Annotated in this window: 431 protein-coding genes, 11 tRNA genes, 3 rRNA genes and 1 riboswitch (1 of these 446 only partly in view); of the genes, 195 read left to right on the top strand and 250 right to left on the bottom strand. The window is 33.4% G+C overall.

Going from position 1 to position 461,373, the window contains the following annotated elements; all coding sequences use genetic code 11:
- Window positions 1–47: 47 nt before the first annotated feature.
- Together PQ463_RS14210 and recF are read right to left on the bottom strand one after the other, a co-directional pair.
- Window positions 48–725, bottom strand: coding sequence for a DUF2461 domain-containing protein (locus PQ463_RS14210; protein ID WP_274254256.1), 678 nt, complete (start codon window positions 723–725; stop codon window positions 48–50).
- A 199-nt stretch (window positions 726–924) separates the two neighbouring features.
- Window positions 925–2,004 (bottom strand): DNA replication/repair protein RecF, encoded by a 1,080-nt coding sequence (recF, locus tag PQ463_RS14205; RefSeq protein WP_274254254.1) that lies wholly within the window; start codon window positions 2,002–2,004, stop codon window positions 925–927.
- Between the two features lie 367 nt (window positions 2,005–2,371).
- Here recF and PQ463_RS14200 point away from each other — a divergent pair, with 367 nt between their 5' ends.
- From PQ463_RS14200 to PQ463_RS14175, 6 genes are all read left to right on the top strand, one after another.
- Window positions 2,372–3,154 carry a tetratricopeptide repeat protein gene (locus PQ463_RS14200; protein ID WP_274254253.1) on the top strand — a complete coding sequence of 261 codons (783 nt, stop codon included), beginning with the start codon at window positions 2,372–2,374 and terminating at the stop codon, window positions 3,152–3,154.
- Window positions 3,155–3,232: 78 nt separating this feature from the next.
- Window positions 3,233–3,805: a 6,7-dimethyl-8-ribityllumazine synthase gene (gene ribH / locus PQ463_RS14195; RefSeq protein ID WP_111363185.1), complete on the top strand. Its 573-nt coding sequence runs from the start codon at window positions 3,233–3,235 to the stop codon at window positions 3,803–3,805.
- Window positions 3,806–3,971: 166 nt separating this feature from the next.
- Window positions 3,972–5,912: a DNA mismatch repair endonuclease MutL gene (mutL, locus tag PQ463_RS14190; RefSeq protein WP_111380019.1), complete on the top strand. Its 1,941-nt coding sequence runs from the start codon at window positions 3,972–3,974 to the stop codon at window positions 5,910–5,912.
- Window positions 5,909–6,658, top strand: coding sequence for a rhomboid family intramembrane serine protease (locus tag PQ463_RS14185; protein ID WP_111380021.1), 750 nt, complete (start codon window positions 5,909–5,911; stop codon window positions 6,656–6,658). Before mutL ends, PQ463_RS14185 begins: the two co-directional genes overlap by 4 nt.
- Window positions 6,659–6,700: 42 nt before the next feature.
- Window positions 6,701–7,564, top strand: a complete 864-nt coding sequence (locus PQ463_RS14180) for a rhomboid family protein (RefSeq protein ID WP_274254252.1) — start codon at window positions 6,701–6,703, stop codon at window positions 7,562–7,564.
- Between the two features lie 19 nt (window positions 7,565–7,583).
- A complete protein-coding gene (locus PQ463_RS14175; protein WP_274254251.1) occupies window positions 7,584–8,630 on the top strand; it encodes an endonuclease/exonuclease/phosphatase family protein in 1,047 nt (348 codons plus the stop codon).
- Between the two features lie 60 nt (window positions 8,631–8,690).
- Here PQ463_RS14175 and PQ463_RS14170 read toward each other — a convergent pair whose 3' ends face one another.
- From PQ463_RS14170 to PQ463_RS14140, 7 genes are all read right to left on the bottom strand, one after another.
- Entirely contained in the window at window positions 8,691–9,305 is a 615-nt protein-coding gene (locus PQ463_RS14170) for a WbqC family protein (RefSeq protein ID WP_274254250.1), read from the bottom strand.
- A gap of 96 nt (window positions 9,306–9,401) precedes the next feature.
- Window positions 9,402–10,955, bottom strand: coding sequence for a signal peptidase I (gene lepB, locus PQ463_RS14165; RefSeq protein WP_274254249.1), 1,554 nt, complete (start codon window positions 10,953–10,955; stop codon window positions 9,402–9,404).
- 57 nt (window positions 10,956–11,012) lie between these two features.
- Window positions 11,013–11,714, bottom strand: coding sequence for a 4-hydroxy-tetrahydrodipicolinate reductase (gene dapB / locus PQ463_RS14160; protein ID WP_111380029.1), 702 nt, complete (start codon window positions 11,712–11,714; stop codon window positions 11,013–11,015).
- 42 nt (window positions 11,715–11,756) lie between these two features.
- Window positions 11,757–12,317: a DUF5683 domain-containing protein gene (locus PQ463_RS14155; protein ID WP_111424512.1), complete on the bottom strand. Its 561-nt coding sequence runs from the start codon at window positions 12,315–12,317 to the stop codon at window positions 11,757–11,759.
- Window positions 12,317–13,219 carry a ParB/RepB/Spo0J family partition protein gene (locus PQ463_RS14150; RefSeq protein WP_111380049.1) on the bottom strand — a complete coding sequence of 301 codons (903 nt, stop codon included), beginning with the start codon at window positions 13,217–13,219 and terminating at the stop codon, window positions 12,317–12,319. The genes PQ463_RS14155 and PQ463_RS14150 overlap by 1 nt, the downstream gene beginning before the upstream one ends.
- A gap of 5 nt (window positions 13,220–13,224) precedes the next feature.
- Window positions 13,225–13,992: a ParA family protein gene (locus tag PQ463_RS14145; protein WP_008464569.1), complete on the bottom strand. Its 768-nt coding sequence runs from the start codon at window positions 13,990–13,992 to the stop codon at window positions 13,225–13,227.
- 220 nt (window positions 13,993–14,212) lie between these two features.
- The gene (locus PQ463_RS14140; protein ID WP_274254248.1) at window positions 14,213–14,617 is read right to left on the bottom strand and encodes a septal ring lytic transglycosylase RlpA family protein; all 405 of its coding nucleotides are present in this window, start codon (window positions 14,615–14,617) and stop codon (window positions 14,213–14,215) included.
- Window positions 14,618–14,844: 227 nt separating this feature from the next.
- Here PQ463_RS14140 and PQ463_RS14135 point away from each other — a divergent pair, with 227 nt between their 5' ends.
- Window positions 14,845–17,016, top strand: a complete 2,172-nt coding sequence (locus PQ463_RS14135) for a pectate lyase-like domain-containing protein (protein ID WP_274254247.1) — start codon at window positions 14,845–14,847, stop codon at window positions 17,014–17,016.
- Between the two features lie 318 nt (window positions 17,017–17,334).
- On the opposite strand, the gene PQ463_RS14130 is transcribed toward PQ463_RS14135, so the two are convergent.
- The 3 genes from PQ463_RS14130 to PQ463_RS14120 form a co-directional block, all read right to left on the bottom strand.
- On the bottom strand, window positions 17,335–17,586 hold the full coding sequence (locus PQ463_RS14130; protein ID WP_111424514.1) for a GIY-YIG nuclease family protein: 252 nt from the start codon (window positions 17,584–17,586) through the stop codon (window positions 17,335–17,337).
- A gap of 114 nt (window positions 17,587–17,700) precedes the next feature.
- The gene (locus tag PQ463_RS14125; RefSeq protein WP_111424514.1) at window positions 17,701–17,952 is read right to left on the bottom strand and encodes a GIY-YIG nuclease family protein; all 252 of its coding nucleotides are present in this window, start codon (window positions 17,950–17,952) and stop codon (window positions 17,701–17,703) included.
- 47 nt (window positions 17,953–17,999) lie between these two features.
- A tRNA-Pro gene (locus PQ463_RS14120) sits at window positions 18,000–18,074 on the bottom strand.
- Between the two features lie 177 nt (window positions 18,075–18,251).
- Between PQ463_RS14120 and trxB the strand changes: the two genes are divergently transcribed.
- Window positions 18,252–19,199 carry a thioredoxin-disulfide reductase gene (trxB, locus tag PQ463_RS14115; RefSeq protein WP_111380055.1) on the top strand — a complete coding sequence of 316 codons (948 nt, stop codon included), beginning with the start codon at window positions 18,252–18,254 and terminating at the stop codon, window positions 19,197–19,199.
- 109 nt (window positions 19,200–19,308) lie between these two features.
- Here trxB and PQ463_RS14110 read toward each other — a convergent pair whose 3' ends face one another.
- The 5 genes from PQ463_RS14110 to PQ463_RS14090 all read right to left on the bottom strand — a co-directional run bounded on the left by PQ463_RS14110 (window position 19,309) and on the right by PQ463_RS14090 (window position 23,704).
- Entirely contained in the window at window positions 19,309–20,169 is an 861-nt protein-coding gene (locus PQ463_RS14110) for a GIN domain-containing protein (protein ID WP_274254246.1), read from the bottom strand.
- An 83-nt stretch (window positions 20,170–20,252) separates the two neighbouring features.
- Window positions 20,253–20,987 carry a head GIN domain-containing protein gene (locus PQ463_RS14105; RefSeq protein WP_274254244.1) on the bottom strand — a complete coding sequence of 245 codons (735 nt, stop codon included), beginning with the start codon at window positions 20,985–20,987 and terminating at the stop codon, window positions 20,253–20,255.
- A gap of 3 nt (window positions 20,988–20,990) precedes the next feature.
- The gene (locus tag PQ463_RS14100) at window positions 20,991–22,733 is read right to left on the bottom strand and encodes a PspC domain-containing protein (RefSeq protein WP_274254243.1); all 1,743 of its coding nucleotides are present in this window, start codon (window positions 22,731–22,733) and stop codon (window positions 20,991–20,993) included.
- 3 nt (window positions 22,734–22,736) lie between these two features.
- Window positions 22,737–23,069, bottom strand: coding sequence for a PadR family transcriptional regulator (locus PQ463_RS14095; protein ID WP_008464689.1), 333 nt, complete (start codon window positions 23,067–23,069; stop codon window positions 22,737–22,739).
- Between the two features lie 155 nt (window positions 23,070–23,224).
- Window positions 23,225–23,704 carry a DUF4870 domain-containing protein gene (locus PQ463_RS14090; protein WP_274254242.1) on the bottom strand — a complete coding sequence of 160 codons (480 nt, stop codon included), beginning with the start codon at window positions 23,702–23,704 and terminating at the stop codon, window positions 23,225–23,227.
- Between the two features lie 230 nt (window positions 23,705–23,934).
- Between PQ463_RS14090 and PQ463_RS14085 the strand changes: the two genes are divergently transcribed.
- Window positions 23,935–24,387 carry a DUF4442 domain-containing protein gene (locus tag PQ463_RS14085; RefSeq protein WP_111285737.1) on the top strand — a complete coding sequence of 151 codons (453 nt, stop codon included), beginning with the start codon at window positions 23,935–23,937 and terminating at the stop codon, window positions 24,385–24,387.
- A gap of 181 nt (window positions 24,388–24,568) precedes the next feature.
- On the opposite strand, the gene PQ463_RS14080 is transcribed toward PQ463_RS14085, so the two are convergent.
- From PQ463_RS14080 to PQ463_RS14050, 7 genes are all read right to left on the bottom strand, one after another.
- A complete protein-coding gene (locus PQ463_RS14080) occupies window positions 24,569–24,727 on the bottom strand; it encodes a hypothetical protein (RefSeq protein WP_162615514.1) in 159 nt (52 codons plus the stop codon).
- 136 nt (window positions 24,728–24,863) lie between these two features.
- On the bottom strand, window positions 24,864–27,107 hold the full coding sequence (locus tag PQ463_RS14075) for a multicopper oxidase family protein (RefSeq protein ID WP_274254241.1): 2,244 nt from the start codon (window positions 27,105–27,107) through the stop codon (window positions 24,864–24,866).
- Window positions 27,108–27,306: 199 nt separating this feature from the next.
- Window positions 27,307–29,853 carry a heavy metal translocating P-type ATPase gene (locus PQ463_RS14070; protein ID WP_274254240.1) on the bottom strand — a complete coding sequence of 849 codons (2,547 nt, stop codon included), beginning with the start codon at window positions 29,851–29,853 and terminating at the stop codon, window positions 27,307–27,309.
- A 331-nt stretch (window positions 29,854–30,184) separates the two neighbouring features.
- On the bottom strand, window positions 30,185–30,745 hold the full coding sequence (locus PQ463_RS14065) for an AraC family transcriptional regulator (RefSeq protein ID WP_274254239.1): 561 nt from the start codon (window positions 30,743–30,745) through the stop codon (window positions 30,185–30,187).
- A 2-nt stretch (window positions 30,746–30,747) separates the two neighbouring features.
- Window positions 30,748–31,275: a DUF3347 domain-containing protein gene (locus tag PQ463_RS14060; RefSeq protein WP_274254238.1), complete on the bottom strand. Its 528-nt coding sequence runs from the start codon at window positions 31,273–31,275 to the stop codon at window positions 30,748–30,750.
- 99 nt (window positions 31,276–31,374) lie between these two features.
- Window positions 31,375–31,710: a hypothetical protein gene (locus PQ463_RS14055; RefSeq protein WP_274254237.1), complete on the bottom strand. Its 336-nt coding sequence runs from the start codon at window positions 31,708–31,710 to the stop codon at window positions 31,375–31,377.
- 90 nt (window positions 31,711–31,800) lie between these two features.
- On the bottom strand, window positions 31,801–32,634 hold the full coding sequence (locus PQ463_RS14050) for an AraC family transcriptional regulator (protein ID WP_202005969.1): 834 nt from the start codon (window positions 32,632–32,634) through the stop codon (window positions 31,801–31,803).
- A 102-nt stretch (window positions 32,635–32,736) separates the two neighbouring features.
- Between PQ463_RS14050 and PQ463_RS14045 the strand changes: the two genes are divergently transcribed.
- The 4 genes from PQ463_RS14045 (at window position 32,737) to PQ463_RS14030 (ending at window position 41,204) form a co-directional block, all read left to right on the top strand.
- Window positions 32,737–33,903: an MFS transporter gene (locus PQ463_RS14045; protein WP_274254236.1), complete on the top strand. Its 1,167-nt coding sequence runs from the start codon at window positions 32,737–32,739 to the stop codon at window positions 33,901–33,903.
- A 627-nt stretch (window positions 33,904–34,530) separates the two neighbouring features.
- Window positions 34,531–37,776 (top strand): SusC/RagA family TonB-linked outer membrane protein, encoded by a 3,246-nt coding sequence (locus PQ463_RS14040; RefSeq protein ID WP_274254235.1) that lies wholly within the window; start codon window positions 34,531–34,533, stop codon window positions 37,774–37,776.
- A gap of 16 nt (window positions 37,777–37,792) precedes the next feature.
- Entirely contained in the window at window positions 37,793–39,595 is a 1,803-nt protein-coding gene (locus PQ463_RS14035) for a RagB/SusD family nutrient uptake outer membrane protein (RefSeq protein ID WP_274254234.1), read from the top strand.
- Window positions 39,596–39,632: 37 nt separating this feature from the next.
- Window positions 39,633–41,204 (top strand): DUF4957 domain-containing protein, encoded by a 1,572-nt coding sequence (locus PQ463_RS14030; RefSeq protein ID WP_274254233.1) that lies wholly within the window; start codon window positions 39,633–39,635, stop codon window positions 41,202–41,204.
- 143 nt (window positions 41,205–41,347) lie between these two features.
- Here the strand turns inward: PQ463_RS14030 and PQ463_RS14025 are convergent, their stop codons facing one another.
- From PQ463_RS14025 to PQ463_RS14010, 4 genes are all read right to left on the bottom strand, one after another.
- A complete protein-coding gene (locus PQ463_RS14025; protein ID WP_274254232.1) occupies window positions 41,348–41,920 on the bottom strand; it encodes a pentapeptide repeat-containing protein in 573 nt (190 codons plus the stop codon).
- Between the two features lie 28 nt (window positions 41,921–41,948).
- Window positions 41,949–42,149, bottom strand: a complete 201-nt coding sequence (locus PQ463_RS14020) for a hypothetical protein (protein ID WP_274254231.1) — start codon at window positions 42,147–42,149, stop codon at window positions 41,949–41,951.
- A 69-nt stretch (window positions 42,150–42,218) separates the two neighbouring features.
- Complete coding sequence (locus PQ463_RS14015; RefSeq protein WP_274254230.1) at window positions 42,219–43,139, bottom strand: helix-turn-helix domain-containing protein; 921 nt, start codon at window positions 43,137–43,139, stop codon at window positions 42,219–42,221.
- Window positions 43,140–43,141: 2 nt separating this feature from the next.
- Window positions 43,142–43,705 (bottom strand): DUF6642 family protein, encoded by a 564-nt coding sequence (locus PQ463_RS14010; protein ID WP_274254229.1) that lies wholly within the window; start codon window positions 43,703–43,705, stop codon window positions 43,142–43,144.
- Window positions 43,706–43,877: 172 nt separating this feature from the next.
- On the opposite strand from PQ463_RS14010, the gene PQ463_RS14005 reads away from it, so the two are divergent.
- Complete coding sequence (locus PQ463_RS14005) at window positions 43,878–44,483, top strand: 5'-methylthioadenosine/S-adenosylhomocysteine nucleosidase family protein (RefSeq protein ID WP_274254228.1); 606 nt, start codon at window positions 43,878–43,880, stop codon at window positions 44,481–44,483.
- 15 nt (window positions 44,484–44,498) lie between these two features.
- Here PQ463_RS14005 and PQ463_RS14000 read toward each other — a convergent pair whose 3' ends face one another.
- The gene (locus PQ463_RS14000) at window positions 44,499–44,975 is read right to left on the bottom strand and encodes a hypothetical protein (RefSeq protein ID WP_274254227.1); all 477 of its coding nucleotides are present in this window, start codon (window positions 44,973–44,975) and stop codon (window positions 44,499–44,501) included.
- A 111-nt stretch (window positions 44,976–45,086) separates the two neighbouring features.
- A complete protein-coding gene (locus PQ463_RS13995; RefSeq protein WP_274254226.1) occupies window positions 45,087–45,920 on the bottom strand; it encodes an SIR2 family NAD-dependent protein deacylase in 834 nt (277 codons plus the stop codon).
- A 351-nt stretch (window positions 45,921–46,271) separates the two neighbouring features.
- On the opposite strand from PQ463_RS13995, the gene PQ463_RS13990 reads away from it, so the two are divergent.
- The 3 genes from PQ463_RS13990 to PQ463_RS13980 all read left to right on the top strand — a co-directional run bounded on the left by PQ463_RS13990 (window position 46,272) and on the right by PQ463_RS13980 (window position 49,354).
- Window positions 46,272–48,074, top strand: a complete 1,803-nt coding sequence (locus tag PQ463_RS13990) for a glycoside hydrolase family 2 protein (protein WP_274254225.1) — start codon at window positions 46,272–46,274, stop codon at window positions 48,072–48,074.
- A gap of 90 nt (window positions 48,075–48,164) precedes the next feature.
- Window positions 48,165–48,794, top strand: a complete 630-nt coding sequence (locus PQ463_RS13985; protein WP_274254224.1) for an MgtC/SapB family protein — start codon at window positions 48,165–48,167, stop codon at window positions 48,792–48,794.
- Between the two features lie 11 nt (window positions 48,795–48,805).
- Window positions 48,806–49,354: a GNAT family N-acetyltransferase gene (locus PQ463_RS13980; RefSeq protein ID WP_274254223.1), complete on the top strand. Its 549-nt coding sequence runs from the start codon at window positions 48,806–48,808 to the stop codon at window positions 49,352–49,354.
- Window positions 49,355–49,404: 50 nt separating this feature from the next.
- On the opposite strand, the gene PQ463_RS13975 is transcribed toward PQ463_RS13980, so the two are convergent.
- The 11 genes from PQ463_RS13975 to PQ463_RS13925 form a co-directional block, all read right to left on the bottom strand.
- Window positions 49,405–50,247 (bottom strand): DUF4249 domain-containing protein, encoded by an 843-nt coding sequence (locus PQ463_RS13975; protein ID WP_274254222.1) that lies wholly within the window; start codon window positions 50,245–50,247, stop codon window positions 49,405–49,407.
- 4 nt (window positions 50,248–50,251) lie between these two features.
- A complete protein-coding gene (locus tag PQ463_RS13970) occupies window positions 50,252–52,870 on the bottom strand; it encodes a TonB-dependent receptor (RefSeq protein ID WP_274254221.1) in 2,619 nt (872 codons plus the stop codon).
- Between the two features lie 99 nt (window positions 52,871–52,969).
- Window positions 52,970–53,812, bottom strand: coding sequence for a FecR family protein (locus tag PQ463_RS13965; protein ID WP_274254220.1), 843 nt, complete (start codon window positions 53,810–53,812; stop codon window positions 52,970–52,972).
- 10 nt (window positions 53,813–53,822) lie between these two features.
- The gene (locus PQ463_RS13960; RefSeq protein WP_274254219.1) at window positions 53,823–54,032 is read right to left on the bottom strand and encodes a hypothetical protein; all 210 of its coding nucleotides are present in this window, start codon (window positions 54,030–54,032) and stop codon (window positions 53,823–53,825) included.
- A 46-nt stretch (window positions 54,033–54,078) separates the two neighbouring features.
- Window positions 54,079–54,600, bottom strand: coding sequence for an RNA polymerase sigma factor (locus PQ463_RS13955; protein ID WP_274254218.1), 522 nt, complete (start codon window positions 54,598–54,600; stop codon window positions 54,079–54,081).
- A 225-nt stretch (window positions 54,601–54,825) separates the two neighbouring features.
- Window positions 54,826–55,308, bottom strand: a complete 483-nt coding sequence (locus PQ463_RS13950) for a GNAT family N-acetyltransferase (protein ID WP_274254217.1) — start codon at window positions 55,306–55,308, stop codon at window positions 54,826–54,828.
- A 6-nt stretch (window positions 55,309–55,314) separates the two neighbouring features.
- Window positions 55,315–56,733, bottom strand: coding sequence for an aminotransferase-like domain-containing protein (locus PQ463_RS13945; protein WP_274254216.1), 1,419 nt, complete (start codon window positions 56,731–56,733; stop codon window positions 55,315–55,317).
- Between the two features lie 20 nt (window positions 56,734–56,753).
- Entirely contained in the window at window positions 56,754–57,122 is a 369-nt protein-coding gene (locus tag PQ463_RS13940) for a hypothetical protein (RefSeq protein WP_274254215.1), read from the bottom strand.
- 190 nt (window positions 57,123–57,312) lie between these two features.
- Window positions 57,313–57,570 (bottom strand): hypothetical protein, encoded by a 258-nt coding sequence (locus tag PQ463_RS13935; RefSeq protein ID WP_111380101.1) that lies wholly within the window; start codon window positions 57,568–57,570, stop codon window positions 57,313–57,315.
- A gap of 74 nt (window positions 57,571–57,644) precedes the next feature.
- Window positions 57,645–58,052, bottom strand: a complete 408-nt coding sequence (locus PQ463_RS13930; protein ID WP_274254214.1) for an ACT domain-containing protein — start codon at window positions 58,050–58,052, stop codon at window positions 57,645–57,647.
- 75 nt (window positions 58,053–58,127) lie between these two features.
- A tRNA-Met gene (locus PQ463_RS13925) sits at window positions 58,128–58,201 on the bottom strand.
- A 150-nt stretch (window positions 58,202–58,351) separates the two neighbouring features.
- On the opposite strand from PQ463_RS13925, the gene PQ463_RS13920 reads away from it, so the two are divergent.
- Both PQ463_RS13920 and PQ463_RS13915 read left to right on the top strand, forming a co-directional pair.
- Entirely contained in the window at window positions 58,352–58,744 is a 393-nt protein-coding gene (locus tag PQ463_RS13920) for an START-like domain-containing protein (RefSeq protein ID WP_111285785.1), read from the top strand.
- Window positions 58,745–58,798: 54 nt separating this feature from the next.
- Window positions 58,799–59,635 (top strand): aminotransferase class IV, encoded by an 837-nt coding sequence (locus PQ463_RS13915; RefSeq protein ID WP_274254212.1) that lies wholly within the window; start codon window positions 58,799–58,801, stop codon window positions 59,633–59,635.
- On the opposite strand, the gene PQ463_RS13910 is transcribed toward PQ463_RS13915, so the two are convergent.
- From PQ463_RS13910 to PQ463_RS13880, 7 genes are all read right to left on the bottom strand, one after another.
- Window positions 59,632–60,192 (bottom strand): YqgE/AlgH family protein, encoded by a 561-nt coding sequence (locus PQ463_RS13910; protein WP_008464759.1) that lies wholly within the window; start codon window positions 60,190–60,192, stop codon window positions 59,632–59,634. The genes PQ463_RS13915 and PQ463_RS13910 overlap by 4 nt on opposite strands.
- A gap of 128 nt (window positions 60,193–60,320) precedes the next feature.
- Window positions 60,321–60,593 carry an HU family DNA-binding protein gene (locus PQ463_RS13905; protein ID WP_008464760.1) on the bottom strand — a complete coding sequence of 91 codons (273 nt, stop codon included), beginning with the start codon at window positions 60,591–60,593 and terminating at the stop codon, window positions 60,321–60,323.
- A 180-nt stretch (window positions 60,594–60,773) separates the two neighbouring features.
- Window positions 60,774–61,721, bottom strand: a complete 948-nt coding sequence (gene fmt, locus PQ463_RS13900) for a methionyl-tRNA formyltransferase (RefSeq protein WP_274254211.1) — start codon at window positions 61,719–61,721, stop codon at window positions 60,774–60,776.
- Window positions 61,721–63,616 (bottom strand): RecQ family ATP-dependent DNA helicase, encoded by a 1,896-nt coding sequence (locus tag PQ463_RS13895; RefSeq protein WP_274254210.1) that lies wholly within the window; start codon window positions 63,614–63,616, stop codon window positions 61,721–61,723. The genes fmt and PQ463_RS13895 overlap by 1 nt, the downstream gene beginning before the upstream one ends.
- Before the next feature lie 65 nt (window positions 63,617–63,681).
- The gene (locus PQ463_RS13890; protein WP_111380110.1) at window positions 63,682–64,215 is read right to left on the bottom strand and encodes an AAA family ATPase; all 534 of its coding nucleotides are present in this window, start codon (window positions 64,213–64,215) and stop codon (window positions 63,682–63,684) included.
- Window positions 64,216–64,629: 414 nt separating this feature from the next.
- The gene (locus tag PQ463_RS13885; RefSeq protein ID WP_274254209.1) at window positions 64,630–65,412 is read right to left on the bottom strand and encodes a hypothetical protein; all 783 of its coding nucleotides are present in this window, start codon (window positions 65,410–65,412) and stop codon (window positions 64,630–64,632) included.
- Window positions 65,413–65,429: 17 nt separating this feature from the next.
- Entirely contained in the window at window positions 65,430–66,341 is a 912-nt protein-coding gene (locus PQ463_RS13880) for an alpha/beta hydrolase family protein (protein ID WP_274254208.1), read from the bottom strand.
- A gap of 252 nt (window positions 66,342–66,593) precedes the next feature.
- Between PQ463_RS13880 and PQ463_RS13875 the strand changes: the two genes are divergently transcribed.
- The 4 genes from PQ463_RS13875 (at window position 66,594) to PQ463_RS13860 (ending at window position 70,166) form a co-directional block, all read left to right on the top strand.
- Window positions 66,594–66,890, top strand: coding sequence for a DUF493 family protein (locus PQ463_RS13875; RefSeq protein WP_111285800.1), 297 nt, complete (start codon window positions 66,594–66,596; stop codon window positions 66,888–66,890).
- Between the two features lie 4 nt (window positions 66,891–66,894).
- Complete coding sequence (locus PQ463_RS13870) at window positions 66,895–67,620, top strand: DUF4290 domain-containing protein (protein WP_111424556.1); 726 nt, start codon at window positions 66,895–66,897, stop codon at window positions 67,618–67,620.
- Between the two features lie 202 nt (window positions 67,621–67,822).
- Window positions 67,823–69,136, top strand: coding sequence for a UDP-N-acetylglucosamine 1-carboxyvinyltransferase (murA, locus tag PQ463_RS13865; protein WP_144338813.1), 1,314 nt, complete (start codon window positions 67,823–67,825; stop codon window positions 69,134–69,136).
- A gap of 154 nt (window positions 69,137–69,290) precedes the next feature.
- On the top strand, window positions 69,291–70,166 hold the full coding sequence (locus PQ463_RS13860; protein ID WP_274254207.1) for a cation diffusion facilitator family transporter: 876 nt from the start codon (window positions 69,291–69,293) through the stop codon (window positions 70,164–70,166).
- 220 nt (window positions 70,167–70,386) lie between these two features.
- Here PQ463_RS13860 and PQ463_RS13855 read toward each other — a convergent pair whose 3' ends face one another.
- From PQ463_RS13855 to PQ463_RS13845, 3 genes are all read right to left on the bottom strand, one after another.
- Entirely contained in the window at window positions 70,387–72,876 is a 2,490-nt protein-coding gene (locus PQ463_RS13855) for a DUF5686 and carboxypeptidase regulatory-like domain-containing protein (protein ID WP_274254206.1), read from the bottom strand.
- Window positions 72,877–73,045: 169 nt separating this feature from the next.
- On the bottom strand, window positions 73,046–73,459 hold the full coding sequence (aroQ, locus tag PQ463_RS13850; protein WP_066035150.1) for a type II 3-dehydroquinate dehydratase: 414 nt from the start codon (window positions 73,457–73,459) through the stop codon (window positions 73,046–73,048).
- A 135-nt stretch (window positions 73,460–73,594) separates the two neighbouring features.
- Complete coding sequence (locus PQ463_RS13845; RefSeq protein ID WP_111424559.1) at window positions 73,595–74,152, bottom strand: porin family protein; 558 nt, start codon at window positions 74,150–74,152, stop codon at window positions 73,595–73,597.
- A 292-nt stretch (window positions 74,153–74,444) separates the two neighbouring features.
- On the opposite strand from PQ463_RS13845, the gene PQ463_RS13840 reads away from it, so the two are divergent.
- The 5 genes from PQ463_RS13840 to PQ463_RS13820 all read left to right on the top strand — a co-directional run bounded on the left by PQ463_RS13840 (window position 74,445) and on the right by PQ463_RS13820 (window position 79,037).
- Window positions 74,445–74,954, top strand: a complete 510-nt coding sequence (locus PQ463_RS13840) for a putative outer membrane beta-barrel protein (protein ID WP_274254205.1) — start codon at window positions 74,445–74,447, stop codon at window positions 74,952–74,954.
- Window positions 74,955–75,143: 189 nt separating this feature from the next.
- Entirely contained in the window at window positions 75,144–75,725 is a 582-nt protein-coding gene (locus PQ463_RS13835) for a porin family protein (RefSeq protein WP_274254204.1), read from the top strand.
- A gap of 156 nt (window positions 75,726–75,881) precedes the next feature.
- Window positions 75,882–76,388 carry a hypothetical protein gene (locus PQ463_RS13830; RefSeq protein WP_274254203.1) on the top strand — a complete coding sequence of 169 codons (507 nt, stop codon included), beginning with the start codon at window positions 75,882–75,884 and terminating at the stop codon, window positions 76,386–76,388.
- Between the two features lie 81 nt (window positions 76,389–76,469).
- On the top strand, window positions 76,470–77,366 hold the full coding sequence (gene xerD / locus PQ463_RS13825) for a site-specific tyrosine recombinase XerD (RefSeq protein WP_274254202.1): 897 nt from the start codon (window positions 76,470–76,472) through the stop codon (window positions 77,364–77,366).
- A 150-nt stretch (window positions 77,367–77,516) separates the two neighbouring features.
- Entirely contained in the window at window positions 77,517–79,037 is a 1,521-nt protein-coding gene (locus tag PQ463_RS13820; protein ID WP_274254201.1) for a sensor histidine kinase, read from the top strand.
- A 68-nt stretch (window positions 79,038–79,105) separates the two neighbouring features.
- Here PQ463_RS13820 and rny read toward each other — a convergent pair whose 3' ends face one another.
- The 3 genes from rny to PQ463_RS13805 all read right to left on the bottom strand — a co-directional run bounded on the left by rny (window position 79,106) and on the right by PQ463_RS13805 (window position 81,463).
- Window positions 79,106–80,665, bottom strand: coding sequence for a ribonuclease Y (gene rny / locus PQ463_RS13815; RefSeq protein ID WP_111380131.1), 1,560 nt, complete (start codon window positions 80,663–80,665; stop codon window positions 79,106–79,108).
- Window positions 80,666–80,874: 209 nt separating this feature from the next.
- Window positions 80,875–81,168, bottom strand: a complete 294-nt coding sequence (locus PQ463_RS13810; protein ID WP_008464801.1) for a cell division protein ZapA — start codon at window positions 81,166–81,168, stop codon at window positions 80,875–80,877.
- A gap of 4 nt (window positions 81,169–81,172) precedes the next feature.
- A complete protein-coding gene (locus tag PQ463_RS13805) occupies window positions 81,173–81,463 on the bottom strand; it encodes a hypothetical protein (RefSeq protein WP_008464802.1) in 291 nt (96 codons plus the stop codon).
- Window positions 81,464–81,644: 181 nt separating this feature from the next.
- On the opposite strand from PQ463_RS13805, the gene PQ463_RS13800 reads away from it, so the two are divergent.
- The 3 genes from PQ463_RS13800 (at window position 81,645) to PQ463_RS13790 (ending at window position 86,615) form a co-directional block, all read left to right on the top strand.
- On the top strand, window positions 81,645–83,327 hold the full coding sequence (locus PQ463_RS13800) for a M23 family metallopeptidase (RefSeq protein ID WP_274254200.1): 1,683 nt from the start codon (window positions 81,645–81,647) through the stop codon (window positions 83,325–83,327).
- 13 nt (window positions 83,328–83,340) lie between these two features.
- Window positions 83,341–85,806 carry a TonB-dependent receptor plug domain-containing protein gene (locus tag PQ463_RS13795; RefSeq protein WP_274254199.1) on the top strand — a complete coding sequence of 822 codons (2,466 nt, stop codon included), beginning with the start codon at window positions 83,341–83,343 and terminating at the stop codon, window positions 85,804–85,806.
- A gap of 89 nt (window positions 85,807–85,895) precedes the next feature.
- Entirely contained in the window at window positions 85,896–86,615 is a 720-nt protein-coding gene (locus PQ463_RS13790) for a CREC-EF hand family protein (protein WP_274254198.1), read from the top strand.
- A gap of 446 nt (window positions 86,616–87,061) precedes the next feature.
- Here PQ463_RS13790 and PQ463_RS13785 read toward each other — a convergent pair whose 3' ends face one another.
- From PQ463_RS13785 to PQ463_RS13765, 5 genes are all read right to left on the bottom strand, one after another.
- Complete coding sequence (locus tag PQ463_RS13785) at window positions 87,062–87,763, bottom strand: hypothetical protein (protein ID WP_274254197.1); 702 nt, start codon at window positions 87,761–87,763, stop codon at window positions 87,062–87,064.
- 128 nt (window positions 87,764–87,891) lie between these two features.
- Window positions 87,892–89,721, bottom strand: coding sequence for an ABC transporter ATP-binding protein (locus PQ463_RS13780; protein WP_274254196.1), 1,830 nt, complete (start codon window positions 89,719–89,721; stop codon window positions 87,892–87,894).
- A 264-nt stretch (window positions 89,722–89,985) separates the two neighbouring features.
- On the bottom strand, window positions 89,986–91,713 hold the full coding sequence (locus tag PQ463_RS13775; protein ID WP_274254195.1) for a phospho-sugar mutase: 1,728 nt from the start codon (window positions 91,711–91,713) through the stop codon (window positions 89,986–89,988).
- 106 nt (window positions 91,714–91,819) lie between these two features.
- Window positions 91,820–92,776, bottom strand: coding sequence for a glycosyltransferase family 2 protein (locus PQ463_RS13770; RefSeq protein WP_111380155.1), 957 nt, complete (start codon window positions 92,774–92,776; stop codon window positions 91,820–91,822).
- 8 nt (window positions 92,777–92,784) lie between these two features.
- Window positions 92,785–93,315, bottom strand: coding sequence for a DUF4199 domain-containing protein (locus tag PQ463_RS13765; RefSeq protein ID WP_111380156.1), 531 nt, complete (start codon window positions 93,313–93,315; stop codon window positions 92,785–92,787).
- A gap of 248 nt (window positions 93,316–93,563) precedes the next feature.
- Between PQ463_RS13765 and PQ463_RS13760 the strand changes: the two genes are divergently transcribed.
- Together PQ463_RS13760 and PQ463_RS13755 are read left to right on the top strand one after the other, a co-directional pair.
- Complete coding sequence (locus PQ463_RS13760) at window positions 93,564–93,818, top strand: type B 50S ribosomal protein L31 (protein ID WP_111363726.1); 255 nt, start codon at window positions 93,564–93,566, stop codon at window positions 93,816–93,818.
- Between the two features lie 503 nt (window positions 93,819–94,321).
- On the top strand, window positions 94,322–95,497 hold the full coding sequence (locus PQ463_RS13755) for a GlmU family protein (RefSeq protein ID WP_274254194.1): 1,176 nt from the start codon (window positions 94,322–94,324) through the stop codon (window positions 95,495–95,497).
- A 129-nt stretch (window positions 95,498–95,626) separates the two neighbouring features.
- Here PQ463_RS13755 and PQ463_RS13750 read toward each other — a convergent pair whose 3' ends face one another.
- Window positions 95,627–96,070, bottom strand: a complete 444-nt coding sequence (locus PQ463_RS13750) for a PepSY-like domain-containing protein (protein WP_274254193.1) — start codon at window positions 96,068–96,070, stop codon at window positions 95,627–95,629.
- Between the two features lie 328 nt (window positions 96,071–96,398).
- On the opposite strand from PQ463_RS13750, the gene PQ463_RS13745 reads away from it, so the two are divergent.
- The 3 genes from PQ463_RS13745 (at window position 96,399) to PQ463_RS13735 (ending at window position 100,884) form a co-directional block, all read left to right on the top strand.
- Window positions 96,399–98,033, top strand: coding sequence for an ABC-F family ATP-binding cassette domain-containing protein (locus PQ463_RS13745; protein WP_111380161.1), 1,635 nt, complete (start codon window positions 96,399–96,401; stop codon window positions 98,031–98,033).
- Between the two features lie 282 nt (window positions 98,034–98,315).
- The gene (locus tag PQ463_RS13740) at window positions 98,316–99,434 is read left to right on the top strand and encodes a porin (protein WP_274254192.1); all 1,119 of its coding nucleotides are present in this window, start codon (window positions 98,316–98,318) and stop codon (window positions 99,432–99,434) included.
- A gap of 19 nt (window positions 99,435–99,453) precedes the next feature.
- On the top strand, window positions 99,454–100,884 hold the full coding sequence (locus tag PQ463_RS13735) for an anion permease (RefSeq protein ID WP_274254191.1): 1,431 nt from the start codon (window positions 99,454–99,456) through the stop codon (window positions 100,882–100,884).
- On the opposite strand, the gene PQ463_RS13730 is transcribed toward PQ463_RS13735, so the two are convergent.
- Window positions 100,881–101,183: a GNAT family N-acetyltransferase gene (locus tag PQ463_RS13730; protein WP_239457909.1), complete on the bottom strand. Its 303-nt coding sequence runs from the start codon at window positions 101,181–101,183 to the stop codon at window positions 100,881–100,883. The two genes, PQ463_RS13735 and PQ463_RS13730, sit on opposite strands and share 4 nt — an antisense overlap.
- A 294-nt stretch (window positions 101,184–101,477) precedes the next feature.
- Between PQ463_RS13730 and PQ463_RS13725 the strand changes: the two genes are divergently transcribed.
- Together PQ463_RS13725 and PQ463_RS13720 are read left to right on the top strand one after the other, a co-directional pair.
- Complete coding sequence (locus tag PQ463_RS13725) at window positions 101,478–102,134, top strand: alpha/beta hydrolase family protein (RefSeq protein ID WP_274254190.1); 657 nt, start codon at window positions 101,478–101,480, stop codon at window positions 102,132–102,134.
- Between the two features lie 152 nt (window positions 102,135–102,286).
- Window positions 102,287–102,790: a hypothetical protein gene (locus tag PQ463_RS13720; protein WP_274254189.1), complete on the top strand. Its 504-nt coding sequence runs from the start codon at window positions 102,287–102,289 to the stop codon at window positions 102,788–102,790.
- A 219-nt stretch (window positions 102,791–103,009) separates the two neighbouring features.
- Here PQ463_RS13720 and PQ463_RS13715 read toward each other — a convergent pair whose 3' ends face one another.
- A complete protein-coding gene (locus PQ463_RS13715) occupies window positions 103,010–103,525 on the bottom strand; it encodes a hypothetical protein (protein WP_008464839.1) in 516 nt (171 codons plus the stop codon).
- 169 nt (window positions 103,526–103,694) lie between these two features.
- On the opposite strand from PQ463_RS13715, the gene rpmH reads away from it, so the two are divergent.
- Window positions 103,695–103,856, top strand: coding sequence for a 50S ribosomal protein L34 (gene rpmH / locus PQ463_RS13710; protein WP_008464848.1), 162 nt, complete (start codon window positions 103,695–103,697; stop codon window positions 103,854–103,856).
- Window positions 103,857–103,999: 143 nt separating this feature from the next.
- A complete protein-coding gene (gene carB, locus PQ463_RS13705; RefSeq protein WP_274254188.1) occupies window positions 104,000–106,855 on the top strand; it encodes a carbamoyl-phosphate synthase large subunit in 2,856 nt (951 codons plus the stop codon).
- Window positions 106,856–106,921: 66 nt separating this feature from the next.
- Here carB and PQ463_RS13700 read toward each other — a convergent pair whose 3' ends face one another.
- The 6 genes from PQ463_RS13700 to PQ463_RS13675 all read right to left on the bottom strand — a co-directional run bounded on the left by PQ463_RS13700 (window position 106,922) and on the right by PQ463_RS13675 (window position 110,748).
- The gene (locus tag PQ463_RS13700) at window positions 106,922–107,965 is read right to left on the bottom strand and encodes a T9SS type A sorting domain-containing protein (protein ID WP_274254187.1); all 1,044 of its coding nucleotides are present in this window, start codon (window positions 107,963–107,965) and stop codon (window positions 106,922–106,924) included.
- A 191-nt stretch (window positions 107,966–108,156) separates the two neighbouring features.
- Window positions 108,157–108,555, bottom strand: a complete 399-nt coding sequence (yiaA, locus tag PQ463_RS13695) for an inner membrane protein YiaA (RefSeq protein WP_248728044.1) — start codon at window positions 108,553–108,555, stop codon at window positions 108,157–108,159.
- 150 nt (window positions 108,556–108,705) lie between these two features.
- On the bottom strand, window positions 108,706–109,245 hold the full coding sequence (locus PQ463_RS13690; protein WP_274254185.1) for a GFO_1091 family lipoprotein: 540 nt from the start codon (window positions 109,243–109,245) through the stop codon (window positions 108,706–108,708).
- Between the two features lie 2 nt (window positions 109,246–109,247).
- Entirely contained in the window at window positions 109,248–109,775 is a 528-nt protein-coding gene (locus PQ463_RS13685) for a GFO_1090 family protein (RefSeq protein WP_274254184.1), read from the bottom strand.
- A gap of 15 nt (window positions 109,776–109,790) precedes the next feature.
- Complete coding sequence (locus PQ463_RS13680; protein ID WP_202006097.1) at window positions 109,791–110,252, bottom strand: PG0215 family putative anti-sigma factor; 462 nt, start codon at window positions 110,250–110,252, stop codon at window positions 109,791–109,793.
- Window positions 110,239–110,748 carry a GFO_1088 family ECF-type sigma factor gene (locus PQ463_RS13675; RefSeq protein WP_008464858.1) on the bottom strand — a complete coding sequence of 170 codons (510 nt, stop codon included), beginning with the start codon at window positions 110,746–110,748 and terminating at the stop codon, window positions 110,239–110,241. The genes PQ463_RS13680 and PQ463_RS13675 overlap by 14 nt, the downstream gene beginning before the upstream one ends.
- 166 nt (window positions 110,749–110,914) lie before the next feature.
- Here PQ463_RS13675 and PQ463_RS13670 point away from each other — a divergent pair, with 166 nt between their 5' ends.
- Window positions 110,915–112,375, top strand: coding sequence for a GFO_1087 family putative carboxy terminal peptidase (locus tag PQ463_RS13670; protein WP_274254183.1), 1,461 nt, complete (start codon window positions 110,915–110,917; stop codon window positions 112,373–112,375).
- 88 nt (window positions 112,376–112,463) lie between these two features.
- Here PQ463_RS13670 and PQ463_RS13665 read toward each other — a convergent pair whose 3' ends face one another.
- The 8 genes from PQ463_RS13665 to PQ463_RS13630 form a co-directional block, all read right to left on the bottom strand.
- On the bottom strand, window positions 112,464–113,522 hold the full coding sequence (locus PQ463_RS13665) for a YncE family protein (protein ID WP_274254182.1): 1,059 nt from the start codon (window positions 113,520–113,522) through the stop codon (window positions 112,464–112,466).
- 4 nt (window positions 113,523–113,526) lie between these two features.
- The gene (locus PQ463_RS13660) at window positions 113,527–115,380 is read right to left on the bottom strand and encodes a TonB-dependent receptor plug domain-containing protein (RefSeq protein ID WP_274254181.1); all 1,854 of its coding nucleotides are present in this window, start codon (window positions 115,378–115,380) and stop codon (window positions 113,527–113,529) included.
- A gap of 28 nt (window positions 115,381–115,408) precedes the next feature.
- Window positions 115,409–115,613: riboswitch (cobalamin riboswitch) on the bottom strand.
- 65 nt (window positions 115,614–115,678) lie between these two features.
- Window positions 115,679–116,212, bottom strand: a complete 534-nt coding sequence (gene cobC / locus PQ463_RS13655; RefSeq protein WP_274254180.1) for an alpha-ribazole phosphatase — start codon at window positions 116,210–116,212, stop codon at window positions 115,679–115,681.
- The gene (locus PQ463_RS13650) at window positions 116,197–116,982 is read right to left on the bottom strand and encodes an adenosylcobinamide-GDP ribazoletransferase (RefSeq protein WP_274254179.1); all 786 of its coding nucleotides are present in this window, start codon (window positions 116,980–116,982) and stop codon (window positions 116,197–116,199) included. The genes cobC and PQ463_RS13650 overlap by 16 nt, the downstream gene beginning before the upstream one ends.
- 418 nt (window positions 116,983–117,400) lie before the next feature.
- Window positions 117,401–117,832, bottom strand: a complete 432-nt coding sequence (gene tnpA / locus PQ463_RS13645; protein WP_274254178.1) for an IS200/IS605 family transposase — start codon at window positions 117,830–117,832, stop codon at window positions 117,401–117,403.
- Window positions 117,833–117,890: 58 nt separating this feature from the next.
- Window positions 117,891–119,570 (bottom strand): nicotinate-nucleotide--dimethylbenzimidazole phosphoribosyltransferase, encoded by a 1,680-nt coding sequence (gene cobT, locus PQ463_RS13640; RefSeq protein WP_274254177.1) that lies wholly within the window; start codon window positions 119,568–119,570, stop codon window positions 117,891–117,893.
- A gap of 149 nt (window positions 119,571–119,719) precedes the next feature.
- The gene (cobU, locus tag PQ463_RS13635) at window positions 119,720–120,229 is read right to left on the bottom strand and encodes a bifunctional adenosylcobinamide kinase/adenosylcobinamide-phosphate guanylyltransferase (protein WP_274254176.1); all 510 of its coding nucleotides are present in this window, start codon (window positions 120,227–120,229) and stop codon (window positions 119,720–119,722) included.
- A 109-nt stretch (window positions 120,230–120,338) separates the two neighbouring features.
- The gene (locus PQ463_RS13630; RefSeq protein ID WP_274254175.1) at window positions 120,339–120,701 is read right to left on the bottom strand and encodes a C1orf53 family protein; all 363 of its coding nucleotides are present in this window, start codon (window positions 120,699–120,701) and stop codon (window positions 120,339–120,341) included.
- Between the two features lie 94 nt (window positions 120,702–120,795).
- On the opposite strand from PQ463_RS13630, the gene PQ463_RS13625 reads away from it, so the two are divergent.
- The 4 genes from PQ463_RS13625 (at window position 120,796) to PQ463_RS13610 (ending at window position 124,405) form a co-directional block, all read left to right on the top strand.
- Window positions 120,796–121,938 (top strand): ABC transporter substrate-binding protein, encoded by a 1,143-nt coding sequence (locus PQ463_RS13625; protein ID WP_274254174.1) that lies wholly within the window; start codon window positions 120,796–120,798, stop codon window positions 121,936–121,938.
- A 1-nt stretch (window position 121,939) separates the two neighbouring features.
- Window positions 121,940–122,965 carry a FecCD family ABC transporter permease gene (locus PQ463_RS13620; RefSeq protein ID WP_443135184.1) on the top strand — a complete coding sequence of 342 codons (1,026 nt, stop codon included), beginning with the start codon at window positions 121,940–121,942 and terminating at the stop codon, window positions 122,963–122,965.
- Window positions 122,966–123,109: 144 nt separating this feature from the next.
- Entirely contained in the window at window positions 123,110–123,523 is a 414-nt protein-coding gene (locus PQ463_RS13615) for a GxxExxY protein (protein ID WP_274254173.1), read from the top strand.
- 105 nt (window positions 123,524–123,628) lie between these two features.
- Window positions 123,629–124,405: an ABC transporter ATP-binding protein gene (locus PQ463_RS13610; protein ID WP_443135199.1), complete on the top strand. Its 777-nt coding sequence runs from the start codon at window positions 123,629–123,631 to the stop codon at window positions 124,403–124,405.
- Here PQ463_RS13610 and PQ463_RS13605 read toward each other — a convergent pair.
- From PQ463_RS13605 to PQ463_RS13590, 4 genes are all read right to left on the bottom strand, one after another.
- Window positions 124,392–125,210 carry a hypothetical protein gene (locus PQ463_RS13605; RefSeq protein WP_274254171.1) on the bottom strand — a complete coding sequence of 273 codons (819 nt, stop codon included), beginning with the start codon at window positions 125,208–125,210 and terminating at the stop codon, window positions 124,392–124,394. The two genes, PQ463_RS13610 and PQ463_RS13605, sit on opposite strands and share 14 nt — an antisense overlap.
- 52 nt (window positions 125,211–125,262) lie before the next feature.
- Window positions 125,263–125,721 carry a tRNA (cytidine(34)-2'-O)-methyltransferase gene (locus PQ463_RS13600; protein ID WP_274254170.1) on the bottom strand — a complete coding sequence of 153 codons (459 nt, stop codon included), beginning with the start codon at window positions 125,719–125,721 and terminating at the stop codon, window positions 125,263–125,265.
- Between the two features lie 68 nt (window positions 125,722–125,789).
- On the bottom strand, window positions 125,790–126,362 hold the full coding sequence (locus PQ463_RS13595) for a pseudouridine synthase (RefSeq protein ID WP_274254169.1): 573 nt from the start codon (window positions 126,360–126,362) through the stop codon (window positions 125,790–125,792).
- 49 nt (window positions 126,363–126,411) lie between these two features.
- Window positions 126,412–126,615: a hypothetical protein gene (locus PQ463_RS13590; protein ID WP_274254168.1), complete on the bottom strand. Its 204-nt coding sequence runs from the start codon at window positions 126,613–126,615 to the stop codon at window positions 126,412–126,414.
- 143 nt (window positions 126,616–126,758) lie between these two features.
- Here PQ463_RS13590 and PQ463_RS13585 point away from each other — a divergent pair, with 143 nt between their 5' ends.
- The 3 genes from PQ463_RS13585 to PQ463_RS13575 all read left to right on the top strand — a co-directional run bounded on the left by PQ463_RS13585 (window position 126,759) and on the right by PQ463_RS13575 (window position 131,793).
- Window positions 126,759–127,133: a hypothetical protein gene (locus PQ463_RS13585; protein ID WP_274254167.1), complete on the top strand. Its 375-nt coding sequence runs from the start codon at window positions 126,759–126,761 to the stop codon at window positions 127,131–127,133.
- Window positions 127,134–127,287: 154 nt separating this feature from the next.
- Window positions 127,288–128,040, top strand: coding sequence for an SDR family NAD(P)-dependent oxidoreductase (locus PQ463_RS13580; protein ID WP_111424600.1), 753 nt, complete (start codon window positions 127,288–127,290; stop codon window positions 128,038–128,040).
- 309 nt (window positions 128,041–128,349) lie between these two features.
- Window positions 128,350–131,793, top strand: a complete 3,444-nt coding sequence (locus tag PQ463_RS13575; RefSeq protein ID WP_274254166.1) for a T9SS-dependent choice-of-anchor J family protein — start codon at window positions 128,350–128,352, stop codon at window positions 131,791–131,793.
- A 51-nt stretch (window positions 131,794–131,844) separates the two neighbouring features.
- Here the strand turns inward: PQ463_RS13575 and PQ463_RS13570 are convergent, their stop codons facing one another.
- From PQ463_RS13570 to PQ463_RS13550, 5 genes are read right to left on the bottom strand one after another with little or no spacing between them, the layout of a single operon-like run.
- The gene (locus PQ463_RS13570) at window positions 131,845–132,354 is read right to left on the bottom strand and encodes a MepB family protein (RefSeq protein WP_274254165.1); all 510 of its coding nucleotides are present in this window, start codon (window positions 132,352–132,354) and stop codon (window positions 131,845–131,847) included.
- 45 nt (window positions 132,355–132,399) lie between these two features.
- The gene (locus PQ463_RS13565) at window positions 132,400–134,169 is read right to left on the bottom strand and encodes a hypothetical protein (protein WP_274254164.1); all 1,770 of its coding nucleotides are present in this window, start codon (window positions 134,167–134,169) and stop codon (window positions 132,400–132,402) included.
- Window positions 134,166–134,717 carry an RNA polymerase sigma factor gene (locus tag PQ463_RS13560; RefSeq protein ID WP_111363793.1) on the bottom strand — a complete coding sequence of 184 codons (552 nt, stop codon included), beginning with the start codon at window positions 134,715–134,717 and terminating at the stop codon, window positions 134,166–134,168. The genes PQ463_RS13565 and PQ463_RS13560 overlap by 4 nt, the downstream gene beginning before the upstream one ends.
- Window positions 134,718–134,768: 51 nt before the next feature.
- Window positions 134,769–135,167: a hypothetical protein gene (locus tag PQ463_RS13555; protein WP_274254163.1), complete on the bottom strand. Its 399-nt coding sequence runs from the start codon at window positions 135,165–135,167 to the stop codon at window positions 134,769–134,771.
- A gap of 10 nt (window positions 135,168–135,177) precedes the next feature.
- Window positions 135,178–136,053 carry a protease complex subunit PrcB family protein gene (locus PQ463_RS13550; RefSeq protein ID WP_274254162.1) on the bottom strand — a complete coding sequence of 292 codons (876 nt, stop codon included), beginning with the start codon at window positions 136,051–136,053 and terminating at the stop codon, window positions 135,178–135,180.
- Between the two features lie 188 nt (window positions 136,054–136,241).
- Here PQ463_RS13550 and PQ463_RS13545 point away from each other — a divergent pair, with 188 nt between their 5' ends.
- The 4 genes from PQ463_RS13545 (at window position 136,242) to PQ463_RS13530 (ending at window position 140,026) form a co-directional block, all read left to right on the top strand.
- Window positions 136,242–137,615 (top strand): DNA recombination protein RmuC, encoded by a 1,374-nt coding sequence (locus PQ463_RS13545; protein WP_274254161.1) that lies wholly within the window; start codon window positions 136,242–136,244, stop codon window positions 137,613–137,615.
- A 126-nt stretch (window positions 137,616–137,741) separates the two neighbouring features.
- Complete coding sequence (locus PQ463_RS13540) at window positions 137,742–138,290, top strand: acyl-CoA thioesterase (RefSeq protein WP_111380323.1); 549 nt, start codon at window positions 137,742–137,744, stop codon at window positions 138,288–138,290.
- A 42-nt stretch (window positions 138,291–138,332) separates the two neighbouring features.
- Entirely contained in the window at window positions 138,333–138,728 is a 396-nt protein-coding gene (locus tag PQ463_RS13535) for a VOC family protein (RefSeq protein WP_274254160.1), read from the top strand.
- A gap of 731 nt (window positions 138,729–139,459) precedes the next feature.
- Window positions 139,460–140,026, top strand: coding sequence for a YceI family protein (locus tag PQ463_RS13530; RefSeq protein ID WP_274254159.1), 567 nt, complete (start codon window positions 139,460–139,462; stop codon window positions 140,024–140,026).
- Between the two features lie 3 nt (window positions 140,027–140,029).
- Here the strand turns inward: PQ463_RS13530 and PQ463_RS13525 are convergent, their stop codons facing one another.
- On the bottom strand, window positions 140,030–140,941 hold the full coding sequence (locus PQ463_RS13525; RefSeq protein WP_274254158.1) for a TIGR01777 family oxidoreductase: 912 nt from the start codon (window positions 140,939–140,941) through the stop codon (window positions 140,030–140,032).
- Window positions 140,942–141,039: 98 nt separating this feature from the next.
- On the opposite strand from PQ463_RS13525, the gene PQ463_RS13520 reads away from it, so the two are divergent.
- Both PQ463_RS13520 and PQ463_RS13515 read left to right on the top strand, forming a co-directional pair.
- On the top strand, window positions 141,040–141,702 hold the full coding sequence (locus tag PQ463_RS13520; protein WP_274254157.1) for a TetR family transcriptional regulator C-terminal domain-containing protein: 663 nt from the start codon (window positions 141,040–141,042) through the stop codon (window positions 141,700–141,702).
- Complete coding sequence (locus PQ463_RS13515) at window positions 141,699–143,003, top strand: ABC1 kinase family protein (protein ID WP_274254156.1); 1,305 nt, start codon at window positions 141,699–141,701, stop codon at window positions 143,001–143,003. The genes PQ463_RS13520 and PQ463_RS13515 overlap by 4 nt, the downstream gene beginning before the upstream one ends.
- Window positions 143,004–143,084: 81 nt before the next feature.
- Here the strand turns inward: PQ463_RS13515 and PQ463_RS13510 are convergent, their stop codons facing one another.
- From PQ463_RS13510 to PQ463_RS13480, 7 genes are all read right to left on the bottom strand, one after another.
- Window positions 143,085–144,380 (bottom strand): cryptochrome/photolyase family protein, encoded by a 1,296-nt coding sequence (locus tag PQ463_RS13510; RefSeq protein ID WP_274254155.1) that lies wholly within the window; start codon window positions 144,378–144,380, stop codon window positions 143,085–143,087.
- Window positions 144,381–144,587: 207 nt separating this feature from the next.
- Entirely contained in the window at window positions 144,588–145,058 is a 471-nt protein-coding gene (locus PQ463_RS13505) for an SRPBCC family protein (RefSeq protein ID WP_274254154.1), read from the bottom strand.
- Between the two features lie 34 nt (window positions 145,059–145,092).
- Window positions 145,093–145,533: a sterol desaturase family protein gene (locus PQ463_RS13500; protein ID WP_274254153.1), complete on the bottom strand. Its 441-nt coding sequence runs from the start codon at window positions 145,531–145,533 to the stop codon at window positions 145,093–145,095.
- 231 nt (window positions 145,534–145,764) lie between these two features.
- Window positions 145,765–146,604: a phytoene/squalene synthase family protein gene (locus tag PQ463_RS13495; protein ID WP_177212300.1), complete on the bottom strand. Its 840-nt coding sequence runs from the start codon at window positions 146,602–146,604 to the stop codon at window positions 145,765–145,767.
- A 3-nt stretch (window positions 146,605–146,607) separates the two neighbouring features.
- A complete protein-coding gene (crtID, locus tag PQ463_RS13490; RefSeq protein WP_274254152.1) occupies window positions 146,608–148,074 on the bottom strand; it encodes a bifunctional phytoene desaturase/3,4-desaturase in 1,467 nt (488 codons plus the stop codon).
- 39 nt (window positions 148,075–148,113) lie between these two features.
- Window positions 148,114–149,013, bottom strand: coding sequence for a MerR family transcriptional regulator (locus PQ463_RS13485; protein ID WP_111380227.1), 900 nt, complete (start codon window positions 149,011–149,013; stop codon window positions 148,114–148,116).
- Between the two features lie 210 nt (window positions 149,014–149,223).
- Entirely contained in the window at window positions 149,224–149,724 is a 501-nt protein-coding gene (locus tag PQ463_RS13480; protein WP_274254151.1) for a tetratricopeptide repeat protein, read from the bottom strand.
- 172 nt (window positions 149,725–149,896) lie between these two features.
- Here PQ463_RS13480 and PQ463_RS13475 point away from each other — a divergent pair, with 172 nt between their 5' ends.
- Complete coding sequence (locus PQ463_RS13475) at window positions 149,897–150,667, top strand: hypothetical protein (RefSeq protein ID WP_274254150.1); 771 nt, start codon at window positions 149,897–149,899, stop codon at window positions 150,665–150,667.
- Between the two features lie 51 nt (window positions 150,668–150,718).
- Here the strand turns inward: PQ463_RS13475 and PQ463_RS13470 are convergent.
- A tRNA-Lys gene (locus PQ463_RS13470) sits at window positions 150,719–150,791 on the bottom strand.
- Window positions 150,792–151,141: 350 nt separating this feature from the next.
- Here PQ463_RS13470 and PQ463_RS13465 point away from each other — a divergent pair.
- Window positions 151,142–151,900 (top strand): hypothetical protein, encoded by a 759-nt coding sequence (locus PQ463_RS13465; protein WP_274254149.1) that lies wholly within the window; start codon window positions 151,142–151,144, stop codon window positions 151,898–151,900.
- Window positions 151,901–152,008: 108 nt separating this feature from the next.
- Here the strand turns inward: PQ463_RS13465 and PQ463_RS13460 are convergent.
- The 3 genes from PQ463_RS13460 to PQ463_RS13450 all read right to left on the bottom strand — a co-directional run bounded on the left by PQ463_RS13460 (window position 152,009) and on the right by PQ463_RS13450 (window position 152,320).
- Window positions 152,009–152,091 (bottom strand) — tRNA-Leu (locus PQ463_RS13460).
- 43 nt (window positions 152,092–152,134) lie between these two features.
- Window positions 152,135–152,207 (bottom strand) — tRNA-Lys (locus PQ463_RS13455).
- A gap of 40 nt (window positions 152,208–152,247) precedes the next feature.
- Window positions 152,248–152,320, bottom strand: a tRNA-Lys gene (locus PQ463_RS13450).
- A 126-nt stretch (window positions 152,321–152,446) separates the two neighbouring features.
- Here PQ463_RS13450 and PQ463_RS13445 point away from each other — a divergent pair.
- Window positions 152,447–152,965: a shikimate kinase gene (locus PQ463_RS13445; protein WP_274254148.1), complete on the top strand. Its 519-nt coding sequence runs from the start codon at window positions 152,447–152,449 to the stop codon at window positions 152,963–152,965.
- Here PQ463_RS13445 and PQ463_RS13440 read toward each other — a convergent pair.
- Together PQ463_RS13440 and PQ463_RS13435 are read right to left on the bottom strand one after the other, a co-directional pair.
- On the bottom strand, window positions 152,957–153,457 hold the full coding sequence (locus PQ463_RS13440) for a phosphoribosyltransferase domain-containing protein (RefSeq protein ID WP_274254147.1): 501 nt from the start codon (window positions 153,455–153,457) through the stop codon (window positions 152,957–152,959). The two genes, PQ463_RS13445 and PQ463_RS13440, sit on opposite strands and share 9 nt — an antisense overlap.
- Window positions 153,458–153,596: 139 nt before the next feature.
- A complete protein-coding gene (locus PQ463_RS13435) occupies window positions 153,597–153,998 on the bottom strand; it encodes an RNA-binding S4 domain-containing protein (RefSeq protein ID WP_111424620.1) in 402 nt (133 codons plus the stop codon).
- A 79-nt stretch (window positions 153,999–154,077) separates the two neighbouring features.
- Here PQ463_RS13435 and bamM point away from each other — a divergent pair, with 79 nt between their 5' ends.
- Window positions 154,078–155,247, top strand: coding sequence for a BamM family beta-barrel-assembly machinery protein (gene bamM, locus PQ463_RS13430; protein WP_274254146.1), 1,170 nt, complete (start codon window positions 154,078–154,080; stop codon window positions 155,245–155,247).
- 166 nt (window positions 155,248–155,413) lie between these two features.
- Here the strand turns inward: bamM and PQ463_RS13425 are convergent, their stop codons facing one another.
- From PQ463_RS13425 to PQ463_RS13410, 4 genes are all read right to left on the bottom strand, one after another.
- Window positions 155,414–156,367 (bottom strand): transketolase family protein, encoded by a 954-nt coding sequence (locus tag PQ463_RS13425; RefSeq protein WP_177212309.1) that lies wholly within the window; start codon window positions 156,365–156,367, stop codon window positions 155,414–155,416.
- Window positions 156,368–156,446: 79 nt separating this feature from the next.
- Window positions 156,447–157,295, bottom strand: coding sequence for a transketolase (locus PQ463_RS13420; protein ID WP_111424623.1), 849 nt, complete (start codon window positions 157,293–157,295; stop codon window positions 156,447–156,449).
- Window positions 157,296–157,541: 246 nt separating this feature from the next.
- Window positions 157,542–157,841: a hypothetical protein gene (locus tag PQ463_RS13415; protein ID WP_274254145.1), complete on the bottom strand. Its 300-nt coding sequence runs from the start codon at window positions 157,839–157,841 to the stop codon at window positions 157,542–157,544.
- A 120-nt stretch (window positions 157,842–157,961) separates the two neighbouring features.
- The gene (locus PQ463_RS13410) at window positions 157,962–158,840 is read right to left on the bottom strand and encodes a polysaccharide deacetylase family protein (RefSeq protein WP_274254144.1); all 879 of its coding nucleotides are present in this window, start codon (window positions 158,838–158,840) and stop codon (window positions 157,962–157,964) included.
- A gap of 222 nt (window positions 158,841–159,062) precedes the next feature.
- On the opposite strand from PQ463_RS13410, the gene tgt reads away from it, so the two are divergent.
- The 9 genes from tgt (at window position 159,063) to PQ463_RS13365 (ending at window position 169,342) form a co-directional block, all read left to right on the top strand.
- Entirely contained in the window at window positions 159,063–160,193 is a 1,131-nt protein-coding gene (tgt, locus tag PQ463_RS13405) for a tRNA guanosine(34) transglycosylase Tgt (protein WP_109190358.1), read from the top strand.
- Window positions 160,194–160,291: 98 nt separating this feature from the next.
- Window positions 160,292–161,380 (top strand): LptF/LptG family permease, encoded by a 1,089-nt coding sequence (locus PQ463_RS13400; protein ID WP_111424626.1) that lies wholly within the window; start codon window positions 160,292–160,294, stop codon window positions 161,378–161,380.
- Window positions 161,367–162,257 (top strand): DMT family transporter, encoded by an 891-nt coding sequence (locus PQ463_RS13395; protein ID WP_111424627.1) that lies wholly within the window; start codon window positions 161,367–161,369, stop codon window positions 162,255–162,257. The genes PQ463_RS13400 and PQ463_RS13395 overlap by 14 nt, the downstream gene beginning before the upstream one ends.
- Window positions 162,258–162,369: 112 nt before the next feature.
- Window positions 162,370–163,323 carry an acetyl-CoA carboxylase carboxyltransferase subunit alpha gene (locus tag PQ463_RS13390; RefSeq protein WP_111424628.1) on the top strand — a complete coding sequence of 318 codons (954 nt, stop codon included), beginning with the start codon at window positions 162,370–162,372 and terminating at the stop codon, window positions 163,321–163,323.
- Between the two features lie 140 nt (window positions 163,324–163,463).
- Window positions 163,464–165,008 carry a replicative DNA helicase gene (gene dnaB, locus PQ463_RS13385; protein ID WP_111424629.1) on the top strand — a complete coding sequence of 515 codons (1,545 nt, stop codon included), beginning with the start codon at window positions 163,464–163,466 and terminating at the stop codon, window positions 165,006–165,008.
- A gap of 137 nt (window positions 165,009–165,145) precedes the next feature.
- Window positions 165,146–165,514 carry a hypothetical protein gene (locus PQ463_RS13380; RefSeq protein ID WP_111424630.1) on the top strand — a complete coding sequence of 123 codons (369 nt, stop codon included), beginning with the start codon at window positions 165,146–165,148 and terminating at the stop codon, window positions 165,512–165,514.
- 647 nt (window positions 165,515–166,161) lie between these two features.
- Window positions 166,162–166,953: a sensor histidine kinase gene (locus PQ463_RS13375; RefSeq protein WP_274254143.1), complete on the top strand. Its 792-nt coding sequence runs from the start codon at window positions 166,162–166,164 to the stop codon at window positions 166,951–166,953.
- A 115-nt stretch (window positions 166,954–167,068) separates the two neighbouring features.
- Window positions 167,069–167,734 (top strand): response regulator transcription factor, encoded by a 666-nt coding sequence (locus PQ463_RS13370; protein WP_111363839.1) that lies wholly within the window; start codon window positions 167,069–167,071, stop codon window positions 167,732–167,734.
- A 348-nt stretch (window positions 167,735–168,082) separates the two neighbouring features.
- Window positions 168,083–169,342 carry an asparagine synthetase B gene (locus PQ463_RS13365; protein WP_274254142.1) on the top strand — a complete coding sequence of 420 codons (1,260 nt, stop codon included), beginning with the start codon at window positions 168,083–168,085 and terminating at the stop codon, window positions 169,340–169,342.
- Between the two features lies 1 nt (window position 169,343).
- Here PQ463_RS13365 and PQ463_RS13360 read toward each other — a convergent pair whose 3' ends face one another.
- From PQ463_RS13360 to thrS, 12 genes are all read right to left on the bottom strand, one after another.
- Complete coding sequence (locus PQ463_RS13360) at window positions 169,344–170,147, bottom strand: endonuclease/exonuclease/phosphatase family protein (protein WP_274254141.1); 804 nt, start codon at window positions 170,145–170,147, stop codon at window positions 169,344–169,346.
- Window positions 170,148–170,215: 68 nt separating this feature from the next.
- The gene (locus PQ463_RS13355; protein ID WP_157957700.1) at window positions 170,216–170,383 is read right to left on the bottom strand and encodes a hypothetical protein; all 168 of its coding nucleotides are present in this window, start codon (window positions 170,381–170,383) and stop codon (window positions 170,216–170,218) included.
- 144 nt (window positions 170,384–170,527) lie between these two features.
- Window positions 170,528–171,196, bottom strand: coding sequence for a response regulator (locus PQ463_RS13350; RefSeq protein ID WP_274254140.1), 669 nt, complete (start codon window positions 171,194–171,196; stop codon window positions 170,528–170,530).
- A gap of 8 nt (window positions 171,197–171,204) precedes the next feature.
- Complete coding sequence (locus tag PQ463_RS13345; RefSeq protein WP_274254139.1) at window positions 171,205–172,992, bottom strand: ATP-binding protein; 1,788 nt, start codon at window positions 172,990–172,992, stop codon at window positions 171,205–171,207.
- Window positions 172,992–174,470: a tetratricopeptide repeat-containing sensor histidine kinase gene (locus PQ463_RS13340; RefSeq protein WP_274254138.1), complete on the bottom strand. Its 1,479-nt coding sequence runs from the start codon at window positions 174,468–174,470 to the stop codon at window positions 172,992–172,994. Before PQ463_RS13340 ends, PQ463_RS13345 begins: the two co-directional genes overlap by 1 nt.
- A 412-nt stretch (window positions 174,471–174,882) precedes the next feature.
- On the bottom strand, window positions 174,883–175,317 hold the full coding sequence (locus PQ463_RS13335; protein WP_274254137.1) for a carboxymuconolactone decarboxylase family protein: 435 nt from the start codon (window positions 175,315–175,317) through the stop codon (window positions 174,883–174,885).
- Between the two features lie 79 nt (window positions 175,318–175,396).
- Window positions 175,397–175,969 (bottom strand): Crp/Fnr family transcriptional regulator, encoded by a 573-nt coding sequence (locus PQ463_RS13330; protein ID WP_274254136.1) that lies wholly within the window; start codon window positions 175,967–175,969, stop codon window positions 175,397–175,399.
- A 20-nt stretch (window positions 175,970–175,989) separates the two neighbouring features.
- Window positions 175,990–176,805, bottom strand: coding sequence for a hypothetical protein (locus PQ463_RS13325; protein ID WP_274254134.1), 816 nt, complete (start codon window positions 176,803–176,805; stop codon window positions 175,990–175,992).
- Between the two features lie 109 nt (window positions 176,806–176,914).
- A complete protein-coding gene (gene rplT / locus PQ463_RS13320) occupies window positions 176,915–177,259 on the bottom strand; it encodes a 50S ribosomal protein L20 (RefSeq protein WP_008464948.1) in 345 nt (114 codons plus the stop codon).
- Window positions 177,260–177,443: 184 nt separating this feature from the next.
- Window positions 177,444–177,641, bottom strand: a complete 198-nt coding sequence (rpmI, locus tag PQ463_RS13315; protein WP_008464950.1) for a 50S ribosomal protein L35 — start codon at window positions 177,639–177,641, stop codon at window positions 177,444–177,446.
- Window positions 177,642–177,756: 115 nt separating this feature from the next.
- Complete coding sequence (gene infC, locus PQ463_RS13310; protein ID WP_216359054.1) at window positions 177,757–178,251, bottom strand: translation initiation factor IF-3; 495 nt, start codon at window positions 178,249–178,251, stop codon at window positions 177,757–177,759.
- Window positions 178,252–178,327: 76 nt separating this feature from the next.
- Window positions 178,328–180,274, bottom strand: coding sequence for a threonine--tRNA ligase (gene thrS, locus PQ463_RS13305; RefSeq protein ID WP_274254133.1), 1,947 nt, complete (start codon window positions 180,272–180,274; stop codon window positions 178,328–178,330).
- 625 nt (window positions 180,275–180,899) lie between these two features.
- On the opposite strand from thrS, the gene PQ463_RS13300 reads away from it, so the two are divergent.
- The 7 genes from PQ463_RS13300 to pafA all read left to right on the top strand — a co-directional run bounded on the left by PQ463_RS13300 (window position 180,900) and on the right by pafA (window position 188,490).
- Window positions 180,900–181,163 carry a hypothetical protein gene (locus PQ463_RS13300; protein ID WP_274254131.1) on the top strand — a complete coding sequence of 88 codons (264 nt, stop codon included), beginning with the start codon at window positions 180,900–180,902 and terminating at the stop codon, window positions 181,161–181,163.
- 234 nt (window positions 181,164–181,397) lie between these two features.
- Window positions 181,398–182,911, top strand: a 16S ribosomal RNA gene (locus PQ463_RS13295).
- A 130-nt stretch (window positions 182,912–183,041) separates the two neighbouring features.
- A tRNA-Ile gene (locus PQ463_RS13290) sits at window positions 183,042–183,115 on the top strand.
- Window positions 183,116–183,206: 91 nt separating this feature from the next.
- A tRNA-Ala gene (locus PQ463_RS13285) sits at window positions 183,207–183,280 on the top strand.
- Window positions 183,281–183,406: 126 nt separating this feature from the next.
- Window positions 183,407–186,289 (top strand): 23S ribosomal RNA (locus PQ463_RS13280).
- Window positions 186,290–186,442: 153 nt separating this feature from the next.
- Window positions 186,443–186,552: ribosomal RNA gene (rrf, locus tag PQ463_RS13275) — 5S ribosomal RNA — on the top strand.
- The 16S, 23S and 5S rRNA genes sit together here with 2 tRNA genes alongside, the layout of an rRNA operon.
- Before the next feature lie 318 nt (window positions 186,553–186,870).
- Window positions 186,871–188,490 carry an alkaline phosphatase PafA gene (gene pafA, locus PQ463_RS13270; RefSeq protein ID WP_274254130.1) on the top strand — a complete coding sequence of 540 codons (1,620 nt, stop codon included), beginning with the start codon at window positions 186,871–186,873 and terminating at the stop codon, window positions 188,488–188,490.
- A 122-nt stretch (window positions 188,491–188,612) separates the two neighbouring features.
- Here pafA and ald read toward each other — a convergent pair whose 3' ends face one another.
- A complete protein-coding gene (gene ald / locus PQ463_RS13265) occupies window positions 188,613–189,731 on the bottom strand; it encodes an alanine dehydrogenase (RefSeq protein WP_274254129.1) in 1,119 nt (372 codons plus the stop codon).
- A gap of 201 nt (window positions 189,732–189,932) precedes the next feature.
- On the opposite strand from ald, the gene PQ463_RS13260 reads away from it, so the two are divergent.
- Window positions 189,933–190,391, top strand: coding sequence for an Lrp/AsnC family transcriptional regulator (locus tag PQ463_RS13260; RefSeq protein WP_008467950.1), 459 nt, complete (start codon window positions 189,933–189,935; stop codon window positions 190,389–190,391).
- Between the two features lie 64 nt (window positions 190,392–190,455).
- Here the strand turns inward: PQ463_RS13260 and PQ463_RS13255 are convergent, their stop codons facing one another.
- Together PQ463_RS13255 and PQ463_RS13250 are read right to left on the bottom strand one after the other, a co-directional pair.
- Window positions 190,456–191,904 (bottom strand): glyceraldehyde-3-phosphate dehydrogenase, encoded by a 1,449-nt coding sequence (locus PQ463_RS13255; protein ID WP_274254128.1) that lies wholly within the window; start codon window positions 191,902–191,904, stop codon window positions 190,456–190,458.
- A 200-nt stretch (window positions 191,905–192,104) separates the two neighbouring features.
- A complete protein-coding gene (locus PQ463_RS13250; RefSeq protein WP_274254127.1) occupies window positions 192,105–193,505 on the bottom strand; it encodes a trypsin-like peptidase domain-containing protein in 1,401 nt (466 codons plus the stop codon).
- A 160-nt stretch (window positions 193,506–193,665) separates the two neighbouring features.
- Here PQ463_RS13250 and dapF point away from each other — a divergent pair, with 160 nt between their 5' ends.
- From dapF to PQ463_RS13230, 4 genes are all read left to right on the top strand, one after another.
- A complete protein-coding gene (dapF, locus tag PQ463_RS13245) occupies window positions 193,666–194,448 on the top strand; it encodes a diaminopimelate epimerase (RefSeq protein WP_274254126.1) in 783 nt (260 codons plus the stop codon).
- Window positions 194,449–194,484: 36 nt separating this feature from the next.
- Window positions 194,485–195,018 carry a GNAT family N-acetyltransferase gene (locus PQ463_RS13240; RefSeq protein WP_111426733.1) on the top strand — a complete coding sequence of 178 codons (534 nt, stop codon included), beginning with the start codon at window positions 194,485–194,487 and terminating at the stop codon, window positions 195,016–195,018.
- Window positions 195,019–195,028: 10 nt separating this feature from the next.
- Window positions 195,029–196,069, top strand: a complete 1,041-nt coding sequence (gene mltG, locus PQ463_RS13235; protein ID WP_274254125.1) for an endolytic transglycosylase MltG — start codon at window positions 195,029–195,031, stop codon at window positions 196,067–196,069.
- 487 nt (window positions 196,070–196,556) lie between these two features.
- Window positions 196,557–197,198 carry a peptidoglycan-binding protein LysM gene (locus tag PQ463_RS13230; protein WP_274254124.1) on the top strand — a complete coding sequence of 214 codons (642 nt, stop codon included), beginning with the start codon at window positions 196,557–196,559 and terminating at the stop codon, window positions 197,196–197,198.
- Window positions 197,199–197,294: 96 nt separating this feature from the next.
- Here PQ463_RS13230 and scpA read toward each other — a convergent pair whose 3' ends face one another.
- The 11 genes from scpA to dnaA all read right to left on the bottom strand — a co-directional run bounded on the left by scpA (window position 197,295) and on the right by dnaA (window position 208,214).
- Window positions 197,295–199,415: a methylmalonyl-CoA mutase gene (gene scpA, locus PQ463_RS13225; protein ID WP_274254123.1), complete on the bottom strand. Its 2,121-nt coding sequence runs from the start codon at window positions 199,413–199,415 to the stop codon at window positions 197,295–197,297.
- A 2-nt stretch (window positions 199,416–199,417) separates the two neighbouring features.
- Complete coding sequence (locus PQ463_RS13220) at window positions 199,418–200,197, bottom strand: energy transducer TonB (RefSeq protein ID WP_274254122.1); 780 nt, start codon at window positions 200,195–200,197, stop codon at window positions 199,418–199,420.
- Window position 200,198: 1 nt separating this feature from the next.
- The gene (locus PQ463_RS13215) at window positions 200,199–201,566 is read right to left on the bottom strand and encodes a methylmalonyl-CoA mutase subunit beta (protein ID WP_274254121.1); all 1,368 of its coding nucleotides are present in this window, start codon (window positions 201,564–201,566) and stop codon (window positions 200,199–200,201) included.
- 14 nt (window positions 201,567–201,580) lie between these two features.
- Entirely contained in the window at window positions 201,581–201,913 is a 333-nt protein-coding gene (locus tag PQ463_RS13210) for an FtsB family cell division protein (protein ID WP_274254120.1), read from the bottom strand.
- A 151-nt stretch (window positions 201,914–202,064) separates the two neighbouring features.
- The gene (udk, locus tag PQ463_RS13205; RefSeq protein WP_111363887.1) at window positions 202,065–202,673 is read right to left on the bottom strand and encodes a uridine kinase; all 609 of its coding nucleotides are present in this window, start codon (window positions 202,671–202,673) and stop codon (window positions 202,065–202,067) included.
- 251 nt (window positions 202,674–202,924) lie between these two features.
- Window positions 202,925–203,806 (bottom strand): SDR family oxidoreductase, encoded by an 882-nt coding sequence (locus PQ463_RS13200; protein WP_008467969.1) that lies wholly within the window; start codon window positions 203,804–203,806, stop codon window positions 202,925–202,927.
- Between the two features lie 77 nt (window positions 203,807–203,883).
- Complete coding sequence (locus PQ463_RS13195; RefSeq protein ID WP_274254119.1) at window positions 203,884–205,011, bottom strand: methionine aminotransferase; 1,128 nt, start codon at window positions 205,009–205,011, stop codon at window positions 203,884–203,886.
- A 34-nt stretch (window positions 205,012–205,045) separates the two neighbouring features.
- On the bottom strand, window positions 205,046–205,513 hold the full coding sequence (locus PQ463_RS13190; RefSeq protein ID WP_274254118.1) for an energy transducer TonB: 468 nt from the start codon (window positions 205,511–205,513) through the stop codon (window positions 205,046–205,048).
- Between the two features lie 21 nt (window positions 205,514–205,534).
- Entirely contained in the window at window positions 205,535–206,248 is a 714-nt protein-coding gene (locus PQ463_RS13185) for an SAM-dependent methyltransferase (protein ID WP_111363892.1), read from the bottom strand.
- A gap of 62 nt (window positions 206,249–206,310) precedes the next feature.
- Window positions 206,311–206,778 (bottom strand): low molecular weight protein-tyrosine-phosphatase, encoded by a 468-nt coding sequence (locus PQ463_RS13180; protein ID WP_274254116.1) that lies wholly within the window; start codon window positions 206,776–206,778, stop codon window positions 206,311–206,313.
- An 8-nt stretch (window positions 206,779–206,786) separates the two neighbouring features.
- A complete protein-coding gene (dnaA, locus tag PQ463_RS13175) occupies window positions 206,787–208,214 on the bottom strand; it encodes a chromosomal replication initiator protein DnaA (RefSeq protein ID WP_095931847.1) in 1,428 nt (475 codons plus the stop codon).
- A gap of 187 nt (window positions 208,215–208,401) precedes the next feature.
- Between dnaA and PQ463_RS13170 the strand changes: the two genes are divergently transcribed.
- Entirely contained in the window at window positions 208,402–208,815 is a 414-nt protein-coding gene (locus PQ463_RS13170; protein WP_274254115.1) for an acyl-CoA thioesterase, read from the top strand.
- 24 nt (window positions 208,816–208,839) lie between these two features.
- Here PQ463_RS13170 and PQ463_RS13165 read toward each other — a convergent pair whose 3' ends face one another.
- From PQ463_RS13165 to ribD, 3 genes are all read right to left on the bottom strand, one after another.
- Entirely contained in the window at window positions 208,840–209,472 is a 633-nt protein-coding gene (locus PQ463_RS13165) for an IMPACT family protein (protein WP_274254114.1), read from the bottom strand.
- 170 nt (window positions 209,473–209,642) lie between these two features.
- Window positions 209,643–210,245 carry an HAD family hydrolase gene (locus PQ463_RS13160; RefSeq protein WP_274254113.1) on the bottom strand — a complete coding sequence of 201 codons (603 nt, stop codon included), beginning with the start codon at window positions 210,243–210,245 and terminating at the stop codon, window positions 209,643–209,645.
- A complete protein-coding gene (gene ribD, locus PQ463_RS13155) occupies window positions 210,238–211,287 on the bottom strand; it encodes a bifunctional diaminohydroxyphosphoribosylaminopyrimidine deaminase/5-amino-6-(5-phosphoribosylamino)uracil reductase RibD (protein WP_274254112.1) in 1,050 nt (349 codons plus the stop codon). Before ribD ends, PQ463_RS13160 begins: the two co-directional genes overlap by 8 nt.
- Window positions 211,288–211,383: 96 nt before the next feature.
- On the opposite strand from ribD, the gene PQ463_RS13150 reads away from it, so the two are divergent.
- Together PQ463_RS13150 and prmC are read left to right on the top strand one after the other, a co-directional pair.
- On the top strand, window positions 211,384–211,869 hold the full coding sequence (locus PQ463_RS13150; RefSeq protein ID WP_274254111.1) for a GNAT family N-acetyltransferase: 486 nt from the start codon (window positions 211,384–211,386) through the stop codon (window positions 211,867–211,869).
- Window positions 211,870–211,955: 86 nt separating this feature from the next.
- On the top strand, window positions 211,956–212,810 hold the full coding sequence (gene prmC, locus PQ463_RS13145; protein ID WP_274254110.1) for a peptide chain release factor N(5)-glutamine methyltransferase: 855 nt from the start codon (window positions 211,956–211,958) through the stop codon (window positions 212,808–212,810).
- 104 nt (window positions 212,811–212,914) lie between these two features.
- Here prmC and PQ463_RS13140 read toward each other — a convergent pair whose 3' ends face one another.
- Window positions 212,915–214,159, bottom strand: coding sequence for an ABC transporter permease (locus PQ463_RS13140; RefSeq protein WP_274254108.1), 1,245 nt, complete (start codon window positions 214,157–214,159; stop codon window positions 212,915–212,917).
- A gap of 237 nt (window positions 214,160–214,396) precedes the next feature.
- On the opposite strand from PQ463_RS13140, the gene hisS reads away from it, so the two are divergent.
- From hisS to PQ463_RS13085, 11 genes are all read left to right on the top strand, one after another.
- On the top strand, window positions 214,397–215,824 hold the full coding sequence (gene hisS / locus PQ463_RS13135) for a histidine--tRNA ligase (protein ID WP_274254106.1): 1,428 nt from the start codon (window positions 214,397–214,399) through the stop codon (window positions 215,822–215,824).
- 264 nt (window positions 215,825–216,088) lie between these two features.
- A tRNA-Trp gene (locus tag PQ463_RS13130) sits at window positions 216,089–216,159 on the top strand.
- A 329-nt stretch (window positions 216,160–216,488) separates the two neighbouring features.
- Window positions 216,489–217,067 carry a nucleotide exchange factor GrpE gene (locus tag PQ463_RS13125; protein WP_129745002.1) on the top strand — a complete coding sequence of 193 codons (579 nt, stop codon included), beginning with the start codon at window positions 216,489–216,491 and terminating at the stop codon, window positions 217,065–217,067.
- Window positions 217,068–217,142: 75 nt separating this feature from the next.
- Window positions 217,143–218,252: a molecular chaperone DnaJ gene (dnaJ, locus tag PQ463_RS13120; protein ID WP_111378423.1), complete on the top strand. Its 1,110-nt coding sequence runs from the start codon at window positions 217,143–217,145 to the stop codon at window positions 218,250–218,252.
- A 161-nt stretch (window positions 218,253–218,413) separates the two neighbouring features.
- Window positions 218,414–219,343: an ABC transporter ATP-binding protein gene (locus tag PQ463_RS13115; protein WP_274254105.1), complete on the top strand. Its 930-nt coding sequence runs from the start codon at window positions 218,414–218,416 to the stop codon at window positions 219,341–219,343.
- Between the two features lie 77 nt (window positions 219,344–219,420).
- Window positions 219,421–220,737, top strand: coding sequence for an ABC transporter permease (locus tag PQ463_RS13110; protein ID WP_274254104.1), 1,317 nt, complete (start codon window positions 219,421–219,423; stop codon window positions 220,735–220,737).
- Window positions 220,738–220,834: 97 nt separating this feature from the next.
- Window positions 220,835–221,998 (top strand): sigma-54-dependent transcriptional regulator, encoded by a 1,164-nt coding sequence (locus PQ463_RS13105; RefSeq protein ID WP_111363913.1) that lies wholly within the window; start codon window positions 220,835–220,837, stop codon window positions 221,996–221,998.
- An 86-nt stretch (window positions 221,999–222,084) separates the two neighbouring features.
- Window positions 222,085–222,744 carry a DEAD/DEAH box helicase gene (locus PQ463_RS13100; protein ID WP_274254103.1) on the top strand — a complete coding sequence of 220 codons (660 nt, stop codon included), beginning with the start codon at window positions 222,085–222,087 and terminating at the stop codon, window positions 222,742–222,744.
- Between the two features lie 101 nt (window positions 222,745–222,845).
- Window positions 222,846–223,064, top strand: coding sequence for a putative signal transducing protein (locus tag PQ463_RS13095; protein WP_111363916.1), 219 nt, complete (start codon window positions 222,846–222,848; stop codon window positions 223,062–223,064).
- A 75-nt stretch (window positions 223,065–223,139) separates the two neighbouring features.
- On the top strand, window positions 223,140–223,943 hold the full coding sequence (locus PQ463_RS13090) for a Cof-type HAD-IIB family hydrolase (protein ID WP_274254102.1): 804 nt from the start codon (window positions 223,140–223,142) through the stop codon (window positions 223,941–223,943).
- A gap of 6 nt (window positions 223,944–223,949) precedes the next feature.
- A complete protein-coding gene (locus PQ463_RS13085; protein WP_274254101.1) occupies window positions 223,950–224,480 on the top strand; it encodes a GNAT family N-acetyltransferase in 531 nt (176 codons plus the stop codon).
- 67 nt (window positions 224,481–224,547) lie between these two features.
- Here the strand turns inward: PQ463_RS13085 and PQ463_RS13080 are convergent, their stop codons facing one another.
- Window positions 224,548–225,072: a hypothetical protein gene (locus PQ463_RS13080; protein WP_008468013.1), complete on the bottom strand. Its 525-nt coding sequence runs from the start codon at window positions 225,070–225,072 to the stop codon at window positions 224,548–224,550.
- A gap of 488 nt (window positions 225,073–225,560) precedes the next feature.
- Between PQ463_RS13080 and mtaB the strand changes: the two genes are divergently transcribed.
- The gene (gene mtaB / locus PQ463_RS13075) at window positions 225,561–226,895 is read left to right on the top strand and encodes a tRNA (N(6)-L-threonylcarbamoyladenosine(37)-C(2))-methylthiotransferase MtaB (protein ID WP_274254100.1); all 1,335 of its coding nucleotides are present in this window, start codon (window positions 225,561–225,563) and stop codon (window positions 226,893–226,895) included.
- 199 nt (window positions 226,896–227,094) lie between these two features.
- On the opposite strand, the gene PQ463_RS13070 is transcribed toward mtaB, so the two are convergent.
- From PQ463_RS13070 to PQ463_RS13025, 10 genes are all read right to left on the bottom strand, one after another.
- A complete protein-coding gene (locus PQ463_RS13070) occupies window positions 227,095–227,601 on the bottom strand; it encodes a hypothetical protein (protein WP_274257957.1) in 507 nt (168 codons plus the stop codon).
- Window positions 227,602–227,712: 111 nt separating this feature from the next.
- Window positions 227,713–228,429: a 3-ketoacyl-ACP reductase gene (locus PQ463_RS13065; RefSeq protein ID WP_274254099.1), complete on the bottom strand. Its 717-nt coding sequence runs from the start codon at window positions 228,427–228,429 to the stop codon at window positions 227,713–227,715.
- 113 nt (window positions 228,430–228,542) lie between these two features.
- Window positions 228,543–229,130, bottom strand: a complete 588-nt coding sequence (locus PQ463_RS13060) for an LURP-one-related family protein (protein WP_274254098.1) — start codon at window positions 229,128–229,130, stop codon at window positions 228,543–228,545.
- A 53-nt stretch (window positions 229,131–229,183) separates the two neighbouring features.
- Window positions 229,184–231,310, bottom strand: coding sequence for a vWA domain-containing protein (locus tag PQ463_RS13055; protein ID WP_274254097.1), 2,127 nt, complete (start codon window positions 231,308–231,310; stop codon window positions 229,184–229,186).
- Window positions 231,311–231,380: 70 nt separating this feature from the next.
- Window positions 231,381–232,346: a hypothetical protein gene (locus PQ463_RS13050; RefSeq protein WP_274254096.1), complete on the bottom strand. Its 966-nt coding sequence runs from the start codon at window positions 232,344–232,346 to the stop codon at window positions 231,381–231,383.
- 2 nt (window positions 232,347–232,348) lie between these two features.
- The gene (locus PQ463_RS13045; protein ID WP_008468024.1) at window positions 232,349–232,849 is read right to left on the bottom strand and encodes an RNA polymerase sigma factor; all 501 of its coding nucleotides are present in this window, start codon (window positions 232,847–232,849) and stop codon (window positions 232,349–232,351) included.
- A gap of 191 nt (window positions 232,850–233,040) precedes the next feature.
- On the bottom strand, window positions 233,041–233,718 hold the full coding sequence (locus PQ463_RS13040; RefSeq protein ID WP_274254095.1) for a hypothetical protein: 678 nt from the start codon (window positions 233,716–233,718) through the stop codon (window positions 233,041–233,043).
- Window positions 233,719–233,813: 95 nt separating this feature from the next.
- Window positions 233,814–235,970 carry a prolyl oligopeptidase family serine peptidase gene (locus PQ463_RS13035; RefSeq protein ID WP_274254094.1) on the bottom strand — a complete coding sequence of 719 codons (2,157 nt, stop codon included), beginning with the start codon at window positions 235,968–235,970 and terminating at the stop codon, window positions 233,814–233,816.
- A 68-nt stretch (window positions 235,971–236,038) separates the two neighbouring features.
- Complete coding sequence (locus tag PQ463_RS13030; RefSeq protein ID WP_274254093.1) at window positions 236,039–236,875, bottom strand: DUF6929 family protein; 837 nt, start codon at window positions 236,873–236,875, stop codon at window positions 236,039–236,041.
- 25 nt (window positions 236,876–236,900) lie between these two features.
- Window positions 236,901–237,650: a hypothetical protein gene (locus PQ463_RS13025; RefSeq protein ID WP_274254092.1), complete on the bottom strand. Its 750-nt coding sequence runs from the start codon at window positions 237,648–237,650 to the stop codon at window positions 236,901–236,903.
- Between the two features lie 126 nt (window positions 237,651–237,776).
- Between PQ463_RS13025 and PQ463_RS13020 the strand changes: the two genes are divergently transcribed.
- From PQ463_RS13020 to PQ463_RS13010, 3 genes are all read left to right on the top strand, one after another.
- Window positions 237,777–238,655, top strand: a complete 879-nt coding sequence (locus PQ463_RS13020) for a PPK2 family polyphosphate kinase (protein WP_274254091.1) — start codon at window positions 237,777–237,779, stop codon at window positions 238,653–238,655.
- A 247-nt stretch (window positions 238,656–238,902) separates the two neighbouring features.
- Window positions 238,903–239,952, top strand: a complete 1,050-nt coding sequence (locus PQ463_RS13015; protein ID WP_274254090.1) for a sensor histidine kinase — start codon at window positions 238,903–238,905, stop codon at window positions 239,950–239,952.
- Window positions 239,953–240,397: 445 nt separating this feature from the next.
- Window positions 240,398–241,111: a LytR/AlgR family response regulator transcription factor gene (locus PQ463_RS13010; RefSeq protein ID WP_274254089.1), complete on the top strand. Its 714-nt coding sequence runs from the start codon at window positions 240,398–240,400 to the stop codon at window positions 241,109–241,111.
- Between the two features lie 2 nt (window positions 241,112–241,113).
- Here PQ463_RS13010 and PQ463_RS13005 read toward each other — a convergent pair whose 3' ends face one another.
- Together PQ463_RS13005 and PQ463_RS13000 are read right to left on the bottom strand one after the other, a co-directional pair.
- A complete protein-coding gene (locus PQ463_RS13005) occupies window positions 241,114–242,049 on the bottom strand; it encodes a DUF6268 family outer membrane beta-barrel protein (protein ID WP_274254088.1) in 936 nt (311 codons plus the stop codon).
- Between the two features lie 166 nt (window positions 242,050–242,215).
- On the bottom strand, window positions 242,216–242,734 hold the full coding sequence (locus PQ463_RS13000; RefSeq protein ID WP_274254087.1) for a hypothetical protein: 519 nt from the start codon (window positions 242,732–242,734) through the stop codon (window positions 242,216–242,218).
- Window positions 242,735–242,923: 189 nt separating this feature from the next.
- Between PQ463_RS13000 and PQ463_RS12995 the strand changes: the two genes are divergently transcribed.
- The 3 genes from PQ463_RS12995 to PQ463_RS12985 all read left to right on the top strand — a co-directional run bounded on the left by PQ463_RS12995 (window position 242,924) and on the right by PQ463_RS12985 (window position 246,619).
- Window positions 242,924–244,309, top strand: coding sequence for an MATE family efflux transporter (locus PQ463_RS12995; RefSeq protein ID WP_274254086.1), 1,386 nt, complete (start codon window positions 242,924–242,926; stop codon window positions 244,307–244,309).
- A gap of 107 nt (window positions 244,310–244,416) precedes the next feature.
- The gene (locus PQ463_RS12990; protein ID WP_274254085.1) at window positions 244,417–244,644 is read left to right on the top strand and encodes a DUF8828 family protein; all 228 of its coding nucleotides are present in this window, start codon (window positions 244,417–244,419) and stop codon (window positions 244,642–244,644) included.
- A gap of 37 nt (window positions 244,645–244,681) precedes the next feature.
- Complete coding sequence (locus tag PQ463_RS12985; protein ID WP_274254084.1) at window positions 244,682–246,619, top strand: LTA synthase family protein; 1,938 nt, start codon at window positions 244,682–244,684, stop codon at window positions 246,617–246,619.
- A 158-nt stretch (window positions 246,620–246,777) separates the two neighbouring features.
- On the opposite strand, the gene meaB is transcribed toward PQ463_RS12985, so the two are convergent.
- The 3 genes from meaB to PQ463_RS12970 all read right to left on the bottom strand — a co-directional run bounded on the left by meaB (window position 246,778) and on the right by PQ463_RS12970 (window position 251,992).
- Window positions 246,778–247,899 (bottom strand): methylmalonyl Co-A mutase-associated GTPase MeaB, encoded by a 1,122-nt coding sequence (gene meaB / locus PQ463_RS12980; RefSeq protein WP_274254083.1) that lies wholly within the window; start codon window positions 247,897–247,899, stop codon window positions 246,778–246,780.
- 493 nt (window positions 247,900–248,392) lie between these two features.
- Complete coding sequence (locus PQ463_RS12975; RefSeq protein WP_274254082.1) at window positions 248,393–251,482, bottom strand: phage tail-like protein; 3,090 nt, start codon at window positions 251,480–251,482, stop codon at window positions 248,393–248,395.
- Window positions 251,483–251,779: 297 nt separating this feature from the next.
- Window positions 251,780–251,992: a hypothetical protein gene (locus tag PQ463_RS12970; RefSeq protein ID WP_274254081.1), complete on the bottom strand. Its 213-nt coding sequence runs from the start codon at window positions 251,990–251,992 to the stop codon at window positions 251,780–251,782.
- Window positions 251,993–252,076: 84 nt separating this feature from the next.
- Here PQ463_RS12970 and PQ463_RS12965 point away from each other — a divergent pair, with 84 nt between their 5' ends.
- Complete coding sequence (locus PQ463_RS12965) at window positions 252,077–252,466, top strand: hypothetical protein (RefSeq protein ID WP_274254080.1); 390 nt, start codon at window positions 252,077–252,079, stop codon at window positions 252,464–252,466.
- Window positions 252,467–252,767: 301 nt separating this feature from the next.
- On the opposite strand, the gene PQ463_RS12960 is transcribed toward PQ463_RS12965, so the two are convergent.
- The 4 genes from PQ463_RS12960 to PQ463_RS12945 all read right to left on the bottom strand — a co-directional run bounded on the left by PQ463_RS12960 (window position 252,768) and on the right by PQ463_RS12945 (window position 255,114).
- Window positions 252,768–253,409, bottom strand: coding sequence for an NAD(P)-dependent oxidoreductase (locus tag PQ463_RS12960; RefSeq protein WP_274254079.1), 642 nt, complete (start codon window positions 253,407–253,409; stop codon window positions 252,768–252,770).
- Window positions 253,410–253,466: 57 nt separating this feature from the next.
- A complete protein-coding gene (locus PQ463_RS12955) occupies window positions 253,467–253,874 on the bottom strand; it encodes an RrF2 family transcriptional regulator (protein ID WP_274254078.1) in 408 nt (135 codons plus the stop codon).
- 150 nt (window positions 253,875–254,024) lie between these two features.
- Window positions 254,025–254,489, bottom strand: a complete 465-nt coding sequence (locus PQ463_RS12950) for a DoxX family protein (protein WP_274254077.1) — start codon at window positions 254,487–254,489, stop codon at window positions 254,025–254,027.
- A 58-nt stretch (window positions 254,490–254,547) separates the two neighbouring features.
- Window positions 254,548–255,114 carry a Crp/Fnr family transcriptional regulator gene (locus tag PQ463_RS12945; RefSeq protein ID WP_274254076.1) on the bottom strand — a complete coding sequence of 189 codons (567 nt, stop codon included), beginning with the start codon at window positions 255,112–255,114 and terminating at the stop codon, window positions 254,548–254,550.
- A gap of 106 nt (window positions 255,115–255,220) precedes the next feature.
- Here PQ463_RS12945 and PQ463_RS12940 point away from each other — a divergent pair, with 106 nt between their 5' ends.
- Together PQ463_RS12940 and PQ463_RS12935 are read left to right on the top strand one after the other, a co-directional pair.
- Window positions 255,221–256,132, top strand: a complete 912-nt coding sequence (locus PQ463_RS12940) for an AEC family transporter (protein ID WP_274254075.1) — start codon at window positions 255,221–255,223, stop codon at window positions 256,130–256,132.
- 293 nt (window positions 256,133–256,425) lie between these two features.
- Entirely contained in the window at window positions 256,426–257,064 is a 639-nt protein-coding gene (locus PQ463_RS12935) for a peroxiredoxin (protein WP_111378396.1), read from the top strand.
- A gap of 170 nt (window positions 257,065–257,234) precedes the next feature.
- Here PQ463_RS12935 and PQ463_RS12930 read toward each other — a convergent pair whose 3' ends face one another.
- From PQ463_RS12930 to PQ463_RS12915, 4 genes are all read right to left on the bottom strand, one after another.
- Window positions 257,235–259,472, bottom strand: coding sequence for a cation:proton antiporter domain-containing protein (locus PQ463_RS12930; RefSeq protein WP_274254074.1), 2,238 nt, complete (start codon window positions 259,470–259,472; stop codon window positions 257,235–257,237).
- 174 nt (window positions 259,473–259,646) lie between these two features.
- The gene (purB, locus tag PQ463_RS12925) at window positions 259,647–260,993 is read right to left on the bottom strand and encodes an adenylosuccinate lyase (RefSeq protein WP_274254073.1); all 1,347 of its coding nucleotides are present in this window, start codon (window positions 260,991–260,993) and stop codon (window positions 259,647–259,649) included.
- Window positions 260,994–261,062: 69 nt separating this feature from the next.
- The gene (locus PQ463_RS12920; RefSeq protein ID WP_274254072.1) at window positions 261,063–261,755 is read right to left on the bottom strand and encodes a sterol desaturase family protein; all 693 of its coding nucleotides are present in this window, start codon (window positions 261,753–261,755) and stop codon (window positions 261,063–261,065) included.
- Window positions 261,752–262,453 carry an SIR2 family NAD-dependent protein deacylase gene (locus tag PQ463_RS12915; RefSeq protein WP_274254071.1) on the bottom strand — a complete coding sequence of 234 codons (702 nt, stop codon included), beginning with the start codon at window positions 262,451–262,453 and terminating at the stop codon, window positions 261,752–261,754. Before PQ463_RS12915 ends, PQ463_RS12920 begins: the two co-directional genes overlap by 4 nt.
- Window positions 262,454–262,618: 165 nt before the next feature.
- Here PQ463_RS12915 and cysC point away from each other — a divergent pair, with 165 nt between their 5' ends.
- From cysC to PQ463_RS12895, 4 genes are read left to right on the top strand one after another with little or no spacing between them, the layout of a single operon-like run.
- Complete coding sequence (gene cysC / locus PQ463_RS12910) at window positions 262,619–263,146, top strand: adenylyl-sulfate kinase (protein ID WP_274254070.1); 528 nt, start codon at window positions 262,619–262,621, stop codon at window positions 263,144–263,146.
- A gap of 5 nt (window positions 263,147–263,151) precedes the next feature.
- Window positions 263,152–263,841, top strand: coding sequence for an aspartyl/asparaginyl beta-hydroxylase domain-containing protein (locus tag PQ463_RS12905; protein WP_274254069.1), 690 nt, complete (start codon window positions 263,152–263,154; stop codon window positions 263,839–263,841).
- 2 nt (window positions 263,842–263,843) lie between these two features.
- Entirely contained in the window at window positions 263,844–264,812 is a 969-nt protein-coding gene (locus PQ463_RS12900; protein ID WP_274254068.1) for a sulfotransferase family protein, read from the top strand.
- Between the two features lie 60 nt (window positions 264,813–264,872).
- Complete coding sequence (locus tag PQ463_RS12895; protein WP_274254067.1) at window positions 264,873–265,535, top strand: TrmH family RNA methyltransferase; 663 nt, start codon at window positions 264,873–264,875, stop codon at window positions 265,533–265,535.
- 88 nt (window positions 265,536–265,623) lie between these two features.
- Here the strand turns inward: PQ463_RS12895 and PQ463_RS12890 are convergent, their stop codons facing one another.
- The 7 genes from PQ463_RS12890 to PQ463_RS12860 form a co-directional block, all read right to left on the bottom strand.
- Window positions 265,624–267,219 (bottom strand): PepSY domain-containing protein, encoded by a 1,596-nt coding sequence (locus PQ463_RS12890; RefSeq protein WP_274254066.1) that lies wholly within the window; start codon window positions 267,217–267,219, stop codon window positions 265,624–265,626.
- Between the two features lie 83 nt (window positions 267,220–267,302).
- Window positions 267,303–269,459, bottom strand: coding sequence for a TonB-dependent receptor (locus PQ463_RS12885; protein WP_274254065.1), 2,157 nt, complete (start codon window positions 269,457–269,459; stop codon window positions 267,303–267,305).
- A gap of 87 nt (window positions 269,460–269,546) precedes the next feature.
- A complete protein-coding gene (locus PQ463_RS12880; protein ID WP_274254064.1) occupies window positions 269,547–269,924 on the bottom strand; it encodes a hypothetical protein in 378 nt (125 codons plus the stop codon).
- A 171-nt stretch (window positions 269,925–270,095) separates the two neighbouring features.
- Entirely contained in the window at window positions 270,096–273,440 is a 3,345-nt protein-coding gene (secA, locus tag PQ463_RS12875) for a preprotein translocase subunit SecA (RefSeq protein WP_274254063.1), read from the bottom strand.
- An 88-nt stretch (window positions 273,441–273,528) separates the two neighbouring features.
- Entirely contained in the window at window positions 273,529–273,750 is a 222-nt protein-coding gene (locus PQ463_RS12870; RefSeq protein WP_007138072.1) for a DUF2795 domain-containing protein, read from the bottom strand.
- Window positions 273,751–274,013: 263 nt separating this feature from the next.
- Window positions 274,014–274,583 carry a cob(I)yrinic acid a,c-diamide adenosyltransferase gene (locus tag PQ463_RS12865; RefSeq protein ID WP_111378383.1) on the bottom strand — a complete coding sequence of 190 codons (570 nt, stop codon included), beginning with the start codon at window positions 274,581–274,583 and terminating at the stop codon, window positions 274,014–274,016.
- Between the two features lie 147 nt (window positions 274,584–274,730).
- Window positions 274,731–275,423, bottom strand: a complete 693-nt coding sequence (locus PQ463_RS12860; RefSeq protein ID WP_111426669.1) for an ABC transporter ATP-binding protein — start codon at window positions 275,421–275,423, stop codon at window positions 274,731–274,733.
- Window positions 275,424–275,716: 293 nt separating this feature from the next.
- Between PQ463_RS12860 and PQ463_RS12855 the strand changes: the two genes are divergently transcribed.
- A complete protein-coding gene (locus tag PQ463_RS12855) occupies window positions 275,717–276,376 on the top strand; it encodes a DUF6565 domain-containing protein (protein ID WP_274254062.1) in 660 nt (219 codons plus the stop codon).
- Window positions 276,377–276,431: 55 nt separating this feature from the next.
- Here the strand turns inward: PQ463_RS12855 and PQ463_RS12850 are convergent, their stop codons facing one another.
- From PQ463_RS12850 to PQ463_RS12830, 5 genes are all read right to left on the bottom strand, one after another.
- Window positions 276,432–277,211 carry an O-methyltransferase gene (locus tag PQ463_RS12850; RefSeq protein WP_274254061.1) on the bottom strand — a complete coding sequence of 260 codons (780 nt, stop codon included), beginning with the start codon at window positions 277,209–277,211 and terminating at the stop codon, window positions 276,432–276,434.
- A gap of 23 nt (window positions 277,212–277,234) precedes the next feature.
- Window positions 277,235–277,714, bottom strand: coding sequence for an FKBP-type peptidyl-prolyl cis-trans isomerase (locus PQ463_RS12845; protein WP_274254060.1), 480 nt, complete (start codon window positions 277,712–277,714; stop codon window positions 277,235–277,237).
- A gap of 88 nt (window positions 277,715–277,802) precedes the next feature.
- Window positions 277,803–278,168 carry a four helix bundle protein gene (locus PQ463_RS12840; RefSeq protein WP_274254059.1) on the bottom strand — a complete coding sequence of 122 codons (366 nt, stop codon included), beginning with the start codon at window positions 278,166–278,168 and terminating at the stop codon, window positions 277,803–277,805.
- 78 nt (window positions 278,169–278,246) lie between these two features.
- A complete protein-coding gene (locus tag PQ463_RS12835; RefSeq protein WP_274254058.1) occupies window positions 278,247–280,109 on the bottom strand; it encodes an ABC-F family ATP-binding cassette domain-containing protein in 1,863 nt (620 codons plus the stop codon).
- Between the two features lie 89 nt (window positions 280,110–280,198).
- Window positions 280,199–281,161, bottom strand: coding sequence for a T9SS C-terminal target domain-containing protein (locus tag PQ463_RS12830; RefSeq protein WP_274254057.1), 963 nt, complete (start codon window positions 281,159–281,161; stop codon window positions 280,199–280,201).
- Window positions 281,162–281,498: 337 nt separating this feature from the next.
- Between PQ463_RS12830 and PQ463_RS12825 the strand changes: the two genes are divergently transcribed.
- The 14 genes from PQ463_RS12825 (at window position 281,499) to PQ463_RS12760 (ending at window position 297,002) form a co-directional block, all read left to right on the top strand.
- Window positions 281,499–281,924, top strand: coding sequence for an adenylyltransferase/cytidyltransferase family protein (locus PQ463_RS12825; protein WP_274254056.1), 426 nt, complete (start codon window positions 281,499–281,501; stop codon window positions 281,922–281,924).
- Window positions 281,925–281,938: 14 nt separating this feature from the next.
- Window positions 281,939–282,889, top strand: coding sequence for a GDP-L-fucose synthase family protein (locus PQ463_RS12820; protein WP_274254055.1), 951 nt, complete (start codon window positions 281,939–281,941; stop codon window positions 282,887–282,889).
- Between the two features lie 33 nt (window positions 282,890–282,922).
- The gene (gene gmd, locus PQ463_RS12815) at window positions 282,923–284,050 is read left to right on the top strand and encodes a GDP-mannose 4,6-dehydratase (RefSeq protein ID WP_274254054.1); all 1,128 of its coding nucleotides are present in this window, start codon (window positions 282,923–282,925) and stop codon (window positions 284,048–284,050) included.
- A 58-nt stretch (window positions 284,051–284,108) separates the two neighbouring features.
- Window positions 284,109–285,473, top strand: a complete 1,365-nt coding sequence (locus PQ463_RS12810) for a lipopolysaccharide biosynthesis protein (RefSeq protein WP_274254053.1) — start codon at window positions 284,109–284,111, stop codon at window positions 285,471–285,473.
- Entirely contained in the window at window positions 285,470–286,108 is a 639-nt protein-coding gene (locus PQ463_RS12805; RefSeq protein WP_274254052.1) for an acyltransferase, read from the top strand. The genes PQ463_RS12810 and PQ463_RS12805 overlap by 4 nt, the downstream gene beginning before the upstream one ends.
- Complete coding sequence (locus PQ463_RS12800; RefSeq protein ID WP_274254051.1) at window positions 286,095–287,459, top strand: hypothetical protein; 1,365 nt, start codon at window positions 286,095–286,097, stop codon at window positions 287,457–287,459. The genes PQ463_RS12805 and PQ463_RS12800 overlap by 14 nt, the downstream gene beginning before the upstream one ends.
- Window positions 287,456–288,310 (top strand): glycosyltransferase family 2 protein, encoded by an 855-nt coding sequence (locus tag PQ463_RS12795; RefSeq protein ID WP_274254050.1) that lies wholly within the window; start codon window positions 287,456–287,458, stop codon window positions 288,308–288,310. The genes PQ463_RS12800 and PQ463_RS12795 overlap by 4 nt, the downstream gene beginning before the upstream one ends.
- The gene (locus tag PQ463_RS12790) at window positions 288,311–289,210 is read left to right on the top strand and encodes a sugar transferase (RefSeq protein WP_274254049.1); all 900 of its coding nucleotides are present in this window, start codon (window positions 288,311–288,313) and stop codon (window positions 289,208–289,210) included. It begins immediately after the preceding gene.
- Window positions 289,207–289,746, top strand: a complete 540-nt coding sequence (locus tag PQ463_RS12785) for an acyltransferase (RefSeq protein ID WP_274254048.1) — start codon at window positions 289,207–289,209, stop codon at window positions 289,744–289,746. Before PQ463_RS12790 ends, PQ463_RS12785 begins: the two co-directional genes overlap by 4 nt.
- Window positions 289,747–289,909: 163 nt before the next feature.
- Window positions 289,910–290,683: a WecB/TagA/CpsF family glycosyltransferase gene (locus PQ463_RS12780; protein WP_274254047.1), complete on the top strand. Its 774-nt coding sequence runs from the start codon at window positions 289,910–289,912 to the stop codon at window positions 290,681–290,683.
- Window positions 290,684–290,697: 14 nt separating this feature from the next.
- Window positions 290,698–292,116, top strand: a complete 1,419-nt coding sequence (locus tag PQ463_RS12775) for an undecaprenyl-phosphate glucose phosphotransferase (protein ID WP_274254046.1) — start codon at window positions 290,698–290,700, stop codon at window positions 292,114–292,116.
- A gap of 103 nt (window positions 292,117–292,219) precedes the next feature.
- The gene (locus PQ463_RS12770; RefSeq protein WP_274254045.1) at window positions 292,220–293,011 is read left to right on the top strand and encodes a polysaccharide biosynthesis/export family protein; all 792 of its coding nucleotides are present in this window, start codon (window positions 292,220–292,222) and stop codon (window positions 293,009–293,011) included.
- Between the two features lie 20 nt (window positions 293,012–293,031).
- The gene (locus PQ463_RS12765; RefSeq protein ID WP_274254044.1) at window positions 293,032–295,401 is read left to right on the top strand and encodes a GumC family protein; all 2,370 of its coding nucleotides are present in this window, start codon (window positions 293,032–293,034) and stop codon (window positions 295,399–295,401) included.
- Window positions 295,402–295,586: 185 nt separating this feature from the next.
- Window positions 295,587–297,002, top strand: coding sequence for an undecaprenyl-phosphate glucose phosphotransferase (locus PQ463_RS12760; RefSeq protein ID WP_274254043.1), 1,416 nt, complete (start codon window positions 295,587–295,589; stop codon window positions 297,000–297,002).
- Here the strand turns inward: PQ463_RS12760 and PQ463_RS12755 are convergent.
- Complete coding sequence (locus PQ463_RS12755; RefSeq protein ID WP_274254042.1) at window positions 296,999–297,748, bottom strand: tyrosine-protein phosphatase; 750 nt, start codon at window positions 297,746–297,748, stop codon at window positions 296,999–297,001. The two genes, PQ463_RS12760 and PQ463_RS12755, sit on opposite strands and share 4 nt — an antisense overlap.
- Before the next feature lie 111 nt (window positions 297,749–297,859).
- On the opposite strand from PQ463_RS12755, the gene PQ463_RS12750 reads away from it, so the two are divergent.
- The 16 genes from PQ463_RS12750 to PQ463_RS12675 all read left to right on the top strand — a co-directional run bounded on the left by PQ463_RS12750 (window position 297,860) and on the right by PQ463_RS12675 (window position 310,422).
- Window positions 297,860–299,050: a DUF5009 domain-containing protein gene (locus PQ463_RS12750; RefSeq protein WP_274254041.1), complete on the top strand. Its 1,191-nt coding sequence runs from the start codon at window positions 297,860–297,862 to the stop codon at window positions 299,048–299,050.
- Between the two features lie 142 nt (window positions 299,051–299,192).
- Entirely contained in the window at window positions 299,193–300,374 is a 1,182-nt protein-coding gene (locus tag PQ463_RS12745; RefSeq protein ID WP_274254040.1) for a BamA/TamA family outer membrane protein, read from the top strand.
- Window positions 300,375–300,405: 31 nt separating this feature from the next.
- Complete coding sequence (locus PQ463_RS12740; protein ID WP_274254039.1) at window positions 300,406–301,569, top strand: glycosyltransferase family 2 protein; 1,164 nt, start codon at window positions 300,406–300,408, stop codon at window positions 301,567–301,569.
- An 84-nt stretch (window positions 301,570–301,653) separates the two neighbouring features.
- Window positions 301,654–303,012 (top strand): dihydrolipoamide acetyltransferase family protein, encoded by a 1,359-nt coding sequence (locus tag PQ463_RS12735; protein ID WP_274254038.1) that lies wholly within the window; start codon window positions 301,654–301,656, stop codon window positions 303,010–303,012.
- 221 nt (window positions 303,013–303,233) lie between these two features.
- Entirely contained in the window at window positions 303,234–304,004 is a 771-nt protein-coding gene (locus PQ463_RS12730; RefSeq protein ID WP_095931062.1) for a 3'-5' exonuclease, read from the top strand.
- Between the two features lie 82 nt (window positions 304,005–304,086).
- The gene (locus PQ463_RS12725; RefSeq protein WP_274254037.1) at window positions 304,087–304,698 is read left to right on the top strand and encodes a fumarylacetoacetate hydrolase family protein; all 612 of its coding nucleotides are present in this window, start codon (window positions 304,087–304,089) and stop codon (window positions 304,696–304,698) included.
- Window positions 304,698–305,042 (top strand): Hpt domain-containing protein, encoded by a 345-nt coding sequence (locus PQ463_RS12720; protein ID WP_008468078.1) that lies wholly within the window; start codon window positions 304,698–304,700, stop codon window positions 305,040–305,042. The genes PQ463_RS12725 and PQ463_RS12720 overlap by 1 nt, the downstream gene beginning before the upstream one ends.
- A gap of 183 nt (window positions 305,043–305,225) precedes the next feature.
- Window positions 305,226–306,479, top strand: a complete 1,254-nt coding sequence (locus PQ463_RS12715) for a CinA family nicotinamide mononucleotide deamidase-related protein (RefSeq protein WP_274254036.1) — start codon at window positions 305,226–305,228, stop codon at window positions 306,477–306,479.
- 71 nt (window positions 306,480–306,550) lie between these two features.
- Window positions 306,551–306,787 carry a 50S ribosomal protein L28 gene (gene rpmB / locus PQ463_RS12710; protein ID WP_008468080.1) on the top strand — a complete coding sequence of 79 codons (237 nt, stop codon included), beginning with the start codon at window positions 306,551–306,553 and terminating at the stop codon, window positions 306,785–306,787.
- 27 nt (window positions 306,788–306,814) lie between these two features.
- On the top strand, window positions 306,815–306,997 hold the full coding sequence (rpmG, locus tag PQ463_RS12705) for a 50S ribosomal protein L33 (protein WP_008253902.1): 183 nt from the start codon (window positions 306,815–306,817) through the stop codon (window positions 306,995–306,997).
- A gap of 73 nt (window positions 306,998–307,070) precedes the next feature.
- Window positions 307,071–307,223, top strand: a complete 153-nt coding sequence (locus PQ463_RS12700; RefSeq protein ID WP_008468081.1) for a DUF4295 domain-containing protein — start codon at window positions 307,071–307,073, stop codon at window positions 307,221–307,223.
- A 186-nt stretch (window positions 307,224–307,409) separates the two neighbouring features.
- Entirely contained in the window at window positions 307,410–308,363 is a 954-nt protein-coding gene (gene ftsY, locus PQ463_RS12695) for a signal recognition particle-docking protein FtsY (protein WP_274254034.1), read from the top strand.
- 6 nt (window positions 308,364–308,369) lie between these two features.
- Complete coding sequence (locus PQ463_RS12690) at window positions 308,370–308,537, top strand: hypothetical protein (protein ID WP_274254033.1); 168 nt, start codon at window positions 308,370–308,372, stop codon at window positions 308,535–308,537.
- A 316-nt stretch (window positions 308,538–308,853) separates the two neighbouring features.
- A complete protein-coding gene (locus tag PQ463_RS12685; RefSeq protein WP_274254032.1) occupies window positions 308,854–309,294 on the top strand; it encodes a lipocalin family protein in 441 nt (146 codons plus the stop codon).
- Window positions 309,275–309,571: a DciA family protein gene (locus tag PQ463_RS12680; protein ID WP_274254030.1), complete on the top strand. Its 297-nt coding sequence runs from the start codon at window positions 309,275–309,277 to the stop codon at window positions 309,569–309,571. Before PQ463_RS12685 ends, PQ463_RS12680 begins: the two co-directional genes overlap by 20 nt.
- Window positions 309,572–309,702: 131 nt before the next feature.
- Window positions 309,703–310,422: a hypothetical protein gene (locus PQ463_RS12675; protein ID WP_274254029.1), complete on the top strand. Its 720-nt coding sequence runs from the start codon at window positions 309,703–309,705 to the stop codon at window positions 310,420–310,422.
- Window positions 310,423–310,488: 66 nt separating this feature from the next.
- Here the strand turns inward: PQ463_RS12675 and PQ463_RS12670 are convergent, their stop codons facing one another.
- The 3 genes from PQ463_RS12670 to bshC all read right to left on the bottom strand — a co-directional run bounded on the left by PQ463_RS12670 (window position 310,489) and on the right by bshC (window position 314,067).
- Window positions 310,489–310,908, bottom strand: a complete 420-nt coding sequence (locus PQ463_RS12670; RefSeq protein WP_012026941.1) for a nucleoside-diphosphate kinase — start codon at window positions 310,906–310,908, stop codon at window positions 310,489–310,491.
- 173 nt (window positions 310,909–311,081) lie between these two features.
- Complete coding sequence (locus PQ463_RS12665; protein ID WP_274254028.1) at window positions 311,082–312,353, bottom strand: acyltransferase family protein; 1,272 nt, start codon at window positions 312,351–312,353, stop codon at window positions 311,082–311,084.
- A gap of 124 nt (window positions 312,354–312,477) precedes the next feature.
- Window positions 312,478–314,067: a bacillithiol biosynthesis cysteine-adding enzyme BshC gene (gene bshC / locus PQ463_RS12660; protein WP_274254027.1), complete on the bottom strand. Its 1,590-nt coding sequence runs from the start codon at window positions 314,065–314,067 to the stop codon at window positions 312,478–312,480.
- A gap of 267 nt (window positions 314,068–314,334) precedes the next feature.
- Between bshC and PQ463_RS12655 the strand changes: the two genes are divergently transcribed.
- The 3 genes from PQ463_RS12655 to PQ463_RS12645 all read left to right on the top strand — a co-directional run bounded on the left by PQ463_RS12655 (window position 314,335) and on the right by PQ463_RS12645 (window position 316,635).
- Window positions 314,335–315,612 carry an MFS transporter gene (locus PQ463_RS12655; protein WP_274254025.1) on the top strand — a complete coding sequence of 426 codons (1,278 nt, stop codon included), beginning with the start codon at window positions 314,335–314,337 and terminating at the stop codon, window positions 315,610–315,612.
- Between the two features lie 104 nt (window positions 315,613–315,716).
- Window positions 315,717–315,971: an autorepressor SdpR family transcription factor gene (locus tag PQ463_RS12650; RefSeq protein ID WP_111378348.1), complete on the top strand. Its 255-nt coding sequence runs from the start codon at window positions 315,717–315,719 to the stop codon at window positions 315,969–315,971.
- Window positions 315,972–315,975: 4 nt separating this feature from the next.
- Window positions 315,976–316,635, top strand: coding sequence for an SdpI family protein (locus PQ463_RS12645; protein ID WP_274254023.1), 660 nt, complete (start codon window positions 315,976–315,978; stop codon window positions 316,633–316,635).
- Window positions 316,636–316,753: 118 nt separating this feature from the next.
- Here the strand turns inward: PQ463_RS12645 and PQ463_RS12640 are convergent, their stop codons facing one another.
- Window positions 316,754–319,381, bottom strand: a complete 2,628-nt coding sequence (locus tag PQ463_RS12640; protein WP_274254021.1) for a T9SS type B sorting domain-containing protein — start codon at window positions 319,379–319,381, stop codon at window positions 316,754–316,756.
- Between the two features lie 142 nt (window positions 319,382–319,523).
- Here PQ463_RS12640 and PQ463_RS12635 point away from each other — a divergent pair, with 142 nt between their 5' ends.
- On the top strand, window positions 319,524–321,722 hold the full coding sequence (locus PQ463_RS12635) for a B12-binding domain-containing radical SAM protein (protein WP_274254020.1): 2,199 nt from the start codon (window positions 319,524–319,526) through the stop codon (window positions 321,720–321,722).
- A gap of 13 nt (window positions 321,723–321,735) precedes the next feature.
- Here PQ463_RS12635 and PQ463_RS12630 read toward each other — a convergent pair whose 3' ends face one another.
- From PQ463_RS12630 to PQ463_RS12615, 4 genes are all read right to left on the bottom strand, one after another.
- Window positions 321,736–322,266 carry a hypothetical protein gene (locus tag PQ463_RS12630; RefSeq protein WP_111378344.1) on the bottom strand — a complete coding sequence of 177 codons (531 nt, stop codon included), beginning with the start codon at window positions 322,264–322,266 and terminating at the stop codon, window positions 321,736–321,738.
- Window positions 322,267–322,353: 87 nt separating this feature from the next.
- A complete protein-coding gene (locus tag PQ463_RS12625; RefSeq protein WP_274254019.1) occupies window positions 322,354–323,118 on the bottom strand; it encodes an MBL fold metallo-hydrolase in 765 nt (254 codons plus the stop codon).
- An 84-nt stretch (window positions 323,119–323,202) separates the two neighbouring features.
- Window positions 323,203–323,889, bottom strand: a complete 687-nt coding sequence (locus PQ463_RS12620) for a response regulator transcription factor (protein ID WP_274254018.1) — start codon at window positions 323,887–323,889, stop codon at window positions 323,203–323,205.
- Window positions 323,886–325,151, bottom strand: a complete 1,266-nt coding sequence (locus PQ463_RS12615; RefSeq protein ID WP_274254017.1) for a sensor histidine kinase — start codon at window positions 325,149–325,151, stop codon at window positions 323,886–323,888. Before PQ463_RS12615 ends, PQ463_RS12620 begins: the two co-directional genes overlap by 4 nt.
- 165 nt (window positions 325,152–325,316) lie before the next feature.
- On the opposite strand from PQ463_RS12615, the gene PQ463_RS12610 reads away from it, so the two are divergent.
- Together PQ463_RS12610 and PQ463_RS12605 are read left to right on the top strand one after the other, a co-directional pair.
- Window positions 325,317–325,733, top strand: coding sequence for a DUF1573 domain-containing protein (locus PQ463_RS12610; RefSeq protein WP_111378340.1), 417 nt, complete (start codon window positions 325,317–325,319; stop codon window positions 325,731–325,733).
- Window positions 325,734–325,901: 168 nt separating this feature from the next.
- Entirely contained in the window at window positions 325,902–327,479 is a 1,578-nt protein-coding gene (locus PQ463_RS12605; protein ID WP_274254016.1) for a L,D-transpeptidase family protein, read from the top strand.
- Window positions 327,480–327,705: 226 nt separating this feature from the next.
- Here the strand turns inward: PQ463_RS12605 and PQ463_RS12600 are convergent, their stop codons facing one another.
- Window positions 327,706–328,209, bottom strand: coding sequence for a C40 family peptidase (locus tag PQ463_RS12600; protein ID WP_274254015.1), 504 nt, complete (start codon window positions 328,207–328,209; stop codon window positions 327,706–327,708).
- Window positions 328,210–328,415: 206 nt separating this feature from the next.
- Between PQ463_RS12600 and PQ463_RS12595 the strand changes: the two genes are divergently transcribed.
- The 5 genes from PQ463_RS12595 (at window position 328,416) to PQ463_RS12575 (ending at window position 336,038) form a co-directional block, all read left to right on the top strand.
- Window positions 328,416–329,510 (top strand): SGNH/GDSL hydrolase family protein, encoded by a 1,095-nt coding sequence (locus PQ463_RS12595; RefSeq protein ID WP_274254014.1) that lies wholly within the window; start codon window positions 328,416–328,418, stop codon window positions 329,508–329,510.
- Complete coding sequence (locus PQ463_RS12590) at window positions 329,500–330,879, top strand: sialate O-acetylesterase (protein ID WP_274254013.1); 1,380 nt, start codon at window positions 329,500–329,502, stop codon at window positions 330,877–330,879. The genes PQ463_RS12595 and PQ463_RS12590 overlap by 11 nt, the downstream gene beginning before the upstream one ends.
- A 353-nt stretch (window positions 330,880–331,232) precedes the next feature.
- Window positions 331,233–333,527, top strand: a complete 2,295-nt coding sequence (gene bglX, locus PQ463_RS12585; RefSeq protein WP_274254012.1) for a beta-glucosidase BglX — start codon at window positions 331,233–331,235, stop codon at window positions 333,525–333,527.
- Window positions 333,528–334,380: 853 nt separating this feature from the next.
- A complete protein-coding gene (locus PQ463_RS12580; protein WP_091133568.1) occupies window positions 334,381–334,947 on the top strand; it encodes an HdeD family acid-resistance protein in 567 nt (188 codons plus the stop codon).
- 134 nt (window positions 334,948–335,081) lie between these two features.
- On the top strand, window positions 335,082–336,038 hold the full coding sequence (locus tag PQ463_RS12575) for an aldo/keto reductase (RefSeq protein ID WP_274254011.1): 957 nt from the start codon (window positions 335,082–335,084) through the stop codon (window positions 336,036–336,038).
- 139 nt (window positions 336,039–336,177) lie between these two features.
- Here PQ463_RS12575 and PQ463_RS12570 read toward each other — a convergent pair whose 3' ends face one another.
- The 6 genes from PQ463_RS12570 to PQ463_RS12545 form a co-directional block, all read right to left on the bottom strand.
- Window positions 336,178–338,157, bottom strand: coding sequence for a retaining alpha-galactosidase (locus tag PQ463_RS12570; RefSeq protein ID WP_274254010.1), 1,980 nt, complete (start codon window positions 338,155–338,157; stop codon window positions 336,178–336,180).
- 144 nt (window positions 338,158–338,301) lie between these two features.
- Entirely contained in the window at window positions 338,302–339,588 is a 1,287-nt protein-coding gene (locus tag PQ463_RS12565) for a glycoside hydrolase 5 family protein (protein WP_274254009.1), read from the bottom strand.
- Window positions 339,589–339,723: 135 nt separating this feature from the next.
- Entirely contained in the window at window positions 339,724–340,914 is a 1,191-nt protein-coding gene (locus tag PQ463_RS12560) for an AGE family epimerase/isomerase (protein ID WP_274254008.1), read from the bottom strand.
- A 7-nt stretch (window positions 340,915–340,921) separates the two neighbouring features.
- Window positions 340,922–342,112, bottom strand: a complete 1,191-nt coding sequence (locus PQ463_RS12555; protein ID WP_274254006.1) for a glycoside hydrolase family 130 protein — start codon at window positions 342,110–342,112, stop codon at window positions 340,922–340,924.
- Window positions 342,113–342,140: 28 nt separating this feature from the next.
- Window positions 342,141–343,532 (bottom strand): MFS transporter, encoded by a 1,392-nt coding sequence (locus PQ463_RS12550; protein WP_274254005.1) that lies wholly within the window; start codon window positions 343,530–343,532, stop codon window positions 342,141–342,143.
- Between the two features lie 36 nt (window positions 343,533–343,568).
- Window positions 343,569–344,705, bottom strand: coding sequence for a glycoside hydrolase family 26 protein (locus tag PQ463_RS12545; RefSeq protein WP_274254004.1), 1,137 nt, complete (start codon window positions 344,703–344,705; stop codon window positions 343,569–343,571).
- Between the two features lie 306 nt (window positions 344,706–345,011).
- Here PQ463_RS12545 and PQ463_RS12540 point away from each other — a divergent pair, with 306 nt between their 5' ends.
- The 7 genes from PQ463_RS12540 to PQ463_RS12510 all read left to right on the top strand — a co-directional run bounded on the left by PQ463_RS12540 (window position 345,012) and on the right by PQ463_RS12510 (window position 356,058).
- On the top strand, window positions 345,012–345,890 hold the full coding sequence (locus tag PQ463_RS12540) for an AraC family transcriptional regulator (RefSeq protein WP_274254003.1): 879 nt from the start codon (window positions 345,012–345,014) through the stop codon (window positions 345,888–345,890).
- 314 nt (window positions 345,891–346,204) lie between these two features.
- Window positions 346,205–349,396, top strand: a complete 3,192-nt coding sequence (locus PQ463_RS12535; protein ID WP_274254002.1) for a SusC/RagA family TonB-linked outer membrane protein — start codon at window positions 346,205–346,207, stop codon at window positions 349,394–349,396.
- 13 nt (window positions 349,397–349,409) lie between these two features.
- Window positions 349,410–351,008 (top strand): RagB/SusD family nutrient uptake outer membrane protein, encoded by a 1,599-nt coding sequence (locus tag PQ463_RS12530; RefSeq protein WP_274254001.1) that lies wholly within the window; start codon window positions 349,410–349,412, stop codon window positions 351,006–351,008.
- Between the two features lie 19 nt (window positions 351,009–351,027).
- The gene (locus tag PQ463_RS12525) at window positions 351,028–352,065 is read left to right on the top strand and encodes an IPT/TIG domain-containing protein (protein WP_274254000.1); all 1,038 of its coding nucleotides are present in this window, start codon (window positions 351,028–351,030) and stop codon (window positions 352,063–352,065) included.
- A 96-nt stretch (window positions 352,066–352,161) separates the two neighbouring features.
- Complete coding sequence (locus tag PQ463_RS12520) at window positions 352,162–353,394, top strand: glycoside hydrolase family 27 protein (protein WP_274253999.1); 1,233 nt, start codon at window positions 352,162–352,164, stop codon at window positions 353,392–353,394.
- A gap of 11 nt (window positions 353,395–353,405) precedes the next feature.
- Window positions 353,406–354,371: a glycoside hydrolase family 5 protein gene (locus PQ463_RS12515; RefSeq protein WP_274253998.1), complete on the top strand. Its 966-nt coding sequence runs from the start codon at window positions 353,406–353,408 to the stop codon at window positions 354,369–354,371.
- A 595-nt stretch (window positions 354,372–354,966) separates the two neighbouring features.
- Window positions 354,967–356,058, top strand: a complete 1,092-nt coding sequence (locus tag PQ463_RS12510) for an outer membrane beta-barrel protein (protein ID WP_274253997.1) — start codon at window positions 354,967–354,969, stop codon at window positions 356,056–356,058.
- 320 nt (window positions 356,059–356,378) lie between these two features.
- On the opposite strand, the gene PQ463_RS12505 is transcribed toward PQ463_RS12510, so the two are convergent.
- The 5 genes from PQ463_RS12505 to PQ463_RS12485 all read right to left on the bottom strand — a co-directional run bounded on the left by PQ463_RS12505 (window position 356,379) and on the right by PQ463_RS12485 (window position 362,064).
- The gene (locus PQ463_RS12505; RefSeq protein WP_274253996.1) at window positions 356,379–357,284 is read right to left on the bottom strand and encodes an N-acetylmuramoyl-L-alanine amidase; all 906 of its coding nucleotides are present in this window, start codon (window positions 357,282–357,284) and stop codon (window positions 356,379–356,381) included.
- Window positions 357,285–357,312: 28 nt separating this feature from the next.
- A complete protein-coding gene (locus PQ463_RS12500) occupies window positions 357,313–357,870 on the bottom strand; it encodes a hypothetical protein (protein WP_274253995.1) in 558 nt (185 codons plus the stop codon).
- A 42-nt stretch (window positions 357,871–357,912) separates the two neighbouring features.
- Window positions 357,913–359,226 (bottom strand): 30S ribosomal protein S12 methylthiotransferase RimO, encoded by a 1,314-nt coding sequence (rimO, locus tag PQ463_RS12495; RefSeq protein ID WP_111426610.1) that lies wholly within the window; start codon window positions 359,224–359,226, stop codon window positions 357,913–357,915.
- 210 nt (window positions 359,227–359,436) lie between these two features.
- Window positions 359,437–361,014, bottom strand: coding sequence for an OmpP1/FadL family transporter (locus PQ463_RS12490; protein WP_274253994.1), 1,578 nt, complete (start codon window positions 361,012–361,014; stop codon window positions 359,437–359,439).
- Window positions 361,015–361,056: 42 nt separating this feature from the next.
- Window positions 361,057–362,064, bottom strand: a complete 1,008-nt coding sequence (locus PQ463_RS12485) for a hypothetical protein (protein WP_274253993.1) — start codon at window positions 362,062–362,064, stop codon at window positions 361,057–361,059.
- Between the two features lie 102 nt (window positions 362,065–362,166).
- On the opposite strand from PQ463_RS12485, the gene proS reads away from it, so the two are divergent.
- From proS to rpsT, 4 genes are all read left to right on the top strand, one after another.
- Entirely contained in the window at window positions 362,167–363,645 is a 1,479-nt protein-coding gene (gene proS / locus PQ463_RS12480) for a proline--tRNA ligase (RefSeq protein ID WP_274253992.1), read from the top strand.
- 78 nt (window positions 363,646–363,723) lie between these two features.
- Window positions 363,724–363,795: transfer RNA gene (locus PQ463_RS12475), tRNA-Glu, on the top strand.
- A gap of 45 nt (window positions 363,796–363,840) precedes the next feature.
- Window positions 363,841–363,912, top strand: a tRNA-Glu gene (locus tag PQ463_RS12470).
- Window positions 363,913–364,066: 154 nt separating this feature from the next.
- Window positions 364,067–364,318: a 30S ribosomal protein S20 gene (gene rpsT / locus PQ463_RS12465; protein ID WP_073417115.1), complete on the top strand. Its 252-nt coding sequence runs from the start codon at window positions 364,067–364,069 to the stop codon at window positions 364,316–364,318.
- A 222-nt stretch (window positions 364,319–364,540) separates the two neighbouring features.
- Here the strand turns inward: rpsT and PQ463_RS12460 are convergent, their stop codons facing one another.
- Together PQ463_RS12460 and PQ463_RS12455 are read right to left on the bottom strand one after the other, a co-directional pair.
- A complete protein-coding gene (locus PQ463_RS12460; RefSeq protein ID WP_274253991.1) occupies window positions 364,541–364,948 on the bottom strand; it encodes a response regulator in 408 nt (135 codons plus the stop codon).
- Window positions 364,949–364,953: 5 nt separating this feature from the next.
- Window positions 364,954–366,663, bottom strand: a complete 1,710-nt coding sequence (locus PQ463_RS12455; protein ID WP_274253990.1) for a PAS domain-containing sensor histidine kinase — start codon at window positions 366,661–366,663, stop codon at window positions 364,954–364,956.
- A 168-nt stretch (window positions 366,664–366,831) separates the two neighbouring features.
- Between PQ463_RS12455 and typA the strand changes: the two genes are divergently transcribed.
- Window positions 366,832–368,628 (top strand): translational GTPase TypA, encoded by a 1,797-nt coding sequence (typA, locus tag PQ463_RS12450; RefSeq protein WP_111378311.1) that lies wholly within the window; start codon window positions 366,832–366,834, stop codon window positions 368,626–368,628.
- A gap of 160 nt (window positions 368,629–368,788) precedes the next feature.
- On the opposite strand, the gene PQ463_RS12445 is transcribed toward typA, so the two are convergent.
- Genes PQ463_RS12445 through PQ463_RS12435 form a run of 3 tightly spaced genes read right to left on the bottom strand, consistent with a single transcriptional unit; the run spans window position 368,789 to window position 372,908 of the window.
- Window positions 368,789–371,143 carry a T9SS type B sorting domain-containing protein gene (locus PQ463_RS12445; RefSeq protein WP_274253989.1) on the bottom strand — a complete coding sequence of 785 codons (2,355 nt, stop codon included), beginning with the start codon at window positions 371,141–371,143 and terminating at the stop codon, window positions 368,789–368,791.
- A gap of 13 nt (window positions 371,144–371,156) precedes the next feature.
- Window positions 371,157–371,993, bottom strand: a complete 837-nt coding sequence (locus PQ463_RS12440) for an ABC transporter permease (protein ID WP_111426605.1) — start codon at window positions 371,991–371,993, stop codon at window positions 371,157–371,159.
- 3 nt (window positions 371,994–371,996) lie between these two features.
- Window positions 371,997–372,908: an ABC transporter ATP-binding protein gene (locus tag PQ463_RS12435; protein ID WP_274253987.1), complete on the bottom strand. Its 912-nt coding sequence runs from the start codon at window positions 372,906–372,908 to the stop codon at window positions 371,997–371,999.
- A 106-nt stretch (window positions 372,909–373,014) separates the two neighbouring features.
- On the opposite strand from PQ463_RS12435, the gene PQ463_RS12430 reads away from it, so the two are divergent.
- Window positions 373,015–374,067 (top strand): hypothetical protein, encoded by a 1,053-nt coding sequence (locus PQ463_RS12430; protein ID WP_111378308.1) that lies wholly within the window; start codon window positions 373,015–373,017, stop codon window positions 374,065–374,067.
- Between the two features lie 80 nt (window positions 374,068–374,147).
- Window positions 374,148–375,005, top strand: coding sequence for an SdiA-regulated domain-containing protein (locus tag PQ463_RS12425; RefSeq protein ID WP_274253986.1), 858 nt, complete (start codon window positions 374,148–374,150; stop codon window positions 375,003–375,005).
- Window positions 375,006–375,141: 136 nt separating this feature from the next.
- Here the strand turns inward: PQ463_RS12425 and PQ463_RS12420 are convergent, their stop codons facing one another.
- The gene (locus PQ463_RS12420; RefSeq protein WP_274253985.1) at window positions 375,142–378,873 is read right to left on the bottom strand and encodes a metallophosphoesterase; all 3,732 of its coding nucleotides are present in this window, start codon (window positions 378,871–378,873) and stop codon (window positions 375,142–375,144) included.
- 26 nt (window positions 378,874–378,899) lie between these two features.
- Between PQ463_RS12420 and PQ463_RS12415 the strand changes: the two genes are divergently transcribed.
- Window positions 378,900–380,087 (top strand): Pycsar system effector family protein, encoded by a 1,188-nt coding sequence (locus PQ463_RS12415; protein ID WP_274253984.1) that lies wholly within the window; start codon window positions 378,900–378,902, stop codon window positions 380,085–380,087.
- Window positions 380,088–380,418: 331 nt separating this feature from the next.
- Here the strand turns inward: PQ463_RS12415 and PQ463_RS12410 are convergent, their stop codons facing one another.
- Window positions 380,419–382,788, bottom strand: coding sequence for a GAF domain-containing protein (locus tag PQ463_RS12410; RefSeq protein ID WP_274253983.1), 2,370 nt, complete (start codon window positions 382,786–382,788; stop codon window positions 380,419–380,421).
- 226 nt (window positions 382,789–383,014) lie between these two features.
- Between PQ463_RS12410 and PQ463_RS12405 the strand changes: the two genes are divergently transcribed.
- Window positions 383,015–383,767 carry a glucose 1-dehydrogenase gene (locus tag PQ463_RS12405; protein WP_274253982.1) on the top strand — a complete coding sequence of 251 codons (753 nt, stop codon included), beginning with the start codon at window positions 383,015–383,017 and terminating at the stop codon, window positions 383,765–383,767.
- Between the two features lie 71 nt (window positions 383,768–383,838).
- Window positions 383,839–384,420, top strand: a complete 582-nt coding sequence (locus tag PQ463_RS12400; RefSeq protein ID WP_274253981.1) for a TetR/AcrR family transcriptional regulator — start codon at window positions 383,839–383,841, stop codon at window positions 384,418–384,420.
- Window positions 384,421–384,503: 83 nt separating this feature from the next.
- Here PQ463_RS12400 and PQ463_RS12395 read toward each other — a convergent pair whose 3' ends face one another.
- From PQ463_RS12395 to PQ463_RS12355, 9 genes are all read right to left on the bottom strand, one after another.
- Window positions 384,504–385,562: a nucleoid-associated protein gene (locus PQ463_RS12395; RefSeq protein ID WP_177212457.1), complete on the bottom strand. Its 1,059-nt coding sequence runs from the start codon at window positions 385,560–385,562 to the stop codon at window positions 384,504–384,506.
- A 45-nt stretch (window positions 385,563–385,607) separates the two neighbouring features.
- A complete protein-coding gene (locus tag PQ463_RS12390) occupies window positions 385,608–385,967 on the bottom strand; it encodes a four helix bundle protein (protein WP_132989753.1) in 360 nt (119 codons plus the stop codon).
- Between the two features lie 95 nt (window positions 385,968–386,062).
- The gene (locus tag PQ463_RS12385) at window positions 386,063–386,605 is read right to left on the bottom strand and encodes an IS1096 element passenger TnpR family protein (RefSeq protein ID WP_260671019.1); all 543 of its coding nucleotides are present in this window, start codon (window positions 386,603–386,605) and stop codon (window positions 386,063–386,065) included.
- A 192-nt stretch (window positions 386,606–386,797) separates the two neighbouring features.
- Window positions 386,798–387,397 carry an HPP family protein gene (locus tag PQ463_RS12380; RefSeq protein WP_111378298.1) on the bottom strand — a complete coding sequence of 200 codons (600 nt, stop codon included), beginning with the start codon at window positions 387,395–387,397 and terminating at the stop codon, window positions 386,798–386,800.
- Between the two features lie 99 nt (window positions 387,398–387,496).
- Complete coding sequence (locus PQ463_RS12375) at window positions 387,497–388,780, bottom strand: chloride channel protein (protein WP_239457861.1); 1,284 nt, start codon at window positions 388,778–388,780, stop codon at window positions 387,497–387,499.
- A 238-nt stretch (window positions 388,781–389,018) separates the two neighbouring features.
- Window positions 389,019–389,408: an SMU1112c/YaeR family gloxylase I-like metalloprotein gene (gloA2, locus tag PQ463_RS12370; protein WP_274253977.1), complete on the bottom strand. Its 390-nt coding sequence runs from the start codon at window positions 389,406–389,408 to the stop codon at window positions 389,019–389,021.
- Entirely contained in the window at window positions 389,408–389,983 is a 576-nt protein-coding gene (locus tag PQ463_RS12365; protein WP_274253976.1) for a sugar O-acetyltransferase, read from the bottom strand. Before PQ463_RS12365 ends, gloA2 begins: the two co-directional genes overlap by 1 nt.
- Window positions 389,984–389,986: 3 nt before the next feature.
- The gene (locus PQ463_RS12360; protein ID WP_111378293.1) at window positions 389,987–390,445 is read right to left on the bottom strand and encodes a YciI family protein; all 459 of its coding nucleotides are present in this window, start codon (window positions 390,443–390,445) and stop codon (window positions 389,987–389,989) included.
- Window positions 390,446–390,457: 12 nt separating this feature from the next.
- Entirely contained in the window at window positions 390,458–390,916 is a 459-nt protein-coding gene (locus tag PQ463_RS12355; RefSeq protein ID WP_198856660.1) for a DinB family protein, read from the bottom strand.
- Window positions 390,917–391,059: 143 nt separating this feature from the next.
- Between PQ463_RS12355 and PQ463_RS12350 the strand changes: the two genes are divergently transcribed.
- From PQ463_RS12350 to PQ463_RS12310, 9 genes are all read left to right on the top strand, one after another.
- Window positions 391,060–393,225 carry a TonB-dependent receptor gene (locus PQ463_RS12350; RefSeq protein ID WP_274253975.1) on the top strand — a complete coding sequence of 722 codons (2,166 nt, stop codon included), beginning with the start codon at window positions 391,060–391,062 and terminating at the stop codon, window positions 393,223–393,225.
- 451 nt (window positions 393,226–393,676) lie between these two features.
- Window positions 393,677–394,084 carry a DUF2141 domain-containing protein gene (locus tag PQ463_RS12345; protein WP_274253974.1) on the top strand — a complete coding sequence of 136 codons (408 nt, stop codon included), beginning with the start codon at window positions 393,677–393,679 and terminating at the stop codon, window positions 394,082–394,084.
- A gap of 49 nt (window positions 394,085–394,133) precedes the next feature.
- Window positions 394,134–394,754 (top strand): hypothetical protein, encoded by a 621-nt coding sequence (locus PQ463_RS12340; protein WP_274253973.1) that lies wholly within the window; start codon window positions 394,134–394,136, stop codon window positions 394,752–394,754.
- 19 nt (window positions 394,755–394,773) lie between these two features.
- Window positions 394,774–396,111, top strand: coding sequence for a 2TM domain-containing protein (locus tag PQ463_RS12335; protein ID WP_111426588.1), 1,338 nt, complete (start codon window positions 394,774–394,776; stop codon window positions 396,109–396,111).
- Window positions 396,111–396,434, top strand: a complete 324-nt coding sequence (locus tag PQ463_RS12330; protein ID WP_274253972.1) for a 2TM domain-containing protein — start codon at window positions 396,111–396,113, stop codon at window positions 396,432–396,434. The genes PQ463_RS12335 and PQ463_RS12330 overlap by 1 nt, the downstream gene beginning before the upstream one ends.
- A complete protein-coding gene (locus PQ463_RS12325; protein WP_274253971.1) occupies window positions 396,415–396,744 on the top strand; it encodes a 2TM domain-containing protein in 330 nt (109 codons plus the stop codon). The genes PQ463_RS12330 and PQ463_RS12325 overlap by 20 nt, the downstream gene beginning before the upstream one ends.
- Window positions 396,735–397,052 carry a 2TM domain-containing protein gene (locus PQ463_RS12320; protein WP_443135183.1) on the top strand — a complete coding sequence of 106 codons (318 nt, stop codon included), beginning with the start codon at window positions 396,735–396,737 and terminating at the stop codon, window positions 397,050–397,052. Before PQ463_RS12325 ends, PQ463_RS12320 begins: the two co-directional genes overlap by 10 nt.
- Window positions 397,053–397,065: 13 nt before the next feature.
- Complete coding sequence (locus PQ463_RS12315; RefSeq protein ID WP_274253969.1) at window positions 397,066–397,452, top strand: 2TM domain-containing protein; 387 nt, start codon at window positions 397,066–397,068, stop codon at window positions 397,450–397,452.
- Window positions 397,453–397,492: 40 nt separating this feature from the next.
- A complete protein-coding gene (locus PQ463_RS12310; RefSeq protein ID WP_274253968.1) occupies window positions 397,493–398,260 on the top strand; it encodes a LytR/AlgR family response regulator transcription factor in 768 nt (255 codons plus the stop codon).
- 119 nt (window positions 398,261–398,379) lie between these two features.
- Here PQ463_RS12310 and PQ463_RS12305 read toward each other — a convergent pair whose 3' ends face one another.
- Window positions 398,380–399,405 carry a COX15/CtaA family protein gene (locus tag PQ463_RS12305; RefSeq protein ID WP_274253967.1) on the bottom strand — a complete coding sequence of 342 codons (1,026 nt, stop codon included), beginning with the start codon at window positions 399,403–399,405 and terminating at the stop codon, window positions 398,380–398,382.
- Between the two features lie 15 nt (window positions 399,406–399,420).
- Window positions 399,421–400,854 carry a CCA tRNA nucleotidyltransferase gene (locus tag PQ463_RS12300; RefSeq protein WP_274253966.1) on the bottom strand — a complete coding sequence of 478 codons (1,434 nt, stop codon included), beginning with the start codon at window positions 400,852–400,854 and terminating at the stop codon, window positions 399,421–399,423.
- 468 nt (window positions 400,855–401,322) lie between these two features.
- Between PQ463_RS12300 and yaaA the strand changes: the two genes are divergently transcribed.
- Window positions 401,323–402,081: a peroxide stress protein YaaA gene (gene yaaA, locus PQ463_RS12295; RefSeq protein ID WP_274253965.1), complete on the top strand. Its 759-nt coding sequence runs from the start codon at window positions 401,323–401,325 to the stop codon at window positions 402,079–402,081.
- Window positions 402,082–402,262: 181 nt separating this feature from the next.
- Here yaaA and PQ463_RS12290 read toward each other — a convergent pair whose 3' ends face one another.
- The 26 genes from PQ463_RS12290 to PQ463_RS12165 all read right to left on the bottom strand — a co-directional run bounded on the left by PQ463_RS12290 (window position 402,263) and on the right by PQ463_RS12165 (window position 425,456).
- Window positions 402,263–403,849: an MDR family MFS transporter gene (locus PQ463_RS12290; RefSeq protein WP_111426580.1), complete on the bottom strand. Its 1,587-nt coding sequence runs from the start codon at window positions 403,847–403,849 to the stop codon at window positions 402,263–402,265.
- A 5-nt stretch (window positions 403,850–403,854) separates the two neighbouring features.
- A complete protein-coding gene (locus tag PQ463_RS12285; RefSeq protein WP_111378278.1) occupies window positions 403,855–404,934 on the bottom strand; it encodes an HlyD family secretion protein in 1,080 nt (359 codons plus the stop codon).
- A 12-nt stretch (window positions 404,935–404,946) separates the two neighbouring features.
- Window positions 404,947–406,266: a TolC family protein gene (locus PQ463_RS12280; RefSeq protein WP_274253964.1), complete on the bottom strand. Its 1,320-nt coding sequence runs from the start codon at window positions 406,264–406,266 to the stop codon at window positions 404,947–404,949.
- Complete coding sequence (locus tag PQ463_RS12275) at window positions 406,256–406,885, bottom strand: TetR/AcrR family transcriptional regulator (protein WP_066033843.1); 630 nt, start codon at window positions 406,883–406,885, stop codon at window positions 406,256–406,258. Before PQ463_RS12275 ends, PQ463_RS12280 begins: the two co-directional genes overlap by 11 nt.
- A gap of 174 nt (window positions 406,886–407,059) precedes the next feature.
- A complete protein-coding gene (locus PQ463_RS12270; protein WP_274253963.1) occupies window positions 407,060–407,377 on the bottom strand; it encodes a type II toxin-antitoxin system RelE/ParE family toxin in 318 nt (105 codons plus the stop codon).
- On the bottom strand, window positions 407,368–407,610 hold the full coding sequence (locus PQ463_RS12265; RefSeq protein ID WP_274253962.1) for a hypothetical protein: 243 nt from the start codon (window positions 407,608–407,610) through the stop codon (window positions 407,368–407,370). Before PQ463_RS12265 ends, PQ463_RS12270 begins: the two co-directional genes overlap by 10 nt.
- A 124-nt stretch (window positions 407,611–407,734) precedes the next feature.
- A complete protein-coding gene (gene trpA / locus PQ463_RS12260) occupies window positions 407,735–408,496 on the bottom strand; it encodes a tryptophan synthase subunit alpha (protein ID WP_274253961.1) in 762 nt (253 codons plus the stop codon).
- A 101-nt stretch (window positions 408,497–408,597) separates the two neighbouring features.
- The gene (locus PQ463_RS12255) at window positions 408,598–409,335 is read right to left on the bottom strand and encodes a carbon-nitrogen hydrolase family protein (RefSeq protein WP_274253959.1); all 738 of its coding nucleotides are present in this window, start codon (window positions 409,333–409,335) and stop codon (window positions 408,598–408,600) included.
- A 4-nt stretch (window positions 409,336–409,339) separates the two neighbouring features.
- Window positions 409,340–409,660, bottom strand: coding sequence for a gamma-glutamylcyclotransferase family protein (locus PQ463_RS12250; RefSeq protein WP_274253958.1), 321 nt, complete (start codon window positions 409,658–409,660; stop codon window positions 409,340–409,342).
- 56 nt (window positions 409,661–409,716) lie between these two features.
- Complete coding sequence (trpB, locus tag PQ463_RS12245) at window positions 409,717–410,898, bottom strand: tryptophan synthase subunit beta (RefSeq protein ID WP_091133505.1); 1,182 nt, start codon at window positions 410,896–410,898, stop codon at window positions 409,717–409,719.
- Between the two features lie 11 nt (window positions 410,899–410,909).
- Window positions 410,910–411,542 carry a phosphoribosylanthranilate isomerase gene (locus PQ463_RS12240; protein WP_274253957.1) on the bottom strand — a complete coding sequence of 211 codons (633 nt, stop codon included), beginning with the start codon at window positions 411,540–411,542 and terminating at the stop codon, window positions 410,910–410,912.
- A gap of 162 nt (window positions 411,543–411,704) precedes the next feature.
- Window positions 411,705–412,484, bottom strand: a complete 780-nt coding sequence (gene trpC / locus PQ463_RS12235) for an indole-3-glycerol phosphate synthase TrpC (protein WP_274253956.1) — start codon at window positions 412,482–412,484, stop codon at window positions 411,705–411,707.
- A gap of 86 nt (window positions 412,485–412,570) precedes the next feature.
- On the bottom strand, window positions 412,571–413,563 hold the full coding sequence (trpD, locus tag PQ463_RS12230) for an anthranilate phosphoribosyltransferase (protein ID WP_274253955.1): 993 nt from the start codon (window positions 413,561–413,563) through the stop codon (window positions 412,571–412,573).
- A gap of 75 nt (window positions 413,564–413,638) precedes the next feature.
- Window positions 413,639–414,046, bottom strand: a complete 408-nt coding sequence (locus PQ463_RS12225; RefSeq protein ID WP_274253954.1) for a GNAT family N-acetyltransferase — start codon at window positions 414,044–414,046, stop codon at window positions 413,639–413,641.
- Between the two features lie 107 nt (window positions 414,047–414,153).
- Window positions 414,154–414,720: an anthranilate synthase component II gene (locus tag PQ463_RS12220; RefSeq protein WP_274253953.1), complete on the bottom strand. Its 567-nt coding sequence runs from the start codon at window positions 414,718–414,720 to the stop codon at window positions 414,154–414,156.
- Window positions 414,721–414,805: 85 nt separating this feature from the next.
- Window positions 414,806–415,249 carry a hypothetical protein gene (locus PQ463_RS12215; RefSeq protein WP_274253952.1) on the bottom strand — a complete coding sequence of 148 codons (444 nt, stop codon included), beginning with the start codon at window positions 415,247–415,249 and terminating at the stop codon, window positions 414,806–414,808.
- Window positions 415,250–415,356: 107 nt separating this feature from the next.
- Complete coding sequence (locus PQ463_RS12210; protein ID WP_274253951.1) at window positions 415,357–416,757, bottom strand: anthranilate synthase component I family protein; 1,401 nt, start codon at window positions 416,755–416,757, stop codon at window positions 415,357–415,359.
- Window positions 416,758–417,056: 299 nt separating this feature from the next.
- Window positions 417,057–418,337 (bottom strand): beta-helix domain-containing protein, encoded by a 1,281-nt coding sequence (locus PQ463_RS12205; protein WP_274253950.1) that lies wholly within the window; start codon window positions 418,335–418,337, stop codon window positions 417,057–417,059.
- 205 nt (window positions 418,338–418,542) lie between these two features.
- Window positions 418,543–419,109: a YceI family protein gene (locus tag PQ463_RS12200; protein ID WP_274253949.1), complete on the bottom strand. Its 567-nt coding sequence runs from the start codon at window positions 419,107–419,109 to the stop codon at window positions 418,543–418,545.
- Between the two features lie 37 nt (window positions 419,110–419,146).
- Entirely contained in the window at window positions 419,147–419,779 is a 633-nt protein-coding gene (locus PQ463_RS12195) for an NAD(P)H-dependent oxidoreductase (protein ID WP_111378264.1), read from the bottom strand.
- A 13-nt stretch (window positions 419,780–419,792) separates the two neighbouring features.
- Window positions 419,793–420,251, bottom strand: coding sequence for a MarR family winged helix-turn-helix transcriptional regulator (locus PQ463_RS12190; protein WP_111378263.1), 459 nt, complete (start codon window positions 420,249–420,251; stop codon window positions 419,793–419,795).
- Window positions 420,252–420,540: 289 nt separating this feature from the next.
- A complete protein-coding gene (locus PQ463_RS12185) occupies window positions 420,541–422,118 on the bottom strand; it encodes a glycerol-3-phosphate dehydrogenase/oxidase (RefSeq protein ID WP_274253947.1) in 1,578 nt (525 codons plus the stop codon).
- 167 nt (window positions 422,119–422,285) lie between these two features.
- Window positions 422,286–422,804: a GNAT family N-acetyltransferase gene (locus tag PQ463_RS12180; RefSeq protein WP_274253946.1), complete on the bottom strand. Its 519-nt coding sequence runs from the start codon at window positions 422,802–422,804 to the stop codon at window positions 422,286–422,288.
- Between the two features lie 26 nt (window positions 422,805–422,830).
- Window positions 422,831–423,307 (bottom strand): DUF6691 family protein, encoded by a 477-nt coding sequence (locus tag PQ463_RS12175; protein ID WP_274253945.1) that lies wholly within the window; start codon window positions 423,305–423,307, stop codon window positions 422,831–422,833.
- Window positions 423,308–423,317: 10 nt separating this feature from the next.
- Complete coding sequence (locus PQ463_RS12170; RefSeq protein ID WP_250837179.1) at window positions 423,318–423,881, bottom strand: YeeE/YedE family protein; 564 nt, start codon at window positions 423,879–423,881, stop codon at window positions 423,318–423,320.
- Between the two features lie 156 nt (window positions 423,882–424,037).
- Window positions 424,038–425,456 (bottom strand): MBL fold metallo-hydrolase, encoded by a 1,419-nt coding sequence (locus PQ463_RS12165; RefSeq protein ID WP_274253944.1) that lies wholly within the window; start codon window positions 425,454–425,456, stop codon window positions 424,038–424,040.
- Window positions 425,457–425,659: 203 nt separating this feature from the next.
- On the opposite strand from PQ463_RS12165, the gene PQ463_RS12160 reads away from it, so the two are divergent.
- The 7 genes from PQ463_RS12160 to PQ463_RS12130 all read left to right on the top strand — a co-directional run bounded on the left by PQ463_RS12160 (window position 425,660) and on the right by PQ463_RS12130 (window position 431,854).
- On the top strand, window positions 425,660–426,250 hold the full coding sequence (locus PQ463_RS12160; RefSeq protein ID WP_274253943.1) for an HD domain-containing protein: 591 nt from the start codon (window positions 425,660–425,662) through the stop codon (window positions 426,248–426,250).
- 279 nt (window positions 426,251–426,529) lie between these two features.
- On the top strand, window positions 426,530–427,876 hold the full coding sequence (locus tag PQ463_RS12155) for a cytochrome ubiquinol oxidase subunit I (protein ID WP_202006383.1): 1,347 nt from the start codon (window positions 426,530–426,532) through the stop codon (window positions 427,874–427,876).
- Window positions 427,877–427,878: 2 nt separating this feature from the next.
- A complete protein-coding gene (gene cydB, locus PQ463_RS12150; protein ID WP_274253942.1) occupies window positions 427,879–428,955 on the top strand; it encodes a cytochrome d ubiquinol oxidase subunit II in 1,077 nt (358 codons plus the stop codon).
- A 29-nt stretch (window positions 428,956–428,984) separates the two neighbouring features.
- Window positions 428,985–430,010 carry a DUF4365 domain-containing protein gene (locus PQ463_RS12145; RefSeq protein WP_274253941.1) on the top strand — a complete coding sequence of 342 codons (1,026 nt, stop codon included), beginning with the start codon at window positions 428,985–428,987 and terminating at the stop codon, window positions 430,008–430,010.
- Between the two features lie 163 nt (window positions 430,011–430,173).
- Complete coding sequence (locus PQ463_RS12140; RefSeq protein ID WP_274253940.1) at window positions 430,174–430,569, top strand: helix-turn-helix domain-containing protein; 396 nt, start codon at window positions 430,174–430,176, stop codon at window positions 430,567–430,569.
- Between the two features lie 164 nt (window positions 430,570–430,733).
- Window positions 430,734–431,234: a hypothetical protein gene (locus PQ463_RS12135; protein WP_274253939.1), complete on the top strand. Its 501-nt coding sequence runs from the start codon at window positions 430,734–430,736 to the stop codon at window positions 431,232–431,234.
- A 233-nt stretch (window positions 431,235–431,467) separates the two neighbouring features.
- Window positions 431,468–431,854, top strand: coding sequence for a helix-turn-helix transcriptional regulator (locus PQ463_RS12130; protein WP_274253938.1), 387 nt, complete (start codon window positions 431,468–431,470; stop codon window positions 431,852–431,854).
- An 85-nt stretch (window positions 431,855–431,939) separates the two neighbouring features.
- Here the strand turns inward: PQ463_RS12130 and PQ463_RS12125 are convergent, their stop codons facing one another.
- Together PQ463_RS12125 and PQ463_RS12120 are read right to left on the bottom strand one after the other, a co-directional pair.
- Entirely contained in the window at window positions 431,940–432,725 is a 786-nt protein-coding gene (locus PQ463_RS12125) for a sulfite exporter TauE/SafE family protein (protein ID WP_274253937.1), read from the bottom strand.
- Window positions 432,726–432,998: 273 nt separating this feature from the next.
- Window positions 432,999–433,640 carry a Crp/Fnr family transcriptional regulator gene (locus tag PQ463_RS12120; protein WP_274253936.1) on the bottom strand — a complete coding sequence of 214 codons (642 nt, stop codon included), beginning with the start codon at window positions 433,638–433,640 and terminating at the stop codon, window positions 432,999–433,001.
- A 361-nt stretch (window positions 433,641–434,001) separates the two neighbouring features.
- On the opposite strand from PQ463_RS12120, the gene PQ463_RS12115 reads away from it, so the two are divergent.
- From PQ463_RS12115 to PQ463_RS12100, 4 genes are all read left to right on the top strand, one after another.
- On the top strand, window positions 434,002–434,313 hold the full coding sequence (locus tag PQ463_RS12115) for a rhodanese-like domain-containing protein (protein ID WP_095929060.1): 312 nt from the start codon (window positions 434,002–434,004) through the stop codon (window positions 434,311–434,313).
- 74 nt (window positions 434,314–434,387) lie between these two features.
- Entirely contained in the window at window positions 434,388–435,968 is a 1,581-nt protein-coding gene (locus PQ463_RS12110; protein WP_274253934.1) for an NADP-dependent glyceraldehyde-3-phosphate dehydrogenase, read from the top strand.
- Window positions 435,969–436,211: 243 nt separating this feature from the next.
- Window positions 436,212–438,089 (top strand): M1 family metallopeptidase, encoded by a 1,878-nt coding sequence (locus PQ463_RS12105; RefSeq protein ID WP_274253933.1) that lies wholly within the window; start codon window positions 436,212–436,214, stop codon window positions 438,087–438,089.
- A gap of 163 nt (window positions 438,090–438,252) precedes the next feature.
- Window positions 438,253–438,864 carry a tetratricopeptide repeat protein gene (locus PQ463_RS12100; RefSeq protein ID WP_274253932.1) on the top strand — a complete coding sequence of 204 codons (612 nt, stop codon included), beginning with the start codon at window positions 438,253–438,255 and terminating at the stop codon, window positions 438,862–438,864.
- A 45-nt stretch (window positions 438,865–438,909) separates the two neighbouring features.
- On the opposite strand, the gene PQ463_RS12095 is transcribed toward PQ463_RS12100, so the two are convergent.
- Window positions 438,910–439,473, bottom strand: a complete 564-nt coding sequence (locus PQ463_RS12095) for an outer membrane beta-barrel protein (protein WP_274253931.1) — start codon at window positions 439,471–439,473, stop codon at window positions 438,910–438,912.
- A gap of 173 nt (window positions 439,474–439,646) precedes the next feature.
- Between PQ463_RS12095 and PQ463_RS12090 the strand changes: the two genes are divergently transcribed.
- From PQ463_RS12090 to PQ463_RS12070, 5 genes are all read left to right on the top strand, one after another.
- Window positions 439,647–440,054, top strand: coding sequence for a GNAT family N-acetyltransferase (locus PQ463_RS12090; protein WP_274253930.1), 408 nt, complete (start codon window positions 439,647–439,649; stop codon window positions 440,052–440,054).
- 190 nt (window positions 440,055–440,244) lie between these two features.
- Complete coding sequence (locus PQ463_RS12085; RefSeq protein WP_274253929.1) at window positions 440,245–440,625, top strand: hypothetical protein; 381 nt, start codon at window positions 440,245–440,247, stop codon at window positions 440,623–440,625.
- A gap of 177 nt (window positions 440,626–440,802) precedes the next feature.
- On the top strand, window positions 440,803–441,885 hold the full coding sequence (locus tag PQ463_RS12080; RefSeq protein ID WP_274253928.1) for an efflux RND transporter periplasmic adaptor subunit: 1,083 nt from the start codon (window positions 440,803–440,805) through the stop codon (window positions 441,883–441,885).
- Window positions 441,886–442,005: 120 nt separating this feature from the next.
- Window positions 442,006–445,173 (top strand): efflux RND transporter permease subunit, encoded by a 3,168-nt coding sequence (locus tag PQ463_RS12075; protein WP_274253927.1) that lies wholly within the window; start codon window positions 442,006–442,008, stop codon window positions 445,171–445,173.
- Window positions 445,166–446,617 (top strand): TolC family protein, encoded by a 1,452-nt coding sequence (locus PQ463_RS12070; RefSeq protein ID WP_274253926.1) that lies wholly within the window; start codon window positions 445,166–445,168, stop codon window positions 446,615–446,617. Before PQ463_RS12075 ends, PQ463_RS12070 begins: the two co-directional genes overlap by 8 nt.
- Before the next feature lie 81 nt (window positions 446,618–446,698).
- Here the strand turns inward: PQ463_RS12070 and PQ463_RS12065 are convergent, their stop codons facing one another.
- The 3 genes from PQ463_RS12065 to PQ463_RS12055 all read right to left on the bottom strand — a co-directional run bounded on the left by PQ463_RS12065 (window position 446,699) and on the right by PQ463_RS12055 (window position 448,937).
- The gene (locus PQ463_RS12065) at window positions 446,699–447,181 is read right to left on the bottom strand and encodes a YybH family protein (RefSeq protein ID WP_274253925.1); all 483 of its coding nucleotides are present in this window, start codon (window positions 447,179–447,181) and stop codon (window positions 446,699–446,701) included.
- Window positions 447,182–447,331: 150 nt separating this feature from the next.
- Window positions 447,332–448,141: a helix-turn-helix transcriptional regulator gene (locus PQ463_RS12060; protein ID WP_274253924.1), complete on the bottom strand. Its 810-nt coding sequence runs from the start codon at window positions 448,139–448,141 to the stop codon at window positions 447,332–447,334.
- Window positions 448,142–448,187: 46 nt separating this feature from the next.
- Window positions 448,188–448,937: a DeoR/GlpR family DNA-binding transcription regulator gene (locus PQ463_RS12055; protein WP_274253923.1), complete on the bottom strand. Its 750-nt coding sequence runs from the start codon at window positions 448,935–448,937 to the stop codon at window positions 448,188–448,190.
- Between the two features lie 88 nt (window positions 448,938–449,025).
- On the opposite strand from PQ463_RS12055, the gene PQ463_RS12050 reads away from it, so the two are divergent.
- Window positions 449,026–449,559, top strand: coding sequence for a 5' nucleotidase, NT5C type (locus tag PQ463_RS12050; RefSeq protein ID WP_274253922.1), 534 nt, complete (start codon window positions 449,026–449,028; stop codon window positions 449,557–449,559).
- Window positions 449,560–449,629: 70 nt separating this feature from the next.
- On the opposite strand, the gene PQ463_RS12045 is transcribed toward PQ463_RS12050, so the two are convergent.
- The 3 genes from PQ463_RS12045 to PQ463_RS12035 all read right to left on the bottom strand — a co-directional run bounded on the left by PQ463_RS12045 (window position 449,630) and on the right by PQ463_RS12035 (window position 453,477).
- On the bottom strand, window positions 449,630–451,375 hold the full coding sequence (locus PQ463_RS12045) for a tetratricopeptide repeat-containing sensor histidine kinase (protein ID WP_274253921.1): 1,746 nt from the start codon (window positions 451,373–451,375) through the stop codon (window positions 449,630–449,632).
- A 98-nt stretch (window positions 451,376–451,473) separates the two neighbouring features.
- Window positions 451,474–453,237, bottom strand: a complete 1,764-nt coding sequence (locus PQ463_RS12040; protein ID WP_274253920.1) for a tetratricopeptide repeat-containing sensor histidine kinase — start codon at window positions 453,235–453,237, stop codon at window positions 451,474–451,476.
- Between the two features lie 57 nt (window positions 453,238–453,294).
- Window positions 453,295–453,477 carry a hypothetical protein gene (locus PQ463_RS12035; protein WP_274253919.1) on the bottom strand — a complete coding sequence of 61 codons (183 nt, stop codon included), beginning with the start codon at window positions 453,475–453,477 and terminating at the stop codon, window positions 453,295–453,297.
- 553 nt (window positions 453,478–454,030) lie between these two features.
- Between PQ463_RS12035 and PQ463_RS12030 the strand changes: the two genes are divergently transcribed.
- Both PQ463_RS12030 and PQ463_RS12025 read left to right on the top strand, forming a co-directional pair.
- A complete protein-coding gene (locus PQ463_RS12030; protein WP_274253918.1) occupies window positions 454,031–454,660 on the top strand; it encodes a hypothetical protein in 630 nt (209 codons plus the stop codon).
- Between the two features lie 374 nt (window positions 454,661–455,034).
- Window positions 455,035–455,397, top strand: a complete 363-nt coding sequence (locus PQ463_RS12025; RefSeq protein WP_274253917.1) for a hypothetical protein — start codon at window positions 455,035–455,037, stop codon at window positions 455,395–455,397.
- A gap of 180 nt (window positions 455,398–455,577) precedes the next feature.
- Here PQ463_RS12025 and PQ463_RS12020 read toward each other — a convergent pair whose 3' ends face one another.
- The 7 genes from PQ463_RS12020 to PQ463_RS11990 all read right to left on the bottom strand — a co-directional run.
- Window positions 455,578–456,930, bottom strand: a complete 1,353-nt coding sequence (locus PQ463_RS12020; protein ID WP_274253916.1) for a GH1 family beta-glucosidase — start codon at window positions 456,928–456,930, stop codon at window positions 455,578–455,580.
- Window positions 456,931–457,140: 210 nt separating this feature from the next.
- A complete protein-coding gene (locus PQ463_RS12015) occupies window positions 457,141–457,350 on the bottom strand; it encodes a hypothetical protein (RefSeq protein ID WP_274253915.1) in 210 nt (69 codons plus the stop codon).
- 11 nt (window positions 457,351–457,361) lie between these two features.
- Window positions 457,362–457,775, bottom strand: coding sequence for a hypothetical protein (locus PQ463_RS12010; protein ID WP_274253914.1), 414 nt, complete (start codon window positions 457,773–457,775; stop codon window positions 457,362–457,364).
- Between the two features lie 39 nt (window positions 457,776–457,814).
- Window positions 457,815–458,180: a DUF4359 domain-containing protein gene (locus tag PQ463_RS12005; protein WP_274253913.1), complete on the bottom strand. Its 366-nt coding sequence runs from the start codon at window positions 458,178–458,180 to the stop codon at window positions 457,815–457,817.
- 75 nt (window positions 458,181–458,255) lie between these two features.
- Complete coding sequence (locus tag PQ463_RS12000; protein ID WP_111378230.1) at window positions 458,256–459,323, bottom strand: type I restriction endonuclease; 1,068 nt, start codon at window positions 459,321–459,323, stop codon at window positions 458,256–458,258.
- A gap of 141 nt (window positions 459,324–459,464) precedes the next feature.
- Window positions 459,465–460,133 carry a response regulator transcription factor gene (locus PQ463_RS11995; protein WP_274253912.1) on the bottom strand — a complete coding sequence of 223 codons (669 nt, stop codon included), beginning with the start codon at window positions 460,131–460,133 and terminating at the stop codon, window positions 459,465–459,467.
- Window positions 460,134–460,139: 6 nt separating this feature from the next.
- On the bottom strand, window positions 460,140–461,373 hold the 3' portion of the coding sequence (locus tag PQ463_RS11990; protein WP_274253911.1) for an ATP-binding protein. The gene runs 461 nt beyond the window's last position; only the last 1,234 of its 1,695 coding nucleotides appear in the window; its start codon lies beyond the right edge, outside the window — the gene reads right to left on this strand; its stop codon occupies window positions 460,140–460,142.

The raw sequence follows: 461,373 nt of genomic DNA, 5'->3' as shown, positions 1-461,373 counted from the left end.
GCGAAAAATTAATCTGTGAGAATCTGTTAAATCTGTGGCAAATAAAACTAAAATTCTTCAGTATCTAAAGCGCGATTTATAAATTCGTTTAGCGGTTTTAGAGCAATCAGTTTTTGGCTTATCTTTTTTACGAAATCTTTCTGAGTAACTTCGGAGATATCGTATTTTTGAGTTGCTGTGAAACTTTTCAGTTTTAAGAACTCAATTGCAGGGTGGTCTTTTTCGTAACCGCGAGGCATGCTTTTAAGCGAATTATTTTCGTTAAAATCTAAACTTCCAAATTCCTTTTTAAAGTTTTTATCATTTAAGATTTCCTGCAAATCATCATAGAAAAAAGCAATTTCTTTGCGAACCTTTTTCAAATCTTCCGATTCAGGAGAATAAAATCCGCCTGCTATAAAACTAGCGCCCTTTTCTATATGGACATAATATCCGGCACGGTTTAAGCCTTTAGTTCCGCCAGACATCCAGATTCCTAAATGCGCTTTGTAAGGGGATTTGTCTTTTGAAAAACGAATATCACGATTGATTCTAAAAGTGCAATTTTTAACTTCCAATAATTCTAAAGAAGGATCAAGCGGTTTCATTGCGTCCAGAAAATCACTTACCAATTGATGATAATCTTTTTTAAAGATTTCATATCGTTTTTTATTCTCCTGAAACCACTCTCTGTTATTGTTCTTTTTTAAATCGTCTAAAAATTGCAATGATTCTTTCGCTAACATATTCTGTGTTTTTTGAATGCAGTTACTTTTTTTCTAATTCGTTTTTTTTAGTTTGCCACTAATTGCACGAATTTACACTAATTTATTTTCTTATTTAGCCACAGATTAAAAGATTTACACAGATTGAATCATTTTAATCCTTGCAATCTGTAGCAAAAATAATTCGCGTAAATTCGTGAAATTAGTGGCAAAAAAAACTTTACAAATTAAATATCTTATAAGTCTGATGCGTTGATTTTACAATTGCTTCAGTTCTTTCTGGATGCGTGTCCGAAATAAAAAGCTGCCCAAACGTTTCACTATTTACCATTTCTACAATTTTGGCAACGCGGGTTTCGTCTAGTTTATCAAAAATATCATCAAACAAAAGAATAGGTTTTACACCGCTTTGCTTTTTCAGGAATTCAAATTGAGCCAATTTCAAAGCAATCAGAAAAGATTTCTGCTGTCCTTGCGATCCGAATTTTTTTATCGGATGCGAATCAATTTCAAAAGATAAATCATCTTTATGAATTCCTACAGTTGTATAATGCAGTGCTCGATCTTTGTTAATGTTTTCCTGTAAAAGCGTCAGTAAATCTTTTTCGAATAAATGACTTTCGTAAACCAGTTGTACAGATTCTTCAGATCCTGTTATCGCTTGATGGTGTATATTAAATATAGGTATAAACTGTTCTAAGAAATCTTTTCGCTTTTCAAAGATCGATTTTCCGTATTCATTTAATTGCTCATTATATATAGGTAAGGTATCATTGTCAAAAGTATGATTGAGTGCAAAATACTTCAAAAGAGCATTTCGCTGCACAATCACTTTTTGATATTGAATAAGCTGATGCAGATAAGTAGAGTCTAATTGCGAAATCACGCTATCCATAAATTTACGGCGTGTTTCACTTCCTTCAATAATCAAATCTCTATCGGCTGGTGAAATGATAACTAAAGGAATAAAACCAATATGATCGGAGAATTTGTCATAAGGTTTTCCATTTCGTTTTAAAACCTTTTTCTGTCCTTTTTTTAAGCTGCAGACAATCTGTTCTGTTCTTTCGTTCTTTTCCAGTTCTGCATCAATAACAAAAAACTCTTCGCCGTGTTTGATATTTTGGACAGCAAGCGGATTAAAATAGCTTTTTCCGTAAGCCAAATGATAAATAGCATCGAGCACATTGGTTTTTCCAATGCCATTTTTACCCACAAAACAGTTGATTTTAATGTCAAAATCAAAACTTGCTTCGGAAAAGTTTTTATAATTGAATAATGAGATTTTGTTTAAATGCATTTTTTTCGTGACTCTGTAACAGATAAAGTTTGAAATTCGTGTCAACTTATCTTTTTTTCTTCTGCCACAGATTAAAATGATTAAAAAGATTTTTGTTTAAAGCTTTTAATCTGTGTGAATCCGTGAAATCCGTGGCTAAAATCATTTTTTTAGCTTTGAAAAGGTGATTTGAATTAGAGGCTGCAAATTACCGAAAATTATCGATATAATTGGCTTTAGGGCTTTCTTGAGCTTATTTATTTTACCGCTTCCGCGAAAGGATAAGCGAATAAGGAAAATATTTCTTTTAAAATAGTGATAAAATTGAAATTTTTTACCTCAGTTTCAAGAAAAATTTTATTTTTGCCGTTCACTAAATAAATTTTAAATGGCAACTTACAATAAAAGAGGATATAAGACACCAAAAGAAAAGGAAGTAAAAGAGGTGGTTACTGAAGAGCAACAAGTAATTATTGACGAAAAAGACAGTACTACAGCTGGAGTTTTCTCAAAATTAGATGAAACTGCTTCAAGAACTGAGGATTGGGTGGCTAAAAATCAAAAAATCATTATTGGTTTAGTTGCTGGTATTGCAGTTGCAACTATCGGATATTTGGCTTACCAAAAATTTATTGCAACTCCTAAACAAGAAGAGGCTGCAAGTGAAATGTTTGTTGCTCAACAAAACTTTGAAAAAGCTGTAAATGGTGTTTCTAGCGATTCATTATTCAAATTATCATTAAATGGTTCTGAAGGTAAATTCGGATTCATTAAAATTGCTGACGAATATTCTGGAACAGATGCAGGAAACTTAGCAAACTACTATGCTGGTATCGCTTACTTAAATACTGGTAAATTTGATGAGGCAATTAAATATTTAGGTGAATTCAAATCAGAAGATGTAATCTTAAGCGCTTTAGCAAAAGGAGCTACAGGAGATGCTTATTCTCAAAAAAATCAGCAAAAAGAAGCTTTAGATTTTTATGTAAAAGCTGCTGAGTCTAACAAAAATGATTTTACAACGCCTCGTTTCTTATTAAAAGCTGGAAAAACAGCTTTAGCTTTAGGACAAAAAGAAGATGCATTGAAATATTTCAATGACATTAAAGATAATTACGACAGTGCTCCAGAAGCAGCATCTGTTGATGCTTTGATCGGATTAGCGCAATAAAAATTTTAGACTTTAGATTTTAGATTGTAGATTTGTAAAGAATCTAAATTCTAAAATCACAAATCTAAAATATTACAGATGGCTACTGAAAATAAAAATCTATCAGAATACGATAAAAACACAATCCCAAACGCGAAAGACTTTCGGTTTGGGATTGTTGTTTCTGAATGGAATGATACTATAACAGAAGGACTTTATAATGGTGCTTTTGACGCTCTAGTTGATTGCGATGTTCCTGCTCAGCAAATTATCCGTTGGAATGTTCCAGGAAGTTTTGAGTTGATTTATGGAGCAAAAAAAATGCTTCAGACTCAAAATGTTGATGCGGTTATCGTAATTGGTTGTGTAATTCAAGGGGAAACAAAACATTTTGATTTTGTTTGTGAAGGTGTTACGCAAGGAATTAAAGACTTGAATGTTCAAACGGATATTCCAGTTATTTTCTGTGTTTTAACAGATAATAATATGCAGCAGTCAATTGACAGAAGCGGCGGTGCTCACGGCAACAAAGGAACTGAAGCGGCAATTGCAGCTATCAAAATGGCTTACATTCGTCAGCAGGCTTCAATGTCTCATGCTTTCAATCAGCCATTATTGACTTCGGGAGCGCTTCAAATTGAAGATTCTCCTAAAAAAATAGAAAACGAATAAAGCACGTTTGTTTTAAAAATATTAAAACCTATACTGTGTAATAACGGTATAGGTTTTTTTGTTTTTTTTATGATTATTCTTATTCTAAAAGCCGACCAAAATTCATTAAATTTGTACTTCTTGGTTTGCAAAAACCAAATCTAACTTTTAAACCTATTTTTGCTTAATGTCGAGTATTATTCAATTGCTTCCTGATCACGTTGCTAACCAAATTGCTGCTGGAGAAGTGGTTCAAAGACCAGCTTCAGTCGTAAAAGAATTGTTAGAAAATGCGGTCGATGCCAAAGCAACTGATATCAAATTAATTATAAAAGATGCTGGTAAATCGCTAGTGCAAGTTATCGATAATGGAGTCGGAATGACTGTTACTGATGCTCGCTTGTGTTTTGCCCGCCATGCAACTTCAAAAATCCGTCAGGCTGAAGATTTGTTTTCGCTTGGAACGAAAGGTTTCCGTGGAGAGGCTTTGGCTTCTATTGCGGCTATTGCGCACATGGAAATGAAAACGAAACAGGATCAGGACGAACTTGGAACGCATATTGTAATCGAAGGAAGTAAATTTGTTTCGCAAGAAGTGGCCGTTTTGCCAAAAGGAACTTCGTTTGCGGTTAAAAACTTATTTTTTAATATCCCTGCTCGCCGTAATTTCTTAAAGTCAGATACAGTTGAATTTCGTCACGTAATGGATGAATTTCAGCGTGTAGCATTGGCGCATCCAAATATTCATTTTAGTTTTTATCATAACGGAAGCGAAATGTATAATCTTCCAGCAGCAGGATACCGCCAGAGAATTGTAGGTATCATGTCTGGAAAAACCAATGAAAAATTAGTTCCGGTAAACGAAGATACTGAGATTATCAATGTTCAAGGATTTGTATGCAAACCAGAGTTTGCAAAGAAAAATAGGGGAGAACAGTTCTTTTTTGTAAACGATCGATTTATAAAAAGCAGTTTCCTTCACCATGCCGTTATGTCTGCATACGACGGATTGTTGAAAGACGGTTCTCAACCAAGTTATTTCTTATACCTGCAAGTTCCGCCAAATACAATTGATATCAATATTCATCCAACTAAGACAGAAATTAAGTTTGATGATGAGCAAGCTCTTTATGCTATTTTACGAGCGTCTATCAAACATAGTTTAGGACAGTTTAATGTCGCTCCAGTTTTAGATTTTGATAGAGATGCCAATTTAGATACGCCATATCATTATAAAGATGTAGAAGTTGGAATTCCGACTATTCAAGTTGATGGAACTTTTAATCCTTTTACTGATGATAAAACCAATCAGCATTATAGCAAAGCTGCTTCTGGATCGTCAGGATATAGTTCGGGATCTTCTTTTTCGTCTTCATCAGGATCATCATCTTCTGGATCGTCGTATTCAGGATATTCTAAAAGAGTAGAGCCAACGGCAAGCTGGGAAAGTTTATATGTTGGTTTAGATGTTGAAAATCCTGAAAGCATAGAAAGTTCGCCTTTTACATTCGAAAACGAGGAAGTAACTTCTTCTTTGTTTGATGATGAAGAAGTAGAACAAGCAACGCAAAAAACGTATCAAATACATAAAAAATACATTGTATCGCCAATAAAATCAGGAATGATTATTGTGGATCAGCAGCGTGCACATCAGCGAATTTTGTATGAACAATTTTTACTGAATATGACCGTTAATCAAGCTTCGAGCCAGCAGTTGCTTTTTCCTTTAGACTTGTTTTATTCGGCATCTGAAATGGAATTAATCGAAGAGTTAAAACCTTCGCTAGCAACAACTGGATTTGTTTTTGACGAAAGTAAAACAGATCACGTTGTAATTTCGGGAATTCCTGTAAATATTACAGAAAGCGAAGTTTCGCAAGTAATTGAGCAATTATTGAGCGATTTGCAGGACGGAATTCCAGCAAACAGCTACAGTCAGAATGATACAATTGCCAAGTCTATGGCTAAAAGTTTAGCGGTTAAAACAGGATCTTATTTAACCGAAAAAGAACAAGATAATTTGGTAAACGGTTTGTTTGCCTGTAAAGATCCAAATATTTCACCTTTTCAAAAACCTACTTTCATCACGATGCGTGTTGAAGATATAGATAAAAAGTTTGCCGTATGATGAATATGACTCCAGTAGTTAAACAACTGCTAATTATTAATATTATTTTTTTTATTGGTTCTCAGTTGGTGCCAATATCTTACGAGTATTTTGCGATGTTCTTTCCAGAAAATCCAAGTTTCCGAGTATGGCAGCCTATTACGCATATGTTTATGCATGGCGGGATTATGCATATTGCGTTTAACATGTTTGCATTGGTTTCTTTTGGATCTGCTTTAGAGCATTTTTGGGGAGGTAAAAAGTTTTTGTTTTTTTACATCTCTTGTGGTTTGGGTTCGGCATTGCTTCATACAGCGGTAAATTATTACTTTTTTGAGGATACAATTAATATCTTGACAGCAAACGGATTTCATAAAGCTGACATCTTAAATATTTTAAGTCAAGGAAAAATCGATACGAGATGGCAGACTTTAGTAAATCCAGCTCAATTTGATGGATTTACAAGTGCTTATATTGGAACTGTCGTTGGGGCTTCTGGTGCTATTTACGGTTTGCTTACGGCTTTTGCTTTTATGTTTCCAAATGCAGAATTGGCACTTTTGTTTATTCCAGTTCCAATCAAGGCAAAATATTTTGTTCCTGGACTTTTATTAATGGATTTGTTTTTAGGTGTTAAAGGTACTTCTTTGTTTGGAGGTGGCGGTACAGGTATAGCGCATTTTGCCCACGTTGGAGGTGCAATTACTGGTTTTTTAATGATGTGGTACTGGAAAAAAAATCAGTTTAATAACAACCGTTGGAATTAATTTTTAACTTTAAAGTACGAATTCTAAAATAGAAGAATTTTTATGAATATTCTAGACGATTTAAAATTACAGTATAGATTGGGTGGTATCGCTATGCGAGTTATGTATTGGAACATAGCATGTTTTATTGTATCACTTATCTTTTTCTATCAATTTTCAGTAGGTCAGTTTGCATTTCCAAATTGGCTGGCTTTGTCGTCAGATCCTCAGGTTTTTATGTTTAAACCTTGGACTTTTTTAACGTATGCTTTTTTTCATGACGGATTTTTTCATCTGTTATTCAATATGATGGTGCTTAATTTTGCGAGCACTTTGTTCTTGACTTATTTTACTCAAAAGCAATATTTAGGATTATATCTTTTAAGCGCTCTTTTTGCAGGAGTTGCTTTTGCGCTGAGTTTTTATTTTTCTAATATCAGCGGTTCCATTGTTGGAGCTTCTGCTGCTATTATGGCTATTTTGGTGGCCGCGACGACTTATTCTCCTTTAATGAATGTGCGTTTGTTTCTCTTCGGAAATGTGAAACTCTGGCATATAACAGCTGTTATTCTAATTTTAGATTTAATGCAGTTTCGTTTAGGGAATATGGGCGGACACATTTCACATCTTGCGGGTGCTTTCTTCGGATTTGCTTATATTAAATTGCTTCAAAACGGTACCGATTTAAGTATCATTGTTTCTAAAACGTTAGATTTCTTTGTAAATCTTTTTAGAAAATCTCCTACGACCCCATTTACAAAAGTTCATAAAAATTACAAAAAACCTACAGAAAAAACGACATCGAGAATTGTTACGAAAGATAAAACGCAACAGCAGATTGATGAGATTTTAGACAAAATAAGCCAGTCGGGATATGATTGTCTGACAAAGGAAGAAAAAGAGTTTTTATTTAAAGCTGGAAAATAAACTTGTAGGAGACTTAAATATGAAGAACCTTTCTTGGTTTAATAAAATAATGTTCTTTTTGAACATAGTGTTAACTGTGCTTACATTTAGCGTCTATGTTTTGCCTTTTTTAGCACCTAAAAGTTTTCCGCTTTTATCGGTGCTTACTTTGTTTATGCCTGCTTTTTTTGTGGCCAATATATTGTTCTTTATCTATTGGGGAATTCAGTTTAAAAAACGTCTTATTTTGTCTGGTTTGGTTCTGCTGACCGGAATTACATTCATCAGTAAATTTTATAAGTTTTCTGGAAAAGAATATGTGAAAGATGAAAAGGATTTCTCTGTAATGAGTTACAATGTACGTCTTTTTAATGTTTTTAAATGGCTGGATCGTGATGATATTCCGTCAAATATAAAGGCTTTTATAGACGAAAAAGATCCTGATATTTTGTGTATTCAAGAATATTCCAATTCGGCACATTTGGATTTAAAAGTATACCCGCACCGTTATATTTTTATTGATGGGAAGAAAATTAAAACTGGTCAGGCTATTTTTTCTAAGTTTCCTATTATTGATCAGGGAAATATCATTTTTCCTAAGTCAGACAATAATGTAGTTTATGCTGATATTAAGCGTGGAAAAGATATTATTCGTGTGTATAATATGCACTTGCAATCCATTAAGATATCGCCAGATGTAAGTGAGATTTCTGATGATATTGATAATGTGAATCAGAAAAAATCGCAGCGTATTTATGCGAGAATCAGTAAGGGATTCACGCAACAGCAAGAACAGGCTGAAATTTTTAAAGAGCATATCAAGAAATGTAATTACCCAATTATTATTTGTGGAGACATGAATAACAGTCCGTTCTCGTATGTTTATAGAAGTATCAAAGGCAAGCTGAAAGATGCTTTTGAAGAAGCAGGAAAAGGTTTTGGTGCAACTTATAAGTTTAGATATTATCCTGCTAGAATTGACTACATTTTTACAGACAGTAAAATGAAAGTAAAGCAATTTGAAAGTTTTCCTGATTTTGAAAATTCAGATCATTATCCAATTATGACAAGACTTTCGGTGGAATGATTTTTTTTAGTCAAAAGTCAAAAGTCCGAAAGTCAAAAAGTGTAATTCACAATTCACAACTTATATGATTTTTTGCGTTTTTAAATAATCCATTGCAAATTTACCTTCATTAAAAAGTAGATCCAAAACACTTAAATTGTTGATAAAACCATGTTTGTCATCAAATACCTGAGTGTATTTTTCAAAAGAATTAGCGTCTTTTTTACCGTTTGCTAAATATCTGAAATCGGTAAGATCAGCAACTTCATGAAAATATTCTGTAGTTTTTCCGAATTCCAGCTTCATTCGAAGGCATTTCGTCACAACGTCTAAGACTTCGAAGTTTAAATCCATCAAAAATTGGTGCTTTTTCTCGAAAATAGGAGTAATATCATCTTCGAAATATTCAAAGAAAGGTGAGCTTCTGTATGCCGCTTCAAGCGATTTAAAATGCTGTTTCTGCCAATCAAATTCGTTTTCGATCAAAATGTCTTTCGTTTTTTGATGTGCTGCTTTAGAATGCTTAACAGGAATATTTAATAATTGAATTCCATTTGGACTATAGATATAAGTTCTATTTCTATTGGTCTGTTTTTGAAAATTATCTTCCATTTCAAAAGTAATACTGTCAGATTGTGCTATAACAGCAAAATGACTAATAGATGGGAAATAAGTTGGAAGTATTAAGGAATTCATAGTTTTAATTCTTGTTTAAACGTTTCAGGTTTCAAGTTTCAAGTTTTTGTGTGAACTTGAAACTTGAAACCTGAAACAAAAATAACTTATTTTTTATTATGCTTTATTCTCTCTTCTTTTTTTCCAGATAAAATCTCCAACGAAATAAATAGCAAGAAGTATTAGGAAGTATTTAAAGTAAGAGTGAGGCTGACCTTCACCATCTACAGTTGTAAATACTCTGCTCCAGCGAACTTTGTTGATGCCTTTACCGTTGGTATCCCAGCTCATCCAAATGAATACTGGTTTTCCTACGATATGATCTTCTGGAACATACCCCCAGTAACGGCTATCTTCTGAGTTATGACGGTTGTCTCCCATCATCCAGTAATAGTTCTGTTTGAAAGTGTACGTTGTTGCTGGTTTTCCGTTAATTAAAAATTTTGAACCTTGCAATTCTAAGGTGTTGCCTTCGTAATTAGTAATAATCTCTTTATAGAAAGGAAGGGATTCATTTGTTAGTGCAACTGTTTTTCCAGCCTCAGGAATATAAATTGGTCCCATATTGTCTTGGTTCCATTTGTTGATATGTGGAAAAATAGCATTGTCATCTCCATGATCAACTTTTCTGATAACTGCAGTAACGCCAGGAGTGTTTTTAAATCTTTCTGCTCCAGCTTCTGTTAAGGCTCCTAAATAAAGGGTGTCTCTTTTTTCTGTTCTAAAGCCTGCAGGATCTGTAATGTCTAATTCTTTGAAAATAGTTTCAAAATCAATTGGTGTTTTTCCGTCTAATGCTACAGCGTATGAATATTGTGGTTTAGCTCTTTCAGGTAAAACTAATTTTTTTCCGTTAATAAAAACATAACCGTCTTTTATTGCTAAACTGTCTCCAGGAATACCAACACATCTTTTTACGTAATTTGATTTTTTGTCAATTGGTTTGATAACACCAGGTCTTCCTTTTGGCTCAAAGAAATAGTGAACCGTATCGACAGGCCAGTTAAAGACGACAATATCACATCGGTTTATTTTCTGAAAAGCAGGTAGTCTTAAGTATGGCAATTGTGGCCAGCTTAAATACGATTTGCTCTTTGTCATAGGAATAGAGTCGTGAACCATTGGCAATGCAACCGTTGTCATTGGGACTCTAGGCCCATAGTTTAATTTGCTTACAAATAAGAAATCACCAATCAATAAAGATTTTTCTAAAGACGATGTCGGAATAGTGTAAGGCTGTACAACATAAGTGTGTACCAATGTTGCTACTATAATGGCAAATAATAGAGAGCTAACAGTATCTGCTGCTTTGTTTTCTGGAGTTAATTTACGGTCTTTGTTGTATTCTAATTTGTGAGTATAATTGACCACATAGATATAGAAACCTAAAGTAAAAAGACCTAGAATAGTATCTAAAGTTGATTTTTTACCAAATGTTCTTAGCGTTTCTACCCATACAACAGGAAACATAATTAGGTTGATGATTGGAATAAAAAGCAATATTGTCCACCATGTTGGGCGTCCAATAATCTTCATTAAAACAATGGAATTGTATACGGGAATTGCAGCTTCCCAGCTTTTTCTTCCTGCTGCCTGATATAATTTCCATGTTCCAAGAAAGTGAATAATTTGAACACCTAGGAAAAATACGAACCAAGAGTAAAATGTCATAATATTGTATTTTAAGTTTTAAACTCAAGCTTTTGAAGATCTTGAGTTTTGGTCAATTTATTGTAAGTTTAATACATCTTTCATAGAGAAAATTCCCTGTTTTCCTGCCAGCCATTCTGCAGCAATAACAGCGCCAAGAGCAAAACCTTCGCGGTTGTGAGCAGTATGTTTGATTTCGATGCTATCAATAGCGGAGTCGTAATTTACAGTGTGAGTGCCGGGTACTTCTCCGATTCTTTTTGCTTCAATATGAATTTCGTTTGCTTTTGCTTCTTCTAAAGTCCAGTTAGCGTAATTGCTGTTTTCAATAACGCCTTGAGCTAAAGAAATAGCGGTTCCGCTTGGAGCATCAAGTTTGTGGATGTGGTGGATTTCTTCCATCGAAACTTTATAAGAATCGAATTGTTTCATGATTTTAGCTAAATACTCATTCAGTCCGAAGAAGATATTTACTCCTAAACTGAAATTTGAGCTAGAAATGAATCCTCCTTTTTTCTCATTGCAAAGCGCAATCATTTCATCATAATGCTCTAGCCATCCTGTTGTTCCTGATACTACAGGTACATTAGCATTAAAAGATGCTGAGATGTTGCTAACTGCTGCTGATGGTACACTGAAATCAATGGCAACATCGGCTGTTGAAAGTCCGTCATAGGTGTTAAATTCGTCTTTTTTTAAAACTATTTCATGACCTCTTTCTAAAGCAATTCTTTCAATTACTTTACCCATTTTTCCGTATCCTAAAAGCGCAATTTTCATTATGATTTGTTTTTTTTGATTTTTTAAATAGAATATGATCTATTAAAACTTATAATTAAAGGTTAGTCCGACATTTGGTCTAAATGTTACATCGTCGGGATAAATTTCTGGACGCATTGAAAGTCTTTCGTTTACATTAAACTGTATCAGAGCGGCATCAACGTTGGCGTCGATGATATTTAAGACATAGAATCCAACAACAAATAAAGCAGATAAATCTCTATTTCGCTGATAAAATTTTTGTCCATCAATAAGACGACTGTCATCCAAGAATTGATATTTGTCATCGTTGTAGCCTTCTAATCTTCGTTTGTAAGCGTCACGATAATCATGGTATTTCTTGTTATTGTCTATATAGAAATATAAACTTGTTCCAATTGCTCCGTAAACCAATGGAATTTTCCAGTATTTTTTGTTGTATGCTTGACCTAAACCTGGTAGTACAGCAGAATAGAAAGCTGCTTTTGCTGGTGTAAGCGGGTCTATTTCTTCTAATGCAGTAGTGTCTTTTACGACCAAAACCGTGTCTTTTTTTGCTTGGGCAAAAAGAGAGACGGTTCCTGTTAGAAAGAACAATAAACCAATGGGGACAATCTTATTCACTATCCGTTTATTAATTTTATAATTCTGTTAAAGTCAGCTTCAGAATTAAATGGAATTGTAATTTTTCCTTTTCCGTTACCAGCGACTTTTATATCAACTTTTGAGCCAAAATAATCGTTGAAAGTGTTCTTTTGTGTTTCTCTTACCACAAATGCAGATTCAGCTTTTGGTTTTCCATCAGCTTTTGGCTGCTGGCCTTCGTGATAATTTTTAACTAAAGCTTCTGTTTCACGAACAGATAAATTTTGGCTAACGATTTTTTGGTAAATATCAGTCTGAACGTCTAAATCTTCAATGTTGATAATTGCTCTACCATGTCCCATGCTGATAAAACCATCACGAATACCTGTCTGGATAATCGGATCTAATTTTAAAAGACGTAAATAATTGGCAATTGTAGAACGTTTTTTACCCACTCTTTCGCTCATTTGTTCTTGAGTTAATTGAATTTCGTCAATCAAACGCTGGTATGATAAAGCAATCTCAATTGGATCTAAGTCATGACGTTGGATGTTTTCAACCAATGCCATAACCAATGATTCGTTGTCATTTGCAATACGGATATAGGCAGGAACATGAGTAAGTCCTACCAATTTGGATGCACGAAGACGACGCTCTCCAGAGATTAACTGGTATTTATTAAAATCTAATTTACGAACAGTAATAGGTTGAATTACGCCAAGTTCTTTAATAGAAGTAGCTAATTCACGTAATGATTCTTCATTAAAATTGCTTCTAGGCTGAAACGGATTTATTTCAATTGCACTTATTTCAAGTTCAATGATATTTCCAACAACTTTATCAGCATTTTTGTCTTCTACTGATTTAATGTCGTTTTCCGGATCTTTTAATAAGGCAGATAATCCTCTTCCTAAGGCTTGTTTTTTAATTACTTTTGTCATAAAAACTATTTACTGTTTTTCTTTATAATTTCTTGTGCTAAATGAATATAGTTAACGGCACCTTTACTTGTAGCATCATAGTTGATGATGCTTTCTCCAAAACTTGGAGCCTCACTTAGTTTTACATTTCGCTGAATTACAGTGTCAAAAACCATGTCGTTAAAGTGTTTTTGAACCTCTTCTACAACCTGATTAGATAAACGTAATCTTGAATCGTACATTGTTAATAACAAGCCTTCAATGTCAAGATCTGGGTTGTGTATTTTTTGAATACTCTTAATAGTGTTCAATAATTTTCCTAATCCTTCAAGTGCGAAATATTCACATTGAATAGGAATAACTACAGAATCGGCAGCTGTTAAAGCATTCAAGGTTAACAAACCTAAAGAAGGAGCACAGTCGATAATGATATAATCATATTCTTCTTTTGCTTCTTCCAATGCTTTTTTTAGCATGTATTCGCGGTTTTCTTTGTCAACCAATTCAATTTCGATAGCAACAAGGTCAATGTGAGCAGGGATCACGTCGACGTTTGGAGCTGTACATTTTAAAACGGCTTCTTTTGGTGTTACAGTATGCTCAAGTATTTGGTATGTTCCAGTTTCAACTGTCTCTACGTCAATTCCAAGACCAGATGTAGCATTGGCCTGTGGATCAGCGTCGATCAACAATACTTTTTTTTCTAAAACACCTAATGAGGCAGCAAGATTTACTGATGTAGTAGTCTTTCCAACGCCTCCTTTTTGATTAGCAATAGCAATGATTTTGCCCATTTATTTTCTGAATTTTGAACCGTAAAAATACAATTATTTATGGTTTCTGAAAATCTATTTTGTTAACATTTGTGAAAGTTCGCTTAATCGGGGTTTCATGGGAGTTTGGCAGAAAATAATTTTAGTTATGAATAAAATTATCTTTAAGATTTTGATCAATTTATTCGATCATTCTGCTGTGAAATGACAAGAATTTTAAAATTACCCTTAAAAATAAGTCTTATTTTAAAATTTCAATACTAACATAAACCAAACCGCTTTTTTTATTAGAAGCAATGTCCATAAAGGCTCTTTTACTGAGATCAATTTCTCGTCCTTTAATAAAAGGTCCTCGGTCTGTAATTTCTACAATTACAAATTTTTTATTTACTTCATTAGTTACTTTTAGTATGGTGCCAAAAGGGAATTTTTTGTGCGCAGCGGTATAATCATTGTTGTTAAATCTTTTTCCACTTGCTGTTTTCCTTCCATTGAATTTATTGTGATAGTAAGAAGCATGCGCATTTTGTTTGTACAATATGCTTTTTCTAATTGAAGCGCATGAATCAATAGGAGTAATGTTTTTTTGTTGTGCGATTCCAATGGCAGAAAAAAATAAGGCAATAGACAGTATGATCTTTTTCATTTTATTTTCTCTTTCTATTTACGGACAAAAAAAGACTATTAAAGAAAAATAGATATGTTCGATAAGCTTTATTTGTGTCAGAAAAAGACAAAATTTTGAGGTTTTGTAGTGTTTTTGATGAGAAAATTGAGCCTGAAAACGGACGTTAAGGTTGGATATTATTGCTATTTTGGGCTTTTTAAAAACACAATTATTACAATCTATCAAACCACAAAATGAACATTATTATGAGTAAAAAAGTAATTTCATTATTTACGTCATTTACATTTCTGCTGTTTTTATGCAGTTTTGCTTCGTCATCTTCGAATAATGAAAAAATAGAAGGAAATAAAAAAATTGAACGCAAAATTGTTTACAACAAAAAGAAACATAGTTTCACATTATCATGGTCTGCTTTTGGCTCTTCGGGGAATTATATTATTACTAGAGGCGGCAGTCGTTTAGCATCTGATTTTGTATCGGTAGGATCAACTTCTAAATTGACATTTGATGACAATAAGCCTTATATGAATAAATACGAGAACTATTATAAAATAACCCGAAATGATGTTACCGTTATAATCTCGCTCGAAAATGAGATTTTTGGAGATAATATGTATTTCTATGATAGAAAATATGAAAAAGCTGAAACGGCTAGAAATGATATCAATTCGCAATTTGGTAGTATTGGTTTAGGAGGGGCAAATGGCGAGTGGACAACAAAACGCCAAGCTTATTATTTTAAACCAAATGTAAATGGACAAACTTACGATGTTCGTGGATCAGGCTCTGCTTCATCTGAAAAGGCAAATGCAATAGAATTAGGTTTTTATTCTCATATTGGAGGATTGGGTAAAGTGCCGTCAGATGTTAAACTTGGGGCAATATTTACAAGACCTCATCTTTCAGGCGGAGCAAATGCAACTTGTACATTCTGGCGTTCTGTAGAAAATGTAGAAGTAATGCGTGATTTCTCTTGGACTGTTTCTCAATCAACCAGTGCGCGAAGATTACTGATTGAAAGTACTTCAAAATATATTTCGGATATTGGAGATACAAACTTTTGGGGCAGTGGCGGTTTTATTGCAGATGCTCATTATACAACTTCGAGACCAAATTGGGGTGGACAGCAGCAATGGTACACAAGAAATACTGTTTTTCCTTCGGGTTCTGGAGCTATGGGAGGTTCTTATAATATGGTTTGGCAGGGATGTGTAAATCCTCCGCAAGCAAATGATTCTAATTCGCCAGTTCCGACGACGCCAATTATTAGAGAAAAACCTTTTCTTTTTATTGATAATGATGGAGAATATAAAGTTTTTGTTCCTGCATGGCAAAAGGATAGAGTAGGAGTTTCTTGGTCCGCAACTGATATGGGGAAAGGTGGAACTCAGGATTTGGATACAAAATGGTATGTTGCTAAAGAAGGAGATACCGATGTTGAGATTAATGCTGCATTGAAAGCTGGTAAGAATATATTTTTTACTCCTGGACATTATGCATTGAATGCTCCAATTCAGGTAAATAGAAAAGATGCCATACTTTTGGGAGCTGGTATTGCTTCTGTAACGCTTGAGCCAACAGAAAAAAATACTTGGGGATGTATTTATGCTGATGATAAAGATGGAATTATCATTGCTGGACTTTTGATGGATTCATTAAATAGTACGACATATCAGGTTAGAATTGGTAATGAAGGGGCAAATGCAGATCATAGTGCAGATCCTATTCTGCTTAGCGATATTACTTGTCGAGTAGGCGGAGTCCAGTCAAAAAACATTCAGATTCAGGCTTCTATGCAAATAAATAGTAATAATGTGGTAGGCGATCATTTCTGGTTGTGGCGTGCCGATCATGGTTCGCAGAAAGGCGGTGACGCACGCTGGAAAAGAGATAGATGTAAAAACGGACTTATAGTTACTGGTAATGATGTTACACTTTACGCATTATTTGTTGAGCATTTTCAGGAATATGAAGTATTGTGGCTAGGAGAACGTGGTAGAACATTTTTCTTTCAGAACGAACCTCCATACGATGCGCCAAATCAAGCAAGCTGGAGCAGTCAAGGTGGAAAAGTTGATGGCTATGCAGCATTTAAAGTAGCAAATACTGTAAAAGAACATCATACAATAGGAATGGGATCTTATGCCGTTTTTACTGGCACTGATGGAAATGCGAATAAGAAGAATGGTTTTGAAGTGCCTAATAGCCCAAATGTGAAATTGGAAAAAATGTGTATTACTCGTTTTGCAGGCCCAGGAAATATTCAAAATGTTATAAATGGTACAGGTGGAAGTACAGCGACTGGTGCAAAACGTGTACCATCTTATAATAACGGAGAAGGCACACAGCCTTTTGATGAAGATTTTATTTTGCCTAATAAGGAGTCCTATCCTTCTTATATAAGTATGGAAAAATAATAAGAACGATTTTTTTCGCCACGAATTCACGAATTATTTTTTCAAATCTTCGCGATTATTTATTCGAATTAATTCGAATAATATTAGATAAAGTATTTAAAAAGAAAATTCGTGAATTCGTGGCGAATACTATTTGTTTCGTTTCTAGTATGTATAAGGAATAGCTAACAAAGGCGCAAAGTTTTTTATTTGAGTCTAAAGCAAAAAAAAGTCTTTTTAAATAAATGAAAAGACTTTTGTCGGGGTGGCAGTCCCGAAAGCTTTCGGGAGAACCTGCGGCCTTCCCGCTTTAAGGCGGGACGCGATAACCGTTCTACGCTACAGTTGATATTCAAAATTTATGTCTTGAAGATATCTTTTTGCACCACGTTTTTTTATTTTGTTTTCCAAAGTCACTGCTTCAGACCTTGAGTCTAATTGAATTGTATAAATGATTTTCCATGGAGCACCATTTTTTGTAGATAATGATTGTCCGTTATTGTGCCTTCTAAGTCTGTCTTCGATATCATTTGTTTGACCGATGTAGAATTTTTCCTTGGTAGTGCTGTAAAGAATATAAACGAAAAACATAAAAATAGATTTTAAACAAAAAAGCCGAACATTTCTGTTCGGCTTTTGTCGGGGTGGCAGGATTCGAACCTGCGGCCATCCCGCTTTAAGGCGGGACGCGATAACCGTTCTACGCTACAGTTGATATTCAAAATTTATGTCTTGAAGATATCTTTTTGCGCCACGTTTTTTTATTTTGTTTTCCAAAGTCACTGCTTCAGACCTTGAGTCTAATTGAATTGTATAAATGATTTTCCATGGAGCACCATTTTTTGTAGATAATGATTGTCCGTTATTGTGTCTTCTAAGTCTGTCTTCGATATCATTTGTTTGACCGATGTAGAACTTTTCCTTGGTAGTGCTGTAAAGAATATAAACGAAAAACATAAAATAGATTTTAAACAAAAAAGCCGAACATTTCTGTTCGGCTTTTGTCGGGGTGGCAGGATTCGAACCTGCGGCCTCCTGCTCCCAAAGCAGGCGCGATAACCGGGCTACGCTACACCCCGAAGATGTAATTTTTATTGTAGTGCCCGAAAGCGGATGCAAAGATATAAATAAATTTGATTTGTAAAAGGAAAAAATGAAAATAAATAAAACTTATTTTGATATAGCTATTTCAGATTTATTTTCGGCGATATTTTTTATAATAAAGTTTACATTTGCAACTCAAAAAAACTATTACTATGTCAAATACAATCGAAAAAATTAAATGCCTTATTATAGGTTCTGGCCCCGCAGGTTATACTGCAGCTATTTATGCGGCTAGAGCTAACATGAATCCAGTTCTATATCAAGGAATGCAGCCTGGTGGTCAATTGACTACGACTAATGAGGTTGAAAACTTTCCTGGTTATGTAGATGGAGTTACAGGACCAGAAATGATGATTCAGTTACAGGAACAAGCAAAACGTTTTGGTGCAGATATTCGTGATGGATGGGCTACAAAAGTTGATTTTTCTGGAGATATTCATAAAGTTTGGATTAACGATACTATCGAATTGCACTGTGAAACTGTAATTATTTCTACAGGTGCTTCGGCTAAATATTTAGGATTACCATCAGAACAACACTATTTAAATATGGGTGGTGGAGTTTCTGCATGTGCTGTTTGTGACGGATTCTTCTACAGAAACCAAGATGTTGTTATTGTTGGAGCAGGAGATTCTGCGTGTGAAGAAGCGCATTACTTATCTAAACTTTGTAAAAAAGTAACCATGTTAGTTAGAAGCGATAAATTTAGAGCTTCTAAAATTATGGAAGAGCGTGTTCGTAAAACTGAAAACATCGAGATTTTAATGCATCACGATACTGTCGAAGTTTTAGGAGACAACAATGTAGTTCATGCCGTTAAAGCTTTGAACAAAACAACTGGCGAAACAATCGAAATTCCTGCAACTGGTTTCTTCGTGGCAATTGGACACAAACCAAACACAGATATTTTTAAAGATTATATTACTCTTGACGAGACAGGATATATTATAAATACTCCTGGTACATCTAAAACAAATGTTGACGGTGTATTCGTAGCAGGTGATGCTGCAGATCATGTATACCGTCAGGCAATTACTGCTGCTGGAACTGGATGTATGGCTGCATTGGATGCTGAAAGATATTTAGCTTCTAAAGAGTAATTTTTAGTTTACAGTCTCAGTCACAGTTTACAGACTATAAAATAAAAGTCCCAATCTTTATGATTGGGACTTTTTCATTATATCTTAAACCCTAAAAAGTTTTCAAAGTCTACAATGTCGTTGTTTTTGCTTTTGTTGCGCCTGGCTTTTTTATCAGTTTTGCCTCTTCGCTAAAGCGTGTAAGTTCTATTTTTGGATCACCATATAATGAAATTTCAGACTTGTCTCCAGCTGCAATTGCGATAGTCGTATCTGCTAATATTGTAGCAACGGCAGAACCTTCAGCTGTTACATTTGCATCTTTCAAAGTAAATTTTGTTCCAGTAAAAACAGAATTATTGTCTAAACGAATAGTGGCTTTTTCGGCAATTCCTTCAATTGCTGCGGTTGCTTTTTGATACAAATCGCATTTGAATTTTATAGCAGAAACCAATGTTTTAACGCCAGCATATTTACTCAATTGCAAACTTCCGTCCTCTGCTTTTAAGTTTAATTCTGTTCTTGATTTATCATCGGCAATTAAAGTGAATTTTTTTGAATTTACATTCAAATACAATTTAGAATAATCAAGACAATTCATTGTAATGTCATCCAATTGTAGCTCTTGAATAGCATACACTATCGCTTCATTTTTGGTGATTACTTTATTCAATGATTTAGTATAAGTAACCTTAACAGAAAGTTTCTTGAAAATAGTAGATTCTTTATTAGTATATAATCGAAGTGTTTTTTCTCTTAAATCCATTCCTACAATATCGTGCAGGTTATCATCGGCTTCAATTTTAATTTCGTTTTTCTCTCCTTGTTCTAGATAAACTTCAAGATTATCATCGACTTCAAGGGCATCAAAACTTCCAACTTCTTTTATTGAGGTCGTTACAATTTTAGAACCTTTAATTTTTTCTCTTTTTTGAGCGAAAGTCAGAGTCGTAACAAATAATAATAAGAGTAGGGCGGTACTTTTTTTCATTAATTCTAGATTTGATTTTGACAAATATAAAAAAATCATCCACTTTTGATGAATGATTTCGTTTATATTTAACAGTTGCTTTTTTAGCTTTTGCTTACGCTTCCTCCAGAACTTGAAGATTTTTCAACCGTTTTTGGATTCCCGCTGTAATTAATATTTCCTCCGCTAGAAGCATCTGCTTTTAAGCTTAAGACCGGTTGTACAGAAACTGTTCCTCCGCTAGAGGCATCAGCATGAATGTCGTTTGCTATTAATTTTTCAGCATCAATACTTCCTCCGCTTGAAACCGAAGTCGTTAGGCTTAAAGCTTTACCTTCAATATCTATAGAACTTCCGCTTCCAGCATCTATTGCAATTCTGTCAGATTCGATTTTAACATCCATCGATGCTGCGCTCGAAGCTTCCAAAGTAACATCTTCACCTTGAACAAGTCCATCAGTTTCAACAGTTGAAGCACTAGAAGCTTCAATTTTATGTACAACAGGCATTTTTACTGTTACCTTTTTTGATGTAATGTTGCGGAAAGAGCTGTATTTACATTCAATAATAAGAGTTCCGTTTTCTACTTTAGTAACAATTTCTTTTTGAAGATTGTCATCAGCCTCGACTGTAATTTCTGTAGCATCAGACTGTACAACAACTACATCTATGGCGTTGCTTACAGAGATGTTTTTAAACTCTCCTTGAACAGTTCTTTTTTCTGTTGTAACATTTCCGCTTCCTTCAATTGCATTCATGTTAAAATTACATGAAGCAAATAATAAGGCTGTAACAGTCGCAATTATAAATTTCGTAATATGAATGATTATTTTTATCATGGTTTAGTTAGTTTTGATTACAACTCCGTTTTTATCAATAGTTAATTTTCCTTTTTTTCCGTTTAAAACTTCTTTACCGTTAATTTTAACCGAAACTTCTTTTATAGTGTCAGTATCATCAATGGCATTATTAATTTCTTCGTTTATATTCTCGTGGTCAATTTCATCGTTGTCATTGTCTTCATCAGCTGGACAGTTTAAACATTTTACTTTAGATCCTACAACTTTGTAATTGTAATCTCCGTTGTAATTCAATTCGAAGAAATTGTCATCAGAGTTATAGTAATCTCTTACAGAAGAATCTGGTTTAACTAATTGCCCTTCTGGTAAGTAAAGATAAATGTCAACTTCTTGTCCTCTGAATTTGTTTTTTACATCTGTCAGAAAATAGTTATCCAAAAGTAATTGATTTCCGCTAATTTGAAACTTATAATTAATTTTTTCTGCTCTTTTTTTAGCGTTTGTAAAAGAGTTTCCTCTTGCACTTTTTTCGATCTGAATGAACGGAGCCGATTCGTCTGTGTGTAATACGTGTAAGCGCACGTCATTAGAATAAATCAATTCGTTGTTTGCAGAATCTTGTACAAATTCGAATTCTCTATAGTGGTTCAAGCTTTTTGTATAATAGTCATTGTACTTGAACTTGATGTATAAAGTATCGACAGGTTTGATTGCCAGAACTTTTTTCTCTACTACTTTATTATCGTATGAAATTTCAGTTGCCTGTTTGATTCCAATACTAGTAAGAATTGCAATAGAAATAATCCAAAGAGCTAAAAGCGTATATTTTGTAATGTTTCCGATTGATTTTAAGTTTGGAGATAACAGTTTAAATCCTAAAAGAGTTAAGAAGAAAAACGGAATTCCAACAGCAAAGAACATTAATAATCCGAATGACCAAAGCGGATATTCTGTAAAGTTTCCAGCTTCAATAAAATTCTGCCAAGGGAAATCGATAAAAATATTAGTCCCTAGAGTAAATACGCCAATCAATAACATGATTAAGGTTGAAATCCCTGATATGATTAGGATTACGCCTAAAAATTTAGCAAAGATTTTAAAAACCGTCATGACAAAGTCTCCAAATGAACTACTTATTCTCCCAGCTCCCGACTTTACCTGGTTTCCCATTTTGTCATAATCTGCATTTTTGAATTTCTCAGAAAGTGAATCAATTTCTTCGCGAACTTTTTTTTCGATGTTTGAAATTGTTACTGGCTCTCCTGTCATTTCCAATTTTTCCGAAGTTGTAACCGCTTCAGGAGTTACAATCCAAAGAACGAAGTAAGCTAAAATTCCAGTTCCAAAACCTGCAAAAACAAAGATTAAGAATGTGATTTTAATCCAAACGGCATCAATTCCAAAATAATGGCCTAAACCTGTAGCCACACCTCCAATCATACCATTTTCTTTGTCACGGTATAATTTTTTGTGTTTTCTTGCAGTATAGTTATTGAAAGATTGATTTGCGTTTTCTTCGTCCTCAATTCTATAATCTTCTGGTTGACCCATTACCGCAATCACCTCGTCAACATCTTTCAGTCCAACAACATGTTTTTCGCTTTTTTGTTTTTCTGTCAACAATTCAGAAACACGCATTTCGATATCTTTAATGATTTCATCCTGACCAGATGAGTTGTTAAGTGATCGTTTTATAGCGTCAAAGTAGCGTGTCAATTTTAAGTATGCATCTTCATCGATGTGAAAAAACATCCCGCCTAAGTTAATATTTACTGTTTTGTTCATGACTTATTGATTTTGATTGGTGATTAGATTTACGGCGTCGGATAACTCTGTCCAAGTACCGCTAAGTTCGTTTAAAAATGTTTGTCCTATTTCGGTTAATCCATAATATTTTCGTGGTGGCCCAGAGGTCGATTCTTCCCAGCGATAATTAAGTAAACCATCGTTTTTTAATCTAGTTAACAACGGGTAAACGGTTCCTTCTACAACTAGTAATTTTGCGTTTTTTAAAGTGTCTAATATTTCAGATGTATATGCGTCTTTTTCTTTTAATACAGATAGGATGCAAAACTCAAGAACACCTTTGCGCATCTGTGCTTTTGTGTTTTCAATGTTCATAATTTCATTTTGTTTTTTTTTGATTGAACAATTCGTTTTTTGATTGATGATGATTTGATTGCTTCGCCTGTTCGAGCAGAGCTCTCGAGTGATGATTGATTTCGAAACTTATATGATTTGATTGATGTTTCGACTATAACTTTTAATGTTTTAAATTACTTTATAAAAGGAATCGTAATTGGATATTTGTATAATTCTCCGTTTGAAGCTTTTATAGAAGCATAGATTACTAAAAAGAATTCAACAAATTTTAATAATCCGAAAAGTATAACAGCTGTTATGCCTACACTTAAAATTCCGATGTTTGCCTGAATGTTAAAGTTTCTGATTACAAAATCGTCGTCATTAAAAACAGCTTCTAATGGAAGATTCTGCAAGAAAACAGTAACGAAAATCGGGATCGCAATAAGAGCTAAAATCAACGAATAAAGCAGAATGCTTAATTGAAAGTTTAAAGCCTGTTTTCCGTGATGATTTGCAAATTCAGACTTGTCTTTATAGTTAGTCCAAATGATTAGCGGAAAAATATAGTTCCCAAACGGAATTATATATTGGCTTAAAGTACTCAAATGAGTAAATGTTGCTGTATTCTTTTCTGATGTTTTTTCCATGATGAGTGGTGTTGTTGTTTCCATGATTAAAAGTATATAGTAATTTCTTATGCAAATATATGTCTAAAAGACAGTATCTTGTTTTGCATAGTACTAATTATTAACATAAATTTAACAAATATCCAAGTAAGAAATTCTGTTTAAATTGCTGAAAATCATTCGGAAGTTCCGTGTTTGTTGGGGTTGCTTTGATAGTTTAATAATTTATTGTGCGTGCATAGTTTTTTTGTATTTTTACATAAAAAATATATTCTATGGCACTTTCGGTATCAAAACTTAATAAATTCGTCTTATTCAAATTGCCTTCGGCATACTTTTGCGGAGTACGTGTAAAAGATATAAACGATAGCAGTTGTACAGTCACAGTAAAACATAGATGGATCAATCAGAATCCGTTTAACTCGATGTATTTTGCAGTTCAGGCAATGGCTGCTGAGTTGACAACTGGAGCTTTGGTGATTTCTCAAATTCAGCAAAGCGGTAAAAAGATTTCTATGCTAGTAGCGAACAACAAAGGCAACTTTACTAAAAAAGCTACGGGACGTATTACATTTGTCTGCAAAGACGGACATTTAATTGCTGATGCCATCAAAAAAACAATAGAAACTGGAGAAGGACAGACGTTTTGGATGAAATCTATTGGAACAAACGAAGAAGGGGTTCAAGTTTCAGAAATGGATTTTGAGTGGAGTATTCGAGTGAAATAGTTTTGAATCTTTTTGCCACGAATTTCCCAAATTTTCACTAATTTTTAAGTTGGAAAACTAAATGAGTTATTTAATTTACACAAATTAATTCGCGTTAATTCGCGGAATTAGTGGCAAAGAAATAAATATAAAAAAGGCCTCAAATATTTTTGAGGCCTTTATCTTGAAATTAGCATTTCAATTATTTTTTAACACAGCAAGATTTTGTGTCTTTTTTGTCTGTTGTTTTTTTACAGCACGATTCTTTTTTGGTTTTGTCTTTTGTTGTTGGTTTTGTGTCCTGAGCCATTACGCCAATAGAAAAGAAAGCAACTGTTACTACGGTGATTACTTTTGTCATTTTGTTTAAATGTTTTTTGTGTTAGAGATTATAATTGGTGAATCAAATATAATTCGAATTCTTATAGCTTATTCTTACAAATTGTTAATGTTTTTGTAAAATCTGTTAATGAGTTGTAAAGTCTCCACTATTGTATTTAATAGTTAAGATTAACCCCAAACCCAATTCCCATATCGCTATCATAATGTGTTGTGATTCCGAAGTTACGGCCAACGATATATTTCAATCCGGCCATGTATTCTTTATCAGTATTCCACATTAAATTCATTCGGAGTCTTTGAGATAGCGGAATATCTTTTCGTTCAAATTGTACCCTTACATTTCCGTCAGTATAAACCTCAACTTGTGCTTTTATGAGCATTGGTAAAGTATATTCGACACCGGCACTAAAAACCGAACGATTGTCTTTTGTGTTTTTTTGACCAAAAAGATTCTGTTCCTGTTCGTCCATTCCCATTTTTCGGTATCGCCAGTCAAAACCAATAAAAGGCATTAGCAACTGATTTTTTCCAAAATAACGGCCAATATGAGTTTCGGTTTCATAACCATGTTTATCGTTATAACCCAATCTCCATTCGGTTCCAATGCTCCAACGCGTATTGCTAAACATAGCTTCACCATCATTTCCATTTGTGGCAAAATCATTTTCTGCCATAAAATGAAACATTCTGTCGTCCATTTTCAACATTTTGAAAGCCATTTCCGGATGATGAATCAACGGATTTGGAGCAGAGTTTTCATAAGTAAAAATCCTTCCCATCCCGGCCATCATGTGGTATAAAATATGACAGTGAAAAAACCAGTCGCCATCTGCGTTGGCTTGGAATTCGATCGTATCGGTTTCCATTGGCATAATATCAATCACATTTTTTAGTGGAGAATAATCTCCATGTTCGTTCAGAATTCTAAAATCATGTCCGTGCAAATGCATTGGGTGACGCATCATCGAACCATTATATAAAACGATACGAACGTTTTCTCCTTTTTTAATTAAGATTTTATCGGTTTCAGAAACCACTTTATTATCCAAACTCCAGACATAACGATTCATGTTTCCAGATAAAGTGAAACGCAATTCTTTTACAGGTGCATCTTTTGGAAGATTAGTTTTAAAAGGAGATTTCAGCATTCCGTAATTCAAAGTCACAATTTCTGAAGTTTCAGTGCTGTCACTTTCCATTTTCATGTTTTCCATATTATGATTCGAATGATCCATTTTAGGTTTTGCATTCTCATCTTCACCCGAAATTTCTGGATACATTACGGCATTCATGTCCATTTTATTCAAAGACATATTCATGCCCATGTCGTTCATGTCGCCGTTCATTTTCATCATATCGTTCATCATTTTCATCCCTTCAAAATATTTTAATTTCGAAAGATGATGAACAGGCTGTTTCTCTCCACTTCCTAAAAACAAAGACGCAGATCCCGTTCTGTCTTCGGCTGTAGCCAAAAAAGCAAAAGATTTATTATTTTCTGGAACGGTAACGACAACGTCATAAGTTTCAGAAACGGCAATAATCAAACGATCAACTTCTACAGGATCAACATCATTTCCGTCGCTGGCCACCACCGTAATTTTTCCTCCGCCATAAGTCAGCCAGAAATAACTCGAAGCGCCTCCGTTTGCAATTCGTAAGCGGACTTTTGAGCCTGGTTTAAGGTCTGAAAACTGCTGTTCGTTTTTTCCATTGATGAGAAATTTTTCATAATAAACATCGCTGACATCCATCGCGTTCATTCGTTTCCATTCGTTGGTCACTTTGGTTGAAAAATGTCCTTGTTTTACAGCTTCGGCATAACTTTGAGTTGTTCCTTTTTTGATAGCAAACCAGTCATTGGCATTGTGCAGCATTCGCTGAATATTCTCTGGTTTTAAATCTGACCATTCACTCAGAATAACTGGAATCGTCGGCAAATCGTCAATTCCTTTTCTGATAGTAGAATCGTCTTTTTTCTTATTGATGATAAAAAGTCCGTATAAACCAATTTGTTCTTGCAAGCCAGAATGACTATGATACCAATACGTTCCATTCTGAATAATTGGAAATGTATATTTGTGAGTTGTTCCAGGTTCAATTGGCATTTGCGTAAGATATGGAACTCCGTCTTCTTTATTAGGAAGAAATAATCCGTGCCAGTGCATTGAAGTGCTTTCCTTTTTTAATTCGTTATGCACATAAATTTCTGCAATATCGCCTTCGGTAAAAGTCAGCGTCGGCATCGGAATTTGTCCATTAACTGAAATTGCACGTTTTTCTTTACCCGAAAAATTGACAATAGTATCACGAACACGCAAATCGTAACGCACTACTTTTTGAGCCTTTAGTTGAAAAGCAATTAAAGAAAGGATAAGGATATATTTAATCTTAATCATAAATTATAATTTTAAATCGTTGGTCTATATTGAACACAATTTATTTTTAACATATAGAGGCATAGATTTTTTTGTCTAAAAAAAAGAGAATAAAAGAAACTAGTTTCCACACATAGCTATGTGTATTGATGCAAGTGAAATGCCTTTACGCGCAATGCAAAACTATGTTTCTATGTGTTTAAAATAATTTCATTCCAACTTATAGTTTTAAATTTCTCAATCGCAACGCATTTACGATTACGGATACAGAACTTAAACTCATGGCAACCGCAGCCAACATTGGCGAAAGCAAAATTCCTAAAAATGGATATAAAATTCCAGCTGCAATTGGTACACCTAAAGTATTGTAGATAAAAGCAAAGAATAAATTCTGTTTGATATTCGACATAACAGCATGGCTGAGGTTTTTGGCTTTTACGATTCCATTTAAATCGCCTTTTACCAAAGTGATTTTAGCACTTTCAATCGCGACGTCAGTTCCTGTTCCCATTGCAATTCCAATGTTCGATTGTGCAAGAGCAGGCGCATCATTGATTCCGTCTCCAGCCATAGCAACGATTTTTCCTTGTGCTTGCAGACGTTGAATTTCTTTTAATTTATCTTCTGGAAGACAATCTGCTTTGAAAGAACTCAAATGTAAATGTTCTGCAACGGCTTTTGCGGTATTATGGTTATCACCAGTCATCATGATAACCTCAACCCCTTGAGCGATTAATTCTTTAATGGCTTTCGCGCTGTTTTCTTTGATGGCATCGGTAATGGCTACGAAGCCTAAAACGCTTTTTTCAATGGCGATGTACGAAATAGTTTTTCCTAAATTCTGTTCAGAAATTACTTTTTGTTCTAAATCATTAGAAACAGAAGCACCAATTTCATCCATTAATTTTTTATTTCCTAAAGCAACACGTATATTTTCGATACTTCCTAAAACTCCTTTACCTGCAATAGTTTCGAAACCTTGAACTTCTCTTAATGAACTATTTTTTGCTTTCGCGAAATTGACTACGGCTTGCGCCAAAGGATGTTCACTGTGCTGATTTAGAGAAGCAATGTTTTGAAGCAGAAAATCTTCGTCATTATTTATGGCATAGATTTTTTCTACAGATGGTTTTCCTTCGGTAATTGTTCCTGTTTTATCGGTAATCAAAACATCAATTTTATTCATGTTTTCCAGAGCTTCGGCATTTTTAATTAAAATCCCGTTTTGAGCTCCTTTTCCAACACCAACCATAACCGACATCGGAGTTGCGAGCCCAAGTGCGCAAGGGCAGGCAATAATAAGAACAGCAATCGCATTGATTAATCCGTAAACATAAGCAGGTTCTGGACCAAATTTTGCCCAGACAAAAAAGGTTACTATCGAAATGATAACTACAGTCGGTACAAAATACTTAGAAACACGATCGGCTAATTTCTGAATTGGAGCGCGAGATCTGCTCGCATCATTTACCATTTGGATAATCTGCGAAAGCATCGTTTCTGAACCCACTTTTTCGGCAATCATTACAAACGATTTTGTTCCGTTTATAGTTCCAGAAATTACGGCATCACCTGTTTTTTTGTCAACCGGAATTGGTTCTCCCGTTATCATCGATTCATCAATGCTACTTTCGCCAGAAGTTATTTTACCGTCTACTGGAATTTTTTCTCCTGGTTTTACACGAAGTAAATCTCCTTTTTTAATGTTGTGAATGGAGATTACTTTATCTACTCCGTTTTCAACCAAAGTCGCTTCAGTTGGCGCTAATTTTAATAATTCTTTTATTGCTCCGTTGGTTTGTCCGTGTGCTTTAGCTTCTAATAATTGTCCCAATAAAACTAAAGTGATGATTACCGTTGCAGCTTCAAAATACAAATGAATTGTTCCATGATGCGATTTGAATTCGGATGGAAAAATATCAGGAAAAAACATTCCGACAATACTAAATAGGAAAGCGACACTTGTTCCAATTCCGATTAAAGTAAACATGTTTAAATTCCAAGTCACAATCGATTTGTAAGCGCGAACGAAAAACATCCATCCTGCATAAAACAAAACGGGAATCGAAAATAAAAGCTGAACCCAATTCCACTTTTCAATAGACATTATATTATAAAGCGGATTATTTGGAATCATTTCTGACATGGAAATAATGAAAATAGGAAGCGTAAATAAAATCGCAATTTTCATCTTCTTCAATAAATCAGTATAGGTTTTGTTTTCTTCGCTTTCGGAGGCTTGCATCGGAACTAAATCCATTCCGCAAATCGGACAATCGCCTGGCTCGTTTGAAACGATTTCTGGATGCATTGGACAGGTAAATTGTGTTGCTGTGATGGCAACTTGCGGAACTAAATCCATTCCGCAGACTGGGCAATCTCCAGGTTTGTTGTATGTTTTGTCACCTTCGCAATGCATTGGACAATAATAAACGCCATTGGCACTGTGCTGATGTACTTTTTTTGTTTCTGTTTTGTGATGATCGTGATTGTGACCGTGATGCTCTTTTTTATGGCTAGAACAGCAAGATTTAACGCCAGTTTCTCCATGATTTTTAGGAGAATCCATTTCAATAGTATATTTTCCAGCTGCAGATAAAACTTCCTGAAACTTTTCAGTAGGAACGTGTTTCTCCATTGTTATGGTAGCCGTTGGAGGATTTAAAGTTACTTCTGCCTGAACGCCTTCAACTTCATTTAAAGTTTTTTCTACTTTTTTGCGGCAGCCGTCACACGACATTCCTGAAATTATATATTGATGAGTCATTGTATTGGTTTTTAAGTATTACAATGCAAATTTCCGAACTATCTGCGAGTTCGGTTTGTAGAATTTTGGGAATGATTTGTAAGATTTACAAAGATTTTTGTTTCACGCAGATTTTGCGGATTAGGTCAGATTTTTTTAAGATGATATTAATCTCGCAAAGGCGCAGAGGCGCGAAGTTTTATATTTAATAAGATAATTAAAAATACTCTCCCGCAGATTCAGCAGATTTGGCAGATAAATTAATTCTAAGTATTAAAATTTAAATCTGTTAAATCTGCTGAATCTGCGGGAGAGTAAAAAAAACTTTGCGCCTCTGCGACTTTGCGAGAGATTAAATGTTCTCAATCTGAATACGCATTTTATCTTTTGATTGTTTGAAAGAAGTAGGGGTAAAGCCTGTGATTTTTTTAAATTGATTGCTTAAATGCGCTACATTGCTGTAGTTGAGAATATCGGCAATTTCACTTAATGAAAGTTCATTGTAAATCAATAACTCTTTTACTTTTTCAATTTTCTGACTGATGAAATACTTTTCGATTGTAGTGTTTTCGATTTCAGAAAATAAATTGCTCAGCGAATTGTAGTCTTGATTTAAGTTTTCTGCCAGATATTCTGATAGGTTGATTTTTAAATCATTGTTTTTGTGATGAACCAAATCTACAATCAGGTTTTTTATTCTTTCAACCGTTTTTGTTTTTTTATCATCAATTAAATCAAAACCCAATGCTTGCAGGTTTTTAAGCAAGATTTCTTTTTGATCGTCATTGATTTCTTCGGTCAATTCGACTTCTCCTAATTCTACAGAAGTAGTTTGAAGTCCGAGTTTTTCAAACTCAGACTTCACTACCATTTTGCATCGGCTGCACACCATATTTTTGATGTAGAGCTTCATATTTATTTGATCGTTTCTACCACGTTACCGCAAGTCAGCATAGAAGAACCGTAGTACGGATTCTTAACTGCTTTTTCTTTGCTTAACCAATCAGCATCTGCCATTGGGCAATATTGTTTGTAGATTGGTTCACTTGGGCTTGAAACTTTTATTAAATCGTAAGTGCTTTTAGATAAAGACTTAAAAGTCTCACGCTGTTTTTTAAGATCTGTTGTTGCTGAAATACTTTTGGCATCGGCAGTTAATTTCTTAACTACTTTCATCCAAACTGTATGTTCGTTGCTTTTTAGTTTGTCCATTTTTACGGCAGTAATAGCAGTCAATAAAGTTGCAGCTTTCGCCGAAGTTAGTTTGCTATCACTTTTAATAAGTGCATCTTTTACAGAAAAATAAGCATCATACACAGATTGTAATTGAGAATCTGCCATTTCAATTTCTGTTAAACCAGAGCTATTCGTTTTTGCCTGAATCGTATTTGCAGTAAATAATACTGTTACTGCCATTGCTAAAGCTATAATTGATTTTTTCATTGTATATAATATTTGGTAAAGGATTTTTAATTCCTTTAAAATTAATTAAAAAAATTGATTTTAAAAAGACCCAATATGGGCTATCACAAATACAAACAATTATATTTTCGGCTTCAGCCAGATAGAAGTAAATCCTGAAGAAATAGTAGAATTACTATAAGAGGAAATTGTGTTTTTTAGAGAAAAATTGAAAACATCGTTTTGTAAATCAAAATCATTTGAAATCAAAAGAAGGTTTAATGTTGAGGTATTACAGCCTGAGTGACGGCACTTTCCTTCGCAATTATGTTTTTCTTCTTTTGAAGTTTTCTTTTCACAGCATTTTTGAGAACAGCTATTTTCTTCTTTAACAACAATTTCTTTTGAGTTTCCATTATGGCATGCGTAAGTATAACTCGGATTCAAAAAGAAACTAAGTGTTATAAAAATCATCATTATGTGGATTTTCTTGCTCAAAGAAATTGTTTTAGAAATGCAAATTTAGTTAAAAATGCTTGAGAAAATTATTTTTTAAGATTTCGATAACTAGAGTTTTTTGAAATCGGTGGGTTTCATGTTTTTACGTTTCTTGAAATAATTGGTCAAATGGCTTTCGTCTGTAAAACCAAATTCGTACGCGATTTGTTTAATTGGCAATTGATTGTTATGAAATCTTTTTTCGATTAAAGTCAATCTTAAATTATGAATGTATTCGCGATAACTAATGCTGAAAGTTCTTTTAAAATAGGCACTAAAATAAGTTTGAGCAATATTAAAATGTTCTGCAATTACTTTTACTTGGACCAATTTTGGCTGATAAATATTTTGATGAATGTAATTAGCAATTTGTTCACTATCCAAATGAGTCGATTTCATCTGTAAATTCATCCCTCGGATTGTTTCTTTAATTAAACCAAAAAGGGAAAGAATCTGATAGAAAACAATAGGAGATGAGGTAACATCTATATAATGTCCATACGTTACAATGTTTTCAACTGTGTTTTTTAGAATCGTTTTGCAAGGTTCATCAAATTTCAAAACAGTTTCTTTTAGAATTTTATCTCTCATGAAACTTTCTGGAGTATTTACTAAAAATTCATCGCAAGTAAGATTCTGTTTTGAGTTGAAATAATTATCAGTGAATTTGATAAAAATGAATCGGGTACTTTTCTTTATATCAAAATAATGTTCATCATCTGGAGAAATAACAAATAAATCTCCTGCTTTATACGGCAGCAGATTATTATTTAAGTGATGTATGCCACTTCCTTTCTTTATATAAATGATTTCGTAATACGTATGAGTATGTGGAGGAAGATGAAATTTCTCTTCTTCAAATTCATCCAAAACAAGCGTTTTAAATTGATTTAATTTCGGCATAACATAAATGTACAATTTTATATCACAAATTTACAACTTTTTTTAAGGTTAACGGTGTTAATTTTGCGTTGTAGAAATCTATTCCTTTCTACAATAATCAAAATGAAAAAAAGTCTTATTGCACTCTCTTTAGGAGGGTTGACCATTGGTATTACAGAATTTGTAATGATGGGATTACTCCCAGATATTGCTTCAGATATGAAAGTTTCAATTCCAGTTGCTGGTTATTTAATTTCGGCTTATGCGCTTGGAGTTGTTATTGGAGCGCCTTTATTAGTAATCGCAGGAAGAAATTATGCGCCTAAAAAAATGCTTCTAATTTTAGCTTTAATGTTGGCAGTTTTTAATTCATTGTCCATTATTGCTCCCGATTATACTATCCTATTTGCTTCTCGATTTTTATCTGGATTGCCGCATGGAGCATTCTTTGGAGTGGGAGCGGTAGTCGCAAGCCGTTTGGCAGATAAAGGAAAAGAGGCACAGGCAATCTCTATAATGTTTGCCGGCTTAACTATCGCTAACTTAATAGGTGTGCCGATTGGAACTTATATAGGACATCATTTTATTTGGCGTTATACTTTTGTATTAATTGCTTTTGTGGGATTGTTGACCTTTTTGGCTATTTATTTATGGATGCCAAATCTTGAAAAAGGAGAAAGTGTAAACATGAAAACACAACTTCAGTTTTTTAAGAAAACAGAAGCTTGGTTAATTATCGGAATTACAGCAATTGGTTTTGGAGGTCTTTTCGCTTGGATCAGTTACATTGCGCCTCTTTTAATTAATGTATCGAAGTTTTCGCCAGAAGATGTTTCATCTATCCTGATTTTAGCAGGATTAGGAATGGTAGTGGGTAACTTCGTGGGAGGTAAATTGGCAGATCGTTTCTCACCAGCTCCGACAACTCTAGCTTTATTGCTTGTTATGTCTACCGATTTGGTTTTGGTTTATTTCTTCTCATTCAATCAATATATTTCGTTGTTTTTGACTTTCTTGACCGGTGCTATTTCATTCTCAGTAATTGCGCCAATTCAGATGCTGATGATTCGTACCGCAAAAGGAGCAGAGATGATCGCTTCAGCTTCTCTTCAAGGAAGTTTCAATATTGGTAATGCTTTAGGCGCTTTTCTTGGCGGATTGCCTTTGGCGGCGGGATTCAGTTATTCTTCTCCTAATCTTATCGGAGTAATAATGTCGGTTATCGGAATGGTTATCACATTTGTATTGATGAGATTACATCAAAAGCAATTGCAGTTGCAGCGCATTTAATACTAAGAATTTAATTTTTTTAAGCCCTTAACTTTTGTTTAAGGGCTTTTTTTATGCTTATAAGGATATGAACTTATGGTCAAAATTACTTTTTCTGTTGTCTCGGTGGTTTTATTTATAGGTAAAATCGTTGTAAATTTTAAAATTTAAAGGAAATCTCTTCATTTTTTTTAGCATGACTTTAACTTTTTAAGTGTAAAAATAACACCTAATAATTTCGTAATAGTTATTGATGTAATCGATTGTTTTTTTTATAAAAATCGAATCAAAAGCACGATTAATAAAAATATATTTAATATTTTAAATCGGGATAAATTATATATGTAATAGAAAAAACCGATATAATTTTTAATATGTAATTTTTTTTATGAAATTTTTATGAAATTTTATTTTTCGTTTTAAAAAAATATCTATGTTTGTGTAATCGATTACAACTTTGTTTTTGACCTTCGAAATCGATTAAGTTATAAGATGGAAAACAGAGCAGAAATAAAGCTTTGAGGAGGAGGTAAATAAATTACTGTTAAATAAAAACCACAAATATTAACTATAAAATGAATTGAAAGTAACCACAAAAAACCACTTAAACCAAAAAGAAAAAACTTTTAATAACTTAAACAATCAACCATGAACTTTAAAGAACTATTAAACAAAGGAGCAAATTTTTGCTTTAAACTTGTTTTCTTACTGTGCTTATTGATCGGCAGTCAGGTATACGCACAGGGCACAACGATAGAGGGAACCGTGAAGGATGCCGCGGGACTTTCTCTTCCTGGCGTAAACGTCTTAGAAAAAGGAACTAAGAACGGAACTTCTACCGATTTTGACGGGCATTACAAAATAAAACTGACCAATCCGAAAGCGGTATTAAGTTTTTCATTTATAGGTTTTCAGAGCATTAATGTTTCAACAGACGGAAAAACTAAAGTAAATGCAACAATGATTGAAGATGCTAATAACTTAAATGAAGTTGTTGTAATCGGATATGGAACAGCTAAAAAATCTGATTTAACAGGTGCTGTGTCAACTATTTCAGGATCTGATTTGAAAAAGGTGCCCGTTGCAAATGTTGCTGAAGCTTTAACCGGTCGTATAGCGGGTGTACAGGTAACTGCAGCTGAAGGCTCTCCAGATGCAGATATAAAAATTAGAGTTCGTGGAGGTGGTTCACTTACTCAAGATTCTTCGCCGTTGATTATCGTGGATGGTTTTCCTATCAATAATATGAATGATATTTCTTCATCTGATATCGAAACAATGACTGTTTTAAAAGATGCCGCTTCAACTGCTATCTACGGATCACGTGGTGCAAATGGGGTAATTCTTATTACAACAAAAAGCGGAAAAGATGGAAAAATGGCAGTAAACTTCAATATGTTTTACGGTATGAAAACGATGGCGAAGAAAATTGATGTTTTATCGCCAGAAGATTATACTAAATGGCAATATGAATATGCCTTACTATCTCAAGGGACTCCAAAAGTAGCTTCTGATCCAGATTCATATACTAAGTATTTTGGAAATTGGCAAGATCATGATATGTATACAGGTGTGAAAGGGGACGATTGGCAAGAGCAAATCTTCGGGCGTACAGGTGAGGTGCAAAGCCGTGATTTAGGAATTAGAGGAGGAACTGATAAGCTTAATTATAATTTTAATTATGCTCATTTTGATGAAAAAGCGATTATGGTAGGTTCAAACTATAAGAGAAACAACTTAGCATTAGCTTTAAAAAGTAAATTAAATGACAAGATTGACGTTGGTTTTACTATGCGTTATTCAGATACAGAGATTGATGGTGGTGGTGTAAACGAGCAAAATGAGAAATCTTCATCAGATTCACGTATGCGTACTATTGTGGGTTATGCGCCAATTCCAGTTGCAGGCTTAACAACAGAAGATGTTAATGGGGATGGAACAGATATGTTAATAAATCCTTTTACGTCTATTTCTGATAACGATCGTCAGCAGTTTCGTAAAAACTTTAATATGTTAGGAAGTTTTGGATGGGAAATTGTTGATAATTTAAAATTGAAAGTTGATTTAGGTTTAGACAATTTCAACAACCAAGATTATCGTTTTTATGGACTAACTACTTATTATGTGGCAAACTCACCACTGGCTACATTACAGAACATGCCAGCAATGATTATGTCAGATGCTAAGGAGAAACGTTTTAGAAATGCTAATACGCTTACTTATGATTTTAAAAAATTAATGGGAGATGATCATCATTTGAATGTTCTTGTTGGAGAAGAAAATATTACATATAGCTCAAATACTGTAACAAGCACTATACATGGATATCCAACGTTTTTTAATTTTGATCAAGCAAAAAAATTAACTACGCAAGGAACTCCTCAATCTGTTGATAATTATTACAGCCCAGATGATAAATTATTATCATTTTTTGGACGTGCAAATTATGATTACAAAAACCGTTACTTACTTTCAGCGACATTTCGCGCCGACGGATCTAGTAAATTTTTGGCAGAGAATCGTTGGGGTTACTTTCCAGCTTTTGCAGCAGGATGGAAAATGTCAGAAGAAAATTGGCTAAAAAATAAAACTTGGTTAAGCCTTTTAAAATTAAGAGCAAGTTATGGTGAAGCAGGAAATAATAATATACCTGTTGGTCAGCAAATTCAAATTTTTCAATCTACAGCAACATCGTGGATTAATGGCGTTACTAGCGTTTGGGCACCTTCTAAAACAATGCCTAATCCTGATTTGAAATGGGAAACAACAGTAACTCAAAACTTAGGTTTGGATTTCGCATTTTTCAAAAATCGTTTGAGCGGTAATTTTGATATCTATAAAAATATTACTAGTGACTTATTAATTAATTTCCCAGTAGCCGGATCTGGATATGACTACCAATACCGTAACATGGGTGAAACACAAAATAAAGGTTTTGAGGCTACAATTAATGTTGTTGCTATTGAAAAAGCTAAATACGGATTGAATTTTTCATTCAATATGTCGGTAAACAAAAACCGTATCAATTCATTAGGTATGATGAGTGACTTCGGACAAGGTACAGGATGGGCTTCTTCACAAATTGGAGATGATTACCTTATTGCTGTTGGTGGTTCTTTAGGTAGTATGTATGGTTATAAAAATGATGGAAGATATGAAGTTTCAGACTTTGATTATGTTGGAGGGAAATATGTTTTAAAAAGCGGTATAGTTAATACTTCTACTTCTTTAGTTGGTGATGGAAATGGCCTTAGACCTGGAGATATGAAATTAAAAGATATCAACGGAGATGGTAAAGTAGATATTAACGATAAGACAGTTATTGGTAATGTTAATCCTAAAAGCTCTGGTGGTTTTGTTATCAACGGTAATGCTTATGGATTTGATTTAATGGCAGCTTTTAACTGGAGCATTGGTAATGATGTATACAACGCTGATAAAATTGAATTTTCGACAGCTACTGCTTCGGGAGAATATAAGAATTTAAATTCTACGATGGCAGATGGAAAAAGATGGACTAATTTAGACCCAGCAACTGGTCAATTAGTAACGGATAATCCTGAAGCTTTAGCAGCTCTTAATACTAATACAACTATGTGGTCTCCATACATGAGACAAGCTATTTTTACTGATTGGGCAGTTGAAGACGCATCGTTTTTAAGATTAAATACTTTAACATTAGGGTATTCAATGCCTGAGATGTTTACATCTAAACTTGGAGTTTCTAAATTGAGATTTTACTTGACAGGAAGCAATATTTTTGTTTGGACTAATTATTCTGGTTCTGATCCAGAAGTTTCAACAAAAAGAAAAACTCCACTTACTCCTGGGGTTGATTCGAGTCCTTATCCAAGAAGCAGACAAATGATTTTTGGAATGAATCTTAATTTCTAATTTAAACGACTACAAAATGAAACATAAAATAATTATAGCAGGATTGATTATTTCGGGTCTATTTAGTTCTTGTCAGCAATTTGAAGATGACTATTTAGAAGCGCCTGCACAATCAACATTAGATGCTTCTGTAATTTTCTCTACTGCGGGACTTGCAAAAGGAGCTATTGACGGGATTAAAGTGCCATTTGCAGAAACAAACTCTTATAGAGGACGATTTTTACCTTATTACGGATTAAATACAGATGTAGAATGGTATAATACTTCACAAACAGCGGGAGATAAATCAGATTTGTGTGTGTATGATGCAAAGCCAAGCAATACAGAAATGAATACTACCAATAATGCTTATGCCATGATGTACTCAGGGATTGAGCGTGCAAATGTTTGTATTCAAGGCTTACGTCAATATGGAAATCCTACTCCAGGAACAGAATTAGGACAATTATTAGGAGAGGCTTTAACACTGAGAGCGATTTACTATGCTGATTTGCTTAAATCTTGGGGTGATGTTCCTGCTCGTTTTGAACCAATTACTAGTGCTACTTTATATTTGCCTAAATCAAACAGAGATATTATTTACAAACAATTAATAGCTGACTTAGGAGAAGCTTCAACATTGGTTGCTTGGCCTAATGAAACTTCTTATACAAGCACAGTTGAACACGTAAATAAAGCTTTTGTAAAAGCCTTTAGAGCGCGTTTGGCTTTGGCAGCAAGTGGTTATCAACAATATCCTGACGGCGTGAGAAGAAGTAATGATCCAGAACTTTCAGTGGCTTCTATGTATGCATTGGCATTAAGAGAATCTCGTGAAGTAATTCAAAGTGGTTCTGCTCGTTTAGAATCTACTTTTGAGGGATTATGGAGAAAATACAACGAAGAAAATACTGCTGCAGGAGGAGAATCTCTTTGGGAACTTCCTTTTTCTGATGGACGTGGTAGAATGTTATTCACTTTTGCTGTAAAACACACGGCTGCTGCTGATCAATTTCAAGCTAATGGAGCTAACCGTGGAGGTGTTGCAGGCCCATTACCATTTGTTTTCTATGATTATGATCAAGCCGATGCTCGTAGAAATGTTACTTGTGTGCCTTATAAATATGGTGCAGCAGTTAATGGTATTGCAAAACAAGAGTTAGGTTCTTTAGATACGTGGTATTTTGGTAAATACCGTTACGAATGGATGAAACGTTATGTAACTTCTACAAATGATGATGGAGTTAATAAAATGTACATGCGTTATGCAGAGGTGCTTTTAATTGCTGCTGAAACAGCAAACGAATTGGAAGGACCAAGTGCAGCAATGCCTTATTTGAAAGAAGTACGAAGAAGATCATTTTCTTCAGCAGATCAAGCTACCAAAGTTGAAACTTATGTGAATTCTTTAACTAGTAAAGAAGCAATGTTTAATGCGCTTGTTGATGAAAATAAATATGAGTTTACAGGAGAAATGGAACGTAAACAAGCACTTATCCGCTGGAATTTGCTTAAAGCAAACTTAGATAAAGCAAAACAAAAAATGGCAGAATTATCTACTCGTACAGGACAATATGCTGATGTGCCAGCTACTTTGTATTATAAATACCAATCGGATAATGTAAGTTTGGATGTATATGGACTTAATCGCGGAGAAACTACAAATCCAGGAATATTGTATTCTTCTACTCCTTGGACATGGACAGGTACAGCTGCCGATGCTAAAATAGCTTCTTTATATAAAGTAGGAGTTAATCCTGATAATAGACAATTCTGGCCAATATGGCAAGTATTTCTTGATGGAAGTAATGGTCAGTTAAAAAATGATTACGGTTATTAAAATTTTTCAAAAAACTAATAATAAATTATAAGTTATTATGATGAAAACAATAAATATATTTAAAGGATTAATAACCGTATTACTTCTTTCAGTGGCAGTTTCTAGCTGCGAAAGTTATAATGAAGCGTTATTAGACGATATAGGAAATACAAGGGAATTTTCTCCAATTGGGCTTAAAGCTACAATTAGAAATAAAACTGTAGTTGAATTAAATTGGACGGTTAAATCAGATGAAAATACAGATCATTATGTAGTAGAATTTAGTGCCGATGATCCTAGCTTCTCTACAATTTATAAAACCATAAATGTTGCGCCTTCTGAACTTCCTATACAAGTACCTCTAGAGGGAGAAACAATTTATTCTATTAGAGTAAAATCGGTTACTTCAGGACTAGAAGATTCAAAATGGTCAGTTATAACTGCTACGACATTATCAGAACAAATAATGTTCCCGGTTCAAGATGCAGATATTGAAGCAACTAAAGTTACATTAAGATGGGTTCCAAATAGCTCTGTGACACAAATTACCGCAATGCCTGGAAATGTCGTACATACTATTACAGCTGCTGAAAAAACAGCTGGAGTAGCTACTTTAACAGGCTTAACACCTGAAACTGCTTATACAGCAATTTTATACAACGGTACGAAGAAAAGAGGTGATGCAACATTTACAACAGGAATAGATATTGGAACAGGAATACTAGTTAAATTAGGAGATGATGTACTTCAAAAAATTGCTAGTGCACCTTCTGGATCTGTTTTAGTTTTCATGCCAGGTGATTACACAGCTCAAACAGGAACAATAGCAGTAAATAAAACATTAACATTAAGAGGTTTGAGACCAGGTGATAAACCAAAACTTAAGTTTAATTTCACTCTTGCTAACAACCCTAATAATGCAAGTGAAGTAGTTAATTTCTCTTTAGTTGATATCGATTTAAGTGGAGCAGGAACAACTGGTGGTGCAATTGCAATTAGCTCAGCAGCTACAACACAATTAGGTGATGTTTTAATTAGTGGTAGTTACGTTCATGATTTCCCATCTCAATTGATGTACGGAAATGCATCTGCAAAATTAAAATCGTTCACTGTAGATAATAGTATTATTAAAAATGTAAACACCGCTTCTGGTGCTGATTTTATCGATTTCAGAACTACTTATGTAGCAAATGTATCTTTAACAAAAAGTACATTTGACACTTGTTCGTCTCGTGATTTCGTACGTTTAGATGCAGCAGCAGGATTAACAGGAACAGGGTTAACAAGCAATGTGTTAATTGATGGATGTACAATTTATGCGCCTACACTTCCAGCTGCAAGTAGAATCTTGTATGTGCGTTTTGTTACAAATGCTTTAATTGTGCGTAATACAATCTTAAATGTTGGATCAGCAGTTTATACCAATACTACTGCAACAACTGTTCCGACGTTCTCAAATAATAATAATTTCAATTCGCCTAATTTACAGATTACAACGGGAAACAATAGACCAGATGCTTCTGCAACTGTATTAGATCCTCAATTTACAAGTGCGACAACAGGAGACTTTACTATTAAGAATCAAACATTAATTGATCGAAAAGTAGGAGATCCACGTTGGATAAAATAAAAAAATCGTGGTTGATTAAATAGAAAAAGCGGGATACAATTTATTTTGTAATCCCGCTTTTTTAGTTTTCAGTCTCAGTCTTTAGTAACAATCTTCAGTGATGGGGGTAGCTGACAACTGAGACTGAGACTGAAAACTAACAACTACTCAATAGATAAATCAAATTTTTCTAATAAACCTGCAAGCGCCGTATGTGAAACCTTTGTTCCTTTAATTTTATTTTCTGATGGATCAAATGCATAGTTTCTAGAAGTTCTAAAATCGGTTTTCTCCAGAATACTTTCCACGAAAGTGGCACCAGAAAGATCACAGTTTTTAAAAACTGCCAGAGACAAATCGGTATTAGAAAAATCAGTTTCTTTTAAAAAACAATCTGCAAAAGTAGTTTTCTTTAGCTTTTTGTAAATGAAAGTAGAATAGTCTAAAATGCAATCTTCAAAATTCATTGAAAACAGAAAACTATTGCAAGCACTAAAATCCAATCCCATTAATTTACAGCCAATAAACTTGATGTTTTTCAATCCGGTATTTCTTAAAGTTGCCAAAGAAAGGTTGCAATTTTTAAAAGTACAATCTAAAAAGTCGTTATGGCTCAAATCACTTTTAGAAAAATTGCAGTTAATGAATTCGCAGTTTACAAATTCGGTATTGGCCAAACTTTGATCCGAGTAATCAATCGCTTCAAAAGTTCTGTTTTGGTATAATTTTGATTCCATATAAATTTTTAAAAAGGCGTACAAGGTTTTATTCTAATTCGATACAATCGAAAACAGGATTGTTTTGAAGTAAAGCTGTAACATTCAATTCGCTGTCCACTCGTAAGATATTATCGCAATCTTCAAGGTCGAAATTCCATTGAGATTCTGGTAATAATTGATTTAGTAATGCAGAAGCCGATTCGAATTTGGTCTGATTATCAACGGAAGTTTTAAAAACATAAATCATAATTTGCATTTTGAGGAAGCAAATTTCTGAAAAACATCTACATATTTGTTAGGACTCTCTAATCAATAATTAGGATTTATCAATCATTTTTCGGTATCGAATGGGAGAAATTCCTTCTGTCTTTTTAAAGAAACGGCTAAAGTAAGATTGATCTTCAAAGCCTACTTGCGCTGCGATTTCACCTACAGAAAGAGTAGTTTGAAAGAGTAAATATTTAGCTTCGAGTAATATGTTTTCGTCAATCCATTTAACAGCAGATTTCCCTGTGATGGTCTTGACACATTTATTCAAATGGTTTGGAGTAACATTTAATAGAGAAGAGTAATAATTTACCTGATGCTGGGTTTTTATATGATCATGAATCAGCTCTTTAAATTTTGCTGTGATTGCTTCAGCTGCCGAAATGTTTTTAATAGGTTTTACTGCATTTTTATTCATCTCATAAAATAGCGTAATCAGATAAGATTGCACAATATTCAAATCTGCAATTGTAGTTTCTGAATATTCCTTTTTCAATCTTTCAAAGATATTTGTAATTGGTTCAATATCTTCGGGAGCCAGTTTGATTTTCGGATTTCCAGAAATTTTCAGAAAATCAAAATCATTCAGCAACTCACGGCTGCCATATTTCCGAATCAAAATATCAGGATGAAATTGGCAGATATAACCTTTATGAATATTATTAATATTATCAAGCGAAAAAATCTGACCTGCCGGAACCATAATCATTTCCTTATCAGTTGTGACATATTCCTGATATCCTAATTTCATAACATGCTGACCAGAAGAAATAAAAATTAAAGTATGGCAAGAATGTTTAGAAGGAGGAACAGGATGCTGTATCTGCATCATTTCTTCGATTTCAAGACAGAAAAAATGATCCGAATTCGATTTGAAAAGCAAATGAATAGGATTGTCTTCTCCTAAAAATTTCTCTCGAAATCCTTTTGGCCCATACGTTTTTATTTTCTCTGCCTGCTTCTTTTTCATTTTTAATAATATAATCTAAAATCAAGCAACTTGCAGAGATTGTAATGTTTGGTATAAAGATCTTCGACCACTTCAATCAAATTGTCGTTTTCCTGATACAGACTAAAAAAGGCTTTATCAATTGTACTGCAGCTCGCAATTTTATTATAAGTAGAACCGTAGCCCGAAATTGCTCTAGCACCAGTAATATCTAAGAAATATTGTGCTTCTTCTTCGTTTAAGTCTAAAACTTTAAGATTGGCAAAATGAATAATTTTGCCTTTCATTTTTCCTTCAAACAATTCGGCAATTTCTTCAATGCTGTAATAATAATCGTGAAGACAGATGTTGTTTTCCTGACCAGGCATTGCTAGATAAATAATTTCATAATCTTTGAAATTATGATCTTCATAAAGCAAAATATTCAGACTTTCTTCTAAACCTTCGATTGTGTCGCAGGTTTTATGAATGCTCGAAATGCCTTGGTCAATAGCCAATTCTTCGAGACATTTTACCACATGTGTTGGCGTATGATCGTCTATATCTTTAACGCCTTCAAGGCAGAAAATAAATTTTTCATTATCCATGCAGTTATTCTTTCTGGTTTTAAATTTTTTTACTGGTTTTAGCAAATGTATTTTTTATATCATTAAATCCAATAGAGAAAACAGACTTTAACGTCTTTTTTAGTTTTTAAATTTAGGTTAGAGTAACGTAAATTTTTAAACGTATTTTTGTAAACCGAAAATATAGTTACACATGATACAAATTAACCAAACGGCATCTTTTGCTGTTGAAGATATATTATTCTGTTTTGCTCTCGAATCTGAAGCGGCGGAAGTTTTTAAAGGCCACAATGTTTTATTTACTGGAATAGGAAAAGTAAATGCAGCTTACGAATTGACAAAAGCAATTCAAAAGAAAAAACCGTCTGTAATTATTAATCTGGGTTCGGCGGGAAGCAGTTATTTTCAGAAAGGCGATGTGATTTGCTGCACTAAATTTGTTCAAAGAGATATGGACGTTCGCGGTTTAGGTTTTGCATTGTACGAAACACCACTTTCTGGTTTACCGCCAGTTTTAGAATATGGTTTGTTAATGGATAATCTAAAAGAAGGAATCTGCGGAACAGGCGATAACTTCGAAATGGGACATAAATCGGATGTTTATAATGTGGTCGATATGGAAGCTTACGCTTTGGCTATGATTGCCATGAAAGAAAATATTCCGTTTTTAAGTTTAAAATATATTTCTGACGGAGCCGATGATAACGCTGCCGAAGATTGGACGGTTCAAGTTCATAAAGCCGCAATTGCTTATGGTAAAATTTTGGGATTGATAAAAGAATCTGAAGCCATTTCTTAATTGAAATGGCTTTTTTTAATACCTTTCGATATATCCATTTTCAGAAGGATAAATTGTAGAATGCGGTAACATATCAATTGTAAAACAATTGTTATCTCTATAATATTTAGGGTTTGGAATGCTATCTTCGTCTTTATACCATTTTGTTCTAATTTTATATTTTGTGGTATCTAAATGTACTTCGACAATTTTAGATCCATCACTTACAAGTTGCCATCCCTTTTTTTCCCCAAACCAGCAAACCCCAATTTCATCACCTAATTCTGTTACTTCAGATATTTCTAACTTCACATAATCGATGCTTGGTTTTGCATTTAATTTGCCTAGAGCTATTATTCTTTCGTTATCGTAATAATTACTAAATATGGTTATTGCCTGAGATTTATCTTTTGAATACAAATTAATACGACTGCTACGTTGATTTGAGTTACAATTCAGAAATAATAAAAATGGAACTAGAATGAAGATGGATTTTTTTAATAATGGTTTCATATTTTAGAATCATAATGTTTTTTATTTTAAATAATTCAAATTTATTACTCTCATGGCTATGTCATAATAGTAGTAATGTTTTATTTTTCTAATAGAATTTTTCAGCTTTTTTCAAGATGAGGAAATATGTATATTTTTAATCATTTCTTTAATCATTTTTAAAGCTTCACTAGATGTTTTTCGAATAATGATTTTATTTTTTTTATCTTTTATTAAAGCTGTAAACTGATTGTCTTCTATATTGATGTCAACAATAGTTCCGCCATATTTTAAAGTGGTTTCTGCAATTGCAATTGGTAAATTTGTTGCACCAGAAGTTCCTAGAATAAAAAGTATTCCAGAGTTTTTGGCAATTTTCAAAGAACTGAATTTTTTATTTGTTTGTTCATCATAATATTCGTCAAACCATAAAATATTTGGTCTCATCCAACTTCCGCAACTTTTACATTTTAAAAGCTCAATTTCTTTTTCAGTTAAATCTTCATCAATGTCTTTTCCTTTTATTTCTTCGGGTAGATTTATGATTTCTCTGCAACCGTTTGAACACTTTATCTGTCTGTTATTTCCATGAATTTCGAAAATTCTTTCTGTTCCGCTTAATCGGTGTAGGTTGTCTATGTTTTGAGTAATTAGATGAAATCTGTCTTTTAAAATGTTTTCAATTTCAACCAATTCGTAATGGCTTGCATTTGGTTTTGCATTTTCAAACATTTTTTTTCTAAACAATGAATATTGCCAAACTTCCTCGGGATTTTCTTTGAAGTATTTAAAAGTTCCAAACTCTTCAGGCTTATGAAATTTTGTTCCCTTAATCCAAATACCATCTAGGCCTCTATAGGTCGGAATTCCACTTTCAGAAGAAATTCCAGCGCCCGTTAAAAAGGTAAAAAGGTTTCTTTTATTTTTAGTTGAAACGTGTTTTATTATGTTTTCTAATTGTTCCATGTTTAATGAAAAAAGATAATTTTTTTAAAGATTAAATATACACTAAAATTAATATCTAAAAGTTCTGAGTTTTTATGAAGTGCTCCAGCAGAGCAAAATATTTATAGCATAATTTAAATTCTCAGATTCAAAAAGCTCCAGCGGAGCGACATATAAATTCTTATTGATAATACATCGTTTTGAGACAAACAAAGTAAATACGCCTCATGTCGTAAAATTGATAAGTATTTGATGGGTTATTTTTCTGTAATCTGGAATGTTTGTTTACTAGGGAATTTGAGAAACTTTTTAACTTTATAATCTTCATATTTTACTAACTAAAGACCTTTCGAAACCAAAATGATTTTAACTATGAAAAAAATAATAATGTTGTGCTGTGCGTTTCTGTTAATGGGAAAAACAATAGCGCAGGAAATTCCATTGGTATCTAATATTTCAGCTCGAAACCATATTACTTTAAACGGAAAATGGAGTTATATCGTAGATCCGCTGGAAAACGGATATTTTAATTACCGTTTAGAACCTTTTAAAGACAACGGATTTTTCGAAAATAAAAAATGGAATACCACAGAACTGAGCGAATACAATTTTGCAACCTCAGCAGTAATGGATATTCCGTCTGATTGGAATTCGAAAGATCAAAGATTGTTTTTTTATGAAGGAACGGTTTGGTTTCAGAAAGACTTTAACTATAAGAAAGATGCCAAAAGCAAAGGCATTCTTCATTTTGGCGCGGTCAATTATGATGCAAAAGTGTATGTAAACGGAAAACTGGCAGGAACTCACGTTGGCGGTTATACACCTTTTAATTTTGATGTAACCCATTTATTAGTTGATGGAAATAATTTCGTAGTAGTAAAAGTCGACAACAAACGCCACAAAGATAATGTACCAACTGTAAATATGGATTGGTGGAATTATGGCGGCATTACAAGAGATGTAACTCTTGCTCAAGTTCCGAATACTTATATTGAAGATTATTTAGTTCAATTGGATAAAAACGAAAAAGGAAAAATTTCTGGTTGGATAAAATTAAATAGCGAATCGGCAAATCAGTCTGTTTCGGTTTCAATTCCAGAATTGAAAATTAAAAAAAGCGTTACGACCGATGCTAAGGGAATTGCCTATTTTGAAATAAAAGCCAAGCCCGTTTTATGGACGCCTGAAAAACCAAAATTGTATGATGTAACCATTTCTAAAGCAGATGAAAATATCGCAGATCAAATTGGTTTTAGAACTATCGAAACAAAAGGAAAAGAAATTCTGCTAAACGGAAAAAAAGTCTTTTTAAGAGGAATCAGTATTCACGAAGAAGCACCTTTCAGATCTGGAAGAGCTTGGTCTCAAGAAGATGCCATTACATTATTGACTTGGGCAAAAGAATTGGGTTGTAATTATGTTCGTTTAGCTCATTACCCGCATAACGAAAATATGGTAAAAGAAGCCGAAAAAATGGGATTGATGATTTGGTCTGAAGTTCCGGTTTATTGGACGATTTCATGGACAAATCCAAATACGTATGCCAATGCCGAACATCAGTTGCACGATATGATTTACAGAGATAAAAATCGTTGCGGAATCGTGATTTGGTCAATTGCTAATGAAACGCCACATGGCGATGACCGAGATGCTTTCTTGAGTAAATTGGCAAAATATGCACGCACACAAGATAATTCTCGTTTGATTAGCATGGCGATGGAAGTTACTTCGAGTTCAAATAACATCAATACGCTTCATGACAATATGAATGAATATGTAGATATTGTAAGTTTCAACCAATATTTGGGCTGGTACAGAGGAGCAAACGAATCTTGCAAAGACATGCAATGGGTAATTCCGTATAACAAACCCGTTATCATTAGCGAATTTGGAGGTGAAGCTTTACAAGGCCGCCATGGAGATAAAAAAGAACGCTGGAACGAAGAATATCAAGAAGAATTATACATTCAAAATACGCAAATGTTCAATCGTATTGAAGGTTTAGCTGGAGTTTCTCCTTGGATTCTCGTTGATTTCAGATCTCCAAGAAGACAATTGCCAAACATTCAGGATTTCTTTAACCGTAAAGGATTAATTTCTAGCAACGGAATCAAAAAGAAAGCTTTTTATGTGATGAAAGATTGGTACAAGCAAAAAGAAGAAGAATATAAGTAAGACAAAGTAGAAAACCTTCAAAGTCATTTTGATTTTGGAGGTTTTTTTGTGTTTTTTCCTTAATTTTATTTGAAAAAATAGAAGACTTTAATGGAACTAGAAATTGTCATAAGATTGCTTTTAGCAGCATTTTGGGGAGCTTTAATTGGTGCCGAAAGAGAATATAGCGGAAAAGCGGCTGGTCTTCGTACCACAATAATGATTTCTGTGGGAGCTTGTTTCTTTACCTTTATGTCTGAATGGATTGGCGGAGCAGGAAATCCTGATCGAATAGCTTCTAATATTGTAACCGGTTTAGGTTTTCTTTGTGCAGGAGTGATTTTTAGATCAGATAATCATGTTAGCGGTATTACTACGGCGGCAACAATATGGTCGGTTGCGGCTGTAAGTATGGGAGTAGGAGCGGGTTATTATTTTGCATCGGCTTGTGCGGCCTTGATGATTCTTTCCATTCTTACGGTGCTTACTTTTCTTCAGAATAAAATAGACCTCATCAACGCACATAAAACCCTTCAAATAACTTTTAAACGTTCTGATAGCGGATACGCAAGATGCAATGAGCTTTTTTCAGTCTATGGCGTAAAATCAAAACTGATTACACAGCGTCGCAATCTAGATCATGTGGTTTTAGAATGGCAAATACATGGTCCAAAAAAATCTATAGAATCTTTGTATGCATCACTTTTGCAAGAACCTATTTTTGAGGAATTAGTATTATAACAACAAAAAATATGAATTTTAATTTACAGCCCGTTTTAGAAAATGATCTTTGCATTTTGTCTCCTTTAGAAGAAAAAGATTTTGAGGCCTTGTACAAAGTAGCTTCCGATCCTAAAATTTGGGAACAGCATCCAAACAAAGACCGATGGAAAAAAGAAGTCTTTGAAAATTTCTTTGAAGGGGCCATGAAAAGTAAAGGCGCTTTTAAGATTATAAGTAAAGAAACAGGAGAGTTTATCGGAAGCACTAGATTTTATGATTTCAATCAAGAAGACGATAGTATTTTCATCGGCTATACTTTTTATGCTGTTTCGTATTGGGGAAAAGGTATTAATCAAAGCGTAAAAAAAACAATGCTGGATTATCTTTTTCAATATGTTTCGAAAGTAAAGTTTCATATTGGTTCAGAAAATATCCGATCGCAAATTGCAATTTCAAGAGTAGGAGCCGAAAAAGTGGCTGAAGAAGAAGTAGCTTATTTTGGAGAAAAGCCAAAATTGAATTTTGTGTATCAAATAAATAAAGAAGACTGGAAAAACAAAAGGGCCGACTTAAAATAGTCGGCCCTTTTGTTTTGTGAAACTGCTCCAGAGGAGCGACATATAAAAAATTATTTCACTAAATAATCAACTTGATCGGCTTCGCAAAGTCTGAAATAGCCAAATGCAAAATTATTAGCATCTGAAGTATTTATAATATTTCCTCTAATATTTCCTGGCGGAACAAGAAAAGGATTTGAGCTTGAAGCTTCTAAAATTAGTTTCCAGTAATTGAAGAAGTTTTTAGAAACGCCTCTGTGGGTGATTTTGAGAATGTTTCCAGGTTTCATTTTATCTTCATGAGAATATCTCGTACTGATTTCGTTTCCGTTATAAAACTCATCATTCGTGATTTCGTATTCAGGATAGATTAAGAATTCACTTTGAAAATCGGTTACGTAAAAATTAACTTGATCTACTGGATCGTTGTAATAAAATGTTACCTCAATTACATCTTCTCCGCCAAAATCAGGAACAATATTTTGCTCTATTTTATTTATTGGCGTTACAGAAGTCAGTTTTTCAACTGCTGTGAAACTTTGTCCTTCGGCAGTAATAAACAATTTATAATCGGCATCAATTACTGGAACAAAATTGGTGCATTTATAAACTCCCGCTTCGGTTTCGTTAAAAGTAAAAATATCTCCGTTGCTGTTTTCTACTCGTACTTGCGCTCCCGAAACTTTTGGCGTAGAACCGCTGTAATAAGGAGCCGTTTTACTGATTTTTATGGTTTGTTCCTTTCCGTCAGTTCCCTTTTTCCAGATAATTTCGGCATCGACAACCAATTTGGTTTCTCCTGTTTCCAGATCCAGATTGACCACATCTTCGCATGACGCAAAAGAAAAAACAAAAAGAAGAGTCATTAATGCTAGCACTCTGTTCATTATCGTATATTTTTTCAATTTATTCATAGCATTAAAATTTAAAATTATAAGAAACCCCAGGAACAATTCCGAAAATCGAAAGTCTTCTGGTTTCATTTGCTCCCGTATCTTCATTGGTTGTAAAACTCATAGAAGCGGCATTTTTTCTGTTGTAAATATTGTAAAGGCTAAATACCCAATAGCTTTGCCATCCTTTCTTTTTGTCTGGTTTAGGAGTATAAGTTGCCGCAACATCTAAGTGATGGAAAAGCGGTAATCTGTTTTCATTTCTCAAAGAATAGTTAGGAACATGAATACCTCCCATTTCATAATAGCCATTAGCATAAGTAACAGGCTGACCAGATTGTAAAGTGAAATTACCATTAAAAGACCATTTCGGGTTCAGTTCGTAACTTCCCACAATGCTCAGATTATGCAATTTGTCATAACCAGATAAATACCAGTCGCCATTTGCAATTCCTGGTTCTTCTGGAGTTCTTCCCGGAGTTTTTTGTTCAGCACGAGATAAAGTGTACGAAATCCATCCAGTGAAAACACCAGTATTTTTTCTGAATAACAGCTCCATTCCATACGATCTCGCTTTTCCGTTTAGAATAACCTGCTCAATATTGTTGTTAGCCAAAACATCAGCTCCGTCAATATAATCAATACGATTTTGTACATTTTTATAAAATAACTCGGTTTCTAATGAATAATCTCCGTCTTTGAAATTTCTGAAATACCCCATCGCGTACTGATCCAAAAGTTGAGGTTTTGTAAAAGGGCCGCTTGGTGTCCAGATGCTCATTGGCAATGGAGACTGTGTGTTTGATAAAATATGAATGTACTGCGCCATTCTGTTGTAACTCGCTTTTATAGAAGTTTCGTCATTAAAAGCATAAGACAAGGCAGCTCGAGGTTCAAAATTGTTAAACTTGCTGATGGTTTTTCCTTTTCCGTACGAAATGCTTCCGTTTGGCGTTCCTTCCTCATAAATTTTATACAACGGATTATATACTACCGCCTGACCATTTTCGTAAGTGCTGATGGTTTCGTCTCCTAAACGATAAAACATGCTGTAACGAAGTCCGTAACGGAAATTCAGTTTCTCTGTAATCTGATTTTCAAAATCAACAAAAGCAGAAGCTTCTAAAGCATATTTTTTATCCAATTGCATATAATTAAACTGAGAATCTGGAGTGGTTGGCTGTACAACTCCAGGATTGAAATTGTAATACAAACCATCAATTCCGTAATTGATTTTAAACTTCTCAGATTGTTGGAAATTCCAATTGTATTTCAATCCGTAACTCGCAATGTTGCTATCCCATTTAAAACTTTCAACCGGAATTTCTAGATTAAATCTGTAATCACTATAGAAAGTAGATAAATTACTGTTTAAGCGATCAGAAAATTTATGTTTCCAGCTCAAAATACCCATTGTGCTTCCGTAAGTACTTGCAAAACGATCACTGATATCAAATAAATCATTTCCAAAATAACCAGAAAAAGACAATGTGTTTTTAGCATTAAAACGATAGTTTAATTTAGCATTCAAATCATAAAACATGGCCGAGTTTTTATTGTCGGCCAGTTTCATAAACAAATGCGCATACGAAGCTCGTCCAGAAAGGATGAACGAACCTTTTTCTTTTTGTAAAGGACCTTGAACTAAAAGTCGGCTTGAGATAATTCCAATTCCTCCGTTTACTTTATATTCTTCAAAATCTCCCGTTTGTTGCGTAACATCGAGAACAGAAGAAACGCGTCCTCCAAATTTTGAAGGAATTCCTCCTTTATATAAATCTAAACCGTTAACAATATCAGCATTGAAAATAGAAAAGAACCCAAACATATGTGAATCTGCATAAACAGGCGCACCATCCAAAAGAATCAAATTCTGATCGGCAGCACCTCCACGAACATTAAAACCCGAAGAGGCTTCACCTGCATTGGTAACTCCCGGCAGAGTCAAAATTGATTTTAACGGATCAGGCTCTCCCATTGCAACAGGAATTCTTTTGATTTCCTGCATCGAAAGCTTGTTCACACTCATTTGAGTGGTTTTAATATCAACCGCTTTATTGTTCATTACAATAACTTCTCCCAATTGCTGGCTGTCGGCATCTACATTGAAGTTGACTTTGGTATCGTCTGATACAGAGACACGTTTCTCTTCATTCTTAAATCCTACATAACTCACCTGTACAGTATAAGTTCCGTTTGGAACATCCATGCTGTATTTTCCGTTAGCATCTGTTACAACACCTGTTTCCAATTCTTTAATATAAATATTGGCTCCAATAACAGGTTGTCTTTCGTCATCATAAACGTGACCGGTCAGCTTGCTTTTTTTTTTGGCTGGTTTCGGAGTTTGAGATTTCTGCTTCACAAAAATATTATTGCCAACTATCGAAAATTGTACAATAGAAGTTTGGTTTAATTCCGTAATTAGCTTGCTGATTTCAACATTCTTATAAGTATTTTTTTGCGTAAAATACTTTTTATTGGTATCTATCTGATCTGTAAAAGCAAATTTAAAATCGGTTTGACTTTCGATCTGTTTGAAGAATTCTTTTAAAGTTACATTTTGATCTACAGTTACTGTGACGCTCTGGGCAGACATACATAAACTGAATAAAAAAAAGCACGCTGAAATTATATGCTTCATGAAATTTTGTATTTTTGAATATTATTAAATGGATAACTTAATGTTATCCTGAACATTAAGGAGGATGTGGAGTTTCGCGGCTTACATCCTTTTTTGTCTTCATTGAAAAGTGATCTGTTTTAAATCTTCATTTATTTCAAAGTTTAGGTTATACATTTCTGATAGTAATTGTAGAATCGTTTTTAAATCTTCTTTTCGATTGATTCGAATAGTGATTTTCTGATTTTGGTTTTCTTTCGGAAGAACCACTTTATAGCCATAATTCTCTTCGATGTAATGACTTACAGCAGAAAGATTTTCATTATCAAAATCTATAAAACGGCTAAATTCTGATACTGAAGCAGTTTGGTTTCCGTATGTAAATTTTTCTCCCGGTTTCAAAATCCATTTTTGGCTTTGCCCTTTTACATTCATCTGAACGCTTCCTTCAAAAAGTTCAACAGTAACTTGTTCGTTTTCAGATTCTTTAACTGTAAAAGACGTTCCTAAAACAGTAGTTGTGGTTTCATCACAAAAAACCTGAAAAGGATGCTGTTTGTCTTTTTTTACATTAAAATAAGCTTCTCCCTCAATTTCAATTTTTCTGTTTAAAGCGAAATTGCTTCCAAAAGAGATTTTAGAATTGGGGCTCAGTTCAACTTTTGAACTGTCTGGCAAGACAACATATTTTATTGCTGAGGTTGTGTTTTCAATTACATTTTCAGCTAGAACTACATTTTCATTTGTAGATTCGTTATTGAAATAAATTCCAGTTCCAATAAGTGCAAAAAGTAAAACCGAAGCCGCTGCATAAAGATGCCAAGGCTTAAATTTTCTTTTTTTCTCTGAAAATGTTTTAGCATGAAATTGTTCCCACGAAGCTTCTTTTTCGCTGTCGGAATGAGAAAGGGGAGACTCTTCCCATAACTTTTTAAATTCCTCGTCAAATTTCTCCTTATCCATCTTTTCTAACTTAAATAATTTGACAATGAAATCCTTGTTTATTAAAAACGCCGTAAACCATTTCTTTGATGTCACGGTTAGTTTCGATTTTGAGGATGTTTTCGCGTCCTTGACGATCAAAATTTATGATACAGTCAGAAATGACAAACTGCAAAAGAGCGACAAGATAGTTTGCCTCTTTCTTTGTTTTAACATTAGTTTTATACGCTTCGATATGCATTTTTAGTTCTTGTTTTTTAGTATAACAAACGAGAACTAAAAAGTTCCTAATGGTTTTCGATTTTTTTTCGAATAAATTTACTGGCGAGATAAATATGATTGGCAATGGTCTTTTCAGAAAGATCCGTTAATTCTGCAATCTCCTTATAGCTAAGGTTTTCCAGTTTGTGTAAAGTGAATATTTTTTGCTGCTGTTCTGGAAGCTGATTAATGAAGTTTTGAAGTTTTTCTTGTCTTTCTTCAAAAATTCCTGAATCAGTTTCTTCATCTAGCATTTCAACTTGAGAAGGATCAAGCTGTACTATTTTATTTTCTCTGTTAACATGATTGATGATAATGTTTTTGCAGATAACAAATATCTGTTTGTCAAACAAAACATCTTCGTTAAGCAGTTCTCTTTTATTATATAGTCTAATGAAAGTCTCTTGAACAAAATCTTCGGGAGTAAATACAGAAGAATTGAATCGTTTGGCAATATTTATAAGTTTGTCGTAATAGCTGAAGTAAACTTCTTTAAAAGCTACTTCATTGCCTTTTTTTAAACTTAAAATAAATTTTTTATTGTCCATAACGAAAGTATCGTGCTAGCTTCCTAGTTCTAAACTCTTTAGAGTCAATATTATTGTATTCAGGAATTGAGTAATCTCAAATGAAAATGTAATAAGTTACAAAGAACCGTAATTTAATTCAAGATTTGACGCTTTTGTAGATTAAATGTTACAATTTGTTTCAAATAAAAAACCCTTAAACAGAAATGTCAAGGGTTCTACTTTTTTTATTTTGGTTCTACTAATCTAAAAATTAATGTTTAGCATCATTTGAATGTCTACTCTGTCATAAGAAGAAGATACGCCTGTTATTTCTTTAAAACCTAATTTTTCATACAATTTAATAGCAGGTTTCAGTTTTGTATTGCTTTCCAGATAGATTTTAGAAGCTCCTTTTTCCTTAGCCCATTTTATAGCCGATTCTGCCAATAAATTTCCAACGCCTTTTCCTTGCGCTTTCGGACTTACAGCCATTTTAGCCAATTCATAATCGTACTCTTTTCCGTTACTTTTAATTAAAGCGCAAACACCTAAAACTTCATCATTTAAAATTGCGGAAAAAATTTCTCCACCTTTATTTATAATATATTCTTCGGCGTGATCTAACGCTTTCACATCATTAGGTTCAACCACAAAATAATTTGAAATCCATTCTATGTTTAAATCCTTAAAGCTTTTTTGATACTCAGGTTTATAAGTTACTATTTCTACTTGCTCTTTATTTTTCATAATACATTAAATACTGTTTTTTATAATTCTGCCCAATTTTTCTAAATCAGATTCTACGCGCTCATTCCATTCCAATGCATAATTCATTCGCATGCAATTGTTGTATTGATTGTACTGCGAAAAAATTCTTCCGGGCGCGAAATTAATTTTCTGGTTTAGGGCCGTATTGAATAATTCTGTTGTTGATATTCTTTCATCTAATTCTAGCCACAGCATAAAACCACCTTTTGGCTGTGCAATTTTGGTGTTGTCTGGGAAATAAGTTTCGACAGCACGATTCATCTGTAGATAATTGGCATAAAGCTTATTTCGGAATGTTTTTAAATGATGATCGTAACGTCCGTGTTCTAAGAAATCTGTAATAACATCTGAATACAATGAAGAATTGCAAACCGTCTGAACCAATTTCTGACGAATAATTTTATCCTTAAATTTTCCGGGAGCAATCCACCCAACTCGATATCCAGGCGCAAGTGTTTTTGAAACCGATCCGAGCCATAAAACTAAACCGGCTTCATCATAAAATTTACAGGGTTTCGGACGTTCTGCGCCAAAGTAAACATTACCATAAATATCATCTTCAATCAGCGGAACGTTATATTGCGTGATCAGTTTAACCAATTCCTTTTTGTTATCGTCAGGCATTTGAAATCCCATCGGATTATTGAAATTGGTAATAAAACAGCAGGCTTTAATTTCGGGAAGAACTTTTTTCAAAGCTTCGAGGTCTAATCCGAACAAAGGATGTGTCGGAATTTCAACTGCTTTTAAACCTAATTCTTTTATCGCCTGAAGTATTCCAAAATAAGCTGGGCTTTCTACTGCAACACTGTCTCCAGGAGATGTCACTGCCATAAGTGCGTTATAAATTGCATGCATTGCACCAGAAGTAATGACAATATCATCTTCGGTAATTTTTCCTTCCATCACTAGTGCCCATTTTGCAATAGCACGACGAAGACTTTCGGGTCCTTGAACTGGCTCGTAAGCAGTTCCTGCGTCGTCTCTGTTGCGAACAGCATTGATGATTCCTTTATTCAGTTTTGCGATGGGCAGGAAATTCTTTCCAGGTATACCAAGTGCAAATTGGGTTACGTCGACTTGGGTGATGGTGCCAAAAACTTTATCAATAAGCTCTTCGGGAGTATTTTTTGTCTCCTTATTGTCTATACTCGCAATTGTTGGAAGTGCTGTTGTACGCTGCGAACTTTTACTCACGTAATATCCCGTTTTTGGACGTGACTCTATAAGCGAACGGCTTTCCAATTCTAGATAAGCTTGTTTAATAGTGTTCAAACTTACATTATACAATTTTTGTGCACTTCGTACAGAAGGCAATTTGTCGCCAAATACTAAAGTCTCATTGTGAATCTGATCTTCAATGATTTTGGCAAGTTTCAAGTATAATGTTTCTCGATTTTTCATTTTTGCTTTTTCTTAAGCGTTTAAAAAGACAGACAATGGACAAACTGATTGGTGCTTTGTCTGAGTTGTGCGGCATTGTTGAAATTAGCGCTATTTTTCTTCTTCAGGAAATTTTTGATATAATTGTTAAATAGTGCTTTATCTTCATTTGTTAAACTACCGTCATCATAAATTCTAAATTCTATCTCGTTGTTTTGATTTAAAATTAAACTGGCAAACGAATTTATTTTATTGTCTTTTTCGCAGAGAAGAAAAGGGATTCCAAAAAGCATTTTGTCTTCCGCTTTCTCACGCATATTTTGAATGAAGATGTTTTGCAAAACTTCCATATCAAATACATAAACTTCTCTAAAATTTATTTTTTTCTGAGTAACTGCTTTAGATTCCATATCTTTTTTTAGCAAAATTATTGCTATTGCAGATTTGGGTACAGATACAGAAAATGATTTTTTTATGGGTACAGATAAAATTACGGTTTTTTGAGAAGAGGAGGAAATAATTATAAAAAGAAAGTCCTTGAATTTTTTATTCAAGGACTTTTTGTATTTTTTATATTGTTTGAAAGGAAAAAGAAAATGCTTATTGGTTTTCTTTTTCCAAATCTGCAGCAGAGATCTGATCTAATATATTAGTCTGATTTGGCGAAATGTAATTTTTGTTTTCGGCAACTTGTTCTTTTTTAAAAAGTAGGTCGAGTGCATTGTACAATTTTAATAAAACATCTTTGTCTTCTTTGGCAATATCTAAAGCAGTATTGAAATTAAAAACATAATTATTCGAATTGCGTACTTCTACTTTGATTGTTTTAGATGTGATCTTAAATTTTACTATGTCCATATATTAGAAAATTACCTCTGCAAAATAACTATTTTAATGGGAGTTATTATAGATATTTTTTGATTTTTTAATTGCTAAGAATTTTTATTTTCTTGTTTTAATTTCAACAATACATCCATCGCTTTAAAAGCGTCCTTTTCATCAACAAATATATGGTCGTGTAAATATGCCGCAACTACATTGCAGCTGATATTGGCATTTCCTAAAGCTTGAGAAAATGCCGCCGTTAAACCTACAGCAGCCAAAGCAGAATGAACTTCGAGAGTAATCCAAGAAGCAATGTATGAGAATTTAAGATTAAGTTCTTCTGCAAAGCGTTTTTCTAATACTATAGTGATTCCTTCTTTTTCTTTAAATAGAAACAAAATTTTTGAAAAAGGAATCTGATCTAGTGAATCTACTTTTGTAAAAACATATTTTCCGTCGTTAAGAACTGGATTAAGATTCTCCAAAATAGTGTTTAAATTTATTTCGCCTTCCATAAAAACAGGTTTGTTTTTTATTTAAAAATAATAAAAAACCCTTAAACATTTCTGTTTAAGGGTTTTACCTTCTTGTAGCGAGGACGGGAGTTGAACCCGTGACCTCAGGGTTATGAATCCTGCGCTCTAACCAACTGAGCTACCTCGCCTGGACTGCTATCATGAATTCCTGATTGCGGGTGCAAAGATATAAATATTATTAAAGCATACAAGCATAAAATGAAGAAAAAAAAATATTTTTAAAAATGCATTGTTTTTGGACATATATTCTTATATTTCGAAAAAAATTAAAGTAGCACATGGATTCAAAAATACGTTACGAAATCGAGTTTCCGATCAATTCTTCGCCACAATTATTGTATCAATATATATCAACTCCGTCAGGTTTACAAGAATGGTTTGCTGACAATGTTAATTCGAGAGGTGAATTTTTTACTTTCATCTGGAATGATTCGCAGGAAAAAGCACGCTTGGCTTCAAAAAAATCTGGCGAAAAAGTAAAATTTAAATGGGTTGACGAAAGCAGTAAGGATACTGAGTACTTTTTTGAACTCCATATTTTAGTTGATGAATTGACTAAAGATGTATCGCTTATGGTAGTAGATTTTGCCGATAAAGAAGAATTAGGCGAAGCTAAACAGTTGTGGGAGAACCAAATCTCAGATCTAAAACATCTTATAGGATCTGTTTAGTAAAAGTCTATTTTATACCTTATATTTGCCCTGAACAAAATTCAGGGTTTTTTTATGATTAATTTTAACGGAAACATAGGGAAGGAAGATAATATACTAACTCTTAACCGCGCTTTTTTGTATGGTGACGGAATATTTGAAACAGTAAAAATTGTCAACGGAAAAATCTTGTTTCTTGAGGATCATTATTTCAGACTAATGGCTTCAATGCGTGTAGTTAGAATGATGATTCCTATGGATTTTACAATGGAATATTTTGAAGAACAGATTCTTAATCTAGTAAATGAGCAAGGAATCGCAGCTTCGGCACGTGCAAGAATTACCGTTTTTAGAAATGATGGCGGTTTGTATCTTCCAAAAAGTAATGATATTTCATTCTTAATCAACGCCATTTCTCTAGGAAACAAAGCTTACTCTGTAAATACAAATGAATACGAAGTAGACCTTTATAAAGACTTCTATGTAACAAAACAATTATTGTCGTCTCTTAAAACGACTAATAAAATGATTAATATTACAGGAAGTATTTATGCAAACGAAAATGACCTCGCCAATTGCATTTTACTGAACGATAGTAAAAATGTTGTAGAAGTGCTTCAAGGGAATATTTTTATGGTAACGGGTAAAAAGCTTATTACACCTCCAGTTTCTGAAGGTGCTTTAAACGGTATTATGCGTAAACAGATTTTAGCCCTAGCTAAAAAAGTAGAAGGCATAGAGGTTGTAGAAGAAGTAATTTCGCCGTTTGATCTTCAAAAAGCTGATGAATTATTTCTGACCAATGTAATCACAGGAATACAACCGATAACTAAATATCGAAAAAAGGAGTTCGCAACAAATCTGGCTCATTTATTAGTGCAACGACTAAATGAATCCATCTCTGAAAATTAATTCAGATATGGATTTTCAGGTGCATTAGACCAAATAAGATAATCGCCGCCAAGCTCAATAATCTGCTCTTTCCAAAAGTGAGTAGTAGATTTTCCGATAATTTTATTTTTGTAATTATTATCAGCAATGATCCATGAGTTTCCTTGCATCTCATTCTCAAGCTGATTTTCTTCCCAACCGGTATAGCCCAAGAAAAAACGTATATTGTTTTTGCTAATAGATCCGTTGTTTATTAGGTCCTTAGTGGACTCGAAATCGCCTCCCCAATAAATCCCATTAGAAATTTCCACACTGTTTGGAATTAACTCAGGAATATTGTGAATAAAATAAAGGTTGTCTTGTTCTACAGGGCCGCCGTTATATATCTTAAAGTTAGCATCAATCTCAGGGATCAAGTCATTAATAGTATATTTTAATGGCTTGTTAATTATAAAACCTATTGATCCTTCCTTGTTATGGTCTGCTAATAAAATTACCGATCTGTTAAAAGATAAATCTCCAATTATTGAAGGCTCGGCAATAAGCAGGTGTCCTTTTTTTAATTTTTCTGAAATCATACGGTTACAATTTTTATTAAATTTAGTCATAAAAAAATTAAAATCCCAAATAAAATCGTTAAACCGCATAAAAAAACCTTCCAGATGGAAGGTTTTAATTATATTATAAGTTTAGAGAACTTTCTTACTTAGTTCACTGCACCTTCTAATTCAGCACCAGCTTTAAATTTTACAACGTTTTTAGCTGCGATTTTGATAGTTTTTCCTGTTTGAGGGTTTCTACCGTCTCTAGCAGCTCTTGAAGATACTGACCATGATCCGAAACCTACTAATGAAACTCTTCCACCTTTTTTCAAAGTAGTTCCTACATTACCTAAAAAAGACTCCAAAGCTAATTTAGCCGCAGCTTTTGTAATTCCTGCATCAGCAGCGATAGCATCGATTAATTCTGATTTGTTCATAATAATTAGTTATTAATTGTTGGTTAAAAAAAATTGTTAATACACAAATTTAGTAGGAAATCCGTTGCGTGCAAGTGTTTTCTTTATTTTTAGCAAAAATTGTTGATAACTTGCTTTTTTTGTTCATAAAGAGTGTTGTTTATCGATAAAAAACAAGTACAAACCCCTGTTTTACTGACGTTAATACACTTTTGCAGCTTCTGAAAAACTCACCCCATTTAATAATTCTGAAGCAAGCATTCTCTTTTTTCCTGGAAATTGTAAACTTAATAACTGAATAAAACCGTCTTTTATTGCAATCTTAATTTCTTTTTTACTGCTAATGAGCTTTCCAATCTCGTAAGAATGTGATTCTGAGATTAGTTTTGCTTCATAAATTTTGATGTTCAATTCTTCGTTTTGGTCTTTCAAATAACACCAAGAAGCAGGATACGGACTTAAACCACGAATCAGATTATTGATTTCTGCTCCAGATTTTGTCCAATCAATTTTGCAGTTCTCTTTGTTTAACTTGTACGCTGTTTTGATATCGTCGTTATCTTCTTGAATTGTTGTGGTAACATTTCCGTTTTCAATAACTTTTAAAGTATCAATTACAGTTGCGCTTCCTAAATGCATTAAACGATCATGCAGTTGTCCTGCTGTTTCTTCTGGTTCAATGTCGATTTCAGAATTTAAAATCATGGCGCCAGTGTCAATTTTATCATCAATAAAGAAAGTAGTAACTCCAGTTTTAGTTTCTCCGTTAATAATGGCCCAGTTAATAGGGGCGGCCCCGCGATAATTTGGAAGCAATGAAGCATGAAGATTAAAAGTTCCTAAACTTGGCATTTCCCAAACAACCTTTGGAAGCATTCTAAAGGCAACTACAATTTGTAAATTAGCATTTAGCGCTTTTAATTCTGCTAAGAAATTTTCGTCTTTCAAATTGGTTGGCTGTAATAAAGTAAGATTGTTAGCAAGAGCATATTCTTTTACAGCCGAATATTTTATTTTTTGTCCGCGTCCTGCAGGTTTATCTGAAGCAGTAATTACGCCAACAACTTCATAGTTATTTTTAATAATGGTATCCAAAATGCCAACAGCAAATTCTGGTGTTCCCATAAATATAATTCTCAATTTCTCCATTATGATTTTAAAGTGTATTTATTATTCGCTTGTATAATGATATGATTGTTTTCGAGTAATTCCTGAAGAACCAACAGAATGTCTTTTGCATCCATTTTTATCTGGTTTTCAATTTCTCTCGAAGTCAGAGAAGCTGTTCTAAGCAGAGACAAAATTTTGTCAGCAATCGAATCGGCTTCTGTAATTTTTCCTTTTTGTGTAATGCAGTACGAGCAAATGCCGCAATTTTCGATTGTTTCTTCTCCAAAATAATCCAGAACCAATCTATTTTTGCAGGTTTTGTTGTCTTTTATATAATGTAGAACAGATAAAAGCTGTTCTTTTTTAACCTCATTTTGTTTTTCTAAATATTTCGCAACTCTATTTATAGTAAGATCGTCTTCGCGGACTTCGTTAAACAATATAGTAGCGTCGTTGTTTTTAGATTTGTATTCTATAATTTCTTTTTCTTTCAGTTTTTCTAAAAGAGCGATAACCTGTTCTTCGGGACGATTTGATTTTTTAGCAATTAGCCCTAGATTCAGATTAGACTTCATTTCGTAAACCCCAGGATAAGTTCGTAAAATCGCCAGAATGATTTCTTCGTCATTCGGGTTCAGACTCACGTATCGAATCACTTCTTTAGATTCAATTAAAAACTGAATGCTAATTTTTTCAGAGAATTCCTGAGACATCGTAATAATTCCTTGCTGATTCAAAAACTGTAAAGCATTATAAGTTTTTAAAGTCGGGAACTCATATTTATTGCAGAAATGATTTAACTTGAATGAGAAAGATTCATCTAAACCTTCTCCGTATGCAATCTGAAAATAATTGCAAAGTTTGTTATACATGGTTTTAAGGAACTTCTTGTCGGGAAGAATACTCAAAAACTGTTGTTCTGTCTGGATGGAATCTGAATTGTTATAAAGTAAAACCGAAAAAGCTTTTGCGCCATTTCGTCCAGCGCGCCCCGATTCCTGATAATAATTTTCTAAGTTTTCTGGAAGCTGTGTATGTATAACCGTTTTTACATTGTCTTTGTCAATTCCCATTCCGAAAGCATTCGTGGCTACAATAACCTGCGCCTGCTCAGACATCCACAACTGCATGTTTTTATCTTTTTCTTTTGATGAAAGTCCACCATGATAATATGTAGCCGTAAAGCCAAGTGACTGCAATTGTGAAGACATGTTTAGGCATGCTTTGCGATTTCGCACATATATAATAGAAGGCTGCGGATTTTTTTTGAGAATTTGTTCCGTGCGGTATAATTTATCTTCAACTTCAAAAACCATATAAGCGATATTTTTTCGCTCAAAGGATTGTTGAAAATGTTTTGGATTTTTTAATTCTAACTGCGATCTGATATCTTCAATAACTCTTGGAGTTGCTGTAGCTGTCAAAGCCAAAAACGGAATTTTTGGAAAGAACTTTTTCAGCTCCGAAATTTTAAGATAAGCAGGTCTAAAATCATGACCCCATTGAGAAACACAATGCGCCTCGTCAATAGCAATTAAATTGATGGGTAAATTTTTAATGCGCTCCAGAATCCAATCCGATTGCAAACGCTCTGGAGATAAGTAGAGAAATTTATAATTTCCGTACTGGCAATTATCAAGAAGATCAATCAATTCTTCAGTGTGAATTCCGCCCGTAAGCGCAATCGCTTTTATATCCCTTTTCTGCAGATTAGCTACCTGATCTTTCATTAAAGCAATCAAAGGAGAAATAACAAGACAAATTCCTTCCTGCATCATAGCGGGAACCTGAAAACAAATCGATTTTCCTCCGCCTGTCGGGAGTACCGCAAAAGTATCCTGTCCTTCAAGAACAGAATCGATAATTTCTTTTTGCAACGGTCTAAAACTGTCGTGTTTCCAGTATTTTAGAAGAATATCCTGTGCTCCGAGCATTGCCTTGGTTTTAAAGTTAAAAATTTAGAAAACAGTTTCTAGTTTTGCAACTTTAAACCATACTGCTAAATTTTGTCTAAGATATAAAGAATTCTGTTTTCAACTGTATCTTTAGGAACTTCAATAAGTTCGTAACCATATTTTTTGTAAGTTTCAACAAGGTGCTCTTGGATTTTTACAGCCTGATCAAAATTTTCATAACGTTCAGAATCACTTTGGTAAATTTCTTCCCAAGGCGGTAAAATAAAAGTTTTAGAATATTTATAATCTTCGCACGCTTTAACGAAATTCTCTGGATATTCATCACCAATATAATCCATATAAGCTACCACATCTGGAATTCCTCGGTCAATAAAAACCACATTGTCAGGTTCTTCAAGAGCATTTTTATATTGTTCAATACGACCTTCCAATAACATTTCGCTAAACAAAAGCGGCTGTTCCAGAAACAACTGTTCAATGCCTTGTTGTTGCGCTTTCATGGTAACCTGTCTTGAAATTTCAGGATAGCAGCAAAAGCCACGAGCTACCAATTCGTTAATAAGTGTTGATTTTCCAGTACCTGGTCCGCCAAGCAAGACTATAATTTCTTTTTGCACTATTCTAAAAATAAAGCGCAAATTTACCTAAACTTATTTATAATTAAAAAGAATATTTATCAGAAACGAAAGATTTGGCATTTTTAGTTGGCATGGTTTCCTGCTGTTCGCTACAATCTTTTGCTTTTTAAAGGAAAAAGCAAAAGGATTTTCGCTTCCATCAGGGTTAAAAAGGAGAGATGGTTTTGTTTTTGGAGTTATTGAAAAAATAACTTTAGAAAAGAAAAAAGTCCCAGAGGAACGACATATTTATAGAAGAATTATGCGTTATTAATATAAAGCTCCAGCGGAGCGACGTATTTAAAGTGATTTATATGTCGCTCCGCTGGAGCTTTTTGATGTGTGAGAAATTGTATTTGCTATAAATATTTTGCTCCGCTGGAGCAAACTCTAAATGAAATAACAAAAAAAGCTTTATGCACTTCCCGAAATATTTAAATCTGAATAATTACGTGTAGTCAAATTAATTTTTAAACTAATATTGCAATTTCCGCCGTCACTCATATCTATTAAGTCATATTGAAATTTCTTATCCAAATCAGAATCTTTACAGTAACAATTTACCAAAATTTCTTTTTCTTGTTTTTCATTTACAACAACAATACACTGTTTTAGGTATTGATCTATTTTTCTAAGTTTAGTATTGTTTTTCGAAAAGCATTTTCTTAAAATTTTGTCCAACTCCGCTAATTCGTTCTGAGTTAAATCTGAGGCTTTTAGTTTTCCAGGTTGGTTTTGAAAATATCTTTTGTGAAATTTTTCTTCAAAACTAAAAAAAGCGTAATCATTATAATTTTTTAAATCTAAATGGTTTTTTGTGTAATATAGATTTTTTTTGATTTCAATTTTTAGTGGAAAATCACCATCAATGAATTCGATAAAATTGTTTTTTATGACTGCTTTTGTGCTTCCGTTATAGCGAAAACGTGTTTGACTGAAATAAATAGTGTCGTTTTTTTTATAACAATAATCATTAAATTTTTCTAGTTTTTCATGATTTAAACCTTTTTCATCAATAGTGAAAACGTAAGAACTATCAGAAAAGAATTGAAATTTAAAACTCGAATTTTGTATAAAATTGTAATTATTTATAGCTCTAATCTTTTCAATTTTAGGAGCTGTTTTTTTAGAATTTTCATTTTGACATTGCATGTTTAATGCTAAAATGAAGAATGATAATACATAGTTTATTTTCATAAATCTAGTCTGTTTATTTACTCACAAAACAAATACTTCCCAGAGCTTTTTCCGTTTTTAGAAGGAACAATCAAATGAGATTGGAATTTTTTGCCATTCAAAACATCATTTACAAAATCCAAAACATATTGCTGTCCTTGGTGAAAAAGATAACCCGAAAATTCATGTCCGCCGCCGCAGAAAGTAATCAGTTCGATGTCTTTATGTAAATCAGTCATTTGATTGTAAACGGCATAAGAACCAAAAAGAATTAGCCAGCCAGAAGCATTTGTCGGACAAGAACGGTGCGAACCTGCTGCATAAGGAACTGTGTCATCATTGCTTCCGTGAGCCAATAACATCGGAATTGCTTTTTCTTTCGTAATCAAATTAATATCCTGTATTGCTCCAGAACCACCGATAAAACCTTTGTATTTGAAGTTTTCTGGGAGATTGCTTTTGTATAAATTCATTAATTTATAATCCCAAAACGAAGCATGGAAACCAATTTCTGCTCCAGCGCTAATTCCGGAAATAAAGATTTTTGAAGTATCAAGATTGTATTTATCCGCATTCTCAATCATGAAGGCTGTTGCTTGCCACATATCGCTCACGCCAATTTGAATCGCTTTTATTTTTTCGGTCAAAGTTCCTTTACAGCCAAAATCTTTTCCTTTCATGTATAAACTATATGAAATGCTCGCAACGGCATAACCATTTTGTGACATGAATTTTCCAAAATCTTTTTCATTTGTTCGTTCTCCACCAGAAAAGCCTCCACCAAAAGCAAACATAATCAGCGGAATTTTTTCACCAGCTTTTTTCTTTGGCAGATATAAATCTAGATCCAATTTTAATGTGTCGTTTTGGAAATACGTTAGTGTTTTAATCTCTTGTGCTTGAACTGAATTTAGTGTAAAAGCGATAAGAAGTAAAAGGAGTTTTTTCATTGTAATGTGTTTTAATTTCGCAAAGTCGCGAAGTCGCAAAGTTTTTTTGCCACGAATTTTCGCTAATTATTATTTTTTGATTTGCCAAGTTAATTAAAATTAGGGAAATTGAATTTTAGGATTTAATAATTTGTGTTAATTAGTGTAATTTGTGGCAAAAAAACAGCCTCATTTTTAGAGTCAAAAAATCTAAAATCTAAAATCATAAATCTGAAATCAAAACCGTATATTTGCGTTTATTTTTAATTACGAATGGAGAACGATAAAGAAAAAAACACCGCCGAATTTTACGAAAGATTAAAAGTAGAACTTGATAACGCAAACACTTGGCCAGCAGAATATTTGTATAAATTTATTGTGCCTTCTGTAGGTGATAATGTAGAGCGTGTTGAAAAAGCTTTTGATAGAATGGGAGCGGTTATTAAAACAACAAAATCTAAAACAGGTAAATTTACCAGTGTTTCTGTAGATGTTACGATGCACAGCTCAGATGATGTGATCAGTAAATACAAAGAAGTTTCTACAATAGAAGGTATAGTTTCATTATAAACTTATGATCGAAAAATATAAAAGAGAAGCCGCAAGCGACGTTGTGTATAATTTAGAATACAATTCTGAAAGGCAACGTCTGATTATCCCGGAATATGGTCGTCACTTGCAAAAACTGATTGATCAGGCAACTGCAATCGAAGATGATGAAACGCGCAATAAAGCCGCAAAATATATCATTCAGGTTATGGGAAGCCTAAATCCGCATTTGCGTGATGTGCCAGATTTTCAGCATAAACTTTGGGATCAGCTTTTTATTATGTCTGATTTTAAACTGAATGTTGAGTCTCCTTACCCGATTCCGTCAAGAGATGTTTTGCAGCTAAAGCCAGAGATATTGCAGTATCCGCAGAATTTTCCTAAATACAGATTTTATGGCAATAATATCAAATACATGATTGAAGTTGCAAATAAATGGGAAGAAGGCGAGATGAAAAATGCACTGGTGATGGTCATTGCCAATCACATGAAAAAATCTTTCTTAAGCTGGAACAAAGACACCGTAAAAGATGATGTGATTTTTGAGCATTTATATGAATTATCTGGAGGCAAAATCAATTTATTGCACAGTACAGAAGAACTGCTAAATACAACTGATTTAATGCGTACAAACAAACGTATGTCTAATAAAACTGCTTCTGGAACACAGCCTAAAATTCAGAATAACAAAAACAACAATAACAAAGGCGGTCAGAAAAAGAATTTTCAAAAAAACAATAATCAGAAGTAAAAAAAAAGTTGCTAAGAGGCTATCCCGATAACTATCGGGACTAAGTTGCTAAGTTTTCTTAGACTCTTAGAAATTTTAAAATAAACAAAAACAAAAATAAAAAAGCTGCTAAGCTGCTAAGCTTCTAAGTTGCTGAGTTTTTTTACTTAGAATCTTAGAGTCTCAGAATCTTAGAAACTTTGAAAGAATCTAAAAAAAATCTATGGGAATTTTTAAAATCGAAGGAGGAACTCCTTTAAAAGGAGAAATCACTCCGCAAGGAGCAAAGAATGAGGCATTACAAATTTTATGTGCCGTGCTTCTAACAGGAGAGAAAGTGAAAATTAATAACATTCCTGATATTATAGACATCAATAAATTAATCACTTTGTTGGGGAATTTAGGGGTGAAAATTCAACGTAACGAACCGGGTTCTATTACTTTTCAAGCTGATGAAGTTAATGTTGGATATTTAGAAACTGAAGCTTTCAAAAAAGAAGGTGGAGCGCTTCGTGGTTCTATTATGATTGTTGGTCCGCTTTTGGCTCGTTTCGGAAAAGGATATATTCCAAAACCAGGAGGAGATAAAATCGGTCGCCGTAGATTAGATACACACTTTGAAGGTTTTATTAACCTTGGAGCAAAATTTAGATATAACAGAGAAGATCATTTTTATGGAGTAGAAACTCCGAAAGAAGGTCTTAAAGGAACAGATATGCTTCTAGATGAAGCTTCTGTAACTGGAACTGCAAATATTGTAATGGCTGCGGTTTTAGCAAAAGGAACAACTACAGTTTATAACGCAGCTTGTGAGCCTTACTTACAGCAATTGTGTAAAATGCTTAACTCTATGGGAGCTAAAATCACAGGAGTTGGTTCTAACTTATTGACTATCGAAGGTGTTGAAAGCCTTGGAGGTTGCGAGCACAGAATTCTTCCTGATATGATCGAAATCGGTTCTTGGATTGGTCTTGCGGCTATGACAAAAAGCGAAATCACCATCAAAAATGTTAGCTGGGAAAACTTAGGTTTAATTCCGAACACTTTTAGAAAATTGGGTATTACAGTTGAAAAACGTAATGATGATATTTATATTCCAGCTCACAAAGATGGATATGAAGTAAAAACAGATATTGACGGTTCTATCTTAACTATTGCCGATGCGCCTTGGCCAGGATTTACACCTGACTTATTAAGCATCGTTTTGGTTGTAGCAACTCAAGCTAAAGGAGACGTTTTAATTCACCAAAAAATGTTTGAAAGCCGTTTGTTTTTCGTGGACAAATTAATCGATATGGGAGCAAAAATCATGTTATGTGATCCGCACAGAGCTGTGGTTATGGGGCATAATTTCGAATCTCAATTGAAAGCAACCACAATGTCTTCTCCTGATATTCGTGCAGGAATTTCATTATTGATTGCTGCTCTTTCTGCAAAAGGAACAAGTACAATTCAGAATATCGAGCAAATCGATCGTGGATACGAGCGTATCGATGAGCGTTTAAGAGCAATCGGCGCAAAAATCGTTAGAGCTTAAATAAAAGTTAGCCACGAATTACACAAATTGCACTAATTTTTAATTTTTGAAATTCAATTACACGAATTTAATTTTTAAAAATTAATGAAATAAAACACAATGTTAGTCTTCGTGTAATTTGTGTAATTCGTGGCAAAAAAATAAATGTCTTTAAATGACAAACGAACAAAAAGCTATAAAAGCTACTATCTTTAGTATAGTTGGAAACACCTGCTTGGCCCTTATAAAAGGTCTTGCAGGTTTTTTTGGCAATTCTTATGCCTTAATTGCAGACGCAATTGAATCAACGACGGATATATTTGCGTCTTTTTTGGTGCTGTTTGGAATCAAATATTCGAACAAACCAGCAGATGAAAATCACCCTTATGGTCATGGCCGTGCAGAACCTCTAATTACGTTTTTGGTTGTAGGTTTTTTGATTACTTCGGCAACTATTATTGGTTACGAAAGTATTGCCAATATAGGCACTTCACACGATTTGCCTAAATCTTGGACCTTGTATGTTTTAGGTGCTATTATTATTTGGAAAGAATACTCTTTTCGTTTGGTGATGAAAAGAAGCAAACAAACCAATAGTACTTCTCTAGCTGCCGATGCTTGGCATCATAGAAGCGATGCAATAACTTCTGTAGCAGCTTTTATCGGGATTTCGATTGCTTTAATTATGGGAAAAGGCTACGAATCTGCAGATGATTGGGCTGCACTTTTTGCGGCTTTTTTTATTCTCTACAATAGTTATAAAATTTTCAGACCTGCACTTGGAGAAATCATGGATGAAAATCTAAACGATGATTTGGTAGAAGAAATTCGTGTTGTTGCCTTGACAGTTCCTGGAATACTTGGAACAGAAAAATGTTACATACGAAAAGCTGGAATGCGTTATCATGTCGATCTTCACGCAATAGTTTCAGCTAAAATTTCTGTTAAAGAAGGTCATGATTTATCTCACAAATTACAAGATACATTGAAAGAACAAATTCCGCAGTTAGGAAATGTTTTGATACATATAGAGCCAGATGATTATTCTTAAGGTGCAAAGTTGCAAAGGTTTAAAGGTGCGAAGGTTTAAAGGTGCGAAGGTTTTTTCGCTGAAACTTTTATCAAAGATTGAAATAAAAAATCCGTTTATTATATTAAATAAGCGGATTTTCTATTTGATATATTTGTCTGCTGAGCGTCATGAAGCTTCGAAAAGAAATCTCACAAAGCATTTAAACTCTGAGCCTTTGTCTCTCAGGACCTTAGCATCTTTAATCCAACGCATTTAAAATCTTCAAGCCAAAAACCACCCCATTTTGCTGAATGCCGCCTTGGTAAGAATGAACATAATCGACTCGGAATAATTTGAATTTTCCAAAGCCTAGATTGTCTAATCCAACAGTAAACTCAGAATATGGCTTTCTGTCTGGAATTGCTAAAGCGTGAAAACCAACATTCATTGTCGATTTCAGAAGATTCAACAGCGGAATTTTATTCATGATAAAACCAGTATCATTATATTCTGTGTGTATTTCAAAATAACTATCGTTTGTGCTGTTAGAATAATAAGGCATCATATTAAAGACATTCAAATAGCGATCACTTGTTCCGATGTGAGTTTGATTTCCATTAAAATGTCTATAATCGATAAACGAAATGTTTTCGGCATTAAAGAATTTTCCTCCTCTAAAATTGGTTCCTAAAAGACCTTTATTTCCAAGTGATAAATCGTATTGGACAGAAGCACCGATTCTTTCATATTCATATTTTTTTTCACTTGCCGCGAAAGCTTTTTCAAATGCCAGATAAACTGTAGGATATTTGTCGTTTTTAATGTTGAATCTTCCGTCTGGCCTTGAGATGTATTTACTGCCGAAATTGATTCTTGTTGTCACGAGAGCTTTAAACAAATGATGCTGATCAAATGCTGGAGTTGTAAAATCGTTTGGCGCCAAAGGATTATTAGATGAGTAAACATCATCTTTTTTAAAGAAAGAATAATCGGTTGTGTTGAAAAGCGGTTTACGCTGTTCGTAACCAACTTTTCCGGTAAGATTTATTCCATTTGCAATATCTTGTCCGTAATTGATTTCAGCAAATTCTAAGTTATAAAGCTTCATATAATTGTCTTTAAAGAATAAAGAACTTATAGAATTGACAAATTTGCTAATTGGTTCAGCGCTATTAAACTGGGCTGTTTTTACGCCTCCAGAACCCCATATTGTAGCATGATTTATTGTATTGAAACGATGGCTAAATTCACCAATTGCACGAAAACGTTCGTCAGAAAAGCCATAGTTAAAAGTGGTGCTTATTGAAGTGTTTGTTCCTTTTTCTTCATCCCATTTTCTAAAAGAGAAACCAGAATCCAAATTAAAACCCTGAACGGTATTAAAACTCAAAGAAGCAATGTTAAGCAGGCCTTTATAATCAAAGGAATATTTTTTAAATGTGTTTTTGTAATCATAACCCATTAAAATGTCCCAAACCTTAAACTTATTATTTTTAGCATCAATAGAATCTGTATATTTTTTTGATTTTCTAATGGTTTGCAAACTGTCTTTTTTTGCATAATCACTGCTTTCTTCAATTGTTAGCGGAATTGGACGAATTTCGTTCCAGAAAGCATCATCTTTTTTGTTGGCATTAAGTTCAAAAGCAACAATTTCGTTTCCGAAAGTTTTCTTGTCAAAAGAATCAGGAAATTCATAATTGGAGTATACATAGTTGAAATTCCCAGAAAATTTTATTCCAAAAATGCCTGCATTAAAAGAAAGCGTTTGTGCATTCTTAGACCAGATTTTATTTTTGGTATTGTAGCTAAAACTCTGTTTTAGAGTCATCACTTCTGTAAACTCATTTTTCATTCGATACCCTTTAATATCGAGATCAATGGCATAAATCGCAAAACTGTCATCTACAATATAAATATAACCCTCAAAAACTGGTTCTTTATCACGTTTCGGGATAACTTTGATTTTATTAATCTGGTGGTTATTGTCGTCATAAAAAGTGCTTTCTAATTTGTATTTATAATAATTGAAAGCATTATCGGCGATAGGAGAGATAAGTTTTACATCAAAATCTAAAGTATTGTCATAAAAATCATAAGTCGATAAAGCAGCTGTGTTATAGCTATAACCACGATTGTTTCCTGAAATTTTAGAAGCAATAATTTTCTCTTTTAACTTATCAGGTTTTTCAAAAGTGACTTTCGAAATAGTTTCAGATAAATACAAAATCCCTGTTCCTGTTGAATCTAAATTTGAACCCATATCATCGCCTAAATCTACTTTTTTGCCCAAGATCTTTTTAGGTAGATCTTTGACTTTAAACATTCCTTTCGAATAGAAATCGGCTGTGTATCTTCCGGTTTTATCTGAGTTTTCTTTTTTATTTGCTATTGCACTTTTTATAATAGCATTAGCAGGATTGTTTTTAGGATCAATGATAACTTCATTTAAAGCGAAACTTTCTTCCTGAAGGCTAACATCTACATTGACTAGCCTCGTTGCAGCGATAATAGTTACTTTTTTTGTTTTATAGCCTAAATATTGAAAAGTGATAATGTTTCCTCCAATTTCTTTTACATTCAGCTGATATTTTCCCTGCTCATTTGTAGTGGTTCCAGCATAAGTGTTTTCTTCAAAAACGGATACAAAGGGCAGCGGATTTCCTTTATCGTCTGTTACGGTTCCTCTGATTTGAGCAAAATTGGAAAGTGAAAAAAATAGAAAGGCAAGTATAGTATAGTTTCTCATGCAAGTGTGGTATATCTTACAAAAATATAATAAGTTAAATCTGAGCTTATTAATAATTTGTTAAATTCGATAAGTAACTACTGACTTGTTTGTCAGGCTGAGCGTAGTCGAAGGCCCGTCTTTTTCATTAGCCTTCGACTACGCTCAGGATGACATTTGTTGAAAAAAATTATAAAAATGATTGAATAGCCAATTCGTAACTTTTTAGTCCGAAGCCTAAAATAACACCTTTGGCATTTCCAGATAAATACGATTGATGTCTAAAGCTCTCACGAGCGTAAGTATTTGAAATGTGAACCTCAATTACTGGTGTGGTAACGGCTTTCATAGCATCGCCCAAACCGATAGAAGTATGAGTATAGGCTCCAGCGTTTAGAATAATTCCATCAAATGAAAAACCAACTTCCTGAATTTTACCAATCAGTTCGCCTTCAATATTGCTTTGGTAATAAGAAAGTTCAATATTCGGGAACTTTTGTTTCAACGTTTCAAAATAATCTTCAAAAGTCTGGCTTCCATAAACTTCTGGTTCACGTTTTCCTAAAAGGTTTAAATTGGGGCCGTTGATAATGCAGATTTTCATAAAGTAATTTTGTTTTTAATTAAGTGATGCAAAAGCATTTTACATTTCACAAATGACACTTCACATATAAGTGTAAAAATAAAAAAAACCGCACTAATAAATAGAGCGGTTTTTATAAAAGTATGTGATATTCTTTTAGAACATGAATCCAGCAGAAATTTGGAATACAGAGTTTTTAATGTCAGCATTTTTTGAAGCTTCTGTCAATCCTAAGCCGTAACGTCCTTGCAAAAAGATGTTTTCAGTAAGTTTAACACCTAACCCAGCATTAAGACCAAATTCAAAAGTTTCACCATTCTTAACATCAAAATCATTTCTTTCACTTACCAAGAAAGAAGCTTGTGGACCAACTTCTAAGCTAAAAGTGTTGTTTAAGTAAAATTTAGCCATTACTGGAATAGAAATATATCCTAGTTCGTTTTTTACATCTTCACTAACGTCACTAAATTTATAAGATGCACCAACAGTAGAGTATAAAAGCTCTGGCTGAATAGAGAATTTGTCTAATAATTTTACTTCAGCGACCAAACCAGCATGGTAACTAGTAATTCCATCTTTATTAATTTGGTCTGGAAAGTCTCCAGTTTGACTAGCAAAGTTAACCCCTGCTTTTACCCCTAATTTCAATAATTGTGCTTGTACTGCCGCTGATGTTGCAATGAACATAAAAGCTGCTAAAAGTATTTTCTTCATAAAAAGGTTTTTAAAAATTGGTATTTTAAAATGTTATTTAAAGTTCAAAACTACATATTTAGCATTTTATTGCATTATAATTTGCATTAAATAATTACTAAAATTCCCACTCAAATTGATTTTTTACGTTCGAAAAACCTCTTTTATTCTTTCAATGCTTTGATTTTCAATTGTTCAAAACCGGTTTTATTTTTGTCTTATTTTGATACTTTTTAAACTTATTGGGGAGTATGTTTTGTAGGTCTAATCTTAGTTTTGTTGAATATTAATCAAATAATATTTAAAAAAAATTATGAAAAAAATTGTTTTAGCTGCTATTGCAGTAATGACTTTCGGTTGGGCAAATGCTCAAGAACAAACAGCAAAAGGGAAATGGTTAATTGAAACTAATACTTCTTTCGGGGCTACTAATGTTGGTAATACAGGATTTAGTTTGAGATCTGAAGACGGGGAAACGTCATGGGGACTTGGTGCAGAAGGTGGTTACTTTGTTGCTGATAATTTGGCAGTAAAAGCAGGTCTTGGTTATAATGATTTTGGACACAGTGACAATGCATTTTCTTATAAAGTAGGAGCGAAATATTATTTGTTAAATAAATTTCCTCTTGAAGCTTCTTATACAGGAGCAAGCATTAAAGATGCTAATGAAAATCCTTCGTACTTAGGTTTACAAGGAGGATATGCTTGGTTTGTTGGGAAAAATGTTTCTATTGAACCAGGACTTCGTTACAATATTTCAATGAACGAAGATTATGGAAAAGATGTTTTCCAATTCAATATTGGATTTGCATTACACTTTTAAGATTTAGTTAATAGTGTTTTTTAAGAGCCTTTTCAGAAATGAAAGGGCTTTTGTTTTTATTTTAATTGACTTAATCTAAAATTAACAATCAGCGTGATAGTTACTATTTTATTTGTTAAATTCCTAATAAACATTTATGAAGAATATTTTTATATTTGGACTCATTAATTTAACCCAAAACAAATTAGAATGAAAAAAATTATTTTATCTGCCATTGCAATTATGGCTTTTGCATTCACAAATGCACAGTCAACAAGATTTGGAGTAAAAGGTGGTCTTAACATTTCAAGTATTGTTGGAGGAGATGTAGACAATAGTAAATCATTGGTAGGATTTCATGTTGGTGGTTTAGCAGAAATCCATGTAGTTGAAAAGTTTTTTATTCAGCCTGAGCTTTTATTCTCTGCTCAAGGAGCTAAATTTGATGGTCCTTTTGGATCTGACGCAGACTTAAAATTAAATTATTTAAACATTCCTGTATTAGCAAAGTATTACATTGTTGACAAAAAGTTTAGTGTAGAAGCTGGTCCACAACTAGGTATTTTACTATCAGCTAAATCAGATGGTGAAGATTTCAAAGATTATACTAGATCAACAGATTTAGGCTTTAATTTAGGAGCAGGTTATGATTTTACTGAAAATTTCTTTGTAGGTCTTCGTTATACTATCGGTTTGTCTCCTATTTCTGATAGAGATATTGATGATTCAGATGATTACTATGATAGCGCAAAAAATGGTAATTTTCAGATTTCTTTAGGATATAAATTCTAATCTGAATTTTAAAATATTTGAAAAACCTTCCTGATAACGGAAGGTTTTTTTATGTCTCTATTTAAATATGTATTATTTTATTTACTAAAAAAATAAGGCAATACTTAATAAGTATATTTTTATATTTGGCTAAATTATTTAACCAAAACAAATAAAATGAAGAAAATTTTTTTATCTGCGATTGCAGTTATGGCATTTGGTTTTGCAAATGCACAGAATGGGAACTTTAAAGTTGGAGCTCATGCTGGGGTGGTTTTAGGTGATTTAAGAGATTCCTATTCCGCTAATTTAGGTATTGATGTTGCGTATCTCTGGAATGTTGCTGATAAATTTAGCGTTGGAGCAACTACAGGCTATACTGCTTATGTTCCTAAATCTGATAATTATGATTATGGGGATATATCATACAGGATTAAAAGTCCTAATGCTGGTTTTATTCCATTAGCAGCAACTGCACAATATTCAATAACAGATAATTTGTTTTTTGGTGCTGATTTAGGTTATGCAATTTATGCATCAAGTGGAAGCGGAGATGGAGGTGTTTTGTATCAACCTAAATTTGGTTATCAAAACGAAAAAATTGAATTGTTTGCTTCCTATAAAGCAATATCTGATGATGCAACTCTATCTTCTTTAAATATCGGATTTAATTATAAATTTTAGTTTATAGTTTAATGAGTTTTATAAAACCTTCTCTAAGCAGAGAAGGTTTTTTTGTACCAAAAAATTACTTACTTTGTAAATATGAATTGGAGCAGATATATAAAAGATTATCAGTCGTACTTAAGGATTGAGAGAGGTTTGTCTAAAAATACAATCGAAAACTACGGTTTTGATATTGAACGCTTATGTCTTTTTTTAGAAACCAATCAAATTGATGTTTCTCCAATAAAAATTTCCGATGAGACTTTACAGCAATTTATTTATTCAGTAGCTAAGGAGGTGAATCCGAGGTCGCAAGCAAGGATTATTTCGGGTCTTAAAAGCTTCTTTAACTATCTGGTTTTTGAGGATTATAGAAATGATAATCCTTTAGAATTAATTGAAGCGCCAAAAACTGGTCGAAAATTACCTGATACTTTATCACTTCAGGAAATTGATGCTCTAATAGAAACAATCGATTTGAGCACTAATGAAGGAGAGAGAAATAGAGCCATGCTCGAAACTTTATACGGTTGCGGATTACGTGTTTCTGAATTGATTACACTTAAAATTTCAGATCTTTTTTTTGATGAAGGTTTTATTAAAATTACAGGAAAGGGAAACAAGGAAAGGTTTGTGCCAATAGGGCCGTTAACTCAAAAATATATTGAAATTTACAAAAATGCTGTTCGCTCAAATCTCATTATAAAAAAAGGAGCTGAAGATACTTTGTTCTTAAATAGACGAGGAAATCAGTTAACTCGTGCAATGGTGTTTACTATTATCAAAGATCTTGCCCAAAAGATGGGATTAAAAAAAAGTATTAGTCCGCATACACTGAGACATTCTTTTGCAACTCATCTGCTTGAAAATGGTGCTGACCTAAGATCGATTCAATTAATGCTTGGTCATGAATCTATTACAACTACTGAAATCTACGTGCATTTGGATCGCAGTTTTTTAAAAGAAGTAATGCATAGTTTTCATCCTAGGAGGTAATTATTTTTATAATTGTCTATGTTTTTGTTGTGAAAATTTATATATTGTGTTAAAATTTTGTTTTAATTAAAGCGAAAAACAAAGTTGAGTTTGTTTTTTTTGCTTTATTGAATAAGCCCCAATATCTTAATTTACATAAAAGAGTAGCATATGGTTTTTGATTTATATGGAAATGAAGATTGCTTAGAGGTAAATAATTTTTATAAAAAATTGTTGGCCGAAATGCCTGACCTGCTTTTTCAGTTTGTTATTGATGCTGATAATAATTACACGTTTCCCCTTGTAAGTAAATCAGCAGATGAAATATTTGAACTTTCTTCAACGGATTTTAATAATGATATTAAGTTTATAGTTTACGATCGAATTTTACCTCAAGATCGCGAACTTTTTTTTCAGTCTTTAGTCAAAGCTAGAAAAGAAATAAAACCTTGGAAAATTGAATTTAGGGCTACTCTTCCTGAAAAAGGAATTCGCTGGTTCAAAATTGCTGCCAAAACAGAATCTGCAGCAAATGGAAATGTTGTCTTTTATGGGCATGTTTCAGATATTACTGAATTAAAAGATAAAGAAGAAAAGCTTCGAATTTCTGAAGAGCGTTTTCAATTTGCTCTAGATGCATCCACTGCTGGAATTTGGGACTGGGATATGGTTACTAATAGGGTTTTTTACTCTTCTTTGTCTCTTAAAATCTTAGAATTAGAATCTACTGATATTTTTGATGATCCGGAGCGATGGGATAAAATTGTGCACCCTGATGATCTTCCAAAATATTATTCAGATATACATGAACATTTTGACAATAAAATTCCGTTTTATGAAAATTACCATCGTGTAATGACTTCTAGCGGTAATTACAAGTGGATTTTAGATCGCGGAAAAGTAATTAAGCGCGATGAAAACGGAAAGCCTTTGCGTGTAATTGGAACGCATACAGATGTTTCGGCTCAGAAAGAAAAAGAACTTGAGCTTATGAAAACCATGAAGCTATATAGCGATCAAAATAGCCGTTTATTAAACTTTTCGCATATTGTTTCCCATAATCTAAATACACAAGCCGGAAATATAAAATCAATTTTAGATCTTATTGATGCCGATGTTAGTAAGCAGACTGTAGCTGAAATGCTGGAATACTTGCGAGCTGTTTCTAACGATCTGAATGAAACTATTTCAAATCTTACTCAAATTGTAAAAACGCAGAGTAATATCAATATTGCTGTCGTTCCGCTAAAACTTTGCGAGTATATCGAGAAAACTATTTCGACGATTAAAGGATATCATCAACAGCGAAAGGTTACTATTATAAACAATGTTCCGAAGTATTTGACGATTAATTTTAATCCTGCTTATATGGAAAGTGTTTTGTTGAATTTTACAACAAACGCGATTAAATATGCACATCCAGATCGAGATCCAATCATTACTTTTGATTTTGCAATCGAACCCGAAGGATTTAAATCGCTTACGATTACAGATAATGGTCTCGGAATCGATTTGAAAATCTACGGTGATTTGCTATTTGGGATGTATAAAACTTTTCATAAACATGAAGAGGCGAGAGGTATTGGTTTATACATTACAAGAAATCAAATTGAAGCAATGAAAGGAACGGTTGCAGTAGAAAGTGAAGTTGGGGTAGGAACAAGTTTTAAAATTATTTTTAATGATATGTAAAACTTAAATTATTATAAAAAATAAAGGCTGTCAATTGACAGCCTTTGTTTTTTTATATTTTCTTTGGATTATTTAGCAATGTTTACAGCTCTTGTTTCTCTAATAACTGTAACTTTTACCTGTCCAGGATAAGTCATTTCTGTTTGAATTTTTTGTGAAATTTCGAAAGATAAGTTTGCAGCATTATCATCAGAAACTTTTTCGCTTTCTACAATTACACGAAGTTCTCTACCAGCTTGAATTGCGTAAGCATTTTTAACTCCGCTGAATCCGTAAGCTACATCTTCAAGGTCTTTCAAACGTTGAATGTAAGAATCAAGAACCTGACGTCTAGCGCCTGGTCTAGCTCCAGAAATAGCATCACAAACCTGAATAATTGGAGACAGTAAAGATTTCATTTCAATCTCATCATGGTGCGCTCCAATTGCGTTGCATACTTCTTCTTTCTCACCGTATTTCTCAGCCCATTGCATACCTAAAAGCGCGTGTGGCAAATCACTTTCTGTATCCGGCACTTTTCCGATATCGTGTAATAAACCAGCTCTTTTTGCTAATTTCACGTTCAATCCTAATTCTGCAGCCATGATACCACAAAGTTTAGAAACCTCTCTTGAGTGCTGTAATAAGTTTTGTCCGTAAGAAGAACGGTATTTCATTCTACCAACCACTTTAATTAATTCTGGGTGTAAGCCGTGAATACCTAAGTCAATAACGGTACGTTTTCCAACTTCAATAATTTCGTCGTCGATTTGTTTTGCAGTTTTTGCAACAACTTCCTCAATACGAGCTGGGTGAATACGTCCGTCAGTTACTAATTTGTGTAAAGACAGACGAGCAATTTCTCTACGAACAGGATCGAAACAAGAAAGGATAATAGCTTCTGGTGTGTCATCAACAATAATTTCCACTCCAGTTGCAGCTTCAAGCGCTCTAATGTTACGTCCTTCACGTCCAATAATACGTCCTTTTACATCATCAGATTCAATGTTGAAAACAGATACACAGTTTTCAACTGCTTCTTCTGTTCCAACTCTTTGGATCGTATTAATGATGATTTTTTTAGCTTCCTGCTGTGCAGTAAGTTTTGCCTCTTCAATTGTTTCTTGAATATGAGACATTGCTTTTGTTTTAGCTTCAGCTTTTAAACCTTCTACCAATTGTTCTTTAGCTTCTTCAGCAGAAAGACCAGAGATAACCTCTAATTGCTGTAACTGGCTTTTGTGAAGTTTGTCAACTTCAGCCTGTTTTTTGTCTAAAACCTCAATTTTATTGTTGTATTCAGCTGTTTTAGCTTCAAAGTCTTCGTTTACTTTTTTAGCTTTAGAAAGTTCGTTAGAAACTTGAGATTCTTTATCGCGAACGCGTTTTTCTACTTCAGCAACTTTTTTATCGCGTGCTAAAATAACTTGTTCGTGTTCTGATTTAAGTTCGATAAAACGCTCTTTTGCTTGAAGAATTTTATCTTTTTTGATATTTTCTGCTTCTAAATTTGCGTCTTTTAAGATAGAAGCCGCTTCTTTTTTAGCGTTTTTAATTAGGTTTGAAATATTACTTTTCTCGATAATTTTAGCTATTGCAAATCCTGCTGCAATACCTACAATACCAATAATGATCGTTATGATGTCCATGTTTGTTAGGGTTTATATATAAAAAAAGCCTACATTAATTGCTTGTATAAACTCGTAAAGACAAGTTTTGAGCTAACTCACTGTTCAAGTTTCCCAGCCAAATGGAGGGCATACTATAGTAGCGACGATTTGCTCATTCTAAATTGTTAGTGTTGAGTTTACCAAATGTGAACTAATGTAGGCAGTATCTTAGTTTCTGTAAAGAACGTTTAATTTTCGAGATATTGATCTAAAAGCGTGTTTAATCTTTTAATTCTTTCGATAGTCTCTTCTCCATCGATTGCATTATCAATCTGTTTTTGTTCTACTTGCGATGCAAATTGTAATGCACACATGGCTAGAACATCTTGTTTGTCACGAACCGCGTAATTTTCTTCGAACTGCTTAATCATAGCATCAATTTTTTTAGAAGCACTTCTAAGTCCTTCTTCTTGAGCGGGTTCAACCGTAAGTGGGTAAACGCGATCGGCAATTGATATTTTAATTCTAAGCTTTCCGTCCATATTATTAATCTGATAATTGCGCTATGCAGTAATCAATTTCGCGAATTAATGAATTTATTTTAAGCTTTGTCTCTCTCTTGTTATTGTCGCTGCCAAGCAACGAATTGGCTATCTTAAGTGTTTCATTTTGCTTCTTCAAAGCTTCCATTTCCTCAGATTGTTTCTGGATAATTTGCGCAGCTTTGGCTAGTTCTAATCGTAATACTTGATTGTTTTGTTCAAAGGCTTTCGATTTCTCAAAAAGCTTTTCAACTTTATATTCAAGAGTATCAATTATTTCTGCAATTACACTCATTATGCATCCTATTCATTACTTAATCCTACAAAGTTAATATTCCTTTTTATTAATGCAATTTTTTATCGATTTTTTTGCATTAATTTAGATAAATATATTGTAATTCAATTAATTGTGATTTTGAAGCCTTTTTCTTGCTTTTATTGGCTTGTTTTTGCTTATCTTAGCAAAAATGTTGTTTATGAGATTATATGTACTTGCCCTTTTAATTTGTAATTCTGTGTTTGCTCAAACACAATATCCTAAAGATTATTTCCGTCCGCCATTAGATATTCCAATGCAACTTTCTGGTAATTTCGGTGAGTTGAGACCTAATCATTTCCATGCAGGTTTTGATTTAAAGACCAATCAAAGAGAAGGTTTAACTGTACATGCAATTGCTGATGGATATGTGTCAAGAATTAAAATTTCGACATTTGGAAATGGAAAATGTATTTATATCACGCATCCAAACGGGTATACTTCTGTTTATGGGCATTTGCAAACACCAACTGGGGCAATTTTAGATTATGTAAAAAAAACGCATTACAAAGAAAAAGCCTATGAGATTGAAATGTTTCCAAAACCAGACGAACTTCCTGTGAAAAAGGGTGATATAATCGGACTTTCAGGAAACACAGGTTCGTCAGAAGGACCGCATCTTCATTTTGAAATTCGAGATACTAAAACAGAATTTGTTATCAACCCGATTTTCTTTGGCTTTGACCAAAATTTAAAAGATACTAAAAAACCAACCTTATCTAGTTTATATGTTTATCCGTTGGATAATGCTACGGTAAACCAATCTAAACAGCCTCTTCTGGTAAACATGGCGCTTCAAAAAGACGGAACTTATCTAGCTTCAAAAGTTAAGGCAAACGGAAAAATTGGTTTTGGAATTAATGCTATTGATACGGATGATGTGTCACATAACAGAAATGGGGTTTTTAACGTTTCGACTTTTTTAAACGGAAATCAGAATTATAACTATCAATTTAATACTTATTCTTTTGATGAAATGCGCTACATCAACGCTTTGATTGATTATTCTCGATATAAAAAATCTGGACAGCGTGTTCAGAAACTTTTTATGAAAACGCCTTTCGCTTTAAGTATTATTAAAACCGATTCACTTCGCGGTATTGTAAAAGCAGAATCTAATTTAACTTCAAATTACAAAATCGAGGTTTCAGATTATTTTGGGAATATGAATTCGATCACGGTTCCAATTGAGTTTGATACTGCAACACCTCTTGTGGAGTCAGAGTCAGTTAACGGAAAGTATTTTATAAAATATAATAGAGATGCCAATTTTGAGAAAGATAACATGTCGGTTTTCTTTCCTGCTGGAACTTTCTACGATGATTTTAATATGAATTTTGATGTTAGAAGTAATAAACTTTTTATTCATGACGATACGGTTCCAGTACATTCTAATTTTACAATTACCATAAAAGATGATACTTATCCAGAATCATTAAGAGATAAACTTTATATTGGTAAAGGGACAAGTTATAACGGAACAATCAGAAAAGGAGATGTTTTTACTGCGAAAGCAAAAATATTAGGTACATACGGCTTAGTTCTCGATACAATTCCGCCAGTTATTAAAATTGCAAAACCAATTGAAGGAAAATGGATTAGCGATCAAAAGAAAATTGATTTAACGATAAGCGATTCTCTGTCTGGCATAAAATCTTATAATGGCTATTTGAACGGAAGTTGGGTCTTGTTTGAATACGAAAATAAAGCCAGAAGAATTACGCATACTTTTGACGATCAATATTTAGCAGAAGGTGAAAACGTATTAAAAGTTGAAGTTGTTGATAATGTAGGAAATACTACTATCTTTGAAACTCGTTTTTTTAGAAGTCAACAAAAATAAAACTCCAAAATCTTTGAATTACAACAGGTTTACATTCGTTTTTCTTTTTTTATTTTTCAGCTGTATTGCTTTAGCTCAAAATGCCCGCGTAAAAGGGATAATTTTAGATGTGGAAAAACATCCTGTTGGGGGCGTAAATATTTCGTCTCAAGGAACTGCTGGGCAATCTGATGCAAATGGATTTTATGAAATTGAAATTCCATCAAACAAAAAGGTTTCGCTGATTTTTACTCACGTTTCTTTAAAAATGATGAGTTTGACGGTCAGTTTAAAAACAAATGAAGTATTTGTTTTTAATCCGATTATGAGTAATTCGGAAGAGCAAATGGGAGAAGTTTTTGTTTCTTCTGGAAACAGAAAAAGAGTTCAGGGAATTACTTCGGTTGATACTGAAACCATAAAAAAGATTCCAGGCGCCAACGCAGGAATCGAAAATATTCTGAAAACGCTTCCTGGTGTTAATTCAAATAACGAATTGAGCACTCAATATATGGTTCGTGGCGGAAATTATGACGAAAATCTGGTTTATGTAAATGAAGTAGAAGTATATCGTCCGTTTTTAATTCGCTCGGGACAGCAGGAAGGACTTAGTTTTACCAATACAGATTTAGTCCAAAATGTTGAATTTTCTGCGGGTGGATTTCAGGCAAAGTTCGGCGATAAATTATCTTCTGTTTTGGATATTACATATCGAAAGCCAACTCAGTTTGGGGCAGCTTTTGAAGCCAGTTTTTTAGGAGGAAGCGCTGCAGTCGATTTAGTTTCAAAAAATAAAAAATGGTCTGCGGTAACAGGAGTTCGTTACAGAAATAATAGTCTTTTGGTAAATAGCCAAGATACAGATACTAATTATAAGCCAACTTTTGCCGATATTCAAACCAATGTGAATTATGATATTTCTGAAAAATGGCAAATGAGCTTTTTAGGAAATATTTCTCAAAACAAATATTCGTATGAGCCTTTAGTTCGTCAGACTAATTTTGGTACTTTAGATCAGCCAATGGCACTTGCAGTTTATTACGACGGACAGGAAAAAGATCAATATAATACTTATTTTGGAGCTTTAAAAACTACTTTTAAAGCATCGCCAACGCTTACTCTGAAATTAATTGGATCTTTGTTTCATACCACAGAACAAGAGCATTTTGATATTTTGGCACAATATCGTTTAGGGAATGTAAATGCTGAAGATCCAGAAAATGCATCTGCAGTTGATTTTACTCGCGGAATTGGTTCTCAGCTGAATCATGCCCGAAATGATTTGGATGCCCTAATCGCAAATATTGAATTGAAAGGAACTAAAGATTGGAAAGAAAGCCAGTTGGAATTTGGTTTAAAATATACTAGGGAATCTATTCGAGATCGAGTAGTGGAGTGGGAAGTTATTGACTCGGCAGGATTTTCTATAAATCCGCCTTTAGTCATTCTTCCAAAAAATAATCAGCCTTATACACCTTATACAGGACCGCTTTTGCCATATCAAAATATTCGGGCGACCAATTTTAATACCATAAATCGATTCTCAGGTTACGCTCAATGGAACAAACAATCAGAAATTGGTTCGAGCCAGATCTGGTATCATTTGGGAGCGCGTTTTCAAGGCTGGAATGTTGCGGGAGCTTTAGAAGAAGGAAAAACACAGTTTGTGGTAAGTCCGCGTGCGCAATTTGCGATAAAGCCAGATTGGGATCGTGATATGGTTTTCAGGATTTCAGGCGGCTTATATCATCAACCTCCGTTTTATAGAGAATTGCGAGATTTGGAAGGAGTTGTGAATCCGAATGTGAAAGCTCAGGAAGCTGTTCATGTCGTTTTAGGGAACGATTATAATTTTAAAATGTGGAATCGTCCTTTTAAATGGGTGACGGAGCTGTATTATAAATCACTTTCTGATGTAAATGTGTATTCGATTGATAATGTTCGAATTCGCTACGTTGCCAATAACAATGCAAAAGCCTATGCGCAAGGTCTTGATTTTAGATTAAATGGAGAGTTTGTGCCGGGAACTGAATCTTGGATAAGTTTTGGATATTTGAAAACCGAAGAAAATTACGAAAATAGAGGCTATATTGCTCGTCCGACGGATCAGCGTTTGAAATTTGCAATGCTTTTTCAAGACTACATGCCGAATATTCCAAGTGTAAAAGTGTATTTGAATTTAGTTTATAATACAGGATTGCCAGGAGGTGCGCCAGCATATTCAGATCCGTATTTATATCAAAACCGATTGAATGATTACAGAAGAGCTGATATTGGTTTTGCAAAGGTTTTTGTTGACGCAAGTACGCAAAACACAAAAAAAGGCTGGCTGAAAAACTTTAAAGAATTAGCTGTTGGATTGGAAATTTTCAATCTTTTCAATAATCAAAACGCTATTACCAATACTTGGGTTCGTGATGTGTATTCAAAAAATCAATATGCGATTCCAAATTATATGACTTCGAGGGTTTTTAACGTTAAGATAAATGCGAGGTTGTAATCTGCTTCGTAATTGTTCAGTAAAATTCAATAAAACTCAAAAATACAATCAAAAATAGTATATTTGATAATCGTATATAATCATTGTAGATGAAAAAGTATTTTAAATATATCGCCCTAATACTTATCGGAACAGTAATAAGTTGCCGAGAAGAAGTTCAAAAACCGAAAGTAAGTTATGGCGCTTCAAACAAAGTAAGTGTTACTAAAGCCGATACAACTCAAATTGAAATAGCAGATTTGCCAATTCAAATGGAAGGAACTAATTATTTAATTCATCCAGTTGGAGATTTAAGAGTTTTTGAAAGAGGATCTAAAGCTAGATTTGGTTCGTCGAGCGTAAATGATGTGAGTTTTACAATTTCTAATTTAGGCGAATATGAAATAACGGGATATCTGCAGAATTTAAAATTCCAAAAAGTAGATTCAGATTCTATCCGACCTTTATCTGATAAACCAGTTTTGATTTTAACTGCTACGTATTTAAAAACGGTTGCAGACAAAACACATAATAACGTGATGGTTTACACGCTTACGGATTCTGATACCAATAAAGATGGTAAAATAGATACTAGCGACATTAAAACTTTATATTTAAGTGACATCAGCGGAGAAAATTTTACCAAAGTTTCAGCTGATTTACAAGAGTTGGTCGATTGGAGTTTAATTGAATCTAAAAACCGTTTATATTTTAGAACTATTGAAGATACCAATCAAAACGGTCAGTTTGATAAAAATGATGTTCTTCATTACAATTATATAGATTTGGCTTCTAAAAAATGGGAAGTGAAAAGTTATAAACCTATCTAAGTTGCTAAGGTTTTTAAGATTCTAAGATTCTAAGTTTTTTGCCACAGATTAAAAGGATTAAAAAGATTTTTTATAAAAGAGAGAGGCTGTTTCAATTTATTGAAACAGCCTCTCTCTTTTAAATTGTTTTCCATAATGAAAACAACGTTTTCCATTTTTATGTCTAGACTCGTTCATTCCGTAGGAATGTTTGATCGGTAGAAAAAAATCATGCCAGCCAATTTACGTTCCGTAGGAACGTTTGGTGTGTTGGATTGTCAAAAAAAATGTCTAAATCAAACGTTCCTACGGAACGTAAAATCAACCAAAATGATATAATTTTTCTACCAATGAAATGTTCCTACGGAACATAATCAAATCAGAAACGGGAAAAAATCTTTTTAATCCTTTTAATCTGTGGCAAGAAAAAAAACTTAGAATCTTAGCGTCTCAGTATCTTAGCAACTTCAAATTAATATATCACTTTCCAAGTCTGATTTTTCAATTTCGAAACCAAAACCTAAGCGTTCTACTAACTCGATTACTAGTTTTTTGTACCAGTTTTCAGATTTCGGGTGAATGTATATTTTTTCGATCAATTGATTGATGTCGACATTGATTTTTAATCCGTCGTTTAATTTGATGTCGCTTTTTGAAGTATCACTCAGAATCCTGACTTCTCTTTCGTATTGAAAACTTTTTCTTTTAAATAAAAACGGAAAGAATAAATCATCAAACGGAATATATTCTTTTTTATAATCGATGTAGTTTACTTCGCCAATATACTGATCAAAATTGTTTTCAGGTCTCACAGCTTTCTGTAATCTTCTAATGGTAGACTGAATGGCTAAGCCTTCGTTGTTTTTGGTAAAAATCTGCCACATCGCAAAAGATTCATATTCGTTAATATGCCAACTGCTAATCGCTACTTTTTCGCGATGCGTTTTGTAGTAATTTAAAAATTCGGGATTATCTGCGGCAAGTTTTTTAATCTCTTCGTAAGTGGGTTCGCTAAAAGTACCTTCATATTGGTCTTCAAACTTGTCTGAACGCGACATAAAAAGTTTCTTCGAAAGCAATAAATCAAGAAATTTGGATAGGTCTAAATATTTCCAAACAATAGTATCGGGATCATCGGGAAGTTTTATGTTGGGGTTGTTAAGATACATTTTCTGAAAGAATTTAGTTTCAATCGTTAACTATCCTAAAGTTATAAAAATAAACACAGATTAAAGAAATTAAACTGAGTTTTAATATTTCCTTAATCTGTGTTAGATTATTTGGGTATGTAAAAATCTTATGATTCGAAAGACTGCATGGTTACCAATTTATTATAAGTTCCGTTGTGAGCAATCAGTTCTTCATGAGTTCCCTGTTCAACGATTTTTCCTTTTTGCATTACCACAATCACATCTGCTTTTTGAATCGTAGAAAGACGGTGTGCAATTACAATCGAAGTTCTGTTTTGCATCATGTTTTCAAGCGCAACCTGAACAAATTTTTCGCTTTCTGTATCCAATGCCGATGTTGCTTCGTCCAAAATCATAATAGGTGGGTTCTTCAATACTGCTCTTGCAATAGATAAACGCTGTTTTTGTCCTCCAGAAAGCTTATTTCCGCTATCTCCGATATTGGTGTAGATTCCTTGCGGAAGATCTTTTACAAACTCATAAGCATTAGCAATTTTAAGAGCTTCAATAATTTCGTCATCAGTTGCATCTAGTTTACCTAAAGAAATATTGGCTTTGATTGTATCATTAAATAAGATACTGTCTTGCGTTACTAATCCCATCAAGCTTCGAAGCGATTGCAAATTCATGTCTTTAATGTTGATTCCGTCAATAGAAATGGCTCCATCATTAACATCGTAAAAACGAGTCAATAAATTGGCAATAGTACTTTTTCCACTTCCAGATTGACCAACTAATGCAACAGTTTGTCCTTTTTTAATTTGAAGAGAAAAGTCTTTTAAAACGGTTTCTTCTTCATATTTGAAATTGACATTTTGAACATTGATATTATCATCAAAAGTTGTCTTTTCTACTGCATTTTCTTTAGAAACAATTGTGTTTTCTTGCTCTAAAATTTCAAGAACACGTTCTGCAGCTGCATTTCCTCTTTTTACTCCATAAGAAGCTTTAGAAATGGCTTTTGCAGGAGTCAGGATGTTGTATGCTAATCCCATGTAGGCGATAAATGCTGCGCCTTCTAAAGTTTTATCTATCAAAACCATCTGACCTCCATACCAAAGTAAAATAGCAATTACGGTAATTCCCATAAATTCACTCGCTGGTGAAGCTAGGTTTTGACGGTTTCCAATGCTATTTGATAAAGAGAAAAAGCGGTCTGTCGAATTTTGGAAAACGTTATTAAAATAATTTTCAGCATTGTATCCTTTTACCACTTTTAATCCTCCAATTGTTTCTTCAATAGTAGAAAGGAATTTTCCTTGTTCTTCTTGCGCTTTGGTAGATTGTTTTTTAAGCTGTTTTCCGATCAATGAAATGATATATCCAGAAACGGGAATAAAAATGAAAACAAATAAAGTCAGTTTGGCACTAATGACAAGCATAGCGATGATCGTAAAAATAATCGTTAAAGGTTCTTTTACGATAAGCTCTAAAATTGCTAAAAATGAATTTTGGACCTCGTTTACGTCAGCTGAAATTCTAGAAATTACATCGCCCTTTCTTTTTTCAGAATAAAATGCCAAAGGGAGTTCTAATGTTTTTTTGTACAATGCATTCCTCATGTCTTTTAAAACACCATTTCTTAAGAAATTAATGAAAAACATAGCCAAGTAATCAGCTAAGTTTTTTAATAAAAAAATGGAGATGATTATGGCAACCATTATAGATAGCACATATCCAGATTCGTGAGTTCCTTTTGAAGTAGTAATATAGTAGCTTAAGTAATTTTCTCCATATTCTTTAATATTCAAAATTCCCGTGTATAAAGGTTTTTCGTAGTTTTCTTTGGTTTTGTCAAATAAAACTTGAAGCATTGGAATTAAGGCAATGAACGAAAGTGTGCTGAAAAGCGCATATAAAATATTAAAAAAGATATTTAAGAATGCGTATCTTTTATAAGGGTATATAAAAGGGACTATTTTTTTGAAATTACTCATTTATTTTTGGATGTTATTTTTTCTGCTTGGTTATGCTTGTCTGAGTTTTAGCATTATTTTTTCTGTGATAATGAATTCGCGTTAACGAATTTTTACTGCACAAAATTAATCCAATTGGACTGTTTTCAATTTCTTTTTAGTTTTTTTTATAAAAAAACTCTGATTTTGCATCTTCTAAGAAATGCAAATCAGAGTTTTAAATATTGGACTCCTTGTTTTTAAAGACTATTTGCAAATGGAAATATTTTCAAAAAAAGGATTTATTTAATTCAACTGCATATCTGCAATAATGTTCTGGATTTTCTGATCTAAGAAACTTTCTGCTTCGTCAAAATCTGAAACTGATTCTATTTCTGCATTTACACTGATATAGAATTTGATTTTAGGCTCAGTTCCGCTTGGTCTTGCGCAAATTTTAGAACCATCCTCTGTATAATAAATCAATACATTCGATTTCGGAATATCCATTGTAGATTCTGAACCATCTAATAAATTTAAGGCAATAGATGATTGATAATCTTCAACCATAATAACTCTTTGTCCGTTGATTTCTTTCAAAGGGTTTTGGCGTAAATCGATCATCATTTGGTTGATTTCCTGTAAACCTTCCATTCCTTTTTTGGTTAAAGAAACTAAGAATTCTTTGTAGAAACCATTTTCAACATAAAGCTGTAAAAGTTCTTTGTAAACAGAGCTTCCTGCAGCTTTTGCTTGAGCGGCAACTTCGCATATTAATAAAGTTGCAGCAACAGCATCTTTATCTCTAACGGCATCACCAACCATAAATCCGAAACTTTCTTCGCCTCCTCCGATAAATTCTAGTTCAGGAAAATCTTTGATCATTTTTGCGATCCATTTGAAACCTGTCAATCCAACTTTGCACTCAACACCGTAGCTTGTTGCCAATTCCATCATCATTGGAGTTGAAACAATTGTAGAGCCAACGAATTGTTTTCCGTTAAGTTTACCTGCTTTTTTCCATTGTTTCAATAAGAACGAAGTCATTAAAACCATAGTTTGGTTTCCGTTCAATAGAATCATTTTACCGTCATTATTACGAACAGCAACTCCTAAACGGTCGCAGTCAGGATCTGTCCCAACTACAATATCAGAATTTGTTTTATCTGCTAATGCCAAAGCCATTGTTAAAGCTTCTGGTTCTTCTGGGTTTGGCGATTTTACTGTAGGGAAATCTCCGTCTGGCACAGCTTGTTCAGGAACAATATGAACATTTTTGTATCCAGCCTGAGATAAAACGTCTGGAATAGATTTTATAGAAGTTCCGTGCAGTGAAGTAAAAACAATGTGAAGATTGTCTTTGGCTTCAGCCGGAGTATTAAAACTTGCGTTTTCGATAGATGATTTTATAAATGCTTTGTCAAGTTCGGTATCGATGTACTGAATCAAATTTTCGTTTGCGTTAAATTTGATTTTGTCATAACCTAAACTTTCAATCACATTGACAATTTCTTTGTCTTGTGGAGGAACGATTTGTCCTCCATCTTGCCAATATACTTTGTATCCGTTATATTCTGGTGGATTGTGAGAAGCTGTTAAAACAATTCCGCACTGGCATTTTAAATATTTAAGAGCAAAAGACAATTCTGGAGTTGGTCTCAAATCAGAAAATAAGTAAACTTGAATTCCGTTTGCTGAGAAAACATCAGCTACGACTTTTGCTAAAGTATTACTGTTATGACGGCAATCGTAAGCTATTACTACTTTTAAAGGTTCGTTTGGAAAAACTTTGTGCAGGTAATCAGATAATCCCTGAGTGTTTTTTCCAAGCGTGTATTTATTGATTCTATTGTCACCAACGCCCATAACACCACGCATTCCTCCAGTTCCGAATTCTAAGTTTTTGTAAAAACTTTCTTCAAGTTCTTTGGGAGAAGTTGTCATTAATTCTTTAACTGCGGCTTGTGTTTCTTGGTCAAATGTTGGCGTTAACCATTCATTGACTGCGTTTAGTATGTTTGGTGCGATATTCATTTTAGATTTCGTTTTATGTTTGTTTAAAATAGTTTGTTATGGAGGGTAAAATGTGCTTTATGTAATATTTTTACAGCTTAATGAAAATATTGTTGAAAAAGCTTTTTTAAAAATTAACCTCTCGTGCTACTTTATATCTTGCTTCGTTATTTTTTGTTCTTAAAATAATTTCCCCTAGGAATCCTGCTAAAAAAAGCTGAGTTCCAAGAATCATGGTTGTTAAAGCAATATAAAACCATGGATTGTTTGTAACCAAGCTGTATTTCATTCCTGTATACATATGGTATAGTTTAGAAATCCCAATGTATCCAGCTGCTAAAAATCCGATAATAAACATTAAAGAACCCATAGCGCCAAATAGGTGCATTGGTCTTTTTCCGAATCTTGATAAAAACCAAATGGTAATCAAATCTAGGAAACCGTTTATAAAACGTTCCATTCCGAATTTAGTTTCACCATATTTTCTAGCTTGGTGAATAACCACTTTTTCGCCAATTTTTCCGAATCCAGCATTTTTAGCCAAAACCGGAATATAGCGGTGCATTTCGCCAGAAACTTCAATGTTTTTTACCACGACATTTTTATAAGCTTTCAATCCGCAGTTAAAATCATTCAATTCAACGCCAGAAGTTTTTCTGGCAGCCCAGTTGAATAATTTTGAAGGAAGATTTTTTGCCACAACAGAATCGTAACGTTTCTTTTTCCAGCCAGAAACCAAATCGAATTTCTGAGCTGTAATCATTTCGTACAATTCAGGAATTTCGTCTGGACTGTCTTGCAAGTCGGCATCCATGGTAATGATAACATCACCCTTCGCTTTTGCAAAACCAGCATGTAAAGCCTGAGATTTCCCGAAGTTTTTCATGAAACGAATTCCTTTTACATTTGGATTTTCGTTAGAGAAACCTTCAATAATCTGCCAAGAATTATCTGTACTACCATCATCTACAAAAATGATTTCATAAGAGTAATTGTTAGACTGCATCACTTTAATGATCCAAGTGTAGAGTTCTTTAAGTGATTCCTCCTCGTTTAGAAGCGGTATAAGTATAGATAAATTCATTTATATTTTTATTCTTGTGTAGATTTGCTTTTAAAAAATGCTGCGAAAATTAATCCGAAAATTGCGCTTACAACCATAGCAAAAACAGATCCTTTTAATAATTCAAAAGTAGAATACGGATTGCTTTCTTTCATTTTGGCAACAGCTTCATTAATTGCTGAAGCAGGCGTGCCAAATTTCTGCATCATACCAACAGTATATTTGATCATGATTTCGCTCAAAGTATCTTTTGCGCCTGGATCAACTACATTAAATAATACAATGTTGAAAGTTGTAGATATTAAAATACCGATTACTGCAGCTATAAAATAAGTAGTAAAAGCATCTTTAAAAGGAAAAACACCGTTTAAATCTTTCTTAGTTTTAGAAAGTAGAATGATACTAATTGTAAGGCTTATTACGATTCCTAGTATTCCCATCCACCAAGCTGTAAATAGATTTAAATCAACAGCATAGATTGTAGCGGTAACCAAAGCCGATGCAATTCCTATCATTACACCATACGTAACTCCATTCTTTTTTATAACTTCATTAATCATATTTCGATATGTTTAAAATTAATCCACAAATATAGTAATTCCCACTATAATCGGATATAAAAAAAGCTTTTCGAAATAAACTAAAAAAAAGTAAGCTAACTGTTTGTTTATTAAAAAAGAATTGTAAATTTGTACACTCAAAAATAATTAAATTTTTAAACAAAAAAGAGTATTGCTTGTTTATACCTTTTTCTAACCATGAAAAAGCTTCAAAATAAAAATACTCCAAACAATAAATAAAAGAAAAGATGAAAAAAGGAATTCACCCAGAAAATTACAGATTAGTTGCATTTAAAGACATGTCTAACGATGAGGTTTTTATCACTAAATCTACTGCAGATACAAGAGAAACAATTGAAGTTGACGGAGTTGAGTATCCAGTTGTAAAAATGGAGATTTCTAGAACATCTCACCCTTTTTATACTGGTAAATCTAAACTTATCGATACTGCAGGACGTATTGATAAATTCAAAACTAAATATGCTAAACACGCTAAAAAATAATAGCTGTTTTAAATTATACAAAAGCCTTCCAATTCTGGGAGGCTTTTTTTTATGCGCCGATTTTTGATAATTAAAAGGAAGGGAATCTGATTTTAATATAGCCCGTGGTTTCAACCACGGGAAACGTATTGCAAATACATTGCGTTCCAGCGGTTGAAACCGCTGGCTATGTTTTTAGATGAGATTGTTTTTGATGCTGTTTAAAAAAGATAATTTCTCCTTAATAATAAAATATAGCTCGTGGTTTCAACCACGGGGAACGTATTGAGAGTATGTAGTGTTCTAGCGGTTGAAACTGCTGGTTGTGTTTTTCCTGAGGATTGAACAATCAAGCTATTCAGCTTGTCAAATAATCTTAATTTGGATGAACTAAGATTAAGAGTAATTTAAAAATTTGTGAATTCGTGGCTATTTACATATAAACATGATTAATGTAACGTATAAATATTTGTAACTTTGGAGCCTGGTAACCAAATCAAATTTTAACAAACACTCAATTATTTATGAACTACATTCTTTTCGACGGTCCCGTTCGAAATGCTTTATTACCCTTTACTTTTACACGGCCAGTAGCTGATATTTTGGTAGGAATTATGACAATTCGCCAGAAATGGGAGAAATATCTAGGTTCTACAATCACTACAATAACCGAAGAATATTTGTCTGAAAAATTTCCAATGGTTGAAATGGAAGAAAATGTAATGATCAATGCAGCGTATTTGCCAAATGATATTCTTGCGGAGATGGTTTCTAATTTGACAGAAAATCAGGCAATTTTTAAAGGAGAAGATGTAATTGCGTTTTTTGCTAGCGAAAATCAGGAAGAAGTCGATTTTGATTCTTACGAAATTATTCAATACAACGAAGATTGTATTACAATAGAGCATACTTGGGATATTTTTTCTAAAAACGATGCAGCAATTCGTCAGGATTTTAAATATCTGACTGAAGACCGCACGTCTCAACCAATTCCTAAAAGTGTTAATGTAATTTCGCCTGAGAATATTTTTATCGAAGAAGGGGCAAAACTAGAGTTTGTAACCTTAAATGCATCAACTGGACCTATATATATAGGTAAGAATACCGAAATTATGGAAGGAACCGTAATTCGTGGGCCATTTGCTTTATGCGAAAATGCAATGGTAAAAATGTCGGCTAAAGTTTATGGTGCAACAACTGTTGGGCCTGGAAGCCGAATAGGGGGTGAGGTTAAGAACTCAGTTCTTTTTGCTAATTCAAATAAAGGGCACGAAGGATTTTTAGGAGATTCTGTTTTAGGAGAATGGTGCAATATTGGAGCTGATTCTAATAATTCAAACCTAAAAAATAATTACGAAGAAGTAAAATTATGGAGCTACGAAACAGAAGGTTTTGCTAGAACAGGACTTCAGTTTTGCGGTTTAATGATGGGAGATCATAGTAAATGCGGAATCAACACGATGTTTAATACAGGAACTGTCGTTGGTGTAAGCGCGAATATTTTTGGAAGCGGATTTCCTCGCAACTTTGTTCCAAGTTTTTCTTGGGGTGGCGCAGCAGGTTTTACAACTTATGTAACCAAAAAAGCTTTCGAAACTGCAAGATTGGTAATGAGCCGAAGAAATATTGAGTTCGATGTAACTGAAGCTGCAATAATGGAACATATTTTTGAAGAAACTAAAAAATGGAGAAAAGACTGATTTTAATTAGATAATTAGTCAATTAGATAATTTTTGCAAACCCGACAGGTTTTTTAAACCTGTCGGGTTTTATTATTTTAAGGCTTTGAGAATTTTCTAATTGCCACATTATCAAATTGCCATATTTTCTTATTTATCAATCTTAATGAAATCTCCTTTCATGTTGAATTTTAGTTCTAGACCATTGGTTAGTTTTGTTTCATAACCAGAAGATTCAATTTCTATTTTGGTTACATCTTCTTTAGGGAAGTTTGATTTTATATATGTAGCAATTTTTTTGGGAATAATAGATTTTGGTACTTTTCCTGTTTTAGCATCCACTTCTTTCCAGTTTCCTTTTTTGTCAAATTCAATTTCGATTTTATTGTCATACTGAACTTTGTATTCTGTAGAGAGAATCTCTTTGTCTTCCAGTATATAACTCGGTTTTTTAGATCCAAAATGTGTTTTTAAGAAGGTTTGTGCATTTCCTGGTAAAGCTTCTTTTTTAATTACAGTTTTTTGAGCATTTGCAGTAAGTCCAAATAGTAATCCTGCAATTAAGTAGACGGTCAGTTTTAATTTCGTTCTCATATTTTGCTGATTTTTAAAATTATAGGACAAGTTAAGACTAAAATTTTGAAATTTGAAAATCTGAGCAGTTTTATAAATCAATCAAGCTTTTTTTTTTGCCACAGATTAAAAGATTAAAAAGATTTTTTTAGAATATGTATTCTCAAAAAAAAATAATCAGTGAAAATCCTTTAATCTGTGGCAAAAAAAAATATATCTAATTGGCACATTTTCAAAATTATCTAATTATCAAATTGGCACATTATCTAATTAAATCTATCTTTGCAGCACGAAAAAAATGGGTAGTCAGATAAACGATTAACCGATTAAACAAAATTCACAAACACAAATGATTACAGTTAACGATATTTCGGTTCAGTTTGGCGGAACTACACTTTTTAGCGATGTTTCTTTTGCTATTAATGAAAATGATAAAATTGCCCTTATGGGTAAAAATGGTGCGGGGAAATCGACACTTTTAAAGATTATTGCAGGTGCAAACAAGCCTTCTACAGGAAGTATCTCTGCTCCAAAAGAGGCTGTAATCGCTTATTTGCCTCAGCATTTGCTTACTGAAGATGGTGCGACAGTAATGGAAGAAGCATCAAAAGCTTTCAGCGAGATTTTTACAATGAAAGCTGAAATTGATAATATCAATGAGCAATTAACAGTTCGTACTGATTATGAAAGTGACGAATACATGAAATTGATCGAAAGAGTTTCTGACTTAAGCGAGAAATTTTATGCTATTGAAGAAGTTAACTACGAAGCAGAAGTTGAGAAAATATTAGTTGGTTTAGGTTTTGAAAGAGAAGATTTCGCACGTCAAACTTCAGAATTTTCAGGAGGATGGAGAATGCGTATCGAGTTGGCTAAAATTCTTTTAAGAAAACCAGATTTAATTTTACTGGATGAGCCAACAAACCATATGGATATTGAAAGTATTCAATGGTTAGAAGATTTCTTATTGACTCAAGCAAAAGCAGTTGTGGTAATCTCGCACGATAGAGCGTTTGTAGATAATATTACAAATCGTACGATTGAGGTGACAATGGGAAGAATTTACGATTACAAAGCAAAATATTCTCATTATTTAGAATTGAGAAAAGACCGTCGTATCCATCAGCAGAAAGCGTATGATGAACAGCAAAAAATGATTGCTGAAAATCGTGCTTTTATTGAGCGATTTAGAGGAACATTTTCTAAGACAGATGCTGTTCAATCTCGAGTTAAAATGCTTGAGAAACTTGAAATAGTAGAGGTTGATGAAGTAGATACATCTGCATTACGTTTAAAATTCCCACCTGCGGCACGTTCTGGTCAATATCCAGTTATTGTAAAAGAAATGTCTAAAGCTTATGGAGATCATGTTGTTTTTAAAGATGCAAACATTGTAATCGAACGCGGACAGAAAGTAGCTTTTGTTGGAAAAAATGGTGAAGGAAAATCTACCATGATTAAAGCAATCATGAAAGAAATTGGCGTTGATTCTGGAAGTGTTGAAATCGGACATAATGCACAAATCGGATATTTTGCTCAAAATCAAGCCGCTTTATTAGATGAAAATGCTACCATTTTTGAAACTATTGATAGTATTGCGGTTGGAGATATTAGAACGCAAATCAAAAATATTTTAGGCGCTTTCATGTTCCAAGGAGATGATATCACTAAAAAAGTAAAAGTGCTTTCTGGAGGAGAAAAGACTCGTTTAGCAATGATTAAATTATTGTTGGAGCCAGTTAACTTGTTGATTCTGGATGAGCCTTCGAATCACTTGGATATGAAGACTAAAGACATTATTAAAGATGCTTTAAGAGATTTTGACGGAACTTTAATCTTAGTTTCTCACGATCGTGATTTCCTTGACGGATTAGCAACTAAGGTTTTCGAATTCGGAAATAAACGAGTAAAAGAGCATTTTGAAGATGTGGCAGGTTTCTTAGCACATAAGAAAATGGATTCTATGAGAGAAATCGAAAAATAATATTTTTAATATAAAATCTAAAAAGGGCGCAAGTTTTAATCTTGCGCCCTTTTTTATTGCTGTCTATTTTAATAACAGTATTTTAATGCAATTTTTTTTACATAAAATATCTTTTTTTGTTATTTTAGTGTTTCCATTCCGTGTTGACTATAAGCTGTTAACTTTTGATCTCAAGAATAAAGAGCTGATTTTTTTTAAATCGGCTATATAAGCATTAATATTTCAATTTATTTTAAGCCTATGAGTAGAAGTCTACTAATGCCATTTTTTTTTCTTTTTTTAATGCCAATTTTTTTACACGCACAAGGAGATTTGAATCAGGGAGCTGATAAGATAGATAAAAAAGAGGATGGAGAAATAAAATATCCACAGTTTCAGTTAAAAGGACTTCTTCAAGCCAGATATTTAGAAAGTTTTGGAGATAATGTAGATGTTTTAGGAACTCAGCATTCAACAGGAGATGCAACACAAAGTTCTTTTGACATAAAAAGAATGCGTGTTGGATTGAATACCAAATTAAGTGAAACTACAGAAATTGTAATTTTGGTTAATTTGGCAGACTTTAAATCAGATACAAAAGGGAAAGTTCTTGAAAATGCCTACGGAAAATATACTTTCAATAAATATATAGCTTTAACAGGAGGGCAGTTTCGTCCTGCCTTTGGTATTGAGGAGCTTGTTCCAGTAGATATTATTAAATCTTTCGATTTTTCTAATCAATATTATGAATTTGGAAAAAACGGATGGACTAGCTTTCAAATTGGAGCATCGGCAACTGGAGCTTTTGATATTGGGAAAATTCCAGTGAATTATGCTGTTTCGGTTTTAAACGGAAACGGAAAAAATCAGGAAATGGATAAAGATAACGGAAAGCAATATTCTTCGAGATGGGTTTTCGGTTTATCAAAAGAATATGAGATTAATTTAGGTTTAAACGGCGGTTTCGGAAAAGTTTTTAAAGAAGATGTTTTTGCAATTGGAGCAGATTTTACCAGCGATTTTAAATTGACAGATAAATTTAGTTTTGATTTACAGATAGAGTATAAGCAAGGAACAAATCATAATTTATATTATTCCCTGCCAGTTGAAAGCCGAATGGGTAATGTTGCCGATTATCAAATGCGAGGTATTTATTTCTTGCCAAACTTTAGATATACCATAAATTATCAAAAACTCACAGCGCTTGAATTGTCGTGTCGTTACGAAACTTTTGATCCTAGTTACAAAATCAATTCAAACGTACGCACTACTTACACGCCAATGGTCAGTTTAGAATTCGGAAAATCGTATACAGGTCGTATCGAAATGGGATTTGAGATTGACAGATTCGATAAAAGCATTCCAGGTACAACAACCTATGATAATGATTTATTTTTAATTCAGTTGCAGCTCAGAATTTAATTCACTTAATTTTTGTTTTATGAAAGAAGTAAAAATTCCGCAGACTCTAATTACGCTGGCAGTTTTAGTTGCCATTTGGTTTATTCCAGCTCCAGAAGGTGTTGTGATAGAAGCGTGGCATTTATTTGCCATTTTCGTAGCTACTATTTTAGGAATCATCTTAAAAGCGGCTCCGATGGGAACTATGTGTATGATTGCTATTGCTCTAACGGCAATGTCTCAGGTCTTAGCTCCAGGAGATCCTGGAAAGTCGATTACATTGGCATTAAAAGGATTTGGTGATAAAGTAATCTGGCTGATCGGAATTTCATTTTTCATCGCGAGAGGATTTATAAAAACAGGTCTTGGAAATAGAATTGCTTTTTTATTCATAAAAATATTCGGAAAAAGTTCTTTAGGGCTCGCCTATGGTTTAGGATTGGCAGATTTAGTTTTAGCGCCAGCTGTTCCAAGTAATACGGCTAGAGGAGGAGGAATCGTTTATCCGATCATGAAATCTATGTCGATGAGTTTTGGTTCGATGCCAGACAAGCCAGAAACACATAGAAAGTTAGGGGCTTATTTAACTTTGAATAGTTATAACATGAATCTGATTGCTTCTTCTATGTTTTTGACAGGAACAGCAAGTAATCCCATGTGTCAAAAGTTTGCGCTTAATTTAGGAATAAAAATCAGCTGGATGTCATGGGCGGCTGCAGCGATTGTTCCGGGTTTATGTGCTTTTATTGTAATTCCGTTTGTTTTATATAAAATTTACCCGCCAGAATTAAAAAAGACGGGAGATGCGCCACAGATTGCAACACAAAAACTGAAAGAAATGGGAGCGATCACAAGAGATGAATGGATGATGCTGCTTACATTTTTTATTCTTCTTTTCCTTTGGATGACGGGAGATTTGTTTTCTATTGATGCAACAACAACGGCTTTTATCGGATTGGTAATTTTGCTTCTAACTTCAGTTTTGACTTGGGAAGATGTTAAATCAGAAAAAGGGGCCTGGGATACCATTGTTTGGTTTTCTGTTTTGGTTATGATGGCCAGTTCGCTCAATGAATTGGGTTTTATAGCGTGGTTCAGTGATTTGGTAAAAGCACAAATTGGCGGATTAAGCTGGCAAATGGCTTTTCCAATTATTATATTAGTGTATTTCTTTAGCCATTATCTTTTCGCAAGTGCCACTGCGCACGTTGCAGCAATGTACGCAGCTTTACTTGGTGTTGGTGTTTCGCTCGGAATTCCGGGTTTGTTGCTAGCGTTTATGCTTGGTTTTGTCGGATCTCTTTACGGAACTTTAACTCATTATGGCCACGGTCCGGCACCCGTATTTTTCGGGAGCGGTTACGTTGACCTAAAGAGCTGGTGGGTCAAAGGGCTTATAACCGGTTTGGTTATGCTCTTAATCTATATGGTAATAGGAGGATTGTGGCTCCGAATAATTGGATACTTTTAGATTCTAATTCCTGGAGGAAGTAGCTCTTTATATTTAGGATTTTTTTTGAAAAACGAAACAATCTTTGGGTGAATAGGAACTACTCTGTAATTTTTTTCAGAACTTAACTCTAATATGTTTTTAAGTAAAGTGTTGATTGTTTCTTCGTTCTCGAATGAATCAGGTTTGTTGATTTTGGTTAAAAAGATTTTCTTTTCTTGAAATTGATACTCAACTGCCAACATTCCCTCAGGAATGACAGTTTCGAATTGGCGTGCAAATGTGTTGTCTTTGATTTCCATAGTTACAGATGTTTCCATAGTAATTTCTTGTTAGGTTATTGGTAAATAGTGAATTTGGGACTCGAAATACGTATTGAAAGAAAATTCTTTATAAGATTTAAAATCAAAAAATATTTCGAAATGCAAAGGTAATCATTTGATTTTCAATATTAAATTATTTTTTGCAGCTATAAACTTTAAGTTATTGTTTTGAAGTTTGATTTTTTGGGCTAGAAGCAATAAATAGGTCTGAAATTTGATTATCATGATATTAAAAAAAGGTAACTTTATTTTTTAGAATAAATATCCTAATGGTAATTTCATTTTAATGTTATGAGTAAAATTCCAGTTTATTTTATGCCAGGTTTGGCTGCGAGTTCATCTATTTTTGAGAGAATAAAATTGGATGAAAGTATTTTTGAAACACATCTTCTAGAATGGGAAATTCCGAACCCAAAAGAATCTTTATCAGATTATGCGCTTCGAATTAGTAAAAATATAAAACACGAAAATCCTGTTTTAATCGGAGTTTCCTTCGGCGGAATTCTGGTTCAGGAAATTTCGAAGCATATAAAAGCGCGAAAAGTCATTATTATATCAAGTGTAAGAAGCAATCACGAGTTTCCTAGAAGAATGAAAATAGGGAAGTCTACAAAAGCGTATAAGCTAATCCCGATGCAGCTGATTCTTAATGTTGAAAAACTGGCTAAGTTTTCTTTTGGCGAAAAAGTCAATAAGAGAATAAAATTATACGAAAAATTTCTATCTGTACGTGATTTAGGTTATCTACAGTGGGCTGTAGAAAGCGTAATTTTATGGGATCGCGATCAAATTGACGAAAATGTGATTCATATTCATGGAGATCAAGATGATGTTTTTCCGATTAAATATATTGATAAATGCATTTTAGTTAAAGGAGGAACTCATATTATGATTCTCAATAAGTATAAATGGCTGAATGAGAATTTGCCTTCGATAATTTTGGAATAAAATTCCAATTTTTAAATTCCAAATTCCAAATCTTTGTCAAACTTTCAAACTTTGACAAAGATGTATTCAAGAGTGCCTACACATAATCTTGTCATTTCGACCGTAGGGAGAAATCTTCGCAAGTAACTCCGTAAAGTGATTCAAGAAAAAATATGAGAATTAGTATAATAGTTTTGGTGTTAATTTTGGTAGGATGTAAATCTCCAAAGAAAGATTATGATCTTACTTTCTTTAAATGGAATATCCATGATTCGTATTATTTGAAATTTAATTCTTCGGATACGCTTTATTGTGTAGATGCCTCTAGAATTAAGTTAGAGACTTCTTTTGCAATTTTAAATAAAGAGCAAAAAGAAAAAATTCAAAAGGTATTAGATACTATAACTTTTCCAAAGAATGATACTTTTGAAGATATAGTATTTAATGATGGAGAAACTAATGCGTTCGTGTTAAAGAATAGTAAGGAATCTAAAAAGCTTAAAATTTATGGGATTTCTGGGCCTAAACAGTTTTGGCATTTTGGAGAAACATTAGATAAAATTAAGTCCAATCTTCAGTTTTTCAAAATAAATAAAAAAATAGATCTAAGAGAAATTAATAAAATGGTAATTTCAGAAGTGAAATTTGTACCTCGTAAAAGAGATTCTTTAAAATGAATAAATTTATACAAAGTAGTCACAAAGTTTTGTCCTCCTGAGCGAAGTCGAAGGATCACATGCAAGATCCATTCAGTGCGTCTGTACTTTGCGTGTCCTTCGACTTCGCTCAGGAAGACATAAAATGAGAAAATCTAAAATCTAAACTCAACAATCTACAATAAAAAAATCCCAAACTCCTTTTGGAATTTGGGATTTATAGTATTGTGATTTAGAAAATTAGATTTTCTTCATTTGTTCTTTCATCATAGAGATTTGCTCTTTCAGCATACCTTGTTTGTCTAATTTTTTAGCTTCGTTAAGTAAATTAGTCGCTTCAAGCTTTCTTCTGCGTGACATAGCAACTCCAGCAAGGTTTAGTTTAGCTACAGCTAAATCCATATCCATTGATAGTCCAAGCTCGATTGCTTTTTTGAAATGTTTCTCTGCTTGGTTGATATTGGTTTGAGACAACATGATGCCTTGTAAATAGTTTAAGTATCCTTGTTGTTTTCTTACTAATGCACCTTCTGGATTTTTGATATATGATAACCATTTATTAGCTCCTGCGAAGTCTTGTTTTCTTAATTTAAGGAAAGCTAAAAGGATAAATTCATTTTTGAAATAAAGAAAAATCGGAATTGCAGTCAATAAGATAAGGAATATTCCGTTCCCGATATTACTTTCTGTAAATTGCCAAATGCCCGCCACTACAAGAAGTCCGGCCAAAATAAGTTTAATATTCTTGTGAAACATAATTATTGTAAATTTGTGATTGCAAAGATAGTAAAAGGAATTAAAAATATTTTTATAAAAGTGCTTGCCAGAAAAAAAAGTCTTTGTATATTTGCACTCGGTTTTTGAACAACGATATCCAAAACCAAATAAACGAGTTAATAGATACCATTTTTAAAGATACAAAGCAATGAGCAAAAGAACATTTCAACCATCGAAAAGAAAAAGAAGAAATAAGCACGGATTTATGGACAGAATGGCTTCTGCGAATGGAAGAAAAGTTCTAGCGCGTAGAAGAGCAAAAGGAAGACATAAATTAACTGTTTCTAGCGAGCCTAGACACAAAAAATAATGTTTGTATAAACATACATAAGGCGATTACTTTTTTAGTATCGCCTTTTTTTATACCTTTTCGGTAAAATTTTATCCAACTTTCTAGTTTATAATGCACTAGGGAGGTTTTTAAAACGTAAATAACTACACAATACATACAAAATGCCTAAAGACACATCAATAAAATCAGTTTTAATAATAGGTTCAGGACCTATTGTTATTGGCCAAGCTTGCGAATTCGATTATGCGGGATCTCAATCTGCACGCTCGATTCGTGAAGAAGGAATTGAGGTTATCTTGATTAACTCGAATCCAGCGACGATTATGACCGACCCATCTATGGCCGATCATATTTATTTGAAACCTTTAACGACAAAATCGATTATTGAAATTCTTAAGGAACATCCGCAAATTGATGCAGTTTTACCAACAATGGGAGGACAAACAGCATTGAACTTGTGTTTGGAAGCTGAGGAAAAAGGAATCTGGCAGGATTTCGGAGTAAGATTGATCGGTGTTGATGTTAACGCAATTAATATTACTGAGGACAGAGAGCAGTTTAAACAGCTTTTAGAAAAAATTAATGTGCCAACTGCACCAGCAAAAACGGCTACTTCTTACTTAGAAGGAAAAGAAATTGCTCAGGAGTTTGGTTTCCCGCTTGTTATTCGTCCTTCGTTTACACTTGGAGGAACTGGAGCAGCAGTAGTTTACAAAAAAGAAGATTTTGATGAGCTTTTAACTCGCGGACTTGAAGCTTCTCCAATTCACGAAGTTTTAATTGATAAAGCTTTGATGGGATGGAAAGAATATGAATTGGAGCTTTTAAGAGATAAAAATGACAACGTTGTAATTATCTGTTCTATCGAAAATATGGATCCAATGGGAATCCACACTGGAGATTCGATTACAGTTGCGCCAGCGATGACATTATCAGATACAACTTTCCAAAAATTACGTGACTACGCTATCTTAATGATGAGAAGTATCGGAAATTTTGCTGGAGGATGTAACGTACAATTTGCAGTTTCTCCAGACGAAAAAGAAGATATCGTAGCAATCGAGATCAACCCTCGTGTATCTCGTTCTTCTGCTTTAGCATCAAAAGCGACAGGTTATCCAATTGCAAAAATTGCTTCTAAACTAGCTTTAGGATACAACTTAGATGAATTGCAAAACCAAATTACAAAATCTACTTCGGCTCTTTTCGAACCAACTTTAGATTATGTAATTGTAAAAATACCACGTTGGAACTTCGATAAATTTGAAGGATCTGACAGAACTTTAGGTCTTCAGATGAAATCTGTAGGTGAGGTTATGGGAATCGGACGTTCTTTCCAAGAAGCGCTTCACAAAGCAACTCAATCTTTAGAGATTAAGAGAAATGGTTTAGGAGCTGATGGAAAAGGATACAAAAATTACGAGCAAATTATTGAGAAACTAACTTATGCAAGTTGGGATCGTGTTTTTGTAATCTACGATGCAATTGCAATGGGAATTCCGTTGAGCACCATTCACGAAATTACAAGAATCGATATGTGGTTCTTGAAGCAATATGAAGAACTTTATATTTTAGAAAAAGAAATTTCAAACTACAAAGTTTCAAATCTTCCAAAAGAATTATTGCTTGAGGCGAAACAAAAAGGTTTTGCAGATAGACAATTGGCGCACATGATGAGCTGTTTAGAAAGTGAAGTTCACGCTTTACGTATGGACATGAACATCAACCGTGTATTCAAATTAGTAGATACTTGTGCGGCTGAGTTTAAAGCTAAAACACCTTACTACTACTCAACTTTTGAGGCAGAAATCGAAAAAGCAAACGGAGAGCGTTATGTAGATAACGAAAGCATCCTTACTGATAGAAAGAAAGTAATCGTTTTAGGTTCTGGACCAAACAGAATCGGACAAGGAATCGAGTTTGATTACTCTTGTGTACACGGAGTTTTAGCGGCAAAAGAATGCGGTTATGAAACCATCATGATTAACTGTAATCCTGAAACGGTTTCTACAGACTTTGATACTGCTGATAAATTATACTTCGAGCCAGTTTTCTGGGAGCATATTTATGACATTATCCAACACGAAAAGCCAGAAGGTGTAATCGTTCAGCTGGGAGGTCAGACAGCTCTTAAATTAGCAGATAAATTATCTAAATACGGTGTGAAAATCATCGGAACTAGTTTTGATGCACTTGACTTAGCAGAAGACAGAGGTAGATTCTCAGATTTATTGACTGAATTGCATATTCCTTTCCCAAGATTCGGAATCGCTGAAACGGCTGATGAAGCTTCGAAATTAGCTGATACTTTAGATTTTCCACTTTTAATTCGTCCTTCTTATGTATTAGGAGGTCAAGGAATGAAAATTGTAATCAACAAAAAAGAACTTGAAGAGCACGTTATCGATTTGCTGAAAGCAATTCCAGGAAATAAATTATTACTAGATCACTATTTAGCTGGAGCAATCGAAGCTGAAGCTGATGCCATCTGTGATGCTGACGGAAATGTTTACATCATCGGAATTATGGAGCACATTGAGCCTTGTGGAGTTCACTCTGGAGATAGTAACGCAACATTGCCTCCTTTCAACTTAGGAGAGTTTGTAATGCAACAGATAAAAGATCACACACATAAAATTGCGAGAGCTTTAAAAACAGTCGGATTAATCAATATCCAGTTTGCGATTAAAGATGATACAGTTTACATTATCGAGGCAAATCCAAGAGCTTCAAGAACGGTTCCGTTTATTGCAAAAGCTTACGGAGAGCCTTATGTAAACTACGCTACAAAAGTAATGTTAGGACACAATAAAGTAACTGACTTTGATTTTAACCCGCAATTAAAAGGATATGCAATCAAACAACCAGTTTTCTCTTTCAGCAAATTCCCGAACGTAAACAAAGCGTTAGGACCAGAAATGAAATCGACAGGAGAAAGCATCTTGTTTATTGATGACTTAAAAGATGATCAATTCTACGAATTGTACTCTAGAAGAAAAATGTATTTGAGTAAATAATCTCAAATTCTATTATAAAAAAAAGCTCCAATGAAAATTGGAGCTTTTTTTGGTTAGAATGTTTTATTACTTTACAATAATCTTTTTAGATGTATTATTTATTTTTAGAATATAGTTTCCTGGAACTACATTCGACACAGAAATAACATTGTCTTTTATATCTGAAGATTTGTAGCTTTTAACGTTTCTTCCTGATACATCATACAAGTCAATAGTTTCAATTGTAACGTCACTGCCATTTTCAATGTGTACAAAATCTGTTGTTGGGTTTGGATATATTGCAAGGCTGTTTGTAGGCTTTTTAATTTCACTTAATCCTAAAGTTGGAGATGTTATTTTTATAACCTTTTTAGTGCTAGAACTGGTGCTAACATATAGTGCTCCGTTGTAAATTGCCATTTGAGCAGGAGTGTCATAGTTAGTATTAAATCTGATAAATAGTTCTTGTTCACCATCGGCTGCACCTGCAGGAAAACGGAAAATTCTATTCTGTGAACCTGTAGAAATGTATAAATCACCATTTGGTGCAACAACTAGATTGGTTGGGTTACTCATTCCTGAAATTAGTGTTGATACTACTCCTGTAGGAGTTATCTTTTTTACGACGCCATCTAATTTATCTGCAACAAGCAAATTACCTGATTTATCAAATGCTAAACCATTAGGCTGAGTGATACCTGTAGCAAAAGTTGATGTTACTCCAGCTGTAGTTCTTTTTTTAATGTCTCCATTCAATTCTGAATAAAAAACATTTCCAGAAGCATCGATAGCAATTCCGTATGGGCTATTGCTGCCAGCATAAGCAGTAACTACACCGGCAGGTGTGATTTTTTCGAGACCTTGAATGAAGCCAGATCCAGCAAGCCAAAGATTACCAGTTGAATCAAAAGTAATTTGTTGGACGTTTCCATTGACTGTTGCAAAAGTGCTTTGCGTTAGAGTTGGCGTTACTTTAGTAACTTTATATGTATAGAAATCTGCAACATATAAATTTCCAGAAGCATCAAATGCAATTCCGCTTGGAGTATTAAATCCGCTTACGTAATCTGTAGGAGTTTGAGCATTTATGCCAAATGTTGATAATAATGTAAAGAGTAAAATTTTTTTCATATAGTATATTTAGGATTTTATCAAAGATATACTTTTAAGTGAGTAAATTATTCTTTTTTGTAGGAAAATATATTTTAGAGATAGTTTTGTTTAATTTAAAATGAGGTTGTTTTTAATTGTAAAGTTGAAAATTTGCATAAAAAAAGCTCCATTGAAGATTGGAGCTTTTTTTATTTTAATCTGTTTTATGTTTATTCACTTTGACTAAAGTTCATATTATCTCTAGTATTTTTCTGAACAGAAATAGCGCCAAATAATGCTAATAGAAAAGCAAAGGCATAAAATCCTTTTTCGCTTGGTAAAATTGTTGCATTCCATAATCCAACAACTAAAAGAACGATTGATAGTAATGTTCCAAACCAGCAGATTCCATAGTAAATATCAGTAACAGGAAGTTTTTCTAATCGGTCTCTTACGCTTTTTTGTAATGAGACAACAGCAAAAAGCCCGAACATTAAAACAGTGAAATAATATCCTTTTTCGTTTAGAAGCATTTCAGCTCTGGCAAGTCCAACAATAAAGCCAACTGTTCCTGCTCCAAGTGCAACCCAAGATGCCGCGATAAAGGCATTTGATGTTTTTTGTATCATAATTTAGTATTTTGGTAAGAAGCAAATATAATTAAATTAGATTCAGAACAAAATAAAAATATGTCGTTTTATTCAGTTAAATCTTTCAAATATATAAAAGAAAAAGCTCCCTAATTGGAGCTTTTCTTGATGTAAAAAGTAAGATGTATTTTATTTTTTAAGCAATTGTTCCAAAGGTTTTAATTGCTCCATATCTATTTTAGATTTTTGTAAAACAGACATTAAAGTCATAATATTATTCGGATTCATATCTTCTCCTAACACACGAACTACTGCAAATCCGGTTTCTTTTCTGTTGGCAAAAATGACAAACTCTTTGATGTTGTCGTCACTTCCAACGTAGCTAACAGATGCACCATCTTTTCCAGAGCCAAATTTCATTAATTCTTGATATTTCGGATCTTTTAATATGGTTTTTACTTTTGCTCTTTCTGTCTCAAACTGAGTTTGATTGCTTTGATCTGCTTTAAAAGCCAGAATGTTCATTTTATCAAACGAGTTTAAAGCTTCGTTTTGCTCTGTCGATAATTTTGTTGGATCAACATTTAAAATGTTTGGTGAAATATCTAAAGAAATAAAATCTTTTTTCTCTGAATTCTCAACAAAATACTTTTGGAGTGAAGGTTCAGAATTACAGCTCCCTAAAGTTAGAAGAGCTGTAAGTGCTAAGATGAAGATACTTTTTTTCATTTTTATTTTTTGCCTTTAGAAGCTTTCTTTAAGTCTGAACCGCCAGGAAGCTGCATTTTATCTGTTAATACTGAGATTTCGTTTAGATCAAAATTACCAGTTAAAGATAGTAAAACGGTTTCGTCATTTTTTGCACCGTCAACATACATTAAAAGTTCTTTTATTTGTGTGTCTGTAGCGCCAGATTTTACCATTATTCTCACATTTTTTCCACCATCATTCACTCGCATTAATTCTTCAAGACCGGCAGTTTTTACATACTTATCAGCAGTTGCTTTCATGTCTGCCTCGATTTTTGGATTTTTAGTGGTAAACACTTTTAAGTAATCCAGTTTTTTGATCAGAGCAATATATTGCTGTGTTTCTTTATCAGAAGTGTCAGTTTTTACTTTGCTCATTAAATCGAACATTTTTTTGTTTACGATTACTGAGGTTACGTCATCCTGACCATCAAATTTGTCAAAAGCACTTTGTGCATAAAAAGTGGTCGAAACGAATGCGAAGACTAAAGTTATAATGAAATTTCTCATGATTATTTTGTTTAATTACTGTTTAAAAATTTTGTTTTTTGATTGTTCGTATTCTTTAATGTACTGTACACTTTCAATACCTACATTAACATTGTTTGATAATAAAGCCAAAGCTTTTTGAGTTGCTTTTAAGGCTTCTTCGGGATCATCGTAAGTTCCTAATTCTGTTTGCGAAGCTACCGCAGTGGTGTCATTTTTTTCGCTAACAAAAAAGTAAGTCCCGATTCCCAGCAAAACAACAGCAGAAGCTGCAATCGATAACCACGCCACGTTTCGTTTCTTAGTTTGTAGTGGAATCTCATACGTCGATTTTTGTTCTTTTGCTTGAGAGAAATAGCCAAACATAGGTTTGTACTGCTCCAAATGCTGCGCAACATTTGATGAAGAAAAGTATTCTTTTAATTGATTTTCTTCAGCAATAGAAGTTTCTCCCTGAAAGTATTTTTCTAATATCTCTTCTATTTTATTTAGTTCCATAAAGGTGTGTATTTGTCATTGATTCTCTAATTTTTTTTCTCGCTCTAGAAAGTGCCACTCGTATTGCGGTTTCGTTCATGTTTACGATTTTGGCTATTTCTTCAAATTCATATTGTTCAACATCCCGAAGCTGAATTAATAGTTGCATTTGTTCGGGCATTTCGTTTATAATTTTTTCGACCCATTCTAAACTGTCTTGGTCTTCTAATTTTTTATCCAATTGCGGCTGCCGATCGGTAAAATTATTATGGACAATCTGAAGATTACTGGCTCTTTTAGATTTTAGCTGGTCCAGACAATAATTTTTTGTCATTGTCATGGCCAATGCTTCGACGCTATTGTAGCTTTGCAGATTATCTTTTTTGTTCCATAATTTTACCATTACTTCCTGAGTTGCATCTTCTGCTTCTTCAGTGCTGGTAAGCAATCTTTTTGCCAGACGAAAAACTTTGTCTTTGAAAGGATTTATTAATTCTATAAATACAACTTGGTTCATTAATCTGATGGTTAATCGTTAGCTTATATATTCAAGACGAGGCACAATTATATTTGTTACAAGAAAAATTAAAATATTTTTTTCACGTAAAAAAATACTGCTTTTTAACGTAGCTAAAATTAAAGATGCTACTTTTACAGTAATACTACTAAGATACCGAAATGATATGAAAACAAATTTTAAGAGCGTTCTTTTTCTATTTTTATTCGCATTTTCTTTACAGTCTTGCGAAGATCAGGATGATGTTGCAGCTCCAGCAGATCTACAGATTAATAATTTTATCTGGAGAGGATTAAATGAAGTTTACTTATGGCAGCAAGATGTTCCAAATCTAGCTGATGGCCGTAATTTACAACCAGATTTCGATCAGTTTTTGAGAGGGTACAATCAACCTGAAGATTTGTTTCAAGATTTATTGAACAAGCCAGTGAGTAAATATCCAAACGGAGATGCGATTGATCGTTTCAGCTGGATTGTTAACGATTATACTGTTTTAGAACAGGAATTAAGTGGTGTTACAAAAAATAATGGTGTCGATTTCAGATTGAGTCGCGTTGCAGCAGGATCAAATGACGTGGTGGGTTTTGTACGATACATTATACCAAACTCTGATGCCTCTACAAAAGCAATTAAACGTGGTGATCTGTTTACTAGTGTAAACGGAACAAAACTTACGGTTTCTAATTATCAGCAGCTGTTGTTAAATCAGGATAGCTATACTTTAGATTTGGCAGATTATAATGGAACAAGTTATGTTCTAAACGGAAAATCAGTTGCTTTAACTAAAACTGTCTTAGAAGAAAATCCAATTTTGATTAATAAAGTGATTGCTTCTGGAAGTCATAAAATTGGTTATTTAATGTATAATGGTTTTTACCCAGGATATGATGATAAATTGAATCTGGCTTTTGGCGAATTGAAATCGCAAGGTATAACAGATTTAGTTTTAGATCTTCGATACAATGGAGGAGGATCTGTTGCATCTGCAATTAGACTTTCTAGTATGATCACAGGACAGTTTGATACTCAGATTTTTGCAAAAACGCAATTTAATGCTAAGTGGATGAAAGACATGACTGCCGAAGATTTAGAAAGTTTAAATTACAGATTTGTGAATAATATTGATGGAAAGGCATTAAACAGTTTAAATTTAAGCACAGTCTATATTATTACAACTGCGAGTACAGCATCTGCGAGCGAATTGGTTGTAAACGGGTTAAAACCTTATATCAATGTAGTTCAGATTGGAGAAACTACAACAGGTAAAAATGTTGGTTCGTATACGATTTATGATTCTGAAACTTTGTTTACTAAAAAAGGAATCAATCCAAATCATAAATATGCAATGCAGCCTTTGGTTTTTAAAATTTCAAACTCTGCCGGTTTTGGAGATTATACTCAAGGATTACAGCCAACATATCAACAGTACGAGAAAGTAAGCACTTATGGTGTTTTAGGAGAAACTTCAGAGCCTTTGCTTAATTTGGCTATTTCAAAAATTACAGGATCTAGTGCTAAAAGAATTCTGGATGATTCTGCGCCAAATACTCCTTATTTGACAGATTCAAAAATCATAAATGGATTAAGACACGGAATGTATTTTCAAAATGCTCCTAAGAATTTTTAGAATAATAAAATCCAATTAAATAGAAAAGGCTTTCATCACTGAAAGCCTTTTCCATAAAAAAAAACAAAAACTAATTCTAATTGTAAAATTAATCGTTAAAGTAGAATCCGTTTGGACCTACACCTACAGTTAATTCTTTTAATAAGCTTCCGCTTAAATTATAAATGTATGCTTTACTGCTTGAAGCAAAATCACCACCATCTGCAATAAAGATTTTATCATTTTTTACCGCAAAACCATACATTTTTCCATACTCAGAAGTTGAGCTGTATTGGAAAATAGGAGTTGTAGAAGCTGATGTTGCAGTATAGTCTATAGCATAAACCGCAGTTTCTAGAGTATAGTAGATTTTATTGTTGTTAATGTCTAGATTTTTAACTCCGTCAAGAGATTCAGGGAAAGTAATTTTGCTGATAGAATTATCAGATAATTTTACTTTTACAATTTCGCTTCTTTCTCCGTATGTGCTTCTAATTACGTACAAAATACCATCTTTAATTTCCATTGTATCTGCTCCCAGACCAAGATTTACAGGAGTTTCAAGCTTATTTGTTGCGGTATTCACTACAAGTAATTTGTCATTGTTGTAAGGTTCAGTTACATAAAGTTTATTGTTGTAAACTTCAATGTGGTTAGCAGTTGTATTTAGCGCAATTGTAGATTCTACTTTATTTGTAGCTAAGTTGATAACGGCGATAAAATCATCAGTGTTACCAGCAGGGTTTGTTTTAGACCAATACGTATTAGCATTAGTTACATAAGCTTTTCCGTCTTTTACAACACCATATCGTGGAGTAATTAAACCAGTTTCAATTTTTGCTACAAGTTTAAATGTATAACGATTTACAACATTTATAACATTAGAACCGCCAGCAATGATGTATGCTTTATCTCCATCGAAGAATATATTTTGAAGATATTTTCCAACAAAATCAGAACCATTTACAGTATTGTATACATCTTTTGTGAAAGTATTTAAATCGTCGCTAACGAAAGAAACAGAACCGCCATCAGTGAAATTTCCTTCGTTTAAGATGAAAATACCATTATCATAAACTCCTTTTGGATCATTGGAGTCATCATCATTAGAACAAGAAACAAGAAGCGAAACGCTAAGTGCTGCTAAAAATAATCTAGTTAATTTCATTATATTAAAATTTAAGGTTTAAGTACAAATTAAAATTTCTTCCTGGCATTGGTCTGTATTCTAAACTTTGATAAAATGTATTCCAAAGATTTAGAACTTGAAATCCTACTTTGAAAGATGATAAAAGTTTAAAATCGTAATCAATTCCAATGTTTGATACGTTGTAGGCATCAACAATTTTCTCAGGATCGTTGTCAGATTGTGTATAGACAAAGCCATTATAAAGAAATTGATAATACGCAGAAAGGTTTTTTCTTGAATAAGCAACAGATGCCGTTACTTTATTGAAAGGAACAAAAAACAATTGTTTTTTAGTTTCAACATTCTCCGAAACTGTATAAGCATAAGTTGCATTTGCTGTCAAGTTGTTTTTTCCAAAACTTTTTTTCCAGCCCAACAATGTTTCAGCTCCATAGCTATTTACCTTGTCTGTATTTTGTGGCATCCAGATACCATTTGTTCCAGGAACCCATCTCAACAAATCTTTTATTTTCATGTAATAAAAGGTCTGCGATATATTAAAATTTTGAAAAGTAAAAATATTTCCTATTTCAGCCTGATAAGAGCTTTCAGGTTTTAAGTTTGGATTTCCGCCTTCTTCCCAATACAAATCATTAAAAGTTGGAATCCTGAAATTTCGTGATACATTCAATTTCAAATTGTATAGTTTTCCAAACTGATAAGAAGAACCAACGGAAAACAAAACAGGAGATTTATAATTGTCCGTAAATTCTTTGCGAACACCGAATTCATTTTTCCAGTCAGCAGAAACATCTTGTTTAATAAGTAAAGCTGCAGAACTTATTTCTCTTACATTATCACCAAAACCAGAACCATATCCTTTCGTTCGATTATAGTCCAAAATTCCGTTGACTTGCAATGATTTGAATAATTGATATCCTAAATCTGCTTTTGTGATAAAGCTTTCAGTTTTTCCGTAAGTATAAATATTACTCGAATTATCTGCATAATACTGATAGTTCTCGAAAATATAAGCGGTTTTTAAATTGGTTGTAAACTTCCCAAAGTTACCGTCATATTCTAGTAAGTTTCTATTAAAACCATTAACATATTTACTTTTCATTTCCGATTCGGACACTAAAGAAGTATTTCTATCTGTATTTGAGCTTTGGGTGTATAATCTTAGAATGTTTTTGGCATTAATTTTATAACCAGCATTGGCGCTTAGGGTAATAACATCATATTGCCCATTTTGATTCCAGCGCTGTTCGCCTTTCCAGTTGTACTGATTCAGATATTTATAATCGTTAGTCGAACTATTTTTCGAAAGTCCGATTTGAGCACTCCATTTTTTGTTAGAAATAGAAGTTTTATAATTAATACCAATCGTATTAAAACTGCCATAGTCTAGTCTTAAATTATTCTCAAAACGATTAGAAAATAACAAATCGTTGTTTAAATGCACCGTTCCTCCAACTGCACCACTTCCGTAAATAACACTTCCGCCACCTGCTTTTACACTTATTGAATTATAATCTGAACCCGAAATTGTGTTGAAATCGGTGCTTCCGTTCATTTGAGAATTGATGTTTATTCCGTTCCAAATTACTGCTGTTTGAGAAGAAGTTGTTCCTCTAAAAGCGACCGTAGATAACATTCCGCGACCATATTCTTTAAAGTAAATCGTAGAATTAAAGTTTAATAAATCGGTTAAAAGAGCTTCGTTTTTACTAATAACAGAGTCATTTAGTTTTAAAACAGATTGTGAAACCGAATAGGATTTTAAATTTTTGTCTGAAACCAATACTTCTTTAAGACTGGTAATAGAATCGTTTTGCGCCGAAATAATCTGACACATTACAAATAAGCAAAAAGCAAAAAGTCGTTTTAAAGTCATAAATTCTTCACTCTTTTTCCCGAGAGTTCGATAAATTGTTACAAAGGCAGGTCTCCTGGCTTGCGTCTTGCTGTTTACCTTCCCATCACGCAAGGCGTGACAGTGGTTTGTAGTTAACAGCAAGCATTCGTTTTGAACTTAGCTTACAGTTGCGGGTACAGCTCAAGAATTTACTTGATTCCCTTTTAATGTATTTTTAAATCAAAAACACAACCTTAATTTGCTGCAAAGATAAAGTTAAAAATATTGATTATTCAAATTTGTTTTGCGTTTCATGAAAAATTATAAATTATTTGCATTAAAAATCGATTTTTATAACTTCTCCGAAATCAACTTTATTATTGAAAGCTTCCTTTAATGGCAGTGAACTCTGATGGCATAAGACACTTCTGATGATTCCGGCATGAGCAACAATAACGATTGGCTGATTTATTTTTGAAATGGTTTCAGATAAAAAGTCACCAACTCTTTTATGCAGTTCTACAAAAGATTCTCCATTTGAAACTTTTATGTTTACAAAATCTTCCATCCATGGATTGAGTTCTTCAGACGGAATATCGTTCCAGCTTTTCAATTCCCAATCTCCAAAATTCATTTCTTTTAAGCGTTCGTCTTCCTGATAAGAAATAGTTTTGATATTTTCTTGAATATGTTTAGCTAAAATAACACAGCGCTTTAACGGACTTGAGAAGATAATTGCCTCAGAAGGAAGTTTAGAAATAATTCTGCCAAAAATTTCATCAAAAGGTTCAGCAATATCAACGTCTGACTGCCCGTAACAGATTCCTTTTTCGCAGACAGTTTCGGTATGGCGAACTAAATAAATTTCCATAAAAATAAAATGCTTAAATAAAATACCACTTCACAAACCTGTTGTGTCGCTCCAAGACAATCTCCTGTATAACCGTCAATCCATTTTTGAAAATAACGCGCTAGAAAATATCGAGTTATAAAAACAGGAATTATAGCAAGAAGAAATTTCAAATTGAAATAAGAAAATACAATCAGCGGAATTAATCCAAAAAAGAAAGAACCAAAAATTTCTTTCCAAGTGTATTGTTTGGCAATAGGTTTGCTTTTGCTCGAAGCATCATCACGAGAATATTCGTGTGTAAAAATAATGCTGATTGCTGCCAGACGACTCAAAGAATGCGCGGAAATAAATAAAAGGAAAATTAGTGAAATGTTATTAGTAAAAAGTAAAATAGATTCTGAAAGCAATTTGAATTTTAATAAAAAAAGTAAAACCAATCCGATTGCTCCATAAGCACCAATGGCACTATCTTTCATAATCATCAAGATTTTTTCTTTAGTCCAGCCTCCGCCAAAGCCATCACAGACATCGGCAAATCCGTCTTCGTGAAAAGCTCCTGTTGTTAAAATAGAAGCAATAATCGCTAAAATAACAGCAATTTCTGTTGAAAGAAAAAATGAAAAAAGATAAAAAGTCAGAAAGGAAATACTCCCAACAATCCATCCAATAAAAGGAAAATATCTTGTGGCTTTATTTAAATAATCTGGATGATGCGTAATGTTTTTTGGACACGGAATTCTGGTGTAAAACATTAAACAGGTGAAGAAAATGTGCAGTTCTTTTTTCATTTGATTGTGATTATTTGGCTAAAGCTTCTTTGGAAGCAAATTTATAACCTCCAGATAAATCTGGAGGCAATTCAAAATAAAATTTTGAAAAAAAAGATTTCTATGAATTGCCAACATCTTTAGATGTTGGTTTGTTTATATGTATTAAGAAAGGCTTTAGCCAAATTTTCTTGAGATTGCTTACATTCAAAATTGACTATAAAATTTGTCATATTTCATTTGACTAGGGCTATTTGGCTAAAGCCCTTTTTGGGTGTCAATATTAAACCAACATCTAAAGATGTTGGCAATTCAGTTTGTATTTGTAAATCTATTAGTATTTCTTTTTCAAAATTTAATCGTACTCTTTTTTTGAATTGCCTCCAGATTTATCTGGAGGTTGAGAAAATGTCAAAGAATGAGGCTTTAGCCAAATTTTTCATAAATGCTTAAACCCAAATTTGATCATAAATTCATCATATTCTTCTTGAAATGTTTTCTTTTTATGATGTTCTTCCTGATTTTTAATATAATCCCGAACTTTATCTACAATAGATTCTGAAACTGAAACAGCAAAATACTCATCTTGCCATTCGAATTTATGTTTAGTTAACTGATTTTTATTAATCCAATATGAAGATTCGCCTTTTAATAATTGTATTGTTTTTTGTATAGTTTGATTATTTCCCAGTGAAATTAAACAATGACAATGATCAGAATGGCCACTAATAAAGTCAAGATAAATTTCCTTTTTTAAAGCATTTTCTTGTATGTGATGCCATACTTTTTGACGAAGATTAATTGTATTTAAAAACGGGAATCTATTTTTGGTACTCCAGACACAATGAATATAAACTTTTGTAAAAGGCATGTAATAAGTAATTTCAATTAGAAATTCAAAGCTATGAACTTTAAATCTTAAAAGAAAGTTATTTCCTACTTATACCTGCACTTTCAAAACTAGCCATTTCATTCAAAAAAGCCTCAGCCGATTTTAAAATCGGAAATGCAATGGCACAGCCAGTTCCTTCTCCTAGACGCAAATCAAGATTTAAAATAGGTTTTGCTTCTAAATAATTTAGCAATTCTGAATGCGCTTTTTCGGCAGAACAATGACAGAAAACAGCATTTTGTTTGATATTCGGATTTATTTTAAAAGCAATCAAGTACGCGACAGTGCAAATAAAACCGTCAACAAGAATCAGCATTTTGTTTTCAAAAGCAGCCAGCATTCCGCCAGCCATTTGAAGAATTTCAAAACCTCCAAAATAGGAGAGTTGCGATAGTATTTCGGCTTGACCAGAATAGGTTTCAATTGCTTTTTTGAGTAAATTTTGTTTTAGGAGCAGTTTTTCGTTTTCAACTCCAGTTCCTTTTCCGACACAATCTTCAATAGGGAAACCTGTTAAAATACTCATTAAAACAGAAGCGGTAGAAGTATTTCCAATTCCCATTTCTCCAAAACCAATACAATTCGAGCCAGATTTTGCGATATTTTCAGCAATTGATTTTCCTTTCTCAAAACATAACTGCACTTCAGATTCGCTCATTGCAGGAACGTGAAGAAAAGACTGAGTTCCTTTGGCAATTTTTGCATCGATTAATTTTGCATTGGTTGGAAAATCATAATTAACACCCGAATCTACAATTGATAATTCTATATTATTCTGATTGCAAAAAACGTTTATAGCAGCACCGCCATCTAGAAAATTATTGACCATCTGTCGCGTGACATCTTGCGGATAATCGCTTACGCCATGATTGGCAATTCCGTGATCGGCAGCAAAAACTACAATATTAGGTTTTTCGATTTTTGGATTCAAAGTTTCAAAAACCGTTGCCATTTGGAAAGCCAAAGATTCTAATGTTCCCAAAGAACCAACAGGTTTTGTTTTAGAATCTATTTTATCTTGTAAAATGGTGTAGAAATCGGTTTTATTTTGGATTTTGTTTTCTGATTGAAAATCGAAAGAAGAAACATTTATTTGATGAATTTCTTTGATTTCTGTGCAAATGGGAGCTTCTGATTTTTGTTTCCAATGCAATTGCTGCAGCATTGGCTGATTATTATAATTGGTTGCTGGTTTCCCGATGCAGAAATAGCCAAGCGGTTCTATATTTTCGGGTAAATTGAGAATTTTTTTAAACTGATAATAGTTAAGAATTGAAACCCAACCCATTCCGTAACCTTGTTCTGTAAGCGAAAGCCAGATGTTTTGCGCAGCACAAACCGAACTGAATTTCACGGCTTCGTTACTGCCAATTGTTCCAATTGTGAATTGATTTAAAACGGAACGGTCATAAGCTATTATAAGTCCGATTGGTGCTTCTTCGATTGCTTCTAGTTTAAGGGACCTGTAAAGTTCTTTTTGTTCTGGATTATCAGTAAGTTCTTCGGCTTTTTTATTGTAATCTAAAAACAGCTTTTTAATAGACGTTTTAACCTCATGAGATTTAATGAGATAATATCTTGTAGCATCGGTCAGTCCTACAGACGGAGCCCAATGTCCAGCCTGTAAAGCTTTCTCAATTACGTGATCAGGAACTTCGTCGGCAGTAAAATGTCGTGTGTCGCGGCGTGATTTTAATATATCGTCTAAATTGCTCATTTCTTTAAATTCCAATTTTTTAAATTCCAAATTCCAAATCTGAAAAAGGAAAGATTCTAGTAAAGATAAAGCATAGCTTTGAAATTTGGAGTTTAAAACTTGGAATTTCGTTTCAATTTATTGGAATTTGGAATTTTTTGTATTGGAATTTATCCTTTTATTTTAACCGGAATTCCAGAAACCATCAATACCACTTCATGGGCATTTGTCGCAAGAAATTGATTCATCCAGCCTTGAAGCTCAACAAATTTTCTTCCGATATGCGTTTCCGCATGAACCCCCATGCCAATTTCATTTGTTACAATAATGATATTAGCATTTTTGTGTTTTGCAATGGCAAGAAATTCTTTTTTTGCTTCTTCTAGGCTTAATGCGACATCATTTTTAGTATCGATAAAAAAATTAGTCAGCCAGAGCGTTACACAATCAATTAGGGCAGTTTTTCCAGAAAAATCAATTTCACTTAAATATTTTTCTTTTTCAATATTCGTCCAATGTTCGTCTCTTTCCTGCTGATGGCGATCAATTCGATTTTGAAAGTCAGCATCCCATTTTCGGGCAGTTGCTACATATATAGGAGAGCCGGAAAGTTCTAAAGCAAGTTTCTGTGCATAACCACTTTTTCCAGAACGTTCGCCACCAGTTACTAAGTAAATCATTTTTATTAATTATAAGTTTTGAATTATGAGTTATGAGTTTTGTTTGGCAATTTATAAATTAAATTATGAGCTACTCACTCATAACTCATAATTTATAACTCATAACTCTTTAATAAGGGCAATGTCGACAATTATTTCCGCAACAGGTTCCTCTTTTTAGATGAAACCAAGTTTTAAAGACATAATTGCCATTTTCGATATAAAAATCGATTCCCTCAATTAGATTGTCGGTTTTGGGTAATTGCATAGCTTTATTATTAAGTGCCTTTTTTGGGGTTAAAGTTTCAATGTAAGCATCGATTTTATCTTCGCAAGCTTCTTTAAAACATAGAGGACAAAGGCAGTCACCTCCGTCGGCAAGGTTGAAAATAGGAGGGTAATCATTACACCAGCACTTATTTTCAGATGAAATGTCTCCGCATGAAAAAGCGGCTTCACAACTGGAGCAAATTTTTGTTTTTGGTGCACTCATTAAATAAAAGGCTATTTGTTTAAATTTGTACAAATAAAGGTAAACAAAAAAAATAGAAATTGATTTACCTTTGTTGCTATTCAAAACATAAAATATGAAATATTTTTTCCATAAATTATCAGTCGTTTTTTTACTTTTTATAGTAGTTGGCTGTAAAAAAAATGAGATACAAACTCCTGTAAAATCTGCCACTGCCAAAGAATGCATCGAATTTGCATCGGGACTTTCAATTGTGAAAAACGAAGGCTATTCAATTGTAAATGTGGTGAATCCGTGGCCAAATGCTAAGGAGAAATTCACTTACATTTTAGAGGAAAAAGACTCACAAATTCCAGACAGTTTAAAAAAATATCCCTCAATAAAAGTTCCACTAGAAAGTGTTGTTGTAACTTCAACTACAAATATTCCTTTTTTAGAAATGTTGGAAGTTGAGAATAAATTGGTCGGATTTCCTCATACCGATTATATTTCTTCAGAAAAAACTAGAGCATTAATTGATAAAGGTTCTGTGAAAAACGTTGGACAAAATGAAAAATTGAACATTGAACAATTAATAGAATTGTCACCAGATTTGATCGTTACGTTTGGTGTCGATAATAATAATCCGATGTTGGATAATTTGAAAAAAAGCGGTTTAAAAGTTCTTATTCAAGGCGATTGGATGGAACAGTCTCCGCTAGGAAAAGCAGAATGGATTAAACTTTATGGTGCTTTATTCGGGAAAGAAGAAAAAGCAAAAGAGCTCTTTGATAAAATCGTTGAAAGTTACAATCAAGCAAAAAAACTAGTAACCGATAAACCTGCAACTTCAAAAGTTTTATATGGTTCTATGTACGAAGATGTTTGGTATGTTGCCAAAGGAAATAGTTGGGTGGCGCAGTTTATGAAAGATGCAAAATCTAATTATTTATGGGCCGACTTGCAAGGAACGGGAAGTGAAGGATTGTCTTTTGAACAAGTATTAGATAAGGCAAAAATAGCTAATATATGGATTGCTTCTGGATCTTTTAAAAGTTTGGATGAATTGCAAAAAGCAAATCCGCATTATGCAGAATTTGACGCTTTTAAAAATAAAACGGTATATAATTTTGAAGGGAAAATGGGAGCAACAGGCGGAACAGTTTATTATGAACTTGCACCAAGCCGTCCCGATTTAGTTTTAAAAGATTATATCAAGATTTTTCATCCAGATTTACTGGCAGGCTACGAATTTACTTTTGCATCAAAACTGAATTAAATTGGCAAATAAAAAACGAAATACCATTTTATTTGTCGTTTTGGCTTTAGGATTTTTGCTAATGTTTTTTGCGAGCATTAGTTTAGGGTCGGTTACAATTCCGCTAAAAGATGTTGTAGCCAGTTTAACAGGAGGTCAGGCAACAAAATCGACTTGGGAATATATTATTATTAATTACCGTCTTCCTAAAACCATCACCGCGGTTTTAGCAGGAACAGGACTTTCAATGAGCGGACTTTTGATGCAGACTTTGTTTCGAAACCCGCTAGCAGAACCTTATGTTTTAGGGCTAAGTTCTGGAGCTAGCTTAGGTGTTGCTTTTGTAATTTTGGGAGCAGGATTTTTGCCTTCATTTTTAAGTGTAATTGCATTGTCTTCTTACGCCATTGTTTTGGCATCTACTTTAGGAAGCACATTGGTTCTTTTCTTAGTTTTAATTGTTTCGCAAAGATTACGGAATACAATGGCAATCTTAATTGTGGGACTGATGTTTGGAAGTTTTAGCACGGCAATCGTAAGTATTCTGACTTACTTTAGCACGGCAGAACAGCTTCAGAAATTTACTTTTTGGACAATGGGAAACCTCGGAAATCTTTCATGGTCAAACATTGGAATTTTAACTTTCTGTGTTGGAATAGGGTTACTTTTGAGTGCCAAAAGTATCAAACCATTAAACGCTTTGCTGCTTGGAGAAAATTATGCCAAAAGCATGGGATTGAATTTTAAACAGGCTAGATTAATAATTATATTGGCAACCAGCTTATTATCTGGGGCTATCACTGCATTTGTAGGGCCAATTGCATTTATCGGTTTGGCGGTACCTCATATTGCAAAGCTGACTTTTCATACAAGCAATCATACTATTTTGTTTTGGAGTACTTTATTTTTTGGTTCGATAATAATGCTGTTTTGTGATATTGTTTCACAAATGCCTGGTTATGATGTCACACTTCCAATAAATGCAATTACCTCTATTATCGGTGCGCCGGTTGTTATTTGGCTGGTAATGAGAAAAAGAAATTTTTAAGTAAAGTATTACAAAAAAGCAATATCTTAGTTTTTTAAACACATAGATACATAGTTTTAAAAGCCGATTAAAGGCGTTTCACTTTTTGCAACAATCATAGTTTTGCAAGAATAAATAAGACGATGTTCTACTTATAAAAAGACTATGATTACCCAAAAATATTTAGATGAATTAACTTATAATGTTATCGGAGCATGTATTGAGGTGCATAAGGAAATCGGAAAAGGGTTACTTGAAAATGTTTATCATCAATGTTTGAAAGAAGAACTTAGATGTCGAAATATAATTTTTGTTTCCGAAATGAAAGTTCCTCTAATTTACAAAGGCAAAGAAATAAACGCAGATTTCAAATGTGATTTATTAGTAGAGAATTGTTTAGTTGTAGAATTAAAAGCAACATCAGAATTAAATCCTATATATGAAGCGCAATTAATGACTTATATGAAACTTTTAAGAGCGCCTAAAGGCATTTTGATTAATTTTAATTGTTTTAATATTTTTAAAGAAGGTCAAAAGACATTTGTAAATGAATATTTTAAATTGTTGCCAAAGTTTTAAGCTCAAAGTCTATGTGTTAATTTACGAGTAAATTTTCAAATAATCTTTTAAATAAAAAAAAATAGAAAATCTATGTTTCTATGTGTTTAAATAACAACCACAATGATTAGAAGTATTTTAAAGACATCAAATTTAAACATTGGATACAAATCCAAGAAAGGTGTTACGACTATTGCTGAGAATCTTAATCTTAATTTTGAAGCGGGTAAATTAATTACTTTGATAGGAGCAAACGGAATTGGAAAGTCAACTTTACTCCGAACGCTTACAGGAATTCAGAAACCTTTATCGGGAAATGTTTATTTGAACGAAAGAAATATTTCAGACTATCAGCCTCTAGAATTGGCACAAAATCTCAGTTTGGTTTTAACCGAAAAACTGCCACCAAGTAATCTTTCTGTTTTTGAATTGGTAGCTCTGGGTCGCCAACCTTATACCAATTGGGTTGATAAATTGTCTGACGAAGATGTTCTAAAAGTGCAGGAAGCAATGAATTTGACGCAAATCGAACATTTAGCTTCAAAAAAACATTTTCAAATTAGCGATGGACAATTGCAGAAAGTTTTAATTGCAAGAGCTTTGGCGCAAGATACACCTTTGATTATTTTAGACGAACCAACAACGCATCTTGATTTACTGCATAAAGTTTCCTTGTTTAAGTTATTAAAGAAGCTAACACAAGAAACTCAAAAATGTATCTTGTTTTCTACACATGATATTGATTTGGCTATTCAGTTAAGTGATGAAATGATTATGATGACACCAGAAAATATAGTGCAAGATCAGCCTTGTAATTTAATTTCTAATGGAAGTTTCAGCAATTTATTCAAAGATGAACATATTGTTTTTGATGCTGAAAAAGGGAAGTTTATTGTGAGTTAGAATTATTGTTTTCAAAACGTACACGATAGACTTGAAGTAGTTTTTCTAATTCTTGATTTTTTATATCTAATTCTCCAATATCAATCTTTTCATTATTAAATGCTAAGTAAGTCGTGGAATTTTTCCCTCGTCTTTCGCTAAAAACTCTATCGTTTTGTATGTTTTTCCAGTTGAGAAGTTTTAGGTTTTTTAATTTAATTCCTTCATCATTTATTATAATTTGAGGACTGTTATCTAGTAATTTTTTAATTTGATTGTAAGTTCCATAAAAACCAAGTCCTAAAAAAAGTATTCCCCAATATTCTTTTTCAATTAACATATAAACACCTAAAAAAATACTTCCCACGTACATTGCCAGAAAGAAGAGAATAATAGTTTTCGAAAAATAAATAACTGTTTCTTTTGGAATCGAAATATCATCTTTGAAAATATCTTTTTCTAGAAATTTTTTGTCTAATTGTTTTAATTTTTGTTTTTGCTGATAGTTTTTAAATTCTGTCTTTTCAAACCAGCTGCCTTTCTCCCAAATTAATTTTTCTTCGATGGCTTTTCTTTGTAATTCATGGATATTTCTAACATTTTCATATGCCCATATTTTCCAATTATTAACAAAATAACTCCATACTAGCCAACCAGATACAAATCCTAAAAGAAAACCAACGGGAATAATCCATCCTTCTAACAATTTTATGTACGAAAAGTAAATTCCGCCACACATAAAGCCAAAAGTTACAATCATAGGCAAATATTTCAATTGCCATCTGCCTTTGCTTAATGCTTGATCTACCGTTACGTTTTCTTTCATAAAGATTAAAGAAGGATTTTAATTTGCATATTTTGATGAAGCAAATAAACAATTAAATTTTTTTCAATCCAATCTGTCTCTTGGCCTCTCCAACCACAAAAGCAACCGAATTAGCAATATTAAAACTGCGAATAAGCGGTGACATCGGAATCGTTAAATGATTTTCGAATCTTGCCATAAATTCTTTGCTCAAACCAACGCTCTCTTTTCCGAAAACCAGCCAGTCGCCATCTTGAAATTCGTTTTCTAAATACGATTTATCAGAATGTGAACTCATTAAAAAGACGCGAGATTGATCTGGAATCTGTGCAATCCATTCTTCTACATTTTGATATTCTGTAACATCAAGATGAACCCAATAATCCAATCCAGAACGTTTTAGATTTTTGTCATTAATCACAAATCCGAAAGGATGAATTAAATGAAGACGGCTTTCTGTGCCTACACACAATCTGCCGATATTTCCAGTATTATTTGGTATTTCTGGTTCTACAAGAACAACGTTTAACATCTTTTTTTAGTTATGAATTATGAGTTATAAGTTATGAGTTTCTGGAAATTATCTAATTGGCACATTGACTAATTATCTAATTGAAAATCGGAAACTTCCAAAACTTGACCCGCTTTTAAGTTTTGCAAATATACATTTCCTATTCGAACGCGAACGAGACGCAAGGTTGGAAAACCAACTGCAGCGGTCATTTTTCTGACTTGACGAAATTTTCCTTCTCTTACTGTGATGGATGCCCAAGAGGTTGGGCCATGACGCTCGTCTCTTATTTTTTTTGCCCTCGCTCCAAAATCTGGAATTTCGGTCACGATAGATGCTTTGCAGCGTTTCGTTTTGTATTTCCCACCGTCAAGTCCAATTTCTACCCCATTTTGTAATTGTTCAATTGCTTCTGGCGTAATTAATCCGTCAACCTGAACATAATATTCTTTTTCAACCTTTTTACTTCTTACGAGTTCGCTCATGTTTCCATCAGTTGTCAAAAGAAGCAATCCTTCAGAATCTTCATCCAATCTTCCAATTGCCATTGTACCTTCTGGGAAATCGTACAATTCGCCCAAAAGCTTTTTCTTTCTTTTTAATTCGTAAATAAATTGGCTCAAATAACCGTAAGGTTTAAAAAGAATGAAGTGTCGGTGCATTTTTAATTTTTTGCAAAGATAGCTTCTTTCTTAAAACTAAAACTGATAACTATTTTTCAGATTTCATTTTTTTCAACCATTGGTAGACAAACCAAATTACAGTTACGGCAAAAATGACAATTAAAACTGAATAATAGTTTTCGAAAAATTCATGAAAATAACTTCCGACCAAAATATAAACAGAAGCCATACAAAGCTTAATCAATATAAATTCGGCATTAGACCAGCTGGTTTTAATTTTGAAGAAATTCATAATAATTAGGTGTTAAGTTGCTTTTAATAAAGGTAATAAATAAAAAACAGGTGGCAATTATAAAAGAAAAGCAATAGTAAGTCATAATTTTTTCGTGCTCAGAATTCGTAATATTATACATTAATGTAAAAAAGAATAATGCCATGGAAACAAATAATTTAGGAGCAAAAAAGATAAACGGGACACAAAAGAATATTGATGAATCTAAAGGAAAAAATGTCTCGCATGATAAAGAACTAAAAGATGCAAAACTGAATAAAGAATTGGTAACAGACGCAGACGGAGATAAAAAGATTGTGGAGCGAGCGCGAAATGAGAATGAAGACATTAACCAAAAGCTTCATAAAACAAATCCTGATAATCCAAATGCAAATCGTGGAGTGGAAACAGAGGAAGAAGCCAATAAAACAGTTGAGAACAAAGATCGTAATTCTGATATAACTCCAAATCGATATCCAAATTCACATCCCGATAATCATAAAGATCGTGGAAATATGAAATTGGATGAGGAGGAATGAGACAATACGAAATTTAAAACAAAATAGAGTCAATAAAATGTCAAATAACATAACATTAGCGGTTCGAGTTAATGTTATTTTAAACTCTTTTTAAAGCTTCTGTATCGGTTGAGATCTTCGTAAATTAGAGGAATCAATTTAAAATATATACAAAATGGCACTTTTAGAAAATAAAGTAGCTTTTGTATCTGGCGGAGGATCTGGAATCGGACGCGCAGTGGCAAAAGCATACGCTCGAGAAGGAGCAAAAGTAGTAGTAGCTGATATAAATGTAGAACACGGTGAAGAAACCGTAAAAATGATAAAGGAAAAGGGTGGAGAAGCTTTTTTCATAAAAGGAGACTCGTCAAGCGCAGCTGATAATAAACATATGGTTGAGGTTACAGTTTCCAAATACGGCCGATTGGACATTGCCTGTAATAATGCGGGAATGGGAGGGCCAGCAAAACCAACTGGAGAATATGAGCCAGAAGCTTGGGATAAAGTTATTGCATTAAACTTAAGCGGTGTTTTTTATGCTTGCCGATACCAATTGGAACAAATGGAGAAAAATGGGGGAGGAAGCATTGTAAATATTGCTTCAATTCACGGACAGGTAGCCGCGCCAAATAGTGTTGCATATACAGCAAGTAAACACGGTGTAGTTGGTTTGACTAAAAATATTGCCGTAGAATATGCACAGAAAAATATTCGCTGTAATGCCGTTGGACCAGGTTATATTGAAACAGCACTTTTAAAAGATAATTTAAATAAAGAAATGATGCAGGCCGTTGCGGCAAAATCTGCAATGAACCGTTTAGGAACCGCAGAAGAAGTTGCCGAATTGGTCGTTTTTCTAAATTCTGATAAATCATCATTTACAACAGGAAGTTATATTATTGCCGATGGTGGTTATACCGCGGTTTAATATTTTTTTAGAGAATACTATTTTGAATTAGTAAAAGCAGTAAGCGAAAGTTTACTGCTTTTTTTGTTTTTAAACCTGTTTCATTTGTAGGAAACCTAGCGTTTTCGGGGTTTTCGTGTGCTTTGGTTGTTTTGAATAATGTTTTGTTTTATGCCTTTTTTGTTGATTTTATTTTATTACATTTAGCGATGTGTTAAGTTTTGATGAAAAATATTTACAAAAACAAAAACATTAAGTTTATGTTTTTGTAATATTCGCTTAACTTTAAAGACTATAAATTTGAACTCTAAAAACTCTATTTTTTAACGTATGAAAAACAATTACTCTTTTCGTCATTTAGTGACTTTTTTAGGTTTTCTCTATTGCTTTGCCTTAAATGCGCAGACAATGCCAGCCCCTCAAGATGTACCTTATCTTCAGGATTTTAACTTATTGCCAGTAACATCTACTTCATATTCTGATATTCCTGGTTTTCAAGGCTGGAATGCAAGTACTCCGACAAGTTCGACTTTGCCTACACCTTCGTCTTTTACGACTACAACTACCTCGGATAAAACTATGGCTACTGGTGGTTCAGCTACTTCTTCAGGTGGAAATATTTATAATTTCAATCAAAAAATAGGTTTTTTAAATGCAGGAAGTTATCTGGATCAATCAATAGTACTTGCTTTAAATACAAATAACGATACTGGAGTACAAGTGGAATATAATGTATTGGTAATTCGTAATCCATATGTTTCAGGAACTTCTAATAGTCGTATTAATGAGCTAGCTTTACAATATCGTGTGGGAGAGACAGGAAATTTTATAACCTTATCAGAAACTTTTTTTCAGAATAATACAACTACACGCACAAAAGAAACCGATCCTCTGCAAACAGGGCATATAAGAGTAACGTTGCCTGCAGAGTGTGATAATAAGCCAATAGTTCAAATACGATGGTTAACAAGGCAAGTTTCAGGACAGGGTTCTCGTCCTTCTTTTGCAATTGATGACGTCGATGTTAAAAAAGATATTTATGCTCCAACAAATGTTTCTGGATATCCAAAAGTAGCTAGCATTTTAGGAGATAGTTTCAATTTTATTAATAAAATAGATGAAGTTGGAAAAACATATTATGTATTGTTGCCAGGTGGAAGCGCTGAACCAACAATTACACAGATAAAAGCAGGTCAAGATTCAAATGGAACTCCAGCACTACAATCAGGAATTTTTGATGTAACAAGTTCTGCTCAGGAATATATTAAAAGTTTTACAGGATTACCTTTAAGCACGGCATATTCTGTTTTTTCTATCTCAGAAGATATTGCTGGAAATATTCAAGCATCAGTTAATAAAGTAGATGTGACAACTTTAAGTGTAATGCCTCCTGCCATATCTCCATCTGTTTCTGCATTAAACTTAGGAGGTACTGAACCAAATTTTGATCCTTTAACAAAAAGCTATCAGATAGGAGCTTCAGATCTTACGGCGAATGTTGTGCTTACAGCTTCAGGGAATTTTACTATTTCAAAAGATAACGTGGCATTCTCAACATCTTTAACTTTTGTTCCTACTGATTTTGATTCTAATGCAACGCCAACAGTTTATGTAAAATTTACCCCAACTTCAGTTGGCAGTTTTACAGGTACAATAACTCATGAAACAACTGGAGGTACAACTAAGACAGTTAATCTGACAGCTCTTGGAGTAAATCCTTTTGTACAGAATTTTGATGATGCAAATGTTTTTGCAAATAGTAAATGGTTACAATATAATGAGGCTGGACCAATAAACAAATGGGCTTATACGAATCAGTCACGTAATGTTAACTCTGGAACTGGAGCTGTTTTAATGAACGGATTTTCGGATAGTGGTGCAAGTAAAGATTGGTTGATTTCTCCAAGATTACGTTTAGATGGTTTTAGTCAAATTCCGTTATTATCTTTTTATTCTCGTCAATTTTATGATGGGCCATCTTTAAAATTAATGGTTTCAACCAATTATGATGGAGTAAGTGATCCAAATACTGCAACATGGACACCGATAAACGGAAGATTTCCACAAGATACAGGAAGTTATGTGAAATCTGAATATATAAATTTATCGGCTTATAAAACAGATCATACTTATTTGGCTTGGGTTTATGAAACTACTTCTGGCGGAAATGATAATGCCGCAGAATGGTCTTTTGACGATTTTGCGATTATTGACGAATCAAAATATGTGGATTCTAATCCGCGTTTAGATTTTGCAGATGTAAGTCCAAATTCGGTTTCTGCTAGTCAAACTTTTGTTTTTGCAGCAGCAGGCTATGGCGATATCACTATTGCAGCTCCCGCTTCTTACGAATTGTCATTAGATAATATTTCATTTTCATCAAGCATTATTATTGCTGCAGCAGATGCATTAACCGGAAAAACAGTTTATGCAAGATTTGCTCCAACTGCAAAAGAACCAACAATTTCTGGTGTGTTGAACATTACAGGAACATCGCTAAACAAGCAAATTGGCTTATTTACGGGATCATCTATTCTAAAGGTGGATACTTTTGATGTAGTAACTTATAACTTAGAGTTTTTTGGAACTGATGTAGTGGGGAGCAACGGACAAGAATTTGGCCCAACTAATGATGCGTTACAAATTGAAAATGTGGCCAAAGTCATGAATAAATTAAATGCAGATGTTTACGCACTTCAAGAAGTTTCTGATGATCCTTCAATTGATATGCTGATTCAGAAGATAAACGTGAATGGAAAAACGTACGATAAGGTAATCTGTTCTTCGTGGTCTTATTCTTGGAAGCTTCCAGATCCGAAGTTTCCGCCTCAGAAATTAGTTGTCCTGTACAATACGCAAACTACTTCTGTAAAAAGTACAAAAGTATTGTTTAAAGAAGTTTATGATCAAATTCTAGCTCAAACTTTAGTTTTGCCCAATTATCCAGGTTCAGATACTCCAGAAAAAAATGATGACAGCTTTTTCTCTTCTGGGCGTTTGCCTTATGTGGTCGAATTAGAAACCAATATTGGTGGCATTAAAAAAGACGTTACTTTAATCGACCTTCATGCACGTGCAAATAGCGGGACATCTATAAAGGAGTACAATCAGCGTAAATATGATATTGACTATTTAAAAGATGCGCTAGATGCTGAATATCCAGATGCGAATTTAATTCTTTTAGGAGATTTTAATGATGATGTAAAAGCTTGGGTTGGAAATGCAAGTACAGCTTCTTCTTATAAGAAATTTGTAGATGATACTGTTAATTATAATGCTTTAACATGGGATATTAGTCAGGCTGGAGCTTATAGTTTTTTAAGTTCACAAGGATTTTTAGATCATATTTTAATTTCTAATGAATTGAATGATGATTATATCGATAAGTCGATTGCAGTTTACGATCCAAGAAATGATATTGCAAATTACACGACAACAACTTCTGACCACGGACCAGTAATTGCTCGTTTCCAATTGAAACAAGATGTACTTTCTACGCCAGATTTTGGAAAAAATAAATATTTTGTAAAAGCTTATCCAAACCCTGCAACAGATGTTTTGAATTTTGATGTAAAAACAACGCAAGGAAGAGATCTAAAAATCAGGTTATATGATTTTAATGGTCGTGCTATTGGAAATCCAATCAGTGTTAAGAATGAATCTGAAGTTAGCACCGCAGTTGTTGCTGTTGGTAATTTAGTTTCTGGAGTTTATTTCTACACGGTTACAGAAAATAATAAAGTGATTTTTAAAGATAAAGTCATCAAGAAGTAAAAATCTTCTATAAAAAAACAGAAAAGGCAGTCTTAAAATGACTGCCTTTTTTTATATAAATACTTTTTTCAATTTCTCTAAATCAATATTGCTATGATCTGAAAAATTGAAAAAATAATCCAATTGCCATTTCTGCGTTTTCTGCGCTTGCTTACTCGTGGTTTCGTCCCACGGCGGATAAACTCTTGTAGCTCTTATTCCTTCTTTATTTTGGGTAGAGAAAATGCCTTTTTCAAGTAACGTTTTCTTTGGAAAAATAAACTGTCCCCAATTCTCATCTTTTCGAACAGTCACAATTACAAAATCAATAGTATCCGAATAATCAAAAGGTTCAATTATACCTGATTGGTTTCGTTTCCATAATGTGACGAACTGTCCCGTTTTGGTTGGGGTAATTTTCGCCTCTCTATAACAAATATTTTTATTGTCTAGCTGAAAACGAAATGCACTGTATTCTTCACTTTCCTTTTCTTTTTCTAAAGAAGTCATCTGCAAATCTGCTCTGTCAAAAATACTTTCTTTGCTCAATACTAAATCAGGTGAGCCAATGGTAAAATTCATAAAAATCTATTTTAAAAATAGTTTGAAAATTACTACAAATTTACTTTAGAAATTAACATTCAGACCAAAATTTAATCCCCATTGGAACTGGTTGAAAGACTGGCTATTTAGCGGATTGATATAATAATTGACAGCCGGTTCAACAAAAACATTGGTCTTTTTGTACACACGATATTGTACTGTACTGCTCAAAGTAGAGCCATATACATAATCATTGGCATTCATATTCTCTCCAATAGAATGTCCGTCTAGGGCTACATTATTAGAAATTAATTTACCAACGAAACCACCAGTGTTTAAGTTAATGCTCGCTTTATTTTTATTGAAAACAGAATAAGAAACCTCAAGAGGCATTTCTACATATCTTAGATTTTGATCCAATTTACCAGTTTGCACGTTTTCATTTTTCAAAGCTTCTTTTGTGCTATTTGAAATAAAAAGATAACCTTGGCTTGACGGGTCTGCTGAAACGACGGGACTGTTATTACTATCGGCATTTAGAGCACCAGGATTAAAAAAAGCATTGCTTTTGGCGCTTAAATACGATACATTGGCAACACTCTGTCCTAATTCGCTAATTTTTAGACCAGAACCAACAGCCCATTTTTTGTTAATGCTGTATTTTGTTTTTACACCATAAGAATTAGACTGTTTAGAGTCATTTACGTTACCCAAAGTTTTCTCGTTCTTAGTATTTTCAGAACTTGCAACACCAGCAAAAACAGCAACTGCCCATCTTTCTTTTTTGTTGATTAGATTGTCTTTTTCCTCCTTTTCTTCTTTTTCCTTTTCTGGAGCTAAAATTCCTTTTTCTAAATTCTGAAGCTCAGCCAGCTGCATAGAGTCTGTTTTACTCAAGCCGTTAGCAATTTTTACATCGTCTTTTATGATAACCGCTTTGTCAGTTCGCTTATTCTCATTTTTACCCGAAACGGCATTAGTTGAATTATACGCACTGCTATTTGCAAAAGAGTTATTATTTGCAGAATAGCGCTGATTATTGAAGGCAATATTTTTATCGTTTTTCGGAGCAATCTGTTCTTCAAAAATAGAATTTGAAAGCTGCTTTTTTGCAGTCGAATTAAACTTGCTTTGTTTTCCAAATGCAATTCTTTCTTCAGAAATCCCTTTGATGGAAGAATTAGAAGACTTTGCCTTGCTTTCTAAAATAGATTTTTTAGTAGATTTTGCGATTGATTTTTCTTGTGATGAACCTAAATTTTGATAAGCAACAGATTGGTTGGGAACATTTGCAGGAACAATTGTACTAGATTTTTTAGAAGATTTTACAATTGATTTTTCTTCTGAGCCAGAGTTTTGATAAGCAACAGATTGGTTCGGAGCATTTGCTGGAACTACTGTGTTAGATTTAGAATCTTTTTTACCGGTTTTGTTCTTAGAGTTTGTTTCTGCTATAGAAGTTTCTTGAGACTGAATTTGTGGGTCAGTATTAAATTGATTTTTTACAGCATTTCCGTTTAATGAATCTATCGCTTTGCCAGTACTTTTATTTCGATTTAAATCTTTGTTATTATGAATGTCGTTTGTTTTTTTGTCAATAACAACGCTGTTTGTGTTGTTTTCTAAATTGCCGTTGTTGAGGTTTGTATTTTCAGATGAATTAGTAAAATGTAAAATTGAAGGCAGAAGCAACCCTAATAATAAGCATGCAGCAGCCGACCACCAAAGAACAACTCTCTTCTTCTTTTTAGGTTTGTCTAATTTTTCTTCAATCTGACTCCATAATTCTGGAGGCGGAATACTCGAAAGGTCTTCCATTGATGAAAAAATATCTTCTATTTTTTGCTTCTTCATGCTATCTTAAAATTTTTTATGCTCAAAATTCGCTTTTGTAATATATGTTTGGCGCGATTTAAATTTGATTTTGATGTCCCTTCGGAGATTTTTAGTAGTTCGGCAATTTCTCTGTGCTTCATTTTTTCGAATACATACAAGTTAAAAACCGTTCTATATTGATCTGGTAAATCCCGAATGTACTCCAACAGTTTTTCCTGTTCTATCGGAATAGCTTCCAGTTCTTCTTCTTCAATAAAATCTGTATCGGGATCAAAAACATCTAAAAAGAAACTTTCTTTTTTCTTTTTGTTTAAAGTTTCAATGAGTTTGTTTATAAAGATTCGTTTTAACCATCCCTCAAAGCTTCCTTCAAATTTATATTGGCTTATTTTCTGAAAGGCAATTACAAATGCTTCCTGAAAAACGTCTTTCGCGTCATCTTCGTTCTTCATATATTTCAAACAAATACCATATAAAACAGGAGAGAACAACTGATAAATTTTCAGCTGTCCCTCTCTGTCATTTTTCATGCACAGTTTGATATATTTTTCTAACTCGTCTTTCAAGAAATGGTTTAAATTTGATTTGGCAAAAATAGTTTTAAATAGCTTACAAAACTATCTTTTAAAAATAGTTCGAGTACCGTCTTGACTGTTGCTTACAATGGTTAGATTTTGATTGTCAAGGTTTTCTATTACGTAAGTTTTCCCTTCAAACGTAATCAGATCATGTTCTGACTGATCAAAATATCCCTTTCCTTTTTCTATCTGATAAGCGCTGTTTCTAATTTCTACATTGTTTTTATAAGTAATAACCCTTCCGTCTGGAGTGAAAATAATTTTCTTAGTAAATCCAATTGTTTTTGGTGTAGCTACATAAGGATTGTTTGAACCTCCGATAGATTTTTCCCAAGTCCAAGTATTTACTATTGATCCTGCTGCTTCTTTAGAATCATTTATAGAAATCATTGATGTAAAAAGAAAACAGATAATAAAAGATAAAAAGAGTTTCTTCATGACCGAATTATTATTTTAAACTTGTAATTTTTTCTTGAATCGCTTTTTTGAAAAGTTTTATTTCAGTGCTTTGATCTGCAGTATCGTTATTATCGATGTAAACTTTTGTAGTACTTGCTCCTTGACGAAGTTCAAAATAAATTCCGCCTTGATCTGCAGCATCTGGAGAACCATACGTTTTAGTTTGTCCTTTTAAAGCCAAGATTTCAGCAGGAACACTTTTTAATAATAAAGTATATTCACCTCTTTTAATTGTCGGAGTATATCTATATTGTCCAAAATCATATTGATTAGCTCCAACATTTAAGAATTTTAAAGTATTATAGTCGTTAATCTGATAGAATTTTTGGCAGTCAGAACTTAAACATTGGTTATTGAAACTTCCAATAATCATATTGTCAGGACTTTCTGCTGTTTTGTTGAAAATCATTCCTTTTGATGTTTTCGGGATCAAAACAAAATCATAAGGATAAGTAGGCGTTTGGGTTACGTTTTCACCTTGAGCAGGAGCTTTTTCGTAGTAATTAACAACGATCTCGCAATTGTTTTCTACAATCGAAGTAATTTTGATGGCATATCCATTTGTAGGTTTAGCGCCTGCAAAAATTCCAACTAGATATTCTTTTGTAAAATCAATATTCGGATCACTTGCAACAGGACAGTTGTTATCATGTTTTGTAAAAAACTCATCCATTTTTTCTTGAGATACAATAACAACAGCAGCAGGATTATTAGGCATTGATTTTACACTATAATTACATGCAAAAGGAAAACCGGTAAAATTTACAACTGTATTAGCTCCACAATCTACATATTTATTTCCGTCATTGAGAGAACAAGCACTGAATCCAAAGGCTACAAACAAGCCAAGCATTAATTTTTTCATAATCATTTTAATAGGTTTATATCTTAGTAGATAGAGCTTTTAAAAAAAGGTTGCGTTGAGGTTAAACTTTTTTCAAAAAAAAATAAAATGTTGGTTTAGTTGGATTTGAAAATCAATTCGTGAAATTTCTATTTTAAAAATCAAGTACTACGTATTATTGCGTACTTTTACTTAAAATTAACTTAGTTATGTTTGATTATATACCGTTTTTATTAGGTTTTGTTGTGGCACTTTTTGCAGGGATCTACGTAGGCAGAATGCTTTCTGCTTCGAAGTTTCAGTCAGAAAAAACAATTGCTGAGGAGAGATTAAATGCGCTAAATAGTCAATTGCAAATGCTAAAAGAACAGTTTGAAAGTGAAAAAAATAATTTTCAGAAACAGTTGCAGCTGAGTATTTCTGAGAAAGAAAATATTAGGACAGAAAAAGATAGTCTGGCAATTCAGCTTTCAAAAAAAGAAGTCGATTTTGAAAATTTATGGGAACGTCACAAAGAACAAAAAAGCGAAATCAACGAGCTTCAAGAAAAATTCACTAAAGAATTTGAAAATCTTGCCAACAAAATTCTAGAAGAAAAATCGGCAAAGTTTACCGAACAAAATACCGTAAACATGAAAAATATCTTGACGCCTTTGCAGGATAAAATTCAGGTTTTTGAGCAGAAAGTAGAACAGACGCATAAAGAAAGCATCGATTATCATGCGGCGCTTCGTCAGCAGATAATTGGCTTGAGCGAAATGAATGCGCAAATGAGCAAAGAAACCTTAAATCTTACAAAAGCATTAAAAGGCGACAGCAAAATGCAAGGGAATTGGGGCGAATTGGTGCTAGAACGTGTTTTAGAAAAATCGGGATTAGAAAAAGGAAGAGAATACGAAGTGCAACAGAGTTTTACAAATAGTGAAGGAAATCGTGTTTTACCAGATGTAGTAATTAATCTTCCTGACGGTAAAAAAATGATTGTTGATTCTAAAGTTTCTCTTTCGGCCTATGAAAAATGGGTTAACGAAGAATCGGAACTTTTAAAAATAGAATTTCTTAAAGAACATGTCAGTTCTATAAAAAGACATGTCGAGCAGTTGGGCAGCAAAAACTATCATGATTTATATCAAATGGAAAGCCCAGATTTTGTTTTACTTTTTATTCCGATGGAGCCCGCTTTTGCCGTTGCTTTAAACGAAGATCCTACATTATATACTAAAGCTTTTGATCGAAATATTGTTATTGTAACGCCAAGCACGCTTTTGGCCACTTTACGTACTATTGATAGTATGTGGACCAATCAGAAACAGCAGGAAAACGCCTTAGAAATTGCAAGACAGGCAGGAGCTTTATATGACAAATTTGAAGGTTTTGTAACCGATTTAGTCCGAATTGGAAATAAAATAAAAGATACCAAAACTGAATATGAAAGTGCAATGAATAAATTGGTTGATGGAAAAGGAAATCTGATTTCCAGTGTAGAAAGATTGAAAAAAATGGGAGCCAAAGCCAAGAAATCACTTCCAGATAACATTATTGCACGAGCTATAAATTTAGATGAAAATGAATTATTGAACTAAGAAAAAAATATTTAAACACATGGCTATGTTTGTTAATAAAAGTGAAACGTCTTTAACGATATAGAAAAACTATGTTTCTATGTGTTGAAAAAAAATACAACTAATCAAAATACCAAAAACAAAAACATGAGTACAGATTTTAAGCCCGTTTCTTCATCAAAAGTTAGTATATCAGAATTAATGCTGCCATCACATACCAACTTTAGCGGAAAAATTCACGGAGGATATATTTTACTATTATTAGATCAAATTGCTTTTGCATCAGCATCAAAATTCAGCGGAAATTATTGCGTAACAGCTTCTGTAGATACCGTAAACTTTCTTAAGCCAATTGAAGTTGGAGAATTGGTGACTATGAAAGCTTCTGTAAATTATGTTGGAAGAAGTTCAATGGTTGTTGGCATTCGCGTAGAAGCAGAAAATATTCAGACAGGAGTTATCAAACATTGCAATTCGTCTTATTTTACAATGGTTGCCAAAGATAAAGAAGGGAAAAGCGTGCAGGTGCCAGGATTAATTTTGTCAAACTTAGAAGAGGTGCGCCGTTTTAGAAAAGCAATAAAACATATTGAAGTTAGAAAAGAAGTAGAAGAACACGAAAAATTGGCCAATATAAACTCTATTGAAGATTTAGCAAGCCTAGAAAAGTATAATGTCCTTTTAGAAATTAGCTAAATTTTCTTATATTTATTTAACGCACATTAAATATTAGAAATTATGGTCAAGTTTGGATATACAATTTTATACGTCGAAAATGTCGAAGAATCTATTGCGTTTTATGAAAATGCTTTTGGTTTTTCGAGAAAGTTTGTCACGCCAGAAGGGGATTATGGCGAATTGATTACGGGAGAAACAACGCTTTCGTTTGCTTCCAAGAAATTAGCCTCAAAAAGTTTACCCGATGGTTTTATAGAAAGTAGTTTAGAAAATAAGCCTTTTGCCATCGAAATTGGTTTTATTACAGATAATGTTCCTGAAGTTTTACAAAAAGCAACTTCTTATGGAGCCGTTATCGTTTCAGAACCGGTAGAAAAACCATGGGGACAAATTGTAGCGTACGCAAGAGATTTGAATGGTTTTTTGATTGAGATTTGCACAGAGGTAAAAGCATAGAAATTCGCTGTCAAAAATTACGTAAAGTCCCTACGGGACAAAATGTGGATGAACCAATATTTTTTTTCTACCGATATGTAATTCCTAGCGGAATACTTGAAAAATTGATATTAAAAAAATATTTCGAAGAAATTACATTTCGGTAGAAAAAAATACACACGCCAATATTTTGTCTACCGATATATAATTCCTAGCGGAATATTTTGAAAATGATATTGTGAAAAAATATCTCGTAGAGATTACATATCGGCAGAAAAAAATTACACACGCAATATTTTTTCTGCCGATATATAATTCCTAGCGGAATATTTTAAAAATGATATTGTGAAGAAATATCTCGTAGAGATTACGTATCGGCAGAAAAAAATTACACACGCAATATTTTTTCTGCCGATATATAATTACTAACAGAATATTTTGAAAATGATATTGTGAAGAAATATCTCGTAGAGATTAAATATCGGTAGAGAAAAAATATTAGACACACCTATATTTTGTCCCGTAGGGACTTTTTTTACGATCTCTTTAATGAAGGAAAAATTCACAAATTTTTAGCATTAATCTCAGAACTTTTAATGCAGAAATTTCGTAACTTTAAGTATAATTATTGGGTTACGGAATTTTTTCACTGGGTATTGCCGTTCGATTTTTCGGATTAACTAAAATCTCTTTTTTTATTTTCTCTTAGTCAGAATAAATTGAATGACATAATTGTTTAAATGCAGACGATTATGAAAACAACTACTTTATTATTTTTATTTTTTACCGCCTTTTCTGTCATCGCCCAAGACAAATTTTTTACGAATACTGGAACAATAAACTTTGAAGCTTCTGTTCCTATGTTTGAAGAAGTTAGAGCGGTAAATAGACAAGTTGCGATACTTTTAGAACCTAAAACAAGTACTTTTATCTGTACTGTTATTGTCAAAAATTTTCGCTTTAAATTGGATTTGATGCAAGAGCATTTTAATGAAAATTACATGCAAAGCAATCGCTATCCTAAAGCTGTATTTAAAGGGAAAATTGAAAAATTCGATTTAAAAGATATTAATGAGATTGAAAAACAATATCAGATAAAAGGGAAACTTAATTTACGCGGAAAATCAAAAGAGATTATCGTAAACGCTTTGATTAAAAGAGTGCCAGAAGGCATTCAGGTTATTTCAGATTTTCCAATTTTGGTATCTGATTTTAATATTCATATTCCAAGTTCTATAGCGTCAAAAATTGCTACAACAGCCAATACAGAACTGACGGGTATTATTCGCAGTGACGAGACAATGCTAACTTTGAAATAAGAGTTACTTGATACAATTGATAAGCGTCTTTTCTAAATCGGTAAATTGAAACTCGAAACCTGCTTTCTGGATTTTCTCCGACGAAACACGCTGTCCGGTTAAAACTGCTACGCTCATTTGCCCAAGCATAATCTTTAATACAAAAGGCGGAACTTTGGGCAACCATATAGTATAATCGTACAGTTTAGCCAAAGTTTTAGAAAATCTGGCATTTGTTGTATTATCTGTTACACAAGCATTGTAGGCACCTTCTAGTTTAGTGTCTTCAATGCTTTTTAAATAAATCTGACACAGATCTTCAATATGAATCCAAGGAAGGTATTGCTTGCCAGAACCCAAAATGGCGCCAAAACCAGATTTAAATGATGGAGTCATTTTTTTTAAAAAGCCTTCGTTTTTGCCTAAAACGATACCAGTTCTAATTTTAACTGTTCGAATATTTAAAGAACTGATTTTATCTGCGGCGCTTTCCCATTTTTGACAAGTTGTGCCTAAAAAATCATCGGCTGGAGGCGTATTTTCAGTACATATTTTATGGCTTGTAATAGCGCCATAAATTCCGATGCCAGAAGCAGAAACAAAAGCTTCCAGTTTTTTATTATTCATTTCTAAAACGGAATAAATCATTTCGACTGGTCTAACACGACTCTCAATAATGGCTCTTTTACGTCTTTTGGTCCATCTTTTTTCGACGATTCCTTCGCCAGCTAGATGAATGATGTAATCTGCATTTAGAATTGCATTTTTGTCAATATAGTTTTTCTTGATATCCCATTTGTAATAGGTAACTCTTGGGGTATTTTCTCTATCAGAACGGCTTAAAACAGACACAGAAAAACCTGCTTCGATTAGGACATCTGTCAAATGTTTTCCAATGAAACCACTTCCACCTGTCAATAGAACATTTTGAGCCATAATAGTTTATAATATATTTAACAGTCTTACTTGTTTAAGGATTAGTAAAGGTACTTAAACAATGTTTACCTTTATGGCAAATTCTAAAATTTAATAAGATGGCGACTAAAAAAAAGGTAATTACCAAAGATGATATCGTTTCAAAATATATGGAAGAGGTTTTAGAAAAAGGCCAAAAACCAAAATCGGTTTATCATTTTGCCAAAGAAAATGATTTTACAGAAGCTGAATTTTATGCTTTCTTTGGAACATTAGAAGGTTTAGAAAAAGAAATATTCCGACTGTTTTTTGAAAATACGGTTAATCTTCTTCATAAAAACGAAGAATACCAAGGATATGATATGAAAAATAAAATGCTGAGTTTTTATTTTACTTTCTTCGAAATCCTGACTGCCAACAGAAGCTATGTTTTGCAATCGCTAAAGATGGACAAAAATCCGCTTAAAAATTTAGTTCAGCTAACTGCTCTTCGAAATAGTTTTAAAGAATATGTTTCTGAAATCCTGACAGATGATTACAGATTAGAACAGGAAAAGTTTCAGAAATTTCAAGAAAAAGCCATTCAGGAATCTTCTTGGGTGCAATTAATGATGACAATCAAATTCTGGATGGAAGATGAATCTCCTGCTTTCGAAAAGACAGATATTTTTATTGAAAAATCTGTTAATGCATCATTTGAATTGATGAATGTTGCGCCAATGAATCATTTGATAGATTTCGGAAAATTTTTGTTCAAAGAAAAAGTATACAGCAGACAATGAAAACGATCGATTATATTCCGACCTCAAAAATAGAACGAGCAGGAAAATTGGTTCAGACTGGTGCTAAAATTGGCGTAAACTACGTAAAACATTATGCCGAAAAAATGGTTAATCCAGATTTGAGCCGTGACAAACTTAACGAGAACAACGCCGAAGATATTTATGACGGACTAAAAAGCTTAAAAGGAAGCGCCTTGAAAGTGGCTCAAATGTTGAGTATGGATAAGAACTTTCTGCCTCAAGCTTATGTTGAGAAATTTTCATTGTCGCAGTTTTCTGTTCCGCCTCTTTCTGCTCCTTTGGTTTTAAAGACGTTCAAAAGCAATTTTGGAAAAACGCCTTATGAGATTTTTGACGAGTTCAACCCAAATTCTGTAAATGCGGCGAGTATTGGTCAGGTGCATTTGGCAAAGAAAGGCGATAAAAAACTGGCAGTTAAAATTCAATATCCAGGTGTTGCCAATAGTATTTCTTCCGATTTAGCTTTGGTAAAACCTATTGCAATTAGAATGTTTAATCTACAAGGAAAAGATTCTGATAAATACTTCAAAGAAGTTGAAGATAAACTGATTGAAGAAACCAACTATTTGCTGGAATTAAAGCAAAGCCAAGAGGTTGTCGAGGCTTGTAGTAAAATCGAAAATATTACTTTTCCGAATTATTATCCAGAGTTTTCATCTGAGAAAATAATTACAATGGATTGGATGACAGGAATTCATCTTTCTGAATTTACAGCTATAAACAAAGATCAAGAAGCTGGTGACAAACTAGGTCAGGCGCTTTGGGATTTTTATATGTATCAAATTCATGTTTTAAGAAAAGTCCACGCAGATCCGCATCCAGGAAATTTTTTGGTTGATGATCAAAATCAATTAATTGCTTTAGATTTTGGCTGTATGAAACAAATTCCAGACGATTTCTATACACCATATTTTGAGCTGATCAATAAAAATGTCATAACAGATGAGAAGCTTTTCAATCAGAAATTATTCGAATTAGAAATTCTTCGTCCAGATGATACGCCAGCAGAAATTGAATATTTCACCGAAATGTTTCATGACTTATTGTCTCTTTTTACTAAACCGTTTCAAAACGATACGTTCGATTTTGCAGATGAAGAATTCTTCAATGCGATTGCTCAATTAGGTAAAAGATTCTCAGAAGATACAAACTTGAAAAAAATGAACGGAAATCGCGGCTCTAAGCACTTTATTTATATGAATCGTACTTTCTTTGGTCTATATAATTTAATGTTTGATTTGAAAGCGAAAATCGTTGTGGAGAATTATTTGAAATACTAAGTTTCAAAATTTTCAATATTTAAATTCCAAATTCCAATTGAATCAGACATTGGAATTTGGAATTTTTTAAAATTGGGTATTTTATTTAATAATTCCCTTTTTATAAGTAGCAATCGCACGATCTCTCGCAAAAGCATGATCAACCATCGGTTCGTTATAGCCTAAATCAAATTCAGGAATCCATTTTCGGATGTATTCTCCTTTTGGGTCAAACTTTTTTTGCTGGATTTCAGGATTAAAAACTCTGAAATAAGGCGCGGCATCACAACCTGTTCCTGCTGCCCATTGCCAGTTTCCTACATTTGAAGCCAATTCAAAATCTAAAAGTTTTTCGGCAAAATACGCTTCGCCCCATTGCCAGTTAATCAGCAAATGTTTGCATAAAAAACTCGCCACAACCATGCGAACGCGATTATGCATGTATCCAGTTTCATTTAACTGACGCATTCCAGCATCGACCATCGGATATCCGGTTGTTCCAGAACACCATCGTTTGAAATCTTCTTCATTATTTCGCCATTGGATTCCGTCATAATTAGATTTGAAATTATGATTGATGCAATTTGGAAAACTAAATAAAATCTGAATAAAGAATTCTCTCCAAACTAATTCGCTCAAAAATGTCTGATTTTTTCTATTTGCCCAGTTTACTAATTTTCTAATGCTAACTGTTCCAAAACGTAAATGTGGCGAAAGATAAGAAGTGCTGTCTAAGGCTGGAAAATCTCTGGTTTCTTTATAATTGGCAATTTGTGTTAAGTTGTGTGGAAGAACTTTTATAGAGCTTCTTTCAAAACCAATTTCGGTTAAGTCAGGAAATTTGAAATTAATTTTTGCAAAATTAGAGAGATGTGAAGTAGAATCATATTCTGGAGCTGATCCTAAAAAATGATATTTCTCTAGCCATTTGTTTTTATAAGGCGTGTAAACCGTGTATGGAAGTCCGTCAGCTTTTGTGATTTCTTTTTCTTCGAAGATGACGTGATCTTTAAAAGAGAAAGTTTCAATGTTGTTTTCTTGTAATAAAGATGAAATTACAGTATCACGTTTGATAGCAAACGGTTCGTAATCTTTATTGAAGAAAATACTTTGAATGTCAAATTCTTCAATAAGCGATTTCCAAACGTCAGTAGTTTTTCCTTTTTTAATTAAAATGGAAGAATCAAGTTTGTTTAATTCTGAATTTATTTTTTCTAATGAATCATAGATAAAAGTTACTCTGGCATCGTTTTTAGGAAGATGTTCTATAATGTCATCGTCAAAAATGAATAATGGAACAACAGGAAAATCTGATTGCAAAGCATGAAATAATCCCGTGTTGTCTTCTAAACGTAAATCGCGTCTAAACCAGAATAAAGTAACTTTTTGTTTTGTCATTGTTTTGTTTTTTTGCCACAGATTAATGGGATTTAAATGATTTTTTATTCTCTGTACTGTTTTTCTCAACACATAGAAACATAGATTTATTTTACTTTTTAAGAAGTTTGGAAAGAAACTAGTTTCTAACACATAGCTATGTGTGTTTATGCAAGTGAAACGCCTTTTTTCTCAATCTAAATTCTATGATTCTATGTGTTTGAATTTTTAAGCGTTTTTAGAATTAAATAACTCTTCGATTTTGTTATATCTGTAATCGAAAATGTTTTTCAGTTTGTTTTTTACGACTAAACGGTTTATGATCCTTCCTAGAATTCCAAATGGGAGAGCGTAATGAACAATGTCGGTCATTTTTGTTCCTCCATCTGATGTTGGTTCAAAGAAATGTTTGTGATGCCATAATTTATAAGGACCGAATTGCTGAATGTCTACAAAATACTCATTTTCTTGGCAAGCCGTAATTTCAGTTATCCAAGACATTTTGATTCCAAAAAGTGGTTTTAAGGTGTAGGTAATAATCTGTCCGTGATACATACGTTTGCCGTCATAATCCTGAATTTGGAAATTCATGGTATCTAGTGTAATAGTTTGCAGGTTTATCGGACTTGAGAAAAAATCCCAGCAATCTTCAACACTAGCATTTATATGCTGTACGGTTACTATTTTGTATAATTTCATAATCAAATTGTTCTTGAAAAACGCCCAAATAATGCTATATTTTATAATATTTGAATGGAACAAACAACATTCCGAAACATTCTCCTTTTTCTTTTTCTAGGTGTTTGTGGTGTATTTTATGAGCTTTTCGGAGTCCGATGAGGTATTTGTTTTTGGTGTTTTTAAACCATTTAAATCGCTGATGAATTAAAACATCATGGATTAGAAAATAACAAGCGCCATAAAGTGTAATGCCGCATGCGATAAAAAAAAGATAATTGAATCCGCCTTCGACACCAAAATAGAATAAAATTATACTCGGAGTGGCAAAAATGACAAAGAAAATATCGTTGCGCTCAAAGGTGTTTTCATATTTCGGCTGATGATGATCGGCGTGAAAATACCACATAAAACCATGCATGACGTATTTGTGCGTAAGCCAAGTCACACATTCCATGAACAGAAAAACGCCTAAAAAGATTAAAAAAGAAATCATTTTGTAATGTTGATGTTTTAAAATTATCGTTTTATTGTTTTTGAGTTTTGCTTTAGATTATAAAAGATTGACTCAAATAGATTTTATTTTTTTAACACATAGAAACATAGATTTTTGTTATTTGTAAAAGATTGCAGAAAGAAACTAGTTTCTCACACATAGCTATGCTTCTTTATACAAGTGAAACGCCTTTTATAGACTTAGTATTCTATGAATCTATGTGTTTAAAAATTAAACCAACTTCAATTTATAAGTCACAAAAGACTGCGCCAAAAGTCCCGCTTTGGTATAGTTGGAAACTCGAATTCTTGCATTTCCAATTTCATAATAAGGCGTATTTTTTAGCTTTTTGAGCAATTTTTTGTAATATACATAGGCAGTATAAACTCCGAATTTAGCTTCTATAGGCAGCTTTACAATTCCTTGATAAGCAATTCTAAAATCTTCTTCAATTTCTTTGATAATCTGGTTTTTTGAATCTTCGTTAAAGTTATTCAAGTTTATGCCAGGAAAATATGAACGGTTTAAGATGGTATTGTCGTCTTTTAAATCTCTCAGGAAATTTACTTTCTGAAAAGCCGATCCTAAACGCATGGCTTCGTATTTCAGCTGTTCGTATTTGTGCTCTTTTCCAGTCACAAAAACTTTTAGGCACATTAAACCCACAACGTCTGCAGAACCATAAATGTAATCGATGTATTCGGTTTGTGTTTGGTAATTTGATTTTATAAGATCCATTTTCATGCTTTTTAGAAAAGCCTGAACCAAATCGTCGGTAATATTATATTCTTTTACAGTTTGCTGAAAAGAATTCAAAATCGGGTTTAAGCTGATGCCCAATTCCATTGCTTTGTAATATTCTTTTTCAAAATCTTCAATTAGATATTCTTTTTCGTAGCCATGAAATGAATCTACAATTTCATCGGCAAAACGTACAAATCCGTAAATGCTGTAAATCGCATCACGAATACTTGGCGAAAGCATTTTTACAGCCAGAGAAAATGAAGTGCTGTAATTTTTGGTAACCAATTTGCTGCATTTGAAAGAAACGGCGTCGAATAGTGATTTCATTTTTTAAGATCTAAAAGATTTTTGAATTAATTCAGCTGCTAGTTTTCCTGAAATTAAAGCAGGCGGAACACCTGGGCCAGGAACAGTTAATTGTCCTGTAAAATATAGATTCTTGACCTTTTTGCTTTTTAATTTTGGTCTCAAAAAAGCCGTTTGCAATAAAGTATTGGCCATTCCGTAAGCATTTCCTTTGTAGGCATTATAATCGGTTACAAAGTCGTTTTTACAGAATGATCTCTTAAAGATAATGTTATTTTTAATTTTTTGCTGGGTAAGTTCTTCAAAGCGGGATATGATTTTTTCAAAATATTCTTCTCTCAGTTCTTCATTATCTTCAATTCCAGGGGCAAGCGGAATCAAGAAAAACCCAGATTCCATTCCTTCTGGCGCAGCAGTTTTATCTGTTTTAGATGGAAAGTTGGCGTAGAACAATGGAGCTTCTGGCCACTTTGGCTGATCGTAAATAGCTGCTGCATGCTGATTGAAATCAACATCAAAAAACAAGGCATGATGCGAAATATTCTCTATTTTTTTATCAAAACCAATAAAAAATAGGAGAGATGAAGGTGCAAAAATTCTATTCTCCCAATATTTTTCAGAATACATTCTATATTCGTTTTCAAGTAAAGTTTCAGAATGATGATAATCTGCTCCGCTTAGAACTATATCAGCTTTTAGAGCCTCACCGTTAATCACGATTCCAGTTGCGATTTTATTCTCAACAATAATTTTTTCTATTGGCGAATTGGTTTTAATAGTTACGCCAAGTTCCAAAGCCAGTTTTTCGATTCCTTGAATGACATCAAACATTCCTGTTTTTGGATGCCAAGTTCCTAAACCGAAATCGGCATAATTCATAAAATTGTAAAATGAAGGAGTTTTGTCCGGTTTTGCTCCGAGAAATAAAACGGGAAATTCTAGAATCTGAATTAATCTTTCATTTTTAAAATTTTTGCGAATATCACTGCTGACATTCTTAAAAAACTGATCCAGTTTTAAAGCAGTTTCTTTAGTGATTAATTCGAGAGGAGAGATTCCTGGACGATACACTAAATTTTTAATGGCAATGTCATAGTTGCTTTTAGCTTGGTCAATAAAATTCTGCAGTTTTATACCGCTTCCTTTTTCTATGGTTTCAAAAGTGTATTTTATTTCTTCCAAATTATCATAAATACTGATAAAATCATCGATTCCGAAATAAACCCTGTAGGCTGGATTTAATTTTATCAGTTCGTAATAATCAGAAGGCTTTTTATTGAAATCCTGAAAAAAGCGTTCGAAGACATCAGGCATCCAATACCAGCTTGGTCCCATGTCAAAAGTGAAACCGTCTGCTTTAAACTGTCTCGCACGTCCGCCAATTGTATTGTTTTTTTCGTAAACAGTTACCTCGTTTCCTTGTTGGGCAAGGTAACATGCGGCTGCTAAAGAAGAGAAGCCTGAACCTATTATTTGAATCGTCTTTCTCATTTGTTTAACAAATATAAGAAAAACTTAAACAAAACTAAATTAAAGCATGTTAATAGTTTCTTCCATAGAATCAAAAATGCGAATTCTGTCTGTAATGATTTTTTGGTCGATATGTTCTACCATTTTACCCATAAGCCAGATTTCGTTATTTTCCTGCAGCAATTTCTGTCCCATAGATTTTACATACTGATTAATTACACTTCTGTCAGGTTGGACAGTCATGAAAGAAATAAACGTAATGTTCTCAAAATGTTTGGTTAAATCTTGTAGGTTTTCAATTGGCATGCTTTCTCCAAGATAAATGGTTTTGTAGCCTTTATCAAGAATTTCGTATTGCAGATACAATAATCCGATCTGGTGAATTTCGTTTAACGGAAGTGATAAAACAAAAATTCGATCAGTTTTTATGGGTTTTCTTATTTGAAGACTTTCTGTGTAAATTAAGATTTTCTGCTTGATCAAATGGCTCATGAAATGTTCATTTGCAGGAGTGATGGTTTCAGATTGCCATAATAATCCAAGCTCTTTTAAAAGAGGTAAAAAATGTTCTTTAAAAACTTCTTTAAACGTTTTTTCGGTAATTAGCCAATCGAATGTATTAAAGAATAACTCTTGATCAAAGTTCATCATTGCCATTTTAAAAGATGTAATGGCGTAGTTTTGAGAGTTTTTCTTCGAGATTATTTCGCGTACCAGTTGTGGTATCTTTTCTTCAGGGTATGTTGCAATTTTGGAAATCTTATAACCGTATTCATGCAGTAACGTTATATTTAAAAGTTTCTGCAGATTGTGAAGATTGTAAAATCTAATATTAGTATCAGTTCGCATAGGTTCAAGGATGTTGTATCTCTTTTCCCAGATGCGTATGGTATGCGCTTTTATTCCAGATAAGTTCTCAAGATCTTTAATGCTGAAAACAGTTTTAATATTGTTTATCATTTTTCGCGATTAAGTCAACAAATGTAAAATAAAATCTTAGATTCGGCCTTAAAACTACATTAAAAAGATAGAGGATTAGAGGTTTAGGTATTCAAAATATATTTTTTACCTATAATCAGGTATATAATTTTTAAGAAATATATTACTTTGATAAAAAAAACGGACTGCATATTTTTGATATGCAGTCCGTTTTTAATTTTTAGGCTGTTGTTATTTACAAAAAGTAGCTTTGTTTTTTATAGCGCTCTGACTTCCAAGCTCAATTGCTTTGCTGAAATCTTTGCAAGAGTTTTTCTTATCGCCAATTTTGTTGTAAGCCAAACCTCTTAGATTGTAGGCAATGTAATCTTTCGGATTTAAACCTAAAGAAGCTGTACAATCATCGATAGTCCCTTGATAGTTTTGTAATTTGTAATTCACATTGGCTCTGCCTGTAAAAGCGTCGGCATTCATGCTGTCCAACTCGATTGTTTTGCTAAAGTCGGCTTGAGCGCCTTTTAAATCATTTAGTTTGAATTTTGCGACACCGCGATTCTGATAAGCTTCGACAAATTTAGAATTCATGCTGATGGCTTTGGTGTAATCGGCGATTGCGCCTTTTGTGTTGCCAGCTTCAGCTTTTTTCATGGCTTTGTCAAAATAGCCAGTTGCAGATTGTGCCCAGATAGAGCATGTAATCATCATAAATGATGCTAATAGTAGGTTTTTCATAAAACTAATTTGGGATTAGTGATTTTATTATTTGTCAACGAATTTAAGAAAGTTTTTATTTTGTAAGAGGATTTCTTTTTTAAATATTGGTTAGAAAATTTAAGTATTTATTAAAAAAGGAATAATTGGGAAAAGTAAATTATTAATACATTCGTAATTAAAGAAATATAAAATGAGCGATTGGAATACACTGCATTTTTTTGATGATAAAACCTTTTACACAAAAGTTGTTCCTGATTTATTAGGGAAAGGGGAGCTGTTAAAAAAGCATTTTGAATCAAAATTAGGAAACAATATTTTGTGGGACAACAGGAATTCTAAAGAAAGAATTGATGCGATTTTAAAATTTTGTCATTTTTTTGACAAAGATTTTAAAGTGCATCAGGATTTGTATGCTCTTATATCTAGGGAGAAAAAACCAGGCGAACAATATTTAGAAGCTTTACATGCAATTCGTAAAGATGAAAAAGAGTTTAAAGAACAAAATAGTCAGGTGATTGATGACTTAACTGAGATTTTACCGTTGCTGATTTTTTCTGAATGTGCTAGTTTTAATCCGCATTTGATTTTAGGGCGAAATATTTTTAGAAGTCGTGTTAATGCGAGACCAAAGTCGGCAGCAGCAGAAATTATTACAAGAATTACAGATCAGGAATACGGAAGCGTTTTTCCGTATAATTCGGGAATAGTAAATTGGGTTACTAATGACGATTTGCAGCTTTTGTGGATGGATAAAGAAAGTTTATTTTCGACGGATGCTGATTCTGAAGACTATTTTCAGGAATTTTTGAAATTTATAGAAATTGCAATTGAAAATAATCTTGGCGTTATTTCAGGGAGTAATATGAAGGAGTCAATATTGAATAGTATTAAGAAGCCTATTCTTGCAATTGATTTAGATTTGGAAGCATTGGCACTTTCGTGCATTATTAACTATAAGTAGAATTGCTCTAAAAACAAAAAAGGCCAAGTAAAATAATTACTTGACCTTTTGTGACCCGACTGGGGCTCGAACCCAGGACCCCATCATTAAAAGTGATGTGCTCTACCGACTGAGCTATCGAGTCTTCATTTCTTCAATGAGGGTGCAAATATAAGTACTTTATTTAGCTTAACAAGCCTTTTTTTAATGAATTTTTGAATAAAATTTAATTATTGTTTTAAGTGCTTGTTTTGTAGTGAAATATGTTTTTATATTTTGTAAAGACTTCAATAATGAAAAAGAAATGTTTTAGAAAGACTTGGGGTTATTTAATTTGCGGGATATTTTTTAAACTCACTGATTAAGGAGACGGAAATTATTTTACCTCAAAAATAGTTTTATATTAGCTATATAAATTGTGTCCTTTTTCTTTTCGAAATAGAGAAGAATTGAAGGTTATGTAAGTAATGTGAATTTTATAATATTAGTCATCGAATGAATAGAATCTTAATGCCTCTAATTTTTGCAGTAAGTTTGGTTAGTTGTCAAAACTCAAAAAAAGAAATATATGTTGCGCTTGAAAAATTTGATAATTCTTTAGATTCATTAATTGTTGGGAAAGTTTATGATGAACCCAAAATGTTGATTTTTCAAGGGGATACTTTGTATGGTAATCCGAAAGGTATTAATGAAACTTGTTATCAAATTGTTGGATCTGATTCTATAAAAGTAGATGCCAATTGTCATATTTATAAGTTTAAAAATAATCAATTAGTAATAAATTCAAGCGAAAACTTTCTTGGGGAAAAATTTGTGCAAAAGTTTATTTATTTTAAAGATAAGGTTGATAATAGATTGGTTGATGATTTAAGGAAAGTTAAATCGGATACAGTTTACTTTGGTTGTCTTAAGAAATATGATGAAATGGGGAATGTTGTAAAAAAAGTAACTAACAGTACTTGGAAAGAGATTCAAAAAGGTGGAACAGTAGTCATTAATGAAAATCGTATTCTTGAAGTTTCCAATTATAATAGCAATAATAAAGTGACTGTATGGCGAAAAGAATACTTCAATAAACAATATAATGTAGATAGCTTAAAGAATGCAGATGTAGAAAGAATTGCTTCAAGTAAGTCTAATGGTTTGGATGAAACTAATTATTCATATAAAAGGGATAAGCATGGCAATTGGATAGTTAAAAAAAGTGATAGAAAAGAAAATCCAGACGTGTATTATAGGGAAATAATCTATTAAAGCGTTTATGGTTATTTAAATTTTTTAATCAGGCTTTAATAGTAATTAATGCAATAAGAATGAAGTAAAATAAAAAAGCCTATTTCAGAACGAAATAGGCTTTTTTAGTGACCATGGAGGGATTTGAACCCTCACGCCCTTGCGAGCACCACCCCCTCAAGATGGCGAGTCTACCGTTTCTCCACATGGCCTAAAAAGAAAAAAGGTCGAGTAAAATAAATTACCCGACCTTTGTGACCCGACTGGGGCTCGAACCCAGGACCCCATCATTAAAAGTGATGTGCTCTACCGACTGAGCTATCGAGTCATTGCTTTCAAGAAATTTAATTTGTTAATCACAAAATTTGTGACCCGACTGGGGCTCGAACCCAGGACCCCATCATTAAAAGTGATGTGCTCTACCGACTGAGCTATCGAGTCATTTAATTTCTTGAATGCGGGTGCAAATATAAGGAGTTTTTTTTGAAGTTTCCAAGCTATTTTATCATAAATTTGTCTTTTTTTTGGAAAAATCTCCAATTGCTTAGTTTATAAGGTTTTATTAATATGAAAAAAATTGTACTGTTAGGTTACATGGGTTGCGGAAAGTCAACAATTGCCCAAAATTTGTCAAAAATTACAAATATTCCGTTCTTAGATTTGGATAAATGTATCGAAGAAAGAGCAAATTTATCCATAAATGAGATTTTTGAGAAGCACGGAGAAGTGTATTTTAGAAAATTAGAACACGAAATGTTTGTCGAATTGCTGCAATCTCCCGATAATAATATTATCGGATTAGGTGGAGGAACTCCATGTTATGCCAATAATCATGAATTATTAAAAGGAGATGATGTTGTTTCTATATATTTAAAAGCATCTATTGATACTTTATATAATAGATTGGTGCATAATAAAAGCAAACGTCCTTTGATTGCTAATATGAATGAAGAGGAAATGAAAGAATTTATCGCGAAACATTTATTCGACAGAAGTTATTATTACAATCAAGCAAAACATAAAGTTTCGGTAGATGATAAATCTGTCGAAGAAACGGTTCAGGATATTTTAGAAATATTAGCTTAAAGAAGCGTAATCGCCGTTTTCTGAATTGAAAACTACTTGAACATGCTCTAATAAAGAAGTTGAAAGTGAAATTCCTTTGAAATCTGCCTTTACAGGATATTTTTTATGGTTTCGGTCAACAAGTACTGCTGTTTTGAATTTTTTAAGCGGAACGTCTAAGAAATGACGAACAGCATATATTAATGTAGTGCCCGAGTTTAACACATCGTCAACCAGAACCAATCCTTTATTTTTATATTGTTCCGTACTTAATGAAGTTTGTATCGCTTCTTGCGGATTTTGTTTATTGATTTTGACTTCGCAGATAGAAACCTTTAAGGTTGAAATGCTGCTGAGTGCCGAAGCGACTTTTTCGGCAAAAACAAATCCGTTAGAGGCAATTCCGGCAATAACAACTTCATCTTCGTCTACAAAAGTCTCGTAAATTTGATAAGCGATACGTTTTATTTTATGTTCGATTTCCTGATGTGTTAGGATAATATTGCTACTCATAATATAATTTTTTGCTAAGATAATTAATTTAAAATCCAATATAGAAAAACCAAATTCCAATTTTTAAGGGAAGCTTGTTTTGTTTTTCTGTTTGGAATTTGATTGTTTTTTGAAATTTGGAATTTAATGAAATTTAGATTTATTCGGTTTCAGTTTCCTCTTCTTCGTCATCGTAAATTTCGTCTCCGTAATCATCAATGTCTCTTCGGTCTTTTTTAGTTGGACGCCCGGTGCCACTTCTTCTGTAATGTTCTTTGGAAAGTTTTAATAACTCTAAATGTGCATAAGCTTCTGGCGGAGTTTCATTTTTTCGATAAATATCTACCAATTTTGCTCCAACACGACTTTGCGGAATATCTAAAACCGTTATAATTTGTGTAATTTGATCTTTTCTAAAGGTAATTCGGTCTGTAGGAAAAACTTCTTTTGAAGGTTTTGCAATCTGTCCATTTACAGTGATCTGATTCTTTTTGCAAGCTTCAGTAACCATGTTTCTGGTCTTGTAATAACGAACACACCACAAGTATTTATCTATTCTCATAATTTTTCTAAAATCCAAGTTAAATTCTTTACAAAAATAAATCAATATTGTATCTTGCGCACCTAAAAAAATGATAATAATGAATAAATTTAAATATTATTTTGTTTTATTACTAGCTGGTCTAGCTATCGCTTCTTGTAGTAAAAAGGATGACGATGAGGTGGTAGTGGTTCCTTTAAGGGATTATTCAGAGCAGTATAAAGCAGATAATGATTCAATTGAAAAATATTTAAAGACTAATTATATTACGGTAACAGAGAATTATGATGTTACAATAGCAAAGATTCCAGCAGGAGGAACACAGACTTCTATTTGGGAACAGCAAGAGTATCCTTTGAGGATTAGATCTGTTTCTAGTCGTGGTGTTGATTATAAAGTTTATTATCTAAGTTTTAGAGAAGGTGTTGGCGAGAGACCATGTAATTTTGATGAGATTACTGTTTCATACACAGGAACATTTTTAGATAATAAGCAGTTTGATAGTTCTTATGGGGTTGAGCGTGATTTTAACTTAGATATTTATGTTACAAGACCTATTATAGATGGTTGGCCTGAGATTATGCCACAATTTAGAGTAGGAACTCGTAATCCAGCTGGTACTGATGGAAGTTTTACATATGATGGCTATGGTGCTGGAGTAATGTTTTTGCCTTCAGGATTGGCATATTATGGAAATCCTCCAGCAGGTATTCCTCAATATGCTCCTTTAGTGTTTAGCTTTAAATTATTAGCTTTAAAACGATCTGATCTTGAGTACAACGCTTCTACACAAACAAAAGTAGGTGATGGTGTGTCAAGTTATTTGGAAGATCTTAATGGTGATGGTTATCTTTATGATCCGAGAGATACTGCAAGATATCCTACTTTGTCAGATGATAAAATAGAAGATACTGATAAAGATGGAATTCCTGACTTTTTAGATTTTGACGACGACGGAGATGGTTATACAACTAGATTTGAACTTGCAAAGCCTACTGATCAGATAGGTTGGGGGACATTAGATGGGACATCTTTTTATTTTGGAATAAGAAATTATTATCCTTGGGATCCAATGACTGATGATACTAATACGCCAAATGTTGATGAAACAGAGCCAAGAGGAATTCCTAGAAGGCCAACTGGAGAGCTTACTGATCCTGCTAAACCTGAGTCAATTGACAATCCTCGTAAATTTGTTCCGGAAGATTATACGGCATCAGGACGATTAAGAATTCATCTTGATAAAACGTATCCTTATCAAAAGAAATAATTTTTTAATATTATAAAATGAAGCCTCGAAATGTAAATTTTGAGGCTTTTTTTTTTATGAGAAAACCCAGATTTTTGATCTGTCAGTTTTTAAGAAAAGGCAGGCCAATAAAAAACCTCGAAATATGAATTTCGAGGTTTTTTTATAAAGTAAGAAAGTTTAAAGATTACTTTCTTTTGATTACTCTTTCTACAGCTTCGACAATCGCTTGATTGTTTAGTTTGTATTTTTCCATTAATTGCTCTGGAGTTCCGGATTCACCAAAACTATCTTTTACTGCTACAAATTCTTGTGGAGTTGGATTGTTTAAAGCTAATACTCCAGAAACACTTTCTCCAAGACCTCCAAGGTAGTTGTGCTCTTCAGCAGTAACTACACATCTTGTTTTAGCAACCGATTTAAGGATAGCTTCTTCGTCAAGAGGTTTGATGGTGTGGATGTTAATTACTTCAGCAGAAATTCCTTTTTCTTCTAATTTTTCAGCAGCAATAAGAGCTTCCCAAACTAAGTGTCCAGTTGCAATAATAGTTACATCAGTTCCTTCGTTTAATAGAATTGCTTTTCCAATTACGAATGGCTCGTCAGCAGGAGTAAAGTTTGCTACCACTGGACGTCCGAAACGTAAGTAAGCAGGACCATGGTGGTCTGCTAATGCGATAGTTGCAGCTTTAGTCTGGTTGTAATCGCAAGTGTTGATTACAGTCATTCCTGGCAACATTTTCATTAATCCGATATCTTCTAAGATTTGGTGAGTTGCACCGTCTTCTCCTAAAGTTAAACCAGCGTGAGAAGCACAGATTTTTACATTTTTATCTGAATAAGCAACAGATTGACGAATTTGATCGTAAACTCTTCCTGTAGAAAAGTTAGCAAAAGTTCCAGTAAAAGGAATTTTTCCTCCAATTGTTAAACCTGCTGCGATTCCGATCATGTTTGCTTCAGCAATTCCGATTTGGAAAAAACGCTCTGGATGATTTTTTTTGAAATCATCAAATTTTAATGATCCAATTAAGTCAGCACATAATGCTACAACATTTTCGTTTTTTTGACCTAGTTCAGTCATTCCCGCTCCAAAACCAGAACGAGTATCTTTACTTCCTGTATTTTCGTATTTTTTCATTTTATTTCTTTTGAGGTACTAAGCTTCTAAGTGACTAAGTTTCTAAGCTGAAAACTTGTCTGCTGAGACTGAGTACTTTTTAATAGTCCGCTAAAGTTGAGATGTTTTGAGCTAAAGCACTAGCCAATTGATCATTGTTTGGAGCTTTACCATGCCAAGCATGAGTGTGCATCATGAAGTCTACACCATTACCCATTTCTGTGTGTAATAAGATGCAAACTGGTTTTCCTTTTCCTGTTCTTGATTTAGCATCAGTCAATCCAGCGATGATAGCATCGATGCTGTTTCCTTCTTTAATTTCTAAAACATCCCAGTCAAAAGCTTCAAACTTAGCGCGAAGACTTCCCATTGGTAAAACTTCATCTGTTGTTCCGTCAATTTGTTTACCGTTAAGGTCAATTGTAGCAATAATGTTGTCTACTTTTTTTGCAGAAGCATACATGATAGCTTCCCAGTTTTGACCTTCTTGTAGTTCTCCGTCTCCGTGCAAACTATATACGATATGATTGTCTTTGTTTAATTTTTTAGCTTGAGCAGCTCCCAAAGCTACAGATAAACCTTGTCCTAATGAACCAGACGCAATGCGAACTCCAGGTAAACCTTCGTGAGTTGTTGGGTGTCCTTGTAAACGAGAATCTAATAATCTGAATGTAGCTAATTCTGAAACTGGAAAGTAACCACTACGTGCTAGAACGCTATAAAAGACAGGAGAAATGTGTCCGTTTGAAAGGAAAAATAAATCTTCTCCAATTCCGTCCATATCAAAACCTTCTTTGCGGTCCATTATATTTTGATATAATGTTACCAAAAATTCAGTACAACCTAATGAACCACCTGGGTGTCCAGAGTTTACAGCATGTACCATTCTAAGAATATCTCTTCTTACTTGGATCGTTAAATCGCTTAATTGTTGTGTGTTAGGCTTCATTTTATATGTAAAAGTTAAACTGGAGCAAAAGTAATCGTTATTTTGCGGGGAGACAAATGATTTTTTGCTTTAGTTTTATAGCAATTGTTAAATTTTACTGTTTTTTTTACATTATGAAATAAAATATCGTGAGGGTTTTGTTTTTGATTTTTTATAAATGCATTTTTCTCATTTTTGAATAAGGCAGAAAAAAAGCCCTGCATTTTGGCAAGACTTTTATGTGTGGAATTAAGAATAGAAAGTTTTTTACTCGGTATCTCCTTCGCTATAGTAATTATTTTCTTCATCTTCTGAGCCTATTTCCTCTTGATCATCGTCTAGCTCAGCACCTGGAATGTCTAAATCATTTCCAATTTTGTCGCTGTTTTGTTTCCACTCATTATTATTTTGAATAATGGTTTTGTCAGTAGAAATGTTTTCTGGGTCAATATCATCTAACTTATCTTCACGATTGTAAATGTCTTCATTTGATGGATAATTTAGATTTTCCAGATTTCTTTCTATTTCATTTTCTTTTGAGGTGTTTTTATCTTCTGAGTTTATCATAATGCCAGTATTAAATATTATTAAACAGATTTTTTCTATTATAAAGTTATGAAATCTATGCTTTCAATGCTTATATTTTTAAAATCAGTATGTTATAAATTTTCAGAAAAAGAAATTATCTTATTCTCTACTTGACAAATTCTCTACTTGCCCAATTTGTTTCCAGGTAATTAACTGAATATTATTCTCCTTTAGTTTTGTTTTGCATTCATCACTTATAAAAAAATCAAAGTCTATTTGACGCCATTCTGAGCCAAAATTAGGATGATTTATTGTGATGCCTTGCATTTCAAAATCATCAAAGGCAGGATGAAGCAGGAAAACATTTAATCCAGAAACTGCACTATCTAAAGCTCTTGCATAAGATTTTTTAAGTTCTCCTTTTTCAAAGTCAGTATAGTATCCAATTAAAAGGTTATCGGTCAAAAGCGCATCATCAAAATTATATTTTTCATCAGATAAAGAAATTGATTCTACAAAGTCTTTATTGATAAAAACAGGTAAATTGTATGTTTTTCCTAGCTCTTTATAGATTTCTAAAATTTCAGGAGTGACGCCAACACTACACATGTGCGAATCGAGATGCGTTGGCTCAATGCCAAACTTCAAAGCTTTTTCTATTTGTGCAGTAAGTTCTTTTTTAATTTCAGAGGGTTTTGCATTGTTTTTGAAATCCTGTCTGTTTTTATAAAAATAGCCATTCTGATCCACTAAACTTGAGACTTCAGAAACTGGAAGGATGGGGCCAAATTTATAATTTTCCCATTCACAGGTTAGAGTCAAATGAATGCCGCAATCATAATTCGGATTGTTTTTTGCGAAAGTTGCCATTTCAAAAAACCATGGACAAGGTACCATTATGCTATAAGAATTAACAGATCCGTTTTGGAGAGACTGTTTAGTTGCCTGGTTTTCGGAATGGGATAATCCCGCATCATCGGCGTGAATGATTAATAATTTGGTGTTTTCAGGATATCCGAGTTTTTGTGCTAAGTTCATCTGATTTTTTATTGTTGTGAATTTGCTGTGTGAGCACTTCGACTTCGCTCAGTCAGACAGCACTACATTTCATTTTCAATAGATTTTATTCAAATTTAAAAATTTATCAAGTTTAGGTTTTATATTGTTTTTGAATTAACTCAATTTTATAATTCACAATTTTTCTAATTAATTAAATTTCCCTGAAATTAGCTTATCTTTGCCGACTGAAAAAAGAAAGAAATGAAGTTCGATTTATTACAAAAAGATCCGCAGTCTAAAGCAAGAGCGGGAAGTATAACTACTGATCACGGCGTAATTGAAACGCCAATTTTTATGCCGGTTGGAACGGTTGCTTCTGTAAAAGGAGTGCATCAGCGCGAATTGAAAGAAGAAATAAATCCGGATATTATTCTTGGAAATACATACCATTTATATTTGCGTCCGCAAACCGAGATTTTGGAAAAAGCGGGTGGATTGCATAAATTCATGAACTGGGATCGTAATATTTTGACAGATTCTGGTGGATATCAGGTGTATTCTCTTTCTTCAAATAGAAAAATAAAGGAAGAAGGGGTTAAGTTTAAATCGCATATTGATGGTTCGTACCACTTTTTTACACCAGAAAATGTAATGGAAATTCAGCGTACCATTGGAGCTGATATTATTATGGCATTTGATGAATGTACGCCTTATCCTTGTGATTACCGTTATGCACAGCGTTCTATGCATATGACACATCGTTGGTTGGACAGATGTATCAATCATTTGGAAAAAGTGCCTTATAAATACGGATACGAACAAACATTTTTCCCGATTGTTCAAGGAAGTACCTACAAAGATTTGCGTCGCCAGTCGGCTGAATATATTGCAAATGCTGGTCAGCAAGGAAATGCAATTGGAGGACTTTCTGTTGGTGAACCTGCTGAAGAAATGTACGCTATGACTGAAGTAGTTTGCGAAATTCTTCCAGAAGATAAACCTCGTTATTTAATGGGCGTTGGAACTCCGATTAATATTTTAGAAAATATCGCGTTAGGAATTGATATGTTCGATTGCGTTATGCCAACTCGTAATGCAAGAAATGGAATGTTGTTTACAGCAAACGGAACTATCAATATCAAGAATAAAAAGTGGGAAGCTGATTTTTCTCCAATTGATGAAATGGGACATACTTTTGTTGATACAGAATATACAAAAGCATATTTACGACACTTGTTTGCGGCCAATGAATATTTAGGAAAACAAATTGCTACCATTCATAATCTTGGTTTCTATATGTGGTTGGTTCGTGAAGCTAGAAAACATATCTTAGCAGGCGATTTTAGACCATGGAAAGAAATGATGGTTAAGAATATGAGCCAAAGACTTTAAAAAGTTTTAAGTTTCAGGTTTCAAGTTTCAGGTTCTGGTAAGAATCGAATCTAACAAACTTGAAACCTGAAACAAGAAAAACTTGAAACAAAAAATCTATGTTAACAATAATAGATAAATACATCTTAAAAAGATATCTGGGAACTTTTTCTGTCATGCTGCTTTTGTTTGCACCGATCGGAATTGTGATTGATGTTTCTGAAAAGGTGAATAAAATGCTTGAAAACAAGATTCCTTTTGGAGATATTGCTTTCTATTATTACAACTTTACAATCTATTTTATTAATTCGCTGTTCCCGATATTTTTGTTTTTATCGGTAATATGGTTTACATCAAAACTGGCCAATAATACTGAAATTATTGCCATTTTGAGTTCTGGAATTTCATTTACTCGTTTCTTGCGTCCTTATATTATAGGTGCAACAATTGTTTCAATTTTTGTGTTGCTTATGGGATTTTTTATTGTTCCTGCGGCGAGCGAAGGGTATAATAATTTTAGGTATACTTATTTGAAAGGAAATGGAAAAGAGCTCATGCGAGGTGAAAACACTAATGTTTACAGACAAATTAACGATCATGATTTTATTTTTGTAAACAGCTTTAATGAAGAATCAAAAACGGCTTTCAATTTTTCTTTAGAACATTTTGAAAATGAAAAATTGACTTATAAAATCACTGCAAGTCGTATAAAATGGGATCCTAAAAAGAAGATTTACGTTTTGTACGATTATACTAAAAGAACAGTAGGAGAATTAAATGATGTAATTGAAAAATTTCCCGAAAGAAATGTAGCTTTTAAATTTGAATTGGCAGATTTAACGCCAGTAGTTTATATTGCAGAAACTCTTACTCTTGGTAAATTAATTGATTTTATTGAAAAAGAAAGAAAAAGAGGTTCAGGAAATATTAATACCTATTTGGTTGTTCTTTATAAAAAATATAGTATTCCAGTTTCAGCATTTATTTTGACCATTATTGCGGTTTCGGTTTCTTCTATGAAACGTCGTGGCGGAATGGGAATGAACCTTGCCATCGGAATTGCAATTGCGTTTTCATTTGTATTCTTTGATAAAATCTTTGGTACACTAGCTGAAAAATCTACCTTCTCACCTTTATTAGCTGTCTGGTTCCCAAATATTGTTTTCGGAATACTAGCAGTTTACTTATTACGTAATGCGAAACGATAATTTAAAAAGTTATTTAAATCTTCACTTAATTGTTTTTATCTGGGGTTTTACAGCCATTTTGGGCGCTTTAATTACAATTGATGCCGAAAATTTGGTTTGGTACAGAATGTTGATTGCCATGATATTTCTCGGCGGATTTATTGCTTATAAAAAGCAGTCTTTTCAGGTTCCGATAAAAGAATTTTTTAAATTGATTTTTGTCGGATTATTGATTGCACTTCATTGGATTTTCTTTTTTAGGGCAATCCATGTTTCCAACGTTTCTATTACACTTTCTATATTTTCTTTAGGAGCATTTTTTGCTTCTTTATTAGAACCATTATTTTATGGAAGAAAAGTACTTTGGTATGAAGTTCTTTTCGGGCTTGTAATAATTGCCGGTTTAGGATTGATTCTTCAGGTTGAAATAAAATACCTCGAGGGTGTTTATTATGCTTTGGCAGCGATCATTTTAGGAGTATTATTTACTTTAATGAATGGAAAGTTAATATCAGATCATGAACCCTCAGTTATTACATTTTATGAATTTGGGGCGGGAGTTTTCTTTATTACAGTTTATTTTTTATTTCAAGGAAAATTTACAGCAGATTTCTTCCAAATGTCTTTAAATAATTGGGTTTTATTATTGGTTTTAGCTTCAATCTGTACGGCTTATGCGTTTACAGCTTCGGTTAAAGTAATGCAGAGATTGACGCCTTATACTGTAATGTTAACCACTAATTTAGAGCCAGTTTACGGAATAGTTTTGGCTTATTTTATATTAGGAGGAAAAGAAAAAATGAGTGTTGAGTTTTACATCGGAGCTGTTATAATAATCATAACAGTTATTCTAAACGGTGTATTCAAGCATTATCAGAACAAGAAAGAAAACTTGTAATAGTTTCCTTATTATTAAAATGCATTTTTATACTTTAAATAACAATTAACTTCGCCAATGATATAATATTTTTATATTTGCGGTTCGATTTACAAACAAAATTCAAAAATCCATGGAATATTTAGATTTTGAGCTTCCAATTAAAGAACTTGAAGAACAGTTAGAAAAGTGCGTTATTATTGGAAAAGAATCTGACGTTGACGTAACGCCGACGTGCAAGGAAATCAACAAAAAATTAGTAGAGACTAAAAAAGAAATATATAAAAACCTTACGGCTTGGCAGAGAGTACAATTGTCAAGACATCCAAATAGACCTTATACTTTAGACTACATTAGAGCAATCTGTGGAGATACTTTCTTAGAGCTTCATGGAGATAGAGGTTTTAAAGATGATAAAGCAATGGTTGGTGGTCTTGGTAAAATAAACGGACAATCGTTTATGATTATCGGTCAGCAAAAAGGTTTTAATACAAAAACACGTCAATACCGTAATTTCGGTATGGCTAATCCAGAAGGATACCGTAAAGCTTTGCGTTTGATGAAAATGGCAGAGAAATTCGGAATTCCAGTTCTTACTTTGGTAGATACTCCAGGTGCGTATCCAGGACTTGAAGCTGAAGAAAGAGGACAAGGAGAAGCTATTGCTAGAAATATTTTCGAAATGGTTCGTCTGCAGGTGCCAATCATTACCGTTATTATTGGTGAAGGTGCTTCAGGTGGAGCTTTAGGAATTGGTGTTGGTGATAAAGTATATATGTTAGAGAATACTTGGTATTCTGTAATTTCTCCAGAATCTTGCTCTTCTATTTTATGGAAAAGCTGGGAGTATAAAGAGCGTGCAGCAGAAGCTTTAAAACTGACTTCTTCTGACATGAAAAAACAAAAACTTGTTGATGATGTGATTCCAGAACCACTAGGAGGAGCGCATTATGATAGAGAAACTACTTTTAAAACAGTAGCGGAATATATTACAAAAGGATATAACGAATTGAAAGACTTATCAACAGCCGATTTAATTGCCCAAAGAATGGACAAATACAGTAATATGGGCGAGTTTAAAGAGTAAATTCATAAAATAGAATTAAAAATCCGAAGCCCTGCGGTTTCGGATTTTTTTTTGGTTATGAACAAATCAAGATTATTTATAAACAATTATTAGTTATAACTCGATAGCAGATTTTTTTTAAATTTTGCTACTTTCGCTATATGGAAAATTTCAAAAATGTAAACCCTGTCAAGGTCGACAAAACCACAATTATTAATCTAGAAAAAGGTAAGCTTCCTCCGCAAGTAATCGACTTAGAAGAGGCAGTTCTTGGTGCGATGATGATTGATAAGAAAGGGGTAGATGATGTAATTGATATTTTACAGCCAGATGCTTTTTATAAAGATGCACACAAACATATTTTTGAAGCAATTTTACAGCTTTTTACAGAAACTCAGCCGATAGATTTGCTGACTGTTTCTACACAGTTAAAGAAAAATGGAAAGCTAGATTTAGCCGGGGGAGATTTCTATCTAATCCAGCTTACGCAAAAAATTGCATCTTCGGCACACATCGAATTCCACTCGCGTATTATTCTTCAAAAATTTATTCAAAGAAGTTTGATTCGAATTTCATCTGAAATTATTGAAGAATCTTATGACGAAACTACAGACGTTTTCGATTTGCTGGATAAAGCAGAATCTAAATTGTATGAAGTAACACAAGGAAACATCAAGCGTAGTTCTGAAACAGCTCAGAGTTTGGTTCTTCAAGCAAAGAAGCGTATTGAAGAAATTGCTGGTAAAGAAGGTTTGAGTGGTGTTGCAACTGGATTTGAGAAACTAGATGAAGTAACTTCTGGATGGCAACCTTCGGATTTGATTATTATTGCGGCTCGTCCTGGTATGGGTAAAACGGCTTTTGTCCTTTCGATGGCCAGAAACGTAAGTATTCAATTTGGGCATGCGGTTGCGATTTTCTCTCTGGAGATGGCATCGGTTCAGTTGATTACGAGGCTTATTTCTTCTGAAACTGGACTTTCTTCTGAGAAATTAAGAACTGGTAAACTAGAAAAGCACGAATGGGAACAGCTGAGTACTAAAGTGAAAAACTTAGAAAAAGCACCGTTGTTTATTGATGATACACCTTCGCTTTCGATATTTGATTTACGTGCAAAATGCCGTCGTTTGGCTTCTCAGCACGGAATTAAATTAATTATTATTGACTACTTGCAGTTAATGACTGCAGGAGGAAGCGGAAAAGGAGGAGGAAACCGTGAGCAAGAGATCTCTACAATTTCTCGAAACTTAAAGGCTTTGGCAAAAGAGTTGAACGTTCCGGTAATTGCACTTTCTCAGTTATCGCGTGCCGTTGAAACCCGTGGATCTAGTAAACGACCTTTACTTTCGGATCTTCGTGAATCTGGAGCGATTGAGCAGGATGCCGATATTGTATCGTTTATATACCGTCCGGAATATTATAAAATTGAAGAATGGGATGATGATGAAGCCTCTTCGACAACAGGTCAGGCGGAGTTTATTATAGCCAAGCACCGTAACGGTGGATTAGAAAATATTCGTCTGAAATTCTTAGGACATTTAGGTAAGTTCGATAACTTAGAAGAATTTACAGGAGGTTATGATGATTTACCATCTAAAATGAATCATGATGATAATCCTTTCCTAACAAAAAATTTACCATCTGCTAATGAAGCCTTCGGAAGTAATTTAAACGACGACGATGACGATAGCGATGTTCCATTCTAAAAAAAATCAAGAAACCTTATTTTTAAGGCTTTTTTTGTGTTTAAATGTTAATTTTCTAATTAAAATCAGTAGTTTAGCTGAACCAATTACAAACTATTAATTTTTTAAATTATTAACCAATAAACAAATTTTAAATTATGAGTGAAGAATTAAATTCAGAAAGTATTAGAATTTCTTTGTCTGAAGGTATTACATGGGCAGATAAGTATCGTAAAGATACTGGAATTGAAGAAGGTAAAAGAAAAAAAGTTGACGGTTTCTTAATTCCATTAGAAACTTTAAAATTAGTATTAGATCAGGATATTCAAGCTGTTCGTGCTTATAACGGAATCAATAATGATGGAGAGCAGACTTTAATATTTGTTGGCGCAAAATGGGATCCTGAAAAGAGAATTTATGTTGATGTTTTCAAAAACGACGGACTATTTACTGGTGGAGATGTTGTTTATGATGGTGCTCGCCCAGTTCCTCCTTATGGTGATCCAGACAGCCCATTAAACCCATAAAAATGTTTGACGTTTTTATATATATAAGCTATTTTATTTTAACGATAGACTTAATTCTATATACATATAGCTTTTTTCGAGAGAAAAAAGCTAATGTTTTTTTTGTATGTTACCTTGCATTCTCTTTTTTAATGCAGTTTTCGATGGAGACTTTCTATCATTTAAGAATGAATAATTTATTTCTGGTCAATATATTTATTATAGGACAAATGATACTCTTAGGTTTATTCTACAATTCTATTTTTAGTTTAAAAAGCCAAAAGAAATTTGTCTTGATTAGTATTCTTGTTGCGCTATTAATACTTGCAGTTCAATTTATAATGGATTGGAATCAGTTTTTACGTTTCAATTTGTTTGAAATAACTTTGACGTCTTTGTTAGTTGTAATTTTCGCATTAATTCATTTCTACAATATGCTTACAGAAAGCAAAGAATATTATTTCATCAGTATTGCTGTTGTGTTTTACTTACTCACGAGTACAGTGTTGTTTTTAATAGGCAATTTGACTCATAACTTAAGTAAAGAATTTAAATTTTTAAGCTGGGAGTTAAACTCTATTTTGCTAATTATGTATTATGGATTTATTTTATATGATTGGAAAAAGAATTTGTCAAGAAGCTCAGCTAACTAGTATTATTTTATAAATATGAGTGTACATGCATTGCCAGAAAAAGAGATAGTCGCAATTATTTTATACATCTCTATGTTTCTTATGATTCTAGCTGTAGTTTTAATTATTTTCTTCTATTTTTCTAGGCAAAAAATAATCCAAAAGGAATTAGAAAAAGTAGATTTAATACTTCGGTATCAAAAAGAACAATTGCATGCAATTATTTTTACTCAGGAAGAAGAGCGCAAAAGAATTGCGCAAGATCTTCATGATGATATTAGTTCTAAATTAAATATTGTTTCATTAAACAGCCATTTGCTTACTGCACCAAATCTTACAGAGACCGAAACTGCAGAAATAACAGAGAATATAATTAATCTAACTACAAAAGCTTTAGAAAATTCTAGAAAGATTGCCCATAATTTATTGCCTCCTGTTTTTGAAAAATTTGGTTTAAGTGCGGGTATCGAAGAACTATGTGAAGAGTTTGAAAGTAGCAAATCGGTAAAAACGCATTATAAAAACGAAATTGATTTTGATGAAAAAGACATAGATAGGCATTTGCATGTTTTCAGGATCCTGCAGGAGCTTATGAGTAATTCAATTCGTCATGGAAAAGCAACAGAAATATGGATTTCGTTTGCTAATATAAACGGAGTAAATATTTGTGATTATAAAGATAATGGTGTTGGTTTTGATAGTTCAAATGCAGAAAATCAGAAAGGTTTAGGAATGAAGAATATTGATAGCCGTATATCATTTTTGGAAGGAACAATAGAAATTGCCTCTGAAATTAATAATGGTATTGTTGTAAATTTCACTTTTTAGGTAGAATTATGTTTTTTATTAAGGTTTTTAGTCAATAAAATAAGGTATTTAGACTTTTTCTAAATCATATTTTGTAATTTCGACAAACCAAATTAAACGACCAAAAACTAATAAGATGAATGCTGCTATAAAAATTGCCCTAGTCGACGATGAAATTTTGTTTCGAAAAGGAATTTCTTTTTTACTACAGAGAGAAGAAAATATAGATGTGATTTTTGAAGCCTCAAACGGCGATGAGCTTATTTCACAATTAAACGAAAGAGAGACAAAGCCAGATATAATAATAATGGATTTAAAGATGCCGGTCTTAAACGGAGTCGAAGCCACTAAAATTATTAAAAAACTGTTTCCAGATATTAAGATTATTGCATTGACTAGTTATGACACCAAATCTTTTATTGCAAATATGATTCAAGTTGGGGCAGTAGCTTACTTAATAAAAAATACTACTCCAAAAGATTTAATTCATACAATAAACGAAGTTGCAAAAAAAGGCTTCTACTACAACGAAAATGTCTTAAAAACAATTCAAGAAACAATAGTTTCGCCTAAAAATACAAGAGGTGGTTTAGAAACTAATTTTCTTTCTCCTCGTGAAATCGAAATTCTGCAATTAATTTGCCAGCAGAAAACCACTGCAGAGATTGCAGAGCATCTTTTTTTAAGTCCTAGAACTATTGAAGGACATAGAAATAATTTATTGCTTAAAACAGAATCGCGTAATATTGCAGGTTTGGTTGTTTATGCTATACAGAATGAATTGGCAGTCTTAACAATTTAAAAAATTATGCTGTCAAAAACTGAATTGACAACACATAATATAATATGATTGTTATTACAAGAACACCTAAACCTATTTTCTGAATCATATTTAAACCCTTTTGTTGGTTGTTACTTTCATTAAACTTCATAGTGGCTAATTTTTACAGCGATTAGTTTTGTGAACCTGGGATAGCAAATTTAGAGAGAATATTCTATCAAAAAACAGGTATTTTTACCTGTTTTTTTATTGTTGAAAATCTCCTTTTTTTTCGCACTATTCTTATTTAACATTCTATTATATCAGAAAAAGATGGGATGCGTTCTTTTTTGTTGCAGCCTTTTATATCTTTACTAAAATAATTTTCTGATGAATAAGAGTTTACTCTACATTTTTATACTATTAGCAACACTTAATGCTAGAGCTTCGTTTATCTTACTTCCGATGGACGAAACAACGCAGCAAAATCATTTAAAAGCGTACGGAATTACTTATTGGTGTTTGAGTAGGGATTATAAAGCAAGCTGGCTTTTAAATTACCGCGGAGGTTCTTTTTTACTTCCTGATGCTGATGAAATTAGAAAAGAATGTAAAATAAGAGGAGTTAGTTTTGAAGTAATTTCAGATAGCGAACAAGCTTCTATTTTAAATGAAATATCGAGTCCTTCTCAGAATATGGAATCAGTGATTCTAGAAAAAGCTCCTAAAATAGCTGTTTATACTCCAAAAGGAAAACAACCTTGGGATGATGCTGTGACTTTGGTTTTAACTTATGCCGAAATTCCGTTTACGCCAATTTATGATGAAGAAGTTTTAAGTGACCAACTATTAATGTATGATTGGCTGCATTTACATCATGAAGATTTTACGGGACAATACGGAAAATTTTACGCAGCTTACAAAAATACGCCTTGGTACATTGATCAAAAAAAAGATGCAGAAGCCTTGGCCGCAAAACTAGGATATGCTAAAGTATCCCAAGAAAAAGGAGCAGTGGCAAAGAAAATTAGAGACTTTGTAATTGGAGGAGGTTTTATGTTTGCTATGTGTTCTGCTACAGATAGTTTTGATATTGCGCTTGCTGCTGATGGTGTGGATATTTGCGAAACCATGTTTGATGGAGACCCAAGTGAATCTAATTATCAGTCAAAATTAAATTACAATAATTCTTTTGCCTTCAAAAATTTCACTCTTGAAAGAAGACCTGAAGTTTATGAGTTTTCAGATATCGATATGACAACGAAAAGACGAATATTGATGGAGAAAGATTATTTTACGTTAATGGAATTTTCGGCAAAATGGGATCCAATTCCGAGTATGTTATGTCAAAATCACACCCAATTGGTAAAAGGTTTTATGGGGCAGACAACCTCATTTGATACTTCACTAATAAAATCTAATATCTTGATCATGGGAACATGCGAATTGAATGGTGAGTCAAGATATATTCATGGAGAAAAAGGCAAAGGGATGTTTACTTTTTTTGGCGGACATGACCCAGAAGATTTTCAGCATCAGGTTGGAGATCCGCCAACGGTTTTAGATTTGCATCCTAATTCGCCAGGATATAGATTGATTTTGAATAATGTTTTATTTCCGGCTGCTAGAAAGAAAAAGCTTAAAACTTAAATTAGTTTAAAGAAAATTCAAACCAAATCGGGATATGGTCGGATACTTTTCTTGCGTTCTGAAGTGAATCAAAATCTTCGTAAAATTTGATAATTCCCGAATTGATGACTTTTAAATTGGATATCTTATAAAAGATATTGTCAAATTCAGATGCTAGACAGATATTGTTTTTGCATTTATGTTTGAGCGTTGTCTTTTGATTTTTTAATATAGAGGAATATCCCATCTTTTTTAACGGGTTAAAAACAGAATGTTTTTCGGGGCAATTAAAATCTCCTAAAAAAACAAGATTTAAATCTGGGTATTGGTTTGGCAGAAACTTGAAGTATTTGATTTCAGTTTCTGGTTGCTTTTTTTGTGTTATGGCGTGAAAATTAACTAGTGTGATTGTCTTTTTATTAATCTCAAAAGTTGCAAAGTAAGGTTCTCTATCAATTTCTGAGTTGAATTTTTTCTCCAGCCATGGTTTGTTTTTTAATTTGGCTTTATGGGTTTTCCAAATATATGCATAGCGTTCCGTTTTGTAACTGCTGCTAGAGGTGGGGTCACTTATTTTGTAATCCCATTTACTTCCTTTTTCATTAAGTAATGATGCCAATTTTGCAACAGTTTGAGCGCCTCCGTTTCCAGCAACAACTTCTTGAATTGCAATGATATCGTAATTGGAAATTGTTTTGGCAATATAATTTAGATGTGCATCTGATTTTGATTTTCCAAAATTTTCAATATTCCAAGATAAAACTTTGGTTTGTGCAAAAGATAAAAATGTAAAGAATAATAAGACGAGGCAGAGATTTTTTTTCATGTAAGAATGTAATGGAATAAGATGTAAATTTTCTTTTCCAGCAATAATCAAGCCCTTCTTAAAATTAATTAATGTTTTTTATATCGGTTTTTTAGAGCAGTTCCGATAATTATAATTTGCAATACTAATAATGCTGGAATAAAGATTAATTTCCAATCAATTTCTAGCCAGCCTGTTTTTTCAGAAACAAAGGCAAAACTAATTGATAAAAAAAGACAAAGTAACATTGTTTTCATAATAATTTTATTTTGAGTAGTATTAATTTTGGAGAATATAATACTCGCTTTACTTTTTGGTTCCATGGTTAGTTACTAGATTATCACAAATTTAGCGTTATCAAAAGTGTAATCCTTACGGAAACCCGTAAAGCGCTATAAAAATTACACTAAGCCAAAATCTTTTGCAATAGCAATTAAATGGACATTATTGTTAGCTTTAAAGTAAATTTTCAATTTATTGATTCTTTTTTCTATACTGCTTGTTCCGTTAGGTGTAATAGATAAATCTTTAAACTCTTTTGAAATACTTTCTAAAATGTATCCTTGCGATAGAAGTTTTAAGATTGAAATGTCGTACGATTCGATTTCGATTAAGGCTTTGTCGTTAAAATTAAAAGACAAATCAGAAGAAAGTATTTTTTCTCCATTATTGAATGTACTTTCAATAGCATTTCTTAACTCCGTAATACTATTTCGTCCTTTAGAAACGTAAGCATTGATACCCAATTCGTTAAAAAGAGTTTTAATTCTATAGCTCTTGTCTTCTATAGAAAAAACAATCTTTTTTAAATTTGGCTGTACTTTGTTTATAGCTTCAATAAGTTCATCACCGCTATTTAGGTTTACTTTTCTATGGTCCGACTTAAATGACAAATCAGTAATCAATAGATCATAAGGTTCTTTGTCAGCCAACGCTTTCTTTATTTTAAGTAGACCTTCATCACAATATTTTACGTGATGAATTACTGGAACTTGTAACTCTTCAAGTACTTGAACTACTGCAATGCTGATGCTGTCTAGATCTTCGGCAACTAAAACTTTTTTAAACATATATTGGGTTATATAGGGAATTTGAAACTTATTTTAAAACCACTTTCTGAATTTGCATCAAAATTAAATGTTCCTTTTATTGTTTCAATACGGTTTTCCACATTTTGTAGTCTTTTTTCTAAAATACTATTTTCTGAAGCAACTTTATTGCTGTTGTCAGTATAGGAAATGACTAGGTTTTTATCTATTTCTTTTACAATAATGCTCACTAAACTAGAGCTATTAGATTTTTTCATATTGAATAATAATTCTTGTAAAATTCGATAGAGTATTATTTTTTTATTTTTATCAATTTTACTCCAAAGTGTTGAGTCAAATCCATTTAAAATGATATTTACATCTTTAGTTTTGTATTCTGAAATCATTTCCTTTAAAGCAGCTAAGTATCCATCGTCTGTCGTGACTTTGCTGTTTTCTCTCGATATGTTGCGAGTTTTTGAGTAAATATTATTTAGACTATCTAGTAGTTTTTCTTTATTTTCTTTATTTTCTAGATAGTTATCCTGTACAAATAATAATGTCTCATATATATTTGAGTTAAGCTCACTATGCAATTTCTGAGATATTCTCATTTCGCTTTTAAATATGATATCGTTTTTTTCTCGTTTACCTTTAGTAGTAATATAAAATATTAAAAAAAGTATAATGAATAAGCTTAAAGAAATTACGACATAAGAAATGTAGCTTCTGTTTTTTTGTCTTTGCAATTGTAATTCTTTTTCTGCTTTTTGATTTTTGAGTTCAAAGTTTTCGTTTTTATCTTTCTTTGAGTCGTATATTAAGTCAGCAAATTGATTTTTTTCCATTTTTCTGCTTAAATAGAGACTATCATTTTTTCTAGTATAAATTTTCCAGAGTTTTTTTGAGTTTTCAGCTTTGTCCACCTCAATTAGATCTGCTAATCTGTCGATCTCATTTCCAGCTGATTTTGCTCTTTTTGCAGCATAATATGATTTCTCTGCATAAAGTTTTTTTAGTTCAGGATTGTTGTATTTTGAGTAATAAAGATAAAAACCAAAATAATTGGCAATTAGTTCAAAATCATTATTATATGGAATAGTTAATTCCAAACTTTCGTTAAGACACTTTAAAGCTTGTTCTTTATGATTTCCGAGGCCTATGTAGGATAGAGCTAAATTATATAATATAGCCGAACGCACAAGATTTGTATTTGAAGGCGTGATTTTATCTGCAATTTTACACTTAGATATTGGCTCTAATATATCTTTCGCTTCTTGATATTTTTCTTGTTGAACATATACAAATGCAATTTCAGATAATATTCGCGCTTTTCTAAATGTGGATATTGCTTTTTTTAATGCTTTTTTATGATAGTAAAGTGCCATTTCGGTATCATAAGTATAAAAATAGTTGTAAGCCATAAATGTGTAAGCATTAATGGCATACTTTTTATCTGATGTTTTTTCTAAATAAGGAAATGCTTTTATAAGTGTAGCTTCTGCTTCGTAAAAATTGCCATATCGTTGCAAGATTTCGACTATGTAGTTTAATGAACCAACATATTCATCTGGATAATCTTCTTTCGGATCGCATAGCAATTGTGTTTTGTTGAAATAAAAATAGGCACTGTCATATTTAGCAACATTAAAAAAAGCATGGGCTTTTTCTAATGTTTTTTTTATTTTAATTGAACGATCAGCTTTAAGGTGATTTTTTTGTTGTTTTTCTGTTTTAGAAAACTGTACGGAAAAAAGAGTTGCTAAAATCAAACAAATGATTAGCAAGCAAGAAAGAATAATTTTTTTTTGAAAAAAGCGGGAGAAGTTCTTGATCATTATACAGGAAATTTAATTAAAACCTTGAAACCTTTTCCTAAATCTGAATGAATTTCGATCTCGCCTTTGATAGCTCGAATTCGATTCTCAATATTATGTAAGCCATTTTTGTGAACCATTTTGTTTGAATCGATTCCTTTTCCGTTGTCGGTATAATTAATTAAAATAATATTGTTTCTTTTTTTAAAAGTTATGGCAACCAAAGTAGCGTCACTATGTTTTTTCATGTTCACCAATAATTCTTGGATGGTTCTGTAAACAGATACTTTTTTAATTTCATCCAGTTGATTCAATGAAATTTCGTCTAACCCATTTATTAAGAGGTTTATTGTAGATGTATTAAATCCAGAAATCATCTCTTTAAGTGAAATTGTAAAATTTTGATCGCATAAAATCGGATTGTTTTCCTTAGATATATTGCTTGTTCGAGAATAAATATCATCTAGCTTTTTCAATAAATGGCTTCTGTTTTCTTCAGCAGAGAGATTTCTGTTCTCTGCAAAAGCTAACGTATGATAAATGTCATTAGCTAATTCATCATGCAGTTTTTTTGAAATTCTAGTTTCGCTTTGATAAGTTGCTTCAATTTTTTGGCGATTGGTTCGTGCCGTTAAATAGAAATAAACAATCACAATTAGACATGATGCCAATATGATTATGATATATGAAATAATATTTCTGCTTTCCTGTTTTTCTAATTGAAGTTCGTTTTTTATTTTTTGAGCCTTTAGTTTTAAGTTTTCCTCTTTCTCTATTTTAGAATCATATTTCATTTTTGCAAATTGATTTCTTGCTTTTTGTCTCATTATATAAATGCTATCATTCACTTTAATATAAAGAAGAGACTTTTCTTTTGTCTCAATAGCCGAATTAGTATTATCGATAATAAATTTTAAAGCAAGTAAGCGATCATTGGTATTGCCAGATAATGTGTAATTTTTATAGCTTAATTTGGCATACATCATCGATAAAGCCTTATTGTTATTATAATATTCAGCTAGATTATAATATGTTTTGCCTAAACCGTCTTCATGCTTTGCTTCAGAGTTGATTTGTATGCTCTTTTGGAAAAAGGACAGGGCTTTTGTATTTCTGAGTTTGAAATAACAAATACCAATATAATCGAGTATTTTGGAATAATATATTGGGTTTTGCTGTACAATTTTTTCTTTGCTTATTGATAAGAAAATTTGCAAGGCTTTATTGTATTTACCTTGTTTAAGGTAAATTGCGGCAATATTGTTTTTTGCTTCGAGTATATTAATTCTGTCAACTTTCAAAGCAAATGCTTTGGTGTAATAATAAATAGCTTTTGGATAATCATATGTATAATAATAATTTCGTCCTAAAACACTATAGATATTCCATACATGATTTGGGTTATTTATTTTATCTAAATAAGGAATTGCTTCTGTTGCAGTAATAATGCTTCCAATAAAATCTTCATGGTCTTGTTGAATCTCAGCCATGTAATACATGCAATAAACATAGTTTTTAGTGTCTTTGTTTGGGTTGCATTTTGTTCTCGCTTTATTGTAAAAATAAAATGCACTATCTAGCTGTTTATTTTTGTAGAATGAATCAGCGGCATTTATTGTCTTTTCTATTTTAACCTTGTTATTGGTAATTTCTGTAGTAATTTTTTTTCTCTTCTGACAGGCGAAAAAAGCCACAAAAATTAAAAGTATATATAGTGAAAATTGTATTCTTTTGGGTATCATGCGCCAAAAATAAAAAATCTGAATTCCTGTGAAAGAGTATAAATACCTGTTTTTACAAAAAAGCGATATTATTTATTTTTTGGCATTCATTTACAATGATATACAAACAAACCCTCAGAGTGAGGGTTGTTAAAATTTTAAAATGTTGTAAAACTTATCTTTATAAAACTTAAATAGCTCTCATTCCAGTTGTAATTCCTATTCTATTCCAAGCATTAATTGTGATAATTGCTAAAATGATTTCGGCAAGGTATTTTTCATCAAATAATTGAGCCGCATTTTGATAAACTTCATCCGAAACATGATTGCTTATTAATGTAATTTCTTCGGTCAAGGCTAATATTGCTTTTTCTTCTTCAGAATAAAAATCGGCTTCGCGCCAAGCACTAATTAGATAAATTCGTTGTTCAGAAATACCTAGTTTTCTTGCATCGGCAGTGTGCATATTAATACAGTAAGCACAACCATTTATTTGGGATGCACGTATTTTAATTAATTCTTTGTGTACAGGAGTTAATGAAGTAGATGAGATATATTTTTCTAGGCTTAATAAAGCATTATACGCTTCTGGAGCAACTTGAGGAATAACAATTCTTGTGTTCATTTTTATTTGTTTTAAAAGTTCATTACAAAGGTCAGTAATGGATACTCTTAAAAACTTGAACTACTTCAAGAAATCCAAATCAGACTTTTCCAGCTCGTATTTTACTCATAAATTCTGCGGAAAAATCTAAATAGGAGGCAAGCATATATTGAGGAACACGTTGAACAAATTCTGGAAAATGGTCATTAAAGTGATGATACCTTTCTTCAGCTGACATTGTAAATAAGAATTTAATTCGCATTTGCATGGCGCCGAAACTTTTTTGAGTGACGATTCTAAAGTATCTTTCAAGATTCGGAATTTCAATTAGCAAGGATTCTAGAACGTTTTTATCAATTGCAATAACTTCTGAATTTTCTACAGCCTGCAAATAGAAGCTTGATGGGATGTGATTGTGATAGCTCAAATAATCAGTAATCCACCAATTTTCGATAGCAAATTGCAAGGTTTGCTCAGATCCTTTTGGATTAATGATATATTGTCTTACGCAGCCTTTAACAACAAAATACATTGTATTGCATATTTGACCTTCTTCTAAAATGTGTTCTTTCTTTTTTATTTTCGAAAGTTCTAGACATGATTCTAGTTTATCAATATCTGAAGCTTCAAGAGAAATGAATTTTTTAATATGAAGGATAAGTGAGTTTTGCATTACTTTGAAATTTATATGTTTTAATTGTAGAAATTGATATCAAAGTTACTATTTACTTTTATGCCATTACTAACCGCAGCAGTCCAGTCTGCATGTTTAATAAATGCGGTGATTTGGTCGGCTATCAAATTGTAAAATTTTTCATTTTTTTGATTCTTAAATTCAATCTTTACAATAATGTTAGATATAGAATTGTCTTTATTGATTTTGAATTTAGTTTTGGCAAAAAAATCTCTTTTTTCATTGCTCTGAATAAAATTTTTAGGGAATACAAACGAAGAGAAAAAATCTTTTTGAATTTGAATCTTTTGCTCCAGGAAGTCTCCAGCTTTTGGGTATACCATACAGTAATCATCTACCCCATAAGGATATTCAAAAGGTATATGTATTCTACTCATCACATACAAACTGTCAGCAGTCTTTTTTATGTTTTTAATGAAGTTTTGGCCATATTTTACATTCAACAATTCATTAGATGCTTTACAGTAGCAGTTTGTTGCTAATGGGTATTTAGTTGCATCATCTGAACTCCAAATTGATGAAAACTCGTGTTCAACAGACTCAGAATAATTAATGCCCTTTTCTTTAAGTAAATTTATTAAATAAGGATAATGTCTATTATAGTCTCTGTCAAGATATCCTTCGGGAATAATATCATAAAGGACCTCTTTAGATTTAAAATCTAATTTTGCTCTCTTAATTTCCAAGAGACAGCCAACATCACGTTTGTCAATTATACCAACGATTGTTTGTATGGAGTTTTTATCAACATTGCGCTCTTGAGCTTTTGTCCAAAGCATTTGTGTAATGAATAAAATTACAAAGAGTTTTTTCATTTCTTTATTGTATTCGTATCGAAAGATAATAAAAACAAAAAACCATTCGAATAAACGAATGGTTTTTTTATAATAAGTAAGTAATCTTAAATTGAGTTTATAAAACGTTTTATTTTACTTTATTAAGAATAGCTTTGAAAGCTTCTGGGTGGTTCATAGCTAAATCTGCAAGAACTTTACGGTTCAATTCGATTCCGTTAGCTTTAACTTTCCCCATGAATTGAGAATAAGACATTCCTTCTAATCTAGCTCCAGCGTTGATACGTTGAATCCATAATGAACGGAAATTTCTTTTGTTTTGTTTTCTATCGCGGTAAGCGTAGCTCATCGCTTTCTCTACTGCATTCTTAGCAACTGTCCAAACGTTTTTACGTCTTCCAAAGAAACCTTTGGCTTGCTTCATTATTTTTTTTCTTCTTGCTCTTTTAGCAACTGAATTTACCGATCTTGGCATAATTTTAATGTGTTTTTGTAGCAGGCGTCCTGAATTGAATCAAAGGAACTTAAAGCCATACTCCAAGGTTATATAAATAATTTTTTAACCTAAAGAAAATCTTTAGTCTAATGTCTTAAAGTCAAATGTCTAAAGTCAGATACTGACTTTTAAGCTTTATGACTTTCTAACTTTTGACTTATAATTAGATAATTCTTAATTGTTGTTTAATGCTTCTCATATCTGTTTGGTGAACTAGCGCTGAATGTGTCAAAGCTAATTTACGTTTTTTAGATTTTTTAGTCAAGATGTGACTTTTAAAAGCATGCTTTCTTTTAATCTTTCCAGAGCCAGTAACTTTAAAACGTTTCTTAGCGCTAGATTTTGTTTTCATTTTAGGCATTTTTCCTAGTGTTTTAATTTATTCTTACTTACTTATATCTTGAGTCTAAAAGTTCAAAAGTCAAAAGTCAAAAGTCAGTTTATGACTTTCGACTTTAAGACTTTAAGCTTTCGACTTATTTCTTTTTCTTCGGAGCAATGAACATAATCATTCTCTTTCCTTCCAAAACAGGCATAGCTTCAACTTTACCATGTTCCTCCAAATCTTGAGCAAGACGCAATAATAGAATCTGACCTTGATCTTTATAAATGATAGAACGTCCTTTAAAGAATACGAAAGCTTTTAATTTAGCTCCTTCTTTTAAGAATTTTTCAGCGTTCTTTCTTTTAAATTCATAATCATGCTCGTCTGTTTGAGGACCAAATCGAATTTCCTTTACTACAACTTGAGAAGATTTAGCCTTCAAAGCTTTATCTCTTTTCTTTTGTTCGTAAACAAATTTCTTGTAATCCATGATTTTACAAACCGGCGGTTCTGCATTTGGCGAGATTTCAACTAAATCCAATTCAAATTGGTCAGCTAAACGTAGCGCATCGGCGATTTTAAAAACCCCTGGTTCAATGTTTTCACCTACAAGACGTACTTCAGGAACACGAATAAGATTGTTTATTCTGTGCGCATCTTTTTTCTCTACTCGAGGTTGAAAACCTCTGTTACTTTTTATTGCTATGACTTTCTAATTTAAGTTAAACTGTAAATACTTTTAATGTCTTTTTTATTTCTTCGTCTACAATCGCAGCAAATTCTTCGATTGAAACTGTGATATTTCCTTTTCCTTCTTGACCGTGGCGGCGAATAGAAATTGTACCGTTTTTCTCTTCTTCCTCACCAACGATAAGCATAAATGGGATTTTCTGCATTTCTGCATCTCTAATTTTCTTACCGATAGTTTCATTTCGGTTGTCAATTAGGGCGCGAATTTCGTGATTTTCTAGCAAATCTAAAACTTTTTTAGCATAATTTTCGTATTTCTCGCTCAAAGACAAGATAATAGCTTGCTCAGGCATTAGCCAAAGTGGGAAATTTCCTGCAGTATGCTCAAGTAAAATTGCTATAAAACGTTCCATAGATCCAAAAGGAGCTCTGTGAATCATAACAGGGCGATGTAATTCATTATCAGCACCTTTGTAAGTCAATTCAAAACGCTCAGGTAAGTTGTAATCTACCTGAATTGTTCCTAATTGCCATTGTCTTCCCAAAGCATCTTTTACCATGAAGTCTAGTTTTGGACCATAAAATGCAGCTTCGCCATATTCTACTACAGTATTAAGACCTTTGTCTTTTGCTGCGTTGATAATAGCGTTTTCAGCCTTCTCCCAGTTTTCGTCTGTACCAATATATTTATCTCTGTCTTCTTGGTCTCTCAATGAAATTTGAGCTGTAAAGTTTTCAAAGCCTAATGAACCAAATACATACAATACAAGGTCGATTACTTTTTTAAACTCTTCATCCAATTGCTCTGGAGTACAGAAAATGTGTGCATCATCTTGAGTAAACCCTCTTACACGAGTTAAACCGTGTAATTCTCCAGATTGCTCATATCTATAAACAGTGCCAAATTCAGCATAACGCTTAGGCAGATCTTTGTATGACCAAGGTCTTACATTGTAAATCTCACAGTGGTGAGGACAGTTCATTGGTTTCAATAAAAATTCTTCACCTTCAGCTGGTGTGTGAATCGGTTGAAAACTATCTGCTCCATATTTAGCATAGTGACCAGAAGTAACGTAAAGTTCCTTTTGACCAATATGTGGACTAACAACTTGCTCATATCCAGCTTTCTTTTGTGCTTTCTTTAAAAATTGCTCCAAACGATCTCTTAAGGCAGCTCCTTTAGGTAGCCATAAAGGTAAGCCTTGACCAACTTTTTGAGAGAAAGCAAATAACTCAAGCTCTTTTCCAAGTTTACGGTGGTCACGACGTTTTGCTTCCTCAAGAAGTTCAAGATATTCAGTTAAATCTTTTTGTTTTGGGAAAGAAGTTCCATAAACACGAGTTAACTGTTTGTTTTTTTCATCACCTCTCCAATAAGCACCGGCAACGCTCATGATTTTTACAGCTTTGATAATTCCAGTATTCGGAATATGTCCACCGCGGCATAAATCAGTAAAAGTAGAATGGTCGCAGAATGTAATAGTTCCGTCTTCAAGATTTGAAATCAATTCAGTCTTGTAAACATTGTCTTTGTACATTTCCAGCGCTTCCGCTTTAGTTACAGGGCGCATTTTAAAATCAAACTTTCCTCGTGCGATTTCAAGAATACGGTCTTCGATCTTTTTGAAATCTGCTTCAGAAATTTTCTGATCTTCAAAATCCACATCATAATAGAAGCCATTAGCAATTGCAGGTCCAAGAGTTAATTTAATTCCAGGGTACAATTCCTCAAGAGCTTGAGCCATTACGTGCGAAGTAGAGTGCCAGAAAGCTTTTTTACCTTCAGCGTCATTCCAAGTATATAAAATAAGATTACCATCGGTCGTTAATGGAGTCTCGGTTTCAATAGTTGTACCATTAAAAGATGCAGAAATCACGTTTCTAGCAAAACCTTCGCTAATGTTTTTAGCGACCTCCATTGGAGTTACGCCCGAAGCGAACTCTCTAATTGACCCATCGGGTAAAGTAATCTTGATCATTGTTTATAATTTTGTGAATGCAAATATACATGATTACAAAAATACATACAATATATATGTAGAAGTTTACTTTATTATATAATATGGTTTTTACTCATTATTATATATAAGGGTAATTCTTGCTCTTAACCCGACAGGTTTTTGAAAGCTGTCGGGTTTGTTTTTGTTATACGTATATAGGTATAATGAGATTGATCAAATTTCAATTCCCTGTAGAGACGCACCGCAGTGCGCCTTATGTTTATATGATAATGAGAAAACTTCGGCTGTCAGTCAGAGCACAGCGAAGCCTTTTTATCGGCAGTTTTGGAATTTGGAATTTAAAAGATTGGAATTTTAATATTAATTAGGAGCTATTTCCCGCTATCCGCTTCAATCTTTTGTGGCCGGACCCCGGCCCCAAAAGGATTTCCGCTCCTATCGGGGCTATGGGCATCGGTTTTCGGAAGAAGCTTTCCTCGGAGAAGCCCCTTAAAAAGAATGGAAAATCGGCAGAAAGAAGGGGGAAGGGCTGAAAATTCCCTAAAAACGGAAAGCTGCAGCCTTGGAAAAATGCCGAAAAGGCATGGTAAGGAAGAAAAATCCCACACATATCCGAAAAATCATAAAATGTAAACCTGCCGTTATGAGACAGTTAAGAAATAATCCGAAAAAAGATCGAAAAAAGCTGGGCAAAAGCATTGGAAAAGCGGAAAAAGGTTCTACTTTTGCACCCGCAACAGCGAAAAACGCTCTTAGACATTCCGGCAGCTTGATTACATTTGAGGAAAGAGATTTCCGAAAAAAAAGATTAAAAAAAGCTTGCGGGAAAAGAAAAAGCTTTTTACATTTGCACCCCGCAAAACACGGAAAGTTCCTTGAGATACTGGTGAGAAAAACGAAAAGATGAGGCGAAAATAAAGCTTCAAAAATTTTTCAAGTTTTTCTTGCAGGAAACAAAAAGAAGTTTTAGTTTTGCACCCGCTTTGAGATACAGGCGAAGACAAAAAAAAATACGTTCGTAGACATATTGAATTGACAGCCGTTCTGATGAAAATCAGAACAAGAAAAAATAAGAGTAATGGAATCGAGAGATTCGAAAAGAACCGACAGTAAAGGCATCGAATATATAATATTAAAATATACGATGAAGAGTTTGATCCTGGCTCAGGATGAACGCTAGCGGCAGGCTTAACACATGCAAGTCGAGGGGTAGAAGTCTTCGGGCTTTGAGACCGGCGCACGGGTGCGTAACGCGTATGCAATCTGCCTTCCACAGAGGGATAGCCCAGAGAAATTTGGATTAATACCTCATAGCATAGCCAAACCGCATGGTTTGGCTATTAAAGTCACAACGGTGGAAGATGAGCATGCGTCCCATTAGCTAGTTGGTAAGGTAACGGCTTACCAAGGCTACGATGGGTAGGGGTTCTGAGAGGGAGATCCCCCACACTGGTACTGAGACACGGACCAGACTCCTACGGGAGGCAGCAGTGAGGAATATTGGTCAATGGGCGCAAGCCTGAACCAGCCATGCCGCGTGCAGGATGACGGTCCTATGGATTGTAAACTGCTTTTGTACGGGAAGAAACACTCCTACGTGTAGGAGCTTGACGGTACCGTAAGAATAAGGATCGGCTAACTCCGTGCCAGCAGCCGCGGTAATACGGAGGATCCAAGCGTTATCCGGAATCATTGGGTTTAAAGGGTCCGTAGGCGGTCTTGTAAGTCAGTGGTGAAAGCCCATCGCTCAACGGTGGAACGGCCATTGATACTGCAGGACTTGAATTACTGGGAAGCAACTAGAATATGTAGTGTAGCGGTGAAATGCTTAGAGATTACATGGAATACCAATTGCGAAGGCAGGTTGCTACCAGTGGATTGACGCTGATGGACGAAAGCGTGGGTAGCGAACAGGATTAGATACCCTGGTAGTCCACGCCGTAAACGATGGATACTAGCTGTTGGGCGCAAGTTCAGTGGCTAAGCGAAAGTGATAAGTATCCCACCTGGGGAGTACGAACGCAAGTTTGAAACTCAAAGGAATTGACGGGGGCCCGCACAAGCGGTGGAGCATGTGGTTTAATTCGATGATACGCGAGGAACCTTACCAAGGCTTAAATGCAGACTGACCGATTTGGAAACAGATCTTTCGCAAGACAGTTTACAAGGTGCTGCATGGTTGTCGTCAGCTCGTGCCGTGAGGTGTCAGGTTAAGTCCTATAACGAGCGCAACCCCTGTTGTTAGTTGCCAGCGAGTCATGTCGGGAACTCTAACAAGACTGCCAGTGCAAACTGTGAGGAAGGTGGGGATGACGTCAAATCATCACGGCCCTTACGCCTTGGGCTACACACGTGCTACAATGGCCGGTACAGAGAGCAGCCACTGGGTGACCAGGAGCGAATCTATAAAGCCGGTCACAGTTCGGATCGGAGTCTGCAACTCGACTCCGTGAAGCTGGAATCGCTAGTAATCGGATATCAGCCATGATCCGGTGAATACGTTCCCGGGCCTTGTACACACCGCCCGTCAAGCCATGGAAGCTGGGGGTGCCTGAAGTCGGTGACCGCAAGGAGCTGCCTAGGGTAAAACTGGTAACTAGGGCTAAGTCGTAACAAGGTAGCCGTACCGGAAGGTGCGGCTGGAACACCTCCTTTCTAGAGCCCAAAGTGTTAGCCTCAGGGCACGCTTGGGAAATAAGATGCCGGACATTAGGTTCTGGATCTTGAAATTGCATTACTCTTGCTGTTAATTTAAAGAAATAAACTTTTAAGTAAAAAAAAACAGAGTCTCGTAGCTCAGCTGGTTAGAGTACTACACTGATAATGTAGGGGTCGGCAGTTCGAGTCTGCCCGGGACTACTTTTTAAGGCTTAAAGAGAAGGAAATTCTAGAGTTGAAGCGTTATGAATATTAATTCATAATTCATAATTCACAATTCATCATTAGATTTGGGGGATTAGCTCAGCTGGCTAGAGCGCCTGCCTTGCACGCAGGAGGTCAACGGTTCGACTCCGTTATTCTCCACAGTTCCGAAAGGAAAAAAGTTCATTGACATATTGAGATAAGAAAATAATAAGAAAGTAGAAAGCGTTTTTATTAGCAATAATAAAAACAAAACAAAACGGTCTTGTTTTAAGGAACAAGATTGGTGCAATAAGCAAAATAAGGGCGCATGGGGGATGCCTAGGCTCTCAGAGGCGATGAAGGACGTGATAAGCTGCGAAAAGCTGCGGGGACGGGCACACACCGATTGATCCGCAGATATCCGAATGGGGCAACCCGCTATATTGAAGATATAGCACACCGATAGGTGGGCAAACCCGCTGAACTGAAACATCTAAGTAGGCGGAGGAGAAGAAAACAAAAGTGATTCCGTAAGTAGTGGCGAGCGAACGCGGATTAGCCCAAACCAGGATTGTTACGGCATTGCTGGGGTTGTAGGACCGCGACATTTCTTGCATAAAGAATTAGAATCTGCTGGAAAGTAGAGCCATAGAGAGTGATAGCCTCGTATAAGTAATGAATGTAAAGGATAGCGGTATCCTGAGTAGGGCGGGGCACGTGAAACCCTGTCTGAATTTGGCGGGACCATCCGCTAAGGCTAAATACTCCTGAGAGACCGATAGTGAACCAGTACCGTGAGGGAAAGGTGAAAAGAACCGTGAATAACGGAGTGAAATAGATCCTGAAACCATGCGCTTACAAGCGGTCGGAGCCCCTTCGTGGGGTGACGGCGTGCCTTTTGCATAATGAGCCTACGAGTTAACGCTGCTGGCAAGGATAAGTGGTTAAGCCATGGATCCGCAGCGAAAGCGAGTCTGAATAGGGCGCTTTAGTCAGTAGTGTTAGACGCGAAACCGTGTGATCTACCCATGGGCAGGTTGAAGCTGTGGTAACACACAGTGGAGGACCGAACCGGTTGACGTTGAAAAGTCTTCGGATGACCTGTGGGTAGGGGTGAAAGGCCAATCAAACTCGGAAATAGCTCGTACTCCCCGAAATGCATTTAGGTGCAGCGCTGATAATAGTTATATAGAGGTAGAGCTACTGATTGGATGCGGGGGCTTCACCGCCTACCAATTCCTGACAAACTCCGAATGCTATATAATGTTTTACAGCAGTGAGGGCTTGGGTGCTAAGGTCCAAGTCCGAGAGGGAAAGAACCCAGACCATCAGCTAAGGTCCCCAAATATATGCTAAGTTGAAAGAACGAGGTTTGTCTGCCCAGACAGCTAGGATGTTGGCTTGGAAGCAGCCATTCATTTAAAGAGTGCGTAACAGCTCACTAGTCGAGCGGACGAGCATGGATAATAATCGGGCATAAGCATATTACCGAAGCTATGGATTTTGTGGCAACACAAAGTGGTAGGGGAGCATTCTGACAGGGCTGAAGGTGTATCGTAAGGTATGCTGGACCGGTCAGAAAAGAAAATGTAGGCATAAGTAACGATAATGCGGGCGAGAAACCCGCACACCGAAAAACTAAGGTTTCCACAGCTATGCTAATCAGCTGTGGGTTAGTCTGGACCTAAGGCGAACCCGAAAGGGACAGTCGATGGCCAACGGGTTAATATTCCCGTACTTCTTATTGCTGTGATGGGGTGACGGAGTGATGAAAGCGCCGCGAACTGACGGAATAGTTCGTTAAAGCACCTAGCTATAGGCTCTCTAGGCAAATCCGGAGAGTTTGGTGAAATGCGATAGTACTCGGAGTCTTCGGACAAAGAGATAGTGCGCCTAAGGGCTTCCAAGAAAAACCTCTAAACTTCAGGCAGTAAGAACCAGTACCGTAAACCGACACAGGTAGTTGAGGAGAGAATCCTAAGGTGCTCGAGAGATTCATGGCTAAGGAATTAGGCAAAATAGACCTGTAACTTCGGGAGAAAGGTCGCCCCGAGCAATCGGGGCCGCAGTGAAGAGGTCCAGGCGACTGTTTATCAAAAACACAGGGCTCTGCAAAATCGTAAGATGAAGTATAGGGCCTGACACCTGCCCGGTGCTGGAAGGTTAAGAGGAGATGTTATCTTCGGAGAAGCATTGAATTGAAGCCCCAGTAAACGGCGGCCGTAACTATAACGGTCCTAAGGTAGCGAAATTCCTTGTCGGGTAAGTTCCGACCTGCACGAATGGTGTAACGATCTGGACACTGTCTCAGCCATGAGCTCGGTGAAATTGTAGTAACGGTGAAGATGCCGTTTACCCGCAGTGGGACGAAAAGACCCTGTGCACCTTTACTATAGCTTAGTATTGACCTTGGATAAATGATGTGTAGGATAGGTTGGAGACTTTGAAGCGGCGTCGCCAGGCGCTGTGGAGTCATTGTTGAAATACAACCCTTTGTTTATCTGAGGCCTAACCCCGCGATGTGGGGGACAGTGCTTGGTGGGTAGTTTGACTGGGGTGGTCGCCTCCAAAAGAGTAACGGAGGCTTCTAAAGGTTCCCTCAGTACGCTTGGTAACCGTGCGTAGAGTGCAATGGCATAAGGGAGCTTGACTGAGAGACATACAGGTCGATCAGGTACGAAAGTAGAGCATAGTGATCCGGTGGTTCCGCATGGAAGGGCCATCGCTCAAAGGATAAAAGGTACGCCGGGGATAACAGGCTGATCTCCCCCAAGAGCTCATATCGACGGGGGGGTTTGGCACCTCGATGTCGGCTCGTCACATCCTGGGGCTGGAGAAGGTCCCAAGGGTTGGGCTGTTCGCCCATTAAAGTGGCACGCGAGCTGGGTTCAGAACGTCGTGAGACAGTTCGGTCTCTATCTACTGCGGGCGTTAGAAATTTGAGTGGATCTGATTCTAGTACGAGAGGACCGAATTGGACTAACCTCTAGTGTATCTGTTGTCCCGCCAGGGGCACCGCAGAGTAGCTACGTTGGGAAGGGATAAGCGCTGAAAGCATATAAGCGCGAAACCCACCACAAGATGAGATTTCTTTTAAGGATCGTGGAAGATGACCACGTTGATAGGCTACAGATGTAAAGGCAGTAATGTCACAGTCGAGTAGTACTAATAATCCGTAAGCTTATGCACACCCTTTTTCCCGAGCCAATGGCTCGGGAAGGAACTTTCTTAAATAAAGCTTATTTGTTTCTTTATCTCAGTATGTTAAAATATTGTTTAATTGATAATTAACAATTTACAATTGATAATTAATAATTAAAAGCTGCTTGCAGCGAATAGCCTTAAGGTGGTTATTGCGGCGGGGCTCACCTCTTCCCATCCCGAACAGAGAAGTTAAGCCCGCCTGCGCAGATGGTACTGCATCATTGTGGGAGAGTATGTCGTCGCCTTTCTTTTAAGAATCCTCATCATTATCTGATGGGGATTTTTTGTTTTTATATGATTTTGAAAAAAAAAAACTGTCTCAGCCAGCCACGTCAATGATGGAAGCGGCATCCTTTTGCAGGACTCGAGAGCTTCTTTCTTCCCTATGTATACTCCCGCAAAAGATACAGCGGACAACACGGCCCGCCGTGGCGGGAAACGCCATTGGGATTAGAAACCTTGAGTTTAGAAGTGTTAAATTATAGTCAATTGTAGTCGTTAAATATTGATACTTTAGAGTTTTTGAATTTGAATGAGTATTTTTGTGTTTAAATTACTTTTTAAACATGAAGAAAAATATTTTATTGTTAGCGCTTCTTGCTGTTACAGGCTTAAGTGCACAACAACGTCCAAAGTTAGTGGTGGGTATAGTTGTCGATCAAATGAAAATGGAATATTTATATCGTTTTTCAGATGATTTTTCTCCAAATGGCTTTAAAAGACTAATGAATGATGGATTTACTTTCCAGAATATGCATTACAATTATATGCCAACTTATACTGCTCCTGGGCATGCTTCAATCTACACAGGTACAACTCCAGCGACTCACGGAATTGTAGGTAACGAATGGTTTAGCAGAACGCTTGGTAAAGAAACGTATTGTACTGATGATGCTGGTGTTAAAACAGTAGGAGATGGTACAGCAGAAGAAGGTGCTATGTCTCCAAAAAACCTTCAAAGCACTACAATTACAGACGAAGTTAGAATGGCTACTAATTTTACAGGAAAAGTTATCGGAATGAGTTTAAAAGACCGTGGTGCTATATTGCCAGCAGGACATTTTGCGAACTGGGCATTTTGGTACAGCAAAACTGGTTCTTTTATTTCTAGTACTTTTTATGGTGAAAAATTGCCAGAGTGGGTTACCGAATTCAACAATGAAAAAAACTACTTAAAATATATTAATAAAGGTTGGGATTTATACAAGCCAGCTTCGGTTTATAATGAAAGTCTTCCTGATAATAATCCTTATGAAGGAAAGTTGTATGGAAGTGCGGCACCAGTTTTTCCATACGATCTAAAATCAATGTATGAGAAAAATGATGCTGGAATCATCCGTGCTACTCCTTTCGGAAATGATTTGTTGGCTGAATTTGCAAAAAGAGCTATTGAGAAAGAAGAATTAGGTAAAGATAATATTACTGACTTCTTAACAGTTAGTTTTTCTTCAACAGACTATGTAGGTCACTTACTTGGTCCAAGATCTATGGAACTTCAAGATACTTACTTGAGATTGGATCAAACCATTGCTGATTTTTTAGCTTATCTTGATAAAACGGTTGGTAAAGGAAATTATTTACTTTTCTTGACAGCTGACCACGCAGGTGCTGAGAATGTAATTTACTTGAAAGATCGTAAATATAATGTAGATAATTATCCTTCAAAAGAAGTTAAGAAAAGCTTACAAGATTTTTCTACTAAGACTTTTGGTGTAGATTTAGTTCAAAATTATTCAAACTTTAATGTTTTCTTTAATAAACAGATTATTAAGGATAAGAAATTGGATCTGGATAAAGTTAAAGATGCTTTTAAAAAGTTTTTAGTTACTCAACCTCAAGTTAAAAAAGTTTATACGGAAGAGGAAATTTTAGCTAATGCTGGAAATGATTATGCTCTTAATTTTGTGGCAAAAGGCTATGATGTTACCCAAAATGGTGATTTGGTTATTGTAGATAAACCTGGAATGATAGAATATACTCCAACAGGAACATCACATGGAACAATTTATAGTTATGATACACATGTACCAGCTATTTTTTATGGATGGCATATCAAAAAAGGAGAATCTTACGATAAGAAAGCTATTACGGAAATTGCTCCAACAATTGCCCAAAAAATTAAAGTTACTTTTCCAAATGGAACCGAGGCAAAAGTTATGACTGAAGTTTTGGATAATAAGAAGTAAAAAAAGTATAATTTTAGAACCTGTCTTCGTGACAGGTTTTTTTATGCCATAAAAAAAGGCTTTTCAATTAAGAAAAGCCTTTTGTAATAGTGATTTAGTAAGCACTTATATAAGTATTAGCACTATGCGTTTGCTAATACTATTTCTTCGTTAAAAGGTAAATTCCAAGCTTCTGCAACCCCTTTGTAAAGGATTTTTCCATTAGCTACGTTCAATCCTTTTCTCAATTCTTCATTTTCTGCACAAGCTTTTTCCCATCCTTTGTTAGCTAATTGTACAGCGTATGGTAAAGTTGCATTTGTTAAAGCTAATGTAGAAGTGTAAGGTACAGCTCCTGGCATATTAGCTACACAGTAGTGAACGATATCGTCAATAATGAATGTTGGATTTTCGTGTGTTGTAGGAGTACAAGTTTCAATACATCCTCCTTGATCTACAGCTACGTCAACAACAACAGTTCCTGGACGCATTAATTTAAGCATATCACGAGTAATCAAGTGAGGCGCTTTTGCTCCTGGAATTAAAACTGCACCAACAATTAAGTCAGCATCTTTAATTGCTCTAGTAATATTGTAGTGGTTAGACATTTCTGTGTTTACGTTTGCTGGCATGATATCATCCAATTGACGTAAACGTGGTAAGCTTAAGTCCATAATAGTAACTTGAGCACCTAATCCAGCAGCCATTTTAGCAGCTTGAGTTCCTACGATTCCTCCACCTAAAACTAATACTTTTGCTGGTGGAACACCTGGAACACCACCTAGAAGAATTCCTCTTCCTTTTAATGGTTTTTCAAGGTATTTTGCTCCTTGTTGAATTGCCATACGCCCTGCAACTTCAGACATTGGAACTAATAATGGTAAGCTTCTGTCTGTTTTTTCTACAGTTTCGTAAGCTAAACAAACAGCTCCTTTTTCTAACATTGCATGCGTTAATTCTTCTGAAGAAGCAAAGTGGAAGTACGTGAATAATAATTGATCTTTTTTGATCAATGGATATTCAGAAGCAATTGGTTCTTTTACTTTAATGATCATTTCTGCAATAGCATAAACTTCTTCAATTGTTGGTAAAACAATTGCACCAGCTTCAGCATATTCCGCGTCAGCGAAACCACTTCCTAAACCAGCAGTAGATTGAACATAAACTGTATGTCCGTGTTTTTTCATTTCAGAAACACCTGCAGGAGTTAAGGCAACTCTGTTCTCGTTATTTTTTATTTCTTTAGGAACACCTATTATCATTTTGTTATATTTTTTTGTTTTTATTGAATTTGTTTTACAAATCTACAGATAGAGAATAAATTATGGTTTAATGCTGAATAAATAAGAAAATATTATTTTATTTTTTACTTTTACAGAAAAATATTCTGTTTTGAGACGAAATTCATTCTTCAAAAAGAAAAAATGACTAATTCGGACTAATTTTAATAAAACGTTTTCGTTATGGCTTTAGATGAAATTGACAAAAAAATCCTACGCCTTTTACAGGAAGATGCGCATTACACTTTAAAAGACATCGCAAACAAAATAAATTTGTCTTTGACACCTGTTCATGATCGTGTGAAACGCCTTGAAAAAGATGGTATTATCGAAAAATATGTGACACTTCTTGACAAGAAAAAACTTGGGAATAATTTGACGGTTTACTGTCAAGTTACGCTGACAAAACAGACTTACGATACTTCGGAAGGATTTAATCAATCGATTTTGAATTTGCCAGAAGTTGTCGAATGTAATTATGTTTCAGGAAACTTCGATTATATGCTGAAAATTATAATTCCAGATATGGAAAGCTACCATCATTTTCATCAGAAAAAATTATCGGTTCTACCTGAAGTTTCTTTAATAAATACCGTTTTTGTGATTTCGGAGGTAAAAAGTACTACTGTTCTTCCTATTTAAACTAAAATAAAAAACCATCAAGAAAGTCCTGATGGTTTTAAGAAAAAAAGTTAGTTTGGTTGAATTAATAATATGTATAACGTCTTACTTTGGCAATATATTTTGCTAAACGAATAACTTGATGACTATATCCATATTCATTGTCATACCAAATATATAGCACTATATTTTTTCCATCCTTTGAAACAATTGTAGCATTGCTGTCATAAATAGATGGAGCAGAAGTTCCAACTATATCAGACGAGACTAATTCGTTGTTTAAGGAATATTTTATTTGCTCTACCAGTTCTCCTTCAAGAGCATATTTCTTCATGATTTTATTAATAGCTGCAATTGATGTTGCTTTTTTAACTTCTAAATTTAAAACAACAAGAGAGCCGTTAGGAACAGGAACACGAATTGCATTTGAAGTTAATTTACCTTCTAATGATGGTAAAGCTTTTGCTACAGCACTTCCTGCGCCAGTTTCGGTAATAACCATATTCAAAGCTGCTGCTCTACCACGACGGTATTTTCTATGCATATTATCTACCAGATTTTGGTCGTTGGTGTAAGCATGAATGGTCTCTAAATGCCCTTTTACAACTCCAAGCGTTTCTTCAACCACTTTTAAAATTGGAGTAATCGCATTTGTTGTGCAAGATGCGGCAGAGAATATATTTACTTCTTCAGGATTAAATTCATTGTGATTCACACCATGCACAATATTTGGAACACCTTTTCCTGGAGCAGTTAATAAAACTTTGCTCGCTCCATTTGATGTTAAATGTCTTTTTAATGCTTCTTCAGTAGTAAACGCTCCAGTATTATCAATTACCAAAGCATCATTAATTCCGTATGTAGTGTAATCAATTTCTTCTGGTGAATTGGCTGTAATAATGTGAACCGTTGTTCCGTTTATAATTAAAGCGTTGTTTTTAGCATCGGCAATTACAGAGCCTTGAAAATCTCCGTGAATTGAGTCGTATCGTAATAGAGAAGCTCGTTTCTCTAAACTTGTTGCATCATTTTTATCACGGGTTACAATTGCTCTCAGACGCAATTGATCTCCTTTTCCAGTTTTAGACATTAGCTCTCTCGCCAATAAACGTCCAATTCTTCCGAAGCCATACAAAACAATATCTTTTGGTTTGATTTCTTTTGAAGATTTTGCTTTTTTCAATTTTTCAATAACAAAATATCTTGCATCAGGATATTTTTCATCTTCTAAACGATATTCATAAGTTAGTTTTCCAAGATCTATTTTTGCTGGCGGAAGATCTAAAGATAAAACTACTTTTGCGATTTCAACCGAATCAAAAATACTTATCGGTTTGCCCACGAATTCACCGGCATATTGATGAAGATTTATAATATCACTAACGTTTTTATCCAATAATTGATTTTTGAATAAAACCATTTCGATAGACTTGTCATACCATAAATCGCTTATGATTTTAATTAATTCGACACCGGCTTTTCTTCGGTCGACTTGTAAGGATACCTCTTTTTGGTACAATGATTTGTTACTCATAATTGAAAAAATAAAATGCTCACTATTTTAAAATTTTGCGCAAAAGTATCTATTTCAATCGATTTCGTAAACTATTTTAGCATTTATTTTTGAAAATAAAAAAGCCACCTTATTTTATTAAGATGGCTTTTTTGAAGTTTTCAGTCGCAGTCACAGTTTACAGTTTTTAGTAACTGAAAACTGTGACTAAAAATGGCGACTTAAATAATTATTCTGAAAATCTCTCCGTTTCTGTTGATCATTTCAATTCGTACGCTTTGTCCTTCGTCTTTTTTACTTAAAAGTTTAGAAACTGTTTCAACGTTTGTTGCTTTTACATTATCAATGCTTAGGATAATATTTCCTAGTAGTTCGTTTTGATATTGCATTAAATTCTCGTTTGTGATGTTTTTAATTTTAACCCCGTAATCAATTCTGAATTTTTTCTTGTCAGCGGCATCAATGTTTTCTAATTCAATTCCTTTAAATTCGGCGCTGTAAAACTCATTTTTACTTAAAGTAACAGGAACGGTTTTCGTTTTTCCTTCTTTAATATAAGTTACTTTTACAACATCGTTTGGACGTTTTGTATTGATGTAACCTGATAAATCTGCATAAGTAGCGATGTTTTGATCATCCAATTTTACAATAATATCTCCTTTTGTTAAACCAGCTTTTTCTGCACCAGAATTTTTAGAAACTCTATTAATATAGAATCCTTGTGTTTCTGTTACTCCTAATTCTTTAGAAGCCGTTGCATTCAATTCGCCTCCTTCAACACCAAGAATACCTCTTTGAACATTTCCATACTCCATAATATCCTCGATAATTTTGCGAGCAATATTAGAAGGGACGGCAAAAGAATATCCAACATAAGAACCTGTCATTGAAGAAATCATGGTGTTAATTCCAATCAATTCTCCTCTTGCATTTACTAACGCTCCACCGCTATTACCTGGGTTTACCGCAGCATCAGTTTGTATGAAAGATTGGATTCCGCTTTGATCCAAATTTCTGGCTTTCGCCGAAACAATTCCTGCAGTTACTGTTGAAGTTAAATTATACGGATTTCCAACTGCCAATACCCATTCTCCAACTTTTACATTGTCAGAATTGGCAAAAGCAGTGTAAGGAAGTTTCTCATCGGCGTTGATTTTTAAAAGAGCAATGTCCATTTTTGAGTCAGTACCAATTAGCTTCGCTTTGTATGATTTTTTATTGTTTAAAGTAATTTCGATTTCTGTAGCGTCTTTAATTACGTGATTATTAGTCACAATGTATCCGTCTTCAGAAATAATTACACCAGAACCAGTTCCTACTTGTTCTTGCTGTTGCTGTCCGCCGTATCCGTAGAAAAACTCAAGCATTGGATTGCTTACAGTTCTTCTCGAAACATTTTTTACGTGAACAACGGTGTGAACGGTTTTGTCTGCGGCTTCGGTAAAATCTAGTATTTCGGCACCTAAACCAACATTTTTTCCATAAGAGTTAGAGGCAAGAGTTACAACAGAATTTCCTTTTCCAAAAAAAGAATTGTTGCTTTCAAATAATAACTTGTAAGCACCAAGAGTAATAGCACCACTTAGCAATGACACTAAAAATAAGGCTGAAAATCTTTTCATGTTAGAATTTATAATTTAAGTTATTAGAAATTTATGTTTTTAATATTTAACGTAAAAATACTTCAAAAAATTATTTGGAAAAATGGTTTAACTCTCTTTAACAATGATTAACATTTCATTAATTAATAGTTCGTACTTTTGTATTTCTAACAACTAAAAAATGCAAATAGAATTTTATAAATATCAAGGTACAGGAAATGATTTTGTAATGATTGATAACCGTTCCAATTTCTTTCCAAAAGACGATGTAAAACTTATTGAACGTCTGTGTGACAGACGTTTCGGGATTGGAGCAGACGGATTAATTCTTTTAGAAAATGATTCTGAAACTGATTTCAGAATGGTGTATTATAACTCTGATGGAAATCAAAGTTCGATGTGCGGAAACGGCGGTCGCTGTCTTGTTGCTTTTGCTAATCAATTGGGAGTAATTGATGACAAAACGACTTTTATTGCTACAGACGGATTGCATCACGCTTCTGTAAATGCCGATTCAATTGTTTCTTTACAAATGATCGATGTAAACGAAATTCAGAGAAAAGATTCTTATACTTTCCTAAATACAGGTTCACCGCATCATGTTCAGATCGTAGAAGATTTGGAACATTATAACGTAAAAGAAAACGGAGCCGCAATTCGTTATGGAGAATTGTATGGAGAAAAAGGAAGCAATATCAACTTTGTAAAAAAAGTAGATAACGATACTTTTTCTTTAAGAACCTACGAAAGAGGTGTTGAAGACGAAACCCTTGCCTGCGGAACTGGTGCTACAGCAGTAGCAATTGCTATGAATGCTATAGGAGAAACAGATAAAACTTCAATTAATTTAAATGTTGAAGGAGGAAAACTTGTCGTTTCTTTTGATAAAGATAATGGTGGTTATACCAATGTTTTCCTGACAGGACCTGCAAAATTTGTATTCAAAGGAACAATTGAGATTTAAATCTAAAATCTACAATCAAAAATCTAAAATTGTAAAATGATAACATTAAAAGGCGATTCGATTTATTTGCGTGCACTCGAACCTCAAGATTTAGAATTCATTTATTCTATAGAAAACGATGAGAATATCTGGGAAGTTAGCAATACGCAAACTCCTTATAGCCGTTTTTTGATTAAACAATATTTAGAGAATGCCCATCAAGACATTTATGAGGCAAAACAGCTTCGTTTGGCTATCTGTCAAGACGAAGATTTTCCTGCAATTGGATTAATAGATTTGTTTGAATTTGATCCTAGAAATAATAGGGCAGGGATTGGTATTGTCATTCAGAAAGAAGAAAATCAAGGAAAAAACATTGGCTCTGAAGCTTTAGAGCTTTTAATTAAATATTCTTTTACTAACTTAAACCTCCATCAATTATATGCAAATATTGGTGTGCAAAATGTAGCGAGTATTGCACTTTTTACTAAATTTGGTTTCAAGAAAATCGGAATAAAAAAAGATTGGATTTTGTATCATAACCACTATCATGATGAAGCAATTTTTCAGCTAATTAACAAACAAATTTAAATTTTAAGCTTTGAGTCTAAAAAAAATAATCACAATAAGTGCCGTAGCCATAATTTCAGTTTTATTGATTTATGGTTTTATATTAATCAGTAAAATATTTAGTTCTAATACTAAATTTGAAGAAAAAGAGATATACGTTTATGTGCCGACAGACGCTAATTATACTGATGTAAAAAAAATATTAGCACCATACATCAAGAATTTTGACAACTTTGAAATGGTTGCCGAAAAAAGAGATTATCCGGAAAACGTAAAATCAGGTCGTTTTCTTTTAAAGAAAGACATGAATAATATCGACTTAGTTCGTGCAATGCGTTCTAATATTCCAGTTAAGTTGGTTTTTAATAATCAAGAACGTTTAGAGAATTTTGCAGGAAGAATTGGAAAAGAAATCGAAGCTGATAGTTTATCACTATTGAAAGCTATCAAAGATTCTACATTTTTAGCCGCAAACGGATTTAATGAAGAAAATGTCTTTGCAATGTTTATTCCAAATACTTATGAAATTTATTGGAATACTTCGGCTGAGAAATTCCGTGATAAAATGATTAAAGAATATCACAATTTCTGGACAGCTGATAGAATCGCCAAAGCAAAAGCGCAAGGTTTAACACCTGTACAGGCAACAATTTTAGCATCAATTGTTCACAAAGAATCAGTTAAAAAAGATGAAAGACCTCGAATCGCGGGAGTTTATTTAAACCGTTTGCGTTTAGAAATGCCATTGCAAGCAGATCCAACGGTTATTTATGCTTTAAAATTGAGAGATAACGATTTTGATCAAGTTATAAAAAGAGTTTTTTATAATGATTTGGTAATGAGATCTCCATATAATACTTATGTGAATAAAGGACTTCCGCCAGGACCAATCGCAATGCCTGATATTACAGCTCTTGAAGCGGTTTTAAATCCAGAGAAGAACGATTATATCTATTTCTGCGCAAGTGTTGATCGTTTCGGATATCATGAATTTGCGGCGACATTAGCAGAACATAATGTAAATGCAAAAAAATATTCTGATTGGATAGCAAGTCAGGGGGTAACTAGATAATTTTATTTATCCATTAAAATATTAAGAACCGAAGTAAATTTTACTTCGGTTTTTTTGTTGTTGTTTTTTGATGTAAAAATACTTCTAGAATTGAAAAATTGTGAAATTATGATTTTGGATATTTTTTAGGTTGAAGTAATAAAAAAATAAACATTTTTTAATGTTGAATTTTATAAAATTCAAAAAGTGACTTTCAAGATTTGTATAAAAACTCATGATTTTAATGTGAGAAAAAACTTTCTTTTTGATGAAATTTGCTTAAAATTTATATAAAAAGCGATTTTTTTTGGCTCCATTTTTCAATTTTTAGGGTCAAAAAAATAAGCTTCAAATCTTTCGGAAACCATTATGATAACTGGGATGAAAGTGATTTACGTTTTTACGTAAAAAACGCTAATCTGTTGATTTTAAGCATATTTTTAAAATAGCTTATCTTTGCAGCGTAGAAATTTCAAGAGGGTGACAGCGTCTTGAAGAAAAACAATTTATGATAAAGAAATGGTATTTTTATGCGAGTTTAGTCGTTATTATTACATTTTTAAGTTTGGGATTTATTCCTTCTAACCATGAAACCAAACCTTGGTTTTTAATTGAAAAAACAGATGGATCAGAATACATTTTTCCATCAAAAGAAAAAGATGATTATCCTAAAATCGCAAATGTCCCATTTACAGGAAATCGTCTTATAGGATTTAAAGAAGCAGTCGCTTTTAAAGAATCACAAGGGCAATACAGATTAGTAAACACTCTTGGTTATATGGGTAAATATCAATTTGGTTCTAAAGCTTTGAGAGCAATCGGAATTAATGATAATAAAGCCTTTTTAAAAGATCCTGCTCTACAAGAAAAAGCTTTTATGGCTTTACTAGCCAAAAACAAATGGATTTTACGTTACGAAATTGAAAAGTATCAAGGTAAAATCATCAGTGGTATCGAAATTACCGAATCTGGAATTTTAGCTGCAGCGCATTTAGGTGGTGCAGGTTCTGTAAAGAATTTTTTCAAAAACAAAGGAAGCAGACATTTTAGAGATGCTTTCGGAACTTCTTTGAAAAGCTACATGAGAGATTTTGCAGGTTACGATCTTTCTTTTATAGAAGCAGATAGTAACGCAACAGTAAACGACTAAATTAAAAGAGGTTGTTTCACATTTGTGAAATAACCTCTTTTTCTATTTATTTTCCATATCGGTAATCACTGAAAACCGAGACTGAGACTGTAAAACTTAATCTATTAGAGCTTCTAAGATTTTTATTGCCGCTTCACTTATTTTAGTTCCAGGTCCAAAAACTGCCGAAGCCCCAGCATCAAACAAGAATTGATAGTCCTGAGACGGAATAACACCACCTACAATTACCATAATATCTTCGCGTCCATGTTTCTTTAATTCGTCTATTACTTGCGGAACCAAAGTTTTGTGTCCTGCTGCCAATGAAGAAACTCCTAAAATATGCACATCATTCTCAACAGCTTGTTTTGCCGCCTCTGCAGGAGTTTGAAATAATGGGCCTATATCAACATCAAAACCAACATCGGCATAACCTGTAGCAACTACTTTTGCGCCTCGATCGTGACCGTCTTGTCCCATTTTTGCAATCATAATTCTAGGACGTCTACCTTCTTGTTTAGCAAAAACATCTGCTAGTTGTTTTGCTCGCTCAAAATTCTCGTCATTTTTTATTGCTGCACTATACACTCCGCTAAAAGATTTAATTTGTGCTTTAAAACGGCCAAAAACAGTTTCCAATGCATTACTGATTTCGCCTAATGTTGCTCTGTTTCTAGCGGCTTCAACTGCATTTTCTAGTAAGTTTCCTTGTCCTGTCTGCGCACAATGGATTAATTTTTCTAGTGACTTATTTACTTTCTCAGAATCTCTTGTTCGTTTTATTTCTTCAAGACGTTCGACTTGCTGTTTACGAACCAACTGATTGTCTACATCTAGAATATCCAACGGATCTTCTTTTTCTAAACGATATTTATTTACGCCGACAATAATATCTTGCCCGCTGTCAATTCTTGCTTGTTTTCTTGCGGCAGCCTCTTCAATTCGAAGTTTCGGAATTCCAGCTTCAATGGCTTTAGTCATTCCGCCGAGTTCTTCTACTTCTTCAATTAATTTCCAAGTCTTTTCTACGATGTCATTAGTCAAACTTTCAACATAATAACTTCCTGCCCAAGGATCTACCGTTTTAGTGATTTTGGTTTCCTCTTGAAGAAAGATTTGCGTATTTCGAGCAATTCTAGCAGAGAAATCTGTTGGAAGCGCGATTGCCTCGTCTAAAGCATTGGTGTGAAGTGATTGTGTTCCGCCAAAAGCGGCCGCTGCTGCTTCAATACAAGTTCTTGCTACATTGTTAAACGGATCTTGTTCTGTTAAACTCCAACCGCTGGTTTGGCAGTGTGTTCTTAAAGCTAAAGATTTATCACTTTTTGGATTAAACTGCTGTAATAATTTTGCCCAAATCATTCGCCCAGCTCTCATTTTGGCTATTTCCATAAAATGATTCATTCCGATTGCCCAAAAGAAAGATAGTCTTGGAGCAAAATCATCAATCGTCATTCCTGTAGATAATCCAGTTCTGATGTATTCTAAACCATCTGCTAAAGTGTAAGCTAATTCAATATCGGCCGTTGCTCCGGCTTCCTGCATGTGGTAGCCAGAAATGGAAATAGAATTGAATTTTGGCATTTTTTTGCTCGTAAATTCAAATATATCAGCGATTATTTTCATAGAAGGAGTTGGAGGGTAGATATAAGTATTTCTAACCATAAATTCCTTTAAAATATCATTTTGGATTGTTCCTGCTAATTTCTCTGGACTAACGCCTTGTTCTTCTGCAGCAACAATATAAAAAGCCATAATCGGTAAAACGGCCCCATTCATAGTCATCGAAACGGACATTTCGTCAAGCGGAATCTGATCGAAAAGCACTTTCATGTCCTCTACAGAATCAATTGCAACGCCTGCTTTACCAACATCGCCCACAACTCGTTCATGATCTGAATCGTAACCGCGATGCGTTGGAAGATCAAAAGCAATGGAAAGTCCTTTTTGACCTGCAGCTAAATTTTTTCTATAAAAAGCATTACTTTCTTCCGCTGTAGAAAATCCTGCATATTGACGTATGGTCCACGGACGGCGTACATACATTGTTGCGTATGGACCGCGTAAATTTGGTGCAAAACCAGCTCCGAAATCAATGTGTTCCAAATGCTCAATATCCTGCTCAGAATAGGATTGCTTTATAGCAATTCCTTCAGCGGTGAGAAAGCTATTGGTTTGCTTCTTTTCTCTTTTTTTTGGCTTATCTAACTTAATATGTTGAATGTTTTTTCTCGACATAATTATTTTTTTACAGGCTCAGTTTTAATTTCAGATATTGGAAATGACATTGAATACAGTACCCGTACTATTTTTCCATTTTGTTTTCCCGGAATCCATTTAGGTGAAAGCTTAAGCACACGAATAGATTCCCTACCTGTTCCATACCCAATGTCACGAAGAATCTTTATTTCCGATAGAGCACCATCTTTCTCTACGACGAAAGTTGCGTAAACCTTTCCTTTTAAGCCTTCTTCATCAGGTATTTGGAAGTTGTTGTTGAAAAACTGATAGAATTTTTCCAATCCTCCAGGAAAGTCAGGTTTTACTTCTATACCAGCTATATTGTAAATCAAATTGTCATCGTCAGGAGCTATTGTAGTTGTATGACTTGGTTCATCTATAGTAAGCGCACCTATACCACCTTCTTCATCAGCCCAAGGATTGTACATGCCTCTCTTCAGACGACACGGAACAGTTTTTCCTGCCAAGGTTGCTGGTGACCATTTCGGGCTTAATGCCATAACACGTAATGCCTCTTTTTCATTTATAGTTGGTTTTGGATTAATTATCTTAATATCGGTAATTGCACCATTTTTTTGTACCGTAAATTCTACTTGGATATGTTGGGCTCCTTTTTTTTCGGGTGTCCATTGCATATTTTTTTGAACAAAATCAACCCATTCATTCCATCCGCCTGGGAAAACGGGATTGTCTTTAACTTCTTCCTCAGTGTAAATTTTAGCTTGGCCAAGCATTAATTGTGAGCTCACAAGCAAAATAAGTATGGCAATTTTTTTCATATCATTCTTCAGTTTCTAATCTTTCCTGTTCCAGCTTTTCAGCTAATCTCTTTTCGATAATTGGTGTAATTAATGTTTTTCTAGGTTTAATTTTTACAAAAGGAAACAGCTCTAAATCATGTTTCATTCTATCCTCTTTGTTAGGGTATTTATTTGTGCCTAAAAGAATTTCTTTTTTAGAATCGAATAATTCCTGCTCTTTGTTGGCACTTTCCTGAATTTTCTTTTTGATTGTGCCTTCATTTAGCGGTTTTAGAAAACCTCCATTTGCTTCTATGTCTTTAAATAAGGCTAAACTTTTTTCTGCCAATTGCATCGTTAAGCTTTCGATATAATAGCTTCCGTCGGCTGGGTTGTCTACTTTGTCAAAATAACTTTCGTGTTTTAAAATCAATAGCTGATTTCTTGAAATGCGATCGCCAAATTCGTTGTCTTTGTGATACAATGCGTCGTAAGGCAAATTGGCAATTGCATCTGCACCGCCCAAAATTGCTGACATACATTCAGTTGTGGTACGAAGCATATTGACATTATAATCGTAAATGGTTTTATTTCGCTTTGTTGGTGTTGCCAATATATGACATTCGATTTTTGAATCGTATTCTTGTGCAATTAAATCAAAAAGCATTCGAAGCGCACGAAGTTTAGCTATTTCGAAAAAATAATTTGTTCCTACAGAAACTTGAAAAACGATAGATTTTGCTGTAGCAGAGAAACGATTTAAATATTCGTTTGCGTGTGCTAAGCTATAAGCAATTTGCTGTGTAATATTGGCACCCGAATTTTGATACAATCCCAAATCTACACTGAGAAGATTTAAATTGGTTGTATTTTTAAAGAGTAAATCTAAAGTTTCAAAATTATTTTTTTCCGAAGTTGTAAACCAATTTCCTTCTCTTGCTAATTGTCCGATTGGATCAAAATTGCAATAAAAATTAGCTTTTTTCTGTATTGAAATAGTATCTAATTTTTTAACGAAATCGATTGAGATAAAATTGAAATTAAAGTAAACGGTTTTATTTTCTAAAGGAAGATTTTCCAATAGTTTTTGAACATCAATTTTATCATTTTCAATTGTAAAACGAAGACTTTCTGCACCTCTTTCTAAAGTATTTAAAGCTCGTTCGATAGATTTTTCTATATCGAAAACAAAGATATTTTGGCAGATTTTAAAATCTGAGGCTTGAGTATTTACATTTGCTGCTTTTGTAAACTCATCGCTATGATAAAAAGGTTTTACCTGAATATCTTCTGGCGAATTCCAAATAACAGTTTGATTGTAATCGGCTCCATCTAATTCAAACTGAATTTTTTGTTTCCATTGTTTGGATGAAATCGGATTAAAATCGTCGAATAGGTTAGTGGCCATTGTAGTTTTTTTGATTATTCTTTTTCTTGAATTGTGTCTCCTTCAAATTGTATGATGTAAATATCCTCGCTGTCTTTTTTCATAAAGTACTTTTCGCGAGCGTATTTTTCAATTTGTTCTGGATTTTTGAGCAGTTTAATCTGTTCTTGATCTTTTCTGATTTCCTCTTGATAATACTTTTTATTATCCTCAAGTTCATGTATCTGTTGATCCAGAAAACGATGATCAAAATAAGAGTAATTGTCTAAAAATAACATCCAAACGATAAAAAATAGCAAAACCCAAACGTATTTGTTTCCAAGGTATTTGAACCATTTTTTGTCTTTGTATGGATTTTTAAATTTCATTTTAAACGAATATTTCTTTTGAATTTGTTATTTCTAGCCCCGATAGAAGTGAAAATCCTTTTGTGTCTCGTTTCTTTAACGAGACACAAAAGATTGCAACGAATAGCGGGAATCAGCTTCTAATTATTATGGTTTAAATTTACGATAAAAATTATGAAATACGCTGATTAATTACAGCCCGAACTACATCAATTGCTACTGTATTGTATTTGTCATTTGGTATAATAATATCTGCAAATGCTTTAGTAGGTTCTATAAATTGCTCATGCATAGGTTTTAAAGTTGTTTGGTAACGGTTTAAAACCTCGTCAATATCACGTCCGCGTTCAGAAATATCTCTTTTTAAACGACGGATTAATCTCTCATCAGAATCGGCATGAACATAAATTTTGATATCAAAAAGCTCACGCAATTCTGGATTTGTCAAAATTAAGATTCCTTCAACAATCATTACTTTTCTAGGATGAGTGGTAATTGTATCATCAGTTCTGTTGTGTTGAATAAATGAATATACAGGCTGATCAATGGTTTCACCTGCTTTTAAAGCTTTTAGATGTTTTACCAATAATTCAAAATCAATGGCACGAGGGTGATCAAAATTGATTAATGCTCTCTCGTCAAAAGACAAGTTATGGTTTTCTTTATAATACGAATCTTGAGAAATTACGCCAACTTCAGTGTCTGGTAATTCGTTCATGATTTGGTGTACAACCGTTGTTTTTCCGCTTCCAGTTCCTCCTGCAATTCCAATAATGAGCATAAAATTTTTGTTTGATATTTGTTTGGCAAAAATAATAATTTAACTGAATCGCTAAACATTTAAAATAATTTAACCATATAAGTAATGTAAGTAAATTTAAGCAATCAGATTTTTAAACATTTTTTTACTTCATTGAACTTATATCACTTATATGGTTAAAAAGCATAAAAAAATCCCGAAAGTAAACCTTCGGGATTTTGTGCAATCAGTATAGTTTAAAAAAATATTCTGAATTTAGTAAGCACTTGTAATTATTTATTCTTTTTTGCTTTAATCATCATTTCAAGCTGATCCCAAAGTTCTTCTGGAATTGCTTCTAATAAATTGAATTGTCCAGCACCTTTTAACCATTCGCCACCGTCAATTGTGATTACATCTCCGTTGATATAAGATGAAAAATCAGAAACTAAATAAGCGGCTAAATTTGCTAATTCTTGGTGATCTCCAACTCTTTTTAATGGTACTTTTTTTGCCATGTCAAATTTCTCTGAAAGATCTCCAGGCAATAATCTGTCCCAAGCACCTTTTGTAGGGAATGGTCCAGGAGCAATTGCGTTAGAACGAATTCCGTATTTTGCCCATTCTACAGCAAGACTTCTTGTCATTGCCAAAACTCCCGCTTTTGCCGTAGCACTAGGAACAACATAAGCAGACCCTGTCCAAGCGTAAGTGGTTACTATATTTAAAATCGTTGCCGAAGTTTGTTTTGTATCGATCCAGTGTTTTCCAAAAGCAAGCGTACAGTTTTTAGAACCTTTAAGTACGATATCTATCACAGTATCAAATGCATTTGCGGATAAACGCTCTGTTGGGGAAATGAAATTTCCTGCTGCGTTATTTAAAAGAACATCTACTTTTCCGAAAACTTTTAAAGTTTCTTGAAGCATATTTTCAACTTCTTCGTAATGACGAACGTCACATTGAAGAGGAAGACATTTACCTCCAGTTTGGCTTTCCAGTTCGGCAGCTGTAGTTTTTAACTTCTCTAAATCTCTAGAAGTTATGGCTACTTGAGCTCCTAATTCGAGAAAATATTTGGTCATAGCTTTGCCTAAACCGCTTCCGCCGCCTGTAACGACAATGACTTTGCCTTTTAAAGCATCATCACGTAACATTTTATCTGTGTAGCTCATATTTTTTCTTTTTTTTACAATATTAATTAAATAAAATAGGATGCACGCATAATAATGTTATAAAATTTCAATAAATTTTATATTTCACATAATTTTTTTGCTGCAGACTCAAGTGTAAAATCGTCTTTGGCAAAACAGAAACGAATTAATTTTTGATCTTTATGATCTGAATAGAAAGTTGAAATTGGAATTGCCGCAACACCATGATTTATAATCAGATTTTTGCAGAAAGTAACATCGTCTTCATTTGAAATATTGGCATAAGAAGCGACTTGAAAATACGTTCCTTCGCAAGGTTTCAATTCAAAACGGCTATTTTGGAGTAGTTTCTGAAAATAATCTCGTTTCTCTTGATAGAATTTTCCAAGAAGATTAACGTCAACAACATCAAGATATTCGCTAATAGCAAATTGCGAAATGCTGTTTACACTGAAAACCAAAAACTGATGCACTTTTTTGATTTCTTTCATTAAATGTTCTGGCGCAATGGTATAGCCAATTTTCCAGCCCGTAATATGAAATGATTTTCCAAAGGAAGAAACCATTACACAACGGTCTAAAAGAAAATCTTTTGTATGTGCCGAAATATGTTTTTCTTCAAAAGTGATATATTCGTAAACTTCATCAGACAAAATGATAATGTCTGGATATTTTTCAAGAAGATTTTTTAACTGTACAAAATCATTTTCGGTTAAAATTTTCCCCGTCGGATTATGCGGATTATTGATAATCATCATTCTGGTTTTAGCAGAACATGCTTTTTCAATTCTCTCCCAGTTTGGTGTATAATCATCGTTTAGTGCTACTCGAACAGGTTTTGCTTTGCACAATAAAACTGGAGATTCATAAGAATCATAACTCGGATCCAGAATGATTACTTCGTCGTTTTCTTTTACTAAAGCCAAAATTGTAGTGAAAATTCCTTGAGTAGCGCCAGCAGTAACCAAAAGTTCTGTATCTGGATTAATTGTTCTGTTATAAGAATCCTGAGTTAATTTTGCAATTTTGTTCATCAACGGCGGATAACCTGCCATTGGTGTATATTGATGTACATTTTCTTTCGCTAATCTGGCAACAATATCAGTTAATCTTTCATCAACAGGAAAATTTGGAAATCCCTGCGAAAGATTGATTGCATTGTATTCGGCTGCCATTTTTGACATTACCGTAAAAATGCTTGTGGTTACGTTTGGAAGTTTACTCATAATAAAGTTTGGTTAGGAAAAAACTTGCGAGTAATTATTTTGGAGAACTATTTACATACATAGGTGCAGAAAAAAGAACTCTAACGGTTTTATTGTTTTGTTTTCCAGGACTCCATTTTGGAGACATTTTTAAAACACGAATTGCTTCCCTTCCTGTTTCGAAACCAATATCTCTCAATATTCTAATGTCGCTTAAAGAACCGTCTTTTTCTATGACAAAAGTGACATAGATTTTTCCTTTTAATTCTGGATTACTTGCAGGAATTTTAAAATTCTTCTCGACAAATTTATTAAATTCAATCATTCCTCCTGGGAAATCAGGTTTGATATCTATTCCGGCAGTATTGTAAACACTGTAATCATCGTTAGGAATATCGCCTTCTGGGTAAGCTTTATTAGTAGGTTCGTCAATTGTGAGAACATCGTCAGTTTTTGTTTTTGGAGTTTGAGCAAATATATTTTGTACAAAACAAATCAAAATTAACAGAAGAAATTTTTTCATTATGATGGTTTTAGAGTTAGTTTACATTTTATGAATAATAAAAATCGCAGGACGTTTATCAATGTCAATTTTTAGTTTTTTCCAATCAGAAACTTTCATTGTTTTGATGAATTCCGTTGGAAGTGTAATGTCAGCTGCAATACAAAGATGAGTTGCAGGACTTAAAATTTGCAAAAGATCTTCAATTAATTTATTGTTTCTGTATGGAGTTTCAATAAATAGTTGCGATTGATTTTTATCATAAGATAATTTCTCGAAATGACGAATTGCCGATTTTTTTTCATCTTTATCAATTGGCAAATAACCATTAAAAGTAAAACTCTGACCGTTCATTCCTGAAGCCATCATGGCTAGTAGGATAGAAGAAGGACCAACTAAAGGTACAACTTGAATCCCTTTTTCGTGCGCCAGTTTTACAATTGCAGCACCAGGATCTGCAACTCCAGGACAGCCAGCTTCACTCATTAATCCCATGTTTTTTCCTTCTAATAAAGGTTTAATGAAATCATTATGTTCGCTAGTTTCTGTTCTTTTGTTTAAAGTAAAAAGAACCAGTTCAGATTGTTTTTTTTCTGGATACACTGCTTTTATAGATTTTCTGGCAGTTTTATCATTTTCAACAATATAATGGTCGATAACTTCTATCGTTCTTCTAACAGTTTGAGGTAAAACATCCATCGGATCGCTTTCGCCCATTGTGGTTGGAATTAAATATAGTTTTCCGAAAGATTTCATAATGTGTTTTGTTTAAAATTAAAAAATTCAATTATCTCTTTTTTGGAAACAATTGAATTAGATTAGGAGTGTTTTTTAAGAAGCTGATCTGCAATTAAATCAGTTACTTCGTCCAGCATTTGGTAAACGTTGTCAAAACCGTTTGCAGAGCCGTAATACGGATCTGGTACATCGACGTTTTCATTTGGAAATAATTCGTTTAAAATCAAACGAACTTTATTTTTATGTTCAGGAGTTTTAGCTAAATGGACAACATCGCGAAAATTAGAATTATCCATCACATAGATGTAATCAAACTCATCAAAATCAGAGACTTTTATCTGTCGTCCTTTTTGTGCGCTGATGTTGATTCCGTTTTTTCTCGCAACTTCTATAGAACGTTTGTCGGGACAATGACCAATATGCCATGAGCCTGTTCCGGCAGAATCAATAAAGAATTTATCTTCGGGTAGTTTAGAAGCAAGAATTCCTTCTGCTAAAGGAGATCTGCAAATGTTCCCTAAACAAACCATTAAGATTTTTACAGGCATGGCGCGTCTTAAAGCGTTAGTTTTTTATTGATGTCTTCAACAAACTTTTTAAATTGTTTGTCTGTAGAAACTAAGTTATCGACTGTTTTACAAGCGTGAAGAACAGTTGCGTGATCGCGGTCTCCAATTTGTGAACCAATATTAGCCAAAGAAGCTTTGGTGAATTTTTTTGCAAAAAACATCGCTAGTTGTCTAGCTTGTACAACGTGCCTCTTTCTGGTTTTAGATTGAAGTGTTTCAATATCCAATTGGAAATAGTCTGAAACAATTTTTTGGATATAATCGATTGAGATTTCTCTCTTTACGTTTTTAACAAATTTCTCTACAACGCTTTTTGCTAGCTCGATCGTAACTTCTTTTTTGTTGAAAGATGATTGGGCGATTAACGAAATAATAGCGCCTTCAAGTTCTCTAACATTAGATTTGATGTTACGAGCAACATATTCTAAAATATCTTCTGGCATTTCTACACCATCGCGGTATAAAATGTTTTTTAAGATTGAGATACGAGTTTCGTAGTCAGGCTGGTGTAATTCTGCAGACAATCCCCATTTGAAACGAGATAATAATCTTTGTTCGATATCCTGCATATCAACAGGAGCTTTATCAGAAGTTAAGATTACTTGTTTTCCGTTTTGGTGCAAATAGTTGAAAATGTGGAAGAATACATCTTGTGTTCCTGATTTTCCAGATAAGAACTGAACATCATCAATAATCAAAACATCGATTAACTGATAAAAATGAATAAAGTCATTACGATTATTCTTTTTAACAGAATCAATGTATTGTTGCGTGAAAATCTCAGCAGAAATATATAAAACGGTCTTTTCCGGATATTTGTCTTTTACTTCTACACCTATAGCATGCGCTAAGTGTGTTTTTCCTAAACCAACTCCTCCAAAAATCAATAACGGATTAAATGAAGTTCCCCCTGGTTTGTTGGCAACTGCCATACCAGCAGAACGAGCCAAACGGTTTGAATCTCCTTCTAAGAAATTATCAAAACTGTAGTTTGGATTTAACTGAGACTCAATTTTTAAATTTCTAATTCCAGGAATTACAAAAGGATTTTTAAGTTCAGGATTTAAGTTTTTAAACGGAGCGTCAACCTCTTGCGGTTTCATTGGCACTCTGTTGGCACTTGGCAGCTGCTCGGTAAACGGCTGTTTATTGCCATAAGTGTTCTCCATTTTAATTTTATAGAGTAACTTTGCGTTTTTTCCCAGTTCTTTGGTAAGCGCAACTTTCAATAATTTTACGTAATGCTCTTCGAGCCATTCGTAGAAAAATTTACTCGGAACCTGAATGTATAATGCGTTATCGGTTAGCTCAACTGATTTGATTGGTTCGAACCAAGTTTTATATGCTTGGTCTTGAATATTATCCTTTATAAAGGACAAACAGTTTTCCCATACCGATTGAGCAGTTTTAGTCATAGATTCAGATAAATTTTTATTATTGTTATAAAGATTCTCCTAATAAAAGTGGAGCAATTTTATTCCGTATTTCGGGATAACAAATATGTGAACAAATTTCTGTAAAAAAAAATATTTCGGCATCTAATTTTATAAAAAAAAGTTGTAATGAGGCTTTTTAAATTCGAATTTTTTTAATATTTTATAAATGAAAAATCACCAGACTCAAGTGCGAGTTCGTTACTCAGAAACTGACCAAATGGGAGTTGTTTATCACGGAAATTATGTGCCTTATTTTGAGATTGGACGCGTGGAATGGCTTAGAAATAAAGGGGTTTCGTATAAAAGCATGGAAGAAAGCGGAATTGGTCTTCCAATTGTCAACATGAATATCAACTACAAAAAATCGGCACGATACGATGAACTTTTGACAATTCATACCACATTCAAAAGTCACTCTTCTGTGAAGATCGAATTTGACTGTGCGATTTACAATGAGGCAAATGAGTTATTAACAACTGCGACGTTTATTTTAGTATTTGTTGCGTTAAAAACAGGTCGTCCAACAGCCCCTCCAGAATACATTTTAGACATATTCAAATCACTTGATGAAAATTGTTAAAACAACCCTCTTTTTGATGTTAAATTATATAATTTTAATATCAATTTCGAACATTAAATCAAAAATGCTGAATACTGTTTCGGCATTTTTTTTTCGCGTTTTTGTCACAATTTTGCCAATTGGCAATCCAGAAACTTCATCCATTTCCATTTCTTGAGATACAATTTCTAACTTTTTTTCTTTGATCACACGCATCACTTTATTCATGTTTTTGTAATCAAACGAAATTAAAAATTCGACATCAATAGTTTTTTTAACAATCTCGCAAACTTCTAAAGTTTGTTGAGCAGTTGTTCTGTAAGCTGCAATTAAACCGCCAACGCCTAATTTTACCCCTCCAAAAATACGAACCACTACAACTAGAACGTTCGTTACGCCAAAAGATTGTATCTGTCCGTAGATTGGTGCTCCAGCTGTGTTGCTTGGTTCACTATCATCATTGGCACGATACGAAATTTTATTTCCCACCCCCAATTGGTAAGCATAACAATAATGCACCGCGTGCGGATGCTGTTTTTTGAGTCCTTCTATAATGGGTTTTACTTCATCTTCATGATCTATCGGAAAAGCATAGCCAAAGAATTTACTGCCTTTTTCTTTAAACAGTATTTCTTCAGATGCAGTCGCAATAGTTTGATAAGTATCGTTAATTTCCAAATGCTAAGCTTTAAGTTTTTTCGCCACGAATTACACAGATTTCCTCGAATTTTAGTTTTAATTTTTAAGCCAATTCAATTAGTGGAAATTTTGTAATTCGTGGCAACATACTTTTGAATCCTTTTAATCAGTATATCCCGATAGCTATCAGGAGTGGCTAAAATATTTTTTTATAATAATCCTTTGCTAAATAAATCTACCACATCTTCTTTGCCAACTTGAAGATTCCATACTTTAATTCCTAAAGTGGCGGCGCTGTCTGTGTTTTCTGTTTTATCGTCAACAAATAAAGTGTTTTCTGCAATTAGATTATTTTCATTCAAAACAAATTGATAGATTTTTGGATCTGGTTTTCTCATTCCGATATCAAAAGAAAAATAGACTTTTTCAAAACAAGCATAAAAATCTTTGTAAAAAGAAACGCCACTTTTTGTTTCGAATGTATTGATGTGAATAGAATCGGTATTGCTTAAAAGAAACAAGCGATATTTTTTTGATAATTCCTGAAGAAATTCCAGACGATAAAAAGGAAAATCTGCTAAAACGGCATTCCAAGCTTTCAAAATATCTTCTTTAGTAGCATTTGGCAATTGTTTTTGAAAACCGCCAACGAAATCTTCTGGAGAAATAGCTCCAATTTCAAAAGAAAGATTTAATTGATCTAATTCGTTATTCCATTCTTTCATTCCTAGTTTTTGTAAACCAGAAATCGTGGCAGGTTTGTCTAAATTGATGAAAATATCTCCAAAGTCAAAAATTATCGCATTAATCATAATTTCTAATCTGTATTAATTCGTTGCTTAAAATGTTGGTTTTAATAGTGTTTTTTCTTGAAATCTCTGGCGCTTTCGTTCCTTTTTCAAAACTTGTTTTTCCAATAAAAATTCGTGCTTCGTCCCAAAGATTTTCATCGATAAAAGATTGAAGCGTTTGTCTTCCGCCTTCAATAATTACCGATTGAATTTGATTTTGGTATAAAACATCTAAAATCTGAGGTACAATGTTTTTGTTAAAATTAATTGTCTCAAACTGCGTATTTTCTTTTGATGACTTTTCTGTTTCATTAGAAAAAATGATAGTTCTCACGCTGTCATCAAAAATAAAACTGTCTTTATCAATTCGGTTATTTCGATCTATAACAATTCTTGTCGGATTGTTTCCGTCCCAATCTCTAGCATTTAATTTTGGGTTGTCATCAATTACGGTTTGTGTTCCGACCAAAATGGCTTGCTCTTCAGTTCTCCATTTATGAACCAATTGTCTAGAATATTGATTCGTAATCCAAATTGGTTTTCGATCTTGATCAATTGTTTTTTCAGGAGCTAAAAATCCGTCTTGGCTTTCGGCCCATTTTAAAATGATATAAGGTCTTTTTTTCTGATGAAAAGTAAAAAAACGCTTATTCAGTTCGTTGCATTCGTCTTCTAAAACTCCAACTGTAACATTGGCTCCAGCTTCAATTAATTTCAAAATGCCTTTCCCAGCTACCTTTTCATTAGGGTCAACCGTGCCGACTACAACATTCGGAATTTCATTTGCAATAATCAAATCACAGCATGGAGGAGTTTTTCCAAAATGACTGCATGGCTCTAAGCTTACATAAATTGTAGCCTTTTTCAGCAGTGATTTATTTTTTACAGAATTGACGGCATTTACCTCTGCATGCGGTTCTCCAGCCTTTTTATGCCAGCCTTCGCCAATAATCTTGCCTTCATAAACAATCACACTGCCAACCATCGGATTCGGATATGTTGTTCCAAGTCCATTTTGTGCTAGTTCGATGCAGCGTTTTATATATTTTTCATGTATATTCACAGTGCAAAAGTAGTTATTTTTGAGTTTATGGCTAAGTTAAGGAACTATAGAAAAAGTATATTTACTTTTGCATTCATAATGATTTAGAATAAAAAAATGGCAAATTGGCATATACGCACAATTGAAAAGAAAGACAATCAATCAGTTGCAAGTTTGATACGGTCTGTTTTTGATGAAATGGAGATTCCTAAAGTAGGAACCGCATACGAAGATCCTTATCTAGATTTGATGTTTGAAGAATATAGCAAGCCTCAATCGGCATATTTTGTTGTCGAAAATGATGGGGAAATTGTCGGATGTGCAGGAATTGCACCTTTGGAAAATGGAGATCCGGAAATATGTGAATTACAGAAAATGTATTTCCTTCCAAAAACAAGAGGTTTAGGGATTGGATCGCAAATGATGGAAAAATGTTTAGAGCAAGCAAAAACTTTTGGTTTTAAAAAATGTTATATTGAAACCATGCCATTTATGCATGCTGCACAAAAGCTGTATAAAAAATCTGGTTTTGAATATTTAGATGCGCCAATGGGTTGCACTGGACATAATTCTTGTCCTGTATGGATGCTGAAAGTTTTGTGATTTTAGTGTAACAAATTTAAACCAGTAAGACTTATTGAAAGTAAAATGTCAGCTTTTAGGCTGATAGAAATGCTCAAAAAATAAAAATGAAAATTAAACAATATCGTACTCAGTTTATTCAAGAATTATCTCCTTTTTACGATGCGTACGAAGCGGAGAGTTTTTTTTATTTGATTCTAGAAGATAAACACAAACTTCGCCAAATTGATTTAGCTTTAAATCATGAGCTGATGTTTGATGAGAATGATTTCGAGATATGGGACGAATTGCTAAAACAGCTTAAAAAGGAAGTTCCAATTCAGTATTTGCTTGGGAAAACAAACTTTTACGGTTTGGATTTTGAAGTAAATGAAAATGTTTTAATTCCGAGACCAGAAACAGAAGAATTGGTTGAATGGATTATTAATGAAAATGCAACCCCAGATAAAAGCAAAAAAATAAGAATTTTAGATATTGGAACAGGTAGCGGATGTATCGCTATTTCTTTAGCAAAAAACCTTCCAAATGCAGAAGTTGTTGCTATTGATGTTTCTAAAAAGGCAATCGAAACTGCCAAAAGAAATGCAGTGCAGAATAACGTTGAAGTCACTTTTGTTTTGCTAGATATTTTAAAAGAAGAAGAATTAAAATGCCAGTTTGATATCATTGTTTCTAATCCGCCTTACGTGCGAAATTTAGAAAAAGAAGAAATCAAGAAAAATGTTTTGGACTATGAGCCACATTTGGCTCTTTTTGTGGAAGACAACGACGCTTTGATTTTTTATAGAAAAATTGCTTCATTGGCAAAAAATGCTCTTCTAGAAAAAGGAAAATTATATTTCGAAATCAATCAGTATCTCGGAAAAGAAATGATTGATTTGCTTGAGGGTATGAGTTTTCAAAATGTTGAGCTTCGAAAAGATATCTATGATAACGATAGAATGTTGAAAGGAAGTGTTTAAAGTGGTCAGTGTTCAGATTTTTAGTGTTCAGTTTTGGTTTGCGACAAAACTTAATTTAGTCTGGCTACTGAATACTAAAAATCTGAACACTGAATACTAAAAAACTATTCGTAACGCAACGCCTCAATAGGGTCTAGTTTTGATGCTTTGATAGCTGGATACAAGCCAGAAACTATTGCGACCATAAAACTGGTTGCAAAAGCGGCAAAAATAGCCATCCACGGAATTACAAAAACGAAACTCATGGCAGTTGCAATAGCAAAACCAAGCAGAATTCCTAAAACGATTCCAACCAAACCACCAATTTGTCCGATCAATAAAGTTTCTATAAAAAACTGAAAAGCAACGGTTGATCTTTTTGCTCCTAAAGCTTTACGAACGCCAATTTCGCGTGTGCGTTCTGTAACCGAAACAATCATAATATTCATTAAGGCAATAGAAGATCCTAAAATGGTAATAACGGATATAATCCAAGCGGCCCAACCTAAATATTTGGTAATTCCTAAAATTCGGTTTATTAAATCGTCACTGCGTCCAATTCCGAAATTATTATCTCTTACAGGACTCAATTTACGAACTCTTCTCATGGTACTTGTGGCATTATCAACGGCTTCGTCTAAAAGTTCTTTTTTAGAAACCATCACGCTGATTGTATAGTTAATGTCAGGTGCAGAAAACAAGGATCTTGCCACCTGAATCGGAATCAAAACTCGTAAATCCTGGCTATTGCCAAAAGTAGAGCCTTTTTCTTTTAGAACACCAATAACTTTAAATCGTGCACCGCGAATCGAAATGGTTTTGTCTATCGGATTTACATCTTTTAAAAGCCCTTTTTCAAAATCAGAACCAACAATACACGAATAGGTATTATTGTCAATGTCAAACTGGTTAAAAGAACGGCCTAAAGTAGTTTCTAAACCAGAATTGGCAATAAAATGTTCGTCAACACCAACTACGGTAATTTCAGGATCTGTTTTGGTGTCTAAATATTTCACTTCAGCTTTTGAGGTTGCGGTAAACGAAAGAGATGTCTCTGTAAAAGGATATTTGTATTTGTTTTTAAAGGCAACAGCTTCAGGATAAGAAATAATCGGATTGATAACTTCGCGCTCATTTCCGCCACGATTTCGAACCTTATTTTCATATTGGTTAATGTTGAAAGTATTGGCTCCCATTGATGCAAAATTGGTAGAAATTGTATTTTCTAATGCAGAAACTACAGTCAAGATGCCTACCAAAGCGGTAATACCGATAGCAATAATTAAAACGGTAAGAATAGTACGCAGAATTTGTGTTTTGATAGAACCAAAAGCAATTCGGATATTTTCTTTAAATAATTTTAGCATCATGACCAATTTGTCACGAAAATACGTTTTTTGTTACAAGTTTGCTTTCGATGTGCTATTATTTATTTTAAAAAGTAAGATATTTGCAGACTTAAATTAAGTCGAAAGTTGGAAAGTTATAAAGACGAAAGTCGAAAGCACCAGCAATAAAAAAAATAGAAATAAATTAATAGTATAAGATTTTTAGATAAAGATTGGAACAATCTAAAATCTAAAATCAACAATCTAAAATAAAAGAAGATGGCTTCAAAACCAAGTATACCAAAAGGGACAAGAGATTTTTCACCAGCAGAGGTGTCAAAACGTCAATATATTATTCAGACTATAAAAGCTAATTTCGAGAAATTTGGTTTTCAGCCAATCGAAACGCCATCGTTTGAAAATTCAGATACCTTAATGGGGAAATATGGAGAGGAAGGAGATCGTTTGATTTTTAAAATATTAAATTCAGGTAATTTTTTCTACAATAAAAGTAAAATCGAATTGCCAGAATCTATTGAAGAATTACAATTAAATTCTGCTGAAAAAATCACTTTAGAGCAAAGAGTCGAGCTGAATAAATTTACAGGAAAAATTTCTGAGAAAGCACTGCGTTACGATTTGACAGTTCCATTTGCAAGATACGTGGTGCAACACCAAAGTGAAATTGAATTCCCTTTTAAAAGATATCAGATTCAGCCAGTTTGGAGAGCAGATAATCCTCAAAAAGGACGTTTTAGAGAATTCTTTCAATGTGATGCCGATGTTGTTGGTTCAAAATCGCTTTGGCAGGAAGTAGAATTGGTTCAATTATACGATACGGTTTTTACTTCTTTAGGTTTAGAAGGTGTTACAATTAAAATCAATAACAGAAAAATTTTATCTGGAATTGCTGAGGTTATCGGTGCTTCAGATAAATTAATTGACTTTACAGTTGCTCTTGATAAATTAGATAAAATTGGAGAAGATGGCGTTAAAAAAGAAATGATCGAAAAAGGAATTTCTGAAGAAGCGTTGGTAAAAGTGCAACCGCTTTTTAGTTTCTCAGGAACTTTTGCAGACAAAATTGCACAGCTTTCGGACTTATTGTCTTCTTCTGAAGAAGGAATGAAGGGAGTTGAAGAATTAAAATTTATTTGTGACAATGTTGCAGATTTAGGTTTGTCAACTGCAATTTTAGATCTAGATGTGACTTTGGCGCGTGGTTTAAATTATTATACGGGAGCTATTTTTGAAGTTGCAGCGCCAAAAACAGTTGCAATGGGTTCTATCGGCGGTGGCGGAAGATACGACGATTTGACTGGTATTTTTGGATTGAAAAATATGAGTGGTGTCGGAATCTCTTTTGGTTTGGATAGAATCTATCTAGTTTTAGAAGAATTGCAATTATTTCCAGAAACAGTTGCGGCGACTTCTAAAGCATTATTCTTGAATTTTGGAGACAAAGAAGCTTTATATGCTTCAAAAGCGATTCAGAAATTGAGACAGGAAAATATAAAAGTAGAATTATATCCTGATAGTGTAAAAGTTGGAAAACAATTTCAATATGCAGACAAACGTTTGATTCCGTTTGCGGTATTGGTTGGTGATCAGGAGATTAATTCAAATTCATATACGCTTAAAAATTTAGTGACTGGCGAGCAGGTTTCTGTTGATTTTGACGGATTGAAGAAAGCTTTACAGGCGTAATTAGGTTTTTGTTTCACACTCCCGATAGTTATCGGGATTGCAGATTAGCGCAGATTTAATTTGATTTAAAAAGTAAATTTATTTTAATCTGCATAAATCTTTTTAAATCTGTGTGAAATATTAAAAAATACTTTCCGAGGCTAACTGTCTGGAACAAAAGTTTTTGCTTTAGATTCAACAGATTTAAAGGATTTTCTTTTAAAATCTCTGCCTAAAATAGTTGCTAGAGAAGAAAAAAAACTCTTAATTTGCCGACCTTAAGTTACGGGCGTAGTTCAAGGGTAGAATAGCGGTCTCCAAAACCGTTGATGGGGGTTCGAATCCCTCCGCCCGTGCAAAAATAGAAAATGACAACCTTGTCATGTTAAGCTCAAACATAAAAAAAAGCTTCGTCTCTGTAGGCGAAGCTTTTTTTAATATAAGGTAAATTTGAATTAATAATTATTTAGAGGCCAAAGCCAACCCTTAAATTCAATTTTTGGTGGTAAAAATTTATATCTATTGGTCTCAAAGATAAGATAAACTAAAACGTAATAGTCTTAAAATTATAATAAATTTTTTCTGGGCAAATGCGTTTTTTAAATGTCTCATAATTAATAAAGTGACAATTTGACATTTTATAAGATTTGGCAGTACTTTTGCAATCCAACAGAAAGAAATAAAAATGAAGTTTAAAAATATTTTTAAAAATAAAAGTAATATGACTACGGAAAATACAGAATTCGATCAGGAATTAGACGACGTAACGTTAGAGAACAATGCCAACGGAGAGCAGTTAATTGTTGAAGAATTAAGTGTTGAGGAGCAATTAGCTAAAGACTTGGCTCACGAAAAAGATAAGTTTTTGAGATTATTTGCTGAATTTGAAAATTACAAAAAAAGAACTTCAAAAGAACGTCTTGAATTGTTTAAAACTGCAAACCAAGAGGTTTTGTTGGCTATGCTTCCAGTTTTAGATGATTTTGACAGAGCGACAGTAGAGATCAACAAGTCTGAGGATGAGAATTTGAAAAAAGGTGTTGAGTTGATTCACGAAAAATTGAAAAGCACTTTAGTTTCTAAAGGTTTAGAGCAAGTTGAAATTCAAGCAGGAGATGCTTTCAATGCTGATATTGCTGAAGCAATTACCCAAATTCCAGCTCCGTCTGACAAATTAAAAGGGAAAATTGTTGATGTTATTGAAAAAGGATACAAATTAGGAGACAAAATTATTCGTTACCCTAAAGTTGTAGTTGGAAACTAAAAGCAATTAAGATTCTGAAATTCAGTTTTTAAAAATTGGAATTTGGGATTTTAGATTTAGAATTTAACCTAAATTATGAAAAAAGATTTTTACGAAATACTAGGCATTTCAAAAAATGCTGATGCTGCCGAAATTAAAAAAGCGTATAGAAAAAGCGCTTTAAAATATCATCCTGATAAAAACCCAGGCGACAAAGAGGCAGAAGAAAACTTCAAATTGGCAGCTGAAGCTTATGAAGTTTTGAGTGATCCGCAGAAAAAAGCGAAATACGATCAATATGGTCATCAAGCATTTGATGGTTCTGGCGGATTTGGCGGCGGTCACGGTGGTATGAATATGGACGACATTTTCAGCCAGTTTGGTGATATTTTTGGTGGCGGATTTGGCGGTTTCGGAGGCGGAGGCGGAGGTCCTCGCCGTGCGAAAGGAAGCAATCTTCGAATTAAAGTAAAATTGACTTTAGAAGAAATTGCAAATGGAGTTGAGAAAAAAGTAAAAGTAAAACGTAAAGTTCAGGCAAAAGGTGTAACGTATAAAACTTGTACGACTTGTAACGGTCAAGGACAAGTAATGCGTGTAACCAATACTATTTTAGGAAGAATGCAATCTGCATCAACTTGTCCTACTTGTGGTGGTTCTGGTCAAATTTTAGATAAAAAACCTTCTGAGGCAGATGCTCAAGGAATGGTTCAAGAAGACGAAACAGTATCAATCAAAATTCCTGCAGGAGTTGTTGACGGAATGCAGTTGAAAGTTGCCAACAAAGGTAACGATGCTCCAGGAAACAGTATTCCAGGTGATTTAATTGTTGCTATTGAAGAAATTGAACACGAATTCTTGAAGCGTGAAGGTGAAAACGTTCACTTCGATTTATACATCAGTTTCCCTGAAGCAGTTTTGGGAGCTTCAAAAGATATTGAAGCAATCAACGGAAAAGTGCGTATTAAACTGGAAGAAGGAATTCAATCAGGAAAAATCTTAAGATTAAAAGGAAAAGGAATTCCTAGTTTGAACGGTTACGGAAGCGGAGATTTATTGGTTCACGTAAATGTTTGGACTCCAAAAACATTAAATAAAGAGCAAAAACAATTCTTTGAAAATGCGCTAAACAACGAGCACTTTGCTCCAAGTCCAGAGAAATCAGAGAAGTCATTCTTTGAAAAAGTAAAAGATATGTTCTCATAATCTGAACTTTTTTAAAAGGTTATAAAAAAATAAAAACCCATTCTAGTATAAATTAGAATGGGTTTTTTGCGTAATATGGCGCAGATTCGCTAGTAATTATTTACTTTTACAGTCGCTGAACCGTAATAGGAAAAGCAACGCAGTAAATCCTTAAAAATAACATGAGTAACTTACTTGAAGTACATAAAGTCATAAAAAAATATGGCGACTATGTAGCACTTAACGAAGTTTCATTAAATGTGCCAAAAGGCAGTATATATGGACTATTAGGTCCGAATGGAGCAGGAAAAACTTCCCTTATCAGAATCATAAATCAAATTACAATGCCAGACAGTGGCGAGGTAATTTTGGATGGAGAAAGATTACAGCCAAAACATGTGCAGACAATTGGCTACCTTCCAGAAGAAAGAGGTTTGTACAGTTCGATGAAAGTAGGCGAGCAATGTTTGTATTTGGCGCAAATGAAAGGTCTTTCTAAAGCCGAAGCCAAAAAACAACTAGATTATTGGTTTGACCGATTAGGAATTCAAGGATGGTGGAATAAAAAAATACAAGAGCTTTCTAAAGGAATGGCACAGAAAATCCAATTTGTAGTCTGTGTTTTGCATAAACCAAAATTGCTGATTTTAGATGAGCCATTTTCAGGATTTGATCCCGTAAATGCAAATATCATCAAAGACGAAATTTTGGCTTTAAAAGAACAAGGTTCAACAATTATTTTTTCGACTCATAGAATGGAAAGTGTTGAGGAACTTTGTGAAAATATTGCTTTAATTCATAAATCTAATAAACTGATAGAAGGAAAAGTGGTCGATGTGAAACGCCAGTTTAGAACAAATAGTTTCGAAGTTGGAATTTTGACTAATAATGTTGAAGGCTTGATGTACGATATCACTCAGAAGTTTACCGTGTCTTCAGCGAGTTTTAAATCTTTAAATGATGATTTAAAATTAAATATTCAGATTGGAAATGCAAGTCCAAACGAATTATTGAATGTTTTGACACAACGCGGACAAGTAACACACTTCGTTGAAAAAATTCCAAGCATAAACGATATTTTTATCCAAACGGTTACTGAAAACAAAATTTAAAAATTCCAATATAGAAATTCCAAATTCCAAGTTTATAAATTGGAATTTGGAATTTAAAATTTGAAAATTAGTTATTTATGAGTATTATCTCGTTGATTATAAAAAGAGAATTTATTGCCAAAGTCCGCAATAAATCTTTTGTTGTCATGACTTTCTTGAGTCCACTTTTGTTTGTGGCTATTGCTGTTTTTATTGGGTATTTGAGTACTATGAAGGCAGAAACGAAAAGAATTGCGATTCATGACGAAACTGGACTTTTTGCTTCAGATTTTTTAAAAGAGAATAAAAAAGGAGCCGAATTTAAATATCTCAACCTATCTGAAATTGATGTAAATGCTTTAAAAGACAGTATTACAAAAGAAAATTTCAGCGGATTAATTGTTATTCCGAAAACAAAAAACATAAAAGATTTAGAAAGTAAAATTGAATTTATTTCTAATAACAGTCCAAGTATTTCTTTTATTGAAAACACTCAGGATATTATCGGAAGTAAAATCACAAAACTGAATCTGGAAGAGGCGAAATTGGATACACTTGCTATTCAGAAAGCACAGTCAGATGTAAATATTCATTTGGTTAAAGCCTCTGGAGAAGAAAGTTTAAAAGGCTTAAACGAAATTAAAATCGGAATCGGCGGTGCATTTGGTTACTTGATTATGATGTTTATTATCATTTACGGAAATATGGTAATGCGAAGCGTAATTGAAGAAAAAACAAATCGTATTATCGAAATCATTATTTCATCTGTAAAACCATTTCAGTTAATGATCGGTAAAATTGTGGGAACTTCTTTAGCAGGAATTCTACAATTTATAATCTGGGCAATAATTGGTTTAAGTTTGATGTTTGCAGCTTCAGCATTTTTTGGAGTAAATGTTGGCCCAACAGCCAGAATTTCACCTGAAATGATGCAGGCAACGCAGCATGAACTTTCTGGATCGGCACAAATGTATATTGCTGAATTATGGAATTTGCCTATTGCCAGTATTTTAATCGGATTTGTAATTTATTTTATTGGAGGATATTTTTTATATAGCTCATTTTATGCCGCAATTGGTGCCGCAGTTGACAATCAAACCGATTCTCAGCAGTTTTTATTACCAATTCTAATGCCTCTGATTTTGAGCGTTTATATCGGATTTTTTACTGTAGTAAACGATCCTCACGGAAGTGTTGCGGTAATCTTTTCAATGATTCCGTTAACTTCGCCAATTGTAATGTTAATGCGTATTCCGTTTGGGGTGCCGTGGTGGCAAATCGCAATTTCGGTATCATTATTGTTTGCAACATTTTTCCTTGTTGTCTGGTTCGCTGCAAAAATCTACCGAATCGGTATTTTAATGTACGGCAAAAAACCGACTTGGAAGGAATTGTATAAGTGGCTAAAATATTAACTTAGAGATTCTAAGTTTCTAAGTTTCTGAGATGCTAAGATTTTAGCTAAAAACACTCAGAATCTTAGCATCTTAGTATCTTAGTATCTTTAAAAGAATGAGTAAAATACTAATTGTAGAAGACGAAGCAGCAATCAGAAGAGTTTTGGTAAAAATTTTATCAGAAGAAAATGATTCGTATCAGGTTGATGAGGCTGAAGATGGCGTTGCTGGACTTGAAAAAATAAAAAACAACGATTACGATTTGGTTTTGTGTGATATCAAAATGCCAAAAATGGATGGTGTTGAGGTTTTGGAAGAAGTGAAGAAGATAAAACCAGAAATTCCGATGGTGATGATTTCGGGGCATGGCGATATGGAAACGGCTATTCAGACTATGCGTTTAGGAGCTTTTGACTACATTTCGAAACCGCCAGATTTGAATCGTTTGCTGAATACCGTTCGTAATGCTTTAGACAAAAAGCAATTAGTAGTTGAAAATAAAATTCTAAAGAAAAAAGTCAGTAAAAACTACGAAATGATTGGTGATAGCGAATCGATTAATCATATCAAAGTGATGATTGATAAGGTTGCTCCAACAGAAGCTAGAGTTTTAATTACGGGTCCAAACGGAACGGGAAAAGAATTAGTAGCGCATCAATTGCACGAAAAAAGTGAGCGTTCTGGATTTCCTTTGATTGAAGTAAACTGTGCTGCAATTCCAAGCGAATTAATCGAAAGTGAATTGTTCGGGCATGTAAAAGGTGCTTTTACATCTGCTGTAAAAGATCGCGCTGGAAAGTTTGAAGCTGCTGATAAAGGAACTATTTTCTTAGATGAAATTGGAGATATGAGCCTTTCAGCGCAAGCCAAAGTTTTACGTGCGCTTCAAGAAAATATGATTACTAGAGTTGGTGCTGATAAAGACATAAAAGTCGATGTTCGTGTCGTTGCGGCAACCAATAAAGATTTAAAAACTGAAATTGCAGAAGGCCGTTTCCGTGAAGATTTATACCATCGTTTGGCTGTAATTTTAATAAAAGTTCCGCCATTGAACGAAAGACGTGATGATATTCCAGCTTTGATTTCTCATTTTACAGAAAAAATAGCTTCAGAACAAGGAAATGCAGTGAAGTCATTTTCGGCGCAAGCCATAAAATTATTACAAGAATACGATTGGACAGGAAATATTCGTGAACTTCGAAATGTAGTGGAAAGATTGATCATTTTGGGAGGAAGCGAAATTTCTGAAACCGATGTAAAAATGTTCGCAAGCAAATAGGTGCTTCGCGCAATAAGCTATAAGCATTAGGCTTTAAGCTAAAAAACTCACAATAATTTTGGCCTAAAGCCTAAAGCTCAAAAAAAATGAAACTAAAAAAGATAAACGAGAAATTACAAGACGCCTTAATTGAAAATGGTTTAACTGAAGCCAATGCTTTGCAGATGGAAACATTTTCAACCATAAAAAGTGGTGCTGACTGTGTTATTATTTCTCCAAAAGGAAGCGGAAAAACAACTACAATTGTATTGAATGTAATTCAGCAATTGGCAGGAAAGAATGAAGAATCGCCTAGGGCTTTGATTATTGTAGAAGACAAAGAAAAGGTTTTGGCAATGGAAGAGCTTTTTGAGAAATACGGAAGATATACCAATCTAGAAGTTTATGGAGTTCATGACAAAGGCGACATGGATTATGATAAAAATTACGTTTCCACTGGAATAGATGTTTTAATTGGTACGCCAACCAAACTAAATGATATGTTTAGTACAGCGGGTTACAATGTAAATCGTCTTAAAATGTTTATTATAGATGATGCAGATCCGATTTTGAAATTACGTCATGATGCTAAAATCACTCGTATTTCTAATAGTATTGCTAAAACACAGCGAATCATTTTTGCTGAAACTTTGACAGAACGCATTGAAATTTTGGCAGACAAAATCATGATCGAACCTTATTTGTTTGATATGGATGAAGATGGAGAAGAGCTTGATGAAGAGGAAGACGATATTGAAGAAGAATAATATATAGTCACAGTTTACAGTCCCGGTTTTCAGTCTAAAGCTATTGAAAAACGGGATTTTTAAATTTAAGGAAATTAGAAAAAAATAAAACAAAGAATACGATGGGATTAATGAAAGTATTTTCGGGAAGCGAAGTATTAGCAATTGCTCTGCAAGAAAGATTAGAAGAAGCGGGAGTAGAAACAGTAAAAAAAGATAATATTCAATCGGCTCGTTTAGGAGGTTTTGGCCAGACAGATTTGGCTGTTGAGGTTTTTATTCAAGAAACCGATTTTGCAAAAGCAAATCCTGTTATTGAAAATTTTAGAATGAGTCTTTAAAAAAGTCGCAGTTTGCAGTCACAGTTTACAGTTAGAATACTGAAAACTGTGACTGCGACTGAAAATTAAAAAAATATGCAATACAAAATGTTAGTGCTCGACATGGATGATACCTTGTTGACAGACGATCATAGAATTTCAGATTTAAACAAAAAAGTAATATTAGAAGCTCAGGCAAAAGGTGTTTATGTGGTTTTGGCTTCTGGAAGGCCAACTACAGCAATGACAGCTTATGCAAAGGAGTTGGAATTGGATAAAAACGATTCGTATATGATTTCGTTTAATGGAGCCATAATTAGCCGTGTTAAAGATGATTTGGTTTTGTTTGAACAAAAGTTAACTGTAGAGCAAATTCATGCGTTATACGATTATAGCATAAAGAAAAATGCACATATCATTACTTATTTGGATGATGAAATTATCAGCGAAACAGATTCTGAGTTTATAGAAGTTGAAAAAGAAATTACTGGAATGGCGCATCATAAAGTGCCAAGCTTTAAAGATTATGTAGACAGACCAGCGGTTAAATGTATCTTGCTTCAAGATCCAGCGTATTTAAAAACGTTAGAAAATGATTTAAAAGAGGCTATGCCACATTTAAGCGTTTCGATGTCAAAACCATTTTTCTTAGAGGCTGCCCAGCAAGGAATTGATAAAGCGGCAAGCCTAAAGTTTTTGGCTGATAAATTAGGAATTCACCAAAGTGAAATTATAGCCGTAGGAAACGCAGGAAATGACTTAACTATGATCGAATATGCTGGCTTAGGAGTTTGGGTCGATAATGTAACGCCAGAATTGCGTGATAAAGCAGATTTAATTGTAGCTTCAAATAATGATGATGGTGTTGCTGAAGTAGTAACACGTTATATTCTAAACTAAACTAAAATGAAAAATCCAATTAAAACGGAACGTCTAATTTTACGGGAACTTGAACTTTCTGATGCTGAAGGAATGTTCGAATTGGATTCTAATCCGAATGTACATTTATTTGTTGGCAACAGACCTGTAAAACATATTGATGAAAGTATTGAATATATCAAATTTGTTCAGAAACAATACAAAGATCTTGGAACTGGCCGTTGGGCAGTTGTTTTGAAAGAAACAAATGAATTTATTGGCTGGTCTGGAATAAAGTTTATTACAGACGAAATTAATAGCCATAAAAATTTTTATGAGCTAGGATATCGTTTTATCGAAAAACATTGGGGAAAAGGTTATGCAACCGAAGCAGGAAAAGCTTTTATTAATCATGCCTTTAACGAAATGAAAGTAGAAGTGCTGTATGCTTACGCAGATGCAGGAAATGAAAACTCAAGAAAAATTTTAGAGAAATTAGGTTTTCATTTTGTGAATTCTTTCGAATATCAAGAAGAATTAGAAGTTTGGTACGAACTTAAAAATCCAAACTCAAACTAAGAAATGTGTTCCAAATCTTTACATACTTAAAAGTCAGTAAAGATTTGGAAACAAATCAGAGTTATAATTATTTTTTAGCTACAGAAACAAAATATTTATTTCCGTCACCCATAGTTAATTTTACACGCTCGTCGCAAAGATCGATTGCAAAATTTGCACTTTCGTAACAGCTACAAGTTGTGTTTTTGTCTTTAGACATTTCTGTTTTACAATTGTTGTTTTTAAAACTTGCCAATTGTGGTGTGTATAAACTAACCAAATCAGTAGAAGCAGTTACTAAAGAAATGATACTTGCAGAATTGTTATTTGTGATTCTGTATACAATTCTATCCGTATAGTTTACATCGTTAACTGTTACTTTACGAATGTAGGTATAAGCTGTAGATCCTTCACCTGGTTCTTTAACTTCAAACTTAAACCCAACTGCACGAATAGCAACATCAAATTGCTGTTGTGAGTTAAAGCTTGCCCAAGTCGTTAATGTGCTAATAGTAGGAAATGGATTTGCATTTGCGGCTGGAGCATTAGTTTGCGCTTGCGAACTAAATAGGGTTAAGAACATCAAGCAGATTGTGGGTAAAAATGCTTTCATAAAGCGTGGTATTTGTTATTATAATTTTGCCTACTCTCTTTGGTTTTCGGCTTTCCCATTTCATTTTGTAACACAAAACAACAACATAACGAGTAAAATTCAAAATTGTTATGACTGAATTATTATTAAATTAATTAAAGGGTATTAAAATTCTTTAATATGAATTTATTGGCAACTTGATTCATAACAATGGTAAATGTAAGAAATTTTGAATTTAAAATAGAAAAAAATGTATTTAATCGATAAAACTTGCATTTAGTCGATAATTTTGTCAATTTATTCTTATCTCAATGCTAAAATCTTAAAAAATGAAAGCTTTGTCTGTTGTAAAATAAAGGTAAAAAAGATTAGCTTTTGAATGTTTCTAAATTAACGATAGCGCAAATTATTGAATGGAAGTGCATTAATCGCTTTCTTTTGATGAATATTGTTTGTAAATTTGCAGCCTTAAATTTTTTGACAACGATTTCATTAATTTAAGACAAATTATGGAAAATAGAAAGAAAGTTGCCTTTTATACGCTGGGTTGTAAACTGAATTTTTCAGAAACCTCTACAATCGCCAGAAGTTTTAATGACGAAGGTTTTGACCGCGTCGATTTTGAAGAAATAGCAGATATTTATGTCATTAATACTTGCTCTGTAACAGATAATGCAGATAAGCAGTTTAAGCAGGTAGTTAGGAAAGCAATGAAGCTAAATGATAAAGCTTTTGTTGCGGCTGTTGGCTGTTATGCACAATTGAAACCAGAAGAATTAGCTTCAGTTGATGGGGTTGATTTGGTTCTGGGAGCGACAGAAAAATTCAAAATCACCGACTATATTCATGATTTGAGCAAAAACGATATGGGTGAAGTTCACTCATGTGAAATTGCTGAAGCCGATTTCTATGTAGGAAGCTATTCTATTGGAGATCGTACAAGAGCATTTTTGAAAGTTCAAGACGGCTGCGATTATAAATGTACGTATTGTACCATTCCATTAGCAAGAGGAATTTCTAGAAGTGATGCTTTAGAAAATGTGCTAAAAAATGCTAAGGAAATTTCGGCTCAAAATATTCGCGAAATTGTTTTAACGGGTGTAAATATTGGAGATTACGGAAAAGGGGAGTTCGGAAATAAAAAACACGAACATACTTTTCTAGATTTAGTTCAAGCTTTGGATAAAGTAGAAGGAATCGAACGTTTGAGAATTTCATCTATCGAACCAAATCTTTTGAAAAACGAAACAATTGAATTTGTATCGAAAAGCCGAACTTTTGTACCTCATTTTCATATTCCGTTACAATCAGGAAGCAATGATATTTTGAAATTAATGAAACGCCGTTATTTACGTGAAGTTTATACAGAACGCGTAAGTAAAATTCGTGAAGTAATGCCTCATGCTTGTATTGGTGTTGATGTTATTGTTGGTTTTCCTGGTGAAACAGATGAACATTTCTTAGAGACGTATCATTTCTTAAATGATTTAGACATTTCGTATTTGCACGTATTTACATACTCAGAAAGAGATAATACAGAAGCGGTTGATATGGAAGGCGTCGTTCCTTCAAATGTGAGAGCAAAACGCAGTAAAATGCTTCGTGGATTGTCTGTTAAAAAGCGTCGAGCTTTTTATGAAAGTCAATTGGGAACAAATAGAACAGTTCTTTTTGAAAGTGAAAATAAAGAAGGATACATTCACGGATTTACAGAAAATTACGTAAAAGTAAAAACACCTTGGAATCCAGAATTGGTAAATACTTTGCAAGAAATCAATTTGACAAAAATAGACGAAGACGGAAGTGTTCGCATTGAGTTTTTGAATAAACTGGCGGAAGCTTAATTATTTCACAGAGATACTCCAAGATTTCGCAGAGACACACAAAGTTGATTTAAAATTGCGATGTCGAAGAGACGCGCTGTAGTGTGTCTTGCACAAACATAAAAAACAAGAAAGCTCTTTTAGTTTATAAAAGAGCTTTTTTTATTAAAATTCTTCGCGAATCTCAGAGAAATCTTTGCGCGTCTCTGTGGTATAAAAATCAATTATCTTCTCCAACCACCAATTTCAAAGAATTAATATAATCTGTATCAAATTCAATAACTCGAATTTTTTCGGGATTAAAATCTAATTCTCCGCCAAACTGACCTCTTGTGTCTAAAAAATTAATTGTCAATTCTTCGTTATTCAATTTTATTAATTTTCCTAAATAGGCTGATTTAGATGATTTTTTGGCGATTTGAAAAATGCCATATTTCTTTGAAACATAATCAATAATTGAAGCTAAATCTTTGATTGGGATAATATCATCAGAATTAATTTTTAATCCTTTCAGACGAATTACTTTTTCTGTAAAGGCCAGATCATGATCGCGGTTTACAGCTTCAATATTTTTATTTCTTAAAATAACAAAACCATCCAAAACAAAGTCTACAGGATTATTTCGAAGCAAAATCCACTCGTCAGAATAATCAATTAAAAATCCGCTGAAGATTTCCTTTTTATCCTGAAATTCTATTTCGACCAATTGTCTTAAATATTGTTCCATCATGTGTTTTTTAAATTCCAATAATTTAGTTCCAAATTCCAATATTTAAATTCCAAATTCCAATTGCTTTGAGATTGGAATTTGGAATTTCAAAAATTTAGAATTTATTCTTTATGGGTTAGTAGACCAGATGCTGCTATTTTTAATAAAGACTCTTCGGTTTAGTTTTAACTGAGCAATGATTAAATCTGCCATATCTTCAGACTGCATTACTTTTTCTGGATTTCCGTCAGTTAAGTTTAAATCTTTTGCCATATCAGTTGCCACTGTACTTGGCGTTAAAGCTGTAACACGAATATTGTGTTTTCTCATTTCTTGCATTAGAGAATCGGTTAAGCCTAAAACAGCAAATTTAGAAGCACTGTAAGCACTTGTCAGAGCGTTTCCGTTTAATCCTGCAGTTGAAGAAATATTGATAATATCTCCAGTTTGTCTTTCGATCATGTTTGGAATAATTGCACGCGTTGTGAAATACGTTCCCATTAAATTCACCTGAATAATTCTTTCCCAAGCTTCTGGTTCCAATTCTAAGAATTTTCCAAAAGAAGCAATTCCGGCACTGTTGATTAAAATATCAATATGTTTAAATTCAGTAATAGCTTTTTCAACGGCAGCATTTATAGAATTGATGTCAGAAACATCAGCAGACAAAGCCAAAGTTTTTACTCCCAAGTTTGAAGTTTCTTCTGCCAATTGGTCAATATCACTTTTGGTTCTAGAAACCAAAATTAGGTTTACACCTTCTTTTGCCAAAGCAATTGCCACAGCTTTTCCTATTCCTTTTCCTGCGCCCGTAATAAAGGCGTTTTTATTTTTTAAGTCGGTCATGATTGTGTTTTTAGAAATGCAGAAAGCATCATTTTAAGTCTTACAAAAATAAGATTTTGAAAACTAAAATGATGCTTTAAAAGATATTCTTAATCTAAGTTTAACAACTTTTGTTATTCTTTTAGAACCATGTCAATACACATGACAGCTCCTAAAATCAATTGTCTCAATGGACTGTCAGCTGTAACTGTATCTTCAATCTGAAGAACATAATTATCAGCACTTGTAAAAAACTCTTTTCCTAATCCTGCCCATTTTTTACTTACTTGAGCCAATTGCTTATTCTCGTGTGAGAATTTAAAATCCCAGCCTGTCCATTTTCCTTGCAGAGTCGCCACAGGTTTTTCATTTTTGTCCAGAATGTTAAATTTTCCTCCAATCGAAAAGAATTTTTGTTTGAAAGTTCCAACCAAACGATCTTTCTCGTCTAATACTTCAACAGTAGATCTAAAGATGGCAACACCTCTTCTTACTGTAATTAATTTTTCTCCAGAAGCAGTTGTGATTTCAACATTAAACGGAGTTGCTCTTTTATAATCTGTAAATCGAAATACTTTTGTGAAGAAACCAAGATTGTTTTCTCGGCAGTTCATAATGATTTGATTGGTTTCTGGATGATATATATCGTAATTGTTTGCGGCTTTGAACATTCCAACATGTTCTTTTACTAAAAATAGATTTTGGCTTAAAATAGGATTCATACGTGTGTAAAATAAGTTTGAAAAATAAAGCCGCAAATGTAATACAATATTTATTAATTATATTGCTTAGAAGTTTCAACTAGACGGATAAATTCAGCTTTGTAACCTTCGCCATCGTTTGAATTTCCTTGCTTCGCCAGTTTTACAATTTCTTCAGAAGACTTGTCGGCAATTAATTTTGAATTTCTCAATTTCAAACCAAACCAAGCTACGGCAGAGCTAAATTTCATATCATCGCTAGCTTTCTCCAAAGCAACCGATTTGTTTTCGATTACCTGAACCATTTCGATGCTTTTATCGCCATCAGGTTTTTTGTAACGGAATTTTATCGTTGCCAGTTCGTTGCTGTAATTGTTTGAACTGGTTTCAGTTTTAGTGTATTTTAATGGATCTGGCTGCTCGGCTAAATAATCACTTTTTACACCAACTGGAATAATTTCATACAAAGCTGTCACAGTATGGTTACTTCCCAATTCGCCTGCATCAATCGCGTCATTTTTAAAATCCTCTGGACGCAATTTTCTATTTTCATAGCCAATTAAACGATACGCCTGAACTTGTTTCGGATTGAACTCGATCTGAATCTTTACATCTTTAGCGATAGCAAACATCGAACCCTTGAATTCTTTTCCTAAAAAACGATTTGCTTCTTGAATGTTATCGATATAAGCATAATTCCCGTTTCCTTTATCAGCCAAGATTTCCATCTTGCTGTCTTTATAATTTCCCATTCCGTAACCTAAACAAGTCAAGAAAACACCTGTTTTTCTTTTTTCTTCAATTAGTTTTTCCATATCAGAATTAGAAGAACTTCCAACGTTAAAATCTCCGTCAGTTGCTAGAATCACGCGATTGTTTCCGCCTTTAATGAAATTTTCAGTTGCCGTTTTATAAGCTAGTTCAATTCCTGCGCCTCCGGCTGTACTTCCGCCAGATTGTAATTTATCTAAAGCATCGATAATCGTTTTTTTCTCGTCTCCAGAAGTTGGAGGCAAAACCATTCCTGCAGCGCCTGCGTAAACCACAATCGCAACTTTGTCTTTTGCACGTAACTCGTTTACCAATATTTTTAAAGATTGTTTCAATAAAGGCAATTTATTCATATCGCTCATCGAACCCGAAACATCAATTAGGAAAACAAGATTAGAAGCTGGTAAATCATTGGTCGGAATATTTTTTCCTTGTAAACCAATTTTTAAGATTTTATTGTTCTTGTTCCAAGGCGAATCGCTCACTTCTGTATTGATAGAAAACGGATGTTCTTTTTTTGGCTGTGGATAAGTGTATTTAAAGAAGTTTACCATTTCTTCTACACGCACAGCGTCCTTTGGAACTTCCTGACCGTTGTTTAAAAAACGTCTGATATTGGTATAAGAAGCATTATCGACATCGATAGAAAATGTGGAAAGCGGAGCTGTTTTTGGACTTTCGAAAGCATTTTCTACAAAAGCATCATAATCTTCCTGAGTTGGTTCAGCTGGAATCGGAAGGATGTTTAATTTTTTATCCAATTCTTTTTCTGAAAGGTTTTTATAGATTTCATTTTTGGTTGAAATAACCACAACGCCATTTGAAGCTTTGCTTCCATAAATTGAAGTCGCATCTTTATCTTTTAAAACCGAAACATTATCAATATCATTCGGATTAATTTTTGCCATTTGATTGGCTTTTGCTGGAACTCCATCAATAATATACATTGGTTCATTCTTTGGAGAAACAGATTCATTTCCGCGAATAGAAACAGTTGGATTTGGCATAGCAGAATATCCCATAGAATTTTGAACTTGAATTTCTTCAGCTGAACCTCGAACCATTGTTACGGCACTTGTTTTCATTTGTTTTCTCGAAACGCCATAAGCAGTAACAACAACTTCATTAAGTTTGTTAAAATTGTTTTTTAATGTAACATTAATTACATCTGATTTTTTTACAAGAATGGTTTTAGTTTCCATACCAATATAGCTAAAAACAAGAGCGTCTCCTTTACGTGCTTGAATTGAATAGTTTCCGTTATAATCAGTTTGACTGTTTTTTTTAGTGCCTTTAATGGTTATTTGAACACCAGGAAGCGGTAAATTAGATTCATCTGAAACGATTCCAGAAATTGTTCTTTCTTGTGCCATGGTTACGAAACATATAAGCATAGCAATGGCTGATGAAATAAGTTTTAGACTTTTCATGATAATAAGTTTTAGAATTAATGTTTGGGTTTTGCTTTGTCAAAGCTGCAGATTTTGACAAAGCATGAGCTTATTTTTTCGGAGCCGGTTTTCCGTTTTTTGTAGTGATTATAACAACTCCTTTTTTGCCTCTTTCGCCATATTTTTCGGTCGCTTCAAGGTCTTGTAGAATTGTTATGGTTTTAATGTCTTGTTTGTCAAGAGGCGCATAAGGGCTTGTTGGATTTTTGCCGAATAAATCATTTTCAGAATAATAAATCCCATCGATGATATATAATGGTTCATCTAGAACAACAAGAGAATCTACATTTTCAGGATCTAGGTTTGGAAGCTCATCTTGCATCATTTTATCTTTTTTTGCGTCGTTGCTGTGAGCCATTGCATTTCCGTTAAGAACTACTAAAGGACTGCTTTTTTTAGCTCGCTGTGTTGGTGCAGCAGAGTAAGCCACTTTTGCAGATTCTCTTTGGGGATAGCTTGAATACCCCATTTCTGGAGTTACTTCTTTTTTTGAAACAATGTTATTTTCCTCCTCATAAGATTCATTTCTAAGAGGTGCATTTGCAGAAACAACAGCTTCTGCTGCAATACTCGGAGCTGGTGCAGAAAATACTGGTTCTGCCTGAGGAGTAGTTACTTCTTGAATAGCAACTCGTTCTTTCTTTTTAGTTTGATTGTCTAAAATTTTAACGGCTTCTTCGTTTGAAACTATTCCTGAAGAAGTTGCATCATTTTGTTTAAGAATTGGTTCTTGAGTTTGAGGCTGTTTTATTTCTTTTTCTTCAAGAACTACTTTTGGAGTTTCTGTTATAGTTTCTTTATTAGAATTTAAAAATTGAAATCCTAAAGAAAGTAATAATAGAAGAGAAGCTGCAACCGCTATTTTTTTCCATAAAGCAATTGTTTTTTTGTCTTCTTTTTTGTCCAGTTTTTCTTCTACACGTGCCCAGACTTTTTCCATTCCCGGAAAGTCTTGAAACTCGGCTTTTTGCGAAGCTTCTTTTATTTTATCGAATAATTTATCTTGATTGTCCATGACTATTTTGCTTTTTGATAATACAGTTTATTAACCAGTTCTTTCAGTTTGGTCTTAGCGGCATTCAATTGTGATTTTGAGGTGCCTTCAGAAATCTTTAGCATTTCGGCTATTTCTTTATGCGAAAAACCTTCAATGACAAAAAGGTTAAACACAGTTTTACAGCCGTCAGGAATGTGGTTTAATAAATTCAGTAAATCTTCTTCTTCTAATGTATTCAGTTCGTCGACAGAAGGTTGCGAAAGCAGTTTCACATCATCCAAATACATATTAAAGTTGGTTTCTTTTCTAATCGTCGCCAAACAATGATTTACAGTTATGCGTCTTGCCCAAGCTTCAAAAGCATAAGCTTCTTTTAACTGTTCTAGTTTGGTGAAAATAGTAAAGAAAGAATCGGCCAAAGCTTCTTCGATTTCCTCTTCCTTTTTTAAATATCTTTTGCAAAGGCGGTACAACTTTGGCGCCATGTATTCGTACACCTGACGCTGGGCATCGCGGTGCATTTTTTTACAGTTTGCTATTTGAGTTTCGTTTATCACAATTGTTGTCTTTCTTATATAGAGAGATAAAAAGATAAAAAGGTTGGGACGAGGGTGAAAAAAATATTAAAATATTTTTTTTAGGTTCAAAGTTACAAAGCTACAAAGTTACAAAGGTTTATTGTAGAGATGCACTGCAGTGCATCTGACCGTAATCATTCTCCTAAACAAATATCATTATAAAATTCTACGATTTCTTTAATGTCTTCGAAAATCCATTTGTCGCTTTTTAGTTTTTTGACGATAAAATCGCAGTCAGCAAAAACTTTCGAAGTGTTTTTTCGCCAAGCATTTATGACACCGCAGTTTAAACACGTTGGATATTTGTCTTTTTGTTTTTTGACATAATAAAATACGGAGGGGTCAGGTAAATTTCCATAAGGGTTATATGGCTGCAACTGCATATCTGAACTTACTTGAGATTTAAAGTCTGGATTTATGTTTGTGCCTCCAGAACTTGTTGGACGATCATCGTATGGATTATAAATTTGGTCGAGGAGACTAAAATCTGAACCAAACTTTTTATATAAAGTCGCTTCTCCTTGGGTAATAATTTCTACCAGTTTAGGTTTGTCCAAAGAATTTAGTTTTACATATTCGAAAGTTCTGGCAAAACCAAAATCTACAAACTTAATTTTTTTAACAAATTCTTCATCCCAAGTATCAGGTTTGTCTTCGGGAGCAACTTTAAATTTTATTTTGTTGAATTTTAAATAGGCTAATCCTTCAATCGAATCACCATCTTTAAAATAAAGTATCGCTTCTTGTTTTTGAGAATAGCTTTTTAAGCTGATAATAAAAAGAATAATTAAAATTTTGTAGAGTTGTTTCATTAACAAGAATATGTTTTTTATGATTTAGAGAATCTATATAAAAAACTTTGCGAATCTTCGTGATAAACAATAACACAAAGATTCGCAAAGTCTTGTTATTTTGCAATTTGAAACTTAGGGTTCCCAACTTGCCATAAGGCAAAGGCATACATGTCGGCTTCATCTCCAAAAGTAACATCCAAATCACTAGAGTGGTGACCATTGACATAATTTACATGTAATAAAATCGGATTGGTCGAGCTGTTGTAGTTTTGTAAAATAGCGGCAAATTTACCTGGTTCCCACGGAGTAACTCTAGGATCGTTAATACCAGTACGAATTAAAACTGCGGGATATTTTTCTCCTTTTTTCACTTTGCTTTGTGAGTCCATTTCTAAGATGTGCTTCGCCTCTTCCTCATTTTTTATTGAACCTATTTCTGGTATTTGATTAGGACCGTTAGGAGTCGTTTCCATTCTAATGGTATTAGTATCTCCAACTTCAATTAGTGCTACCTTAAAAAGGTCAGGACGTTCTGTAATAGCTCTTCCGATTAAGATGCCTCCCATGCTAACTCCATTTCCTATAAGCTTTTCTTTAGAAGTGTATTTTTCATTTATCAAATATTCTGTGCAAGCAATAAAGTCTTTCCAAGTATTTGGTTTTTTAGCTTTCATTCCGTCCTTGTGCCATTTGTCTCCCTTCTCGCCACCACCACGTACATGCGCAATGGCAACAACGACATTTTGTTCTAACAAAGTCATTAAAGAGGGACCAACAAAATAAGGAAAATCGCTGCTTCCATAAGCCCCATAACCAGTGATATAACATGGTGTTGAACCGTCCATTTTTATATTTTTAGGATACATAATGGTTAACGGGACCATCACACCATCGTGACTAGGTATTTCTATTTCTTTTGTAGCAAATTTTTTTGTATAATCTGGATATAGACCACTAGAAGTAAATTCGGTGGCTTTTTTTAATATTCCAGTTTCGGCATTATAATCATAAGTGGTTGAGGGAATAACCCAGCCGTCAATAAAAAACAGCATATCATCATTCTGACGTGGACTTAATGAATAACCTGCAATAGACCCTACAGGCAACGGTACTCTTTTAGTTTCTAAAGTTTTGCCATTAACCTGAAAAATTTCCTGATTGATTCCGTCACTCAAATTATAGTAAATGAAATTTTTAGATTTTCTTATTCTTCGTACTACTCTGTCATTTTCCGGAATAAGAATTGTAGGATTTTTAAAATCAGGGTTTTCTATACTTGTGTAGCCTAGTTTATAATTGGGAGCATTTTTGTGGGTGAGAAAAAATATCTTGTCTCCAATAATATGGCTTCCGGATATTTCATCTTCATATTTAATCAGTGGTTTCCAATTTATTTTTGGTTTTGAAAGTTCTGAAAATGGAGCATAAAATGATAATTCGTCACTTTTTGTAGATCCAATGGTTAAAATAATATAGGAGTAATCATTAGAAAATGAGATTTTAGGAAATTGCTCAGTAAGAAGATTTAATTCAGGATTGTTTTCTTTTGAAGCTAATATTTTATCTGTTTTTGAGTCTGTTCCAATAATATGTAATAATGCTTTCATGTTTTTTAGAAAATCATCACTGGTATTATCTCGGGTAACCATTTGTGTATATGTTATGGCCTTACTATCTGGCGTAAATTCAAAAGGGAATTCGCTCCAAATAGGTGTAAGTTTATGCGAAAGGAACTTTTTCGATTCAAGATCCATAATTTGTAGATCACAAACTTCTGCACCGTCTTGAGAGATGGTTACTGCCAATTTTTTATTGTCAGGACTAATAATAAAACTTGTAATAGTTGCCCCTTTTTTGATCGTACTAGGATCTATCAATAAAATTTCGGCTCCGTTTTTACCTTTGCGAAGGTACAATTTATCGATATTTTCATTTTTTTTATTTTTAGTATAATAATAAATATCTCCAACCTGCCTGATGTAACCGTATTGATCTCCACCCAAAGCTTGAATTTCTTTCATTCTTTTAAAAAGGTCATCACGTCCAGAAATAGTTTTTACAATAGAATTTGTATAATCCGATTCGTCTTTGAACCATTTTTGAACCTCAGGACTATTCATGTCTTCAAGCCATCTGTATGAATCGGTGATTTTTGTTCCAAAATAATCATCTACGACAGGACGTTCAGGAGTAGTAGGATATTTGTACTGAGCTTGTGTGACTTGATTTGTAATAAAAAGTAAAAGAGCGAAAGTGGTTTTTCTGATCATTAATTTTAAATTCGTTTATCTTAGTTTATTTGGTGTAAAAGACGCTATTTTAAGAAAAATGTTACAATTTATTTAAGAGGCAATGTTAATTTATAAATCTTTGTTTCTAAAACTTCGGTATCATTATCTTCACAAAGCAAAAATTCGATTTTATTGTTTTCTTTTTTATAGAAAGTCAGACCTTCAAATTTATTGGTTGAGGTGATTTTTTGAGTAAAATCGATTTTCATGGTTTTTACGTCAATTCTTCCGATGAAACTTCCTAAGATTTCTCCGTCATCATAAGTTGATTTTGTGTCTTCGGCAGTTGAAAGGAAATAGATTTTATCATCAACTAAAATGGCATCGGTAAAACTGGAACGAACGCCTTTTATTTTTGGAAGTTTATAATTCACTGAAATCAGAGCAAATTCTTCTCCTAGATTTTTGGCGTGAATGGTAAAAATCGTGTTTTTGTTAGAAACGTCATTTCCGCGATTGAATAAATACCAGTTTTCGCCATCAAAAATAGCGCCTTCTAGATTAAAATCTTCTGGTTTTATTTCGCCGAAATTCTGCATTACAGCATACAAATCAACTAAATTATTCTTCTGTAAAACGGTTTTCGATTTTGTGTCAAACTCAATCATTTTGTTTCGGTTTTCAGTTGAACCAGAGCCAAAAACATAAAGCGTATCATTATGATGTGTGATTGACTCAAAATCGGGTTTTAAGTTTTTCGGAATATTCTGTGTTGGATTATCAATCAAAGCATGCTGATTTAGTTGCTGATTTTGCATATTGTATTCGTAAAGAAATCCGCTGTTGTCGCCAATAACATAAAGTGCATCATTATTGTAAAATAATCCCGATGCTGAGCCGATTCCGATAATTTGAAATAATATTTCTAATGTGAATTTTTCCATGAATTTTTGTTTTGAAGTCTTTGAATTATCTTGACTTTATCTTTTTAAATGTATTGTTTTTTTCGGCTTCTGAAGTTATTTTTTCAAGAATATCAATTACTCGCTTACTTCTTAATTTGACGTTGTGATCGTAATTTATATTTACTTTTGAATTGTCTTCTCTTTTTAAATTGAAACTGTCAAAATGTTTTTCGATGATTTGATTACTTATTAGTATTTTAAAATTTTGATGACAAGAATGGTCTACCCCCAAATGATAAATTTTATTGTTAGATTCTTTATAGGCAAACCGCTTAATTTCTTCTTTTTCAATAATGCCTTTGTTTGGAAAAAACATATGCCAAAAAATGTTGTCATCATCTAAACTCGCGGCATATTCTGCACATATACTTATTTTTGTCAAATACTTTCTTCCTTTCTTAATCCAAAAAATATAAACTGGATTATTTGGAAAATCTTCAAAACAAAATTCATTGATTTCAGATGGACTTAAATCATAAGCTTTAACACTTCCAACACAATATTTTTTATAAATACAAATTGTATCTATTTTTTTAGATTGAAGTTCTTTAGTATAATTAGAAACTAATTGATCAATTGTTGCTTTGTTATTTGTTTGAGCATTTCCGATATATATAGTAAAAAACAGCAACAAAAATAGAATTCGTTTTGTCATTATGAATTTGAAATATTTGAATTGTTCTTTTGAAAATAAGTGCCTAGCCCTGATAGTAATGGAAATACTTTGAAAAGAAATTGCATTTTTTCCTGACATAAGAAAGCGACCAACGGAAGCTCTTGTTATGGCTTTGGAAAAAAGCTATTTATTGAAAAGTATTGCAATGGATAGCAGGAATATGCTTCGTAAAAGTAGTATATTTATGATATAAAATTTGAAAATATGAAATCAATAGACCCGAAAGATTTTAAAGTTGTAGATAAAATAAAGCTCAAAGAAATTCCGACTGTTTTGAATGTCAACGCAAATGACGATGAAAAAGAAGAAAAACTAGATAAAGTTCAAGCCAAATTGAGCGATTTGCAAGACGTAATGTATGCGCACAACAAATACAGCGTTTTGATTTGTCTTCAAGGAATGGATACTTCGGGAAAAGATAGTTTGATTCGAGAGGTTTTTAAGGAATTTAATCCGCGTGGAGTAGTGGTGCATAGTTTTAAAACGCCAACTTCGGCAGAACTGGAACATGATTATTTGTGGCGTCATTATATCGCGCTTCCAGAAAAAGGAAAGTTTGCTATTTTTAATAGGACACATTATGAAAATGTTCTGGTGACACGCGTGCATCCTGAATATCTTTTGGCTGAAAACCTTCCAGATATTAATTCTGTTGATGATATTACGCCTGAATTTTGGGAAAATAGAATTGGGCAGATCAATAATTTTGAAAAGCATATTTGCCAAAATGGAACAATAGTAATGAAATTCTATCTTCATTTGAGTAAAGAAGAACAGCGCCAGCGTTTGTTACGTCGTTTGGAGGAAGAAAAACACAATTGGAAATTTTCTCCAGGTGATTTGAAAGAACGTGGTTATTGGGACGAATACATGAAGTATTATGAAGAAGCGATCAATAAAACATCAACACCTCATGCGCCATGGTATATTGTGCCTGCAGATGATAAAGAAATGTCACGCTATATTGTAGCGAAAATTATCTGGGAAGAAATGAAAAAACACACCGATATTAAAGAACCTGAATTGGACGAGAAAACGGCTATAAATATCGAGCTCTATAAAAAGGAACTTGGAGAGAAATAATTTTGATAATTGAGATAATTAGTCCATGAGATAATTTTTTTGTAAACCCGACAGGTTTTTAAAACCTGTCGGGTTTATTTTATATCCGAAAATTTTTAAACTGCTTTTGTAGATTCCATTGGTCAAAACAAAAACGCAGTTCGTCAAATTAATTTCAATATTGCTTATGGTTTGTGCTTCTTTGCTGTTTGTTTAAAAAATATAGAACTATTTTTGAAGTCAAATTTTCTCAATAAATTATTTATAGATGATCGCAATCAATAAAAATAGGCATTGGATATTTTTAGTCTTTTTTTGGAGTTTGTTAGGCATCACGATTTGGGCGCAGATGATCGAAGATTACGATTTTTTGACGGCTACGATTCAGGCTATTTTGGTTTTGTTTTGTTCTGCCGTTTTAGCTCATATTTTAAGTGATGTTATACTGCCCAAAGCGCTAAAACAAAATAAAATGAGCTCGTTTGCCGTACAAAGCGTTGTTGTTGTACTGCTTTTGGCATTTTGTCTGTCATTGATTTATATTGTTTTTTCTGATTCGGTTATAAGAAGGAAGGCATATCCTGAAGAAGCAGATGTAGATTCTCTTCATTTTTTATGGTCGCGATTTTACGGCAACATTCCGTCAGCGATTTTAATTTGCGGCACCGCTTGCGGGCTCCGATTTTATCAGGAACATAATGTTATAGAAAGAAATCATGCGCAATTGCAGCAGGTTCATCTTGAAGCTCAAATCAAGATTTTGCAAGATCAGATTAATCCGCATTTAATGTTTAATGTTTTGAACCATATTCATATTCTGATGCAGAGCAATGTAAAGTTAGCTTCAGATTTATTGGTTCAGTTTTCGGATATTTTGCGTTATCAATTGTATGAATGCAATAAAGAATATGTGTCTTTGCATCTGGAAATTAAATATTTAAAAGATTTAATTGCCGTTGAAGAAACGCGCTGGGGAAATGAATTGGAAGTAAAAAGCAAATGGAATATAGAAGACGGACAGCTTCATATCGTACCGTTGCTTTTGGTTCCGTTAATTGAAAATGCTTTTAAACATGTTTCTCGACTTCCAAATCAAAAAGGATATGTGCATTTGTCTTGCGAACAAATAAATCATCAGCTGAATTTTAAAATAGAAAATTCATATACTGAGCAATATAAAATTCCGTCTAAAAGTCAGGGATTAGGACTTGAAAATGTAAAGAAAAGGCTGACGATTCAATATCCGGAAAAACATCAATTTAATATCAATAAAACGGATTCTAATTTTACAGTTATTGTGACCTTAGATTTGAAGTGAACTTTAGCCACAGATTATAAAGATTAAAAATGATTTTATTTTAGCCACGAATTACACGAATTAGCACGAATTTTTAATCTTCAAAATCTTAACATATTGCTTTGTGCTCTTAGCATCCTTTTAAAAATTAAAACTTTGCGAACTTTGCGTATCCCGATAGCTATCGGGATTGTGTTCTTTGCGTTAAAATTTTTAGCCACTCCCGATAGCTATCGGGATATAAAGATTAAAAAGGATTTTATTTTAACCGCAAATTACCCAAATTAGCACAAATTTTAATCCGCAATGCTTTGTGATCTTAGCATCCTTTTAAAAAATTAAAACTTTGCGAGCTTTGCGTATCCCGATAGCTATCGGGATTGCGTTCTTTGCGGTTAAAGAAAAAATCTGCTAAATCTGCCAAATCTGCGAGAAATAAACACACACACAAACCAGAAAAAAAACTATGAAAATGAAATGTCTCATTATCGACGATGAACCTATAGCAAGAAACGGAATAGCAGATTTTGTTTCTAAAATTGATTTCCTTGAAACTATTGGTACTTGTGCTTCTGCTCTAGAAGCGACTTCGTTTCTTCAGGAAAAGCAAATTGATTTGATGTTTCTGGATATCAATATGCCTTATCTTACGGGATTGGAGTTTCTGGAATCATTAGAAAATCCGCCTTTAGTGATTTTTACAACCGCTTATTCAGAACATGCTTTAGATGGATATCGTTTGCAGGTGGTAGATTATTTATTAAAACCTATTACGTTTCAACGATTTTATCAAGCTTCTTTAAAAGCTAAGCAATGGCATCAGATGATTAACTCTCCGAAGCAAAATCAATTGGATCCGTTTTTATATGTGCGTCAGGAAGAAGGATTTCAGAAAATTTCTTGGATAGATATTTTGTATATCGAAGGAATGCAAAATTATGCAAAGCTTCATTTTAAAGATAAAGTGCTGATTATTCATCAAACGATGATTTCATTAGAAGAAACACTTCCCAAAGAAATTTTCTTTCGAATCCATAAATCATTTCTCGTAAATGTTACGCATATAGATTCTATTTCTGGCGGACGTTTATTTATAAAAGGACAAGAACTACCTATTTCAAGAACTCGCCGTGAGGAATTATTGAAAGAGGTAGTCTATAAAAACTTATTAAGCAGGTAGCTCTAGAATTTCCATTTCAGCGCTATTGCTCCATAAAACGTAGTGGTGAATCTTGGATCGGCAATATCTTTTTCCTTGAAAATTTCTTTAATTTTTCGGTTTGTTGTCGAAAAACTACGAAGAAGAGTAGTTCCTCCAGTTGGTTCTAAAATCCAATGCTTTCCAAATTTCATCTGAGGTCTTAAGCCTGCAATTATTTGCTGATATCCAAGTAGTGTAGATTTATTTCCAATTTTGGTTTCAGCTGTCATTCCGCTTATTTCGGCTACTGCTTTTAAGTCAAAAGTATCAGACATTCGATAGCCAATTTCTACACCTTCTGGAAAAGCAACTTTAAAATGTAAAGCTCCTGTAGATTCCCAGTTAAAATAAATTCCAGGAAGAACCATCGGTACACCAAAACTATTAGTCAGAACTGGACCTGCACCCAAAGCCAGTTTAGGATTAAATTGTTTGATAAAAAGAATTCCACCTTGAAGCAGGACATCGTCTTTATTAATTTCAACCATATCTGTATAAACGCCTACAGAAGCCATTATTAACAGCGACCACGAAGAAGAAATGGAACGCAAATGCTTGATTCCAATTTGTGTATTGAGCAATTCATCTGGAAATCCGCCTTGAAATGCTGCGGGAAGATCTTGAATATTATAGTTTCTGTTTTCCATTTTGGCATAACTGCCACTAAAAAATACTGACCAGAGTTTTGGATGATCGTATTTGTCCATTTTTAAAGATAGCGGAACTTCAAAAGCCAATTGCGCTCTTTTAAAATTGCTTTCGGCATTTGTTTTTGTGCTGTCCATTGGTCGTACATATTTAGAAAAAGGGACATAATCGACCTTGAATTCACCTGAAATTCCAGATTGTGAGCGTGCAGCAAGGGTAGCCAGTAAAAAAAGAAAAAGCTGCGAAAGATAAAAAACTGTTTTGTTCATGATTTGATTAATTTTTCTGCGAATTACCGCGTTCTAAATCAATCCCAAAAAATCATTTGACTACTAGCACTTTTCTTTTGACCAATGGTATAAAATAAAAAACCCGACAGACTATTTAGACTATCGGGTTTTTACCAAAAACAAAATAATAAATTAAACCTATTTTTTAGAGTTGAAAACCATAAGCAACACGCAATGCTACCTGATTGGTTCTAAAATCATGATAATCTTCGTAACGAACACTTAAATCAATGTATTTGTTGGCATAACCAATTCCTGGAGCCCATAAAAATGTGGTTTGATTGTACCCATTTGTTACAGCAAAACCAGCACCCAGTTCTCCTAAAACATAAAATTGATCTTTTAAGACAAAAGCTTTAAAACCTGCTTTGGCCGGAATAAATCCAAGATCTTTTATGTCATTTCCAAGATCGTCTTTTCCCATAAATAAATTCGTAAAACCTGTTGTTAAGGTCAACGATGTTTTTTTGGAAAGATCATACTGTAAACGAACATCTCCCCCAAGAGACCAGTCGTAATCATTGTCGGTTGGCAATCCCCCATTTAAGCCAAAACCTAATCTAAAACCTTGATCGTAATTTGTTGCTTCTGTCTCTTGAGCAAATGTGGTGTTGGCGAATAAAAATGTGAAAGCAGCTAGGCATAACATCTGTAATTTTTTCATGGCTTATATTTTTGAAATTTCTATGATGTAAAATTATATGCAAGCCATTTGGAGTTTGTTATACAATTTTTAAAAATCGTTACATAATATTTAGTTCATCTTATTTTTGTCTTAAAATTGGGATATATTTTTATAGATAGGATAGAATTCGAAGCTTCTGACTATCTTTGCGCACAAAATAGAATAGAAGTGAATTTAAAGCAGTACACTAAAGAGTTTTCGTATAATTTAAGACTGGCATATCCTGTTATTTTAGGAATGGTCGGACATACCTTAATTGGTATTGTCGATAATATAATGGTTGGTAAAATAGGAAGCACAGAACTAGCGGCGGTTTCGCTTGGAAATAGTATGATTTTTATCGCCATGTCTTTAGGGATTGGGTTTTCTACAGCTATTACGCCAATTGTTGCAGAAGGTGATGCTGAGAAAAATGACACTAAAATTCGCTCTGCTTTTCATCATGGATTATTTCTTTGTACCATTTTAGGAGTGGTGCTTTTTACGGTAATTATGTTTGCCAAACCAATAATGGAATTGCTGAAACAGCCAGCAGATGTTATTGTATTAGCAAAACCTTATTTAGGCTGGGTGGCTTTTTCTCTAATTCCGTTGGTAATGTATCAGGGATATAAACAGTTTGCAGACGGAATGTCATTAACCAAATATTCTATGTATGCCATGGTAATGGCAAACGTTCTTCACGTTGGTATAAACTATGTTTTAATTTACGGAATTTGGATTTTTCCAAAAATGGGAATTATCGGCGCTGCTTTAGGAACGGTGATTTCAAGAATATTTTTGGTAATGTTCATGCATATTATGCTTTCGAGAAGAGATGATTTAAAGCGCTTTTTTAAAGGATTTAGTTTTAATGAAATAAAAAAGGCAACTATAAATAAGATTATCAGCATCGGATTTCCTTCTGCAATGCAGATGCTTTTTGAGGTGGTTTTATTTACAGCCTCTATCTGGCTTTGTGGGAATATTGGAAAAACAAGTCAGGCGGCAAATCAAATTGCTTTGAGTTTGGCATCGATGACTTTTATGTTTGCAATGGGATTAAGCGTTACTTCTATGGTTCGTGTCAGCAATCAGAGAGGTTTGATGGATTATAAAAAACTAATTGTTGTGGCACGTTCTATCTTTTTGCTTGCTATAATTTTAGAAACCATTTTTGCGATTTTCTTTATCGTTTTCCACGACTATCTGCCATATATTTTCTTGAATATGGAAAATACAGGACAAATTTTAGATAACGAAGAAGTGATAGGAATTGCTTCAAAACTGCTTTTAATTGCAGCAATTTTCCAGATTTCTGACGGAATACAAGTTGTGGTTTTAGGAGCATTGCGCGGATTGCAGGATGTAAAAGTACCAATGTACATTACTTTTGTGGCCTATTGGGTTATTGGTTTTCCGATTTCGTATTATTTAGGAGAACACACCGAATTAAAGGCGCAAGGAGTTTGGATCGGACTTTTGGCAGGTTTAACCGCAGCGGCAATTTGTTTATACATTCGTTTTCATTACTTAACAAAGAAATTGATTACCAAGTCAGTTTCAAATAACTAAATTTGAATAAAAACAAGTCAAAGATCATAAAGTCTAAAGTCAGGAGAAATCCTTTTAATCTGTATAATCTGTGGCTAAAAAATAACCATTAAAAAAAATAAATAGATATGGAATTACCTAAATTTTTACTTGGAGATAACACTGATTTTCCAGACGATATTTTTATCATTCACCTAGATTACCCAAGATTCATTATCAATTTGAAAGATGATGAGGTTGAGTTTTTAGAAGAACCAGATGATCTTGATGAAGCTGAATTAAACGCCGAAATGGAAAGTTTAATTGAAAAAGCTAATGAGTTTTATGACAGAGAAATTAACCGTTACGAAGAGTAATTTGTTTTTCTAATCTCACGTTCTTATACTATTTTTAATGAAAAATTTACGTTTCTTAAAACCTATTTTCAGTTTTATATTGATCGGATTATTGATTACCACTTTAAGCCGAATCTTTCTGTTTTTTCTTTTTAAAGAAAGAGTAGTGCAGACGCCAGATTTCTGGTATATTTTTCCAATCGGTCTTCGAATGGATTTGATATTGCTTTGTTATTTGTCGTTTCTTCCAGCATTGTTAATCACTTTTTTGCCGAATAAGGCGATAAAGTTTACCAATAAATTTCTGGTAATTTATAGTTTTCTATTTCTGTTTTTAATTCTTTTTGTAGAATTAGCTTCTCCAGATTTTGTAAAACAATATGATACTCGTCCGAATAAGATTTTCTTAGACTATCTTATTTATCCAAAAGAAGTGGTTGGAATGCTTTTAAAAAGTTATCTGACTTCAATCATTGTGACTTTTCTAATTCTTGGAGTTGTAATTTATTTTGCTTTCAAAAAAGGGAAACAATTATTTTATACTACAAGTACAGAATATAAATTCAAATTAATGGTATTCCCATTAGTAGCTTTTTTATTGTTTTTCGGAGCACGTTCAAGTTTGACTTCAAAGCGTCCAATTAATGCTAGTAATGCTGTTTTCTCAACAGATCAGCTTACAAATACTTTAGGGTTAAATTCATTTTATACCGTTGCTTTTGCGGCGTATTCGATCAAAAATGAAGGAAATACCAAAATGTATGGTAAAATGGATGAGGCCGAAGCTATTGCTCGTGTAAAAAAATACATGATCGCTGGTCCAAGTGATTTTACAGATAAAGAAATTCCGTTTTTACATGTGCAGCAACCAGATTCTGTTATGAAAAAGCCATACAATTTGGTGATCTTTCTACAAGAGAGTTTAGGTGCAGAGTACGTTGGAATTTTAGGAGGAAAACCATTAACTCCAGAATTTGATAAATTGTCTAAAGAAGGATTACTGTTTACCAATTTATATTGCACAGGAACTAGAAGTGTGCGTGGAATTGAAGCGGTAGTAACTGGATTTTTGCCTTCGCCATCAGAAAGTGTAGTGAAGCTTGGAAATTCACAACAAGGATTTTTTACATTGGCAGACGCATTAAAACAAAAAGGTTACGATACAAGTTTCATTTATGGTGGAATGGCGAATTTTGATAATATGGCTTCGTTTTTCAACGGAAATGGTTTTACAGACATCGTAGACCAAAGTGATTTTGAGTCTGATGGAAATAAATATGCTTTCAAAGGAACTTGGGGCTATTCTGATGAAGATTTGGTTACAAAAGCCAATCAGTATTTCAAATCAAAAGGAGACAAACCATTTTTCTCTTTAATGTTCTCGACTTCAAATCACGAACCATTTGAATATCCAACAGGAAGAATTAAGCCTTATGATAAAAAGCCTAATACAGTAAATAATGCCATGAAATATGCCGATTTCTCAATTGGAAAATTCTTTGAAATGGCTAAAAAAGAACCGTATTTTAAAAACACGATTTTTATTGTAATTGCTGATCACAATACCAGAACTTACGGTAAAAATTTAGTTCCAATTAATAAATTCCATATTCCAGCATTTATTATGGGACCTGGAGTTCCAAAAGGAGCTGTTTATGACAGATTGGCAAGTCAGATTGATATTCCGCCTACATTGTTAAGCTATTTAGGACTTCCGTTTGAAACTCCAATGGTAGGTAGAAACCTAAGTAAATTGGATCCGAAAGTGCAAGGAAGATCTATTATGCAGTTTAATGATATCAATGCATTTAGAGTTGAGAATCAAGTTGTGATCATGCAGCCAAATTTGAAACCATTGCAATTTGAAATCAAAAATGATACAACATTAGTTCCTGTAAAACTGAACGAAGATTTAGCAAAAGATGCTTTAGCACATGTGATTACAGCAGGAAATTTGTATAAAGAGAGTAAATATAAGCTTAGGCCTAAGAAATAGGTTTAAAGGTTCATAGTTACAAAGGTTCAAAGGTTTTTACTTTGAACCTTTTTCTTTTTAGAGAAATTGAAATGCTTTGCGGGTTCTCGACTCCGCTCGAACTGACAAGATTGTGTATCGAGATTATTGAGGAATTAAAAGGAGCAAAGCGACTTTTTCTACTTTGAACCTTTGTCACTTTGAGCCTTTGCACCTTTATTAAAATACAATTTTAATAACTCAGCAGCAGCTGCAAAAGATGAAATCTCATTATTTTGCACTGCTTTTTTGCTTTCTTCTAAAAGCGAAATTATTTCTGGTTGATTATAGAAATTTTGTTTAAGCTGTTCGTTGATGGTTTCCATCATCCAGAAATGATTTTGTTCATTTCTTTTTTCTTGGAAGAATCCAGTTTCTTTTGTCATTTCAAAATAATCAGAAATAGTATTCCAAACTTCCGCAATGCCATCTTTTATCAGCGAACTGCAAGTAGTTACTTTAGGTTGCCAGTTTGATTTTTTTGGAGGAAATAAATGCAAAGCGCGATTAAATTCCAATTTCGCCTGATTGGCCTTTTTTATATTATCGCCGTCAGCTTTGTTAATGACAATAGCGTCTGCCATTTCCATAATACCGCGTTTAATGCCTTGAAGTTCGTCGCCAGCGCCAGAAATCTTTAAAAGCAAAAAGAAATCGACCATGCTGTGAACAGCGGTTTCACTTTGGCCAACACCGACTGTTTCGATTATAATAGTATCAAAACCTGCCGCTTCGCAAAGAATAATGGTTTCTCTGGTTTTGCGAGCCACACCGCCTAAAGTTTCTCCAGAAGCGCTTGGACGAATAAAAGCATTTTCATCTTTTACCAATTCTTCCATTCGGGTTTTGTCACCGAGAATACTTCCATGCGAAAGCGAACTGCTTGGGTCAACTGCCAAAACTGCTACTTTTTTTCCTAATTGTGTCAGATGTTTTCCAAAAGCTTCAATAAAAGTACTTTTTCCAACTCCGGGAACTCCCGTGATTCCAATTCGAACTGATTTATTGGCATGAGCTAAACAGCCTTGAATCACTTCGCCAGCTTTATCAAAATGGTCTGGATTGGTGCTTTCAATTAAAGTAATCGCGCGGCTAAGAGAAGTTCTGTTTCCTTCTAAAATACCATCAATTAATTCTTGAGAAGTGGGCTGTTGTCTGCGTTTGCTTTTAATTTGATTGATAGCCGCAATATTGGTGATTTCAGGAGGTGAAATTCCAGCTTTTTCAGATATACTGCCAGTTTGTTTATTAGAATTTGACAAAACGCACTTTTTAGAGATGTAAAAGTACAGAAAACAAAAACAGTTTCAAAAAGTTAGTTTGCTACGACTCGAACAATGCGAACAGGCAAAGCAATTACGCAAATCTATTATAGCTTTTTTTGCTTCTTGAGTAAGAAGTTGTGGCTTATTTGGTTGGCCTTGCAAGGGAAAGATGCAATCTTACTTTGTCTATTGTTAGCGCGGGCGCTTCGTTTTTTGGAATGATTATGTGTGTAGATCTTTAACAAAGACTTTTAGAACTGTGCCCTGTAGAGTTTCTGGCGTGTCATTTTAAATTTTCCTTTGGCTGTGGTATTCTTTTATCTTGCGTAAACCCAAAACAGTAAGTCTAAAAAAAATGCGCTTTTCAAACCTGTCTCACGACAGGAAATGAAAAGCGCAAAAGTCCTCTTTGGTAATATTTATTGTTTAGGTAGCCATAGCAATAAAGAAAATTATTTTCCTGAAAACCAATTTCCGAACATTAAATTTCTTATTTGTCAGCTATGCAGCGTATTGGCATTCCACAATTCTGATCAGATAAGGCAACCCTACTCTGGTAAGGGGCAAAGGACGAAGATTGACCATTGCTACCAGTATATGCACTAGTTTGATACACTGTACTCTGGCTATTAAATGTCCCTGTAGATGTCTTAATTCCTGTAGTTGGCAACATTAATGAGGTGCCATAAAAAACACCGCCTAACCCAGGGGATGTAGCACTACCTACAGTCTTTCTCAAAGAAGAGTTAGTAGTATAATAATCTATAAGTCCTTGCCATTCTGCTTTTGTAGGTATATGGTAGCCTGCATCGCAAGGATCATTTGCTGTTTTTTTACCGCTAGCATCAACCCATGTGGTAGCACTTCTAAATGCAGGACTGTTAAAATTCACATAAGAAACTGCAGGAGTAGATGTTCCCCACTGATAATATGATCCTATTAATCCGGTATTTAAAGTAAAAGGATCCAAAGTTCTATCAGCACCTAAGTTATGACACATAAAGCCTCTCCATTCTGTAGGACTAATCATAGCTCCGCAACACATACAGTCTTTTATTTGTGCCGTAAGATTTACTGCTTTCTCTGTGCCAGTTCCGTCATTGAAAATAGCATATATAGTGAGTTTAAATGCATCTGCAGTAGACAGCCCTTTTGCTGTATTGTACAAATCTGCTTTGTATTTTACCGTTACTGTATAACCGCTGGTTGTATATGATTCAACAATATTGCCTGCCCCTACTGTTTCTACTAATGTAAAATGAAAATTGGTTACAGTGCCTTGAGGGGTAAATGTATAGGTATAAGTTGGACTAAAATCTGCCTTCTGGCCAGAACGGGAGGCAAGTGTGCCACAATCTGCATTATTATTTATTTGTACAACATCAAAACAGGTCTTGCCACTTAAGGTTCCGGTTCCTAAAGGTATATCGGCTGGATTTTTAGTTACCGTAATCTTGGCTGTTTGCGATGTTGCTTTAGGATTGCCTGTACAGCCATTTGTTACAATACAGTAAAAATAATAGATGCCTTCTGTAAGATCTGCCGTAGTATATGATATGGCATTTCCTACAGGTGTTCCTCCTGTTGTACTGTCAGAGGTATTGCGGAACCACTGATATGTTTTTGTATTGTTGCCGCTCGCCGCTACTTTTACCGTAACGCTCGTTTTTGCTATTATAGACTGCGAAGCAGGCTGTGTAGTAATAACTGGCGTAGGGCATGCATCGTTTAATGCTATATCCTGTGAAATTGTTTGTTCTCCACAGTCGTTTTTAGCTGTCACCCCAATTTTTACAGAACTTCCAGTACTTGGAAGCGTAATTGTTGCGGTCTGTCCAGTAATATTTGGTATTACAACGCCATCCTTAGTCCATACATAAGAAGTAGGATTGAATGCAGTGGTAAGAGAAAAATCAATTACAGAATTATAAGTAGCCTGAGCAGGAGGAGCCGGGTTCCACGAAATGACAGGTGCACTTGAATTTCCTAAAATTGTTTTTACTGCCATAGGGCTTGTACAGCCGCTTGCGTTGGTTATAGTTACTCCATAAGTGCCGTCTTCTGTAACCGTAATTTCTTTAGCGGTTTCACTCATTTTAACGTTATCCTTGTACCAAGTGTAAGTGCCCGTTTCTAAAACAGTTAAAACTGCCGAACCGGTGCAGCGTGTACTGTTGCTGCTGCTGTTTATTGTCGGTTTTGAAGGTGTATTGCCACTTGTGATATTCTTATCAATTACATGCGCTTCTGCAGGACATTTTGCATCGGTGTTATCAGTAGCAATCATACGAAGTGTCATGGTGCTCTGAGAAGCCGGCACTATAAATGGGTTAACCGTTATAACGTCATTGCCATTATACCAAGTATAGGTGATTCCGCTCTGCTTATTAGCGATGCTTAAATCCAGACTTCCGCCAGCACAGAATGATGTAATGGTGTTTAACGGTTTTCCGTTCACCAAAATATCAGTGTCAGGAACAGTTATCTGCACGCTAGCTGCACTTTTCGTCACATTAATAGTGTTAGACTGTTTAGAATAGCAGCTTCCGTCTTTTACCGCTGCAAACCAATCGCCCACACTGCTATCGCCGCTTATATTAACGGTTAATCCTGATTTTTCTTCAACTCCATTATGGAACCAAACTACACTACCCGCAGTTCCGGATGCTGAAAGTGTGACTGAATTTGTACCGCAAAGCACACCATTATTTGAAGCTAATGCTGCAATGCTGGCTGGTGCCACTGTAGTAGATTCCGTAATGTTTTTTTCATTCCCTGCATTTGTGTTACAGCCCACAGCACCCATGGAAATATTGTATTTTCCTTTTTGTGTTGCGATATAATAATTAACGCCGCGGGCAACCTCAATACCGTTACGGGTCCAGATTAATTTATCAAGATTCGCCGTATTGGCAGGAACAGATAAATATACCGAACCGTCAGCGCATAAAACTGTTCCAGATGCTGTTAATGTAGGCACTGCATACGACATAGAGCTGCAGTCTACCCCATTTTGAGAGAATAAAAACTCTTTATATAAACTTGTACAGGTGCTGGTAACACGTACCAATACCGTATGCAGATTTATAGTTTCATTTGGAAAAAAGTTAATTTTAAAACTTCCGTTAGCATTATCTACATCAACTAAAGATGCATATTCGCCTCCAGCAACAATACTGATGTTAAATGGCCCATTAGGACAGTCAGGATCTGTAATCTTAAATGTCTGGTCACAGCCACTGCCATCAGCCGCTACATTTATACAAGGCTGCGGGCTTATTGTCGCCTGAGATGTACCATCGCATAAACTTACCCAGCGAGAAGCATTCCAATACTCCACACAATTGGTTGTCTTATTGTAAATAGTAAGCCCGTTTCCTTTTTCGTTGTTTTTTACTGCAAAGGCATCGCGTTCTGCAGTAGTCATTTGAGGCAGTCTAAGTCCGCCTTTGTTGAGGAGTTCGAGCACTGAGAAAGCCTCGGGCTCTTTTTTGCCCCCGATGGTCATTTGGGCCTGCGTGTTTGCCGAGAATAATATGGCTATGAGCATAAGCCACATGCAAAATAGATTTTTCTTCATTATTTAAATCATTTATATTATTAAATAATACACCTCTTAATCATTACCCTAAGAGTAAGACATTAAAAGACATATATTTTGAATACCTTTAATGGGTACTCGCCTATATTTGTGGTATTTGTGGTAAAGAATAAGTGCTATTTGCTAATAGGACTTATGAAGATGATAAGGTGCCTCCAAGTAATCTTTTTGGGGAAATAGGGGAGGCGAAACTGCTGGTTAAAACTTGGAGTGTAAGTTTATATAGTGCAGACAGTAGTTTTACTTGTGTTGTTTTTAAATATTTAATTCTCTTTTTTAAAGTGTTTTTCGAATTAGGTTTAACACTAAATCTTTGTTTGCTTTTTCCATTTTTATATAGTCTTTTTTTATATTATCCGGTTTGACTCCATGAACTGCACCATTGATGCTCTGACGTATATAATATTTTGAAACGCCATACTTTAAAAACAATGCTTCCAGAATGTTAGAGTCGTAGGATTTATAGATTTTTGTTTTACTTTTGTCCATTGCTCACTTTGTTTTAAAATTAGAAACAAAGATAGGTGATAATTTTCAACTAAAAAAGAAAAATAAGGGAAATTTCCTACTTTAATGAATGTGATCTTAGAAAATATAAAGAAAATAGCTGATAATGAAGGTGTTACTGTAGCGAAATTAGAGCGGATAATTGGCGCTAGTAAAGGCGTTTTGTATCGTGCAATGGCTAATAACAGTGATATTCAAACCAAGTGGGTGATAAAAATAGTTGAAAAATATCCCAAGTATAGTTGTGAATGGTTGTTGAAAAGTGAAGGTCTGATGCTTAAAGATGATTATAGCGATAACTATCAACCGGAAATTATTCCTTCAGAAAATGATCTGACGTATAAAAAATTGGCAGAAACACAAAAAGATACTATTGAAAGTCTAAAAAAGGTTGTTTTTCATTTAGAAAAAGAGATTTCATTTTATGAAAATCGGGATAATAACATGAAAATTTGAGTGCGATTTTTTTTAAAGAAAAATTAAAATAGTTTTTGGTCAAAGTTGACCTAGCCAAATAGCTTAACGCAAAAAGACCCGACAGTTCCGATCCGATACTTCGGGGCGGAGTTAAAATCTGTCGAGTCTGAGTAGTATTGTGGAATTTCTTTGTTTGTCCTTCGACTTCGCTCAGGAAGATATAAAAAACAAAAAAAATAACAGAAATTTTGTGTAAATGCTTCGCCTGTTCGCCATCGTTTGGGGCGCGGCAAAAAAACTTAGTAGCTGAGAATCTCAGAACCTTAGCATCTTAAAAGAATTAATATCCAGCTGTAAATCTAACTTGATGGTGTTTTGGAGTTTCTACTTCATCAGTAATAACAACAGCCAAATCTTCTACAGATAAAATACTTCTTTGTTCGTCATTAAAAACAGGATTTTCTAAACCTAAACGGTATTTTCCAGTTCTTCCTGTTTTGGTTCCAGCGTGCATTTCGAAAGCAGGACTAAAGAATGCCCAATCTAAATCTTTTTCTTCTTTAATAATATTTAAATAATGTCTTGCAGCATTGGCCCCAGGGAAAATCTCTTTTGGAAAATCTGGAGTATCAACGGCTTGCAAATCTGGAGCAACATATAAACTTCCAGCTCCACCAATTGTGATGAAACGTTTAACGCCTGATTTTTTAACCGCTTCCTGAATAGCTTTTGAACCTGCTAAAAAGTCATCGTAAATATTAGGATTAGTCCATCCTGGGTTATAAGCATTAACAACAGCATCGTGACCTTTTAAGATTTCTGCCAGAGCATCAACATTAAAAATATCTGCAGCAACCCAAGTTGCGTTTGCTGTATCTTTTGGAGTCCTTGCAATAGCAGTAATTTCATGTTTTCTGTCTGCTAATTCATTTAAAATTGCTGAGCCAACAAATCCTGTAGCTCCAATAAGTGCGATTTTCATAATATATAAATTTATTTAGTAATAAAAAATGTTACAGTTTGGATTAAAAAAATAGTTTTAAAACTGATTCGAAAAATCTTCCAATGAAATTCCTTCCAGCTGTTTGCTGACATTTTGATTCATTTCGCTGTATAAAACTTCCAAATGCTGATTGATGTTTTTTCCAACAGGGCAATCGGGATTCGGCTGATTTTTTGCAAAACCTAAACCAATCGTTTCAAAGGTCATTTCGAATATTTGTTTTAAAGTCAGATCAGCAGCATTTACTGCCAATTTTGTACCGCCATTTTTTCCTTCTTTACTTTCTACAATATGGTGTGCTTTTAGATTGGCAATTTCTTTTCTGACCAAAACAGGATTTAGATTAATACTTCCCGCAATAAACTCCGATGACAAATAATCATTTGGGAATTTATGGAGCAAAGTAAGAATGTGAATCGTTATGGCAAATTTACCTGAAATCATACTGTAATAAAATATGTTACAAATTTACGTCTTTTTGTAATGCAAAAAACAATTTTAACTTAAAGTTAATTAAAGTAATTAGAAACATAAAATAAAAGTAAAGGAAAATGCACATCATTAATTATGAGTGACGTACAATTTCCTTATTGACTATTTTGATTTTTGATTGATTCCTAGTGAAGAAAAATACACCCATGCTATAAAAAGAAGTTGCATTGGTATTCTGATCCATAAATACGATAAGCCTTTGCCGGTATAATCGGCAGTTTGTAAATTGATATTATGGCTTGCGGCATAAATGTTAGCGGGTAGGAGTAAGATAAAGAATAAAATCAGCAGTTTTCCTGTAAGGATTTTAGTTTTTGGCAGTAGCAATCCAATTGCAGCAATTAATTCTATGATTCCTGTAACAAACACAATAGCATTTGCCCAAGGCAAAAAAGAGATCATCATCGCCATTCCTTTAGCAAAAACAAAATGCCCAACAGCAGTAAATGTCAGCATAGACGCCATGGCTACTCTTCCCGCAAATGCTAATTCAAACCGTTTAGTGGTAAGCCAAATAATAAGCAGTATGGCGATAAAAACTCCAAAAAGCACGATTAAGGTTTCCATATCTTTTTTTTATTGCACAAAGTTGCACAGTAAAGAAGCCTAAAACAATGAACCTAGGTTAATAAATGCGTTTCCTGATTCGGCTTAAAGCTTGTGGAGTAATGCCAATGTAAGAGGCAAGGTATTTTTGCGGAATTTTTTGTATTAAGTGAGGCTGCTCGGTGAATAAGTTAAGATAGCGTTGCTCTGCAGAATCGTTTAGCAAAGAGAGCTCTCTCTTTGATTTTTTAATAAATAAATCTTCGCTTGCTAATCGGCCTATAGTATTGCCAACTTTAGTTTCGGCATAAATGTCCTGAAGATCATTATAAGAAACGCGCCAAAGTATGGTGTCAGAAAGTGCTTCGATAGTGTAGTTTATTGGTAATCTGGTAATAAATGAATCATATCCGCTTGTAAATTCGCCATCAAATACAAAAGTAAACGTTAAGTCTTTATTCTCAGAAGGAACATAATATCTAAGAATTCCTTTTTCTATAAAAGAAAGATAATTTTCTATTTGGCCAGTTTGAAGTATCGCAGTTTTCTTCGAAAATTCCTGACGAATGAGTTTTGACGAAAAGATGTTCCAGTCTTCATCAGAAAGTTTGGTCATTAGTTCAAGATTATCCCTTATTTGCTGCATAGATTTTTCGAATTACATATTAAAAGTAACAAAAAACTCAAAGAGAGGAGATAATTTGTTCAATTCATCAATTTATAATTTCCTATTTTTGTCTTGACGCCATGATATGAACAACTTTATACTAATATTTCTCTTTCTTTCGCTGGGCTTAGTTTTGCAGCACGTAAAACAGTTTCCTACTCATATCTATAAGACGCTCAATAAAATTGTTATTTATTTCTGTCTTCCTGCGATTACTTTATATCATATTCCTAAAATAAAATGGAGCAGCGAATTGCTGTTTCCAATAGGAGCGGGGTGGATTACTTATATTTTGGCTTTTATTTTTTTTCATTTTTTGGGAAGAAGAAATGGCTGGTCAAATAAATTGATAGGATGTTTGATTCTAACGGCTGGCTTAAGCAATAGCTCTTTTCTGGGTTATCCGATTATCGAAGCTTTGTTTGGAAAGAAAGGTTTAGAAACTGCAGTTTTAGTAGATCAGCCTGGAACTTTTGTGGTGGTTTCTACACTTGGCGTTTTTACTGCGGCTTTTTATTCAAAGGGAAGTCCAAACGCATTAGGGATTTTCAAAAAAATCATCACGTTTCCGCCATTTCTGATGTTTGTTTTGGCATGCCTGATGAATATTTTCGATTATAATTTAAATGAAAATATCCAATCTGTATTACTGAAAATCGGAAGTTTAGTAACACCTTTAGCTTTGCTTTCTGTTGGTTTACAATTGACTTTTGATAGAAAAAGCCAGCATTGGAAATTTTTACGACTTGGACTTTTCTTTAAACTGCTTTTAATTCCTTTTGTAATTTTTGTGCTGTATGTTTTTATTTTCAATCAGCATTCTGAAGTTATAAAAATTACGATTATGGAAACTGCTATGGCGCCCATGATCACAGGTGCAATCCTTGCTTCGACTTACGGATTAAAACCAAAACTAAGCAGTATGATGATCGGCTTCGGAATTCCAATTTCTTTTATCACGCTTGCTTTCTGGTATTTTGTGCTGGGTTTTATATAATCTTTAATCGTTGGTTATATTTTTTTAAACACATAGAGACATAGCTTTTTCTTTGTCTAAAAGAGAAGATTAAAAGAAACTAGTTTCTAACACATAGTCTCTGTTTATTAATGCAAGTGAAACGCCTTTTTTAGAATTATAAAAGCTATGTTTCTATGTGTTATAATTGCGCTTCAAATAAGTTTAAAATACTAACTAGATAGAGAATGTAGAATTTTAACTTTTTTTTACCTTTTGAATGTTTTCTAAATGCATTTTTTAGTTAATTTTAGATGAACTAAAAAAATGAAATTATGTCAACATTAAGATTAGGCGATATAGCTCCGGACTTTCACGCAGAGACCACTCAGGGATCAGTTAATTTTCACGAATGGCTAGGAGATTCGTGGGGTGTTTTATTTTCGCATCCAGCAGATTTTACTCCTGTTTGTACAACTGAATTGGGAACTGTGGCGAACTATGTGCCAGAATTCAAAAAAAGAAATACTAAGGTTATCGCTTTGAGTGTAGACGGTTTAGATTCGCACAAAGAGTGGATTAAAGATATCAACGAGACTCAAAATACAGAAGTAAATTTCCCAATTATTGCTGATGAGGATAAAAAAGTAGCTAATTTATATGATATGCTTCATCCAAATGCAAGTGATAAATTTACAGTTCGTTCTGTTTTTGTTATCGGACCAGATAAAAAAATCAAATTAACGCTGACTTATCCAGCTTCAACAGGAAGAAATTTTGACGAATTGCTTCGTGTAATTGACAGTTTGCAATTGACAGCAAACTATAGTGTTGCAACGCCAGCCAACTGGAAAGATGGAGAAGATGTGGTAATTGCACCAGCAATTCCAGATAGCGATATTCCAGCAAAATTCCCAAAAGGACATACACCAATAAAACCTTATTTGAGATTGACTCCGCAGCCGAATAAATAATATTCTGAGTTTCTAAGTTTTGAGATGCTAAGATTCTAAGTTTTTTCAAAATAATGAATATAAAAAGCGCTAAGATTTCATAATGAAATCTTAGCGCTTTACTTTTTACGAAAGTTTAAAAAGAGGCAAGAGAAAAACTTAGAATCTCAGCATCTCAGCATCTCAGAAACTTATTTAGTCGCCAACAAAGCATTCATTTTTTTCTTATCTCCAACAACCCAGAGAATATCATTTTTCTCTAAGATCAAACTAGATTCTGGATTTAGGATACGGTTTCCGTTTCGCTCAATTCCTACGACCATTCCGTCTGTTTTGGCTCTGAATTGGCCGATGCTTTTTTGAATGAATTCATCTTGAGAAACTTCTAGCTGACGTAAAACAATATCGGTTTCTTCTACTTTTGCAGGTGGTTCGGTTTCGTTTTGAGTTAAGAATTTTGTGAATTCTGCAATTTGAGCATCAGTTCCAATTACGCAAATTTCGTCGCCTGGAAATAAACGCTCTGTTTTGGTAGGAATCGGAATTGTGACTTCTCCTCGTTTTATGTAAGCAATATTAATTCCTAATTGTTCACGAATCTTTAATTCCTGTAAAGTCTGTCCAACCAGATTAGATTCCTTTTTAATTTCGAAGAAAGACATGTGTCCGTCCCACGGCATTAAATTGGCATATCGTCTGTCGATTTTTTTGTTTTCACGATCGTTGAGGTTTTTCAAAAAGTGATTTTCAATTTTATGGTATTGCTCATTTAGTTTTTTAGGGAAAATTTGATAAGCTCCGATGGCAATGATAAGTGCTACGAAAGCCACTAAAGGAGAGAAGAAAATATTCAATAAGAATCCGACAAAGAATAAGCCAAGACTCATTCTTATCAAAATCAGCATTAAAAGTGCTCCACGATATTTGCGTTCTTCCCATAACGCTTCGACTTCATCTACTTTAACTCGGCGAAGAGAAAGTGCCCATAAAAATGGTGCAATTACAACTAGCGTAAGCAAAGCTGCCAAAGTATTTCCGAATCTTGTGTCGGCAACCAATGGCGCTACAAATTTAGAAGACAATAATATAATGGCAGTAATAATAATGGTATGAAGAATAATTTGTGTGATCGATGAACGAAGAACAATCTGCCAAGTGCTGACAGATTTAATGGCTTGTGCATTCACGCTATAACGGTTAATGTTCTTAACCCATCTCTTCGGCATTTTAGCCTCTAAGTATAAAGCAAATCCTTCTGAATATTTAATTAAGAATGGAGTAGTAAAGGTGGTAATTGCAGATACAGCCACAATAATTGGATATAAGAAGTCGCTTGTAACTTTTAATGACATTCCGAGAGTGGCTATAATAAACGAGAACTCCCCAATTTGCGCCAAGCTCATTCCGGTTTGAACTGATTGTTTTAACGGCTGACCAGAAATTAATGCTCCAATAGAAGAACTAAAAGCTTTTCCAAAAATGGTCAATAGAGTAATTATAGCTACAGGAAGGGCGTAATTTACCAATGTTACAGGATTAATTAACATTCCGACCGATACAAAGAAAACGGCACCAAAAAAATCTTTTACAGGCTGAATTAAATGTTCAATTTTTTCTGCCATCGTAGTTTCAGCGATAATAGATCCCATGATAAAAGCACCTAACGCTGGAGAGAAACCTACATTTGAAGCAAAAATTACCATCATTAAACATAATGCCAAAGATATAATCAGCAGCATTTCGTCGGTTAAGAGATGTTTTGCTTTTTTGAAAATAGTTGGAATGATAAAAATACCTCCTAAAAACCAGATAATTAAAAAGAAAATAAGTTTTAAAACAGATTGCAGTAATGCGGTTCCAGAAACCTGATCGCTCACGGCAATAGTTGACAGTAAGACAAGCATTAAGATGGCAACGATATCTTCAACGATTAAAGCTCCAAAAACAATTCCAACGAATTTTTTTCCTTTTACTCCCAATTCATCAAAAGCTCTGATGATAATGGTTGTGGACGAAATAGAAAGTGTTGCGCCCAAGAAAATACTGTCCATTTTTCCCCAACCCATCCATTGTCCGACTGCGTAGCCAATTACGGTCATAAACAAAATCTGGGTTATGGCGGTGACAGACGAAGTCCCTCCAACCTTCATTAGTTTCTTAAAGCTGAATTCGAGTCCTAAACTAAAAAGTAAAAATATAACCCCAATTTCGGCCCAGACTTCGACACTTTTCATGTCGGTTATAGATGGGAAAAAATCAAAATGGTTTCCGGCTAAAAATCCTGCGATCAGGTAACCTAAAACCAAAGGTTGTTTTAATTTTTTAAATAATAGAACGGCAATTCCGGCAGTCATCAGGATTAATCCCAAATCACTAATTAATGGTTGTAAGTGGTGTGTACTTTCGGCTGCGGCATTTAATGCAATCATATAAAAACGTGGTATTTTTTTTAAGTGGCTGATCCAGTTTTTTATTTCAAATGAAATGCACGAACTCCAGTCGAAAATGAAAAGGAGTATAATCTGGATTTAGCCTCTGGATTTAATAAAAAAAAGCTATCTCGATAAAGATAGCTTTTTTTGGTAAAATATTTGGTATTTTTCTTAGATTCCTGTGTAATTACTAGGAGTTATAGCTAATAATTCTGCTCTAACAGCATCTGAAACTTCTAGAGTTGCAATGAAATTATGAATTGCATTTTTGTCAATTGCTTCATTGGTTCTTGTTAAACCTTTTAAAGCTTCGTAAGGGTTCGGGTAAGCTTCACGACGTAAAATAGTCTGAATAGCTTCAGCAACTACAGCCCAGTTTTTCTCTAAATCTTCAGCAAATTTACCTTCGTTTAAAAGTAATTTATTTAAACCTTTCAAAGTCGCTTCAAAAGCAATAATGGTATGTCCAAACGGAACACCAACATTACGTAAAACAGTACTGTCAGTTAAGTCACGCTGTAATCTTGAGATAGGTAATTTTGCAGAAAGATGCTCGAAAATAGCATTTGCAATTCCTAAGTTTCCTTCAGAGTTTTCAAAATCAATTGGGTTTACTTTATGAGGCATTGCAGATGAACCAATTTCTCCAGCTTTGATTTTTTGTTTGAAGTAGTCCATTGAAACATACGTCCAGATATCACGATCTAAATCGATGATAATCGTGTTGATTCTTTTTAAAGCATCAAAGAAAGCAGCAAAATGATCGTAATGCTCAATTTGAGTGGTTGGGAAAGAATGTTTTAAACCAAGATCTGTTTCAACAAATTTATTTCCAAATTGTTTCCAGTCAATTTGTGGGTATGCTACGTGGTGCGCATTAAAGTTTCCTGTTGCTCCTCCAAATTTAGCTGCAAACGGAATATTGAACAACAAACGCATTTGCTCTTCTAAACGCTCTACGAAAACCAAAATTTCTTTTCCTAAACGAGTAGGAGAAGCTGGCTGTCCGTGCGTGCGAGCTAACATTGGAATGTCTTTCCATTCAACACTTAATTCTTTTAATTTTGCAATTACAGCAATTAAAGTTGGCATATAAACTTGCTCAAACGCTTCTTTTGTTGAAAGCGGAATGGCAGTATTATTAATATCTTGAGACGTTAATCCGAAGTGAATGAACTCTTTGTATTGAGATAAACCTAATTTCTCAAAAGCATCTTTTATAAAGTATTCAACCGCTTTTACGTCGTGGTTGGTTACTTTTTCTGTTTCTTTAATCCAAAGAGCATCTTCAGTTGAGAAGTTTTTGTAGATGTTTCTCAAGCTTTCAAATAAACTAGAATCAATACCTTGCAATTGTGGCAATGGAATTTGGCATAAAGCAATGAAGTATTCCACTTCAACCAAAACGCGGTATTTTATTAAAGCTTCTTCAGAGAAGAAAGGTGCTAAATTTTGAGTTTTATTTCTATATCTTCCGTCAATTGGCGATATAGCATTCAATTCGTTTAGAGTAGTCATTGTGATGTTGTTTTTTCGAAAGGTGCAAATATAAGCTATTGTTAAAACTTCTGAAAGCTATATTGATGCTTAAATTATGGTTTTGAAAATTTTATCCCAAATTGTAAAGTAAAAACCATAATTGTGAGACTCATTTTTATGATGATCATTATGGAATTTAGTAGTCGAAATCCATTTTGTGAAGTAATTGCGGTACCAGAAAGATGGAAAGATATCTTTTTTTAAATGTCCGAATATTCCATAAGACAGATTTAGAACAAGATAAATGATGATGCTCAAATAATTAAACTTCAAAATTGTAATTAAAAATAGCCATATAAAACCAAAGCCTAGAGTTTCTATCGGATGAAGCACATATAAACTGTAAACGTTCGTTTCTACATGGGTGTGATGCAGTTTATGAATTGGGTAAAGCCATTTTAAATGATGTACCAGATAATGAAAAACGAACATGAAAAGATCCATTAAAAGAATCAATAAAAGTGTATCAAAAATGATAAGTTGAATAGATGCCGAAAAATCTATTTTTAGGATTCCGTAGCGATATAATTCGAAACCAATTAAAGTGATGAATGTATTGCAAAGCAGTGTAGAAAGTACCCATTTTCGATCTTTATGTTTTAAAAAAGTGTTTTCAGGTTCCAATATTTTTCCAATTAAAATTGATAAAACAACTAGCAGTGAGTTTTCAATTAAAAAGAAAACAAAGAGCCAGCCAATATTAAATTGGAATAATTGATGCAACCAGCTTTCAAAAATCATGTTGTTTTTTCTAAGTTCAGTAATTTTTCTCTTAAATCGGCAACTCCTTCTGAAGCAAATTTGGCAATGGTTTCAACTTTATTGCGAAGGTTCGGAATTGAAATAGGTTTCGGATCTATATAAAAAACAGGAGTTGTGCTTGGAGTATAAGAAATTAATCCAGCAGCAGGATAAACTTGAAGCGAAGTTCCAATTACAGCAAAATAATCTGCAGTTTCAGTAATGTCAATGGCTTCCTCGAGTGCAGGAACTTCTTCACCAAACCAAACAATATGTGGGCGCAATTGATGTCCGTTTGCATCAAAATCTCCAGTAAGCAAATCTTCTGTCCAATCTAAAATCAGGTTTTTATTTTGAGTGCTTCGTACTTTTAGTAATTCTCCGTGCAAATGCAAAACGTTTGTACTTCCTGCGCGTTCATGAAGATCGTCAACATTTTGCGTGATAATCTGCACGTCGAAGTCTTTTTCCAATTCAGCCAAAATAATATGACCCAAATTCGGATTTACTTCTTTTAACTGTTGGCGTCTTTTATTATAAAAATCTAAAACCAACTCTTGATTTTTATGCCAGCCTTCTGGAGTGGCAACTTCCATCACATCGTGTCCTTCCCATAAACCATCGCTATCGCGAAAAGTTTTAATGCCGCTTTCGGCACTGATTCCTGCTCCTGTTAAAACAACAAGTTTCTTTTTCATTCTTAGTTTTTTAAAAGATAAAAATAGTGATTTCTTTATTCAAATGTTTAGTAAATAGTAAGGAGAGGCTACACTTTTTTGAATAAAATAATGGGGGTTTATACGCTTTGTCTCTCTTTCTGAATTGTTTAATTTTAATGTTCTGTTTGGTAAAAGCGATTCAACATGATTTTAATTCAATTTACAGGGCTTTCTGGTTCAGGAAAAACAACATTGGCTGAGAATGTCAGGCATCTGTTGCTTCAGAATAATTACGAAGCAGAGATAGTAGATGGCGATGTTTATAGGCAGACAATCTGTAAAGATTTGGGATTTTCTAAAGAAGATCGATGCGAAAATGTACGACGTCTTTTTAACGTTGGTAGAAGTTTGATCGAGGAAAATAAAATCGTTTTGATGTCAGTTATAAATCCCTATGAAAATGTTAGAAGTGAATTAAGAGCTTTTGAATTTGTAAAAACAGTATTTCTAGATTGTTCTATTGCTAATTTAATAGAAAGAGACCCGAAAGGATTATACAAAAGAGCTTTACTTCCAGACCATGATCAAAATAAAATTAGAAGTTTTACGGGGATAAGTGATGTTTTTGAAATTCCAGAAAAAGCAGATTTAGTATTAAAAACAGATTCTGAAACGGTTTCGGTTTCTGCCAATAAACTATACAATTTTATAATTAGCAATTTAAATTTTTAAGGCTTATGAATCCTTCTTCTTGTCAGCTTCCCATTTCTTTTTCGATAGAAAAACTGCAAAATGATTTATTGACTTGTGAAAATAATCTCTGGACGCCACATTTTAATACTTATCGATATGAGGGAAATTGGACAAGCGTTTCTTTGCGGTCACAATCTGGTTTAGAAACCGATATACTTTCTTTTGCTGACAAAGAATATAAAAACACGCCTTTGCTTGACAGCTGTCCTTATTTTAAAGAAATAATGGATTGGTTTCAGTGTGAAAAAGAAGCGGTGAGACTATTAAGACTTGGACCTCAAAGCGAAATTAAAGAACACGTTGACAATGATACTTCTTATGAAGATGGTTTTTTCAGAATTCATGTTCCTATTGTTACGAACTCTGAAGTTTATTTTTATGTAGATAAAAAACTAGTTCCAATGAAAATGGGAGAGTGCTGGTATGCCAATTTTCAATTACCACATAGTGTTCAGAACAAAAGTGCTGAACCTAGAATTCACTTAACGCTTGATTGCATCAGAAATGATTGGTCTGATGAATTGTTTTCTAAAATGGGTTTTGATTTGAATTTTGTACCCAAGAGACAATATTCAGATGAGGTTAAGCGGCAGATTATTGCAGAGCTTTTAAGAAATCCATCTGAAACTAACGCTAAGATTATTGCCGAAATTCAATCACAAATGAATTTATAAAAATGAAAAATATGCAGCATCTTATTTCAAATTGGATTCCGATTAAATTGATTGAAAAAGAAAATGAAGTCTATTTTGAATGGATTTATCTTTCAGACATACCTTTTGCAGATCCTTTTTTTGACGAAACAATTGCAAAATGCAGAAGTCACAGCTATAATTCAAAGCGGTTTAAATTAATAAGTACGGTTGAAAATCTTATTGATTGGTCTAAAGAACTCGATTTTGTAGAATTGAAAGGATTGATCTTTCATGTATCAAGATGTGGATCTACCATGTTGAGTCAGTCCTTGGCAACTTCGTCTGAAAATATAATGGTTTCTGAAGCACCTATTATTGATGAAATTTTAAGAAGTGATGCTTTTAATGAGAATACAAAAACAATTTTGCTGGAATCGGTTATTAGATTGCTTGGACAGAAGAGATTTGAAGAACAAAAGAATCTTATTGTAAAATTGGACGCGTGGAGTATTTTTAAGGCTTCTTATCTTAGGTCTGTTTTTCCTGAAATTCCTTTTGCGTTATTGTATCGAAATCCAGGAGAAGTTTTAAGATCGCATCAAAAGCAAGCTGGGATGCATATGGTGCCAAATATAATTCCGTCAAGCGTTTTTGGAATTGCTTCTAAAGAAATTCAAGAGCTGAGTTTACAGCAATATCAAGCTTTGGTTTTAGAAAAGTATTTTCAAGGTTTTCTGGATTTTTATGAAATTGACAGCAATGTAATTATGCTCAATTACAATGATGGAATGAAAAATGTCATTGAACGATTTATATCTTTTATTGATGTCGATTTTTCTGAAAATGAAATAAATCTAATGTTGGAACGTCTTAAAAAACATTCTAAAAATGAAAATGCTGTTTTTACGGGAGATTCATATAAAGATGATCTTTTGTCTGTAGATTTAGTTCAGCTCAATGTATTACACAAAAAACTTAATAGCAATTTTATTGCAGATTTGGCAGAGTGAAAAATCTGTTGAAACCTTCTTTCCCTTTTATTTATTATTTTTGCGCCAAACTTAAATAAAATGATTGATTTAGATTACCTCGCATTCTTAGAAAATATATTGACTGAAAACAGAAAAGCTAATTTTTTAAAAGTACTAGAAAATAGAACAAAACATTTTACAGTTGCAGTAGAAGATGTTTATCAGATGCATAATACAAGCGCGGTAATGCGAAGCTGTGAAGTTTTTGGAATTCAAGAGTTAAATGTAATCGAGCAGCGTTTTGGAAAAAGAATCGATAAAGAAATTGCTTTAGGTGCGCAAAAATGGGTTGACATCAATCGATTTGATTCAGTTTCAGGATGCCTTTCTGATTTAAGAAGTAAAGGGTATCAAATTATTGCAACAACTCCGCACGAGAAAGACTGTATGTTGGAAGATTTCGATATTACAAAACCAAGCGCCTTATTCTTCGGAACTGAAAAAGAAGGTTTGTCAAAAGAAATTATGGACAACGCCGATGGTTTCTTAAAAATACCAATGGTTGGTTTCACAGAAAGTTTAAATATTTCTGTTTCTGCCGCAATTATCATTCAAAGCTTAACGAACAGACTTAGAAGATCTGATATCGATTGGAAATTGTCTGAAGAAGAGATTTTGGTAAAAAGATTAGATTGGGCTAAAAATTCAATTCGAGATATTAAAAGAATTGAAGCTCGTTATTACCAAGATAATCCTAAATAATTTTTTAAGGTTCTAAGATGCTAAGATTCTAAGGTTCTAAGAAAAAAACTTAGTATCTCAGAATCTTAGCAACTTAGCATCTTAAAATTTACTTTTTCAGAAAAAGAACAAAACCTAAAATACTCACAATTAAAATTGAAAGCGCGGCCAAAACAGTCGCTAAATCCCGAATATTTTTTCCTGCCCAATCCATAAATAAAAATTTATGAAGAATGGCAAAAGAATAGCCTTCAACTAGATCTGAATTATCGACAACCGCGGCCAACCTTGATGTTGAGGTTTCAATAAAATAAGTTGTTTTTTCTGGCGTGTCATAGGCCAATTTCACGACAGGAAGCCTTTTGTTTACAAAACCATATTCTCTGCTATCAAAATCGGTTAAAACTTTTGACTCAAGCAATTTTATATTTTCAAAAGAAGGTTGAGAATCATCTTCTGAAGTATCAATCATTTCGCAACAAGAAGCTTTTGGAGTTCCGTCAGTAAAATAATAAGCTAAAAACTCAGCATATTCTAAATCGAGATTTGGTGCAACTTTATTTGTTGTGGCATTAATGTAAACCACTTCAGATTTTGAATCTTCTTTTTTATTCCATTTTGAATCTGATTTTGGTATTTTGAACCTTTTAGTTTCTTTTTCAAGCAATTGACATCTATAATAAGTAGAGTCATTCAATGTAATTAAACTGATGTTTTGAAAACGATTCCAATCTAAATTAAGATTATTGTTTGCACTAGGAATTTCTTTGGTCACAAAAGTTGGTTCGTAAACCATTTGCGATAACGTGTAAGGCGCCCATTTTGTAGTCGCATGATACGCACCGCTAAAAGCAAAAGTCAAAGTAAAAAGCGAAACCCAGATTCCAATTTGACGATGGTATTTTCTCAATCCTTTTTTTGGCGTTAAACTATCTGTTTTTTTGAATTGTTTCCAAAGCAAACCATAAATTAGAATCCCGCTCAAGGCAGAAAACCCAATAATTGACAATAAGAAAATCATTGTAATAATTCGGATGCTATTGTTGCTTATGGCATCTATAAAAGACCAATTGTGAAAAGTGTCGAAAAACCAGATAAAAGCTTGTCGAGAAATTGGGTTATAAGTTGCCAGTTTGCTAGATGAGGTTTCTACATATACTTGCATAGCATCTGAACGGTCAAAGCTTAATTTATAAACTGGTAAATACCGATTTACATATTTGTATTGTGCAGTAAATTCGGTTAGAATTTCAGTATTTTTTACAGGACTTTTTTGATCGTCTAAGAAATAACGAGAAAGCCATTCGGCATATTTTTGATCTCCGTTTTCTAGTTTTTTAGCAGTCGAAACATTATAATACCAAAGTTCGCCAAGAATAGTTTTTATTTGATAATAAGTTGAATTATTAAAAGTGACAATTCTAAAATTTTTGAATTGCGATATTTCATTTTTCAGTAAAACCTCTTGAATAGAATAATGCAATTGATTTTTATCGATAATGGCTTGTTCGATTTTGTCATGAGCAATTTCAGGTTTGAAAAAGTGCGCCATAAATGGATGCATCAAACCAGAAAATGTCCAGAAAATTACCGGAACAATTGTAATCAATCCAATAACACGATGCCATTTGTACATGTTTTGTTTGACTTTTTTGATGAATTTGGAATCTTTTTTCAAAGATTTTTTATTGGTTTCTTTATTCATAGTTAATTTTTTTTTGCCACAGATTTAAAAGATTAGAAAAGATTATTTAATCTGTGTTAATCATTTTAATCAGTGGCTAAATATTATTTTTTTAATGAAAAATTATATTGAATTCCGAACACAAAAGTCCTTGGCGCGGCAGCTGTATAAGTAGGCTGAGCATTGGCAACATTGGTTCTGGTAACATTGTAAGCGTACAATTTATCAGTAAGATTTAGCACGTTTCCGTAAACCTCAATTTTTTTCCATTGATAACCAATTCGTGCATTGAAAATATTGTAGCAGTCATATTTTACGGTATTAATCTGATCTTGATAATAACTGCCCACAAGTTGCCATTCTAGTGATGTTCTTAAATTTGGAAGCCAGTTTGGATAATAACTCACTTCTGAATTTCCTGACCATTTTGGAGCCGATGGCATTTCTTTTCCGTTTAAATCTTGAATCGGATCGGATGGTTTGTCTGAAAGTTTAAAATCAATATAAGTATGTTGCGCATATGTACCGCCAAGACGAATATTGAATTGTTTTGATGGTTTGTATGAAGCGCCAAATTCGATTCCTTTATGACGGGTTTCTCCAGCTGAACGATAATCGGTTGAATTGTCTGGAAGTTTGATGTTTAGCAATTCATTCTTGCCTTCCATATAATAAAAAGCATAATCAAGGTTTAGCTTATTTTCGAAGAAAGAAAGCCATCCGCCAATTTCATAATTATCAAAATCTGCAGGTTTCAGGTTATAATAAAATTCGGCAGGAACGCCTGATGTGCCGCCAGTTCCCGGTTTAGCTCTGAAAATTGAAGTAATTCCTGGAGGCGCAAAACCTTGAGAATAATTGCCATAAAACCCCGCAAATTCTACAGGATTGTAATTAGCTCCAGCTTTAAAAGTAAATTTGTCATATACTTTGCTTCCTGTAGAAAGATCAATTGCATTATCATAATTCACTTTCATATTGTCATAACGTCCGCCAACAGTAACAATTAATTTCTCAATTGGATTGAAACTGATTTGCGCATAACCCGCAGTGTTAAAAATATCAGCTGTATAATCTGAAAGTTTAGAATCAGGATGTTCGGCAATAATTTCATACGAATCTACCGTTTGTTTTCCTGGCTGTCCTGGATTCAAATTGGCTTTTAAATCAATTACATACGACCAATAGGTTACAGGAGAATAATCGTATAAAGCTCCGGCAACAAGTTTGGTGTTTAAAAAATCAAATTTTTGAGTGTGTTGTCCTATTGCACCGTAACTTTTAAAGTTGTTTGAATTTACTTCACCTTTGGCTGTTGTTGGATTTACAGTCGGGCTCCATTTGATTCCGTATGACGGATTCTGACCTAATTTATTGTCACGCAAATAAGCGGTAATGTAACTGTTTGAATTGCTATTCCAGTCATGTTCTAATGTTAAACGAGTTCGCAAAGCATCAGATTTTCTATAAGTAAAATCAGAAGTGCTTTTGTAAGTTCTGTTGTTGAAAGCTTCTTCATTAACAGTTCCGCTCATGTCAGAATAATATTTTCCGTACATCGTATTGCTGATCAGTCGGGTAGAAGGCGAGATGTTGTAATCAATTCTAGCATTCAGATTATCTTTATTGTAATCAGAATAGGTCATCCAGCCATTTTCCTGTAAACTTGAAATCCCTGCAATATGAAAACCAACTTTTCCAATTGTGGCGCCACCTGCGGCCTGAAATCTTCTGTAGCCATAATTGTCAGCTTGAATCCCGAATTTAAATTCAGGATCAACTGGAGGTTTTATCGAAATTAAATTGATAGTTCCGCCAACAGCTTCTGGTCCGTATAAAGAAGAAACAGGACCCTTTACAACTTCAATACTTTGCAGATTGTATTGGTTTATTTCCAATAATGCATTGTGGTTGAAAATTCCCATTGGACGAATTGGCAATCCGTCTTCCAGATATAAATAATAAGCATTTGTGGTCATAGGCTGACGAATAGACATCATGTGCTGTTCGTTTCCTAGATTTACCATCAAGACTCCGGGAGTTTTATTTATGATTTCGTAAACTGCTGTAGCCTTGGTTTCATTGATAGTTTTTGCAGTCAATTTACTGATCGCAACTGGAGTTTCTTTTCTCAAAGTTGCTGTACGATTTGCCGTTACAAAAACATTTTCAAGTTCTTGCTTTGTTGTGTCTTGCTCGGTTTTGTTTTGTGCAAAGACACATTGCCCTATGATTAATAGGGTAAAGTATATTTTTTTCATTTTGAATTATATAAATTAAAGCTGTAAGCTATAGGCAATACGCCGTAAGCTATGAACTGTAAGTCTTATAGTTAAGACTTTTAAAATTTATATAAAATAGGATGGAGGGTGAAAAATTGAATTTGCTATTGCAATAGGTTTTTTATCGAATGAAGCGAAAATTTTTGCTTTTGATTCGATAAGTCCCGTTAATTTGAAATTGTTTAAGATTGAAGTTTGAATGTAAATTACTTCTGCTTTTTCTTTCAGATTGTTTTGCATTCTTTTTTCGTTATCTGCGTATTTTTTTAAGCTTTTTTGAAGTTCACAACGACCATTACAGCTGTTGAAAACCATTTTGCGTTGTACACAGATTGTTTTAGAAATTTCTTCCTGATTTAATTTGAATGAGGTATAAACAAAGAAACTGCCAAAAGACGGAACTAATAGCATGCAAGAAAGAAATATGACGAAAAGTCGTTTCAAAATATGTTTCGTTGTTTTTGAGAGCAAAAGTACATTTTAAATTTATTTGCAAGAACGATTTTTGTCATTTAATGTAAAAAAAGAACAACTGGAGGGATTAGAAAAGAAAAACCCGACAGATTTTTGAAATCTGTCGGGTCTACTTATGTTTGCTATTTGAAATAGAAATTATTAGTTAATCAAAATCCAAGTTCCTTCAGCGATTAAAGCTTCTGCTTTTTTGTACTTCATTGTTTCCGTTTTACCAGTAGCAACTTCTTGAACTACAACAGTATCGTTTCTGTTGATTTTTGGCATATCTCTAACGATAGTTTCAGTAACTTGGCGTTGTTGAGTTTCTCCAGCTTCACGGTTGATGCTCTCACTGTTTGGGATTTCGTCTTTACTTAATTGTAAATTTTCTTTTGGACGAGCCACTTCTCTTGCTTCGTGAATTTCAGGAACGTTTTGAGCTGGCAAATCACCTTTGAATAAGAATGAAATAACTTCTTTGTTAACGTTGTCTAACATTCCTCTAAACAAATTGAAAGCTTCTAATTTGTAAATAAGCAATGGATCTTTTTGTTCGTGAACAGCCAATTGAACAGATTGTTTTAATTCGTCCATTTTACGTAAATGTTTTTTCCAAGCTTCATCAACAATAGAAAGCGTGATGTTTTTCTCAAAATCAGCAATCAATTGAGCACCTTCGCTATCGTAAGCTTTTTTCAAGTCTGTTACCACATTCAAAGTTTTGATTCCGTCAGTAAATGGAACTACAATTCTTTCAAAATGATTGTTTGGCTCTTCGTAAACTCCTTTGATAATTGGGAAAGCTTCTCTTGCGCTTCTTTCAGTTTTTTCTGTGTAGAATGCTAAAGCTTCTTTATATACTTTTCCTGTAACTTCGATATCATTTAATTTCGTGAAATCAGCTTCTGAAATTGGAGATGTGATTCCGAAATAACGAATTAAATCAAATTCAAATCCTTTAAAATCATTTGCTACTTTATTATTGCTTACAATTAATTCGCAAGTATCATAAAGCATGTTTGCGATATCCAGTTTCAAACGCTCTCCGAACAATGCGTGACGACGACGTTTGTAAACTACTTCACGTTGAGAGTTCATTACGTCATCATATTCTAATAAACGTTTACGAACACCAAAGTTGTTTTCTTCTACTTTTTTCTGAGCGCGTTCGATAGATTTAGTCATCATAGAATGCTGAATCACTTCACCTTCTTTTAATCCCATTCTATCCATTACTTTCGCAACTCTTTCAGAACCAAATAAACGCATTAAGTTGTCTTCAAGAGAAACGTAGAATTGAGAACTTCCTGGGTCTCCTTGACGACCAGAACGACCACGTAACTGTCTGTCTACACGACGAGAGTCATGACGCTCTGTACCTACGATTGCCAAACCTCCCGCAGCTTTTACTTCTGGAGATAATTTAATATCGGTACCACGACCAGCCATGTTTGTTGCAATAGTTACAACTCCAGCTTTACCAGCTTCTTCAACGATTTGTGCCTCTTGCTTGTGCATTTTAGCATTCAATACGTTGTGAGTGATTCCTCTCATTTTAAGCATACGGCTTAATAATTCTGAAATCTCTACAGAAGTTGTTCCAATCAATACAGGTCTTCCTGCTTGAGATAATTCAGTAACGTCTTCAATTACAGCGTTAAATTTCTCACGCGTTGTTTTGTAGATGTAATCTTCTTTGTCAATTCTTGCAATTCCGCGGTTTGTTGGAATTTCAACAACATCTAATTTATAAATCTGCCATAACTCTCCTGCTTCTGTAACAGCTGTACCAGTCATACCAGCCAGTTTGTTGTACATTCTGAAATAGTTCTGTAATGTAACAGTTGCAAAAGTTTGAGTTGCAGCTTCGATTTTTACGTTTTCTTTTGCTTCGATCGCTTGGTGAAGACCATCAGAGTAACGGCGTCCGTCCATGATACGACCTGTTTGCTCATCGACAATCATAATTTTGTTGTCCATGATAACATACTCTACATCTTTTTCGAATAAAGCGTAAGCTTTTAAAAGTTGAGTAAGAGTATGGATACGCTCGCTTTTTACTCCGAAATCTTGGAATAATCTTTCTTTAGCTTCAGCTTCAGCGTCTTTATCTAATTTTTGTTTTTCAATCGCTGCGATTTCTGTACCAATGTCTGGTAAAACGAAGAAATCTGCATCTGTATCTCCAGAAAGGTATTTAATACCATTGTCTGTCAATTCTACTTGATTGTTTTTTTCTTCAATCACAAAATACAAAGCTTCGTCTACTTTGTGCATTTCGCGATTGTTATCTTGCATGTATTGATTTTCAGTTTTTTGAAGCAATTGTTTAATTCCTTCTTCACTTAAAAATTTAATTAATGCTTTATTTTTAGGTAAAGATCTGTAAGCTCTTAATAATAAGAAACCACCTTCTTTAGTATTTCCTTCTTTGATTAATTTTTTAGCTTCAGCTAAGAAACCATTTGCTAACTGACGTTGTTGTGCAACTAAGTTTTCGATTTTTGGTTTCAATTCGTTGAATTCGTGACGATCTCCTTGAGGAACTGGGCCAGAAATGATAAGCGGTGTTCTAGCGTCATCAATTAATACAGAGTCAACCTCGTCGACAATTGCAAAATTGTGTTTTCTCTGAACTAAATCGCTTGGCGAGTGCGCCATGTTATCTCTTAAGTAGTCAAAACCAAACTCGTTGTTAGTTCCGTAAGTGATATCGGCGTCGTATGCTTTCTTTCTTTGTTCTGTACTTGGCTGGTGATTATCGATACAGTCAACAGATAAACCGTGGAATTCAAATAAAGGAGCTTTCCATGTGCTATCACGTTTTGCCAAGTAGTCATTCACCGTTACTAAGTGAACTCCGTTTCCTGTCAAAGCGTTTAAGTAAAGTGGAAGGGTAGCAACTAAAGTTTTACCTTCTCCTGTTTGCATTTCGGCAACTTTACCTTCGTGTAGTACCATACCACCAATTAACTGAACATCATAGTGAATCATGTCCCAAGTGATGTCTTTTCCAGCAGCATTCCATTTGTTAGCCCAAATTGCTTTGTCACCTTCAATAGTAATATATGTTTTTGTTGCTGAAAATTCGCGGTCTTTTGGAGTTGCAGTAACCTCGATATGTGAGTTTTCTTTAAAGCGGCGAGCCGTTTCTTTTACTACAGAAAATGCTTCTGGAAGAATTTCCAATAAAGTTTTTTCAGAGATTTCATAAGCCTCTTTTTCAAGAGCATCTATAGCATCGTAAATGTCTTCTCTTTTATCGATGTCTTCGATGTTTTCTACTTCAGCTTTAAGCGAAGCAATTTTAGCATCTTTATCAGCTCTAGCTTCTTTGATTTTATCTTTAAAATAAACGGTTCTTCCTCTTAATTCGTCGTTTGATAGACTCATTAAAGGAGTTTCGAATGTTTTAATTTTATTTAAGTAAGGTTGTAAAGCTTTGACATCTTTCTGCGACTTATCGCCGACAAAGACTTTAATAATACTGTTTATGAAACTCATGATTTATTGTATTTCTTTATTATATAATATGTATTTGAACCAAAAAAAAAGTCTCTATGATGAGAGACTTTTTCCTTTGGTTTATTTTTTAATATTCATCCTCATTCCAAAGATAATCTTCGTCTGTTGGATAATCAGGCCAAATTTCTTCCATTGATTCATATATCTCACCTTCGTCTTCGATTGATTGAAGGTTTTCTACTACCTCTAATGGAGCACCTGCTCTAATGGCGTAGTCAATAAGTTCATCTTTGTTAGCAGGCCATGGCGCATCACTTAAATAAGATGCTAATTCTAATGTCCAATACATCTGTTATCTGTTTAGTTTGTGCAAAAATAAATTTTTTACTGAAAAAGACAAGTAAATTTTGATTTATTTTAATAAAATTTAAGAACGTCTCTTTTTAAATCCCAAAAATGAATTTTAAATCCCAAAATTTAAATTCCAAATTCCAATAAAAAGCCTTTGAATACCAGTGACTTAAACTCCAAACTCCAATTTATAATCGAAGTTTTTTTTCTTTTTTTAAATTCGAAAAGAATTTAATTCTTCCTTTGGAATTTCCAGAAAATTTATTTTCTGGGTATCCATTTCACTTCATCCGCTTTTAAGTCTGAGGACAACTTTCGTGCCAAGACAAAAAGGTAGTCAGAAAGTCGGTTTAAATAGGTGATTGCTATTTCAGGAACATGTTCATTATGACTTAAATGCACTGCTAAACGTTCTGCGCGACGGCAAATACAGCGTGCTATATGACAATGTGACACGGTTGGATGGCCTCCAGGTAAAACAAAATGAGTCATTGGCGGAAGACTTTCGTCCATTTTATCTATTTCGTTTTCTAATAATTCAATATCCGAATCAATTATGCCTAGATTTTCTAAGCGTAGTTTTCCGTTTTTTAAAACTTCTTTTTCCTGTGGAGTTGCCAAAATGGCACCAACCGTAAAAAGGCGGTCTTGAATTTCGATTAAAATAGTTTTGTAATGCGAATCCATTTCTTGATCGCGGATTAATCCGATATAAGAATTTAGTTCGTCGACAGTTCCATAACTGTCAATTCTGATATGGTCTTTTGGTACTCGAGTTCCTCCAAAAAGAGCCGTTGTTCCTTTGTCGCCTGTTTTGGTATATACTTTCATTTTTTTTTAAGATGCTAAGGTTCTGAGATGCTAAGATTCTAAGTTTTTCTTTCTTTGAGCTTATTTTTTTGCTTTGTCGAAAGCTGTTAGGATCGTGCTAAAATTATAAGTTTTCTTTTGCGATTAAACGATTAATCAAATAAACGATTAAACAGTTTTTCTTGTGTCACTTTCAATCAGTCCATCTCTTAAACGAATAATTCTATGCGCATAAGCAGCGATATCTTCTTCGTGAGTTACTAGAATTACAGTATTTCCTTGTGCGTGAATATCTCCAAAAAGCTTCATGATTTCTACTGAAGTTTTACTGTCTAAGTTTCCTGTTGGCTCATCGGCTAAAATAATCGATGGTTTGTTTACTAAAGCTCTTGCGACTGCAACACGCTGGCGCTGTCCTCCAGAAAGCTGATTTGGCTGGTGATCCATTCTGTCTGCGAGATTAACCTGTTTTAAAACTTCGGTTGCACGGGCTATTCTTTCAGATTTTCCATAACCAGCATAAATCATTGGCAAGGCAACATTATCTAAAGCAGTAGTTCTTGGTAAAAGATTGAAGGTCTGAAAAACGAAACCAATTTCTTTGTTTCTAATTTCGGCCAGTTCATCATCTTTCATTTTGCTGACATCTTTTCCATTTAAAATATAACGACCCGAAGTTGGTGTGTCTAAACAGCCTAATAAATTCATTAATGTAGATTTTCCTGATCCGGAAGGCCCCATTAAAGCAACATATTCGCCTTTTTGTATTTCTAGATCTATTCCTTTTAAAACATAAACGATTTCGTTTCCTAAAGTAAAATTTCGTTTTATGTCGGTTATTTTAATTAATGGTTCAGCCATTTGAGTTTACAATTTTGGATTTAAAAGTACAAAACACTTTTGAATAAGTAGTTGATAATTGGTTTTTGTTACAAAATCACTTACGCTAATAAACGTATCGAAACGAGTAATAAAATATGATTTTCAAAAGCAAAAGAGTTATATGATTTGGTTTTAATTTTGTGTAATTCGCATTATTTTTAATGTTTTATAGTTTTAATATGTTTTTTGTTTTTAAAATGTGACAATAATGTAATTTATTAAAATTGGTATTAAGTAAATTTGATATATAAATTAATTAAATAACTAAGATTATGAAAAATATAAAAATAGCTATAGGAATTGCATTACTAGTATTAGGGTTTGCATCGTGTAAAGATGAAAAACAAGAAAAAGCTCAAAAAACAGTTGAGAACTATGTAATCTACGTTGATTCTGTTAAAAATGTGGCAGCAGCCGATTTAAAAGACAATTGGAAAAGTGTAGAAGCCGAATATGACAGAAGATCTCTGGAAGCGCAAGCTGCTTTAGCAGATATCAAAGATAATGCTGCTGCAACTGAAAAAGTAAATGCAAGTAAAATTAAATACGAGGAATTTAAAAATGAAATGACCGCCCAATTTGCCCCTCCAGCTCCTAGTCCGAAACAACAATTAAGAGACGCCCTGTTTGGTGCAGGAAAAATTGGTGACGATATGAGTTTCAGTTGGGTAAATGCTCAAAATATTCATAGCGTTTATCAGCAGTTTGTTCATACTGTAGAAAATAATAAAGACAGATATTCTCGAGAAGACTGGGATGAAATTAAATTAATGTATGAAGCTCTTGATAGTCGTAAAAATACAGTTGAGAAAGAAGGTTTGTCGGCAGAAGATAACCGAAAAATTGCTGGTTTAAAAATCAAATTTGCACCAATGTATACTGTAAATAGAATGGGAGCGAAGTCTGAAGAAAATAAAGACGCAAAAAAATAAGATTTTAATATGTTTTCAATTAAACAAAAAGACGATCATTTTTGATCGTCTTTTTTTATGCTCGTATTATAAAATGTTCTTTCGGCTGTTCTCTTCTAAAGAATACAAATCCCCATTGAAAAGTATCAATTGTGACTTTTACCATCGGATGATTTTTAATTAGTTCCCAAGCTTCTTCCATTTCGGGAGACCAATGAATATCGTCGAAAATCCAAACAGAATCATTGTCGATAGTTGGCAGTAAAAGATCAAAATATGCTAAAGTTGCTTTTTTAGAATGATTCCCGTCAAAATATATCAGATTGTAATTTGTGGCTTGAATGTTCTCAGAAACTAAAAAAGATTCAAATTCAGAAATTACATTTTCAACATTCTTACAATCAAATTCAGCCAATTGATTTTGGGCAACATTTGCGGTATTTGGGCAGCCTTCAATTGTAACTACTTTTGCTTTCGGATTTCCTAAAGCCAAAGCAGAAGTTGCTAAGCCTAAAGAAGTCCCTATTTCGAGGATGTTTTCTGGCTGAAAATAATTGGTAACTCGAAACAATAATTCAGCTCGTTTTGGCGAAATTCCCGCTGTTTGCGCAATTTTAGAAATCTGTCTTCTGTTTGATTTAAAAACTCTTGATCCTGCTCCAAAATCAGTCACTTCTATAAAGTTTTTATTTTCTAAAAGCGTTTTTCTGTATTTTTTTAGAATTGCATATTCAGGTTTGGATTTCTTATCGTAGAAGCATTTGGTAAGCAGGCTAAAAACGAACGGCGAATGAACCGCGTGTTCATTTTTAGAATGCCAAAGAAATTTTAAATAAGATTGTATTTGAAATAGCATTTTTACTTTTCAGGGTACAATAATTAGTTTACTGAAATTAGTTCAATGTCAAAAATAAGTACAGAACCAGCAGGAACACCTCTTGGATCGTCATAACTTCCATAACCTAAATGTGATGGTATTAGCAAAATTCCAGTTCCTCCTTCTTTAAAAAACGGAATTCCTTCTTTCCAACCTTGAATTACTTTATTTAATGGGAAAGTAGCACCAGCAGCATCTTTGCTTTGGTCAAATGTTTTGCCAGATGTATAGTATCCTTTGTATTTTACAGTTACAGTAGATAGTACACTTGGTTGTTTTCCTGTGCCTTCTGTTTTGATTATGTAATATAATCCTGTGCTTGTTTTTGTTGCTGTTAAATTGTTTTTAGCAAGATAATCAGTGATTTCTTTATCATTTTGTGCCGTATAATCCTTTGGTGGTGGTAGGATATCGTCAGGAGTAGAACTAGAACACGAAACGAAAAGTGTCAATGTAAATAATGCGATTAATAATTTTTTCATGTGGTATTTATTTTAAAAGTCGTAAATATAAAGAATTAATTTTAGTCTCAGTCTCGGTCGCAGTTTTCAGTTTGTGCCAGTCTTAGTTCTATCCACAACCAAACTTACTTGGATTATTTATCATATAATTTATCAATCTTCCTATTTCAAGACTTTTAACATTTAGTTTTTCAAATGTTTCTTTTGTAATGTATTGGCATTCTAATGAAAATTCAAGCCATGTATTTGTTTCTGAGTTTTCAGCATCACTATCAGTTAATTTACTTATAAAATGATTTGTATATCTTCTTTTTCTATAGAACTCAGCAATATTAGCGCTAACGCTTCTCGATGATCGTCGTATTTGATCTGTTAAAGAAAATTTTTCTTCTTTGGGAAACGTCTTTGACAATTCAAAAATTTCCATAGCAAGTTCAAATGACTTCTTATAAGCTAATAATTCTTTAAAATCCATGTTTTTTTTGCTAAATTAGGATTTTTCTTTCAGTTTAAGAAAAACTGAAAACTGTCACTGCGACTGAAAACTAAAAATTTATCCCTCAAGTTTAGCCGAAAGTTCAAACCAGCGTTCTTCTTTAGCGTCTATTTTATTAATTATATTTTGAAGTTCGTTCGCTTTTTTCTCGATATCGGCATCAGCAACTTTTCCGTCAGAGAATAATTGTTCGATTTTAGCTTTTTCAGCTTCAAGATCTTTAATCTCTCGTTCGATTTTCTGATATTCTTTCTGTTCGTTAAAGCTTAAATTTCCTGTCGGATTATTTTGTTTCCAATCTTTCTTTTCGGCTTTGTTTTCTTCTTTTTGAGCAACATCGGCGCTGTCTTCGTAAGCTCTAAAATCAGAGTAGTTTCCTGGGAAATTTTCGATAACTCCGTCTCCTCTAAAAACAAATAAATGATCGACAATTTTGTCCATAAAGTAACGGTCGTGAGAAACTACCAATAAACATCCAGGGTAATCTAAAAGGAAACTTTCCAAAACGTTTAGTGTTACAATATCCAAATCGTTTGTTGGCTCATCCAGAATCAAAAAGTTTGGATTCTGAATTAAAACGGTACATAGATACAAACGCTTTAATTCACCTCCGCTCAGTTTTTCGACGTAATCATATTGTTTTTTAGCATCAAAAAGAAAACGCTCTAATAGTTGAGAGGCCGAAATAATTTTTCCTTTTGCCAACGGAATATATTCTCCGTATTCTTTAATGACATCGATAACGCGCTGTCCTGGTTTTGGATTAATTCCAGATTGTGTATAGTATCCGACTTTTATAGTGTCACCTTTTACAACGCGACCACTGTCTGGCGGAATTGTTCCTGTAAGCAGATTTAAGAAAGTAGATTTCCCAGTTCCGTTTTTACCAATAATTCCAATTCTTTCGCCACGTTGGAAATCAAAACTAAAGTTATCAAGAATAACTCTGTCTTTAAATTTTTTAGAAAGTTTATGAAGCTCAATAATTTTGCTTCCCATTCTTTCCATATTAATTTCAAGTTCAACTTTATTTTCTTTTCGTCGGCTTTGCGCTTTTTCTTTAATAATGTAAAAGTCGTCCTGACGCGATTTAGATTTGGTTGTTCTTGCTTTTGGCTGGCGGCGCATCCATTCTAATTCTTTTACAAAAAGGTTTTTTGCTTTGTCAACACTAGCATTTTCAGAAGTGATCCTTTCTTCTTTTTTCTGAAGGTAATAAGAATAGTTCCCTTTGTATTGATATAGTTTTCCGTTGTCTAATTCGATAATTTCGTTGCAGACACGCTCCAAAAAGAAACGGTCGTGCGTTACCATAAACAGCGTAATGTTTTCTTTGGCAAAATAACTTTCAAGCCATTCGATCATTTCTAAATCCAAATGGTTGGTTGGCTCATCCAAAATCAATAAATCTGGACGGTTGATTAGAATTATAGCCAATGAAAGACGTTTTTTCTGTCCTCCAGAAAGATTCTTCACTTTAAGTTTAAAATCTTCCAGTTTTAATTTGAATAAAATCTGCTTGTATTGTGTTTCAAAATCCCACGCATTATGCTGGTCCATAGCATCAAAAGCTTTTTGATAAGCTTCTTCGTCTGAAGGATTTTCTAAAGCTTTTTCATAAGCCTCAATAACTTTTAAAGTTTCATTATCTGAAGCGAAAATACTTTCTTCAATCGTTAGTTCATCTTGAAGATTATTGTCTTGCGAAAGAAATGCCATTCTGATTCCTTTCCTTAAAACAACTTGTCCTGTGTCTGGTTCTTCCAATCCGTTAATAATGCTCATTATGGTGGTTTTTCCAGAACCATTTTTTGCGATAAAAGCGATTTTTTGATCTTTATTAATCCCAAAAGAAATGTTGTCAAAAAGGACTCTTTCGCCAAATGACTTTGATATATTTTCTACAGATAAGTAATTCACTTTGTAAGTATAAGTTATAAATTATGAGTTATGAATGTTTCTAAAACATAACTTTCTGCAAAAGTAAACTATTATCTTGCATTTGCGAATTATTTATGGAGATACAAGCTAAGGATAGAACTCAAATCAAAATAATGAATTTGCTGCGGATTGTTTAAAACAGGTTTCCGAACAAGAGATTCATTCGTAATAAAATAATGGAGGCCATCTTTTGTTGCAATTCCTTCTACTTGATGAAAGGGAAGTTTTAAATCGATTCGCCTTTTGTTTCCAGACAAAAAATCCTGATTTTTAAAATCATAAAGCAGATATAAAAACGGTTTTCCGACCTTAGTATAACCGCACAAAGTAATGAGTTTTTTATCTTCTAAATAGGTTGCACCCGTAACCAAACCTTTGGTGTCGAGTGTTGATTTAAATTTTGCAGTTTGTGTTCCTTTTTGTTTCGACAAAACATAAATATTGGTTTTGGATGATTTCCATTGCTTGGTAAAAAGATAAATGCTGTCTTTGGAAACAATAAAAGCTTCGCAATCAAAATCAGTTTTGTTAGGTTTTGAAGGAGAAAAATCGGTTTGATCGGAATAGGTGAAAGAAATGGTTTCAATATTTGGATTGCCTTCCAGAAAAGATTTTTTATCGATTTTAAGAATTTTCAAATCCGAACGATTTCCAGAATAATTGTTTCCAAAATCTCCAATATAGATATTTGTGTTGTCTTGCGAAATTTCTTCCCAGTCGTGATTCACTGCCTGTTCCAAAACAATTTTCTTTTTAATTTTTCCTAAAGAATCCAGTCCATAAATCGTTTTGTCGTGATCATCATTATGTGTCCAAAGAAGATTTTCGAAGGCGATTAATCCAGAAGTTTCTTTTATGGAATCACTCAAACGAATGGAATATTCGGGTTTTAGTTTCAGGTTTTTATTGCTGAGTTTACCAGTGTTTATTGCTTTAGAATTGTAATTTTTAGCTTTTACATCTGGATGCACTTCATTTTGACTATAAGCTGAAGAGATAAGTAGGCCCCAAAGTACTAATATTCTAATCATTTGATTAAGGTTTATTAAGAAAGTAAAAATAGGGTTTAATGTCTGAAAAATAGGAGCTAATTGCTATAAATGTCTTTTTGCCCCATTTTGGAGATAACCCCTAAAGGTTTTATTTGTGATAAAATAAGATAATTCTTTCTTTTTGCCTTGTATCCTACCTTTACGTTAGGCTACTTTTGCAAAAAAATAAGAACATAAGCCTACGACATATTTAAGGAAGGTTTGTGTATATAATCAAAATCAGATTTGATCCCAGTTTATGTGAGTGGGAGTAGCGAAGCTGTGCCAGTCAGCTAAGAATTTGACAATTATAAATAAATAAACTAAAGTCTAAGAAATGAAGATAGGAATAACTTTTAGCGCTTTTGATTTACTGCATGCAGGCCATATTAAAATGTTAGAAGAAGCAAAGCAGATATGTGATTATTTAATAGTGGGATTACAAACAGATCCAACATTAGATAGACCAGAAAAAAACAAACCTGCTCAAACTGTAGTTGAAAGATACATTCAGCTGAAGGGATGCAAGTTTGTAGATGAAATTGTTCCTTATTCTACAGAACAAGACTTAGAAGATATCCTAAGAGCTTTTAAAATTGATGTTCGCATAATAGGCGATGAATATCAACATAAACAATTTACTGGTAGAAAATATTGTGAAGAAAAAGGAATTGAGATTTATTTTAACAAACGTGATCATCGTTTTTCGAGTAGTGGGCTTAGAAAGGAAGTGGCTGTTAGGGAGTTGGCTAAAGTGCAATAAAGTATTTTGAGATTATGAAAAAGGATAGCAGAATTTATATTGCAGGTCATAAAGGAATGGTAGGTAGCGCCATTTGGAAAATTTTGGTTGAAAAAGGATTTACAAATTTAATTGGGCTTTCTAGTGCAGAATTAGATTTAAGAAATCAAAAATCAGTTTATGATTTTTTTGCCGGCAGCCAGCCTGAAATTGTGATTGATGCGGCCGCTCGTGTTGGGGGAATCTTGGCTAATAATGATTTTCCATATCAATTTATAATGGAGAATATGCAAATTCAAAATAATCTAATTGATGCTGCTTTGCGCAGTGGAGTAGAAAAGTTTATTTTTTTAGGAAGTTCTTGTATTTATCCAAAATTAGCTCCACAACCGTTAAAAGAGGATTATCTGTTAACAGATGCTCTAGAACCAACCAATGAATGGTATGCTATTGCAAAAATTTCGGGTATAAAAGCTTGTCAAGCTATTAGAAAACAATTTGGAAAAGATTATGTAAGTCTTATGCCAACAAATTTGTATGGTCCACATGACAATTTTGATTTAAATACTTCACATGTTTTACCAGCTATGATTCGAAAATTTCATGAAGCTAGAATAAATGATAACGCCCCAGTAACTCTTTGGGGGAGCGGAAAGCCAATGCGAGAGTTTTTGTATGTCGATGATATGGCTAAAGCGGTTGTTTTTGCTTTAGAGAACAAGCTGCCTCACTATTTATACAATGTAGGCACAGGCCAAGATCTAGCAATAGAAAAATTAGCCACAATTGTGCAGCAAGTTACTGGCCATACTGGAAAGATTATTTGGGACGCTGACAAACCTGATGGCACACCTAAGAAACTTATGGATGTCTCAAAAATGCATAAACTTGGATGGAAGCATGAAGTAGAACTTTATGAAGGGATTAAAACAACTTACGATTGGTTTTCAAAAAACATTGAAAATTTTAAGCAGATAAAATTATAAAGGAACACTATACTGTCCAAAATTGAATAAAATATGAAAGTAGCACTTATTACAGGAATCACAGGTCAGGACGGATCTTATTTGGCTGAATTATTATTAGAAAAAGGATATCAGGTACATGGAGTAAAAAGACGTGCATCGTCTTTTAATACACAGCGAATAGATCATCTTTATCAGGATCAGTATGAGTCGCATGTGAATTTCAAATTGCATTATGGCGATTTGACAGATTCAACTAATATTATCAGAATTATTCAGGAAGTACAGCCTGACGAAATTTATAATTTAGGAGCAATGTCTCATGTAAAAGTATCTTTTGATTCTCCAGAATATGTAGCAAATGTTGATGGAATTGGGACTTTGCGCATTTTAGAAGCAGTTAGGATATTAGGACTTGAGAAAAAAACAAAAATTTATCAGGCTTCAACTTCTGAATTATATGGAGGTTTGGCAGATAATAAGAATGAAAAAGGGTTTTATGATGAGAACTCTCCATTTTACCCACGTTCTCCATATGGTGCTGCTAAAATTTATGGTTTTTGGATAACAAAAAATTACCGAGAAGCATATAATATGTTTGCCTGCAATGGTATTTTGTTCAATCATGAATCTCCAAGACGAGGAGAAACTTTTGTGACCAGAAAAATTACAAGAGCAACTGTCAGAATTGCACTAGGGTTGCAAAATAAATTGCACCTGGGAAATTTAGATGCTAAACGCGATTGGGGACATGCTAAAGATTATGTTAGGATGATGTGGATGATTCTTCAGGCTGATAAACCTGAAGATTGGGTAATTGCAACAGGTAAGACAACTACTGTTAGAGATTTTGTACGTATGAGCTTTGCTGAAGTCGGAATTGAGTTAGAATTTATTGGCAATGGAGTTGATGAAAAAGGGTATGTAAAAGCTTGTAATAATTCTAATTTTCAAATAGAGATTGGCAAAGAAGTATTGGCAGTTGATCCTAAGTATTTCAGGCCTACAGAAGTCGATTTGCTGATCGGTGATCCAGCTAAAGCAAAGAGTAAATTAGGCTGGGATTGCAATTATGATTTACAGGCTTTAGTGACAGATATGATGCAAAGTGATTTGGAACTCATGCAAAAAGATCAATACTTGAAAGAAGTTGGGTATAAAACTTTAAATTATTTTGAGTAATTTTTGATATTCCGCTTTTAAACTGAAAACCATTTTTTATAAAATTAAATATTAAAATTTGAAACATTTAGTTCAAAAGATTTATGATAAGGCCGGAATTAAGAGCAACCGTACAAAGAATATTACTAGACACGTGTTCATTTCTTTTCTCTATAAAGGTGGAAGTATAATTTGTTCTTTTCTAATGGTTCCATTGACTATTAAGTTTTTAGATACAGATAATTATGGCGTATGGCTTACACTTAGTTCTTTTATAGCATGGTTTTCTTTTTTCGACATTGGTATAGGAAACGGTTTGCGAAATAAATTTGCTGAGGCCAAAGCAAAAGAAGACTTGATTTTAGCAAAAACTTACGTGAGCACTGCTTATTTTACAATTGGGTCTATTTGTTTTATTCTAATTCCAGTTTTTTTTCTTTTTAATTTTTTTGTTGATTGGTCAAAAGTTTTTAATACCAATGAAAATTTCCAGAAACAACTTAGTTTACTTATGCCAATTGTGTTTGCTTTATTTTGTTTGAATTTAGTAGGGAAATTAATCACGACTATTTATACTGCAGATCAAAATCATTCGATGCAAGGAAAAATTAATTTTTACACTTCATTACTTTCCTTAATAGCAATATGGTTTATGATACAAACAACAGAAAGTTCTTTGTTTTTATTTGGAATTATTTTTTCTGTATTACCAGTTTTGATATTGATTGGACTTAATGTTTTTGCTTTTACAAATGTTTATAAAGATTACAAACCTGTTTTTTCTTTGTGGAAGAAGGATTATTTTAAGGATATTTTTGGCTTGGGGTTTAGCTTTTTTTTTATACAAATGGCTTGGATAATTATTACAACAACAGATAATATAATTATTTCTCAACTGTTTTCTCCTAAAGAAGTTGTTCCATATAATTTAGCATTGAAGTTGTTTAGTATCTCAATAATGATGTTTACTATTATTGTTACACCATATTGGTCTTCTTTTACTGAAGCATATTTTAAAAGTGATTACATGTGGATAAAAGTAGCTATGAAAAATTTGAAAATGTTTATAGTCATTTTTTGCGTAATTTCTGTGATGATATTACTGTGCTCCGATTTTTTGTATAAAATATGGTTAGGTAAAGAAGCTGATGTGCCATTTTATATGAGTTTATCAATGTGTATCTATACCTGCTTGATAATATATTTAACGCCTTTTAATTATTTTATAAATGGGATTGGCAAGGTTAAATTGCAATTATATCAAACTATCTTTATGAGTGTTTTGAATATTCCTATTTCTATTTTCTTTGCAAAACATCTTAATATTGGACCAGTTGGAATTATTTTGGGAACTATAATTTGTATTGTCCCGAGTGTAATTATCTCTACTGTTCAATTTAATAAGATAATTTCTCAAAAAGCAAAAGGAATTTGGAATTTATGAGTTCGTTTCAATCCATAACTATTCTCTTTTTTAAAGTTTTTAGAAAAGTTTACTATACTTTTCTAAAAGTATTAGATAAAGTTTTTTGTTGTTTTATTCTATACTCAAACGGAGTAAAATTTGATAAATTCATAACGAATGGAGTTCCTAAAGTCTTTATTGCTCGTGGAGGAAGGATGGTAATTGGCGTAAATTTTAAAATGAATAATAGAGAGGTCTCAAATCCTATTGGTAGATTTAAGAGATGTAGTTTTATGGTTGGGAAGAACGGAAATTTAATATTTGGTAATAATGTAGGGATTAGTTCATCAGCAATTGTATGTCATAATAGTGTGCAGATTGGTGATAATGTGAAATTGGGAGGGAATGTCGTGATTTATGATACAGATTTCCATAGTTTAAACCCAGAAGAAAGAAAAGATAGTTATAAAGATAGATTAGGAGCAAAAAATAAACCTATCATAATATGTAGTAATGCTTTTATTGGGGCACATTCAACAATACTAAAGGGTGTAACGATTGGGCAAAACTCAATAATTGGAGCTTGTTCGGTTGTTACTAAAGATGTTCCTGAAAATCAAATTTGGGCAGGCAATCCTGCGAAGTTTATTAGAAAATTAGATGAAAAGCAATAGTTTAAATCAGACGAGCTTCAACTTTAAAATTTTAATTCCGTATATTTTTATTTTACTATTTAATGAATTAATTGTCTTAGTTTATCCAGGAAATATCGCTCAAACAATTCCTTTTGACATCATTATAATTTGCTTTGTTAATTGTTTTTTAATAAGCAGAATGAAAAACGTGTTTAATAAAATTATCTCTGGAACTTGGCTCATTTTTTATTTTTTAGGTGTTTTAAATATTAATAGTTCCAAGTCAAGAACTAATATCTGGAATCTCGAAATACATGATGCTTCATTTTTGTATCTTTTATGTTTACTTGTTTTTATTTTAGGTATTCTTTTCTTTGAAAGAAAGAAAATAAAAAAAAAACGATTTGTTAATGACCAACATGTCTTTTTAAAGACACCATTTATTTACTTAATGTTAATATATCCTTTGGTTTTTATATATAGTATATATACAAACATAGGAATTCTTCCAATTCTTAGTGGCCAGGATTTTGTTGGCGATATGTATGAGTTTAATTATGGTTTCTTTTATGGGTTGAAATTTCTCTGTGTATATAGTTTTAGCCTAACTTATTTAATGTTTAGAGATAAGAGAATCTTTTCCTTTTTTTATTTATTAGTTATTTTATTTATCGTTTCTGTTGATGGAAAAAGATTTATTCTTTTAATGTGTATTTTAAGTTTTGTCCCTTTGATGGTTAATTTAAAAAATAACGAATTCGAAGTTATAAGTAGAGATATAAAGATTGATTACAGCCCTATTATTTTGTCTTTTTCAAGTGTCGGAATAGTTTATATTTTAATTAATATTTTAAGAACAGGTTCCGATATACGAGAATCTCTTACTCTTTTGGTAGAAAATATTCCATTTGGAGTTGAATTTAAAGACTATGTTCATTGTTTTAATACGTATAATATTCAATCAATCCGAAATTATAATTTTGAATGGAGTGCCTTTGGATCATTTGCAAATTCTACTATTCTAGAAATGCTGGATTTGGATAAAAATGAATTATATAAGATGGGTAGCCATCATGCTTTTATGAATTTATACAATGAAAAATTTGGAATTAGAATTGGAATTGTGGGTGAATTATATTTTGCATATGGATTTTTAGTTTTACCAATAATGATCTTAATAGCATTTTTTGCTAATAACATATCCCAAAAATTAATGAATCCAAATTCTTATTTTAACTTAATTCAGAATTCTATTCTATTCGCCCTCTTTATTTTACTTATTAACGGACAAGCAACTGTTTTTTTTGGCTGTTTAACAGTTATGGTATATACATATTTATTTTATCGTTTCTGTAAATTGTTAATTTCTAATAACATGCATATTAAATGATTTATATTATTATTCCAGTATTAAATAGATGGAATTTTACAAAAGCTTGTTTAGAAAGTTTGTGCTTTCAGACTTATTCCAAATATAAAATAGTCGTTGTTGATCATGGCTCTACTGATGAAACTTCAAGCGAAATTAGAAATATATTTCCCGAAGTAATAATTCTGCAAGGAAACGAAAATATGTGGTGGACTGCAGCTACTAATTTAGGTGTTAAATACGCTTTATATAATCAAGCAGAATATGTTTTAACTTTAAATAATGATTTAATAGTTGATCAAAATTATTTGGAAACTATAATTAGCACAGCTGCAGATAAATATAAATCTATTATAGGAAGTGTGTCTGTTGATAGAAGAGATATAAATAAAATTGTTTTTGCTGGAATTAAGTGGAATTCAGTTACTGCAAAATATCGTTCAGCCGTTAGTTTAGAACAGGAATACGAAACTTTAAGAATAAATAATAGTATTATAGAAAGTGATCTTCTGCCTGGTAGAGGTACTTTATATCCTATTGAGGTTTTTAAATCTCTTGGTGTGTTTGATGAAATTTATTTTCCTCATTACTCTGCAGACGAAGATTTTTCTTTAAGATGTAAAAGAAATGGGTACTCATTATTTGTTTCTACTTCCTCTGTTGTTTTTAGTGAAGTAAACGCTACTGGATTAAAAAATTTACATAGAAAAAAAACTATTAAATACTGGCGAGATACTCTTACATCTAAAAAATCTCCTGTCAACATAAAAAGAAGGTGGTATTGGGCAAAAAAAAATAGTTGCTGTAGTATTGTTTATTTTTTATTTGACTACTGTAGAATACTTGGATCAGAATTTAAAAAAAATATATAAATGGAACTTGCTCCAATAGTCTTATTCACATTTAAGCGTCTTGATACTTTAAAGAAAACAGTTGAATCACTTCAGCAAAATTATCTTGCTGCTGAATCTGATCTTTATATTTTTTCTGATGCCGCTAAAGGAGAGTCAGATAAACAGGCTGTCAGTGCAGTTAGAAAATATATAAATTCTATTGATGGATTTAAATCTATTACAATCCATGAAGGAATATCAAATAAAGGATTGGCGACCTCAATAATTGATGGTGTAAGTGAAGTTTTAAAAGTCCATCAAAATGTTATCGTATTAGAAGATGATTTGGTTACGACAAGTAATTTTTTAAACTTCATGAATGAATCGCTTGAAAGATTTGCAGATCATAAAAAAGTTTTTTCCGTTTCAGGATTTTCATTCAATCTCAATATGGATAAAAAATATCCTTATGATATTTATTTTCTTAATAGAGGATGGTCTTGGGGTTGGGCAACATGGAAAGATAGGTGGGAACAAGTTGATTGGCAAATTGAAGATTATGAGTTGTTTGTGAAAAATAAAAAAGCAAGAAAGGCTTTTTCTCAAGGCGGTTCAGATTTGAACACTATGCTTGAGAAACAAATGACAGGTAAGCTTGATTCATGGGCTATAAGATGGTTTTATAATCAATATAAATTTAATGGATTAACTGTATATCCAATTAAATCAAAAATCATAAACGAAGGCTTTGGTGCAGATGCTACACACACAAAGGGTTCGTCACGTAGATATATTCCTATTTTGGATAATGAAAAAAATGTAGGCATTAATTATCCACCCGCTATTGGTTTAACAATTTCAGCTCAAAAGAAATTTCAATATAAAATGAGTTTGTTTTCTAGATTAAGATCTAAAATAGAAACTTTTTTAGGCTTATGATTTTGATAAAAATTTTAAAGAAAATCAGAAACCTTTATCTCGTGAAGATAAAATATCGCAGATATTCGATTGGTAAAGGATTTTCTGCGGGTGCTCGTGTAAGGCTTTGGGCTAAATCTACTTTATGCATTGGCAAAAATTTTTACATAGGGAGAGATTCGTTTATAGAGACGGATTGTGTTATTGGTGATAATGTCATTTTTGGAAATCGTGTGGCAATCATAGGTAAGTTTGACCATCATTTTCAGCAGATAGGAACACCAATTAGATTGGCAGCATCGATAAGGGAAGATAATTATTCATGGAAAGGCATAGGATTAGTCACGAAAATTGGTAGTGATGTATGGATTGGCTATGGCTCTACAATATTGCAAGGTGTTTCAATAAATGAGGGAGCAATTATTGCTGCGGGTTCAGTTATAACAAAGGATGTTGAAAGTTATACTATTTACGCCGGTAATCCTGGAAAAAAAATACGTGACCGCTTTGAATTTAAGAAAGATTTGGAGGATCATCGTAAATTATTGCAAGAATAGATTTTTGATAATAAAGCTTCTAAAATCTCAATTAAGTTTAAAAATAATCATTCAATAGATTTGGCACTAGTTAAATACTAGCTCTTAAAATCCTTTTAAATACTGTCTTTAGTAGAATTAGAAATGCATGTTCATAAACATTTTGTAGAGTAAGTACTTTAGAATGTTAACAGGCGATAAAAGAATATACTTCATAATGACCAAACCAGCCTCCGTTGTCCCTTTAATGGACTATTCTATTTACAGTGGAGATCTTTCAGATTGTTTCACAGGTTCAAAAGTTTTAATTAATACCATTAATCAATATTCTTATTGCATTGCTGAGAAAGATTTAGATTTTAAAAAAGCATTGTTGGATTCTGATATTTTATTACCCGATGGTGTTGGTATTATTAGTGCTGTTAGATTATTAACACATAAAACCATTAAAAAAATTGCAGGAGCGGATATCCATCAATTTCTTCTTGCTAATTTGAATAAAAAAGGTGGAACTTGTTTTTATTTAGGATCTTCTCAAAATACATTGAATAGAATTGCTTCAAGAGTTTCAGACGAATTTCCAAATATAAAATTATCAACCTTTTCACCGCCATATAAAGATGAATTTTCACCATGCGATATCAAGAAGATGTTGGATGAGGTCAATGGTTTTAAACCAGATGTGTTATTTGTAGGAATGACAGCTCCCAAGCAAGAGAAATGGTCAAATATGTATAAAAATGAGTTAGACGTAAAACTAATTTGTTCAATTGGTGCTGTCTTTGATTTTTATGCCGATACTATTGCTCGACCAAGTAATTTCTGGATAAATATAGGTTTAGAATGGTTTGTGAGATTAGTAAAAGAACCCAAACGAATGTGGAAAAGATATTTGTATTACGGGCCAGTTTTTATTAAGCTAATTTTAGAAAAAAAAATTAAAAGTATTTTCAAATAGAGTTCTTTTCAATTATGAAAATTTTAAAAAAACTATCTGAATATAGTTTTTCGAGATACTACCAAATTACGTTCATTGTTTGGGACATGATTTTGTTAAATGTTGCAGTCTTTGTTTCTGGTTTAATTAGGTCTGGTGATCTTGATGTACTAGCAATAAAAGAATCAAGAACTATTTCTTTATTGGGCAATTTGATATGGATTGGATTATTGCTCTATAAGAATTCTTATAAAATTATTAGGATAGAAACCTTAGAATCAATTTTAAGCAGAACAATTAAAAAAGTTGTTATTCACGCTTCTATTGTTGCAGTTTTTGTAGTTTTTCTAGAATATTCCAATATTTCTAGAATGCAATTATTTTGCTTTTATGTGTTTTTTTTTGTGTTATTGATGTTATCAAGATTTTTTTTGATGCGGTTTTTAAAACATGTTAGGTCTAAGGGATATAATTTTAGAAACATTGTTATTGTAGGAGCTAACGATAAGGGGAGGAGAATGCGTAAAATATTAGCCAAAAACTTAACTTATGGTTATAGATTTCTAGGCTTTTTTGATGAAAACCAAAATAGCTCTGATTCAGCAAGCGATAGTATTTTGGGAGGGTTCAATGATATTCAAAACTACATGGCAAAAGTTCACGTGGACGAAATGTATATCGCATTGCATATTGATAACGTTAATATCATTAATTATTTAATAGATATTTGCGAGCATCATATGGTTCGTGTGAAATTTATACCTGATTTTCAGTTGTATACTAAATCAAGTAGAGTTGAGATTTCTTTTTATGAGAATACACCTGTATTAATGTCTCGTCGAGAGCCTTTAGAATATGCAATAAATAGATTACTGAAGAAAATCTTTGATATTTGCTTCTCAGGGTTGGTTATTTTATTAATATTTCCGTGGCTGTTTCCGATTATAATGCTAATTATAAAAATGGAATCTTCAGGACCTGTTTTTTTTAAACAAGATCGATCTGGACGGGATAACAAATCTTTTGCATGTTTTAAATTTAGAAGTATGACTGTTAATGCTTCAGCAGATCATAAACAGGCACAGAAAGGGGATTCACGCGTTACAAAGTTTGGTGCCTTTATGCGTAAAACAAGCATCGATGAATTGCCTCAGTTTTTTAATGTTTTTCTTGGTAATATGTCAGTAGTGGGACCAAGACCACATATGTTGTATCATACACAAGAATATAGTGAGCTAATCAATAATTATTTAGTTCGACAATATGCAAAACCTGGGATAACCGGCTGGGCACAAGTTAATGGCTACCGTGGCGAAACTAAAGAACTGGTTGATATGGAAAATAGAGTTGAATGCGATATTTGGTACATTGAAAACTGGAGCTTACTTCTTGACGTGAAAATCATTATAAAAACAATTATTAATGTTTTTCGAGGAGAAAAAAATGCATACTAGATTTCTTCCAAGTTAAAAATACAATCCCTTTTAGTAAAAATACATTTGCAGGATAGGTTTTCTATTTTGTTGTAAATGTTCTATGATTTAAAATTCAAACATAATGAAATTTCAATTTGTCTTTTTGATAAAAACTGTTGCTTTTTTATCAGTTTTTATCTTGTTCTTTTCTTGCGCTTCTAAGAAAGATCTTGTCTATTACCAAAATATTGATTCCCTTCAAACCAAGCAAAATATAACTTCTTATGAAGTTAAAATTCAGCCTGATGATTTATTAATGATTATTGTTTCTGCTGATGATCCTGAGGCTGCTATTCCTTTTAATTTAAAAACATTTAGTATTGCCGGCAACAATAAACTGGATATTGCTCGTAGTCAAGAAACGGTGCAATTATATTTGGTAGATCATAACGGAAATATTGAGTTTCCTGTAGTTGGGAAAATAAAAGTTGGTGGATTTAGTCGTACAGAAGTGTTGGAATTATTACAGAACAAAATTGGAAATTACATTAAAAATCCAATAATCAATCTCCGTATAACAAATTTCAAAATTTCATTGCAGGGGGAAGTGAATCAACCAGGAACTTATTCTGTTGCTTCAGAGAGAATTACATTAATTGAGGCCTTGAGTATGGCCAAGGATTTGACTATATATGGAAAAAGAGATAATGTTTTGGTTATACGTGAAGTTAATGGCGTAAAATCATACAATAGAGTGGATTTAACCAAATCAGATTTTATTAATTCTCCTTTTTACTATTTAGCTCAAAATGATGTAGTATATGTTGAGCCTAATAAAACTAGAGTGAATTCCTCGGCTGTCGGGCCAAATACCTCCGTAATCATTTCTGCGATTTCTATTTTAGTCTCGCTTTCAGTTCTAATTTTTAAATAAAATCGAAATAATAAAGTATAATGAAAGAGTTTTACAATGATGTTGAGGATGATGATATCGAAGATCTTGGTCTTACACAACAATTAGAAAAATATTTAGCTCATTGGCGTTGGTTTTTACTGAGTATTATAATAGGTCTGTTGTTGGCTTTTTTATATTTAAGATTATCAACACCTAGTTATGAGGCTTCAACTACAATACTTGTTAAGGATGAGAAAAAAGGTGGGATGCTTTCAGAACTTTCCGTTTTTTCAGATTTAGGTTTGGGAGCAAGTGTGAAAAGTAATATTGACAATGAAATTGAAATTTTAAAATCAAGAACTTTAGCAGAAAGTACAATTCTGAAACTTAATTTAAATATCGCTTTGTTTTATAAGGAAAGTTTTACAAAGCGTGATATGTATGGAGAGTCTCCAATAGAAATTCATTTTATAAAAAAAATGCAATCATTTGGAGAGGCAAATGTTAATCTTAATTGCGAATTAATAACTGCTGAAACTTTTTCATTAATAGAGAAAATTGAAAATAAGGAAAACTTTATTGTCTCGCCTAAGAAAGAGTTTAGATTTGGAGAAAAAATTCTCACGAAAACAGGAATTTTAGTAGTAAATAAAACAGCTCTTTTTTCTGATTTTTATTCAAATGGAGAGAGAGCTATCTGTATTTTGATAAAGCCATTGGATGATTTAACAGAAGATTTTAGAAAAAAACTAAAAGTAGAGCCTATTAGTAAAACCAGTAGCGTGGTTAGTATTTCAATTTCAGATCCCGTTGCTAAAAAGGCCGAGGAGTTTTTAAACAATATGGTTGAGATTTATAATGAGCGTGCGGCACAAGATAAAAATTTCATCTCAGAAAACACCTCTAATTTTATTGCAAACAGGCTTGCCCTGATTACACAAGAACTTGATGGTGTAGAACAAAATGTTGAGAGCTTCAAGAAATCAAATCGACTAACTGATATTGAGTCTGATGCAAAGCTGTATGTTGAAAGTTCAAATGAATATGATAAAAAAGGTGTTGAAACAGAAATTCAGTTAAACGTAGTTTCTTCTTTGCTTGATTTTATTAAAAAAAGTTCAAACTCAGATTTGTTGCCTTCTAATTTAATTTTAGATAAAGGAGATGCGTCTAATTTGATTAATTCCTACAACCAATTGGTTTTAGATCGTAACCGAGTTTTGAAATCGGCAACAAGTGAGAATCCGGCGGTTGTAAAATTGGACCAGCAGATAAATTCTTTAAAACTTAATGTAGCAGAAAGTTTGAATAGAATGCAGTCTAATTTGCAAATTCAAAATCGCGATCTAAAAATTAAAGAAGGAGTTTTGAACAGTAAAATTGGAAAAATTCCGGTTCAAGAGCGTCAGTTTAGAGCGATAGCAAGGCAGCAAAAAGTAAAAGAAGAGCTGTATTTGTACTTATTGCAAAAGAGAGAAGAAACTGCAATTTCTTTGGCTGCAACTGAGCCTAATGCTCGTATAATTGATACAGCAAAAGCAGAAAAAAATCAAGTAAGTCCAAAGAAAAAAATAATTTATCTAGCAGGAATTTTATTTGGGATATTGATTCCGTTGGGTATTATTTATGCAGATGATTTATTAAATACTAAAATTAAAAGTAGAGATGATTTAGAAGGGAAAACTCAAATTCCTTTTATCGGAGATGTACCTAATTGTGAGCATGTGTCAGAATTAATCAGACCTAATAGCAGAAGTAGTTCTGCTGAAGCGCTCCGTATTGTTAGAACCAATCTTGGTTTTATGCTCAATAATACCGAAGAAAAAATCGCAAAAAAAATATTTGTAACATCAACTTTTGCTTCCGAAGGGAAAACATTTATTTCGACAAATTTAGCAGCCAGTTTTGCATTAGCAGGTAAAAAAGTTCTGCTTATTGGTATGGATATTAGAAATCCGAAATTAACAGATTATCTTACCCTGCCTTCTGAAGGATTAACGAATTACTTGTCTTCGGAAAATAAAACTATCGAAAATTATATTATAAAATATGAAGGATACGAAAATTTTTATATTCTGCCAGCAGGGATAATCCCTCCTAATCCAGCTGAGTTATTGATGAGTAAAAAAATAGATCAGTTATTTGAAAATTTAAAAACAGAATATGATTATATACTAGTTGATACTGCTCCAGCTAGTCTCGTAACAGATACATTGCTCATAGCAAAAAATGCTGACACATTTGTTTATGTAATGCGTGCTAGATTTTTAGAAAAACGAATGATATCTATTGCAAACAGATTTTTTAGAGATAAAAAACTTCCTAATATGTGCATTGTTCTCAATGATACAAAACCGAAAGGAAAGTATAGTTACGGTTATGGAGAGAAATTGGAGAAAAAAGGATGGTTTAAAAAACTGATCAGCTAAAATAAGAAAAAACGGTTCAAAATATTTTGAGCCGTTTTTTTTTTTTTTATGAGTTCAAATTTGGTAATATATTCTTAATCTAATGTTTTGCAAGAATTGATTTAAAAAATAGCATATAACAATAATTAAAGTATTATTTTCGTCATCTATACCAAACAAATCTTATCTAGGCAAATAAGTTGAAAATGAATTTTTTGCAAAACTTATCACATTATCGTATTTCGCGTTATTCCAAACTATTATTTGTGTGCTGGGATCTATTATTATTAAATCTTGCGATCTATCTGTCCGCTATGGCGCGATTTGGAGATTTAGACAAGCTTTTTTTGAAAGACGAAAAAACAATCTCGTTGTTAGCAAACTTGATTTGGGTAGCTTTGCTGATGCAAAAAGATTCCCATAGAATTATTAGAATAGAGTATATAGAATCAATTCTAAGAAGGACTATTAAAAAGCTTTTTATACATATTGCGTTAATCGTTTTTTTTGTAGTACTTCTGAAATATACAGATATCTCTAGGCTTAGATTATTATATTTTTATTTATTTTTCTTCATTCTGTTATTGATTTCTCGCTACATTTTCATGAAGCTTTTAAAGAACTTGAGAGCGAAAGGATATAATTTTAAAAAATTCATCATTATTGGCGCAAATGAGACTGGAGAGAAAATGCGGAAAATATTAGCTAAAAATTTGACCTATGGTTATAAATTTTTAGGATTTTTTGATCAAAAAAATGAAATTGAAAATCAACCAATACCAATTATTGGCGGATTTGATGATGTGCAGGAATTCATTATTAGAGAAAAAGTAGAAGAAGTGTATGTAGCATTACATATTGATCATATTGAAATAATTAATAAACTGACAAAAATATGTGAGCAAAATTTGGTGAGAATCAAATTTATACCAGATTTTCAATTGTACACAAAATCTAGTAAAGTTGAGGTTGCTTTTTACGAAAACACACCTGTTTTGATGTTGCGACGCGAGCCATTAGAACTTGCAGTTAATAGACTTATAAAAAAAATATTTGATCTTTGTTTTTCAATATTGGTTATAATTTTAATCTTTCCGTGGTTATTTCCTATAGTGATGTTGCTTATTAAGTTAGAATCGCCTGGACCAGTATTTTTTAAACAAGAGCGCTCTGGTCGTGACAATAAAACATTTTCATGCTATAAATTTAGAAGCATGTATATTAATGATTTTGCACATGATAAGCAGGCTAGAAAAGGGGATTCGCGTATTACAAAGTTTGGAGCTTTTATGCGAAAAACAAGTATTGATGAACTACCTCAATTTTTTAATGTTCTATTTGGAAATATGTCTGTTGTCGGACCAAGACCTCATATGATAAATCTTGCTAAAGAATATGGAGAGCTAATAGATAACTATTCGGTTCGACATTATGCAAAACCAGGAATTACTGGATGGGCGCAAGTAAATGGCTATCGCGGAGAAACAAAAAAGCTTTCTGACATGGAAAACAGAGTTGAATGTGATATTTGGTATATAGAAAATTGGAATTTGTTGTTGGATGTTAAAATTATAATTCGAACAATCATGAATATTGTTCAAGGGGAAGAAAATGCATATTAGTTACCCTCTTGAAATTTAAAAAAAGCATTGTTAGCAATAACTTCTTTTAGATTTGAAACGCTTTTAATATTTACTTTTTCATCAAAGGCTTTAATGTGTTTGGCATGATGTACATCAGTTCCTGCAAAATCATACATGCCTTTTTTTAGCAGCTCTTCAGCAATTTTAGTGATTTCTCCACCATAATAACCAACTATAGAAAGCAAATTTAACTGAAATCTGCAGCCAGCTCTTTTTAATTTCTCATATTCATTAAAACTTTTGTGATAAAAAATATATCTTTCAGGGTGCGCTAAAACCGGAATATATCCGGCTACCTGTAAGTCGAAAAGTATTTTATAAAGTTCTAATGGAGCATTCATGTATGACATTTCAACTAGGACATAATTATCTTTTAATGTTAAAAGCTCTTCATCTTTAAAATGTTTTTCAAACCAATCATCCATAAAATACTCTGCGGCAGCTTTAAAGGAAATATTTATATTTTCTTTTTCTAAAATATGTTTAGTTTCTCTGTAGGTATTTGTAATGGTTTGAGGGGTGTTATCCCAAATATAATGACTTATGTGTGGTGTAGTTACAAATTGTGAAACGCCAATTTCTTCAAGAGATTTAATTAGATTTTTTGTGTGTTGAATGGTTTTTGCACCATCATCAATTCCTGGCAGAATATGAGAATGAATATCTACAAAACTGCCATCAAGCAGGTCTTTTAAAATAGGTTTTGATTTGAGGAATGATAGCATAAAAATAAAACTGTAGAGATCAAATATTAATGTACAAAATTAGTCGAGAATTTGTAACAAGACGTTTTAGAATTATGCTATATTTGATTTTTAGTAAAAAAGTAAAAAATTATGAAAATAAAAGAGAATCTGTTTAATCAGCGTATTATTTCTATCGATGCTTTGCGTGGAATTACCATTTTTGTAATGATTTTTGTAAACGAACTTGCAAGTATTCAAAACGTACCGCAATGGATGAAACACATGCCCGCAGATGCAGATGCAATGACTTTTGTTGATTTAGTTTTTCCTGCTTTTTTATTTATTGTCGGAATGTCTATTCCGTTTGCTTTTAATGCCAGACTCATAAAAAAAGACAGTCCAAAAACAATTTGGACACATACTCTTAAGCGAGCCATTGCCCTTATTGTAATAGGTGTTTTTATGGTCAATGCTGAGTATGGATTTGATGCGACAAAAATGATTATCGCGCCAGCATTTTGGGGACTTTTGGCTTATAGCATGCCAATTCCAATTTGGAATAAATATCCAAAAGATTTTCCTGTTTGGTTAAAAAATGTGCTTCAATATGGAGGGATTTTAGTACTTGTAACACTTTATTTCATTTATGTGCAAGATACTGGAGATCGCGGAATGACACCAAAATGGTGGGGAATTCTTGGGTTGATAGGTTGGGCGTATCTTTTTACAGTAATTTATTATTGGCTAGTTTCAGGAAATCTGTGGGCAATGATTGCTTTTCTAGTTTTTGCTGTTGCCATGAATTCTCTTAATTTAATCGAAAACTCTTTTGTTCAAAGTACTTCTTGGTTGAGTTTTATAGCAGGACATCTTACACATGTTTCTCTGACTTCGGCTGGAATTATAATTTCATTATTATTTTTTGACCGAAAAATTAGTTCTAAAATCAATTGGCCAGTAATTGGTTTTATTGGCTTGTTTACGTTAACAGCAATTTTGCTTCGTCCGTATTTCGGAATATCAAAAATAAAAGGAACACCATCTTGGACAATGTTCTCGGCAGCAATTTGCGCCGCTCTTTTCTATTTTCTGTATTGGCTTATGGAAGTTAAAAAGCAGACCAAATGGAGCGAGTTCTTCATGCCTGCAGCTGCAAACCCATTATTGATTTATATCTTACCGGGCGTTATTTATTATTTCTGTAAAGCTTTTAACTTTCATATAATACCAGGATATTTCAGAGTAGGAGTTCCTGGAATTTTATGGTCTCTGGTGTTTTCAATAATTATGCTTTTTGTAATGAAGATTTTGAATAGATATAAAATTCAGCTGCATCTTTAGAGTTTTAGTCTCGGTCGCAGTTTTGAGTTTTCGGTTTGTAAACTGAGACTCAAAACCGCGACTGAAAACTTTCCTCAAAATCAACCTTAATATTCTTAATAAAATTTTAAATTTGTAAGAGGCGGTTTTTAAGACATTGCGTGTGAGTAGTTTAAAAATTAAATATATCTTAAGTTTATTTTTAATAGGATCGTTTTGTCAGGCGCAGAATGATAGTACCACCGTGGAAACTAGAGATATCTTAGACGTCATTCATAAAATTTTTGATAAACAGGATACCATTCGTCCGGATCGAAAACGAAAACTAACTTTTTCTTTACTGCCTGTTCCAGTCGGTGTTAATTCCAGCAATGGTTTGGTGGTTTCTTTTTTGACTACTTTTTACTTGGGAGACGCAGAAAAAACCAAAATGTCTCAGATTACCTTTTCGCCTTATTTTAGTTTTAGCAATCAATTTGTATTTCCAATCCAATCTTATATTTATACAAGTGACAATAAATGGAATCTGATGGGAGATTATCGTTACATGATTTATCCTCAAGATACTTACGGACTGGGTACCGACAATTCAGAAAAAGAAATGTCAACGCTCGATTATCAGCAGTGGCGCTTCTATCAGTTTATTACAAGGCAGATTGTCGGTAATTATCGGTTAGGAGTTGGTTTCCTTTTCGATAATTATAAAAATATTTCTGAAGAATCTTATATAGACGGAGAAACAGATTATTATAAATATATGAATGGTGATTATTCTGATGAGACTTCTTTCGGATTTGCCATTCAAGGTTTATACGATTCTAGAGAAAATATCATTAATCCAGAACAGGGCTTGTATGTCGAAGCCGATTTACGATTAAACACCAGCGGAGTAGAAGGAGACAAGTGGCAGTCTATATATTTTGATGCCCGAAAATACCATTCTTTTAGTAAAACCAAACATCGGGTTTGGGCTTCTAGGGCGTTCTTTTGGTCCACTTTTGGAGGGAAACCGCATTATTTGGATTTACCAAGTATTGGCTGGGATCGAGAAGGGAAAACAGGCCGCGGATTCACCAAAAATAGATATCGCAGCAATGCTTTAATTTATTTTGAAACCGAATATAGAACTGATATAACCCGTAACGGATTTTTGGGTGCTGTTTTTTTTACCAATGTTTCTTCGGTTTCTAAACTTGATACATACGAATTTAAAAAATGGAATCCTGCTGTCGGAACTGGAATTCGCATTAAATGGAATAAACGTAACGGCAGTAATCTCGCTTTAGATTACGGAATCAGTAAAAACGATTGGTCGCTACGTTTGGGGTTATCAGAAAATTTCTAACTTCGGCCAAAATCTACAGACTCAATTATTCATGCAATTATCGGTTGTTATTTTAAATTACAATGTACGCTACTTTCTAGAACTATGTGTTTTAAGTGTTCAGGAAGCAATTGCGTCAATCGATGCAGAAATTATTGTAATAGATAATAATTCATCAGACGAAAGCGTTTTGATGATGAAAGAAAAATTTCCAAACGTAAGACTAATTGAAAATAAAGAAAATTTTGGTTTTCCAAAAGGCAATAATATTGGTGTTCGTCAAGCGAAAGGAAAGTACGTTTGTATTTTAAATCCTGATACTGTCGTTGCAGAAGATACTTTTACAAAGATTTTGGCTTTCGCCGAAAGGCAAACTAATCTCGGAATCATTGGCTGTAAATTAATTGATGGAACAGGGCAATTTCTTCCAGAAAGCAAACGCGGCATTCCAACGCCTTGGGTTGCCTTCACAAAAATTTTCGGATTGTATAAAATATTTCCCAAGACAAAACTTTTTAATCAATATTACGCTCAGCATTTAAACGAAAACGAAACGGGAAAAGTAGATATTCTCGTTGGCGCTTTTATGTTTTTGGAAAGAAAACTATATGAAGATTTAAATGGTTTTGATGAAAACTGTTTTATGTACGCCGATGATATTGATCTGTCGTATCGCGCTTTACAAATGCAAAAGAAAAATTATTATTTTCATGAAACTACCGTTTTGCATTATAAAGGAGAAAGTACAATAAAAGACGAAAAGTATATGATGCGTTTTCAGGAGGCTATGAATTTCTTTTATCAAAAGCATTTTAAGAAATCGCAGTTCTTTAGTATCTTTATTCAAATTGGTGCTTTTTTGTTTTCAAGTGCTAAAATGTTTCAAGGAAAACCAAAAGAAAACACATTGCCAGAAAGTTATTTTTTATACTCCGAAAATGAGAATTTCGCTAAAAAATTGGCTCCGATTTTGGAAAATAAAGTTGGTTTTTTAGATTTCAAAGGAGAAAAAATGGTAAATTCGTGGCTAATTTTAAAGGGTAAAAAGGCAGAGATCATTTTGGATAATCACTATATTTCATTCAAAAAATGTATCGAAATCATAGAAACTCTTAAAGATAAGAAGGTTACTTTTAAAATTTTTCCCAAAAATACAGGTTTTATTATTGGAAGTAATTCAAGGAATGACAGAGGGCAAATCGTGAAAATCGAGTAAAAAATTATATTAAATGAAATTTATATTTAAAATTTTCATTAATTTCGCAATCTGAAAATCAAAAACATCTTTTAGATTAACAATATGGCAAGATTTGAATTAAAGCTTCCTAAAATGGGAGAAAGTGTCGCTGAAGCAACCATAACTAACTGGTTGAAAGAAGTTGGAGACAAAATTGAGGCTGATGAAGCCGTACTCGAAATTGCAACAGATAAAGTTGACAGCGAAGTGCCAAGTGAAGTATCAGGGATTTTAGTTGAGCAATTGTTTGGTAAAGATGATTTAGTGCAAGTAGGGCAGACTATTGCCATTATTGAAACTGAAAGCGGAGAAACAGCAGCTCCACAAGCTGTAAATACAGTTCAAGAAACTGCCGCTCCTGCAGAAGTCGCCGAAATTGAAAAAACAATCGAATCGGTTAAAGAAACTGTAACTTCTCAAGATTTTTCAGGATCAGATAAATTCTTTTCTCCATTAGTAAAAAATATTGCAAAAGAAGAAGGTCTTTCTTTAAACGAACTTGAAAATATTGCAGGTTCTGGAAAAGACGGACGTGTGACTAAAGAAGATATTCTGAAATACGTAGAAGATCGTAAATCAGGTTCTGTTCAGGCACCTAAAGCAGTTGAAGCAGCTCCAAAAGCAGTTGTTGAAACTCCTAAAGCAGAAGCTCCAAAAGCAGTTGAGCCAGTTGTTCAAAAAAGCCAGCAGGCAGTTCCAGTTTCTGTAAACGGTGCTGACGAAATTGTGGAAATGGACAGAATGCGTAAACTGATTTCTGGTTACATGGTGGCTTCGGTTCAGACTTCTGCCCACGTACAATCTTTTATTGAGGTTGACGTAACAAACATTGTAAAATGGAGAGATAAAGTAAAAACGGCTTTTGAAAAAAGAGAAGGCGAGAAACTGACTTTTACTCCGATTATGATGGAGGCAGTTGCAAAAGCTTTAAAAGATTTCCCAGGGATGAACATTTCTGTTGATGGAGATTATATTATTAAAAAGAAAAATATCAATTTAGGAATGGCGGCAGCATTGCCAAACGGAAATTTAATTGTTCCTGTAATTAAAAATGCAGATCAGTTGAATTTGGTTGGAATGGCAAAAGCGGTTAACGATTTGGGAAACCGTGCAAAAGCTGGAAAACTAAAACCAGACGATACACAAGGCGGAACTTATACAGTTACGAATGTTGGTACTTTTGGAAGTGTTTTCGGAACGCCAATTATCAATCAGCCACAAGTAGGTATTTTGGCTCTTGGAGCAATTCGTAAAGTGCCTGCGGTTATTGAAACTCCAGAAGGAGACTTTATCGGAATTCGTCAGAAAATGTTCTTATCTCACTCTTACGATCATAGAGTTGTTGATGGAGCTTTGGGAGGAAGTTTTGTGAAAAGAGTAGCAGAATATTTAGAAGCTTTTGATGTAGATAGAGATTTCTAAAATTCATTTTTAAAATAAATTCAAATCCGGCAGTTTTAAAACTTGCCGGATTTTTTTTATTTTGTAAGAAAAGAATTAGGCACTATTACGTAGGCTTGCTATGAGCTTAATTTTTAAAAGTTAAAATTGAGTAATTGAATGTGTTTTTTGACAAAAAAAATCAGAATAAAGAGGGATATTCCGCTTTAAAAATTACATTTGTAAACTTATAAAAAATAGAAATGGAATTAAAACTTAACAAGCCAATTTGCTTTTTTGATCTCGAAACAACGGGAATTGATATCGGTAAAGATAGAATCGTAGAAATTTCAATATTCAAAGTTTTTCCTAACGGAAACAAAGAAAGTAAAACTTGGTTGGTTAATCCGACAATTCCAATTCCTCCACAAACAACTGCAGTTCATGGCATCACTGACGAGAAAGTGGCCAATGAACCTACTTTTGCAGAACTTGCTCCGCATATTCATAATATGATTAAAGATAGCGACTTGGGTGGATTTAATTCAGATCGTTTTGATATTCCGCTTTTGGCAGAAGAATTGCTTCGTGCCGGAGTTGATTTTGATATGAAGAACAAAGTTTCTGTAGATGTACAGACTATTTTTCATAAAATGGAAGAGCGTACTTTGAGTGCGGCTTTGAAGTTTTATTGTGGTAAAAGTCTCGATAATGCCCATTCGGCAGAAGCAGATACAATGGCAACTTACGAAATTTTGAAAGCGCAGTTAGATCGTTATCCGGAATTGGAAAATGACATGAAATCTTTATCTGAATTTACAACTCGTAAAAAAATAGCAGATTTTGCGGGAATGATTGCTTTTGATAAAGATGATGAAGAAATTTTTACTTTTGGAAAACATAAAGGAGCCAAAGTGGAGAAAGTTTTAGAAACAGAACCTGGATATTTCAGCTGGATTCAAAATGCTGATTTCCCACTGTATACCAAAAAAGTTTTGACAGCAATTAAATTAAGAAAATTAAATACGAAGTAAGCTTTTAAGGTGCTAAGTTTCTAAGGTTCTGAGTTTTTGCCTTAGAAGCTTAGCATCTTAGTGTCTTAGAACCTTAAAAAAAATGAAGATTATCTGTGTCGGCAGGAATTATGCCAATCATATAGAAGAGTTGAAAAACGAGCGTCCGAGTGAGCCGGTTGTTTTTATGAAACCAGATTCTGCTGTTTTGCTGAAACAGCATCCGTTTGTAATTCCAGAGTTTTCTGAAGATGTTCATCATGAAGTTGAAATAATCGTTAAGATTAATAAAGTCGGGAAATATATTGAACCGAAATTTGCCCATAAATATTATGATGAAATAAGTGTAGGAATCGATTTTACTGCTCGAGACCTGCAAAGTAAGTTAAAAGAAAAAGGGCTTCCGTGGGAAAAAGCCAAGGCTTTTGACGGTTCTGCGGTTATTGGTGATTTTTTGCCAAAAACTGACTTTGTTTCTATGGAAAATCTTAATTTTGAATTAAGAAGCAATTCAGAAGTGGTTCAAAAAGGGAACTCAAGTATGATGCTTTGGAAAATTGACGAATTGATTTCTCATGTATCTCAGTTTTTTACTTTAAAAATTGGAGATATTATTTTTACAGGAACACCGGCAGGTGTTGCGGCTGTAAAACCAAATGACATTTTAGAAGGCTTTTTAGAAGATAAAAAATTATTCAGAATACAAGTAAAATAATGGCTTTAAAGTATAACCTTTCGAAAGTATATGCGCTTTCAGATAACGATCCTGAATTTGTAAATCAGATTTTAACTTTATTTGTTACAGAAGTTCCAGAAGATTTAAAACAAATTAAAGAAGGAATTAAAAAGAAGGATCATAAATATGCATATTCGTATGCCCACAAAATAAAGCCAACATTAGATTTAATGGGATTAAATGTGGCTTTTGAAGAAATCTTGCAAGTGGAAGCTTGGACAAAAGCTGAAGGCAAGAAAAAAGATATTATCGAAACTTTTAAAAGTATTAAAGTACAAGTAAAAGAAGCGATTAAAGAAATTAAAAAAGATTTTGATCTTTAATATAAAATTTGACTTATTCCTGATTTCTTTAAATTAAGGAATAAGTCAAAATCATTTTTTAAATTTTGTAAGTGGCTTATAGTTTGTAAAAGCCGTTAATACCCTCCCTCCAAGACAAAATTTAAATTTTCTACTTATAAATTATAGCTTACTAAAAGTAAGTGACAAAAATATTTCACTGATATGAAAGCAGCAATTATTACTATTGGAGATGAAATCTTAATTGGCCAAATCGTAGATACAAATTCGGCTTTTATTGCTAAATCACTCGATAAAATTGGAGTTGAGGTGGCAGAAATGCTATCGATAAGCGACGACAAAAAACATATATTAAATACTTTTGCTCAATTGCAAAACAGAGTGGATGTTGTTATTGTAACAGGCGGATTAGGACCAACAAAAGATGATGTTACAAAGAAAACATTTTGTGAATACTTTGATGATGAATTAGTAGTCGATCAAAAAGTTTTGGCACACGTTACAGAATTAATTGAAGGTTTTTATAAAAGACCAATTTCTCAACTGAACAAAGATCAGGCTCTAGTTCCGTCAACTTGTACTGTTTTGCATAATAAAGTGGGAACTGCGCCGGGAATGTGGATGAAGAAAGAAAATACGGTTTTTATTTCGCTTCCAGGAGTTCCTTATGAAATGAAATATTTGGTAGAAGAGGAAATAATTCCAAAAATCGTTCGCGAATACAAACGTCCTTATATTATTCACAAAACCATTTTAACTTATGGTCAAGGCGAAAGTTTAGTTGCAGAACGTATTGAGCAATGGGAGAATAATCTTCCAGAATTTATAAAACTCGCTTATTTGCCAAATCCAGGGCGAGTTCGTCTCCGCCTAACAGCTCGCGGAACGAATAAGGAAGAACTGGAAGCAGCAATAGAAAGCAATGTGCAATCATTGGATGCTATAATTCATGATATAATTGTGGGTTATGAAGAAAATGAAACAATTGAAACTGTAATTGGCAAACTGCTTTCTAAACAAAATAAAACCGTCTCAACAGCAGAAAGTTGTACAGGAGGAAGAATTGCTTCGCTACTGTCGTCTGTTCCAGGTTCATCAAACTATTTTAAAGGAAGTGTTGTTTCTTACGCAACAGAAGCTAAAGTAAATGTTTTGGGAATTTCGCAAAATTTAATCGATGAGTTTTCGGTAGTAAGCGCTGAGGTTGCGTCGGCTATGGCTTTGAGTGTTAAAGATTTGCTGAAAACCGACTATGCATTAGCAACGACAGGCAATGCAGGGCCTTCAAAAGGTGATTCGGATGCCGAAATAGGCGCTGTTTTTATTGCTTTAGCGACGCCAAACGGAGTAATTGTGGAAGAATTTAACTTCGGACAACCGCGTGAAAAAGTGATAGATAGGGCATCAGTTAAGAGTTTGGAAATTTTACAGAAAGAAATTTTAAAATTTGTGCAATAATTTTTTGCTACAATGGTTTATTTTTCTTTTCTTTGCACCCTGATTTTGAATAACGATAAAAGATAAGTATAATGTCAAGAGTTTGTGACCTTACAGGTAAAAGAGCGATGGTAGGAAATAACGTTTCTCACGCTATGAACAAAACTAAGAGAAAGTTTTCTGTAAACTTAGTTAAAAAGCGTTTTTATCTTCCAGAAGAAGATAGATGGATTACTCTTAGAGTAGCAGCATCTACGATAAAAACAATTAATAAAAATGGAATCACTGCAGTTTTGAAAAAAGCGCAGTCAGAAGGATTTATCAAATAATCTTTTCCTAAATAAATATATAGCAAGATGGCAAAGAAAGGTAATAGAATCCAAGTAATTTTAGAATGTACTGAGCACAAGACTTCTGGTGTTCCAGGAACTTCTAGATATATTACAACTAAGAACAAAAAAAATACTCCAGATAGATTAGAGATTAAAAAATTTAATCCAATCTTAAAAAGAGTAACTGTTCACAAAGAAATTAAGTAATAATTAGAGATTTTGATAAAATCTCAAATGGTTTTTCATTTGAAGATTTATTGAATTCCAAAACATTTGAATCATGGCAAAGAAAACCGTAGCATCGTTACAAACATCTTCTAAGAGATTATCAAAAGCCATCAAAATGGTAAAATCTCCTAAAACTGGTGCATATACATTCGTAGAATCTATTATGGCTCCTGAAGAAGTTGATGAATTCTTGAAAAAGAAATAATTACATTTACATTATATAGAAAAGCTACTTTCATTCGGAAGTAGCTTTTTTATTACCTATATTTGTCTAAAAATTTAAAGAATCGTAACAATTGGCTCTTTTTAAGGAAACCATTGCACTTTCTTTAAAGATTTGGGTTTCTGGTCAGGAAATCGAGAAACCTAATAATCTAATAAACTACAAAAAATGAGTTTTTTTAAAAAATTATTCTCTAGCGAAAAAAAAGAAACTTTAGACAAAGGTCTTGAAAAAACAAAAACTACTTTTTTCTCAAAGTTAAGCAAAGCCGTTGCAGGAAAATCTAAAGTTGACGATGATGTTTTAGATGATCTTGAAGAAGTTCTTGTAGGTTCTGATGTTGGAGTAAATACTACATTAAAAATCATTGAAAGAATTGAAAAACGTGTTGCTGAAGATAAATATCTAGGAACAGACGAATTAAATCAAATTCTGCGAGATGAAATTGGGGCTTTGCTGTCTGAAACGAATACAGGTGAAGCAACTGAATTTGAAATTCCAAAAGATAAAAAACCTTACGTTTTAATGGTTGTTGGAGTGAATGGAGTTGGAAAAACTACTACGATTGGTAAATTGGCTTATCAGTTTAAAAAAGCGGGTCATAATGTGGTTTTAGGAGCTGCAGATACTTTTCGTGCAGCTGCGATTGATCAATTGCAAGTTTGGGCAGATCGTGTAAACGTGCCAATTGTAAGACAGCAAATGGGGAGCGATCCTGCTTCTGTAGCTTTTGATACTTTGCAATCGGCTGTGGCTCAAAATGCTGATGTTGTTATTATTGATACTGCTGGGCGTCTTCATAACAAAGTAAACTTGATGAATGAGCTGACAAAAGTAAAGCGTGTAATGCAGAAAGTTGTGGCTGATGCACCTCACGATGTACTTTTGGTTTTGGATGGTTCAACAGGACAGAATGCTTTTGAACAGGCAAAACAATTTACGGCAGCGACAGAAGTTACTTCTTTGGCTGTAACTAAATTGGACGGAACTGCAAAAGGAGGAGTTGTAATTGGTATTTCTGATCAATTTCAAATTCCGGTTAAATATATTGGGGTTGGCGAAGGAATTGAAGATTTGCAAGTCTTTAATAAATATGAATTCGTTGATAGTTTCTTTAAATAATTTATAATGAAAAATATATCAGCTTTAACGTTCTATTTTGCTAGTGTAATATCTTTTGTTCTAGCAAATGTTTTAAAGGATAAAAATCTTTCAGTATATTATATTTTGCTGGTTTTGGGAATTGTTTTGTTCTTTTTAGGAGTTCTTAAGAAAATAAAAACCAACCAAAAATAAAGATTGCTTAAAAAGTATTGAGTCTTTAAATAGAAATATCGTTTAGGTTTTTCTATTTAAAGGCTTTTTTATTAGGGAACAATTGCTTTTAAAAATAGTTCATGTGTTTTTCGATTTTTTATTTCTTTTGATGATTATAAGATTATCTTTGTTGTTCGATAAAATTTCTTTTGAAAACGGGAGCCCTAGCCCTGATGGGAGCGGCATCCTTTTGTGCCGGGGTTCGGCACAAAAGATATAGCGGACAGCAGGAATCAGCTCCTAAATCTTCGACTTCATTTTAAAGAAAAAAGAGTAAATTTTAATATTTTTATTTATGAAAAATGCTTTCATAGTTTTGTTTTGTTCGCTTTTGTTTGTGGGCTGTAAACAAGAAATAAAACCAGCAGATATTGCTAAATTGAACGGTTATTGGGAAATTGAAAAAGTGGTTTTTGAGAAAGGAGAAGAGAAGGAGTATAAAATGAACGAGACTTTTGATTTTTTTCAAATTAAAAATAATAAAGGTGTCCGAACGAAAGTTATGCCACAGTTTGACGGAACATTTTTGACTACAGATACTTTTGAAAATGTTTCGGTTCGTTTTGCTGGAGAGCAGGTTTTCTTGGATTATAAAACAAAGTATGCAAAATGGAGTGAAAAAATTATTTCGCTTTCAGCTGACAAATTAGTGGTTAAGAACCCGCAAAAAATAGAATATCATTATAAAAAAGCAGGACCCGTAAATCTTCTGAACGATGGCGAAAAGACTAAATAACGAAACTACAATCGGTGCTGTTTTACAGCAAATTATTCAGGTGAACAAATTGCAGTCTGGAATGGATGATATTGATGTTCGGGAGGCTTGGAGACAGCTTATGGGAAATGGTGTAAATACATATACTCGTAATATTGTTCTGAAAGGAAGCACGCTTTATGTAGAATTGGGGTCTTCTGTTTTACGTGAAGAGTTGACTCACGGAAAGTATAAAATCGTAAAAATGATCAATGAAGAATTGGGCCGTGAAGTGGTGAAAGACGTGATTTTGCGGTAGTTTTTTTTAGTAAGATAAATTTTAAAATTAATTAACACTTCTATTGTGAAGTGTTTTTTTTTACGATACATTTGGGCAGTTATTTCTTCAAAATAGCGTCTTTTTTATAAACCCAAAACAATAAAAAATCAATGAAAAAAATTTTACTAATTTTAACCGTATTATGTACGTTAACTGGTTATTCACAAAAGAAAAAAGTTGCTGTTGTTGCTTTTTACACTGACAAAACAATTGATCTTTCTGAGCTTGGTTTAAGTGCTGTTGCTGCAGTAACAGATTTAGGAAACAATCCAAATTTTAACTTACAACCAATTTTAGAAAAGTATCACAATGCTTTTTTTAATGATTATTCTAAAAAGTTTCCATTCGATTTACTTCCTGAAACAGATGTAACTCAAAAACAAGAGTATATTGACTATATTCCTCATTTTGATAGAGAGGGAGAAAAAGGAAAATATATTATCAATTACCCTGGATATAAATATATCTATGAGGGAACAAACGGTTCAGCAAATGAGGTGGCGACAGCTACTATGTTTAAAGATAATGCAGATGGTGTCTTGTTTACAGAGATTCACTTTGCTGTGGTAAAAGGGTTTGCAGTTGGCGGAACTGGTACTGTTAAAATGAGAGCTTATGCAAGAATTGCTTTGTATGATAAAAATGGAAAAAAAGTTTTTGCTTTTAATGAAGGAGCAAATTCAAAGAAAACGGGAACAATAGTAGGAGGAATTCCTGTTTTATCTTTTGATAAAGTATTGCCAATGTGCGAAAGCGCATTAGACGAACTTTTAAAAGATTTGGATGGAAGAGTTGAGAAAATGGTAAAGAAGACTTCTGAAAGTCTTTAATATTATTATAAGTAAATAAAAAAACCGCTTCAGTTATGAAGCGGTTTTTTTATGATTTAAGAAGTCTTAGAATTGCTCTCTTCCTGCAAAGTGGAATGCACTTTCGATAGCAGCGTTTTCGTCGCTGTCAGATCCGTGAACTGCATTTTCTCCGATTGAAGTAGCGTATGCTTTACGAATAGTTCCTTCAGCAGCTTCTGCTGGGTTTGTAGCACCGATTAAAGTTCTGAAATCTTCTACTGCGTTGTCTTTTTCTAAAATAGCAGCAACAATTGGTCCGCGAGACATGAATTCAACTAATTCTCCGTAGAAAGGTCTTTCTGCGTGTACTGCGTAAAATGCTTTCGCATCAGCTACAGTTAATTGAGTTAATTTTAATGAAACGATTTTGAAACCACCATTAGTAATCATTGCTAAGATATTCCCGATGTGTCCGTTTGCAACAGCATCTGGTTTAATCATTGTAAAAGTTCTATTTGTTGCCATTTTGTATTTTATTAAATTTTGTGCAAAAGTATACTTTTTTTGTGAATTGATTTTAATAAATTCATAATTTAAACATGCTGGAATGATGTTTTGATTAAGAATGGAAGAAATTGTGAATCATAGTCAAAAAAAAGACGCACAATTGCGCGTCTTTAAAAATATTTTTATTGTTTTTAAACTTTAAAAATCAACTTGTTTCTATAAAAAATCCATAAAATAAATGTCCAGATTGCTACATAGGTTAATGCGCCTGCCAATGATGCTGTCATTGGATTGCTAAAAAATGGTGCAATGCCAAATCTGTACAAATAATCTAATAGATTGATTTGTTCGCTTGGAAGTGACGGATTTTGAAAACGAATCATTACCAAGGCTTGCGGTATAATTTGCGAAGCGAAGAATACAATCATTGGGTTGACTCCCCAAATAACAAATAGTTTAAAGCCTTTTTTGAATTCTTTTATATCAATTATATAATATAATACCGTAAGGCAAACTGTTGCTAATCCTGTTGTATATAAAACATAACTGCTTGTCCAGATGGATTTATTTATTGGAAAAACTAAATCCCAGATTAATCCGAAAAAGATTAACGATGTACCAATCATTCCCATTCTTTGGACTTTTTGGATTTTAGTTACACCAAGAAGTAGAATTTGCCCGATAAATAAACCAATAATTCCGTTTACAATTGACGGAAGTGTGCTCAAGATTCCTTCAGGATCCCAAGTGTTGGTTTCATGATACATATGTCCTTTTAAAAACACGCTGTCAACCCAAGCAGCTAAATTGGTTCCTTTTTCTAAACTAGCTTCTCCAAATCCCGGAACAGGAATTAAAGTCATAACAGCCCAATAGCCAAAAAGCAAAACGATTCCTGTAATAAACTGTGTTTTTCGTGATGTTTTTAAGTATAAAAGCGAAACTACAAAATAGACAACTGCAATACGTTGTAGTACTCCAGGAAGTCTCACGTCTGCATAATTTTCAAAACCTCCGTAAGCTAAAATAAGATATATTGCTAAAATGCTAAAAGCAAAAATGTTTTTTAGTCTATTACTGAAATTCCCCATCAGAGCATAACCAACGGCAAAAGTAATAATCAATCTGCCAATAAGAAGTGGAATCCCATCTAAACCAAAAAGCTGAATTTTTCCAAAGAAATTAAAGAAAATCCCCAGACAGAACATTCTTAAAGAACGAATCAAGATTTTATTGAACGTTGTTTCGTCGTATTTTTTGTCGGGCATTGCAAGTGGTATAGCAACTCCCATTATAAAGATGAAAAACGGAAATACAAGATCTGTTGGTGTACAGCCGTTCCATTGTGCGTGCAAAAGTGGCGGATAAACATTGCCCCAGTCACCGGGATTGTTTACAATTGTCATCAATAGAATAGTCAGTCCGCGAAAGACATCAAGCGAAATTAGGCGTTCTCTTACCATTAGGTTAGTTCGTTAAATAGGTTATAAAATATAATTCTATTTGGTTTGAGACAGCAATAATATCGGAAATGAGCTGGTTATTTGTTCCTAAATTATCGCTTTTGAATTTCTAAAGATAATTATTTTAGATTATTATGATGTCAAAATTATGTTCTAAAGGCTTTAATTTCTGAATTAAAAGTGGAATCAATTGTTCTCCTTTTTCTAAATAAAATTCAGAGAAATTAGCTTGGCGTTCTTGAAGGCTATTGTTTGGAAATAATTCACATTGCAAATCGGTAACACGTTCCAATTGATCAGCCAGTTTTCTTTTTTGCGCTTTTAATAAACGCTTTTCTAGATTTTCTAAACCTTTCTTTTGTTTTACTTCTTGTGCTTTTACAGCTCCTGTGAAAGATTTGTCTGTTTTTTCAGCCAATTCAAAAAGATAGGCGAACTGTTTTTCAAGCGCTTCCTTTTGAGGAGTTAAATCTATAGGAAATGGAGAAAGTTTATGAGTAATCTCATTGATTAAATTCTCGGATTTGCTGAATAAATCTTTCCAAGTTAAATTTAAATTATCAGCTTTTTTAGATTGCTTTTCGGTTGCTAGAAGAACTGAATTTCGGACTAATAATATCGGAAAAGTAATATTTACGGCATCAAAAAAGGCTTTTAATTCTAACCAATAAGCGATTTCTCCGCCTCCGCCAATGTAGCAAAGATTAGGTAGAATAATTTCTTGATATAATGGACGCATAATTACGTTTGGACTGAATTTTTCTGGATTGCTTTCCAGTAATTTTAGAATTTCTTCTTTAGAAAATGAAATTTTGGTATTGTTAACCCAATATTTGCCATTTTCAAAAATGATTCTTTCGCGCAGTTTATCTTCAATATAAAATAAATTGATTTCGCGTGGATTTACCTGAACGGTATATGCGGCAAGCTCTTCAATTGATTTTTGAACTTCTTTAAACGAAGTCTGATTTTCTAATTCTTCTTTTGCATACGGAATAAAAGCACGTTTCAAATCGGCATCATCTGCATCTATAATTACTAAGCCATGGCTAGCGAAAAGTGTATTTGCTAAATAACGGGTTGCATCTGCTAGATTTGAATGTTTTAGATAAGCATCTTCAAAAAGCTTTTTCAGTGCATTTGCATTTGTGCTTGAACCTAATTCCTGAGAGTAAATTTCAAATAAATCTTCTAAACCATCAGTTGCAAGTCTTCCGACTGGACCAGTGCTTTCAGCATTCCAACGGATTTTTTTTCCTTTAAAATTAAAATAATTAATTTCTTCAAAATCGTGATCTTCTGTCGCCATCCAGTAAACTGGAACAAAATTGTACGAAGGGTATTTCGATTTTAATTCTTTAGTTAAATTAATTGTTGAAATAATTTTATATAAAAAATATAATGGTCCGCTGAATAAATTCAGTTGGTGACCAGTTGTAATTGTAAAAGTGTTTTCGAGAGATAAAAGCGAAATATTCTGTCTCGTTAAATCAGAAATTTCAATGTTTTGATATTGCTTATGCAAAGTGTCAACCAACACTGTTCGGTTGCTGTGGTCAAAATTGGCTGATTTTTCGGCAATTTGTTTTTCGAAATTTTCTAAGACTGGAAAATTATTGTACAGCGGTTTTAATTCTGGCTTTTGATCTAAATAATCCTGCATTAGTTTAGAGAAATATCCAGAAGATTGAAAGCTGATACAGTCGGTAGGCATAATTTATAATTTATTTTTGACAGCTGTAAATTTAATGAAAATATACAGTTAAAAACGCTATTAACAATTGCTTAAGATTTGATTTTTTTCTGATGTTTTTAAAAGCGTTGTAATCAGGGTTTTAAATTTTGATTTTGTAAGGTTGCTGAAAATTAAAAATTTAGATAATTTGTTAAAAATGTAAAGTAGTTGCAAAAGTAATTGATGTAAGTATCAATTTTTAATAATGAAACTCTATTTTTGCAAATAAAAAAGATATCATTTTTCATGAAAAATAACCCGAATAAAAAGAACTCTTTAAAACATGTTCTTTTTGGAAGCCTTATTGGCACTACAATCGAATTTTTTGATTTTTATATTTATGCCAATGCTGCCGTATTGGTTTTTCCACAATTATTTTTTCCAAGTTCAGATTCGACGATGGCGACTCTAGAATCTTTAGCCACTTTTTCTATCGCTTTTTTATCTCGTCCGTTAGGTTCTGCCTTTTTTGGACATTACGGAGATAAAATCGGACGTAAATTTACTCTTGTTGCTGCTTTGTTGACCATGGGAATTTCTACTGTTACAATTGGTTTTCTGCCAAGTTATGAAAGTATTGGTGTTGCCGCTCCATTATTATTGATGCTTTGCCGATTCGGACAAGGTGTTGGTTTAGGAGGAGAATGGGGAGGAGCAGTTTTGCTTGCCATTGAGAATGCGCCACCAAATAAACGCGCTTGGTACGGAATGTTTCCGCAATTAGGCGCGCCAATCGGATTGTTACTTTCAGGTGGGACTTTTCTATTGCTTACTGATTCGATGAGTAATGAAGATTTTATGAGTTATGGATGGAGAATTCCTTTCATTGCCAGCGCACTTTTGGTAATTGTTGGTTTTTATATTCGAACAAAAATTACTGAAACACCTTCATTTGAAGAAGCTAAAAAGCATGAAGAAGAAGTAAAAGTGCCATTTTTAGAATTGGTGAAATCTTATAAAAATCAATTGATCTTCGGAACTTTTGCCGCGATTACAACATTTTTGGTTTTCTATTTAATGACAGTTTTTACTCTAAGCTGGGCAACTTCAGATTTAGGAATTGTAAAAAGAGACGGGTTGCTGATACAATTATTCTCAGTATTATTTTTCGCGCTTTTTATTCCAGTTTCGGCTGTAGTTGCAGATAAAATTGGACGCCGAAAAATGCTTATCGCGGCTACAGCGGCGATTGCTGTGTTCGGATTTTTCTTTTCTTACTTTTTAAGCTCAGGAAATATTATGTTAGTGACCATTTTTGCCTGTATCGGAATGTCTTTAATGGGATTTACGTATGGTCCTTTAGGAACTTTCTTGTCTGAATTATTTCCAACCAATGTTCGTTATTCGGGAGCATCATTAACGTTCAATATGGCAGGAATCCTTGGAGCTGCATTTGCGCCAATGATTGCGATTTGGCTAGCTAAGACTTATGATGTGAGTTATGTAGGCTTTTATTTAGTTACTGCTGCACTTATATCTTTAGTTTCATTTTTGGTAATTAGCAAAGACGAACATAAGTTTTAAACAAGTTCCTTTTGAAATATTTGAAAGCAGTAATGTAAAAAATTACTGCTTTTTTTTTGTTTGTTTAAAAAGTATTTAGATATTTGTCTAAATATATAAATGTAATGAATGATATTTTTAAAGCATTAAATGATGCGACTAGAAGAGAGATTCTGGATCTTCTGAAGCAAAAAGATATGTCGGCTGGAGAGATTGCAGATGCTTTTAATATTTCCAAGCCAAGCATCTCGCATCATTTAGATATTCTGAAACGAGCCGATTTAATAACGTCTGAAAAAAACGGGCAATTCATCATTTATTCCATAAATACCACCATAATGGAAGATGTTTTGCAATGGATACTAACCTTTAAACAATAATAAAATGAATTTAGAATTTAAAAAAGAGCTCCCTTTAATTGGGATTGTTTTGATTCCTTGTGTTTATTTGGCTGCAGTTTGGAAAAGTCTGCCAGAGATAGTTCCTATTCACTGGAATTCTAGAGGAGAAATAGATGGCTGGGGAAATAAATTGACTTTGATTGCAATGCTTTTTATGCTTCCAGTTTTAACTTATATCGTCTTGTCTGTTATCACAAAGATTGATCCTAAGAAAAGAATTTCTTTAATGGGAGGAAAATTGTATCAGCTTAAATTTGTTTTGGTTTTATTTATGTCGCTTTTAGCTTTATTTATTATTTACAGTACAAAAAGTCAGACTATTTCCAGTCCAAGTTTTATTTTCGTTTTGGCTGGCGCTTTGTTTATGATTTTAGGAAACTATTTTAAAGTGATAAGGCCTAATTATTTTGTCGGAATTAAGACACCGTGGACTTTAGAAAATCAAGAAGTCTGGAAAACGACACACTTATTTGCTGGAAAACTTTGGTTTATTGCTGGGCTGATCATTATTTTGGGAAGTTTGATTTTTGACAGTTCTATTTTCGCTAAAGTGTTTTTGACAATTGTTTTTGCTATAGCAATTGTGCCTATAGCTTATTCTTATTTGAAATATAGGAATTTGAAAAAGAAAGGCCAAATGTAAATTTAGGAATCATGATAAAAGTAATAGTTATTCTAGTAGAATTGGTAATGCATTATATTATAAAGTTTTAAATAAAAAAAAGGTTCGTTTAAATACGAACCTTTTTTGCTATAACTGATTACCTTTTTAAAGAAAAATGACCTCGATATTCCGTTCCATTTATTCTGGTAACGGTAAACCAATAATCTGATGTAGGTAGTTGATTACCAAGATAAGTTCCGTTCCAAGAAGTATTTAATGCCAATTCTTTAATTAATTTTCCGTATCGATCAAATATTCTAATAGATGAATTAGGAGCCAAATAATCTGGATCAATTGTCCAAGTGTCATTAAAACCATCGCCATTTGGCGTAAAGAATTTTGGAAATGGAAGATCATTAACCAAATGAATACAATCTCCAGCTGTAGCCTCTAAAACACTTATTGTTACAGGGATTCTATCACTTTCACAAGTGTTTATTGTTTGAGAAGCGTAATACGTAATTCCATTTTCTAATGAGGTTGATTCTGATAATTTACCTGTAGAGGTAGAACTTTCATACCATTTGATATTTTGACCATTAATTTCAATATTGCTAATTTTTGCATTTTTTTGAATGCAGAATTGCTGTGGAGAATCGGCAATTGGAATTGATGTGTCTTGTATTTTTACAGTAATAGGTAATCTTTCGCTTTCGCAGTTGTTTAAGGTCTGACTAACATAATACTTTCCATTTTGCAATAAAGTTGTTTCGGGTAAAATATTGCCATTTACCTCTGCTTCGTACCATTTAAGATCGGTTCCGGTTATATTAAGATTTTCGATTGTCGCTATTTCATCAATACAAAACTGCTGATCATTATTTCCAGTAGGTAAAGGAGTATCATAAATTTTAACCAAAACAGGAATTCTATCACTTTCGCAGTTAATTGTTTGTGAAGCGTAGTAGGTTCTATTATTTTCCAATAAGGTTGAGTTTGATAACGGTACAGCTGAAAAAACAGTATCGTACCATCTTATATTCTGCCCTGACATCTCTATGTTTCCTAAAGAGGGATTATCATTTTTACAAAAAGCAGAGTTTATTATAGAGGGTAGGCTCGGAACAACATTTAGATGTGCTGTTACAGCTAATCTTTCGGTGCTTTCTGGGCAATTATCATTTTGCTGAGATGCAAAATAGGTTTTTCCATCAATAAGAAGAGTAGTTTTTAAAAGAGGATTTGTTGAAGTTGGTGAGTCGTACCATTTAATATCATTGGACTTAGGATTTAGATCAGAAATTTTACTATCCAAAGAGCAAAAAGATTGATCAGATTCTCCATTTGGTTTACCAGTTTCACATTCTGCAAGTTTGAGAATAAAACCATCTCGATTTATTGTTGAAATATTTATGGTTCGTAATGTATATTGTTTTGTTAGTGACGGATCGAAATCACATGTCCACATAAAATCCCCAGATAAATACGTTTCATTATTTCGAACTTTTATATTTTTTATTTGAAACATTGCACAATTATTATAAGGACTTAATTGAGGTGTTTCATGCCCAATTTTAAAAGTATTTACAAAATTTCTGTTAGCATCAAATTTTAGATAAAATCCTTCTCCGTAATCACTGATCGAAGTCAAATTAAAAACAGACGATGAAGGATCAAAATCAACAGTATCTTTAAAGCTTCCAACAAACATTAAATTACCATTATAATCTTCTGCAACTGAATAAAAATTAATATTGCCGTTAAAAGGTTTTTCGAATTTTTTTACATCAATAAAATTTCCATCTAAATTTAAATAAATTATATAATTATTTGAAAGTACATTTACAGTTGAGGAAGGCGAAGGATCTACATCAACAGTAGCATTATAATCATTTTTATGGTTTATTAAAATAATATTGTTTTCAGTAATGTGAAAAACATCTGTACTTTGGTTTGTAAATTTTCTCTCCCAGATAATTGATTTATCTGTTGGATTAATTTTATACAAACTTTGTCCATTGAGCAAATGAATATTTCCATCTTTACCAATAATAACTTTTGAATTTGCAATGTCTCCATCATTATTATCAAAGGTTTTGATCCACTCAATATTTCCAGAATTATTTATTTTAAGGATATAATTGTCTATTCCTGTTGCTGTTAAATTTAATGATGGATTAAGAGGATCTAGAGAAATAGTGCCAATAAGATATCCTGTAATAAAAATATTGTTTTGGTTATCTATATCAAACGAGTGTGGATTTATAGAGCCTCCATTCGGAAAGTTTTTAAGTATTTTTTTTGTCGAAATTAAATCTCCATTTGGTTTTAGTTTTATTATGCTAATATAACTCTCTACTATATTTTGAGTACTGTTTAATTCAGATATGGTGGCTAGAAGATTTACATTTCCATCCTTATCCAGTTTTATTCCATAAGTATATTCACCACCCCTTTTGTAATTGCCAAAGGTTTTCCCCCATATATAATTTCCGTCTTTATCCATCTTGATTAAATAAAGTCCACGAAAATTTTGAATATTAGAATTGTCTATAACTTCAACTCCATTTATAGTTGGGTCTATATCGAATAAATAAGATTCTGTTTCTCCAAAAATATAAGAATTCCCATCTGAATCTAGTTCCATTTTATTTGCATAATCAGCATAATCATAACGTATGCCTTTTATTTGTCCTGCCCATTTAAAGTTTTGGGCATTTGTAGAAAATGAAACTAGAAAAATTAAAAATAGTAATAAAAAGAGCTTTGTTTTTTTTGAATGCATCAAAATTGGTCGTTTTTGGTTAAAGCAAATGTAATTAAATATCTACGAAATCTATTTAAATAAGGCGACCTCTTAGGTAATAAAATCTTTTCGCTAAAAAAATCCACAATATCCCGTATTTTTGCAAAAAAATAATTCCCTTTTGAAAACGAAACTCTTTGTAATTACGCCACCTTTTACCCAACTGAATACACCGTATCCGGCAACGGCTTATATAAAAGGTTTTCTGAATACCAAAAATATCGAATCGGTTCAGGCTGATTTGGGTATTGATGTGATTTTGGAATTGTTTTCGAAAAAAGGATTGCAAGATTTGTTTCAAGTTTCAGAGTTTCAAGTTTCAAATTCTGAAGTTTCAGACAATTCTAAACGTATTTTTGCTCTTCAGGATGAATATACCAAGACAATCGATTCTGTAATTCAGTTTCTTCAAGGAAAAAATCCAACGTTGGCTTTGCAGATCTGTCAGGAAGATTTTCTGCCAGAAGCTTCTCGTTTTACGCAATTAGAAGAACTCGATTGGGCTTTTGGTTCAATGGGAACTCAAGACAAAGCCAAACATTTGGCGACTTTATATCTTGAGGATATTTCAGATTTTATTGTCGAATGTGTTGATGAAAATTTTGGCTTCAGCCGATATGCTGAACGTTTAGGACGAAGCGCGAATTCTTTTGATGAATTATACGAAGCACTTCAACAAGAGCCAACTTATATTGATTCGATTTTAATTTCACTTTTAAAAGCTAAAATTGATACCGTAAAACCAACTTTATTTTTAATTTCCGTACCATTTCCAGGAAATTTATATAGCGCTTTTCGATGCGCACAATGGGTAAAACAAAATCATCCTGAAATTAAGATTTCAATGGGTGGCGGTTTCCCGAATACTGAATTGCGTTCGCTTTCTGATAAACGTGTTTTTGAGTTTTTCGATTTCATTACTTTAGACGATGGTGAAGTGCCGATTGAAGAATTAATTACCAATTTAGAAAATCCAGATCACAATTCGTATAAAAGAACTTTTCTGCTAGAAGATGGAGAAGTAGTTTATAAAAACAATTCTTTAAAGCACGATTATAAACAATCGCAAGTTGGAACACCAGACTATTCAGATTTGCCTTTGGATAAATATATTTCGGTTATCGAAATTGTAAATCCCATGCACAGAATGTGGAGCGATGGCCGTTGGAATAAACTCACAATGGCACATGGCTGTTATTGGGGAAAATGTACTTTTTGCGATATTTCTTTAGATTATATAAAAGTTTATGAACCTGTTGCAGCAAGTCTTTTATGTGACAGAATCGAAGAACTAATAGAGAAAACAGGCCAAAACGGATTCCATTTTGTAGATGAAGCAGCGCCGCCAGCTTTAATGCGTGCTTTGGCTCTTGAAATCCTTAAAAGAAAGCTAGCTGTAACTTGGTGGACCAATATTCGCTTTGAAAAAAGCTTTTCAAAAGATTTATGTCTGTTGCTGAAAGCTTCTGGCTGTATTGCAGTTTCAGGTGGTTTAGAGGTAGCTTCAGACCGATTGTTGAAATTAATCGATAAAGGAGTAACTGTTGAACAAGTGGCAAAAGTGACGCGCAATTTTACCGAAGCAGGAATTATGGTTCATGCCTATTTAATGTATGGATATCCAACACAAACCATTCAAGAAACGGTTGATAGTTTAGAAATGGTTCGTCAATTGTTTGAAGCTGGAGTTTTGCAATCAGGATTTTGGCATCAGTTTGCATTGACGGCACATAGTCCTGTTGGGTTGTATCCAGAGCAATTTGGTGTGACTAAGAAAACAGAGGCAATAGGAACTTTTGCCAATAATGATATTGAATATACCGATGCAACGGGAATCAATCATGATAAATTCAGTTTCGGATTAAAGAAATCACTTTTTAATTTCATGCACGGAATCTGTTTTGATTACGAACTTCAGGATTGGTTTGATTTTAAAATTCCAAAAACCAAAATCCATCCCGATTTTATTTTTAATGCATTAGAAGAACAAAACGATTTCAATACAAAACCAAATGCAAAAGTGGTTTGGCTTGGAGGAAAACCTACTGCAGAAATTTTTACAAAATCTAAAAAAGGAAGAAGCTGGGAAATGATGTCGCTAACTTTTCATGATAAAAAAGAAAGTTTCGATATTCAAACCAGTAAAGAAGAAGGCGAGTGGCTGACTTCAATTTTATCAAAAATAGCCGTTTCAGGTTCTAAAGGTTATACTTTTCAAGAAGTTAAAAATGATTTTGAAACCGAATTGGAAGATTTCGAATTGTTTTGGTATTCTAAACCAGTAAATACTTTGCGTGAGTTTGGATTATTGGTTTTATAATTAAATTTCTAAATTAATTTTTGGTTACCCAATAATGAAAATCTCTTTCTAAATCATAAATCATTCTTTTTACACTTCTTCTGATAATGAAATAAGGAATTCCTAACATTATAGACATGTGAAATAGAAGGAAAGGCAAAACAAAAAAGGAAGCAGAATTATTGCTGGTAAGAAAAAGAGAAGTGATAATAAATATCGAATAAAATAGAACCATAGGTCCTGCAAACAAAAGCATTCTTTTCCTAAAGCCATTAATTTCAGCTTCAATGTTTAAACGGTTACTATCTTCACTAAAATGGGCTGTTACTTTTGCAAATGAATAGTTAGTGTCAAATAATTTTCTTCGTTTCTTTAATTCAAAATAATTATTAGAAATATTGCCTTTGTACTCATTTTTGCTGGATTGAAAAACTTCAAACGGAACAAAACTTAAATCAGATTCATCAACATGACTTCTGAATTTTTGAATAAAATCTATTTTTGAAACTGGTAATTGTATAGAAATGTCTTTAACTAAGTGTATTTTTCTTAAAAAATCGGTCATTTATTTTGATTTGGTTAGCGAGCCAAATATACTATTTATGAGAGAATAAGAAATAAAAGCACACAAAAAAAAAGACTTATTTTTTAGCTAATACTCAATGCATTCTCCGTCATTTGGAATGGAAGTTTTAGTTAAAAGATTATGATCTGAAAGCGCAGTTCTTAATTGCAATCGTGTTGTCGGACAATGATTTAAAGCTTCTAAATGATTGGCGAGAACTTTCCCAGGAGCGAGTGTTACGAATTTCAAAATATCATCCATTCGCATTAATAATGGCTGTCCAATATCTAATCTTGCAGTTCCGCAGGCAACAACAGAAATATCTGGCTTAAGCTGCGTTAGGACTTTGTTTACATGTTCTGTAAAAATGGTGTCTGAACTAATATAAATTGATTTCTGGTCAGCCAATTCGATAAGAAATCCCATTACATTTCCCATTAATTTAGCAACAAATCCATAGCCATGGATAGCAGGAATTCCCGTGATTTTTCCGTCTAGAAATTTTTGCGGTTCCCAATATTCTAAAGTTTGAATTACGCTTAATCCTCTTTGTACAAGTGCCTTTTCATCCTTAGAACTGCAGATAACCGGAATGCTTTTTCTTCTTAAAAAAACTTCACCAGCTTTGTCAATATGATCTGGATGTAAATGTGTAATCAAACAATGTGTTACACGGCTTAAGATCTCACGGCTATTTTTAGGCAATGCCACCAGCGGATTTCGTTTTGGTTTATATCTGAAAATAGTAAAAGGCGGAATTGTTTTTCTTTTACCTAACATTGGGTCAACTAAAATGACATGCTTTTCTGTTTCAATTACCAAAGAGGCATTTCGCAAATGATGTAATTTCATATCCAAGAAAATTAGATATTAAAAATACAAAGTTTTTCGAAAAACTGCTTACAGATTTTTCTTTATTTTTAACAGAATTGTGATTTACCCAATAGAAAACCTAAACCCAATTCCATGAAGGTTTTCTATTGAAATGCCTTCTTCATTTGCCAAGATTTTACGTAAACGCGAAATAAAAACATCCAAACTTCTTCCCATAAAATAGTCGTCTGTTCCCCATAGAGAAGTTAAGATTTGTTCTCTTTTCAAAACAGAATTTTTGTGATCCAAGAAAAGTTTCAATAATTCGGCTTCACGTTGTGTTAAACCAACTTTTTCTTCGTTATTAAAAAGAATAAAGTTTTTGGTGTCAAACTGGTATTTGCCAACTTCATAAATCGTTTTTGCAACCGGAATGTTTTTCTGTGAGCGTTTCAAGAAAATTTCAATTTTCAAAAGTAATTCTTCAATACTGAAGGGTTTTACCAAATAATCATCGGCACCTAAACGAAGACCTTTTATTCGATCTTCTTTTAAAGTTTTAGCCGAAAGAAAAATAATAGGAACATCTAAATCAATTTTACGAACGGCTTCGGCAAGCTCAAAACCGTCCATTTTTGGCATCATAATATCAAAAATGCAAATATCAAATTCTTCTTCCTCAAAAATTTTCAGTGCCGATTTTCCATCAGAACAATGAATTACTTCATAATGGTTTTGCTCCAAATTATCTTTGGTTAAAAACGCTAGAGTTTCATCGTCTTCGGCATATAGTATTTTGAAATTTCTCATTTTTTGTAAGGAATTGATAAAGTTAAAGTAACACCTTTTTCTGAATTATTTTCGGCTTTTATTTTCCAGTTTTGCAGACTGCAGATTTCTTTTACATAGTATAAACCAAGTCCAAATCCGTTAACTTCGTTGCTTTTCTCATTCTGAACACGGTAAAACTTATCAAAGATAAAAGATATTTTTTTAGGATTAATCCCGATTCCATTATCAATAAACTCCAATTTTAAACAGTTATTATTTTCGATGATTTTTATTCTAACTTCAGGCTTTTCATTACAATATTTAATTGCATTATCCAGTAAATTATAAACTAAATTAGCAAAATGAAAAGTATCCGTTTCTAGTAAGTATTCTCTTGAAACCGTTTCAATTGTAATAGAAGCTTCAGGATATTTTAATTTAATGTTTTCAATTGCTTCTTCAATTATCGGAACAATTAAAATGTTTTCTTTTTTAAGTTCTAAAGGAGCATAATCAGACTTTGCAATATTTAGAATTTTTTCAATATGACTATTTAGCTTATTTCCTTGATTGATAATAATGTCAGTATACGTATACAGTTTTTTATCTTCTTTAATTGGTTTTTGCTCAATCAGATATTTTGATGCAATCAGAATAGAAGCTAGTGGCGTTTTGAATTCATGCGTCATATTATTGATAAAATCACGCTGCAGTTCTGAATATTTTTTATGTTGTAAAAGAGTAAAAATCGAATACACATAAATCAGGAGAATTAGAATCAATGCGGTTGAAAGGATAAACCAAAAACGCATCGAACTAAATAAATAGGTTGTTTCATTTGGAAAACGTACTGCGAAATAGTAAACCAAATTTTTATGCTTTGGAAAATAAACAGTCTTTTTACATTCTGCTTTTTTCTTATAAAGCGAAATATAATCACCATAAATCATTTCGTCACTTTGGCAATTGTACATTGCATATTCGAAATCGGTGGTGATATTCATTTTTTTGAATTCCGTTTTCAGATAAAATTCTAAAATATCAGGTTCAAATTCATTATCCACATTTACGATATAATAATCGTTTGCAATTTTTTGAACTGGATTCTGAACCGGCAATTCGTGATTGGTTCCTTCGTATAATTTTTTAGCAACTTCTAGCAAAGCAATATGCGCTTTCTGACTAAGCTTTTTTTGTTCTATTGTAAAAGCCTCTTTTGTCCATAGCAATTGAGCCACCAAAATACTAATGATAGCCACTAATCCTAAGAGAATGATGCTGTTGAGTTTATTAATTTTCAAGAATAAAGAATTTTTAGAGTGTAATATTAATCAATTTTGGCCTAAAAACAGGCGGTTAACAAGTCATTAACAAACGTTTGAAACCAGTTAACAGCGACTTGAATTTGTCTGAATTACCTTTGTAATATCAAAAATGAACTATAAACCATTTTAAATATATCAGTTATGAAAATGATCAAAATTTCGATGTTAGCTTTGGCTTTAGGCCTAATGTCTTTTTCAGCAATTGCTCCAGTACAATCTTTAGTTTCAGAAACTGAAGTTTCAGCAACTGCAGGTTCTACAATTGCTTGGAAAGCAGAAACAATTGATGTTGGGCAAATTCCGCAGGGAACTCCAAAAGCAATTGTTTACGAATTTAAAAATACAGGAAAAACGGCTGTAGTGATTACAAACGTGCAAGGATCTTGCGGATGTACAGCAACCGATTATACTAAAGAGCCAATTCAGGCTGGTAAATCTGGAAAAGTTACTGCAACTTACAATGCTGCAAACAAAGGCGCTTTTACAAAAACGGTTACTGTTACGACTAGCGCAGAAACAACACCAAAAGTACTTACTTTAAAAGGTACTGTTATTTAATTAGAATTTTAATAGGTTGGTTATATGGCGAAAGCTCCAGACATGAAAATTGTTTGGAGCTTTTATTTTATTAACCACTTAAACTTCAAAAAAATAAGGCTTAAGATTTATTGCTGAGTTCTTGGTTTTAATAGAATTTTTTCTACTTTTAATCAAAAATTTTGAGTTATGAAAATCTGGTATACGCCTATTATTGCTACTGTTTTTTTCGCTGTTTTTTCGTGTAATTCGAAAGCTGATAAAAAAGAGGAAAACTCGATAAAAACGGTTGAAAAAGTCCCTGAATTAAAACTTACGATTGACAGTGTTCGCATTGCTAAGTTTTACGAAAATTATCCGAAATTGGATAAATTTAAAAATGATGTAAGCGCTTTATATCAAAAAAATAAGTCGACTCAATTGTGGCAGGACAATAAAGGAATTGTCGAATTTGCCAATACACTTTTTAATCAATATAAAAATCTGGATCAGGAAGGATTAAAAGCCAATTATCCGTACAATGAGCAGTTAAGTGCTGTTTTTGATAATAATGCCAATACTAAGCTTTCAAAAGAAGATACCGATTTACTGCTTTCTAATTTATATTACTATTATGGTGAAAAAGTGGGTGGCTTTGACGAAAAAACAGTAGTTTCTTTAGAATGGCTTTTACCTCGCAAAAAACTGAATTACCAAGAGCTTTCAGATTCGATCTTTAAAAAATCAACCATTCTGGATGATAAGAAAAGAAAAATGTTCAGCCAATATTACAAACTTCGTGATGCGCTTAAAGAATATAGAGAAATCGAGAAAAACGGCGGATGGAAAACTATAGAAGTTGGCGAAGATTATAAAAGCCTAAAAGTTGGTGATTCGTCTACTATTATTGCTCAAATTAGAGAAAGACTTTTTATAACTAAGGATCTAAAAGAAGACACCAAAAGTGCAGTTTGCGACACAGTTTTGATAAAAGCAATGAAAAACTACGAGTTGCGTCACGGGTACACCGCAAAAAACACTATTCTTAAAGAACATATTGAAGACTTAAATATTCCAGTTTCAGAACGTATCAAAACCATTATTGTCAATATGGAGCGTTGCCGATGGATTGATCCAGAATTAGAAAAAGGGCAGAAGTATATAGAAGTCAATATTCCTGAGTTTAGATTGTATATAGTCGAAGATGGTAAAATTGCTTTTATATCACCGGTTGTTGTAGGAAGAGCAATGACGAAAACCGTTATTTTTAGCGGAATGATGAGCAATATTGTTTTCAGTCCGTATTGGAATGTGCCGCCGAGTATCATCAAATCGGAGATAAAACCTGGAATGGCTAGAGATAAAAACTATTTGCAAAAGAAAAATCTAGAGTGGAATAATGGAGCCGTTCGTCAGCTTCCTGGGAAAAATAATTCACTTGGTTTGGTTAAGTTTTTATTTCCAAATTCAAGCAATATTTATCTTCATGATACGCCATCAAAAAGTTTGTTTGAAAGAGAAAGCCGAGCTTTTAGCCACGGTTGTGTGCGTGTAGCAAAACCTAGAGAATTGGCAATTGAATTATTAAAAGTCGATCCGCAATGGAATCCTGAAAGAATTGATAAAGCTATGCATGCCGGAAAAGAAAGCTGGTACACGCTTAAGAAAAAAGTCCCAGTTTATATCGGATATTTTACCGCTTGGGTAGATCGACAAGGTAATTTAAATTTCTATAAAGATATTTATGGAAGAGATGAAAGTATGATCAAACTATTGACAGAAGAATAAAAGTTTAAGGTTGCCACGAATTGCACGAATTATCACGAATTAAATTATAGTATTGCGAATAAAAAATTAGTGAAAATTAGTGTAATTCGTGGCGAAAAAATGAAAGCCACAGATTAAAAAGATTAGCACAGATTTTTTATAATCTTTATAATCCTTTTATCCCGATAGCTATCGGGAGTCGCAAAAAATAATTCGCGGAAATTCGTGTAATTAGTGGCGAAAAAAACTATTTCGCTAAAACATCAACACATTTATAAAAGCGCTTGGTGTAATGTTCTGTATCAAGTGCTGTTATAGTTACCTGTTGCGCTTTTCCAGATGAAGCATGAATAAATTTTGACTGCATTCCGTTGGCTTCGCAAATTATACCAACGTGACCAACAACATTTCTGTTTTTATATCCGTAGAAAACTAAAACGTCACCCACTTTAAATTCTTCTGGTTTTAGAGCTTTGCCTAAATTTTTGTAACCGCTGGAACTTCTTGGAAGTGTCATTCCAAAATTTTTAAAAACATAACACACAAAACCTGAACAGTCAAATCCTTTTTTCGGATTACTGCTGGCGTATACATAAGGAGTCCCTAAGTATTGTTTGGCGTAAGTAATAATAGAATCACGATTGATTTCGGTTTGAGTTGGATTGTTTTGATTTTGTTTTTTTTCCTTTTTTAAATTGAAAGAAGAAAGAGTGATAAAAAACAATAGAGAAATAAAGGTCAGGGCTTTCATTTTTGACGGATTGTAAAAGTATAAAACGACAAAGATAAATCTAAATTGTAAGTTCTTTTTTATAAATGTAAGAATTAACACATGTAATTGCCCGAATGATGGGTTTGTGTGGTGTTTTTTTATTACTTTTTGACATTTTAGTATCTTTTTAGATAATCTCTTTCCAATATATTTGTGAATCGTATTTAGATTTTAACAAATAAATTATGTTTCCAAAAAAAATAGCTATTTTAATTTCGTTTTTGCTGATTTCGGCCGTTTCCACTTCGCAAACGCTAAATTCAAATAAAACCTTCTTATATCAAGGTAGAGTTGACAAACTTCAAAACGATCAGGTTATTTTAATTGGAACAGCTTCTTCAGTTGCTTTTAATTTTACTGGAAATGAATGTTCGATTTCACTACAAAGCGTTGAGGACCATCATAATTATGTCCAATTGGTTTTGGACGATAAGTATATTGGGAAAATTAGAATTGAAAAAGGAGCAATCCAGTCATTTCCAATAAAAGTTACCGAAAATATAAAAAAGCACAGATTAGAGATTTATAAAAATACAGAAGCTCAAAGCGGTAATATTTTGTTTGTTGGAACAACAGCAAAACTGGTTCCGATTTCGTTTCAAAAGAGAAAGAAAATAGAATTTATTGGTGATTCTATTACGTGCGGTGCAGCGAGCGATCCGTCAGATGTTCCTTGTGATAAAGGAGAATATATGGATCATCATAATGGCTATTATGCATATGGACCAACACTTTCAAGAACAATTGGTGTTGATTATTTAATGAGTTGTGTTTCGGGAATTGGAATGTACAGAAACTGGAACGATGAGCATAAAGACGAAGCGATAATGCCAGATGTTTATCCTAATTTATATCTAACGAAAGATGCTTCAAAGCCTAAATATGATTTCACTTTTCAGCCAGATATTATCAGTATTGCTTTAGGAACAAATGATTTCTCTGGTGGAGATGGTAAAAAAGAACGTCTTCCGTTTAATCCTGAAAAGTATGTTTCGAATTACATCAATTTTATAAAGATGTTATACGAACACAATCCGAACGTGCAAATTGTAATTACAAACAGCCCAATGGTTGGCGGAGAAAGGGCAGTAGTTTTTGAAGAATGTTTGAATAAAGTTAAAAATGCTTTCGCGAATGACAAAGCGCACAAACCAATTCAAATTTTCAAGTTCAAACCAATGACTCCAAATGGATGTACGGGACATCCAGACGTAGCAGATCATAAGGTTTTGGCAGAAGAATATGGTCCATTTTTAAAGAAGTTGCTAAATGAAAAATAATATTTTTAAGTTTGTTTTCTTTCTATTGATTTCCAGTACTATGATGGCAAACGTCTCGCTTCCGAATATTTTTGGTGATAATATGGTTTTACAGCGCAATTCTGAAGTGAAAATTTGGGGTTGGGCCAATCCAAAAGAAGAAATCAAATTAATTTCGAGTTGGAATAATACGGAATATAAAACCGTTGCCAATAATCAGGCAAAATGGGAATTGACGATTAAAACTCCTGAAGCTGGAGGGCCTTTTACCATTTCTATAAAAGGTTATAATGAAGTGGTTTTAAAGAATATTTTGATTGGAGAAGTTTGGCTTTGTTCTGGACAATCTAACATGGAAATGTCGGTAAGCTGGGGAATTGACGATGGTGAAGAAGAAATGAAAAATGCTACAAATCCTAATATTCGATTTTTTACGGTTCCGAAATTGACTGCAGAAAATCCGCAGAATAATTTGCTGGGAAATTGGACTGAATCGACTCCTGAAACCATGAAATATTTTAGCGGTGTTGGTTATTTTTTTGCGAAACGCCTTCGCGAAGATTTAAAAAATATTCCAATCGGCTTAATTTCTTCCAACTGGGGCGGAACTCCTGCTGAAATCTGGATGCCATCAGAAGTTGTAAATAACGATCCTGTTTTACTAGAAAATGCTAAAAAATTGAACGAACAAGAATACGGACCAAGACAACCCGGGCGCGCTTACAACGCCATGATTTACCCAATCGTCGGATTTAAAATTGCAGGAACGCTTTGGTATCAAGGAGAATCGAATGTGGGTTCTTTGGTTTATGATAAAACTCTGGGCGCTTTAATTACTTCATGGAGAAAGGAATGGAAAGATGAATTTCCTTTTTATTATGTTCAAATTGCGCCGTTTAAGACAGGAAAGAATAATTTTTCAAATGTAACGGTTAGAGATTCTCAGAGAAAACTGTTGAAAGAAGTTTCAAAAACGGGAATGGTCGTAATCAGTGATATTTCGGATACAATTGATATTCATCCAAAAAATAAAAAATCGGTTGGAATTCGTCTAGCAAATTTAGCTTTAGCTGAAACTTATAAAGTCAACACGAATTTAGTTAATGGACCGCTCTTTAAATCCATTAAAATTGATAAAAATAAAGTAACCGTTTCTTTTGACTACGCAGACGGATTACACTTTAAAGACAAAAAATCGAATCAGTTTGAAGTTGCAGGAATAGACGGAATTTTCTATCCTGCAGAGCCTTCAATTGAAAATAACGAAGTGGTTTTAACAAGCAAAAAGGTGGCTTCTCCAGCAAAAGTGAGATTTGCATGGGGAAATACGATTCAGTCAGATTTGTTTAATAAAGCGAATCTGCCTGCTTCTTGTTTTGTTTCTGAGTGAGTGTTTAAAGAAGAAAGAAGCAAGATTTTAGATTTTAAGTCTTTTCGCAATTTTTGTCAGGCTGAGCGAAGTCGAAGCCCCGTACAGAGAGTCGCCAAACTTTGTCGAGCTACTTGCGAAGATTTCTCCTTTCAGTCGAAATGACAAAACGATGTGTTGAAAAACAAAAGCCAAAAAGTTCTTTTGAAAGCGTTCGCGTGAGGGATAGCAGTGGAAAGCCCGGAGCCTGACGAAGGAAGTGCGAGGACTTGTAATGAATAGCCCGACCCGGAGGGGCACGCCCAAAAAAAGAAACTTAGGATCTCAGCATCTTAGAACCTTAGCAACTAAAAAAAAAACTAACTAAACCACATATGAAAAATAAAATAATAACCATTGGGATTTTTTCCCTGTTTACTGTTGGAAATATGAATGCACAGAAAAAAACATATCTGGATAAAAACAAAACGATAGAGCAAAGAATTGATTTGCTTTTGCCAATGATGACTTTGGAGGAGAAAGTAGGGCAAATGAACCAGTACAATGGTTTTTGGGATGTTACGGGACCAGCACCAAAAGGCGGAACAGCCGAATTAAAATATGAACATTTAAGAAAAGGATTGGTCGGTTCGATGCTTACGGTTCGCGGCGTAAAAGAAGTTCGTGCGGTGCAGAAAATTGCGGTTGAAGAAACACGATTAGGAATTCCGTTAATTATTGGTTTTGACGTAATTCATGGTTATAAAACGTTAAGTCCGATTCCGTTGGCAGAAGCGGCAAGTTGGGACTTGGAAGCGATTAAGAAATCGGCGGCAATTGCGGCAGATGAAGCTTCAGCATCCGGAATTAATTGGACTTTTGGACCTAATGTTGATGTGGCAAATGATGCGCGTTGGGGACGTGTGATGGAAGGTGCGGGAGAAGATCCATACTTGGGAAGTAAAATAGGTTATGCGAGAGTGAAAGGTTTTCAAGGAGAAACCATTGCTGATTTAGCTAAAGTAAATACGATCGCGGCTTGCGCGAAACACTTTGCCGCTTATGGTTATGTTGAAGCGGGATTAGAATATAATATTGTAGATATCAGTAATTCGAAATTGTATAATTCGGTTTTGCCTCCTTTTGAAGCAACGGTTGACGCTGGAGTTCGTACGTTTATGAATTCATTTAATACTTTGAATGGTGTTCCTGCGACTGGAAATGCCTTTTTGCAGCGCGATATTTTAAAAGGGAAATGGAAGTTTGACGGATTTGTGATTTCAGATTATGCTTCGATTCGTGAAATGATCGCGCACGGTTATGCAAAAGACGAAGCCGATGCAACGGCAAAAGCGGTGATTGCAGGTTCTGATATGGATATGGAATCGTATTTGTATGTGGCAAAACTGGTTGATTTGGTAAAATCTGGAAAAGTAAAAGAATCCTTGGTTGATGATGCGGTTCGCAGAATTTTAAGAGTGAAATTTGAGTTAGGATTATTTGATGATCCGTACAGATATTGTGATGAAAAACGCGAAAAAGAAGTGGTTGGAAGTAAAGCTAACAACGATGGCGTTTTGGATATGGCGAAAAAGTCAATTGTTCTTTTGAAAAATGAAAAGAGTTTGCTTCCGCTAAAGAAATCTGGGCAGAAAATCGCTTTAATTGGTGCTTTAGCCAATGATAAAAACAGTCCGTTGGGAAGCTGGAGAATTGCGGCTTCTGATGATACGGCAGTTTCGGTTTTAGAAGGAATGCAGCAATATAAAGACAATCAATTGGTTTTTGAAAAAGGAGTTGATTTATTAAAGCAAAAAGCAACTTTCTTGACTGAAACAGTTTTTAATACGACAGACAAAAACGGGTTTGAAGCAGCAAAAACAGCTGCAAAAAATGCAGATGTTGTAGTAATGGTTTTAGGTGAATATGGTTTTCAAAGCGGTGAAGGAAGAAGTAGAACTGATTTGAATTTGCCAGGTTTGCAACAAGAATTGTTAGAAGAAATTTACAAAGTAAATCCAAATGTAGTTTTGGTTTTAAATAATGGTCGTCCGTTGAGTATTCCGTGGGCAGCAGAAAATGTTCCGGCAATTGTAGAGGCTTGGCATTTAGGAACTCAGGCAGGAAATGCAATTGCTCAGGTTTTATATGGCGATTATAATCCGAGTGGAAAATTGCCAATGTCATTTCCTAGAAATGTAGGTCAGGTACCAATTTATTACAACAAATACAGTACAGGAAGACCAATTGACAGTGATAAAAATGTTTTCTGGTCGCATTATATGGATGTGGAGAAAACACCTCAGTTCCCGTTCGGTTTTGGGTTGAGCTACACAACTTTCGATTATAAAAACTTGAAATTAAATAAAACGGCTTTCGCAAAAGGTGAAAAGGTTCAAGTTAGCGTTGAGGTTACCAATTCTGGAAATTACGACGGAAAAGAAGTAGTGCAATTGTATATTCATGATGAATTTGCAAGTATCGTTCGTCCAATAAAAGAATTGAAAGGTTTTGAATTGGTAAACCTGAAAAAAGGTGAAACGAAAACAGTAAACTTTGCTTTAACTGATAAGGAACTTGGCTTTTATGATAATGAAGGAACTTATTTAGTAGAACCTGGAACTTTTAAAATCATGGTTGGAGGAAGCTCTGATAAAGGTTTGCAAAGTGGTTTTGAGATAAAAGAGTAAGTTTTTTTTGAGGTGCAAAGGGACAAGAGTAACAAAGGTTCAAAGTTTTTTAATCTTGCAATCCCGATAGCTATCGGGAGTAGAGTGGCAAAGTTTTTTTGAATAGCCCCTAGCTTTAGCTAGGGGAACATGATTTGAATAAGAAAGGGCTTTAGCCAAACTTTGTAGGTTTGGCTAAAGCCCTTTTTATTGTGTTTATGTTTTCATCCAGCTAAAGCTGGACGCTATTGAATTGTTATGTTGCAAAAGCTAAAGCAACAAGAATATCTTCTTTATTTAATTCTGTAAAATTCTCAATAATTTCTTCAAAAGCAATTCATATTTTTTGAATAGCCCCTAGCTTTAGCTAGGGGAACATGATTTGAATAAGAAAGGGCTTTAGCCAAACTTTGTAGGTTTGGCTAAAGCCCTTTTTATTGTGTTTATGTTTTCATCCAGCTAAAGCTGGACGCTATTGAATTGTTATGTTGCAAAAGCTAAAGCAACAAGAATATCTTCTTTATTTAATTCTGTAAAATTCTCAATAATTTCTTCAAAAGCAATTCATATTTTTTGAATAGCCCCTAGCTTTAGCTAGGGGAATAAGATTTGAATAAGGAAAGGGCTTTAGCCAAACTTTGTAGGTTTGGCCACAGCCCTTTTCATTTGATTATGTTTTCACCCAGCTAAAGCTGGATACTATTGATTTGTTGTATGCTTAAGGTGTTATATGTCAGTATTTTATTATATAAAAACTATTTTGGTTTATGCTTTTGTTTTATCTTTGATAGACAACCAATTAAAAATATTTTTTAATTGGTGTTTAAGGTAAGCTGAAAACTTTATAGAGTAGGCAAGATTTTAAAATAGTATTATGGAACATTCTTTATTTAAAAAAGTGAAAGCAGCAATTGATTATTGGTACATTCCGTTATTAGTGGGAATACTTTTTGTAATCATTGGATTTTGGTCTTTTGCCACACCTGTAAAAGCATATTTAACATTGGCATTTTTATTTAGTGTGTCTTTTCTGGTCAGCGGAATTTTTGAAATTATTTTTGCACTTTCAAACAGAAAAAAAATAGACAATTGGGGCTGGACACTAGTATCTGGAATTATAGGTTTAGGAGTTGGAATAGTATTAATTGCTAATCCGTTAGTTTCGGTAACACTTTTGCCACTCTATGTTGGATTGGCTATTTTATTTCGTTCTGTAATGGCTATTTTTATGGCTTTTAATTTAAAAAGCTATTCTGTTCCAGATTGGAAAAATCTTTTAGGATTGGGGATCTTAGGACTGTTATTTTCATTTTTATTATTATGGAATCCTGTTTTTGCAGGACTTTCAATAGTATATTGGACTGCTTTTGCTTTCATCGCAAGTGGTATTTTTTACATTTATTTTTCTTTCAAACTGAAAAAACTACACGATTTAGTTTAAAAAGAATTAGATTTTAATTTTCTTCCCCAGATTTAGCAGATTCGGCAGATTTTTTATCTCCTAAATCTGCTAAATCTGCGGGAGTTTTTTTTACCTTTAAAATCTATTAAAACTCCAACTTTTAAATTAAAAACATGAAATATAACAGATGCGGAAAAAGCGGTTTGTTGCTTCCTGAAATTTCTTTAGGATTATGGCACAACTTTGGTTCGGTTGATAATTTTGAAAACGCAGAAAGCATTGCTATTGAAGCTTTTGATAAAGGAATTACCCATTTTGATTTGGCGAATAATTACGGACCAGTTCCAGGTTCTGCTGAGGAGAATTTTGGTAAAATATTATGGCATAATTTTCAAGGAAATCTGCGTGATGAAATCGTGATTTCTACTAAAGCAGGTTATACTATGTGGAAAGGCCCTTATGGAGATTGGGGTTCGAGAAAATATTTATTGTCAAGTTTAGATCAGAGTTTGAAACGAATGAACATTGATTATGTCGATATTTTTTACTCGCATCGTCCTGATCCAGAAACGCCGATTGAAGAAACTATGATGGCTTTAGACCACGCTGTTAGAAGCGGAAAAGCTTTGTATGTTGGAATCAGTAATTATTCGGCAGAACAGACTCGTGTTGCTGTTGATGTTTTAAAACAATTGGGAACGCCTTGTTTGATTCATCAAGCAAAATACTCCATGTTGGAACGCTGGGTTGAAAATGGTTTATTGGATGTTCTGGAAGAAAAGGGAGTAGGTTGTATTGCTTTTTCACCTTTAGCACAAGGACTTCTGACTGATAAATATTTAAAAGGGATTCCCGAAAACTCACGAGCTCATAATCCGAATGGACATTTGAGAGAAGATGAGGTGACGCAAGAACGTATTCAGAAATTAATTCAGCTGAATGAAATTGCTCAAAATAGAAATCAGTCTTTGGCGCAAATGGCTTTGGCTTGGTTGCAGAAAGATAAACGAATTACCTCGGTTTTAATTGGTGCTAGTTCTGTAAAACAATTGTGTAATAATATTGATTGTCTGCAAAATACTGAATTTACAAATGATGAATTAAATGCGATTGAGAAGATTTTATCTTAATTGTAAAATGTGAATTGTGAAATGACGAAGAGGCATAATCGTAGAGACACACTGCAGTGCGTCTACATTTCGTTAATATAATGTATATTAAACCCGACAGGTTTTAAAAACCTGTCGGGTTTGTTTATAGAAATGGATTTTATTTTATAATCATCGCCAATCCGCCACCGCTTGCTAAACGATATTTTAGTTTAGTTGTCGAGTCAACGGTTATGATTTCCTTTTTATAATCAGTTGCCGCTTTGTCGGCATTTATTCCATCTGAGAAGATTTCGGCTTGGAATTTTTTGCCTTTTTCAAGGAAAGAAAAATCAATTGTTACTTCTCTAGAATCCCAATTTGTTATTGCGCCTAAGTACCAAGTATTTCCTTTTCTTCGGGCAATAGAAACATATTTTCCAACTTCACCATCAAGAGCGGTAGTTTCATCAAAAGTGGTCGGAACTTTAGCAATATAATCAGTGCTTTCTTGTTCCTTTATAAAAGCCGTCGGACTATCAGCCATCATTTGCAAAGGCGCTTCAAAAATGGTATAAAGTGCCAATTGATGGCATCTTGTTCCCTGACTCATTGGAGTGGAATGACTTGGCTTGAATTCGCTTTTTGTAGCATTTCGCATTGCGCCAGGTGTATAATCCATTGGTCCAGCCATCATTCTAATAAACGGAATTGTTACATCATAAAGCGGAACATCATCATTTGGTGTCCATTTATTGTTTTCTAAACCTTTTACACCTTCAAAGTTTAAAATATTTGGATACGTTCTCTGAATTCCAGTTGGTTTGTACATACCGTGAAAATCAATAATCAATTTATGATTGGCTGCTTTTTGCGCAATATTATAAACAGAATTTACCATTTTGGCATCGTCACGGTCAATAAAATCTACTTTAAAACCTTTTACGCCCAGTTTTGCATAATTGTCAAAAACGCGATCAATATTTTCATGCAAAGCCATCCATGAAGCCCACAAAATAATGCCCACGTTTCGTTCTTTCGCGTAAGCTATTAAAGCTTCCAAATCTACATTTGGATTGTGTTGCATGATATCGGTTTCAATGCTCCAGCCTTCATCCAAAACCACATATTCGACTTTATTTTTAGAAGCAAAATCAATATAATATTTATACGTCTGCGTATTGATGCCAGCTTTAAAATCTACATTGTAGATGTTCCAGTCGTTCCACCAATCCCAAGCTACTTTTCCAGGTTTTATCCAAGAAATGTCTTTTATTTTTGATGGTTCTGCCAATTTCTGAACCATATCATTATTGGCCAAAGCGGCATCATTTTCAGAAATCACAATTGCTCTCCATGGAAAAGTTCTCGTTCCTTTTGTTTTTACCAAATAATCGGCTCTTTCTGTAATTAGTTTGTTGAGGTGATTAAATCCTCCGTTGGTTTCTTGAATTGGATATTTAGAAAAACGAGATTCAAAACCTGTTTTATTTTTGTTATTCGTTACAAATAATCCCGCATAATCTTCGAGATCGGCTTCTAAGAAAACTGCCTTTTTACGGTTTTTATAATCAATTAAAAATGGAAGAAAAGCTAAAGTGTCTTTAGAAAATTCGCTTATTTTTTTGTTTTCATAATGCGACTCAAACGAAGAAATAAACTGATCTTTTGGATTTCTTAAATCACGTACATACGGCATCAAAGTATTATAATCCTTATCGAAATTCAGCATCACTTCTTCGTCTTTAACCGTAATTTCTTTTTTCTTTTTTGTGATGAATCGATATGCAGCGCCATCATCAAAAACACGAAATTCAATACTGAAATCATTTTTAAAATTTAGAATCAGTTTGTTGTATTGATCTTTAACGGTTTTCTTTTTGTATAAAGGCGTTTCAAAAAAAGTATTTACGCTTTCTTTTTCCGAATTTAAAACAACAGGATTTTTTCCTAAAACCTCATTTTGATCTAAAGTCATCGACATTTCAGATGGAGCCAAAATCAAATCTTTTTCATGCGAGATTGTCCAGCTGATTTTGTCATTCACAGTAATTTTAACTTCGATTTTTCCGTCGGAAGATTTTAGAACAAAGTCTTGTTTCTTTTGAGAAAAAGAGGTGTTCAGAAATAAAAAACAAAAAAGAATGAATGTATTTTTCATGTTGTATTTTTTATCAAATTTCAATTTTGTTATTCTGTAGAGGCGCACCGCAGTGCGTCTACGCCCAGTTTACGACGCGTATATTCGTTGCGCATAAGACGCACTGCAGTGCGTCTCTACAGAAAATAGGGATAAATGATCCTTTTATTTCTTTAATTCTGAATTGTATTTTTTTACAATTTCTAATGTTGATTTGTCTCCATTAAAAACTGAATTTAAACCTTGCGGTTCTTGCGGAGGATCTGTTGTAAAAGGTTCTCCTGGGGTCCATTTTCCGTCTGGATGAATTGCTTTTCCTTCGCCGCCATAACCCCAGAAATTGGCAGCCCTTAATGGGCCATTATTTTTAACGCTTTCTGCAACTCTTCCAAAAATATAGCTGTAAAATTTATCTCTGTAAACAGAAGAAGCTCCAGCGTTCAGGTTTTCGTTTTCCCTCGGAAGACCAAATTCTTCAATAATTATTGGGCGTTTTAAATTATTAGCGACTTTAATATGATCATCAATATATTTTCCAGCGTTTTCAATGGTTTTTGAAAATGTAGCTTCGGCATTATCGGCTTTAAACCAATTCCAGTTTTTAGGCCAGATATGCATCGTCAAATAGTCGATGTTCGGATTCTGATGCGTTCTCTCGAAGATTTCCATGCTGTCGTTGGAACTATTTTTCCCTTCAGAACCTGTAGAAACCAAATGGTTTTTGTCTAAACTATCAATCAAATCCACAATATTATTGAGCCATTTTGTGAATTTTGCTTCATTTTCTACCGTAAAAAGTCGAGGTTCATTTCCAACTTGCCAAGACATTATCGTATTATCTTCGTTGTATTTCTTTTTAGAATACGCATTTGTTCTGCCAATAATAAACTTCACATGATTGTTTAATGCTTCCATGCAAGGTTCGCAGCTATGAAACTGTTCTGTATATGACATAAATTGTGGCCATGTATTCGGCGGAATATTCGGAACCGGAACTGGACCTTTGCCATTCCATTCCAAATATTGCGACATTCCACCCGACCATTCCCAGTTATTGGTCAAGTATAAAACGGCATACATACCGCGTTTGCTCATTTCGCTGATTAGGAAATCCAATCCATCCAATAAATCTTCGTTGTATTTTCCTTGTTCGTATTGCAGTGCCGGACGAACTGTAAAATCATATTTTCCGCCATCAGCGCCAACTAAAACCCGTAAATTATCGATTCCGTTTTTCTTCATTAAATCCAACTCACGCAAAAGCCTTTTACGATCGCCTATTTTTTTAGAAGCCAGCATACTTCCGTACCAATAATTGGTTCCAATATAAGCATACGGTTTATCACCTTTGTAAAATTCATTTCCTTTTACGGTTATTCTTTCTTGCGCCTGACAAGCAATTGCAGAAAAAATCAAGGCTAATGAAAGGGTTTTAAAAAATCTTTTTTTCATAATTTATATTTTAAGGAGCTAATCCCGCTATCCGCTCCAATCTTTTTGTGCTGAACCCCAGCACAAAAAGGATTTCCACTTCTATCGGGGCTAGGGCTTTACGTTCTTCAAGACGTTTTGATTTTTATCTGAATCTTAATTTTCAATTCGATTAATAAGCTCCAAACAAGCACGGCCATTATGGTAAGGACATTTCCAGAATCCGGCTTTGTCTTTTTTCATTATACTATAATCGCCATAAACACCCCAATACCATTCTCCATTTTGCGGATCTATGATGTGTTTTTTTATGAATTTCCAGTTTTTGTAAACAATGTCCAGATATTCTTCTTTTCCAGTTAATTGATATGCATTATAAAAACCAATTATAGCTTCAGCTTGTGGCCACCAATGTTTTTCAGCAATTAATTCATTTTTTTCAGGATCAAATTCGTACCATAAACCGCCGTCAGCATCTAAACCTTCTTTGGTTACTTCTGCAATTTGAATGGCATGTTTTTTATAGTTAGCAATCAAAGTTTTATTTCCTGAAATTTCGGCGCATTGCTGCAAAAGCCAAGCGGCTTCAATATCATGCCCGTATGAAATAACGTCTGGTTTTTCTTTCCAGTTTTCGTCAAAAAACAAATGCAAATGGCCTGTTTCGGTATTGATAAAATATTTTTCGATGGTTTCTAGTAATTCGATGATAGTGGCAAGCAGTTTTTCATCTTTCCAAACCTTGTATAAATTCACATAACCTTCAATAATGTGAAGATGCGTATTCATGGTTTTCTTTTCATTGGCATCTTTTGCGCTCAAACGCAAATCTTCAATGGGCTGCCAATCTCTTGTGAAAGCTTCAAAATACCCTTTGTTTATAGGATCGTAACTATGTTCCTCAATTTTTAAGTATAGTTTCTTAGCAATATCTAAAGCTTTTTCTTCGTTTGAAATCGAATAATATTCAGACAATCCATAAATCGCAAAGGCTAAAGCATAAATCTGGTTTTTGGTGTCTTTTGGAGTTTTATCCTCATTAATACTCCAAAAAAGACCTCCAAATTGTGTATCATAAAAGTTAGCTGCAAGAAACTCAAATGCCCTTTCTGCCAGTTTTTTGTGGTTTTCGTTATTTGTGGTTTTGTAACTGGCAGAAAACGTCCAAAGGATTCGGGCGTTTAAAACCGAACCTTTTTCTGCATTTGCAATGAGTTGATCGTTAAAATCGATTTGTCCGACAAAACCGCCATTTTTTTCATCTACAGTTCGTTGAGACCAATAGTTTAGAATAGAATCCAGTTCTGCGGTTAATTCCGATTTTAAAAGCTTTAGTTGTAATGACACGGTATTTTTAGATTGCGTTATTTTTTTCGATTTGATTAATAATCGTTTGAACTGAACCCGCAGAAATAAAAGTGTCAGAAGGAGTATTAATCACATAATCAACCAATTTGTCAACTGTAGAAACTGCCACATGCATTCTCGTATCTGATGAAGCGTAATAAATGTAAACTGTTCCGTTTTCGCCTTCAATCCATCCGTTAGAAAACAAAACATTCGAAACATCACCAACTCTTTCAATTCCTTCAGGCCCCATAAAATGTCCAGCTGGAACGTGCGTAACTTTAGAAATATCATTCAAATCGGTCATGAACATGTATAAAGTATAGCGTAATCCTGCAGCAGTATTACGTACACCGTGCGCTAAATGCAACCAGCCTTTTGAAGTTTTAATTGGAGCTGGCCCCAAACCGTTTTTCAATTCATAAATAGTATGATATTGTTTTCCGAAAATAATTTTTTCGTCTTTAACAACTGGATTTTTCATGTCTTCAATATACCCTAAACCGATTCCGCCGCCTGAACCAACATCAATAAAACCATCTTGCGGACGTGTGTATAAAGCATATTTTCCGTTTACAAATTCAGGATGCAACACTACATTTCGCTGTTGTCCTGTATTCGAAATTAAATCTGGTAATCTCTCCCAGTTTACTAAATCTTTAGAGCGAACAATTCCTGCATTGGCAACAGCCGAACTTGTATCGCCTTTTGGAGCTTTTGGATCTTTTCTTTCGGTGCAGAAAATTCCATAAACATAACCGTCTTCGTGATTTATTAAACGCATATCGTACACGTTTGTATCAGGTTCCTCGGTTTGTGGAATTACGCAAGGTTTATCCCAAAATTTGAAATTATCTATTCCATTTGGACTTTCGGCAATGGCAAAAAACGATTTTCTATCAATTCCTTCTACACGAACGGCAAGTAGATATTTTCCGTTCCATTTCATTGCCCCAGCATTGAATGCTGCATTTACGCCAATTCGTTCCTGCAAAAACGGATTTGTATTTTCGTTAAAATCAAAACGCCAGTTTAACGGAATGTGAGAAGCGGTAACAACTGGATTTTTGTAGCGGTCGTATATACCATTTCCAACAATTTCCTGCGGTTCGTTTTTTTGTTCGATAAGTGTTTTATGTTCGTTTTCTAGTGCCAATTTTCTTTCTTGAAAATTGACTGAAGATGTTATTGTTGTCATATAAATTGATTTCTTTGTCTTTGGTTTTTTATTGATTTTGATCTCTCTTTTCGTTTAAATCCTGTTCTATAATCTGTAATTTTTCTTCTGATAAAGGGTAAAATGCTATAAAAGCTACTGATATCGCGGCCGCAATTGCTGGCAGTATGCTTAACATTAATTGAATTCCGTTTTGAGCGGTTGCAGTCTGCTCGACATTGGCCTGAAAGCCAAAATAACCTAAAAGCCATCCTGCTCCAGCACCGCCAATTGTCCATCCAAATTTTTGTGACATTGAGGATGCTGAAAACACCAATCCTGTTGCTCTTCTGCCTTGTTTCCATTCAGAATAATCAGCACTATCGGCGTACATTGACCAGATTAATGGAAAAATACAGCCTGCACAAATACTAATTAAAACTTGGAAACTCATGATTAAGAAAACATCTTCTTTTCCGAATAGATAGAAAACAAGACTTAAGATTGCTGCTAAAGCCATTGCTCCGAAAAAGGTTTTCTTTTTACCAATTTTATTGGCAATTGGAGTTGCAATAATAACTCCGATGATATTTGCGGCTTGCCCTAGAACCAAGTAAATAGAGGTTGGTGTCATATGAAAATCGGTTCCGAAAAGCGAAAAATCGAAATTCACAGAACTACTTACATAATATTTGAAATAGTAAACCGCAGCTCCATCGCGGATAGAATTGAATACCAAAGCGCCAATTCCAGCTCCTAGTAAAATCCACCAAGGTTTATTTTTTAGAAGATCGTTTAAATCTTCTTTTAAGTTATTTTGTTCGTCTGCAATGGGTTTGATTCTTTCTTTTGTGAAAGCAAAACAAGCCCAGAAAAAGACAGTTGTAATGAATCCGAAAACGGCAATTGTTGCCAGCCAACCGCTTTTAGAATTTAAATTTCCTCCAAAATAATTGACCAAAGGTTCAATTAGCCAAAGTGCCAAAAGACTTCCTCCAAAAGCAAAAACCATTCGGTAAGACGAAAGCGTGTTTCTTTCTTTTCTATCGGATGACATTACGCCCAAAAGTGATGCATACGGAACGTTGATCAAAGAATAAATCATCATCATTAAAGAATAAGTTACATAAGCATAGATGATTTTTCCTTTTTCGTCAAAATCTGGAGTATAAAAAGTTAAAACCCCAATCACGGCAAAAGGTATGGCTACCCAAAGTAAGTATGGTCTAAATTTTCCCCATTTGCTTTTGGTTCTGTCGGCTAGAATTCCAACAATCGGGTCAAAGCAAGAATCCCAGATACGGGTAATTAAAAACATGGTTCCGACTACAGCAGGCGCCAATCCGAAAACATCGGTGTAGAAGAACAGTAAATACATACTGAAAATTTTCCAGAACATAGAGGAAGCAGCATCTCCTAGTCCGTAACCGATTTTTTCTTTTAAACTAATTTTGTCGTGCATTGGTTATTTTTTAAGGTTGTAATTTGTTTCGGGCGGTTATTTTAATTTTTTTGGAATGTCTTTTTCAAATATAGTCTGATCGAGATTATAAAAATCAACAAAATCTTTTTCGCTTACTTGTCCACTAAATGGTGCATAATAGTGCATTTTCTGTTCTTTTTCCTGCCAGCCATGATTTCTCCACAACAAAACATAAGAAATTTTATAATCTCCAATGGCTTTTAGTAAAGTTCCTGTCCACCATTTTGGATCTGGAACAGCTTCATAACCAGCTTCGGCCAAGGCAATCAATTTATGTTTTTTTGTACTGATTTCATTGAGTATTTTAAACTGATTTTGGACTTCTCTGATAAATTTTTCACCATTTGGATCATCATTATTTTGGTAAGTGTCAAAACTTAAAATATCGGCATAATTATCTCCAGGATAATTGGCTAAAAAATCGGCTTCACTACTAAAACTTCCTGTGTTGTAGATATAAATTAGATTGTGAACGCCTTTTTTCTCTAAATAATCAACTGTAAATTTCCAAGCCGTTTTAAATTCTTCTGGAGTACAATTCCCTTTTCCCCACCAAAACCATCCTCCAGTAAGTTCATGAAAAGGTCTGAAGAGTATCGGAATGTTTTTTCCGTTTTTATCTTTTAAAGACAAAAAGAAAGCCGCGGCTTTATCTAGCCAAGAAGTGAATTTTTTATGGTTTTCGGCTCCAGGCAAAATGGTTTTTAAAGAATTAGGAACATTATTCCATGCGTTTTTTCCTGTTGCAGGATTATCAAAATGCCAGCTTATGGTTGAAATTCCGCCTCTAGCATTGGCATCTATAATATATTGTTTCATTTTAGCGAAAGGAACGCCGTCAATATTATTTGGTTTATCATTTTCTAAACCTGCAATATCCCATCCATAAACAGCTGGATAATCGCCTACAACATCTTTTACATCACTTCGTCCGTCTTCATATTTCCATTTTACACCATAAGCAAGGTCGTCTTGATGCCCAAATAAGAATCCTTTTTGAGATAATGTATTTAAGTTTTTATAAAGTGATTTAGTTTCAGTTGTTGCTTTTTTATCTGAAAGTGACAAATTAGTATCAGTGATACTTTTTTGAGATAAGCAGGAATTGCTTATTATAGTTATAGTCAAAAGCGTTAAAAAATGTTTTTTCATTGAGAAATTATTGGTTGATTGTTTAGCTAAAAGCAAAATAAACAATGGTTTACAGTTTTTTGATTATAGAGTTTGTTCTTTCGAAATTCTTTATGCTATCCTTGTTAAAATTATTAAAACTATAAAAAGTTATTTGATTAAAAATGATTAATGTTTATTATTAATATTCTTTTTAAAGAAATGATAATTAATTTTTTCAAAGATAAACGGATGATTAAACTGTAATTAATATTATTTTATCAATTATATATCATATTATTGCAGTCAAAAAAAAGAATATCATCTTTCTGAAAAATACTTTTTAATATGAGTACTACGAAAAATTTTTATAGAGAAATAGCGCCACTTGCTTCAAGTGACAGTTTTTTGGTTTTTGATCGCGTAAAAGATAGTTTCGATTTTCCAGTCCATTATCATCCAGAATTTGAGATCAATTTTATTCTAAACGGAAAAGGAGTAAAGCGAGTTGTGGGAGATAATATTGAAGAAATTGATAATGTAGAATTGGTTTTGATTGGGCCGAATTTATATCATGGATGGGAACTGAATAAATGCACAAATAAAAAAATACATGAAATAACCATACAGTTTCATAATGATTTATTTCATGAATCTTTGCTTGCAAGACGTATTATGAATCCGATTCGGGATATGTTTAACCGGTCTATTCATGGAATTTTGTTTTCAAAAAAAACCGCAGAGGAGTTAACGCCAAGGCTTGTGAGGCTTTCTAAATTGGATGGTATGGATTATTTTTTAGAAATCACTTCCTTATTATATGATCTGGCTAATTCTAGAAATCAGCGCTTGCTTTCTACATATACGGTAGACTACGATACTTTTGATGATTACGACAAAATGAAATTGGTTTACGAGTATGTGCAGAAAAATTTTGCAGAAAAAATTACTTTAGAAGATGCGGCAAATGTAGCGAGCATGTCTATTATTTCGTTTAATCGATTTATTAAAAAGCGTACTGGGAAAACTTTTGTCAATTATATAAATGATATAAGAATTGGTTACGCCGCACGTTGGCTGGTGGAGAAAGATATGAGTGTTTCTGAAGTAGCTTTCAAATCGGGCTTTAATAATATTGCAAACTTCAATCGCAGTTTTAAAGCAACAAAAAATTGCACGCCAAGTCAATATCGAGAAGAATTTTCAGGCTTGAAGCGTATTTTATAGTGATACTTTTTTATCACTAATAAATATTATTTTTAACGAAAACGTTTGCTTTTTGAGATTTCATTGGTTTTTATTCATTGTTTAGGTTCTTTTTGAGGATTGTCATTGCGAATAATTTAATTTTTATATGATTTTATTTTCATATGTGTTTTTTTAATCGCTTACAGTAAAAATATTATCATTAAATGATATAATATTATCGATTTGATAATTCTCTCTGTTATAGATTTGTTAAATAATTTAAAAGTAAAAATTACCCTGGCATTTACTTTTAAAATTATGCAATAAACAAATTTAACTAACCAAACATTATTATGAAAAAACTAATGACTAACTTTCTTCATTGGAATGCTAACCACAGAGCGGTTCCTTTGATTTTATTCTTGCTGCTGACTAGTAATTTTATTACTGCTCAGGTTAAAATAACAGGAGTAGTGTCTGATGATAAAGGAATGACAATTCCTGGAGCCAACATTTCTGTTGTTGGATCTAAAAATACTGCATCTTCAGACTTTGACGGTAAATATAGTATTGATGCTCCTTCAAATGGGACTTTGGTAGTGTCATTTATCGGTTTTGATTCTCAAAAAATTGCCATCGCTGGCAAAACTAAAATCAATATTTCTTTAAAACCATCTTCAGAAGACTTAAAAGAGGTTGTTGTAATTGGATACGGAACTCAGAAAAAGAAAGATGTAAATGGTGCCATTTCTTCTGTTAGATCAAAAGATATTGAAAACTTAAAACAGGTTTCTATTGATCAGATGCTTCAGGGTAAAGCTGCTGGGGTTTCGGTAACAAATAATTCAGGCCAGCCAGGTGGTGCGGCTTCTGTGAGGGTTCGTGGAACGACTTCTATTACAGGAACAAATGAGCCTTTATACGTAATTGATGGTGTGCCAATTTCTGGAGATGCAACTGGTAAATCTACGAGCGGACAGACTTTGGCTGGTAAAGACGGATTTTCTGCTTCTGGAGGAAGCGGTAATACTGCGATGAGTCCGTTGTCTATGATTAATCCAAATGATATTGAATCGATGGATATTTTGAAAGATGCTTCGGCAACTGCAATTTATGGATCACGCGGTGCAAATGGTGTTATTATCATTACAACTAAATCAGGTAAAAAAGGTGGTGGAAAAGTATCGTATGAGAACTATACTTCTTTTGCAACAGTAAGCAATAAATTGGATGTTTTAAATTTGTCTGAATATGCAACTCTAAAAACCAATCTGGCTAAACAATGGGGTTTTCAGACTCGTCAGGAGTTTTCTCACCCAGAATTGTTAGGGCCTGGTACAAATTGGCAAAATGAAGTGTATAGAACGGCTATTTCAAACAGCCATCAGCTTTCATTTTCTGGTGCAAAAGATGGAACAAGCTACTATTTGTCTGGAAGTTACTTGGATAATGAAGGGACTATTATAAATTCTGGATTAAAAAGGTATACAGTAAGATTGAATTTAGATTCAAAAATTAAATCTTGGTTAAGAGTTGGTGGAAATTTAACAGGAGGTATTACAAACGAAAGAATTACAGTAAACCAAAGTTATTCAGGATTAATTTCAAATACATTATTGCAATCTCCTGATATTCCGGTTAGAAATATTGATGGCTCATTTGCAGGCCCACCATCTTCTGAACAAAGCGTTACATATTATAACCCTGTAGCAGAGGCGTTGACTAGAGATAATAAATTGGTTAGAAAAAATTTCTTAGGAAATGTTTATGCTGAGGCAGATATTTTTAAAGGATTAAAGTATCGCATTGAGATTGCAGCAAATACAGAGTTTTCTGAAAATGATGACTTCAGACCATCTTATGCTTGGGGAAGCCAGGTGAATTTATTAGCAGATTTAGATGTAAGAAGACAAAATTGGTATTCTACAAATATTAAAAATTTGTTGACTTATGACAGAGCTTTTGGCAAGCACAAAATAACACTTTTGGCAGGTCAGGAAGCAAATGATTCTCATTGGGAAGGCTTGATTGCATCTGCGCAAGGGTTTAAAACAAATTCAATTCATACTATTAATTTAGCTGATGTTGATAATAATACTATAACGCAGTATAAAGGAAGTGCTTCGCTTTCGTCTTTATTTGCTCGTATTATTTATGACTTTAATGATAAATATAGTATTACGGCTTCTATCAGACAGGACGTTTCGTCAAAGTTTGATCCTACTACAGATAACCAAAAAGGGGTTTTTAACGCTATTTCAGGTTCATGGAAATTGTCTAATGAGTCTTTTATGGAAGGAACTCGTAAATATGTAGACAATATTAAGTTTAGAGTGGGTTATGGAGAAACTGGAAATCAGCAGATTCCGAATAACAGTTATTCTGCAATGTTAGGAACTCAAAACTCAGGTTTAGGAAGCGGATTCTTGCCTTCAAATTATCCAAATCCAGATTTAGTTTGGGAGTCTTTGAATCAGACTAACTTAGGTATAGATTTTACATTGTTGAACAATAAGCTTTCTGCAAGTTTTGATGTTTATGATAAAAAATCTAAAGGTTTCTTGTTTCAAGTGCCATTGCCTTTATATCTGACAGGTGGCGGAGGTCAGTACGGAGGAGTTTCTGCGCCATACTCTAACTTGGGAACTATGAGTAATAAAGGTTACGATATTACGGTTGGATATGATTTAAGATCTTCAGGGAAATTTAATTGGGATGCCTCTTTGGTTGTTTCTCATTACAAAAACAATTTAGATGAAATTGCTAACGGAATCGTGTTAACTCAAGAGGTGAATACCAACGGATATCAGCCAGTTGTGGTTACTAATACTACGATTGGAAACCCAATTGGATTGTTCTACGGATATAAAACAGATGGAATTTTTAAGGATCAGACAGTTTTAAACAATGCGCCAATACAATTTGGCCAAGCAGTAGGAACTGGAGCGGGAGAAACAGCTTTGGGAGATGTTAAATATGTGGATGTAAATGGAGATGGAAAAATTGATGCAAATGATAAAACATTCATCGGAAACCCACATCCAAAATTCACTTACGGTTTTACAAACAATTTCAAATATAAAAACGTAGATCTTTCTATTTTTCTTCAAGGTTCATACGGAAATGATGTTATGAATTTGACTAGAAGAGCTGGTACAACAAATGCTTCTTTATATGACAATCAATTGGTGGAAGCAATGGATTATTATTCTCCAACAAATACATCAAGTAATAACCCAAGACCAATTGCAGATTCTTCAAATAATAACCTTCTTATTTCAGATCGTTATGTTGAAGATGGATCATACTTAAGAATTCAGAATATTACGCTAGGGTATTCTTTACCGCAAGATGTAATTTCAAAATATAAAATATCAAGATTAAGATTGTATGGGTCTGCTCAGAACTTGTATACGTTTACAAATTATTCAGGTTACGATCCAGAGATTGGTTCATTTAATCAGAATGTGCTTTTATCAGGAATTGACAACGGAAGATATCCGGTAGCGAGAACATTTTTAATTGGACTTAACCTAGAATTTTAAAAATTAAAGAAAAATGAAAAAGAAATCTTTTTTAAATAGATATAGCCTGCTTTTTGTAGCAGTGGCATTTTTGACTTTCGGATCTTGTCAGGAGGATTTTACCGACAGACCTTCTGAAGATGGAATAAGTTTGGATTCGTATTACAGCACAGACGACCAAGTATCATCGGCAACAAATGGGATGTACAGTAGAACTTGGTTTCAAATGTATAATAAATTTTGGTGGGCGCTGGAAGTAGGTTCTGGAAACATGTATTCTGGTTCTCCTGACGTAAGCGGATTAAGAACTTTCTCTTTAAACGGAAGTGATCCAGAATTAGTAAACGGATGGTCGTCTTTATGGGCAAATGTACAGCAGTCTAATATGATTATTAACTTTCTTGCTGCAAGAGTAGGGCCAGACGTTTCTAAAGATGTCTTGAATAATGCTATTGGAGAAGCTTATTTTATGAGAGCTACTGCTTATTTTGATTTGGTGAGACTTTGGGGGCCAGTGCCAATTATTGAAAACCCGTTAGATTATACGAGTAATCCTTATGTAAATACAAACCCAGTTGAAGATATTTATAAATTAATCACATCTGATTATTTAAAGGCAATTGATCTATTGGTGGCAAAAAACAGAGGAACTAATTATGCAAATAATGGGCATGTTTCTAAAGGTTCTGCAAAAGCGATGCTAGCAAAAGCGTATTTGTATCAAAAAGACTATGCAAAAGCAAGAGCAATGGCAGAAGAGGTGATCAGTAGTGGTGAGTTTAAACTTTTAGGAGGAGATCAGCTTCCTGGGAAAAGTTTTGGTGATTTGTTTACGTATGCCAACAATAACAACGAAGAGTCAATTTTTGCGATTCAATGGAAAGGAGATGGGGCTTATGGATCTGCAAATAACTGTAACACGCAATTCGGATTCCAAGACGGCACATTGTCAACTTCTAATGCATCTTACGCTGGAGTTTTTGGCCCAAGCCAAGAAGTTATGCTGTCTTTATATGGTGCTGGAGATTTAAGAAAGCATGAAACGGTAATGATTGGTGGTGATACTTATCCAAATATTAAAACGACACAAGGAATAGGGTTTACAGTTCCGTCTGGTAAAGATCTTGCTCAAGCGTCTGGAGGAGCAATTAAAAAATATTGCATTGGTGTGGTTAACGGAAATGTTACAGGTCAGGCAGATGGATGGGCAATGATGGATAACAATACTTATGTAATGCGTTACGCGGAATTGCTGTTAATTCATGCTGAAGCAGTTCTAGGAGGAGGAGCAAGCACATCAGATGCAGCAGCTTTAAGTTCAATCAATGCGGTAAGAAAGAGAGCAGGTTTGGCAGCTTTAACTTCAATTACTTTTGATGATATATTTTTAGAAAGAAGAAAAGAATTATGTTTTGAAGGAGATTATTGGTTTGATCTAGGACGTATAGACAAAGCGAAAGCAATCGCTATTATGTCGGCACAAAATAGAGGAGACAGATACGGAGAACGCCACTATACACCAGTTTATAGTGAAGATCACGCAACAAATGATTTCTATATGGACTATCCAGATAACGAAGTGGCTAAAAACCCTAAGTTATTGCAGGCTCCAGTTCCGTATACTTTTAAATAATTCCAAAAATTAGACTAATATGAAAAATATAAAAATAAAATACCTTTTGCCTTTCATTACAATGGCATTTATGGTACTGGGCGTGTTTTCATCATGTGACAATGATGATTCTTCAGGAAGTTCTGGAGCGCCAGTCATTACAAGTGTAGCAAAATCTGTTGAAGGCGATTTGATTCCTGTTACAATTGGAGATCCTAAAAACTACTATATTATTCAAGGGCAAGGGCTTTCTGGTGTTACAAAAATTTACTTTAATGATTTTGATACTTATTTTAATCCTACGCTGGTTACCGATACTGCAATTTTTGTTTTAATTGATGAAAAAACACCTTATGCAGATGCAAGCAATAAATTGAAATTGGTTACAAAGCAAGGAACAGTTCTATATGATTTTGTTATAGCGCCTCCAACTCCAAAATTTGGAAGTTATAATTCGATAAATGCAGCAAATGGTGATGTGGTTACCATTTATGGAGATTATTTCCTTGATCCTATAGTTAAGGTTGGAACTGTACAGGCAGAAATAGTTTCTTCGTCATTAACAGAGATTAAATTTAAAATGCCTGCAAATTCGGCAGATAAATATGTAAGTGTTACTAATATTTCAGGAACTACAACATCTGAAGAAGCAGTTGGGTCAGCTTTATATGATGATGTTCTTCAAGGCGATGCTGGACATTGGATGTGGAGCGGAAGCGATACTTTTGATACTAATTTTAAAGATGATGTAGTTCAGGGCCAAGCAGCGATTAAATTTGTTTTTGGCGGATGGAATGGAGCTGATATGAAGTTTAACTCAAGAGATGTTTCTAAATATAAAGCCTTTAGAGTAAAAGTAAAAAGTGTTTCTACTAATACAGATGCTAGTGTGATATTTGTTTTTGGCGGATGGGCTTATCAAATTAAAAAGCCATTAACAAACAAATGGACGACTATCGAAATTCCGTTTTCTGACATCGGAAATCCAACAACATTTGATCAGCTGACTCTTCAAGAATCTGGAAATTTTGGAGGAAATACAATTCTTATGGATGACATGGGATTTGTTTTAAAATAGAAGTAAAGAATCTATTTTGGTTTTAGTTTTGTTTAAATATTCCCTAATCTACTCAATTAGGGAATATTTTTTTGTGATACATTTAAATTTAATAGGATGAAAAAAATAATTTTATTATTCTCTCTGTGCTTTTCAATTTTCAGTTTCGGTCAGGGAAATACGCATACACAAACGGGCGGAAAATACGAAGGGTTGGCAATGACTCCGCCGATGGGCTGGAATTCGTGGAATACTTTTGCAACCAATATTGACGAAAAATTAGTAAAAGAAACTGCCGATATTATGGTTTCTTCGGGGTTAGCGGCTGCGGGATATAATTATATTGTCTTAGATGATGGCTGGATGACTCATGAACGTGATGTAAACGGTGATTTAGTGCCTGATCCAGAAAAATTTCCAAGCGGAATGAAAGCCCTTGTTGATTATGTTCATAATAAAGGCCTGAAATTTGGCTTGTATAATTGCGCTGGAACCAAAACCTGTGCAGGTTATCCAGGAACAAGAGGATATGAATATCAAGATGCAAGATTTTATGCAAAACTTGGAATTGATTTCTTAAAATTCGATTGGTGTAATACAGAAGGAATCACGGCAAAAGAAGCTTACACAACAATGAGCAATGCATTGAAAACAGCTGGAAGGCCAATTGTGTTTAGTCTTTGCGAATGGGGAGATAATCAGCCATGGCAATGGGGAAAACCAGTTGGAAATCTTTGGAGAATATCGGGAGATATTTATCCGTGTTTTGACTGCGAATTCAAACACCCAGAAAATTGGTCGTCTTGGGGATTCATGAAAATCGCCGATATGAGAAAAGATATTCGTAAATATTCAGGTCCAGATCATTGGAATGATTTTGATATGATGGAAGTTGGAAACGAAATGAATGATATTGAAGATAAAACTCATTTTGCGATGTGGTGTATGCTTTCGTCGCCTTTATTTACTGGAAATGACTATCGAAAAATGTCAAAAGAGACTTTAGCAATTTTGACGAATAAGGAATTGCTTTCTGTAAATCAAGATAAATTAGGAATTCAAGGTTTTAAATATGCAGTTTTGGATGGAGTAGAAGTGTGGGTAAAACCACTTTCAGATGGAGCTTGGGCAGTTAGCTTTGTAAATAGAACTGAAACTTCAAAAAAAATCAATTTCGATTGGAAGAAAAACAATATCATAGATGCTGATTTTGGTTATGAAGCTGATTTTAGCAAAACAATCTTCAAAGTAAAAGATCTTTGGAAGAACAAAGAAATCGGAAATACAAAAAAGGCTTTTACGGCCGAAATAGCTTCGCATGATGTTGTTACCTTAAAATTAATCCCTTAAATCAATACATTATGAAATCAAAGTTTTGGTGTGCCGCCATTTTGCTTTTACTGATTGTAAATGTTTCAAAAGCGCAATTTGTTAAAAAACATGGTCAATTAAGTGTTCTTGGAACTCAGCTTGTAGATAAAGATAATAATCCGGTTGTGCTTCGCGGATTAAGTTTTGGCTGGCATAGCATGTGGCCGAGATTTTATAATGAAAAAGCAGTAAGCTGGTTAAAAAAGGATTTTAATTGTAATGTGGTTCGCGCTGCAATGGGAATCGAACTTGGAGATCATTCTTATATAAATGATCCAGAATTTTCTAAAGAGAAAATAGAAGCCGTTGTTAAAGGGGCAATAAAAGAGGATATATACGTAATTATAGATTGGCATAGTCATAATATAAATTTGAAAGAAGCCAAACAGTTTTTTGCAGAGATGTCAAAAAAGTATGCCAAGTATCCTAATATTATATATGAAGTGTTTAATGAGCCTGATTATGAAACTTGGTGGGAAGTGAAAAATTATGCAGAAGAAGTAATTCGTGTAATTCGCGAAAACGATCCTAATAATATTATTCTAGTCGGCTGTCCACATTGGGATCAAGATGTAGATCTTCCTGCCGAAGATCCGATAAGAGGTTATACGAATATAATGTATACCATGCATTTTTACGCTGCAACACATGGCAAAGAGTTGAGAGATAGAACAGATTTGGCTATTAAGAGAGGGCTTCCTGTTTTTATTTCAGAATCGGCTGGAATGGAAGCTTCTGGAGATGGGCCTCTCAATTATAAAGCTTGGCAAGAATACATAGATTGGATGGAAGCTCGAAAACTAAGCTGGATAACTTGGTCAGTATCTGATAAAGATGAAACTTGTTCTATTTTGAAGAAATCTGCTAAATCGGATGGAAAATGGAAGGATGAGGATTTAAAAGATTCTGGAATTAAAGTCCGTGAGTATTTAAGAAAATACAATAAAGAAGAATAGATCATTTGAGTCGTTTATATAAAAGCCCGTTCACTTAAATGAACGGGCTTTTTTGATTTTTCTATATTATAAACCGTGCTTTTCAGATCGCAATCAAGAGGTGTTTTGTAGGGTTGTTATTTGTAAGAATTTTGTGTGCTTAAAAATGGTTTTTAAGTTGTCTTTTTTTGAAAGTGTTTTGAGTCTGTTATTTTTAATATTTTTTATATACCCCTATTTTTTTAGGGGTATTTATTTTTGTATATGTTTTTGTGTTGTTTTTAGTTTGATTTTTGTAGTAATTTTTACTTTAACCCATTGTAAATTTTGAAAATCGACTATAAATGTGTTGTTGAATTTTCAAAAACAATTATCGATAAATGTCAAATCACGATTATTGGCGATATAATTTTTGTAATCCATAATTCTTCGTCTAAAACGTTAAAAAAGCAGTTTTGAATTATTCTACTCATACAAAAGTTAATAAATTCGCTAATGAAAATGATGATGATTTGAAGGGCGCATGAAAGGTTTTAGAAATGACTTATGCTATTAAATAGATATATAAAAGATTAACTAACCAGAATCAATTAATAACTAAAAACCAAATTAAAACATGAAAAAAGCATTTCACATTTTAGCCGCGATGTTAACAAGTTCTTTTGCCTTTGCCCAAGAAGAGGAAGCAGCAGCTCCCCCAGCAACCACATGGGGAGGTTCTGCAGATGCGTACTATAAATATGATTTTTCAAAACAAATGAATGGATTAACGAGCTTTACCAACTCACAGAATTCATTCGAATTAGGAATGGCATCGATAGAAGCGGGTCATACTTTTGGAAAAGCTTCAGTTTTTGTAGACTTAGGTTTCGGAAAAAGAGCAGCAGAATTTTCATATAATGAAACACCAGATAAAGATGCAAGTGCAAAATTTATGATTAAACAATTATTCTTTACATACAATTTGACTGATGAATTTAAAGTAGTAGCGGGTAGTTTCGGAACCCATATTGGTTATGAGGTATTAGATGCCGTAGATAATAAAAACTACAGTATGTCTTATGCGTTTTCTTATGGGCCATTTTTCAATACTGGGGTTAAAGCGCAATATACTTCTGGTAAATTTACAGCCATGTTAGGATTAACCAACCCAACAGACTTTAAATCGGCTATGGATGCAGGTTCATATCAAAAAACGTTCATTGGACAAGTAGGGTATATAGGTGATACAGGAAGTGCTTATTTGAATTTTACAACAGGAAGTACTAACCCAATACCAGGAAGTACAATTCCGGTTTCAGACGAAAACAAAACACAGTTTGATTTAACAGCTTCTAAAGGAATTTCAGATAGTTTTTCACTTGGCTTAAATGCAACTTATGCTAAAACAACAAATGATTTTGATAGTAATTTGGATGGAGATTGGTTTTCTTTGGTAGGATATGCCACTTATACTTTTAAGCCATCTTTGCTTTTGGCTTACAGAATGGAATATTTTGACGCTAAAAATGCAGCTCCAAGTTTAGGAACTTTGTCAGGATCAAATGTATTTGCTAACACAGTTTCTTTAAACTACAAAGTTGGAAAACTAACTATAATTCCTGAGCTAAGATACGATGCAGCGTCTGAAGATATATTCTTAGATAAAGATGCATTGCCGACAGGCGGAAGTTTCTATGCCTTAATTGCAACAACATACTCTTTCTAGAGATAAAGATTGATATTTTTTTTTTTTTTTGGAGCTGTCGAAACATATTATTGTTTTGGCAGCTTTTTTATTTGTTTCAAGTTTCAAGTTTTAAGTTTGAAGTTTCAAGTTTGAAGTTTGAAGTTTGAAGTTGAATAGGTGATAATCATTCCGTAGGAATGTTTTGTTGGTAGAATTGAATTGATTGCCTCGCGATTATACGTTCCGTAGGAACGTTTGATTTGTAGGGTTCGAAACAAGAAATTTTTCATAATAAATAATAAAAAAAGCGTTCCTGTATTTTTTTTACAGAAACGCTTTTTTATTTAATTGTTGAGGTTTTATTGGATTTGTTTTTTATAAATCGAATAAATAGCATCAATTGTTTTTCTATCTAAAACCGATGTTGCGTCAGTTTGTATATAATGTAGTTTAAATGCTTGAATTGCCGCAGTCAAATTTTTAGTGTTATAACCGATAATTCTCAATGCAGGTTCAATTTTAAAATCAAACGGAGCAGGTTCTAAAACTTCATCAGGCCAGATTCCGAATCCTTTTTCTGCTAAAGTTTTCCATGGAAATAAAGCGCTTGGATCTTGTTTTCTTCCCGGAGCAATATCAGCGTGACCTAAAAAGTTTTGTGTCGGAATATTGTAATCCTTTTTTAATTTGGTCAACAAAGCAACTAAGCTGCTGATTTGTGCTTCAGTAAAAGGCTTAAATCCATTATTGTCTAACTCAATGCCTATTGAGCAAGAGTTTAAATCTGTTGTTTTTCCCCAAGTAGAATTTCCAGCATGCCAAGCTCTTAAATAATCATTCAGCATTTGCACTACTTTTCCGTTTTCAGAAATAATGTAGTGTGCGCTTACTTGAGTCTTGGTTTTTGTAAAAGTATTAATCGTCTGCTGCAAAGAATCTTGAGCCGTATGATGAATAATAACAAAACTTGGTTTTCTTAAATTGAAATTTACCGTACCAATCCATTCAGTGTTAATTCCGTTTTGTAAATAAGTCGAATTTGTCTTAGATAAAGTGTCTTTTACAATTCTCAGCTGTTGTGCATACGAAGTATCAATAACAACAGGTGAAACTGCTGGAATTGGTTTGGCTTCTTTACTTGTAATTTGGTTCTCCAAATTTTTTAGCTGCTGATCATAAGCTTTTTCAGTATTCTTGTACGGATTTGTAGAACAAGCACTGATAATAACAGCTAAAATAAGATAACAAAAAAGTTTTTTTGTCATAATTCGTTGCTTTAAAGGTTAATAACGATTATTCTGAAATTTTCGTATCTGCTGGAGTCTCTTTTACTTCTTTTGAGTCTTTAGAATCTTTATCTTTTTTCTTTTTAGATTTTGTTTTTTTGACGTCTTTTAAAGTATCCATGAAAGTTTTGTACTTCTCAATTTGATCTGGATTTAAAAAAGAGGTGATTTTTTTATCAGTGCTTTCACGTAAAGCTTTTATCTGCTCAATTTTTTGCTCTTGGCTGCTGCTTTCGTTTTTTAATAAAATACCTTGTTCTCTCACACTATCAGCTAAAACATTTGTGATTGCAATTGCTTGTAATTCATCTAAGTTTACTTGCGGTCTCATTTGTTCAACAATATATGCTGCAGTCTCTTCAGGTGGAGTCTCCTTAGGTTTGCTTTGAGAACCCTGCTGTTGTCCAGCCATCATACTTCTGTCCATGCCCATTCCGCCTCCTCTTCCGTAACCATTACCATAACCACCACCATAGCCATTATTGTATCCTCCTCCATATTGAGCAGAAACAGTAAAAGTAAATAAGCCAAAAACTAAAATAAATAAAGTTTGAAAAGGTTTCATAAAAGTATTTTTATCTGTGATTAACAATTGTTCAGCGTAAATTTAAGCAGGTTCCCCGTATAAATCAAATTCTGTTGCTTCAATTATCTTGATATTAACAAATTCTCCTGTTTTTACATAATGTTTAGAAGCATCGATTAGAACTTCATTGTCAACATCTGGACTATCAAATTCTGTACGTCCTACAAAATGAGCGCCTTCTTTTCTGTCAATGATGCATTTAAATACTTTACCGACTTTTTCTTGATTCAAATCCCAAGAAATTTGAGATTGCAATTCCATAATTTCATTTGCTCTTGCTTGTTTTACATCATCTGGAACATCATCTTCCAATAAATAAGCATGAGTATTTTCTTCATGAGAATAAGCAAAACATCCCATTCTGTCAAATTTCATTTCCTGAACAAAATCTTTCAAAATTTCAAAATCTTCTTGAGTTTCACCAGGATATCCAACAATTAGTGTAGTTCTAATTGCCATTCCAGGAACTGCAGCACGGAAGTCTTTCAATAATTGAGTGGTTTTAGCCTGAGTTGTACCACGTCGCATTGATTTTAAAATTGAATCTGAAATGTGCTGCAACGGAATATCAATATAGTTACAGATTTTAGGTTCGCGTTTCATTACTTCCAAAACATCCATAGGGAAACCAGTTGGGAAAGCATAATGTAAACGAATCCACTCAATTCCTTCTACTTTTACTAAAGCTTCTAAAAGTTCTGCTAGATTTCTTTTTTTATAAAGATCAAGGCCATAATAAGTTAAGTCCTGAGCAATTAAGATTAATTCTTTAACCCCATTTTTAGCTAAACCTTCTGCTTCTTTAACCAATTTTTCAATTGGTTGAGAAACGTGAGAACCTCTCATTAACGGAATTGCACAAAAACTGCAAGGTCTGTCGCATCCTTCTGCGATTTTTAAATAAGCGTAATTTTTTGGAGTTGTGGTTAAACGTTCTCCAAGTAATTCGTGCTTATAATCGGCTCCAAGGGCTTTTAATAGTTGAGGTAATTCTGTAGTTCCGAAATATTGGTCAACGTTTGGAATTTCTTTTTCTAAATCTGGTCTGTAACGTTCAGACAAGCATCCTGTTACAAAAACTTTGTCAACAAGTCCTTTATCTTTTTTGTCTGCATATTCCAAAATCATATTTACCGATTCTGCTTTTGCATTATCAATAAATCCGCAAGTATTAATTACAATAATGTTTCCTTCTTTTTCTGCAGGAGCTTCGTGTTCAACCTCTTTTCCATTCGCGCGAAGCTGTCCCATCAGGACTTCACTATCATAAACATTTTTTGAACACCCAAGAGTGATTACGTTAATTTTGTTCTTTTTTAAAGACTTGGTTCTCATACTTTTATAAATTGGAGTGCAAAATTACACTTTTTTTATTCAAACCGCACTAGTTTGCAGTTTGTTTTAGCTGTTTTTTATGAAGTTAACCGGTTTGGTTACTTGTGCTTTTTGAGTTGAATTTAAAACAAATGTTTTTTTGAAAGAGTAAAAAAAAATCCGTCAAGGAAAAACCTGACGGAAATTTCAATCATCTATTTTGATTTTTAATTACAATTCAAATAATAAAGTCATAGTAACATTGTTTAATTTCGAAGTAATGTTAGCTCCGTCAGTGAATCCTCTTGTAAAGAAACCTTGATTCGAATCTCTTTCTAAATAAGAGTAAGCCAGATCTAATTTTGTAGATCCAAAATTATAACCTAAACCAGCAGAATAACTGTTTAATTCTCCAACTGTAATTCCATTTTTATAAGGGCTTCCTTCATAACGGTATCCGCCTCTTAAGCTTAATTGTTTGATTTTGTATTCAGCACCTATACGAAGCTCTCCAGTGCTAGTTAGAGTGTTATCTATTTCATTGTTAATGCCGCCAAAGCCCGCATTGCTTGGTTTGAATTTAGCGTTTCCGTAATTTCTTATGCCATAATCAATACTTAATAATCCTGATTTTCCAAAAATATATGCAGCACTAAAAGTCCATCTATCAGGTGTTTGTAAAGTATAAGATTCATATACGTTTACTACATTAGGAGCTACATTAGCATTGACAATTGGTCCGCCTGCAGCTTGTCTCGTTGTGTATAGACTTTGTGAAAGCTCATCGTACAATTCATACCAAGTGTTAGATTCGTATGCTACACCCAGTCTAAAATTGTCAGTTACTTTTCCGATTGCTCCAAGTTGGAAAGAAAAACCATTTCCATAAGTATATAAATCATTATTAAATCTTATGCTTGATATTGTTTCGTTAGGTTGTAACGGATTGTCATTGTCTTCATAGAAACTTGTAGATCTTCTATAATCTGTAATATGAACATTTAAATTTGCTCCTAAATATAATCGGTCTTTGTAAGACGTTGCGATATTGAAGCCTACTTTGCTATTGTATCCTCTAGTATAAATTTCATTTTCTTGATAATAATTTCCGCCTTTTGGAACATTTGTGGAATACGTGCTATTAGGATTGTTTGCTTCGTCAATTCCTATAACACGTCCAAGATTTCCTAATAAAGCTTGTTGTGCAGAGAAGCCGCTTAGGTTTGGATATTGGCCGTTTGGAAAATTGGATCCTAAATATTGATATAGATCAGAAACCGTTTCGTTTGGTTGTAAAGTAACAAATTCCTGAGGAACAGGGGCGCCTCCATTGCTGTAATTTGCATAATCTAAAAAATACGCGTCAACCGAATGGTTAAGGTTTGTTCCTGCCGAGAAAACTTCATTGTTGAAATTGTTGGTATTCTCATAAGTTGCCCCAATTGAAATTTTATTCCAACCTACATTAGGGTTGTGGTTTTTAAATACAAAAACGCCTCCAGCTTGATTTAAGATAAAAGAGTTTTCTTTATCTGATGTTTGAGTTCCGTTGTAATTAGAATTGTTTTTAATGTTCTGATTGCTAAAGGTTACTCCAACTTGATTGCTATTAAAAATCGCTGATCCGGCAGGGTTAACGCTTAAAGCAGAGATGTCTCCTCCAACAGCTCCAAAAGCACCACTCATGGCTCTATAGCGTGCAGTTCCGGTAAGGTTTTCTTGAGAATAACGTAAAGCATCTGAAACTTCTTGAGAATATGACGCGCTGACAGTTAGTCCTGTTATTAATAGGAAAAGTATTTTTTTCATTTTGATAAGTTTTAGTTCGAATTTAAGTGTGCTGAGGAAAGGTTATCTTCTTCCTCCGCCACCGCCACCAGATCTCATTCCGCCACCGCCGCCACCGCCGCTGTATGATCTAGAGCCGCCTCCGCCTCCCATGCTAGGAGAGTAGCTTCTTGATGAGCTGCTGTTGCTTGGTGTATAGCTTCTAGAAGAGCCATTGTTGTAGTTAGGCGTGTAGCTTCTGTTTGTTGTGGTATTTCCGCTATTGTTATAAGATCTTCTGTTGCTATAGTTGTAATTAGAGCCGTTGTTGTAATTTCCTCTATTTGTAAATGTAGGACTAGTGGTTCCTCTGTTTAAAGTAGAAGTTCTTCTAAAATCAGTGTAGCTGTTAGATCTGTTTGTGGTATAATTTCTGTTTGTTGTGTAATCTCCCCTATTAGTAGTGTATCCTCTATTAGTGGTGTAGTTTCTATTGGTTGTGTATCCTCTATTGGTGCTGTAATTTCTGTTGTAAGCATAGTTTCTGTCTCCGTAATAAGCTGCAGATCCTCTTCTTCCATAGTTGTAAGAATAGTTGTAGCCATATCCATAATATGGATATCCCCATCCTGGATAACCCCAGCCTGGGTAGCCCCATCCTGGATATCCCCATCCGTAGTAAGGGTAGCCCCATCCGTAATAGCCATAGCCGTAATAAGGGTAGCCCCATCCAAATCCGAATGACCATGTTGGGGTAGTGTAGAAGCTTACAGAAACATCAGAACTGCTGCTTCCCCAAGCTGGATAACCTGTTGAAGCGGTTTGAGTGCTATCTGAATAGTTAGTGTAATTATCAACATCAGTAAAAATTTCAGTTGACTGATTGTTATCTTGCAGTGATCTGAAATATTCTTTGTATTGGTTGTTTGTACCAGTAGTTTGCGCATATTTTACAGATGAGCCACCATAAACGCCATCATTATCGTAATAAGAGGAATTTTGGTAAGAACCACACGATGCTAGCAATAAACTCAATAATCCAATTAAGTAAAAATGATTAGAGTTTTGGCGGAGTGAAAGGTAAGTTTTCATATCTGTGGTGTTTTTTATTGTTGCACATTACAAAATTAGTTAGTTTTGTCAAACTATTTAGTTAAAATTGTTTAAAACAAAATTTGTGCCAAAAAATATAATATGAGTAAGAACCTTACTACAAGATCAGAAGATTATTCGAAATGGTATAACGAACTGGTTGTAAAGGCAGATCTAGCTGAAAATTCAGGAGTTAGAGGATGTATGGTAATTAAGCCATACGGATATGCTATTTGGGAAAAAATGCAAGCTGAGTTAGATCGTATGTTTAAAGAAACTGGACATCAAAATGCGTATTTCCCTTTGTTTGTGCCGAAAAGCATGTTTGAGGCTGAAGAGAAAAATGCTGAAGGATTTGCAAAAGAATGTGCGGTTGTAACGCATTATAGATTAAAAAATGATGAGGAAAGACCAGGTAAATTAATGGTTGATCCGAATGCAAGATTAGAGGAGGAACTTATTGTTCGTCCAACAAGTGAGGCTATTATTTGGTCTACATATAAAGGATGGGTGCAATCTTATAGAGATTTGCCTCTGTTGATTAATCAATGGGCTAATGTGGTTCGATGGGAAATGCGTACGCGCTTGTTCTTAAGAACTGCTGAGTTTTTATGGCAGGAAGGGCATACTGCTCACGCTACAAAAGCAGAAGCTATTGAGGAGTCTGAAAAAATGATGAATGTTTATGCTGATTTTGCTGAGAACTTTATGGCAATTCCAGTTGTTAAAGGTTTTAAGACCGAAACAGAACGTTTTGCTGGTGCTGATGAAACATATTGCATCGAGGCGTTAATGCAAGATGGAAAAGCGTTGCAAGCTGGTACATCTCATTTCTTGGGCCAGAACTTTGCAAAAGCATTTGATGTTAAGTTTGCTAATGCAGAAGGGAAACAAGAACACGTTTGGGGAACTTCTTGGGGAGTATCTACTCGTTTAATGGGAGCGTTAATCATGACGCATTCTGATGATCAAGGATTGGTATTGCCTCCAAATTTGGCTCCAATTCAAGTAGTTATTGTACCTATATATAAGACTGATGAACAATTGGTTCAAATTAGAGAAGCCGTTAAAGATTTAACAGCTAAATTGAGAAAATTGAAAATCACGGTTAAGTTTGATGACAGAACAACTCAAAAGCCAGGATTTAAATTTGCAGAATGGGAATTGAAAGGGGTTCCTGTTCGAATTGCGGTTGGTCCAAAAGATCTAGAGAACGGAACTTTTGAGGTGGCAAGACGAGATAATTTGACAAAAGAGGTTGTTGCTAGCGAAAAAATCGTTGAACATGTAAATGATCTTTTAGAACAGATTCAAACGGACTTATTTACTAAAGCATTAGATTATCGTAATACCCATATTACGGAAGTAAATAGTTTTGAGGAATTTAAAGAAGTTTTAGAAGGAAAAGGAGGCTTTTTATCTGCTCATTGGGATGGGACTGCTGAGACAGAAGAGAAGATAAAAGAATTGACAAAAGCGACAATTCGTTGTATTCCTTTGGATGCTATTGAAGAGGCGGGAACCTGTGTATTTACTGGGAAACCATCTTCTAAAAGAGTGCTTTTTGCTAAGGCGTATTAAAAAAAAATACATTTTTTTGCATTAGGTGTTGCGCAAATAAAAAATAGATGTATCTTTGCATCCGCAATACAGAAGCGCGGTCCGTTCGTCTATCGGTTAGGACGCCAGGTTTTCATCCTGGTAAGGGGGGTTCGATTCCCCCACGGACTACAAGTTATATTACATATTGAAAAGTTTCCAACTTAGGAGAATATTGGTCCGTTCGTCTAGGGGTTAGGACGCCAGGTTTTCATCCTGGTAACAGGGGTTCGATTCCCCTACGGACTACAAAATTAGTTGTAAATAAGTTTTGTAAAACAAAGATTGGTGTCTCGGTTTTTGTTTTATTAGTTAAAACCAAAGTGATTGTTTTACAGTTGTGGGAGGTTTTTCTTTTTTAACTAGTATTTATAATAATTATTACATCTAAAATTAAAAGAAAATGGCAAATCATAAGTCAGCATTAAAAAGAATCAGAAGTAACGAAAAAAGAAGAGTTCTTAACAGATATCAGCATAAAACTACTCGTAATGCTATTAAAGCGTTAAGATTAGCTACTGATAAAGCTGATGCTACTGCAAAATTATCAACTGTAATCTCTATGATTGATAAATTAGCTAAAAAGAACATCATTCATGATAATAAAGCTTCTAACTTGAAGTCTAAATTAACTAAACATGTTGCTAAATTGTAATTAAAACAATTTATTAAAAATATAAAAGTCCTCCAAAAGAGGACTTTTTTTTGTTTTAAATCTAAAATAAAATTCCAACAAAAAAAATCCAAATTCCAATTTTATAAATAGATTGGAATTTGGAATTTTGTTATTTGAGAGATTTAAAAATTTAAACCTTGATTGATTTTGTGTATTGTGGGGTTTTGGGATTTGGAATTTAAAATATTGGGATTTTAAATTTTATAAATCAATTTTCTTTTTAAGGTATTCTAGCATTGGCTGTGTAATTGGTTTGGAAAGAAAATCTATTATAATTGGATATTTTTTTGCTTTGGCAAGATCTTCGGGGTCAATAGTAGAAGATAAGACGATTACTGGAACAGTATTAAACTCTTTGTAATCCGAAGAGGTGAAATGGTCTAGAAATTCCCATCCTCCCATAATAGGCATATTTAAATCTAAAAAAATTAACTCAGGCCTTTTTTTTGTTTTGTCCTTTGCGTATTTTAAGACATTGAAATGATGAAGGGCTTCTTCGCCATTTTGAGCTGTAACAACTTCATGTGAAAATGAAGATTTTGAAATTACCTTTTTGCATAGCATTAATGTTATTGGGTCATCATCAATGCATAAAATCTGCTCAAGCATAGTAATTAATTTTTAAATGTTATCGTAAATGTAGTTCCTTTATTAACTTCACTATCAATAGAGATTGTGCCTCCCATTGTTTCTACTTGCGATTTTACAAGATATAATCCTAAGCCTTTGCTGTCAGGGTAATTATGAAATCTTTGATAAAGGCCAAATACTTTGTCGCGATTTCGTTCAAGGTCAATTCCGATTCCGTTATCTTTAAAGGTTAAGATTGTTCTTTGCTCTATTTGTTCTGCTATTATAGATATTTTTAGTTTTCTGTTTTCTGATTTGTATTTTATAGAGTTGGTTAAGAGATTTAATAAGATACTTTCAATATAGGCCTTATTTGTAATAAGCTCAGGTACTTTGTCAAATTTAAGTTTAATTATTGGTTTGTGTAACTCGATTTGAAAAGATAATTGGCTAAATACGTTTTCAAAAACTTCTTTTAAAGATACTTCTTCTTTTTGCATAGAAGGATTGTCTTTAATGATAATAACTTTTACTAAATCATTGATGGTTTCATTTAGCAAATGTGTTGATTTTGTAAAGCCTGCTAATATTTCTTCAAGCTCTTCATTTTCTATAGGTATGTCTTCTATTAAATTTAAAAGTCCAATCAAATTAGAAAGTGGTGCTCTAAGATTGTGTGACGTGATATAAGAGAATTGTTTTAAATCTTTATTGTTTTGGGTTAATTCTCGAATAAGATGTTCTTTTTCTGTTTCCAGTTTTTTCTCGTCTGTAATATCCCTCTGTATTGAAATCCAGTGAGAAATGATGCCTTCATTATTAAAGATAGGAATCATAGAAAAACGAACCCAGTATTCTTCTTTACTTTTGGTGTAAGTAATGGTTTCAATTAGGCATTCTTCTTCATTTTTTATGGCTCTTAAAAGTTTCTTTAATTCGTCAGAATCTGATTTCGGCCCTTTAAAAATGTTTGGCGATTTTCCAATAATTTCATTGGACTGATAACCTGACATTTGAGAAAATGCAGGATTCACGTAAACTATTTTTGGTATTTTTCTTTCAGAAGAATTGGCCTCGGTAATTAAAATAGAATCTTTAGATTGCGTAATTACAGTTTCCAAAAGTTTTAATCGCTGCTCTTCTTCTTTTTGCTTCGTAATATCCTGAATAGCTCCAATCATTCTAATGGCTCTGCCATTTTCATCTTTCAGTAAAAAACCTCGATCCAAAACATATTTATATGATCCATCTGCGCATCTAAAACGGTATTGATCCTGCCATTTTTCTGTTTTTTGTTCTATAAAAGAATATAGCTTTATTGACATTCGGATGCTGTCTTCTGGGTGAATTTTGTCAAACCACCATTTAGAAGTTTTGCCCACTTCTGCTGGATCGTAACCAAAGACACCTTCAATTCCTTTGTTCCAATTAATACTGTCCTCTTGAATTTTCCAATCCCAAATCGTATCGCTAGTCGCTTTCGCTACAATGTCATATTTCTCATTAGATTCTTTTATTTCTTCGTTGGTTTTGTTTAATTTTTCAAAAATGGTTATGTTTCGTTTTTCGTTTTTTGAAAGAATAAGACTGAAAACCAATACTGTAATTAGAATAAATATTACGTCTTTTATTAAAGAGAAGTATAAGTATTCTGAAGAAGAAAAGTAGGTTATGAGTAATTTATGACATAAGACCGCCATAATTATCGAGATGATGGTATAAATAAGAGTAATTTGGAGAGTTTTACTTTTCATCACCTCAAATATAGTTAATTTAACTATAACAGAACGTATCTTAATGTCATTTTGAAAACGATATTTTTATGATTTATATTAACTAATTGATTGTATATACGCAAACTATGGCAGAAACATTTTTTTTTAAAAAATAAAGTGTACCTTTGCGCCCATTAAAAATCACAGATGGAATCTATTAGAAACATTGCAATTATTGCCCACGTCGATCACGGTAAAACAACTTTGGTTGATAAAATTATGTATCACTGTCAGTTATTTCGTGAGAACGAAAACACAGGTGATTTAATCTTAGATAATAATGATTTAGAGCGCGAGAGAGGTATTACAATTACTTCTAAAAACGTATCTGTTCAATATAAAGGAACAAAAATCAATATTATCGACACTCCTGGCCACGCCGATTTTGGAGGTGAAGTAGAACGTGTATTGAACATGGCCGATGGTGTATGTTTGCTAGTTGATGCTTTTGAAGGACCAATGCCTCAAACTCGTTTCGTTTTGCAAAAAGCGATCGATTTAGGATTGAAGCCTTGTGTGGTTATCAACAAAGTAGATAAAGAAAACTGTACTCCTGAAGAAGTTCACGAAAAAGTTTTTGACCTAATGTTCGAATTAGGAGCTACTGAAGAGCAGTTAGATTTCCCAGCTGTTTACGGTTCTGCTAAAAACAACTGGATGTCTGATGATTGGAAAAATCAAACAGAAAACATTGAGCCATTATTAGACATGGTTATTGCTAATGTTCCAGCTCCTAAAGTTTCTGAAGGTACTCCACAAATGTTGATTACTTCTTTAGATTTCTCTTCATTTACAGGTCGTATCGCTATCGGACGTCTTGAAAGAGGTACTTTAAAAGAAGGAATGCCAATTTCTTTAGTAAAAAGAGATGGTAAAATCATCAAATCTAGAATTAAAGAATTACACACTTTTGAAGGTTTAGGTCGTAGAAAAGTAGAAGAGGTTGTTGCTGGAGATATTTGTGCTGTTGTAGGTATTGAAGGTTTTGAAATTGGTGATACTATTGCAGATTTTGAAAATCCAGAAGCTTTACAAACTATTGCTATCGACGAGCCAACAATGAGTATGTTGTTTACAATTAACGATTCTCCTTTTTTTGGTAAAGAAGGTAAATTTGTTACTTCTCGTCATATCCGCGAAAGATTAACAAAAGAGCTTGAGAAAAACTTAGCGATGAAAGTTGGAGAAACTGATTCTGCTGATAAATTCATGGTTTTTGGTCGTGGTGTACTTCACTTATCTGTTCTTATTGAAACAATGAGAAGAGAAGGGTATGAGCTTCAAATTGGTCAGCCACAAGTTATCATCAAAGAAGTTGATGGTGTTAAATGTGAGCCAATTGAAGAATTAACGATCGACTTGCCAGAAAACCTTTCAGGTAGAGCGGTTGAGTTTGTAACTATCCGTAAAGGGGAAATGCTTTCTATGGAAGGTAAAGGTGAGCGTATGATTATTAAATTCAACATTCCATCTCGTGGAATCATTGGTTTAAGAAATCAATTGCTTACTGCTACTGCTGGTGAGGCTATTATGGCACACCGTTTCATCGGATACGAACCATACAAAGGAGAAATTCCTGGACGTAACAACGGTTCATTAATCTCTATGGAAAACGGAAAAGCTATTCCTTACTCTATCGATAAATTACAAGATCGTGGTAAATTCTTCGTTGATCCTAACGAGGATATCTATGAAGGTCAGGTAATTGGAGAAAATACTCGTAGCGACGATATGACAGTTAACGTTACTAAAACGAAAAAACTTTCTAACGTACGTTCTTCTGGAGCTGATGATAAAGCTAGAATTATTCCAGCTATCAAATTCTCTTTAGAGGAAGCTTTAGAGTATATCCAAAAAGATGAGTACGTTGAAGTAACTCCAAAATCTTTACGTTTAAGAAAGATTTACTTAAGTGAAACTGATAGAAAAAGATACAAAATCTAATTAGTTTAACTTTCAATATAAAAAATCCCAAATTCCAATTTCATGGAGTTTGGGATTCTTTTTTATGATTAATTGAAATTGCTTTTTGCAATTGGAATGTGAGTTTAGATTTCTGACTAAGTATTGGAATTTGGAATTTCAGAATTTGGATTTTAAAACATTATCTTTTCAAACTAAAATGTCCTTTCACATTTTTTCCGTCAACAAATAAAAGAGTAAACCAATAATCGTCTGAAGGCATTTCTCTTCCGTTGAAAATTCCGTTCCAGCCTGATCCATTTTGGTTCATTTGCTTTAATAATTTTCCGTAGCGATCAAAAATAGAGATAGTATAATCTGGCATTTGGTCAATGTTTTTAATTACCCATAAATCATTGTAGCCATCTCCATTTGGAGTAAAGAAACGTGGATAATCTAAAACATATATTTGAAACACATTAGAAGGACCACAACCATTTTTGTCTCTAGCAATCGCATTGTAAACTCCCGGACTTATTTGTGTGAAAGTTGGATCGTCTTGAAAAACAGTTCCATCCAAAGAAAATTCATAATTTCCAACACCAGTATAGAGAATTTTTACAGAATTGTCTATTCCAGAGAAATCTTTTACATCTGCTCCTGTAATTGTAGCTGGTTCAGATAAAATTACTTTGAATTTTTTAGTTTTTGGACACCCATTTGCATCTGTTACAGTTACGGAGTAATCGCCAGCACTACTAACAGGAATTGAATTTGTTGTGCTGCCATTATTTGACCATGAGTAACTGCTAAAACCTGTAGCAACAGATAATGTTATTTGATCTCCTTTGCAAAGATATTGCGTCTCATCTTCAAAATTTGGAGGGTCGAAGGTGTGGACAATTAATTCTATAGGAGTGATATCATAACAATCGGAACCATTTACTGCACGAGCATAAATAGTCTGGCTGTTTGGCGTAGTATTTTTGAAAATATTCGGCAGCTGATTTGTTTCTGTAACTGCATCAGAAGCTGTCAAAAAATAATTGACTACTAATCCAGGAGGCAAACTTGTTAAAATTTGAGGAGTTACCTCTTGTTCTAGATTAAATTGATATAATCCGTCTTGAGTTTCGTCTTCGTCACATTTCGCTATTGGAGATTGATCTGGAATTACAGTGCTGGAAACATTAAGTGTAATTTGAGCTATCGCACTGCAACCAAACGTATTTTCAATCCTTGCAAAAATGATTTGATTTGGCGTTTTATTGGTATAACGTTGCGGATTTAAAATTGGATTTGTTTTTGCCTGTGCATCGGCCAGAGTCTCGTAATATCCTTGATTGATAATTTGCGAGTTATTGTTTTTTACAATATTAGCAACTTTAGTCAAATCAAAAATAGTAATACCATCAGCATCATCATCACATTGTAGCAAAGAAGTATTGGTTGATTGAATTTGAGGTGTAAACTCAACTGTAATTTCTCCAACAGAAATACATGTTGTAGTAGCCAAATTTGCTTCAACTTTGTACGTTCCAGTTGCTTGTACAGCATAGGAGGAAGATGTTGCTCCTGGAATTTGAACGTAATTATTGGAAGCATCTTTTTTGAACCATTTGAAAGTATATATTGCAGAGTTTAAATTGGTATCTAATACATAATTTTCGCCAAAACAAATTGGATTATTGTTAGCTACTGTTCTATCGTCACCAAAATTTATTTTTGTTACAAAACTGCCTGCCTCAATAAAAACTGCCGAGTTGTATTGTCTTGTGGCATCATCGGCAACAACCAATTTTAAATGGTATTTTTTACCTGGAATGACATCTGTAAAAGCATTCATTACTGTAGTTTGACCAGCATAATTAATAGGACTTGTAGCTGTATTATAGCCATTAAAGTAGTTCTCGTTTACAGCTTCGCATCCTATCAATGGTTCTCCGCCACTGCCATTTATCGTATTAATTTTAGGGTGAACTGTTGTAGCAGAAACCGCGGTTGTAGAATTGGGTAAAACCGCGAGATTTTTATAATTTTCACTGCCTCCTGCTTCTTTAATCAAGAACGCAAATCCGTCTGAATAAATACAGGGAAAATTATTTTGATATTCATTTGAAGCAAAAATATAATTGAAGCTTATTGAATTGGTTAGGGCCACAAAATCAAATTCTAAAAATGTTGCTTGTGTACTGTTGCTAATTCCTAAAGCTTGATTAAGGTCAGGGTCACCATTCCAGCCCGGCACTTGTGTACCTTTTGAGTCTTGCTGGTTATAAGGACCTTCTGCTTTTTTACTTGGTGAGGTGCTTAAAATTATTCCGCTAGAAAATGGAAAATTTGCACCTGCTGTAAAAGAGCCGTAACTCTGCTGGTTTGGCGTTGGATTTCCTGATGCATTGACACTTTCAGTATCAATGCAAGAACTATTAATTAAAACATTCTGAATTAAATCAGTTGGGGTTGCAGTAGAATTTACAGAAATATTCTGTGCACTGATTTGATTGCCAAAACAGCACAAAATGAAAATTATAAATAAAATTCTTGAAGGACTCATAGTAACAAATATACTACAAATCTCTATTTTTTAATAATTTGTAAGAAAAATAAATGAATAGAAAAGTCCAAATCAAAACAATAAATACGGCTAAATAATCAACACTAAAATCAGTTTCAGTTTCAATTCCCATTTGTGTCCCAATATTTTTAACTACAGATAATCTTGGGCCCGGATTGACAATTAAATTTGACATTGATTCTAATGGGAAAAACTGCATGATTTTCTGATTAGTGTTGCTGTCAGGAAAAACCTTAAATGCCAAAATACCTTTAATAATGCCTTCAAGAATATTCCAAACTAAAAGAAAGCCTAAAGCAAAAGCAGAACGTTTTACTAAGATTCCTAAAAATAAACAGAAAGAAAAGAATCCGGTCAATTTTACAAAAAAGGCTAGAAGATAATCTAAATCGCTAAAGATAATACCAAATTCGGTGTAAGAAGAAAAGCATAGCCCTAAAATTAAACTCATTGCAAAAACAAAAACAGTAGAGGCAAAAGCAAATAAAACTACGGTTAAAAATTTGGATAAAATAAATTCCTTTTTGCTAAGACCATCAATTAAATTTTGCTTTAAAGTTCCGTAGCTATATTCATTGGCCATCATCGAAACAATTACAATAGCTAAAAAGAATTTCATCCAAGCGGCAACGTAAGTATTGAAATGCCAGATAAAAGGGAAATTAAAAATTCCCATTTCTGCCAAATGAAATTTGAAAGGACCTATGTCAAATTTTATTGCTGCAATTAAGGCTATAAAAGAAAGTAATATAAAATAAGTTAGAGTTAATATTTTACTGGCTTTGTTCATCCAGATTTTTTGCAATTCTATAGAAAGAAGTCTTTTCATGGTTTAGTTTTTTTGAGCGATAGCGTTTTTGGTTAATTCTAAAAATTGTGCTTCCAGACTGTTTTTACGTTTTACTAAATGGCTTAAAACAATGTTTTTAGAAAACAAAAACTGATTTAATTCTGAAGCCGATAAATTAGAATTTAGGTAAACTAAAACTTTATCATGTTCTTCAGCAATTCTATCAACAGCAGGATGTTCGGCTAAAACAGTTTTTAAAACTAAATTATTATCGGCTTGCAGCTCAAAGAAACCTTCGTTAGAAGACATTCCATCAACAGGGCCAGAATATAAAACTTCACCTTTTCTTAAAACAATTACTTGCGAGCATACTTTTTCGACTTCATCCAATAAATGCGAAGCAAGCAGAATAGTCGTTCCTTGCGATGCGATTTTTTTTATGATATCACGAATTTGATGAATTCCTTGTGGATCTAATCCGTTGGTTGGTTCATCTAAAATTAAAATTTCAGGATCGTTCAAAAGTGCCGATGCAATAGCTAGACGCTGTTTCATACCCAATGAAAAAGTACTGAACTTACTGTCTTTTCTTTCGCTTAAACCCACTAATTCCAACTTTTCATTGACTTTAGAATAGTTGATGTTTTTGATTTTGCAAACCAATTTTAAGTTTTGCTCGGCTGTCATGTACGGATAGAAATTAGGTCTTTCTATAATGGCGCCCACTTTTTTCAACGCGTCATGAGTTTCAACATTGCCATCAAACCAGCGATAATCGCCAGACGATTTATTGACAACATTCAATACAATTCCCAATGTAGTCGATTTTCCGCTGCCGTTTGGCCCTAGAATGCCATAAACGCGACCTTTTTGTATTTGAAAAGATACATTTTTCAAAGCCTGAATGCGGCCGTATCTTTTGCTTAAATTCTCAATGGTTAATATGGTTTCCAAATTTTTCTGGTTTTAGTTTTTAGTATGACGAGCCAAGTTGATTTTTGTTACTTTAAATTCTAACTTTAAATCGTATTGACGTAAATTTGTAATAAAGATATTCAAAATGAGCGAGCCTTTAATGGTTTTAAAAAAACCGTCTTACCCTTTAACACAGCCACTTTTAAGTTATTTAGAGCGATACGAGCGTATTTCTAAAGTTTCTGTGTTTTATGATGACTTGCTTCGTTTTTCGGGTTCTATAAATGTTTATGATAAGAATGATACAGACACGCTTTGGATTCGGGTATATTATGGCGAATTTGAGCGTAATGAAATTGATTTGAATCTAAAGAAAATATATTCACTTCTGCATTCTGATGGTAATAGCGAAATTATTCAATATCTAAATGTTGATGCCATTGACTATTGTACTTTCGGAAATTCAAAACCTTTTAGAATTAAAGTCCGAAATATTCTCAATGATAACTATGTTCATTTTTATATCAAAAAAGCAGATGCTTCCCGTATTTACGGATTAGAACTAGAAGATATTCTTTCGCCAGATAAAATCAACTTTCTGGTTTATAAAGACACTCTAATCGAAGAGCATATTATCGGAATTCCAGGCGATGTTTTTATGGATACTTTGCTTGATAAATGTAGTGAAATGGAAAAAGCACAAATAGCAAAAGAATTTGTGAAATTTAATGAACGTTGTATGATTCGGCTTTTAGGCGACATGCGTGCGTACAATTATGTAATTGTCCCGATTCACGATTTTGATCAAGTAGTCTATAAAATTCGTCCAATCGATTTTGATCAGCAATGTTACGAGGGGAATTTTAAAGTGTATCGTCCGCAGTTTTTCAAGGAAAACTTTCCAATGATTCAATTGATTAAAGAGAAATTAGAAGAACGTTCGATTATTCAATATAAAGATGAAGAGAGAGCGATTTTGGCAAAACGTATTCATTCTGCCGAAACGAGAATCAAAAAATTGCTGAATATTATGTGCCACGATACCATTTCAACGCAAGAACATTTACTGCAATTAAAAATGGAATTATACCGTTATACAAACGATATGAAATTCAAAAACGCAAAATCAATGGGGCACATCATGCACGCCGCATTTGAATTTATTACCCGTAATTTTAAAAACACTAACTTAGTTTAAATCATTTCACCATATAAGATATATAAGTTTAATTAAGCCTGTCTTTTTAAATTAACTTATATGGTTCAAAAAATAGTTTTATGAAAAAATCTTTCCTAATTATCTGTTCAATTGTTTTATTGGCTTGCCAGAAACAATCTGGTTCTGATTTAAAAGAACTTTATTCGCTTCCGAAAAAATTAAAAGAAGTTTCTGGAATAACTTACTTTCCCGAAACGCAAACGCTTTATACTTTGGAAGACAGCGGAAATAAAAATGCGATTTATGCTATCGATTCTAAAGGGAAATTGGCAAAAACCATTACGATTTCAAACGCTACAAATGTTGATTGGGAAGATATTACAAAAGATAAAACTGGAAATATCTACATTGGAGATTTTGGAAATAATGATAACGAAAGAAGAGATTTGTGCATTTATAAAGTAGCAAAAAATCAACTGAATAGTGATGTCGCTAAAACGGAATATAAAATTTCATTTTCGTATCCGGAACAAAAAGAATTTCCTCCAAAGAAAAAAGAAATGTTTTTCGATGTTGAAGGCTTCTTCGAACAAGGCGGTTATTTCTATCTTTTTACCAAAAACAGAAGTAAAGGTTTTGACGGAACAGCTTTTATCTACAAAATCAAAAATGCTGCAGGAACTCAAAAAGCAGTTAAAATAGGAGAGTTTAAAACCTGCAGTAATTATAATCATTGCGTTCTTACGAGTGCAACAATTAGTCCCGATGGGAAAAAAGTAGCTTTACTTAGTCACGATAAAGTGCTTTTGTTTAAAGGCTTTAAAGGAGATTTATATCATAAAGGAACTCAAACAGAGTTAAATTTAAATCACTTTTCACAAAAAGAAGCGATCGTTTTTAAAGATAATAATACGTTACTAATCGCCGACGAAAAAACAAACAAAATAGGAGGAAAGCTCTACGAGTTTAAGCTTTAAGTTACTAAGTCAAAAGTTAGCCACGAATTACACTAATTTTCACGAATTATATTTAAATAAAAATTAGTGGAAATTAGTGTAATTCGTGGCTATAAAAACTTTGTTACTTTGAGCCTTTGCAACTTTGAACCTACAGCTAGAAGCTGTAAGCGGCTCCAAAAATCAATCTTCCAATTTCGTCTGGAGATTTAAAATATGAGATTCTTGCTGTAATCACATTTATGGCATTCAGCCAAAGTCCGCCGCCGTAATCTTGGTGCCATTTTTTAGAATTTTCACCATCAAGCCAAACCCTTCCGTAGTCAAAACCTCCTAAAATTCCATACGTAAAAGGCACAATCGTTTTACGGATTTTTCCGATGCTTAAACGCAAATCAGAGCTTTGAGAGAAATATGAACTTCCTAAGAAACGCTCATTTCTATAACCACGCAAATCGGTATCACCACCTAAAGAAGCACCTTGATAGAATTCATAATTATTATTAAAAATAGCTTTTCCTTTAAAGTAAGTTGCTAAAATCAATTTTCCGTTATGATCAATTTTATGAGTAAAACCTAAGAAACTTTCCAAAGTAGGGAAATTTTTCTTTGTGTCATCTAAGTTCGTCGTCCAAGTTGCAGCAATCATAAAAGCCATTCCTAAAGTTGGTTTTGCTGCGAAATCTGAATTTTTAAATTGATATTTTACTTTTAAACTTCCGTAATTCTGACTATCAAATACCTCAGGATTTACAATTCCTGGGATATTAATGTATCTGTTTTCGGTATCTTCAACTGTCATTCTCTGGAAGATTGGCTGAATGCTAAACTCGCTTCCATATCTTCCTACATGACGAATGGCACCCGAAGCATTAAATTTTCTAATGCGTACACGATTGTAATCCATTCCTAGATCATCATCGTATTGCGATTCATTTCCGTAGCCAAAATAGTTCATGGCAAAATTCGGAGTCGTATACAATGATTCCACATCAATGACCCATTTTCCTAATAAGCCAGGGAAATGCGCCGCATAATTAAACTCTAAACCACCAGTAGCAAAATAGTAGAAAGCATTAAAAATATGTTTTTGTGTGTACGGATTTTGCTTAAAATTATTAACGGTATAATTTACGTTAACTCCTACTTTTACACCGTCATCTGGATTATATCCAATATTTGGAAGACCAGAAACTACATTATATTTAGGTTTTTCGTAATTGTAAGCATTAACATCGTAATCGTCTGTAAGCTGTGTTTGCGTTTTAGAATCTAGATTGTATGTGTTTTCTTTTGATTTGAAATCGTAAACAATAACCTTTCTTCCGTTTTCAATATTATAAGTATCGTTGTTCTGACCTCCAATCAAACGAATTTTAATGCTAGATTTTTCGTTTCCTTTTACTTCAAAAACATCATTGTCGTCTAGTCCGTAAATCCAAAGATTTTTGGTTTTATCATCGGTTATGTTTTTAGTATAAAGTAATTCATCACCTTCTTTTTTGATTCTGAAAACCTGAATTTCAATTCCTTTCTTCACATTATGATTCAAAACAAATTTGTCTTTTTTGTCTGTTCCAGCAATCATAACAGTCCTATCTAACACTTCAGAATACTCGCGAGCATATTTCTGAAGATCTTTTTTTCTGCTTTTTAGCTTTGCTTTAATTTCATCAACCGTTTCGTCTTGAACTTCTTTAGGCATATTTTTAAAAGCCAAATCGATATCTGCATCTGTTAAGTTCTCCTGAATATATTTGGCTTGTTCAACCCATTCTTTTTCTCCAGCAGTTTTTAGAAATGCCAAATCCATTGGATAAGGTTCTCTTCCAAGCCATTTTACATTGATTCTGTCGCCTTTAAAAGTTCGCATATGACGAAGAGGAGGCATATTCATTATAAGTGAAAGCAAAGCGCCATCATATTTCACAAAAGCCTGATCACGATCTCTCGGAATAGGTCTGTAGATTACTTTTCCATCTTCTTTGTATTCAGCCCAACGCCATTGATCACTGTGACGATCCCAATCACCCAAAAGAATATCAAACAAACGCGCCTTAATATATTCTTTTTCATCAACAGTATATTTTTCATCTTTATGAAGGTTCAGCATCATATCATCAGTTCCAATGATATTGCTTGGCTTTCCGAAATTTTTTCCGTCAAGATGATTATCTGCAGGTCTTTCTTCAACCATATATAATTGGTCTCCAAAACTTGCATTAAATTCGCCTAAACCATTTTGTTTCGGAATATAATATAAAATAGGATTCGTATGTCTAAGTCCAATTTGATCAGACATGCTTCCGATTGCAAAAGAAGAATAAGGGTGAGAAGTAGTATAAAAATCAAACAAGAAATCTTCGGCGTATGTTTTTTCAAATTCATTTACCACATATTGATCTTTAAAAGCCACTGACTGCAAAAATACGGTCGCACTTTTCTTCATCGCACGCATGATGTATTCACGCCCTTGAGGATCAGACATTCTCAAAGAAACAGATTGATGCCCTCCGCCTTCGCGAATTGGTTTTAAGCCTCCTTTTAAAGTATCAACGGTAGCCGTTGTAGCTTCAATTGGCATACTGTAATATTTTCTGTAATGCTGACCGAATAAAAATCTGTGAAATGCCCCTTTTCGAGTCATTTCTGGAGAATAAATCGAAGTGGTTACTTTTGCAGGAAACTTGTTCGGAATATCTGAAGCCCAATTAATTTCTTTGGCTTTTATTATTTCGCGTTCAAAAAGAAGCTTTTCTTTGCCGTTTTCATTTCCATAAAAAGAAACTTTCGCATCTCCGCTTTTAAACATAGTTAAAGTAGCATAACCATTTCCGCCATATGAAAAGTCATACGGGCTAATAGCTCTAGCGGCTTCCGATTTTGATCCAGCGCCACTGATAATCTGCTGGATATTTTCTTTGCTTATATATTGCAGGTTATGATCGTGACCTGAAACGACAATTACATTTTTCTGTTTTTGCAAAAGCGTTTTAATTCTTTTAGTATAAATCGTATATTGTTTGTTTTGAATATCCTGCGGATTAACGCCAGAAGTTTTTCGCAATAAATTAATAAACGAACCAATTACTGGAAGCGGAATTTTTTGCTCTAAAGGGAATAATTGTTTTTCTAATGAAAATTGTCCGCCATGTGTTCCGTTGCTTAATAACGGATGATGTATAGCTAAAACAACGGTTTTTTCTTGATTTTTGTTTAAAAGACCTTCTAGCTCTTCAAAAAAAGCTTCTCGGGTCTTAATTTCACAATTGTCATTTATAGTTGGGTGATCGTTCCAATCTTCAAGAAACCATTCACTATCAACAGCTATCAGAGTAGTAGTACTGTCAATTTTTGTGTTTTCAATTGGGCAGGATTTTCTTGGAAGAAAACCTTTTTTATCATCTAAATATTTGGCTACAAAATCAGCCTGACGTTCTAGGCCTTTGATGCCGCTATACCAATCATGATTTCCTGGAATGACAACTGTTTTTCCTTTAAAACCTTTCGTTAATTTTAATTGATTGGTCAATTTAGTTTCCGCTAAAGCCTTGTCTTCAGGATGTTTGTCACTCGGAAAGCCTTTTGGATAAATATTATCGCCCAAGAACAGCAATGTCGATTTTTTGTTCGCCTTTTTTAGCTTTTGATGCAGAAGTTCTAACGTTTGCTGTGCCTGTTCTTCATCGGCATTTCCAGCATCGCCAACAAGAAAAAAAGTATGTGCAATTTTTATGGTATCTGTTGCGTTTTCTGTTTCGTTGGCGCTTACACTTTTTCCATATTGCGGTTTACGTGTTGCACAGGAATAAACGATGAATAGTGTCGCTATTGCTAATAAACAGTTTTTAATCTTAGCAATAAAATGATTATCCAAAAACAATTTCATAATTTAGTGGTATAAAAATATTCTTTATGAATCTAATAGAACAATCCGAGGATTTTGTCGGTAATTTACTCAAAGATAAACTTTCTAATTTATATTCTTACCATAATTTTAATCATACTTTTACGGTTGTTACAGCAGTAAAAGAACTTTGCAAAAAAGAAGATGTAAGCGGTGAGGATAAGGAAGCGCTTTTGGTGGCTGCGTGGTTTCACGACACTGGATATATTGAAGGGTATGAAAATCATGAAAAGAAAAGCACCGAAATTGCTGCTGAGTTTTTGCGCGAAAAAGGAAAATCGGAAGAATTTATCGCACTTGTTGCGAGTTTAATTTTGGCTACAGTTAAAGAATATGAGCCTAAAACGCATCTTGAAAAAATTATTAGAGATGCAGATTACGCCCATTTAATGGGAGCTGAATATGCCACAACTTGCGAATTACTTCGTTTGGAATTAAAAAATGCTGGAATTGTAAGCTTTTCTAATGAAGAATGGACTAGAGAAAATCTTAATTTTTTATTGAATAAACACAGATTCTACACAGACTATGCCTTGAGAAAATGGCAACCTCTGAAAGAAAAAAATCTATTATTAATTCAGAAAAAAATAAACAAACAGGAATTGAAAGCTGCCGCTGCACTAGAAGAAGAAAATAAAAAAAGAGAAAAAGCTGAAAAAGCTGATAAACCAGATCGCGGAATTGATACTCTATTTCGTGTCACTCTCGGAAATCATACACGTTTAAGTGGAATTGCCGATAGTAAAGCCAATATTCTATTGTCGGTAAATGCGATTATTATCTCGATTGCATTATCATCTATTATTCCAAAACTAGATAGTCCGAAAAATGCGCATTTGGTTGTACCGACGTTTATTATGCTGATGTCTAGTGTAATTACGATTATTTTTGCGATTCTTTCGACACGTCCAAAAGTTACATCAGGATTTTTCACCAGAGATGATGTGGAAGCTAAGAAAGTGAATTTGATGTTTTTTGGAAATTTCTACAAAATGCCTCTCGAAGATTACGATTGGGCAATGAATGAAATGATGAAAGACCGAGATTATCTGTATTCAACCATGATCAAAGATTTGTATTACTTGGGATTGGTTTTGCAGCGAAAATATAATTTACTGCGAATTGCCTATAACTTTTTTATGTTCGGAATTATCATAACGGTAATTGCGTTTGTGATTGCTTTTAAATCTATTTAAAATTTTAGACGCTGATTTTACGGATTCGCTATCGCGAAAACGCGGATGAACACAGATTCTTTTTCTGATTTATTTTAGATTGAAAAAAATTCGTTTTTTTCCGCGTTTTCGCGATAGCGAATCTGTTTTATCCGTGTCTAGAGAACTTTGACAAATTTTTTAACAAAAATATTTTTAAACACATAGAAACATAGTTTTTTCTTTATCTACAAAGAATAAAGAAAGAAACTAGTTTCTCACATATACCTATGTGCATTGATACAAGTGAAACGCCTTTTAAGTTTCAAAATCTATGTTTCTATGTGTTTAAAAAATAAAAAAGCTCAACTATTTAGTTGAGCTCATCTAATAAATCCTGATAAGTTATTTTTTTAATTCCTGGGTTCGAATTATTGTTGATTACTTTCACACGAATCGCTCTCAAACCAGAAACTCCCTGAAGATCTTCAACTTCAAATTGTTCAATTGAAGGTTCAAGAATTTTTTTATGCTGCAGGTATTTAATGTATTTTAAATATTCTGCTTCCTCGCTGTTTTGAGAATATACAATTGTAATTTTTTCTTTTTCAGTAATTCGTTCGTTTGTTCCTTTGATGTGCGATTTGTCAATTCGTTTTTTAACGACTTCATATCTTGCATTGTAAGTTCCATCTACATCAAAACGTTTCTCGTCCATTCTAAAACGGATAGAAAGCGCAGAACTGAAAACTAGAATTAACGAAGTAACATCCAATTCGTAAGGCAGAGATTCTTTAAGTTCATGGTGTTCCAATTCCATTTCGCATAAAGTTTGCAATTGCCACAAACGAAGATTATGCAGATACATAATATCGAAAGGTTTTGTTGGCGAGATCGAAGCTCCAATATATAAATTATGTTCTACACCATCCGTTTTAAAACGTTCGTAATAATGCGGATAAATTTGCTGAGCTTCAACTTGTTTTCTGTCTAAAACTGTTGCCAATCTTTTATTGATAATCGACATGGCATTGTCAAACTTCTTTCTTTCCTGATAAAACATTCCTGTTTTTTCGTCTAAGCTATCAAAGTATAATTGTTCTAATTTTTCAGATTTAACATTGCTTTTTGTATTTTTCAGTATCGGATGAATTTCTTCTTCAATGTAACGCTGTATGTGCTGTTCTGTATCTGCTTTTAGTGGATAATCCAACTCGCTTCGAAGCGATTCCAATTCAAATTTTCTCTGCTCAAGAAGAACTAAGTTTGAGTTTTCTTCTTGATTATCAAAAATTTCCATAAGAGCTGTCAGTTGACTTTTCAGATCAATTTTTACTGTTTCATTACGATGTTCAGAAGAACCTTTAATATCAATTTGTCCATACAGCGGATATACATTTTTAAAAACAATTTCTTTAAAAATATAATCTTTAGTATGATTCATATTTTGAAAATAGTTCTGAGATTCTCTCTTGAACTTCCAATACACACTTGGGTGAATCGTAGTGTATTCACGCTGAATAATCGCCTCGATCTGATGCTGCATGTCGGTATTAACACGATCAATAGTATCGGTTAAATATGGCAGAACCAAATCTAGTTTTGTAGCATTTACACTATTTAGATCTTGTATGTTTTGTGAAACTAATTCTACAACTCCTAGTAAATGCCCATTTTTTATAACTGGTGCAAATATACAGCTCTGTATGCCTTGTGACAGTAAATGCTCACCAAGTTTTTTATTTGTTTGTTCTTCAGTGAATTTACGCACATTAGAAATAACAAAAGGCTCATTGTTATCTAATAAATTTTCGAAAGAACATCCGAACAAAGCATTTTTACAATCGACTTCCTGATCAGCCGAAAGCAAGAAGCTTTTCATCTGATTTTCATATTTTGCTGGTCTGATAAATTTTTCTTCCTCTGGATTATAGATAATAAATCCGACTTTTAAATTTGGAAGATTAAAGATAGACTGAAAAATATTAGAGACTTCTTGATCTGTTTCAACCGTTTTAGGCCCAGGTTTCAGAAGATTACTTTTCAATATAGAAATAGCACTTTCTGTTGTCGCATCAAATAAAGAAACAATACCAAAACCTCTTAAAATCCAGCTTCCTTTTGGGAATTTAGATTTCCATAAATTGATATCGTTATAATTATCAAGTAATTGATCAATATCTTCTTGAGTTAGTGGAACAGCGTTTTCGGTTGGAGTAATTTCCATGAAATCAGCATTGTACAAAATGCGATAGTGCTTTTCAATACCATTTTCATTAGGAATGTCATAGAAAAACGGCTGATTGAAATCAATATGCTGTTTGTAATAACTGCTCAAAATTAAACAGCAGTTATTGATATAGAATTGATGGTCGCTAAAGTCGCGAATTTCCATATAAAACTCATCTCCTGCATTTTTGAGGATTTTCTTGAAACGCTCTGTATAATTAAAGGAGATATTTTGAAATGGAATTGTAACCGCTTTTATCTCGTTGTGCGTCAATGCAGTCGGAAATAAATCGGCTAATATATTTTTAATTAAAGCTTCATTGTTTTTGATAACCGAATAATCCTGGATTCCAGTCCTAAGTTCCGGAATTAATTCAATTTGTTCTAAAATCGCTTTGGCATAATTTGATCTGTAATCAACGTCTGATTGAGCAATTTCTTCAAAAGATTCAATTAGCTTGTGAAATGAAATTATAGTGGTAAAAGGACTTTCTTTAAAAAATTGAATATCCATCTGAGTTATTTTTTAATACAAAATTAAGCATAAATTAAGAATGTACGACATTTTGCTATTTCTTTCGCTTATAGTTAAATAGCTGATTGCCTTTAAAATAAAGACATCTAGGAGGGTATTTTTTGTTTTAACAAAAAATTAACAATAATAATAACGGAACGATCGTTCCGTTATTATATCTTTGTATCATAATAATTGAATAATCAATAACTTAAATAATAATAAAATGAAAAATTTAGAAAACAAAGTAGCAATCGTGACAGGTGGAAACAGTGGAATTGGATACGCAGCAGCAGCTGATTTAGTTGCAAAAGGAGCAAAAGTAATTGTAACAGGAAGAAACAAAGAAGCTTTAGCGAAAGCGGAATCAGAATTGAATGTTACAGGAATTGTTGCAGATCAATCTGATTTAAAATCAATCGACAATTTGGTAGAAGAAGTAAAATCAAAATTCGGAAAAGTGGATATTTTATTTTTGAATGCTGGAATTGCAGCTTTTGCACCATTAGATTCAGCTTCAGAAGATCATTACGACAGCATTATGAATGTAAATGTAAAAGGAGTTTATTTTACAGTTCAAAAACTGCTTCCAATTTTAAATGACGGCGGTTCAATTATCTTTAATACTTCTGTAAATGCTCACGTGGGAATGCCAAATTCAAGTGTATATGCAGCGAGTAAAGCAGCGGTTTTGTCTTTAAATAAAGTTTTTGCAGTAGAATTGGCTTCAAGAAAAATTAGAGTAAATGCGGTTTCTCCTGGTCCAATTGAAACACCATTGTACGGAAAAGTTGGTTTAGAAAAAGAACAAGTAGAAGGATTAGGATCTGCTTTGGGGGAGAAAATTTTATTGAAACGTTTTGGACAAGCTGCTGAAGTTGCCAAAACAGTTAGTTTCTTAGCTTCAGATGACGCTTCATTTATCACTGGATCTGAAATTGTAGTTGACGGTGGACTTATCGTAAACACAGTGCTATAATTTTTTTGACCAATTCAGGAACGATTGTTCCGTATTTTTATATCTTTGTAGAAGAATTTAATTGGAATGTCATGGCTAGAACGAAAGAATTTAATGAAGATCAGGCTTTAGATAAAGCAATTGAGATTTTTTGGCACAAAGGTTACAACGGAACTTCTGCACAAGATTTGGTAAATCATTTAGGATTAAGCCGTTCTAGTTTGTATGATACTTTTGGAGATAAGCAAAAGCTTTTTGTAAAGTCATTAAAACGATATCAAAAGCAAAATCTAGATAGTCTCAATGAGCTTTTTGAAAATGCTGAAAATATCAAAACTGCTTTAACTGATATATTCAAACAAGCTGTTATAGAAAGTCTTCAAGATCGAATTACAAAAGGCTGTTTTATGGTAAATTCGGCAGTCGAACTTGCGATGCATGATCCTGAAATTGCAAAAATTGTTCATGATAACCAAAAGGTAGTAGAAGACATTTTTTGTAATGCTGTAAAAAAAGGGCAGGACTTAGGTCAGATTTCTTATAGACAAGATGCGAGATCACTAGCACGATTTATCTTTAATAATTATTCTGGAATTCGAGTTTTGGCTCGTGCCGGTGAAAAAGATAAACAGGTTTACGATGATATTTTAAAATCAATTTTCGCTTTATTTTAGAAAATCAGTTGGAATAAAAAAAGGCAATTACATTTGTAATTGCCTTTTTTTGTATTAAGTAAGTAATAGAAAATGAAAACTTCTTAGCTTTTCTCTTCTTTGTTGAAGTAAACTAAGTAGTAATACATTTGTTTTTCTTCATCCCAGCCTTTTTCAACAAATTTTTCTGCACTTTCAGGATTGATGAAATCCATTTTAATCTGAATGTGAGTATCCAAATTAATTACGTTTTTAATCGATTTTCTAGCGTCAGAAACTGCTGCGTTGGCAATAGGGAATGAGGTTACATCTTCGATGCTGTATTTTTCTCCTTTATCAACTTTATAGTTTTTAAATTCAGGAATCAAATCAGGATTGTCTAGTACTTCATTCAAGAAATTTTGTTCTTCAAACTGATCATTTTTAGCGAAATAATTCACAGATCGGTTCATAAACATTACTTCCTCTTTCTTGTCTTCGGCTGGCAAAACCACGTCTTTTGCGAAGTTTTGACAGAATTTCAAATATTTTTTAGTGATGAAATTTTCATCTTCAAAAGCGTCAACAGATAAAAAGTGCTCTAACCAGTAACGCGCATCATAACGGTTGCTGTCTACAGTAAGGATTTTATATCCTTCTTCTTTTTTGTAGTTGAAAATCAAACATCCTTTATCCAATTTATTCAGGTTGATTCCCTGTTGTAAAATCATCTCAAGGTTGCTGTTATTTTCTTCAAACTGTAAAAAGTCTGCTTGTAACTCACTTTTAAAAATTCCAATTGCATCAACAACATTGTTGTCAATACTTAGGTTTGTTAAATAGGTTACGTAAACCTCTCCATTTTTAATGTGCGGGTGATTTGACTGCTCATATAAATGTTTTGTGATGTTTTTAGAAACCTCATGAACATTTGACGGATTAGCAAAAATCTCAGTTGCATATTTAAACATGTCGTTGTAGTCCAAGTCCACTTCGTGTGCAAACTGATAATAGTTTTCTTCTTTTTCTCTAAAAGGCTTAAAAAAGAATTCTTTTATCAAAGGAACAATCTCGTCATTTAAATTAAACGGCTGCTCCGATAAAAAAATCGCTTCGTTACGGCTTTTGTTTCCTACGCGGTGTATTGACAGCGTGTCGATGTGGGTGTTGAATAAGTTGATCATTTTTTTGAGTTGCTGAGATTCTAAGTTTCTAAGATACTAAGTTTTTTAGATAGTGTCTTTTAATTTTTTGATTAACGACGCTAACATTCTTTCGATCTCTCTACTGTCCTCATATAAAAGGTTAAATTCTTCTTCGTTTATATAAATTATATTTTTTGCAATTTCAAGTTGGGTCTGCATTTCAAATAAGGAGCCTAGAGAAATATATAAAAACCGTAAAAAATCTTTATTACTTTCTCTTCCAGATCCTTCTGCAATGTTACTTGGAATTGATACTGAACTTCGGCGTATTTGCGAAGTTAATCCAAAAGTTTCTTCTTTTGGAAAAGTTCTTGTTACTTTATAAACTTTTGTAACTAAGGAAATTGATTTCTGCCAGACCAAAATCTTTCTAAAATGACTCATTAACTTATTTTTTAAAATAAATTCAAAAATAAGAAAATTCGTTCAAATGTTAAAAACTCAGAATCTTAGAGTCTTAGAGTCTTAGCAACTTGACGTTAGTTCCAATTCTCCTCAAATCCATAATCTTCAAAGCTGTCATCACCTTCGAACATATCAAGATCGTCTTCGTCTAGGTCGTCTTCAAATTCTCCGTAGATATCGTCGTGCATGTCATCAGCTTCGAAGTTTTTTTCGTGAGCTTCATCTGGCATTTCACCGTGAGAGAATAGAGTTTCAGGGTAAGTTGCTCCAACAGTTTCATCTTCGATAGCAGCCAATTCGACTAAGAAAGTCCACATGCTGATGAAATCGTAAACGTAGATAATCTTTGTATTTTCTTTGTCTAAAATACTAGATAACGGATAATCGTTCATGGTTCTCATTTCGCCAGGAACATCTCCTGTATCAAAAAGCGGAATTTCATCTTCTTGATTCCATGTATCATCACAAGTATAAAATGAAGCCACTTCTGATCCGTCAAAGCCAAAAGCATTGAAGATTGCATTGTGTAAATCCTCAAGTGTATCTTCCTCAAGAATAGCAATGTCTCTAAAAATATCTTCTTCGGCGTCTAGAATAACTCTAAATTTATAAACCATAATCTTTGTTTTTATTGAGAGGTCAAAGGTAAAATATAAAAAACGAAATACGAATTACGAATCGTGATTTGTTGAAAAGATTTTAGAAAATTGATTTTCAATTAGTTTGTCAGGCTGAGCGAAGTCGAAGCCCTTTTCCAATTGGAACGCCATTCGACTTCGCTCAGGGTGACACTAAGACGGAAAACAAAATTACTTTCTCGCCAGTCTTTTTCTAATTTTATGATAATGTTTGTGATAAGTGCTGTGACTTGGATAGCTTCTGCTTGAAGTCATATTGTTAAAAACCAAGGCTGTCAAAAGTAAAATCATAACTCCTGTGAAAACTGGGGAAAGAACATACATATAACCAAGAGCTTTTACTTTTTCTGTTCCAATAACTGCAATTAAAGCCGTTGCTCCTCCTGGCGGATGAAGCGTTTTGGTAATCTGCATTAAAATAATGGCGATTGAAACCGCTAAAGGCGCAGCAATCCACATAATATCAGGAACCAGTTTATTGACTGTAACTCCAACAAGAGCCGAAATTACGTGTCCACCGACTAAATTTCGAGGCTGAGAAAACGGACTCTGGATAATTCCGTAAACCAATACGCTCGAAGCTCCGAAAGAGCCAATTAAATAAACCGCATCAGGACCAGAAAAATGTATGGATTGAACGTAAGCCAAAATTCCGATTCCAATAAATGAACCTAAAAATGACCAAAAGTGTTCCTTATAGTCTATTAAGGTTTCTTTGTAAAGAATGTAACGTGTTTTGCGATAGCTTCTTTTTATTTTTTCAGTGGGCATAGTATGTGGTATTATTTTGCTCGTTATGTTTTTAAATATACTTTGCGGTATGTTATCAGACTTTATTGCTTTGTGAATCTGTAGCTTGTCGGTTTGAGGTTATTTAATTAGGCTTGGGGAATAACTGTATACAGTATACGGATAAATTGTTTTTGCAGTGTATTTTGATATTAAACAAACTACAAGAATTGGGAAAAACAAAGTATAATCGTTTGTTAATCCGCAAACTAAAAATATTGCTGTAAAAGGAGCATGAATGCTGGCACTTAGAACCGCCGCCATTCCAATAATCATAAAGTTAACCGGAATTACATTTACATGGAAAAAGCTGTTTAAGATAGAAGCCAGCAATAATCCCAAAAATGCTCCGATAAATAAGCTTGGTGCAAAAACACCGCCGTCACCGCCAGAAGCCAACGTAATTGAAGTTACAATTGGTTTTAGAATTAAAATTCCGATGAAAGTCAGCGCTAAAGTAATGGTCAATTGAGCTTGATGCACATTTCCGAAAATTCCTTTAATGGCATGATAACCTTCTCCGTATAATTGTGGAAAAAAGAATAACGAAAGGCTTAAAACAGCAGATCCTAGAATGATTTTGTAATAATGCGTATCGATTTTTCCAAATTGAGATTTGAAGAATAAAACGCAACGTGTCAGATAAACCGAATTCATTCCCGCTAAAATTCCTAAAAGAATAAAGTACGGAATCGCTTTTAAATTCCATGTTGTAATTGAAACCGCAAATAATGGCTCTTCTTTTAAAATGGTCAATAAACCAAATGCGATAGAAACGGCAATTAAATTTGAAATGATAAATGCTCGTGTTACTTTTCTGGAAATTACTTCGAAAGCAAATAAAACTCCTGCAATCGGACTGCTGAAAAGTGCTGTGACTCCCGCCGCAACTCCCGCGCAGATTAGTTCTGTTTTGTATTGACGGAAAACATTTTCTTTTTCGTGAGCAACAGAACCAATAGTTGCTGTGGCTACAACGGTAGAAACTTCAATTCCTGTAGAACCTCCGAAAATAACAGTTAGTAATCCGTTTATGAAATGTGATGGAATTTTATAAGAAGGTAGATTTTTAGATTTTGATGCTGTACTTTCAAAAACTTCTTTGATTCCTTTGTTTTCTTTTTTCTTAAAAAGATATTGTCTTAGGAAATAAATTACCGACAAACCAAAAACAGGAAATATGATGTAAAAAATGGGATGAACCGAAACTTCGTGAAAGAAGATTTCTTCGTAATATTCGGTTATTTTTTTTAGTGAAATTCCGAGAAAGGCAGAAAGGAAGCCAATTAAGATAGAAACAATAACTAATTTTCGAAATTTGATTAATTGATGATTTTTTTTGATTTGCGCCCTTTTGTTCATCATTATAAGTTTGAGAATTCCGCATTTTTTTTCTGCGGATTACAAAATTAAGCATCAAATTCGGTTTTTTCTAGGAAATCTTCATTTTAGTGTGTTAAAATGAATATAAACAGGAAAATTCTGTCGTGTGTTTTACTTGGCAAAATGAAGAGAAATTGCTCGCAAAGTCGCAGAGTCGCAAAGTTTTTTAAGTAAATTCTTTGCGACTCTGCGACTTTGCGAGATTAAAAAATAACTTAATTTATCTCTCGTAAAACTCAATTGGCAACAAATCCGGATCGGTAATAAAAGTGAAACGTTTTTCTGTCGTTTCATCAACTCTGATCGGTTCTGATTCTATATTTTTTGAATTTAAAAAAGCAATCGTTTCTTCCAGATTAATGACTTCAAAAGCCAAATGTCTTAAACCAACCGCCTCAGGTCTTGAAGGTCTTTGCGGCGGATTTGGAAATGAAAATAATTCGACAACATAAGAGCCATTCAAAGCCAAATCTAATTTGTACGATTGGCGTTCTTCACGGTAAATTTCACGAATAATGGTTAAACCTAAAATCTGAGTGTAGAAATATTTCGATTTTTCGTAATCGGAACATAAGATGGCAATATGATGAACTTTATTAAGGGTAAGCATTATGATTTTGATTCAGATTCTTGATTTAATTTTCGAATAACTTTTGCTGGATTTCCAACAGCAAGCGAATTGTCTGGAATATCTTTTGTAACCACAGATCCAGCACCAATAACACATCTTTTTCCGATTGTTACGCCAGGGCAGATAACAGAATTTCCGCCAATCCAACAATCGTCTCCAATTGTAACAGGATAAGCATTTTCTAATGTTTTTCGTAATTCAGCGTCAAGCGGATGAGAAGCGGTATAAATTTGAACATTTGGCGCAATAAACACATTTGATCCGATTGTTACGGGCGCACAGTCCAAAACCACACAGTTCACATTAAAATAAACATTTTCTCCAGCAAAAATATTGTACCCATAATCACAATGAAAAGGAGGTTCAATATATAAACCAGCTCCAGCATTTGGAATTAATTCTTTTAAAATCTCTTTTGCTTTTTTGGTAACTCTATATTCTTTTACATTCAAGCTGTGTAAAAGGTTTTTTGCCGCACGGCGACCTTTTAATAATTCAGGATCAAAGGCGTTGTAATATTCGCCAGAGATCATTTTTTCTTTTTCTGTTTTCATATTTTACATTTTCGTCTTGGCAATTTTTTCATGCATTTTCGGAATTTCCTGCAAAGCGGCAGAGCAATACCAAGGCGTTAATTCGGCTTCGAGTAAATTGGCTTTTATTGCTGGATCGGTAGCAACAAGAGCTTTGGCTTCTTCAATCGTTTCTACATTAAAAATATAAATGCCACGATAATTTCGATCATTTTTCATGAAAGGTCCGGCAACAGCCAGTTTTCCTTCTTTGGCGAGTTTTCCAATATTCTCCATGTGGCCTGCAAAAAGTTTTTTGGTTTCTTCTTTAGAAGCGGTTGTATTACTTCCTGATTTTAGAAGACAGAAAACATATTTCTTCATTCCGTATTCGTCGGCATGGAGCGATTTCGCTAGAGCTTCATCATATTTCACTTCGGTTTCTTGTGAAAAGCCGATTGCACTCATTACTAAAAAAACAAAAACTAGAAGTGGCTTTTTCATGATTAAGTATTTTTAAAGCAGTTTTTTCAAAATAACAATTTGTCCCAAATGATACACGTCATGTTGAATGATTCCGTGAATGTCTTCATAAAAATTATGATTATTGTTTAGATCTATTTTCTCGAAATCTTCATCATTAAAATCATTCAGGCAAGCACTCCATAATTCCTGAGATTTTGCCAGACTTTGCAGTGATTGTTCCCAAGCGGGTTCAGATGAATCTAAAATGGGTACAAAATAATTATGATCGGGAGTTGTAATTATTTCTCCTTGAACACGCTTTAGTATATTTCTTCTCCATTGTATTAGGTGATTGACAATTTCCCAAATTGTGTTTAAGTTAGGGTTGATTTTTTTATAAGCCTGAGCTGCAGTTACATCTTTTAAAGTATCTGCTAAGGTCACTTCAAGCCATGGATTTCCATTATAAATGGATTGATACAAATTCGAAACTCTTTTACTTTCTGACATAGTTAATAGTTTTTAGAAACACGTTAGCTAAGATACAAATTAGTATTTTACAACTCATCCTCGAAAATCTACAATTGGGTTATTATATATTTTTTAACATGAATTGTTAAAATACATTTGCTTCATCAAAAACCAAAGATGACATGAAAACCAAATTATTTTTTACAATAAGCTTTTTATTTTTTACAGTTTTAATTTTTGCTCAAAATACTATTTCTGGAAAAGTAGTTGATCAAAAAGGAAAACCTGTTGTTGGAGCAAATATATATATTGACGGAACTTACGATGGAGCGACAAGTTCTGAAACAGGAGCGTTTTCTTTTGAAACTACAGAAATTGGAAATAAATTTTTAGTAGTAAGCTTTTTACTTTTCGAAACTTACAAGCAAGAAATTGATGTTACAAATTATAAAGATCAAACGGTAAAATTAAGAGAGAACGTTAATACTCTAGATGCGGTTGTCATTACTGCTGGAACTTTAGAATCTGGAGATAAAGCAAGAGTTTCTGTTTTAAAGCCTTTAGATATTGTTACAACAGCAGGTTCTGCTGGAAATATTGTGGCTGCATTGCAGACTTTGCCAGGAACTCAAACTGTTGGAGAAGATGGGCGTTTGTTTGTACGTGGAGGAGAAGCCAGCGAAACACAGACTTTTGTTGACGGAATTCGTGTAGCGCAGCCTTATGGCGCAACTACAAATAACTTACCAACAAGAAGCCGTTTTTCTCCTTTTTTGTTTAGCGGAATCGCATTTTCTACAGGTGGTTATTCTGCAGAATATGGTGAAGCCTTGTCGAGTGTTTTGCTTCTAAATACACAAGACGAAGAGGATCATGATAAAACAGATATTGGGCTTATGACGGTTGGTTTGAGTTTAGGAAATACGCAGAAATTCAAAAAAAGTTCATTGAGTGTAAATATGATGTATGTGAATTTAGCGCCTTATCAAGCTGTTATTCCGCAAAACGTAGAGTGGAATAATCCGTATCAATCACTTGGAGGTGAAACCGTTTATAGATACAATTTCACAAACGGAATATTTAAGCTGTATGCTTCTTTTGATTCTGAAAAGTTTGACTTGAATCAGAAAAATGTCAATTTCGAGAATCCGATTCGAACAGATATGAACAACAATAACTTCTATTTGAATTCATCTTATAAAGGAAGTTTTGGAACGGGATGGCAAATTACTTCTGGAGTGAGTTACGGTTACAGCAAAAACAAACTGAAATATGATATTACAGGAATTGATAGTCAAGAAAATGCAGCGCAGTTGAAACTGAAGTTAAGCAAGAAATTTTCAAACTTTTTTAAATTGTCTTTCGGAAGCGATTATTTCATTACAAAATACGATGAAAACGTAGCCGATAATATTTCCCTTAATGTTACAAATGGTTACGATTCGAACATTTTTGCAGCGTATACTGAAGGTGATATTTTATTTTCTAAAAAATTAGCGTTGAAAGTTGGTTTGAGATATTCAAACAACAGTTTATTAAACGAAAACAATATTGCACCAAGAGCTTCATTAGGATATAAAGCTTCAAAAAATAGCCAGTTCTCTTTTGCTTACGGAGATTATTCTCAAACACCGGTTGTAGATTACATTAAATTTTCTAAATACCATCAGTTTGAAAGTGAGAAAGCAAGACATTATATTTTCAATTATACGTTTACAAGACCAGGACAAACACTTAGAGCAGAGGCTTATTACAAAGATTACAGCAATTTGGTGCAGTACGATACGAGAGATATTCAATACAATTCAGTTTTCAATAACAACGGATCGGGTTATGCAAAAGGATTGGATTTATTTTGGAGAGACAGCAATTTGTATAAAAACTTAGAATATTGGATTTCATATTCTTATATCGATTCAGAAAGACAATATAAAAACTTTCCAAACATGGCAACTCCAAGTTTTATTGCCAATCATAACTTATCTGTTGTGGCAAAATATTTTATTACAGACTGGAAATCTCAGGCGAGTTTAACAAATAGTTTCAGCACTGGACGTCCGTACAACGATCCGAACCAAACACAGTTTATGAACGGAAAAACAAAATCGTATAATAGTTTAAGTTTTAGCTGGGCGTATTTATTAACAACACAAAAAATCCTTTATTTCTCAGTTTCAAATGTTTTAGGAACTCAAAATATCTTCGGATATGATTATGCTAAAACACCAGATGCAAGCGGAGTATATCAAAGGCAAGCCGTAGTGCCAACAGCAGACAGATTCTTCTTTGTAGGTTTCTTTTGGACAATCAGCCAGAATAAGAACGAGAATCAGTTGAAAAACTTGTAGTTCGAGGTATAGATGCTAAGATACTAAGGTTCTAAGTTGCTAAGGTTTTTGCCATAAAAACTTAGTCCCGATAACTATCTGGATAGTCCCTCAGAACCTTATCAACTTAAAAAAAAACAATTCATCATCAAAAATCAACAACTCAGTATCATTTAATTTTAAAAGACTAAAAACCAGCATACTTTTGAAGTATAAATTAAAAAGTCGCTAAGTGGCTAAGATTCTGAGATTCTAAGTTTAAAAAGCTTTGAAACTTAGATTTCTTAAAAACTTAGAGGCAAAAAAAAGAGTTTTAATCATCAATTAAATTCGAGAGAATAAGTTGCTAAGACTCTAAGATTCTAAGAAAAAAAACTTAGAAACTTAGCAACTCAGTACCTCAGAAGCTTAAAAAGAAAAACTTTGAATCTCAGAACCTTAGTAACTTAGAAACTTTAAAAAAAAAGAAATTATGACCAAAATTATTACAATAACTATCTTATTTATCTGCAGCTTAATGTCTGCTCAAAATGTAAAATTAACTGTTGCCGTTTCAGGTTTAAAAAATGATACAGGCGTTGTTAAAGTAGGACTATATAATTCAGACGGAACTTTCCTTAAAACAACTTACAAAAGTTTGGCTTCGGAAATTAAAAACAATCAGGCGGTTGTAACTTTTGAAAATCTTCCAGCTGGAGAATATGCAATTTCAACTTATCATGATGAAAACATCAACGGAAAGCTTGATAGAAATGCAATGGGAGCTCCATCAGAAGAATATGCAGCTTCAAACAATGCTAAAGGATTTATGGGACCTCCATCATATCAAGATGCTAAATTTAATGTCACTAAAGATTCAAAAATTGAAATTGTATTCTAAACAAACAAATAACTAATCCATATAAACAAACCATTAAATAACTTATAAAATGAAAAAAATCATCACTTTAATTGCACTATTTGTAGTAGTAATAAGTTCAGCTCAAACACAATTTGAACAAGGAATGAACAAAGCATTCGGACTTTGGAAAGAAGGAAAAAATACTGAAGCTTCTGCATTGTTTGAAAGAATCGCCGCGGCAGAAAAAAACAGTTATTTGCCAAATTATTACGTAGCTTTAATTAATGCAACAGCTGTATTTACAGAAAAAGACAAAACAAAAATCGATTTGTTATTGACAAAAGCGCAAGACGCATTGGACATTGAATTGATTAAAGACCAAGCCAATTCTGAATTGTATGTAATGCAGGCTTTAATTTATACAGGATATGTTGTGGCAGATCCAATGACAAACGGAATGAAATATTCTGCTAAAGTGATGGAAGCTTACGCAAAAGCTAAAGCATTAGATCCAAATAATCCGAGAGCAGTTTTTGGTGAAGCAGATTATCAAATAGGAGGAGCAAAATGGACAGGAGTAGATACAAAACCTTTATGCGCGCAAGTTGATAAATCTATTGAACTTTTTAATACTTTTAAACCAGCAACACCTTATTCTCCAAAATGGGGATTGGATAGAGCTTTAGAAATTCAGAAAACTTGTAAATAATTCAGTAGTATAAAATATGATGATATTAAAACCTAATTTGTTAAAAGCATGCTTAGTTGGAGGAATAGTATTTTTGTTCTCTTTTCTAATTCGGTTTGCTTCTTTAGGAACAGCAGTCTTTAACAAGAATCTTTACATTTATTTCTTGTACTGCATGCTTTACAGTGTGGTTTTGTATATCGTAAACGTTGTTCTTTTTGATTTTTTAGATAGAGTCTTTAGAGAAAATCCATATTCAGTAAAGAGAATTTTAATTGGTTTTGCAAGTTCTTTTTTAGTATCGATGATTGTTATTGGAGTGTTGCGTTTGTTTACAAGTGTAATAATCGAGAATAAGACAATTATTGGTTTTTTAGCAAATGAAAAGGCTGAAAATTACATAGAATCTGCAGTAATGACTTTTATTGTTTTATTGTTTTTTCATGGACTTAATTTTTATAAACTCTATCAGGAAAACAAAGTAACACAGCAGAAAATTATTGCAGGAACAGCAAATGCCAAATTTGAAAGTTTAAAAAACCAGATCGACCCGCATTTTCTTTTCAACAGCTTAAATGTTCTTAGTTCTTTAATAGAAGAAAATCCAGATAATGCGCAGCGTTTTACTACTTCGTTATCTAAAATTTATCGATATGTTTTAGAACAGAAAGACAAAGAATTGGTTTCGGTTGAAGACGAGTTGTCGTTTGCAAAAACCTATATGAATTTGCTGAAAATGCGTTTTGAAAATAGTTTGTTTTACGAATTGCCAACAGAAAATATCAATCCAGAGGCCAAAGTGGTGCCGCTTTCTTTACAGCTTTTACTGGAGAATACTGTAAAACACAATGTGGTGAGCGAACAAAAACCGCTTCATATTAGAATTTTTATTGATAAAGATTATCTGGCCATTCAGAATGATCTTCAGAAAAAAGAAGTTTTGCAGGATAGGCAAGGTGTCGGACTGCAGAATATTGTAAACAGATACGGAATTATAACGGATAGAAAAGTGAAGATTGAGGAAGATGGAAAGAATTTCACAGTTAGAATTCCAATTTTAACAAAACAAATTGCCGTTATGGAAATGAGTGCAGAATATACCGATGAAGCAAAAGCTTATTATAGAGCTAAAAAAAGAGTAGAAGAATTGAAAGGATTTTACGGAAATATCATTTCGTATTGCTGTGTGATTCCGTTTTTGATCTTTATTAATTTAAAATTTTCGCCAGGATTTCAATGGTTTTGGTTTTCGGCTTTAGGCTGGGGATTTGGAGTTGCCATGCATGCTTTTAAAGTTTTTGGATACAGCTCAGATTGGGAAGAAAGAAAAATTCGCGAAATTTTAGAGAAAGACAACAAGCAAAAAACGTGGAAGTAATGGAAAAAGATTTCACAGAAACAGTTCGTTATTATGATGCTCAGAAAAAAGTAAAAGAGATAAGAGGATTTTACGAGCATTTGACTGTCTACGCTTTATGCAACCCGATTGTGATTGTTGTAAATTATATGACTTCTCCAGAATATCTATGGTGGATATGGTCTGTGATGGGCTGGGGAATAGCAATTGTTTTACACGGATTGAAAGTTTTTAGTCTACCGCCTTTCTTTAATAAGAAATGGGAAGAGAAAAAAATAAGAGAAATTCTAGAAAAAGAAAATCAGCAACGTTTAGAAAATAGTCATGGAAACAGATTTGAATAACGAGCAAGAAGAAACCATTTTGAAAGATTTGGCAACCAAAAAAGTGATTCAGTTAAAATATTTTTATAAGCATTTGTTTGTTTATGCCATTGCAATGATCCTTTTTCTTTTAAAAGAATATACCAATTTGCCACTGCAATTTTTTCCAATTAGATATTTAAATTGGGTCGTTGTAATTATTTGGTCGGCTGTTGTAGTTGGCTCTGCAATAGATTTGTTTGCTTCTTACAAGATTTTTGGGCAAGAATGGGAAGAACGAAAATTAAGAAGCATTTTAGAAAAGAAATATAAAAAACAAAAATGGGAATAGTTATGGAAAGGAATTTAAGCGACGAAGAAAAATATATCCAAGCCAAAAAGAAGGTTGAAAACATTAAAGGGTTTTACGGAAATCTTCTAGCATATATATTAGTAAATGCAATTTTGATTTTTATCAATTTATATACATCACCAAGCTATTTATGGTTTTTCTGGCCATTGCTGTGGTGGGGAGTTGGAGTTGTTTTTCACGGATTAAAAGTCTTTGAGGTTTTTCCAGGAATGGGTAAGGAATGGGAAGAAAGAAAAATCAAAGAGTTTATGGAGAAGGAAAAACAGAATAAAAACAAGTGGAAATAATCAAAATATAGTTATGGGACGTTTTAGAAGAGAAATGTACGAAGATTATGCAAGACATCATTTTGGAGAGTATACAGACGATCCAAATTACAATGCAGCTTATAGAAGAGTAAAAAGACTTAAAAGATTTTACTCGCATTTGAAAATTTTCATTATTGTAAATATTATCATCATTGTATCGAGTTTGACTCGAGACAAATCTGCAGGTCTACTGGTAATGGATTTAAGTGGCTTAACAGAATGGCATACTTATTCTACTGCATTTTTTTGGGGAATTGGTTTATTAGCTCACGCATTATCTGTTTTTGGTGCCGATTGGATTTTTGGGCCAGATTGGGAGAAAAGAAAAATCCAAAAATACATGGAAAGAGATGCAGCAAATAAAAATAAATGGGAGTAACTTTGAATTCATATTTTTTTCAAATTTCACATTATAGTAAATGATCACATTAATTATAGAAGACGAAAAACCTGCTGCAAGACTGTTGCAGAGAAAACTTGAAAAGTTAGAAGTAACTGTAGAAACCATGCTTCACTCTGTTGAAGAATCGGTTCATTGGTTTGAAAATAATCCGCATCCTGATTTGATTTTTTTGGATATCCAATTATCGGATGGTTTATCGTTTGAAATCTTTGAAAAAATAGACATTAAAAGTGCTATTATTTTTACTACTGCCTACGATGAATATGCTTTAAAAGCTTTCAAATTAAACAGTATAGATTATCTTCTAAAACCGATTGACGAAGATGATCTTGAAACAGCGGTTTCAAAATTCAAATCACGTCTTCCAAAAGCTGCAGCAGAATCTTCAAATATGCAATTAGATTTTGAACAGATTCGCCAAATGCTGTCAAACCCTTTTGAAAAAACGTATAAAAAGAGATTTACAGTTAAAATTGGTCAGCATTTAAAAGTTATTACTACAGAAGAAATCGAATGTTTTTTCAGTGAAAATAAAGGAACTTATATTCATACGTACGACAATCGTGATTATCTGATAGATTCGACTTTGGAAATCTTAGAACAAGAACTGGACAAAAAGGATTTCTTTCGCGTAAGCAGAAAATTTATTGTTCCGTTAAAAGCAATCAAGGAAATTCAAGTTTATACCAATTCACGTTTAAAAGTTATTCTACCAAGTTATAAAGATGATGAGGTAATTGTAAGCCGAGAGAAGGTACAGGATTTTAAAGCTTGGTTGGGATAAAAAACATTAATTAAAGCAAGAAATTTAGCAGATTTTAATTCATTTGATTAAAGTCGATATCATAAAAAAAGAGCCTTAAAATTTTTTAAGGCTCTTTTATGTTTTTAATATTTCTTGTTTTATTTGCTCAAACGGTGCAATGTATACGTCATAGCACTTAAAAGGAAAAATGCCATAATTTGGTGAATTAATCCTAAAGCCAAAGGAACACTGTATAATAAAGTGAAAACGCCAAGCAAGAACTGAATGAAAACAAAAACAACTAAAGTTTTGATTCCGTTTGCCTGCGTGTGAGTAAGCGTATATTTTTTGCTTTTAAAGAAAAGGAAAAGAATAATGGCCACAACAACGTAAGCAAAAGTTCTGTGTACAAACTGAACCCCACTTTTTCCTTCGATTAAATTTTTGACTAAAGAAGACTGCTCAATAAAAACCGATTCGTGAATAAATTCTCCGTCGCTCATTAAAGGCCAATGATTGTGAATTAATCCAGCATTTAGTCCAGCCACAAATCCGCCGTAAATAATCTGGATAAGAAGAGCTGCCAAAGCATAACGAGCAATATTTCTAAGAGGTAAAATCTTGTTGATATTTCTTTCAGGATAAATCAAATCTAATGCTACCCAAAGTGTATAAGCGAAAGTGATAAACGCAAAAGTCAAGTGAAGTGAAAGTCTAAAATGACTTACATCTGGATTGTCAATTAATCCGCTTCTTACCATGAACCAACCTAAGAATCCTTGGAAAGCTCCCATTGCCAAAAGAACAATACATTTTTTAATAGTTGGAGTATCTAATTTCTTTTTGGCTAAAAAGTAAACAAACGGCACAAAGAAAACCAAACCAATAATACGCCCGATGAAACGGTGAAACCATTCCCAGAAATAAATGAATTTATAATCGGCTAATTGAAAATCGTTATGAATATTGATTTTCTGATATTCTGGAAATTTCTTGTATTCGTCAAAAGCGGCTTGCCATTTGGCTTCTGTTAGAGGTGGAAATGTGTCAGTTACCAAATGCCAGTCGGTCATAGATAAACCTGAATTGGTCAAACGCGTAATTCCGCCCACGACAACCATTAAAAACAATAAAACACAACCCGATAGTAACCAAATGATTACTGATTTATTCTCTTTTTTCATTTTATTAAATAATACTTATTTCTCAACTTTTTTTAAGCCTAATTTTTCAGCTCTCTTAATTACAAAATCATAAGCGGCCTGATATTCATTCGGTATAACGCCTTCCAAAATTGCTTCTTTTACCGCTTCTTTTAAAATTCCGATTTCGCGAGAAGGCTTCAAATCAAATATTTCCATAATTTCTTCGCCAGAAATTGGCGGTTGAAAATTACGAACATGATCGCGTTCTTCGACTTCCACAATTTTCTTGCGGACAAGCTCGAAGTTTTTATGATATTTTTTGAATTTTGATGGATTTTTGGTTGTGATATCTGCCTCGCATAAAGTCATTAAGTTTTCTACATCTTCGCCAGCATCAAAAACTAAACGGCGAACTGCGCTATCGGTTACAATATCCTGCGCCAAAACAATCGGACGTGAACTCATGATAACCATTTTTTGAACGAATTTCATTTTGTGGTTTAATGGCATGTGCAAACGTTCGAAGATTTTCTTAGCCATTTTTCCGCCCAGAAACTCATGTCCGTGAAATGTCCATCCTTGTTTTTTAGTGAAACGTTTTGTTGGTGCTTTTCCAATATCATGCAATAATGCCGACCATCGCAACCAAACATCATCTGTATTTGGACAAATATTATCAACGACTTCTAGCGTATGGTAAAAATTATTTTTATGTGTATGACCTTCAATTTCTTCTACCTGATTCAACGCTGTTAATTCTGGTAAGATTAAATCTAAAAGCCCAGTTTTGTATAAAAGTAAAAATCCAGTTGAAGGTTTATCGGTCATGAGAATTTTGTTTAACTCATCAACGATTCTTTCGCCAGAAATAATTTTAATACGTTCAGCATTTTTTGTGATAGCGTTTAGTGAATTTTCTTCGATTTCAAAATTCAATTGAGTGGCAAAACGAATGGCGCGCAACATTCGCAAAGGATCATCAGAATAGGTAATGTCTGGATCCAAAGGCGTTTTGATTGTTTTATTTTCTAAATCGGTTAATCCGTCAAACGGATCTAGAAGATCTCCGAAATTAGTTGAATTTAATGATAAAGCCAATGCATTGATGGTAAAATCACGACGATTTTGATCGTCTTGCAAAGTTCCGTTTTCTACAATCGGATTTCGACTGTCTCGGTTATAAGATTCTTTTCGCGCGCCAACAAATTCGATATCTGTATCTTCAAAACGAAGCATTGCTGTTCCATACGTTTTAAAAACCTGAACTTTTGGTTTATTCGGAAGTAAATCTGAAACTTTAAGAGCCAATTCGATGCCGCTTCCAACAGCCACTACATCAATGTCTTTTTTAGAACCTCGGTTTAAAAGCAAATCACGAACAAATCCTCCTATCACATAAGAGTCAACATTTAATTCCTGAGAAGCTTTCGAAATGATATCGAAGATTTTGTTTTGTAAAGCAGTTTTATAGTTTGTTTGTATCGCCACGAATTCACTAATTATTGAGTAAAAATGCAATTTCAAATTTCTAAGAAATGAAATGCATGCAAATTTACAACATAGAAAATGCCTATTATAATCTAGAGCTCACTTTTTTGAACAATTTCACATTTTGTTGCATTGATTTTTATGAATTGAGAAAGGGCTGCCACGAATTTCACGAATTTTCACGAATTTATTTTTTCTGCCACAGATTAAAAGGATTAAAAAAGATTTTTAATTAGTGAAAATTTGTGCAATTCGTGGCAGAAAAAAAATAGTAATAGATTAAGAAAATCTGTGTAAATCATTTTAATCTGTGGCAAAAAAATATAACAATTTGCGCAAAAGAATAATTTGTAGAAATTCGTGCAATTCGTGGCAGAAAAAAATCTATACCCCCATAAAACAAATCAATTGCTATAATCTGTTTTTAGAAATTCAATTTGTATTTTTGAAACATAGAAAAAAACACACATGAAAATTGTTATATCTCCTGCGAAATCACTGAATTTCGAAAAAGAATTACCAACATCTCAATATACTGAACCTTCATTTTTAAAAGAAGCAAGAGTGGTTCATAAAGTAGTAAAAACAAAAAAGCCAGCTGAATTGTCAGAATTAATGTCTATTTCAGACAAACTAGCCGATTTAAACTGGAAACGTAATCAGGATTGGAAAACGCCTTTCACGCCCGAAAATGCGCGACCAGCGGTTTATACTTTTGATGGCGATGTGTATACAGGTTTAGACGCTTATACAATTCCCTTAGAAAAATTAGATGTTTTGCAAGATAAACTTAGAATTTTATCGGGTCTTTACGGTCTTTTAAAACCACTTGATTTAATGCAAGCGTATCGTTTGGAAATGGGAACTAAAATGCCTGTTGGTGAATATAAAAATTTGCACGAATTCTGGAAACCTGTTGTGACTAAAGCTTTAAACAAAGAATTGAAAAAAGATGAATTATTCGTGAATTTAGCGAGTAATGAATATTTCTCTGCTGTTGATGTAAAAGCATTAAAAGTTCCTGTTATCACACCAGATTTTAAAGATTACAAAGACGGAAAACTAAAAATGATCAGTTTCTTTGCCAAAAAGGCGAGAGGGATGATGGTGCGTTATATTATTGATACCAACGCAGAAACTATCGATGACTTAAAAGGTTTTAATTACGAAGGATATCAGTTTGATGCCAATCTTTCTAAAGGGAATCACTTGGTTTTTACAAGATAGATTTTTTTAAAGATGCTAAGGTTCTGAGATACTAAGATTCTAAGTTTTTTAACGCAGAGAGCGCAAAAAAACGCAAAGTTTATAAACTGAAAACTGCCACTGAGAACTGTGACTATAAAAAATAAACGCCGAATTCTAAATGATGAATTCGGCGTTTCTGCGTATTATAAATCTATTATTATTAATGCATTGCGTCGGCTGCACTAATTTTGTTCTTCCCTTTTTTGATAAAGAGAATAATCGGTATGCAACATAAAAACATGATTCCTAGATAAAGGAAGATATCCATATAAGCCATTACAGTGCTTTGCTTCATTACAGAATATTCTATAGCTTGATAAGCTTTTTTCAAAGCAACATCTGCGCTATATCCTTTTGCCATAAAGGCGTGCTGCATTCCTGCAATTCGCTGCTGCACATCAAATTTGGCAGGATCTAGGTTGTTAATTAAATCTACTCTGTGCGACTGGCTGAAACGTGTGATAAAAGTAGTGATAATTGCAATACCAAAAGACCCGCCTAACTGACGCATCATTCCGGTAAATGCAGCTCCTTCACCAATTTGTTTTCCTTTTAAAGTTGAAAGAGAAAGTGTTGTAATAGGAACGAAAAGTAATCCTAAACCAATTCCTCTCAAAATTAATGGCCAATACATGTGTTCAACTCCCGTGTCAGGCGTCATACGGCTGTACATCATAAAGGTAAAGAAGAAAAAAATTAAAAATCCTACTCCAACCATATAGCCTTGAGGCACACCTTTCTGAATCATATTTCCCACAAATGGCATCATAATAGCCGTTGTAATAGATCCTGGAATCAACAATAAACCTGCATCAGTTGCCGTCCATCCTAAAATTGACTGCGTATAAATTGGGATGATTAAAGTAGAACCATATAATCCGAAACCAAGAATAAAACACATAATGGTTCCAATTCTTAAGTTTCCGTCTTTTAGAACGCTTAGGTTTACAATTGGATATTCATAGGTAAGCTCTCTCCAAATAAAAAGAACCAAACCAAGAACAGTAACAACACTCAAGGTTACAATCGTAGAGTCATTAAACCAGTCGTCTTGCTGTCCGTGTTCTAATACGAATTGTAAAGAACCGATAAAGGCAGTCAACAATATAATTCCCCACCAGTCAACCTGATTGGCTTTTAATTTTTCCCCATATTTCGGACTTCTAACAAAAGTTAAAGCCAAAATAGTAGCAATAATTCCCAACGGAATATTGATATAGAAAATATAAGGCCAAGAATAGTTATCTACTAAGTATCCTCCCAAAGGCGGACCAAGAGTTGGACCAACAATTACACCCATTCCGTAAATAGCCTGCGCCATTCCACGTTTTGCTACTGGATAACTTTCTGTAATAATCGTTTGGGCTGTTACTAGTAATGCTCCACCACCCATACCTTGTACGAAACGGAAAGCTACAAGTTCCCAAATATTTGTGGCATTACCACACAAAAAAGAACAGACCGTAAATATTATAATGGAAGCCACAAAATAATTACGTCTTCCAAATTGCTGCGATAGCCAGCTCGTCATCGGAATTACAATAACATTCGCAATTGCGTATGCTGTAATTACCCATGCCACATCGGTCAAGGTTGCACCAAGACTCCCGCGCATGTCTGTCAGCGCTACGTTAACAATCGTCGTATCAACAATTTCCAGCAGTGCGCAAAGTACTGCTGTAATCGTAATGATAACACGTCTGAAACCGTATTCTACTAAATCGTCGTCTTGTACTGCTGTAGCCATTTATCTTATTTCAAATGTACATCTACGTCAACGTTCATACCTGGTCTTAAAAGTTTCACTTTTTCAGGATCGTTAGATTCGTCTATGGTAATTTTTACTGGTAATCTCTGAATTGTTTTTACGAAGTTTCCTGTTGCATTATCAGGAGGCAATAATGAAAAACGAGATCCTGTTGCAGGAGAGAAAGAAGATACAGTTCCTTTAAACTCATAGTTTGGATATGCATCTACTTTTAAGCTTACTTTTTGACCCACAACCATTTTGTTCAATTGTGTTTCTTTAAAGTTAGCTACAACCCAAGCTTCATTATTGTTGATGATGTAAAATAAAGATTGTCCTGGCTGAACCAATTGTCCTGGCTGAATATCAACTTTAGAAACCTGACCGTCAATTGCAGCTGTAACTACTGTATAAGAAAGGTTTAAGTGCGCAACATCAAGCATTGTTTTTGCTTTTTTGATGTTTGCAGCAGCAACTTCTGTCTGTTTATCAGAAACTTTAGATTTTGATTGAATAACCGATTTTTGGTATGAAGTAGCTTTTTGCTGTTGTTCTAAAACGCGTACTTGGTTTTCAGCTTCTTCTTTTGCAGTTAAAGCTTGCTCGTATTGCTGTTTTGTAATCGTGTGCGTTTTGTACAAGTTATTGTAACGGTTATAATCATTTGTAAGCTGTCTCAATCTAATTCTAGCACTTTCGATAGAACCGCTTGCAGATCTCATTTGAGCATCAGAAACAGAGATGCTTGCGTAAGCACTTCCAATATCTGCTTTTGCAGCTTCAAATTGCCCTTCAGCTCCCAATAATGCAGCGTTAGCTTCATCAATTTTTAATTGATAATCTCTCTTGTCGATAGTAAATAAAGTATCTCCTTTTTTTACATAATCATTATCTTTCACATAAACTTTGCTGATATATCCTGAAACCCTAGGAATAATCGGATTCATTCTTTTTTCGATCTGAGCATCATCAGTTTCTTCGTGAGCTTGGCCGTGTAGGTATTTAGATATTCCGTAAGTTCCGCCTCCTAAAATCAGAACTGCAAGTATGATGATGAATTTTTTATTTGTTTTTTTCTTTTCCATGAGAGCTATCGATTATATTTTAGAAAGATTGAATGATTGTGATAATTGTCCTGATACTGAAAGTAATTCGTAATATTTTTGAATAATGGTTGCTTTAGATAAAGCAGTTTGAATTTTGGCATTTAAATGCTCTACATCTGCTTCTACCAAATCATTAGTGTCAGATAAACCATTGTCAAATTTATCTTTTACTAATCTATAGTTTTCGGCTGCTTGTTGTAATGCTTCTTCATAAACCACACTTTGATTAATTGCAAGGTCATAATCTTCAATAGATTTTTGAACCTCTACTTTAATGCGGTCTGTCATAATTGCTTCGGTATTTTTTACTTCCAAAGCTTTGCTTTCTGCTTCTTTTACGTGAACATTATTTTTTAGAATTCCTGATAAATCATAAGATAATCCGATTCCAAAGTTCATTGCGTATTTTACAGTTACAATGTCTTTTAGGTCAAATGCAGTATAGCCGCCTAAAAGTGAAATTGAAGGGTAATATCCAGCTTTTGCAATTTTTACATTAGCTTCTGAAGCTTTGCTTTGCAATCTTATTGCTTCTAAATCTTTTCTGCTTTCAAGTGCAACAGCATCAGATGTTATAGAATTGCTTGTCTTAAGATTAAAGAAATCTTCTTCATTTACCTGAATTTTTACATTTGGATCTAATTTCAGTAAAGTAGTCAGATAAAAGTTGATGTTATTGATGTTATTATTAGCTTCATCAATAGATAATTGTGTTTTTGAAACTAATAATTGCGCTTTCAACAAATCATTTCTCGGGATAATTCCGTTTTTCTCCAACTCTGTAAAATCAGTAACACGCTGTTTTGCGCTTTTTTGATTTTCGTTTAAGACATCTAAAGTTTTTTGAGCCTTGTACAATGCTGTATAATAAGTGATTGCTTTTAAAGCAACATCTTCTTTAGTTTTTGCAGCATTAGCCGTTTCTGCTTCGTACATTCCTTCATAGGCATCAATGCTATTTTGAATTTTAAATCCAGCAAAAATAGGAAGACTTAAGTTTGCCATTCCAAGCATTGCTCTGTCTGGAGAAGCTAATGAAGCACTTTCACCTTGATTAGGCATATCAATCGATGCTTTAGTAAGACGCTGATATTGACCAGAAACTTTAAGATCTGGGTATTGATTGTTTTTTACGGTTTTTAATTCGTATTTTTTTGTGTTTACCTTAGTATTGGCAAGCGTAACTTCGTTACTCTTTTCCCAAGCCATTTGTACGGCCTCACCCAAGGTTAAACTTGTTTTCTCTTGTGCTTCCATTGAAGATATTCCGATGAAGAAAACTCCAAAGAGCATTAATTGACTAATTTTCATAAACAAGTAGCGCTTTTATAGTTTGTTGAATGTGCTTTGTAAGATCGTTTTTAATGTAATTGTTAAACATTTCTTCTGTTTTTAAATCAAATATTTCTTCGAAGAAAGAGCGATTCATGTGAAAGTGAAAAAAGGTTCCGATAATCGTAGGCGTAATGAGTTGGATGTTAACATCTTTTCTAAAAACTCCTTGGGCTTGACCTTGTTTGATAATGCTTTCTACCGATTTTAAATTTCCTTTTTTAAGTTCAGTAAAAGCTTGAAGGCTTTTTTCTCTCTTTTTGTTATAAAGTTCAAAATGTAAAACCCTGTAAATCCCTTTGTTAAGGCAAATTCTGTTGATGTAAATTTCGATTAATTTATTGACTTTTTCAAGAGGTTCTATGTCTTCTTGCAATAAATTTTCGAGTTGTAGTTTTAAATCAACAGTTTTGTGAAAAATCAGAGCTTCAAGTAGCCTTTCTTTTGAACCAAAATAATAAGAGACCATAGCAATGTTAATTTTGGCCTCTTTGGAGATATCCCGTATCGATGTACCCTCAAATCCTTTCTCAGAAAAAAGTCTTTCTGCAACATTAAGAATCTGAATTTTTTTATCGTTCAATTCGATGTGTGACATGGTATTGTTTCTAATCGGATGCAAAATTAAACACTTGTTTAATTTAAACGCTTGTTTAATTTTATTTTAACATAATATTAACATAAGACGTTTTCGATAATTTATGTTAATTTGTTCTTTAATTAGTTAAAATAAAAAAGCTGAAACACTTTAGTATTTCAGCTCTTAAGGAGTTTATTTGTCTAATTTTATTTTGATCGGATTTTGTCTGGTGTCAAATACGTTGGTAACATACACAACATTTCTGTATTCATCAATCCAGTAAATAATTTTATAATTTTTAAAAACTAAATATCTAAAATTCTGAATTCTTTCTGATAAAAGTTCTTCTTTCTGGCCACCATAAGCATTATGTTCAAGTGAAAGAGAAGAATCTACTAAACCATCTATCAATGCTTTTGCAACTTTTATTCCAGCTTTATATTTATAATATTCAAAAATATCTGTTAGTTTATCCTCGGCAAATTGAGTCCAGTAAACAGTTAATCCCATTTTTGAATTCTTGATTTTAAATCTTTAGCTGAAGTAATTCGACCTTGAGCAACATCATTTATAGATTGATCAATTTCATTATTAAATTGATCTAAACTCATCGGTTTCATTTCCAAATCCAATAATTGCACTTTTTGTTCATGAAGCAAATTTTCGAGCTGATTTACTATTTCTTCATTTTGCAATCTAAGAAATTCTTGTACAAATGATATTTTGCGAGCTTCTAAATCCATAATATTTGATTTTATTCAAAGGTATAAAATATTTGAAGAGGTTATGTTTACAGATTCTTAAAATTAAAAACGGTATTTAAAAATTGTTTTTAAACGCGATCTATGAATAATTCATATAAATAATTTATCGAATCTCCTTAACAAACTCAGCAATTTTCCCACTTCCGCTTTCGCTTAAATGTTTGATAAAAGCACTTCCAATAATAGCACCTTTAGCATATTTTGTAGCTTGATTAAAAGTTTCTTTATTTGAAATTCCGAAACCTACAATTTGAGGATTTTTCAAATTCAGATTAGAGATTCTTTCAAAATAGCTTTCTTGAACATCACCAAAACCAGATTGTGATCCTGTAACGCTTGCAGAACTTACCATGTAGATAAATCCGTTTGAAACGCTATCAATAAAACGAATTCTTTCGTCTGAAGTTTGTGGCGTAATCAAGAAAACATTGATCAAACCATATTTTTCAAAAATCGCTTTGTATTCATCAGCATAAACATCAACCGGAAGGTCAGGAATAATTAAACCGTCAATTCCGATTTCGGCACATTTCTGGCAAAAAGCTTCAACTCCGTATTGTAACATCGGATTAAAATATCCCATAATAATCAACGGAATTTTTACGCTTTCGCGAATGTTTTTCAGCTGATCAAAAAGAATTTGGGTTGTCATTCCGTTATGAAGCGCTTGTGTAGAACTCGCCTGAATTGTCGGTCCGTCTGCCAAAGGATCACTGAAAGGAAGTCCGATTTCGATTAAATCAACTCCGTTTTTTTCTAAATCCTGAATAATCTGCACGGTATCATTTAAGTTGGGATATCCCGCAGAAAAATAGATCGAAAGGATCTTTTTATCTTCTTGTAATTTTTGAGTTATTCTGTTCATTTTTAGTATGTTTTTCTCCTGCAAGGTTTTCAAAACCTTGTAGGTTTCTTATTTTATGTAATTTAATTATACCTACAAGGTTTTGAAAACCTTGCAGGAACTTAAAGTGTTATGATTTTACTTATCCAATTATCATTTTGTTTTTCAACCAACAATAATCCAGAGTCAGAATCATTCATTTGTGCAATTAATTCGCCTTTATTATTCCAAAAAGCGCTTTGTCCAGCCGAAGGTGAACCCCAAGATTCACCACTGAAATTAGACATCAGAACATTCATTTGATGTTTTTCAGCATAATTTTGTAAATCTCTGTATGCATTTGGAATTCCGTTTGGCGAAAAGAAAATGCTCGCAATATAAATGTCTGCGTTATTTTTTGCTGCATTTTCAGGATGTTTCGGATTATCAATATCAGCACAAATCGCAAATGCAATATTTTGATCTTCAATCGTAACCATTGGATTATTATCAAAAGAAGATTGGAAAAATTCATCTTCGCCTTCATGCAGAAACTGTTTCGTATAAATAGAAACCGAATCGTTGGGAGCAATTATAAATTCGCCAATAAACAACTGATCTTCAATTAAAATTGGAGCGCCAGTAATAATGACAATATTATTGTCGGTTGCCAAATCTTTCAGATGGTCTATTCTATAATCATCTTCGGCAAAAGCCATTTCCAAAGCATTTTCTCTTTCATATCCAGTAATTGACATTTCAGGAAAAGCGATCAATTGAGCTCCATTTTGTGCCGCCAATTCAATAAGCCGATAATGGTCTAATAAATTTGAAGCAATATTTCCACGTTTTGGTTTTGTCTGTGCGGCCGCTAAAATCATTTTGTTATTTATTTTCGGTATAAACCCAAGCTACTGTTCCTGATTGCAGTTTAACCTGAACTCTTCGGTACGAATTAGATTCAAATAAATCTACTTTTGCTAAATCTGCACTGGTAACATTAAAGACAACACCATGTATATTTTCTTCCGCGTTTTCACTTGCAATTGCAACCACATAATCTGCCATTCCAAATTCTTCTTCGATCTGTAAACTTTTTAGTTTATAACCCAAGAGCTGATCTGGAGTTCCAACTAATACTTTTTTAAAAATCTGCATTTGAACTTGTTTCGATCTTAATGTTCCGTATGAGAATAACTTTTCCATAATTATATTTTTCTCGTTAATAGTTGCGATTAGAGATGTGCAAATTAATACTTTTATTACAATTTAAAGTAATCAATGTAATTATCTAAATCTTTATCGCCACGTCCAGAAAGACTTATTACAACAATGTCGCTTGGTTTGAATTTTTTTTGATCTAAAACCGCAAACGCGTGTGCGCTTTCTATTGCTGGAATAATTCCTTCTAATTTTGTAAGCTGTAAACCAGCATTCATAGCATCGTCATCGGTAACAGAGAAAAATTCGCCGCGCCCTGTTTGTGCCAAATGTGCATGTAATGGACCAACTCCAGGATAATCTAATCCAGCTGAAATAGAATACGGTTCTGTAATTTGTCCATCAGGAGTTTGCATTAAAAGCGTTTTACAGCCATGTATAACACCAACTTTACCTAGTTTGCTTGTTGCCGCACTATGACCGCTATCAACTCCTTTTCCAGCTGCTTCAACGGCAATAATTCCAACTTCTGGCTCATGCAAAAAGTGATAGTATGTTCCAGCAGCATTACTTCCTCCACCGATACAAGCCACAACGTAATCAGGATTTTCGCGTCCTTCTTTTTCTTTCAACTGCCATTTGATTTCTTCTGAAATGATACTCTGAAAACGCGTCACCATATCAGGATAAGGATGCGGTCCAATTGCAGACCCAATAATATAATGTGTATCTACAGGATTATTGATCCAATCGCGGATTGCCTCGTTAGTTGCATCTTTTAAAGTTCTTGAACCTGAAAGTGCCGGACGAACTTCTGCGCCTAACATTTTCATACGCGCTACGTTTGGTGCCTGACGTGCAATGTCAATTTCGCCCATATAAACGATGCATTCAATTCCCATTAAAGCGCAAACTGTTGCAGTTGCAACACCGTGTTGACCAGCTCCAGTTTCGGCAATAATTCTTTTTTTGCCCAAACGTTTTGCAAGTAAGATTTGTCCAATGGTGTTGTTTACTTTGTGTGCTCCCGTATGGTTTAAGTCTTCTCTTTTTAGATAAACTTTGGTATTGTATTTTTCAGACAAGCGTTTTGCAAAATACAACGGACTAGGGCGTCCCACATAATCTTTAAGCAATTGGTTGAACTCTGCTTTAAAGTCAGGTTCGTCCATAATACTTAAGTATTTTTGGCGTAATTCTTCTACGTTTGGATATAACATTTCCGGAATATAAGCTCCTCCAAATTCTCCGTAATATCCTTTTTCGTTAACGTTAAAACTCATTTTTTTAAATTTTAAAAGTTGGCAACATCAAATTTGCGTTTGAAGTTGCTTAATAGATTTTTATTTTTTAGCCCTGGTTCAATTTCAAATTTACTATTTACATCGACAGCGTAGATTGGTAAATTGGTTTTTGAAATTTCTTCAATAGCTTTTAATTCCTTCATTCCGATGCCACCGCTCAAAAAGAAAGGTTTTTTGGAATTGTATTTTTTTAATATGGTCCAATCGAAAGTTGTTCCGTTTCCTCCTGGAAGTTTTCCTTTGGTGTCAAACAAAAAATAATCGCTGACCGCTTCAAAAGGCTTAATTATTTCAAAATCAAAATTTTCATCTGCAGAAAATACTTTTATGATTTCAATTTTCTTTGGCAATTGATTTTTTAATTTCGTTAAAAATTCAACCGATTCATTTCCGTGTAATTGAACGGCTTGTAAATTGTATTTTGTGACTTTTTCTAGAATTTCTTCCTGACTCTGATCGACAAAAACGCCCATTTTTTTGATTGTCTTTATCAATTCGGGAACATTCCCGTTGCAATATCTAGCGGACTTTTCCCAGAAAATAAATCCCATATAGTCAGGCAAAAGCGCGCCTACTTCGAGAATATTTTCAGGATATTTCATACCGCATATTTTGAGTTTCATTTCGTTGTGTTTTTTTAGCGCAAAGCGCGCTAAGTTTTTTTCTATTGTATTGTGTTATGAATGCGAAAAAGTTCGCAAAGTTTTGTGTTTTTTTGCCACGAATTGCGCGAATTTCCACTAATTAAATTCGTGTTAATTGGTGTAATTCGTGGCAAACCAAAATTATATTCTACTAATAAATTCCGTTGCTGCTTGTCCCGCATTATCGGTTTTCATGAAGTTTTCTCCAATTAAGAAACCTTTGTAGCCGTATGGTTTTAGTTCTTGGATGGCTTCAATTGATGAAATGCCGCTTTCGGATACTTTTACAAAATCATTTGGAATTTGAGATGCTAATTCTTTGCTAAAATCTAAACTTACTTCAAATGTTTTTAAGTTTCTGTTATTCACACCAATCATGTCTAAAGTCGGCATAATTGATTTTTCTAATTCTTCTTGATTGTGAACTTCTAACAAAACCTCTAAACCTAAGCTTTTGGCAAATTCAGATAAAGATTTAATTTCGTCACGAGTTAAAACCGCAGCGATTAATAAAATCAAATCGGCTCCATGTGCTTTTGCTTCTAAGATCTGATATTCGTCTACAATAAATTCTTTTCGCAAAAGTGGAATATTTACTGATGCTCTTGCTAAAAGTAAATCATCTAGTGATCCACCGAAATATTTTCCATCAGTTAAAACTGAGATTCCGCAAGCTCCAGCATTTTCGTAACCTTTTACTACTTCTTCAACCGTAAAATTATTGTTGATGATTGATTTTGAAGGAGAACGGCGTTTGTGTTCTGCGATAATTCCAGAATTACTTTCTTTTAATTTCTGACTAAGAGAAATAGTCTGTTTTCCAAAAAATACAGAAGCTTCCAATTGAGAAACTGGAATAATTGATTTCTTTAGAACAACTTCTCTTTTTTTATCTATTATTATTTTATCTAAAATGTTCATTGTTGTGTTGTTTCACGTTTCATGTTTCATGTTTCAAGATGTAGAACGTTCAAAATAACTTGAAACCTGAAACTTGAAACAAAATTTTATTTACTTAATTCTTGTAATTTTTTTAAGGCTTGATGTCCTTTTCCAGACAATAAACTTTCTTTTGCTAATTCAAATCCTTCTTTTGGAGAGCATTTTGTAACGGTTGAAATTGCCATTGAGGCATTGGCACAAACTACATTATTCTGTGCTTCGTTTCCTTTTCCTGAAATAATATTGGTAAAGATTTCAGCTGATTCTTCGATGGTTTTTCCGCCTTCGATTTCAGTTTGAGATAAAAGGTGAACGCCAAAATCTTCTGGATTCAACATTCCTTCCATGTGGTTAGAAATTGTTTTTGTCGGGCCAGTTAATGAAATTTCGTCATATCCGTCAAGCGAATGTAAGATGGTAAAATTCACATCGGTGTTTTGATATAAATACGCATACATTCTTGCCAACTCTAAATTGAAAACCCCAACCAATTGATTTTGTGGGAATGATGGATTTACCATTGGGCCTAACATATTGAAGAATGTTTTTACCGCCAGTTCTTTTCTAATTGGTCCAACATTTTTCATTGCTGGGTGAAATAGGGGAGCGTGCAAGACACAGATTCCAGCCTGATCTATACATTTTTCTAAAAACGAAGGATCGTTACTGAATTTAATTCCCATTTTTTCCATTACGTTGCTTGATCCAGAAATAGATGAAACTCCGTAATTTCCGTGTTTTGCCACTTTTATTCCTGCTCCAGCAGAAACAAAAGAAGCTAAAGTTGAAATGTTGAAAGTGTCTTTTCCGTCACCGCCCGTTCCACACAAATCGATTGTATTATAGGCTGATAAATCGACACGAATACATAAATCTAACAAAGCTTCACGAAAGCCCGAAAGTTCATCAATTGTTATGCTTCGCATCATAAAAACAGTCAAAAATGCCGAAATCTGACTTGGATTATACTGACCGCTTGATATATTAATCAATACCTGTTTTGCTTCTTCTTTAGAAAGCACTTCGTGGTTGATTAATTTATTTAATATTGTTTTCATTTTTTTTAAAGTTGCTAAGGTTCTAAGATGCTGAGATTCTAAGTTTTTTACTGTGACTGAGACTGAATACTTTTATTAATGTTCATTCCCTTGATAAATCCACATGGGTTCTGTTTTTCCAGCTCTTTCGAAACCATTTTTTTTATAAAAATCAACCGATTTCCCATCTGCCGTTAACATTTGCATGTGAAAGTTGCTGTATTTTTCTTGCATTTTATCCAAAATCAATTTTCCAATTCCTTTTCCTTGATATTCAGGAAGTACTAGTAAATGCGGATAATAAACTGTTAAGAATCCATCAGAAATTGCATTCCCAAGTCCAACAAGTTTTTTGCCTTCCCAAGCCGTTACTAATGTTTCTGAATTTAATAATCCGTTGTACAATTCGTTTGGTTTACTAGCTGAACTCCATCCATTTGCTTTGTACAAAACTAAAATATCATCAATGTTGATATCTCTTGTTTCTAAAATTGTTATTTCCATTTTTTATGGCTTCAAGTTGCTAAGGTTCTGAGATATTATGTTTTTTGTTTCAAGTTTAATGTTTCAGGTTTTCTGCGACTGAACACTAAAACTCTGAAAACTGATCACTAACTCTTAATCCAATTCTCTAAAATCCTTTTCCCATTTGGTGTCAAAACGCTTTCTGGATGAAACTGAACACCTCTTACATCATAATTTTTGTGACGTAAAGACATGATTTGTCCGTTTTCGTCTACCGAAGTGGCTTCTAAATCTTCTGGCAAATTACTGTCTACAACCCAAGAATGGTATCTTCCAACTTCGAATTCATTTCCTAAACCTTCAAATAAAATTTCGTCGTCTACTAAAGTCTTTACATTTGTTGCAACGCCGTGATACACTTTGTCAAGGTTAGAAAGCGTTCCGCCAAAAACTTCTCCAATTGCCTGCTGTCCTAAACAAACTCCAAGAATACTTTTTGTTGGACTGTATTTTTCGATTACTGCTTTTAGCAAACCTGCTTCATCTGGAATTCCAGGTCCTGGAGAAAGTAATATTTTCTCGAAACCAGCAATTTCTTCAATATCAAATTCGTCATTTCTGTAAACAGTAACTTCGCAATCTAAATCTTCTAAATAGTGCACTAAATTGTAAGTGAAACTATCGTAATTGTCTATAACTAAAATCTTTTTCATTTTTTTTAAGGTTCTAAGTTGCTAAGGTTCTGAGTTACTAAGTTTTTTTGCTGAAAACTGTGACTGAGACTGGCAACTAAATTTTTTATTTCTCTCGAACGTATTTTTCTACGATAACACGATCTACGCCTAATTTTTCTACTTTTTCTATTCCCTTTTGAATTAAGGTGTCGTTTTGAACTTTCACCACAAATTCAAATTTGTTGTCTTCCCAATCACGGTTGTTGAAAAACTCTAAATGTTCTGTGTAAACACTGTCTTTTAAAGTATATTTTCCGCCTCCGCCAAAGAATAATGCTGCTGTTGAATCTTTTCCGTGCTTTAAATCATGATTAAAAAAAGCAAAATGTGTATCGTTAATAATTTTAATCATTTTTGTTTTTGAATTGAAAGTTGAAAAAGTTGAATCTTTCTCAGTGGTTTCAGCTGATATAAGACGCCAGGTTCCTTCAATCGGGTTTTGTTTTTTTTCTGAATTGCAAGAACTAAGGGTAATGATTAAAACTAAAATTGATACTGCTTTTTTCATAGTTTGTGGTTTTTATAGTTTGTTTTTTAATTGTTTAAAATTTCAGGTTTCAGGTTTTAAGTTTCACGTTCCAATAACTTGAAACCTGAAACTAAAAAAACTTGAAACTAAATGTTTTCTGCCATTTCCAAGGCTGTATTCAATGCTCTTAATTTATTGTAAACTTCTTGCATTTCGCTTTCTTCATCAGAACTTGCTACGATTCCAGCTCCTGCTTGACAGTGCAATTGATGGTTTTTAGAAAGAAACGTTCGAATCATAATCGCGTGATTAAAGTTTCCGTCAAAGTCCATAACCCCGATTGCGCCTCCGTAGAAATTACGGTTTGTTTTTTCACATTCTTCAATTAACTGCATGGCTCTGTGTTTTGGAGCACCGCTTAAAGTTCCTGCAGGAAAAGTATCCGCCACGACTTGCATAGTTGTCGCTTTATCGTGTAAATGTCCTGTAACTTTAGAAACTAGGTGAATTACATGCGAGAAAAACTGAACTTCTCTGTATTTTTCTACATTTACATCATGTCCGTTTCGGCTTAAATCATTTCTTGCCAAATCGACTAGCATAACGTGTTCGCTATTTTCTTTTTTATCTTCAGAAAGTTCTTTTGCTAAAAGTGCATCACGCTCATCGTTTCCAGTTCTCTTGAAAGTTCCGGCAATTGGATGAATTTCAGCTTTTCTATTTTTTACGATAATTTGTGCTTCTGGAGAAGAACCAAATATTTTGAAATCGCCATAATCAAAAAAGAATAAATATGGAGAAGGGTTGATGCTTCTTAAAGCTCTGTATACGTTAAATTCGTCTCCTTTAAAACCTTGAGTAAATCGACGAGAAAGAACTAATTGAAAAACATCTCCGCGGTAGCAGTGTTTTTTAGCTAAAGCTACATTTGCTTTAAATTCTTCGTCTGTTAAGTTAGAGAAACCTTCCCCTTCTTTAGAGAATTTATAAGAAGCAATATTTCTTGATTGTAACAATTGCTCGATTTCTGCAATATTATTTTTGTTATCTACGCTATGGCAGAAAATGTATGCTTCATTTTTGAAGTGATTGATTGCAATAATATTTTGATAAACAGCATAAAAAACATCGGGAATTGAAGTGGCATTGTCTTTTTTTGCAATTGAAACTTTCTCAAAATAGCGAACTGCATCGTAAGAGATATATCCGAATAAACCGTTATTAATGAATTTAAAATCGTTTTTCTCTGATTGAAACTGACTTGAAAATTCCTGAATTACCTGAGGAATATTAGTAGAACCATCAATAGCGATTCTTTCTGAAGTTCCATCAGGAAAAGTTTTAGAGATAACTTCATTTTCGATTTTTATAGTAGCAATCGGATTGCAGCAGATGTAAGAGAAACTATTGTCATTTCCGTGATAATCACTACTTTCCAATAATAAACTGTTTGGGAATTTATCTCTTATTTTGAAATAAATGCTTACTGGCGTAACCGTATCTGCCAGAATTTGTTTGTAATGTGTATTAAGAATAAAAGGTTTCAAAATATATAGTTTTTATGTGTTGTTAATTTATATTTCGGTTTTGATCAAAAAAAAGGGCTTGTCGTGATGACAAGCCCTTTATATTTTTATATTTCTTACAATACCATAGGAAGCTTCGTTCACGACGTCTGACGTAAATTGCTCCACCACCAAGTATTGTTTAAAATTGTTCTCATTTCTTTATTTTGATGTGACAAAGATATAAATGTAATTTTAATTAGAGTATATAAAATTTGAAAAAAAACTTTTCGAATTTGTAAAATTTGTTAAATTTTGATTCCGAATGCTTCTATAACTCCTTAGTTTCCACTTGCTATCGTATTGTTTACGTTTAATCTAAAATCTGGATTCCCTTTGATATTTGGTATTGCAAATAACTCATTAAGTTTCATTTTTGTATATTCTATGCCATAAGCTGGGTTTCCATAATAGCTTTTTATACCTGGAATATTGCTTCCAGATTCGCTTTCAATTTCACCTTGGCAATTATTTGCCACAACGTTTTTAAGAGTAATTTTTGATAGATTGGCTTCACCGTTTCCGATATTTCCTTCCAATAAAATAAAAGGAGCAAACCCAGAAACGACACTATTAGTTAAATTGAAAAAGGTATTTTCTTTAATGTAAGCAGATTCTCTAACCAAACCTTGATTGTTTTCTTCTAAGTTAACCAATGTGATGTTGCTTGCATTTATTTTGGTCATTTTTTTGGTCATATCTGTTGTGCCAACTTTTTCATAAGAATCTACCTCAAAACATCTTGAACCTGAAATATCTGAAGAAAACGGATGACGAATTGCAATACTGTTAGAGATATTAATTTGAGCACCTTGCGTAAAATCAAAATCATCATCAGTTGTTCTATACGAAACTAAATTGTTCAGATTCAAATCTCCACCATAACATTCAAAAGAATCATCATTTGAATAACTGATTTGAACGTGGCTAACCGTTGTTTTTCTTCCAACACCAGCAAGAGAAAGACCGTTTAATTCTTTCGATGCACTTAATTTTCTACCAGCATATTCGATTCTCACATATTTCATGATTCCTGAATTATCTTCTGGATCTTGGCCTCCATAATGATTTAAAGTCGGATCTAAATCAAAAGGTAAAGTGTGAATTCCTCCTAGAGAGTTTATAGGAGCTTTTCCTAAAATAATAATTCCGCCCCAGTCGCCAGGTTTTCTGTTATTTATTTCATTTTCAGATGTAAAAACAATTGGATCAGTTTCTAGTCCTTCAGCTACAATTTTTGATCCGTTTGTAATTACAAGAGTTCCACAGGTTTTATCATCACCTCTTATAACCGTTCCTGGCTCGATCGTTAGAGTTGCATTATTGGTAACATACACAACACCAACTAAATGATAAATATTACGTTTTACTAATCGAGTGTCTTTGTCAATTGTTCCTGCAATTATATTAGTAGCTTCACCGTAGTCATTTGCAGCAGGCTTAAAGTTTGTCCAGTTAGTCATCCAGTTTGAAGAACCAATGATTCCTTTTGGCTGTTGCTGAGCCTGTGCAAAAAAGCTGATAATGAAGGTTATGCATGCAATATGTAATTTTGTTTTCATAACTATGATTTTAATTTCTAGTTTTTGATTTTTTTAATTGTCCCAAAAATAGAAGCCGTATGTTAATCAAAGTCCTGATACTTATTACGAAAGAGTTACTATATTATTAAGAACGTTAAGTTTTTGAAAAGTTTAAAAAAAATAAACCCCAACAGTAAAAACTGCTGGGGTTTATTGTATTTCTGAACTAGTAAGGCTTGAAATATTAGAATTTTAAAGCTACAGCCAATTCAAATTCGTCGTTGATAGTTTTATCTCCTAAACCTTCGAAGAAACTACCTGAACCGTATTTAATATCGTATTTAGTTCTGTCAACTTTGAAAGCAGTTGTAGCAGTGTTTCCTTTTACAGTAATATCAAAAGTTACTGGTTTAGTGATTCCTTTAATAGTTAAATCTGCAGTTACAGTGTAAACGTCAGTAGATTTAGCTCCGATAGTTTTGAAAACTAATTTTGAAGTAGGGAATTTTTCAGTTCCAAAGAAATCGTCAGCTTTTAAGTGACCGTTTAATTTACCTTGGTATTCTCCAGTTAAATCTGTAGAAGTTAATGAAGTCATGTCAACTGTAAAGTTACCACCAGCTAATTTTTTTCCTTTGAAAATAACAGCTCCTTCTTTGAAGTTTACAGTTCCTGAGTGCTCTCCAGTTACTTTTTTACCTACCCATTTAATAGTAGAAGCTTTTACGTCGATTTTTTTAGTTTGAGCGTTTACTGAGATTCCAGCTGCTGCTACGAATAATGCTATTGCAATAGTTTTTAAATTTTTCATGTTTTTAAAATTAAATTTGAATTTGATTAATAAATAATTATAGTGTGATAAATAATTCCTCGTGTGATTTTCTAACTTTTTTCTGGTGTTGAGATTTGTCGTCATCATGTCTGTAACCAACAGTTGCAATAACTGAAGCGTTTAAACCTAATTTATCGAAACCTAAAATTTCATTAAATTGAGCAGCATTGAAACCTTCCATTGGTGTTGCGTCAATTTTTAATTCAGCCGCTGCATTTAATAAGTTTCCTAAAGCTAAGTAAGTCTGTTTTGCAGTCCATATGTGTTTTGCATCTTCAGATAAGTTTGAAATTACATTTTTCATCATATCGCTGAATCCGCCTAAAGCATCAACTGGAACACCTCTTACTTCGCTGATGTTGCTGATATATTTGTCAACAGAACCTGCATCAAGGCTTAAGTCGTTTGCAAAAATGAATAGGTGAGAAGCGTCTGTAATTTGAGTTTGTCCCCAAGCTGCACCTTTTAATTTTTCTCTTAATTCTGGATTTTCAACAATAACTACTTTATAAGGTTGTAATCCGTATGAAGAAGCACTTAATCTAACTGCTTCTTTTAGTGTATTGAAATCAGCATCTGATATCTTTTTTGATGCATCAAACTGTTTAGTTGCGTATCGCCAATTTTGATTTGCTAAAAAATTGCTCATAGTTTTTATTATTTTATTTGTTGGTTCTATATTTTTCTAATAGTTGGTTTAAGAAAACTAATTCTTCTGGTTTTAAATTGTTTGCAAACGTTTGTTCGTGTTCATCTACTTTCGGATCTAATTCTTTTAAAACGTCTAATCCTTTTTGTGTAATCGAAACTTCAATTTTTCTTCGATTATTCGGACAGACATTCCGTGTAACAAAATCTTTCAATAATAATTTGTCTACCAAACGTGTTGTGTTGCTTGTTTTAGCAAGCATTCGCTCTTGTATCACGCACATATTAGCAGGCTTTCCTTTTTGTCCTCTTAATATACGCAACACATTGTACTGTTCTCCAGATAAATCATACGGTTTGATCAACTCGTTGAAATGATCCTGAATCACATTTTGCGTGTACATGATATTCAGAATAACTTTTTTCGCATTATCCATCTTAACCGTACTCTTAATAACCTCTTCAATTGTCATAGTCGTAAGTGTATAATTTGTATATACAAATGTATAACTTTTAATAGTTGTATATACAAGTGTTGTGTTAATTTTTTGTTAATATGTTTAAATACACATTCTGCAAGAACTAAAAGAATGTTTTTTTAGAGAATAAAATTAAAATAATTTTTGGTGTAACGTATTGATATGTTGTTAATTAATGATTTTTTAATATCAAGACGATTTTTAATTTTAAAATATTTAGCAATTGATTTTTTGTAAGATAACTTTAAGCTAAAAGATTCTCATAATCAGCTATTTTTCCGATTTATCGGAATTCAGACAGTAGAAAACCTTTTGCAATTTGCTTAAAATTGGCAATTTCTGAGTTTATCCAAGCTTCATCATGTCCTAATTCTTTGGCAATTACTCTTGCTGTTTTCTCCGAAACTTCAATTGCAGCTCTGGCATCTAAGAATAATAAACGAACTCTTCTGGCTAAAATATCGTCTACAGTTCGTGCCATTTCGTAACGAACTGCCCAAACAACTTCTGCCATTGTAAATTCGTGATTAGGATGCAGCTTTTCTTTTAGCTCAGGTTCGCTTTCCAGTAATTCTATTATTTTTGGAATATCAGTACCATATATATATAGGTGATTTTCCCTATCTAAAGAATTCGTTGGTTGATTTCCATGAATTGAAAGATGTTCCGTACTGCATTCTTTCTTTTCTAATTTGCCAGTTTTGATAGCTTTATCAATAATATCCTCCGCAATTTTTCTGTATGTTGTCCATTTTCCTCCAGTAATGGTAATAAGACCCGTTTCTGAAACTATAATTTTATGGCTTCTAGAAACTTCTTTAGTGCTTTTGCCTTCTTCTTTCGGCGCAGCCAACGGACGCAATCCTGCAAAAACAGATAATACATCTTTTCTTTCGGGCTTTTTTGCCAAGAACCTTTGCGCAGTTTCCAAAACAAACTGAATTTCGCTTTCTAAAGCGATAGGTTCTAAACTTTGTTTCTTTATTAAAGTATCAGTTGTTCCAACTACAATTCGGTTATGCCACGGAACAGCAAATAAAACTCTTCCGTCTTTTGTTTTCGGAATCATTAAAGCATTTTCGCCTGGAAGAAAAGATTTGTCTAGAACCAAATGAATTCCCTGACTTGGGACAATATATTTTTTATAAACTTTATCATTTAATTTCATGATGGCGTTTGTAAAAACTCCTGTTGCATTTATTACCACAGAACCTTTTATATCATATTTAATTCCGCTTTCTTGATCTTGAACCTGAACTCCAATAATTTGATTTTTGTCGTCTTTCAATAAATTGGTAACTTTTGTATAATTTAAAAGACAAGCTCCGTTTTCTACAGCGGTTTGAGCAAGATTGATGGCTAGACGAGAATCATCAAATTGACCGTCATGATAAATAACGCCATTGACCAAATCTTTTTCCTCGACGTTTGGAAGCATTTCAATAGTTTTATTTTTTGAAAGATATTTGGAACTTCCTAAACTTAAAAAGCCTGATAATAAATCGTAAATTTTTAATCCGATCGTATAAAAATAACCGGTCAGTAAATGATAGTTTGGAATTATAAACGATTGATTTTTGACTAAATGAGCCGCGTTTTGTGCTAATAAGCCTCGTTCTTTTAATGCTTCTCTAACTAAATGCACATCACCTTGAGCCAAATAACGTACACCGCCATGAACCAATTTGGTGCTTCGGCTTGAAGTTCCTTTTGCAAAATCTACGGCTTCAAATAAAATGGTTTTGTAACCGCGACTTGCTGCGTCAACTGCCGTCCCAAGACCGCTTGCACCTCCGCCAATTATTATTACATCCCAATTTTCAGTATTTTGTAGTTTGGTTAATTGCGTGGAGCGGTTCATATATGTATGGGACTTTTTTTGTTTAAAGCAAACTTAACGAAATGAAATTAAAAATTGATGAAGAAAAAAGTTTCAGGTTTCAGGTTTCAAGTTTGATTTGCTAGATCAAAAAAAATAACCCGACAGATTTTTAAAATGTCGGGTTATCAATTTTACGGATTTTATATTTATATCAATCGTTTTTCAAATGCTTTTCTTGCAGAGCCTCTAAAATAAACTTCGCCGCAATATGTATATTTTAGTCTGTCTAAAATTTTCAACATCGGAGTATTATCGAAGTTTGTGTCTACTTTTATACTATAAATTTTATTTTCGACAGATAAGCCTTCAATGCTTTGGAATAATTTTGTTGCAATCCCTTTTCCTTTTGCCAATTTTGAAACTGCTACGCGATGCACAACAGTATAATCGTCATCGGTAAGCCATTTGCCTTCGATATTTTCGTAGGCAGGCTCTTTGTCAAAAATAATCGCTGCATAAGCCAGAATCGATTCGTCTTCTGTAAAAACATATCCGTAACCATTTTCGATATCGCTTTTAATAGAAAGTTCGTTCGGATATCCATCTTGCCACTGCGTGCTTCCGTCTAATCGTCTCTGTTCGATGGCATCTTGCAGTATTTCCCAAATTGCTGGTATTTCAGAAAGAACTGCTTTTCTTAAAACTAACTGTTCTGTAGAATTCATTTTTTTAGTTTACTATATATAAAGAATTAATGAGGCAGTTTGTCTTTAAGCAAACCATAAACCCAAGTTCCAGCAATGGCGCTAACCAAAGTAACTACAATTACGGTTGCTCCTGTACCAATTTGAGCGAAAAGCGGACCTGGACAAGCTCCAGTAATCGCCCATCCGAAACCGAATAACAATCCGCCGTAGATTTGTCCTTTGTTAAAAGTCTTTGGTTGGATTTCGATTTTTTCGCCATCAAGAGTTTTGATATTGAATTTTTTAATCAATTGTACTGATATTAGCCCAACAACGACAGCGCATCCAATTACGCCATACATGTGAAATGACTCTAGATTGAACATTTCCTGAATACGAAACCAGCTGATAATTTCAGCTTTTACGAATACAATTCCGAAAAAGATTCCAACAATTAAATATTTTAAGTTTCCTAATGCCGTTTCTTTTTTCTGACTTGCGTTGATTCCTTCGCCGTCTATATTTTTATTTTCTAAACTCATTTTTGAAATTTTAAAGTGAAAGAATATAAGGTAAAATCAAAAGTGCCATTACAAAACCTCCAATCATAAAACAGATTGTAGCAACCAATGATGGCCATTGTAAGTTTGATAATCCCATAATCGCGTGTCCGCTTGTGCATCCGCCCGCATAACGAGTTCCAAAACCTACTAAAAATCCGCCAACGACAATCATGATAAATCCGCGAAGCGTTAATAAACTTTCCCAAGAAAATAATTGTGAAGGAACCAAACCACTATGATCTGTAATTCCGTAAGTGGCTAATTTCTCTGATAATTCAGGAGCAATTTCCACCGGATTTGGATTCGAAAGAAAATGCGCAGCAATAAAACCTCCGAAGAATATTCCAAGAACAAAGAATAAATTCCAGCTTTCTTTTTTCCAGTCGTATTTAAAAAATGAAATATTTGCAGGAATACAAGCCGCACAAATATGGCGAAGTGAAGAACTAATCCCGAAAGATTTATTTCCTATAATTAATAAAATTGGAACTGTTAATCCAATCAGCGGGCCTGCTACGTACCAAGGCCATGGTTCTTTAATAATTTCAAGTATACTCATTTACTTTTAAAATTTAGTTTTTTTATTTTTTACCATTAAGAGATTAAGAATATTAAGCAAATCTGACTTAATGAAACTTTTCAAAAGAAGGTTAAGAAAATTAAGCATTCCAACTTAATTAACTTAATATCTTAATGGTAAAAATTATATTTATGCTTTCAAAACCTTGCTCTGACAAACAAAATCCGATTTTGGAACATTGGTTTTAGAAATTGCACCAAAACCACCTTCAACCTCAGAGAAATTTCTGAAACCTCTTGCTTGAAGGATAGAGGATGCAATCATACTTCTGTAACCCCCTGCGCAATGCAGATAAAAATGCTCATTTGGATTAATGTCTTTTACCCAATCATTGATATAAGCCAAAGGTTTGCTGTAAGCGTCATCTATGTGTTCTGCTGCGTATTCTGTTTCTTTACGAATATCTACAACTTTATCTTCACCAAATTTAAACTCATTTGCAAATTGTTCAGCAGTAATTCTGTTAACAGTATCAATTTCGAAACCTGCATTTTGCCAAGCTTCAAAACCGCCTTCCAAATGTCCAATAATGGTATCAAAACCTACACGGCTTAAACGAGTTACTGTTTCTTCTTCCATTCCCGCCGCGGTAACCAATATAATTGGCTGTTTTACATCGGCAATTAAAGTTCCAACCCAAGGAGCAAAATCACCGTTGATTCCGATGTTGATAGATTGCGGAATAAACCCTTTACTGAAATCGGCAGCACTTCTTGTATCTAGAATTAAAGCGCCAGTTTCTTCGGCTACAGCTTCAAAATCTTTTACGTTTATGGCTCTCATTCCGTTGTTTAGAACCGTTTCAAAGCTTTCGTAGCCACCTTTATTCATAGCCACGTTCATGCTGAAATAGGCAGGAGGAGGCAATAAACCGTCTGTTACTTCTTTGATGAACTCTTCTTCGGTCATATTAGTGCGCAAAGCATAATTGGTTGCTTTTTGGTTTCCAATAGTCGAAACAGTTTCTTTGCTCATATTTTTTCCGCAAGCGCTTCCAGCTCCATGCGCAGGATATACAATTACATCATCAGCAAGCGTCATGATTTTATTTCTTAAGGAATGAAATAAAATTCCAGCTAATTGATCTTGTGTCATTCCAGCTGCTTTTTGAGCTAAGTCAGGGCGTCCGACATCACCAATAAATAAAGTGTCTCCAGAGAAAATCGCATGATCTTTTCCGTTTTCATCGATAAGTAAAAAAGTTGTACTTTCCATAGTGTGGCCAGGAGTGTGTAAAACTTTAATCGTCACTTTTCCGATTTTAAATTCCTGACCGTCTTTTGCAGAAATGCAGTCAAATTCGCAGGAAGCATTTGGGCCATAAACGATTGGCGCTCCAGTTTCTTTGCTCAAATCAACGTGACCTGAAACGAAATCGGCGTGGAAATGTGTTTCAAAAATATACTTCAGTTTTACTCCGTCACGTTCTAAACGATCTAGATAAGGTTGAATTTCTCTAAGCGGATCAATAATGGCCGCTTCGCCATTTGAAGTGATATAATATGCACCTTGAGCGAGGCATCCGGTGTAAATTTGTTCTATTTTCATGATTCAGTAATAAAAATAATGGAAGACAAAGGTAGTCTTGTTTTTTAAAAAAATAGGTGACTAATGTTACAGAAATTAGGTTTTTGTGTAAAATAATATGGATTTTGTCATGCGATCTGAGATAAATTAATTTTAAGTTGAGCAATTACGCTTTTAGCTTTAATTTTGCGTATGACGAATGTCATTTTAAAACAAAAAAGAAAATGAACACAAAGGACTTATTGGATCAAATTGCTTTTATAAAAGAAATTGATAAGGTAAAATACATTCAGCGCAAGACAAAATTATTCAACAGCGACAGATGTGAGAATGATGCAGAACACAGCTGGCATTTGGCTTTGATGGCAATTGTTTTGGCAGAACATTCCAATGAACCGATTGATGTTTTGAAAGTGGTAAAAATGGTTTTGATACATGACATTGTCGAAATTGATGCTGGCGACGTTTTTATTTATGATACCGTAAAAAGTCATGATAATACAGATGAAGAACGTTTAGCAGCCAATAGAATTTTTGGTTTGCTTCCAAAAAAGCAAGCCGAAGAATTAATTGCCATTTGGGAAGAATTTGAAGCAGGAGAAACCAACGAAGCCAAATTTGCAAGATCTATGGACAGATTGGAGCCTTTGTTGCAAAACACTTCTAACAATGGTGGGACGTGGAAAGAGTTTGGAGTGAAATATGATAAAGTTTACGAGAAGAAAAGCATTATTAAAGAGGGGTCAAAATCGATATGGAATTATGCTGAAGGTTTGATTAATGAAAGTGTAGAAAAAGGGATTTTGGAAAAATAATAGTTTTTGTTTTTAGAAATTATTATACGCAATCTTGTCATTTCGACGAAGGAGAAATCTTCGTAAGAAGCTCAACAAAGAATGGCTTCTCGTTGCGGAGTTACTTGCGAAGATTTCTCCTTCGTCGAAATGACAAACTTTGTGAAAATTGTAAGTGTAATTAATACTCTTTAAATTGTTGAAAAGTTTAACAAATATCGGGAGATAAACTTTTTTTTAAAGGCATTAATTCGGGTTCTAATGGTTAAATTTGTGGAACTTCATAAACAAATTACCATTATGGAAGAAATGCTCTTTTATGATCGAATGCAATTTGCCTTCACGATTACTTTTCATTACCTTTTTCCGCAACTTACAATGGGTCTTTCGTTGATCATTGTGTACTTCAAGTGGAAATATCTAAAAACTCAAGACGAACAATACAATCACGCCACCCATTTTTGGATGAAAATCTTTGCCCTCAATTTTGCAATGGGCGTTGTGACGGGAATTCCGATGGAGTTTCAGTTTGGAACCAACTGGGCAAAATTCTCCGAATTGACAGGAGGAATCATCGGTCAGACCTTGGCAATGGAGGGAATGTTTTCTTTCTTTCTCGAATCTTCTTTCCTTGGTTTATTTTTATTTGGAGAAAAACTTCTTGGGCATAAATGGCATTTTGTAACCGGATTATTAATTATGATAGGTTCTTGGGCCAGCGGATTTTTAATCATTGCCACACATTCTTGGATGCAGAACCCTGTGGGGTATGAAATCTTGGAAAACGGAAAATTTGTATTGAATAACTTTCAAGCATTATTCTTAAATCCTTGGCTTTGGCCTTCTTATCTGCACAATCAAGCCGCTTCATTGGTGACAAGTTCTTTTGTTGTTGCCGGAATTGGAGCTTTCTATATTTTAAGCAAAAAGAATGTTTCTTTCGGGAAATTGTTCTTGAAAACAGGAGTAATCTTCGGATTGATTTCAAGCATTATTGTGGCGGTTCCAACGGGAGATTTGGCTGCTAAAAATGTGGTGAAATATCAACCTGTGACTTTTGCTGCAATGGAAGGGATTTTTCATACCGAAAAGAAAGGTTCTGAAATTGTCTTAATCGGACAGCCAGACGTAAAAGACAAAAAACTGGATAATAAAATTGCCGTTCCAAATATTCTGAGTTTCCTGACTTACGGAAATTGGGATCAGGAAATTCAAGGCTTAGATCAGTTTGAAGAAGACTTGCATCCGACCAATATTTCGGGATTGTATTATGCTTATCATATTATGGTCGGACTCGGGACTGTGTTTATCGGATTGATGGTAATTTCTCTTTTCCAATTAATAAGAGGGAAACTTTTTGAAACCAAATGGCTTTTATGGTCTTTGATGTTTATGATGCCATTTCCGTACATCGCCAATACAACAGGCTGGTACACGGCAGAATTAGGAAGACAACCTTGGCTAGTTTATAATTTAATGCGAACAGCTGCTGGAGCTTCGCCAACAGTTTCTTCTGGAAATACGTTATTTACATTGTTGGGTTTTATCGGTTTATACCTTTTGCTGGGAATGCTGTTTTTGCTTTTGGTTGGAAAAATTATCAATAAAGGGCCGCATCATGTGGAACTTTCAACAGAAAAAATATAAGTATGGAATTTTTTTGGTACGTAGTTTTAATGGGAATTCTGGCTGTTTATCTGGTTTTAGACGGCTATGATTTTGGTGCAGGAATTATTCATTTATTTTTTGCTGATACAGAAAAAGACAAAAAAGCAATTACAAATGCAATTGGTCCGTTTTGGGATGCCAATGAAGTTTGGCTTATTGCGGCTGGAGGAGTTTTGTTTTTTGCTTTTCCTACTTTATATGCATCATCTTTCAGCGGATTTTATCTGCCTTTGATTATGATTTTATGGCTTCTGATTTTCCGTGCCATCGGACTTGAAATGCGTGGACAGATTCATAATCATATGTGGGAAGCAATTTGGGATAAAGCTTTCGGAATCGCAAGTTTGCTTTTGGCTCTTTTCTTCGGAATTGCTCTTGGAAATATCGTTCGTGGTGTCAATCTCGGAATGGTTCAAAACGGCGTTTCAACGCAAGAAGCGCATTATTTCTTTCTGCCTTTATGGAATCCGACTTTTAGTCCGCAGGCAAATGAATTGGGAATTATCGACTGGTTTACGCTTTTTCTAGGTGTTGTAAGTGTTGTCGCTTTGACAATTCACGGGGCAAACTGGATTATTTATAAAACAAATTCGGCACTGAATCCGAAATTGAAAAATTTAGTTTTTAGATTGAATTTTGTTTTGCTGGTTTTGGTATTTATCTCTTTGGGAATCTGGCATTTTATCGAACCGAAACCATTTCATAATTTTGTTGAAAATCCGATTCTTTGGTTTTTTCCTTTAATGACTTTTGTTGGAATTGCTGGATTATTCAAAGTTCGTTCCTTTAAAAAAGACGGCCACGGATTTATTTTTTCAACTTTATTCTTAGTTGGCGGATTTGCTTCGACAGCAGTTTCAATTTTTCCGAATGTTCTGCCTTCAACCAATAAAGTGAATCCGTCGTTAACGATTTACAACACAGCCGCTCACGAATACGGATTAAACGCTGGTTTGAGCTGGTTTTTTATAGCTTTGTTTCTAGTGATTATTTATTTTATTATTCAATATCGAGTTTTTAGCGGTAAAATGGATGATATAGGGTATGGTGAACATTGATTGTTAGATTTAATTTGGCTTAAAAAAGGATGAGATACGACAAAACAGAAAGATTAGGAGTTATTGCTGCTGATAGTATTATTACAGATAAAATTGGATGGATCTTCAGAGAACAACCTATAATTGATGTGGGACTAGATGCTATAATTGAAGAAGTTGTCAATGATGAGCCTACTGGAAAATTCCTAGCTGTACAAATTAAAAGTGGACAAGGGAATTTCTATGCTTCAGAAAAATCATTGTCTCATTATGTGTCGAATATTCATTATGATTACTGGTTGAATCTTAGTGTTCCAATAATTCTGATAGCACATTTGCCACAAAAAAAAGAGACTTATTGGCAATTAATTTCAAAAGAAAATTTTAAGAAAACTAGGAAGCGCTGGAAAATAGAAATTCCATATTCACAAAAGTTAGATGAAAAGTCGAAAAGTGAATTAACTAGTTTATTGTCAAAACAAAATGACAAAAATTTTCGCATATACATGGGGGAAGAGGATGAAGGAGGATATTTATTGTTAGAAGATATTCAGTGTCTACCAGAAGCTACAATTAGTATTAATAAATTAAGTGAAATCACCCGATCTTTAAATGATAAAGCGGTGGTTTTTAAAGAGAAATTATTTTCTTTTATTAGTGAAGGATTGTCTGAAGAGAGTCCTCAAATTTTATCATTATATAAAGGATTTGGGGACTCAATAAAAATTATTTCTAAGAGAACGGAATGTGAAACAGAGATATTTTCGCATTTATATTCTGTAGGTATTTTTACTTTTGAGAAGATTGCTTTAAAAATGCATTATAATGGATTAAAAGCGGTTGATTTTGGAGCTGATTTTAGTGTTGCTGATAATCTTCCTTTTACTATAAAGTATGCATTAGATTCTTTTTTGTCTCTTAAAGATGCAATGGCTACAGTTTCAATAAATCATCCTGTTTTTAAAGAAGCAAAAGAGCAATATTTAGAAGTGATGGAATTGCTATGCTTCGAATTGAATGTTGCAAAAACAATCACTGAAAATTTGGTCTATAAAATACATGAATTAAAAGTTTAATTTGCTTAATACTTTTGACCTTTTTATGAGAGATTAATTTGAAAAGTATATTTTTGGTCGAAGCAATTTTTGAATTTAGGTGTTTTGAAATTATACTGTAGCCAAAAAAGACTGTATTTTAGCAAAACAAAAAAAATTCAAGAATTTTAAATATCTTTGAATTATGAGCACAATAGCAAAACCAAAACATATAGGAAGAAACATAAGCCGAATTAGAGAGCTTAAAGGAATGAAGCAAGAAGCTTTGGCAATGGCAATTGGTTTAAGCCAGCAAACTGTTTCGAATATCGAATCGAGTGAAAAGGTTGATAGTGAAAAGTTAGCAGAAATAGCAAAAGCACTTGGTGTTACTATCGAAGCAATTGAAAATTTCTCAGAAGAATCTGTTTTCAATTTCTTTAATAACTTTTATGATAATAGTTCAAGTCAGGGAAATAGCTTTAATCAAGGAATGTATGCGACTTTTAATCCTTTGGATAAGGTGGTAGAGCTTTACGAGCGATTAGTGCAGGCTGAAAAAGAAAAAGTAGAATATTTAGAAAAGCTTCTTAAAAAGTAAAAATTTTAAAATAAAAAGATAAATCCGTTTGTTCTCTATGAATAAACGGATTTTTTAATTGAAGAATATTTTATTATAAAACCATAAGGCAATTTTTACAAAAGATTTAATTACAACCAAGAGTTATATTCTATAAGTCAGATTGTAAGAAAAAAAAGCAGTTAATGTTTAATATTGCGTATCTAAGAATTTTTTCCCCTAAAGAATTTCTAGAAATGATTTTTACTAAAAGCTTAAATCTATTTTTACCTACTAAATTTATGCCCTTAACAATTTTTTCCGACAAGGTTAGATTTCGTTACAAATCTAAGAATTGGCAGTATCAGTTTGACGAAATTAAGGAACTTGGACTGCTCAAAAAAAAGAAAAAATATTTTCTTAAAAATGTCACTTTTATTGCTTTAAATATCGTGGCGTACTATTGCATGCTATTTTTTAATTTAATAGATATGTATTATAGCATTCCTGCAATTTTATGTTATCTGTTTATTATGGCAGTAAGTTTTAACACTAAAGCAGAGTTTGTATATTTTGTTTTTGTTAAAGATATTTACCAAAATGAAATAAAAACTAAAATTGCACCAAGAGATCGTAGATTGATTGGTAAGCAGATTGATTATTATTTAGATCTTCAGTTTGAACGCAGTATACAAAGAACTGCTTAAAAAAGAATCACAAATGTTTGTATTTAATATTTTCCGTTATGACGCTTTTTCATAATGGCAGCATTGATATATGGTTGTTTGATTATCAAAAAGAAAAAAATAACAATATGCTAATTCATAGTATGTTCATTATGAAGTAGCTTAACGAATATCCAAAAATAAGTATAGTTAAGTCGTTAGAAATTAACGGCTGGCTGTTTTAGCTATACATGACCTCAAATCAGAATAAAATTATGGCCACAACAATTAAAAACAAGATTAGAAACATTAGAGAGTTAAAAAATTACACTCAAGAATATATGGCAGAAAGATTAGGTGTAACTCAGGCGGGTTACAGTAAAATTGAAAAAGGAAAGACTTCTTTGAGTTACGAAAAATTAGTTGAAATAGGAAGGATTTTAGATGTCAGCGTTGAGGATATAATTAGTTTTGAATACGATAAATACTTTAATAGTTTCAATAAAATTACAGGAAATAATAATGGCAGTATTTTAATTAATGCCGATAATACTTCGATTATAAAAGAGCTTTATGAAGATAAAATTCAGTTGCTAGAAAAACTGCTTTCGAGAACCGAAATTGAGTTGGAACGTTATAAAGATAAGTTTGGAACAATTTGAAGGTTTTAGTTTCATCTTTGTCAAAGTGTTAGGCTTTGACAAAGATTACTCTACAAGTGAAACTAAATAAAATTTGTGAGTTCTATTAAAATAAAACTTCTTTGGCAATGATGTAAAATCCCATTACGAGGACAAACCATCCAAAAAGAGGTTTTAATTTTGTGCCGTCTATTTTCTTAGAAAGCTGACTTCCAACAAGCATACCGATTAAGGCCATTGCGGAAACGCTTAATAAAAAAGTATAATTTATTGGTGTTCCGATATATAAATCGCCCGCAAAACCTATTGAAGAATTAATGCTAATAATCAATAATGAAGTTCCAACGGCTTGTTTCATGGGAAGATTGGCGAAAAAAAGCAGGGCAGGAATAATTAAGAATCCGCCGCCAGCGCCAAGAAAACCGGTTACGATTCCGACTAAAAATCCAATTAAGCTAAGCTGCAAATAATTGGTCTCTGCTGATTTTATTTCAGACTGATTTTTTTTAATCATCGAAATTGCTGCCGTAATCATTAAAACGGAAAAGATGATCATAATCAGAAAATCTTTTGAAACAGTATAAGAAGCAACAGAAAACAAAGTCGATGCAATTTGAGGAAAAATTACTTCACGTATTATCAAAATCGAGATAACGGAAGGAACTGCAAAGTACAAAGCCGATTTCAGTTTTAAATTTCCCATTTTGTAATGGCTGTAACTTCCAAATAATGCTGTTAATCCCACAATAAACAGGGAATAAGAAGTTGCCTGATCGGGATTGACTTTGAATAAATAAACTAAAATAGGAATAGTGAGAATAGAACCGCCTCCGCCAATTAAGCCAAGTGTGATTCCAATTACGATTGAAGCGAAAAATCCTAAATATTCCATTGCATTTATTTTAATGCAAAGTTGCTTCGGAAATTAGAATCCTACAGTAACATTTATCACAGAAGAGGATTATTAAACACTAATTTCACGAATGTACACGAATTTTTCTGCACATAATAAATTTTAAACACATAGAAACATAGATTTTAGTTGTTTGAAAAAGATTATAATAAATGACTAGTCATTTACACATAGGTATGTGCGTTAATGCAAGTGAAACGCCTTTTGTAGATTTCGTTAAGCTATGTTTCTATGTGTTAAAAAAGTTTCGTGTTAATTCGTGAAGTTCGTGTTTAATAACTCAATTTGGTTTCGGTTGAGTTTGACTAGACCGCGCTGTTCCATTTTTTTGAGTAATCTGGAAACCACTTCTCGTGAAGTATTCAATTCGGTTGCGATTTCTTGGTGCGAAAGATTCACTTCAGAACAGCCGCATGCATCAGAATGACGTTTTAAATAAAACTCTAATCTTTCATCCATAGAACGGAAGGCGATGTTGTCAACCACTTCGAGAACTTCTTCAAAGCGACTTCGGTAGGTTTCAATTACAAATTCATACCAAGATCGGTGTTCCATCATCCACTTGTCCATCAATTGCAGCGGAATCATCATCACAGTAACATCTTCAACAACTTTTGCCATTATCTGGCTTTTTTCGCTTTTTGCGGTACAAATCATCGAGATGGCACAAGCTTGTCCTGGTTGTAAATAATACATCAAGAACTCTCCGCCGTCTTCGCCTTCGCGATAGATTTTGATTTTACCTTTAATAATCAAAACGGTATTTTTAATATACTGTCCGGTACGCATTAAAATGGTTCCTGCTTCAAAATCCTGAAGGCTTCCGTTTTCTTCAATTGTAGCGATAAGCTCGTTGGAGAAATTAGGAAATATGGTTTTTAATGAATGCTGCATTTTATAGTTTTTTTTGCCACGAATTACATTAATTCACACCAATTTACTTTTAAGAATTAGTCTAGTTCGTGGCGAATATTTTTATCAAAATAGAATTAAAATATATGATTATTTGCAAAGATAAGGGTTTGGGATGGGAATAATTATCAGAAAACTAGATTTAAGATTAATTTTATGAAAATGAAAAAATCCTATTTTCTATCGATTTTGTAGGCTGAATTTTTAAAAATAGTAACTAAATTTGTAATTCACTGATTATAATACTTTCTCTAAAACGTTTTCTGAGAATAATAATCGAAATCGCATTTGGTACGTTTTTTATATATAGAAACGTCGTAATTTTACAAAAACACATTTTATTATGAATTTATCACAAGAAGATTGGGTTGCTCAGTTAGAGGCTGACGAAAATGCAGTTATACTTGATGTAAGAACTGAAGACGAATTTAATGACGGCTACATTGAGAATGCTCTTAATATTGATATCAATAAAGGGCAGGCATTTATCTATGAAATAGAAGAATTGGATAAAAATAAAAACTATTATGTATACTGTCGTTCTGGGGCGAGAAGCGCAAAAGCATGCCAGATCATGAACGAGTTAGGTATAGAAAACGCCTACAATCTGCTTGGAGGAATCCTAGATTGGGAAGGTGAAACAGTACAACCATAAAAGAAGAAGAGGCAATAAAAAAGCCTCTTTTTTCTTTTGAAAATAGAATTACCAGACCATTAAATAACCAAATTATGAGTTTTATACCAGAAGAATATCAGATTAATGCGCTGATAAATCAAGATACTTATCTTGTAAATGGAGAATTGAAACAATGGACAGGGCAAACCACACCTGTGTTTTCTACTATTTCTTCAACAGAAAAATATTCGCCGACTTTATTAGGATCTATTCCTTTTATGGGAGAAAAAGAAGCAGTAGAAGTTGTCGAAGCTGCTACCAATGCATACGATATGGGACAAGGTTTATGGCCAACTATGAAAGTAGTGGATCGTATTAAATGCATGGAAAAATTTGTGAAGCAAATGAAAGAAACCCGCGAAGAAGTAGTGAAATACTTAATGTGGGAGATTGGAAAATCATTAGGAGACTCGCAAAAAGAATTCGACAGAACTGTAGAGTATATTTATGATACTATTGCAAGTTACAAAGAATTAAATGGACGCAGTTCACACTTCGAAAAAGTACAAGGAGTAAACGCCATGATTCGTCGTGGACCTCTTGGAGTTGTACTTTGTCTTGGACCTTACAATTATCCTTTAAACGAAACTTTCTCATTATTGATTCCAGCTTTGATTATGGGAAATACCGTAATCTTCAAACCAGCTAAGCATGGTGTTTTATGTATTTCGCCATTGTTGGAAGCTTTCAGAAGTAGTTTTCCAAAAGGTGTAATCAATATTGTTTACGGTAGAGGGCGCGAAGTAGCTTCTCCGATTATGAAATCTGGAAAAATTGATGTTTTGGCATTAATTGGAAACAGTAAATCGGCGATTGCTTTACAAGATCAGCACCCAAACAAAAACAGATTGCGTTTGATTTTAGGTTTAGAAGCTAAAAATCCAGCTATTATTCTTCCAGATGCCGATTTAGATTTGGCTATTCAGGAATGTATAACAGGAAGCTTGTCTTTTAATGGACAAAGATGTACGGCATTAAAAGTTTTATATGTTCATGAATCTATTAGAGAAGAATTCAATAAACGTTTTGCTGAAAAAGTAGATAGTTTAGTTTTTGGAAATCCATGGGAAAAAGGAGTTTCTTTGACACCGCTTCCAGAAACAGATAAACCAAAATATATTCAAGGTTTAATTGATGACGCTGTTCATAAAGGAGCAAAAGTGATCAATGAAAAAGGAGGAAAACATACTGATAATTATATCTTCCCGGCCGTTTTGTATCCAGTAAACAAAGAAATGCGTGTGTATCACGAAGAGCAGTTCGGACCAGTTGTTCCTGTGCTTTCTTTTAAAGATATCAAAGAACCATTGAAAGATATGGCAGAATCAAATTACGGACAGCAAGTAAGTTTGTTTGGTAAAGACATAAAAACATTGGCACCGCTAATTGATGCTTTGGTTAACTTAGTTTGCCGAGTAAACTTAAACAGCTCTTGCCAAAGAGGGCCAGACGCTTTCCCTTTTACAGGAAGAAAAGATTCTGCTGTAGGGACATTAAGTATTCCAGATGCATTGCGTTCATTCTCAATCCGTACGTTTGTAGCTTCAAAAGATATCGATTATAATAATGAGATTCTGCAGGAATTGCTTAACAGCAAAGAATCTAATTTTATCAATACCGATTATATTTTGTAGTAATCAAGGTTATATATTAATTGTAGATGCCGTCTGTTACTTTTGGTGATAGACGGTTTTTCTTTTAAAGATGCTAAGGTTCTGAGGTGCTAAGATGCTTAGTTTTTTTAATTAAAAATTAAAAAGCACCATTAACCATCAACTACAAACCATCAACAATTCACAATTAATAATTAAATTTGTAACATTGTTTTAAAACAGCAGTCTTATATATTAAACAATTTAAAGTCCTAAGAATCATTTATGAAAAAGAAATTTTTGCAGTTTGCATTAATAGCATTTGTTCTTTTTGCTCAAGATACTATTGCCCAAGAGCTTTACATGCCTAGAAATATTAAAAAGGCCTTCGAGAACGGAACACGTTCTAAAGATGGAAAACCAGGCACAAACTATTGGCAGAATCGAGGGAAATATAATATGGAAATTTCTGTTGATCCTAAAACTAGAATGGTTTCAGGTACAGAAACTATTATTTATGAGAACAACAGCAAAGACACTTTAAAAGAGTTAGTTATCCGTTTTGTAAATAATCTTCATAAACCTACTTCGTCTCATGGGAGTGATTTGAGTAATGACTTTTTAAGTGATGGATTAACAATTTCGTCATTAAAAATAGAAAATGAGGTGTACAAAGAAGACGCTAGAAATTGGGGGACTGTTGGGGATGTAAAATTGCAGAAACCAATTTTGCCACATTCAAAAACTACTATAAATATTCAGTGGAATTATCCTTTGTCTAAAGAAAGTGGGCGAGAAGGGCAGATTGACGAAACTACTTTCTTCGTTGCGTATAGTTATCCTAGAGTTTCAGTGTATGATGATTATAATGGCTGGGATAGAATACCGCACACAGACCGCCAAGAATTCTATAATGATTTTAATGATTATGTTTTTTCTGTAAAAGCACCAAAAAATTACGTGGTTTATGCAACAGGAGATTTATTAAATCCAGATGAGGTCTTACAGCCTGAATTTGCTTCACGTTTAAAAAAATCATACACAACAGATGAAATCCTGCATATCGCTAACGAACAGGAAATGAAAAGCGGCATTGTAACCAAACAATACGATTGGAATGTATGGAAATTTGAAGCTAAAAATATTACAGATGTATGTTTTGGTTTAAGCGATCATTATTTATGGGATGCCAGCAGTGTCGTAGTCGATAAAAAGACAAATCGTCGCGCAAGTATTCAGGCTGCTTATGATGTAAAAGGATTAGATTTCGTAAATTCTGTAAAAAACAATCAATATGCTTTAGATTGGTTTTCAAATAAATGGCCAGGAGTTCCTTATCCATTTTCAAAAATGACAGCTTTTCAAGGTTTTGCAGATATGGAATATCCAATGATGTGCAACGACTCAGAAATGGGAAATGCTGTTTTTGCGCAATTGGTTCAAGATCATGAAGTAGCCCACACTTATTTTCCATTCTATATGGGAATTAACGAAACGCGTTACGCATTTATGGACGAAGGTTGGGCAACCACTTTTGAATATTTAATCGCAATTGCAGAGCGCGGTAAAGAAGCAGCAGATAAATTTTATAAAGACTTTAGAGTAAGCCATTATATTTATGATCGCTCTTCAGAACAAGATCAGCCTATTATAACAATGTCTACACAGGTGTCTGGAGCAGGTTATGGAAGTAACTCATACGGAAAAGCTTCTCTTTCTTATTTGGCTTTGAAAGATATGTTAGGAGATGATTTGTTTAAAAAAGCTTTGCATGGCTATATGGATACTTGGAATGGAAAACATCCAATTCCGTGGGATTATTTTAATTCATTTAATACAGCAACGGGTAAGAATTTAAATTGGTTTTTCAATAATTGGTTCTTTACGAACAATTATTTAGATATTGCCATAAAAGGAATTTCTGCCGATAAGAAAATTATAACGGTAGAAAATATTGGAGGTTTTGCAATTCCGTTTGACGTTGTAATCACTTATGCTGATAAATCAAAAATTACTTTGCATCAAACGCCAGCGATTTGGGAGAAAAATCAAAAAACGGCTAGAATAATTTTGAAAAGCTCAAAAAAAATAGAAAAAATTGAGCTTGATGGTGGAATTTTTATGGATGCAACACCAGAAAACAATGTGTTAAATGTTAAATAATTGAGTTAACTGTAGTAAACTATTTAAAAAAGTTACTTTGTTCTCGCAAAGTAACTTTTTTTGTTTAAAATAATTAAAAATATACAAAATTACGGAAAACCGTAAAGATATTTGTTAGGAAAATATTACGTTTGCGAAATACTAAAAATACCTCCAAATCCAAATGAAGAATACTTTTGTTCTGATTGTTTTGCTAACTACCATTCAATTTTTTGGGCAGAACGATCAAAAGATTGCATTTCAAAAAAACAAATATGAATTGGCTATTTCTTACTACAAAAAAGCTGATTTTGTAAAAGCTATAGATTTGTTTTCTTTAGCTGCGAAGATTAAACCTGAAAACGAAATCGGAAAAGATGCTGTAAGTAAAGTAGACACTTTGCGTGGCGTTTTGAGAAAAGAAATTTTAAGTCAAGTTGTTGGAACTTGGAAAAGAACAGGAAATCAACCAGTCTGGTCTTCAGCTACGGTAAGTGTGAATCAATCTGCTTTTGATGAATTAGTAGAAATTAAAGAAAACGAGATTTTATTTTACGAAGTTGACAAAAAAACACAGGTAAAGAAACTTGTCAAAACAGAAAATCTAGTGTACAATGATAATAACTGTAATGTATCAGCATTCTCAGAGATTATTCTTTCAGATGGGACAATCTGGAACTGTAGTCTGAATGATAAGTCAAACATACTCCATGTTGTAAATGTAGCTGTTAAAACAGAAGAAGGAATACAAAAGATAATGAGTGATAATGAAGAGAGTTATTACGTTAAACTATAAAAACAAAAAAAGGGAATCAATCGATTCCCTTTTTTTGTTTTATGTTTATAGGAATTTAAATCCAAGTGATAGATTTGTTACTCCAGTTTTAATTTCGCTATTAGAAGCATCTATATCGCTTAGGCCGGCAAGATATCTAAGATCAAACGTTAGTCTCCAGACATCAACTCCAACACCTCCAAGAATACTGTGATTGTTTCTTTCCAAGGCTATAGAATTAAGATTATTGTTGGTACTTATGTCTGAATAATTTTTCCAGTTGTAGCCAACAAAAAGTCTTACGTTTCCAGCCTTTCCAAGGGGAACAATTTTAAACCCAGCAATTAGCGAAGCATCTGTTCCTGCCAGTTTAAATTTAGTTTCTCCAACTCCGTCTTGATATACGCTGAAATTAGTTTGAGCATATCCAAATTCACCCTGAGCATAAAAAAGTGCAAGATTTAATCGAGCAAAAGCGGCAGCGCCAATTCCTGTATTCGTATGGTCGGAGCTGAAACTTTTGGCATTGACAGAAGTAATATTAGTTGAAAACTGTGGGCCAATTTGTATTAATTGTGCGAATCCATTAGCACAAATACATAAAAATACTGCTAAAAAGAATTTTCTCATAACGTAATCTATTTGATTTTGGTTTTATAAAAATAATGATAATAGATTAAAATTGAATGATTTGTCTGATTTATTTTTATGTAAAGTTTTGAAAGCTAGTTATATCTATATTCTGGATTTGTTTTTTATAATCAAATCAAAATGAATTATTTTTGAGCAAATAATAGAGTGAAATGGAAATTAAAACAATAAAAGCGTCTGATACTTGGCAGATTCGTCACGAAGTAATGTGGCCTGACCAACCGTTTGAATTTGTGCAATTAGAAGAAGATGATTCAGGATTTCATTTTGGAGTTTTTGAAGATGATAAATTAGTTTCTATAGTTTCTTGTTTTATCGAAGGGAAAGAAATGCAGTTTAGAAAATTAGCTACGTTAGAAGAATATCAAGGGAAAGGAATTGCTTCTTATCTTTTAAAACACATTCTGAAATTTGCTAAAAGTAAAAAAATAAAAAAAGTTTGGTGCAACGCCAGAAGCAATAAAAAGTCTTTTTATGAAAATATCGGACTTATAGATACTCATAAAACATTTGTAAAAGCTGGTCAAGAATTTACAGTAATGCAAATTAAGCTTTCATAATATAATTTATTTGTCTTGGGTAAATATTTGTTTTGTAGTTGTTTATATTGCATTTTTTTAATTGGATAATGCTTTTCTTCATCTAATCTTCATATAAAAAGTTACCGAAAACGTTTTCATTTTATGTAACTGTTAAAGCTTGTTAAAAAATCTTTTTTTGTTTTAATTCTTTTATTACTTTCGCACCGAAATGAGAAAGTTAATAGTATTTTTAGTATTCATGAATATGCTTCTGTTTGGCGGAGGCCAATATTTGAATGCAAATACTTTTGGTCCTCATAATCACCATCATCTACAAAAACACAGGGTTAAATTTACTAATCAAGATCGCGGAACTTCAACAATTGAAGAAGCTACAGATATTGATCTAGAAGAGGATCTAGTGGGTGGTGATGATACTAATTTACTAACGAACAAGTATTTTACTGCTTCGTATAGTTTGGTAGACGCGTTGTATCTGGCACTTTCAGATCAGTCTGCAGCGAATGATTCTAATCGTTTAAAATTTTCTACGCCTGTCTTCGGGCATTCAAATCCTATCTATATTACTCAACGAGTATTAAGAATTTGATTTTACAGTATACATCGGTTACCTGAGTTTTGATCTCTGCGTATCTTGCTGTTGTATATTTTTCTACTTCTGCTTATATGAAGGTTAAGGTCTGGACTAAGGCTGACTGATGCATTTTAACATCCAAAAGGAATTTTCATTCCAAAGCATTCAATCGCTTAATTTCCAAACTAAATCATGAAAAAAATCATTGTTTTCACAGGCTTAATGGCCTTGGTGTGCTTAACGAGCTGCACATCTAAAAAAGAAGAAAAAGAAGAAGTTGAAAAATTTACGGTCACTAATCCGGTTAGAATTGATACTTCATTTACCAAAGAATACGTTTCGCAAATTAGATCGGTTCGCAATATCGAACTTCGCGCCCAAGAAAAAGGGTTTTTACAAAATATATATGTTGACGAAGGACAGTTTGTAAAAAAAGGACAACTGTTGTTTAAAATTATGCCAAACATGTATCAGGCTGAATTATTAAAAGCACAGTCTGAACAAAAATCGGCAGAAATCGAATTGCAAAATTCTAAATTATTGGCAGATAAAAATATCGTTTCTAAAAACGAATTGAGTGTTGCGCAAGCAAAATTGCAATCTGCAAAAGCTGAAGTATCATTAGCAAAACTTCATTTATCATTCACAGAAATCAGAGCTCCATTTGACGGAACAATTGACCGTATTCCTTTAAAACTAGGAAGTTTAATCGATGAAGGTGAATTATTGACAAGCCTTTCAGACAATAGCCAAATGTTTGCTTATTTCAATGTTTCTGAGCCAGAATATATTAGTTATGAGACTAATATTAAAGACCGTGCCGATAACAAAGTAAACTTAGTTTTGGCTAACGGGGATATCTTCAAAGAAAAAGGAAATGTTGAGGTAATTGAAAGTGAATTCAACAACGAAACAGGAAACATAGCTTTTAGAGCAAGGTTCCCTAATTCTGGAAAATTACTTAGAAATGGTGAAACAGGACAGGTTCAAATGAATGTTCCTCTTAAAAATGCTATCGTAATTCCACAAAAAGCGACTTACGAAATTCAAGATAAAAAATATGTTTTTGTAGTAGGTAAAGACAGTAAAGTTAGTTCTAGAGAGATTACAATTACGGGTGAAATTCCTGATTTGTACGTAATCAAAAGCGGTATTACAGAAAATGACAGAATCTTGCTTGAAGGTGTTCAGAAAGTAAAAGAAAACGACAAGATTAAATTCGATTACGAAGCTCCTAAAGAAGTAATCAATCATTTACGTTTAAAAGCAGAATAGTTTTTTGTTTTAATAGTTTCAAGTTTCAGGTTTCAAGTTACGTACTGAACCTAAAACTTGAAACCTGAAACTTGAAACATTTTAAACTTCAATAAGTTTAATCATTTAAAAAATATTAAAATGTTTAATAAATTTATTCAAAGACCTGTTCTTTCGATCGTAATATCGTTGATTATTGTCTTTTTAGGGGTATTGTCGGTTTTAAATTTACCAATTACCCAATTCCCAACAATCTCACCTCCAATGGTGAACGTTACCGCAGATTATCCTGGATCTAACGGTGAGCTGATGGTTAAAGCAGTGGTTATTCCTTTGGAAAGAGCCTTAAATGGTGTTCCAGGGATGAAATATATGGCTTCTGATGCAGGTAACGATGGAGAAGCTACAATTAAAGTGGTTTTTAATTTAGGAACAGATCCTAACCAAGCTGCAATTAACGTGCAGAACCGTGTGGCTTCTGTTACTAATAAACTTCCTCCTTTGGTAATTCGTGAAGGTATTAAAATTACTAGAGAGGTACCAAGTATGTTGATGTACGTGAACCTTTACAGTACAGACAAAAATACCGACATGAAGTTCTTATACAACTATGCCGATATCAACGTACTTTCTGAATTGAAAAGGGTAAACGGTATTGGTTCTGGAGATATCTTAGGAACACGTGAATATGCAATGCGTATCTGGTTGAAACCAGACCGTATGTTAGCGTATAAAATTTCTGCTGATGAGATAATGGAAGCATTGTCTAGTCAGAGTTTGGAGGCTTCTCCAGGTAAAACGGGAGAAAGTTCTGGTAAACGTTCTCAAGCATTTGAGTATGTATTGAAATACTCAGGACGTTTTACAACAAAAGAGCAATACGAGAATATTGTAGTAAAAGCAAATCCAAACGGAGAGCTTTTGAGATTGAAAGATGTTGCCAAAGTTGAATTTGGTAGCTCGATGTACGATATCTATTCTAATTTGAATGGAAGACCTTCAGCTGCGATTGTATTGAAACAATCTTTTGGAAGTAACGCGAATCAGGTTATTGAAGAAGTTAAAGCTAAGCTTGAAAAAATCAAACAAAGATTTCCAAAAGGAATGGATTATGAAATTTCGTATGACGTTTCTAAATTCCTTGATGCTTCTATCGAAAAAGTAATTCATACTCTTGTTGAAGCATTTATTCTGGTAGGTTTAGTAGTTTTCCTTTTCTTAGGAGACTGGCGTTCTACGGTTATTCCAGCAATTGCAGTACCTGTATCGTTGGTAGGAACTTTTGTGTTCATGACATTCTTTGATATTTCATTGAACTTAATTACATTATTTGCTTTGGTATTGGCAATTGGAGTCGTTGTCGATGACGCGATTGTGGTTATCGAAGCTGTCCATGCCAAGATGGAAGAAGAACATCTCTCGCCATTTAAAGCAACTAAACAAGCTATGCATGAGATTGCAGGAGCAATTATTGCCATTACATTCTTAATGGCGGCGGTATTTATTCCAGTTGCGTTTATGTCTGGTCCAGTTGGAGTTTTCTACAGACAGTTCTCTGTAACTATGGCAACGGCGATTATTCTTTCTGGTATTGTGGCTTTGACATTGACGCCTGCGCTTTGTGCGATGATGTTAAAAAACAATCACGGACAGCCTAAAAAGCCAACGCCTGCCAATAGATTTATTGATGCTTTCAACGAAAAATTCAATTTAGCACAAGGTAAATACCAAAATCTATTAGGTAAAATTGTTGATAGAAGAGTAGTTACCATTGTGGCGCTTATAGGTTTCTGTATTGGAACATTTTTAATAAGCAGTTCAGTTCCTTCTGGATTTATTCCAAATGAGGATCAGGGAATGTTTTATGCCGTAATTCAGACACCACCAGGTTCATCATTAGAGAGAACAAATAATATTGCAGAGAGAGTTCAAAAAATTGCAGAAGAGATTGACGGAGTAAAATCGGTTTCTTCATTGGCAGGTTATGAGATTCTATCTGAAGGTACAGGTGCCAACTCAGGAACGTGTTTGGTTAACTTAAAAGACTGGAGTGATAGAAAAGAATCTGTTGTTGAAATTATGCACGAAATGGAGGAAAAATGTAAAGATATTGCAGGAGCAAATATCGAATTTTTCCAACCGCCTGCTGTACCTGGATATGGTGCTGCCGGAGGATTTGAGCTTCGTTTGTTAGACAAAACTGGTTCTGTAGATTATAAGAGAATGGAGCAGGTTAACAACGATTTTGTTGCCGAGTTGAACAAACAGCCAGAATTATCAAACGTATTTAGTTTCTATAGCTCTAGTTTCCCTCAATACATGATGAAAGTTGATAATGACTTGGCACAGCAAAAAGGGGTTTCTATCGAGAATGCGATGAATACGTTATCAACTCTTGTGGGAAGTAACTACGAAATCAGTTTTATCAAATTCGGTATCAACTATAAAGTTATTGTTCAGGCTTCGCCAGAATATCGTGCACAGCCAGATGATATCTTGAAATTGTACGTGAAAAACGATCGTGATGAAATGGTTCCTTTTTCTGCTTTCATGAAATTAGAAAAAGTGTACGGACTTTCAGAAATCACTCGTCATAATATGTACACCTCAACACAGATCAGTGGTTCTCCAGCTCAAGGTTATAGTTCTGGTACTGCAATTAAAGTAATTCAGAGAGTTGCTGCCGAAAAATTGCCAAGAGGATATGACATTGACTGGGCAGGTATTTCTGCCGATGAGGTTGCTCAAGGTAATCAGGCGATTTGGGTATTCTTAATCTGTTTAGGATTTGTTTACTTGGTATTAGCAGCACAATATGAAAGTTTCATTCTGCCATTATCAGTAATTCTTTCTTTACCAGCGGGTATTTTTGGAGCTTTCCTTTTATTGAAATTAACAGGATTAGAAAACAACATTTATGCACAGGTTGCGATGGTAATGTTGATTGGTTTATTAGGTAAAAATGCCGTACTGATCGTAGAGTTTGCGATTCAGAGACATGCCGCAGGATTATCCGTTTTACAATCAGCAATGGAAGGAGCAAAAGCAAGGTTCCGTCCGATTTTGATGACTTCATTTGCCTTTATTGCAGGTTTATTGCCGCTTGCTTTTGCAACTGGTCCAGGTAAAATTGGTAACCGAACAATTGGTACTGCCGCTGCGGGAGGTATGCTTATCGGAACCATTTGCGGTGTATTTGTAATTCCGGGCTTGTATTTCATTTTTGCCAAAATTGCTGAAAAGTACAAATTGGTAAAACATGAAGAAGAAAATCCATTAACAGAAGAAATTGATAATAATCATGTATAAAGTTAAATCATATCAATATAGTATTGTATTAGCTGTTTGTCTAGCAGTTGCAGGGTGTAAAACTCCTGCACCTGAGGCAGCAGTTACAACCAGTACGCCAGTTCCTGAGTCGTTTGGAGCAACAGCTCAAACGCAAGATGCCAACAATAATACAGCGGCATTAAACTGGAAAGATTATTTTAAAGATCAGAACCTTGTTGAGTTAATAGAGGCTGCTCTTAAAAACAATCAGGAATTAAATATTACTTTACAGGAAATCGAAATTGCAAAGAATGATATTCGTGTAAAAAAAGGACTTCTATTACCAACAGCAGGTTTACGTGCTGGAGCGGGAGTAGAAAAAGTGGGTAGATATACTAGTCAAGGTGCGGGTGATGCTACAACAGAGATTAAACCGGGAGTTGAAACACCAGATCCGCTAGGAGATTTTACTATCGCTGCTTATGCTAATTGGGAAGTAGATATCTGGAAAAAATTGCGTAATTCTAAAAAAGCAGCATTAAATAGATATTTGGCTACTGTAGAAGGTAAAAACTTTGTGATTACAAACCTCATCGCCGAAGTTGCCGATTCTTATTATGAATTACTTGCCTTAGACAATCAGTTGGATATTGTTAAGCAGACCATCAAATTGCAGACTAACGCTTTAGAAATTGTAAAAGTTCAAAAACAAGCGGCAAGAGCAACTGAATTGGGAGTTAAGAAATTTGAAGCAGAGGTTTTAACTTCACAAAGTTTAGAGTTTGATATTTTACAAAAAATAAAAGAAAACGAAAACAAAATCAACTTTTTGCTAGGAAGATATCCTCAAGAAATTAAAAGAACCAGTAGCACGAACTTCTTAAGCTTATTGCCTGCGCAAGTAAGTTCTGGAATTCCATCTCAACTGTTACAGAATCGTCCAGATGTGAAACAAGCAGAATTAGAATTGGTTGCAGCAAAATTGGACGTAAAAGTTGCGCGAGCAGAGTTTTATCCTTCTTTAGATATTACAGCAGCTATTGGAGTTCAGGCTTTCAAACCTTCTTATTTGTTCACCATGCCAGAATCGCTTTTGTATTCATTGGCAGGAGATCTTGTGGCGCCTTTGATTAACAGAAATGCAATTAAGGCAGAGTTTGCGAGTGCCAATGCAAGACAGATTCAAGCATTGTACAATTACGATCGTACGGTTTTAAATGCTTATTTAGAAGTTTCAAATCAAATGTCTAAGATCGAGAATCTTCAAAAAGGATATGATCTTAAATCGAAACAAGTAGACGCTTTAAATACTTCTATTGATGTTTCAAACGATTTGTTTAAGTCGGCTAGAGTAGATTATTTCGAAGTTTTAATGACTCAGAGAGATGCATTGGAAGCTAAATTGGAATTAATCGATACTAAAAAAGAACAATTAAATGCTGCAGTCCATGTTTACAGAGACTTGGGCGGCGGATGGAAATAAAATTTGCCTGTTAATTTGTAGTGAAAAAGCCTTTCGGAAGTAAAATTCTGAAAGGCTTTTTCGGTTTTCAAATAAGCATTTTTATTGTGCTTGACGATTACTGCTAAAAGAATCTCTAAACATTTTCCAGCCTTTAGGAGTTTTTTTCCAAAGAACAAGAAACTTGCCATCATCCATAAGTTCGCCTTTTGAGTTTAAAGACTGCCATAAACCTTCTTCGGTAACATATTCTACGCCATCGCCGTAAACTGCTGTCGTAATAAATTTACCGCCTCTTAAGCCATATTCGTCATAGGCTTTTCTGAAGAATTTGGCAGCGCCTTCTTTTCCATAAATTTGAGGCGCATTCGGAAGCAATATTGAAGCATCATCGGCATAACGATCTATAAAAATTGACGAATCATTATTTTTAAATGAATCAAAATAAATAGCATTACTTTCTTGAATTGCTTTTTTTGCTTCGTCTAAATTGGCTGTTTCTTTTTTTGATGCCGAATCACAGCTGTTTAAGAATATGGTAAATACAATTAGTTTTAAGATTGTACCAAGAGCATAATTTTTCATAACGTTAGTTTTTAATTAAAAGAATAAAATGATATTATTTTAATCAAAGGTATTGCGCTTGAAAATTTTAAAATTGTACAAATCGGAACTGTTTTTTTTGGAGATTCTAAGTTGCTAAGTTTCTAAGATGCTAAGAAGCTGAATATTGATTTAAATAATCAAATTATTTATTGGAGATAGGTTTTCTAAATAAGAAGTAGGTGTAGTTCCTGTAAAAGCTTTAAAATCTCTTATAAAATGCGATTGGTCAAAGTAACCAGAATCGTAAGCAATTGAGGTTAAAGGGGAATCGTTGTTAGAAATCAGTTTTAAACTGCGCTGAAAACGGATAATTTTATTAAAGGATTTTGGAGCCAGACCCGTGTGCTGAAAAACTAGTTTATGAAGATAGCGAGGCGTCATTCCGTATTTGGCCGCAATAGTATTGATGTCGCTGCCTGATGGATTTTGGACTAAACTAGACAGAATATGAGCTACTTTTTGAATTTTCTGCGACTTATTATCATTCGTTATCAGTTTCTTGATTAAAAATAATTCAATAAGTTCAATTCGCTTTTGAATTTCTGGAGTTTCCAAAAGCTGTAAATGAAGCGTTGTTATGGGTTTGCCAATAACGTCTTCTAAATCTAAAATCTGATCGTTAAAGATTCCGACCTCATCGTTAAAAAAATAAGCTGCAGAATGGGTATAAAACCGAATACCCAACATAGTGTGTCTGCCTTTTGATTTTATGGCTAGCGGTTTTGTTATTTGTCCCCACAATTCAATTTTGGGTGTTTTATGAAATTTTTCATCAATCAATGATTCCCAAATGCCATCTCCTAGATTAAAAATCATTTCCATTTCGCCACTAGGAAAAACAGTATCTTGAAATTCGATATCAGAATCTGATTCAAAAATATAATAGTGTTTTATATAAGGTTTCAGAATTTCTGATGGTAGAAAATATTGGAATTCCATTGCACTAGATTAATGTTAAATCATTGTCTATATCAAAGTTATGAAATTAAAGAATAGTCAAACCAGTATTTTTGTACGGCTTTAAAATTTCCTCATCTGGAGAAACATTGGTTACCAAAACATCGATGTCTTTTATTGGACAAACAAAATAAGATTCGGCAGTTTCAACTTTTTCAATAGAACTTAAGGCGATCACAAAATTAGAGTTCTTAATCATATTCTTTTTTAGCACAGAATCGTCGTATAGAATTCCTGTAATACCGCGTTCATGATGAATACTGCAGATTCCCAGAATGAAGATGTCTGCTCTAAAATTCCTAAAGAAATCAATCGTTTCAATACTCGATGTCGCAAAAGAAGTCTTGCACATTTTTCCGCCAGCAAAAATTAGATCAATATTGGGTAAATCTTCAACCAACGAAGCTATGGGAAAACTATTGGTAATAACCGTCAATTTTAAATCGTAAGGAAAACTGGCAACCAAAGCCAATGAAGTTGTTCCGCCATCAATAAAAACGACTTGTCCGTCTTTCAAATACGAAATGGCTTTCTGGGCAATAATCTTTTTGTTTTCGATATCGTGCTTCTCTCTTTTTCTATAATGAAGCGGAATTGGAGAAGGAGCAACTGCACCGCCACGAACTGCTTTTAAAAGTCCTTGATCTGAAAGCTCTTTTAAATCACGTCGGATTGTATCTTCTGAAACGCTCAAATATTCACTTAATTCGATAGAGCTAACACGGTGTTCTTTAGATAAATACTCTAAAATTGCTTTTTGACGTTCTTCCTTCTTCATTTTGTTTGCGGTTTTATATTGCAAAAATAAGTTAAAAATTGCAATATTTTGCAATTTTTGCATAATTTTACCGCAAAATAAAATTATCATGAGAAAGAAAACCATTGCAGTCGATATGGACGGGGTGCTAGCCGATATAGAATCCCAATTGATCGAAGAATATAATAAAGAATACGGAATGAACCTTTCGAAAGAAGGAATTCAGGGACTAAGTGAAGAAGAAGCTTTTAAAGAGAGAGCACTTTTGCACGGAATTTTAAATAAAGGAAATTTTTTTAGAAACCTGCCCGTAATGCCAGATGCAGTTGAGAGTTTGCAAGAACTTCAAAAGAATTTTGAAATTTTTATTGTCTCGGCAGCAACAGAATTTCCAATCTCTCTTGCCGAAAAAGTAGCTTGGCTTGCAGAGCATTTTCCTTTTATAAAATGGGAAAATATAGTTTTGTGCGGCAGCAAAAGAATTATCAATACCGATTATCTGATTGACGATCATTGTAAAAATCTAGACCATTGCATGGGCAAACCTATTATGTTTACGGCCTTTCATAATATAAACAAAACACACCATTTACGAGTAAATAACTGGAAAGAAGCGGTGGCTGTTTTAAACGAAACATTATAAGCTAAATAAGGTTATAATAGGATTGTTTTTTGAAGAGAAAAGCCTTTCGGATTAATTCTGAAAGGTTTTTTTAATACGCGAATTTTTCTTTCACCTTAATTTGCGTTTGTTCAGGCATAGATATTTTTACTTTAAATCCTTTGTCTGGTTCTGTTTCAATATCAAATGTGCCATTAATGGCAAGAACACGGTTTGACATGTTTTGAAGGCCATTTTTCACAACCATACTTTTTTCGCAGCCTTTACCATTATCCCTATAATTTATCAAAATTGATTTTTGGTCACTATCAAATCGTATTACAACAATACTTGCTTCGCTGTGTTTTTTCATATTCACCATTAATTCCTGTAAAACTCGGCTGATGGTGATTTTTTTTATGTCGTCAATATTTTCCCAATTTATGTTTTCTAAATTGGTAATCATAATATTTCTCTCTCGTGTATTATAGGCAGAGAGCATTTCTTTTATGCTGTGGGTAAAATTTTCGCCAGTATCAATACTATTGTTTTCTCTAGAAATTCCACGTACACGGCTGTAGATATCATCCAGTTTTTGCAGCAGATTCTCTTTGGTGTTTTCTACAGATAACGGCTGAGATTCAGCAAAAGCAATTACTTGAAAAACATCGTTCGCTAGTTCATCGTGGATTTTTTTAGCAATTCGAGTTTCGGTGTTGTAAGAAGTTTTAAATTCGATAGCCTTGTTTTTATTTTTATAATAGCGTATTAGAATGAATATTAGAATAACTAAAAAAGCAAAAACAATTACCGATACAATTTTTAGGTATTTGGCTCTTTGAAGTGATAATTGATTCTCGGCCTTTTCTAAACGAAGTTTTTCGTTTTCGTCTTTTTCCTTTTTGGCATCGTACTTAATTTTGGCAGACTTATTTTTAAAATTATTTCGAACTTTAATAATGCTGTCATTTAATGTAAAGTACTTTTGGGTGTATTTTGCGGTATTAGGAGTGTTATCATTTGAGATTAATATTTGCAAGGCTTCTAATCTTTCATCAATACTATTTAGTTTTGTAGAAATGTTATACGCTGTAAGAGCGTTTTCGTCTGATTTTTGAAGATTCTTTTTAGAATAATAGTCTGCAAGATGTAGATAACTTTCGATACTGCTATAGGTATCCTTAGTTTCCATTTTGATCTGGAGTGCTTCATCCATTAAATGAAATCCTTTATCTTCCGCTCCCTTTTTAAAATAAGCATAACCTAAATTATCTTGTATTCTTCCTTTGGTACGAGCGTTAGATTTTTCGTTTAGTAATCTTTGTCTTAAAATTGATTCTAAAAGTGTAATTGCTTTATCATATTTCTTTTGAAGAATATAGACAACTGCAATATTACTTAAAGAAGGCAGCTTCTCCTGAAAACTATCGGAATCTTTAGCCGACTCCTCATAATAAAATATAGCATCTTGGTAAAGAGAAAGTTCTTTATCAGCAATCCCTAATGCGTTATTTATGCAACTTCTATGATTTTTGTTTTTTCTAGCATAAGGCAAAGCTTCAGTTACGGTTTCTTTACTGCCATAATAATCTCCATTGATCTGCTGAATGATTGCCATTTGGATAAGGACATAAGAAATATTGGTGCTATCTTTTAAAGTTTCAAAAAGAGCTTTTGATTTGTTAAATTCATAAAAAGCGTTATTAAAGTTTTCTTTTACATAATTTATATCTGCAGTATCTCGTAAACTAAGTGCTTGTTTTCGAATCAATTCTGCATCAGGATGAGTGAAGCTTTCTTCTTTACAAGAAAAAAGAAAAATAAGTGGAATAAAATAAAAAAGCGGGGACCGTAACATATAAATTTACTTTCCCCGAAAATAGTAATTAAATTAGATACTTTATGATTTGTTTTTTGAAGCAAAAAAGCCTTTCGGATTAATTCTGAAAGGTTTTTTTAATATGCGAATTTTTCTTTCACCTTAATCTGTGTTTGCTCTGGCATCGATATTTTTACTTTAAATCCTTTGTCTGGTTCTGTTTCAATATCAAATGTGCCATTAATGGCAAGAACACGGTTTGACATGTTTTGAAGGCCATTTTTCACAACCATACTTTTTTCGCAACCTTTACCATTATCCCTATAATTTATCGAAATTGATTTTTGGTCACTATCAAATCGTATTACAACTATACTTGCTTCGCTGTGTTTTTTCATATTTACCATTAATTCCTGTAAAATTCGGCTGATGGTGATTTTTTTAATATCATCAATATTTTCCCAATTTATGTTTTCTAAATTGGTAATCATAATATTTCTCTCTCGTGTATTATAGGCAGAGAGCATTTCTTTTATGCTGTGGGTAAAATTTTCGCCAGTATCGATACTATTGTTTTCTCTTGAAATCCCTCGTACACGGCTGTAGATATCATCCAGTTTTTGCAGTAGATTCTCTTTGGTGTTTTCTACAGATAACGGCTGAGATTCAGCAAAAGCAATAACTTGAAAAACATCGTTCGCTAGTTCATCGTGGATTTTTTTAGCAATACGGGTTTCGGTGTTGTACGAAGTTTTAAATTCGATAGCCTTGTTTTTATTTTTATAATAGCGTATTAGAATGAATATTAGAATAACTAAAAAAGCAAAAACAATTACCGATACAATTTTTAGGTATTTGGCTCTTTGAAGTGATAATTGATTCTCGGCCTTTTCTAAACGAAGTTTTTCGTTTTCGTCTTTTTCCTTTTTGGCATCGTACTTAATTTTGGCAGACTTATTTTTAAAATTATTTCGAACTTTAATAATGCTGTCATTTAATGTAAAGTACTTTTGGGTGTATTTTGCAGTATTAGGACTGTTATCATTTGAGATTAGTATTTGAAGAGCTTCTAATCTTTCATCGACGCTATTAAATTTTGTAGCTATTTCGTAAGCAGCAAGTGCATTTTCATCCGATTTCGTTATGTCTTTTTTTGAATAATAATCGGCAAGGTGTAAATAGCTTTCAATACTTCCATACGTGTCTTTAGAGTCAATTCTAATTTGTAGACCTTCATTCATTAAATGAAATCCTTTATCTTTTATTCCGTTTTTAAAGTAGGCATAACCCAAATTATCGAGTAGTATAGACTTGTCATATGGCGTCGCTTTCTCTTTTAAATCTTTACGTGAAAGAGATTGTAAAAGAGAATCTAAAATAGGGATTGCTTTATCATATTTTTTTTGATAAATATAAACTGCGGCAATATTTTGTAGAGGAGCATGTTTTAAGAGTGGATCAGTATACTCATTTGCTGCTAGTTTATAATAATAAATGGCATCATCATAAAGAGAAAGTTCTTTATCAGCGATGCCTAAATAATTATTTATACTAGCAGGATAATTTCTATCTTTTTCATTATGTGGTATTGTCTGCAAAGCTTCGGTTAAAATTTCTTTGCTACCATAATAATCGCCATTTCGCTGATGGATTTCTGCAATTCTGATAAGTACATAAGAGATATTGCCACTGTCTTTTACAATATTATAAAGATCCTTTGATTTATTGAACTGATAAAAAGCGATGTTAAAGTTTTGTTTGTCATAACTTTCAATTGCTTTATCGCGCAAAGCCCGAGCCTCTTTTTGTATAGACTCTGTTTTAGGAGCAATAGGCTTTTTTTCTTCGCAGGAAAAAAGGACAAGCAAAATAAGACAATAAAAAAACGGGGACCGTAACATACAAATTTACTTTCCCCGAAAATAGTAATTAATTAGATACTAAAAATATATTTTAACTTATGGTTTTGTTGGAGGGACATTTCCCTTATCACCAGGACCATCAGGATTAGCATCACCAGCATATGAAGGCTGGGTAGTTTTTTCAGTTTTTTTAACTGTTTGTGTCTCGTACTCATCAGGAGTGCAAGAAAATATCGTGAACAATAACGCAAAAGCGATAAATAGTATTAGTTTTTTCATTTTGTTTATTTTTAAGAAATTAGACATAGGTATTGCTGTCCGGAATGATCCAGAGGCTTTGGGACAATACCAACATTGGTTTTGGGAAGTGAAGTGTGTAGAACAGTAAGACGTTATTTATACTTCCCGAATAAACTCGGTCTTACAGTTTTTTTACACTCTTAATTAGAACTGGTTTTCATTATTGTTTTAGTCTGCAGACAAAACCTGAACTAATTTCTTGATGCAAAGTAAAGGAGCTTCCAGGCCTTAACTGGTAAGGGATTCCCGGAATTCCCGCGTTTTCCTGAGATTCCCAGAAATTCCCAGAGAAAGCGTAAAAGTCTAGTTTGAATTATTTAATTTTAGACAAATCTCTTATTATAATAGATGCAATAATTCTGTCAAAAGTTGGGTGCGAAATATTAAAAAAAATATAGAAATAGTATAGATTTGGAACAGAAATTGAATTGCTCGTAAAGATTTAATTTAGAGGTTGAAAATAAAGGCATATAAAAAAGTTTTGGTTAAAAATGAAAAAAAAGGAGTCAAAAGAATTTTCTAAAAAAGTAAGATGAACAATACATTAGAAGAATATAAAAAGGCGATTAAAATTAAATACGAGATTGAAAAAGACGGTGAGTACTTTGATTTTCTGTACCATCCTTCCCGCGGAAAACTCCGCGATTTATGCTGGCTTATCTTTGAAGACAACCCGACTCAAGATGATTTAAAAGTTTTTAGAAATTTACTGTGCGTAGATTTTGACTATACCCAAAAGAATAAGTTTAAAAATCAAAAAGATAAGTTTAGGCCTATTGAAACTTTCTTTAAAGGCGAAACAGACCCAACCAATATTGATGCGATAAATCTTGCCGCAGTGCTAGTCGATTTTCAGCCGCGTCCTTTTAAAAAGTTCAATGAAAAATGTAGAATTGAAGAAGCAAAACAAATTAAGAATGTCGCGAAGGATGTAACCGTTGAAATTGATAGTAATGGCATAGAAGAAAATGTTTTGTTGAAAAATGAAAATGAAGAGTCTAAAGAAGTTCCTGAAAAGGAAAATCTTATGCTAAATTTTAAAGATTTATTTTCTAAAGAAATGGTTCAGAAAATATATCCTCGCAAAATAATTACGATTGCGGTTGGAACAGTTGCTCTGGTGTCTTCTGCATGTTTATACTTGGTGCAGAAAAAAGATTAAGCAACATAATTTCGAAATGAAATCTGAATGCATTTTGAAAAATAAAATGCTTGAAGGAATAAAAAGAATAATTTTTTGAAGTGCAATTTTGGCGTTTAAAAGATGTGTTTTTCGGCATATATTTACTGTTATTTACACTATAAAGATAAGAAAAAAATCCCGATAAACCTAATGAAATTCAATGAAATAACAGATTTTTTTGTTCTTTTTTTACTTTTTTTGAAGAGTTTTTTCCTGTCTTTTTTGGAGTAAATATGTATTCTGAAAAATTGTAAAATTTGTTTTTTTAGCCAGATTGAAGTAAAATTATTTATATTTATAAAACATTAAAAACGGTTTTGATTTTTAATAAAAATTAGTCTAAAATACCCCTTATGAAAAAGCTCCTAATACTCTTAATTGTTTTATGCACTGTCAGCTGTAAAAAATATGTTGTTTCGTTTGAACAACCAACAGATATGAAATTGGACAATTTAAAACTAGAAGTATTTCTGGATAAAGAAAAAGTTCAAGAAATTACCTTAAAAGCAACAGAAGCGTTGCCTACTTATGAAACAGTCGGATTATCAATATCTGATGAAGGAAAGCACTTGCTTGAGGTAAAAACAAAAGATACCACCTTTAGTTTTAATGTAAAATATCCTGAAGAGAAATACATTAGAATAATGGCACACTTAAAAACTAATGGAAAAGTCAATGTTGGAATCTTAAAACAGAATTATAAATATAAGTCTTAATGATATCTGGGTTGGTTTTTTAACCGCAAAGGGACAAAGATAAACGCAAAGTTCGCAAAGCAATTTATATATCGCTTTGCGAACTTTGTTTTAACTGAAAGGTATCTTAAAAAGACTTAGCGGACTTAGCGTATCCCGATAGCTATCGGGATTGTGTGCTTTGCGGTAAAACCAAAACAGCTAGGATAAAAAATCCTTAAACCACAATCCAGAGTTTTTTATAGTCCTTTTTTGCGTTTCAAAATCAACGTGAATTAATCCGAATCGGGCATTATAACCTTCTGCCCATTCAAAATTATCAGTAAGGCTCCATACAAAATAGCCTTCAACATTTAAGCCCTCTTGTTTTGCCTTTAATATTTGTTCCAGATTGTCTTGAATAAAATGAGTTCGTTTTATATCATGAACTTTTCCGTTTTGGACAGTATCTGGAAAAGCAGCTCCGTTTTCGGTAATAATGATTTTTTTTATTCCGTCATATTCGTTAAACTTTTTAAGAATATGATACATAGCAGGTGGATAAACTTCCCAGCCCATTTCGGTGGAGATTACATTTCTCTTTTCAGCACTTATCAATTCGGCGCCAATATATGGAGTTAAAATAGAATGTTTTACAACCTCTCGAGTGTAACACTGCAATCCGATGAAATCAAAATCGAAAGCTAGATTGTTTAAATCGTCTTCAAGAATATAATTATTCAATTTTTTAAGTACAGGAAGATCTTTCTGCGGATAACCTAATCCTAAAATGGGTTCAATAAAAGTCCTATTCAATAAAGTATCTACACGTTTTGCGGCTTCAACATCTTTTGCGCTTTCAGTTGCAGGTTCAATATGCGTGCAGGAGAAAGTAGTTCCGATATGTGCATCGGTAATTCTTTCTCGAATTATTTTAGCTCCAGCAGAAGTTGCCAGAGTTACATGATGTATGGCTTTAAGATAATTGGTAATGCCTTTTTTTCCAGGCGCGTGGATACCTAAAAAATAACCAGCACCAGTAAATACAGAAGGCTCGTTAATGACCATCCAGTTTTTGACACGATCACCAAAATACTGTACGCAGACTTCAACATATTCTTTGAACCAAGAAACCGATTCGCGATTGGTCCAACCTCCTTTTATTTCCAGTTCATGCGGTAAATCCCAATGATAAAGTGTAATCCAAGGTTCGATTCCCGAAGCCAGCAACGAATCTATAATTTTATTATAATAATCGATTCCAGCCTGATTTACGGGATGAACTCCAGTCGGCATAATTCTAGGCCAGCTGATAGAAAACCTAAAATTCGGAATATTTAATTCCTTAATTAAATTAATGTCGTCCTGATAACAATTGTAGAAATCACAAGCAGTTATAGCATGATGTCCGTTTTTGATTTTTCCTTTTTGAGAAGTAAAAACATCCCAGATAGAAGAACCTTTTCCATCGGCATCGTGTGCACCTTCAATTTGGAAAGCGGCGGTAGAAACACCCCACAAGAAGTCGTTACCAAATTGGTTTTTGTTCAAAAAAGAGCTTTCAATTTTATTCATTCAATACTGCTTTCCTTTATTTATAATGGTTTATTAATGTAGGAAAGAAGATTGCATTGCTCTTAAAAAAAGCCATTCTTTGAATGATACTAGGAATTTTAGATTAAAGAATTTCATAACGATTAGTTTTATATCAAATTAAGAAAACTAATGTGAAATTATTGTAAAGTGATTATTATCAAATGATTAAATATGAAAAAGGGAAGATAATCAATCTTCCCATCCGCATAGTGTTAAGCCTAAACCTTGTGCTTGTTTAAGTGATGTTTTTACCGTTCCATGACTGCAAGCACTTAAGCCACGGCAGTTTTCATTATAATGGTATTTTTTTGCACCAGTAGGGCCACAAATATAGACGTTGGTTTCTGGTGGACTAAATGAAGTTGCAAAAACAAAAAGTAACAGTAAAGTATATTTCATTTAGATATTTTTTATTTGACAATTAATTGATATTCGTTTCCTTTTTTATCAAAAGCTTTTAATTTCCCGTATGAAACCCATTCTGTATTGATTTCGATTTCTGGAATCGTATCAGTTGTTAAAATTCCGGCGCCGTATTTTCCCGAAACATTTATATTGCCAGAGACAGAATCTCCTGCGCTATTTATTCCTTTTACATCATAATTGTACTCATAATTTCCAGGGTTTCCTGTTCTATATTCGTACTGATAAGTTTTATTTACGTGATATGTTCTGGCTTCTTGGGGAGTGATTGTCTTTCGATCATCCGCAGTAATTACCGATTTATAAAATGAATTTACTTGAGGCAATGGAGGCGGAGAGGCGGCTTTCTTACACGAATAAAATGAAAATAATAAAAGTAAGATGAGGTAGTTTTTTTGCATAGGCAACGTGGTATTTAGTGAGCTGAAAAATTCTGTTTTTTATTGTTTTATTGCTTCATCTATTTTGTTAGATAAAAAGACATTTCCCAAAATACCAAAGCCAATAGTTTTGGTTTTTCCATCGACAGTAACATCTGTTGTCGAAAAAAGAATGTAATTTGATGAAGAAACTATATTGTCTACGAGCATGTTTACCATCGATTGTGCTAGAGCATTTCCTAGCATTCCTCCAGCATTTGACATTTCATCGTCCTGCGTTGTATTTTCTTTATCCATTTCTTTTTCTAAAAATGCATTCATTTTCAGTTTTACTTCTTCTTTATGTTTTTCAGTTCCAGGATTAGTAAGTGCAGCGACCAATAAAATCAAGCAAAGTCCGGCAATTATGTAATGTTTAGGTTTCATAGTGTTTTGATTATGGGTTAGTAATTTTTGTGATGCGATAAATCTAATTAGAATTAAATTTTTTAAAATGAGTACTTATACGGGATTTAATTCTGTTTCGTAAAGAGCCACCGTTTCTAGTAATTCTTTTTCGTATTGATAAATATCATCAATGGATGAAATTGCAATTTTAGCTTCCGTTTTATTATTGTTGAAAAGGCTTATGTATTTTTTACCGCTGTTTAGGTGAAGTCTGCAAAGAGGTTTTCGATTATTATCATCCAACAGTATTCCAAAATAGGATTGAGTATCGCGAGATACAATTCTAGCAACTGGCAGTTTTCGGCGTAAAATGGCAACTACTATGCGATAAGCGTCAAGTTCTTCTTCGGTTGTAACCACTTTGCTGTCATCTTCAACCGAGATAATTTCTTCATCTTGCTGTTTAATAGTTTCTTTGCTTAAAGCCGCATTTAAACGATCATTAATTTTGTCATTAATAAATTGGCTAACTGATTTTTGAACTAAATCTTTAAATTCATCCACAACTTTTTCCGTCAGTCTTCCTGCATATATTTTGCTCGCGAAGAGTTTTGTAAAATCATTTGAAGGGCTTTCTAATTCAGCGTTGATAAGCTTTTTAATTTCCTTAATGTATTTTAATGAACTTGCATTGCTTACAATATTATTAACATCAAAATTCGCTTTATGAAATTTTGCAATTTCGTTTATAGTATTTTCTTTTAAATTGCAGATATCAAATTCTAAAAAAGGCTTTTCGTCCATTTTGTTTTGGTCGTCCAAATCGGTAAAAAACTGATACTGGATTCCGTTTGTTAAAAGTGCAAATCGAGTTTTGGTCACGTGGAAATAACGGAATAACTGAGAATTATGAACGGTAAGTTTTTCTTTCCAGCTTTTGCATTCTACAATGATAATAGGTTCTCCATTTTGAAAAATAGCATAATCTACCTTCTCTCCTTTTTTTAAGCCAAGATCGGCTGTAAATTCTGGAACTACTTCTAGCGGATTAAAAGCATCGTATCCTAAAGCATGTATAAAAGGCAGTACAAAAGCGTGTTTTGTAGATTCTTCGGTTTCAATTTTACTTTTCAGCTGATTTATTTTATCAGCTAATGATTTTAGTTGAATGTTCATTTCCATAGGTTTGTAGTTTTAAATTGATAACCTCAAAAGTAAAACCAATCAAAACCAGTATTTTACGGAAAACCATAATCCGATATTTTAATTTTTGGAAATAAAAAAAGCTCCCAAAGGAGCTTTAATAATAAGTGAAAAAGGAACTTAAATTATTCCCATATCTTTTGTGATCGAAACCAAATGAATGGTATTATTAGCTTTAAAAAAGTCTTTTAGCTTTGCTAATCTTTTTTCCATAGCACTTTTGCTATTTGGTTTTATATCATTGCTTTTAAATATTTCTATAATCTCATCTTGAGATGTTCCGTCAGATAAATATTTTAAGATTTTAATATCTACATCGTCTATTTCGTAATTGCCTTTTTCCTGAAGCGCAGAAGCAACTTCTTGCGAAATAAATTTTTGATCGGAAGACGAAATTATGGTCAATGCTTTTTTGAGATCCTCAATACTATTTCTGCCTTTTAGAACAAAAGCGTTAATTTCTGAATCTTCAAAAAGTGATTTTATACGAGCACTTTTATCTTCGATAGAGTAGGCGATGATTTTAATCTCAGGCTGCAGTTCACGAACTTTTCGAATCAGCTCATCACCGCTGCCGATTTTTACTTCACGATGGTCTTTTTTAAACGAAAGATCGCTAATCAATAAATCGTATGGCTCATTATCCTGAATCGCTTTTCTTATTTTAAGAAAGGCATCGTCACAATATTTCGCATGCTGAAAATTGACAATGTTGAAATCATTCAAAGTTTGTTGTACAGCTAAATTGAATTCTTCAAAATCCTCGGCTATTATTACTTTTTTAAACATAGGCTTTTATTTAGACATTGTTATTTTTACTTTAAAACCTTTATCGGGTTTAGTGTCAAAAGTAATAGTTCCTTTTATGGCCAAAATACGGTTTTCCATATTTTGCAAGCCATTTTTTATAATTTTATTTTTATCGGCTCCTTTGCCATTATCGGTATAATCTATAAATACTGTTTTTCCGTTGCTTTCAAATTTTACTACAACTATTGATGCTTGACTGTGCTTTTTCATATTAACCATCAATTCCTGTAGAATTCTATGAATCGTAACTTTTTTAAACTCATCAACCAAATGCCAATTTACTTTTTCGATATTGTTAATAATAACGTTGGTATGGTCACTATTGTAAGTAGAAAGCATTTCTTTTAAGTTAGATGCAAAATTGGTCTTGGTGTCGATAGTATTATTCTCTCTCGAAATACCACGTACTCGCGCATAAATATGATCTAGTTTTTGAATTAAAGTTTCCTTCGTATTTTCAATTTCTAATGGTTGTGTCTGGGTGAAAGTAATGGTGTTAAAAACATCATTGGCTAGTTCGTCGTGAATGTCTTTGGCAATTCGGGTTTCAGTATCATAAGCTGTTTTTAGTTTTATGGTTCTAGTTTTGTTTTGATGATTTTTCTTTACAAAAAATAAAACAATACAGAGAATAATGAATCCAGAAAGAAATAATATTTTTTGATTTTCGGCTTTTTGCAGAGCAACTTCATTCTCTACATTCTCTAAACGAAGTTTTTGGTTTTCTTCCTTTTCTTTTTTTGAGTCGTATTTAATTCGGGCAAATTTGTTTTTAAAATTGTTTCGAACTTTTATTATGCTGTCGTTTAAAAAAATAAATTTTTGAGCATAAGCATTTTGAGCTTCAGAATCGTTTGAAATGAGAAAAGATAATGCTTTTAAGCGCTCGTCGATACTACGCAGTTTTGTCGCAATTTCGTATGCTTTTGTGGCATATGCATTTGATTTCTGAATATTGAATTTTGAGTAATATTGAGCGAGGTGAAGATTGCTTCCGATAATGCCGTATAAATCCTGAGCTTCATTTCTAATTTTAAGGCCTTCCTGCATTAAAGCGAGTCCCTTATCTGTATTGCCAATTTTAAAATAGGTAAAACCCAGATTGTCTAAAACACGTGCTTTACTTGTTTTTGAAATTTGGTTTTCATTTAAAATCGATTCTAAAATCTGAATTGCTTTTTCATACTTTTTCTGTTCAATGTAAATGACAGCAATATTA

The sequence above is a fragment of the Flavobacterium sp. KACC 22763 genome (genome assembly GCF_028736155.1).
In the GTDB taxonomy this organism is placed as follows: Bacteria; Bacteroidota; Bacteroidia; order Flavobacteriales; family Flavobacteriaceae; genus Flavobacterium.
Note: the sequence above shows the minus strand (reverse complement) of the source record. Positions and strands in the feature narration are given on the sequence as shown.

Excerpts from the sequence above, each read along its gene's own strand:
- PQ463_RS13200 (WP_008467969.1), bottom strand. The coding sequence starts at position 203,806 with ATGAGCTACACAGATAAAATGTTACGTGATGATGCTTTAAAAGGCAAA.
- PQ463_RS12500 (WP_274253995.1), bottom strand. The coding sequence starts at position 357,870 with ATGAAACCTTTTCAAACTTTATTTATTTTAGTTTTTGGCTTATTTACT.
- PQ463_RS13260 (WP_008467950.1), top strand. The coding sequence starts at position 189,933 with ATGGCTTTAGATGAAATTGACAAAAAAATCCTACGCCTTTTACAGGAA.
- PQ463_RS13220 (WP_274254122.1), bottom strand. The coding sequence starts at position 200,197 with ATGAAAAAAATTGCCATACTTATTTTGCTTGTGAGCTCACAATTAATG.
- PQ463_RS13480 (WP_274254151.1), bottom strand. The coding sequence starts at position 149,724 with ATGAAAAACCTACTATTAGCATCATTTATGATGATTACATGCTCTATC.
- PQ463_RS12915 (WP_274254071.1), bottom strand. The coding sequence starts at position 262,453 with ATGAAAAAGAAACTTGTTGTTTTAACAGGAGCAGGAATCAGTGCCGAA.
- PQ463_RS12725 (WP_274254037.1), top strand. The coding sequence starts at position 304,087 with ATGAAGATTATCTGTGTCGGCAGGAATTATGCCAATCATATAGAAGAG.
- PQ463_RS13355 (WP_157957700.1), bottom strand. The coding sequence starts at position 170,383 with ATGAAAACAATGTTACTTTGTCTTTTTTTATCAATTAGTTTTGCCTTT.
- PQ463_RS12090 (WP_274253930.1), top strand. The coding sequence starts at position 439,647 with ATGGAAATTAAAACAATAAAAGCGTCTGATACTTGGCAGATTCGTCAC.
- gloA2 (WP_274253977.1), bottom strand. The coding sequence starts at position 389,408 with ATGCTTACCCTTAATAAAGTTCATCATATTGCCATCTTATGTTCCGAT.
- PQ463_RS12540 (WP_274254003.1), top strand. The coding sequence starts at position 345,012 with ATGAGTACTACGAAAAATTTTTATAGAGAAATAGCGCCACTTGCTTCA.
- pafA (WP_274254130.1), top strand. The coding sequence starts at position 186,871 with ATGAAGAAAAATATTTTATTGTTAGCGCTTCTTGCTGTTACAGGCTTA.
- PQ463_RS12060 (WP_274253924.1), bottom strand. The coding sequence starts at position 448,141 with ATGGAATTCCAATATTTTCTACCATCAGAAATTCTGAAACCTTATATA.
- PQ463_RS14045 (WP_274254236.1), top strand. The coding sequence starts at position 32,737 with ATGAAAAAAAGTCTTATTGCACTCTCTTTAGGAGGGTTGACCATTGGT.
- PQ463_RS13730 (WP_239457909.1), bottom strand. The coding sequence starts at position 101,183 with ATGGAAACATCTGTAACTATGGAAATCAAAGACAACACATTTGCACGC.
- PQ463_RS12820 (WP_274254055.1), top strand. The coding sequence starts at position 281,939 with ATGAAAAAGGATAGCAGAATTTATATTGCAGGTCATAAAGGAATGGTA.
- bshC (WP_274254027.1), bottom strand. The coding sequence starts at position 314,067 with ATGCCTACCGACTGTATCAGCTTTCAATCTTCTGGATATTTCTCTAAA.
- PQ463_RS12780 (WP_274254047.1), top strand. The coding sequence starts at position 289,910 with ATGTTAACAGGCGATAAAAGAATATACTTCATAATGACCAAACCAGCC.
- PQ463_RS12800 (WP_274254051.1), top strand. The coding sequence starts at position 286,095 with ATGAAAAGCAATAGTTTAAATCAGACGAGCTTCAACTTTAAAATTTTA.
- PQ463_RS12545 (WP_274254004.1), bottom strand. The coding sequence starts at position 344,705 with ATGAAAAAACATTTTTTAACGCTTTTGACTATAACTATAATAAGCAAT.
- PQ463_RS12550 (WP_274254005.1), bottom strand. The coding sequence starts at position 343,532 with ATGCACGACAAAATTAGTTTAAAAGAAAAAATCGGTTACGGACTAGGA.
- PQ463_RS12005 (WP_274253913.1), bottom strand. The coding sequence starts at position 458,180 with ATGAAACCTAAACATTACATAATTGCCGGACTTTGCTTGATTTTATTG.
- PQ463_RS12755 (WP_274254042.1), bottom strand. The coding sequence starts at position 297,748 with ATGCTATCATTCCTCAAATCAAAACCTATTTTAAAAGACCTGCTTGAT.
- PQ463_RS13505 (WP_274254154.1), bottom strand. The coding sequence starts at position 145,058 with ATGAAATTATACAAAATAGTAACCGTACAGCATATAAATGCTAGTGTT.
- PQ463_RS14000 (WP_274254227.1), bottom strand. The coding sequence starts at position 44,975 with ATGAAACCATTATTAAAAAAATCCATCTTCATTCTAGTTCCATTTTTA.
- dnaJ (WP_111378423.1), top strand. The coding sequence starts at position 217,143 with ATGAAAAAAGATTTTTACGAAATACTAGGCATTTCAAAAAATGCTGAT.
- PQ463_RS12930 (WP_274254074.1), bottom strand. The coding sequence starts at position 259,472 with ATGATTGCATTAAATGCCGCAGCCGAAAGTACACACCACTTACAACCA.
- PQ463_RS12905 (WP_274254069.1), top strand. The coding sequence starts at position 263,152 with ATGAATCCTTCTTCTTGTCAGCTTCCCATTTCTTTTTCGATAGAAAAA.
- PQ463_RS12525 (WP_274254000.1), top strand. The coding sequence starts at position 351,028 with ATGAAAAATATAAAAATAAAATACCTTTTGCCTTTCATTACAATGGCA.
- PQ463_RS12110 (WP_274253934.1), top strand. The coding sequence starts at position 434,388 with ATGAGTTTTATACCAGAAGAATATCAGATTAATGCGCTGATAAATCAA.
- PQ463_RS12345 (WP_274253974.1), top strand. The coding sequence starts at position 393,677 with ATGACCAAAATTATTACAATAACTATCTTATTTATCTGCAGCTTAATG.
- PQ463_RS13845 (WP_111424559.1), bottom strand. The coding sequence starts at position 74,152 with ATGAAGAAAATACTTTTAGCAGCTTTTATGTTCATTGCAACATCAGCG.
- PQ463_RS13685 (WP_274254184.1), bottom strand. The coding sequence starts at position 109,775 with ATGAGAAATTTCATTATAACTTTAGTCTTCGCATTCGTTTCGACCACT.
- PQ463_RS13025 (WP_274254092.1), bottom strand. The coding sequence starts at position 237,650 with ATGTCAGGAAAAAATGCAATTTCTTTTCAAAGTATTTCCATTACTATC.
- PQ463_RS13080 (WP_008468013.1), bottom strand. The coding sequence starts at position 225,072 with ATGAAAGCATTTTTACCCACAATCTGCTTGATGTTCTTAACCCTATTT.
- PQ463_RS13190 (WP_274254118.1), bottom strand. The coding sequence starts at position 205,513 with ATGAAAAAATTTCTTCTGTTAATTTTGATTTGTTTTGTACAAAATATA.
- PQ463_RS13700 (WP_274254187.1), bottom strand. The coding sequence starts at position 107,965 with ATGAAAAAAATTTTACTCTTTACATTATTATCAACATTTGGCATAAAT.
- PQ463_RS14080 (WP_162615514.1), bottom strand. The coding sequence starts at position 24,727 with ATGACAAAAGTAATCACCGTAGTAACAGTTGCTTTCTTTTCTATTGGC.
- PQ463_RS14025 (WP_274254232.1), bottom strand. The coding sequence starts at position 41,920 with ATGGAATCAAAATTATACCAAAACAGAACTTTTGAAGCGATTGATTAC.
- PQ463_RS14145 (WP_008464569.1), bottom strand. The coding sequence starts at position 13,992 with ATGGGCAAAATCATTGCTATTGCTAATCAAAAAGGAGGCGTTGGAAAG.
- cobT (WP_274254177.1), bottom strand. The coding sequence starts at position 119,570 with ATGAGCAATTTAGACGATATATTAAAATCACGCCGCGACACACGACAT.
- PQ463_RS13605 (WP_274254171.1), bottom strand. The coding sequence starts at position 125,210 with ATGAAAGAAAACGTAACGGTAGATCAAGCATTAAGCAAAGGCAGATGG.
- rpmB (WP_008468080.1), top strand. The coding sequence starts at position 306,551 with ATGTCAAGAGTTTGTGACCTTACAGGTAAAAGAGCGATGGTAGGAAAT.
- PQ463_RS12410 (WP_274253983.1), bottom strand. The coding sequence starts at position 382,788 with ATGGATATTCAATTTTTTAAAGAAAGTCCTTTTACCACTATAATTTCA.
- PQ463_RS13370 (WP_111363839.1), top strand. The coding sequence starts at position 167,069 with ATGAATGCTGCTATAAAAATTGCCCTAGTCGACGATGAAATTTTGTTT.
- PQ463_RS13660 (WP_274254181.1), bottom strand. The coding sequence starts at position 115,380 with ATGACTTTAAAACGACTTTTTGCTTTTTGCTTATTTGTAATGTGTCAG.
- PQ463_RS13045 (WP_008468024.1), bottom strand. The coding sequence starts at position 232,849 with ATGCACCGCGATGCCCAGCGTCAGGTGTACGAATACATGGCGCCAAAG.
- PQ463_RS13195 (WP_274254119.1), bottom strand. The coding sequence starts at position 205,011 with ATGAGTAAACTTCCAAACGTAACCACAAGCATTTTTACGGTAATGTCA.
- PQ463_RS12770 (WP_274254045.1), top strand. The coding sequence starts at position 292,220 with ATGAAATTTCAATTTGTCTTTTTGATAAAAACTGTTGCTTTTTTATCA.
- PQ463_RS13985 (WP_274254224.1), top strand. The coding sequence starts at position 48,165 with ATGGAACTAGAAATTGTCATAAGATTGCTTTTAGCAGCATTTTGGGGA.
- PQ463_RS12855 (WP_274254062.1), top strand. The coding sequence starts at position 275,717 with ATGAAAAATATAAAAATAGCTATAGGAATTGCATTACTAGTATTAGGG.
- PQ463_RS12900 (WP_274254068.1), top strand. The coding sequence starts at position 263,844 with ATGAAAAATATGCAGCATCTTATTTCAAATTGGATTCCGATTAAATTG.
- ribH (WP_111363185.1), top strand. The coding sequence starts at position 3,233 with ATGGCTACTGAAAATAAAAATCTATCAGAATACGATAAAAACACAATC.
- PQ463_RS12715 (WP_274254036.1), top strand. The coding sequence starts at position 305,226 with ATGAAAGCAGCAATTATTACTATTGGAGATGAAATCTTAATTGGCCAA.
- PQ463_RS13525 (WP_274254158.1), bottom strand. The coding sequence starts at position 140,941 with ATGGCTCAAAATGTTCTATTGACAGGTGGAAGTGGTTTCATTGGAAAA.
- PQ463_RS13040 (WP_274254095.1), bottom strand. The coding sequence starts at position 233,718 with ATGAAACAACTCTACAAAATTTTAATTATTCTTTTTATTATCAGCTTA.
- PQ463_RS13885 (WP_274254209.1), bottom strand. The coding sequence starts at position 65,412 with ATGAAAATAAACTATGTATTATCATTCTTCATTTTAGCATTAAACATG.
- PQ463_RS13725 (WP_274254190.1), top strand. The coding sequence starts at position 101,478 with ATGAGTAAAATTCCAGTTTATTTTATGCCAGGTTTGGCTGCGAGTTCA.
- PQ463_RS12490 (WP_274253994.1), bottom strand. The coding sequence starts at position 361,014 with ATGAAAAAAATACTTTTCCTATTAATAACAGGACTAACTGTCAGCGCG.
- PQ463_RS13870 (WP_111424556.1), top strand. The coding sequence starts at position 66,895 with ATGATCGAAAAATATAAAAGAGAAGCCGCAAGCGACGTTGTGTATAAT.
- PQ463_RS12280 (WP_274253964.1), bottom strand. The coding sequence starts at position 406,266 with ATGAAAATTAGTCAATTAATGCTCTTTGGAGTTTTCTTCATCGGAATA.
- PQ463_RS12405 (WP_274253982.1), top strand. The coding sequence starts at position 383,015 with ATGAAAAATTTAGAAAACAAAGTAGCAATCGTGACAGGTGGAAACAGT.
- PQ463_RS13240 (WP_111426733.1), top strand. The coding sequence starts at position 194,485 with ATGATAACATTAAAAGGCGATTCGATTTATTTGCGTGCACTCGAACCT.
- PQ463_RS12385 (WP_260671019.1), bottom strand. The coding sequence starts at position 386,605 with ATGGTTTATAAATTTAGAGTTATTCTAGACGCCGAAGAAGATATTTTT.
- PQ463_RS13465 (WP_274254149.1), top strand. The coding sequence starts at position 151,142 with ATGAATAGAATCTTAATGCCTCTAATTTTTGCAGTAAGTTTGGTTAGT.
- crtID (WP_274254152.1), bottom strand. The coding sequence starts at position 148,074 with ATGAGAAAGACGATTCAAATAATAGGTTCAGGCTTCTCTTCTTTAGCA.
- PQ463_RS13255 (WP_274254128.1), bottom strand. The coding sequence starts at position 191,904 with ATGAGTAACAAATCATTGTACCAAAAAGAGGTATCCTTACAAGTCGAC.
- PQ463_RS14170 (WP_274254250.1), bottom strand. The coding sequence starts at position 9,305 with ATGAATTCCTTAATACTTCCAACTTATTTCCCATCTATTAGTCATTTT.
- PQ463_RS14100 (WP_274254243.1), bottom strand. The coding sequence starts at position 22,733 with ATGAACAAAACAGTAAATATTAACTTAGGCGGGATGTTTTTTCACATC.
- tnpA (WP_274254178.1), bottom strand. The coding sequence starts at position 117,832 with ATGCCTTTTACAAAAGTTTATATTCATTGTGTCTGGAGTACCAAAAAT.
- mutL (WP_111380019.1), top strand. The coding sequence starts at position 3,972 with ATGTCGAGTATTATTCAATTGCTTCCTGATCACGTTGCTAACCAAATT.
- PQ463_RS12095 (WP_274253931.1), bottom strand. The coding sequence starts at position 439,473 with ATGAGAAAATTCTTTTTAGCAGTATTTTTATGTATTTGTGCTAATGGA.
- PQ463_RS12285 (WP_111378278.1), bottom strand. The coding sequence starts at position 404,934 with ATGGAAAAGAAAAAAACAAATAAAAAATTCATCATCATACTTGCAGTT.
- PQ463_RS13000 (WP_274254087.1), bottom strand. The coding sequence starts at position 242,734 with ATGAAAAAATTACAGATGTTATGCCTAGCTGCTTTCACATTTTTATTC.
- PQ463_RS13500 (WP_274254153.1), bottom strand. The coding sequence starts at position 145,533 with ATGATTTCTTTTTTAATCTTTTTAGGCGTTTTTCTGTTCATGGAATGT.
- PQ463_RS12290 (WP_111426580.1), bottom strand. The coding sequence starts at position 403,849 with ATGGCTACAGCAGTACAAGACGACGATTTAGTAGAATACGGTTTCAGA.
- PQ463_RS14200 (WP_274254253.1), top strand. The coding sequence starts at position 2,372 with ATGGCAACTTACAATAAAAGAGGATATAAGACACCAAAAGAAAAGGAA.
- dnaA (WP_095931847.1), bottom strand. The coding sequence starts at position 208,214 with ATGACTAAAACTGCTCAATCGGTATGGGAAAACTGTTTGTCCTTTATA.
- PQ463_RS13005 (WP_274254088.1), bottom strand. The coding sequence starts at position 242,049 with ATGAACAAAACAGTTTTTTATCTTTCGCAGCTTTTTCTTTTTTTACTG.
- PQ463_RS12255 (WP_274253959.1), bottom strand. The coding sequence starts at position 409,335 with ATGATTTTAGCGGCCGCACAGACAAAACCAAAACGTGGAAATATTGCT.
- PQ463_RS13415 (WP_274254145.1), bottom strand. The coding sequence starts at position 157,841 with ATGATAAACTCAGAAGATAAAAACACCTCAAAAGAAAATGAAATAGAA.
- PQ463_RS12455 (WP_274253990.1), bottom strand. The coding sequence starts at position 366,663 with ATGAAAAGTAAAACTCTCCAAATTACTCTTATTTATACCATCATCTCG.
- recF (WP_274254254.1), bottom strand. The coding sequence starts at position 2,004 with ATGCATTTAAACAAAATCTCATTATTCAATTATAAAAACTTTTCCGAA.
- PQ463_RS12720 (WP_008468078.1), top strand. The coding sequence starts at position 304,698 with ATGGCTTTAAAGTATAACCTTTCGAAAGTATATGCGCTTTCAGATAAC.
- PQ463_RS13445 (WP_274254148.1), top strand. The coding sequence starts at position 152,447 with ATGAAAAAAATTGTACTGTTAGGTTACATGGGTTGCGGAAAGTCAACA.
- PQ463_RS12070 (WP_274253926.1), top strand. The coding sequence starts at position 445,166 with ATGTATAAAGTTAAATCATATCAATATAGTATTGTATTAGCTGTTTGT.
- PQ463_RS12595 (WP_274254014.1), top strand. The coding sequence starts at position 328,416 with ATGTTTCCAAAAAAAATAGCTATTTTAATTTCGTTTTTGCTGATTTCG.
- PQ463_RS13125 (WP_129745002.1), top strand. The coding sequence starts at position 216,489 with ATGAAGTTTAAAAATATTTTTAAAAATAAAAGTAATATGACTACGGAA.
- PQ463_RS12130 (WP_274253938.1), top strand. The coding sequence starts at position 431,468 with ATGGCCACAACAATTAAAAACAAGATTAGAAACATTAGAGAGTTAAAA.
- PQ463_RS14015 (WP_274254230.1), bottom strand. The coding sequence starts at position 43,139 with ATGAAAAAGAAGCAGGCAGAGAAAATAAAAACGTATGGGCCAAAAGGA.
- PQ463_RS12510 (WP_274253997.1), top strand. The coding sequence starts at position 354,967 with ATGAAAAAAGCATTTCACATTTTAGCCGCGATGTTAACAAGTTCTTTT.
- PQ463_RS12220 (WP_274253953.1), bottom strand. The coding sequence starts at position 414,720 with ATGAAAAAGATTTTAGTTATAGACAATTACGATAGTTTCACTTACAAT.
- PQ463_RS13920 (WP_111285785.1), top strand. The coding sequence starts at position 58,352 with ATGGATTCAAAAATACGTTACGAAATCGAGTTTCCGATCAATTCTTCG.
- PQ463_RS13065 (WP_274254099.1), bottom strand. The coding sequence starts at position 228,429 with ATGACCGACTTAAAAAATAAAAACGCCTTTATTACGGGCGCAGGAAAA.
- PQ463_RS12990 (WP_274254085.1), top strand. The coding sequence starts at position 244,417 with ATGGAATTACCTAAATTTTTACTTGGAGATAACACTGATTTTCCAGAC.
- PQ463_RS13950 (WP_274254217.1), bottom strand. The coding sequence starts at position 55,308 with ATGAAAAATAAAGAGCAAGTAGAAATAGTAACTTATAAACCTGAGTAT.
- PQ463_RS12365 (WP_274253976.1), bottom strand. The coding sequence starts at position 389,983 with ATGAAAACAGAAAAAGAAAAAATGATCTCTGGCGAATATTACAACGCC.
- PQ463_RS12415 (WP_274253984.1), top strand. The coding sequence starts at position 378,900 with ATGAATCTAATAGAACAATCCGAGGATTTTGTCGGTAATTTACTCAAA.
- PQ463_RS12920 (WP_274254072.1), bottom strand. The coding sequence starts at position 261,755 with ATGATTTTTGAAAGCTGGTTGCATCAATTATTCCAATTTAATATTGGC.
- cobC (WP_274254180.1), bottom strand. The coding sequence starts at position 116,212 with ATGGAAATTTATTTAGTTCGCCATACCGAAACTGTCTGCGAAAAAGGA.
- PQ463_RS13515 (WP_274254156.1), top strand. The coding sequence starts at position 141,699 with ATGAAAACGATCGATTATATTCCGACCTCAAAAATAGAACGAGCAGGA.
- PQ463_RS13615 (WP_274254173.1), top strand. The coding sequence starts at position 123,110 with ATGATTACCCAAAAATATTTAGATGAATTAACTTATAATGTTATCGGA.
- PQ463_RS13630 (WP_274254175.1), bottom strand. The coding sequence starts at position 120,701 with ATGAGTGCACCAAAAACAAAAATTTGCTCCAGTTGTGAAGCCGCTTTT.
- PQ463_RS12330 (WP_274253972.1), top strand. The coding sequence starts at position 396,111 with ATGGAAAAAGATTTCACAGAAACAGTTCGTTATTATGATGCTCAGAAA.
- PQ463_RS13150 (WP_274254111.1), top strand. The coding sequence starts at position 211,384 with ATGGCAAATTGGCATATACGCACAATTGAAAAGAAAGACAATCAATCA.
- PQ463_RS12610 (WP_111378340.1), top strand. The coding sequence starts at position 325,317 with ATGAAAATGATCAAAATTTCGATGTTAGCTTTGGCTTTAGGCCTAATG.
- PQ463_RS14040 (WP_274254235.1), top strand. The coding sequence starts at position 34,531 with ATGAACTTTAAAGAACTATTAAACAAAGGAGCAAATTTTTGCTTTAAA.
- trpD (WP_274253955.1), bottom strand. The coding sequence starts at position 413,563 with ATGAAAACAATATTAAATAAATTAATCAACCACGAAGTGCTTTCTAAA.
- PQ463_RS13030 (WP_274254093.1), bottom strand. The coding sequence starts at position 236,875 with ATGGAAAAATTCACATTAGAAATATTATTTCAAATTATCGGAATCGGC.
- PQ463_RS12590 (WP_274254013.1), top strand. The coding sequence starts at position 329,500 with ATGAAAAATAATATTTTTAAGTTTGTTTTCTTTCTATTGATTTCCAGT.
- PQ463_RS12735 (WP_274254038.1), top strand. The coding sequence starts at position 301,654 with ATGGCAAGATTTGAATTAAAGCTTCCTAAAATGGGAGAAAGTGTCGCT.
- PQ463_RS13540 (WP_111380323.1), top strand. The coding sequence starts at position 137,742 with ATGAGTACAGATTTTAAGCCCGTTTCTTCATCAAAAGTTAGTATATCA.
- PQ463_RS12860 (WP_111426669.1), bottom strand. The coding sequence starts at position 275,423 with ATGGCTGAACCATTAATTAAAATAACCGACATAAAACGAAATTTTACT.
- PQ463_RS13690 (WP_274254185.1), bottom strand. The coding sequence starts at position 109,245 with ATGAAAAAAAGTATCTTCATCTTAGCACTTACAGCTCTTCTAACTTTA.
- PQ463_RS12305 (WP_274253967.1), bottom strand. The coding sequence starts at position 399,405 with ATGAAAAAAGAGAATAAATCAGTAATCATTTGGTTACTATCGGGTTGT.
- PQ463_RS12575 (WP_274254011.1), top strand. The coding sequence starts at position 335,082 with ATGAAATATAACAGATGCGGAAAAAGCGGTTTGTTGCTTCCTGAAATT.
- PQ463_RS13215 (WP_274254121.1), bottom strand. The coding sequence starts at position 201,566 with ATGGCCACTAACCTATTCGACGATTTTAATCCGATTTCATCCAAACAA.
- PQ463_RS13880 (WP_274254208.1), bottom strand. The coding sequence starts at position 66,341 with ATGAAAAAACTCCTTTTACTTCTTATCGCTTTTACACTAAATTCAGTT.
- PQ463_RS13955 (WP_274254218.1), bottom strand. The coding sequence starts at position 54,600 with ATGGACAATAAAAAATTTATTTTAAGTTTAAAAAAAGGCAATGAAGTA.
- PQ463_RS12515 (WP_274253998.1), top strand. The coding sequence starts at position 353,406 with ATGAAATCAAAGTTTTGGTGTGCCGCCATTTTGCTTTTACTGATTGTA.
- fmt (WP_274254211.1), bottom strand. The coding sequence starts at position 61,721 with ATGGAGAAATTGAGAATTATATTTATGGGAACACCAGAATTTGCTGTT.
- PQ463_RS11995 (WP_274253912.1), bottom strand. The coding sequence starts at position 460,133 with ATGTTTAAAAAAGTAATAATAGCCGAGGATTTTGAAGAATTCAATTTA.
- PQ463_RS13575 (WP_274254166.1), top strand. The coding sequence starts at position 128,350 with ATGAAAAACAATTACTCTTTTCGTCATTTAGTGACTTTTTTAGGTTTT.
- trpC (WP_274253956.1), bottom strand. The coding sequence starts at position 412,484 with ATGAACATTTTAGATAAAATAATAATAGATAAAAAAAGAGAAGTTGTT.
- PQ463_RS13770 (WP_111380155.1), bottom strand. The coding sequence starts at position 92,776 with ATGAATTTATCTATACTTATACCGCTTCTAAACGAGGAGGAATCACTT.
- PQ463_RS13740 (WP_274254192.1), top strand. The coding sequence starts at position 98,316 with ATGCCAATTTTTTTACACGCACAAGGAGATTTGAATCAGGGAGCTGAT.
- PQ463_RS12425 (WP_274253986.1), top strand. The coding sequence starts at position 374,148 with ATGAAAAAATCTTTCCTAATTATCTGTTCAATTGTTTTATTGGCTTGC.
- PQ463_RS12685 (WP_274254032.1), top strand. The coding sequence starts at position 308,854 with ATGAAAAATGCTTTCATAGTTTTGTTTTGTTCGCTTTTGTTTGTGGGC.
- PQ463_RS13115 (WP_274254105.1), top strand. The coding sequence starts at position 218,414 with ATGAGTAACTTACTTGAAGTACATAAAGTCATAAAAAAATATGGCGAC.
- PQ463_RS12765 (WP_274254044.1), top strand. The coding sequence starts at position 293,032 with ATGAAAGAGTTTTACAATGATGTTGAGGATGATGATATCGAAGATCTT.
- PQ463_RS13420 (WP_111424623.1), bottom strand. The coding sequence starts at position 157,295 with ATGAAGCCTAACACACAACAATTAAGCGATTTAACGATCCAAGTAAGA.
- PQ463_RS12960 (WP_274254079.1), bottom strand. The coding sequence starts at position 253,409 with ATGAAAATCGCACTTATTGGAGCTACAGGATTTGTTGGCTCAGCAATT.
- PQ463_RS13750 (WP_274254193.1), bottom strand. The coding sequence starts at position 96,070 with ATGAGAACGAAATTAAAACTGACCGTCTACTTAATTGCAGGATTACTA.
- PQ463_RS13340 (WP_274254138.1), bottom strand. The coding sequence starts at position 174,470 with ATGTATTACATGGCTGAGATTCAACAAGACCATGAAGATTTTATTGGA.
- PQ463_RS14005 (WP_274254228.1), top strand. The coding sequence starts at position 43,878 with ATGATACAAATTAACCAAACGGCATCTTTTGCTGTTGAAGATATATTA.
- PQ463_RS13960 (WP_274254219.1), bottom strand. The coding sequence starts at position 54,032 with ATGCATATCGAAGCGTATAAAACTAATGTTAAAACAAAGAAAGAGGCA.
- ftsY (WP_274254034.1), top strand. The coding sequence starts at position 307,410 with ATGAGTTTTTTTAAAAAATTATTCTCTAGCGAAAAAAAAGAAACTTTA.
- PQ463_RS12195 (WP_111378264.1), bottom strand. The coding sequence starts at position 419,779 with ATGAGCAATTTTTTAGCAAATCAAAATTGGCGATACGCAACTAAACAG.
- PQ463_RS13495 (WP_177212300.1), bottom strand. The coding sequence starts at position 146,604 with ATGAAATCACTATTCGACGCCGTTTCTTTCAAATGCAGCAAATTGGTT.
- PQ463_RS14010 (WP_274254229.1), bottom strand. The coding sequence starts at position 43,705 with ATGGATAATGAAAAATTTATTTTCTGCCTTGAAGGCGTTAAAGATATA.
- secA (WP_274254063.1), bottom strand. The coding sequence starts at position 273,440 with ATGAGTTTCATAAACAGTATTATTAAAGTCTTTGTCGGCGATAAGTCG.
- PQ463_RS12975 (WP_274254082.1), bottom strand. The coding sequence starts at position 251,482 with ATGAAGAAAAATCTATTTTGCATGTGGCTTATGCTCATAGCCATATTA.
- PQ463_RS12075 (WP_274253927.1), top strand. The coding sequence starts at position 442,006 with ATGTTTAATAAATTTATTCAAAGACCTGTTCTTTCGATCGTAATATCG.
- PQ463_RS13520 (WP_274254157.1), top strand. The coding sequence starts at position 141,040 with ATGGCGACTAAAAAAAAGGTAATTACCAAAGATGATATCGTTTCAAAA.
- hisS (WP_274254106.1), top strand. The coding sequence starts at position 214,397 with ATGGCTTCAAAACCAAGTATACCAAAAGGGACAAGAGATTTTTCACCA.
- PQ463_RS12440 (WP_111426605.1), bottom strand. The coding sequence starts at position 371,993 with ATGAAAAGACTTCTTTCTATAGAATTGCAAAAAATCTGGATGAACAAA.
- PQ463_RS13940 (WP_274254215.1), bottom strand. The coding sequence starts at position 57,122 with ATGGAATCTAAAGCAGTTACTCAGAAAAAAATAAATTTTAGAGAAGTT.
- PQ463_RS12160 (WP_274253943.1), top strand. The coding sequence starts at position 425,660 with ATGAACACAAAGGACTTATTGGATCAAATTGCTTTTATAAAAGAAATT.
- PQ463_RS12065 (WP_274253925.1), bottom strand. The coding sequence starts at position 447,181 with ATGAAAAATTATGCTCTTGGTACAATCTTAAAACTAATTGTATTTACC.
- PQ463_RS13185 (WP_111363892.1), bottom strand. The coding sequence starts at position 206,248 with ATGAAATCTTTCGGAAAACTATATTTAATTCCAACCACAATGGGCGAA.
- PQ463_RS13060 (WP_274254098.1), bottom strand. The coding sequence starts at position 229,130 with ATGAATCCTATTTTAAGCCAAAATCTATTTTTAGTAAAAGAACATGTT.
- PQ463_RS13350 (WP_274254140.1), bottom strand. The coding sequence starts at position 171,196 with ATGTTTAAAAAAGTTTTAGTTGCCGAAGATCTAGACAGCATCAGCATT.
- PQ463_RS13805 (WP_008464802.1), bottom strand. The coding sequence starts at position 81,463 with ATGAGTGTAATTGCAGAAATAATTGATACTCTTGAATATAAAGTTGAA.
- PQ463_RS13325 (WP_274254134.1), bottom strand. The coding sequence starts at position 176,805 with ATGAAAAAACTCTTTGTAATTTTATTCATTACACAAATGCTTTGGACA.
- PQ463_RS13820 (WP_274254201.1), top strand. The coding sequence starts at position 77,517 with ATGGTTTTTGATTTATATGGAAATGAAGATTGCTTAGAGGTAAATAAT.
- PQ463_RS14035 (WP_274254234.1), top strand. The coding sequence starts at position 37,793 with ATGAAACATAAAATAATTATAGCAGGATTGATTATTTCGGGTCTATTT.
- PQ463_RS13485 (WP_111380227.1), bottom strand. The coding sequence starts at position 149,013 with ATGATAAACAATATTAAAACTGTTTTCAGCATTAAAGATCTTGAGAAC.
- PQ463_RS12840 (WP_274254059.1), bottom strand. The coding sequence starts at position 278,168 with ATGGATTTTAAAGAATTATTAGCTTATAAGAAGTCATTTGAACTTGCT.
- PQ463_RS12565 (WP_274254009.1), bottom strand. The coding sequence starts at position 339,588 with ATGAAAAAAAGATTTTTTAAAACCCTTTCATTAGCCTTGATTTTTTCT.
- PQ463_RS12965 (WP_274254080.1), top strand. The coding sequence starts at position 252,077 with ATGAATGTGATCTTAGAAAATATAAAGAAAATAGCTGATAATGAAGGT.
- PQ463_RS13300 (WP_274254131.1), top strand. The coding sequence starts at position 180,900 with ATGAGACAGTTAAGAAATAATCCGAAAAAAGATCGAAAAAAGCTGGGC.
- PQ463_RS12120 (WP_274253936.1), bottom strand. The coding sequence starts at position 433,640 with ATGCAGCATTCATTAAAAACCATATTTCCTAATTTCTCCAACGAGCTT.
- PQ463_RS13930 (WP_274254214.1), bottom strand. The coding sequence starts at position 58,052 with ATGGAAGGCGAAATAAATTTAAACACTATTTTGGAGAATCTTAATCCA.
- PQ463_RS13160 (WP_274254113.1), bottom strand. The coding sequence starts at position 210,245 with ATGATTAATGCGATAATTTTTGACTTTGGAGATATTTTCATCAATTTA.
- PQ463_RS13570 (WP_274254165.1), bottom strand. The coding sequence starts at position 132,354 with ATGAATTTTACCATTGGCTCACCTGATTTAGTATTGAGCAAAGAAAGT.
- PQ463_RS13905 (WP_008464760.1), bottom strand. The coding sequence starts at position 60,593 with ATGAACAAATCAGAATTAATCGATGCTATCGCTGCTGATGCAGGAATT.
- PQ463_RS12380 (WP_111378298.1), bottom strand. The coding sequence starts at position 387,397 with ATGCCCACTGAAAAAATAAAAAGAAGCTATCGCAAAACACGTTACATT.
- PQ463_RS14095 (WP_008464689.1), bottom strand. The coding sequence starts at position 23,069 with ATGAACATTGAAAACACAAAAGCACAGATGCGCAAAGGTGTTCTTGAG.
- PQ463_RS13475 (WP_274254150.1), top strand. The coding sequence starts at position 149,897 with ATGAGCGATTGGAATACACTGCATTTTTTTGATGATAAAACCTTTTAC.
- PQ463_RS13775 (WP_274254195.1), bottom strand. The coding sequence starts at position 91,713 with ATGAATATCGCACCAAACATACTAAACGCAGTCAATGAATGGTTAACG.
- PQ463_RS13510 (WP_274254155.1), bottom strand. The coding sequence starts at position 144,380 with ATGACAAAACAAAAAGTTACTTTATTCTGGTTTAGACGCGATTTACGT.
- PQ463_RS12675 (WP_274254029.1), top strand. The coding sequence starts at position 309,703 with ATGAAAAAAATTTTACTAATTTTAACCGTATTATGTACGTTAACTGGT.
- PQ463_RS12530 (WP_274254001.1), top strand. The coding sequence starts at position 349,410 with ATGAAAAAGAAATCTTTTTTAAATAGATATAGCCTGCTTTTTGTAGCA.
- PQ463_RS12250 (WP_274253958.1), bottom strand. The coding sequence starts at position 409,660 with ATGGAAAAGTTATTCTCATACGGAACATTAAGATCGAAACAAGTTCAA.
- PQ463_RS13970 (WP_274254221.1), bottom strand. The coding sequence starts at position 52,870 with ATGAAGCATATAATTTCAGCGTGCTTTTTTTTATTCAGTTTATGTATG.
- PQ463_RS14135 (WP_274254247.1), top strand. The coding sequence starts at position 14,845 with ATGAGTAAAAAAGTAATTTCATTATTTACGTCATTTACATTTCTGCTG.
- PQ463_RS12790 (WP_274254049.1), top strand. The coding sequence starts at position 288,311 with ATGGAACTTGCTCCAATAGTCTTATTCACATTTAAGCGTCTTGATACT.
- PQ463_RS13020 (WP_274254091.1), top strand. The coding sequence starts at position 237,777 with ATGAAATCAATAGACCCGAAAGATTTTAAAGTTGTAGATAAAATAAAG.
- PQ463_RS13600 (WP_274254170.1), bottom strand. The coding sequence starts at position 125,721 with ATGTTAAACGTTGTTCTTGTAGAACCAGAAATACCAAATAATACTGGA.
- PQ463_RS13785 (WP_274254197.1), bottom strand. The coding sequence starts at position 87,763 with ATGTATCTTAACAACCCCAACATAAAACTTCCCGATGATCCCGATACT.
- PQ463_RS13035 (WP_274254094.1), bottom strand. The coding sequence starts at position 235,970 with ATGATCAGAAAAACCACTTTCGCTCTTTTACTTTTTATTACAAATCAA.
- PQ463_RS13395 (WP_111424627.1), top strand. The coding sequence starts at position 161,367 with ATGCGAAACGATAATTTAAAAAGTTATTTAAATCTTCACTTAATTGTT.
- PQ463_RS12400 (WP_274253981.1), top strand. The coding sequence starts at position 383,839 with ATGGCTAGAACGAAAGAATTTAATGAAGATCAGGCTTTAGATAAAGCA.
- PQ463_RS12025 (WP_274253917.1), top strand. The coding sequence starts at position 455,035 with ATGAAAAAGCTCCTAATACTCTTAATTGTTTTATGCACTGTCAGCTGT.
- PQ463_RS13400 (WP_111424626.1), top strand. The coding sequence starts at position 160,292 with ATGTTAACAATAATAGATAAATACATCTTAAAAAGATATCTGGGAACT.
- PQ463_RS12390 (WP_132989753.1), bottom strand. The coding sequence starts at position 385,967 with ATGAGTCATTTTAGAAAGATTTTGGTCTGGCAGAAATCAATTTCCTTA.
- PQ463_RS12055 (WP_274253923.1), bottom strand. The coding sequence starts at position 448,937 with ATGAAGAAGGAAGAACGTCAAAAAGCAATTTTAGAGTATTTATCTAAA.
- PQ463_RS13665 (WP_274254182.1), bottom strand. The coding sequence starts at position 113,522 with ATGAAATTAACTAGATTATTTTTAGCAGCACTTAGCGTTTCGCTTCTT.
- PQ463_RS13670 (WP_274254183.1), top strand. The coding sequence starts at position 110,915 with ATGAAAACAAATTTTAAGAGCGTTCTTTTTCTATTTTTATTCGCATTT.
- PQ463_RS12215 (WP_274253952.1), bottom strand. The coding sequence starts at position 415,249 with ATGAAAAAAGCAGTATCAATTTTAGTTTTAATCATTACCCTTAGTTCT.
- PQ463_RS13140 (WP_274254108.1), bottom strand. The coding sequence starts at position 214,159 with ATGATGCTAAAATTATTTAAAGAAAATATCCGAATTGCTTTTGGTTCT.
- PQ463_RS12600 (WP_274254015.1), bottom strand. The coding sequence starts at position 328,209 with ATGAAAGCCCTGACCTTTATTTCTCTATTGTTTTTTATCACTCTTTCT.
- PQ463_RS13055 (WP_274254097.1), bottom strand. The coding sequence starts at position 231,310 with ATGAAAAGTCTAAAACTTATTTCATCAGCCATTGCTATGCTTATATGT.
- PQ463_RS12870 (WP_007138072.1), bottom strand. The coding sequence starts at position 273,750 with ATGTATTGGACATTAGAATTAGCATCTTATTTAAGTGATGCGCCATGG.
- PQ463_RS12335 (WP_111426588.1), top strand. The coding sequence starts at position 394,774 with ATGATATTAAAACCTAATTTGTTAAAAGCATGCTTAGTTGGAGGAATA.
- PQ463_RS14085 (WP_111285737.1), top strand. The coding sequence starts at position 23,935 with ATGGCACTTTCGGTATCAAAACTTAATAAATTCGTCTTATTCAAATTG.
- dnaB (WP_111424629.1), top strand. The coding sequence starts at position 163,464 with ATGGAAAATTTCAAAAATGTAAACCCTGTCAAGGTCGACAAAACCACA.
- cobU (WP_274254176.1), bottom strand. The coding sequence starts at position 120,229 with ATGATTTACTTAGTAACTGGTGGCGAACGTTCTGGAAAAAGTGGTTAT.
- PQ463_RS13210 (WP_274254120.1), bottom strand. The coding sequence starts at position 201,913 with ATGAAATTTAAAAATCCATACAAAGACAAAAAATGGTTCAAATACCTT.
- PQ463_RS12620 (WP_274254018.1), bottom strand. The coding sequence starts at position 323,889 with ATGAGAAATTTCAAAATACTATATGCCGAAGACGATGAAACTCTAGCG.
- PQ463_RS13380 (WP_111424630.1), top strand. The coding sequence starts at position 165,146 with ATGAGTGAAGAATTAAATTCAGAAAGTATTAGAATTTCTTTGTCTGAA.
- PQ463_RS13555 (WP_274254163.1), bottom strand. The coding sequence starts at position 135,167 with ATGAAGAAACTCTTTTTATCTTTTATTATCTGTTTTCTTTTTACATCA.
- PQ463_RS12785 (WP_274254048.1), top strand. The coding sequence starts at position 289,207 with ATGATTTTGATAAAAATTTTAAAGAAAATCAGAAACCTTTATCTCGTG.
- PQ463_RS13720 (WP_274254189.1), top strand. The coding sequence starts at position 102,287 with ATGAGAATTAGTATAATAGTTTTGGTGTTAATTTTGGTAGGATGTAAA.
- PQ463_RS13965 (WP_274254220.1), bottom strand. The coding sequence starts at position 53,812 with ATGGATAAGGAGAAATTTGACGAGGAATTTAAAAAGTTATGGGAAGAG.
- PQ463_RS12850 (WP_274254061.1), bottom strand. The coding sequence starts at position 277,211 with ATGCTATTTCAAATACAATCTTATTTAAAATTTCTTTGGCATTCTAAA.
- PQ463_RS13590 (WP_274254168.1), bottom strand. The coding sequence starts at position 126,615 with ATGAATTTCTTCAAAATTAAAACCAGCTGGTCTAATGCCGAATTTATA.
- gmd (WP_274254054.1), top strand. The coding sequence starts at position 282,923 with ATGAAAGTAGCACTTATTACAGGAATCACAGGTCAGGACGGATCTTAT.
- PQ463_RS12645 (WP_274254023.1), top strand. The coding sequence starts at position 315,976 with ATGAATTTAGAATTTAAAAAAGAGCTCCCTTTAATTGGGATTGTTTTG.
- PQ463_RS13580 (WP_111424600.1), top strand. The coding sequence starts at position 127,288 with ATGGCACTTTTAGAAAATAAAGTAGCTTTTGTATCTGGCGGAGGATCT.
- PQ463_RS12985 (WP_274254084.1), top strand. The coding sequence starts at position 244,682 with ATGAAAAATTTACGTTTCTTAAAACCTATTTTCAGTTTTATATTGATC.
- PQ463_RS13855 (WP_274254206.1), bottom strand. The coding sequence starts at position 72,876 with ATGAGAAACTATACTATACTTGCCTTTCTATTTTTTTCACTTTCCAAT.
- rpmH (WP_008464848.1), top strand. The coding sequence starts at position 103,695 with ATGAGCAAAAGAACATTTCAACCATCGAAAAGAAAAAGAAGAAATAAG.
- PQ463_RS13105 (WP_111363913.1), top strand. The coding sequence starts at position 220,835 with ATGAGTAAAATACTAATTGTAGAAGACGAAGCAGCAATCAGAAGAGTT.
- PQ463_RS13585 (WP_274254167.1), top strand. The coding sequence starts at position 126,759 with ATGGAAACAAATAATTTAGGAGCAAAAAAGATAAACGGGACACAAAAG.
- typA (WP_111378311.1), top strand. The coding sequence starts at position 366,832 with ATGGAATCTATTAGAAACATTGCAATTATTGCCCACGTCGATCACGGT.
- PQ463_RS12795 (WP_274254050.1), top strand. The coding sequence starts at position 287,456 with ATGATTTATATTATTATTCCAGTATTAAATAGATGGAATTTTACAAAA.
- PQ463_RS13810 (WP_008464801.1), bottom strand. The coding sequence starts at position 81,168 with ATGGACGGAAAGCTTAGAATTAAAATATCAATTGCCGATCGCGTTTAC.
- PQ463_RS12030 (WP_274253918.1), top strand. The coding sequence starts at position 454,031 with ATGAACAATACATTAGAAGAATATAAAAAGGCGATTAAAATTAAATAC.
- PQ463_RS13650 (WP_274254179.1), bottom strand. The coding sequence starts at position 116,982 with ATGAAAAAAGAACTGCACATTTTCTTCACCTGTTTAATGTTTTACACC.
- PQ463_RS12050 (WP_274253922.1), top strand. The coding sequence starts at position 449,026 with ATGAGAAAGAAAACCATTGCAGTCGATATGGACGGGGTGCTAGCCGAT.
- PQ463_RS12100 (WP_274253932.1), top strand. The coding sequence starts at position 438,253 with ATGAAGAATACTTTTGTTCTGATTGTTTTGCTAACTACCATTCAATTT.
- PQ463_RS13755 (WP_274254194.1), top strand. The coding sequence starts at position 94,322 with ATGAACTACATTCTTTTCGACGGTCCCGTTCGAAATGCTTTATTACCC.
- PQ463_RS12605 (WP_274254016.1), top strand. The coding sequence starts at position 325,902 with ATGAAAATCTGGTATACGCCTATTATTGCTACTGTTTTTTTCGCTGTT.
- PQ463_RS12155 (WP_202006383.1), top strand. The coding sequence starts at position 426,530 with ATGGAAGAAATGCTCTTTTATGATCGAATGCAATTTGCCTTCACGATT.
- PQ463_RS13735 (WP_274254191.1), top strand. The coding sequence starts at position 99,454 with ATGAAAGAAGTAAAAATTCCGCAGACTCTAATTACGCTGGCAGTTTTA.
- PQ463_RS14030 (WP_274254233.1), top strand. The coding sequence starts at position 39,633 with ATGATGAAAACAATAAATATATTTAAAGGATTAATAACCGTATTACTT.
- PQ463_RS13110 (WP_274254104.1), top strand. The coding sequence starts at position 219,421 with ATGAGTATTATCTCGTTGATTATAAAAAGAGAATTTATTGCCAAAGTC.
- PQ463_RS13230 (WP_274254124.1), top strand. The coding sequence starts at position 196,557 with ATGATAAAGAAATGGTATTTTTATGCGAGTTTAGTCGTTATTATTACA.
- PQ463_RS12935 (WP_111378396.1), top strand. The coding sequence starts at position 256,426 with ATGTCAACATTAAGATTAGGCGATATAGCTCCGGACTTTCACGCAGAG.
- PQ463_RS12895 (WP_274254067.1), top strand. The coding sequence starts at position 264,873 with ATGATTGATTTAGATTACCTCGCATTCTTAGAAAATATATTGACTGAA.
- PQ463_RS14070 (WP_274254240.1), bottom strand. The coding sequence starts at position 29,853 with ATGACTCATCAATATATAATTTCAGGAATGTCGTGTGACGGCTGCCGC.
- PQ463_RS12035 (WP_274253919.1), bottom strand. The coding sequence starts at position 453,477 with ATGAAAAAACTAATACTATTTATCGCTTTTGCGTTATTGTTCACGATA.
- rpmG (WP_008253902.1), top strand. The coding sequence starts at position 306,815 with ATGGCAAAGAAAGGTAATAGAATCCAAGTAATTTTAGAATGTACTGAG.
- PQ463_RS12950 (WP_274254077.1), bottom strand. The coding sequence starts at position 254,489 with ATGGAAACCTTAATCGTGCTTTTTGGAGTTTTTATCGCCATACTGCTT.
- PQ463_RS14150 (WP_111380049.1), bottom strand. The coding sequence starts at position 13,219 with ATGACAAAAGTAATTAAAAAACAAGCCTTAGGAAGAGGATTATCTGCC.
- PQ463_RS12570 (WP_274254010.1), bottom strand. The coding sequence starts at position 338,157 with ATGAAAAATACATTCATTCTTTTTTGTTTTTTATTTCTGAACACCTCT.
- PQ463_RS12395 (WP_177212457.1), bottom strand. The coding sequence starts at position 385,562 with ATGATCAACTTATTCAACACCCACATCGACACGCTGTCAATACACCGC.
- dapB (WP_111380029.1), bottom strand. The coding sequence starts at position 11,714 with ATGAAAATTGCGCTTTTAGGATACGGAAAAATGGGTAAAGTAATTGAA.
- PQ463_RS12420 (WP_274253985.1), bottom strand. The coding sequence starts at position 378,873 with ATGAAATTGTTTTTGGATAATCATTTTATTGCTAAGATTAAAAACTGT.
- PQ463_RS13090 (WP_274254102.1), top strand. The coding sequence starts at position 223,140 with ATGCAATACAAAATGTTAGTGCTCGACATGGATGATACCTTGTTGACA.
- PQ463_RS13860 (WP_274254207.1), top strand. The coding sequence starts at position 69,291 with ATGACAAACGAACAAAAAGCTATAAAAGCTACTATCTTTAGTATAGTT.
- rny (WP_111380131.1), bottom strand. The coding sequence starts at position 80,665 with ATGGACATCATAACGATCATTATTGGTATTGTAGGTATTGCAGCAGGA.
- PQ463_RS12955 (WP_274254078.1), bottom strand. The coding sequence starts at position 253,874 with ATGATTTCAGGTAAATTTGCCATAACGATTCACATTCTTACTTTGCTC.
- bglX (WP_274254012.1), top strand. The coding sequence starts at position 331,233 with ATGAAAAATAAAATAATAACCATTGGGATTTTTTCCCTGTTTACTGTT.
- PQ463_RS14185 (WP_111380021.1), top strand. The coding sequence starts at position 5,909 with ATGATGAATATGACTCCAGTAGTTAAACAACTGCTAATTATTAATATT.
- PQ463_RS12165 (WP_274253944.1), bottom strand. The coding sequence starts at position 425,456 with ATGAAAATAGAACAAATTTACACCGGATGCCTCGCTCAAGGTGCATAT.
- PQ463_RS13995 (WP_274254226.1), bottom strand. The coding sequence starts at position 45,920 with ATGGAACAATTAGAAAACATAATAAAACACGTTTCAACTAAAAATAAA.
- PQ463_RS12045 (WP_274253921.1), bottom strand. The coding sequence starts at position 451,375 with ATGTTACGGTCCCCGCTTTTTTATTTTATTCCACTTATTTTTCTTTTT.
- PQ463_RS12825 (WP_274254056.1), top strand. The coding sequence starts at position 281,499 with ATGAAGATAGGAATAACTTTTAGCGCTTTTGATTTACTGCATGCAGGC.
- PQ463_RS13010 (WP_274254089.1), top strand. The coding sequence starts at position 240,398 with ATGAAAATGAAATGTCTCATTATCGACGATGAACCTATAGCAAGAAAC.
- trpB (WP_091133505.1), bottom strand. The coding sequence starts at position 410,898 with ATGAGTTTTAACGTTAACGAAAAAGGATATTACGGAGAATTTGGAGGA.
- PQ463_RS12740 (WP_274254039.1), top strand. The coding sequence starts at position 300,406 with ATGCAATTATCGGTTGTTATTTTAAATTACAATGTACGCTACTTTCTA.
- PQ463_RS12845 (WP_274254060.1), bottom strand. The coding sequence starts at position 277,714 with ATGAAAAAATTATTAATCGCATTATTTACATTGACACTTTTCGTTTCG.
- PQ463_RS13015 (WP_274254090.1), top strand. The coding sequence starts at position 238,903 with ATGATCGCAATCAATAAAAATAGGCATTGGATATTTTTAGTCTTTTTT.
- PQ463_RS13680 (WP_202006097.1), bottom strand. The coding sequence starts at position 110,252 with ATGGAACTAAATAAAATAGAAGAGATATTAGAAAAATACTTTCAGGGA.
- PQ463_RS12350 (WP_274253975.1), top strand. The coding sequence starts at position 391,060 with ATGAAAACCAAATTATTTTTTACAATAAGCTTTTTATTTTTTACAGTT.
- PQ463_RS13440 (WP_274254147.1), bottom strand. The coding sequence starts at position 153,457 with ATGAGTAGCAATATTATCCTAACACATCAGGAAATCGAACATAAAATA.
- PQ463_RS12000 (WP_111378230.1), bottom strand. The coding sequence starts at position 459,323 with ATGGAAATGAACATTCAACTAAAATCATTAGCTGATAAAATAAATCAG.
- PQ463_RS13335 (WP_274254137.1), bottom strand. The coding sequence starts at position 175,317 with ATGAACACAAGAATTGTTATTCCTCAAGTTGCTCCAGAAGCGTATAAT.
- PQ463_RS12360 (WP_111378293.1), bottom strand. The coding sequence starts at position 390,445 with ATGAAAAAGCCACTTCTAGTTTTTGTTTTTTTAGTAATGAGTGCAATC.
- cydB (WP_274253942.1), top strand. The coding sequence starts at position 427,879 with ATGGAATTTTTTTGGTACGTAGTTTTAATGGGAATTCTGGCTGTTTAT.
- PQ463_RS12460 (WP_274253991.1), bottom strand. The coding sequence starts at position 364,948 with ATGCTTGAGCAGATTTTATGCATTGATGATGACCCAATAACATTAATG.
- PQ463_RS13780 (WP_274254196.1), bottom strand. The coding sequence starts at position 89,721 with ATGAGTAATTTCAAAAAAATAGTCCCTTTTATATACCCTTATAAAAGA.
- PQ463_RS12670 (WP_012026941.1), bottom strand. The coding sequence starts at position 310,908 with ATGGCAACAAATAGAACTTTTACAATGATTAAACCAGATGCTGTTGCA.
- PQ463_RS12140 (WP_274253940.1), top strand. The coding sequence starts at position 430,174 with ATGAGCACAATAGCAAAACCAAAACATATAGGAAGAAACATAAGCCGA.
- PQ463_RS12275 (WP_066033843.1), bottom strand. The coding sequence starts at position 406,885 with ATGTCACACATCGAATTGAACGATAAAAAAATTCAGATTCTTAATGTT.
- PQ463_RS12175 (WP_274253945.1), bottom strand. The coding sequence starts at position 423,307 with ATGAGTTTAGAAAATAAAAATATAGACGGCGAAGGAATCAACGCAAGT.
- PQ463_RS12125 (WP_274253937.1), bottom strand. The coding sequence starts at position 432,725 with ATGGAATATTTAGGATTTTTCGCTTCAATCGTAATTGGAATCACACTT.
- PQ463_RS12185 (WP_274253947.1), bottom strand. The coding sequence starts at position 422,118 with ATGAACCGCTCCACGCAATTAACCAAACTACAAAATACTGAAAATTGG.
- PQ463_RS12535 (WP_274254002.1), top strand. The coding sequence starts at position 346,205 with ATGAAAAAACTAATGACTAACTTTCTTCATTGGAATGCTAACCACAGA.
- PQ463_RS12760 (WP_274254043.1), top strand. The coding sequence starts at position 295,587 with ATGAATTTTTTGCAAAACTTATCACATTATCGTATTTCGCGTTATTCC.
- PQ463_RS12265 (WP_274253962.1), bottom strand. The coding sequence starts at position 407,610 with ATGGATTTAGAAGCTCGCAAAATATCATTTGTACAAGAATTTCTTAGA.
- PQ463_RS14140 (WP_274254248.1), bottom strand. The coding sequence starts at position 14,617 with ATGAAAAAGATCATACTGTCTATTGCCTTATTTTTTTCTGCCATTGGA.
- PQ463_RS12970 (WP_274254081.1), bottom strand. The coding sequence starts at position 251,992 with ATGGACAAAAGTAAAACAAAAATCTATAAATCCTACGACTCTAACATT.
- PQ463_RS13390 (WP_111424628.1), top strand. The coding sequence starts at position 162,370 with ATGGAATATTTAGATTTTGAGCTTCCAATTAAAGAACTTGAAGAACAG.
- PQ463_RS12340 (WP_274253973.1), top strand. The coding sequence starts at position 394,134 with ATGAAAAAAATCATCACTTTAATTGCACTATTTGTAGTAGTAATAAGT.
- PQ463_RS13835 (WP_274254204.1), top strand. The coding sequence starts at position 75,144 with ATGAAAAAAATTATTTTATCTGCCATTGCAATTATGGCTTTTGCATTC.
- PQ463_RS12945 (WP_274254076.1), bottom strand. The coding sequence starts at position 255,114 with ATGCAGCAAATAAGGGATAATCTTGAACTAATGACCAAACTTTCTGAT.
- PQ463_RS14110 (WP_274254246.1), bottom strand. The coding sequence starts at position 20,169 with ATGAAAAAAAGTACCGCCCTACTCTTATTATTATTTGTTACGACTCTG.
- PQ463_RS14175 (WP_274254251.1), top strand. The coding sequence starts at position 7,584 with ATGAAGAACCTTTCTTGGTTTAATAAAATAATGTTCTTTTTGAACATA.
- PQ463_RS12015 (WP_274253915.1), bottom strand. The coding sequence starts at position 457,350 with ATGAAATATACTTTACTGTTACTTTTTGTTTTTGCAACTTCATTTAGT.
- PQ463_RS12355 (WP_198856660.1), bottom strand. The coding sequence starts at position 390,916 with ATGTCAGAAAGTAAAAGAGTTTCGAATTTGTATCAATCCATTTATAAT.
- PQ463_RS12885 (WP_274254065.1), bottom strand. The coding sequence starts at position 269,459 with ATGAAAAAAATATACTTTACCCTATTAATCATAGGGCAATGTGTCTTT.
- ald (WP_274254129.1), bottom strand. The coding sequence starts at position 189,731 with ATGATAATAGGTGTTCCTAAAGAAATAAAAAATAACGAGAACAGAGTT.
- PQ463_RS13910 (WP_008464759.1), bottom strand. The coding sequence starts at position 60,192 with ATGATTTCAGAAAAATTAAAAAAAGGACACCTGCTTATTGCCGAGCCT.
- PQ463_RS14105 (WP_274254244.1), bottom strand. The coding sequence starts at position 20,987 with ATGATAAAAATAATCATTCATATTACGAAATTTATAATTGCGACTGTT.
- PQ463_RS12315 (WP_274253969.1), top strand. The coding sequence starts at position 397,066 with ATGGGACGTTTTAGAAGAGAAATGTACGAAGATTATGCAAGACATCAT.
- PQ463_RS13935 (WP_111380101.1), bottom strand. The coding sequence starts at position 57,570 with ATGGACATAGTAAAATTTAAGATCACATCTAAAACAATCAAAGTAGAA.
- PQ463_RS12520 (WP_274253999.1), top strand. The coding sequence starts at position 352,162 with ATGAAAAAAATAATTTTATTATTCTCTCTGTGCTTTTCAATTTTCAGT.
- PQ463_RS12270 (WP_274253963.1), bottom strand. The coding sequence starts at position 407,377 with ATGGGATTAACTGTTTACTGGACTCAATTTGCCGAGGATAAACTAACA.
- PQ463_RS12105 (WP_274253933.1), top strand. The coding sequence starts at position 436,212 with ATGAAAAAGAAATTTTTGCAGTTTGCATTAATAGCATTTGTTCTTTTT.
- PQ463_RS13535 (WP_274254160.1), top strand. The coding sequence starts at position 138,333 with ATGGTCAAGTTTGGATATACAATTTTATACGTCGAAAATGTCGAAGAA.
- PQ463_RS13675 (WP_008464858.1), bottom strand. The coding sequence starts at position 110,748 with ATGAACCAAGTTGTATTTATAGAATTAATAAATCCTTTCAAAGACAAA.
- PQ463_RS14050 (WP_202005969.1), bottom strand. The coding sequence starts at position 32,634 with ATGCCGAAATTAAATCAATTTAAAACGCTTGTTTTGGATGAATTTGAA.
- PQ463_RS14060 (WP_274254238.1), bottom strand. The coding sequence starts at position 31,275 with ATGAAAAAATCAATTATAGCTTTAGCAATGGCAGTAACAGTATTATTT.
- PQ463_RS12890 (WP_274254066.1), bottom strand. The coding sequence starts at position 267,219 with ATGAATAAAGAAACCAATAAAAAATCTTTGAAAAAAGATTCCAAATTC.
- PQ463_RS12325 (WP_274253971.1), top strand. The coding sequence starts at position 396,415 with ATGGAAACAGATTTGAATAACGAGCAAGAAGAAACCATTTTGAAAGAT.
- PQ463_RS13745 (WP_111380161.1), top strand. The coding sequence starts at position 96,399 with ATGATTACAGTTAACGATATTTCGGTTCAGTTTGGCGGAACTACACTT.
- PQ463_RS12865 (WP_111378383.1), bottom strand. The coding sequence starts at position 274,583 with ATGAAAGTATATACCAAAACAGGCGACAAAGGAACAACGGCTCTTTTT.
- PQ463_RS12180 (WP_274253946.1), bottom strand. The coding sequence starts at position 422,804 with ATGAATTCTACAGAACAGTTAGTTTTAAGAAAAGCAGTTCTTTCTGAA.
- PQ463_RS12700 (WP_008468081.1), top strand. The coding sequence starts at position 307,071 with ATGGCAAAGAAAACCGTAGCATCGTTACAAACATCTTCTAAGAGATTA.
- rplT (WP_008464948.1), bottom strand. The coding sequence starts at position 177,259 with ATGCCAAGATCGGTAAATTCAGTTGCTAAAAGAGCAAGAAGAAAAAAA.
- PQ463_RS13375 (WP_274254143.1), top strand. The coding sequence starts at position 166,162 with ATGAGTGTACATGCATTGCCAGAAAAAGAGATAGTCGCAATTATTTTA.
- prmC (WP_274254110.1), top strand. The coding sequence starts at position 211,956 with ATGAAAATTAAACAATATCGTACTCAGTTTATTCAAGAATTATCTCCT.
- PQ463_RS14125 (WP_111424514.1), bottom strand. The coding sequence starts at position 17,952 with ATGTTTTTCGTTTATATTCTTTACAGCACTACCAAGGAAAAGTTCTAC.
- PQ463_RS13980 (WP_274254223.1), top strand. The coding sequence starts at position 48,806 with ATGAATTTTAATTTACAGCCCGTTTTAGAAAATGATCTTTGCATTTTG.
- PQ463_RS13765 (WP_111380156.1), bottom strand. The coding sequence starts at position 93,315 with ATGATTAATGAAGTTATAAAAAAGAATGGAGTTACGTATGGTGTAATG.
- udk (WP_111363887.1), bottom strand. The coding sequence starts at position 202,673 with ATGCTCATTATTGGAATTGCAGGAGGAACTGGAAGCGGAAAAACAACG.
- PQ463_RS12580 (WP_091133568.1), top strand. The coding sequence starts at position 334,381 with ATGGAACATTCTTTATTTAAAAAAGTGAAAGCAGCAATTGATTATTGG.
- cysC (WP_274254070.1), top strand. The coding sequence starts at position 262,619 with ATGATTTTAATTCAATTTACAGGGCTTTCTGGTTCAGGAAAAACAACA.
- PQ463_RS13595 (WP_274254169.1), bottom strand. The coding sequence starts at position 126,362 with ATGCACCGACACTTCATTCTTTTTAAACCTTACGGTTATTTGAGCCAA.
- PQ463_RS13790 (WP_274254198.1), top strand. The coding sequence starts at position 85,896 with ATGAAAAAGTATTTTAAATATATCGCCCTAATACTTATCGGAACAGTA.
- PQ463_RS12200 (WP_274253949.1), bottom strand. The coding sequence starts at position 419,109 with ATGAAAAATTTAAAAACTATTGCAATAGCATTATTCGTAGCAGCAGCT.
- PQ463_RS14020 (WP_274254231.1), bottom strand. The coding sequence starts at position 42,149 with ATGATTTATGTTTTTAAAACTTCCGTTGATAATCAGACCAAATTCGAA.
- carB (WP_274254188.1), top strand. The coding sequence starts at position 104,000 with ATGCCTAAAGACACATCAATAAAATCAGTTTTAATAATAGGTTCAGGA.
- rpmI (WP_008464950.1), bottom strand. The coding sequence starts at position 177,641 with ATGCCTAAAATGAAAACAAAATCTAGCGCTAAGAAACGTTTTAAAGTT.
- PQ463_RS12505 (WP_274253996.1), bottom strand. The coding sequence starts at position 357,284 with ATGACAAAAAAACTTTTTTGTTATCTTATTTTAGCTGTTATTATCAGT.
- PQ463_RS14180 (WP_274254252.1), top strand. The coding sequence starts at position 6,701 with ATGAATATTCTAGACGATTTAAAATTACAGTATAGATTGGGTGGTATC.
- PQ463_RS12625 (WP_274254019.1), bottom strand. The coding sequence starts at position 323,118 with ATGAAATTACATCATTTGCGAAATGCCTCTTTGGTAATTGAAACAGAA.
- PQ463_RS13715 (WP_008464839.1), bottom strand. The coding sequence starts at position 103,525 with ATGTTTCACAAGAATATTAAACTTATTTTGGCCGGACTTCTTGTAGTG.
- trpA (WP_274253961.1), bottom strand. The coding sequence starts at position 408,496 with ATGAACAGAATAACTCAAAAATTACAAGAAGATAAAAAGATCCTTTCG.
- PQ463_RS12805 (WP_274254052.1), top strand. The coding sequence starts at position 285,470 with ATGAGTTCGTTTCAATCCATAACTATTCTCTTTTTTAAAGTTTTTAGA.
- PQ463_RS13250 (WP_274254127.1), bottom strand. The coding sequence starts at position 193,505 with ATGAAAAGATTTTCAGCCTTATTTTTAGTGTCATTGCTAAGTGGTGCT.
- PQ463_RS12630 (WP_111378344.1), bottom strand. The coding sequence starts at position 322,266 with ATGACCGATTTTTTAAGAAAAATACACTTAGTTAAAGACATTTCTATA.
- PQ463_RS13330 (WP_274254136.1), bottom strand. The coding sequence starts at position 175,969 with ATGCAAAACTCACTTATCCTTCATATTAAAAAATTCATTTCTCTTGAA.
- PQ463_RS12640 (WP_274254021.1), bottom strand. The coding sequence starts at position 319,381 with ATGCATTCAAAAAAAACAAAGCTCTTTTTATTACTATTTTTAATTTTT.
- PQ463_RS12665 (WP_274254028.1), bottom strand. The coding sequence starts at position 312,353 with ATGGTAAGAGAACGCCTAATTTCGCTTGATGTCTTTCGCGGACTGACT.
- PQ463_RS13975 (WP_274254222.1), bottom strand. The coding sequence starts at position 50,247 with ATGAATAAATTGAAAAAATATACGATAATGAACAGAGTGCTAGCATTA.
- PQ463_RS13945 (WP_274254216.1), bottom strand. The coding sequence starts at position 56,733 with ATGAAAAATCGAGAAACATTATACTTGAAACTTGCCAAAATCATTGAA.
- PQ463_RS12830 (WP_274254057.1), bottom strand. The coding sequence starts at position 281,161 with ATGATTAGAATATTAGTACTTTGGGGCCTACTTATCTCTTCAGCTTAT.
- PQ463_RS14055 (WP_274254237.1), bottom strand. The coding sequence starts at position 31,710 with ATGATGATTTTTATAACACTTAGTTTCTTTTTGAATCCGAGTTATACT.
- yiaA (WP_248728044.1), bottom strand. The coding sequence starts at position 108,555 with ATGATACAAAAAACATCAAATGCCTTTATCGCGGCATCTTGGGTTGCA.
- PQ463_RS12135 (WP_274253939.1), top strand. The coding sequence starts at position 430,734 with ATGTTTAATATTGCGTATCTAAGAATTTTTTCCCCTAAAGAATTTCTA.
- PQ463_RS12225 (WP_274253954.1), bottom strand. The coding sequence starts at position 414,046 with ATGGAAATAACAATTTTAGAAACAAGAGATATCAACATTGATGATATT.
- PQ463_RS12240 (WP_274253957.1), bottom strand. The coding sequence starts at position 411,542 with ATGAAACTCAAAATATGCGGTATGAAATATCCTGAAAATATTCTCGAA.
- PQ463_RS12485 (WP_274253993.1), bottom strand. The coding sequence starts at position 362,064 with ATGAAAACTTACCTTTCACTCCGCCAAAACTCTAATCATTTTTACTTA.
- PQ463_RS13070 (WP_274257957.1), bottom strand. The coding sequence starts at position 227,601 with ATGGAACAATATTTAAGACAATTGGTCGAAATAGAATTTCAGGATAAA.
- PQ463_RS13915 (WP_274254212.1), top strand. The coding sequence starts at position 58,799 with ATGATTAATTTTAACGGAAACATAGGGAAGGAAGATAATATACTAACT.
- purB (WP_274254073.1), bottom strand. The coding sequence starts at position 260,993 with ATGACTACTCTAAACGAATTGAATGCTATATCGCCAATTGACGGAAGA.
- PQ463_RS13050 (WP_274254096.1), bottom strand. The coding sequence starts at position 232,346 with ATGGACAATCAAGATAAATTATTCGATAAAATAAAAGAAGCTTCGCAA.
- PQ463_RS13565 (WP_274254164.1), bottom strand. The coding sequence starts at position 134,169 with ATGAAGAAGCAAAAAATAGAAGATATTTTTTCATCAATGGAAGACCTT.
- PQ463_RS12190 (WP_111378263.1), bottom strand. The coding sequence starts at position 420,251 with ATGACAATTGAAGAGGTTATTAAGAGTACGGTTAAGATGGATAATGCG.
- PQ463_RS12320 (WP_443135183.1), top strand. The coding sequence starts at position 396,735 with ATGGGAATAGTTATGGAAAGGAATTTAAGCGACGAAGAAAAATATATC.
- PQ463_RS13360 (WP_274254141.1), bottom strand. The coding sequence starts at position 170,147 with ATGAAAAAAAATCTCTGCCTCGTCTTATTATTCTTTACATTTTTATCT.
- PQ463_RS12445 (WP_274253989.1), bottom strand. The coding sequence starts at position 371,143 with ATGAGTCCTTCAAGAATTTTATTTATAATTTTCATTTTGTGCTGTTTT.
- PQ463_RS13550 (WP_274254162.1), bottom strand. The coding sequence starts at position 136,053 with ATGAAAAAATTAATGCTTGGCTTGTTTGTAGCCTTTGGATTCAGTGCT.
- trxB (WP_111380055.1), top strand. The coding sequence starts at position 18,252 with ATGTCAAATACAATCGAAAAAATTAAATGCCTTATTATAGGTTCTGGC.
- PQ463_RS12375 (WP_239457861.1), bottom strand. The coding sequence starts at position 388,780 with ATGATGAACAAAAGGGCGCAAATCAAAAAAAATCATCAATTAATCAAA.
- bamM (WP_274254146.1), top strand. The coding sequence starts at position 154,078 with ATGAATAAATTTAAATATTATTTTGTTTTATTACTAGCTGGTCTAGCT.
- PQ463_RS12040 (WP_274253920.1), bottom strand. The coding sequence starts at position 453,237 with ATGTTACGGTCCCCGTTTTTTTATTGTCTTATTTTGCTTGTCCTTTTT.
- PQ463_RS13875 (WP_111285800.1), top strand. The coding sequence starts at position 66,594 with ATGGAGAACGATAAAGAAAAAAACACCGCCGAATTTTACGAAAGATTA.
- proS (WP_274253992.1), top strand. The coding sequence starts at position 362,167 with ATGAGTAAGAACCTTACTACAAGATCAGAAGATTATTCGAAATGGTAT.
- PQ463_RS13170 (WP_274254115.1), top strand. The coding sequence starts at position 208,402 with ATGAAAAATCACCAGACTCAAGTGCGAGTTCGTTACTCAGAAACTGAC.
- murA (WP_144338813.1), top strand. The coding sequence starts at position 67,823 with ATGGGAATTTTTAAAATCGAAGGAGGAACTCCTTTAAAAGGAGAAATC.
- PQ463_RS12555 (WP_274254006.1), bottom strand. The coding sequence starts at position 342,112 with ATGACAACAATAACATCTTCAGTCAATTTTCAAGAAAGAAAATTGGCA.
- PQ463_RS13840 (WP_274254205.1), top strand. The coding sequence starts at position 74,445 with ATGAAAAAAATTGTTTTAGCTGCTATTGCAGTAATGACTTTCGGTTGG.
- PQ463_RS13800 (WP_274254200.1), top strand. The coding sequence starts at position 81,645 with ATGAGATTATATGTACTTGCCCTTTTAATTTGTAATTCTGTGTTTGCT.
- PQ463_RS13545 (WP_274254161.1), top strand. The coding sequence starts at position 136,242 with ATGTTTGATTATATACCGTTTTTATTAGGTTTTGTTGTGGCACTTTTT.
- dapF (WP_274254126.1), top strand. The coding sequence starts at position 193,666 with ATGCAAATAGAATTTTATAAATATCAAGGTACAGGAAATGATTTTGTA.
- PQ463_RS14210 (WP_274254256.1), bottom strand. The coding sequence starts at position 725 with ATGTTAGCGAAAGAATCATTGCAATTTTTAGACGATTTAAAAAAGAAC.
- PQ463_RS12655 (WP_274254025.1), top strand. The coding sequence starts at position 314,335 with ATGAAAAATAACCCGAATAAAAAGAACTCTTTAAAACATGTTCTTTTT.
- PQ463_RS12680 (WP_274254030.1), top strand. The coding sequence starts at position 309,275 with ATGGCGAAAAGACTAAATAACGAAACTACAATCGGTGCTGTTTTACAG.
- PQ463_RS12775 (WP_274254046.1), top strand. The coding sequence starts at position 290,698 with ATGAAAATTTTAAAAAAACTATCTGAATATAGTTTTTCGAGATACTAC.
- PQ463_RS13095 (WP_111363916.1), top strand. The coding sequence starts at position 222,846 with ATGGGATTAATGAAAGTATTTTCGGGAAGCGAAGTATTAGCAATTGCT.
- PQ463_RS13345 (WP_274254139.1), bottom strand. The coding sequence starts at position 172,992 with ATGATCAAGAACTTCTCCCGCTTTTTTCAAAAAAAAATTATTCTTTCT.
- PQ463_RS13760 (WP_111363726.1), top strand. The coding sequence starts at position 93,564 with ATGAAAAAAGGAATTCACCCAGAAAATTACAGATTAGTTGCATTTAAA.
- PQ463_RS12730 (WP_095931062.1), top strand. The coding sequence starts at position 303,234 with ATGGAATTAAAACTTAACAAGCCAATTTGCTTTTTTGATCTCGAAACA.
- thrS (WP_274254133.1), bottom strand. The coding sequence starts at position 180,274 with ATGATCAAGATTACTTTACCCGATGGGTCAATTAGAGAGTTCGCTTCG.
- PQ463_RS13410 (WP_274254144.1), bottom strand. The coding sequence starts at position 158,840 with ATGAACTTAGCACAAAAACTCGGATATCCTGAAAACACCAAATTATTA.
- PQ463_RS12940 (WP_274254075.1), top strand. The coding sequence starts at position 255,221 with ATGAACAACTTTATACTAATATTTCTCTTTCTTTCGCTGGGCTTAGTT.
- PQ463_RS13625 (WP_274254174.1), top strand. The coding sequence starts at position 120,796 with ATGAAATATTTTTTCCATAAATTATCAGTCGTTTTTTTACTTTTTATA.
- PQ463_RS13180 (WP_274254116.1), bottom strand. The coding sequence starts at position 206,778 with ATGCCTGTAAAAATCTTAATGGTTTGTTTAGGGAACATTTGCAGATCT.
- PQ463_RS14090 (WP_274254242.1), bottom strand. The coding sequence starts at position 23,704 with ATGGAAACAACAACACCACTCATCATGGAAAAAACATCAGAAAAGAAT.
- PQ463_RS12310 (WP_274253968.1), top strand. The coding sequence starts at position 397,493 with ATGATCACATTAATTATAGAAGACGAAAAACCTGCTGCAAGACTGTTG.
- PQ463_RS12690 (WP_274254033.1), top strand. The coding sequence starts at position 308,370 with ATGAAAAATATATCAGCTTTAACGTTCTATTTTGCTAGTGTAATATCT.
- PQ463_RS13425 (WP_177212309.1), bottom strand. The coding sequence starts at position 156,367 with ATGAAAAAATACGAAAATACAGGAAGTAAAGATACTCGTTCTGGTTTT.
- scpA (WP_274254123.1), bottom strand. The coding sequence starts at position 199,415 with ATGTCGAGAAAAAACATTCAACATATTAAGTTAGATAAGCCAAAAAAA.
- PQ463_RS13085 (WP_274254101.1), top strand. The coding sequence starts at position 223,950 with ATGAAAAATCCAATTAAAACGGAACGTCTAATTTTACGGGAACTTGAA.
- PQ463_RS12020 (WP_274253916.1), bottom strand. The coding sequence starts at position 456,930 with ATGAATAAAATTGAAAGCTCTTTTTTGAACAAAAACCAATTTGGTAAC.
- PQ463_RS13990 (WP_274254225.1), top strand. The coding sequence starts at position 46,272 with ATGAAAAAAATAATAATGTTGTGCTGTGCGTTTCTGTTAATGGGAAAA.
- PQ463_RS13100 (WP_274254103.1), top strand. The coding sequence starts at position 222,085 with ATGAAACTAAAAAAGATAAACGAGAAATTACAAGACGCCTTAATTGAA.
- tgt (WP_109190358.1), top strand. The coding sequence starts at position 159,063 with ATGAAGTTCGATTTATTACAAAAAGATCCGCAGTCTAAAGCAAGAGCG.
- xerD (WP_274254202.1), top strand. The coding sequence starts at position 76,470 with ATGAATTGGAGCAGATATATAAAAGATTATCAGTCGTACTTAAGGATT.
- PQ463_RS12010 (WP_274253914.1), bottom strand. The coding sequence starts at position 457,775 with ATGCAAAAAAACTACCTCATCTTACTTTTATTATTTTCATTTTATTCG.
- PQ463_RS12145 (WP_274253941.1), top strand. The coding sequence starts at position 428,985 with ATGAGATACGACAAAACAGAAAGATTAGGAGTTATTGCTGCTGATAGT.
- PQ463_RS12085 (WP_274253929.1), top strand. The coding sequence starts at position 440,245 with ATGAGAAAGTTAATAGTATTTTTAGTATTCATGAATATGCTTCTGTTT.
- rimO (WP_111426610.1), bottom strand. The coding sequence starts at position 359,226 with ATGAGAACCAAGTCTTTAAAAAAGAACAAAATTAACGTAATCACTCTT.
- PQ463_RS13895 (WP_274254210.1), bottom strand. The coding sequence starts at position 63,616 with ATGCTCGGAGCACAGGATATTCTTCTAAAATACTGGAAACACGACAGT.
- rpsT (WP_073417115.1), top strand. The coding sequence starts at position 364,067 with ATGGCAAATCATAAGTCAGCATTAAAAAGAATCAGAAGTAACGAAAAA.
- PQ463_RS12430 (WP_111378308.1), top strand. The coding sequence starts at position 373,015 with ATGAGCGAGCCTTTAATGGTTTTAAAAAAACCGTCTTACCCTTTAACA.
- mtaB (WP_274254100.1), top strand. The coding sequence starts at position 225,561 with ATGGAAAATAGAAAGAAAGTTGCCTTTTATACGCTGGGTTGTAAACTG.
- PQ463_RS13435 (WP_111424620.1), bottom strand. The coding sequence starts at position 153,998 with ATGAGAATAGATAAATACTTGTGGTGTGTTCGTTATTACAAGACCAGA.
- PQ463_RS13365 (WP_274254142.1), top strand. The coding sequence starts at position 168,083 with ATGAATAAGAGTTTACTCTACATTTTTATACTATTAGCAACACTTAAT.
- PQ463_RS13830 (WP_274254203.1), top strand. The coding sequence starts at position 75,882 with ATGAAGAAAATTTTTTTATCTGCGATTGCAGTTATGGCATTTGGTTTT.
- PQ463_RS14065 (WP_274254239.1), bottom strand. The coding sequence starts at position 30,745 with ATGAAGCTCTACATCAAAAATATGGTGTGCAGCCGATGCAAAATGGTA.
- PQ463_RS14130 (WP_111424514.1), bottom strand. The coding sequence starts at position 17,586 with ATGTTTTTCGTTTATATTCTTTACAGCACTACCAAGGAAAAATTCTAC.
- PQ463_RS12115 (WP_095929060.1), top strand. The coding sequence starts at position 434,002 with ATGAATTTATCACAAGAAGATTGGGTTGCTCAGTTAGAGGCTGACGAA.
- PQ463_RS14075 (WP_274254241.1), bottom strand. The coding sequence starts at position 27,107 with ATGATTAAGATTAAATATATCCTTATCCTTTCTTTAATTGCTTTTCAA.
- PQ463_RS13530 (WP_274254159.1), top strand. The coding sequence starts at position 139,460 with ATGAAAACAACTACTTTATTATTTTTATTTTTTACCGCCTTTTCTGTC.
- yaaA (WP_274253965.1), top strand. The coding sequence starts at position 401,323 with ATGAAAATTGTTATATCTCCTGCGAAATCACTGAATTTCGAAAAAGAA.
- PQ463_RS12650 (WP_111378348.1), top strand. The coding sequence starts at position 315,717 with ATGAATGATATTTTTAAAGCATTAAATGATGCGACTAGAAGAGAGATT.
- PQ463_RS12750 (WP_274254041.1), top strand. The coding sequence starts at position 297,860 with ATGAAAATAAAAGAGAATCTGTTTAATCAGCGTATTATTTCTATCGAT.
- PQ463_RS12205 (WP_274253950.1), bottom strand. The coding sequence starts at position 418,337 with ATGAAAACAAAATTACATATTGCATGCATAACCTTCATTATCAGCTTT.
- aroQ (WP_066035150.1), bottom strand. The coding sequence starts at position 73,459 with ATGAAAATCTGCATTATCAACGGCCCCAATTTAAACCTTTTAGGAAAA.
- lepB (WP_274254249.1), bottom strand. The coding sequence starts at position 10,955 with ATGACATTTTACTCTTGGTTCGTATTTTTCCTAGGTGTTCAAATTATT.
- PQ463_RS12080 (WP_274253928.1), top strand. The coding sequence starts at position 440,803 with ATGAAAAAAATCATTGTTTTCACAGGCTTAATGGCCTTGGTGTGCTTA.